At 65.5% G+C, this 461373-nt stretch carries 418 protein-coding genes, 3 rRNA genes, 8 pseudogenes and 1 riboswitch (2 of these 430 running past the window's edge); of the genes and pseudogenes, 242 read left to right on the top strand and 187 right to left on the bottom strand.

Going from position 1 to position 461373, the window contains the following annotated elements; genetic code table 11:
- The 5 genes from ACQPW1_RS24205 to ACQPW1_RS24185 form a co-directional block, all read left to right on the top strand.
- A protein-coding gene (locus ACQPW1_RS24205; protein ID WP_433665008.1) for a CoA transferase crosses the window boundary here: on the top strand, positions 1 to 86 show its final stretch. The gene continues 1261 nt to the left of window position 1, outside the view; only the last 86 of its 1347 coding nucleotides appear in the window; its start codon lies beyond the left edge, outside the window; the stop codon is at positions 84 to 86.
- A gap of 407 nt (positions 87 to 493) precedes the next feature.
- Positions 494 to 1534: a nucleoside hydrolase gene (locus ACQPW1_RS24200; protein ID WP_433665006.1), complete on the top strand. Its 1041-nt coding sequence runs from the start codon at positions 494 to 496 to the stop codon at positions 1532 to 1534.
- Complete coding sequence (locus tag ACQPW1_RS24195) at positions 1527 to 2435, top strand: amidohydrolase family protein (protein WP_433665005.1); 909 nt, start codon at positions 1527 to 1529, stop codon at positions 2433 to 2435. The genes ACQPW1_RS24200 and ACQPW1_RS24195 overlap by 8 nt, the downstream gene beginning before the upstream one ends.
- Positions 2436 to 2614: 179 nt before the next feature.
- Positions 2615 to 3286 (top strand): hypothetical protein, encoded by a 672-nt coding sequence (locus ACQPW1_RS24190; protein ID WP_433665003.1) that lies wholly within the window; start codon positions 2615 to 2617, stop codon positions 3284 to 3286.
- 132 nt (positions 3287 to 3418) lie between these two features.
- Positions 3419 to 4144, top strand: coding sequence for a hypothetical protein (locus ACQPW1_RS24185; RefSeq protein ID WP_433665001.1), 726 nt, complete (start codon positions 3419 to 3421; stop codon positions 4142 to 4144).
- 7 nt (positions 4145 to 4151) lie between these two features.
- Here ACQPW1_RS24185 and ACQPW1_RS24180 read toward each other — a convergent pair whose 3' ends face one another.
- Both ACQPW1_RS24180 and ACQPW1_RS24175 read right to left on the bottom strand, forming a co-directional pair.
- Positions 4152 to 4613, bottom strand: coding sequence for a DUF3558 family protein (locus ACQPW1_RS24180; RefSeq protein WP_433664999.1), 462 nt, complete (start codon positions 4611 to 4613; stop codon positions 4152 to 4154).
- Positions 4614 to 4781: 168 nt separating this feature from the next.
- A complete protein-coding gene (locus tag ACQPW1_RS24175) occupies positions 4782 to 5423 on the bottom strand; it encodes an NAD(P)-dependent oxidoreductase (RefSeq protein WP_433664997.1) in 642 nt (213 codons plus the stop codon).
- A gap of 114 nt (positions 5424 to 5537) precedes the next feature.
- On the opposite strand from ACQPW1_RS24175, the gene ACQPW1_RS24170 reads away from it, so the two are divergent.
- The gene (locus ACQPW1_RS24170; RefSeq protein WP_433664996.1) at positions 5538 to 6032 is read left to right on the top strand and encodes a MarR family winged helix-turn-helix transcriptional regulator; all 495 of its coding nucleotides are present in this window, start codon (positions 5538 to 5540) and stop codon (positions 6030 to 6032) included.
- 68 nt (positions 6033 to 6100) lie between these two features.
- Here the strand turns inward: ACQPW1_RS24170 and ACQPW1_RS24165 are convergent, their stop codons facing one another.
- The gene (locus tag ACQPW1_RS24165; RefSeq protein ID WP_433664994.1) at positions 6101 to 6565 is read right to left on the bottom strand and encodes a hypothetical protein; all 465 of its coding nucleotides are present in this window, start codon (positions 6563 to 6565) and stop codon (positions 6101 to 6103) included.
- 310 nt (positions 6566 to 6875) lie between these two features.
- On the opposite strand from ACQPW1_RS24165, the gene ACQPW1_RS24160 reads away from it, so the two are divergent.
- Complete coding sequence (locus tag ACQPW1_RS24160; protein ID WP_433664992.1) at positions 6876 to 7199, top strand: type II toxin-antitoxin system Phd/YefM family antitoxin; 324 nt, start codon at positions 6876 to 6878, stop codon at positions 7197 to 7199.
- Between the two features lie 12 nt (positions 7200 to 7211).
- Complete coding sequence (locus ACQPW1_RS24155; protein WP_433664991.1) at positions 7212 to 7619, top strand: type II toxin-antitoxin system VapC family toxin; 408 nt, start codon at positions 7212 to 7214, stop codon at positions 7617 to 7619.
- Between the two features lie 3 nt (positions 7620 to 7622).
- On the opposite strand, the gene meaB is transcribed toward ACQPW1_RS24155, so the two are convergent.
- The 3 genes from meaB to ACQPW1_RS24140 are packed head-to-tail and all read right to left on the bottom strand — an operon-like array spanning position 7623 to position 12831.
- Entirely contained in the window at positions 7623 to 8663 is a 1041-nt protein-coding gene (meaB, locus tag ACQPW1_RS24150; protein WP_433664989.1) for a methylmalonyl Co-A mutase-associated GTPase MeaB, read from the bottom strand.
- Positions 8660 to 10954 (bottom strand): methylmalonyl-CoA mutase, encoded by a 2295-nt coding sequence (gene scpA / locus ACQPW1_RS24145; protein ID WP_433664988.1) that lies wholly within the window; start codon positions 10952 to 10954, stop codon positions 8660 to 8662. The genes meaB and scpA overlap by 4 nt, the downstream gene beginning before the upstream one ends.
- Positions 10954 to 12831 (bottom strand): methylmalonyl-CoA mutase family protein, encoded by a 1878-nt coding sequence (locus ACQPW1_RS24140; protein WP_433664987.1) that lies wholly within the window; start codon positions 12829 to 12831, stop codon positions 10954 to 10956. The genes scpA and ACQPW1_RS24140 overlap by 1 nt, the downstream gene beginning before the upstream one ends.
- Before the next feature lie 182 nt (positions 12832 to 13013).
- Between ACQPW1_RS24140 and ACQPW1_RS24135 the strand changes: the two genes are divergently transcribed.
- Positions 13014 to 13700 (top strand): TVP38/TMEM64 family protein, encoded by a 687-nt coding sequence (locus ACQPW1_RS24135; RefSeq protein ID WP_433664985.1) that lies wholly within the window; start codon positions 13014 to 13016, stop codon positions 13698 to 13700.
- A gap of 105 nt (positions 13701 to 13805) precedes the next feature.
- Here the strand turns inward: ACQPW1_RS24135 and ACQPW1_RS24130 are convergent, their stop codons facing one another.
- Complete coding sequence (locus ACQPW1_RS24130) at positions 13806 to 14708, bottom strand: S1C family serine protease (RefSeq protein WP_433665324.1); 903 nt, start codon at positions 14706 to 14708, stop codon at positions 13806 to 13808.
- Between the two features lie 284 nt (positions 14709 to 14992).
- Here ACQPW1_RS24130 and ACQPW1_RS24125 point away from each other — a divergent pair, with 284 nt between their 5' ends.
- Positions 14993 to 15118: a hypothetical protein gene (locus tag ACQPW1_RS24125; RefSeq protein ID WP_433664983.1), complete on the top strand. Its 126-nt coding sequence runs from the start codon at positions 14993 to 14995 to the stop codon at positions 15116 to 15118.
- Between the two features lie 91 nt (positions 15119 to 15209).
- The gene (locus ACQPW1_RS24120; protein WP_433664982.1) at positions 15210 to 16172 is read left to right on the top strand and encodes an NADP-dependent oxidoreductase; all 963 of its coding nucleotides are present in this window, start codon (positions 15210 to 15212) and stop codon (positions 16170 to 16172) included.
- 89 nt (positions 16173 to 16261) lie between these two features.
- Here the strand turns inward: ACQPW1_RS24120 and ACQPW1_RS24115 are convergent, their stop codons facing one another.
- Positions 16262 to 16549: a hypothetical protein gene (locus ACQPW1_RS24115; RefSeq protein WP_433664981.1), complete on the bottom strand. Its 288-nt coding sequence runs from the start codon at positions 16547 to 16549 to the stop codon at positions 16262 to 16264.
- A 575-nt stretch (positions 16550 to 17124) separates the two neighbouring features.
- Here ACQPW1_RS24115 and ACQPW1_RS24110 point away from each other — a divergent pair.
- The 6 genes from ACQPW1_RS24110 (at position 17125) to ACQPW1_RS24085 (ending at position 23440) form a co-directional block, all read left to right on the top strand.
- Entirely contained in the window at positions 17125 to 17949 is an 825-nt protein-coding gene (locus tag ACQPW1_RS24110) for an amino acid-binding protein (protein ID WP_433664979.1), read from the top strand.
- 124 nt (positions 17950 to 18073) lie between these two features.
- Positions 18074 to 18952, top strand: a complete 879-nt coding sequence (locus ACQPW1_RS24105; RefSeq protein WP_433664977.1) for a metal-dependent hydrolase — start codon at positions 18074 to 18076, stop codon at positions 18950 to 18952.
- 43 nt (positions 18953 to 18995) lie between these two features.
- Complete coding sequence (locus ACQPW1_RS24100; RefSeq protein WP_433664976.1) at positions 18996 to 19859, top strand: metal-dependent hydrolase; 864 nt, start codon at positions 18996 to 18998, stop codon at positions 19857 to 19859.
- Entirely contained in the window at positions 19856 to 21430 is a 1575-nt protein-coding gene (locus ACQPW1_RS24095; RefSeq protein ID WP_433664974.1) for a flavin-containing monooxygenase, read from the top strand. The genes ACQPW1_RS24100 and ACQPW1_RS24095 overlap by 4 nt, the downstream gene beginning before the upstream one ends.
- Positions 21427 to 22374 (top strand): SDR family NAD(P)-dependent oxidoreductase, encoded by a 948-nt coding sequence (locus ACQPW1_RS24090; protein ID WP_433664973.1) that lies wholly within the window; start codon positions 21427 to 21429, stop codon positions 22372 to 22374. The genes ACQPW1_RS24095 and ACQPW1_RS24090 overlap by 4 nt, the downstream gene beginning before the upstream one ends.
- A 4-nt stretch (positions 22375 to 22378) precedes the next feature.
- A complete protein-coding gene (locus ACQPW1_RS24085; RefSeq protein WP_433664971.1) occupies positions 22379 to 23440 on the top strand; it encodes a 2Fe-2S iron-sulfur cluster-binding protein in 1062 nt (353 codons plus the stop codon).
- A gap of 19 nt (positions 23441 to 23459) precedes the next feature.
- On the opposite strand, the gene ACQPW1_RS24080 is transcribed toward ACQPW1_RS24085, so the two are convergent.
- The 3 genes from ACQPW1_RS24080 to ACQPW1_RS24070 are packed head-to-tail and all read right to left on the bottom strand — an operon-like array spanning position 23460 to position 25370.
- Positions 23460 to 24179, bottom strand: a complete 720-nt coding sequence (locus tag ACQPW1_RS24080; protein ID WP_433664970.1) for a TetR/AcrR family transcriptional regulator — start codon at positions 24177 to 24179, stop codon at positions 23460 to 23462.
- A 55-nt stretch (positions 24180 to 24234) separates the two neighbouring features.
- On the bottom strand, positions 24235 to 25179 hold the full coding sequence (locus tag ACQPW1_RS24075) for a magnesium transporter CorA family protein (protein WP_433664968.1): 945 nt from the start codon (positions 25177 to 25179) through the stop codon (positions 24235 to 24237).
- Positions 25180 to 25181: 2 nt separating this feature from the next.
- Positions 25182 to 25370 (bottom strand): hypothetical protein, encoded by a 189-nt coding sequence (locus tag ACQPW1_RS24070; RefSeq protein WP_433664967.1) that lies wholly within the window; start codon positions 25368 to 25370, stop codon positions 25182 to 25184.
- 385 nt (positions 25371 to 25755) lie between these two features.
- On the opposite strand from ACQPW1_RS24070, the gene ACQPW1_RS24065 reads away from it, so the two are divergent.
- On the top strand, positions 25756 to 26097 hold the full coding sequence (locus ACQPW1_RS24065; protein ID WP_433664966.1) for an ArsR/SmtB family transcription factor: 342 nt from the start codon (positions 25756 to 25758) through the stop codon (positions 26095 to 26097).
- 93 nt (positions 26098 to 26190) lie between these two features.
- Positions 26191 to 26721, top strand: coding sequence for a DUF3558 family protein (locus ACQPW1_RS24060; protein WP_433664964.1), 531 nt, complete (start codon positions 26191 to 26193; stop codon positions 26719 to 26721).
- A gap of 3 nt (positions 26722 to 26724) precedes the next feature.
- Here ACQPW1_RS24060 and ACQPW1_RS24055 read toward each other — a convergent pair whose 3' ends face one another.
- The 5 genes from ACQPW1_RS24055 to ACQPW1_RS24035 form a co-directional block, all read right to left on the bottom strand.
- A complete protein-coding gene (locus tag ACQPW1_RS24055) occupies positions 26725 to 28446 on the bottom strand; it encodes an urease subunit alpha (RefSeq protein WP_433664963.1) in 1722 nt (573 codons plus the stop codon).
- 105 nt (positions 28447 to 28551) lie between these two features.
- Entirely contained in the window at positions 28552 to 28872 is a 321-nt protein-coding gene (locus ACQPW1_RS24050; RefSeq protein WP_433665323.1) for an urease subunit beta, read from the bottom strand.
- 84 nt (positions 28873 to 28956) lie between these two features.
- Positions 28957 to 29259, bottom strand: a complete 303-nt coding sequence (locus tag ACQPW1_RS24045; protein WP_433664962.1) for an urease subunit gamma — start codon at positions 29257 to 29259, stop codon at positions 28957 to 28959.
- 81 nt (positions 29260 to 29340) lie between these two features.
- Positions 29341 to 29787, bottom strand: coding sequence for a PaaI family thioesterase (locus ACQPW1_RS24040; RefSeq protein ID WP_433664960.1), 447 nt, complete (start codon positions 29785 to 29787; stop codon positions 29341 to 29343).
- Between the two features lie 175 nt (positions 29788 to 29962).
- Complete coding sequence (locus ACQPW1_RS24035; RefSeq protein ID WP_433664958.1) at positions 29963 to 30673, bottom strand: hypothetical protein; 711 nt, start codon at positions 30671 to 30673, stop codon at positions 29963 to 29965.
- Between the two features lie 107 nt (positions 30674 to 30780).
- Here ACQPW1_RS24035 and ACQPW1_RS24030 point away from each other — a divergent pair, with 107 nt between their 5' ends.
- The 14 genes and pseudogenes from ACQPW1_RS24030 (at position 30781) to ACQPW1_RS23965 (ending at position 47222) form a co-directional block, all read left to right on the top strand.
- Positions 30781 to 31827 (top strand): FecCD family ABC transporter permease, encoded by a 1047-nt coding sequence (locus ACQPW1_RS24030; RefSeq protein ID WP_433664957.1) that lies wholly within the window; start codon positions 30781 to 30783, stop codon positions 31825 to 31827.
- A complete protein-coding gene (locus tag ACQPW1_RS24025; RefSeq protein WP_433664956.1) occupies positions 31824 to 32915 on the top strand; it encodes a FecCD family ABC transporter permease in 1092 nt (363 codons plus the stop codon). Before ACQPW1_RS24030 ends, ACQPW1_RS24025 begins: the two co-directional genes overlap by 4 nt.
- Positions 32912 to 33769 (top strand): ABC transporter ATP-binding protein, encoded by an 858-nt coding sequence (locus ACQPW1_RS24020; RefSeq protein WP_433664955.1) that lies wholly within the window; start codon positions 32912 to 32914, stop codon positions 33767 to 33769. Before ACQPW1_RS24025 ends, ACQPW1_RS24020 begins: the two co-directional genes overlap by 4 nt.
- Before the next feature lie 78 nt (positions 33770 to 33847).
- A complete protein-coding gene (locus ACQPW1_RS24015) occupies positions 33848 to 34237 on the top strand; it encodes a BlaI/MecI/CopY family transcriptional regulator (protein WP_150401655.1) in 390 nt (129 codons plus the stop codon).
- A 40-nt stretch (positions 34238 to 34277) separates the two neighbouring features.
- Complete coding sequence (locus tag ACQPW1_RS24010) at positions 34278 to 35216, top strand: M48 family metalloprotease (protein WP_433664954.1); 939 nt, start codon at positions 34278 to 34280, stop codon at positions 35214 to 35216.
- A 223-nt stretch (positions 35217 to 35439) separates the two neighbouring features.
- Positions 35440 to 37077 carry a DEAD/DEAH box helicase gene (locus ACQPW1_RS24005; RefSeq protein ID WP_433665322.1) on the top strand — a complete coding sequence of 546 codons (1638 nt, stop codon included), beginning with the start codon at positions 35440 to 35442 and terminating at the stop codon, positions 37075 to 37077.
- A gap of 5 nt (positions 37078 to 37082) precedes the next feature.
- Positions 37083 to 37928, top strand: a complete 846-nt coding sequence (locus ACQPW1_RS24000; RefSeq protein WP_433664952.1) for a DMT family transporter — start codon at positions 37083 to 37085, stop codon at positions 37926 to 37928.
- A gap of 590 nt (positions 37929 to 38518) precedes the next feature.
- Entirely contained in the window at positions 38519 to 39958 is a 1440-nt protein-coding gene (locus ACQPW1_RS23995) for a GuaB1 family IMP dehydrogenase-related protein (protein ID WP_433664951.1), read from the top strand.
- A 265-nt stretch (positions 39959 to 40223) separates the two neighbouring features.
- Positions 40224 to 41630: a hemolysin family protein gene (locus ACQPW1_RS23990; RefSeq protein WP_433664950.1), complete on the top strand. Its 1407-nt coding sequence runs from the start codon at positions 40224 to 40226 to the stop codon at positions 41628 to 41630.
- The gene (locus tag ACQPW1_RS23985; protein WP_433664949.1) at positions 41623 to 42687 is read left to right on the top strand and encodes a hemolysin family protein; all 1065 of its coding nucleotides are present in this window, start codon (positions 41623 to 41625) and stop codon (positions 42685 to 42687) included. Before ACQPW1_RS23990 ends, ACQPW1_RS23985 begins: the two co-directional genes overlap by 8 nt.
- 118 nt (positions 42688 to 42805) lie before the next feature.
- Positions 42806 to 43735 (top strand): annotated as a pseudogene (locus tag ACQPW1_RS23980) (3-methyladenine DNA glycosylase).
- 282 nt (positions 43736 to 44017) lie between these two features.
- A complete protein-coding gene (locus tag ACQPW1_RS23975; RefSeq protein ID WP_433664947.1) occupies positions 44018 to 45592 on the top strand; it encodes an LVIVD repeat-containing protein in 1575 nt (524 codons plus the stop codon).
- A gap of 2 nt (positions 45593 to 45594) precedes the next feature.
- Entirely contained in the window at positions 45595 to 46254 is a 660-nt protein-coding gene (locus tag ACQPW1_RS23970) for a DUF305 domain-containing protein (protein ID WP_433664945.1), read from the top strand.
- A 179-nt stretch (positions 46255 to 46433) separates the two neighbouring features.
- Positions 46434 to 47222: an SDR family NAD(P)-dependent oxidoreductase gene (locus tag ACQPW1_RS23965; RefSeq protein ID WP_433664944.1), complete on the top strand. Its 789-nt coding sequence runs from the start codon at positions 46434 to 46436 to the stop codon at positions 47220 to 47222.
- 124 nt (positions 47223 to 47346) lie between these two features.
- Here the strand turns inward: ACQPW1_RS23965 and ACQPW1_RS23960 are convergent, their stop codons facing one another.
- Positions 47347 to 47940, bottom strand: coding sequence for a hypothetical protein (locus tag ACQPW1_RS23960; protein WP_433664943.1), 594 nt, complete (start codon positions 47938 to 47940; stop codon positions 47347 to 47349).
- Positions 47941 to 48316: 376 nt separating this feature from the next.
- On the opposite strand from ACQPW1_RS23960, the pseudogene ACQPW1_RS23955 reads away from it, so the two are divergent.
- Together ACQPW1_RS23955 and ACQPW1_RS23950 are read left to right on the top strand one after the other, a co-directional pair.
- Positions 48317 to 48568, top strand: a pseudogene (locus ACQPW1_RS23955) (transposase); the annotation flags it as partial.
- The gene (locus tag ACQPW1_RS23950) at positions 48460 to 49548 is read left to right on the top strand and encodes an IS3 family transposase (RefSeq protein ID WP_433653973.1); all 1089 of its coding nucleotides are present in this window, start codon (positions 48460 to 48462) and stop codon (positions 49546 to 49548) included. The pseudogene ACQPW1_RS23955 and the gene ACQPW1_RS23950, both read left to right, overlap by 109 nt.
- A 237-nt stretch (positions 49549 to 49785) precedes the next feature.
- Here the strand turns inward: ACQPW1_RS23950 and ACQPW1_RS23945 are convergent, their stop codons facing one another.
- Both ACQPW1_RS23945 and ACQPW1_RS23940 read right to left on the bottom strand, forming a co-directional pair.
- Positions 49786 to 50298: a hypothetical protein gene (locus ACQPW1_RS23945; protein ID WP_433664942.1), complete on the bottom strand. Its 513-nt coding sequence runs from the start codon at positions 50296 to 50298 to the stop codon at positions 49786 to 49788.
- A 412-nt stretch (positions 50299 to 50710) separates the two neighbouring features.
- Positions 50711 to 51820, bottom strand: coding sequence for an NADH:flavin oxidoreductase (locus tag ACQPW1_RS23940; protein ID WP_433664940.1), 1110 nt, complete (start codon positions 51818 to 51820; stop codon positions 50711 to 50713).
- Positions 51821 to 52030: 210 nt separating this feature from the next.
- Here ACQPW1_RS23940 and ACQPW1_RS23935 point away from each other — a divergent pair, with 210 nt between their 5' ends.
- From ACQPW1_RS23935 to ACQPW1_RS23880, 12 genes are all read left to right on the top strand, one after another.
- A complete protein-coding gene (locus ACQPW1_RS23935) occupies positions 52031 to 52477 on the top strand; it encodes a MarR family winged helix-turn-helix transcriptional regulator (protein WP_433664939.1) in 447 nt (148 codons plus the stop codon).
- A 278-nt stretch (positions 52478 to 52755) separates the two neighbouring features.
- A complete protein-coding gene (locus ACQPW1_RS23930; RefSeq protein ID WP_433665321.1) occupies positions 52756 to 52941 on the top strand; it encodes an SDR family oxidoreductase in 186 nt (61 codons plus the stop codon).
- 162 nt (positions 52942 to 53103) lie between these two features.
- Positions 53104 to 53580 (top strand): nuclear transport factor 2 family protein, encoded by a 477-nt coding sequence (locus ACQPW1_RS23925; protein WP_433664938.1) that lies wholly within the window; start codon positions 53104 to 53106, stop codon positions 53578 to 53580.
- The gene (locus tag ACQPW1_RS23920) at positions 53577 to 54101 is read left to right on the top strand and encodes a phenolic acid decarboxylase (protein WP_433664937.1); all 525 of its coding nucleotides are present in this window, start codon (positions 53577 to 53579) and stop codon (positions 54099 to 54101) included. The genes ACQPW1_RS23925 and ACQPW1_RS23920 overlap by 4 nt, the downstream gene beginning before the upstream one ends.
- A gap of 27 nt (positions 54102 to 54128) precedes the next feature.
- A complete protein-coding gene (locus ACQPW1_RS23915; RefSeq protein WP_433664936.1) occupies positions 54129 to 54662 on the top strand; it encodes a phenolic acid decarboxylase in 534 nt (177 codons plus the stop codon).
- A gap of 73 nt (positions 54663 to 54735) precedes the next feature.
- Complete coding sequence (locus tag ACQPW1_RS23910; RefSeq protein WP_433664935.1) at positions 54736 to 56193, top strand: aldehyde dehydrogenase family protein; 1458 nt, start codon at positions 54736 to 54738, stop codon at positions 56191 to 56193.
- 15 nt (positions 56194 to 56208) lie between these two features.
- Positions 56209 to 57648 carry a carotenoid oxygenase family protein gene (locus ACQPW1_RS23905; RefSeq protein ID WP_433664933.1) on the top strand — a complete coding sequence of 480 codons (1440 nt, stop codon included), beginning with the start codon at positions 56209 to 56211 and terminating at the stop codon, positions 57646 to 57648.
- A gap of 35 nt (positions 57649 to 57683) precedes the next feature.
- The gene (locus ACQPW1_RS23900; protein ID WP_433664932.1) at positions 57684 to 58691 is read left to right on the top strand and encodes an NADP-dependent oxidoreductase; all 1008 of its coding nucleotides are present in this window, start codon (positions 57684 to 57686) and stop codon (positions 58689 to 58691) included.
- Between the two features lie 70 nt (positions 58692 to 58761).
- Positions 58762 to 59190 carry a MarR family winged helix-turn-helix transcriptional regulator gene (locus ACQPW1_RS23895; protein WP_433664931.1) on the top strand — a complete coding sequence of 143 codons (429 nt, stop codon included), beginning with the start codon at positions 58762 to 58764 and terminating at the stop codon, positions 59188 to 59190.
- 34 nt (positions 59191 to 59224) lie between these two features.
- The gene (locus ACQPW1_RS23890) at positions 59225 to 59743 is read left to right on the top strand and encodes a phenolic acid decarboxylase (protein ID WP_433664930.1); all 519 of its coding nucleotides are present in this window, start codon (positions 59225 to 59227) and stop codon (positions 59741 to 59743) included.
- A gap of 58 nt (positions 59744 to 59801) precedes the next feature.
- A complete protein-coding gene (locus tag ACQPW1_RS23885; RefSeq protein WP_433664929.1) occupies positions 59802 to 60395 on the top strand; it encodes a UbiX family flavin prenyltransferase in 594 nt (197 codons plus the stop codon).
- Positions 60392 to 61915 (top strand): UbiD family decarboxylase, encoded by a 1524-nt coding sequence (locus tag ACQPW1_RS23880; RefSeq protein ID WP_433664928.1) that lies wholly within the window; start codon positions 60392 to 60394, stop codon positions 61913 to 61915. Before ACQPW1_RS23885 ends, ACQPW1_RS23880 begins: the two co-directional genes overlap by 4 nt.
- Before the next feature lie 96 nt (positions 61916 to 62011).
- Here the strand turns inward: ACQPW1_RS23880 and ACQPW1_RS23875 are convergent, their stop codons facing one another.
- The gene (locus ACQPW1_RS23875; RefSeq protein ID WP_433664927.1) at positions 62012 to 64189 is read right to left on the bottom strand and encodes a malate synthase G; all 2178 of its coding nucleotides are present in this window, start codon (positions 64187 to 64189) and stop codon (positions 62012 to 62014) included.
- Between the two features lie 322 nt (positions 64190 to 64511).
- Here ACQPW1_RS23875 and ACQPW1_RS23870 point away from each other — a divergent pair, with 322 nt between their 5' ends.
- The 4 genes from ACQPW1_RS23870 to ACQPW1_RS23855 are packed head-to-tail and all read left to right on the top strand — an operon-like array spanning position 64512 to position 68255.
- Positions 64512 to 65252 carry an SDR family NAD(P)-dependent oxidoreductase gene (locus tag ACQPW1_RS23870; RefSeq protein WP_433664926.1) on the top strand — a complete coding sequence of 247 codons (741 nt, stop codon included), beginning with the start codon at positions 64512 to 64514 and terminating at the stop codon, positions 65250 to 65252.
- Positions 65249 to 66298: an alcohol dehydrogenase catalytic domain-containing protein gene (locus ACQPW1_RS23865; RefSeq protein WP_433664925.1), complete on the top strand. Its 1050-nt coding sequence runs from the start codon at positions 65249 to 65251 to the stop codon at positions 66296 to 66298. The genes ACQPW1_RS23870 and ACQPW1_RS23865 overlap by 4 nt, the downstream gene beginning before the upstream one ends.
- Positions 66295 to 66963, top strand: a complete 669-nt coding sequence (locus tag ACQPW1_RS23860; protein ID WP_433664923.1) for a TetR/AcrR family transcriptional regulator — start codon at positions 66295 to 66297, stop codon at positions 66961 to 66963. Before ACQPW1_RS23865 ends, ACQPW1_RS23860 begins: the two co-directional genes overlap by 4 nt.
- A gap of 2 nt (positions 66964 to 66965) precedes the next feature.
- On the top strand, positions 66966 to 68255 hold the full coding sequence (locus tag ACQPW1_RS23855; RefSeq protein ID WP_433664922.1) for an acyl-CoA dehydrogenase family protein: 1290 nt from the start codon (positions 66966 to 66968) through the stop codon (positions 68253 to 68255).
- 40 nt (positions 68256 to 68295) lie between these two features.
- On the opposite strand, the gene ACQPW1_RS23850 is transcribed toward ACQPW1_RS23855, so the two are convergent.
- Entirely contained in the window at positions 68296 to 68985 is a 690-nt protein-coding gene (locus ACQPW1_RS23850) for a winged helix-turn-helix transcriptional regulator (RefSeq protein ID WP_433664921.1), read from the bottom strand.
- 90 nt (positions 68986 to 69075) lie between these two features.
- On the opposite strand from ACQPW1_RS23850, the gene ACQPW1_RS23845 reads away from it, so the two are divergent.
- The 6 genes from ACQPW1_RS23845 (at position 69076) to ACQPW1_RS23820 (ending at position 73812) form a co-directional block, all read left to right on the top strand.
- A complete protein-coding gene (locus tag ACQPW1_RS23845) occupies positions 69076 to 70206 on the top strand; it encodes an acyl-CoA dehydrogenase family protein (RefSeq protein WP_433664920.1) in 1131 nt (376 codons plus the stop codon).
- A 162-nt stretch (positions 70207 to 70368) separates the two neighbouring features.
- Entirely contained in the window at positions 70369 to 70893 is a 525-nt protein-coding gene (locus tag ACQPW1_RS23840; RefSeq protein ID WP_433664919.1) for a DM13 domain-containing protein, read from the top strand.
- Between the two features lie 115 nt (positions 70894 to 71008).
- Complete coding sequence (locus ACQPW1_RS23835; protein WP_433664918.1) at positions 71009 to 71134, top strand: hypothetical protein; 126 nt, start codon at positions 71009 to 71011, stop codon at positions 71132 to 71134.
- Between the two features lie 52 nt (positions 71135 to 71186).
- Positions 71187 to 71732 carry an HNH endonuclease gene (locus tag ACQPW1_RS23830; RefSeq protein WP_433664917.1) on the top strand — a complete coding sequence of 182 codons (546 nt, stop codon included), beginning with the start codon at positions 71187 to 71189 and terminating at the stop codon, positions 71730 to 71732.
- A 25-nt stretch (positions 71733 to 71757) separates the two neighbouring features.
- Positions 71758 to 72033, top strand: a complete 276-nt coding sequence (locus ACQPW1_RS23825) for a WhiB family transcriptional regulator (protein ID WP_433664916.1) — start codon at positions 71758 to 71760, stop codon at positions 72031 to 72033.
- Between the two features lie 111 nt (positions 72034 to 72144).
- Entirely contained in the window at positions 72145 to 73812 is a 1668-nt protein-coding gene (locus ACQPW1_RS23820; RefSeq protein WP_433664915.1) for a VWA domain-containing protein, read from the top strand.
- A gap of 225 nt (positions 73813 to 74037) precedes the next feature.
- Here the strand turns inward: ACQPW1_RS23820 and gcvP are convergent, their stop codons facing one another.
- The 7 genes from gcvP to ACQPW1_RS23785 form a co-directional block, all read right to left on the bottom strand.
- Positions 74038 to 76905, bottom strand: a complete 2868-nt coding sequence (gcvP, locus tag ACQPW1_RS23815; protein WP_433664914.1) for an aminomethyl-transferring glycine dehydrogenase — start codon at positions 76903 to 76905, stop codon at positions 74038 to 74040.
- Positions 76906 to 77054: 149 nt separating this feature from the next.
- Positions 77055 to 77154, bottom strand: a riboswitch (glycine riboswitch).
- Between the two features lie 267 nt (positions 77155 to 77421).
- On the bottom strand, positions 77422 to 78015 hold the full coding sequence (locus ACQPW1_RS23810) for a MerR family transcriptional regulator (RefSeq protein WP_397144363.1): 594 nt from the start codon (positions 78013 to 78015) through the stop codon (positions 77422 to 77424).
- A gap of 206 nt (positions 78016 to 78221) precedes the next feature.
- Positions 78222 to 78695 (bottom strand): bifunctional nuclease family protein, encoded by a 474-nt coding sequence (locus ACQPW1_RS23805; RefSeq protein ID WP_069160942.1) that lies wholly within the window; start codon positions 78693 to 78695, stop codon positions 78222 to 78224.
- 265 nt (positions 78696 to 78960) lie between these two features.
- Positions 78961 to 79761 carry a transcriptional regulator FtsR gene (gene ftsR, locus ACQPW1_RS23800; protein WP_433665320.1) on the bottom strand — a complete coding sequence of 267 codons (801 nt, stop codon included), beginning with the start codon at positions 79759 to 79761 and terminating at the stop codon, positions 78961 to 78963.
- Between the two features lie 112 nt (positions 79762 to 79873).
- Positions 79874 to 80359, bottom strand: coding sequence for an oxoglutarate dehydrogenase inhibitor Odhl (odhI, locus tag ACQPW1_RS23795; RefSeq protein WP_040734653.1), 486 nt, complete (start codon positions 80357 to 80359; stop codon positions 79874 to 79876).
- Between the two features lie 168 nt (positions 80360 to 80527).
- On the bottom strand, positions 80528 to 80926 hold the full coding sequence (gene gcvH, locus ACQPW1_RS23790) for a glycine cleavage system protein GcvH (RefSeq protein WP_433664913.1): 399 nt from the start codon (positions 80924 to 80926) through the stop codon (positions 80528 to 80530).
- An 82-nt stretch (positions 80927 to 81008) separates the two neighbouring features.
- The gene (locus ACQPW1_RS23785; protein ID WP_433665319.1) at positions 81009 to 81578 is read right to left on the bottom strand and encodes a CDP-alcohol phosphatidyltransferase family protein; all 570 of its coding nucleotides are present in this window, start codon (positions 81576 to 81578) and stop codon (positions 81009 to 81011) included.
- 258 nt (positions 81579 to 81836) lie between these two features.
- On the opposite strand from ACQPW1_RS23785, the gene ACQPW1_RS23780 reads away from it, so the two are divergent.
- The 3 genes from ACQPW1_RS23780 (at position 81837) to ACQPW1_RS23770 (ending at position 86009) form a co-directional block, all read left to right on the top strand.
- Positions 81837 to 83531: a GMC oxidoreductase gene (locus ACQPW1_RS23780; protein ID WP_433664912.1), complete on the top strand. Its 1695-nt coding sequence runs from the start codon at positions 81837 to 81839 to the stop codon at positions 83529 to 83531.
- 84 nt (positions 83532 to 83615) lie between these two features.
- Entirely contained in the window at positions 83616 to 85013 is a 1398-nt protein-coding gene (locus ACQPW1_RS23775; protein ID WP_433664911.1) for a DUF2252 domain-containing protein, read from the top strand.
- Positions 85014 to 85127: 114 nt separating this feature from the next.
- Positions 85128 to 86009, top strand: a complete 882-nt coding sequence (locus ACQPW1_RS23770; protein ID WP_433664910.1) for a nuclease-related domain-containing protein — start codon at positions 85128 to 85130, stop codon at positions 86007 to 86009.
- Between the two features lie 6 nt (positions 86010 to 86015).
- Here ACQPW1_RS23770 and ACQPW1_RS23765 read toward each other — a convergent pair whose 3' ends face one another.
- On the bottom strand, positions 86016 to 88412 hold the full coding sequence (locus tag ACQPW1_RS23765) for a helix-turn-helix transcriptional regulator (protein ID WP_433664909.1): 2397 nt from the start codon (positions 88410 to 88412) through the stop codon (positions 86016 to 86018).
- A gap of 297 nt (positions 88413 to 88709) precedes the next feature.
- Between ACQPW1_RS23765 and ACQPW1_RS23760 the strand changes: the two genes are divergently transcribed.
- On the top strand, positions 88710 to 89378 hold the full coding sequence (locus ACQPW1_RS23760) for a phosphatase PAP2 family protein (RefSeq protein WP_433664908.1): 669 nt from the start codon (positions 88710 to 88712) through the stop codon (positions 89376 to 89378).
- On the opposite strand, the gene ACQPW1_RS23755 is transcribed toward ACQPW1_RS23760, so the two are convergent.
- Complete coding sequence (locus ACQPW1_RS23755) at positions 89331 to 89882, bottom strand: cytochrome b (protein WP_433664907.1); 552 nt, start codon at positions 89880 to 89882, stop codon at positions 89331 to 89333. The genes ACQPW1_RS23760 and ACQPW1_RS23755 overlap by 48 nt on opposite strands.
- A gap of 174 nt (positions 89883 to 90056) precedes the next feature.
- Between ACQPW1_RS23755 and ACQPW1_RS23750 the strand changes: the two genes are divergently transcribed.
- On the top strand, positions 90057 to 90905 hold the full coding sequence (locus tag ACQPW1_RS23750) for an LLM class F420-dependent oxidoreductase (protein WP_433664906.1): 849 nt from the start codon (positions 90057 to 90059) through the stop codon (positions 90903 to 90905).
- 57 nt (positions 90906 to 90962) lie between these two features.
- Here ACQPW1_RS23750 and ACQPW1_RS23745 read toward each other — a convergent pair whose 3' ends face one another.
- From ACQPW1_RS23745 to ACQPW1_RS23730, 4 genes are all read right to left on the bottom strand, one after another.
- A complete protein-coding gene (locus ACQPW1_RS23745; protein ID WP_433664905.1) occupies positions 90963 to 92597 on the bottom strand; it encodes an ABC transporter permease in 1635 nt (544 codons plus the stop codon).
- Positions 92594 to 93526: an ATP-binding cassette domain-containing protein gene (locus ACQPW1_RS23740; RefSeq protein WP_433664903.1), complete on the bottom strand. Its 933-nt coding sequence runs from the start codon at positions 93524 to 93526 to the stop codon at positions 92594 to 92596. The genes ACQPW1_RS23745 and ACQPW1_RS23740 overlap by 4 nt, the downstream gene beginning before the upstream one ends.
- Entirely contained in the window at positions 93526 to 94179 is a 654-nt protein-coding gene (locus tag ACQPW1_RS23735) for a TetR family transcriptional regulator (RefSeq protein WP_433664902.1), read from the bottom strand. The genes ACQPW1_RS23740 and ACQPW1_RS23735 overlap by 1 nt, the downstream gene beginning before the upstream one ends.
- Positions 94180 to 94328: 149 nt before the next feature.
- Complete coding sequence (locus tag ACQPW1_RS23730) at positions 94329 to 95480, bottom strand: RNA-guided endonuclease InsQ/TnpB family protein (RefSeq protein WP_433664901.1); 1152 nt, start codon at positions 95478 to 95480, stop codon at positions 94329 to 94331.
- A 91-nt stretch (positions 95481 to 95571) separates the two neighbouring features.
- On the opposite strand from ACQPW1_RS23730, the gene ACQPW1_RS23725 reads away from it, so the two are divergent.
- Positions 95572 to 97503 carry an acyl-CoA dehydrogenase family protein gene (locus tag ACQPW1_RS23725; protein WP_433664900.1) on the top strand — a complete coding sequence of 644 codons (1932 nt, stop codon included), beginning with the start codon at positions 95572 to 95574 and terminating at the stop codon, positions 97501 to 97503.
- A gap of 285 nt (positions 97504 to 97788) precedes the next feature.
- Here the strand turns inward: ACQPW1_RS23725 and ACQPW1_RS23720 are convergent, their stop codons facing one another.
- Positions 97789 to 99294, bottom strand: a complete 1506-nt coding sequence (locus ACQPW1_RS23720) for a peptide ABC transporter substrate-binding protein (RefSeq protein WP_433664899.1) — start codon at positions 99292 to 99294, stop codon at positions 97789 to 97791.
- Between the two features lie 238 nt (positions 99295 to 99532).
- On the opposite strand from ACQPW1_RS23720, the gene ACQPW1_RS23715 reads away from it, so the two are divergent.
- Complete coding sequence (locus ACQPW1_RS23715; RefSeq protein ID WP_433664898.1) at positions 99533 to 100840, top strand: LVIVD repeat-containing protein; 1308 nt, start codon at positions 99533 to 99535, stop codon at positions 100838 to 100840.
- 9 nt (positions 100841 to 100849) lie between these two features.
- Here the strand turns inward: ACQPW1_RS23715 and ACQPW1_RS23710 are convergent, their stop codons facing one another.
- A complete protein-coding gene (locus ACQPW1_RS23710; protein WP_433664897.1) occupies positions 100850 to 101482 on the bottom strand; it encodes a TetR/AcrR family transcriptional regulator in 633 nt (210 codons plus the stop codon).
- Between the two features lie 126 nt (positions 101483 to 101608).
- Between ACQPW1_RS23710 and ACQPW1_RS23705 the strand changes: the two genes are divergently transcribed.
- From ACQPW1_RS23705 to ACQPW1_RS23695, 3 genes are all read left to right on the top strand, one after another.
- Positions 101609 to 103249: an FAD-dependent oxidoreductase gene (locus tag ACQPW1_RS23705; RefSeq protein WP_433664896.1), complete on the top strand. Its 1641-nt coding sequence runs from the start codon at positions 101609 to 101611 to the stop codon at positions 103247 to 103249.
- Positions 103250 to 103467: 218 nt separating this feature from the next.
- A complete protein-coding gene (locus tag ACQPW1_RS23700; protein ID WP_433665318.1) occupies positions 103468 to 104904 on the top strand; it encodes a threonine/serine ThrE exporter family protein in 1437 nt (478 codons plus the stop codon).
- 106 nt (positions 104905 to 105010) lie between these two features.
- Positions 105011 to 105667 carry a heme oxygenase (biliverdin-producing) gene (locus ACQPW1_RS23695; RefSeq protein ID WP_433664894.1) on the top strand — a complete coding sequence of 219 codons (657 nt, stop codon included), beginning with the start codon at positions 105011 to 105013 and terminating at the stop codon, positions 105665 to 105667.
- Here ACQPW1_RS23695 and ACQPW1_RS23690 read toward each other — a convergent pair.
- Entirely contained in the window at positions 105661 to 107172 is a 1512-nt protein-coding gene (locus tag ACQPW1_RS23690; protein ID WP_433664893.1) for a sugar transferase, read from the bottom strand. The two genes, ACQPW1_RS23695 and ACQPW1_RS23690, sit on opposite strands and share 7 nt — an antisense overlap.
- A 497-nt stretch (positions 107173 to 107669) precedes the next feature.
- Between ACQPW1_RS23690 and ACQPW1_RS23685 the strand changes: the two genes are divergently transcribed.
- The 6 genes from ACQPW1_RS23685 to ACQPW1_RS23660 all read left to right on the top strand — a co-directional run bounded on the left by ACQPW1_RS23685 (position 107670) and on the right by ACQPW1_RS23660 (position 113391).
- Positions 107670 to 108956 carry a class I SAM-dependent methyltransferase gene (locus ACQPW1_RS23685; RefSeq protein ID WP_433664892.1) on the top strand — a complete coding sequence of 429 codons (1287 nt, stop codon included), beginning with the start codon at positions 107670 to 107672 and terminating at the stop codon, positions 108954 to 108956.
- Positions 108953 to 109729 carry a glucose-1-phosphate cytidylyltransferase gene (locus ACQPW1_RS23680; protein WP_433664891.1) on the top strand — a complete coding sequence of 259 codons (777 nt, stop codon included), beginning with the start codon at positions 108953 to 108955 and terminating at the stop codon, positions 109727 to 109729. Before ACQPW1_RS23685 ends, ACQPW1_RS23680 begins: the two co-directional genes overlap by 4 nt.
- Positions 109726 to 110376 carry a PIG-L deacetylase family protein gene (locus tag ACQPW1_RS23675; RefSeq protein ID WP_433664890.1) on the top strand — a complete coding sequence of 217 codons (651 nt, stop codon included), beginning with the start codon at positions 109726 to 109728 and terminating at the stop codon, positions 110374 to 110376. The genes ACQPW1_RS23680 and ACQPW1_RS23675 overlap by 4 nt, the downstream gene beginning before the upstream one ends.
- Before the next feature lie 2 nt (positions 110377 to 110378).
- Positions 110379 to 111425, top strand: a complete 1047-nt coding sequence (locus ACQPW1_RS23670; protein ID WP_433664889.1) for an NAD-dependent epimerase/dehydratase family protein — start codon at positions 110379 to 110381, stop codon at positions 111423 to 111425.
- A gap of 95 nt (positions 111426 to 111520) precedes the next feature.
- On the top strand, positions 111521 to 112558 hold the full coding sequence (locus ACQPW1_RS23665; protein ID WP_433665317.1) for a transferase: 1038 nt from the start codon (positions 111521 to 111523) through the stop codon (positions 112556 to 112558).
- Between the two features lie 194 nt (positions 112559 to 112752).
- Positions 112753 to 113391, top strand: coding sequence for an MspA family porin (locus ACQPW1_RS23660; RefSeq protein WP_433664888.1), 639 nt, complete (start codon positions 112753 to 112755; stop codon positions 113389 to 113391).
- 76 nt (positions 113392 to 113467) lie between these two features.
- On the opposite strand, the gene ACQPW1_RS23655 is transcribed toward ACQPW1_RS23660, so the two are convergent.
- The 3 genes from ACQPW1_RS23655 to ACQPW1_RS23645 form a co-directional block, all read right to left on the bottom strand.
- Positions 113468 to 114307 carry a glycosyltransferase family 2 protein gene (locus ACQPW1_RS23655; protein ID WP_433664887.1) on the bottom strand — a complete coding sequence of 280 codons (840 nt, stop codon included), beginning with the start codon at positions 114305 to 114307 and terminating at the stop codon, positions 113468 to 113470.
- A 3-nt stretch (positions 114308 to 114310) separates the two neighbouring features.
- The gene (locus ACQPW1_RS23650; RefSeq protein ID WP_433664886.1) at positions 114311 to 115690 is read right to left on the bottom strand and encodes a polysaccharide pyruvyl transferase family protein; all 1380 of its coding nucleotides are present in this window, start codon (positions 115688 to 115690) and stop codon (positions 114311 to 114313) included.
- A gap of 125 nt (positions 115691 to 115815) precedes the next feature.
- Complete coding sequence (locus ACQPW1_RS23645; RefSeq protein ID WP_433664885.1) at positions 115816 to 116511, bottom strand: TetR/AcrR family transcriptional regulator; 696 nt, start codon at positions 116509 to 116511, stop codon at positions 115816 to 115818.
- 101 nt (positions 116512 to 116612) lie between these two features.
- Between ACQPW1_RS23645 and ACQPW1_RS23640 the strand changes: the two genes are divergently transcribed.
- From ACQPW1_RS23640 to ACQPW1_RS23585, 12 genes are all read left to right on the top strand, one after another.
- Positions 116613 to 118418: a hydroxysqualene dehydroxylase gene (locus tag ACQPW1_RS23640; RefSeq protein ID WP_433664884.1), complete on the top strand. Its 1806-nt coding sequence runs from the start codon at positions 116613 to 116615 to the stop codon at positions 118416 to 118418.
- A 150-nt stretch (positions 118419 to 118568) separates the two neighbouring features.
- Complete coding sequence (locus ACQPW1_RS23635; RefSeq protein ID WP_433665316.1) at positions 118569 to 119639, top strand: glycosyltransferase family 4 protein; 1071 nt, start codon at positions 118569 to 118571, stop codon at positions 119637 to 119639.
- Complete coding sequence (locus ACQPW1_RS23630; protein ID WP_433664883.1) at positions 119636 to 120817, top strand: glycosyltransferase family 4 protein; 1182 nt, start codon at positions 119636 to 119638, stop codon at positions 120815 to 120817. Before ACQPW1_RS23635 ends, ACQPW1_RS23630 begins: the two co-directional genes overlap by 4 nt.
- Positions 120810 to 122174, top strand: coding sequence for a lipopolysaccharide biosynthesis protein (locus ACQPW1_RS23625; RefSeq protein WP_433664882.1), 1365 nt, complete (start codon positions 120810 to 120812; stop codon positions 122172 to 122174). The genes ACQPW1_RS23630 and ACQPW1_RS23625 overlap by 8 nt, the downstream gene beginning before the upstream one ends.
- The gene (locus ACQPW1_RS23620; protein WP_433664881.1) at positions 122171 to 123175 is read left to right on the top strand and encodes a CgeB family protein; all 1005 of its coding nucleotides are present in this window, start codon (positions 122171 to 122173) and stop codon (positions 123173 to 123175) included. The genes ACQPW1_RS23625 and ACQPW1_RS23620 overlap by 4 nt, the downstream gene beginning before the upstream one ends.
- Positions 123176 to 123184: 9 nt before the next feature.
- On the top strand, positions 123185 to 124585 hold the full coding sequence (locus ACQPW1_RS23615; protein ID WP_433664880.1) for a hypothetical protein: 1401 nt from the start codon (positions 123185 to 123187) through the stop codon (positions 124583 to 124585).
- A complete protein-coding gene (locus ACQPW1_RS23610; RefSeq protein ID WP_433664879.1) occupies positions 124576 to 125856 on the top strand; it encodes a protein tyrosine kinase in 1281 nt (426 codons plus the stop codon). Before ACQPW1_RS23615 ends, ACQPW1_RS23610 begins: the two co-directional genes overlap by 10 nt.
- A 26-nt stretch (positions 125857 to 125882) precedes the next feature.
- Positions 125883 to 127220, top strand: a complete 1338-nt coding sequence (locus ACQPW1_RS23605; protein ID WP_433665315.1) for a glycosyl hydrolase family 28-related protein — start codon at positions 125883 to 125885, stop codon at positions 127218 to 127220.
- 5 nt (positions 127221 to 127225) lie between these two features.
- Complete coding sequence (locus tag ACQPW1_RS23600; protein ID WP_433664877.1) at positions 127226 to 128608, top strand: GNAT family N-acetyltransferase; 1383 nt, start codon at positions 127226 to 127228, stop codon at positions 128606 to 128608.
- 222 nt (positions 128609 to 128830) lie between these two features.
- Complete coding sequence (locus tag ACQPW1_RS23595) at positions 128831 to 130198, top strand: glutamate-1-semialdehyde 2,1-aminomutase (RefSeq protein ID WP_433664876.1); 1368 nt, start codon at positions 128831 to 128833, stop codon at positions 130196 to 130198.
- Entirely contained in the window at positions 130195 to 131304 is a 1110-nt protein-coding gene (locus ACQPW1_RS23590; RefSeq protein WP_433664875.1) for a glycosyltransferase, read from the top strand. Before ACQPW1_RS23595 ends, ACQPW1_RS23590 begins: the two co-directional genes overlap by 4 nt.
- Before the next feature lie 99 nt (positions 131305 to 131403).
- A complete protein-coding gene (locus ACQPW1_RS23585; RefSeq protein WP_433664874.1) occupies positions 131404 to 132096 on the top strand; it encodes an SDR family oxidoreductase in 693 nt (230 codons plus the stop codon).
- A gap of 51 nt (positions 132097 to 132147) precedes the next feature.
- Here the strand turns inward: ACQPW1_RS23585 and ACQPW1_RS23580 are convergent, their stop codons facing one another.
- Positions 132148 to 132624 carry a hypothetical protein gene (locus ACQPW1_RS23580; RefSeq protein ID WP_433664873.1) on the bottom strand — a complete coding sequence of 159 codons (477 nt, stop codon included), beginning with the start codon at positions 132622 to 132624 and terminating at the stop codon, positions 132148 to 132150.
- 128 nt (positions 132625 to 132752) lie between these two features.
- Positions 132753 to 133850: an endonuclease/exonuclease/phosphatase family protein gene (locus tag ACQPW1_RS23575; RefSeq protein WP_433664872.1), complete on the bottom strand. Its 1098-nt coding sequence runs from the start codon at positions 133848 to 133850 to the stop codon at positions 132753 to 132755.
- A gap of 135 nt (positions 133851 to 133985) precedes the next feature.
- On the opposite strand from ACQPW1_RS23575, the gene ACQPW1_RS23570 reads away from it, so the two are divergent.
- Both ACQPW1_RS23570 and ACQPW1_RS23565 read left to right on the top strand, forming a co-directional pair.
- Positions 133986 to 135689 (top strand): bifunctional metallophosphatase/5'-nucleotidase, encoded by a 1704-nt coding sequence (locus ACQPW1_RS23570; protein WP_433664871.1) that lies wholly within the window; start codon positions 133986 to 133988, stop codon positions 135687 to 135689.
- A 314-nt stretch (positions 135690 to 136003) separates the two neighbouring features.
- Positions 136004 to 138025, top strand: coding sequence for an SDR family oxidoreductase (locus tag ACQPW1_RS23565; RefSeq protein WP_433664870.1), 2022 nt, complete (start codon positions 136004 to 136006; stop codon positions 138023 to 138025).
- A 371-nt stretch (positions 138026 to 138396) separates the two neighbouring features.
- Here the strand turns inward: ACQPW1_RS23565 and ACQPW1_RS23560 are convergent, their stop codons facing one another.
- From ACQPW1_RS23560 to ACQPW1_RS23550, 3 genes are all read right to left on the bottom strand, one after another.
- Positions 138397 to 138615: a hypothetical protein gene (locus ACQPW1_RS23560; RefSeq protein WP_433664869.1), complete on the bottom strand. Its 219-nt coding sequence runs from the start codon at positions 138613 to 138615 to the stop codon at positions 138397 to 138399.
- A 203-nt stretch (positions 138616 to 138818) separates the two neighbouring features.
- Positions 138819 to 139475, bottom strand: a complete 657-nt coding sequence (locus ACQPW1_RS23555) for a cutinase family protein (RefSeq protein ID WP_433664868.1) — start codon at positions 139473 to 139475, stop codon at positions 138819 to 138821.
- Between the two features lie 163 nt (positions 139476 to 139638).
- The gene (locus ACQPW1_RS23550; protein WP_433664867.1) at positions 139639 to 140694 is read right to left on the bottom strand and encodes a zinc-binding alcohol dehydrogenase family protein; all 1056 of its coding nucleotides are present in this window, start codon (positions 140692 to 140694) and stop codon (positions 139639 to 139641) included.
- A 165-nt stretch (positions 140695 to 140859) separates the two neighbouring features.
- On the opposite strand from ACQPW1_RS23550, the gene ACQPW1_RS23545 reads away from it, so the two are divergent.
- Together ACQPW1_RS23545 and ACQPW1_RS23540 are read left to right on the top strand one after the other, a co-directional pair.
- On the top strand, positions 140860 to 141498 hold the full coding sequence (locus ACQPW1_RS23545; RefSeq protein WP_433664866.1) for a TetR/AcrR family transcriptional regulator: 639 nt from the start codon (positions 140860 to 140862) through the stop codon (positions 141496 to 141498).
- Between the two features lie 2 nt (positions 141499 to 141500).
- Positions 141501 to 143180, top strand: a complete 1680-nt coding sequence (locus ACQPW1_RS23540; RefSeq protein ID WP_433664865.1) for an FAD-binding dehydrogenase — start codon at positions 141501 to 141503, stop codon at positions 143178 to 143180.
- Here the strand turns inward: ACQPW1_RS23540 and ACQPW1_RS23535 are convergent.
- From ACQPW1_RS23535 to ACQPW1_RS23525, 3 genes are all read right to left on the bottom strand, one after another.
- Entirely contained in the window at positions 143177 to 144118 is a 942-nt protein-coding gene (locus tag ACQPW1_RS23535; RefSeq protein WP_433664864.1) for an expansin EXLX1 family cellulose-binding protein, read from the bottom strand. The genes ACQPW1_RS23540 and ACQPW1_RS23535 overlap by 4 nt on opposite strands.
- A 221-nt stretch (positions 144119 to 144339) precedes the next feature.
- Complete coding sequence (locus ACQPW1_RS23530) at positions 144340 to 144960, bottom strand: PadR family transcriptional regulator (protein ID WP_433664863.1); 621 nt, start codon at positions 144958 to 144960, stop codon at positions 144340 to 144342.
- Between the two features lie 35 nt (positions 144961 to 144995).
- On the bottom strand, positions 144996 to 146138 hold the full coding sequence (locus ACQPW1_RS23525) for an acyl-CoA dehydrogenase family protein (protein ID WP_433664862.1): 1143 nt from the start codon (positions 146136 to 146138) through the stop codon (positions 144996 to 144998).
- A gap of 193 nt (positions 146139 to 146331) precedes the next feature.
- Here ACQPW1_RS23525 and hemC point away from each other — a divergent pair, with 193 nt between their 5' ends.
- On the top strand, positions 146332 to 147261 hold the full coding sequence (gene hemC / locus ACQPW1_RS23520; protein ID WP_433664861.1) for a hydroxymethylbilane synthase: 930 nt from the start codon (positions 146332 to 146334) through the stop codon (positions 147259 to 147261).
- Between the two features lie 18 nt (positions 147262 to 147279).
- Here hemC and ACQPW1_RS23515 read toward each other — a convergent pair whose 3' ends face one another.
- Entirely contained in the window at positions 147280 to 148122 is an 843-nt protein-coding gene (locus ACQPW1_RS23515; protein WP_433664860.1) for an IclR family transcriptional regulator, read from the bottom strand.
- A gap of 177 nt (positions 148123 to 148299) precedes the next feature.
- Positions 148300 to 148560, bottom strand: a complete 261-nt coding sequence (locus ACQPW1_RS23510) for a three-helix bundle dimerization domain-containing protein (RefSeq protein WP_433664859.1) — start codon at positions 148558 to 148560, stop codon at positions 148300 to 148302.
- Between the two features lie 164 nt (positions 148561 to 148724).
- Here ACQPW1_RS23510 and ACQPW1_RS23505 point away from each other — a divergent pair, with 164 nt between their 5' ends.
- Positions 148725 to 149207, top strand: coding sequence for a nuclear transport factor 2 family protein (locus ACQPW1_RS23505; RefSeq protein ID WP_433664858.1), 483 nt, complete (start codon positions 148725 to 148727; stop codon positions 149205 to 149207).
- Positions 149208 to 149270: 63 nt separating this feature from the next.
- Entirely contained in the window at positions 149271 to 150320 is a 1050-nt protein-coding gene (locus ACQPW1_RS23500) for an aminotransferase class V-fold PLP-dependent enzyme (RefSeq protein WP_433664857.1), read from the top strand.
- 1 nt (position 150321) lies between these two features.
- Here ACQPW1_RS23500 and ACQPW1_RS23495 read toward each other — a convergent pair whose 3' ends face one another.
- Positions 150322 to 151209, bottom strand: a complete 888-nt coding sequence (locus ACQPW1_RS23495; protein WP_433664856.1) for a fumarylacetoacetate hydrolase family protein — start codon at positions 151207 to 151209, stop codon at positions 150322 to 150324.
- A complete protein-coding gene (locus ACQPW1_RS23490; protein ID WP_433664855.1) occupies positions 151206 to 152087 on the bottom strand; it encodes an amidohydrolase family protein in 882 nt (293 codons plus the stop codon). Before ACQPW1_RS23490 ends, ACQPW1_RS23495 begins: the two co-directional genes overlap by 4 nt.
- Before the next feature lie 40 nt (positions 152088 to 152127).
- Between ACQPW1_RS23490 and ACQPW1_RS23485 the strand changes: the two genes are divergently transcribed.
- On the top strand, positions 152128 to 152796 hold the full coding sequence (locus tag ACQPW1_RS23485; RefSeq protein WP_433664854.1) for a FadR/GntR family transcriptional regulator: 669 nt from the start codon (positions 152128 to 152130) through the stop codon (positions 152794 to 152796).
- Positions 152797 to 152819: 23 nt separating this feature from the next.
- Here ACQPW1_RS23485 and ACQPW1_RS23480 read toward each other — a convergent pair whose 3' ends face one another.
- Genes ACQPW1_RS23480 through ACQPW1_RS23455 form a run of 6 tightly spaced genes read right to left on the bottom strand, consistent with a single transcriptional unit; the run spans position 152820 to position 159014 of the window.
- Positions 152820 to 153734 (bottom strand): aldo/keto reductase, encoded by a 915-nt coding sequence (locus ACQPW1_RS23480; RefSeq protein WP_433664853.1) that lies wholly within the window; start codon positions 153732 to 153734, stop codon positions 152820 to 152822.
- A complete protein-coding gene (locus tag ACQPW1_RS23475; RefSeq protein ID WP_433664852.1) occupies positions 153727 to 154056 on the bottom strand; it encodes an L-rhamnose mutarotase in 330 nt (109 codons plus the stop codon). The genes ACQPW1_RS23480 and ACQPW1_RS23475 overlap by 8 nt, the downstream gene beginning before the upstream one ends.
- 2 nt (positions 154057 to 154058) lie before the next feature.
- Positions 154059 to 155081, bottom strand: a complete 1023-nt coding sequence (locus tag ACQPW1_RS23470; protein ID WP_433664851.1) for an ABC transporter permease — start codon at positions 155079 to 155081, stop codon at positions 154059 to 154061.
- Positions 155078 to 156586 carry a sugar ABC transporter ATP-binding protein gene (locus ACQPW1_RS23465; protein WP_433664850.1) on the bottom strand — a complete coding sequence of 503 codons (1509 nt, stop codon included), beginning with the start codon at positions 156584 to 156586 and terminating at the stop codon, positions 155078 to 155080. Before ACQPW1_RS23465 ends, ACQPW1_RS23470 begins: the two co-directional genes overlap by 4 nt.
- Entirely contained in the window at positions 156583 to 157680 is a 1098-nt protein-coding gene (locus tag ACQPW1_RS23460) for a sugar ABC transporter substrate-binding protein (protein ID WP_433664849.1), read from the bottom strand. Before ACQPW1_RS23460 ends, ACQPW1_RS23465 begins: the two co-directional genes overlap by 4 nt.
- Positions 157677 to 159014, bottom strand: coding sequence for an enolase C-terminal domain-like protein (locus ACQPW1_RS23455; RefSeq protein WP_433665314.1), 1338 nt, complete (start codon positions 159012 to 159014; stop codon positions 157677 to 157679). Before ACQPW1_RS23455 ends, ACQPW1_RS23460 begins: the two co-directional genes overlap by 4 nt.
- 213 nt (positions 159015 to 159227) lie before the next feature.
- Here ACQPW1_RS23455 and ACQPW1_RS23450 point away from each other — a divergent pair, with 213 nt between their 5' ends.
- Together ACQPW1_RS23450 and ACQPW1_RS23445 are read left to right on the top strand one after the other, a co-directional pair.
- The gene (locus ACQPW1_RS23450) at positions 159228 to 160004 is read left to right on the top strand and encodes an SDR family NAD(P)-dependent oxidoreductase (RefSeq protein WP_433664848.1); all 777 of its coding nucleotides are present in this window, start codon (positions 159228 to 159230) and stop codon (positions 160002 to 160004) included.
- Between the two features lie 11 nt (positions 160005 to 160015).
- Positions 160016 to 161233, top strand: coding sequence for an alpha-hydroxy acid oxidase (locus ACQPW1_RS23445; RefSeq protein WP_433665313.1), 1218 nt, complete (start codon positions 160016 to 160018; stop codon positions 161231 to 161233).
- 2 nt (positions 161234 to 161235) lie between these two features.
- On the opposite strand, the gene ACQPW1_RS23440 is transcribed toward ACQPW1_RS23445, so the two are convergent.
- Together ACQPW1_RS23440 and ACQPW1_RS23435 are read right to left on the bottom strand one after the other, a co-directional pair.
- Positions 161236 to 162303 (bottom strand): NAD(P)H-dependent amine dehydrogenase family protein, encoded by a 1068-nt coding sequence (locus tag ACQPW1_RS23440; RefSeq protein ID WP_433664847.1) that lies wholly within the window; start codon positions 162301 to 162303, stop codon positions 161236 to 161238.
- Between the two features lies 1 nt (position 162304).
- Positions 162305 to 163096 (bottom strand): SDR family oxidoreductase, encoded by a 792-nt coding sequence (locus ACQPW1_RS23435; RefSeq protein ID WP_433664846.1) that lies wholly within the window; start codon positions 163094 to 163096, stop codon positions 162305 to 162307.
- A 129-nt stretch (positions 163097 to 163225) separates the two neighbouring features.
- Between ACQPW1_RS23435 and ACQPW1_RS23430 the strand changes: the two genes are divergently transcribed.
- Positions 163226 to 164104: a helix-turn-helix domain-containing protein gene (locus tag ACQPW1_RS23430; RefSeq protein ID WP_433664845.1), complete on the top strand. Its 879-nt coding sequence runs from the start codon at positions 163226 to 163228 to the stop codon at positions 164102 to 164104.
- Positions 164105 to 164311: 207 nt separating this feature from the next.
- Positions 164312 to 165607 (top strand): DUF2786 domain-containing protein, encoded by a 1296-nt coding sequence (locus tag ACQPW1_RS23425; RefSeq protein WP_433664844.1) that lies wholly within the window; start codon positions 164312 to 164314, stop codon positions 165605 to 165607.
- Positions 165608 to 165704: 97 nt separating this feature from the next.
- Here ACQPW1_RS23425 and rrf read toward each other — a convergent pair.
- The 8 genes from rrf to ACQPW1_RS23385 form a co-directional block, all read right to left on the bottom strand.
- A 5S ribosomal RNA gene (gene rrf, locus ACQPW1_RS23420) occupies positions 165705 to 165821 on the bottom strand.
- Between the two features lie 231 nt (positions 165822 to 166052).
- Positions 166053 to 169188 (bottom strand): 23S ribosomal RNA (locus tag ACQPW1_RS23415).
- Positions 169189 to 169536: 348 nt separating this feature from the next.
- A 16S ribosomal RNA gene (locus ACQPW1_RS23410) occupies positions 169537 to 171053 on the bottom strand.
- Together the 16S, 23S and 5S rRNA genes form the textbook arrangement of a ribosomal RNA operon.
- Positions 171054 to 171626: 573 nt before the next feature.
- The gene (locus ACQPW1_RS23405; RefSeq protein ID WP_433664843.1) at positions 171627 to 172622 is read right to left on the bottom strand and encodes a TAXI family TRAP transporter solute-binding subunit; all 996 of its coding nucleotides are present in this window, start codon (positions 172620 to 172622) and stop codon (positions 171627 to 171629) included.
- Complete coding sequence (locus tag ACQPW1_RS23400; RefSeq protein WP_433664842.1) at positions 172619 to 172765, bottom strand: hypothetical protein; 147 nt, start codon at positions 172763 to 172765, stop codon at positions 172619 to 172621. The genes ACQPW1_RS23405 and ACQPW1_RS23400 overlap by 4 nt, the downstream gene beginning before the upstream one ends.
- A gap of 61 nt (positions 172766 to 172826) precedes the next feature.
- On the bottom strand, positions 172827 to 173417 hold the full coding sequence (locus tag ACQPW1_RS23395) for a TetR/AcrR family transcriptional regulator (protein ID WP_433664841.1): 591 nt from the start codon (positions 173415 to 173417) through the stop codon (positions 172827 to 172829).
- Entirely contained in the window at positions 173414 to 174499 is a 1086-nt protein-coding gene (locus ACQPW1_RS23390) for a saccharopine dehydrogenase (protein ID WP_433664840.1), read from the bottom strand. The genes ACQPW1_RS23395 and ACQPW1_RS23390 overlap by 4 nt, the downstream gene beginning before the upstream one ends.
- A gap of 65 nt (positions 174500 to 174564) precedes the next feature.
- Entirely contained in the window at positions 174565 to 175104 is a 540-nt protein-coding gene (locus tag ACQPW1_RS23385; protein ID WP_433664839.1) for an SAM-dependent methyltransferase, read from the bottom strand.
- Between ACQPW1_RS23385 and ACQPW1_RS23380 the strand changes: the two genes are divergently transcribed.
- A complete protein-coding gene (locus ACQPW1_RS23380; RefSeq protein ID WP_433664838.1) occupies positions 175103 to 175210 on the top strand; it encodes a BBE domain-containing protein in 108 nt (35 codons plus the stop codon). The genes ACQPW1_RS23385 and ACQPW1_RS23380 overlap by 2 nt on opposite strands.
- Positions 175211 to 175287: 77 nt before the next feature.
- Here the strand turns inward: ACQPW1_RS23380 and ACQPW1_RS23375 are convergent, their stop codons facing one another.
- The 3 genes from ACQPW1_RS23375 to ACQPW1_RS23365 all read right to left on the bottom strand — a co-directional run bounded on the left by ACQPW1_RS23375 (position 175288) and on the right by ACQPW1_RS23365 (position 179394).
- Positions 175288 to 176283, bottom strand: a complete 996-nt coding sequence (locus tag ACQPW1_RS23375) for a TAXI family TRAP transporter solute-binding subunit (RefSeq protein WP_433664837.1) — start codon at positions 176281 to 176283, stop codon at positions 175288 to 175290.
- Positions 176280 to 178310, bottom strand: a complete 2031-nt coding sequence (locus ACQPW1_RS23370; RefSeq protein WP_433664836.1) for a TRAP transporter permease — start codon at positions 178308 to 178310, stop codon at positions 176280 to 176282. The genes ACQPW1_RS23375 and ACQPW1_RS23370 overlap by 4 nt, the downstream gene beginning before the upstream one ends.
- 100 nt (positions 178311 to 178410) lie before the next feature.
- Positions 178411 to 179394: a helix-turn-helix transcriptional regulator gene (locus ACQPW1_RS23365; RefSeq protein WP_433664835.1), complete on the bottom strand. Its 984-nt coding sequence runs from the start codon at positions 179392 to 179394 to the stop codon at positions 178411 to 178413.
- A gap of 62 nt (positions 179395 to 179456) precedes the next feature.
- On the opposite strand from ACQPW1_RS23365, the gene ACQPW1_RS23360 reads away from it, so the two are divergent.
- The gene (locus ACQPW1_RS23360; RefSeq protein ID WP_433664834.1) at positions 179457 to 181742 is read left to right on the top strand and encodes an ATP-binding cassette domain-containing protein; all 2286 of its coding nucleotides are present in this window, start codon (positions 179457 to 179459) and stop codon (positions 181740 to 181742) included.
- Here ACQPW1_RS23360 and ACQPW1_RS23355 read toward each other — a convergent pair.
- Entirely contained in the window at positions 181739 to 182503 is a 765-nt protein-coding gene (locus ACQPW1_RS23355; RefSeq protein ID WP_433664833.1) for a tyrosine-protein phosphatase, read from the bottom strand. The genes ACQPW1_RS23360 and ACQPW1_RS23355 overlap by 4 nt on opposite strands.
- Before the next feature lie 157 nt (positions 182504 to 182660).
- Here ACQPW1_RS23355 and ACQPW1_RS23350 point away from each other — a divergent pair, with 157 nt between their 5' ends.
- Together ACQPW1_RS23350 and ACQPW1_RS23345 are read left to right on the top strand one after the other, a co-directional pair.
- Entirely contained in the window at positions 182661 to 183833 is a 1173-nt protein-coding gene (locus tag ACQPW1_RS23350; RefSeq protein ID WP_433665312.1) for an MFS transporter, read from the top strand.
- 83 nt (positions 183834 to 183916) lie between these two features.
- The gene (locus ACQPW1_RS23345; protein WP_433664832.1) at positions 183917 to 184804 is read left to right on the top strand and encodes a glycosyl hydrolase family 32; all 888 of its coding nucleotides are present in this window, start codon (positions 183917 to 183919) and stop codon (positions 184802 to 184804) included.
- A gap of 5 nt (positions 184805 to 184809) precedes the next feature.
- Here ACQPW1_RS23345 and ACQPW1_RS23340 read toward each other — a convergent pair whose 3' ends face one another.
- Both ACQPW1_RS23340 and ACQPW1_RS23335 read right to left on the bottom strand, forming a co-directional pair.
- The gene (locus ACQPW1_RS23340; protein ID WP_433664831.1) at positions 184810 to 186972 is read right to left on the bottom strand and encodes an HAD-IIB family hydrolase; all 2163 of its coding nucleotides are present in this window, start codon (positions 186970 to 186972) and stop codon (positions 184810 to 184812) included.
- Positions 186973 to 187017: 45 nt separating this feature from the next.
- Positions 187018 to 187992 carry a carbohydrate kinase family protein gene (locus tag ACQPW1_RS23335; RefSeq protein ID WP_433664830.1) on the bottom strand — a complete coding sequence of 325 codons (975 nt, stop codon included), beginning with the start codon at positions 187990 to 187992 and terminating at the stop codon, positions 187018 to 187020.
- Between the two features lie 126 nt (positions 187993 to 188118).
- Between ACQPW1_RS23335 and ACQPW1_RS23330 the strand changes: the two genes are divergently transcribed.
- The 4 genes from ACQPW1_RS23330 to ACQPW1_RS23315 are packed head-to-tail and all read left to right on the top strand — an operon-like array spanning position 188119 to position 192564.
- Positions 188119 to 189531, top strand: coding sequence for an L-fucose/L-arabinose isomerase family protein (locus ACQPW1_RS23330; protein WP_433664828.1), 1413 nt, complete (start codon positions 188119 to 188121; stop codon positions 189529 to 189531).
- On the top strand, positions 189528 to 191015 hold the full coding sequence (locus ACQPW1_RS23325) for an FGGY-family carbohydrate kinase (RefSeq protein WP_433664827.1): 1488 nt from the start codon (positions 189528 to 189530) through the stop codon (positions 191013 to 191015). Before ACQPW1_RS23330 ends, ACQPW1_RS23325 begins: the two co-directional genes overlap by 4 nt.
- Before the next feature lie 59 nt (positions 191016 to 191074).
- Entirely contained in the window at positions 191075 to 191542 is a 468-nt protein-coding gene (locus tag ACQPW1_RS23320) for a thioredoxin family protein (protein WP_433664826.1), read from the top strand.
- Positions 191543 to 191559: 17 nt separating this feature from the next.
- A complete protein-coding gene (locus ACQPW1_RS23315; protein WP_433664825.1) occupies positions 191560 to 192564 on the top strand; it encodes a glycoside hydrolase family 172 protein in 1005 nt (334 codons plus the stop codon).
- Here ACQPW1_RS23315 and ACQPW1_RS23310 read toward each other — a convergent pair.
- Complete coding sequence (locus ACQPW1_RS23310) at positions 192556 to 193059, bottom strand: hypothetical protein (protein WP_433664824.1); 504 nt, start codon at positions 193057 to 193059, stop codon at positions 192556 to 192558. The genes ACQPW1_RS23315 and ACQPW1_RS23310 overlap by 9 nt on opposite strands.
- A gap of 77 nt (positions 193060 to 193136) precedes the next feature.
- Between ACQPW1_RS23310 and xylB the strand changes: the two genes are divergently transcribed.
- A complete protein-coding gene (gene xylB / locus ACQPW1_RS23305; RefSeq protein ID WP_433664823.1) occupies positions 193137 to 194615 on the top strand; it encodes a xylulokinase in 1479 nt (492 codons plus the stop codon).
- Positions 194616 to 194637: 22 nt separating this feature from the next.
- Here xylB and ACQPW1_RS23300 read toward each other — a convergent pair whose 3' ends face one another.
- Positions 194638 to 195276 carry a GH25 family lysozyme gene (locus ACQPW1_RS23300; protein ID WP_433665311.1) on the bottom strand — a complete coding sequence of 213 codons (639 nt, stop codon included), beginning with the start codon at positions 195274 to 195276 and terminating at the stop codon, positions 194638 to 194640.
- A 280-nt stretch (positions 195277 to 195556) separates the two neighbouring features.
- Here ACQPW1_RS23300 and ACQPW1_RS23295 point away from each other — a divergent pair, with 280 nt between their 5' ends.
- The 4 genes from ACQPW1_RS23295 (at position 195557) to ACQPW1_RS23280 (ending at position 199484) form a co-directional block, all read left to right on the top strand.
- Positions 195557 to 197281, top strand: a complete 1725-nt coding sequence (locus ACQPW1_RS23295; RefSeq protein ID WP_433664821.1) for an N-acyl-D-amino-acid deacylase family protein — start codon at positions 195557 to 195559, stop codon at positions 197279 to 197281.
- 180 nt (positions 197282 to 197461) lie between these two features.
- Positions 197462 to 198175, top strand: coding sequence for a maleylpyruvate isomerase family mycothiol-dependent enzyme (locus ACQPW1_RS23290; RefSeq protein ID WP_433664820.1), 714 nt, complete (start codon positions 197462 to 197464; stop codon positions 198173 to 198175).
- Positions 198176 to 198274: 99 nt separating this feature from the next.
- Positions 198275 to 198904: a maleylpyruvate isomerase family mycothiol-dependent enzyme gene (locus tag ACQPW1_RS23285; RefSeq protein ID WP_433664818.1), complete on the top strand. Its 630-nt coding sequence runs from the start codon at positions 198275 to 198277 to the stop codon at positions 198902 to 198904.
- A 55-nt stretch (positions 198905 to 198959) separates the two neighbouring features.
- Entirely contained in the window at positions 198960 to 199484 is a 525-nt protein-coding gene (locus ACQPW1_RS23280) for a DinB family protein (RefSeq protein ID WP_433664816.1), read from the top strand.
- A gap of 5 nt (positions 199485 to 199489) precedes the next feature.
- Here the strand turns inward: ACQPW1_RS23280 and ACQPW1_RS23275 are convergent, their stop codons facing one another.
- Both ACQPW1_RS23275 and ACQPW1_RS23270 read right to left on the bottom strand, forming a co-directional pair.
- Positions 199490 to 201787 carry an ATP-binding protein gene (locus ACQPW1_RS23275; RefSeq protein WP_433664815.1) on the bottom strand — a complete coding sequence of 766 codons (2298 nt, stop codon included), beginning with the start codon at positions 201785 to 201787 and terminating at the stop codon, positions 199490 to 199492.
- 83 nt (positions 201788 to 201870) lie between these two features.
- Positions 201871 to 203196, bottom strand: a pseudogene (locus ACQPW1_RS23270) (2-isopropylmalate synthase); the annotation flags it as partial.
- Positions 203197 to 203437: 241 nt separating this feature from the next.
- Between ACQPW1_RS23270 and ACQPW1_RS23265 the strand changes: the two are divergent.
- Both ACQPW1_RS23265 and ACQPW1_RS23260 read left to right on the top strand, forming a co-directional pair.
- Entirely contained in the window at positions 203438 to 204109 is a 672-nt protein-coding gene (locus ACQPW1_RS23265; RefSeq protein WP_433664814.1) for a FadR/GntR family transcriptional regulator, read from the top strand.
- Complete coding sequence (locus tag ACQPW1_RS23260; RefSeq protein ID WP_433664813.1) at positions 204106 to 204912, top strand: ABC transporter ATP-binding protein; 807 nt, start codon at positions 204106 to 204108, stop codon at positions 204910 to 204912. Before ACQPW1_RS23265 ends, ACQPW1_RS23260 begins: the two co-directional genes overlap by 4 nt.
- Positions 204913 to 204972: 60 nt before the next feature.
- Here the strand turns inward: ACQPW1_RS23260 and car are convergent, their stop codons facing one another.
- Together car and ACQPW1_RS23250 are read right to left on the bottom strand one after the other, a co-directional pair.
- Complete coding sequence (gene car / locus ACQPW1_RS23255; RefSeq protein WP_433664812.1) at positions 204973 to 208488, bottom strand: carboxylic acid reductase; 3516 nt, start codon at positions 208486 to 208488, stop codon at positions 204973 to 204975.
- 315 nt (positions 208489 to 208803) lie between these two features.
- Positions 208804 to 209355, bottom strand: coding sequence for a PQQ-binding-like beta-propeller repeat protein (locus tag ACQPW1_RS23250; RefSeq protein WP_433664811.1), 552 nt, complete (start codon positions 209353 to 209355; stop codon positions 208804 to 208806).
- On the opposite strand from ACQPW1_RS23250, the gene ACQPW1_RS23245 reads away from it, so the two are divergent.
- Together ACQPW1_RS23245 and ACQPW1_RS23240 are read left to right on the top strand one after the other, a co-directional pair.
- Positions 209293 to 209721, top strand: a complete 429-nt coding sequence (locus ACQPW1_RS23245) for an RNA-guided endonuclease InsQ/TnpB family protein (protein ID WP_433664810.1) — start codon at positions 209293 to 209295, stop codon at positions 209719 to 209721. The genes ACQPW1_RS23250 and ACQPW1_RS23245 overlap by 63 nt on opposite strands.
- A 144-nt stretch (positions 209722 to 209865) precedes the next feature.
- A complete protein-coding gene (locus ACQPW1_RS23240; protein ID WP_433664809.1) occupies positions 209866 to 210339 on the top strand; it encodes a hypothetical protein in 474 nt (157 codons plus the stop codon).
- Here ACQPW1_RS23240 and ACQPW1_RS23235 read toward each other — a convergent pair.
- The 4 genes from ACQPW1_RS23235 to ACQPW1_RS23220 all read right to left on the bottom strand — a co-directional run bounded on the left by ACQPW1_RS23235 (position 210333) and on the right by ACQPW1_RS23220 (position 212343).
- On the bottom strand, positions 210333 to 210494 hold the full coding sequence (locus tag ACQPW1_RS23235; protein WP_433664808.1) for a hypothetical protein: 162 nt from the start codon (positions 210492 to 210494) through the stop codon (positions 210333 to 210335). The genes ACQPW1_RS23240 and ACQPW1_RS23235 overlap by 7 nt on opposite strands.
- 132 nt (positions 210495 to 210626) lie before the next feature.
- Positions 210627 to 211391, bottom strand: a complete 765-nt coding sequence (locus ACQPW1_RS23230; RefSeq protein WP_433664807.1) for an alpha/beta fold hydrolase — start codon at positions 211389 to 211391, stop codon at positions 210627 to 210629.
- A 77-nt stretch (positions 211392 to 211468) separates the two neighbouring features.
- Positions 211469 to 211978 (bottom strand): hypothetical protein, encoded by a 510-nt coding sequence (locus ACQPW1_RS23225; protein ID WP_433664806.1) that lies wholly within the window; start codon positions 211976 to 211978, stop codon positions 211469 to 211471.
- Positions 211975 to 212343, bottom strand: coding sequence for a hypothetical protein (locus tag ACQPW1_RS23220; RefSeq protein ID WP_433664805.1), 369 nt, complete (start codon positions 212341 to 212343; stop codon positions 211975 to 211977). Before ACQPW1_RS23220 ends, ACQPW1_RS23225 begins: the two co-directional genes overlap by 4 nt.
- A 21-nt stretch (positions 212344 to 212364) precedes the next feature.
- Between ACQPW1_RS23220 and ACQPW1_RS23215 the strand changes: the two genes are divergently transcribed.
- Positions 212365 to 212979, top strand: coding sequence for a TetR/AcrR family transcriptional regulator (locus ACQPW1_RS23215; protein ID WP_433664804.1), 615 nt, complete (start codon positions 212365 to 212367; stop codon positions 212977 to 212979).
- Between the two features lie 167 nt (positions 212980 to 213146).
- Here the strand turns inward: ACQPW1_RS23215 and ACQPW1_RS23210 are convergent, their stop codons facing one another.
- Positions 213147 to 213803: an HAD family hydrolase gene (locus ACQPW1_RS23210; RefSeq protein ID WP_433664803.1), complete on the bottom strand. Its 657-nt coding sequence runs from the start codon at positions 213801 to 213803 to the stop codon at positions 213147 to 213149.
- A gap of 214 nt (positions 213804 to 214017) precedes the next feature.
- On the opposite strand from ACQPW1_RS23210, the gene ACQPW1_RS23205 reads away from it, so the two are divergent.
- Positions 214018 to 214689, top strand: a complete 672-nt coding sequence (locus ACQPW1_RS23205) for a PaaI family thioesterase (protein ID WP_433664802.1) — start codon at positions 214018 to 214020, stop codon at positions 214687 to 214689.
- A gap of 320 nt (positions 214690 to 215009) precedes the next feature.
- On the opposite strand, the gene ACQPW1_RS23200 is transcribed toward ACQPW1_RS23205, so the two are convergent.
- From ACQPW1_RS23200 to ACQPW1_RS23190, 3 genes are read right to left on the bottom strand one after another with little or no spacing between them, the layout of a single operon-like run.
- A complete protein-coding gene (locus ACQPW1_RS23200; protein ID WP_433664801.1) occupies positions 215010 to 216173 on the bottom strand; it encodes a sulfotransferase family protein in 1164 nt (387 codons plus the stop codon).
- A gap of 41 nt (positions 216174 to 216214) precedes the next feature.
- The gene (locus ACQPW1_RS23195; RefSeq protein ID WP_433664800.1) at positions 216215 to 216991 is read right to left on the bottom strand and encodes an SDR family oxidoreductase; all 777 of its coding nucleotides are present in this window, start codon (positions 216989 to 216991) and stop codon (positions 216215 to 216217) included.
- On the bottom strand, positions 216991 to 218154 hold the full coding sequence (locus ACQPW1_RS23190; protein ID WP_433664799.1) for a hypothetical protein: 1164 nt from the start codon (positions 218152 to 218154) through the stop codon (positions 216991 to 216993). The genes ACQPW1_RS23195 and ACQPW1_RS23190 overlap by 1 nt, the downstream gene beginning before the upstream one ends.
- A 91-nt stretch (positions 218155 to 218245) precedes the next feature.
- Here ACQPW1_RS23190 and ACQPW1_RS23185 point away from each other — a divergent pair, with 91 nt between their 5' ends.
- The 3 genes from ACQPW1_RS23185 (at position 218246) to cysC (ending at position 222007) form a co-directional block, all read left to right on the top strand.
- Positions 218246 to 219124 carry a helix-turn-helix domain-containing protein gene (locus tag ACQPW1_RS23185; RefSeq protein ID WP_433664798.1) on the top strand — a complete coding sequence of 293 codons (879 nt, stop codon included), beginning with the start codon at positions 218246 to 218248 and terminating at the stop codon, positions 219122 to 219124.
- A 115-nt stretch (positions 219125 to 219239) separates the two neighbouring features.
- Positions 219240 to 220172, top strand: a complete 933-nt coding sequence (gene cysD, locus ACQPW1_RS23180) for a sulfate adenylyltransferase subunit CysD (RefSeq protein WP_396997055.1) — start codon at positions 219240 to 219242, stop codon at positions 220170 to 220172.
- Complete coding sequence (cysC, locus tag ACQPW1_RS23175) at positions 220172 to 222007, top strand: adenylyl-sulfate kinase (RefSeq protein WP_433664797.1); 1836 nt, start codon at positions 220172 to 220174, stop codon at positions 222005 to 222007. Before cysD ends, cysC begins: the two co-directional genes overlap by 1 nt.
- Before the next feature lie 147 nt (positions 222008 to 222154).
- Here the strand turns inward: cysC and ACQPW1_RS23170 are convergent, their stop codons facing one another.
- Positions 222155 to 222769, bottom strand: coding sequence for a hypothetical protein (locus tag ACQPW1_RS23170; RefSeq protein WP_433664796.1), 615 nt, complete (start codon positions 222767 to 222769; stop codon positions 222155 to 222157).
- A 29-nt stretch (positions 222770 to 222798) separates the two neighbouring features.
- Between ACQPW1_RS23170 and ACQPW1_RS23165 the strand changes: the two are divergent.
- The 5 genes and pseudogenes from ACQPW1_RS23165 to ACQPW1_RS23145 all read left to right on the top strand — a co-directional run.
- A pseudogene (locus ACQPW1_RS23165) lies at positions 222799 to 222996 on the top strand (LuxR C-terminal-related transcriptional regulator); the annotation flags it as partial.
- Between the two features lie 239 nt (positions 222997 to 223235).
- Positions 223236 to 224357: a CaiB/BaiF CoA transferase family protein gene (locus ACQPW1_RS23160; RefSeq protein WP_433664795.1), complete on the top strand. Its 1122-nt coding sequence runs from the start codon at positions 223236 to 223238 to the stop codon at positions 224355 to 224357.
- A 119-nt stretch (positions 224358 to 224476) separates the two neighbouring features.
- Entirely contained in the window at positions 224477 to 226273 is a 1797-nt protein-coding gene (locus tag ACQPW1_RS23155; protein ID WP_433665310.1) for an acyl-CoA dehydrogenase, read from the top strand.
- 35 nt (positions 226274 to 226308) lie between these two features.
- Positions 226309 to 226935, top strand: a complete 627-nt coding sequence (locus ACQPW1_RS23150; protein WP_433664794.1) for a QsdR family transcriptional regulator — start codon at positions 226309 to 226311, stop codon at positions 226933 to 226935.
- Between the two features lies 1 nt (position 226936).
- The gene (locus ACQPW1_RS23145) at positions 226937 to 227929 is read left to right on the top strand and encodes a 1-aminocyclopropane-1-carboxylate deaminase/D-cysteine desulfhydrase (RefSeq protein WP_433664792.1); all 993 of its coding nucleotides are present in this window, start codon (positions 226937 to 226939) and stop codon (positions 227927 to 227929) included.
- Between the two features lie 162 nt (positions 227930 to 228091).
- Here the strand turns inward: ACQPW1_RS23145 and ACQPW1_RS23140 are convergent, their stop codons facing one another.
- Both ACQPW1_RS23140 and ACQPW1_RS23135 read right to left on the bottom strand, forming a co-directional pair.
- Positions 228092 to 228892, bottom strand: a complete 801-nt coding sequence (locus ACQPW1_RS23140) for a glycerophosphodiester phosphodiesterase (protein ID WP_433664791.1) — start codon at positions 228890 to 228892, stop codon at positions 228092 to 228094.
- Positions 228893 to 228915: 23 nt separating this feature from the next.
- Positions 228916 to 229500 (bottom strand): NAD-dependent epimerase/dehydratase family protein, encoded by a 585-nt coding sequence (locus tag ACQPW1_RS23135; RefSeq protein ID WP_433664790.1) that lies wholly within the window; start codon positions 229498 to 229500, stop codon positions 228916 to 228918.
- Between the two features lie 70 nt (positions 229501 to 229570).
- Between ACQPW1_RS23135 and ACQPW1_RS23130 the strand changes: the two genes are divergently transcribed.
- Positions 229571 to 231040: a carboxylesterase/lipase family protein gene (locus tag ACQPW1_RS23130; protein ID WP_433664789.1), complete on the top strand. Its 1470-nt coding sequence runs from the start codon at positions 229571 to 229573 to the stop codon at positions 231038 to 231040.
- Positions 231041 to 231073: 33 nt separating this feature from the next.
- The gene (locus ACQPW1_RS23125; protein ID WP_433664788.1) at positions 231074 to 231682 is read left to right on the top strand and encodes a class I SAM-dependent methyltransferase; all 609 of its coding nucleotides are present in this window, start codon (positions 231074 to 231076) and stop codon (positions 231680 to 231682) included.
- Positions 231683 to 231725: 43 nt separating this feature from the next.
- Here ACQPW1_RS23125 and ACQPW1_RS23120 read toward each other — a convergent pair whose 3' ends face one another.
- Both ACQPW1_RS23120 and arsM read right to left on the bottom strand, forming a co-directional pair.
- A complete protein-coding gene (locus tag ACQPW1_RS23120) occupies positions 231726 to 232208 on the bottom strand; it encodes an SRPBCC family protein (protein ID WP_433664787.1) in 483 nt (160 codons plus the stop codon).
- 48 nt (positions 232209 to 232256) lie between these two features.
- Positions 232257 to 233111 (bottom strand): arsenite methyltransferase, encoded by an 855-nt coding sequence (arsM, locus tag ACQPW1_RS23115; RefSeq protein ID WP_433664786.1) that lies wholly within the window; start codon positions 233109 to 233111, stop codon positions 232257 to 232259.
- A gap of 115 nt (positions 233112 to 233226) precedes the next feature.
- On the opposite strand from arsM, the gene ACQPW1_RS23110 reads away from it, so the two are divergent.
- From ACQPW1_RS23110 to ACQPW1_RS23090, 5 genes are all read left to right on the top strand, one after another.
- On the top strand, positions 233227 to 233592 hold the full coding sequence (locus tag ACQPW1_RS23110; protein ID WP_433664785.1) for a metalloregulator ArsR/SmtB family transcription factor: 366 nt from the start codon (positions 233227 to 233229) through the stop codon (positions 233590 to 233592).
- Positions 233589 to 234311, top strand: a complete 723-nt coding sequence (locus tag ACQPW1_RS23105) for an aquaporin (RefSeq protein WP_433664784.1) — start codon at positions 233589 to 233591, stop codon at positions 234309 to 234311. The genes ACQPW1_RS23110 and ACQPW1_RS23105 overlap by 4 nt, the downstream gene beginning before the upstream one ends.
- Positions 234312 to 234326: 15 nt before the next feature.
- Entirely contained in the window at positions 234327 to 234731 is a 405-nt protein-coding gene (locus ACQPW1_RS23100; RefSeq protein ID WP_433664783.1) for an arsenate reductase ArsC, read from the top strand.
- 350 nt (positions 234732 to 235081) lie between these two features.
- A complete protein-coding gene (locus tag ACQPW1_RS23095) occupies positions 235082 to 235285 on the top strand; it encodes a DUF397 domain-containing protein (RefSeq protein ID WP_433664782.1) in 204 nt (67 codons plus the stop codon).
- 184 nt (positions 235286 to 235469) lie between these two features.
- On the top strand, positions 235470 to 236498 hold the full coding sequence (locus ACQPW1_RS23090; protein WP_433664781.1) for a fused (3R)-hydroxyacyl-ACP dehydratase subunits HadA/HadB: 1029 nt from the start codon (positions 235470 to 235472) through the stop codon (positions 236496 to 236498).
- 104 nt (positions 236499 to 236602) lie between these two features.
- On the opposite strand, the gene ACQPW1_RS23085 is transcribed toward ACQPW1_RS23090, so the two are convergent.
- The 4 genes from ACQPW1_RS23085 to ACQPW1_RS23070 all read right to left on the bottom strand — a co-directional run bounded on the left by ACQPW1_RS23085 (position 236603) and on the right by ACQPW1_RS23070 (position 240314).
- Positions 236603 to 239026 carry an ATP-binding cassette domain-containing protein gene (locus ACQPW1_RS23085; RefSeq protein ID WP_433664780.1) on the bottom strand — a complete coding sequence of 808 codons (2424 nt, stop codon included), beginning with the start codon at positions 239024 to 239026 and terminating at the stop codon, positions 236603 to 236605.
- 29 nt (positions 239027 to 239055) lie between these two features.
- Positions 239056 to 239319, bottom strand: a complete 264-nt coding sequence (locus ACQPW1_RS23080) for a hypothetical protein (protein WP_433664779.1) — start codon at positions 239317 to 239319, stop codon at positions 239056 to 239058.
- Between the two features lie 129 nt (positions 239320 to 239448).
- Positions 239449 to 239859: a VOC family protein gene (locus ACQPW1_RS23075; protein WP_433664778.1), complete on the bottom strand. Its 411-nt coding sequence runs from the start codon at positions 239857 to 239859 to the stop codon at positions 239449 to 239451.
- Between the two features lie 5 nt (positions 239860 to 239864).
- A complete protein-coding gene (locus ACQPW1_RS23070; protein ID WP_433664777.1) occupies positions 239865 to 240314 on the bottom strand; it encodes a helix-turn-helix transcriptional regulator in 450 nt (149 codons plus the stop codon).
- A 179-nt stretch (positions 240315 to 240493) separates the two neighbouring features.
- Here ACQPW1_RS23070 and ACQPW1_RS23065 point away from each other — a divergent pair, with 179 nt between their 5' ends.
- From ACQPW1_RS23065 to ACQPW1_RS23055, 3 genes are all read left to right on the top strand, one after another.
- Entirely contained in the window at positions 240494 to 241231 is a 738-nt protein-coding gene (locus tag ACQPW1_RS23065) for a DUF6882 domain-containing protein (protein ID WP_433664776.1), read from the top strand.
- A 217-nt stretch (positions 241232 to 241448) separates the two neighbouring features.
- Positions 241449 to 242741 carry an aspartate--tRNA(Asn) ligase gene (aspS, locus tag ACQPW1_RS23060; protein WP_433664775.1) on the top strand — a complete coding sequence of 431 codons (1293 nt, stop codon included), beginning with the start codon at positions 241449 to 241451 and terminating at the stop codon, positions 242739 to 242741.
- A gap of 120 nt (positions 242742 to 242861) precedes the next feature.
- A complete protein-coding gene (locus ACQPW1_RS23055; RefSeq protein ID WP_433664774.1) occupies positions 242862 to 243206 on the top strand; it encodes a hypothetical protein in 345 nt (114 codons plus the stop codon).
- A gap of 16 nt (positions 243207 to 243222) precedes the next feature.
- Here ACQPW1_RS23055 and ACQPW1_RS23050 read toward each other — a convergent pair whose 3' ends face one another.
- Both ACQPW1_RS23050 and ACQPW1_RS23045 read right to left on the bottom strand, forming a co-directional pair.
- Positions 243223 to 243576 (bottom strand): hypothetical protein, encoded by a 354-nt coding sequence (locus ACQPW1_RS23050; RefSeq protein WP_433664773.1) that lies wholly within the window; start codon positions 243574 to 243576, stop codon positions 243223 to 243225.
- A 300-nt stretch (positions 243577 to 243876) separates the two neighbouring features.
- Complete coding sequence (locus tag ACQPW1_RS23045) at positions 243877 to 244695, bottom strand: endo alpha-1,4 polygalactosaminidase (RefSeq protein ID WP_433664772.1); 819 nt, start codon at positions 244693 to 244695, stop codon at positions 243877 to 243879.
- A 144-nt stretch (positions 244696 to 244839) separates the two neighbouring features.
- Between ACQPW1_RS23045 and ACQPW1_RS23040 the strand changes: the two genes are divergently transcribed.
- The 3 genes from ACQPW1_RS23040 to ACQPW1_RS23030 all read left to right on the top strand — a co-directional run bounded on the left by ACQPW1_RS23040 (position 244840) and on the right by ACQPW1_RS23030 (position 247952).
- Positions 244840 to 245469 carry a TetR/AcrR family transcriptional regulator gene (locus ACQPW1_RS23040; RefSeq protein ID WP_433664771.1) on the top strand — a complete coding sequence of 210 codons (630 nt, stop codon included), beginning with the start codon at positions 244840 to 244842 and terminating at the stop codon, positions 245467 to 245469.
- Between the two features lie 52 nt (positions 245470 to 245521).
- Positions 245522 to 247294: an AMP-dependent synthetase/ligase gene (locus tag ACQPW1_RS23035; RefSeq protein ID WP_433664770.1), complete on the top strand. Its 1773-nt coding sequence runs from the start codon at positions 245522 to 245524 to the stop codon at positions 247292 to 247294.
- 163 nt (positions 247295 to 247457) lie between these two features.
- Entirely contained in the window at positions 247458 to 247952 is a 495-nt protein-coding gene (locus tag ACQPW1_RS23030; protein ID WP_433664769.1) for a phosphoribosyltransferase, read from the top strand.
- 10 nt (positions 247953 to 247962) lie between these two features.
- Here the strand turns inward: ACQPW1_RS23030 and ACQPW1_RS23025 are convergent, their stop codons facing one another.
- Positions 247963 to 248499 carry a MarR family winged helix-turn-helix transcriptional regulator gene (locus ACQPW1_RS23025; protein WP_433664768.1) on the bottom strand — a complete coding sequence of 179 codons (537 nt, stop codon included), beginning with the start codon at positions 248497 to 248499 and terminating at the stop codon, positions 247963 to 247965.
- 178 nt (positions 248500 to 248677) lie between these two features.
- Here ACQPW1_RS23025 and ACQPW1_RS23020 point away from each other — a divergent pair, with 178 nt between their 5' ends.
- The 5 genes from ACQPW1_RS23020 (at position 248678) to ACQPW1_RS23000 (ending at position 253174) form a co-directional block, all read left to right on the top strand.
- Positions 248678 to 249073, top strand: a complete 396-nt coding sequence (locus ACQPW1_RS23020) for a hypothetical protein (protein WP_433664767.1) — start codon at positions 248678 to 248680, stop codon at positions 249071 to 249073.
- Positions 249070 to 250197, top strand: a complete 1128-nt coding sequence (locus tag ACQPW1_RS23015; protein ID WP_433664766.1) for a tyrosine-type recombinase/integrase — start codon at positions 249070 to 249072, stop codon at positions 250195 to 250197. Before ACQPW1_RS23020 ends, ACQPW1_RS23015 begins: the two co-directional genes overlap by 4 nt.
- A gap of 557 nt (positions 250198 to 250754) precedes the next feature.
- Positions 250755 to 251147 (top strand): hypothetical protein, encoded by a 393-nt coding sequence (locus tag ACQPW1_RS23010; protein WP_433664765.1) that lies wholly within the window; start codon positions 250755 to 250757, stop codon positions 251145 to 251147.
- Entirely contained in the window at positions 251144 to 252205 is a 1062-nt protein-coding gene (locus ACQPW1_RS23005) for a tyrosine-type recombinase/integrase (RefSeq protein WP_433664764.1), read from the top strand. The genes ACQPW1_RS23010 and ACQPW1_RS23005 overlap by 4 nt, the downstream gene beginning before the upstream one ends.
- A gap of 18 nt (positions 252206 to 252223) precedes the next feature.
- On the top strand, positions 252224 to 253174 hold the full coding sequence (locus ACQPW1_RS23000) for a DUF2637 domain-containing protein (RefSeq protein WP_433664763.1): 951 nt from the start codon (positions 252224 to 252226) through the stop codon (positions 253172 to 253174).
- 806 nt (positions 253175 to 253980) lie between these two features.
- On the opposite strand, the gene ACQPW1_RS22995 is transcribed toward ACQPW1_RS23000, so the two are convergent.
- The 3 genes from ACQPW1_RS22995 to ACQPW1_RS22985 all read right to left on the bottom strand — a co-directional run bounded on the left by ACQPW1_RS22995 (position 253981) and on the right by ACQPW1_RS22985 (position 256254).
- Positions 253981 to 254538: a hypothetical protein gene (locus ACQPW1_RS22995; RefSeq protein ID WP_433664762.1), complete on the bottom strand. Its 558-nt coding sequence runs from the start codon at positions 254536 to 254538 to the stop codon at positions 253981 to 253983.
- A 189-nt stretch (positions 254539 to 254727) separates the two neighbouring features.
- Complete coding sequence (locus tag ACQPW1_RS22990) at positions 254728 to 255855, bottom strand: alpha/beta hydrolase (protein WP_433664761.1); 1128 nt, start codon at positions 255853 to 255855, stop codon at positions 254728 to 254730.
- A gap of 84 nt (positions 255856 to 255939) precedes the next feature.
- Positions 255940 to 256254 (bottom strand): hypothetical protein, encoded by a 315-nt coding sequence (locus ACQPW1_RS22985; protein ID WP_433665608.1) that lies wholly within the window; start codon positions 256252 to 256254, stop codon positions 255940 to 255942.
- A gap of 213 nt (positions 256255 to 256467) precedes the next feature.
- Here ACQPW1_RS22985 and ACQPW1_RS22980 point away from each other — a divergent pair, with 213 nt between their 5' ends.
- From ACQPW1_RS22980 to ACQPW1_RS22850, 27 genes are all read left to right on the top strand, one after another.
- Positions 256468 to 257577, top strand: coding sequence for a DUF4192 domain-containing protein (locus ACQPW1_RS22980; protein ID WP_433665309.1), 1110 nt, complete (start codon positions 256468 to 256470; stop codon positions 257575 to 257577).
- A gap of 288 nt (positions 257578 to 257865) precedes the next feature.
- A complete protein-coding gene (locus tag ACQPW1_RS22975) occupies positions 257866 to 258267 on the top strand; it encodes a hypothetical protein (RefSeq protein ID WP_433664760.1) in 402 nt (133 codons plus the stop codon).
- 286 nt (positions 258268 to 258553) lie between these two features.
- The gene (locus ACQPW1_RS22970) at positions 258554 to 259750 is read left to right on the top strand and encodes a hypothetical protein (protein WP_433664759.1); all 1197 of its coding nucleotides are present in this window, start codon (positions 258554 to 258556) and stop codon (positions 259748 to 259750) included.
- On the top strand, positions 259738 to 260556 hold the full coding sequence (locus tag ACQPW1_RS22965; protein ID WP_433664758.1) for a class II glutamine amidotransferase: 819 nt from the start codon (positions 259738 to 259740) through the stop codon (positions 260554 to 260556). The genes ACQPW1_RS22970 and ACQPW1_RS22965 overlap by 13 nt, the downstream gene beginning before the upstream one ends.
- Positions 260557 to 260705: 149 nt before the next feature.
- Positions 260706 to 261860: a hypothetical protein gene (locus ACQPW1_RS22960; protein WP_433664757.1), complete on the top strand. Its 1155-nt coding sequence runs from the start codon at positions 260706 to 260708 to the stop codon at positions 261858 to 261860.
- Complete coding sequence (locus tag ACQPW1_RS22955) at positions 261848 to 262600, top strand: class II glutamine amidotransferase (protein WP_433664756.1); 753 nt, start codon at positions 261848 to 261850, stop codon at positions 262598 to 262600. The genes ACQPW1_RS22960 and ACQPW1_RS22955 overlap by 13 nt, the downstream gene beginning before the upstream one ends.
- An 82-nt stretch (positions 262601 to 262682) precedes the next feature.
- Complete coding sequence (locus ACQPW1_RS22950; protein WP_433664755.1) at positions 262683 to 262940, top strand: hypothetical protein; 258 nt, start codon at positions 262683 to 262685, stop codon at positions 262938 to 262940.
- Positions 262937 to 263431, top strand: coding sequence for a hypothetical protein (locus ACQPW1_RS22945; protein WP_433664754.1), 495 nt, complete (start codon positions 262937 to 262939; stop codon positions 263429 to 263431). The genes ACQPW1_RS22950 and ACQPW1_RS22945 overlap by 4 nt, the downstream gene beginning before the upstream one ends.
- Entirely contained in the window at positions 263428 to 263934 is a 507-nt protein-coding gene (locus ACQPW1_RS22940; protein ID WP_433664753.1) for a hypothetical protein, read from the top strand. Before ACQPW1_RS22945 ends, ACQPW1_RS22940 begins: the two co-directional genes overlap by 4 nt.
- On the top strand, positions 263931 to 264242 hold the full coding sequence (locus ACQPW1_RS22935; RefSeq protein ID WP_433664752.1) for a hypothetical protein: 312 nt from the start codon (positions 263931 to 263933) through the stop codon (positions 264240 to 264242). The genes ACQPW1_RS22940 and ACQPW1_RS22935 overlap by 4 nt, the downstream gene beginning before the upstream one ends.
- Positions 264190 to 264867, top strand: coding sequence for a hypothetical protein (locus ACQPW1_RS22930; RefSeq protein ID WP_433664750.1), 678 nt, complete (start codon positions 264190 to 264192; stop codon positions 264865 to 264867). The genes ACQPW1_RS22935 and ACQPW1_RS22930 overlap by 53 nt, the downstream gene beginning before the upstream one ends.
- A gap of 34 nt (positions 264868 to 264901) precedes the next feature.
- A complete protein-coding gene (locus tag ACQPW1_RS22925; RefSeq protein ID WP_433664749.1) occupies positions 264902 to 265411 on the top strand; it encodes a TIGR04338 family metallohydrolase in 510 nt (169 codons plus the stop codon).
- Positions 265412 to 265481: 70 nt separating this feature from the next.
- The gene (locus ACQPW1_RS22920) at positions 265482 to 266417 is read left to right on the top strand and encodes a bifunctional DNA primase/polymerase (RefSeq protein WP_433664748.1); all 936 of its coding nucleotides are present in this window, start codon (positions 265482 to 265484) and stop codon (positions 266415 to 266417) included.
- Positions 266395 to 267123, top strand: a complete 729-nt coding sequence (locus ACQPW1_RS22915; protein ID WP_433664747.1) for an LPD29 domain-containing protein — start codon at positions 266395 to 266397, stop codon at positions 267121 to 267123. The genes ACQPW1_RS22920 and ACQPW1_RS22915 overlap by 23 nt, the downstream gene beginning before the upstream one ends.
- The gene (locus ACQPW1_RS22910) at positions 267113 to 267625 is read left to right on the top strand and encodes a hypothetical protein (RefSeq protein WP_433664746.1); all 513 of its coding nucleotides are present in this window, start codon (positions 267113 to 267115) and stop codon (positions 267623 to 267625) included. The genes ACQPW1_RS22915 and ACQPW1_RS22910 overlap by 11 nt, the downstream gene beginning before the upstream one ends.
- A gap of 220 nt (positions 267626 to 267845) precedes the next feature.
- Positions 267846 to 268946: a DUF4192 domain-containing protein gene (locus ACQPW1_RS22905; protein WP_433664745.1), complete on the top strand. Its 1101-nt coding sequence runs from the start codon at positions 267846 to 267848 to the stop codon at positions 268944 to 268946.
- A 56-nt stretch (positions 268947 to 269002) separates the two neighbouring features.
- Complete coding sequence (locus ACQPW1_RS22900; RefSeq protein WP_433664744.1) at positions 269003 to 269713, top strand: hypothetical protein; 711 nt, start codon at positions 269003 to 269005, stop codon at positions 269711 to 269713.
- A 78-nt stretch (positions 269714 to 269791) separates the two neighbouring features.
- Positions 269792 to 270112 carry a transposase gene (locus ACQPW1_RS22895; RefSeq protein WP_433664743.1) on the top strand — a complete coding sequence of 107 codons (321 nt, stop codon included), beginning with the start codon at positions 269792 to 269794 and terminating at the stop codon, positions 270110 to 270112.
- A gap of 81 nt (positions 270113 to 270193) precedes the next feature.
- Positions 270194 to 270631, top strand: coding sequence for a hypothetical protein (locus ACQPW1_RS22890; protein ID WP_433654082.1), 438 nt, complete (start codon positions 270194 to 270196; stop codon positions 270629 to 270631).
- Positions 270628 to 271629: a transposase gene (locus ACQPW1_RS22885; RefSeq protein WP_433654083.1), complete on the top strand. Its 1002-nt coding sequence runs from the start codon at positions 270628 to 270630 to the stop codon at positions 271627 to 271629. Before ACQPW1_RS22890 ends, ACQPW1_RS22885 begins: the two co-directional genes overlap by 4 nt.
- A gap of 34 nt (positions 271630 to 271663) precedes the next feature.
- Entirely contained in the window at positions 271664 to 272584 is a 921-nt protein-coding gene (locus tag ACQPW1_RS22880; RefSeq protein WP_433664742.1) for an IS3 family transposase, read from the top strand.
- A gap of 203 nt (positions 272585 to 272787) precedes the next feature.
- The gene (locus tag ACQPW1_RS22875) at positions 272788 to 273114 is read left to right on the top strand and encodes a hypothetical protein (RefSeq protein WP_433664741.1); all 327 of its coding nucleotides are present in this window, start codon (positions 272788 to 272790) and stop codon (positions 273112 to 273114) included.
- Positions 273115 to 273333: 219 nt separating this feature from the next.
- The gene (locus tag ACQPW1_RS22870) at positions 273334 to 274323 is read left to right on the top strand and encodes a DUF4192 domain-containing protein (RefSeq protein ID WP_433664740.1); all 990 of its coding nucleotides are present in this window, start codon (positions 273334 to 273336) and stop codon (positions 274321 to 274323) included.
- A gap of 152 nt (positions 274324 to 274475) precedes the next feature.
- Positions 274476 to 275396 (top strand): DNA-processing protein DprA, encoded by a 921-nt coding sequence (gene dprA / locus ACQPW1_RS22865; protein WP_433664739.1) that lies wholly within the window; start codon positions 274476 to 274478, stop codon positions 275394 to 275396.
- Between the two features lie 133 nt (positions 275397 to 275529).
- On the top strand, positions 275530 to 276042 hold the full coding sequence (locus tag ACQPW1_RS22860) for a hypothetical protein (RefSeq protein ID WP_433664738.1): 513 nt from the start codon (positions 275530 to 275532) through the stop codon (positions 276040 to 276042).
- A gap of 203 nt (positions 276043 to 276245) precedes the next feature.
- Positions 276246 to 276482 carry a hypothetical protein gene (locus ACQPW1_RS22855; RefSeq protein WP_433664737.1) on the top strand — a complete coding sequence of 79 codons (237 nt, stop codon included), beginning with the start codon at positions 276246 to 276248 and terminating at the stop codon, positions 276480 to 276482.
- Positions 276483 to 276592: 110 nt separating this feature from the next.
- Positions 276593 to 278284, top strand: coding sequence for a hypothetical protein (locus ACQPW1_RS22850; RefSeq protein WP_433664736.1), 1692 nt, complete (start codon positions 276593 to 276595; stop codon positions 278282 to 278284).
- A gap of 360 nt (positions 278285 to 278644) precedes the next feature.
- On the opposite strand, the gene ACQPW1_RS22845 is transcribed toward ACQPW1_RS22850, so the two are convergent.
- Positions 278645 to 280453, bottom strand: coding sequence for a transposase (locus tag ACQPW1_RS22845; RefSeq protein WP_433665308.1), 1809 nt, complete (start codon positions 280451 to 280453; stop codon positions 278645 to 278647).
- Positions 280454 to 280556: 103 nt separating this feature from the next.
- Here ACQPW1_RS22845 and ACQPW1_RS22840 point away from each other — a divergent pair, with 103 nt between their 5' ends.
- The 3 genes from ACQPW1_RS22840 (at position 280557) to ACQPW1_RS22830 (ending at position 283769) form a co-directional block, all read left to right on the top strand.
- Positions 280557 to 281087, top strand: coding sequence for a single-stranded DNA-binding protein (locus ACQPW1_RS22840; protein WP_433664735.1), 531 nt, complete (start codon positions 280557 to 280559; stop codon positions 281085 to 281087).
- 340 nt (positions 281088 to 281427) lie between these two features.
- A complete protein-coding gene (locus tag ACQPW1_RS22835) occupies positions 281428 to 282984 on the top strand; it encodes a hypothetical protein (RefSeq protein ID WP_433664734.1) in 1557 nt (518 codons plus the stop codon).
- Between the two features lie 407 nt (positions 282985 to 283391).
- On the top strand, positions 283392 to 283769 hold the full coding sequence (locus ACQPW1_RS22830; protein ID WP_433664733.1) for a hypothetical protein: 378 nt from the start codon (positions 283392 to 283394) through the stop codon (positions 283767 to 283769).
- A 234-nt stretch (positions 283770 to 284003) separates the two neighbouring features.
- Here ACQPW1_RS22830 and ACQPW1_RS22825 read toward each other — a convergent pair whose 3' ends face one another.
- From ACQPW1_RS22825 to ACQPW1_RS22810, 4 genes are read right to left on the bottom strand one after another with little or no spacing between them, the layout of a single operon-like run.
- Positions 284004 to 285014 carry a TniQ family protein gene (locus tag ACQPW1_RS22825; protein ID WP_433664732.1) on the bottom strand — a complete coding sequence of 337 codons (1011 nt, stop codon included), beginning with the start codon at positions 285012 to 285014 and terminating at the stop codon, positions 284004 to 284006.
- 5 nt (positions 285015 to 285019) lie between these two features.
- Complete coding sequence (locus ACQPW1_RS22820) at positions 285020 to 286048, bottom strand: ATP-binding protein (RefSeq protein ID WP_433664731.1); 1029 nt, start codon at positions 286046 to 286048, stop codon at positions 285020 to 285022.
- Positions 286045 to 288150 carry a Mu transposase C-terminal domain-containing protein gene (locus ACQPW1_RS22815; RefSeq protein WP_433664730.1) on the bottom strand — a complete coding sequence of 702 codons (2106 nt, stop codon included), beginning with the start codon at positions 288148 to 288150 and terminating at the stop codon, positions 286045 to 286047. Before ACQPW1_RS22815 ends, ACQPW1_RS22820 begins: the two co-directional genes overlap by 4 nt.
- Positions 288150 to 288950, bottom strand: a complete 801-nt coding sequence (locus ACQPW1_RS22810; RefSeq protein WP_433664729.1) for a TnsA-like heteromeric transposase endonuclease subunit — start codon at positions 288948 to 288950, stop codon at positions 288150 to 288152. Before ACQPW1_RS22810 ends, ACQPW1_RS22815 begins: the two co-directional genes overlap by 1 nt.
- A gap of 264 nt (positions 288951 to 289214) precedes the next feature.
- On the opposite strand from ACQPW1_RS22810, the gene mobF reads away from it, so the two are divergent.
- Complete coding sequence (mobF, locus tag ACQPW1_RS22805; protein WP_433664728.1) at positions 289215 to 295202, top strand: MobF family relaxase; 5988 nt, start codon at positions 289215 to 289217, stop codon at positions 295200 to 295202.
- 380 nt (positions 295203 to 295582) lie between these two features.
- Here mobF and ACQPW1_RS22800 read toward each other — a convergent pair whose 3' ends face one another.
- Positions 295583 to 298933, bottom strand: a complete 3351-nt coding sequence (locus ACQPW1_RS22800; RefSeq protein WP_433664727.1) for a HEAT repeat domain-containing protein — start codon at positions 298931 to 298933, stop codon at positions 295583 to 295585.
- Positions 298934 to 299480: 547 nt separating this feature from the next.
- Here ACQPW1_RS22800 and ACQPW1_RS22795 point away from each other — a divergent pair.
- The 8 genes from ACQPW1_RS22795 (at position 299481) to ACQPW1_RS22760 (ending at position 304608) form a co-directional block, all read left to right on the top strand.
- Complete coding sequence (locus tag ACQPW1_RS22795) at positions 299481 to 299795, top strand: hypothetical protein (protein ID WP_433664726.1); 315 nt, start codon at positions 299481 to 299483, stop codon at positions 299793 to 299795.
- Between the two features lie 543 nt (positions 299796 to 300338).
- Positions 300339 to 300599 (top strand): hypothetical protein, encoded by a 261-nt coding sequence (locus tag ACQPW1_RS22790; protein WP_433664725.1) that lies wholly within the window; start codon positions 300339 to 300341, stop codon positions 300597 to 300599.
- Between the two features lie 97 nt (positions 300600 to 300696).
- Complete coding sequence (locus ACQPW1_RS22785; protein ID WP_433664724.1) at positions 300697 to 300963, top strand: effector-associated constant component EACC1; 267 nt, start codon at positions 300697 to 300699, stop codon at positions 300961 to 300963.
- 68 nt (positions 300964 to 301031) lie between these two features.
- A complete protein-coding gene (locus ACQPW1_RS22780; RefSeq protein WP_433664723.1) occupies positions 301032 to 301361 on the top strand; it encodes a hypothetical protein in 330 nt (109 codons plus the stop codon).
- Positions 301362 to 301473: 112 nt separating this feature from the next.
- Positions 301474 to 302292 (top strand): class I SAM-dependent methyltransferase, encoded by an 819-nt coding sequence (locus ACQPW1_RS22775; protein ID WP_433664722.1) that lies wholly within the window; start codon positions 301474 to 301476, stop codon positions 302290 to 302292.
- 183 nt (positions 302293 to 302475) lie between these two features.
- Positions 302476 to 302649: a hypothetical protein gene (locus tag ACQPW1_RS22770; RefSeq protein WP_433664721.1), complete on the top strand. Its 174-nt coding sequence runs from the start codon at positions 302476 to 302478 to the stop codon at positions 302647 to 302649.
- Positions 302650 to 303160: 511 nt separating this feature from the next.
- Positions 303161 to 304072: a hypothetical protein gene (locus ACQPW1_RS22765; RefSeq protein WP_433664720.1), complete on the top strand. Its 912-nt coding sequence runs from the start codon at positions 303161 to 303163 to the stop codon at positions 304070 to 304072.
- Positions 304069 to 304608 (top strand): restriction endonuclease, encoded by a 540-nt coding sequence (locus ACQPW1_RS22760; protein WP_433664719.1) that lies wholly within the window; start codon positions 304069 to 304071, stop codon positions 304606 to 304608. Before ACQPW1_RS22765 ends, ACQPW1_RS22760 begins: the two co-directional genes overlap by 4 nt.
- Before the next feature lie 899 nt (positions 304609 to 305507).
- Here ACQPW1_RS22760 and ACQPW1_RS22755 read toward each other — a convergent pair.
- Genes ACQPW1_RS22755 through ACQPW1_RS22735 form a run of 5 tightly spaced genes read right to left on the bottom strand, consistent with a single transcriptional unit; the run spans position 305508 to position 308381 of the window.
- Positions 305508 to 305933 (bottom strand): YbaB/EbfC family nucleoid-associated protein, encoded by a 426-nt coding sequence (locus ACQPW1_RS22755; RefSeq protein ID WP_433664718.1) that lies wholly within the window; start codon positions 305931 to 305933, stop codon positions 305508 to 305510.
- Positions 305926 to 306348: an ankyrin repeat domain-containing protein gene (locus ACQPW1_RS22750; RefSeq protein WP_433664717.1), complete on the bottom strand. Its 423-nt coding sequence runs from the start codon at positions 306346 to 306348 to the stop codon at positions 305926 to 305928. Before ACQPW1_RS22750 ends, ACQPW1_RS22755 begins: the two co-directional genes overlap by 8 nt.
- The gene (locus ACQPW1_RS22745) at positions 306349 to 307773 is read right to left on the bottom strand and encodes a GH-E family nuclease (RefSeq protein WP_433664716.1); all 1425 of its coding nucleotides are present in this window, start codon (positions 307771 to 307773) and stop codon (positions 306349 to 306351) included.
- On the bottom strand, positions 307774 to 308067 hold the full coding sequence (locus ACQPW1_RS22740) for a WXG100 family type VII secretion target (RefSeq protein WP_433664715.1): 294 nt from the start codon (positions 308065 to 308067) through the stop codon (positions 307774 to 307776). It lies immediately after the preceding gene.
- Positions 308064 to 308381: a WXG100 family type VII secretion target gene (locus ACQPW1_RS22735; RefSeq protein WP_433664714.1), complete on the bottom strand. Its 318-nt coding sequence runs from the start codon at positions 308379 to 308381 to the stop codon at positions 308064 to 308066. Before ACQPW1_RS22735 ends, ACQPW1_RS22740 begins: the two co-directional genes overlap by 4 nt.
- Positions 308382 to 308540: 159 nt before the next feature.
- Here ACQPW1_RS22735 and ACQPW1_RS22730 point away from each other — a divergent pair, with 159 nt between their 5' ends.
- Positions 308541 to 309194 (top strand): hypothetical protein, encoded by a 654-nt coding sequence (locus ACQPW1_RS22730; protein WP_433664712.1) that lies wholly within the window; start codon positions 308541 to 308543, stop codon positions 309192 to 309194.
- Here ACQPW1_RS22730 and ACQPW1_RS22725 read toward each other — a convergent pair.
- Positions 309155 to 310243 (bottom strand): IS3 family transposase, encoded by a 1089-nt coding sequence (locus ACQPW1_RS22725; RefSeq protein WP_433653973.1) that lies wholly within the window; start codon positions 310241 to 310243, stop codon positions 309155 to 309157. The genes ACQPW1_RS22730 and ACQPW1_RS22725 overlap by 40 nt on opposite strands.
- A pseudogene (locus ACQPW1_RS22720) lies at positions 310135 to 310377 on the bottom strand (transposase); the annotation flags it as partial. The gene ACQPW1_RS22725 and the pseudogene ACQPW1_RS22720, both read right to left, overlap by 109 nt.
- Positions 310378 to 310475: 98 nt before the next feature.
- On the opposite strand from ACQPW1_RS22720, the gene ACQPW1_RS22715 reads away from it, so the two are divergent.
- From ACQPW1_RS22715 to istB, 4 genes and pseudogenes are all read left to right on the top strand, one after another.
- A complete protein-coding gene (locus ACQPW1_RS22715) occupies positions 310476 to 310640 on the top strand; it encodes a hypothetical protein (protein ID WP_433664711.1) in 165 nt (54 codons plus the stop codon).
- A 277-nt stretch (positions 310641 to 310917) separates the two neighbouring features.
- A complete protein-coding gene (locus ACQPW1_RS22710) occupies positions 310918 to 311253 on the top strand; it encodes a hypothetical protein (RefSeq protein WP_433664710.1) in 336 nt (111 codons plus the stop codon).
- 1814 nt (positions 311254 to 313067) lie between these two features.
- Entirely contained in the window at positions 313068 to 314309 is a 1242-nt protein-coding gene (gene istA, locus ACQPW1_RS22705; RefSeq protein ID WP_433664709.1) for an IS21 family transposase, read from the top strand.
- Positions 314309 to 315100 (top strand): annotated as a pseudogene (gene istB / locus ACQPW1_RS22700) (IS21-like element helper ATPase IstB); the annotation flags it as partial. The gene istA and the pseudogene istB, both read left to right, overlap by 1 nt.
- A gap of 171 nt (positions 315101 to 315271) precedes the next feature.
- On the opposite strand, the gene ACQPW1_RS22695 reads toward istB, so the two are convergent.
- Positions 315272 to 316435 (bottom strand): IS110 family transposase, encoded by a 1164-nt coding sequence (locus ACQPW1_RS22695; RefSeq protein ID WP_433664708.1) that lies wholly within the window; start codon positions 316433 to 316435, stop codon positions 315272 to 315274.
- Positions 316436 to 317010: 575 nt separating this feature from the next.
- Between ACQPW1_RS22695 and ACQPW1_RS22690 the strand changes: the two genes are divergently transcribed.
- Complete coding sequence (locus ACQPW1_RS22690) at positions 317011 to 317247, top strand: DUF4404 family protein (protein ID WP_433664707.1); 237 nt, start codon at positions 317011 to 317013, stop codon at positions 317245 to 317247.
- A 226-nt stretch (positions 317248 to 317473) separates the two neighbouring features.
- On the opposite strand, the gene ACQPW1_RS22685 is transcribed toward ACQPW1_RS22690, so the two are convergent.
- Positions 317474 to 318364: a hypothetical protein gene (locus tag ACQPW1_RS22685; protein ID WP_433664706.1), complete on the bottom strand. Its 891-nt coding sequence runs from the start codon at positions 318362 to 318364 to the stop codon at positions 317474 to 317476.
- A gap of 575 nt (positions 318365 to 318939) precedes the next feature.
- Between ACQPW1_RS22685 and ACQPW1_RS22680 the strand changes: the two genes are divergently transcribed.
- Positions 318940 to 320892, top strand: coding sequence for a hypothetical protein (locus ACQPW1_RS22680; RefSeq protein ID WP_433664705.1), 1953 nt, complete (start codon positions 318940 to 318942; stop codon positions 320890 to 320892).
- 620 nt (positions 320893 to 321512) lie between these two features.
- On the opposite strand, the gene ACQPW1_RS22675 is transcribed toward ACQPW1_RS22680, so the two are convergent.
- Both ACQPW1_RS22675 and ACQPW1_RS22670 read right to left on the bottom strand, forming a co-directional pair.
- Positions 321513 to 322307, bottom strand: coding sequence for a PP2C family serine/threonine-protein phosphatase (locus ACQPW1_RS22675; RefSeq protein ID WP_433664704.1), 795 nt, complete (start codon positions 322305 to 322307; stop codon positions 321513 to 321515).
- Entirely contained in the window at positions 322304 to 323140 is an 837-nt protein-coding gene (locus ACQPW1_RS22670) for a sigma-70 family RNA polymerase sigma factor (protein ID WP_433664703.1), read from the bottom strand. The genes ACQPW1_RS22675 and ACQPW1_RS22670 overlap by 4 nt, the downstream gene beginning before the upstream one ends.
- A gap of 248 nt (positions 323141 to 323388) precedes the next feature.
- Here ACQPW1_RS22670 and ACQPW1_RS22665 point away from each other — a divergent pair, with 248 nt between their 5' ends.
- The 6 genes from ACQPW1_RS22665 (at position 323389) to ACQPW1_RS22640 (ending at position 327560) form a co-directional block, all read left to right on the top strand.
- Positions 323389 to 323796: a hypothetical protein gene (locus ACQPW1_RS22665; protein ID WP_433664702.1), complete on the top strand. Its 408-nt coding sequence runs from the start codon at positions 323389 to 323391 to the stop codon at positions 323794 to 323796.
- A complete protein-coding gene (locus ACQPW1_RS22660) occupies positions 323762 to 324166 on the top strand; it encodes a hypothetical protein (protein WP_433664701.1) in 405 nt (134 codons plus the stop codon). The genes ACQPW1_RS22665 and ACQPW1_RS22660 overlap by 35 nt, the downstream gene beginning before the upstream one ends.
- A 36-nt stretch (positions 324167 to 324202) precedes the next feature.
- Positions 324203 to 324922 carry a hypothetical protein gene (locus ACQPW1_RS22655; protein WP_433664700.1) on the top strand — a complete coding sequence of 240 codons (720 nt, stop codon included), beginning with the start codon at positions 324203 to 324205 and terminating at the stop codon, positions 324920 to 324922.
- Entirely contained in the window at positions 324919 to 325698 is a 780-nt protein-coding gene (locus tag ACQPW1_RS22650; protein WP_433664699.1) for an SAM-dependent methyltransferase, read from the top strand. Before ACQPW1_RS22655 ends, ACQPW1_RS22650 begins: the two co-directional genes overlap by 4 nt.
- Positions 325699 to 325728: 30 nt before the next feature.
- Positions 325729 to 326028 (top strand): hypothetical protein, encoded by a 300-nt coding sequence (locus tag ACQPW1_RS22645; protein WP_433664698.1) that lies wholly within the window; start codon positions 325729 to 325731, stop codon positions 326026 to 326028.
- 968 nt (positions 326029 to 326996) lie between these two features.
- Positions 326997 to 327560 carry a hypothetical protein gene (locus ACQPW1_RS22640; RefSeq protein WP_433664697.1) on the top strand — a complete coding sequence of 188 codons (564 nt, stop codon included), beginning with the start codon at positions 326997 to 326999 and terminating at the stop codon, positions 327558 to 327560.
- 2526 nt (positions 327561 to 330086) lie between these two features.
- Here the strand turns inward: ACQPW1_RS22640 and ACQPW1_RS22635 are convergent.
- From ACQPW1_RS22635 to ACQPW1_RS22590, 10 genes are all read right to left on the bottom strand, one after another.
- Positions 330087 to 330407, bottom strand: a complete 321-nt coding sequence (locus tag ACQPW1_RS22635; RefSeq protein ID WP_433664696.1) for a hypothetical protein — start codon at positions 330405 to 330407, stop codon at positions 330087 to 330089.
- Entirely contained in the window at positions 330404 to 331093 is a 690-nt protein-coding gene (gene cas6e, locus ACQPW1_RS22630; RefSeq protein ID WP_433664695.1) for a type I-E CRISPR-associated protein Cas6/Cse3/CasE, read from the bottom strand. Before cas6e ends, ACQPW1_RS22635 begins: the two co-directional genes overlap by 4 nt.
- A 4-nt stretch (positions 331094 to 331097) precedes the next feature.
- Positions 331098 to 331823, bottom strand: a complete 726-nt coding sequence (gene cas5e, locus ACQPW1_RS22625) for a type I-E CRISPR-associated protein Cas5/CasD (protein ID WP_433664693.1) — start codon at positions 331821 to 331823, stop codon at positions 331098 to 331100.
- Positions 331820 to 332941: a type I-E CRISPR-associated protein Cas7/Cse4/CasC gene (cas7e, locus tag ACQPW1_RS22620; RefSeq protein WP_433664692.1), complete on the bottom strand. Its 1122-nt coding sequence runs from the start codon at positions 332939 to 332941 to the stop codon at positions 331820 to 331822. The genes cas5e and cas7e overlap by 4 nt, the downstream gene beginning before the upstream one ends.
- Positions 332941 to 333618: a type I-E CRISPR-associated protein Cse2/CasB gene (gene casB, locus ACQPW1_RS22615; protein ID WP_433664691.1), complete on the bottom strand. Its 678-nt coding sequence runs from the start codon at positions 333616 to 333618 to the stop codon at positions 332941 to 332943. The genes cas7e and casB overlap by 1 nt, the downstream gene beginning before the upstream one ends.
- Positions 333615 to 335264: a type I-E CRISPR-associated protein Cse1/CasA gene (casA, locus tag ACQPW1_RS22610; protein ID WP_433664690.1), complete on the bottom strand. Its 1650-nt coding sequence runs from the start codon at positions 335262 to 335264 to the stop codon at positions 333615 to 333617. The genes casB and casA overlap by 4 nt, the downstream gene beginning before the upstream one ends.
- 5 nt (positions 335265 to 335269) lie before the next feature.
- Positions 335270 to 338116, bottom strand: a complete 2847-nt coding sequence (gene cas3 / locus ACQPW1_RS22605; RefSeq protein WP_433664688.1) for a CRISPR-associated helicase Cas3' — start codon at positions 338114 to 338116, stop codon at positions 335270 to 335272.
- A 1529-nt stretch (positions 338117 to 339645) separates the two neighbouring features.
- Complete coding sequence (locus tag ACQPW1_RS22600; RefSeq protein ID WP_433664687.1) at positions 339646 to 340398, bottom strand: class I SAM-dependent methyltransferase; 753 nt, start codon at positions 340396 to 340398, stop codon at positions 339646 to 339648.
- 85 nt (positions 340399 to 340483) lie between these two features.
- Entirely contained in the window at positions 340484 to 341389 is a 906-nt protein-coding gene (locus ACQPW1_RS22595) for a phosphotransferase (protein ID WP_433664686.1), read from the bottom strand.
- Positions 341379 to 341921, bottom strand: coding sequence for a class IV adenylate cyclase (locus ACQPW1_RS22590; RefSeq protein WP_433664684.1), 543 nt, complete (start codon positions 341919 to 341921; stop codon positions 341379 to 341381). The genes ACQPW1_RS22595 and ACQPW1_RS22590 overlap by 11 nt, the downstream gene beginning before the upstream one ends.
- A gap of 184 nt (positions 341922 to 342105) precedes the next feature.
- Here ACQPW1_RS22590 and ACQPW1_RS22585 point away from each other — a divergent pair.
- The 3 genes and pseudogenes from ACQPW1_RS22585 to ACQPW1_RS22575 all read left to right on the top strand — a co-directional run.
- Positions 342106 to 342489: pseudogene (locus tag ACQPW1_RS22585) on the top strand (NUDIX domain-containing protein); the annotation flags it as partial.
- 54 nt (positions 342490 to 342543) lie between these two features.
- A complete protein-coding gene (locus ACQPW1_RS22580; protein WP_433664683.1) occupies positions 342544 to 342984 on the top strand; it encodes an NUDIX hydrolase in 441 nt (146 codons plus the stop codon).
- 119 nt (positions 342985 to 343103) lie between these two features.
- A complete protein-coding gene (locus tag ACQPW1_RS22575) occupies positions 343104 to 343724 on the top strand; it encodes a nucleotidyltransferase domain-containing protein (protein ID WP_433664682.1) in 621 nt (206 codons plus the stop codon).
- A 105-nt stretch (positions 343725 to 343829) separates the two neighbouring features.
- On the opposite strand, the gene ACQPW1_RS22570 is transcribed toward ACQPW1_RS22575, so the two are convergent.
- A complete protein-coding gene (locus tag ACQPW1_RS22570) occupies positions 343830 to 344402 on the bottom strand; it encodes a peptide deformylase (protein WP_433664681.1) in 573 nt (190 codons plus the stop codon).
- Positions 344399 to 345367, bottom strand: a complete 969-nt coding sequence (locus ACQPW1_RS22565) for a helix-turn-helix domain-containing protein (protein ID WP_433664680.1) — start codon at positions 345365 to 345367, stop codon at positions 344399 to 344401. The genes ACQPW1_RS22570 and ACQPW1_RS22565 overlap by 4 nt, the downstream gene beginning before the upstream one ends.
- Before the next feature lie 266 nt (positions 345368 to 345633).
- On the opposite strand from ACQPW1_RS22565, the gene ACQPW1_RS22560 reads away from it, so the two are divergent.
- The 9 genes from ACQPW1_RS22560 to ACQPW1_RS22520 all read left to right on the top strand — a co-directional run bounded on the left by ACQPW1_RS22560 (position 345634) and on the right by ACQPW1_RS22520 (position 352657).
- A complete protein-coding gene (locus ACQPW1_RS22560) occupies positions 345634 to 346125 on the top strand; it encodes a GNAT family N-acetyltransferase (protein WP_433664679.1) in 492 nt (163 codons plus the stop codon).
- 106 nt (positions 346126 to 346231) lie between these two features.
- Complete coding sequence (locus ACQPW1_RS22555; RefSeq protein WP_433664677.1) at positions 346232 to 346666, top strand: NUDIX hydrolase; 435 nt, start codon at positions 346232 to 346234, stop codon at positions 346664 to 346666.
- A 35-nt stretch (positions 346667 to 346701) separates the two neighbouring features.
- Positions 346702 to 348570, top strand: a complete 1869-nt coding sequence (locus tag ACQPW1_RS22550) for a radical SAM protein (RefSeq protein ID WP_433664676.1) — start codon at positions 346702 to 346704, stop codon at positions 348568 to 348570.
- Positions 348567 to 349193 carry a hypothetical protein gene (locus ACQPW1_RS22545; protein ID WP_433664675.1) on the top strand — a complete coding sequence of 209 codons (627 nt, stop codon included), beginning with the start codon at positions 348567 to 348569 and terminating at the stop codon, positions 349191 to 349193. The genes ACQPW1_RS22550 and ACQPW1_RS22545 overlap by 4 nt, the downstream gene beginning before the upstream one ends.
- A 44-nt stretch (positions 349194 to 349237) precedes the next feature.
- Positions 349238 to 349912: a hypothetical protein gene (locus tag ACQPW1_RS22540; RefSeq protein ID WP_433664674.1), complete on the top strand. Its 675-nt coding sequence runs from the start codon at positions 349238 to 349240 to the stop codon at positions 349910 to 349912.
- Between the two features lie 17 nt (positions 349913 to 349929).
- Positions 349930 to 350565 carry a hypothetical protein gene (locus ACQPW1_RS22535; RefSeq protein WP_433664673.1) on the top strand — a complete coding sequence of 212 codons (636 nt, stop codon included), beginning with the start codon at positions 349930 to 349932 and terminating at the stop codon, positions 350563 to 350565.
- Positions 350565 to 351449, top strand: coding sequence for a protein kinase domain-containing protein (locus ACQPW1_RS22530; RefSeq protein WP_433664672.1), 885 nt, complete (start codon positions 350565 to 350567; stop codon positions 351447 to 351449). The genes ACQPW1_RS22535 and ACQPW1_RS22530 overlap by 1 nt, the downstream gene beginning before the upstream one ends.
- Before the next feature lie 84 nt (positions 351450 to 351533).
- Positions 351534 to 351671 carry a hypothetical protein gene (locus ACQPW1_RS22525; RefSeq protein WP_433664671.1) on the top strand — a complete coding sequence of 46 codons (138 nt, stop codon included), beginning with the start codon at positions 351534 to 351536 and terminating at the stop codon, positions 351669 to 351671.
- Between the two features lie 68 nt (positions 351672 to 351739).
- A complete protein-coding gene (locus tag ACQPW1_RS22520) occupies positions 351740 to 352657 on the top strand; it encodes an aKG-HExxH-type peptide beta-hydroxylase (protein WP_433664670.1) in 918 nt (305 codons plus the stop codon).
- 99 nt (positions 352658 to 352756) lie between these two features.
- Here ACQPW1_RS22520 and ACQPW1_RS22515 read toward each other — a convergent pair whose 3' ends face one another.
- Together ACQPW1_RS22515 and ACQPW1_RS22510 are read right to left on the bottom strand one after the other, a co-directional pair.
- Positions 352757 to 353146 carry a DUF397 domain-containing protein gene (locus ACQPW1_RS22515; protein WP_433664669.1) on the bottom strand — a complete coding sequence of 130 codons (390 nt, stop codon included), beginning with the start codon at positions 353144 to 353146 and terminating at the stop codon, positions 352757 to 352759.
- Positions 353143 to 354072, bottom strand: a complete 930-nt coding sequence (locus tag ACQPW1_RS22510) for a helix-turn-helix domain-containing protein (RefSeq protein WP_433664668.1) — start codon at positions 354070 to 354072, stop codon at positions 353143 to 353145. The genes ACQPW1_RS22515 and ACQPW1_RS22510 overlap by 4 nt, the downstream gene beginning before the upstream one ends.
- Positions 354073 to 354451: 379 nt before the next feature.
- Here ACQPW1_RS22510 and ACQPW1_RS22505 point away from each other — a divergent pair, with 379 nt between their 5' ends.
- From ACQPW1_RS22505 to ACQPW1_RS22485, 5 genes are all read left to right on the top strand, one after another.
- Positions 354452 to 354937, top strand: coding sequence for a hypothetical protein (locus tag ACQPW1_RS22505; RefSeq protein WP_433664667.1), 486 nt, complete (start codon positions 354452 to 354454; stop codon positions 354935 to 354937).
- Between the two features lie 37 nt (positions 354938 to 354974).
- The gene (locus ACQPW1_RS22500; protein WP_433664666.1) at positions 354975 to 355421 is read left to right on the top strand and encodes a DUF4254 domain-containing protein; all 447 of its coding nucleotides are present in this window, start codon (positions 354975 to 354977) and stop codon (positions 355419 to 355421) included.
- 124 nt (positions 355422 to 355545) lie between these two features.
- Positions 355546 to 356505 (top strand): NUDIX domain-containing protein, encoded by a 960-nt coding sequence (locus ACQPW1_RS22495; RefSeq protein WP_433664665.1) that lies wholly within the window; start codon positions 355546 to 355548, stop codon positions 356503 to 356505.
- Positions 356506 to 356705: 200 nt separating this feature from the next.
- Complete coding sequence (locus tag ACQPW1_RS22490; RefSeq protein ID WP_433664664.1) at positions 356706 to 357023, top strand: HIT family protein; 318 nt, start codon at positions 356706 to 356708, stop codon at positions 357021 to 357023.
- Positions 357024 to 357212: 189 nt separating this feature from the next.
- Complete coding sequence (locus ACQPW1_RS22485) at positions 357213 to 358133, top strand: hypothetical protein (RefSeq protein WP_433664663.1); 921 nt, start codon at positions 357213 to 357215, stop codon at positions 358131 to 358133.
- A 1124-nt stretch (positions 358134 to 359257) separates the two neighbouring features.
- Here ACQPW1_RS22485 and ACQPW1_RS22480 read toward each other — a convergent pair.
- The 29 genes from ACQPW1_RS22480 to ACQPW1_RS22340 form a co-directional block, all read right to left on the bottom strand.
- Entirely contained in the window at positions 359258 to 360412 is a 1155-nt protein-coding gene (locus ACQPW1_RS22480) for a hypothetical protein (protein WP_433664662.1), read from the bottom strand.
- Between the two features lie 246 nt (positions 360413 to 360658).
- Complete coding sequence (locus ACQPW1_RS22475) at positions 360659 to 361597, bottom strand: hypothetical protein (protein ID WP_433664661.1); 939 nt, start codon at positions 361595 to 361597, stop codon at positions 360659 to 360661.
- Positions 361594 to 362505, bottom strand: coding sequence for a DUF4913 domain-containing protein (locus tag ACQPW1_RS22470; protein WP_433664660.1), 912 nt, complete (start codon positions 362503 to 362505; stop codon positions 361594 to 361596). Before ACQPW1_RS22470 ends, ACQPW1_RS22475 begins: the two co-directional genes overlap by 4 nt.
- Entirely contained in the window at positions 362498 to 364204 is a 1707-nt protein-coding gene (locus ACQPW1_RS22465) for a type IV secretory system conjugative DNA transfer family protein (RefSeq protein ID WP_433664659.1), read from the bottom strand. Before ACQPW1_RS22465 ends, ACQPW1_RS22470 begins: the two co-directional genes overlap by 8 nt.
- Positions 364205 to 364412: 208 nt before the next feature.
- On the bottom strand, positions 364413 to 365693 hold the full coding sequence (locus ACQPW1_RS22460) for a hypothetical protein (protein ID WP_433664658.1): 1281 nt from the start codon (positions 365691 to 365693) through the stop codon (positions 364413 to 364415).
- Between the two features lie 276 nt (positions 365694 to 365969).
- The gene (locus ACQPW1_RS22455; RefSeq protein WP_433664657.1) at positions 365970 to 366938 is read right to left on the bottom strand and encodes a hypothetical protein; all 969 of its coding nucleotides are present in this window, start codon (positions 366936 to 366938) and stop codon (positions 365970 to 365972) included.
- 48 nt (positions 366939 to 366986) lie between these two features.
- Entirely contained in the window at positions 366987 to 367937 is a 951-nt protein-coding gene (locus tag ACQPW1_RS22450; protein ID WP_433664656.1) for a hypothetical protein, read from the bottom strand.
- A gap of 110 nt (positions 367938 to 368047) precedes the next feature.
- Positions 368048 to 368968 (bottom strand): hypothetical protein, encoded by a 921-nt coding sequence (locus ACQPW1_RS22445; protein WP_433664655.1) that lies wholly within the window; start codon positions 368966 to 368968, stop codon positions 368048 to 368050.
- A 73-nt stretch (positions 368969 to 369041) separates the two neighbouring features.
- Positions 369042 to 369953 (bottom strand): hypothetical protein, encoded by a 912-nt coding sequence (locus ACQPW1_RS22440; protein ID WP_433664654.1) that lies wholly within the window; start codon positions 369951 to 369953, stop codon positions 369042 to 369044.
- Positions 369950 to 370921 carry a hypothetical protein gene (locus ACQPW1_RS22435; protein ID WP_433664653.1) on the bottom strand — a complete coding sequence of 324 codons (972 nt, stop codon included), beginning with the start codon at positions 370919 to 370921 and terminating at the stop codon, positions 369950 to 369952. The genes ACQPW1_RS22440 and ACQPW1_RS22435 overlap by 4 nt, the downstream gene beginning before the upstream one ends.
- Entirely contained in the window at positions 370918 to 371460 is a 543-nt protein-coding gene (locus ACQPW1_RS22430; RefSeq protein WP_433664652.1) for a hypothetical protein, read from the bottom strand. Before ACQPW1_RS22430 ends, ACQPW1_RS22435 begins: the two co-directional genes overlap by 4 nt.
- The gene (locus ACQPW1_RS22425) at positions 371457 to 372065 is read right to left on the bottom strand and encodes a hypothetical protein (protein WP_433664651.1); all 609 of its coding nucleotides are present in this window, start codon (positions 372063 to 372065) and stop codon (positions 371457 to 371459) included. The genes ACQPW1_RS22430 and ACQPW1_RS22425 overlap by 4 nt, the downstream gene beginning before the upstream one ends.
- Before the next feature lie 268 nt (positions 372066 to 372333).
- Entirely contained in the window at positions 372334 to 373455 is a 1122-nt protein-coding gene (locus ACQPW1_RS22420) for a C40 family peptidase (RefSeq protein WP_433664650.1), read from the bottom strand.
- A gap of 61 nt (positions 373456 to 373516) precedes the next feature.
- Complete coding sequence (locus ACQPW1_RS22415; protein ID WP_433664649.1) at positions 373517 to 375451, bottom strand: acyl-CoA dehydrogenase family protein; 1935 nt, start codon at positions 375449 to 375451, stop codon at positions 373517 to 373519.
- 132 nt (positions 375452 to 375583) lie between these two features.
- Entirely contained in the window at positions 375584 to 376573 is a 990-nt protein-coding gene (locus ACQPW1_RS22410; protein ID WP_433664648.1) for a hypothetical protein, read from the bottom strand.
- A gap of 61 nt (positions 376574 to 376634) precedes the next feature.
- Positions 376635 to 378305, bottom strand: a complete 1671-nt coding sequence (locus ACQPW1_RS22405; RefSeq protein ID WP_433664647.1) for a hypothetical protein — start codon at positions 378303 to 378305, stop codon at positions 376635 to 376637.
- Between the two features lie 50 nt (positions 378306 to 378355).
- On the bottom strand, positions 378356 to 379828 hold the full coding sequence (locus ACQPW1_RS22400) for an SCO6880 family protein (RefSeq protein ID WP_433664645.1): 1473 nt from the start codon (positions 379826 to 379828) through the stop codon (positions 378356 to 378358).
- On the bottom strand, positions 379825 to 381309 hold the full coding sequence (locus tag ACQPW1_RS22395; protein WP_433664644.1) for a hypothetical protein: 1485 nt from the start codon (positions 381307 to 381309) through the stop codon (positions 379825 to 379827). Before ACQPW1_RS22395 ends, ACQPW1_RS22400 begins: the two co-directional genes overlap by 4 nt.
- Entirely contained in the window at positions 381306 to 382112 is an 807-nt protein-coding gene (locus ACQPW1_RS22390; protein ID WP_433664643.1) for a hypothetical protein, read from the bottom strand. Before ACQPW1_RS22390 ends, ACQPW1_RS22395 begins: the two co-directional genes overlap by 4 nt.
- 17 nt (positions 382113 to 382129) lie before the next feature.
- The gene (locus ACQPW1_RS22385; protein WP_433664642.1) at positions 382130 to 382762 is read right to left on the bottom strand and encodes a hypothetical protein; all 633 of its coding nucleotides are present in this window, start codon (positions 382760 to 382762) and stop codon (positions 382130 to 382132) included.
- A gap of 11 nt (positions 382763 to 382773) precedes the next feature.
- Positions 382774 to 383007 (bottom strand): hypothetical protein, encoded by a 234-nt coding sequence (locus ACQPW1_RS22380; protein ID WP_433664641.1) that lies wholly within the window; start codon positions 383005 to 383007, stop codon positions 382774 to 382776.
- Positions 383004 to 383918, bottom strand: a complete 915-nt coding sequence (locus ACQPW1_RS22375) for an alpha/beta fold hydrolase (protein WP_433664640.1) — start codon at positions 383916 to 383918, stop codon at positions 383004 to 383006. The genes ACQPW1_RS22380 and ACQPW1_RS22375 overlap by 4 nt, the downstream gene beginning before the upstream one ends.
- Positions 383919 to 384045: 127 nt before the next feature.
- Positions 384046 to 384345: a hypothetical protein gene (locus ACQPW1_RS22370; RefSeq protein ID WP_433664639.1), complete on the bottom strand. Its 300-nt coding sequence runs from the start codon at positions 384343 to 384345 to the stop codon at positions 384046 to 384048.
- A 2-nt stretch (positions 384346 to 384347) separates the two neighbouring features.
- Positions 384348 to 385010, bottom strand: coding sequence for a DUF6668 family protein (locus tag ACQPW1_RS22365; protein ID WP_433664638.1), 663 nt, complete (start codon positions 385008 to 385010; stop codon positions 384348 to 384350).
- 4 nt (positions 385011 to 385014) lie between these two features.
- Positions 385015 to 385731 (bottom strand): hypothetical protein, encoded by a 717-nt coding sequence (locus ACQPW1_RS22360; RefSeq protein WP_433664637.1) that lies wholly within the window; start codon positions 385729 to 385731, stop codon positions 385015 to 385017.
- Between the two features lie 133 nt (positions 385732 to 385864).
- Positions 385865 to 387334 carry a cutinase family protein gene (locus ACQPW1_RS22355; protein WP_433664636.1) on the bottom strand — a complete coding sequence of 490 codons (1470 nt, stop codon included), beginning with the start codon at positions 387332 to 387334 and terminating at the stop codon, positions 385865 to 385867.
- A 186-nt stretch (positions 387335 to 387520) separates the two neighbouring features.
- Positions 387521 to 388669, bottom strand: coding sequence for a lipase family protein (locus ACQPW1_RS22350; RefSeq protein WP_433664634.1), 1149 nt, complete (start codon positions 388667 to 388669; stop codon positions 387521 to 387523).
- Positions 388669 to 389913 carry a cutinase family protein gene (locus tag ACQPW1_RS22345; RefSeq protein WP_433664633.1) on the bottom strand — a complete coding sequence of 415 codons (1245 nt, stop codon included), beginning with the start codon at positions 389911 to 389913 and terminating at the stop codon, positions 388669 to 388671. Before ACQPW1_RS22345 ends, ACQPW1_RS22350 begins: the two co-directional genes overlap by 1 nt.
- On the bottom strand, positions 389910 to 390425 hold the full coding sequence (locus ACQPW1_RS22340; RefSeq protein WP_433664632.1) for a hypothetical protein: 516 nt from the start codon (positions 390423 to 390425) through the stop codon (positions 389910 to 389912). Before ACQPW1_RS22340 ends, ACQPW1_RS22345 begins: the two co-directional genes overlap by 4 nt.
- 1153 nt (positions 390426 to 391578) lie before the next feature.
- Here ACQPW1_RS22340 and ACQPW1_RS22335 point away from each other — a divergent pair.
- Positions 391579 to 392328, top strand: a complete 750-nt coding sequence (locus ACQPW1_RS22335; RefSeq protein ID WP_433664631.1) for a helix-turn-helix domain-containing protein — start codon at positions 391579 to 391581, stop codon at positions 392326 to 392328.
- Between the two features lie 1500 nt (positions 392329 to 393828).
- Here ACQPW1_RS22335 and ACQPW1_RS22330 read toward each other — a convergent pair.
- A complete protein-coding gene (locus ACQPW1_RS22330; RefSeq protein ID WP_433664630.1) occupies positions 393829 to 394899 on the bottom strand; it encodes a methyltransferase in 1071 nt (356 codons plus the stop codon).
- A gap of 523 nt (positions 394900 to 395422) precedes the next feature.
- Here ACQPW1_RS22330 and ACQPW1_RS22325 point away from each other — a divergent pair.
- Together ACQPW1_RS22325 and ACQPW1_RS22320 are read left to right on the top strand one after the other, a co-directional pair.
- A complete protein-coding gene (locus ACQPW1_RS22325; RefSeq protein ID WP_433664629.1) occupies positions 395423 to 396214 on the top strand; it encodes a helix-turn-helix domain-containing protein in 792 nt (263 codons plus the stop codon).
- A 996-nt stretch (positions 396215 to 397210) separates the two neighbouring features.
- Complete coding sequence (locus ACQPW1_RS22320; protein WP_433664628.1) at positions 397211 to 398305, top strand: tyrosine-type recombinase/integrase; 1095 nt, start codon at positions 397211 to 397213, stop codon at positions 398303 to 398305.
- A 773-nt stretch (positions 398306 to 399078) separates the two neighbouring features.
- Here the strand turns inward: ACQPW1_RS22320 and ACQPW1_RS22315 are convergent.
- The 5 genes from ACQPW1_RS22315 to ACQPW1_RS22295 form a co-directional block, all read right to left on the bottom strand.
- Complete coding sequence (locus tag ACQPW1_RS22315) at positions 399079 to 399561, bottom strand: AbrB/MazE/SpoVT family DNA-binding domain-containing protein (RefSeq protein WP_433664627.1); 483 nt, start codon at positions 399559 to 399561, stop codon at positions 399079 to 399081.
- Between the two features lie 282 nt (positions 399562 to 399843).
- A complete protein-coding gene (locus ACQPW1_RS22310; protein ID WP_433664626.1) occupies positions 399844 to 402267 on the bottom strand; it encodes a phosphoketolase family protein in 2424 nt (807 codons plus the stop codon).
- 23 nt (positions 402268 to 402290) lie between these two features.
- Positions 402291 to 404948: a magnesium-translocating P-type ATPase gene (gene mgtA / locus ACQPW1_RS22305; protein ID WP_433664625.1), complete on the bottom strand. Its 2658-nt coding sequence runs from the start codon at positions 404946 to 404948 to the stop codon at positions 402291 to 402293.
- 318 nt (positions 404949 to 405266) lie between these two features.
- Positions 405267 to 406169 (bottom strand): universal stress protein, encoded by a 903-nt coding sequence (locus tag ACQPW1_RS22300; RefSeq protein WP_433664624.1) that lies wholly within the window; start codon positions 406167 to 406169, stop codon positions 405267 to 405269.
- A 25-nt stretch (positions 406170 to 406194) separates the two neighbouring features.
- Entirely contained in the window at positions 406195 to 406482 is a 288-nt protein-coding gene (locus tag ACQPW1_RS22295) for a hypothetical protein (RefSeq protein WP_433664623.1), read from the bottom strand.
- Between the two features lie 289 nt (positions 406483 to 406771).
- On the opposite strand from ACQPW1_RS22295, the gene ACQPW1_RS22290 reads away from it, so the two are divergent.
- The 10 genes from ACQPW1_RS22290 (at position 406772) to ACQPW1_RS22245 (ending at position 416032) form a co-directional block, all read left to right on the top strand.
- The gene (locus tag ACQPW1_RS22290) at positions 406772 to 407299 is read left to right on the top strand and encodes a flavodoxin domain-containing protein (RefSeq protein WP_433664622.1); all 528 of its coding nucleotides are present in this window, start codon (positions 406772 to 406774) and stop codon (positions 407297 to 407299) included.
- A gap of 16 nt (positions 407300 to 407315) precedes the next feature.
- Entirely contained in the window at positions 407316 to 408191 is an 876-nt protein-coding gene (locus tag ACQPW1_RS22285; RefSeq protein WP_433664621.1) for a DUF302 domain-containing protein, read from the top strand.
- A 37-nt stretch (positions 408192 to 408228) separates the two neighbouring features.
- Positions 408229 to 409107 (top strand): universal stress protein, encoded by an 879-nt coding sequence (locus tag ACQPW1_RS22280; protein ID WP_433664620.1) that lies wholly within the window; start codon positions 408229 to 408231, stop codon positions 409105 to 409107.
- Between the two features lie 43 nt (positions 409108 to 409150).
- The gene (locus ACQPW1_RS22275; RefSeq protein WP_433665307.1) at positions 409151 to 410194 is read left to right on the top strand and encodes a zinc-dependent alcohol dehydrogenase family protein; all 1044 of its coding nucleotides are present in this window, start codon (positions 409151 to 409153) and stop codon (positions 410192 to 410194) included.
- A 118-nt stretch (positions 410195 to 410312) separates the two neighbouring features.
- Positions 410313 to 410996 carry an SRPBCC family protein gene (locus ACQPW1_RS22270; RefSeq protein ID WP_433664618.1) on the top strand — a complete coding sequence of 228 codons (684 nt, stop codon included), beginning with the start codon at positions 410313 to 410315 and terminating at the stop codon, positions 410994 to 410996.
- 45 nt (positions 410997 to 411041) lie between these two features.
- Positions 411042 to 411932: an ABC transporter ATP-binding protein gene (locus ACQPW1_RS22265; RefSeq protein WP_433664617.1), complete on the top strand. Its 891-nt coding sequence runs from the start codon at positions 411042 to 411044 to the stop codon at positions 411930 to 411932.
- A gap of 6 nt (positions 411933 to 411938) precedes the next feature.
- The gene (locus ACQPW1_RS22260) at positions 411939 to 412733 is read left to right on the top strand and encodes an ABC transporter permease subunit (protein WP_433664616.1); all 795 of its coding nucleotides are present in this window, start codon (positions 411939 to 411941) and stop codon (positions 412731 to 412733) included.
- 75 nt (positions 412734 to 412808) lie between these two features.
- Positions 412809 to 414179 carry a wax ester/triacylglycerol synthase domain-containing protein gene (locus ACQPW1_RS22255; protein ID WP_433664615.1) on the top strand — a complete coding sequence of 457 codons (1371 nt, stop codon included), beginning with the start codon at positions 412809 to 412811 and terminating at the stop codon, positions 414177 to 414179.
- Positions 414180 to 414305: 126 nt separating this feature from the next.
- Positions 414306 to 414968, top strand: coding sequence for a hypothetical protein (locus tag ACQPW1_RS22250; protein ID WP_433664614.1), 663 nt, complete (start codon positions 414306 to 414308; stop codon positions 414966 to 414968).
- Between the two features lie 68 nt (positions 414969 to 415036).
- Entirely contained in the window at positions 415037 to 416032 is a 996-nt protein-coding gene (locus ACQPW1_RS22245; protein WP_433664613.1) for an Acg family FMN-binding oxidoreductase, read from the top strand.
- On the opposite strand, the gene ACQPW1_RS22240 is transcribed toward ACQPW1_RS22245, so the two are convergent.
- Both ACQPW1_RS22240 and ACQPW1_RS22235 read right to left on the bottom strand, forming a co-directional pair.
- On the bottom strand, positions 416019 to 416993 hold the full coding sequence (locus tag ACQPW1_RS22240) for an acyl-ACP desaturase (RefSeq protein ID WP_433664612.1): 975 nt from the start codon (positions 416991 to 416993) through the stop codon (positions 416019 to 416021). The two genes, ACQPW1_RS22245 and ACQPW1_RS22240, sit on opposite strands and share 14 nt — an antisense overlap.
- A gap of 9 nt (positions 416994 to 417002) precedes the next feature.
- Entirely contained in the window at positions 417003 to 417776 is a 774-nt protein-coding gene (locus tag ACQPW1_RS22235; RefSeq protein ID WP_433664611.1) for a sigma 54 modulation/S30EA ribosomal C-terminal domain-containing protein, read from the bottom strand.
- Between the two features lie 226 nt (positions 417777 to 418002).
- Between ACQPW1_RS22235 and ACQPW1_RS22230 the strand changes: the two genes are divergently transcribed.
- Positions 418003 to 419049 carry an Acg family FMN-binding oxidoreductase gene (locus ACQPW1_RS22230; RefSeq protein ID WP_433664610.1) on the top strand — a complete coding sequence of 349 codons (1047 nt, stop codon included), beginning with the start codon at positions 418003 to 418005 and terminating at the stop codon, positions 419047 to 419049.
- Between the two features lie 1286 nt (positions 419050 to 420335).
- Here the strand turns inward: ACQPW1_RS22230 and ACQPW1_RS22225 are convergent.
- From ACQPW1_RS22225 to ACQPW1_RS22215, 3 genes and pseudogenes are all read right to left on the bottom strand, one after another.
- Complete coding sequence (locus tag ACQPW1_RS22225) at positions 420336 to 420500, bottom strand: hypothetical protein (protein WP_433653860.1); 165 nt, start codon at positions 420498 to 420500, stop codon at positions 420336 to 420338.
- A gap of 20 nt (positions 420501 to 420520) precedes the next feature.
- A pseudogene (locus ACQPW1_RS22220) lies at positions 420521 to 421642 on the bottom strand (IS701 family transposase); the annotation flags it as partial.
- Between the two features lie 657 nt (positions 421643 to 422299).
- Complete coding sequence (locus ACQPW1_RS22215; RefSeq protein WP_433664609.1) at positions 422300 to 422818, bottom strand: hypothetical protein; 519 nt, start codon at positions 422816 to 422818, stop codon at positions 422300 to 422302.
- 580 nt (positions 422819 to 423398) lie between these two features.
- On the opposite strand from ACQPW1_RS22215, the gene ACQPW1_RS22210 reads away from it, so the two are divergent.
- Positions 423399 to 424772, top strand: coding sequence for a hypothetical protein (locus ACQPW1_RS22210; protein WP_433664607.1), 1374 nt, complete (start codon positions 423399 to 423401; stop codon positions 424770 to 424772).
- A 165-nt stretch (positions 424773 to 424937) separates the two neighbouring features.
- Here ACQPW1_RS22210 and ACQPW1_RS22205 read toward each other — a convergent pair whose 3' ends face one another.
- The 5 genes from ACQPW1_RS22205 to ACQPW1_RS22185 form a co-directional block, all read right to left on the bottom strand.
- The gene (locus tag ACQPW1_RS22205) at positions 424938 to 426710 is read right to left on the bottom strand and encodes a hydroxysqualene dehydroxylase (protein ID WP_433664606.1); all 1773 of its coding nucleotides are present in this window, start codon (positions 426708 to 426710) and stop codon (positions 424938 to 424940) included.
- 69 nt (positions 426711 to 426779) lie between these two features.
- A complete protein-coding gene (locus ACQPW1_RS22200) occupies positions 426780 to 427319 on the bottom strand; it encodes a hypothetical protein (protein WP_433664605.1) in 540 nt (179 codons plus the stop codon).
- A gap of 634 nt (positions 427320 to 427953) precedes the next feature.
- Positions 427954 to 428460: a nitroreductase/quinone reductase family protein gene (locus tag ACQPW1_RS22195; RefSeq protein ID WP_433664604.1), complete on the bottom strand. Its 507-nt coding sequence runs from the start codon at positions 428458 to 428460 to the stop codon at positions 427954 to 427956.
- Between the two features lie 192 nt (positions 428461 to 428652).
- Entirely contained in the window at positions 428653 to 429018 is a 366-nt protein-coding gene (locus tag ACQPW1_RS22190; RefSeq protein ID WP_433664603.1) for a helix-turn-helix domain-containing protein, read from the bottom strand.
- Positions 429019 to 429555: 537 nt separating this feature from the next.
- The gene (locus tag ACQPW1_RS22185; RefSeq protein ID WP_433664602.1) at positions 429556 to 430518 is read right to left on the bottom strand and encodes an Acg family FMN-binding oxidoreductase; all 963 of its coding nucleotides are present in this window, start codon (positions 430516 to 430518) and stop codon (positions 429556 to 429558) included.
- A gap of 202 nt (positions 430519 to 430720) precedes the next feature.
- Between ACQPW1_RS22185 and ACQPW1_RS22180 the strand changes: the two genes are divergently transcribed.
- From ACQPW1_RS22180 to ACQPW1_RS22165, 4 genes are all read left to right on the top strand, one after another.
- Positions 430721 to 432253, top strand: coding sequence for an AAA family ATPase (locus ACQPW1_RS22180; protein WP_433664601.1), 1533 nt, complete (start codon positions 430721 to 430723; stop codon positions 432251 to 432253).
- A 27-nt stretch (positions 432254 to 432280) separates the two neighbouring features.
- Positions 432281 to 432928 (top strand): response regulator, encoded by a 648-nt coding sequence (locus ACQPW1_RS22175; RefSeq protein WP_433664599.1) that lies wholly within the window; start codon positions 432281 to 432283, stop codon positions 432926 to 432928.
- A 78-nt stretch (positions 432929 to 433006) separates the two neighbouring features.
- Positions 433007 to 434773, top strand: a complete 1767-nt coding sequence (locus tag ACQPW1_RS22170; RefSeq protein ID WP_433664598.1) for a GAF domain-containing sensor histidine kinase — start codon at positions 433007 to 433009, stop codon at positions 434771 to 434773.
- A gap of 177 nt (positions 434774 to 434950) precedes the next feature.
- Positions 434951 to 435991 carry a lysylphosphatidylglycerol synthase transmembrane domain-containing protein gene (locus tag ACQPW1_RS22165; protein ID WP_433664597.1) on the top strand — a complete coding sequence of 347 codons (1041 nt, stop codon included), beginning with the start codon at positions 434951 to 434953 and terminating at the stop codon, positions 435989 to 435991.
- On the opposite strand, the gene ACQPW1_RS22160 is transcribed toward ACQPW1_RS22165, so the two are convergent.
- From ACQPW1_RS22160 to ACQPW1_RS22140, 5 genes are all read right to left on the bottom strand, one after another.
- On the bottom strand, positions 435960 to 436658 hold the full coding sequence (locus ACQPW1_RS22160; RefSeq protein ID WP_433664596.1) for a phosphoribosyltransferase: 699 nt from the start codon (positions 436656 to 436658) through the stop codon (positions 435960 to 435962). The genes ACQPW1_RS22165 and ACQPW1_RS22160 overlap by 32 nt on opposite strands.
- A gap of 132 nt (positions 436659 to 436790) precedes the next feature.
- Positions 436791 to 440060: a beta-phosphoglucomutase family hydrolase gene (locus ACQPW1_RS22155; protein ID WP_433665306.1), complete on the bottom strand. Its 3270-nt coding sequence runs from the start codon at positions 440058 to 440060 to the stop codon at positions 436791 to 436793.
- Between the two features lie 117 nt (positions 440061 to 440177).
- The gene (locus ACQPW1_RS22150; RefSeq protein ID WP_433664595.1) at positions 440178 to 441044 is read right to left on the bottom strand and encodes a slipin family protein; all 867 of its coding nucleotides are present in this window, start codon (positions 441042 to 441044) and stop codon (positions 440178 to 440180) included.
- 127 nt (positions 441045 to 441171) lie between these two features.
- Positions 441172 to 441933, bottom strand: a complete 762-nt coding sequence (locus ACQPW1_RS22145) for an SDR family NAD(P)-dependent oxidoreductase (protein ID WP_433664594.1) — start codon at positions 441931 to 441933, stop codon at positions 441172 to 441174.
- A 35-nt stretch (positions 441934 to 441968) separates the two neighbouring features.
- A complete protein-coding gene (locus ACQPW1_RS22140) occupies positions 441969 to 444776 on the bottom strand; it encodes a cation-translocating P-type ATPase (protein WP_433664593.1) in 2808 nt (935 codons plus the stop codon).
- A 113-nt stretch (positions 444777 to 444889) separates the two neighbouring features.
- Between ACQPW1_RS22140 and ACQPW1_RS22135 the strand changes: the two genes are divergently transcribed.
- The 5 genes from ACQPW1_RS22135 to ACQPW1_RS22115 all read left to right on the top strand — a co-directional run bounded on the left by ACQPW1_RS22135 (position 444890) and on the right by ACQPW1_RS22115 (position 448024).
- Positions 444890 to 445087 (top strand): three-helix bundle dimerization domain-containing protein, encoded by a 198-nt coding sequence (locus ACQPW1_RS22135; protein ID WP_433664592.1) that lies wholly within the window; start codon positions 444890 to 444892, stop codon positions 445085 to 445087.
- Between the two features lie 142 nt (positions 445088 to 445229).
- On the top strand, positions 445230 to 445673 hold the full coding sequence (locus ACQPW1_RS22130) for an Hsp20/alpha crystallin family protein (protein WP_433664591.1): 444 nt from the start codon (positions 445230 to 445232) through the stop codon (positions 445671 to 445673).
- A 149-nt stretch (positions 445674 to 445822) separates the two neighbouring features.
- Positions 445823 to 446434, top strand: a complete 612-nt coding sequence (locus ACQPW1_RS22125) for a hypothetical protein (protein WP_433664590.1) — start codon at positions 445823 to 445825, stop codon at positions 446432 to 446434.
- Between the two features lie 176 nt (positions 446435 to 446610).
- A complete protein-coding gene (locus ACQPW1_RS22120; RefSeq protein ID WP_433664589.1) occupies positions 446611 to 447360 on the top strand; it encodes a VIT1/CCC1 transporter family protein in 750 nt (249 codons plus the stop codon).
- A 169-nt stretch (positions 447361 to 447529) separates the two neighbouring features.
- Positions 447530 to 448024 (top strand): DUF2231 domain-containing protein, encoded by a 495-nt coding sequence (locus ACQPW1_RS22115; protein WP_433664588.1) that lies wholly within the window; start codon positions 447530 to 447532, stop codon positions 448022 to 448024.
- Positions 448025 to 448047: 23 nt separating this feature from the next.
- On the opposite strand, the gene ACQPW1_RS22110 is transcribed toward ACQPW1_RS22115, so the two are convergent.
- Positions 448048 to 450354, bottom strand: a complete 2307-nt coding sequence (locus ACQPW1_RS22110; protein WP_433664587.1) for a heavy metal translocating P-type ATPase — start codon at positions 450352 to 450354, stop codon at positions 448048 to 448050.
- 377 nt (positions 450355 to 450731) lie between these two features.
- Here ACQPW1_RS22110 and ACQPW1_RS22105 point away from each other — a divergent pair, with 377 nt between their 5' ends.
- From ACQPW1_RS22105 to ACQPW1_RS22095, 3 genes are all read left to right on the top strand, one after another.
- The gene (locus ACQPW1_RS22105) at positions 450732 to 451271 is read left to right on the top strand and encodes a sigma-70 family RNA polymerase sigma factor (protein WP_433664586.1); all 540 of its coding nucleotides are present in this window, start codon (positions 450732 to 450734) and stop codon (positions 451269 to 451271) included.
- Between the two features lie 146 nt (positions 451272 to 451417).
- Entirely contained in the window at positions 451418 to 452332 is a 915-nt protein-coding gene (locus ACQPW1_RS22100) for a universal stress protein (protein WP_433664585.1), read from the top strand.
- Between the two features lie 41 nt (positions 452333 to 452373).
- Entirely contained in the window at positions 452374 to 453252 is an 879-nt protein-coding gene (locus ACQPW1_RS22095; RefSeq protein WP_433664584.1) for a universal stress protein, read from the top strand.
- Here ACQPW1_RS22095 and ACQPW1_RS22090 read toward each other — a convergent pair whose 3' ends face one another.
- The gene (locus ACQPW1_RS22090) at positions 453253 to 454656 is read right to left on the bottom strand and encodes a wax ester/triacylglycerol synthase family O-acyltransferase (protein WP_433664583.1); all 1404 of its coding nucleotides are present in this window, start codon (positions 454654 to 454656) and stop codon (positions 453253 to 453255) included.
- A 211-nt stretch (positions 454657 to 454867) separates the two neighbouring features.
- Between ACQPW1_RS22090 and ACQPW1_RS22085 the strand changes: the two genes are divergently transcribed.
- Positions 454868 to 455422: a flavodoxin domain-containing protein gene (locus tag ACQPW1_RS22085; protein WP_433664582.1), complete on the top strand. Its 555-nt coding sequence runs from the start codon at positions 454868 to 454870 to the stop codon at positions 455420 to 455422.
- An 81-nt stretch (positions 455423 to 455503) separates the two neighbouring features.
- On the opposite strand, the gene ACQPW1_RS22080 is transcribed toward ACQPW1_RS22085, so the two are convergent.
- The gene (locus ACQPW1_RS22080) at positions 455504 to 456745 is read right to left on the bottom strand and encodes a hypothetical protein (protein WP_433664581.1); all 1242 of its coding nucleotides are present in this window, start codon (positions 456743 to 456745) and stop codon (positions 455504 to 455506) included.
- A 902-nt stretch (positions 456746 to 457647) separates the two neighbouring features.
- On the opposite strand from ACQPW1_RS22080, the gene ACQPW1_RS22075 reads away from it, so the two are divergent.
- The 3 genes from ACQPW1_RS22075 to ACQPW1_RS22065 form a co-directional block, all read left to right on the top strand.
- On the top strand, positions 457648 to 459609 hold the full coding sequence (locus ACQPW1_RS22075) for a hypothetical protein (RefSeq protein WP_433664580.1): 1962 nt from the start codon (positions 457648 to 457650) through the stop codon (positions 459607 to 459609).
- Between the two features lie 250 nt (positions 459610 to 459859).
- Positions 459860 to 460312 carry a hypothetical protein gene (locus ACQPW1_RS22070; protein ID WP_433664579.1) on the top strand — a complete coding sequence of 151 codons (453 nt, stop codon included), beginning with the start codon at positions 459860 to 459862 and terminating at the stop codon, positions 460310 to 460312.
- A gap of 181 nt (positions 460313 to 460493) precedes the next feature.
- On the top strand, positions 460494 to 461373 hold the 5' portion of the coding sequence (locus ACQPW1_RS22065; protein ID WP_433664578.1) for a hypothetical protein. 353 nt of this gene lie beyond the right edge of the window; the window shows 880 of its 1233 coding nt (coding positions 1–880); its start codon is at positions 460494 to 460496; the stop codon falls past the right edge of the window.

Raw genomic sequence — 461373 nt, 5'->3', positions numbered from 1 at the left:
CCGCCATCGCCGAATACCCGGCCTACAACTGGCCCGCCCCCACCTACGGCGGCGACCGACCCGCCTGGCCCCTGAAGACCCGCTAGGCAATCACCGCGCACCTCGTCGGACGCGCACGAATCAGCGCGATGCGCACGGATCAGCCAGCAATCCCGTGCGCATCGCACCACTTTGTGCGCCGCAGTCACCCCAGAGACCGTCCCGCCGCCACCGCAGCCGCACGCGCACACTTCAGCGGCACGCGCCCAGTTCAGCGGCACGCGCACGCATCGCCGACGAGCGCACGACTCAGCCAGCCCTTTCGTGCGCGTCACACCAAACGTGCGCGACGACTGGCCCGCTGACGCCGCGTACTCCTCGGCGGCACGCGCTCATTGCAGTGGCGAGCGCACGAATCAGGCAGCAATTGGATGCGCGTCGCGGTGAACTGTGCGCGTGGCTGATGCGAACCCTGCGGACAGGGGTGCGGCGGAGCGGCGGTTAGTCTCGTTGGGTGCGGCAGAAGATCATTATGGATGTCGATACCGGGGTCGACGATTCCCTTGCGCTGCTCTACCTCCTCGCGTCGCCGGAGGCGGAGATCATCGGGATCGCCTCGACCGCGGGGAATGTGCCTGCGCCGCAGGTGGCGGCTAACAATCTCGCGTGGCTGGACGTTTGCCGGGCGCCGGAGATCGAGGTCGCGCTCGGTGCCGCCGAGCCGCTGGCGATTCCGCTGCGCACCACCGAGGACACGCACGGGCCGCAGGGGGTCGGGTACGCCGAGCTGCCGCCCTCGTCGCGCGTTCTGTCGTCGCGTTCCGCCGCGCAGATGTGGGTCGATCTGGTGCGGGCGCATCCCGGTGAGATCGTCGGGTTGTGCACGGGGCCCCTGACCAATCTGGCGCTGGCCCTTCGGCTGGAACCCGCGCTGCCGACGTTGTTGCGCAGGCTGGTGATCATGGGTGGCGCGTTCAATCATCCCGGCAACACCACACCCACGAACGAGTGGAACGTGCACGTGGATCCGGAGGCGGCCAAGGAAATCTTCGACGCCTTCTCCGCGGCACCGCCGGACCGCAGGCCGATCGTCTGTGCGCTCGACATCACCGAGACCATCGAGATGCGGCCGAAACACCTGTCACTGCTCGCCGAGCGCGCGGGCAGCCTTCCCGTGGAGACGGTTTCGGAAACCGATCCGCCCGAGGCCAGGTCGGCAGCGAGCAATCCGATTGTCCGGCATGCCACCGACGCGGTGCGGTTCTACTTCGACTTCCACCGGCTCTACGATCTCGGCTACCTCGCGCACATGCACGACCCGTTCGCGGCGGCGGTCGCGCTCGACCCCCCGCTCGCGGTCACCCGCCCGGCGACGGTCGATGTCGAGCTCGTCGGAACACTGACGCGGGCGACCACCGTGGCAGACTGGGCGGGCATGTGGGGTCGAGAACCCAACGCGGACATCGTGATCGGCACCGATCAGGAGTTGTTCTTCGATCGGCTGATCACCAGGGTCGGCGACTTCGCGCGGACGGTATACCCGCCGAATGTGTGAGACAGGAGCGGCCGTGCACGGCGACCAGGACGACAACACCTACCTCGCCGAGTTCCGCGATCGGCTCGGCTTGCCCGGAATCATCGACGTGCACACGCATTTCATGCCGGAACCGGTGATGCAGAAGGTGTGGGCCTACTTCGATTCGGCCGGTCCGCTCACCGCCCGCACCTGGCCCATCGCCTACCGGGACGACGAGCAAGTCAGGTTGAAGACGTTGCGCGGCTTCGGTGTTCGCGCGTTCAGCGCCCTGGTCTATCCGCACAAGCCGGAGATGGCGGCGTGGCTGAACGAGTGGACCGCCGAGTTCGCCGCGCGCACACCGGATTGCCTGCACACCGCCACGTTCTTCCCGGAGCCGGACGCCGGAACCTATGTCGCGGAGGCGATCCGACGCGGCGCCCAGGTGTTCAAGGTGCACGTCCAGGTCGGTCGCTTCGATCCCACTGATCCCCTGCTCGACCCGGTCTGGGAGTTGATCCAGCACGCGGGCATTCCGGTGGTGATCCACTGCGGATCCGGGCCCGTATCCGGCGAATTCACCGGACCGGCGCCCATTGCCGCGCTGCTGCGGCGGTTTCCGCGCCTGCCGTTGATCATCGCGCACATGGGCGCACCCGAGTACACCGAATTCTTCGACCTGGCGGAGCAATACCCGGACATCCGCTTCGACACCACCATGACGTTCACCGACTTCTTCGAGGAAGTAGACCCGTTCCCCGACACCGAACGCGGCAGACTGCGCTCCCTCGGCGACCGCATCCTCTTCGGCAGCGACTTCCCGAACATCCCCTACACCTACGGCCACGCCTTCTCCGCGCTGGAACGCCTCGACCTCGGCGACGACTGGTTGCGAAAGGTCTGCTACCAGAACGCCGCGGACTTGTTCGGTATCGAGTAGCCCGCCCCGCATCCGCTGCCCGAAATAGGCTGCGGCGCAACGGCGCACAATATCGTGCCCGGCGGATTCCGGCCGCCCGTTTTCGGCGTGGCGCGACCCTTGTGGCAGCCATGTGGAGAACCGGCGTGGATTGCGCTCTCGCCTACTCCGGGGGCTGACTGCTCACCTAGGCTGACGCGGTGCTTCGATTGCTTTTCCTTGTGCCACTGGCATGTTGGCTGCTGGCCGCCGAGAATTCGAAGGTCTGGCTTCGGGTGGGGGCCGTGCTTGCGGCGATCGCAACAGCTCGGTTCGTGATCAGTATGGGCTGGGTGCTGACGGAGGGGAAGCAATCGCTGATGTTGCTGTCGACCACTGCGGATTTCGCTGTTCTCGTTTGGGTGGTGCTGGCAAATAGGCGGACCGAAGGCCGACCGGTCCGGGTCAAGCTCGGACAGGTGCTCACCTCGGTTTTCTGCATGATCAGCGTGCTGTTCGCATTGCTGATTGTCTTGATCATGGGTGGTGAGCGGGCTCGGGTACCAAGCAGTGACGAGTTGTTGCCGCTGCCGGGCGGTCTGGTGGCGCTGGCGGATCGAGACAGCGGCTGCGGGGGTAATTCGTCGACGATCTGTCTGCGTGCCTTCGAAATCGAAAGCGCGGACGGCAGTTCCGATGTTCGAGTTGCCGAGCACGTTGCCCAGCATCTGAACGAGACGCGCGGCTGGAAACTCCGGTACTCCGAGTCGAGCCGAGGCTGGACTATGTGCCGCGAAGAGGGTTGGCCGCTGGAACGGCACACCCTATGTGTGAGTGTCAGTTCGCGCGAGGGCAAGGTCCTGGTGTACTTCGAGAGCTCGGCCCATAACTGAACTCAGTCGAGCAGCCGGATCGGGTTCTGCTGAAGCAGACCGGCGATAGGCATCGGATTCGCAGCGGGATAGGCTACCGCCCGGTAGTCACGAAGTGGTTGTGCATCGGATCTGTGGGGAGTGGGGGGCGTCATGTCTTGCCGTCGAATGGTTTTCGCGGGATTACTGGTGGGGGCGGTGGCCGTCGCGGGATGTGCCAACCGTCCGGAGGCGGTGACGGCGATCAGTAGCGCTGCTCCCACCACAACGGTCGCGCCGCGGCCGATGACCGACTATCTGGTGAGCAACGCCGATACGCCGGAGATCACCTACCTGCTGCCCGCTGCGGCCGATGCCGTCACGCTCGGCACCGTCGGTGTCGCCTCGGGCAAGAACACCCCGGAGTGCGCGGCGCGCAACGCGACCATTCCGATGGTCGCCGCCGATCCGCTGACGTCCGCGTTGGTCCGGGTCGAGACCGCTGACGGCAAGCCACGCTACGACGTACAGATCGCGGTGCTGAACCGGGTTGTCGACGTCGATGCGCTGGCCTCGACCATGCGGGCGTGCCCGGCCGTGAACATCTCGGTGCGCAACCCTGATGGGTCGGATCAAGCCATCGACTGGGAGGTGCCCGCGGTCAAGGACATCGCCGGGGTGGGTTCGGTGCGGGAGATGTCCTACATCCGGGAACTGGGCAACAAGAGCGCCGGCAGTGCGCTCGCGGCTGCCGTCGTGCGTTTCGTGGCAGTTGGCAAGCACACGGTGGTCGAATTCATCAGCGGCAACATCGGCTCCTACCGGCCCGAACTGTCTACCGAGAGTATCGCTTTGGCGGATCGACTACTGTCCGCGCAGGTGGCCAAGCTGAAGCGCTGACCTGCGGTCAGCGGCTACCGATGCTCGGTTCGAGGGACGCGGCGACCCGCTGTGCGCTTGGGCAGTCATCCGCCTCGTGGTAGGTGACATTGATGCTCAAGACCCCGGTGGCGGTACGGAGGTTGACCGCGCAACCGAATATGGTCTGCGGGCCCACATACGCATCGCGACCGTTGACCTTGGTGATAGTAGGTGCCTGCCCTCCTGGCCGGTTGACAACCGACTGCGCCGAAGCGAGATAGGACTCGTAGGTCCGAACACCAGCCGTAGCGTTGGGATGCTCGAAATCCAAGCTACCCAAGCCACCCCCCGAGGAGATCTTGCAGCTCACCGAGTAGCCGCCAATGGTCTCGACGACCTTCTTCGTGGCGGGATCGAACCCGGCGCCTCGGATCGCACTGTCCGCGATTTCCTTACACGGATCGAACATCCCCGTCGGCGTGCTCGCCGAGGCCGAACAGCCACTCACCGCCCCAAGCGCAAGACCGGCAACGACGACACCAACCAGACTTATCCGCACGTATCCCCCGTAAGTCCTTTGTACACAACAGTTCTGGCCAACAGAGCCGATCCGGCTGCAACCTTACCGACCACGCAGTCTCGTACTCAAATCGGCAACCGGACCGCGACGGTGCACTCAGAGTGCGGCGACGGTGAATCTGATCCGAGGATGGGCGGGCTGCTCGGCTTCGTCGAGTAGGGCGACGGCGAAGTCCTCCATCGAGATGGTCGAGGTGCCGTCGGGGCGGGTGAGTAGTTCATCGGTGCCCGAGCGGTAGGTGCCGGTGCGCTCGCCAGGGATCAGTTCGGCCGGTGGGCTCAAATAGGTCCAGTCCGCGACGGTTTCGGCTCGGCACAGTGCGAGCTGGTTTGCGCATGCTTTGGCGATCGCTCGGAATTCCGTTGGGAAATTGGGGGTTTCATGCAAGGTCGCACCGTCAGTGCCCGGTACGAGCAAGGTGGCTGCGCCGCCAACGACGAGCAGGCGGACGCCGGTGTGGGCCAACGCCTTCAGCAGCACCGCGGTGATCTCGGGCAGTTCGTGCTCCTGACCGGACGGCGGCCGGGTCGCGGTGATCACGAGATCCTTTCCGGTACTGAGGGTTACGACGTCATCGAGATCGGCCGCATCACCGATTCTGACCTCGGCTGCGGCGGGCACGGCGGCCGCGCGGGCCGGGTCTCGGATTACGGCGACAACTTCGTGACCGCGCGACAACGCCTCGGCCACTACCCGACTGCCCACGTCACCTGTCGCGCCGAACACCGTGATGCGCATGATTCGTACTCCTCTAGATCCGTTCCGGTTGCTTAGCTCTAAGTAACTTAGCTTAGCGCTGAGTAATTCCCGCATGAGATACCTCACCGCTGAGACATTCGCTAGAGTGCGGGGGTGACCGATCACGTCGACCAGGTTCTCGCGCAATGGCAGGTCCAACGTCCCGACCTGGACGTTTCCCCCATGGCGGTGCTCGGGCGGCTGTCCAGGCTGACGCAACTCACCAGCGCCGAGATGCGTAAGACCTTTGCCGCGCACGGCCTCGACGCCGCGTCCTTCGATGTCCTGGCCACGCTGCGGCGCAGCGAACCGCCGCACAGCCTGACCCCGACCGAGCTGATGCATTCGGCGATGGTCACTTCCGGCGCCATCACCCAGCGCTTGGATCGCCTCGAGGAGCGCGGTTTGGTGCGGCGATCGCGCAGCGAATCCGATGGTCGCGGTATCAGCGTTCTGCTCACCGACGTGGGTCGCACCCTCATCGACGACGCCCTCCCCGACCATGTCGCGACCGAGGAGCGCCTGCTCGGTCCGCTCACCGCGAAGCAGCGGGCCGGGCTCGCGGACACGCTGCGTACCTTGCTCGAATCACTGGGCGACGCAACCTGATTCGTCGCCGGGCATGATCTTCCGGCCGAACTACGCGCGTCGCCTCAATCAACGCACGGGACGCCCAGTCAGGCCACGGACAGCCCTGCGACGAGGCTGCGGATGTAGTTGACGCGCCGCTCGGTGTCGATAACCTGCGCGCGATCGGTGATCCGAACCTGGGTCGCGTAGTAGAAACCGGGCCCTTGCACGCTGACCTGCACGAAGCCTTGGATCTTCTCCTCCTTGACGGCCAGGAACAGCAGCCCGAGCAGGCAAAAGACCATCAGGAGAACGGCCAGCACGATCGCGTACGACGGAATGCGCTGATCGACGCTCGTCTGATTGGTGACAATCCAGTTGGTACCCGCCAGCGGATGCTGCCCGGACGGCGTCATGACATGAGTCGCCGTGCACGCGACATCACCGACGGTCACCAGCACCGGCGCCGGAGCGGACGGATTCCACTGCGGCGGAGGAGGTTCCGGCCCGGGAATCCACGGCGGCCGAACCATGCCAGGTTCGGACGGTCGGGCAATCGCTTCATCGGACATCGCCAGCACCTCCTTCGCCCTGCGGAGGGAAGTCCCCCCGCAACACCTCAGCCGGCGAGTCCTCATCGCCGCGTCGTCGCCAGCTGAGGAACCTTCCAATCTACTACTCGTCAATGCCGCTCGACAACTAGCAGTCGGTCAGCAAATAGATCGGACACGATCGTTTGCACAGGTAGAGCTGCTGACCGAACGGCGGACAGGTCACAACCTCGGCCGGTGGGCGACCGATCAGCGCCGGGCGTTGGCTCGGACGACGAATAGCCACGACCAAACGCTCGACATAGGTCGCTGGTCTATCTAGACTGTCCAGATGGGGATGCGACAGTTAAAGCAGGAGGCGGACACGGTGCAGTGGCAGGTTCAGGAGGCCAAGCAACGGTTCTCCGAGATGCTGCGCGCGGCAGAATCGGAAGGGCCGCAAACGATCACCCGACACGGCGATGCGGTGGCGGTGGTCATCGATATCAACGAGTACCGCAGGCTGATGCGGCCGGACATCAGCTTTGTCGACCATCTCCTGGTGACGTTCTCGGGGCTCGGCGATGAGGTCGCCGACGTGCTGGACGAGGTCGAGAGCGAGCGACAGCACAGCCTGCCCCGCGATGTCGATTTGTTCGACGACACAGCGGGCTAGCGAGGTGGAGTCGTGAGTTACCTCATCGACACCAACGTCCTGTCCGAAGTGATGCGTCCGAAACCCGCCCCCGCGGTCCTCGACTGGTTCACTCGAGCTCGCCTCGCCGATCAGTGGATGAGCGTGATCACCATCGGTGAACTTCGCCGTGGCGTCGCGCTGCTGCGACATCGAGGAGGCATAGCGCGGGCGGAGAAGTTCGAGCAGGCGATCGCCGACATCGAAACCAGGCACGGCGACCGGATCCTGCCGGTCACCACCGAGGTCGTCCGGGTGTGGGCGCGCATCAGCGTTCGCCCGATCGACATTGCCGACGGGCTTATCGCGGCGACCGCCGTGACTCATGGCCTCGCGGTGGTCACCCGGAATGTGAAGCACTTCGAGGAGACCGGGGCTGCGGTGATCAACCCCTTCGGGTGAGGGTCAGCGGGTGTCGAAGGCGCGGAGGAGTTCTTCGGCGGCCAGGGCGGCGGTGAGGGTGCCGTCGCGGACCTGCTTTTCTACCTGGGCGCGAATGGCTTTCACGTTGGGGTTGTCGGACAGGCGGCGCAGGAGTTGGTCGTGCACCATGGTCCAGGTCCAGTTGATCTGCTGGCGGCGGCGCTTCTCGTCGAATTCGCCGGCGTCGGTGAGGACGCGGCGGTGTTCGAGGACGGTGGACCAGAACTTGTCCAGGCCGATGCCTTCCAAGCCGCTCATGGTGAGTACCGGTGGGCGCCACAGGGCGTCGTGCGGGTGGATGAGGCGTAGCGCGCCCGCTAATTCGCGGGCGGCGGACTTGGCTTCCAGCTCGTGCTTGCCGTCGGCCTTGTTGACCGCGACCAGATCAGCGAGCTCCAGCACGCCTTTCTTGATGCCCTGCAACTGATCTCCGGTGCGGGCCAGCGTGAGGAAGCAGAAGACATCGACCATGTTCGCGACGGTGACCTCGGATTGGCCGACACCGACGGTCTCCACCAAGATCACGTCATACCCGGCGGCTTCGAGCAGCACGATGGTCTCGCGGGTCGCCTTGGCCACGCCACCGAGGGTGCCCGCGGTCGGCGACGGACGGATATAAGCGTTGCGCTCCACCGAAAGTCGCGCCATCCGGGTCTTGTCGCCGAGGATCGAGCCACCGGTCCGGGTGGACGACGGATCGACCGCGAGTACCGCGACCCGATGCCCCTTGCCGATCAGATCCATGCCGAGCGCGTCGATGAACGTCGACTTGCCGACACCCGGAACACCGGTGATGCCAACACGATTCGACACCACCGCGGTCTCGGAACTGTGCTTGTCCGGCGTCAGCTTCAGCAACAGCTGCTGCGCCAGATCCCGATGATCCGCCCGCGTCGACTCCACCAACGTGATCGCCCGCGCCAGGGCGGCCCGCTCCCCCGCCCGCACAGCCTTCGCCATCGCATCGACGTCGATGGCCCGACTCCGCTCCGCTCGCGCCGGAGCAACGGAATGCTCGCTCATTCGGCCTCGGCGGAATCCCCGGCCCCGCTGCCGCTTTCGGCGGACAACTCCGGGTGGCCGAGCTCGGTGGCGAGCTTCTTCAGCAGGTCGATCGCGGCGTCGGCGATGACGGTGCCCGGCGGGAAGATCGCCGCGGCACCGGCCTCGTACAGCGCGTCGAAGTCACCGGGCGGGATGACACCGCCGACGATGACCATGATGTCGGGTCGCCCCGCATCGGCCAGCGCCTGCCGCAGGGCGGGCACCAGCGTGAGGTGGCCGGCCGCCAGCGAGGACACGCCGACGACGTGCACGTCGTTGTCCGCCGCCTGTTGCGCCACCTCTTCGGGGGTCTGGAACAGCGGGCCCACGTCCACGTCGAAGCCGAGGTCGGCGAAGGCGGTGGCGATCACCTTCTGGCCGCGGTCGTGGCCGTCCTGCCCCATTTTCGCGACGAGGATACGCGGGCGGCGACCTTCCGCCTCGGCGAACTCCTCGACGAGATCGCTCGCCTTGGTGATGTTGCTGACCCTCCCTGCCTCGTCGCGGTACACACCGGAGAGGGTACGGATCTCGGCCTGGTGACGGCCGTATACCTGCTCCAGCGCGTCGGAGATCTCGCCGACGGTGGCCTTGGCGCGCGCGGCGTTGATAGCCAGGGCCAGCAGGTTGTTCTCCATGCCGCCTTCGGAAGAACGTGCGGCACGCGTCAATTCGGCCAACGCACGTTCTACCTCGGCCGAATCCCGGTCGGCGCGCAGCTGGCGCAGCTTCTCGATCTGCTCGGCACGCACCCGCGAGTTCTCGACCTTGAGGACCTCGACCTGCTGGTCCTCCTCGGCCTGGTACTTGTTGATGCCGATCACCGGCTGCTGGCCGGTATCGATCCGCGCCTGGGTGCGCGCCGCGGCCTCCTCGATGCGCAGCTTCGGGATGCCCTCACCGATCGCCTGCGCCATGCCGCCGTGGGCTTCCACCTCGGCGATGTGCGCGCGGGCCCGGTTGGCCAGCTGGTGGGTCAGCCACTCGACGTAATACGAACCGCCCCAAGGGTCAACGGGGCGGGTGGTTTTCGATTCCTGCTGGATGAGCAGCTGGGTGTTGCGCGCGATGCGGGCGGAGAAGTCCGTCGGCAGCGCGAGGGCCTCGTCCAAGGCGTTGGTGTGCAGCGACTGGGTGTGCCCCTGGGTCGCGGCCATCGCCTCGATGCAGGTGCGCGCGACGTTGTTGTAGGCGTCCTGCGCGGTCAGCGACCAGCCCGAGGTCTGCGAATGAGTGCGTAGCGACAGCGATTTCGAGCTCTTCGGCTCGAACTTCGCGACCAGCTCGCTCCACAGCAGCCGCCCGGCGCGCAGCTTGGCGACCTCCATGAAGAAGTTCATGCCGATGGCCCAGAAGAACGACAGCCGCGGCGCGAACTTGTCCACCTCCATGCCCGCGTCGATACCTGCCCGGATGTACTCGACGCCGTCGGCGAGGGTGTAGGCCAGCTCCAGGTCGGCGGTAGCACCGGCCTCCTGAATGTGGTAGCCGGAGATGGAGATCGAGTTGAACTTCGGCATCTTGGCACTGGTGTAGGCGAAGATGTCGGAGATGATCCGCATCGAGGGCTTGGGCGGGTAGATGTAGGTGTTGCGGACCATGAACTCCTTCAGAATGTCGTTCTGAATGGTTCCGGCCAGCAGCTCCGGTCCGACGCCTTGTTCTTCTGCCGCAACGACATACAGCGCGAGGATCGGCAGCACCGCGCCGTTCATCGTCATCGACACGCTGACCTGGTCGAGCGGGATGTGGTCGAACAGCTGACGCATGTCGAGGATGGAATCGATGGCCACACCGGCCATGCCGACGTCACCCTGTACTCGCGGGTGGTCGGAGTTGTAACCGCGGTGGGTGGCGAGGTCGAAGGCGACCGAGAGGCCCTTCTGCCCGGCCTGAAGGTTGCGGCGGTAGAACGCATTCGAGTCCGCGGCGGTGGAGAAGCCCGCGTACTGGCGGATGGTCCACGGCTGGTTGACGTACATCGTCGGGTAGGGGCCGCGCACGAACGGCGCGACGCCGGGCACGCTGTCGAGCGGATAGCCCTCGGCCACAACGCCGTCCCGGTCGGCTTTGGTGAACACCGGTGGCACGTCGATGCCTTCGGGTGTCGACCACACCAGCTGTTCGGGTGCGTAGTGGTTGGCCGTCGCCGCTTCACGCACGTAGGCATCGATCTGGGTGGCATCCACCGCGGCGGGCTCGGGAGCCCGCTCGGTCAGCGGCACCTCGGCGAAATTGCCTATCACGTGCTTGATTTCACGGGAAGTCATCAGGCTCCCACCTTCTCCAGCAGGCCGGACAATGCGGCGACCGCATCGATCTTCGCCGCGAGGTATCCGTCCGGACGCTGCGCGTCGTCGAGCGCGGCGACCGCCTTGGCGGCACCGGCCAGCAACACCGTCGGCACCCCGGCGGCGCGCAATTGCGCCACCGCCGCACCGGCTTCCGTGCCGTAACGCTTGTCGGAACCGCACAGCACCGCGATCGGCGCACCGGATTCGGTTGCCGCCGCGGCGATTGCGTCCACTGCCAACGGTCCGGGATTGATGGACTCGATGCCACCGGAGGCCAGCAGGTTCGCGATGAAGGTCACTCGAACGTTGTGTTCGGCGACCGAACCGAGCGGCACCAGCAGCGCTTTCGGGCGCACACCGTGCTCGGCCAGATAGGCGTCGGAGCGGTTGCGCAGCGCCTCGAACGTGGCACCGTAGCGAGCCACCCGATCGTCCTGACGCGCCGCCTCGGACAGCGGACGTTCGGCCAGGTTCGGGAACTCGTTCACCCCGGTGACGGAGGTCTTCCGGTGCGCGACATCGGAATCGCGCGCCGCCTTCGTGGCGGCTATGCACTCTGCGAGCAGACCGGAGTCGAGGGCGGCGAGATAGCCACCGGCCGCCTCGATCTCCTGCATGAACTCCCACGCCTTCGCGGCGAGCGCGCCGGTCAGGTCCTCCACGTACCAGGAGCCCGCACCCGGGTCCTGCACGAAGCCGAGGCGGGATTCCTCGAGCAGCAGCAGCTGGGTGTTGCGAGCCATGCGGTCCGCGAACGACTTCGAGACGCCGAGTTCGCCGGGGGGCAGCGCCGAATCGAAGGTCAGCACGGCGACCGCGTCCGCCCCGCCGACGCCGGCGCCGAACGCCGCGAGGGTGGTGCGGAGCAGGTTTACCCACGGGTCGCGCTGGGTCATCATGGCCGCGGAGGTCACCGCGTGCTGCGGTGCGCCGCCGAAATCCGGTGCCCCGCAGACGTGTGCGACGCGGGCCCAGAGTTGGCGTGCGGCCCGGAATTTGGCGACCGTGGCGAATTGGTCGTCGGTGGCGGCGAAGCGGAAGGTCAGCTGCTCCAACGCATCCGCGATATCCAGGCCTTCGGTGAGGGCGCGCAGGTACTCCAGACCGGCGGCGACTGCGGCACCGAGCTCTTGAGCGTCGGAGGCGCCCGCATTGTGGAAGACGGTGCCGTCCACGGTGATTGCGCGCACGGTCTCGCCGCGCGCCACCGCGGTGGCCGCCAACGCCGCCGACTCCGCGAGCTCGATATCAGCGGTTCCGGCGAATCGGCTGGTGAGCGGTGCGGCGCCGAGCGAGACGTGAATGTCTTTGCGGGAGGCCGCGTCATAGCCGTCGAGCGCCGTGTACAGATGCGTAGCAGCCTCAGCAGTCGCCGTGCCCGCGTCCAGGGTCAGCGGCGCCAGGTCGAACAGCAGACCGGACAGGGCGACAGGCACGTCAGCCGCCGGAACGCCGCGTTCGCCGACGCCGAGCCACACGGCGCTGATGCCGTTGCCCAGACCGGCCATGATCTCCCGGTTGACGGCGGCCGCGTCGCTACCACCGAAGTGGGCGCTCACGTGCCAGCCGCGGTGCACGTCGCGGGTGGCGTCGCTGCCGCGGACGAAGGGGTAGGTGCCCGGCAGCGGCTGCTCGGGCAGCTCGTCCCTGCGGGTGTACAGCGGGGCGATGGTCAGCCCGTCGTAGGTCGTCTCGTCGAGCAGGTGCTCTGGTTCCTCCGGCAGTTCGGCGATCTCGACCCGCCGGACCTTCGCCAGTACCCCGGCCACGCCCTTGCGCCACGCGGCGAACTGCGGCACCGCATCGGTGCCCGCAGGCGCCGCTCCCGGTCCGGGCTCTGAAGCAATCGGCATAGCTTGCTGTTCCTCTTCCACTCGACTGCAGGCGCACTCGTGGTGTGTGCCGAAACCGCGGTATTCGCCCAGTTCAGCGACTACTTTGGTTAACGAGTATTCGTCCCGTTTCTTCTGATGCTAGCGGGACCTCGGTAACGCGTTGTCCCCTAGTACCACTACCACCCGGTAATCTTGCCCCGATGACCAGGCTGATCCGTGACCCGCGCGTGCTCGCGTCGATCATCGGCATTGCCGCGTTGTTCGTCATCGCGATGCTGGTCCCGCTGCCGAGCCCGCGGCAGATCCAGGACTGGGCCACCTCGGTCGGCCCGGTGTTTCCGTTGCTGTTCTTCGTAGTCCACGCGCTGGTGACGGTCGCGCCGATCCCACGCACCGTGTTCACGGTGAGCGCCGGGCTGCTGTTCGGTCCCGTGCTCGGCATCGCCCTTGCCGTCGGCGCGACAACGATCAGTGCCGCCCTCGCCATCCTGCTGGTGCGCGCGCTGGACCGTGAGCAGGTGGCGTCGCGCCTCACCCATCCGGCGGTGCGCGCCGTCGATGATCGGCTACAACGGCGCGGCTGGCTGGCGGTCGGCTCATTGCGGCTGATCGCGGCGGTGCCGTTCTCGGTGATCAACTACTGCTGCGGACTGTCCTCGATCCGCTTCTGGCCGTACATGATCGCCACTCTGGTCGGCGTGCTCCCCGGCACCGTCGGCACTGTCATCCTCGGCGACGCCCTCACCGGCACCACTCACCCTGCGCTGATCGTGTTCTCCGCCGTGCTGATTGCCGTCGGCGTGATCGGACTGGTGGTCGACGCGCGCTGGGGCACTCGAAGTGTCGCGCTGGTCGAGGAACCCGCTCCGGCGACAGTCCCCGAATAGCCCACCCCCTGCCCCCCGCAAGGACCCCTTCCGCGCTTTGCGGAATGCCCGTACGAGCTGTGGGGGACGAATCCGTCGAAACCCCAGCGCATCTGGGCAGTCAGTTCAGTCGACGGTCAATTCGATAGGGACGGCGATCACATCGACCATCGCGCCGTTGCGCAGAACGGTGACGGGGAGTTTGATGCCGATTGCGTCGGCGAACAGCTGTCGTTGAATACCTTGGGCGTCACGGACTTCGGCGCGGGCGACGCTCAGCACCAGGTCGCCGCGCCGGAGACCGGCTTGTTCGGCTGGGCCGCCGCGGACGACTTCCATGATGCGGACCCCGGCTGCCTGGCCGGTCCGAGCGGCGACGCTGGCGGGCAGTGGGGCAGGCATGCCGACGAGGCCTAGGTAGGCGCGGCGGACTCGGCCGTCGGTGTGCAGCGTGCCGATGATGCGGCGGGTCGTCGCGTTGATCGGGATCGCAAGGCCCAGACCGATTCCCGCGACGGCCGTGTTGATGCCGACCACGCGCCCTGCCGAATCCGACAGCGCACCACCGGAATTGCCGGGGTTGAGGGCAGCGTCGGTTTGGATCACGTCTTCGATTACGCGTCCGGCGCGGCGCGAGGCAACCGGGACAGCACGACCCAGCGCGCTCACTACCCCGGCGGTGACCGAACCGGCCAGTCCGAGTGGGCTGCCAACGGCGACAACCAGTTGACCGACGACGAGTTCATCCGCGTCGCCCAGCGTGACCGCTCCCGGCGCACCGTTGCGCGAACGCAGCACCGCCAGATCCGATAGTGGGTCGATCCCGACGACATCGAACTTGGCTTCCACCCCATCGGCGAACACCACTTCGCCGCCGTCGGCCGACCCGACGACGTGCGCGTTCGTCAGCATGAAGCCGTCGTCGGTGAACACGACCGCCGATCCGCTGCCCCGTCTGGTTCGCACGCTGGCCACGTGTGGGGTAACCGAGGCGGCCACCCTGATCACCGTGCGCGAATAGGCATCCATCGCAGCGTCATCGTCCACGTCGACCACCACCCCTGATTACACGTTGCACCAACCCCTCCAGCATGCCCGCACTCCGCGCTGGGCGCACCGTGTTCACCACACGCACAACCAATCGACGCCCTACCGTCGCCTAAACAGCCGGTGCAGCCGAGCCCACCAGCCGCGCTTCGACTTTGGCGGCGTGGCGTTCGGCGATCGAAACGTTTTCTGAATTGCGTTCAACGCAACATTGCTGTGCCAACTATGCACTGGACATCATGTCATTGGCGACTGACACTTGATCCATGACAAACGGACCAACAGCTTCCCTGGCCTCCCGCCGGGATGCGTTCGGTTCGCTTGGTGCGCGGGTGAATCCGTGCGCGACGTTGCACGGCAATGCCGCGCTGAACGGTGCCCCCGACAAGTAGGCGTTTCAACACGCTACGAGACCACATCTATCCGCATTTACCCACGGCTGCTGCGTGCGCAGCGGCCGACCGAGACAGGAGTGAACAACTTATGGCAAGGACCGTGCGACCGACGGCTTATGGCACACCGGAAGTACTGCAGATCGTCGAGACCGCAGTACCGCAGCCTGCCGTCGACGGTGTCGTCGTGCAAGTCCGCGCGGCCGGGGTCAACCCCATCGACTGGAAGATCTACAGCGGCGCCTTCCACACCGTGGAGGATAAGCACAAGGCTGCCGCCGGAGTCGCCGAGGACATGCCTCGGATCGGCATGGAGTGCGCGGGCGTCGTCACCGCCATCGGTTCGGAGGTGACCGGGGTCCAGGTCGGCGATGAGGTCATCGTCTACCCGGCCACCGGGGCCTATGCCGATTACGTCACCGCGCCCGTCACCGCATTGATCCCCAAGCCTGCCGGTCTGGGCTGGCACGAGGCCGGGTCGTTGATGCTCGCGGGTACCACCGCGACGCACGCCTTGCACGCCGCCGGTGTGGGCCCGGACGACACCGTGCTGATCCACGGTGCTTCGGGCGGGGTCGGCCTGCTGGCCGTGCAATTGGCCGCCGCGCTGGGCGCGACCGTGATCGCCACCGCCGCCGAACGCAATCACGAAGTGCTGCGTGGCCTCGGCGCCATCCCGGTGAGTTACGGCAGTGGGCTGCTCGACCGGGTGCGGGCCGCCGCGCCGGGTGGCGTCACCGCCGCGGTGGACTGCGCGGGCAGCGACGAAGCGCTCGACACGTCCCTCGAATTGGTGGCCGATCCGCAGCGCATCGCCTCGATCACCGGGTCGGGTCGTCGCGCGGACGCCGGGATCAAACTGCTCGGCTACGGGCCGGGCCAGGACGCGGGTACGGAATTCCGGCAGGCGGCGCGCGCGGATCTGGCCGCCAGTGCGGGCGCGGGCGACCTGCGGGTGCTGATCGACAACATCTACCCCTTGCCGGAGGCGGCGCGGGCGCACCAGGACGGGATCAGCGGCCACGCCCCCGGCAAGTTGGTGTTGGTCCCATGACCGTTCCTCGCGGCTGACTCGACGTACGAACTCTGCTCTCGGCGAGAGCGGGGTTCGTCCAATCGGACTAAGGCCGTTGGGGATTCAGATCAGGCGGCCGGGCTCATGGTGGCGCTTTCGAAGAACTCCGATTCCGTCATGTGCAGACGGGTGGTGACCAACTCGAGGGCCACGCGGAGGACTTCGTGGGCGGTCGGAGCCACGACCTGGGATTGTTCGAGGCGGGTGCTCCCGCATTCGACGCGGACGCGGCAGCGCCAGCCCGACCCGGTGGGGTACGGCTGCGGGCGGCCGATTTCGACGCTCATTCGGACGCCGTCCCGGAGGAACTCGTTCGTGGCCAGCAGGTCGTCGGCGGGCGTGATGATCATGGTCATGTCACCCACGACCCAGCAGAAGCAATGTTGCAGCTACAAGTCGGTTCCTCATCGGATGCTCCCGGTATTACTCAACAGGCAGGGCACTTACGACTATCCGTTCAAGAAGAAGGTAACCCGACACAGGCAACTCCGCAACATTTGAGCAAACATTCCGTCACGAGACGATCGACCCCCGCCGCCGTGCACCCATCTCGTCCGCGATCGCACCGACACAACCCTGCGGCGAAAATCGACACGAATTCGAAACGCTCAACGGATCCCGAAGTTCAGATCCCGGTAGACCTCGACGGAATGGCGTTGGCATTTCGCGCATGCGAATCTGCCGTACGGAGATTTACGAGGCTGGACATTCGGCACTATCCGGGCGGTGCGCCGATCCACGGCAACACTCTGGATTACCGCGCAAATCCCACCAGCTCGTCCGATAACTGTGTGCCCGAACACCCACCGCCTGCCCTGTGTCCAGCATCACCACGTAAACTCCTGCCGCTCAACCACTTTCCGTTCCGATTTCACTGCGGCGTTACACATTCGGCACGGGAACGGAAACGATGGAGCCGGACGCTGTGCGCATGCGTCCGATGCGAGCACGACCTCGTGTACATGTTCTGGCGTGTGACGTATGCGGCCGATTACCGCACCCACGCCGAGCGCGGTTGACGCTGGCCAAATTGGCCGCGGTATTTCCTGTCGAACTCGCGCTGCACGCGCTTGTCCTCTATTACCACCCGCCGTATCTACTCACCGTGGTCCTGCTGACGATCAGCACGACCACGCTCGTCATCTGGGTCGTCGAACCCTCGGCCACCCGCGTGCTCGGCGCGTGGCTGCACGGGCCCGAACTACGCAGCCGGGACGACGTCGACCGCGCGCCCACCCTGTGGCGCATCCGCGTCCGCGTGCACGATCGCCCGGGTCAGCTCGAATCGCTCGCCAGGCAACTGGCCCGCCGCAGCGCGAACATCCTCAATGTCCATGTGCACCAACTCGAATCGGGCGTCCTCAACGAGCTGGTCGTCGCCGCGCCGGCGGGCATCACCCCGGACGCCCTGTCGGCCGCAGTCGTGCATGGCGGCGGATCCGAGGTGCGCATCTGGCCCGCCTCGGCGTTCGCCTTGATCGACGGCCAGACCAAGGCACTCGGCATCGCCGCCCGCGTCGCGTCCGATCCCGCCGAACTCCCTCTGGCCATCGCCGAACTGCTCGGCGCCCGCTACCTGACCCCGGGCACCTTCGTGCACCGCGACCTCGCGTTCGACGGAACCACCCTGGTCGTGCCGTGGCAGGCGGATCGTCCGCTCATCTTCAGCCGACCTGATGAACCGTTCACCCCGGCCGAGAACGCCCGCGCGCACCGCCTGACCGACTTGGCCCGCAGCGTTACCAGACACCGCTGACGAACAGTCACAACAGAATTCCGTCTACCTGCGTCATTCCGAAGACCTCTTGCTCAATCCGTCTGAGACGGTATCGTACTAGTAGTACCGCATACTGACGGTACCGAGCTCAATGAGGTGCGAGATGACCGAGCAAGGTTTGCGAACCAAGGACCGCACGGGCAGCGGATATCCGAGGGCGAGGCGAATCAGATTCCGCTTCGGCGAGCCGGTGCCCATGTCGAAGTACTACGCGGGCGGTGACATGGTGTTCAGCCACTTCATCGCCGGACTGTCCGCGGGGTTCCCGCCCGGCGAGGAGTCGTTCATCCGGTCGGTGCGGCGGTTCGCCGATGAGATCACCGATCCGGTGCTCAAGAAGCGGGTCGCCGGGTTCATCGGCCAGGAGGCGATGCACGGCCAGGAACATCGGCGGCTCAACGAGAAGCTCGTCGAGATGGGCTATGCCATCGAATGGCTGGACGCGCCTACGGTTGTCGAGCGGCAGAAGCGCTTCGAGCAGCGCCTCCCCGCACGGTTGCACTTGGCCGCTACGGCAGCGGCCGAGCACTATACGGCGGTGCTGGCCGAGCGCGTGCTGTCCAGTCCCGAGATCCAGGCGCTGGCCGGTGATCAAGAGGTGCGAAACCTGTTGAACTGGCACGCTTTCGAGGAACTCGAGCACAAGTCGGTGGCCTTCGATGTCTACCGCGCGGTCGGCGGCACGGAGACGATGCGCATCCTCACGATGGCGACGTTGGTTGCGCTCACTCTCCCGCTCACGGCCGTCACCCTCACCGCGTCGCTCAGCCGCGACCCGGATGCCCGGCGTTACCCGCTGAGCCTGGCCAGGGAGGCCTTCACGCTGTTCCGCGGCCCGGTGTTCCGTGGTCTCGGCCGCGAGCTGGTGCTGTATCTGCGGCCCGGCTTCCATCCCGACGACATCGACTCACGAGAGTTGTTGGAGCGCTGGCAGAAAGAGCTCTTCGGCACGAAGGGCACCCTCGTCGATCACCTGAAGTAGCTGATCACCCAACCGAACAACCCCGGAATCAACGGAGATTCACATGACTTCCAGCGTGCAGCACACCGGCGCGGGCGGCTACCCGAAGGTGCGGCGGATGAAATTCCGCTTCGGCGAACCGGAACCGATGACCAAGTACTACGCGGGCGACGACATCGTGCTCAGCCATCTTGTCGCGCTGCTCTCGGCCGCCTTCCCACCCGGCGAGGAATCGTTCATCCGGTCGGTGCGCCGATTCGCCGACCAGATCACCGATCCGGTGCTCAAGAAGCGGGTCGCGGCGTTCATCGGCCAGGAGGCGGTGCACGGCCAGCAGCACGGCAGATTGAACGAGCAGCTGTTCGCGCTCGGCTATCCCCTTCCCCGGTTCGTCAGCGAGCGAGGCGAACTCGTACAGCGGGCCGAGCGACTGGCATCACCCGCCGCCCATCTGGCCATCACGGCCGCGGCCGAGCACTACACCGCGGTCCTGGCGGCGCGGGTGCTGTCCAGCGCCGAAATCCAGGAACTCGCAGCCGATCCCGAGGTGCGTAACCTGCTCAACTGGCACGCGCTCGAAGAGCTGGAGCACAAGTCGGTGGCGTTCGACGTCTATCGCTCGGTCGGCGGGCCGGAGTGGCTGCGGATCGCGATCATGTCGGTGTTGCATGCCTTCACGATTCCGGTGGTCGGACTCGGGGTGTTCGCCTCGATCATCGCCGATCCCCCGGCCTGGCGGCCGATCACAGTCGCTCGGCAGTCCTACCGGCTGATTCGAGGACCGATCGTGCGCGGCCTGCTCGGTGAGATCCAGGTGTATCTGAAGCCGGGCTTCCACCCGGACGACGTGGACACCGCAGCCCTGCTACGGCAGTGGCAGATCGAGTTGTTCGGCGCCGAAGGCGCTCTCGTGGATCGTGTCCGATGAGCGCGGCGCTGCCCGATCAAGGAGCGCTTGCGAGTCGCGAATGCGCGAGGCCGCACGAGGTGATCGTGATCGGGGCGGGGTTCGGCGGCATCGGTGCCGCGATCGCCCTGCAACGGAAAGGCATTCACGACTTCGTCATCGTGGACAAGTGGGATCGGGTCGGCGGGACCTGGCATGCCAACACCTATCCCGGTGTCGCCGTAGATATCCCGTCGTTCATCTACAGCTTCTCCTACGAGCAGCGCGGTGACTGGTCGCGAATCTTCGCGCCCGGCACCGAGTTGCGCGATTACGCCGAGGGGATGGTCGACAAGTACGGGTTGCGGCCGAAGCTGCGGTTGAACACGACGATCGTCTCGGCGGTGTTCGACGCCGAGGACAGCCTGTGGCTGCTCGGTACCGACGGCGGCCGGACGCTTACCGCGCGCTACGTCGTGATGGCGATCGGTGGGCTGGAACGTCCGAAGATGCCCGACATTCCGGGCTTGCAGGACTTCGGCGGCACCCTGATCCACACCGCGCTGTGGGACGACGATGTCGCACTGACCGGCAAGCGGGTCGCGGTGATCGGGACCGGCGCGACCGCGTTGCAGCTGGTGCCCGCCATCGTCGATGAAGTGGCGCACATGAGCGTGTTCCAGCGGACGCCGATCTGGGTGTTCCCGAAATCCGATGCGGCGGTTGGGCGGATCGGCCGCGCGGTGCTCGAACGGCCGTGGATGCGTTCCGGTATCCGCATGCTCGGCACCATCGCGACCGAGATCGGCATGGGCGGCATGATCGCGGGCCCGACCTGGCTCGGCGACGCAGGGCGTCGGCTGGCCGAGATTCCGGCGCGGCGGTGGATGCGGGCCCAGGTAAAGGATCCGGTCATCCGGGAGAAGCTGATTCCGGCCTACGGGCTCGGCTGTAAGCGGCCGTCGATGTCGAACGACTACCTGTCGACGTTCGATCGACCGGACGTCAGCCTGGTCACCGATCCGATCGGCTTCATCGGCGAACGCGGCATCACCACCGAGGACGGGGTGGAGCATCAGGTCGACGTGCTGATCTGCGCCACCGGATTCAAGCTGTGGGAGAAGGATTCGATACCGCCGTTCCCGGTGACCGGTCGCGACGGGCTCGATCTCGGCGAGTTCTGGGACCGCAATCGGTTCCAGGCCTACCACGGCGTTTCGGTGCCCGGGTTCCCGAACATGTTCACCATCACCGGGCCCTACGGCTTCGTGCTCGGTTCCTACATCTGGATGATCGAGGCCACGGCCGCGCATCTGAGCCGGGCCATCGCCGAGACCAAGCGACGCGGTGCGACCGTGTGCGAGATCAGCCAGCACGCGCACGACGAGTACTTCGCCAAATGCCTACGCCGCCAGGAGAAGAACTTCCTGTTCACCTCCGCCTGCGCCGGCTCGAACACCTATTACATCAACAGCCACGGCGATTCGCCGTTCCGTCCGTCCACGCACGGCGAGATGTACTGGCAGAACCGGCATTTCGATCTCGACGACTACCACTACCGGCAGACCGTGCCCGCACCGCGGACCGGCGCGATCCTCGAGGAATCCGTATGAGAATCACCAACATCCACCCGGAACTGGTGGTGGTGACCGGTGCGGGCAGTGGCATCGGCCGGGCGATCGCGATTCGGTTCGCCAAGGCGGGCGCGCACGTCGTGGTTTCCGATCTGGATCTGGATTCGGCCCTGGCGACCGAGGCGATGATCCACGCGCGCGGGCAGCGGGCCTCCGCCGCTCGGCTCGACGTGACCGATCCGAGCGCGTGGGAAGCGTTCGCGCGGGACGTGCTCGCCGACCACGGCGTGCCGGATGTGCTGGTCAACAATGCGGGCATGCTGGTCAGCGGCGCGTTCGTCGATCTGACGCCCGCCGACTGGGATCGTCAGCTGAGCGTGAATCTGCTCGGTGTGGTGCACGGCTGCCGGGTGTTCGGGCAGCAGATGATCGACAACCGCAAGCGCGGCCACATCGTGAACATCGCGTCGGCGGCCGCGTTCACGCCGACGCCGGTGATGTCGGCGTACTCGGTGTCCAAGGCCGGGGTGAAGATGCTCACCGAGTGTCTGCGACTCGAGTTCGGGCCCAAGGGAATCGGGGTCAGTGCGATCTGCCCAGGGGTGATCAACACCAATATCGGTGAGCACGCGATCACCGTCGGTGTCGATCAGGAGTTGATCGCGCGCGGCAAGGAAATGGCGCGGCGGGTGCAGGAGGTGGCGGCGAAACTGCCGTTCTCGCCGTTGAGTCCGGATCTGGTCGCGCGGGCGGCAGAGCGGGCGGTGCGCTACGACCTTGCGGTCGTGCCAGTTCGGGCGGAGGCTTGGTTGGGGTACTTCATGTTACGCATCGCGCCGGGCGTGAATCGACGGATCACCCAGCCGTTGGATGTCGAGCGGATCGAACGGATCGGGCGGCGGGTGCTCCGGTTGATCGATCTGGTTTCGGCGAGTCCGGTCGCAGCGCAGCCTGTTTCAGCGCCGGTCGAGGTGCCGAGGTAGGGCGATGAGCGCGGACAACGGCGTGCGCGTTCATGTGCTCAAGGTCGGTGCGGTGATCGAGGAGACGGCTGATGCCCGCACGTTGGTGTTCGAGGTGCCCGACGAGTTGAGCGAGCGGTTCCGGTATCGGCCGGGGCAGTTCCTCACTCTGCGGGTGCCCAGTACGCAAACCAGTTCGGTGGCCCGTTGCTATTCGCTGTCCAGCAGCCCGCACTGTGATGATCGGATCGCGGTGACGGTCAAGCGGATTGCCGATGGGTACGCATCGAACCTGATCTGCGAGACCGTTGCCGTCGGCGATCTGATCACGGTGCTGGAGCCGTCCGGTTCGTTCGGGCCGCGCGATCTGGATGCCGATGTACTGCTGTGCGCGGCGGGCAGCGGCATCACGCCGGTGCTATCGATCATCAAATCCATGATGGTCGTTGGCAGCGGGAATGTCGTTGTGCTGTATGCGAATCGGGATCGCGAATCGGTGATCTTCGCGGACACCCTCGACGAGTTGGCGCACCAGTACCCGGATCGGTTACGGGTGCTGCACTGGCTCGAGTCGGAGCGTGGGTTGCCAACTCCGAATCCCGTCGCGGAACTCGTACGACCGCATTCCGGTCGTGACTGGTTTCGCTGCGGGCCTGCCGGATTCATGACGGTGGTCGGCGCTGCCGCCGCTGCGTTGCAAGTACCCGCTGCCCGCATACACACCGAGGAATACCGGTCCCTGGCGGCGAAGCCCTTCGACGAACCCATCCGAACGAACGGAAGCACGCCCGTCACAACACCACTCGGTGACGTAGCCATTGCCGAAGTGGACATAGACGGGGAAACCCATGTCCTGGAATGGCCCAAACACACTCCCCTACTGGATGTATTGCTGGACAACGGAATCGACGCGCCCTACGTCTGCCGCGAATCAGCCTGCGGCACTTGCGTCTGTTCCGTGAAACAGGGCCGCACTCGAATGCGACAGAACGAGGCACTCATCGATGACGAGATCGCCCTCGGACTGACCCTCGCCTGCCAAACCCTCCCGGAGTCACCCCGCGTACACATCGCCTTCGACCAGTAACGTTGCCGCCGAGCGTAATTCACTCCGGGTCGAACGCGAGGTGCGCTGGCTGCGCCACGTCGAGCGGTAGGTTGTTGAGCTCGGCGACCCCGTCGAGCATGTTCCTGGCGATGATGCTCACGTGCTGAGCGAACCGCTCGGTCGACATCGCCTCGGCCCTGGTCCGGTTGGCGCCGAGCCACCAGTCGGTGGCCGAGCCGACCGCGCCGAAGATGGCGTAGGCGGTCAACTCCAAACTGCCGGTGTCGACGTTCTGTCCTTCGAGCCGCTCCTCGACCATCTGGGCCGCCAGCAGCGCCGACCGTTGCGCCACCTCGATGGCGCGTTCGGGCTGCTCGGCCTGCTGCGCCAGCCGACTGTGCACCAGGAAACGGAACACATCGGGCTGCTCCTCCACCACGGCGACATACTCGGCGGTGACGATGCGGATCAGCTCGGCCACCGAATCGGTGGTCAGGCTGATCTTCGCGAGCACCCGCTCCCACAGCATGCTCTGCACCCGCTCCAGGATCGCCAGGTACAGATCGGTCTTGTCCGCGAAGTGCCGGTACAGCTTCGGTTTCGCACACCCAGCGGCCCGCGCGATGTCGTCCATGCTCACGTCGGGCCCGTGTTCGGCGAGCGCCCGGAAGGCGGCGTCGACGAATTCGCCACGCACCTGCTCCCGATGCGCACGCCATCGTTCGGTCCGTGCATCCGGACGCGGCGCGTCGGGCGAGCTGCTACCGGCGGCCGTCATGCTTGTCATGATATTGAATACCGGCCGCGGCCACGTCGTTCGGGCCGCCAACCGGTCAGCGCAGCCAGCCCTTTCGCTTGATGTAGGCGAGCGGGATCACCGCAGCCACCAGGGTCATGAGAGTGGTGGCGAGGAAACCGTGCTGCCATTCCAGTTCGGGCATCCAGGTGAAGTTCATGCCGTAGAAGGTGGCAATCAGGGTGGGCGGCAGGAAGACCGCGGTGATGATGGTGAACACCTTGACGATCTGATTCTGTTTGACGTCCAGCCAGGTCATCACCGACTGCTGCAGGTAACGCACCTTGTCGTGCTCGAAGCCCGCGTGCTGTTTCACCCCGTCGATGTCGGCGATCAGGATGGCGAGCAGGCTCTCCAGTTCGGCGCTGTGCACGGTGATGTCGGCCATCAGATGCCGTGCGGCACGGGCCAATTGGAGCTGGGTCTCCTGGGTGCGCGAGACGATCTCCTCGGCCGCGTTCATCCGCGACATGGTGCCGCGCATGTCGGCCACGCCGATCTCGCGGCCGCGCTGGTCGTAACCGTTGGTGGCCATCTCGATCTCGTCGTTCATCGCCTCCAGCGCGTCGCTGGCGTAGTAGATGACCCGCTCGGACGCCTCGTTCAGCGCCCAGAGCAGCGCGTACATCACCCCGTGCGAGGAACCGGTGAGCGTCGGGTTGCGGCGCATCTTCGCGATCGCCTTGTCGAACGGGATGAAGTGCTCGTCCGGTTGCAGCGTCACCAGGAATTCCGAACCAAGGGCGAAGACGATCGTTTCGCGCTCGATCGAGTCGCCGCTCTTGTAGTTGGCGACGACCGGGAGGTACAGGAAGTTGTCGGTCTCCCAGACCCGGTTGCGCGCGGCGGCGAAGTCGATGCCGAGCCGCTCGCGCAGCACCGCGGCGGTGTCGCTGTCGGTGGCCGCGAGGGGTATCCAATGTTGTTGCAGGACTTCGGTGTCGAACCGATCGGTGGTCACGGCGCTGGTCAGGGCACGCATCGCTACCGGCCGTAGGACGCGTGGGCCGGGGAGACCGACGACGAGCCGACGGGGCCCTGCGGGTGGGCGTAATGCATGGTCAGCAGTCCCGCGCTGATCAGCAGGTAGAGACCGACTGTGAACCAGATCGACTGTCGCTCCAGATTCGGTGCGCGGTGCGGTGTTTCGGCCCTCTTGAACATGATCGCCATGGCGGAACTCCAATGCTTCGTAGCGTCTGGTGGTGACAGCGCCCGCCAACCGCGCGGGACTACACAGGCCGACGCCGTGTGCGTCGGCCCGTCGGGTCGAAGAATGTTGAGAATAGGTGCCGCGTCAGGCGATCGGCCGGCCGCTCAGCTCGGCCACGGATCGCGCGGGCAGATCAACGACGAACCGGCACAACCCGTTTCGCTAAGGCGGTCCGGCTAGAGACGTCGATACTGTCAACCGGCATCAGCCGCTCACCCCGCTTCGTTGGTTGCTCATCTACGCAGAATTGCGCACCCATCATTAGAAACCCGCCGTCGTACGTTCGTCAATCAGTTGCGCAAGTATTCGACTCCATGCCACGCTACGGACAGGTTGGAGGCGGATGTGACCGAGCACGGCGAGCCGGGTCCCATCCCGGCGGCTCAACTACAGGACGCGGCAGCGGTTTTCGGCATGCTCGCGGCCACCGCCCGGCTGCAGATCCTCTGGTTGCTCAGTCAGGGTGAACGCGACGTCGGCACGCTGGCCATCGATATCGGCCAAACGGTGCCCGCGGTCAGCCAGCACCTCGCCAAGCTCAGACTCGCCGGTCTGGTCCGCATGCGCAAAGAGGGCCGACGCAATGTCTACACGATCGCCGATGCGGGCATCGCCGACATCGTCCGCCTCGCCTTCCGTCATCACCGGCTGCACGGCGGGGACCTGCCCGAGGGCCGCGGCGACTGAGAGCAAGATCGCTGCCGCTCAGGTCGCGTGTCGTCGTACCGCTGGGTACCGTGACCTGGTCTGACCCGTTAATGATCCAGAAAGGGAGCGGTGATGAACCCGTTCTCTGTCCGTAATGCCGGACTTGCCGTTATTGCCCTGGCCGGATTGGTGACGGGATGTAGCAGCGCTAGCACGCCGGACGCCGCCCCCGCCGCGTCCGCGGACCCGTATGCCGACTGCGCGCCGCTGACCAACCAGCAGATCAGCGACGCCGTCCGCGCGGCCAGCCTGACTACGCACTACACCCCACAGGTCTGCTTCTGGGAGGCCCAGGTCGGCGACGGTGACGCGACCGTCAGCTTCACCTACTCCGCGCAGGACTCGCTCCAGCAGCTGTGGGACCGCGCCAGGTCCGACGGTTTCCAGACCGAGCACATGGTGATCACCAAGCACGTCCTCGGCACGGTCACCGCGACCGCGTTCTACATCCGCAACCCGCACGACCCCGGCGACTGCGCGGTCACCGCCGCCGCCAACGGCGCGATCACCTGGCGCGTCCAGAACCGTTCGCGGACAACAGCACTCAACCCCTGCGCGGCCGCACTCGAACTGGCCACGAACATGGTCGACCTGTCGCCCTAGCCCTCAGAACAGGAAGTAGCGCTGGGCCATCGGGAGTTCGGTGGCGGGTTGTTCGGTCCAGACCTCGCCGTCGATGCGGACGGTGAAGGTGTCCGGGTCGACTTCGATGCGCGGCATGGCGTCGTTGTGTGGCATGTCGGTCTTCTTGCGATCGCGAACGTTCTTGACCGGGGCCAGTTTTCGGTTGACGCGCAGGCGATCGGCGAGGCCGTCGTCGATGGCCTGTTCGGAGACGAAGTGCAGCGAGGTGGCGGCCGCGACGAGCGGGGCCGCGCCGAACATCGGACGGAGCAGCACCGGCTGCGGGGTCGGGATGGAGGCGTTGGCGTCGCCCATCGCGGCCCAGGCGATGGCGCCACCCTTGAGCACGGCGTGCGGGCGGACGCCGAAGAAGGCGGGCTCCCACAGCACCAGGTCGGCGAGCTTGCCGACCTCGACGGAGCCGATCTCGTGGTCGAGGCCGTGCGCGACGGCCGGGCAGATGGTGTATTTCGCGATGTAGCGCTGGACCCGGGCGTTGTCGGCGGCGCCGTCGCCGGGCAGCGCGCCGCGGCGGCGTTTCATCACGTGCGCGGTCTGCCAGGTGCGCATGACCACCTCGCCGATGCGGCCCATGGCCTGGGAGTCGCTGCCGATCATCGAGATGGCGCCGAGGTCGTGCAGCAGGTCCTCGGCCGCGATGGTGGACGGGCGGATCCGGCTCTCCGCGAACGCGAGGTCCTCGGGGATGGACGCGCTCAGGTGGTGGCACACCATGAGCATGTCGAGGTGCTCGTCGAGGGTGTTGACGGTGTGCGGGCGGGTCGGGTTGGTCGAGCTGGGCAGCACGTTGAGATGTGCTGCGACAGTGATGATGTCGGGCGCGTGGCCGCCGCCCGCACCCTCGGTGTGATAGGCGTGGATGCCGCGGCCCGCGATCGCGCCGAGGGTGTCCTCGACGAAACCGGCCTCGTTCAACGTGTCCGAGTGCAGCGCTACCTGGACGCCCGCCGCGTCGGCGACGGTGAGGCAGGCGTCGATCGCGGCCGGGGTGGAGCCCCAGTCCTCGTGCAGCTTGAATCCCGCTGCGCCGCCACGCAATTGCTCCCACATCGCCTCGGCGCTGACGGTATTGCCCTTGCCGAGCAGCACGATGTTCATCGGCCAGCCGTCGGTGGCCTCGAGCATGCGGGCCAGGTGCCAGGAACCGGGCGTGACGGTGGTCGCCTTGCTGCCCTCGGCCGGGCCGGTGCCGCCGCCGATCAGGGTGGTGATGCCGCCGCCGAGTGCCTCGTCCATCAGCTGCGGACAGATGAAGTGCACGTGGCAGTCGATGGCGCCCGCCGTGAGGATGCGGCCGTTGCCCGCGATGATCTCGGTGGACGGGCCGACGACCAGGTCGGGGTGTACCCCGTTCATGGTGTCGGGGTTGCCTGCCTTACCGATTCCGCAGATGCGGCCGTCACGAATACCGATGTCGGCCTTGATGATTCCCCAATGGTCGATGATGACCGCGCCGGTGATCACGGTGTCCGGGGCGCCGTCGGCGCGGGTCGCGCGGGCCTGGCCCATCGATTCGCGCAGCACCTTGCCGCCGCCGAAGACAGCCTCGTCACCCGCGAGTCCCGGTCCGCCACTGCGGTCTTCGGTGATCTCGACGAAGAGATCGGTGTCGGCCAGGCGAATTCGGTCGCCGGTGGTCGGCCCGAACAGTTCCGCGTACCGGGCGCGGCTCAACTCCGTCATCGTTTCCCCTCCAGGGTTGCCCAATTGCCGCACACCTCTCGATTTCCCGCATATCGAATCGCATGCGATTTCGTCTGCGGGAAATCAGAAAGTGTGCGGCTATGCCTACTCACCGGGCTCGTCGAGGTGGCCGGGCGGTGTCAGGCTGATGCCGTGGACCTCGCGGGTGCCGCCGAGTGGGACCAGCGAAACGCGCTGGCCCAGGCCGGGTTCGAAGCGCACCGCGGTGCCTGCCGGGATGTCGAGCCGGTGGCCGTGTGCGGCGGCGCGGTCGAAGCGCAGTGCGGCATTCGACTGCGGGAAATGCACATGGCTGCCGACCTGTACGGGACGGTCGCCGGTGTTGACCACATCGAGCTCGATCCGGATCGCACCGGCGTTCAGCTCGATAGTGCCCTCGGCACAAAGGTATTCACCGGGAATCAGGCCCACCCGGAGGTCGTCGCGCACACGACTTTCGGTGCTGGTATCGGCACCGGCCGCTGCACGCTGATCGCTCATCCAGTCCTCCTAGCCGATCGGATGATGGACGGTGACCAGCTTCGTGCCATCCGGGAAAGTGGCCTCGACCTGGACGTCATGGATCATCTCCGGCACCCCCTCCATCACGTCGGCGCGCGCGAGAACCGTTCGCCCCGAAGACATCAGCTCGGCGACCGAGCGGCCGTCCCGCGCGCCTTCGAGCACGTGATCGCTGATCAGCGCCACCGCTTCCGGATGGTTGAGCTTGAGCCCGCGCGCCTGCCTGCGCCGGGCCAGCTCGGCCGCGTAACTCAGCAGCAGGCGTTCCTGCTCATGCGGCGACAGTCGCATCCGGGCTCCTCACCGGGTCGGGGTGGATGGGTGACGGTAATTCTGGCACGCCCGTTCCGGGAACGCGGGACGAGCGCCTGGTCAGTCCCGGTTCGGCAGGTTCTGCAGGCGCACCTGGCCGCGCGCGATCACCCGCTCCTGCTCGTCGGTGATCACCACCTGCCACAGCTGCTGCAACCTGCCGCGGTGGATCGGGGTCGCCTCGCCGTAGAGGTTGCCGTCACGGACCGCGCGCAGGAAGTCGGTGTTGTTGTTCACGCCGACGACCTGGCCCTGACCGCCGTACCAGACCCCGCCCGCGACACTGGCCAGCGTCTCGATGATGGTGCAGTAGACGCCGCCGTTCTGGATGCCCGCGGGCTGGTACAGGTGCGGCTTGACGGTCCACTCGCCGCGCACCCGATCCGGGCTGATGTCGGTGTACCGCAGGCCGATCAGGTCGGTGAACGTGCCCTCGCTGACCTTCGTCATCTGCTCCGGCGTGATCGTCGCCAGCCAATCCGCCGACGGTTTTTCCTGCTCTGTCATGCGCTCCACTTTTGCACAAGCGCTCGCGGCCGATTACCGCTGGCTCGCACGAAGAAAAAGCGATGGGCTCCACCGCTAGAAGTGGAGCCCATCGCGGCAATGGATCGGGGGTCTCCGCAGCCCTCGGGACTCTCGACCAATCCTTACGCCGGTTATGAGTATAGGTCAGGCTTACCTAACTTAGCAAGGCCGTCGCGCGACGAACCGGTAATCCGCGCTGTTCCAGTGCCGCCAAGAGCCCTTGACCACGACGGGTGCCGACCACCGCGTCGGTGCCGGCCAGGTCGGGCACGTAAGTCGAAGCACCCGCGATGGATTCACCGACCAGCAACCAGAATCGGCGCGCGCTGAGACCCGAGTAGCGGGCCATGCTCGACTGGATGAGGGTCAGCGAGGGCTCGCATCGATGCGCGAGCCAGACGTACATCGCCCCCTCGCACGGCAGCACCACCGCGCCGGACTCGTCGGCCAGCGGGTCGCCGTCGAGCACGCGAATGGTGGTGTCGCCCAGGCCTGCCCAGTCGATGCCGCCGTCGTTGTCGGTGTGGATCCACAGGTTCTCCAGGCCCGGATCCCAGGCCCGGCCCTCGGCCACCACCAGCGCGATAACGCGGCCGATCACCGCGTGGATCAGCGCGGTCGCCACGACCTCCGCCGCGACATCGGCGCGGATCATCTCGGCCGCATGCCGGCGATACATCCGTTCGATCCGCCCCTCACGCACCCCGTCGGCCAACCGCCACCATCGGCGCTTGCCCTGCTCGACCATCGCCGCCACCGCATACACACGCGGATGCTCAGGTTGCAGGGCGCGCAACCTGTCACATGTGTGATCGAACGCCATGTGCGTATGGCGCGGCGGGCAGGTGGTCATGAGCTCGGGCATTGAACCTCCTCGAGGATTGGCCGTAGCGGTGCGTACCGCAAGATAGGTTAGGCTTACCAGACCAACCGGTACTCTGCTACAACGAATCTCAGGAGTAGTTCGTCACCGTGACCACGCTCGGCAACGTACGGCGGCGTCGACTTCTCGGCCTTCTCGTCCTGACCGTTCTGCTTGTGCTCGCCGTGCTCGCCAGCATCGCGATCGGTACCAGGTCGCTGTCGCCGGGCACGGTGTACGACGCGGTGCACACCGCGCTCACCTGTCCGGGCGGGCCGTTCAACTGCCCGGCCGGATCCACCGCCGAGGAGATCGTACGTGGACTTCGGTTACCTCGCACGGCACTCGGGCTGGCCACCGGGATCGCGCTCGGCATGGCGGGCTCGCTGATCCAGGGCTACACCCGCAACCCGCTCGCGGACGCGGGCCTGCTCGGGTTGAACGCCGGTGCGGCATTCCTCGCGGCGTTGAGCATCTACCTGTTCGCGTTCACCACGCCCGAGCAGTACATCTGGTTCGCCTTCGCCGGTGCGCTGATCGCGGGCCTGGTGGTGTTCGGCGCGTCGGCCATCGGCGGCGGCAAGGCGAGTCCGTTGAGCCTGGTGCTGGCCGGCGCGGCAGTCACCGCATTCTTGCAGGCGATGACGAATGCCATTGTGCTGCTGGATCCCGCGGCGCTGGACACCTACCGGTTCTGGGTCGTCGGCACCGTCGCCGGGCGCGATGCCGCAGTGTTATGGCAGGTATTGCCATTTCTGGCGTTCGGGGTGCTGCTCGCGCTGATCGCGTCGCCCGGGTTGAACCTCCTGAGTCTCGGCGACGATGTCGCGCGCGGGCTCGGGGTGAACATCGGCCGCAGCCGCGCGCTGGGGCTGGCCGCGATCGTGCTGCTGTCCGGCGCGGCGACCGCGGCGGTCGGGCCGATCGCGTTCCTCGGGCTGGTGGCGCCGCATCTGGCGCGCGCGATCACCGGGCCGGACTATCGCTGGCTCGTCCCGTATTCCGGCCTGATCGGCGCGTTGCTGCTGCTCGTCGCCGACATCGTCGGACGCGTGGTGGCCAAGCCGAGCGAGTTACAGGTCGGTGTGATGCTGGCCGTGGTCGGCGCGCCGTTCTTCATCGCGTTCGTGCGGCGCCGGAAGTTGGTGAGTCTGTGAGCTTGTCGCTCAAGACCGAGAGCGCTCGGCCCGCACTGCGCGTCGGGCCCGTCTCGGTGGTGTTGCGTCCGGTGATGGTGGCCATCATCATCGCGCTCGCCGCAGCGCTACTGCTGTTCTTCTGCCTGGACATCGCCACCGGCGAATCGAACATCCCGCTCGGTCGAGTGATCGACGTGCTGACCGGTGGCGGCACCAGATCGCAACGATTCATCGTGCTCGACTCCCGGCTGCCGCGGGCACTGACCGCGCTGGTAGTCGGTGCGGCGCTCGGACTTTCGGGGGCGATCACCCAGTCGATCCTGCACAACCCGCTGGCCGCGCCGGACATGCTCGGCATCACCGCGGGCGCCAGCTTCGGCGCGGTCTCGGTGGTCGTCGGCATCGGCGGCGGTGCGACCGGCGCGCTCGCGACCTTCGGCGCGCCGCTGGCCGCGCTCGCGGGCGGACTGCTCACGGCCGTGGCGATCTATCTGCTGGCCTGGGGTCGCAGCCCGACCGGTGATCGCGGCGTCACCGGCTTGCGGCTGGTCCTGATCGGCGTCGGCATGAACGCGGTGCTGGTGGCAGGCATCAGCTGGCTGCTCACCCGCGCCACCTTGCAGGACGCGCAGCGAGCGCAGTTGTGGCTCAACGGTTCGCTGAACAACGCCGATCGATCCGGTTTGCTGCCTGCCACATTGGCGCTGGCCATCGTGGTTGTGGTCGCGCTCGGCTCGGCGCGCACACTGGCCGCGCTGCGACTTGGCGCCGACACCACCCGCTCGCTCGGCGTGCGGATCCAGACCCAGCAGGCGATCCTCATCGGCGCGGCGGTGGTCGGCGCCTCGGTGGCGACCGCGGCGGTCGGTCCGGTGAGTTTCGTGGCACTGTCCGCGCCGCAGATCGCGCGGCGGCTGCTGCGGACGCCCGGCGAACCGCTCATCGGGTCGGCGCTCATCGGTGCCATCCTGGTGGTCGGCGCGGATGTCGCGTCGCGCACGGTATTTCCGGCCGATCTGCCGGTCGGCATCGTGACCGCGGCGTTCGGCGGACCATTCCTGCTCTACCTGCTCGTGCGAATGAACCGGAAGGCGACGCTGTCATGACCGCTGCGACCAACGCGGAGCCGACCCGGCTCGCCGCCGACGACGTCAAGCTCGCCTACGGCGACCGGGTGATCATCGACGGGCTCACCCTCGACATCGCGCCCGGCGTGATCACCACGGTGATCGGCCCGAACGGCTGCGGCAAGTCCACGCTGTTGCGCTCGCTCGGCCGACTACTTCGCCCGCAGCAGGGGCGAGTGTTGTTGGACGGCAAGGCCATTTCGACGATGAAGACCAAGGACGTGGCCAGGGTGCTCGGCATGTTGCCGCAGTCGCCGGTCGCGCCGGAAGGACTCACCGTCGCCGATCTCGTTGCGCGCGGCCGTCATCCGCATCAGGCGTGGTTCCGGCAGTGGTCGGCGGCCGACGAGGACAAGGTGATGACCGCGCTCGCGCAGACCGGTATCGCCGACCTGGCCGACCGCGCGCTCGACGAACTCTCCGGCGGGCAACGCCAACGCGCCTGGATCTCCATGGCATTGGCGCAGGGCACCGACATCCTGCTGCTCGACGAGCCGACCACCTATCTCGATCTCGCGCACGCGGTGGACGTGCTCGACCTGGTCGACCGGCTGCATGCCGAGCTCGGCCGCACCGTGGTGATGGTGTTGCACGACCTGAATATGGCGATCCGCTATAGCGACGAACTGATCGTCATGCGCGACGGACGGATCGTCGCGCAGGGCCGTCCCGCCGACATCGTCGACATCGCCCTGCTGCGCGAGGTTTTCGACCTCGACGCCTCGGTTCTGGAGGATCCGGTCTCCGGCCGACCGATGGTCGTTCCCATCGGAACGCGGCACGTTCTGGGCAAGGCAGGCGGGCCCGTCATGCCCGAAAACGCGCCGCTATGACAAATGACACACCAGCTATTCCATAGTTACGACACCCTGTAGTACGCATGCGCGTCGTTGAGTCCGTAAAATCGTGGGATGGCAGGACTTGGTGAACTCGAGAAAGCGGTCATGGACCAGTTGTGGTCGACCGATGAACCGCAGACAGTCCGGCAGGTGCACGAGGCATTGGCCGCACGCCGCGAGCTCGCGTACACCACGGTGATGACGGTGCTGCAACGACTCGCGAAGAAGAACCTCGTGGTCCAGCAGCGAGACGACCGTGCTCATCGCTACGCGCCGGTGCACACCCGGGATGAATTGGTCGCCAGTTTGATGGTGGACGCATTGCAACAGGCCGACGCCGCGGGCAGTCGCGCCGCCGCGCTGGTGCACTTCGTGGAACAGGTCGGCAAGGATGAGGCTGACGCACTGCGGGAGGCACTCGCTAAGCTCGAAGCAACCGAGGACACACCGCCCCCGCAGTAGACTCCTCGCGACCTTGCCCCCAACGCAGTGAGCTGAGTCGATGAACGCAACCGCGCCGGTATTCGCCGGACTCGCATTGCTTCTCGCGGGGCCTGCCCCGGCCCTGCTCAGCCGGGCGACCTGGACATACCGGACGCCCCGTGCCGCGCTCGTGCTCTGGCAGGCCATCGCGCTCGCCGCTGTGCTCAGCGCGTTCGGGTCCGGTCTGGCCATCGCCGCCGAACTGCTCGTGCCCGGTCCCGACGGTCGGCCGACCACGCAACCCACCCGCGAGATCGACGCGCTCGGACTACCGCTGTGGTTGGCGTATGTCTTCGTGTTCGCGCTGACGCTGCTGGTCGGTGCGCGGTTGTGTTACGCCATCGTCCGAGTCGGCGTGCACACGCGGCGGCGACGGGCCAGGCATCGGATGCTCGTCGACCTGCTCGATCAAAGCGGTCCGCGGCGTCGCGCCTCCGATATCCGGGTGCTCGCCGCGACCGAACCGATCGCCTACTGCCTACCCGGTTTACGGCAGCGCGTAGTGATCAGCGAGGGCACGCTGACCAACCTCGACGACGCCGAGATCACCGCGATCGTCAGCCATGAACGCTCACACCTACGCGCCAGGCACGACCTCGTGCTCGAGGCGTTTACCGCTGTGCACGAGGCGTTTCCACGGTTCGTGCGTAGCAAGGCCGCACTCGGATCGGTGAAACTGCTGATCGAATTGCTCGCCGACGATTCCGCCGTAAAGGTCACCGGGCCTAAGCCGTTGGCCCGCGCGCTCGTCGCGTGCTCGAAATCCACCGCGCCACAGGGTGCGCTCGCCGCGGGCGGGCCGACCACCCTGATTCGCATTCAACGCCTCACGGGGCAAATCGGTGACGTCCGGGTCGCCAGCGCCGCCTACCTCGGCTCGGCCGCCATTCTCGTCGTTCCGACGATGGCCGTCGCGCTGCCCTGGCTCGTTGAGCTGGGTCGACTGTTCCGTGGCTAGACAGTCATAGGACGTATCCTGAACACTTGGCCTGCCACCCGGTCGGCCTCATAGCCTCTTCGCGCCGCACCCTGATTCCGGGTCGCGGCGCGCGGTGCACGAACCGGTCACCGCCCCGATCCACCGAACAGCGCGTTTCACGAGCCCGAGCGCGTCGTCTTACGAAAGGCACACACCACCCGTGACCCCCTCGACCCCCGCCCCCGCTGCGCCCGTGACCTTCATGGACCTGGGCCTGCCCGCCGTGCTCGTGCAAGCACTGCGGAACGACGGCATCGAGGCACCGTTCCCGATCCAGGCCGCGGCGGTGCCGGATGCTCTCGCGGGCAAGGATGTGCTCGGTCGCGGGCCGACCGGGTCCGGTAAGACCCTAGCGTTCGGGTTGCCGATGCTGGCTCGGCTGGCCAGCGGGGCGACCAAGCCCGGGCGGCCCCGTGGTTTGGTGCTCGTGCCGACTCGCGAGCTGGCCGCGCAGATCGAACGTGCGCTGGATACGCCCGCGCTCGCGGTCGGTCTGCGGGTTGCGTCCGTGGTGGGCGGCGCGCCGATCCGGCGACAGGCCGAGCGGCTCGCACGGGGCGTCGATGTGTTGATCGCCACGCCGGGGCGACTCGCCGATCTGATCGCGCAGGGGTCGGCGGCGCTGGGCGATGTGCAGATCACCGCGTTGGACGAGGCAGACCACATGGCCGACATGGGGTTCCTGCCGCAGGTGACCAAGTTGCTCGATCAGACGCCGAAAGATGGTCAGCGACTGCTGTTCTCGGCCACGTTGGACGGGGAGGTGGACAAGCTCGTCAAGCGTTACCTGCGCTCCCCCGTCACGCATTCCACCGCGCCCGCGTCCGCGTCGGTCGCGACGATGACGCACCACCTGCTCTATGTGCGCGACAAGATGGCGAAGCGAACCGTGGCCGCCGAGATCGCCGCGCGCGAAGGACTCACCATCATGTTCGTGCGCACCAAGCACGGTGCGGATCGGCTGGCAAAGCAGTTGCGCGGCGCGGGCATTGCGACCGGCGCGCTGCACGGCGGCAAGGCGCAGAACAACCGGACGCGTACGTTGGCGGCCTTCGCCGACGGTTCGATTCCGGTGCTGGTCACCACCGATGTCGCGGCGCGCGGCATCCACGTCGACAACATTTCCCTTGTGGTGCATGTGGATCCGCCCGCGGAGTCCAAGGCGTATCTGCATCGCGCCGGGCGCACCGCTCGGGCCGGCGAGGACGGTGTGGTCGTCACGCTGGTGATGGACGAGGAGCGGCGCGAGGTCGAGGCGATGACGCGCAAGGCGGGCGTCGAGATCGTCGGTATCGAGGTGCGGCCGGGTGATCGTCGGCTGATCGAGATCACCGGCGCGCGGCAACCTTCCGGGATTCCGGTCGCCGCGCCAGCGCCGCCCAAGCAGCCTGTGGCGGAAGAGACTTCGAAGGCAGGCACCGGGCGGCGACGCGGCGGATCCGGGCGGCGTACCACGGAGACTCGCGGCGGCGGCGCTCCGGTGCGGGCCGAGGCTTCGGCGAGTGAACGTCGCAAAGACGGGTCCATCAAGGGATCCTCGCGCGATGCCGGCTCGTCGAGTCGGTCTGCTCAGGGCGGACGCGGTGCGGGCGGTGCCCGCGGGTCGGGTGGGTCGGGCGCGGCGAAGACCGGGACGGGCACGGGTGGCGCTCGCGGCTCGGGCGGGTCGGCCGGCTCCAGTCGTAACGCTGGCGGTGCATCGGGATTCTCCGGTCGCTCAACCGGATCCACCTCCGGTCGCTCCGGCGGGTCGGCAGGCGGCGACACGCCCGGGAATGCGCGGCGACGCGCCGTACGCCCGGAGCGCGCGCCGGGGACCCGCAATCGTGGGGCAAACTGACGGTTGTGTCCAACCATCCAGTGGGCGCAATTGCCTGCGCACTGCTGGCGGCGCTGTTCTTCGCAGTGGCGGCGGTCGCGCAGCAACGCGCGGCCGCGGCGGTCCCCGAGGGTGCATCGCTCGTCCGCGCACTGCTGCGCAACCCGCGCTGGTGGGCCGGGATAGTAGGCGATATCGGCGGATACGCGATGCAGGTCGCCGCACTCGCGTTGGGCGCGGTGCTGCTGGTGCAACCAATCCTGGTGAGCGCATTGGTATTCGCGCTGCCACTCGCGGCGAGACTCAACCACCGCAGTATCAGCGCACGCACCTGGGCGACTGCACTCGCACTCACTGCGGCACTCGTCTCTTTCCTGCTCGCAGGAAACCCGTCCGAGGGCAATACCACTGCGCCACTGCGTGATTGGCTGATCCCGTTGATCATCCTGGTCGCCCTCATCGGTGCGGCAACGGTGATCGGCATCGGCAGCGCCGACCCCGGAAGGCGAGCCCTACTCCTCGGCGCGGCAAGCGGTTCCCTCTACGGGCTGGCCGCCGCCCTAACCTCCTACGTCACCTCGCTCTTCGAGCACGGCATCAGCGAAGTACTCGGCAGCTGGCAAACCTGGGCACTGATCGCCGCCGGAATCACCGGTGTCTACCTGCAACAGCGAGCATTCCAAGCAGGCCCACTCGCCGCTTCGCTGCCCGCCGTCACCATCGCCGAACCCCTCGCCGCAGCGTTCATCGGCATCACCGTGTTGGACGAACGCCTCCGCACCAACACCTTCGGCCTGGCACTCACCGCCCTCGCGGTAATCATCATGTGCGCCACCACAATCCGCCTCTCCCGCGCCCAAGCCACCACCTGACCCCCGCCGCGCACCTTCCCACCCGCCGCGCACAAAACTGCGGGCAATTTCGCACGCGGCACGCGAACTTGTGCGCACAGAGCGAGCCCACTCAGCAGCGAACGAGCGTTCACGCCCCGACGACAGCCCCACCGCTGCCGCGCCCGAAACGGCTGGCCGCGCACCAATCTGCCCGCCGCGCACGAAACGATCGGCAAACGATCACGCAGCAGGAGAATTCGTGCGCGGCCGACCGATTCGTGCGCGCGGCCAATCCCCGGCGCACCTGTAAGCCGCGAGCCGCGTCCGCACCAGCCGACTTACCGCGAGGGTCGAGGCTGCCGCGCACGTCCTCGCCTGCCGCGCACGCCCTCGCGTGCCGCGTGCGAAATTGCCAGCAGTTTTGAGCGCGTCGGGCGAATTCGTGCGCGGCGGGTGGGCCGGTTCGCTGCGGGCACGCCGGGGCGTCGCGGGCGGCGACAGTTGTCTGTCGGCGGGGCGGCCGACGTCATCCGCGCAGCCGAACGTGGCCGCTGCCGACTGTGAAGTTTGTCTCCGCCGGGTGCTGGAGAATTGCGCGGTACCGGGCGGACTTGGTTATCATCGGTTAAGTGCAGTTTCTCCCTGGCCATCAGCCGCCGTATGACCTGACCTACGACGACCTCTTCCTCGTCCCTAATCGGACGGATGTCGCCTCGAGGTTCGACGTCGACCTTTCCACCGTCGACGGGTCCGGCACCACCATTCCCATCGTCGTGGCCAATATGACCGCGGTCGCGGGTCGTCGGATGGCCGAGACGGTCGCCCGCCGTGGCGGCATCGTGGTGCTCCCGCAGGATCTGCCGATCAGCGCGGCCGCCGACACCATCGCTTTCGTCAAGAGCCGCTCGCTCACCGCCGACACCCCGGTCATCCTCGGCCCGGAACACTCGGTGTCCGAGGCCGTCGCCCTGATGCACAAGCGCGCCCACGGCGCCGTGGTCGTGGTCGACGACGGCGGACGACCGATCGGTGTCGTCACCGAGGCCTCGTGCACCGACGTCGACCGCTTCGCCCGGCTGCGCGACGTCGCGATCACCGACTTCGTCCAGGCCCCCGCCAGCACCTCGCCGCGCGACATCTTCGAGCTGCTCGAGGCCAAGCGCACCCAGCTCGCGGTGCTCACCACCGAGGACGGCACCCTGGCCGGCGTGATGACCCGCACCGGCTCGGTCCGCGCGGGCATCTACCAGCCCGCCGTCGACAATCAGAACCAGCTGCGGGTCGCCGCGGCCGTCGGCATCAACGGTGACGTGGTCGCCAAGGCCAAGGCCCTGGTCGACGCGGGCGCCGACGTCCTCGTCATGGACACCGCGCACGGCCACCAGGCCAAGATGCTCGAATCCCTCAGTGCCGTCCGCGATCTCGGACTCGGCGTGCCGCTGGTAGCGGGCAACGTGGTGTCCGCGCAGGGCACCCGCGACCTGGCCGCCGCGGGCGCCGACATCATCAAGGTCGGTGTCGGCCCCGGCGCCATGTGCACCACCCGCATGATGACCGGCGTCGGCCGCCCGCAGTTCTCCGCGGTCGCCGAATGCGCCGCCGCGGCCAAGGAACTCGGCGTGCACATCTGGGCCGACGGTGGCGTGCGGCACCCGCGCGACGTCGCTCTCGCGCTGGCCGCGGGCGCGTCCAACGTGATGATCGGCTCCTGGTTCGCCGGCACCTACGAATCCCCCGGTGACCTGCGCACCGACCGCGACGGCAACGCCTACAAGGAGAGCTTCGGCATGGCGTCCAAGCGCGCCGTCGCCGCCCGCACCGCCACCGACAGCGCCTTCGACCGGGCCCGCAAGGCCCTGTTCGAGGAGGGCATCTCCAGCTCGCGGATGCGGCTCGACCCCGAACGCCCCGGCGTCGAGGACCTCATCGACCACATCTGCTCCGGCGTGCGCAGCGCGTGCACCTACGCGGGCGCCCGCAGCTTGGCCGAGTTGCACGACAAGGCGGTGCTCGGTGTGCAGTCGGCCGCCGGTTTCGCCGAAGGTCGCCCGCTGCCCAGCGGTTGGTGAGCTGTAACCAGACGATCACAACGCGACACGCCAGCGACGGCACGACCACCGGCCCACGCGACCCGACGCGTGGGCCGGTAACATAGTGGTTGCCGGTCTCCGGCCCAACATCTTCGGCTTGCGAAAGGATCCAGTTGTCACCCGCGTCCGAGGGCGCAGCACAGGAGGGCTCCTCTACCGAGCCGGGTGACAAACCCGGCGTCCTCCTTCCCCCAGCCCCAGTCCCCACCGGCCAGTTCCCAGTACCGTTCGGCGGGTGCTGACGATGTCCGTCACACTCACGGTCCTCAGCCTGCTGGGGTTCATCGCTCTCACGGCAGGCACTGCCCTCTTCGTAGCCGCCGAATTCTCCCTCACCGCGCTGGAACGCAGCACCGTCGAAGCGCACGCGCGCGACGGTGACGTCCGCGCCAGAATGGTCCGCCAAGCGCATCGGACGCTCTCGTTCCAGCTGTCCGGCGCCCAGCTCGGCATCACCATCACCACCCTGATCACCGGTTACATCGCCGAGCCGGTCCTCGCTCGGCTACTGGACCCGCTGTTCAGCGGCATCGGGCTGAGCGACGGGGCCGCACATGGCATCTCACTCGCGCTCGCCCTGGTACTGGCCACCTCGCTATCGATGATCTACGGCGAATTGGTGCCGAAGAACATCGCCATCGCCAAGCCGCTGGCCACCGCGCGCACCACGGCTCCCCCGATGGTCGCCTTCTCGGTCATCTTCAAGTGGCTGATCCACTTCCTCAACAACACCGCCAACTGGGTGGTCCGCAGGCTCGGCGTCGAACCGGCCGAAGAGTTGCGTTCCGCGCGCTCGCCGCAGGAACTCGGGTCGCTGGTGCGCACGTCCGCGCTGCGCGGCGCGCTCGACCAGCGCACCGCCCTGGTGATCGATCGGTCGCTGCAGTTCGGCGAGCGCAGCGCTGAGGAACTGATGACCCCGCGGGTGAAGATCGAGGCACTCGACAAGCTCGACACCATCGCCGACCTGATCGACGCCGCTCGCCGCACCGGTTACTCCCGGTTCCCGGTGATCGACGGCGACCTCGACAACACCCTCGGCGTGGTGCACATCAAGCAGGCGTTCACCCATCCCACGAACGTCCGCCGCACCATCCCGCTGCAGATGCTGGCCCACCCGGTCCCGATCGTGCCCGCCAGCCTGGACGGCGACGAGGTGCTGGAACGGATCCGGGCCGACGGCATGCAGGTCGCGTTGGTCGTCGACGAATACGGCGGCACCGCGGGCATCGTCACCATGGAGGACATCATCGAGGAGATCCTCGGCGACGTCCGTGACGAGCACGACGAGGAAGAACTCGACGTGCGCCGCGTGTCCGACGGCTGGGACTGCTCCGGCCTGCTGCGCATCGACGAGGTCTCCCGCGCCACCGGATACGACGCTCCCGAAGGCGAATACGAAACGCTCGGCGGCCTCGTGCTGACCCGGCTCGGCCGCATCCCGGTGGCCGGAGACGAGGTCGTACTGCCGAATCCGCGCTCACAGCAATGGTCTTCGGGCGAACAGCCCAGCACCGGCGGCTGGATCGCGCGGGTGGAACGCATGGACGGGCGCCGGATCGACCGGGTTCGGCTGATTCCGGTCGCCCCGGACGACCTCGCGTTCCGACAGCTGCAAGCCGAGCCGGAGCAGGAGCACAGCCATGGGTGACCTCTTCGCTGTCCTGCTCACCGTGGTGCTGCTCGCGAGCAACGCGTTCTTCGTCGCCGCCGAGTTCGCCCTGATCTCGGCCCGCCGCGACCGCCTCGAAGCGCTGGCCGCCCAGGGAAAGCGCAACGCCGACATCGTGATTCGCGCGGGCGAGAACCTCTCGATGATGCTCGCCGCCGCACAGCTCGGCATCACCATCTGCTCGATCCTGCTCGGCCGCGTCGGCGAACCGGCGGTCGCCCACCTGCTGGAGGGGCCGTTCGATTTCCTCGGCATGCCAGACCAGCTGCTGCACCCGATTTCCTTCGCGATCGCGCTCGCCATCGTGGTGGTCCTGCACATCCTGTTCGGCGAGATGATCCCGAAGAACATCGCGCTGGCCGGGCCGGAACGCAGTGCGCTGCTGCTGGTTCCGGTGCACCTCATGTGGTTGCGACTGGCTCGTCCGCTCATCGCCTGCTACAACCTGGCCGCGAATCTCACGCTGCGACTGCTGCGCATCGAGCCGAAGGACGAGTTGCAGGCGACCGTCTCCTCGGTGGAACTCGCCGAGATGATCGGTGAGTCGCGCTCGGAGGGCCTGCTCGACGAGGAGGAACACCGCAGGCTCACGCAGGCGCTGGGCACCAGCGACCGCGTGGTCGCCGATGTGATGGTCGCACTGGAGACAACCCGGACAGTTCCGTTGCGCGGCAACGGAACCACCCTCGGCGACATCGAAACCGCCGTCGCCGAAACCGGGTTCTCCCGTTACCCCGTACAGGCAAGTGACGGCTCACTGGTCGGCTATCTGCACGTCAAGGACGTGCTGGACAAGGTCGCCGACGAGAGCGCAGGGCCGGGAACTCCGATCCCGCGCACCGACATTCGTCCGTTGCCGACGGTGAGCATGCACACTCCGCTCTACGAAGCGCTCGCCAGGCTGCGCCGCACCAACAGTCACCTGGGTCGCGTCGTGGATACTCGCGGCAACACCACTGGCATTGTGGCGCTGGAAGATCTGGTGGAAGAGTTCGTCGGCACGGTCCGCGACGGGACGCACCGGATTATCGAATGAGTGGGTGGGGCAACGGTATAGCGCGCCTCGGCGGAGAGTGCGCGGTACAACAAGGCTCGGGCATTTGCTGGCTGCGTGCAACGCGGTCGTCCGAGTTCGAGCCGTCCGGAGCGATCCCATGAGCGAGTGGTGGGCCGAGTTGGCGGTCCTGCCCGAGGAGCAGTGGCGCACGCAGGCGGCGGAACACCTGGTTCGGGTGGATGAGCTGGTCGGGCCGTATGTCGAACGGCGGGCGGCAGGTTCGGCTCACCCGGTGATCGACTTTCTGTTCACCTATTACGGGCACAAGCCCGCCCAGCTGCGGCGCTGACATCCCGGGTTCGGTATCGGGATGGCTGGTGCTCGCGAATACGACGGTGCGCGTGGGTATCACCGGCACTCCGCGTTCGCCGATTCTGTTGCGCCACACGAGCATGTCGTTTTCACCGCGGACCCCGCGTACCTCGCGCGCCGTCGCGACACCGTCGAGTTCGTCGCGAAACTGTTGCGCGCCACCGCGGCCCGGCCCGCGCAGCTGTCCTGTTTCGGGTTGCACGAATGGGCGATGGTTTATCGCGCCGACGACGTCAGGCATCAGCAGGTGCCGCTGCGTCTGGGCCGGGCGGGCACCGACGAGGTCGTCGAGTCGATGTCGCTGCGCTGCACGCATTTCGACGCGTTTCGCTTCTTCACGCCCGATGCGGTCGGCCGCAACATCGAGCCGCTGACCCGCGGCGATCAGGTCAGCCGGGAGCAACCCGGCTGCCTGCACGCGAACATGGATCTCTACAAGTGGGGTTTCAAGCTGGTCCCGCTGATCCCTTCCGCGCTGATTCTCGACTGCTTCGAACTGGCCTGCGCCGCGCGGGAACTCGACATGCGCGCAAGTCCCTACGATCTGTCTGAGTACGGGTACGAACCGGTCCGGATCGAAACGCCTTCCGGGCGTGCGGAATACGCGCGGTCCCAATCCGCACTCGCCGAACGGTCGACAGAGTTACGCAGTATTCTGCTCGTGGCCTGCGAGGAGCTCCTCGCCTACGACGTAGCGCAACTGCCCACCGCCTGAGAACCCTCGCGATCTCAGACCGAGCTTTCCGGGATATGAAGGCCGCCCTGGCCCGTCGCTGGCACCCGCCCGAACGGGCACAGCTGTGGTCACACCATGCGGTCGACGCGGCCCAGTCGGCACGCGGCGGACGACTCTCCTGACCAGCCACTTCATCGAACTTCCGCGAAACCCCCCACATAAGTTAACGGCAGTTACTACCATTCAGTCAGTTCCCTCAGCTGTCCCAGTCAGCAGAGGGATGACGGATCAACAAAATGATGAAGGTTGGGGACTCCGACGATGCGCTCACTGACGAGCTTGCGCCGTTTCAAACCGCTGGCCCTGGTCACGGTCGGCTTGGCCGCCGTGCTGATGCTGCCGAGCAGCGCATCGGCCGACCTACAGTCCGACATCCAGAACGCCGTGCAGGAGTTCCTCGACGTCGGCCGCACCGCCGTCCCGCGGGCCGATTGCGGCCCGGGCTCGGTGCCGGAGAACGGCATGCAGGGCGACGTCACCGCCGCCGACCGAGACAGTGGCCGCAGCACTCAGGGCTACCGGTGCAACATGTCGTTCGTCGGCGGCTTCGCCGGGCGCGGCGCGGGCATCACCTCGACCAGCTTCGAGCACTGCTCCTACATGGGCTCCTTCTTCCCCGGCGACCTGATCAGCGAGGGCCGCGGCGTCCAGGTGCTCGACGTGTCGGACCCGGCGAATCCGCGACCGACCGCCACCCTCACCGAGCCCGCGATGCTCGCGGGCACCTGGGAGAGCTTGAAGGTCAACACCGCGCGCAAGCTCCTGGTCGGCACCGGCGTTCCGATCGGCACCGGCGTGGGCTACCTGTCGGTCTACGACATCTCCGACTGCGCGCATCCGCGACTGCTCAATCCGGGCCCCGGCACCAATATGCTGATGCCGCTGCCGATTACGACGCACGAGGGCGGCTTCTCCCCCGACGGCAACACCTACTGGGCCTCGGGGATCGCGCCCGGTTTCGTCAGTGCCGTGGATCTCACCGATCCGACCAACCCGCACGTCGTCTGGCAGGGCCTGACCGGCATCGAGGCGCACGGCTTCGGTGTCAGCGCGGACGGCAACCGGATGTACCTCTCCGCGCTCGGCGGTTTCACCGTGCTCGACATCAGCGCGGTGCAGCGCCGCGACCCGAACCCGCAGGTCTTCCACATCGGGCGAGTCTTCTGGACCGACGGCTGGGCCACCCAGCACAGCATCCCGGTGACCTATAACGGCAAGCCCTACCTCTACACCGTCGACGAAGGTGGTTCGGGCGGTGTGAAACTCATCGATATCGCCGACGACACCAACCCGAAGGTCGCCGCGAAGATCAAGCTGGAAATCAACCTGCCGCAGAACATCGACAGCAATATCGGTTCGTCCATGGGCGGTTCGGCCTTCGCCTACGAATCGCACTACTGCACCGCCGACCGCAGAGACAACCCGACAGCCCTCGCGTGCGGCTGGATCTCTTCCGGCATCAGGGTTTTCGATGTGCGCGACCCATTCAATATCCACGAGATCGCCTACTACAACCCGCCTGCCAGGACGGGCCAGAACCTCAGCCTGTGGAACTCGCCGCACGCGCTCGCGTCGATCATCGGTGTGCCGCTGATGAGTGCGCCGCCCGCGATTCGCGCGGTACTGGAGGGACAGTTCAATCCGTCGGACGCGCTCACCCCGCGCACCGGGCGGCTGGCCTTCGGTGACGTCTCCACCGACTGGTGCCTGTCGCCGCCGGAATGGCGTGGCTCGCAACTGTATGTCACCTGCTCCGACAACGGGTTCATGGTGTTGCAGCTCGACAACGACGTGTATTCGCCGCCGGCGGACCAAGAATCGATCGTCGGGTCGTAGCGATGCCACGCTGGATCCGCGGCGCCGCGCTCGCCTCCCTCGCTTTCGCCCTGCTGGTGCTGGGTGCGGCGCTGCGCCCGCTCGTCCTACCGGAAACGCACACGGCCGCACCGATTCTCAACTCGGTGGAGATCGGCTTCGTGCAGGACATGACCGCGCACCATCAGCAGGCGCTGATCATGGTGCAACGCCTCGACCGCACCATCGATCCCGGTGTTGTGCGCCTGGCTCAACAGCTCGACGACACGCAACGACTCGAGATCGGCACGATGCTCGGGTGGTTGCGCTTGGCCAACGCTTCTCCAGTGCCCGCGCACCCGATGGCTTGGATGCACACCGATGAGGCTGCGCCCCATCAGCATTCGGCACCGGTCGCGCAGTCGGATCAGAAGAAAGCACCGGGCACTCTGATGCCGGGCATGGCGACGATGGCCGAACTCGACGCCCTCGCCGCCGCCCGCGGTCGCGACGCCGAAATCCTGTTCCTACAGCTCATGTTTCGGCACCATCAGGGTGGGATCGCCATGGCGCAGGCGGCCGATGAACTCCTGCCGTCGGGACCGGTCAAGGAGACCGCACGCTCGATGATCCATGCGCAGGGACAAGAAGCCGGGCTCATGGGCCTCCTGCTCACCCAGCGTGGTGCCGCACCCCTGCCCTGAACTACAACCGATCGCGCACAGCCCGGCCGGGCTGGAGTTGCCGATTCATGATCGACGGGACACAGCGGCGGGCCCTGCTCGGACGATGCCGCCACCATGTCCCGCTGGATCCCCCGCACAGGGCCTCCCGGAATGCAGTGCCCTTGTGCCGCGTTGCCGACAACGAAGGGTCGGCACGGATGGTCGACCTACGGCAGAGAGGCACGGCATTGTCCGACAAGGCGTTTGCAGAGCAGCATGTTGTCGTCACCGGGGGCGGGACCGGCATCGGCCGGGCGGCAGCGCTGGCGTTCGCCGAGCAGGGCGCGGCCAGCGTGACGATCACCGGTCGGCGCAGCGAGCCACTCGATGAGGTCGCCGCACTCCATCCGGCGGTGATCCCGGTGGTCGCCGACGTCGCCTCCGAGGCCGGTGTCGACGCCATCGCGGCAGCCGTACAGGCGCGCGGCGGCAAGCTCGATGTGCTCGTGCACAACGCGGGCGTCTTCGGCCTCACCCCACTCGATGAGCTCGATCCCGCCGATGTCCGCCACCAGTTCGAGGTCAACGTCTTCGGCCCGATCCTGTTGACCGCCAAGCTACTTCCGCTGCTGCGCTCCCCCGGCGGCAACATCGTCGTCGTCTCCAGCATCTCCGCCCGCCTGACCACCCCGGCCCAGTCGGTGTACGCGGCAAGCAAGGCCGCCGTAGACAGCCTCATCCGCAGCTGGGCAGTCGAACTCGGCCCCAAGGGAATTCGCGTGAACGGCGTAGCCCCCGGCAACGTCCGCACCCCCATCCTCACCAGCGGCGGCATCTCCGACCAGGACGTCGCCGCCTGGCGCTCCGGCTACGCAGGCAAAGCCCCCACCGGCCGGATAGGCGAAGTCGCCGACGTAACCCCATGGATCACCCGCCTCGCCGAACCCACCAGCTCCTGGATATCCGGCGAAATCATCGTCGTAGACGGCGGCATGCTGGCCACTTAGACACCCCCCGAGAGGTCGACCGACTCACCACCCACCCCACCCCACCCCACAGCGCACTTGACGTAGAGAGCATGCTCTTGACGCAGGCTGCAGCATCAGTCATGAACACACAGGATGCGTCAAGTCAGCGGGTAGCCCGGGTTATTGCGTTGCGCCAGCGGGTGGCGGTGGGGTGGAAGTGGTCCAGGTCGGGCAAGGTCCAGCGGAGGACTTGGAGATCTTGGGCGCGTAGGGCGTCTTCGCGGAGTTTTTCTTCGTATACGGCTTGGGCGGGAGTGGTGTCGGGGCGGAGAAGGCGTCCGTATTTGGCGCGGCCGTCGAATTCGCCGACTATGCCGAATTCGGGAAGGGCGAAGTCGACGCGGGCGAGGAAGTTGGCCTGGACGTCGGTCACCACGTGTTGGAGTTCCGGTTTGGGGAGGCCTGCCAGGTGCATGCGGACGCGGCTGCGGGATTCGCCGGGGCTTTCGCTGCGAGCATCCATGAAAACAATCGCTCTTCTGGCCTTTGCTGCTCCGGGCCTGCGTGGCCAATGCTCGAGGGATTCCAGCAGATCGTTGGTAGTGAGCCGATATTCGCGCATCGCAGCGTCGCCGACCACAACGGCTTCCTCGAACGGCGATGTTCTCGCCAGGTCTACCACAGTGCGTGCGGGCGATAACACCCGCAGACCGTCGACAATCGTCAGCTCGGTCTCATCGAATGGCGAACTGTGCACGTGAAGGTGGTTCGCCTTCCGGGAACGCCCGCGCTGGCACGTAGTCACGTGCGTTCGCTCCAACTCCACATTCCACACCGGCAACCCCCGTACGATCGCCGAGGACTGATGGCTCACCGCCACATCACCGCCAAGCCCACTAATCACTGCTCGCACCGCCAGAGCATGCCGCGCCCCAACGTCCAGCCGATCGAGTTCGCCGCGCTCGACATAAACCCCCCGACGAACGCGCTCCAACTCCCCCCGCCGCCGCCCCGCCCGCAACTCCCCATCCGAAACCCCTTCCCGCCGAACATCCCTCCGAAAGATCAGTGGCTCTGAGGCTCCCCCCAAGCAGTGGACACCGATTTAGCGGGATCGCGGTCCTGCTGGAAGGATGTCCAGTATGTCATCGTCTCGGAAGCGCCGGTCGTTCACGGCCGAGTACCGGGTCGAGGCCGCGCATCGGGTGATCGATTCCGGTCGCACGATCGCCGCGGTGGCTGGCGAGTTGGGTTTGCATGAAAGCCTTCTCGCTAAATGGGTCCAAGACGAACGCCGCCGGATAGCGGCGGCCGAGGTACACGGCGAGCAGCCGTTGAGCCCGGCCGAGCGGGCAGAGTTGCTCCGGTTACGCAAGCAGGTCAGCGAGCTGGAGAAAGACGTCAGTTTCCTAAAAAAAGCGAGCGCGTACTTCGCGGCGATGCAGCAGAACCGGCCCGGTTCGAGCTGATGGCAGCGCAGTGCGCCGCCACCGAAATCAACGGCAGCACAGCCGATATCACGCGCATGGCGCGGTTGTTGAGTGTATCGACCTCAGGGTTCTACGCGTACCTGAAGCGGAAGACGGCCCCTGTGTTGACCGATCGGCAGCAGCGGCGCGCCGACTTGACGGTGAAGATCCTTGCCGTCCATAAAGACTCCGATGGGACCTACGGGGCTCCGCGGATCACCGCCGAGCTGCGCGATCGCGGTGATCGGGTGTCGGAGAAGACGGTCGCGGCGATCATGGCCGAGATCGGGCTGGCCGGGATCAGCCCGCGCACCTTCAAGGTGCGGACCACGATCGTGGACCCGACCGCGTCGTTCCCGGACGACCTGGTGCAACGTCTTTTCGACCAGGGCCGTGTAGACGCAGTCTGGGTTTCCGACATCACCTATCTGACTTGCGGTGAAGGCGATATGTACCTGTGCGCGATCAAGGACGAGCATTCCAAGAAGGTGCTCGGCTGGACCGTGGCCGATCACATGCGGACCGAGATGGTCACCGACGCCGTGGACCGGGCGGTAGCGGCGCGTGGCGGGTCGTGTGCGGGCACGGTTCTGCATTCGGACCGAGGTAGCCAGTACACCGCCAACGACATGGCTGCCGCCTGCGATCGGCACGGTCTGCGCCGATCCATGGGATCGACCGGAATATGCTGGGACAATGCCGGCGCGGAAAGCCTGTGGTCGACATTCAAACACGAATACTACTATCGACACACCTTCGCCACCAAAGCGGAACTCGTTGCAGCAGTTGACAAATGGATGAATTTCTACAACAGTAGAAGACGCCACTCCACGATCGGGATGCTCAGCCCCGACAATTATGAGCGGTCACTCCTCGCGGCCACTTCGGCCGCATAACCCCCCGTCCACCATTTGGGGGGAACCTCACTCCATCCCCTCATCCCACTCCCCCATCCCCACCAAAACCACCCCCACCTCCCAACATGTGAACAACCCTCACTTGACCCACGAACCACGCTCTTGACGCAAGCTGCAGCATCAGTCATGAGCGCACAGCATGCGTCAAGTCGGGCGGGCGATTGTGGGTAGGTGGGTGTGCCGGTGGATGGGGAATGGAGCGAATGGTGAAGCTACTCAGGACTCTTCGGTGAATCGGTACCAATTGCCGTGGAAGGGTGCGTATCCGATGCCGGAGGTCGGTGTGCCGATGTAGGGCGGGGCGGCGTCGGGGAAGTAGGCGAAGCCGCGGGACGAATTCGATTCTTCGCCTTCGGTGTAGAAGAGGCAGCCGCCGTCGCGGCGGGTGACGTAGGTGATGGTGTAGACGCCGAGGCGGGTGCGGTGGCCGGGGTTGACGCAGTCGGTGGCCTGGTTTTGCAGGATGTTGCGGGACAGTTTCCAGCCGGTGCGCTCGGGGACGTTCTGCCAGACGAGGGCGACGAAGACGCCGATCACCACGAGGGCGATGAGGCTGTAGAAGAAGGAGTGGTAGCGGAACAGGCCGAGTAGGCCGAAGAGCAGCGCGATCGCGCCGAGCACGCCGATGGCCACCCACAGGATGACCTTGATCGGGAAGGTGCCCTCGGCGGCCAACTGCCAGAACAAGATTAGGCAGCACAGCACGATCAGGGCGGTCAGTAGCCCCATCCAGAGAACGAACCAACCAGGGGTGCGGCGCGTCGTGCCAGCGGTCTTCACGGTGCTCAACATACGGGGGACATACCCCGATCGACAGCGAAAACCCCCTAACCCGGCGGCAATCAGAAGCCTCGGGCGAGGACGATCGGACAAGCCCGGCAAATAGCCGAACGCCCTGGCCGAAGACCAGGGCGTTCGCAAACTAACCGTTCATCGCGGCATTACAGCGGCGGGAACCCGGACGAGCCCGTGGCCATCCAATTCCAGAACATCGCCGCACGATTGGCGAGCAACGCGACAACGTCGAGGACAACGCTTCCCATAAATCTTCCTCACATCCGACAATCTCCAGTGCAGCGCCCAGGGTAGTCGATCGACATTCCGACGACCTGGGCGCAGTTTCGATGCGTCGACGCGCGGGTCAGTTGAGGGACTTCAGCACCGAGCGGTCGAAGGCGATCGTCTCGTCGAGGCTGCCCTGGAGCGCCTTGGCGGCCCAGTCCGGATTGGCCAGCAGCGCCCGGCCGACCGCCACGAGGTCGAACTCGTCGCGTTCGAGGCGATCGAGCAACTGATCGATGCCCGCCACGTCGGCCTGCTTCTGCCAGCCGGCGGCGCCGACGAACTCCTGATCCAGCCCGACCGAGCCGACGGTCACCGTCGCCTTGCCGGTGAGCTTCTTGACCCAACCGGCGAGGTTGAGGTCGCTGCCGTCGAATTCGGGCAGCCAGTATCGGCGGGTGGAGGCGTGGAAGGCGTCGACTCCCGCGTCGACCAGCGGTGCCAGGATCTGCTCGAGCTCGCCCGCGCTCTCCGCGATCTTGGCCTGATAGTTCCCGGACTTCCACTGGGAGAGCCGGAAGAAGAGGGGGAAACCGGGCGAGACCGCGGCCCGCACGGCCTCGACGATCTCAACGGCGAACCGGGCCCTCGACGCGGGATCGCCGCCGTAGCCGTCGGTGCGCTGGTTGGTTCCGCTCCACAGGAAGCTGTCGATCAAATAGCCGTGTGCGCCATGCAGTTCGGCGCCGTCGAAGCCGAGGCGCTCAGCTGCCGCCGCCGCCTCGGCGAACGCGGCGACCGTATCGTCGATGTCGCGCTGCGTCATGGCATTTCCGGTCGACTCCCCGGAAAGCCCCACGCCGGAAGGACTTTCGGCGGGCGGCTCGGTCGCGGTGCGCGCCACCCCCGTGTGCCACAGTTGCGGAATGATCCGGCCGCCGGCGAGGTGCACCTGCTCGGCCACGTGCGCCCAACCGGCGAGCGACTGCTCACCGTAGAAGTGCGGCACGTTGTCGTAAGCACCGGCCGCGGCGCGGTTGATGTAAGTGCCCTCGGTGACGATGAGACCCACGTTGTTGGCTGCCCGGCGGGCGTAGTACTCCGCGACGTCGGGGCCAGGAACGCCGTCCGGCGACATGTTTCGAGTCATCGGCGCCATCGCGATCCGGTTCGAAACGGTCAGATCGCCGATGGTGAACGGCCGATCCAGCAACCGCCGGATCCGAGTGGTGTCTACTGCCGAGGTCATATCGTCTCCAGAGTCGGCGCCGAGCTGATGACAGCGTCATGGTCGGCTGCGGTAGGTGGAAGAGCAGGCGCTCGAGCCTTCGAATAGTTGAGCAACTCAAGCGACTCCCCGACAGTAGAACCGTAAGTGCTTGATTCTGTCAAGCATTCCGTCGAGCGGTACGGGCGCGAGAAACTTGAGTTCATCAAGTATTGGGCATACCTTTACACTGTGCCGCACTCCTCACCACCGGTCTCACCGACCGCACCCGACGTCATGGCGACCCTCACGGACTTCTGCCGCGTCTATCAGCAGGACTTTCTCGCCGCGGCCCAGGGCTTGGATCTGACCTACAGCCAAGCCAAACTCGTCTGCCTGCTCGCCGAACCGCGCGCGATGCGGGACCTGGCCGAGGCCTTGTCCTGTGACGCATCGAACATCACCTTGCTCATCGATCGGCTCGAGCAACGTGGACTTGTCGAGCGGCACACCGACCAGGCCGATCGCCGGGTGAAGAAGGTCGTCGCCACCGCCGAGGGCACCGCACTCGCCCAGCAGGTGCGCGAGCGGATGCACGGCGTCCGCGCGGCGCTGGAAACCTTGAGTCCAGCACGTCGGCGCAGCCTGCAGTCCATCCTCGAGCAGCTGCATGCCCATATGACAACCAGCCAAGACTGACCCACCTCCGCACACGGTTCGTAGCGCGCGGTCCGAAACAGCCACGCGGCTCGCCTCAGCATGTCGACGACAAACCCGCGGTCCGCCGCGGAGACTCTCGCGCCAATGATCCTGCGGCCATGCCACCAGCAGAGGCAGCTCCCGCTCGTAAAACGCCGTTGGCGGCGGCGGATATGCGCATGTCTATACAGATGCAACAAATACCGATCTCTAAAGGAATCGCGTGCGAAACTCATAGAGGCCGAATCGACCGGCCGAACCAAAGGCACGCTCAATGAATTCGCCACCACATCCCACTGCGCCGCCGAGGCGAACCAGCCGAGATAGCGGGAGTGTGCGTATTACTCGCCTCCAACGACTCCACCAACCTCACGGGATCGGTCATCGTCGCAGACGGCGGGCTCAGCATCATCGATGTAGGAACGCTGGATCTACCCATCAGCCCCGCCACCGCGCTGAGCTGAAGTACCACACGTATCTCCCCCGTGTGATGTGAGTCATAATCCGGAGCAGAGCATTAGTTTTGTGCCAAACTAGTTTTGTAACAAAATACCCTTGCGACGAAAGGTAGCGAAATGACCTCAACGGCGGCGACTACCGAGATTTCTAGGAATGCGGTCGCGGATATGATCGCTCGTTTACAGCGACTGGAAGATCGTGAGTTGATCCAGGCACTGCACGGTGCCTATGTCCGGCATCTCGCGGACCGGCAGTGGGACGACATGCTCGCATTGTTCTCCGATGACGTTGTCGTCGACCTGGGTCACGACGGTATCCGGCGTGGTCGCGCCGAGGCGGCCGAGATGTTCGACGTCATCGACTCGCGCGGTAACCCGCACGCCGGTTACGTCTTGTCGTCGCCGGTCATCGACGTCACCGGCGACACCGCGACGGGCGTCTGGACGCTGCATCGGCTTACCTGCGAGGTCACCGAAATGGGTAGGCCCCTAAGGGTTTACGGCCCATGGACCGAGGCGCGCTACGCCTGCGAGTACCGACGGATCGGCGAGCAGTGGCGAATCAGCAATCTGCGTGCCCGGGTCGTACTGCCCGATCCGCAGCAGGAGCACGGCACCGACGACTCGGCCGAGGAGCAGCAATGACCACAACAGGCGTGCAGACCCCCATCGCGCCGGACTTGTCCGGGATCGTGGGCAGGCAGTTCATCTACACCTACGACGCCCTCGGCTGGCAGTACGAGGTGTATGTGCGCGAAGAAACCTCGATGGACTATCGGGTCCACGCAGGCAAGATGGGCGGCCGCTGGGTCACCGGCCAGACGATCGACCTGGCCCGGCTCGATACCGACACCTACAAGATCTCCTGGACCGGACCCACCGGTGGCTCGATCAGCCTGACCGTCATGCTGGCCGATCGCACGCTGCACGGGGTGATCTTCGGCCCGCAGTGGGCCGAGGACAATTCCGCTCCCATGATCGGCTATCAGAACGAGCACATGGCCGAGATCACCGCGGCTCGCGACAAAGGGCCCACCTATCCCCTGCACATGTTCGGGGGTTTCGCGACCATCACCTATCTCGCCGACCGAGGCCCGGGCGACACCACTGTGATCGCCTGCGCGCCTGAGGATTTGCCCGAAGGATACGCAACCCGCACCAACTGACCACGCACCCAACAGAAGGGCTCTGTCATGTCGAACTCGCAACTGGCACAACACGATCAGGACCTCACCGACCTGCTCGGACAGCATTTCATCTACACCTACTCCAACGGCTGGCGCTACGAGCTGTATGTCAAGAACGCCGATCACGTCGAGTACCGAGTACACGCGAGCACGGACGAGGTGAACCCACTGACCGGCCGCTGGGTGAAAGACCAGAAAGCCGTGATCGCTCAGCTCGGTGACGGCATGTACTCCATCGCCTGGAACGAGCCGACCGGCAGCTGCGTAAGCCTGGTGCTCAACGCACAGCAGCGATGGGTGCACTTCTCGGGGTTCCTCGCCCGATGGGCCTACAGCAACCCGGGACTCATCACTTACTTCCAGAACGATCACCTGGCCGAAATCGAGGGTTACCGCGACGCCGGACCGATCGCACCGCAGATCCAGGCCGACCTGTTCGGCACGATCACCTTCGCCGAAGACAGCGGAACCGACAACGAGGAAGTCATCAACAGCGCCCCGAGCGCGGTGCCTGCCGCCTTCCTCGATCGCACCAACTGACGTACCTATCGCCTGCTCAGTTTCGAAACTCTCGCGGAGCCAACCACATTCGACTGCTGGAAGGAACGAGACGATGAGACTACTCGAAGGCTCGACGTGGCAGGGCCGGATCTTCACCGGTCGATGGCAGAACGGAGCGGGCACGTCCTACTCGGCGATCGAACCGGCCACCGGTCAGGACCTGGCCCGCGTCGGCCAAGCGGACACGGCCGATGTCGCGGCGGCGGGGCTGCGCGCGCAGCAAGCGCAGCGTGCCTGGGCCGCGCTACCGGCGGCCGAGCGGGCTGTGGTGCTCTCGCGGGCCGCGGCACTGTTCGACGAGTATGCCGACGAAGTCATCGAGTGGGTCGCCCGCGAATCGGGTGGCACCCGAGACAAGGGCCGTACCGAGGTGGAGATGTCGGCGGCCTTGTGCCGTGAGGCCGCCGCACTGGCGACCGTGTCCTACGGCGAGTTGCTGCATTCGCCGCTGCCCAGGATCAGCATGCAGCGGCGCACGCCGGTCGGTGTGGTCGCGGTGATCTCGCCGTTCAACTTCCCGCTGATCCTGTCCATGCGCTCGGTGGCGCCCGCGCTCGCGTTGGGTAATGCCGTGCTGCTCAAGCCCGATCCGCGCACCGCGGTCTGTGGCGGTGTGCTCATCGCCCGGATCTTCGAGGAAGCCGGGCTGCCCGCCGGCCTGCTGCACCTGCTGCCCGGCGGTGCCGAGGTGGGTAGCGCGATGATCGATGTTCCGGCGGTGCGGGTGGTGTCGTTCACCGGTTCGGTCGCCGCGGGTCGCGCCATCGGCGCCCAGGCCGCGGCCTCGTTCACCCAGACACACCTCGAGCTCGGCGGCAACAGCGCCCTGGTCGTGTTCGATGATGTCGATATCGAGGCTGCCGCGTCGTGCGGCGCCACCGGCAACTTCACCCATGCCGGACAGATCTGCATGGCCGTGGGCCGCCACCTCGTGCACGAAGCGATCTACGAGGACTACCTCGCGGTACTCGGCAAGAAAGCCGACGCGTTGAGTGTGGGCGACGGTTTTCGCGAGGACGTGGCGCTCGGGCCGATCATCGACCAGCGGCAACTCGACCACACCAGAGATCTCGTCGAACGCAGCCTCGCGGCCGGCGCCCGGCTGGTCGCCGGCGGCACCCACGACGGGTTGTTCTACCGCCCGACGGTGCTGGCCGACTGCACCGCCGACACCCCGGCCTACCGCGAAGAGGTCTTCGGGCCGGTCGCCTGCGTCCGCTCATTCGCCGACCTCGAGGAAGCAGTCACCTTGGCCGCCGACACCGAATACGGTCTCGCACTCGGCATTCTCAGCAACGACCTCGTCACCGCCATGTCGGTCGCCGACCGGGTGCCCTCGGGCATGGTGCACATCAACGATCAGACCTACAACTACGACGCCAACGCCCCCTTCGGCGGCACCGGCTCGTCCGGGTCGTCGCGGGTCGGCGGACAACGAGTCAACATCGACTCGTTCACCGAAACCCAGTGGCTGACCATCCGCACCACCGCACCCGAGTATCCCTTCTGAGCGGCAGGAGTCACCATGGGCACGACATTCGATCGCGGCGAGCAAGCGTTCGCGGGCATCAACTACCCGTCCAGGGCCGAAGCTGTCGTGCACGACCTGGTCGTCGAGGGGCAGCTGCCGGCCGACCTCAACGGCGCCTACTACCGCCTCGGACCCGACCCCGCCCACCCGCCGACCTACCAGGGCGTCCTGCCGATCATGGACGGCGACGGGATGATGGTCATGTTCCACTTCCGGGAAGGACAGGTCGACTTCCGCAGCCGCTACGTCCAGACCGAGCGCTACCAGCTGGAGCACACCGCCAACCGGGCGCTCTACGGCCCGTATCGCAACCCGTTCTTCGACGATCCGTCGGTGCAGGGCACCGATCGCGGCGAGGCGAACACCACCGCCCGGATGCACGCGGGCATCCTGTGGGCGCTTAAGGAGGACGCGCTCGGGATCTCGATCGAACCGCTGACCCTGCGCACCCTCGGCGTGCACGACTTCGACGGCCACGTCACCAGCAAAACCATGACCGCACACCCGAAACTCGATCCACGCACCGGCGAAATGATCTTCTACGGTGCCGCGGCCAAGGGCGAGACGACCCCGGACATCGCGTTCTACATCGCCGACCGCGACGGCAAGATCACCACCCAGGAATGGTTCCAAGCCCCCTACGCCAGCATGGTGCACGACTTCGCGGTCACCGAGAAATGGATCATCTTCCCGGTCATGCCCTGCGTCAGCAACCTCGAACGGCTCCGCCAGGGCGGCTCGATCTATGACTGGGAACCCGAACGCGGCATGTACCTCGGCATCATGCCCCGCGACGGCAGCGCCGCCGACGTGCGCTGGGCGCACTCCGACGCCCGGTGGTTCTACCACGTCATGAACGCCTACGACGACGGCGACGTCATCCGCCTCGACGTCGCCGAAGCGGCCATCCAGCCGTTCCCCTGGTTCCATGTCGACCCCGCGAAAACCTGGAACCAGAGAGACGCCGAAGGCCACCTGACCCGGTGGACCATCAATCCGCGTACCGGGTCACTGAGCACCCAGCAGCTACTCGACTACAGCTCCGAATTCCCGCGCCTCGACGAAAGATTCGAGCTCGGCACCTACCGCCACGGCTACCTGCTCGTCAACGATCCCGCGAAACCCGAAGTCACCGGCTACAACTCCGTCGGCCACTACGACCACCACACCGGCGCTCTCACCAAAGTCTGGGCAGGTGAGCACATCTCGTTCGAGGAACCACAGTTCGTCCCCCGATCCGCCGACGCACCAGAAGGCGACGGATATCTGCTCGCCATCAGACATCACGCCGACACCATGCTCAGCGATCTGATCGTGATCGACACCGCCGACTTCGCGGCAGGTCCGATAGCCGTTGTCGCACTGCCCTTCCGGCTCCGACCGGGCACGCACGGAACGTGGGTCGACGAGGGCGACCTCGTGCCCAAGACCTGAGTGCCCGCGACCACCAGCACGAACGGGAGACAGCGATGACACGAACGCGGGAGATCCATCTGGTCTCGCGGCCATCAGGGTGGCCCGAGCCCGACAACTTCGCCCTGGTCGAGGTGGACCTGCCCGATCCGGGGCCCGGGCAGGTGCTGATCCGCAACACCGTGATGTCGGTCGAACCCTATATGCGGGGCCGAATGAACGCGGATTACGAGATACCGCCGTTTCGAATCGGGCACGCGCTGGAAGGTCACGCGATCGGCGAGGTGATCGCCTCGAACGCGGCGCAGATCGCGGTCGGCGCCACGGTGCTGCACGAATACGGTTGGCGCGAGCATGCTTTGGTCGATGCCGCCGACGTTCGCGTACTCGAACCACTGCCCGGTGTGCCGGTGTCCGCGTATCTGGGTGTGCTGGGGTTGCCCGGTCTGGCCGCGTACGTCGGGCTGCTCGACATCGCGAAGTTCGCCGCCGACGATATCGTGTTCGTCTCCGGCGCCGCGGGCTCGGTCGGCAGCCTGGTCGGCCAGATCGCACGACTACGCGGGGCGTCACGGGTCATCGGCAGCGCGGGATCGACCGCCAAAGTCGCTTATCTGACAACCGAATTGGGCTTCGACGCCGCGTTCGACTACCACGATGGTGACATCACCGGACAACTCACCGCCGCCGCTCCCGACGGCATCGACGTCTACTTCGACAACGTCGGCCGCGCGGACCACTTCGAGGCCGCGATCACCGCATTCAACAACTACGGCCGGGTCGCCCTGTGCGGCGCGGTCGCGGGCTACAACGACAAGGAGCCCGCCCCCGGACCGCGCAACCTTGCCGCGGCCATCGGCAAACGACTCACCCTGCAAGGTTTCCTCGTCTCCGACCACGAGGACCGCTACCCCGATCTCTACCGTGAGGTCGGTGCGGCAGTCGCCGATGAGAAGATCCGATCCGAAGAGACCATTGTCGACGGCTTGGCGAACGCACCGGACGCGCTCACTGCCCTGTTGCGCGGCGCGAATACCGGCAAGATGCTCGTCCGCCTCGGTTGATGGCCGTACTCGGACTGTTTTGCTCAAAATATAGTTTGCATGAAAAACTATTTTGTGTCAAAATATAATAGTGAACACCGCTACCGAACTGAGTCGGCTACTCGGCCCCCTGCGTAGGACCGTGTTGCGCGCTACCCGCACGGCGAAGGATCTACCCGATCTACCCGAAGCTCAGATCGAGTTGCTCCGCGCACTCACCGAGGCCGGGTCGCTGAGCCCGAGCGAGGCTGCACGCCAACTCCAGGTCGCACCGTCCACCATCAGCAACCTGACCCGGCGCATGATCGCCGACAAGCTCGTACGACGACACACCAGCGAGGCCGACCTGCGCGCGGTCACCCTCACCGCGACCACCGAGGCCGTCGAGCTCCTGAGCCTCTACGACCACACCAGCACCGAAATCCTGTCCGACGCCATCGCCAGACTCCCCGTCGCCGAACAGAAAGCATTGGCCCGCGCACTGCCCAGCCTCGCGCACCTGCTCACCGAACTCCAGTGATCGGTAGATAACCCGTCAACCAAAGGAGACGATAATGGAGACCGCAACGAAGCAAGATACAACGCAGGATCTGTCACAGATTGTCGGCAAGCATCTCATCTACACCTACGAAAACGGCTGGCAGTACGAGCTGTACATCCGTAACGCGACCACGATCGACTATCGAATTCACGCAGGCATGGTCGGCGGACGCTGGGTCAAAGGACAGTTCGTCGACCTCGTGCGGCTCGATACCGACAACTATAAGATCTCCTGGAGCGAACCCACCGGCACCGCGGTCAGCGTGAATATCATGCCCGCCCAACGCCGACTGCACGGCGTGATCTTCTTCCCCCAGTGGATCAAACAGCACCCGGAGCACTCGGTCTGCTTCCAAAACGAGCACATGGCCGAAATGGCCGAGTACCGCGATAAAGGCCCCACCTACCCGCTCTACGTTCTCGCGGAGTTCGCCCAGATCACCTTCATCGAAGACCGCGGCATCGACAACGACGACGTCATCGCCTGCGCCCCCGCGGACCTGCCCGCCGACTACGTGACCCGCACCAACTGATCGGTACCGCATCACCGAAGACAGTGGCTTGACCTGGACGCAACGAAAGGTCGACGTAATGCGGATAGTTGTCGGAATGACAGGCGCGACCGGCGCGGCACTAGGCGTGCGGCTGCTTCAGGAATTGCAGAAGCGACCGGAAGTCGAAACGCATCTGGTAATCAGCCGATGGGCACGCAGCACCATCGAATGGGAAACCTCGATGACCACGCGGGACGTTTCCGCGCTGGCCGATGTCAGCTACAGCCCCGACGATCAGGGTGCGGCGATCTCGTCGGGATCGTTCCGGACCGACGCGATGGTGATCGTGCCGTGCAGCATGAAGACCCTCGCCGCCATCCGCTGCGGCTACGCCGACGGTCTGATCGCCCGCGCCGCCGACGTGACGCTCAAGGAGCGACGCAAACTGATCCTGGTCCCGCGCGAAGCACCGTTGAGCGAAATCCATTTGGACAACATGCTGACGCTGGCACGCATGGGAACGATGATCGTGCCGCCGATGCCGTCGTTCTATCAGCATCCGGTCACCGTCGACGATGTCGTCGACCACTTCGTCGCACGCCTGCTCGGCACGCTGGGTCTGGCCGCCGACGAACCTTACGAATGGACCGGATTCACCAAAGAGCGTGCCCGGCAGGCGATTCAGTCATGACCGCGCAGGTCGACAGCCCCGACGGCCGCGCAATGACCGACGAGCCGCCCATCACCGATCTGCGTACGGCGCTGGAACGGTTGACCCGCTATCCCGGCCAGTTGATCGAAACCGATCACCCGGTCGACCCGGCGGCCGAATTGGCCGGGGTCTACAAGCGGATCGGCGCCTACGGCACGGTCGCCCGGCCGACGCGGTTGGGGCCCGCGATGATGTTCAACTCCGTCACCGGATACCCCGACTCCCGAGTCCTGGTGGGGCTCATGGCAAGTCGCGAACGCGTCGGCATTCTGCTCGACTCTCCGCCACGGCTCCTGACACAGCGGATGGCCGAGGCCGTGCGCAACCCGCAGGGCCCGGTCCTGGTCGGCGCCGAGGAAGCGTTGTGCCAGCAGGTAATTCACCGAGCCACCGACCCCGGCTTCGACCTGCGAACCCTGCTACCGGCACCAACCAACACCCCCGACGACGCCGGACCGTACTTCTGCCTGGGCCTGGTCCTCGGCAGCGACCCCGAGCTGGGCACCGACGTCACCATCCACCGCCTCTGCGTGCAAAGCCACGACGAGATGTCGATCTTCTTCGCGCCGGGACGTCACATCGACGAGTTCCGTCGCCGCGCCGAAGCCGCCGGACGACCGTTCCCCATCTCGATCAACATGGGCCTCGATCCCGCCATCCCCATCGGCGCCACCTTCGAAGCACCAACCACCCCACTGGGTTACGACGAACTCGCCATCGCGGGCGGCCTGCGCGGCACCCCCGTCGGCCTGGTCGACTGCGTCACCGTTGAGCAGAAGGCGATCGCCCGCGCCGAGATCGTCATCGAGGGCTACATCCTGCCCGACGTACGCGTCGCCGAAGATCAGAACACCCACACCGGCCACGCCATGCCCGAATTCCCCGGCTACAACGGGCCCGCCAACCCGTCCCTACCGGTCATCAAGGTCACCGCGATCACCACACGCCACCACCCCATCCTGCAAACCCTCGTCGGCCCCGGCGAAGAACACACCAGCCTGGCCGGCATCCCCACCGAGGCCAGCATCTACAACGCCCTCGACGCCGCCCTGCCCGGATTCGTCACCGCCGTCTACGCCCACACCGCGGGCGGCGGCAAATTCCTGTCCATCCTCGAATGCAACAAGACCCGCCCCTTCGACGACGGCCGTGCCCGCCAAGCCGCACTCATCGCCTTCGGCGTCTACTCCGAACTCAAGAACATCATCCTCGTCGACGCCGACGTCGACATCTTCGACACCGACGATGTGCTGTGGGCCATGCAAACCCGCATGCAGAACGACATCGACATCATCACCATCCCCGCGGTCGCAGGCCACGTCCTCGACCCCACCCAATCCCCCGCCTACAACCCCGCACTCCCCGCGGTCGGCACCACCGCCAAGACCATCTTCGACGCCACCGTCCCCTACCACCTCAAAGCCACCTTCGAACGCGCCCACTTCACCGACGTCGATCCCCGCCCCTACGCCCCCGACCTCAACCTGCTCTACCCATAATCAGACCGCGCCGAATGGAAGAGGCCCCGCGCCGGATGTCTCCCGGTGCGGGGCCTCGAGCCGAAAAGCGCTGCTAGGCGCTACTTTTCAGGCACCCTACTTGCACGCCGCCTTGGCCTCGCGGCGACGACGATGCAGGATCGGCTCGGTGTATCCGTTGGGCTGCTTGGTGCCCTCGAGGATCAGCTCCTTGGCAGCCTGGAACGCAATGCTGCCCGCGAAGTCCGGTGCCAGCGGCCGGTAGCTCGCGTCGCCCGCGTTCTGCCGGTCCACCACCGGTGCCATCCGCTCCAGGCTCTCCACCACTTCATCGGTGGAGACGACGCCGTGGCGCAGCCAGTTGGCTACCAGCTGGCTCGAAATGCGCAGGGTGGCACGGTCTTCCATGAGCGCGACATCCTCGATGTCGGGGACCTTGGAGCAGCCGACACCCTGGTCGATCCAGCGCACCACGTAGCCGAGGATCGACTGCGCGCTGTTGTCGAGCTCCTGCTTCTTCTCCTCGGCCGACCAGTTCGGGGCCGCGGCGAGCGGGATCTCGAGGATCTGGTCGACGGTGGCCCGGCGGCCACCCTTGAGGATTTCCTGTTGCCGCTCCAGCACATTCACCTGGTGGTAGTGCGTCGCGTGCAGGGTGGCGGCGGTCGGCGACGGCACCCACGCGGTGTTCGCGCCGGCCTTCGGGTGGCCGATCTTCTGCACCAGCATGTCGGCCATCAGATCCGGCATGGCCCACATACCCTTGCCGATCTGTGCCTTGCCGGGCAGCCCGGCGGCCAGGCCGGTATCGACGTTCCAGTCCTCGTAGGACTTGATCCACTGCTGGGCCTTCATGTCGGCCTTGCGGACCATCGGCCCGGCCTCCATCGAGGTGTGGATCTCGTCGCCGGTGCGGTCGAGGAAGCCGGTGTTGATGAACACGACGCGGTCGGCGGCGGCCTGGATACAGGCCTTCAGGTTCACCGTGGTGCGGCGCTCCTCGTCCATGATGCCGACCTTGAGGGTGTTGCGCGGCACGCCGAGCACGTCCTCGATCCGGCCGAACAGCTCGCTGGTGAACGCGACCTCGTCCGGGCCGTGCATCTTCGGTTTCACGATGTAGACCGAGCCGGTGCGGCTGTTCTTCAGCTCGGTGTCGCCGCGCAGCGAGTGGGTGGCGATGAGCGAGGTAACCAGACCGTCGAGGATGCCCTCGGGGATCTCGTTGCCGTCGGAGTCGATGATCGCGTCGCTGGTCATCAGGTGACCGACGTTGCGCACGAACAGCAGCGAACGACCGTGCAGCGCAAGCTCACTGCCGTCGAGCGCGGTGTAGACCCGGTCCGGGTTCATGGTGCGGGTGAACGTCTTCTCGCCCTTGCTCACCTTCTCGGTGAGATCGCCCTTCATCAGACCGAGCCAGTTGTGGTAGCAGAGGACCTTGTCCTCGGCGTCCACGGCGGCGACCGAGTCCTCGAAGTCCATGATCGTGGTGATCGCGGACTCCAGCACCAGGTCCTTGACGCCCGCGGTGTCGGTGCTGCCGACCGGCGAGGCCGGGTCGATCTGGATCTCGATGTGCAGACCGTTGTGCTTCAGCAGCACCGCGGTCGGCGATTCCGGATCACCGAGGTAGCCGACGAGCTGCGACGGATCGGCCAGGCCGATCTCGGTGCCGTCCTCCAGGCCGACCTCGAGCTCACCGTCGACGATCTTGTAGGAGGTCGAGCCGATGTGCGAGCCGGTGATCAGCGTCGCGGAGTCGTCGAGGAAGTTGCGCGCCCACTCGATGACCTTGTCGCCGCGAACCTTGTTGTAGCTCTTGCCCTTTTCCGCGCCGTTGGCCTCGGAGATGGCGTCGGTGCCGTACAGCGCGTCGTAGAGCGAACCCCAGCGCGCGTTGGCGGCGTTGATCGCGAAGCGGGCGTTCATCACCGGCACCACGAGCTGCGGGCCCGCGGTGGTGGCGATCTCGGTGTCCACGTTCTGGGTGGCGATCTGGAAATCGGCGGGCTCCGGACGGAGGTAACCGATTTCGCCGAGGAAGCTCTTGTAGGCGGCCTTGTCGTAGCCGGCACCGGGGTGCTCGGCGTGCCAGGCGTCGACCTTGCCCTGGATCTCGTCGCGCTCGGCGAGCAACGCGCGATTGCGCGGCGCGAGATCGTTGATGACCTCCTCGGCTCCGGCCCAGAACGCGGCGGAATCTACGCCGGTTCCGGGGAGCGCCTCGTTCTCGATGAACTCGTGGAGAACGCTGGCCACCTGAAGCCCGCCGACCTGAATCCGCTCTGTCATCTACTGCCTCACTTCTGAGAAAGCCGGGTGGGAAAGACGCATACATGTTACCCGTGGGTAGTGATACCACCGTGTAGCGGGTCAAACGCGGCGTCTCGCCGATATGTTCCGGCGCGCCGATCGTGCGGGGATCTATCCGTCGGCGCGTCGCCCGCGACGCGAGCGATGGGCCCGGAGGCGGCAGCCTGCGTAACCACGGAGGGTCCGCGAGCGTCGCCAATTAAGCCCAGTGTGTCGGCGGTCGGCCGGACAGCTCCTTGATTCTATCCGCGCGGGGATTTAATGTACTGATCGGAACATTTTCTGATCGGCAGGAGTGCGTGTGTCGCTCACGGACAAGGTCGTCGTGGTCACCGGTGGCAGCCGGGGACTCGGCAAGGAGATGGTGCTCGCGTTCGCCGCGGCGGGCGCGGATGTGGTGATCGCCAGCCGCAAGTTCGACGATTGCGCGGCGCTGGCGGACGAGGTGAAGAACACGCACGGCCGCCGCGCGCTGCCGGTGGCCTGCAATGTCAGCGACTGGGCGCAGTGCGACGCGCTCGTCGAGACGGTGTACGCCGAATTCGGCCGGGTCGACGTGCTGGTGAACAACGCAGGACTCTCGCCGCTCTACCCGAGCCTGGATCAGGTCTCGGAGGCCCTGTTCGACAAGGTCATCGGCGTGAATCTCAAAGGGCCGTTCCGGCTTTCCGCGCTGATCGGTACCCGCATGGCGGCCACCGGCGGCGGTTCGATCATCAACATCTCCTCGATCGAAGCGGTCCGTCCCGCCCCGTTCGCGGTGCCCTACGCCGCGGCGAAGGCCGGATTGAACACGCTCACCGTGGGTCTCGCGCAGAGCTTCGGACCGACGGTGCGGGTCAACACCATTCAGTGCGGCGCCTTCGCGACCGACATCTCCAAGGCCTGGACCGACGAGATGCGCACCCAGATCGGCACCCTCAACGCGCAACGACGAGTCGGCGAACCCGACGAGATCGTCGGCGCCGCAATATTCTTCGCCACGGACGCCTCTGCCTTCTGCACGGGCGCCACCCTCGCACTGGACGGCGGTTGGCGATGAAAGCACTGACTTACCAAGGCCCGCGACAGATCTCGTACTCCGACGTGCCCGACCCGATCCTCACCGCGCCGGACAGCGCGATCATCCAGGTGACCGCGACCGGCATCTGCGGCAGCGACCTGCACATCTACGGCGGACACGGGTTCACCGACAAGACCGGCTACAGCGTCGGACACGAGGCCGTCGGCGAGATCGTCGAACTCGGCCCCGAGGTGCGCGGCCTCTCGGTCGGCGACCGGGTGCTGGTGTCCGCGTCGGCGGGCTGCAATCGGTGCGCGAAGTGCCGGGTGGGCATCGTCGCGGCCTGCGAGCGCACGCCCCTGGCGATCGACGCCTGCTACGGCCTCGGTGGCTCGCTGCCGGGCGGCCAGGCCCAGCTGTTGGCGGTCCCGCACGCCGAAGGAAACCTGGTGCGGCTGCCCGAGGGCGTCAGCGACGAGGCCGCGGTTGTGCTCACCGACAATGCCCCGACCGCCTGGTACGGCGCGCGCCGCGCCCGCATCGCGCCCGGCGAGACCGTGGTGGTGATCGGGCTGGGCCCGGTCGGGCTGATGGCGATTCAGTCGGCGTTCGCGATGGGTGCGGCGCGGGTGCTCGGCGTCGACCTGATCGCCGAACGCCGCAAGCAGGCCGCCGAACTCGGCGCCGAGCCGATCGAGGCGGACGACCCGAAGCTCGCGATCCGCGAAATGCTCGGCGGCGGTGCGGATGTCGCGATCGAAGCGGTCGGTGCCGATGCCACCATCAAGTTGGCCATCAGCGCGGTGGGGCACCGCGGCCGGGTGAGCGTCATCGGTGTCAGCCAGAACCGCGCGTATCCATTCCACATGCCACTGGCGCAGGTCAAGGAGCTCGAATTCCACATCGGCCTGTGCTCGATCCAGTACGAGCTGCCCACCTTGCTGAAGCTGACCGCGGCCGGTCGACTTCGCCCGGAAGCCGTTGTCACCCATCCCCTCCCGATGTCCGACGGCGCGAACGCCTACCAGCTGTTCGCCGAACGCGCGGACGGCGTGAGCAAGGTAGTGCTGGACCCCGCGAGATGAGTACCGCATCGATGAGCGGCGGGCCGGACATCGCCCCCGCACGCAGGCGCGGCCGCCCGCCCGCCTCCGAATCGACGGCAGGCGACACCCGTGAGCGGATCGTGCGCGCCGCAGTAGATCTGTTCGCGGAGAAGGGCTTCCACGGCACCGGCGTCGCGGAGATCGGCGACCGCGCCGACGTCCAGCGCGGCGCGCTGTACTACCACATCGGCTCCAAGGAGGAACTGCTCTGGCAGATCCTGCACGACTACATTCAGCTGATGCTGGTCGACGCCGAACGCATCGCGGCAAGCCCCGACGACCCGATCACCAAGCTGCGCAAGCTGATCCACAGCCACGTCGGCCTGATCATCGATCATCGCCGCGAGGTCGCGATCCAGCTGCGCGACGTCACCGCGCTGAGCGGCGCACGCGGCGCGGAGCTGCAAGAACTGCGTGATCGCGTGCAACACTGCTGGCAGCGGGTGATCGACGCGGGCCATGCCGCCGGACTGCTGCGCTCCGACGACCACGTGGTCACCAACAGCGTGCTCGGCATGCTGAACATGGTGACCTTCTGGTATCGACCGCACGGCGGGCACTCCCCCGCCGAGATCGCCGACATACTCGCGACCACGTTCCTCGACGGCGTGGTGACCACGACCGACAACCACACGAAAGGCTGACCATGGCTTGGGATTTCGAGACGGATCCGGACTTCCAGAAAAAGCTGGACTGGGCGACGGAATTCGTCCGCACCGAGGTGGAGCCGCTCGACCTGCTCTACCCGAACCCGTACGACCGCACCGACAAAGAGGCGATGGCGCTCATGCGCCCGCTCAAGGAGCAGGTCAAGGAGCAGGGGCTGTGGGCCTGCCACCTCGGCCCGGAGCTCGGCGGCCAGGGCTACGGGCAGATGAAGCTGGCCCTGCTCAACGAGGTGCTCGGCACGTCGTTCTGGGCGCCGTCGGTATTCGGTTGCCAGGCACCGGATTCCGGCAACGCCGAGATCCTGGCGCACTACGGCACCGAGGAGCAGAAGGCCGAGTACCTGGCGCCGCTGCTGGCCGGTGAGATCGGCTCCTGTTACGTGATGACCGAACCCACCGGCGGTTCGGACCCGACGACGTTCAAGACCCGCGCGGTACGCGACGGCGATCACTGGGTGATCAACGGCGAGAAGTGGTTCAACTCCAACGCGCAGTTCGCCAGCTTCCACATCGTCATGGTGGTCACCAACCCCGATGTCAGTGCGTACCAGGGCATGTCGATGTTCATCGTGCCCGCCGACACCCCCGGCCTGGAGATCGTCAAGAACTTCCACGTGCACGGGTTCAGCGAGCACGAAGGGCATCTGCGCTTCACCGACGTCCGCGTCCCCGCCGACCACCTGCTCGGCGCCGAGGGCCAGGGCTTCATCGTGGCGCAGACCCGCCTCGGCGGCGGCCGCGTGCACCACGCGATGCGCACGGTCGCGTTGGTACGCAAGGCCTTCGACATGATGGCCGAACGTGCCGTCTCCCGCCCGATGCGCAAGGGCCCGCTGGCCGGCCTGCAGATGACCCAGGAACGCATCGCGGACAGCTGGATCGAGATGGAGCAGTTCCGCCTGCTCGTGCTGCGCACCGCGTGGCGCATCGACAAGGAACAGGATTACCTGAAGGTGCGCAAGGACATTGCCGCCATCAAGGTGGCCATGCCCAAGGTCATGCACGACATCGCCCAGCGCGCCCTGCACCTGCACGGCGCGATCGGCGTCAGCACCGACCTGCCCTTCGTCGACATGATGAACTACGCCGAGGTGATGGCGATCGCCGACGGCCCCACCGAGGTACACAAGATCACCCTCGCCAAAGAGGTGCTCAAGGACTACGAGCCGGGCGATCCGGTGTACCCGAGCGGCTACCGTCCGGCCCTGCGCGAGAAGGCCCGCGAGCTCGTCGCGCAACGCCTCGAACACATCGTCGGCAACCTGTAGCGCGTCGGCCCCGTCGTCCCGGACCGGACGGCGGGGTCGATCATGAAGCGCGAGTGACGAAGTCGGCCGGGGCGGGATTCGTGTACGGCGCCATCGGGCTCAGCCGGAGCACCGACGGCATGTGACGGGTCAGCGCGGACGGCCCGCTGAATGTCAGCCGACCCGTCCGAATCGCCTGTGCCAGTGACAATCTGCCGAGCCAGACCAAGTACAACGAGTTGACGTCGGAGATGATGGCGACGTCGACCGGGTAGCCGGGGTCGGCGGCGCAGACCGAGGGCACCCCGGACTCGATGACGATCCAAAAGCGTTCCGGCACATCGGCGAACCGCACCGCGAGCACCTGGCGCTTACCCGGGAACGACGAGGTGTCGAGGCGGGTGTGCATCCACCACACCAGCACCGCCGGATCGAGCTCCTCAGGCTGCGGATCGCCGAAGGTCCAACGGGCGCCCCACTCGCCGAGACCGAACAGGATCGACTCGAGCTCCTGGCCAGCGGCGGTCAGTAGGTACTCGGAGCCGACCTTGTCGACCAGACCGGCCCGTTCGAACTGCCGCAGCCGCTTGGCCAGCAGGCTGCGTGACAAGCCGGGTAGCCCGCGCGCGAGATCGTTGAACCGCGTGGTGCCCAGGAGCAGATCGCGCACGATCAGCAGCGACCAGCGCTCGCCCAGCACGTCGAGCGCCCGGGAAATCGGACAGTATTGGCCGTAGCCTGGTGTCGTCATGGTCACCTCGCGATAGGGGTCCAGTTTCTGGACCGGCAAAGTCCACTTTCTGGACTATTCGGTTATCGCAGCCGTTCCTACCTTCGAAACATGACGACAACCTCCCCTGACATCACCACCGACTGGGTCGCTCTCGCGCGACAGGTCGGCGAGTCCCTGCGCCCTGAAGTGGCCGACCGCGACCACAGCGGCGAGTTCTCCCGCACCGCGTTCGAAATGCTGCGCGTCACCGGGCTCTCCGCCGCTCTGGTGCCGACCGAATTCGGCGGTGGTGACGCCACCCACCGCGAGATGGGCGAGATCCTGCGCGAACTCGGCCGTCACGATCCCTCGACCGCGGTCGCGTTCGCGATGCACACCCATCTGGTCGCTGCCCAGGTCTGGCGGCACAACCACGGCATCAACGCGGCGCCGCTGTTCGGCCGGGTGGTCAACGGGGCGATCCTGATCAGCACCGGCGCCGCCGACTGGGTCGGCTCCAGCGGCCACGCCGAGCAGGTCGACGGCGGCTACCGGGTGCACGCACGCAAGGCACCGGCCAGCGGCGTGGAGGCGGGCACCGTGCTGGTCACCAGCTTTCGCTGGGATGACGCGCCCGAGGGCCCGCACGTCCTGCACTGCGCCATCCCGGTGGACGCTCCCGGCGTGCGCATCGAAAAGACCTGGGACACACTCGGATTGCGAGCAAGTGGCTCGCACACCGTGATCTTCGACGACGTCTTCGTCCCCGACGCCGCCGTCTCCCTGCTCCGCCGCGCCGACACCTGGCCGCCGCTGCTCAACGTCGTGATGGGCGCGGCGATGCCGCTGGTGATGGCCGCCTACCTCGGCATCGCCGACGGCGCGGTGGACCTCGCCGCCGCCCTGGTCGCCGACCGGGCCGACGCGCCGACCTTCCAACTCGCCGGCGAAATGGTCAACGCCCACACCACCGCCGCCGACCTGATCGATGCCATGTTCACCGGTTCCGGCAACCTGCACTTCGACAACACCGACAGCTACGCCAGCCTTACCCTCAGCCGCAAGACCGCAGCCGCCGACGCACTCATCAACACCGTCCGTCTGGCCATCGAAACCGTTGGCGGCCTGGGCTATTCACGCGCCTGCGAACTGGAGATGCGCTACCGCGACGTGCACGGCTGTCTGTTCCATCCGCTGCCGCGCGCCAAGCAGACCCGCTTCACCGGCCGAGTTCTGCTCGGGCACACGCCCATCGGTTGACCTCGCCCGCAGCCCCCATTGCCCGGATGGGGGCGAAACCCTCTCGCTGCGGAAACGGCCTCGGCATCGTCAGCGTTTGGTCACCGTTCTGTACCCCGTGATCCACCCTCGACAGTGTTCAATCGAAGTAACGCTCGTCGCGTGACATCCCGGAGGAGAACCATGGTTTCAGCACGCAAGATCGCCCGATCCCCCATCACCTGGACGCTGGCCGTCCTGCTGGTGATCGGGCTCGGCGTGGGGCTGGCGCTGGCGCAACCGTGGCGGCTGTTCACCAACACCACGGTCAACGAGGCCGCCCCCGCTGCCACCGCGCCCGGTGCAACCGCCGAGCCACGCACCATCGCCGATGGCACCTTCATCTCGCACGAGCACGACACCGCAGGCACCGTGCTGATCCTGCAGCTGCCTGACGGCAGCCGAGTGCTCCGACTCGAGAACCTCGACACCTCCGACGGCCCCGACCTGCACGTATGGCTGACCGACGCCGACGTGGTCGAGGGCAAAGCGGGGTGGTTCGTCTTCGATGACGCCAAGCACATCGACCTCGGCAGCCTCAAAGGCAACAAGGGCAGCCAGAACTACCCCATCCCCGCCGACACCGACCTGACCGCGCTGACCAGCGTCACCATCTGGTGCCAGCGGTTCCACGTTTCGTTCGGTGCCGCCCAGCTGCAGAACGGCTGACCCGCCCCCGAAAATAAATGACCCGACAGCAGTAGGTCCGTTATGTCACCATGGGATTCGACGATGATCACCAGGTAGCGGTGATCCACGAGCACGCGGAAAGGAGGAGGTGGCGATGGTTTCGAAGAACCCGATTCGGGCGAACATCGATGCGGCACAACGCTTGTCGACCATGAAACCAGCATTCGACCGACAGCTGTGCAGCGGACGCGAAGACGGCCACCTCCCGGCCGGTAACTGACCGCCCCTTCCTTGCCCGATCGCTCGACCTCTCCCGAAACATGGTGATTCCCATGACATTCCGCTATGCCGCCAACCGCGCGGCACTAACCGCCGAGAACTGGATACACACCGGGGTGCTGGTGCTGAACGCCTCCTACGAGGCGCTCACCGAGATCAGCGCCGACCGGGCCGTCGTGCTGCTCACCGCCGGGGTCGCCGAGTCGATCGCCGACCGGACGCCGCACTTCCCGATCCGCTCCCAGCACGCCGAGGTGCTGCTGCCGGAGACCATCCGGCTGCTGCGCTACGTCTACATCGAGCACACCGCGCGGGTGCACGACGAGAGCCGGGCCACCCTGGCCGGTGTGCTGCGCCGGGACAGCCACCGGTGCGGTTACTGCGCCGCCTGGGCCCGCACCGTCGACCACATCCGGCCGCGCAGCCGGGGCGGCCCGAACACCTGGAGCAACCTCGTCGCCTGCTGCGGCCCATGCAATACGACCAAGGCCGACCGCACTCCCGAGGAGGCGGGCATGCGGCTGCTCTGGCAGCCCAAGGCACCCAACCACCAGGCCAAGCAACAGCGGCGGATCTGGAAGCAACTCGCCGCAACCTGAACATCCGAGAAAGGAGAGGATCGCGATGACCGTTCGCACCGAGACCACCGCGGTCGTGCAGCTGACCCTGGCCGAGCTGCTCCCGCTCTCGGACTCCCGAGAGTGGCATCGGGCCGCCTGCCGTGGTGACCCGCATCACGAGGCGTGGTTCCCGTACCCGTCGCAGGACTTCGCCTACGCGCGCGAAATCTGCGCCGGCTGCCCGATCCGCGCGGCCTGTGGCGAATTCGCCGCCCGCACCGGCCAGTCCGGTGTCTGGGGCGGCCACGAGTTCGACCGCGGGTCGCTGATCCGCCCGTGAACATCGCCGCCGTGTCCCGCCCGGACACGGCGGCCAACGTTTCGGCACGGCTCGCCGGTCAGGCAAGACTCACCGAGCCCGCAAACCGCAGGTGAACATACACTGTGCACCGTGGGCACTCATCGCAGCGGAATCCGATCCCGGGGCGTCAGCAAAGGTCCGGTTATCGCAGTGGTGGCCATCGCGCTGCTCGTCGCTGGAGTCGTCGCATGGTTCCAGCTACGCGACCGGGCGGCCAATGAGGACAGCGCCGCGGCGGCGGAGTGCGTCTCCGGCCCCGCAACGCTGTACGTCACCGCCGATCCGGACATTGCCGCGCAGGTCAGGGGTGCCGCCGACCGGTACAACGCGACCAAGCCGAAGGTGCGTGACCACTGCGCCCAGGTGGCGGTGACCGCACAACCGTCCGCCGCGATCGTCGCAGCGTTCACCAACGGCAAGCCCTGGGATCCGAACCTCGGCCCGCAGCCGGTGCTGTGGATCCCCGATTCGACGCGCTCGATCGAGTCCATGCGGGTGCCCGGCATGATCGAAGGCACACCCGCGCCGATCGCGGTGAGCCCGATCGTGCTCGCGGTGCCCGACGAATTGCGTGGCGCGCTAGAACAATCCAAGACCACCTGGGCGGATCTGCCACGCCTGCAACAGGGTTCGCTCAAGGATGTCGGCCTGTCCGGCTGGGGCGGCCTGCGTATGGCGTTGCCACCCGGCGATTCCTCCCTCGCCGCCGCCGTCGCAGTGGGATCCGCGGTGTCCGGCGCCGAACCGCTCAGCGAGCAGGCCGCGCAATCCGGGCAGGCCGTGTCCGCGATCTCCGGGCTCGCCGCCAACGCACCGGACGCCGCCGACACCGCCGCAGCCCTCGGCATCATCGCGGGCGCGCCGCAGTCCGCCACCGTGCACGCGGTCGCCACCACCGAGCAGCAGGTGAAAACCCAACCGGGACTTACCGTCTTCCGTCCCGCCGGTGCCGCGCCGGTGGCCGACCACCCGGCCGCGCTGATGTCCGGACCGTGGGTGGACAAGACACAGAACCTGGTCGGCGGGCTCTTCGCTGACTACCTCCGCGCGCCCGAGCAGGCGCAGGCCTTCACCGCTGCGGGCTTCACCACCGCACCGGCCGCCACCCCGGCACCGCCGCGGGCCGCGCTCGACAAGGTCCGGGCCACCCTGGCCAATCCGGTGCTCGGCGTGCAATCCACTGTCCTCGTTGATGTCTCGTCCTCCATGTCGACCACCGACGGTTCGATGACCCGGCTCGCGAATGTCCTCGGCGCGCTGAACTCCACGCTGACCGTCATGCCGCCGGACTTCGGTCTCGGCCTCTGGACGTACGGCAAGAACCTCGACGGCACAACGCCTTACAAGGTGCAGGTCGACACCGCACCGCTCACCGACGACCAGCGCACGAAACTCGGCACCGCGCTCAATGCCGTCAAGGCCAGCGAGCTGCGCTCCGATCAGGCGTACCCGACGCTCATCGCCGCATACAAGAGCGCCATCAACGAATACACCGCTGGCCGTACCAATTCGGTGCTGCTCATCACCGACGGACCCGAGGACGACTCGACCGTCACCGGCGCCAAACTCGCCAGCGACATGGCCGCCGCGATCGACAAGGAACACCCGGTCCGCGTCGACATCATCGTGATCGGCGGTCAGGGTACGCAGACCCTGAAGAGCATCTCCGAGCAGACCGGCGGCACCTACACCCGCCTGACCACGTCCGACGACATCAAGTTCGGCTCAGCGGTAGTCCAGTCGCTCACCACCCCCTAAAGCCGCACACCTTCTGATCTACCGCACACCCAATCGCATGCGAAAGCCTGTGCGGAACATCAGAAGGTGTGCGTCCTCCCCATACCCGAACCGACCGAGGGCGCCCTTCAGCCCGTCTGAGCGGCTGAAGGACGCCTTCGGTCGGGGCCGGTTCGCAGTGGACGGTGGACCGAAGGGGGCCGTCAGTCGGTGTTGGGGGGTGAAGGGCGCCTTCGGTCGGGGTGATCAGTCGGCGTACGCCTCCAGCGGCGGGCACGAGCACACCAGGTTACGGTCGCCGTACGCGCCATCGATACGACGGACCGGCGGCCACACCTTGGGCCGCGCGTGGCCGAGACCCCGTGGGTACACGGCGGTTTCGCGGCTGTACGGGTGCTCCCACTCGCCGACCAGGCAGGCCGCGGTGTGCGGCGCGCCGCGCAGCGGGTTGTCGGTGACCGGCCAGACGCCCGCCGCGACCTGATCGATCTCCTTGCGGATCGCGATCATCGCCTCGATGAAATCGTCCAGCTCATCGAGGTTTTCGCTCTCGGTCGGCTCCACCATCAGGGTTCCCGCGACCGGGAAGCTCATGGTTGGTGCGTGGAAACCGTAGTCCGCCAGCCGCTTCGCGACATCGTCGACGGTCACCCCGGTCTGCTTGGTGATCTCCCGCAGGTCCAGGATGCACTCGTGCGCGACCATGCCGTGCTCGCCGGTGTAGAGCACCGGGAAGTACTCGTCCAGCTTGCGCGCGATGTAGTTGGCCGAGGCGATCGCCGTCAGCGTGGCGTCACGCAGGCCGTCCGCACCCATCATCCGGATGTAGGCCCAGGTGATCGGCAGGATCGAGGCGGAGCCGTAGTTGGCCGCCGACACCGCGTGCGAGTCCGTCACCAGCGGATCGCCGGGCAGGTAAGGCGCGAGGTGCGAACGGACCGCGACCGGGCCGACACCCGGCCCGCCACCGCCGTGCGGGATGCAGAACGTCTTGTGCAGGTTCAGGTGGCTGACGTCGCCGCCGAACTTACCCGGACGGGCCAGCCCGACAAGGGCATTCAGGTTCGCGCCGTCGACGTACACCTGACCGCCCGCGTCGTGCACCAGCGCGCACAGCTCGGCAACCTCGTGCTCGTAGACGCCGTGCGTGGACGGGTAGGTGATCATGATGCAGGCCAGCCGGTCGGCGTGGTCGGCGATCTTGGCCCGCAGATCGTCCAGGTCGACGTCGCCGTTCTCGCGGCACTTGACCACCTCGACGCGCAGCCCCGCCATGGCCGCCGAGGCCGCGTTGGTGCCGTGCGCGCTGGACGGGATCAGGCAGGTATCCCGGTGCGTGTCACCACGATCGAGGTGGTAGCGCCGGATCGCCAGCAGACCCGCGTACTCGCCCTGGCTGCCCGCGTTGGGCTGCAGGCTCACCGAGTCGTAGCCGGTGATGTCGGACAGCCACTGCTCCAGATCGTGGATCACCTGCAGCAGGCCGGGCGCGTCGTCGGCCGGCGCGTACGGGTGCACGCGGGCGAAGCCGGGCCAGGTGATGGCCTCCATCTCGGCGGTCGCGTTGAGCTTCATGGTGCAGGAACCGAGCGGAATCATGCTGCGGTCCAACGCGATGTCCTTGTCGGACAGCGACCGCAGGTAGCGCAGCATGGCGGTTTCGGTGTGGTACTTGGTGAACGCCGGGTGGTCGAGGAACTCGGAGGTGCGGTTCTCGATCGCGACGGCCGGCGCCGGTTCGGGCTGCTCGGCAGACAGTGTGGTGCCGAAGGATTCGAGCACGGCCGCGACGTGCGACTCGGTCGTCGCCTCGTCGCAGGCGATACCGACGTGATCGGCGTCGACCAGGCGCAGGTTGATGCCACGCGACTTCGCCTTCGCGACAACGGCTTCCGCACCACCGGGCACGTGCGCGAGCACGGTGTCGAAGAACGTGTCGTGCACGACCGCCCCGTCCAGCCCGGCCGCGATGGTGGCGGCGTGCCGGTGCACGCGGCGCGCGATCTCGCGCAGGCCATCGGCGCCGTGGTAGCTCGCGTACATCGCCGCGACGATGGCCAGCAGCACCTGCGCGGTACAGATGTTGGAGGTGGCCTTCTCCCGGCGGATGTGCTGCTCACGTGTCTGCAGCGCCAGCCGGTAGGCCACATCGCCGTCCGCGTCCACCGAGACGCCGACCAGCCTGCCCGGCAGCTGCCTGGCATACGCCGTGCGCACTGCCAGATACCCGGCGTGCGGGCCGCCGAATCCGAGCGGCACACCAAAACGTTGGGTGGTGCCGAAGCACACGTCCGCACCTTGATCGCCCGGCGAGGCGATCAGCGTCATCGCCAGCAGGTCCGCACCCACCGCGACCAACGCGCCGCGCTCGTGCGCCGCGCTGATCAGCGCCGTCCAGTCCACTACCCGGCCGGATGCGCCGGGCGCCTGCACCAGCACACCGAAGAATTCACCTTCGGGCAGCTCACCGCCCGACAGATCCGCGGGTACGAGTTCGATCCCCAGCGGCTGTGCGCGGGTGGTCAGCACGGTCTTGGTCTGCGGGAACAGGTCGGTATCGATGACCAGACGCGCCGACTTGGACCGGCTCGCCCGGTGCAGCAGTGTCATCGCCTCGGCAGCCGCGGTGGCCTCGTCGAGCATGGACGCGTTGGCCACGTCCATGCCGGTCAGCTCGGACACCATGGTCTGGAAGTTCAGCAGCGCCTCGAGCCTGCCCTGGCTGATCTCCGGCTGGTACGGCGTGTAGGCGGTGTACCAGGCCGGGTTCTCCAGCAGATTGCGTACCAGCACCGGCGGCGTCAGCGTGTCGTAGTAGCCGAGGCCGATCATCGTGGTGGCCACGGTGTTCGAGTGGGCCAACCCGGCGAGTTCGGCGAGCACCTCGTGTTCGGTTGCGGCAGGCGGCAATCCGGACAGGCCACCGGGGGACGGAAGGGAGGCGGAGCCGACCGGGGGCGGGTAAGCACCGCCGTCGAGGATGGTGGCGGGCAGGGCCTTCGTGGCGAGCTCGTCGAGCGAGTCGACGCCGACGACGTCCAGGATCCGGGCGAGTTCGCCCCGGTCAGGTCCGATGTGGCGGTCGGCGAATGAGCGAGTCACGGCAGCTCCCATAGGGTCGGGCGGGTCGACGGGGGTCGACGGGTACCAGCCCTCCCCCTCTGTCGTGTTGCCTGAGAGATTCGGACGCCGCGACCTTGATGAAGGTCGAGCCCCTTTCCCCATGGGCGGGCGACCCGAAGCCACCGCTTTCCAGAGGCGCCCAAGCCCGCACGGTCCCTGATGCCTGAGAGATTGACGGGGAGGTGCTGCTCCTTCGGCGCCCGGACTCTGTCGAACCCGGGACTCTCCCGCACGGCGTTGACGCGCCACCAGTTTAAGCCGACGACACGCCAGAACGTGTCACTGGTCCCTTCCCGGCGGTGTCGCGCTGGTCACGCTGCTGCGTCGAGGTTCCCAACAGGAACATAGATAGATGCGCATATCTACCTAACACAATGTCTTTGGAAGGTTCCAAACCGAGCGGTCCAGACGCCACGGCTGGTCACCGAAAATCAGGTGCCACGCAGCACAACACCCCGCTACCCTCGGTTTGTCGGGGAGGCGGGGTGTTGGTTCAGTTGGCTGGTTCTAACCGGTCTTGCGGCTCATCCGTGCCTTACGCCGGTAGGACAGCTCGTCCTCCGGCCGTTCCGTCACCGCGGACGCACGTTCCGCGGGGAAGTTGGCGATGGCGCCGGTGAGTTCGTGCATGGCACCGCTGATGGCGATGCCGAAAACGCCCTGCCCGCCCTGCAGTAAATCGACTACCTCCTCGGCCGAGGTGCACTCGTACACCGAGGTGCCGTCGGAGAACAGGGTGATGCCGGCCAGGTCCTGCACTCCCCTGCTGCGTAGATGGTCGACCGCGATCCGGATGTTCTGTAGCGAGATGCCCGCGTCGAGCAGCCGCTTCACGATCTTCAGGACCAGGATGTCCTTGAACGAGTACAGCCGTTGGCTCCCGGAGCCCGCGGCGCTGCGGATGGAGGGCACGACCAATCCGGTGCGCGCCCAGTAGTCGAGCTGCCGGTAGGTGATCCCGGCCACCTGGCATGCACTGGGAACCCGGTAGCCGACCAGATCGTCGGGAACCGAGTCGTCCGGGAACAGGCCTGGCTGCATTACATCCTGCGATTCCTCTGCCACTGACCACTCCCTTGCTTCGCCGACGGCTAGCCTCATCGATGACCCGGCTCCGTTTCGACCACCGCTGTACTGACGACCTGGCCAAAACGGACGTGGCCCAACTATCGAGATTACTCCCCCTGATTGTCCAGGGAGCACCATCGTCAGGCCAAACGCGACGCGCGGTTAAAGTCTCAAGCTCTGGTTAAGGGCGGATCCCCCGGTCATCCCGCGAAAACGCCGGTTTGCCGGAAAGGTCCTGTTCAGCTATCCGTGGCCTTGAAGTCGTCGGGCGAGACCGACTCCAGGAATTCCTTGAACTTCTCCACCTCGTCCTCGCGCTCGTCCGGCATGACCAGCCCGGCTTCCTCGAGCACCGGCTCCTCGGCATAGATCGGGCAACCGACCCGCAAGGCGATCGCTACCGAATCGGAGGGCCGAGCCGAGATGTGCAGATCGTTCTCGAACACCAGATCCGCGTAGAAGGTGCCCTCTTGTAGATCGACGATGCGTACTTCCTTCAAAGTGTGCCCGAGCTCGGTGATCAGGATCTTGATCAGATCGTGGGTCAGCGGGCGGATCGGGGTCACCCCCTCCTGCTCCAGCACGATCGCGGTCGCCTCGGCCTGCCCGATCCAGATTGGTAGATACCGATCCCCCGAGACCTCACGGAGCAACAGCACGGGCTGATTCTGTGGCTGTTCGACACGAATGCCGATCACACGCATTTCACTCATGCCTCCGCCTCGCTAACGCTCGGCTGCGCCATGCGCGATGCACGCTGTGACATGAATCGTTCGCTTCGCTCACTCATCGCACTGCCTCCCATTACTCAACACCAGCCGCTCGCGCCGACCGCCCGGCACGACCACCGCAGAGCTCGCCGTACCACGAGTCTAGGCGAACCCGCGCGAGTGCAGCGGTCCGTGTGCACAGCCGAAATCGGCGTGTTGGATGACCGAAACATGACAGAGATTCCCTGTCAGCGGTTCAACGGGATGTTCAGCCGCCCAGCGACGTCCGCACCGACGACTTCACCAGACACGCGTGCAACGTCAGCGACAGCGCCGCGAGTTCGCGCACCGTTTCCTCGGCTCTGGCCCGCGCACCGGCATCCCGGCTCTTCGCGATCGGCGCGGCGATCTGCGCGACCAGCGCGGCCTCGCGATCAGCGGCCAGTTTGAACGCACGCAAATGCCGTGCCTCCAAACCGAATTCGGCCATCGCCTTGGCGGTCTTGGCCAGCGTCACCGCGTCGCCGTCGAAGAATCCGGCGGCGCCGGGGGTGATCAGGTTCGCCCGGACGAGGTCGTTGAGGAAGGCCTCGTCGATCTCGGCCTGTGCGAGCAGATCCGCGCGGGTGAGCCGGATTTCGTGATCGAACCGCAGATCGTCGGGGGAAATCTCGCTGGGCACCACGCCGAGCCTCCTCGGCGCCGCGGCACCGTTCCGGTTCCCGCCAGGCGCGGCCGGGTGCTCGGAGTCGGACACCGTTGGTGCCGACTCCGACGCACCCGCACGGCCGGAATGCGCCCGGGCGCGGGCTTCCCGCACACCGAGCGTCGCCGCGCCGCTGTCGATCGCTTCGAGTTGTTCCTTGATCACCTTCAGCGGCAGGTACTGATCGCGTTGCGCGGTCAGCACGAACCGAAGCCGTTCACAATCGGCGATGGAGAATCTGCGGTAGCCCGAGGGCGTGCGCTCCGGCCGAATCAGGCCTTCCGCTTCGAGGAAACGGATCTTCGAGATGGTGACGTCCGGAAAGTCGGGGCGCAGCAGGTCGAGAACGGAGCCGATCGACATGCCTCCGCGCGCCCACTGCGCCGCGCCGGTCACAGCGCCAGGCTCCTCGAGACACAGAGCTCCTTCATGACCCCGAGCCCTTCATGTCGAGAAAGAACCCAGCGCCGCGTGCTCATAGGCTCCCTGCACCCGCAGACGGCTCGTTGACCTGGGCCCGCGGTCCGGTGAGGAACACGAGACGGAACTTACCGATCTGTACCTCGTCGCCGTTCTGGAGTTCCGAGGAGTCCACCGGCTCCCGATTCACATAGGTGCCGTTCAGGCTGCCGACATCGACAACCTGGAACGAATCGTCGTCCTGACGGAACTCGGCATGCCGACGGCTGACGGTGACGTCGTCGAGAAAGATGTCACTGTCGGGGTGGCGGCCCGCCGACGTCGTCGGCTGATCCAGCAGGAAGCGCGAGCCCGCGTTCGGACCACGCTTGACGACCAGGAGGGCCGCACCAACGGGCAGACCCTCGACCCCTTGGACCGGCTGTTCACCGGTCGGCTCTCCGGAGCGCGACGCGTCGACCTCGTTCAGGAAATCCGCGCGGAAGACCGACGTCGTCTCGGCCGCGGTCTCCCCGTAACCCGGGTCTTTGTTCTCGCTCACCGTTTCTCTCCTCCTCGAACCTGATTATCCATGCAAGCAGGTGATACCTGTGGCACCACGACCTGCCGTCGAGTCCCTAGATTCCCGACAATGACTGTCGGCGCATCTGTTGGCATTGACCGTACCCTGCCAGGGCGTGCCCGTGCAGGTAGAACCGGGAAGGCTGATTCAGCCCCCGATAACTCCTTGATAACCTGCCGCATCCAACAGTTCACCAAGGGTCTTGTCGAGGCCGTCGGCGTCCGCGACCTCCAGTTCGAACAGCCAGCCCGCGCCATACGGATCGGTGTTCAGCGTCTCCGGCTGCTGCACCAATTCCTCGTTCACCGCAACAACTTTCGCCGCGATCGGCGCGTAGATGTCGGACACGCTCTTGGTCGACTCGACCTCGGCGATGCTGTCCTGTACGGCAACGTCTTTGTCCGTCTCGGGCAGCTGCACGAACACAACGTCACCGAGTTGAGACTGCGCATAATCGGTGATGCCCACCCGAACCCGGGTCGGTCCGATCCGCTGCACCCACTCGTGCTCTTCGGTGTAGCGCAGATCTTCGGGGGTCTGGGTCACAGGCCGTCCGTCCTTTCCGTTGTGATCGTGTGCGGGCAACTCTATGCGAGGGTTCGGACAATGTTCGACTCGACGCCGTCGGTCAGGTCGAGCGGTGTGGCACAGCCGGTATCGAGCGTGCGATGGCGATCGCCTTACCGGTGTAGAGCAAGCCGGTCCATACATACACCGCCGTGCCCCAGACCAGTAATGCCCCACCGAAGGCGCGTCCGAAACCGTCCAGTGCCCAATCCATCTCCCCGGCCAGCAACCAGACGAACGCGGACATCAACGCGAAGGTCGCTGCCTTGCCGAGATAGATGACATCGGGCGGGGGTAGGTCGCGGCGTTTGTAGACCGACAGCGTGAGCGTGAGGATCAGGTCGCGACCGACCACGATCACCGCGACCCACCACGGGATCAGGCCGCGAACCACGAACGCCGCCAAGGTCGTCACCAGGTACAACCGATCCACGAACGGATCGAGCAGGGCCCCGAGGCGCGAGGACTGATCGAGCAGGCGGGCCAGCTTGCCGTCCAGGAAGTCGGTCAATCCGCTGGCGAACGCCAGCACGAACGCCCAGCCGTCGGCATGCTCGACCAGCAGCAGCCAGAGGAACACCGGAACGCCCAGCAGGCGCACGAAACTCAGGACATTCGGGACGGTGAGGATGCGGTCGTCGAAGACGCCGCCGGTCGCGCCGTCGGTGTCGGCGCGCTCCTCCGGTTCCGTTGTGCCCGATTCGGTTGTCACGCCCCGTGCTTACCGCACCGACCCCGGTCCACGCCATCCGGGCACGCCGGTTTTCTCGATATCTCCGTGCAAGGATGGTTTGCACCACAGCCCGGCGGTGACAGAATGAGTATGAAATCATCTCATCTGTCGGTACGGTGAGCTACTGGCCCGGTGGCCGGTTAGCGAGAGGAAGTCATGCCCGCATTCGACTACGACGTGGTGGTGATCGGCTCCGGTTTCGGTGGCAGCGTGAGCGCGCTCCGGCTGACCGAGAAGGGGTATCGGGTCGGCGTGCTCGAGGCGGGCCGACGGTGGAATGCCGAGGACATCCCGAGCAGCAATTGGAATGTGCGCAAGTCGATTTGGGCGCCGCGACTGGGTCTGACGGGTCCGCAGCGGATCAGCATCCTCGGCAAGTGCGCGGTGTTCTCCGGCGCTGGTGTCGGCGGCGGATCGCTCATCTACGGCAACACCCTCTACGAGCCTCTGTCGAACTTCTACACCGACAAGCAGTGGGCGCACATCACCGACTGGCGGGCCGAGCTGGCGCCGTACTACGACCAGGCGCAACGGATGCTCGGCGTGGCGCCGAATCCGCGAATGACCCCGGCCGACGAGGTGATCCGCGAAATCGCCGACGACCTGGGCGTCGCCGACACCTTCCACGCGACCAATGTCGGGGTGTTCTTCAACGAGAGCGATCCGGGCACCGAGGTCGACGACCCTTACTTCGGTGGTGTCGGCCCGCGCAGGCGCGGCTGCGTGCACTGCGCGCAATGTTTCACCGGCTGCCCGAACAACGCCAAGAACACCACCACCACGAACTACCTCTACCTGGCCGAACAGGCGGGCGCCGAGGTCCATCCGCTGACCACCGCGACCGTGGTGCGGCCGCTGCCGGACGGCGGCTATGCCGTCGAGACCGAGCGCTCGGACCGCTGGATCCGCAAGCAGCGCAAGACCTTCACCGCCGAGCAGGTGGTGTTCGCCGGTGCCGCGCTCGGCACCCAGAAACTGCTGCACAAGATGCGCGACGACGCGGTGCTGCCGCGGCTCTCGCCCCGGCTCGGCGAGCTGACCCGCAGCAACTCCGAGGCGATCCTCAATGTGGTGAGCCGCTCGCGCCGCGACTTCGCCGAGGGCATCGCGATCACCTCCTCGATCCATCCGGCCGAGGACACCCACATCGAGGTGTGCCACTACGGCAAAGGACAGAACGCGCTGTTCCCGATGTCGGTGCCGATCGTGGACGGCGGCGCGTTCCGGTTCCTGCGCTTCCTGCTCGCGATGGTCGTGCACCCGTTGGTCTTCCTGCGCAGCCTCAATGCCAGGCACGCCTCGGAGAAGTCGGTGATCCTGCTGGTCATGCAGTCGCTGGACAACTCGCTGACCTCGTTCCGCAGGCGCGGGCTGCTGAAGACGAAACAGGGCACCGGCGAACCGAACCCGACCTGGATCCCGATGGCGCACGACATCGGGCGGCGCTTCGGCGAGAAGGTGCAGGGCGATACGCACGGGCTGGTGATGGACGTGTTCAACATCCCCGCGACCGCGCACTACATCGGCGGCTGTGTCATCGGCGACACCCCGGAAACCGGTGTGGTGGACCCGTATCAGCGGGTGTTCGGCCACCCCGGCCTGCATGTGGCGGACGGGTCGGCGGTGACCGCCAACCTGGGCGTCAACCCGTCGCTCACCATCACCGCGCAGGCGGAGCGGGCAATGGCGTTCTGGCCCAACAAGAACGAGGCGGACCCGCGTCCGGAGCTCGGTTCGGCGTATCGGCGCATCGCCCCCGTGGTGCCGAAGCAGCCGACCGTGCCCGCTGCCGCACCGGGTGCGCTGCGCCTGCCGATCACCCCGATCGACTCCCCCGCGCCCGCCAACTGAGCCACCCGGCGGCATACCCGACCAGCATCGAACGTGGCGAAACCGACACCGTTGCGGGCGCCGACACCGGCTAGCGTCAGCAACGTGTCAGACAGTCGTATCGATCTACGCTCCTATATCCCCGCGGCCGACGTGTATGCCCGCGGAAAGGCCGTGCGCGACCGGGTTCCGGTCGATGCGCGGGACCGAGCCGCCGAAGGAGCGCGGCGGCCCGACGTGCTCGAGTTCATCGAGGCGAGCAATGCGGGCCGGATTCCGCACCTGGTGCCGCTGCGGATCGGCCGGATGATCGCGTCCCCGTTCACTTTCTATCGCGGCGCGGCCGGTCTGATGGCCGCCGATCTGGCCGACGGACCGGACACCGGGCTCACCGCACAGCTCTGCGGCGACGCGCACGCCGCGAACTTCGGCCTGTACGGCACGCCACGCGGCGAAATCATCATGGACATCAATGATTTCGACGAGACCATCGTCGGGCCGTGGGAATGGGATCTGGACCGGTTGGCGGCCAGCCTGGTGCTCGCGGGCCGGGAAAGCGGTGCGGGCGAGGACGACTGCCGCGCGGCGGCCCATGACGCGGCGCGCGCCTACCGCCTCGCGGCGGCCCATCTGGCCGAGCAGCCGTTCCTGGAATCGTGGAGCGCGCTGCCCGACGAATCGGTGCTGAATCAGGCGGCGGCACACGATCTCATCGACGACTTCAAGAAGGCCGCGAAGAAGGCGCGCAAGAACACCAGCGCGAAGGTGGTCGCCAAGTGGACCGAACACCTCGAGGACCACCAGACCGGCATCAAGAAGCACCGATTCATCAGCGACCCACCGATTCTCACGCCGGTCGACGACAAGGTCGCGGCGGCGATCACCGACGGGCTGGAGCGCTACGCCGACACCTTGCGGGTGTCCCGGCGCAACCTGCTCGCCCGATTCGCGTTGTCCGACATCGCCTTCCGCATTGTCGGCACCGGCAGCGTCGGCCTGCACACCTATGTCGCGTTGCTGCACGGTAACGAGGGCGAGGCGTTGGTGCTGCAGATCAAGCAGGCCAATCCGTCCGCGCTCGCGCCGTATCTGCCCGCGCCGCCGCCGAAGCACGAGGGCAAGCGAATCGTGCAGGGCGCCAGGCTGGTTCAGTCGGAGAGCGACATCCTGCTCGGCTGGACCGGTGTCGACCCGACCGGCGACGGCACCGAATTGCCTTTCATCGTGCGGCAATTCCGCAATCTGAAGGGCAGCATCGACCCGGCCGGCCTGTCCGCCGCCGACCTCGACGACTACGGCAGGCTGGCCGGTGCGCTGCTGGCCCGCGCGCATTCGCGCTCGCTCGATCCGCGCCTGCTCGCTGGCTATCTCGGCGACGACGAGCGGTTCGACGACGCGGTCGCCGATTTCGCCGTCCGTTATGCCGACCGCACCGAATCCGACCACGCCACACTGGTCGAGGCGGTCGAGGCGGGCAAAATCGCGGCCGAGGAACCGGAGTGATCGCGGCACCAACACGCCGACTATTGCCGTGAGCGCGGCGAACTCGGCCGCGCACCTCGTATCCTGTGCACTGTCGAGTGTCGACGTGAAGGGCGGTCGTTAATGCTCGTGCGAGTGCAGAACGCCGCAGGCACCAATGCCGAGCGGGCGCTGATCGATTGGTTGCGCACCTGGAAGGACGCGGGCAGTCCGAAGGGCGTCGCCACGATCAACTGCAGTCTGTTCCACAAGGATCGGCTGCACCAGTTCGACGCGGTGGTGTGGACGCCGACCAGCTGCGTGGTGATCGAGGCCGAGGCGCTGGTGGCCCGGCAGGACGGCGTGCTGGAGATCCCGCTCAACGGCCAGTGGACGATCAACGGCGACCCGGCCGCGATGGAGGGCCGGGACCGGCGCACCCCGTTGGAGAAGTCCCGCGAGCACACCTTCGCGCTGCAGAACTGGCTGGCCGCCCGCGGCCTCGGCCAGCGCGCGGTGCACGGGCTCGCGCTGGTGGTCCCGCTGCGCGGCGCCGAGCTGAAGATCCAGCAGGCGTGGAGCGATCCCAGCTTCGATGTGATCCTCGGCGATGACCCCGGCAGGCTGCGGCACTACTTCGACGCGCTCGCCGAACAGGAAAAGCACCTGTGGACGGCCAACGATGTCGCCATCGCCTTCCGCGGCCTCGGCATCCTGCCCTACCTGCCCGCGCCGCAGGAACTGCTGAACGAGGGCTTCCTCGGCCCGATCGACATCACGCTGTGGCACGGCGGCCCGAACCAGGCGCAGGCCGAGGCCTACGCGGAGGAGCTGGCGCAGGCCGAGCGCGAGGCGCACAAGCCCGTCTACGCGGTCGAGGCGCCCTGGTACAGCCCGTGGAAGCTGTATCCGCGGGAGACCCGTGACATGGATTTCGGTCGCGCCTTCATGCGGATCGTCCTGGCCATCGGCATGCTGATCGCCTTCGCCTGGGTGCTGTGGTTCGTCATCAGCGCGATCTTGACCTACGGCCCCTGATCCGCCTTACGCCTTGCGCGCCACGGTGATTCGCGTCAACTCGACCGTCGGCTCGTCGAACGACGGGTCGGTCCGGCCGTCCGGCGTTGGCTGCGAGTCGCGTTCCACCAGTAGCGCGACGTGTAATCGCGAGGGACAGCCCAGCTTGAGCATCACCTGACGCACGTGGTTGACGACGGTCCATTCCGAAATCCCCAACTGGGTGGCGATCATCCGGTTGGTCATGCCGGTGGCGACCAGCTTGGCGATCTCGCACTGCCGGTTGGTGAGCGCGGCAAGCGGGGAATCGTCGGGGTCGGGTAGCGTCGGACCCGCACAGGCATAGGCCACCGCGTCGGTCAGGGTCATCTCCCCCGCCGTCCGCATGATGTCGCGAAACTTGCTCTCACCGAGGGCGTTCCGGTGCTGCGCTTCGTGTGGTGCCGGATCACCCGCACCCAGTTGCGGGATGCCGTGCGTGGCACGCAACTGCCGGGCCGCGAGCATCAGCAGCACCGTCGGTTCGGCGTACTCGACACCGGCCGCGTCGTAGGCCATGGCGCAACCCTCCAGCGCGATGATCGCCTGCAGGACATGCGTTCCCAGGTCATCGTCGCCCAGGTTCTCCCGGTACAGCGACTGGGCACGATCCGCCGTCCGCGGCCCGATCTGCGTGCGCGCCAGCGTATTCAGGCCGATCAGCCGCGCCGAGCTACCCATTCGCCTGGCCCCATCCCGCATCTCGGCCCAGATGTCGGCGTCGCGGGTGGGCGGATCCGAGAGGCGCAGCAGCATGATGACACCCTGTAGTCGGCCTCGCCATGAGCCACTGAGCTGGTCAGCGTGCCGCGTCGCCAGACTCAACTGGTCTTTGGCGGCCGCCCGGTCGCCTACCGCGATCAACGCGGCAACCAGCACCACCGCGACCCGGGCCGCGTCGCCTTGTTTGTCGAAACGGCGATATGCGGCAACCGAATTCGTGAGCAGTTCGACCGCCCGCCGCAGCCGCCCCGACCGGCCCGCCCAGAGCCCCAGGACCTCGAGGCACAGCGGCGCCGTCACGCCGGGCGACAGGGTGCCGCGGTCGCTCATCTTCAGCACGTTGGCCAGGACCGACTCCAATTCGCACTGGTAGCCGTATTGGATCCAGGCCGATTCCAGGTGCGCCGCCAGGCGGACGGCGCGTTCCGGCCGTCCGGTCTCGATCAGATAGTGCACCGCCGCGAGAAAGTCCTCGATCCGTTTGCCCGCGGCGTCCAGTGCGGCCGCCCGCTGCTCGCGCTGGTCGAACTGAGGCCCGATGGACTCGGCGAGCCGGCAGAGCCGGTCCACATGGTCGTCGCGGAATGCGGTGGCGCGCAACGGGTCAGCGCTGAGCACCCGGCGGCAGTAGGCGCGGACGGGCGCGAAGAGCCGGTAGCCGTGCCCGTGCGTGCCGCTGGACGTTTGGTCGAGCAGGCTGCGCTGCACCAGTTCCGCCATCGCGGTGGTGGCCTCGTCCTCGGTGGTCCCGGCCGCGAGGCAGGCGGTGTCGGTATCGATCGTCGACTCGTAAAGCGACAGCCGAAGCAGCAGTTCGAGCACCTCGGGGCGGACGTCATCCAGACCCCACTCGACCGCGCCGTGCAGGGTCCGGTGCCGGGCGGGCACGTCGACGTAGGACGGCGAACGCAGGTCCGCGCCCGCCTCGATGCGGTGCAAGGTGCGTACCGGGCCGATCCGGGCGATCGAGCCCGCCGCGAGTTCGATCGCCAGCGGCACGCCGTCGAGCTCGCGCGCGATCTCGTCGAGCACGAGCCGATCGGCCACCGCGGCCGTCCCCCGGTAGTGGCTGTCGATGCTGTCGAGCAGCAGCTGGGCGGCGGGCGCCGAGCCCGGGTAGTAGTCGCCGCTGTCGCAGCCGGTGCGCAACGGGCGCACGCACAGCACGCATTCGCGATACAGGTTGAACGGGACGCGGCTGGTCGCCACCAGCACCAGGTGCGGGCAGTGCTCCAAAAGCCTTGCCACATCGGTGGAACTCTGCTCGACCACCCGATCACAGTTGTCCAGCAACAGGATTACCCGGCCGGCGCCGATCCTGGCGGCCAGCTGCGCCAATGCCTCGACCGGGTCGAGGCATTGGGGTGCGGCGGCGAGTGAACGGTTACTCGCTTTCTCCAGCACCATGTTCCACGCACCGGCGCGATCGGCGCACTCGCCCAAATCGACCACCGTGTCGCGGCCGCCGTGGAATGCGCTGTCCGACAACGCCTCTCGAGCTAGTCTGGATTTACCCACCCCGGCAGACCCGGTGAGCGTGAGCAGCCGGACCCGAGGATCGACGAGTAGTCGACCGAGCTCGGTAAGCTCAGCCGCCCGCCCGATGATCGTCGGTAGCCGATAGGTTCCGGCCAACGTGGGGCGGACGTCATCGCCAACCATGGGCACCTCTCAGTCACTGCCACGGCTGAGACGACCGCACGAAATACGCCCGAGCCACGATGCATCCAGGCCGGCCGAGCCGAGATATCGATTGATGAACCCGAGTGTTCACCGATCGAGTACGACCATACCAAGACCTCGCAGCGTCGCGGGGGGTAAACAGATCCACGAGTTGACCTGGGACTCCGGAGGTTTCGACGGTCGCGCGGTGCCGAGCATGCCCGGACGAGTGGCCATCACCTTCTCCGTCGACCTGCGGCCGAGCAGCAGAAACCTGTCAGTCGCTATCGTCGACCGGTGATCGGATTACGGCAAGACACCAGCATCGGGGGCGCGCTGCGGCTCGGCGGCATCGCGCTGAGCGGCGCTGTCACGGGTGTCCTGCCCTTGACGTTTCCACCCGACGGCGGCCCGACCGGGTTCGATCGCACGCTGGCCGATCCGATTCACTCTGCGCTCGACTCCCGGCCCGGCATCGCGCAGGCGCTGATGATTCCCAGCAACGCCTACATCCTGCTGCCACTGTTGCTGCTCGCGGCCGCGTGGTTCGGCTACCAAGGCCAATGGTGGCGCGCCGCGATCATGGTGCTGGTACCCGAGCTCGCCGTCGGCCTCAATGCCTGGTTGTGGAAGCCGCTGTGGGACCGGCACCTACACGACTATCTCGCCTATCCCAGCGGGCACACGGTGCATCTGGTGGCGATCGCGACCGCGTTCATCGTGCTGATCGATTCGGTCCGGGCGCGAGTCATCGCGCTCGTGATCGCGATGGTGGCACTGCTCGTGGTGGCCGTCGGCATGGTCAGACTCGACTATCACCTGCCCACCGACATCATCGGCGGTGCCGCCGCAGCCATCGCGATGGTGCTGGCGCTGTGTTGGGCGGCGCAGTTGCTCATCGACCTCGGATCGGCGCGGTCAGGCAGGCGGCACGCGAGTCCTGCCGAACAGCATTCGACTCAGTAGACCGTCGCGCAGCACCAGTGCGTGGAACGCGATCGCGCAGATGTGCGCGGTGAACACCACAAGCAAGGCGTAACCGAAGTAGGTGTGCAAGGAGCGCAGCCGCTCATACAGCTGCCAGTCGGTGGACACCAGCGCCGGCAGCTCGATCCCGCCCGCCAGCCGCACCTCTCCCCCGGACGCGGACACCATCGCCCACCCGATCAGTGGTTGCGCGAGAAGCAGTGCGTACATGAGGATTTCGGAGCCGGTGGCCACCCACCGTTCGATCGGCCCGAGCCGCGCGAACGCCCCCGGTCCGCGACGCAACAGCCGATTGACCACCCGCACCACCGCGAACGCGAGCACGCCGACTCCGACGGTCATGTGCAATGTCCGCAGCGCCATGGTCTCGCCCCACCAGTGCACCATGCCCGCCCCCGCGATCAACGCCGTCACAACGAGCGCCGCCATCAGCCAGTGCACCACCCGGGTCAACGCGTCGAACCGCACGATCTCGGTGCTCATCCGCAATCTCCCGCCGCGTCCCGGCCCGGAGTTCGCCCGCGACCTCAGCACAGTCATGACACGAATCCGGCGGGCGAACAGTTCAGCGAGACCGGTCGATGAACGGCAAACCCTTGGTGCCGGTCTGGAAAGGTGGTAGAACTTGTTCTAGTTTAGACGATGGGAGCGCGTACGGTGCGGTACGGAATTGTGTTGTTCACCAGCGATCGAGGCATCACGCCCGCGGACGCGGCGGTGGCCGCCGAGGGTGCCGGTTTCGACACGTTCTACGTGCCGGAGCACACGCACATCCCGGTGGTGCGCGCTGCGGCGCATCCGCAGACCGGCGATGCGAGCCTGCCGGATGACCGATACCTGCGCACCCTCGATCCATGGGTGGCGCTGGCGACCATCGCCGCCGTGACGAGCCGGATCGGCTTGTCGACGGCGGTCGCGTTGCCCGCCGAACATCACCCGATCACCCTGGCTAAAACCATCGCCTCACTCGACCACCTGTCCGGCGGCCGGGTCAGCCTCGGCGTCGGATTCGGTTGGAACACCGACGAACTCGCCCACCACGGCGTGCCCCCGAACAAGCGCCGCACGGTGCTGCGCGAGCACCTGGACGCGATGCGCGCGATCTGGACCGACGAGGAGGCCAGCTTCGCCGGTGAGTTCGTGAACTTCGGCGCCAGCTGGTCCTGGCCCAAGCCGGTGCAGAAGCGGATTCCGGTGCATCTCGGCGCCGCGGGCACCGAGAAGTCGTTCACCTGGCTCGCCAAGAACGCGGACGGGTGGATCACCACCCCCACCGAGGACGGTGTCGACACCAAAATCGCACTGCTGCATCGGATCTGGCGTGAGCACGGTCGCGAAGGCACACCCGAGGTCATCGCGCTCGCGGGGAAACCGAACCCGGCACAGTTGGCCGAGTGGGCCGAAGCCGGTGTCACCGAGGCCGTTTTCGGCATGCCCGACCGCTCGACCGACGAAGTGCGCGCCTACCTCGACCGCCTCGCCGGAAAGCTCGGCATCACTGCCTAGTACAGATACAGCAGCGGCCCGCGCGCAATCATCCCGCACGGGCCGCTGCCTACTGTTTCAGCGCAGATCTCGCCTACGGAAGGCCACGATGCCTACCGCGAGCAGCGCCGCTGCGATCGCCAGCAGCCACAGCACCGGGGCGAACTGGAACTCCGCACCGGGCAGCTTCGGCGGATGCACGAACGGCACCAGGTCGACGATCCACTGCGGCAGCCCGTCCAGCGAGCCTGCGAACAGGATGACGATCAGGACGCTGAGAACGCCCCAGGCGACCGGGGTGAAGCGGGGCGCGATCCCATAGATCGCCACCGCGATTCCGGTGAAAACCCATACCGCGGGCACCTGGACCGCTGCCGCACCCAGCGAGTCGGTCACCTTGCCCGCCATATCGCCGTCGGACGCGCCGTAGACGATGCCGATCGCCAGACCGGCCAGCAGCAGGAGCAGCACGGGACCGAGTAGCGCGAAACCGATGTGGCTCAACGCGTATCGCTCTCGACTGATCGAACCGGCCAGCGTCGAATCGGCCCGCTGGCTGGCCTCCTCGTCGTGCAGCCGCAGCGCCGCCGAGAGCGAGTAGGCGGCCGCGCCCGCGGCGAGCAGGGTCAGCGCAAAGGTGATGAACGAATCCTGCAGCACGTCCGACCCACCCATGCGGTTGACGATGTCCGTCACCGACGAGTTGTTCTCGAGCATGTCGCCGACGCTCTTCAGCGCGCCGCCCATCAGCAGCCCGTACAGCAGGAATCCGATGGCCCAGACCAGCAATGAGCCGCGTTGCAGCCGCCAGGCCAGGCCGGTCGGGCCGGACAGTCCCGGTGCCGCGGCCGGTGCGCCGAGGCGTTCGGCGAGCAGCCCCGAACCAGTATCGCGACGAGTGAGCAACGCGTACGCAGCCCCCACCATCAGCACCGCGAGTGCCAGCAACGGGATCAGCACCCACCAGCGTTCCTGCGCGAACGCCCGCATCTGAATGCACCAGCCGAGTGGCGAAAACCAGGTCAGCACACCGTTTCCCGCGTCACCGAGCGCCCGCACCGCGAACGCCGCGGCCAGCGCCCCGAGCGCGACACCGCGGGCGATTCGCGCGCCACTGCTCACCTGTGCGGCGACAGCGCCGACCCCGGCCCAGACCAGGCCGGAGCAGGCCAGCGCCGCGGAGAACGCCACCGAACCGGCGATCGGCAGGTCGTTGCTGTACAGCATTGCGGTAGAAACGATTCCGACGATCACACAACCGAGCGTTGTCAGTACCAGCGCGGCGGTGAGTCCGGCGAAGCGGCCGATGCTGGTGGCACCGACCAATTCCGCGCGGCCGGTTTCCTCCTCGACCCGGGTGTGCCGGACGACGGTGAGGATCGTCGCGATCCCGATCATCGCGAAGTACGGACCCGCCTTCCACAACGCCATGGAGCCGATATCCGTGCTGAACACCGGCCCGTACATGGCCATCAGCGCGGGGCTGTCGGTGATGGTCTTCGCGTAGTTCGCGAGATCGGCCGGGGTGCCGTAGACACTCTTGGTGCTCGCGACATAGAAGGCAGGCAACAGTCCGAAGGCAATCGCCCACAGCGGCAACACGATTCGGTCGCGGCGCAGATACAGGCGGAGTAGCTGCCCCGTACCCGCGAAGTCGGCCGAGCCGCGCACGGCCGGGGCGGCGTAATGCCTGCCCGCGGTGACGGTCGTCATGCGCGCACCTTCTCCCCGCTCTTGGCCGCACTCTTCGAGGCGTCGCCATCGACGTGATAGTGCCGCATGAACAGCTCTTCCAGGGTGGGCGGCGCACTGGTCAGGCTGCGCACGCCGGTGTCGCCGAGCACCCGGATCAGCTCGCCGAGATGCTCACTGTCGACCTGGCAGCGCAGCGTCTTGCCGTCCCACTGGATGTCGTCGACCCCGGTGATCCGATGGAGATCGCCTGGGTCACCGAGCAATTCGGCGGTGATCGAGGTCCGCGACAAGTGCCGCATCTCCGACAGCGAGCCACTCTCCACGGTGCGTCCGGCCCGGATGATGGTCACCCGATCGCACAGCACCTCCACTTCCGACAGGATGTGGCTCGACAGCAGCACCGTGGTGCCGCGCTGCTTGGCCTCCTCGATGCATTCACGAAAGACCTGTTCCATCAACGGATCCAGGCCCGAGGTCGGCTCGTCGAGCAGCAGCAGCCGCACGTCCGAGGCGAGCGCCGAGATCAGTGCGACCTTCTGCCGGTTGCCCTTCGAGTAGGTGCGGGCCTTCTTGCGCGGATCCAGATCGAACCGCTGGATCAGTTCCGCCCGGCGCTCCTTGTTGATCCCGCCACGCATCCTGGCCAGCAGATCGATCGTCTCGCCGCCGGACAGCGACGGCCACAGTGTGACATCGCCTGGCACATAAGCGAGTTCGTGATGCAGCGCGACCGCATCGGCCCACGGATCGCTGCCGAAGAGTTCGACCCGACCGGAGGTGGCGCGCAGGATCCCCAGCAGGACACGGATGGTCGTCGACTTGCCCGCGCCGTTGGGCCCTAGGAAGCCGTGGATTTCCCCTTCTCTGACAGTCAGATTCAGTCCGTCCAGTGCGGCGACATGGCCGAACGTCTTTCGGAGATCGTTGATTTGAATGATCTCGGACATCAGTGCTCCTTGTTGAAGGCGTCCAAAAGTGTGGGGTCGGTGAGGATGCCCTGGGTGTAGAACTCCAGGGCGGGGGCCGTGAGCTCTTCGGTCAGCTCACGGATTGCTTTACGGAAATCGAGCTTTTCGCCGGGCTTCTGGTGCAACTGCACCCAGAGCAGGGTCGCGCCGACGTTGAGGGTCATCAGGTATCTGGCCCGCGCGGCCGGGTCGCGGCTCGGCTTGATCGTGCCCGCCTCGACACCCTGCTGGATGTAGGCCTCGGCGTCCTCGGCCATGTGATCGAACAGCGACAGTGCCAGCGGACCACCCGCCTGCAGGCTGCGCACCATATAGGCGACCAGCGGTCCGTACACCTCGATCTCGGCGAGCGCGGCCAGCATGCCCTTCGCGACGCTGCCCGCGGTGAGCGCCTTGAGCTTCTCGTCGCGGATCAACTGCAGCACCCGCTCGTCACAGGCGGCGCGCAGACCGTCCTTGGAGCCGAAGTGATGGTTCACCAGACCGGGCGAGACACCTGCCGCCTTCGCGATTGCGCGAACGCCCACCTGGAAGCCCTGGTCGCCGAAGACCTCGATCGCGGCATCGCGTATTCGCGCGGCCGTCGTCAGATCCGTGGCGGGTCCTTGCGATAGGGGCTGTTCGTTAAACACGTGTTCAATATACTAAACACTCGTTCAATCCACCACAAGAGCCTTGCCCGGAATGTCGTGTCAACAGTCACGGTTTGGTCGGCGCAGGGTGACGCGGGCTAATGTCGAGTTTTAACGCTTCCCCCGTCTGAAGGCCGGGGATTTCACGCTCAGACCGCAACCGAGCCCACCGCCCGAAGGAGGTGATCCGATTGGCTTACATCCTCAACACGTGTGCGGCCACGCTCTGCCACAGCCAGAATCACCCTGGCGGCGTTCCGATCCCGACAGTCGGTATATCCGCAACTGTGGCACCGGAAGGTTCGCTCCCCGAGTTCGAGTCGCTGCTTGGCTCTCGCGAAACAACTCGAACACGTCATGCTCGTATGAGCGGGCCGCACCAACACCACCCTCCGGCCAGCCCGCACACCACGCTCGATCAACTCCCGCTTCGCCGCACCGATCGCCGCATCCGCGGCCTTACGCGCCAACGTGGACTTCGCCAGGAATATCGGCTTGAAATCCTCCACCGCGATCACACCATGATGATCGACAACACCTTTCGCCCACACCCGCGAATCGTGCCGGGTCTGCCGGACAGCCTTCTTGTGCAGCTTCGCGGCCACCCGCGCGGCACGCTGATACCCATGCGACTGCTGACCGCGCTCGACCCTGCGCCTGGCCATCTTGCGTTGCGCCGTGCCCAGCTCGGCCGCGCAGCGAGCACGGTGCCCCAGATACGGCAGATCGAACGAAGGGTCAGTCGTCGTAGCTGTGGCACGCACGCCCCAGTCGATGCCGATGCCAATCTCAGTCGTAGCGGCGGATTCGACGGCGCGGCGGACGACGAACGACGCGTACCAATGTCCCAGCGAATCCCGGATGATCCGCACACTGGTCGGTTCGGACGGAAACGTCCGCGACCACACCACCGGGATACTGATGCCCTTGGCCAGCACCAGCCGCCCATCATTGATGCTGAATCCGCGGCGCGTGTACTCCAACGACACCCGAGCCCTCTTGCGGGCCTTGAACACCGGCCGCCCCCGACCCTTGATCGTGAACGACTGAGTGAGCGTCTGCGCGTAGGTCCGCAGCGTCTGCTGCTGCGCGACCTGCGACCCCTCCCGCAACCACGTGTTCTGGGAGCGGGCCTCAGTCAGCAGCTTGCTCAGTCTGTTGAAGGTCGGCTTGTTGCCCGACTTCTGCTGGTGGACAGCCTCATTCCACAAAAACCGGCAGCGATCCCACTCAGCGAGCAAAGCCGATTCCGCAGTGCGGCCCGGCCGCAAACGAAAGCTGTACCGCACCACCTCATGCATGCTCTACAACCTAGCCCGCACCACCGACACCGAACGGAGGACAGTGCGAACGCCCCCTCGTGTGCGAGGGCGTATCCGCGCTAAACATGTCATGACAACTGGCACCGTAACGACGGCGGATCACCTACGCGCGGCACTGGACGGACCGTGGGGCGAGATCCGCGAGCAGGCCCGCATCCAGCTCGCGGACGACAAGTTCGCCGGCGACTCGTACCTCGACTACAAGGCCGCCCGGGCGCGGGTGCTCGAGCAGATGCGGGTCATCGCCACCATGGACTACGCCGAGCGCGGTTTCCGCAGGGAGAACGGCGGCACCAGCGAGCCGGGCGCGGCGGTGACCGGGCTGGAGATGCTCGCGTACGCGGACCTCTCGCTGTGGGTCAAGGCGGGCGTGCAGTGGGGGCTGTTCGGCGGCGCGGTGGAGAACCTCGGCACCGAACGGCATCGTGAGTACATCAAGCGGCTGATCTCGCTCGACCTGCTCGGCTGTTTCGCGATGACCGAGTCCGGGCACGGCAGCGATGTCGCGCACCTCGAGACCACCGCGACCTATGACCCGGATACGCAGGAGTTCGTGATCCACTCGCCGACGCCGTCGGCGCGCAAGGACTACATCGGCGGTGCCGCCGAACACGCAAGAATGGCAGCGGTTTTCGCGCAGTTGATCACCAAGGGTGAGGGTCGTGGCGTGCACTGCCTACTTGTGCCGATCCGCGACGAGAACGGCGCGGACCTGCCCGGCGTGACCACCATCGACGACGGGCTCAAGGGTGGGCTGCCCGGCGTGGACAACGGGCGCATCGTGTTCGACCAGGTCCGCATTCCGCGGGAGAACCTGCTCAACCGGTATGCCGACGTCGAACCGGACGGCACCTACAGCTCGGAGATCGAGAACCCGAGCCGTCGCTTCTTCACCACCCTCGGCACCCTGGTGCGCGGGCGGGTCAGCGTCGGCGGCGCCGCTGCGGCAGGCACCCGGGTCGCATTGAGCATCGCCATTCGATATGCGTTGAAGCGCAGGCAGTTCTCCGATCCGGACAGCGGGCAGGAGACGGTGCTGATGGACTACCGCAGCCACCAGCGGCGGCTGCTCCCCCTCGTCGCCAAGACCTATGCGCTGGCGTTCGCGCAGAACGATCTGGTGCGCCGGATGCACCTCGTGCAGACCGGTCAGGATCTGAACCCGAGTTCGCAACGGGCACTGGAGAAGCGGGCCGCGGGCCTGAAGGTCGCACAGACCCGGCACGCCACCCGCGCCATCCAGGAGTGCCGCGAAGCCTGCGGTGGCGCAGGCTATTTGACCGAGAACCGGCTCGTCACGCTCAAGGCGGACACCGATGTGTTCACCACCTTCGAGGGCGACAACGTGGTGCTCACCCAGCTGGTCGCGAAGGAGCTGCTCACCGCGTACTCCGACGAGGTGCGCGACCTGGACGCGCTGGGCTGGGTGAAGTTCGCCGCCACCATGGCCGGTGACGAGGTCCGCAAGGTGACCGGCGTGCGTCAGCTGATCCAGCGGTTGCGCGACGGTTCGAACGACTCCGTCGACGAGGGCGACCTCGCCCGTCGCGCGGTTCAGCTGCAACTCTTCGCCGACCGCGAGGAATACCTGGTGCGCACCGCCGGTCACCGCCTGCGCGCCCGTGCGAAGGACACCACCCCGTTCGAGGCGTTCAACAACGCCCAGGATCACATCCTCGCCGCAGGCACCGCCCACATCGACCGGCTGACTTTGGAGGCCTTCATCGAAGGCATCGAGGGCATTCAGGACCAGGAAGCCCGCGAGCTCGCCGAAAACGTCTGCGACCTCTACGTTTACGCCACGCTGGAGGAGAACCGGGACTGGTACATCATGCACCGGTTCATGTCGGTCGAGCGGGCCAAGGCGGTGCGCCGCGGCGTCAACGAACTCGTCGATCGTCTCCGGCCCGAGGCACTCACCCTCGTCGAGGGTATGGGCGTGCCGGAGTCGATGCTGCGGGCGGCCATGCTGGACGACGCGAGCGTGTTCGAGCGGGGGTAGCCGCGATAAAGGATTCGACCTACTCCAGAGGATCACGCCCGGCTTCCTGAGGTTGCTCGGCTCGAACTTCGGTCACTGCCCGCAGAAGCTAGGTGCTCACCTGATGAACTTCGCAGCACGGGCCTACGCAGTCTGTCCGCCGAACACCCGACATGGGCCGGGCACGCGGGGTTCAGTGAACCGCCGACGAAGATGCCCGAACAGCACCCGCCCAGCGGCCGCGCCAGGAAGCCGGCCGCATAGGTGACCCCCACTTCGGCGGCGCCAAATGGAGCGACTAGCAGTTCACATCGAAATCGAGGCGAGGTCGATGCCTCGCAATGGCGTCGCTGTCACGTCATGCACGCGGGGTGTCCATACCGCGTGGCCGTGTCCGGACCATAGCGGTGCTACCGGGAGATCGCGGAGTAGTTGGTTTTCGGCCAGGCGGTATAGCTGGCCGGTTTCCTCTGATAGGGCTGCGGAATCGGCGGAAGTCAGTAACTGGGCGAAGCCTTCGTCGGTGTAACCGGCGGACTTCGCGAGGACGGTGAGTAGTTCGTGCGGGGTCGACGTGTTCAGTGCGCGAGTCATCAAGAAGGGGCCGTCGCCTGGTTGGTTTGCCTCGTCGCCGCGCTGTTTCGCGGTCACGTCGACCGCGAGTGCGGTGCGGATCTGGTCGGCGAGAGGTCGGGCCCATTGTTCTTGTCCGGCAACGAAGTACACCGTGACCGGGCCGGTGAAGGTGACTTGGCCGAGCAGTGATTTCGCCGCGGCCTGGTCGTTGGTGCACGGTCGGCAGGTACCGGAGCGTTCACCCGGGGCTATGCCGGGCGGCAGGATCGTGCGGGCTGGGTCGACCTGGTGTGCGAGTGGACCGGCCGCCAGTGCCGCACGGTCCACTGCCATCGCGAATGCGTAGCGCACCGCTGGGTCTTCGAAACGCTTGTCGGACATGGGGAATGCGAGGTAGCTGGCTTCCGGCAGAGGCCACATCGCGTGACGGTCAGCGAAATCGTGGTGCATGACATCGTGTCGCGCGCCGGGTACCTGGCTGGCCAGGTCGAGGGAGCCCGCCTTCACTTGGTCGTACTGCGTGGCGGAATCGCCTATCTCGAGCTGGATTTCGCGTGCTTTGCCGGTTGCTTCCCCGACTCGCAGGAGTCGGCCGCCCGTACGTGGCACCCACGGCTCCGCCATTCGGAACGGCCCGTTGCCAATTGGGTTGGCGGCGAAGCCCGCCCAATCGCGGGAGGCCAGTACCGACGCGGGAAGCGGCAGTAGCGCCGGCGAAGCCAGAACCGCGGGCACCTGACCGAAGGGACGGTCGAGCACGATCCGAATCGTGTGCTCATCCGGCGCGCCGATCTCCAAGGGGCGCAACACTTCAGTGAGCGCACCGGATCCGGCCCACCGCTCGTCCGCAACCGCACGCCAGGTGTCGACATAGGACTTCGCGGTGACCGGTGTCCCGTCGTGGAACCGGCCATCCGGACGGAGCTTGACCTCCCAGGTCACCTGGTCCGCACTGGAGACCGATTCCGCGGCCCGCGGCGTGCTCTTCCCGGTCGCCGCGTCATAGTCGACCAGCGGCGTCCACAGCGCGCCGACGATCATCCGGCCTGCCTGGTCGCGCAGATCGGCGGGAAGCAGGCTGACCGGCTCGCGGACACCGACCGTGAGCACACCAGCCTTTGCGGGCTCTGACGATTCAGCGCAACCGGTGATTCCGAGCAAGAGCACAGCGAAGACGACGAATAGGCGCGGGATTGCGGCAGACGGCCATTGCGTACGTCGCGGATCATCCGACATGCCAACATCATTCACTTTGCCCCCAGTGAAAAACACCGCAATACCCCGCATCACGCAGCCCACCACGCGAAAGTCGTTCCCCAGTTGGGTATATCGCGAGATGGGGATCACGAGTCACAGCGTCGCATTTAGAGTAAGGACATCTCGGCGACCAGGAATCCCTGGTCACAAAAACGTATTTCGCTGGGAGGTAGTCGTGCGCCGCTGGTTGCTCCAGTCGTCCCTACTGTTGGTCACCGTGACGGCAACACTCGCCGCCACCGCGCTGCCCGCCGCCGCCTGTGGTGAAGAGGACGGCCCGCACGGCGCGGCCGCGCAAATCACCGGGGCACCCGGCGCGGAGAAGAACGTCAAGGCGGTCGGCAACGTCCCGGCCGCGCAGGGCGCGATCTCGCTGCAGTTCCTCCAATACGGCACCAGGGACGTCATGGTCGTCTCCGGCGAGTTCGGGCTCAAGACATACGATCTCACCGCCAACCCGGCCGCACCGAAGCTGATCGGCCAGCTCAACATGCCGGGCATGTGGGAAACCGAGGACACCGAGGTCGACCCGGTGCGCAAGCGCGTCTTCCTGTCGCGCGACCCACGCGCGTTCAACGGCAATGTCCGCACCGGCGAATCCGGCATCTACATAGTCGATTTGGCCAAGCCGGAGAAGCCGACCCTGCTGAGCTACGTCAAGGTGCCCGCGGGCCACACCACCAGCTGCATCAACGACTGCCAGTACCTGTGGACCGGCGGCCCCGCCAAGGCGGACAGTATGCCCGCCGCCTGGGGCGGTCGCCCGATCTGGGTCACCGACGTCCGAGACCCCCGCAAGCCGAAGGTCAACCCCAACCCGATCGAGTTGGCGCGCAACGACGGTCAGACCGACTACGTACACGACGTGCAGGTGGACGAAACGGGTGTCGCCTGGGCGTCCGGTCGCGGCGGCGTCCGCGGATACTGGACCGCGGGCATGCACAAGGACCCCGTAACCGGCAAGCTCCGGATGGCCTCACCGAACGACCCGGTCCCCTACGCGGGCGGCGGCATCAAAGAGACGGCCGCACCATCCAAGTTCATGCACAACAGCTTCCGCCCGGTCGGCAACCGCTCGAAAGACGGCGGCGGCACCGGCCACTGGGACAACGGCAACCTCATCTACGCCACCGAGGAAAGCTTCGTCGACGGCTGCGCGGGTGACGGCGTGCTGGTCATCGCATCACTGGAAGGCTCCTACGGCGGCGAGGGCTGGCGCTCTACCCCGCAAAAACCGTACCGCCTCAACACAGTTGGCACCTGGGGCGTCGCCGGCCAAGAAGGCAGCGACCCCGCCTCCCCCGACTGCTCCGCCCACTACTTCGACGTCCAAGACAAGATCCTGGTCCAGTCCTTCTACGCCCAAGGCACCCGATTCCTGGACGTCAGCGACCCGACCAACCCCAAGCAAATCGCCTACTACCGCCCCGCCGACGCAGCCGCCTGGGCCCCCTACTGGCACCGAGGCTTCGCCTACGTCGCCGACCGGACGCGAGGCATCGACATCCTTCAGCTCACCCGCTGACCGAGCGCGTTACTCGCTTGTCCGCCCGAGCAATTGGACGAGCAGAGCCACCTGGTCGGCGAAGTGGTCGATGAAATCGGGTGCGCGAGGGTCGGTTCCGCAGACGCCTTCGATGACGTGCGGCAGGGTGGTGGGGGCCATGGCGGCGGCCATCAGCATGACCAGAAGTGCGGACGGATCCAGTTCGGCGGGGAGTCGCCCTGCGGCTTGCAGGGTGCGGAGTTCATCGACGCTTTGCTCGAGCATCTTCGCTCGAGGCGCATGGTCGGGATCGCTGTCAGGGCCGCTGTATTCGAGCCCACCCCAAGCCATCAAGCGAACGCCGTCGGGGTTGTGTCGCGCCTCCAATGCGTAGCGGCGGAACTGTTCGGGTAACGGCGTTTCCGGCGGAACGAGCTCGCGGCGGCGTTCCTGCCAGCGCTCCGACATGGCCTGGTGCAGGCCTTCTTTGCCGTCGAAGTAGTAGGAGATCAGCTGCTGGTTCACCCCGGCGCGGGCGGCGATCGCGGCGGTGCGCGCGCCCTGGAATCCGTGCGCGGCGAACTCGGCTTCGGCCGCGTCCAGGATGAGCTGGCGGGTGCGCTCGGGGTCGCGCTGACGCTCCTGCGGCTTGGGTGACCTGCGGGGTTTCGACGACGGCACGAAGTCATCCTACATACGCATAGCAGTTTCAGTCGATGACTCAAGTTAATCAATCAAACGATTGACAGAGTGGAGCAATCGATTGAATGATGGGTGGACCGTCCCGCCACACAGGAGAAACTCGCCGTGCACACACCGTCAGATATCCAGCAGACCGAGGTCCTCATCGTGGGCGGCGGCATCACCGGCCTGTCCACCGCACTGTTCCTGGCCAGGGCGGGTATCCGCCCCACGCTCGTCGAACGGCACTCGTCCACCGCACTGCAACCGCAGGCACGGGCGTTCAACCCGCGCTCGATGGAGATCTACCGGGCGCTCGGCCTGGAGCAGGCGATCCGCGACCGGACCTCGATCCTGGCCGACTTCCCGGAGATGATCGGCGCGGACACCCTAGCGGGCCAGGAACGCTTCCGGGTCGACATCCTCAGCCAGGTCCGGCCACCGGCCACCCTCAGCCCCACCGACTGGACGATGATCGACCAGGACGAACTCGAACGCGTCGTCCGTGCCGACGCCGAAAACCACGGCGCGGAAATACGATTCGGCACCGAGCTGATCTCCTTCGACGCCACACCCGACGGCGTGGCCGCCCTGGTCCGCGATCTCGCGAGCGGCGCCGAGCGCCACATCCACGCGGACTATCTGGTGGCCGCCGACGGCAATCGCGCGGGCATCCGCACCCAGCTCGGCATCGGCGCCGCCGGGCCGGGCGAGTTGATCAACGCCGCGAGCTTCGTCTTCGACGCCGACCTCAGCGCGACCCTGCGCGACCGCCGATTCCTGCTCGGCTACTTCGACCAGCCGACGACCGGCACCGCCCTCGTGCCCGGCCGCGAGTTCGGCCGCTGGTCGCTCGGCATCCCCTTCGGCCCCGAGTCCGGCGAGACCGCCGCCGACTTCACCGAACAACGCTGCATCGAACTGGCCCGCCGCGCGATCGGCGACCCGAACCTCGAACTCACCCTCGTGCCCTTGATGACGGGCTCGGATCAGAAGGTCGCCACCACCCGGATCGGCGCCTGGGTCGCCGACCAGTACCGGATCGGACGGATCTTCTTCGTCGGCGACGCCGCCCACGTCTTCCCGCCCACCGGCTCGTTCGGCGCGAATACCGGCATCGCCGACGCCAACAACCTCGCCTGGAAACTCGCCGCGGTCCTCAAAGGCCAAGCAGGCCAGTCGCTTCTGGATAGCTATGGAGACGAACGCCACCCTGTCGCACTGGTCACACTCGACCAAGCGATGCAGCGACTACAGGGCCGCCACAACGGCACCGGCGACGACGCGGCCACCATCGACGACCTGACCATGATCCTCGGCTACCGATACCGCTCGGGGGCCATCCACGCCGAAACCACCACTCCGGACGGCCCCGTCGAGGACCCACGCCACCCCAGCGGCCGCCCCGGCCTGCGCGCACCCCACGTGTGGCTGCGCCAGGACGAATCGACACTGTCCACGATCGACTTGTTCGACGGCGCGTTCACCCTGCTGGTCGGCGCGGCCGGTACGGAATGGGTAACCGCATCGGAAAAGATCTCCGCCACAATGGATCTCGACCTGCGCGCCTACCGCATCGGCACTGATTTCGCCGACGTCGACAACCAGTTCCTCGCCGCCTACGGCCTCACCGCCACCGGCGCGACACTCATCCGACCGGACGGATTCGTCGCCTGGCGCGCCACCGAACTGCCCACACAGCCGGACCGAGAACTGCTGCTCGCACTGACTCAACTGCTCGCCCGCGAAGACAGCCACGCCCGCTGAATCGGCGCCCGGACGGCGGCGCCTGCTGTCCGGGCCGCCCGCACCTCGACCCATCTCGACACGCGTCCGGCGGGCGGTTGTGCCAGCCCGGATGCGAAGGTCGCCGGAAGGTGACTACGTTCGCGTGCATGGATTCACAAACGCTGCCGGGAGGCGACAGCACGGAGACGCGGGTCGATCATCTCGGTCGGCGGCGGCTCTTCCGTCGGGGACGACGGATCCCGGTAGTGAGCCAGGCGGTCGGCAAACTGGTGGCCGATCGTCCGGCGACCGCCGACTCGATCGTCGCGGCACCTTCACCGCTGCAACCGATCGACCTCACCGACGACGCGGCCGTCGCCGAGGTACTCGACCTCGCGGTCCGGGTCGGCGAGGTCGTGCTCGCCTCGGGCACCGGCGTCATCGACACGACCACCCAGGTCCGCTTCATCGCCGCCACCTACGGACTGGTCCGCTGCGATGTCGACGTCACCTACGACACCATCCGGATCTGGACCGACCGGGGCCCCCGGCTCGCGCCCGCCAGCAGCATGCGCATCGTGCGCTACCGCTCACTCGACTTCACCCGGCTCGCCGCCGTCGACCGGCTGACCCGGCGCATCCGCAACGAGGTGGTCGCACCGGAAGACGCGCGCGCGGCGCTGGACACCATCACCAAGGCGCCGCATCCCTACCACCGCTGGACGGCCACCTTCGGCTGGTCGCTGCTCGCCGCGGCGATCGCCGCCCTGCTCGGCGGCGGAATCGTCGTCGCCGCAGTAAGTTTCGCCACCACGCTCGCCATCGACCGGTCCAACCGCGTGCTCAACCGCTACGGCCTACCGTTCTTCTTCCAGCACATGGTGGGTGGCGTGATCGCCGCGACACCCGCCATCGTGCTCGCCACACTGGCCGGGCCACTCGGCATCGATGTCGATCCGTCACTGATCATCGCGGCCGGAATCACCGTGCTGCTCAGTGGATTACAACTGGTCGGCGCGGTCCAGGACGGAATCACCGGCGCACCGATCACCGCGACCGCCCGCATGCTCGAGGTCATGATGATGACCGGCGGCATCATCGCGGGCATCGCGATCGCGCTGCGCGTCGGCTGGATGCTGGACGCCACCGTGCCGCCGTTCCTCTTACCAACGGGTGACATCACCGACCTGCCCGTCAAGATCGTCGCCGGTGCGGTCGCCGCACTCGCCTTCGCGCTCGCCTGCTACGCGGAGAAGCGGGCCCTCACCGCGGCGGCGGGCAGCGGCGCGGCGGGCACGATCTGCTTCCTGATGGTGCAGCAGGCGGGTTTCGGGCCGGTGCTCTCCTCGGGCGTCGCGGCCACGGTGATCGGCATGGCCGGTGGTCTGATGGCCAGGCGGGCATTGACTCCCCCGCTCGTCGTCGCGGTCGCGGGCATCACCCCGCTGCTCCCCGGCCTCAAGCTCTACCGAGGTCTCAACGCGCTGCTCAATGATCAGCTGGTGATCGGCGCCAACCAGTTGCTCGCCGCGTTCGGCGTCGGCTGCGCGCTGGCCGCGGGCGTCACCCTCGGAGAATGGTTCGACCGTACCGTTCGGCGGCCGCGCATCCTGCGCCGCTTCGGTTCGCTGCGCCGCCCGATCGTGCGGCGCATCCGGCCGCGCAGTCGCCGCAGGCCGCCGCCCATTCAGTGAGCCAAGTGGGTGCGGCCCGCACGCGAAGCCTGTATCGTCGAACGTGTTAGTTAGGGTAGCCATACTTGCTGGGCACCCCGTCGCGATCAGGTGAGGTGGTTCGGACATGTCAGAGGCAGCACCGTTCTCGAAGCAGATCCGCAGTGCCACCGAGGAGCAGCACGAGGACGCGCGGAGCTCGCGGTTCATCACCGACATGCTCGGCGGCGCGCTCGGAATCGGCTCGTATCAGCGCTACACCGGCCAACTCTGGTTCGTCTACCGCGCGCTGGAGGCCCGCTGGGAGAGCCTCGCCGCGGACCCGGTCGCTGGACCGTTCATCCGTACCGAGCTGTTCCGCACCGCCGAACTCGAACGCGACCTCACCCACCTCATCGGTCCGCAGTGGCGCGACGAGCTGGCGCCGCTGCCCGCGACCGAGGCCTATGCCGCGCGTATCGATGAGTGCGCCCGCAAGTGGCCCGCCGGCTACATCGCCCACCACTACACCCGCTACCTCGGCGACCTGGCCGGCGGACAGATCGTCCGCGACACCGCCGAGAAGCTGTGGAACCTGCCGCACCGCGGCGACGGCGTCCGCTTCTATGTCTTCGACGCCGTCGGCAACCCGGCCGCGTTCAAGCGCGAATACCGCGCCCTGCTCGACCGATTGCCGCTCGACGACCTGGAACGCCGCCGCGTGCTCGACGAAGGACAGCACGCCTACACCATGAACACCGCGCTGTTCCAGGAACTCGCACAGGAGTTTCCGGCGGCTCAGTAGGCGCCCGCGCCGCGCGTCACCGCCCCGATGGTCCTGGCGATGAGTAGCAGATCCAGCACCATGGACCAGTTCTCCACGTAGGAAAGATCCAGCCGCACCGAGTCTTCCAGCGATAGGTCCGATCGTCCGCTGACCTGCCACAGCCCGGTGACCCCCGGCTTTACCAGCAGCCTGCGCCGCATCTCGCCGTCGTAGCTGTCCACCTCGCGCTGCACCTGCGGGCGCGGTCCGACCACGCTCATCTCGCCACGCAGCACATTGAAGAACTGCGGTAGCTCGTCCAGGCTGAACTTGCGGATCACCTTGCCGATCGGCGTGATTCGCGGATCGTCCTTCATCTTGAAGAAGACCGGATTGCCCCCGTTGCGCTCGATGAGCGCGTCCACGCCCGCCTCCGCCTCGGTGTACATGCTGCGGAACTTGATCATCCGGAACGGCTTGCCGCTCCGCCCGATTCGCTCCGACAGATAGAACACCGGACCCGGGCTGGTGAACTTCACCGCCATCGCGATGGCCAGCATGGTCGGCGCGATCAGCACCAGCACCGCCGCCGCGAAGCACACGTCGAACACCGCCTTGCCCGCCGACTTCGCACGATCGTATTGCGGTTTGGCGATGTGCAGCATCGGCACTCCCGCGACGAAACGATTCGTCAACCGGGTGCCCGCGATGTCGACCACGCCGGGCGCAACGATCAGCTCGACCCCGAGCGGGTCGAGTTCCCAGGCCATCCGGCGCAATTCGATCGGCCCGAGATGATCGGTCGCGGTGACCGCGACGGTGTCGGCGCCACTGCGGCGCACCGCGTCGAGCACCGTGCGGTCGCTGCCGACCACCGAGAACGTGTGCCCCGACGGTTCCCGGATGTACTCGGTGATGTCGTTGAGCCCGTTCGGGATACACACACCGACCACCCGGTATCCGGAGGCCGGGTCGGCCGCGAACGCGTTCGCCATCGCCTGCGCCGCCTCCGCGCAGCCGACGACGAGCACCGAGGTCCGGTACTCCCCTCGCCCGCGTAGCTGCCGCGCATGGATCCGCCATAGCAATCTGCTCAGCATCAGCCCGAACAAACCGAGCGGTAGTGCAATAGCCAAATAGCCACGCGCGAACTCGATCTGGAAAACCAGCGACACGATCGCCAGCACCCCGAACAGTCGCAGCGTCGCCGAGACCAGCCTGCGGTACTCCTCGGTACCACTGCCGACCACCTGCGGCGATCGGGTATGGCCGACCGCGAGGAAGGCGGCCCAGGCGAGCGCGAGCGCGCCGGAGACGACCGTGTACCCGACCTCATAGGGCAGGTGCCAGGCCAGCGGTGGCGCGGCGGGTCCGCCGAATCGGATGACCTGGGCGAGCACCATCGCCGCCACGATCACTCCGAAATCGGTTGCGCCTAAGCGCCTTACATACTCAGCCTGCCATCGTTCACGCTCGGAGCGCGGCAAGGTCTGCGACGATCGACGATAGTCCAGGTCGTCGTCGTCAGCGAGCTCGAAGCTCATGGAAACGCACCTCCCCATGGGAGAGAAGAAGAAAGAAGCCCCCCGATCCGCATCGATCGGTCCCCACGGCACCATCCTGACCGTGTCGGGTGTCCCGTCCTTCGGCGGCCAGAAGCCGATTGTTACAGAACACAATCCGTTTCACATGTCGAATCATCAGGGCCGCAAAGTGTTCCGAACAGTAGCCGACAGGGGAACGGTCGGTTTGCCGCCCCGGTCCGTTTCGGGTGGTCACCGCCATATGAGGCCAGGTCGCGAACCTTCGCTACCACCAGGCGAATTCGTCCCATGAGGGTCAAACCACTAAGCCCCCCGATAGCGGCCGGGAAGCTACCCGCCGGAAACGGTTGAAAAGTACCGGAAATTACTTCCCGACCAGCCGATTTCGACTACGACACGCGGGGCTTTCGTTGTAACGTCTCACTGGATCGGGTCGACGTCAGGGGTGCGCCGGCAATGCGCCGGTACGTACGACTCTCGGCAGAAGGTGGGCTGCGTTGCTGTGTCGACTGTGTGATTCCGAACGATTGACGAGTGTGCTCGATTTGGGCGCAACACCGCCGTGCGAGAAGTTCCTCGCAGCGGACGAACTCGATCTTCCGGAATCAACTTACCCGCTGCATCTGCGGCTATGTGCGGACTGTCTGCTGTTGCAGATACCAGCGTTGATCACCCCGGAGGAGACATTCACCGAGTACGCATACTTCTCGTCGTACTCCGACAGCTGGGTCCGGCACGCGGAAACCTTTGTCGCACAGGCGATCCAGCGACTCGAACTCGACGCCGACTCGTTCGTCGTCGAGGTGGCGAGCAATGACGGCTACCTGCTGCGGCACGCGGTGGCAGCGGGCATCCCGTGCCTCGGCGTCGAACCGTCGGTGAATGTCGGCAACGCCGCACGTGCGGCGGGCGTGCCCACCGAGACCACCTTCCTCGACGAGGAGTCCGCGGCGAAGATCCGCGCGACGCACCGGCCCGCGAATCTGGTGGTAGCCAACAACGTCTACGCGCACGTGCCCGACCTACGCGGCTTCACCAGATCGCTACGCGACCTGATGGCCGACGACGGCTGGCTCTCCATCGAGGTGCACCACGCGCTGAACCTGCTGCGGCTGGGCCAGTTCGACACCATCTACCACGAACACTTCCAGTACTACACCGTGCACTCCGCGCAGCGGGCGCTGGCGACGGCGAATCTCTCGGTCGTCGATGTAGAACTGCTGGACACGCACGGCGGATCGATCCGGCTGTGGGCCCGGCCGAGCGAACTGGGTGCCGCCCCCAGTACCCGCGTCGCCGAAGTGCTTCGCCTGGAACAGGATGCGGGCCTGCACCAGGTCGAGGGCTACGACCAGCTGCGCACGCGCACCGAGGCGGTCCGCCACGACCTGCTGCGTTTCCTGCTCGACCAGCGCGCCGCGGGCAAGCGCGTCGTCGGCTACGGCGCACCGGGCAAGGGCAACACCCTGCTCAACTACTGCGGCATCCGCACCGACCTACTCGAGTACACCGTCGACCGAAACCCCTACAAGCACGGCCGATTCACGCCGGGCACGCGGATCCCGATCCACGCGCCGGAACGGATCGACCTGGATCGGCCCGACGTAGTACTGGTGCTGCCGTGGAATCTCGAAGCCGAGATCACCGAGCAGCTCCGCCATATCGCTTCGTGGGGAGGCCGATTGGTCTACCCACTCCCGGCACTGCACAGTGCCGACCTCACCAGTCACAACGACGTGAACAGCGCACGACATCAGGAAATGACAGGGAGGGGAGCGCGATGAAGGTTGTGCTGTTCTGCGGCGGATACGGCATGCGGATGCGTGATGGCACCGATGACATGATCCCGAAGCCCATGCAGCTGGTCGGTCCACGACCGCTGCTCTGGCACGTGATGCGCTACTACGCGCACTACGGCCACAAGGAATTCATCCTGTGCCTCGGCTACGGCGGCCTGCACATCAAGAACTTCTTTCTGACCTACCAGGAGTCGGTGTCGAACGACTTCGTCATCCGGGACGGCCGGGTGGAGATGCTGAGCTCCGACATCAGCGACTGGCAGATCACCTTCGTCGACACCGGCCGGGAATCGCCCATCGGCGAACGACTGCGCCGGGTCCGCGAACACGTCGCCGGTGACGAAACCTTCCTGGCGAACTACGCCGACGTGCTCACCGACGCACCGCTGGACCACATGATCGAGAAGTTCACCGAGTCCGGTGCGGCGGCCTCGATGATGGTGGTGCCGCCGCAGTCGTCCTTCCACTGCGTCGACATGAAGCCCACCGGTGAGGTCAAGGAGATCATGCCGGTGTCGCGGATGCCGCTGTGGGAGAACGGCGGCTACTTCGTGCTCAACCAGGAGATCTTCGACCTGCTGCCGCCAGGCGGCGATCTGGTCGCCGACGCCTGCGGCACGCTGGCCGGGCAGGGCAGGCTCTTCGGTTACCAGCACCTCGGCTTCTGGAAGCCCGCCGACACCTTCAAGGAGCGGGCCGAGCTCGACGCGGGCTACCAGTCCGGCACCCGGCCGTGGATGGTCTGGGAGAACGCGTGATCCGGCTGAACGTCGGAGCGGTCGCCGAGATCGCGGTGCTCGGTGCGCACTGCGACGACATCGCGATCGGGATGGGGGCCACGCTGCTGACGCTGGCCCGCGCGCACCCGGGCCTCCGGGTGCGCGCCCTGGTGCTGTCCGGCGGCGGCACCGCGCGGGCGGATGAGGAAAGCCTTGCGCTGGACGCGTTCTGCCCGGGCGCCGAGGTCGACCTCACCGTGCTAGATCTGCCCGACGGCCGGGCACCTGCGCACTGGGACCGAATCAAGAACGAACTCAACACGTTTCGTGCCCGCATCGATCCCGACCTGGTCTTCGCGCCGCAACGCGGTGACGCACACCAGGATCACCGGCTCCTCGCCGAACTGGTGCCGACCGAGTTCCGCGATCACCTCGTGCTCGGCTACGAGATCCTCAAGTGGGAGAGCGACACTCCCGCCCCCAGCATGTACCACCGGCTCACCGCGGCACTCGCCGAGGAGAAGTCGCGACTGCTGCTGAAACACTATCCGTCCCAGGCACATCGGGACTGGTTCGACGAGCAAGCCTTCACCGGCCTGACCCGGCTGCGCGGCGTGCAGTGCCACAGCGGGCACGCCGAGGCATTCGTGCTCGACAAGGCCGTCATCGATTTCGGAGGTTTGTAGCAATGCGGGTACTGCTCACCGGCCACCAGGGCTACCTCGGCACCGTCATGGTGCCGATCCTGCTCGCCAACGCGCACGAGGTGGTCGGTCTGGACGCAGGCTTCTTCGCCGACTGCGTGCTCGGCGACCTGCCGGGCGATCCGCCCGGCCTGACCATGGATCTGCGCGACGTCACCGTCGAGCAGCTGCGCGGCTTCGACGCGGTCATCCATCTCGCGGCGCTGTCCAACGACCCGCTCGGCGCGCTGGCGCCCGAGATCACCTACGACATCAACCATCACGCGTCGGTCCGGCTGGCCCGGCTCGCCAAGGAGGCGGGTGTGCGGCGCTTCCTGTACGCCTCCACCTGCTCGGTCTACGGCGCCGCGGGCGCGGACCTGGTCACCGAGGACGCGCCGCTGCGTCCGATCACCCCGTACGCGGAGAGCAAGGTGCGCGTCGAGGACGACGTCGCCGTGCTGGCCGACTCCGGCTTCTCCCCCGTATTCCTGCGCAACGCAACGGCATTCGGCTTCTCACCACGTTTACGGGCCGACATCGTGCTCAACAATCTGGTCGGGTACGCCACGCTGACCGGCGAGGTGAAGGTGCTCTCCGACGGCACACCGTGGCGGCCGCTGGTGCACGCCCGCGACATCGCGTGGGCCTTCGCCAACTGCCTCACCGCGCCCCCGGCGGCAATTCACTGCCGCGCCTTCAACATCGGCACCGAGGCCAACAACCTGACCGTCGCCGACATCGCCCGCGCGGTGGTGGAGGCGGTGCCCGGCTCCCGGCTCAACATCACCGGCGAGAACGGCGCCGACCCGCGCTCCTACCGGGTCGACTTCTCGGCCGCCCGCGCCGCCATCGGGTTTCGCGCGCTGTGGACCGTGCAGGCCGGCGCGGACGAGCTGTTCCAGGAGTACACCGCGCGCGGACTCACCTACGACGACTTCTTCCAGAAGTTCACCCGGCTGCCGCATCTGGAGCGGCTGCGCGACTCCGGGGTGCTCGATGAGTCGATGCGCCGGATTCAGCCCGGAACCGCTCGTGTGCCAGCCACCTAGGCGCAATGGAGGGGCCTGCCGTGGTTGCCGCCGCTGACGCGCGTCGCTGCCGAGGTTGCGCGAGCACCGAACTCGGCCCGGTGCTCGATCTCGGCATGGTGCCCGCCGCCGACTACTTTCCACCCGGCACCTCCCCGGTCGGCCTCGCCGAGACCGCGCATCCGCTCCGGATGGTCCTGTGCGCGCGCTGCGGCCTCGCGCAGCTGGCCGAGGACGACACCCGCGCCGAGGAGCCACGCGGGATCGAACCGGCGGCATTGCGCGAGCAGGCCGCCGATGCGGTCGCCAGGGTCGCGAAAGCCGGTCTGCTGCAGGGCAAAACCGTGCGCGAGTTCGGTAGCCCGCACGGCGGCACCTGGGTGCCGCTGCTGACCGACCGTGGCTACTCCCCCACCGACGGTGTCGCCGATGTGGTGCTCGATTGCTTCGGGCTGATGCACGAGCCCGATCAGCGCGCGGCCTTCGCCGAGCGGGCGGCGGCGACCGCGCCGGACGGCCTGCTGTTGATCCAGTTCCATTCGCTGGCAACCATCGTCACGTCGGGTCAGTGGAACGCGCTGCGACACGGTCATTTTGCCTACTATTCGCTGTCCGCCCTCGGCCGGTTGCTGGCCGCCGCGGGCATGAGCATCACCACCGCGTGGCAGTTCGACCTGTACGGCGGGACCGTGCTCGTCGGCGCCCGGCACGGCGCGCATCGCTCCGATGCCGCGGCCCGCGCGATCCGCACGCAGGAAACCGAATACACCGAGCCCGCCGCCGTCGGCCGCCTCCAACAGGCCGCCGACGGGCATGCCGAGGCGTTACGGCGCTGGCTGACCAGGCATGCGGCGCAGGGTGATCGGGTCTTCGCCTACGGCGCGGCCTCGCGTGCGGTGGCACTGTTCAGCCTGGCGGGGGTCGATCGCGGGCTGATCGCCGCCGTCGCCGACGCGTCACCGGCCAAGCAGGGCCGACGGATGCCCGGCACCGACGTGCCCATCATCGCGCCCGCCGAACTCGTCGCGGCCCGACCGGATCTCGTGCTGCTGACGCTACCCGATCTGCTCCCGGAGGTCCGCGCCCGCTATCCGGAACTCGACGGTTGCTGGATTGTCGACGACCCGGCCGACTCGACCGTCAAGGGAGGATGAGTTGCCTCGAATTCGCTGGCCCCCAGCATATTTGTTGCCCGTTTGCTCTATGCGCTTGATCTGACATGATTTCGTTTACCGAGCACCTGACAGCCCCAGATGATCGATGAAGTTCTTCGCTCCTGCGTGCCGGGGAGCGGGCGTCGAGCGAACGACCGCGCTCGGCCAGGTGTGTGTGCAGAGGGGACAACCTGATGAGGGATATCACGCAGCAATGCGGCCGCAGTGTCCGTATGTTCGCGATCGCCACCGTGGTGGCGTCGGGACTGGCGCTCGGAACCGGCACCGCGGGAGCGGTCGTCGACAGCAGTAGCCAGATCGTCGATCAGAAGGATCGTTCGATCGAGGCGATCCAGTCCGACACGAGGATCGATTTCGTGCCGCCGCTGGACGGAAATCCGTTCACTCGCGAGTGGTTTCACAACGGCGAGGCTTCGTTCAAGGTCACCGGCCCGAGCGCCGACGACTGGCGCGGGCACATCACCATCGGCTATCAGGTCGGCTATCCGGCGACGCTGAGCGGTCGATTGAAGTTCGGGTACTCGACCCCGGATCTCGGGGTGGATCTCGGCGGCGACAGCGGCGCGCTGCTCAAGCTGAACGGGCTGATCCCGCGGGCGGGCATCGAGCTCGAGGTCGGCCTCGGCCCCGGCATCCAGACCGTCGAATTCGCGGGCGGCGACGTCTCCGGCACCGGTGGCTTCATCCGGATCGGCGGTTACCACGCCACTGTCACGGGTGTGGTCGGGCAGACCACGATTCGGCCGTTCGTCAAGGTGGTCAGCGGTAACGGCGACACCGTGTACACCTACGGGCGGCTCTGGAGCATCTGAAGCGTTCCACCAGCCGTCGAACACCGAAGCCGCCCCGGACTTGTCCGAGGCGGCTTCAGTATCTTCATGGCCTCGTTCAGACCAGCAGATCCGGCCGGTTGCGCACGGTCGCCACCGTACGAACCCGCAGGCGGTACAGCGCCGCCCGCGCCAACCGGGTATCGCCGGCCAGCACGTCGCCGCGGCTCACCAGGTGCGGGTAGTCGCCCGCGATGCGGTGATGGAACCGGTACATGTCGGTCAGCTTGCTCACCGTCGAGGTGCGGCTGCACAGGTTGAACGACGAATTACGCCAGGCGGCAAGGATTTCCGACATGCCGAAGAACACCCCGAACGAGGAGACCCTGGCGAACAGATCGACATCCATCGGGAACACCAGGTCGCCGCGCAGCCCGCCGACCTGATCGAAGTGCTTGCGGTAGAACATCGCCGCCGCGGTCGGCCCGAAATCCGCGGGCCCGCGCCGCACGATGACCCGGGCCAGCGCCCGCGCGCTCTGCCTGCCGAGCAAGCCCGCCAGACCGAGGCCGCTCTCGAGTAGCGCGCCCTCCTCGTCGATCACCTCGAATCGGCTCGACGAGATGGCGATCGACGGATCGCCGACCATCACCGCGAGCTGCGCGGCCAACGCGTCCGGCCGCAGTACGTCGTCGGCGCAGACGACCTTGATCAGGTCGCCGGTCGACGCGGCGATCACCTTGTTCCAGTTGTCCCCGATCGGTAGCACGGTGTCGTTGCGCAGCACCCGGATTCGCGGGTCGTCGATCGCGTGCGCGATCTCGCCCGTCTCGTCGGTGCTGGCGTTGTCCAGCACCACGAGTTCGAAGTCCACGTCCTGGTCCAGCACCGAGCGCAGCGTCGTGGCCAGCGTGCGTCCGGAGTTATAGGCCGGCACGCAAACCGACAGTTTGGTCATGTCTTATCCCCCTAGCTGATGGGCCGGGCGCACCGGTCCGCTTTCCACCAGGCGGAAGACTCGTTCGAGCCCGGCCCGGCTGGCTTCGATCTGTTCGACGGCCTTCTGCTGCAAGCCTTCTCGCACCACCGGCGCCTCATCCCACGACTCGCGCACGGCTTCGGTCAGCGTCTGCTCCAGTGCCGGGTCGTTGAGGTGCACGATCCGCAGTCCGGTGCCGAACATCTGGAGCAAGCCGTGGAACTTGTCGTCGTAGTACTCCGACGCGGTGATGCCGACCGCCGGAATCCCTTGGGAGAGTGCGAAAACCGCGAGATGGTAGGCGCTGGTGACCAGCACCCGGCAGCCCGCGACCTGGCGGGCGACATCGTGTGGCGTGCCGCCCCGGCCGACGGCGGGCCGCGCACTTGCCGCGCCCGCCAGCAGTGGCAGCGTGGAAAGCCGGTCCTCCGAGGCATATTCGGAGATGATCAGCGGCACCACCCCGGCGTCGAGCCGGCCCGCGGACGTGCGAACCACCCGTCCGAGGGTCGCCTGCGCGGCCGCGGTGACACGCGAGTAGTCCGCCACCCGTAGGCACAGGCCGATGTCCGCGCCGATCCTGGCCTGCCGCAGCCGATAACCGAATTCGACCGCGTCGTCCCCGGTGACCAGCACCCGTTCCGGCGCGACGCCGAACCGCGACAACAGCTCCGGTCCGCGCCGACCTTCGCGTAGCGCCAGGAAATCGACGTCCGGTAGCACCTCGGCCGCGCGCCGCACCAGCGCCGGATCGCGCAGCGGGCCGAGGCCCTGCCCGACCAGTGCCGTCGGAATGCCTCGCGAGCGAGCATGTTCGAGCAGGTTCAACGTGCGGTGCGCCTGATAGCGGTCGACGTCGGTCATATACCCACCGCCCAGCGCGAGCACCAGGGACGCCTGTTCGACGGCGGCCGGGATCTCGACCGGGAATTCGGTCTCCTCCGGCGTCGCGACGTGTTCGGTGATGCCCGGCCCGTTCGCGCGGCGCCGGGCCGCAGAGCGCAGTGCCCGCAGCCGGTCCTTCGGTCCGTCCGTCGCCGCCCGCCAGTGCAAAGCCGCCGGGCCGACCAATCTTGTTCCCGCAGAACGGGATAGCCGCCCGGACCAGCCGTCGCGGCCCCAGCTCCAGTCGGGCCCGCAGAGCGGTTCCGCCTCGGGCAGCAGCGCCTGCAGGATGCCTGGTTGATGCGTGAGCACGCCGATCCTGGCTCGCGGCCAGCGCGCGCGCAGCCGTTCGACCGTCACGGCCATCATCGCGATATCGCCGCGGTTACGCAGCCAATACTCGCCGTTTTCGACGAGCACCCGGATATCACCCTCGGTGATATCGGCGCGCTCGGCCTCGGAACCTGAGGTCCCCACTGTCCATACCCTCCCGCCAGCCCCCCGCGGGTCGGTCCGTGCCGAGCACGAACTCGTCCTGAAATCTACCCCACGCTATGCATCGCGGCTACCGCATGGAGAGTTACCCGCCGGCGCCGAGCAACTTACTCCGTTGCGCGCGAAGGTACTTCGTGCCGACCGGATTGTTTGGTTATCCGTCCGGCGTGGACCGCGGCGAGCGACGCACCGGCGAATGCCGTGCAATAGTCCACGAGTTCGTCCATCGGCACGTCCAACCGCCCGCCCTGTTTCTCGACCAGAACGCGCTCGAGCATGCCGACAACCGACAGCGCGTAGATGTCCACCAACTGCGCCGGCGGCGGCGTTTCGGGGCGCGCGTCGGTGGCGGTCGCGGCGACCAATCGCGCGAACCGCCACAGTGCCTCCCGCATGCGGTGTTCCGCGCCCGCCCCGTTGGGTTCGACGAAGACGATCCGGAGCTTGCGCGGATCCTCGGCCAGCGCGGTGAGATAGGTGCCGATGCCTGCCCGCAGCTTGCGGGTCCCCTCGGCCCGTTCGGCGTCCACGGCGACGGCGACCGCCTCGAACAGCTCGTCGATGACGCGGTCGAACACCGCGGCGAACAACTCCTTGGTGCCGCCGAACGATTCGTAGAAGTACCGGTCGGTGAGCCCGGCGCTCCGGCACAGATCCTTCACCCCGGTCGCGGCGTAGCCCTGCGCCCCGAACAGCTCCAGACCGGCATCCAGGAGTTTGCTCCGCCGCGCGGCGACCCGATCCGCCGCGCCGACCCCGCCGTAGGGCCGCACCGGTCGTCGCTGCTTGGCGTCGCCACTCATCGCTGGTCCCTGCTCGTCATCTCGGCATTGTCTCCCATCCCGGGCGGCCATCTGCTAAATATGACGATCAGGATAGTCAGAATTGTGAACGGGGTCGTGCAGTGACAGCTCAATATCGGGACAGCGCGGTCAGCAGGCGTTCGGTACTGCGTGGCGCGGCAGGTTTGGCCGGAGCGGCCGGGTTGGCAGCAACCGCGGGTCCGGCGGCCGCACAGGTGACACGCAGGCGAAACGGCCCGCCCCGCAACACGGTCGCGGTACTCGGCGCAGGCATCGGCGGGCTCACCGCGGCGCACGAGCTCGCCGAGCGGGGCTTCGAGGTGACCGTCTTCGACCGCAAGGAACTCGGCGGCAAGTCACGCACCATCCCGTTGCCGGGCACCGGCAGCGACGGTCGGTTGCCACTGCCCGGCGAGCACGGCGCCCGCGGTTTCACCTCGTTCTATCACCACGTGCACGACACCATGCGCCGCATCCCGCTGCCCGGCACGCGGAATACGGTGCACGACAACCTGGTTCCGTTCTCGGTCAACGACCCGCGGTATCCGCGCGCGAACAATCTGCCGGACGGCTTCCCACTCATGTTCGGGTTCTACTTCGACCCACGCCAGGCGCTCACCCCAGAGGGTTTGCAGCGCATTCTGATCGAGGGCTTCCTGAAGAACAACCTCATCCCGCTACCCGAGGCGATCCACATGGCCGGGCGGGTGGTCACCTTCCTGACTTCCAGCGAAGAGCGCCGGTTCGGGCAGTGGGAGCACGTCAGCTGGTGGGATTTCGTCGGCGCCGCGAGCCGCTCGACACAGTTCCAGTCCCTGGCCGCAACGGGTTTGACGCGCGCCCTGGTCGCCGCGAAGGAGTACGTCGCCAGCACCCGGACCATGGGCAACATGATGGAGAGCTTCTTCATCGCCCTGCTGCAGGAGCTCACCGGCGGCCCCAAGGTCTACGAGGTGCTCAACGGCCCGACCAACGAGGCCTGGCTCGACCCGTGGATCACCCTGCTGCGCGACATGGGTGTGCAGTTCCGGCCCGGTCATGCGCTCGACGGCTTCGAGGTGGCGGGCGGCCAGATCGGCGGCGCCCGGATCCGCACGCCCGACGGCTCGACCCAGCTGCACCAAGCCGACTGGTATGTCTGCGCGGTACCGACCGATCGCGCGCGGGGCCTGTGGTCGCCCGAAATCCGCGGTCTCGACCCGGGTCTCGCGCGGATGGACGAACTCACCGTCGACTGGATGAGCGGCATGCAGATGTTCGTCACCGAGAAGCTGGAACTCGGTGCGGGGTACAACATCTACCTCGACGCACCGTGGCGGCTGACCTCGTACTCGCAATGCGCGTTCTGGGATGTCGACTACGCCGCGAAGTACGGCGACGGCAACATCCTCGACGGCCTCACCATCGACATCTCCGACTGGGACACCCCGGGCATCCTGTACGGCAAGATCGCCAAACACTGCACCCGCGAGGAGATCTACCAGGAGACCTGGGCGCAGCTGGCCGCCGCGCTCAACGACGACGGCAAGATCCAGCTGAAGGACGGCATCGTCCGCGACTGGCTGCTCGACCCCGGCATCAGCTGGCAGAACGGGCAGAACCAGAGCGACGAACCGTTGCTGATCAACACGATCGGCTCGTGGGCGGCCCGGCCCACCGCGCATACCAAGATCCCCAACCTGTTCCTCGCCGCCGACTACGTGCAGACCAACTTCGACCTGGCCACCATGGAGGGCGCCAACGAGGCGGGCCGCACCGCGGTCAACGCACTGCTCGACGCCGCGGGCTCCCCCGCCGCGCGGGTCACCATGTTCGCCCGTGACTCGGTTCCCGCGTTCGAACCGCTGCGCCAAATGGACGCCGCACGCTACCGCGCCGGGCAGCCGAATCTGTTCGATCTCGGTTGACCGACCGGTAGCTCACCGACTGCCCGACCAGAAGAGCCCCCGTCCCCTAGACTTTTGCGGGAGAGGCGAGTTCACCGATTCCGGCTCGTCCGCCATCACCGCCAGTAGGGGGCATGGGTGACGGGAGGTACCGAGATAGTCCGGGTGCACATGACGGGTTCCGAGTGGTTCGCGTCGGCGCCGGGAGGGCTCAATCGGTACTTCACCGAGCTCTTCCACGCACTCACCAGACAGGCCGAAGTCGAGGTGTCCGCCGCCGCTTTCGGCGCCGACTCCCCCGCCGCCCCCGGCGCCCAATCATGGGGCGGGCTAGGCGGTTCCACGTTGCGCCGGGCGCGCACCGCGTTCCTCGATCGCGCCGAGCTGCACCGTGACACCGTGCTCGATCGGCACTTCTGTCTCTACGGTCCGGCCGCCATCGACCGGCGCGGGCGGCTGCCGCTCGTCATCCATTTCCACGGACCGTGGGCCGCCGAAAGCAGACTCACCGGACAGCGCGAAGCGGCGGTGCGCGCGAAGTATCTGCTCGAGCGCCTGCGCTATTCGGGCGCGGACCGATTCGTGGTGCTGTCCAACCACTTTCGCGACGTACTACATACCGACTACCGGGTTTCCTTGGACCGCATCGCGGTCATCCCGCCCGGAGTCGACCTGGATCGCTTCCACGCATCCCCAGTTCGCTCGGACACCGACACCCGAACCGTGCTGTGCGTGCGCAGGCTCGAACGCCGGATGGGCATCGATACGCTGCTGCGGGCGTGGCCCGGAGTGCTCGCCGAGCATCCGACGGCCCGCCTGGTGATCGTCGGAACCGGGGCCGCTGGGGACGAATTGAGGTCCGCCGCAAGATCACTCGGTGATACGGTCCAGTTCGCCGGGCACATCGACGACGAGCGCCTCACCGAACTCTACGAACAGGCGGAGCTGACCGTCGTGCCCACCACCGCCCTCGAAGGATTCGGTCTGATCGCCCTCGAATCGCTGGCCGCCGGCCGCGCGCCCATCGTCACCGACTGCGGCGGACTGCCGGACTCGGTGCGCGGGCTCGATCCTTCGCTCATCGTGCCCGCCGGCGACGCGGACGCGCTCGGCGCACGCATCGTCGCCGCACTGCACGGCACCATGCCGACACCCGCGCAATGCCGGGCGCACGCGGAGACCTTCACCTGGGATGTCACAGCGGAGCGGCATCTCGCGATGTACCGGGCAATCAGACAATGAACAGGGCACTGTTCCTCGCGCACACCGCCGCGCCGTCCGGCGCCGAGCTCGCAACGCTGCGGCTGGTGTCGGCCCTACGCGACCAGGGACGGCTAGGTGTCGCCATGGTCTACACGGAGGACGGCCCGATGGTGGAACGGATGCGCGCACGCGGCGTCGAAACCCGGCTGTTGCGCGGCCGATTCGACAGCCGGGCGATGACCATCGGCTCGGGTCCGCTGCGCCTGGTCGCCGGGTTCCTCGGGCTGCTGCGGCTCGGCTGGTCCCTCGGCGCCACCGCCACCGAGCTCGGCGCGACCGTGCTCGTGGCGGAGAGCAGTAAAGCGCTGGTGATGGGTGCGGTGGCCGCGCGGCGCGCCCGCGTTCCGCTGGTCTGGCAGGTGCACGACCGCATTGCCGCCGACTACTTCGGGCGCCTGCCCACCCTCGTACTGCGGCTGCTCGGTCGGCTCTTCAGCCGCGGCTACCTCGCCAACAGCCGAACGACCCTGCGCACCTTGCCGATCGGACGCAGGCCCGCGCTGGTGGCCTATCCCGGCGTCGAACTCGGCACCGACGTCGCGCGTCCCGACCAGCGCCCGCCCGCCGACACCGTGGTCGCCGTGGTCGGCCGGTTGTCCCCGTGGAAGGGCCAGGATGTGCTGCTGCGCGCGCTCGCGGGGACCAAAGTGCGTCCACGCCAAGTGTTTCTGATCGGCGGCACGTTCTTCGACGAAGAGCCCTACCGCGCCGAACTCGAACGCCTGGCCCGCGAGCTGGCGCTGCCGGTGACGTTCACCGGCCACGTCGACGACCCCGCCGAATACCTGCGCGACACCGACATTCTCGTGCACAGCTCGGTGCTACCCGAACCGTTCGGTCAGGTCGTGGTGGAGGGCATGCACGCGGGCTGCGCCGTGATCGCCTCCACGCCAGGCGGTCCCGCCGAGATCGTCGAGCCCGGCGTCAACGGGCTACTCGTCGACGGCGGCGACGAACACCAGCTCACCACCGCACTGGACACCCTCATCGGCGACCCGGCGCTGCGCGGCAGGCTGGCCATGGCGGCCCGCCTGCGCGCCAAGGACTTCGACATCACCGAAACGGCGCGCTCGGTCGCCGCCTTCCTCGACGACATCGCACAACGCAACGACGCCGCGGGCACACCACATTCACCGGAGAGAGCCCCGCATGGCTGAACACCCAGCCCCGAACACCTCGGACCAGCCGCCGGCGCCCGGCGGCGCGCATCGCTCGAATGCCCAGCGCCGCCTCGGATTTCTCGGGATCATCCGCGATATCGGCTATGTCAGCTTCGGCAAGTACGGGCAGTACGTCGTCACCATCGTGACCGTGCCGCTGATCGCGCGGGTGCTCGGCACGCACGGCCTCGGCCTGCTCGCGATCGGCATGTCGGCTTACTTCATCGGTTCACTGCTGGTCGATCTCGGCATCACCTCGTACCTGGCCGCGCGGGTGCACGACGCCAATCTGGGCGCGGATCGCCTCGAACACATCAACCAGTTGCGCGGCGATTACCTGGCCATCCGCGCAGGCACCCTGGTCATTCTGGGGGCCGCCCTGCTGCTCAGCTACGCGGTGGGCGCGCCCGTTCACCTGGAGATGATCCTGCTCGGGTTGTTCGCGGGTGGCTTCTGGTCGGCCTCCGAGGACTGGTTACTCATCGGGCAGGGGCGCTTCGGCGCCTCCACCGCCTACCAGGCTGTCGGCAGAATCGGTTATCTCGTGCTGCTGGTCGCGGTGCTGCCCCGGATGCCCAACGCCCAGGTCGCCTTGCTCTGCCTGCTCGTCTCGTCCATCCCCACCGTCATATTGACCTGGTGGGACTCGTTACGCACCTTCGGCCCGCCCGCACGACCGCGCGGCGTGAAGACCGTCTTACGTACCGGTGCACCGGTTTTCATCTCCCGGCTATTGGTGACGACCTACGGGCAGGGCGCGGCGGCGGTGTACTCAGCGGTGCTGGACGCCGTGTCGCTCGGCCTGTATTCCGCCGGGGATCGACTGGTCCGTGCCATCCAATCCACCCTGGACCCCATCGGATTCGCGCTACTACCGCGAATGGCGCGCAAGAGCGCCGACGACAACTTCTGGCGGCACGCACTGCAGGCGCTGTTCGCCTGCGTCTGCACCGCCACGGTGGCGGCCGCGGCGGTCTGGCTGAGCGCGCCGCTGCTGATCCACCTGGTGTTCGGCGAGGACTTCACCGCCGCCATCGGACTGCTGCGGGTGGAGACCTTCGTGCTACCCGCGACGGCCATCACCTCCTTCGTCACCACCGCCGTGCTCCCGGTGCGCCAGGACACCACCGGCGTGCTGATCGGCGCGGTGCTCGGCACCTGCGTGGCCGCCGTGGCGCTGGCCATCGCGTTTCGCACCCACTCGGTGTGGACCTTGGTCTACGGCACCGTGGTCGTCGAATTCACCGTCGCCTCTTGGTATCTGCTCAGAATTCGCACCCTGATCACCCGTGAACGGGTAACGCCCGCCCCTGGTCCCGCGATTGTGCTGATGCGGGAGGAGGGCGGGTCATGAGAATTCTCTATCTGGGTGACGACTGGGTCGGCAGCAACGCGCATTCGCTGGCCGACGGCTTCCGGCAGGCCGGGCACGACGTGGTGGCCATCGACACCACCCGGGTCACCTTGCCGCCCAGGCTCTCGCCGCCGTGGGTCTATTCGAAGCTCGCACGCAGGCGCGCGCCGTGGAACGTCACCGGGCTGCACGCCGAAATCGACCGGGCCGCTGCCGAATTCCGGCCGGACATGGTGTTCGCGTTCAAGGGGATTCACCTCGACCAGCGCAGGCTGCTCGATCTTCCTGCCCGGCTGCACGTGCACTACAGCCCCGACGACGTCGCGAACCCCGAGAACACCAGCGCGGAATACCTTGCGCACGAAGCGGAATGGGATCACGTCGTCACCACCAAGCGGCACAATGTCGCGGAGTTGCGCGACCGGGGCGCTCGCGCGGTCACTTTCGTGCGCAGCGCCTACGACCCGGCCTGGCATCATCCGACCGCGCGCCGCGGAACCCGGCAGTTCCTGGTCGGCTTCATCGGCGTGTGCCGACCGGACCGCAAGGCCGACATGATCGGACTGGCCCGCACACACGGCTCCCGCATGCTGGTGCGCGGGCCCGGCTGGCGGCGGGTCCCCGAATTGCGTTCCACCGGAGCAGAAGTGGGCGGCGCCGTGTATGGCGAGCGCTACTCGGAGGTGGTCGCGAGCGTCACCGCCAATCTGGTGCTGCTCAACTCCGACAACCGCGACACCCACACCTGCCGCACCTTCGAAGTACCAGCTGCCGGTGGGCTTTTCGTCGGTGAACGCACCGACGAGCACGCCGAGCTGCTGCAGGACACCAGCGAATGCTTCCTGTTCACCGACGCCGACGAGCTGTTCGCCATCCTCGACTGGTGCGCGGCACATCCCGACAAGGCCGCCGCCGTGGCCGAGGCCGGATACCAGCGGGTCCTCGCGGGCAATCACCGCTACGTCGACCGGGCACGGGAGATCATCCATGCGATCAGCTGAGCCCGTCGCATGACCGCCACCACCGAGGTGCTGTTGATCGCCCTCGCGCTCGCCACCATCGCGGTGGCGGCCACCACGATTCCCGGTGTCGCCCGGGTGTTCCTGATCGCGCAGGCGGCGTTCTGGTCGCTGTCCTATGTGGCGCGGCCCGTGGTGTTGCTCTGGGTACAGCCGGAACCGCACTTCGGTGACAACGTCCCGGACCCGCGGCTGGCTCAGCTCGGTTACGACAGCGGCATCGCACTGGTGCTCCAGCATGTCGTCTTCGGCCTGTGGGTCTACGCGGGATTTGTTGTGGCCTACGCATTTTGGGCCCGGCGGCACCCGCCCGTGAAGCTGCCCGCGCTGACCAACGACCCGGATTTCGTGCCGACGCTCGCCGCGATGTACGGCGTCGGTATGCTCGGCCGGGCCGCGTCCTACGGCTCCGGTTCCATCGGCAGCGCGGGCGATGTGGAGAGCGCCAATCCGATCCTGTCCTTCGTCGCCATTCTGGCGACCATCGCCGCCCTCGGCTTGATCATCTTCGTTCGACCCGAACGCCCGCAGATGGCCTGGCTGATCATCGGCGGGCTGCTCCTCGGCGAGCTGGCCTGGACCGCGATCGTCGAATCGAAGACACCGATCATCGGCGCCGCGATGGCCATCGCCGTACGGTTCGCCATCCTCGGCTGGACCAAGCGCAAGGCGGTCTCCGTCGCGGCCATCGCGGTCCTCGGCATCGGCGGCTTCGGCTGGCTGCAATCGCTGAAGCAGACCCAGTACGCGAAAGCCGAGTCGTCGCTTGTCGATTCGGGCTATCCGCCGGTCGTGCAACCCTTCCTCAGCATCCTGCGCCGGTTCGACCTGCTGGAGGCGGCCACCGACGCCTACTTCCACCAGCCGGGCTTCTGGCTGACACCCGCCCAGGCGCTACAACACGCCATGTACAGCCTGATCCCCAGCCAGCTGCTCGGCACGACCAAGTTCCAGTCCGGCACCGAGTGGGCGATGGAGGTGCGCGGCGCCTCGGTCGACATGACCAAGGTGTCGGTGTCGCTGGCCGAGGGCAATCTCAACGAGGGCTTCGTGCTCGGCGGCTATACCGGCGTGGTTATCTGCGCCGCCTTCACCTTCCTGCTGTTGCTCGCCTGGGCCAAGGCGCTGTATTCGCGCTTCTTCCCGATCGTGATCCTCGGGCTCGCGATGACCGGCGCCTCCGCACTGTTCGAACGCGGAATCCTCGGCAGTATGGAGAATCTCGGCAAGTTCCTGCAGGCCGCCGTGCTCGCCTGGCTCATCTCGCTGGTCGTGCGCGAGTATCGCCGCCGCACTCGAACTGAACCACTTTCCACCGCTGGCCAAAGCTTGCCCAGCGTGCAGTCTGTCGGGGCATCCACCATCGAAAAGAGAGAATCCCCATGGGATTGATCGACTATTGGCATATCGCGCGCCGACGCTGGGCCCTTATCGCCGCGGTGGTGGTGCTGTGTCTAGGCGCATCGGCCGGATATCTGAGCACCCTGCCGACCACCTACGTCGCCACCAGCAGCATGTACGTGTCGATGGCGACCGGCACCTCGGTCAACGACTCCTACCAGGGTGGGCTCGCCGCCCAGCAGCGCGTCCGCTCCTACCTGGACCTGGCCACCAGCGCGACCGTCGCCAAGCGCGTCATCGACGACCTCGGGCTGAAGATGTCGGTCGGTGAGGTACAGAGCAAGATCAAGGCGTTCTCCCCGCCCGCAACCACGAACATCATCCTCACCGTGCAATCCTCGACCGCCGAGGGGGCGCGCGACTTCGCCAACTCGGTCGCGGCCCAATTCCGCAGGCTCGTCGACGAATTGGAGACCATCGAGCGCGACGCGGCACCCGCCGCGCGCATCACCGTGGTCGACCGCGCCGAGATACCCGCGTCACCGAGCGGACCGCAGTCGAGTCGCATTCTGTTCCTCGGCCTGCTGGCCGGACTCGCGCTCGGCTGCGCGGGCGCCATCGTCCGCGACCGCACCGACCGCACGCTGCGCACCTCCAACAACCTGGAAGCCATTCTGCCGGTGCCGATCCTGGGCATCATCGACGCGGGCCGCCCCGGCGCCCCGGACGAGACGCGCAGGCTACGCACCCGGCTACTCCGTGAAGGCGAGGCCAGTAGCATCCTGCTGACCAGCCTTTCGCCGCGCTCCGAGCCGGAAGTCGCTGTCGCACTCGCTAAATCGTTCGCCGACATGGGCAGCAACGTGGTGCTCATCGACGCCGACACCTCGGGCCACGGCAGCTCGTACGCCGTGGCGAACGCGAGCGTCGGCTTGGCGGCCGTGCTACAAGGTAACGCGCCCGTGCACGAGGCGTTGACCGGCTGGCCGGAGACCGGCGTCACCGTGCTCCCGCTGGGCGAGGCGGACGACCAGACGCCCGATCTGCTCGCCTCGGACCGATTCGCGGCGATAGTCGCGAAACTGACCACCGACTACGACCACGTCGTGGTGCAGGCCGCGCCGATCGCCCATGCCGCCGACGCCATCGCCGTCGCGCCGCTCTGCGAACAGACCATCGCCGTCGTGTTGCTCGGTGAGACCAGCGGACCGCAATTACGCGGCGCCCTGGCCACATTCGGCGACAACAAGCTGACCGGCGCGGTAGCGTACAGCAAGCCGGGCAACCGGCTGCAGCGACTGACCGGGAGGCTGCGGCTTTGAAGCACGAAACCGTTGGTCGGCGGAGCATGCTTGCCGCGGCGCTCGGCGCGGTAGGTGCCGCGCCGGTGCTGGCAGCATGTACCAGCTCCCCCTCCGCGACCCCAAGCATCGAGTTCCGTTCCCCGCACGTCACCGACGCACCGTCCGCGCGCAACGTCCGCGACTTCGGTGCCGTCGGTGACGGTGTCGCCGACGATACGGCGGCGATCGCCGCGGCGGCCGCCGTACCGGGCGGCGCACCGCTGGTGATGTATCTACCGGCCGGCCACTACAACGTGACGTCCTGGCCCGAACTCGGCGACTACGCCACGGTTCTCGGCGACGGCGCCGATGTCAGCGTGGTGAACTGCACGGTCGACACCACCCTGATCAGCCTGCGCAAGCGCAGCCGGGTGCGGTTCGCCCGGCTCGGCTTCTACCTGGCCGGGCCGAAGGCGACGGCCGTCCTGCTGTCCGAATGCTTCAGGTGCTCCTTCGATTCCGTGGTGATCCGCGGCAATCACATCAGCGAGAACCATCCGCGCTACCTCGAACAGCGCGGCGTGGTGCTGGAAGGCAACACCGGCGGCACCGCGTTCCTCAACTGCGACATCAACAATTTCGGCTACGGCATCGTCACCTCCTGCATCCAGAACTACGTCACCTCGTCCAAGCTGACCAGCAACTACATCGGGGTGCTCGGCACCGGCAACGATCACAACGCCGGATTGGCGCTCACCAACGTCGAATTCGTGTCCGACGCCGACCCGAAGACCACCGACAAGCACATCCTCATCGATGGCGCGGCGAACGACTGGTGGCTCACCAACGTTTGGTTCGAGGGCGCCGATATCGCGCTGTCCGTCGGCCGGGTCGACCGCGGCGGGCCCGCGCAGTTCGGCATGATCAACTGCAAGGTCGCCGCGCGCACCGTCGGCCTCGACCTGATCTATTGCCGCCAGCCGTATCTGGCCAACGTGCAGTTCGACAAGGATCTGGAAAAGGCGCCCATCGAGTTGCGGATCGATCCGACCGGTTGCCCCGAGGGCACCGCGGTGAACCTGATCTCCACGGCCGCAGACGATCTCAACCCCGCGCTGTTCCCGCAACGCTGGCATGTGCTCGGCCGCACCAGCACGCACGCGCCGCAGTTCACCGGGACCATCGTGGCCAAGGCCGGGCGCGGTGACGGCGACGTCTTCCAGGCGCAGTCGGCCGACGGCGCGCTGCGCTCCGCCGTACTCGCCAGCGGGACTTGGCTATCCGAGCAAACGGAGGGTGGCATCGTACTGAAAGATGCGTCAGGGACATATTGGCGGCTGTCCGTCTCTACCGAGGGCGTGCTCAAGACGATGTCACTGGGCAAGATGCGACCGCGCGAGTAGGCGCGATGTCGACAAGCCCGAAATCGTTGGCGCGCATCAGTCTCGGTCCGGTGTCGCTGCACGGCAACGCCGTCGTGCTGCGCCCGCCACGGATCGCGGACTACCCGCACTGGCGGCGTATTCGACTGCGGGACCGGCGCTTCATCGAGCCGTTCTGGTACAGCTCGACGCTCGACTGGTCGGCGCGGCATTGCGGAACCCATTGGGTCCGTGAATGTTTGACGAGCCGCGCGGAGGCGCGGGCGGGCCGTCGACTCTCGACGGTGATCGAGGTCGACGGCCGGTTCGCGGGGCAGGTCGAGCTCGGCTCGATCGATCCCGCCACCGGCGCCGCGGAATTGGGCATCTGGGTGGACGCCGAGGTCGCCCGGCACGGGATCGGCGGCATGGCGGCGGCGCTGCTGATGGATTACGGCCTCGAGCACATCGGCCTGGAACGAATCACGGCGCCGATCTCACCCGAGAACGTCGCCGCCGCGCACGGTGCGGCCGAGCTCGGGTTCCGGCGAGAAGCCTTGATGGGCCGCTACTTCGACGTGGGCGGCGCGCGGCGCGACCACGAGCTGTGGGCGGTCACCCGGGCGGATGTGCCGCCGAACGGCTTCGCGGGCCACTGGCTCGACCGGTACGACGCCCATGCCGCGCAGCCGCCCGCCGCGGGCGAGGACCCGACCGGCGGCGCGTTCCCCAGGCGCGCGGCGCTCGCCGCTGCCGCACGCTTCTACGCGGGGCGGGGATTGCATCTGCTCGATCCGCTACAGGCCGCCCGGCCGGCTCGGCTCGCCGATCCTGATCGCGGAGAGGTCGTCGTGCGCAGCAGGCGACTATCCGACTGGGGTCGCTGGCGTGCCACCCGGTTGCGCAGCCGTGCCGTTCTGGACCCGGACGCGCTGGTTCCCGAAGAAGCGTGGGCGCGGCAGCACAGCAGGCTCCGGTGGGTGCGCCAATTCCTCTGTGCCCGTCCGGGTTTGCGTTCGGCGAGTGGGCTCGTGCTGGCGATCGATGTCGACGGCGAGTATGCCGGGGAGGCCCGGTTGTTCGACCTCGACATGTTCGACCGCAATGCCCGCATGTTCGTCTGGACCGACCCTGATCACGCCGACGACGTTCGGGCGGCCGCCACCCGGCTACTGCTCACCCATGCCTTCGGCCCACTCGGCCTGTGCCGGGTCTCGACGGCGATCGATCCCGCGGACAGCCGTTCCGCCGATATCGCCGCGCGCGTCGGCATGACGCACGAGGGGCGGATGCGCTGCTACGTCGGCGCCACCGGCCATCGCGGCGACCATGACCTGTGGGCCGTCACCATCGGCCCTACGGTCGAGTCGGACGCGGAATCCTCGGCGCCGTCCGCGAGACCGACGCTGGGACCCACCGACCGCCAGTGACCGGCACGGTGAGGGGATCACCGGATGACCTACGGCGGAACGGATTCCACCGATACGGCACAAAAGCGACAGGCCGTATATCAAACGACCGACAGGTGACACTGTTGCGCGGACAAGCCGATCCCGCCGACGTACAGTAATGCGCAGAACCGGTGCGCGCAGGGAGGATTCGCGCAGGCAGTCTGCCGTGCGTGTGCGACCCGACTCTTCAGGAGCCCGACCATGGAGTCTATTTCCGATGATCCGGCGGTACCCCGCCGCTTCACCCGCAGCAACGAGCTACAGGCGCGGCTGCACGATCTGGTCCCGGGCGGCGCACACACCTACGCCAGAGGCGCGGACCAGTACCCCGAGTTCATGGCGCCGATCCTGGTGCGCGGCAGCGGCTGCCGGGTCTGGGACGCGGACGGCAACTGCTACGTCGAGTACGGCATGGGCCTGCGCTCGGTCACCCTCGGCCATGGTTGCCAACCGGTACTCGACGCCGTGCACAGTGCGATCGCCGACGGCATCAGCTTCAGCCGTCCGACCGAGCTGGAACTGCTTGCCGCACAAGACTTCCTGACCCTCGTGCCGGGCGCCGACATGGTGAAGTTCGCCAAGAACGGCTCCGACGCGACCACCGCCGCGGTCCGCCTGGCCAGGGCCGCCACCGGCCGCACGGCGATCGCCGTCTGCGATCAACCGTTCTTCTCGGTGGACGACTGGTTCATCGGCACCACCGCGATGGACAGCGGCATCCCCGCCGAAATCGCGTCGGGCACCTTGCGATTCCGCTACAACGATCTCCCGTCGCTCGCGGCCGTAGTCGAGTCGGAGACGGTGGCCGCGGTCGTCATGGAGGCCGCCACCGCGCTGGCGGAGCCGGAACCCGGTTTCCTGGCGGGCGTTCGTGACCTGTGCGATCGCCACGGCACGCTACTCATCTTCGACGAGATGATCACCGGCTTCCGCTGGTCGGCGGGCGGCGCGCAGGCGGTGTACGGCGTGCGACCCGACCTGTCCTGCTGGGGCAAGGCCATGGGCAATGGTTTTCCGCTCTCCGCCCTCGCGGGCAAACGCGAGTACATGGAGCTCGGCGGGCTGCGCACGGACCACGACCGGGTCTTCCTGCTGTCCACCACGCACGGCCCGGAATCGGGTTCGCTCGCCGCCTTCCGCGCGGTCGTGCACGAGTACCGAACCGGTGACCCCATCGCCAAGATGGAGCACGCGGGCCGCCGTCTGGCGGCGGGGGTCAACGCGGTCGCCGCCGAGCTCGGCATCGCCGACTACCTCCAGGTCCTCGGCCGCCCGTCCTGCCTGATCTTCGTCACCCGCGACCTGAACGGTCGGCCCTCCCAGGAGTTCCGCACCCTGTTCCTCCAGGAGCTGCTGCACCGGGGCGTGCTCGGTCAATCCTTCGTCACCTCGGCGGCGCACACCGACGCCGACATCGACGAGACGATCGCGGCCTGCCGGGAGGCGGCCGCCGTGTACCGCAAGGCAATCGAGCAGGGCAGCGTCGACGGGCTCTTGGCAGGCCGCCCGGTCGCACCCGCCATCCGCCGCCGCGCGGCACCGCGCCAGATCGCCGCGGTGCACGAATGACGCAGCCCCGCATCGCGATCGTGCACGAGCGGTTCACCGAGTTCGGCGGTTCCGAGGCGGTGGTCGGCGAGCTCGCCGAAACCTGGTCGGGGGCCCAGGTTTTCGCGCCCATCGTGGATCCCGCGGGCGTTCGCCCGCCGCTGACCACGGTTCATGACACCTGGCTCAGCCGCGCCTACGCCGCCTCCGGACGTCGCTCGCACGCGCCGCTGCTACCCTTCGTCCCCCGTGCCCTGCGCCGCCTCCCCCTCGGGCACCGCTTCGACGCCGTCGTCGTCAGCCACCACGCGTTCGCCACCCAGGCGGCCTTCGCCACCGATGCGCCGGTCATCGCCTATGTGCACAGCCCGGCACGCTGGGCCTGGGACAAGGACTTCCGCGCACAGGAGGCGGGCGGTCGTGCGGGTCAGCTCGCCCTTGCCGCGCTGGGGAGGCTGGCTCGCCACGGTGAATTGCGTGCCGCCCCTAGGCTTTCCCATGTCGTCGCCAATTCGCGCGCCGTCGCCGCCCGCGTGAACGACTGGTGGGGACTGCCCGCGACGGTCACCTATCCCCCGGTCCAGATCGACCGATTCACCCCCGAGCCGACCATCCCCCGCGACGACTTCTTCCTCTTCGCAGGCAGACTCGTCCCGTACAAGCGCCCGGACTTGGCCATCCTCGCCGCGCAGCGAGCAGGTTGCCGGCTCGTCATCCTCGGCGACGGCCGCTTCCGCGCCCATCTCGAAACCCTCGCCGGCCCGGAAACGACCTTCCTCGGCGCGACATCGCACGACGTGCTGCTCGACACCTACCGCCGCTGCCGAGCGCTGCTCATGCCAGGTGTAGAGGACTTCGGCATCGTCCCGGTCGAGGCAATGGCTTGCGGCACAGCGGTTCTCGCGGTCGATCAGGGTGGCGCCCTGGACACCGTCGATCCCGGCCGTACCGGCGAACACGTCCCGCACGGTTCCGACGAGGCGGTCGTCGATCACCTCGCCAAAGCCATGCGCGATTTCGATCCCGCGGCGTACGACGCAACGACTATCCGCACGCATGCCGAGACGTTCTCCTCCGCCGCCTTCCGCACGCAGATGGCCACCACCGTCTCCCAGTTCCTGAACTGACCCGCGTAGCCAGGCCACCCAGGCGGTGCGGGAATAGGGTTCGCCGCCCCATGGTTGCGGGCGATGGTCGAGTAAGCAACGTGCGAGGGAGGCAGCAGTATGTCGCAGGTCGGGGTCGATACCACCGCCAAGGGGTCCGGCGCACCGAGCGATGCCGAGGATCTTCGAAGCCGGACGGTCGTCCTGATCGGCGGCGGCTCCGGCATCGGGCTGCGGGTCGCGCACCGCGTGGTGGCGGCCGGTGGCCGAGTCGTGTTGGGCGGCCGCACCGCATCGCGTTTGGCCGCGGCGGCGACGGAACTGGGTGACGCGGCCAGTTGGCAGGCGTCCTACGAGGTCGGGCCGATGCGCGAGCTCAGCGACGCGGCGGCCGCGTCACCGTTCGAGTCCAAGTTCTGGGGCCAGTACCACGCGGTCCCGCTGGCCGCGCCGAAGCTGGCCGAGGACGGATCGGCGGTCTTGATGTCGGGCGCCGCATCGGCACGTCCGGCCGGACTCGCGCCCGCGTACGTCGCCTGCAACGCCGCCATCGAAGGACTCGGTCGCGGCCTCGCGGTCGAGCTCGCGCCGGTCCGCGTCAACGTCATATCGCCGGGCACGGTCGACGGGCACCTGTGGTCGAACCGCCCGGATACCGCCCGTACTGCGGCATTCGATCAGTACCGCCGCGAAACCCTGCTCGGCCGCCCCGCCACCGAGGACGAGATCGCCCACTCCGTGGTCTACCTGTTCACCAACACCTTCACCACCGGCTCCACCCTCTACCCGGACGGCGGTTACACCCTCCGCTGAGGCACCGAGCGGAACATGTTGCGGCACAACGTGGGCCGCTCGGTGTGCGCCTCAGGCCGAGCAGGTGGGAGCGGGTGGCTTCGGCGCGTTCCAGTCATTGGCGGCGACCCAGCGGAAGACGGCGAGCCTGCGGTCGATAAAGCGTTGCAGGCCTTCGGTAGTGCCGCAGTCCTGAATCAGATTTCCCGGCTTGTAGTACCTGGTGATCAACTCCTTGAGTTTCTCGTTATAGGCGTCCTCCTTTTCACAGGTCGCCTTCCGGGTGTCCGCACTGAACACCGGATTCTGGAAGAGTTCGACGCGGGTTTCGGTGTGCACCGGTTTGTCGAAGATGGCGGGTGACAACTCCAGCCATTCGCCGACCTCTTGATACCAACGGTCGTCGTGATCTTTACCGTCGCAAATCTGCTTCTCGACCTCGGGCGCGACACCGAACAGCGCACCATCGGCGTGCGCCGGTGCTCCGGGCAGCGCCAACGCGGTAGCGAGCGCACACGTCAGCACCCAGGATTTGTGTGAGGATTTCAAAGACCGAGCCTCCATGTGGTCGTGAACTTCACATGCCTGTCCCTTTGACTGGGCAGTATGTCACTCACCGACCCCAGGATCGGGGCATCCCCGCGCACCTCGGTGTGCCGCATTCGCCGCGGCTGCCGTCAGCCCAGTTGATAGGTCGCGAGAATCGCTTTGTGGTCGGTGACCCATTTCGGCGGCGAGGCGATGAAATTGTCCTGAGTGTTTTCCTCTTGGCGGGCGTTGCGCACGATCGAGCCGCGCGGGCCGACGATTCCGGCGCCGGTGAGTTTCAGCGCGGAACCCGGGCTCGTGAAGATGTAATCGATTCGGTCGCGTTCGTCGGCCTCGGGCGCCCAGGTGAGTTGGGAGACCGGTGCGCCCGGGTTGCTGGCGGGCCAGGTGAACCCGGGGTGGGTCACCGGATTCGGATAAGTCGAGCGGTAGGCGTCGACGAAACCGGCCTGTTGCAGTCGGCGGGTGCTCTCCCATGGCAGTACGACGCCGTGGTGGTCGAACATGTTCGCCGTCGCGGGCGTCCAGTCCAGCACGGACGGCTCGTTGAAATCGCCGCCCATGATCACCGAGTTGCCCGCCGCTGCTTCGGCTTTCGCATCGGCGATGAAGGTCCCGAGCACGTCGGGACGGCTGGACGCCACATTGACCCGCTGGACCGCCACCGGATCGGTCACCGGTCCGCCCGGCATCTTGTTCCAGCCGAACTCGGAGTACTCGCCCGGCGCGGGCACACCGGCACCGTAGCCGCGCGGCAGATAGGTCGCGTACCAACGGTATTCGAGATGGGCCGCGTAGGCGGTCACCCGCTTGCCGCCAATGTTCAACCGGGCCTTGACCATCCAGTCGAGTTGGCTACTGTCCTCGACCGGGAACTCCGAAAGCAGCCCGGTATCACCGGAAGACACCGCGTTGAACTTGCGGCCCTTCTTCTCCAGCGCGGTCGCGATCGCCTTCGTCGCCTGATTCGCCTCCGAGAGCAGCACAATCGAGGCCTGCGTGGCGATGATCAGATCGGCGACCAGACCGATCCCGTTGGAGATCTTGCTACCGCCCAGCCAGATGTTGATCGCCAGCACCCGGACCTCGCCGGGGGCGGGCGCCGCGCCAGCAACCGGCAGCGCGGCACCGGCGGCCAACACACCTCCCGCCGCGCCGAGCACCCGCATCGCATCGCGTCGCGTCATCGAACTCGTCATGGTGACCATCACTCCGATCGTCGGCACAGCGGAACGTTGTCCCTTCAATGGCTATCCAGCCGATCGGAATTCGACGTGAACTGAGCACGATCACCGCGCAAACACCGATGGCGCCTGGCGTGTGCGGTGGCAGCGGGGGGCCGCGCGTGGGACAGTCTCAGCATGAACGCGCGCCGTCGCATTGCCGCTGTTGTTGCCGGGGTCCTCAGCATCGCATTGGTAGCGGGATGCGGTACCGCCAGCGAGAAGAGCAGCGGGCCGACCACGTCGACGGTGGCGAGGGTCATCCCCCTGATTTCGACGAACGATCTGCGCGAGGCCAAGCCCGACGAGGTGCACCTGTTCGGGCTCAACGACCTGCACGGCAACCTGGAGCCACCGGCCGGCTCGACCGGCAAGGTGTCCGGCTACGACGCGGGCGGCGCCGCCTACCTGGCGACGCATCTGGCGCGGCTGAAGGCGGCCTATCCGGCGAGCGCGGTGGTCGCGGCGGGCGACGACATCGGGGCCAGTCCGCTGGTGTCCGGGCTCTTCCACGACGAGCCGACCATCACCTTCATGAACAACATCGGGGTCGGCGCCTCGTCGGTCGGCAATCACGAATTCGACCACGGCGTCCTGGAATTGGCGCGCCTGCAGCAAGGCGGCTGCGCGCCGGATGGATGTTCGCCGGGCGAACCGTTCACCGGGGCCAAGTTTCCATACCTGGCCGCGAACGTCACCGACGCGGCGGGCAACCTGCCGCCCGCGCTGAAGCCGTGGACCATCCTGCAGGTCGGCGGCCACAAGATCGGTGTCGTCGGCACCGTGACCCCCGATACCGTGAATCTCGTTTTCCCCGAGGGCATTCGGGGATTGACCTTCGGTGACGAGGCCGCGGCGATCAACAAGTACGTGCCGGAGATGAAGGCGGCGGGCGCCGAGACCGTCGTGGCGCTCATGCACGACGGCGGCGCGCAGCGCCCCGCCAAGGACGCCCCGCTCGACTACAACGGATGCGCCGACATCACCCCGAATGTCACCGATCTCGCCAAGCGGGTCGACCCCGTGGTGAAGGCACTGTTCACCGCGCACAGCCACCAGTCCTACGTGTGCACGATCGAGGGCAAGTCGGTCACCCAGGCCGCCTCCTACGGCAGGCTGATCACCGACCTCACGCTGCGCTTCGCCCCCGACGGCGTACAGGCCTCCGCGGTCAACCGAGTGGTGACCCGCGACGTCACCGCCGACCCGGCCACCACCGCCCTGGTGAACTTCTACACCGAGCAGGCTCGCCCGCGCACGGCCCGCGTAGTCGGCGCGGCCGCCGCGGCACTGCCGCACGATCCCGACGCGACGGGCACCTCGCCCCTCGGCAATGTCATTGCGGACTCGATGCTCTCGGCGACCGCGGCACCGGCGGGCGCGGTGGCGGCCTTCATGAACCCGGGTGGCGTGCGCGCCGACCTGAAGGCGGGCCCGGTCACCTACGGCGACATCTACACCGTCCAGCCCTTCGGCAATCAGGTCGTCACCCTCACCCTCACCGGCCAGCAGGTGCTGCGTCTGCTCGAACAGCAGTGGACCAATGCCAGCAAGCCCGCGATGCTGTCCCTCGCGGGCATCACCTACGCCTTCGCGGACGCAGCGCCCAAGGGCGCCAAGGTAATTGCCGACAGCGTCCGCATCGCGGAGCAGCCGCTCAACCCGGCCGCTACCTACCGCATCACCACCAACAGCTTCCTCGCCTCGGGCGGTGACGGCTTCGCCGTCTTCACCGAGGGCACCGACAACGTCCCCGGACCCACCGATCTCGACGCTTTCGAGGCGCTGTTCCGCGACAAGTCTCCGGTCCAGCTGCCGCCCGCCCGCGTCGAGAAGCGATAGCTGCCTAGTAGCCCTGACAAACTGGACGATTGACCAGTGAAGGTATACCTGGAAATCGTTGTAACACTTACCCTTTGACCTGCACCGATGGGTGACCAGTCCCACAGAGTGATCCAGCCCGGAACGCTTGCCGGAGATGATCAGGATCATTACTGTTTCGTATAAGTCAGGACGAAGGGGTTCCTACTTTCGGCCCGATCGCTGTTACCGCGTCAGGTCTGCGTCTCGCGGCCGAACCGATATCTCCGCATTCACCGTTGCATGCTGGATGACTTGTGCGACAACACGGTTCGAATGAACAGCAGGAGAGGGCGATGGCTACCTACATCGTGACGGGCGGTACCGGATTCTTGGGACGGCGGGTCGTTCAGGAGCTCCTGAACAATGAGCCCGACGCCGTTGTTCATGTTCTGGTGCGCGAGGAGTCGCTGCAGAAGTTCGCCGACCTCGCCACCGGATGGGACGGCGGCGAACGAGTGTTCTCGCTGGTCGGTGACCTCACCGCGGCCGGGCTCGGCCTGACCCGCGAGGCGCCGCAGGCCGACCACGTGATCCATCTCGGCGCGGTCTACGACATGACCGCCGACGAGGAGACCGCGCACGCGGCCAATGTCGCGGGCACCCGGTCGGTGCTCGCCCTGGCCCGCTCGATCGGCGCTGTGCTGCACCATGTTTCGTCGGTCGCGGTGGCCGGTGACCACAAGGGCAAGTACTTCGAGGAGGACTTCGACCTCGGTCAGCGACTCACCTCGCCCTACCATCGGACCAAGTTCGCGGCGGAGAAGCTCGTTCGTGAATCGCGCGGGGTGCGCTGGCGGGTGTACCGCCCCGCGATCGTGGTCGGCGACTCCCGCACCGGCGAGATGGACAAGATCGACGGCCCGTACTACTTCTTCGCCGCCATCGCCAAGCTCGCCGCACTGCCGTCGGAACTGCCGATGCCGCTGCCCGATCTCGGCGCGACCAATATCGTCCCGGTCGACTACGTGGCCGCCGCAATGGCGGCCCTGGTGCGCAGGCCCGGCTTGGACGGACGCACCTTCCACCTGGTCAACCCCGAACCGCAGGCGTTCAGCGACGTGTACGGTGCGCTGGCCACGGCCGCGGGCGCACCCGCCGGGATCGGCGTCGTGCCGCTCAGTGCCCGCGCGTTGAGCGGACTGGCCCAGCTGCCCGGTGTGCCCGCGGTGCGCGATTTCCTGTTGGAGCAGTTGGGAATTCCCGCCGCCGTCGCCCCGCACACCTCGTTCTCGGCGGAGTTCATCTCCGACTCGACGCGTGCGCAGCTGCGCGGCACCGGATTGTCGGTGCCGTCCTTCGACAGCTACGCCGGACAGCTCTGGCAGTACTGGCGCGACCACCTCGACGCGCACCGCGGCCAGCCCGCGGTGTCCAACGAGCCGCTCAACGGCCGGGTCGTGCTCATCACCGGGGCGTCGTCGGGCATCGGCCTGGCCACCGCGCACGCGGTCGCCCGGCGCGGCGCCACCGTGCTGATGGTGGCCCGCGGCAAGGACGACCTGGCCGACGCCGCCGATTCGGTGCGCGCGAAAGGCGGTGTGGCCCATGACTATCCGTGCGACATCACCGATGCCGACGGGGTCGAGACGCTGGTGCAGACCATCCTCACCGAGCACGGCCACGTCGACTACCTGGTGAACAACGCGGGCCGGTCGATTCGCCGGTCGGTGCTGAACTCGACCGACCGGATGCACGATTTCGAGCGGACGATGGCGGTCAACTACTTCGGCGCGGTCCGGCTCATCCTGGCGCTGCTGCCGTCGATGCGGGCCCGGCGCTTCGGTCACGTCGTCAACATCTCCTCGATCGCCGTGCAGACCAAGGTGCCGCGGTTCGCCGCCTACGTGGCGAGCAAGTCGGCGCTGGACAACTTCAGCGAGATCGCGGCGGTCGAAAACCGCGATGCGGGAATCACTTTCACCTCGGTGCGGATGCCGCTGGTGCGCACCCCGATGATCGCGCCGACCGATCTCTACAAGTCGCTGCCGGTCCCGGATCCGGATCAGGCCGCCACCATCGTGGTTCGCGCCTTGGAGGATCGCCCGCACCGGATCGACACCCCGGTCGGCACCTTCGCGCAGGCGGTCGAGCTGCTGATGCCCTCGGTGAAGCGGACGATCCTGCATCAGGGTTTCCGTCTCTTCGGCGAATCCACTGCGGCACAGGGCAATAAGAAGGCCGCCGCACCGCAGAAGCCCACCGGCGACTCCGGACGCAGCCCATTGACAGTGCTCGCACCGGTCCTCCTGCCGTTCATGGCGCTGCCCGGCCCCGCCGCGCGCGTGGCCAGAGTAGTCCCCGGCCTACAGTGGTAGTCACGCCATGATCAGCGGTGCGCGGTTCCCGTTCCCGGCCGCCGCGCACGAATCAGCCCGCCGCGCACGAATCAGCCCCCCGCGCACGAATCAGCTAACAATCTCGTGCGCGCCGGAACGAAACGTGCGCGGCTCGCAGACCCCGCCCGGTTGTGGTTGCGTCGCAGACGCTTTCGGCAAGGGCGGGCGGGGGCAGTTGGTAGGCGGTCGCTCCTGCCGCGCATTGGTTGGCACGCTGCGCACGAATCAGCTTGCAATTTCGTGCGCGGCGGGACGGGACGTGCGCGGCGGGACGGGACGGGACGGGACGGGACGGGACGGGACGGGACGGGACGGGACGGGACGGGACGGGACGGGACGGGACGGGACAATCAGATTCGAGCTCGGTTTGTTGGTGCGATGTCGGGATACCGGTAGTGGATTCGTGCGATGCAGTGGCGCACCGTGTGCAGCTCGGCATGTAGTTCACGGAGCCGATGCGTTTGGAATGTCCTTTCGGCGGTATTGATGGCGCGCGCGAGTGTGCGTGCGTGTGCGGCGAGCAAGTCCAGAAAGACCCGGGCTTGTGCGATGTCTGGATCATCGGACATTTGCTGTTCTTATCACGCACGGCCGACCGGCACCACTCGAACTGTGCGCGTTCCACGGGATTTCGCCGCAGCGTATCCGAATCGAAAAGGACCACAGATGTTTCAGAGAATTTGCTGTACACAGCGCACAATTCGCACGCGACGGACCTGAACCGCCGACAGCGGGGGCCGACGGCACGCCGGCCCCCGCCGCGGTACACGACTTACACCCGGCTCGCGACGAGATCCGCCGCAGGCCACATGGCCCAGCCGTAGTTGGAGTGCTGGGTCGGATCGCCGCCGCCGGTGCAGACCGGATCCCCGGCCGTGCAGTAGTTTCCGGTGCGCCACGCATACAGATCGGGCACATTCCAGCCGGTCAGCCGCATCGGATCACCGAACAACAGGACTGCCGCCACCCGTGATTCGAGGTCGATCGGCAACGAGCTGATGCCCCCGAGCGCGGTCACGGCGCCGGTGCCGAGCACACCGTGCGTGACGACCGCCCCCTGCGAGTAGCCGACCAACACGAACCGCTGGTCCGGGCAGACCGCCGCCTGCCACATCACATGGGCGTTCATGTCCTGGGTGCCACGGCTGATCGAGGCCGGATCGAGCAGGTCCGCAGGGTAATTGACGCGATAGGCGACCGAACTCGTCGGCAGCCTGCGCAATAGGGTGTCGTAGAGCGGGTCACCGGCCACCGCACCGAGGTACCCGGGTTCCTGGGTGCCCCTGGCGACCACCACGTCGACGGCCGCGCAAGGCGAGGCCAGCGCGGGTAATCCCGTCGTAGCTCCGAATCCCGCGACGAGCAGTAGCACAACGAATGCTTGCACCACCCGCCACTTCTCGAAATGAATTACCTTCCGGTTTGCCATCGTGATCACCCACTCACGCCGTTGTGAGAAGCCGAATGACACTTGTCAGAGACAAGTGCCACTCGGCTATATCTGCGAAGGTAAGAACGGCGAAGCGAGCCGTCAAGCAAAACGACCCGAAAGATGCGTACTCAGCGCCGAATCGTGTCCTGGCGTATCTTTTCTATGGCACGAGAACCGCTGCGCCCGTGAAACGTCCGTGCGCGAGGTCGGCGAGGGCCTGATTTGCCATCCCCAAGGAGTACCCACGGGTGGTCACTTCTATGCGATGTTCGCCTGCGAGAGTGAGAAATTCGCGGGCGTCGGTGCGGGTGTTCGCGGTGACCGAGCGAATTTCCCGCTCCTGGAACAGATGCCGCTGGTAATTCAGGGCCGGGATGTCGCTGAGGTGAATGCCCGCGATGGCGAGGATGCCGCCGCGATCGAGCGCTTCGAGCGCCGGCGGCACGAGGGTGCCGACCGGCGCGAACAAGATCGCCGAATCCAGTTGCACCGGAGGCGGATCCGCGGCGCCCTGCACGGAGCTGGCGCCGAGTTCGCGCGCCAGCTCTTGCGCGGCCGGGTCGCGGGTCATCACATGCAACTCCGCGCCGCGGGCCAGCGCGACCTGCGCGGCGATGTGCGCGCTGCCGCCGAAGCCGTAGAGACCGAGGCGTCCGCCGGGTGGCAGGTCGGCTCGTTGCAGCGAGCGGTAGCCGATGATGCCCGCGCACAGCAGCGGGGCCAGCTCGGCGTCCGTATACCCCTCCGGTAGCCGGAGCGCGTAAGGCGCTGGCACAGTGGCGAATTCGGCGTATCCACCGTCGGCATCCCAGCCGGTGTATTCCGAACGGGGGCACAGGTTTTCGGCGCCGCGCAGGCAGTACTTGCAGGCACCGCAGGTATGACGCAGCCAGGCGATGCCGACCCGGTCCCCCACGGCGAAGGTCTCGGTAAAGCGCGAGTCCTCCGCGACCCCGCCGACCGCCGAGCCGACGGCTACGACCTCGCCGACCACCTCGTGTCCCGGTACTACTCCGACGCGATGCACCGGAAGGTCGCCTTCAGCCACATGCAGGTCTGTTCGGCAGACGCCGCACGCCAGCACCCGCACGAGTAGTTCGTCGGCGGCGGGTTCGGGGACCGGCTCGCGCACTTGGTCGAGCGGGCCTTCGTCGATCGGCCCGGGGCGGCGCACCCGCCAGCCGGTCATCGATGCGGTCCGGGCAACCTCGTTCATACCGATCTCCCCTTGTCGTCAGGATGCACGGTCGTATCGAGCTGCGCCAACCCTACTCGTCCGATTTCGCCACGTCACAGCTCTGCGTCTGATACATTTGTGTATTGAATACATTTCTGTATCCATTCGGCCGGTGACCGCCGGTCGCACCCAAGGAGGTGCCCGTTGGCGTCGTCCACCGAAGCGAAGACCTCGGCAACTCGGGTCACCCGCCGCCGCGCCGAGACCAGGGATCGTCTGCTCACCGCCGCGTATGAAGCCTTCTCCGGGGAGGGGTTCGGCAAGGCCACGGTGGAACGGGTCTGCGAGCGGGCCGGATTCACCCGTGGTGCCTTCTACTCCAATTTCGGCTCACTCGACGAGCTGTTCCTGGCCATGTGGGAACAGCGGTCGGCCGCCATGCTCGCCGACGTGCAGCGCATGCTCGACGAGATCCCGGTCGGCAGCGACGACGTGCGCACCTCGATCGAACGCCTGGAGCGCGCGGTTCCGGTCGACGAGGGCTGGTATCGCATCACCGCGGAGTTCACCACGCACGCGTTGCGCAATCCCGAACTGCGGCGGGTGATGGCCGCGCGTGAAGAGGCGATCGTGAACGCCTTGATGCCGACCATCGTCGCCGGGCTGGCTCGGATCGGCCGCACCGTGCCGGATCCGGAGGCACTCGGCCAGGCGCTCGTCGCGGTGCACGACGGCACCAGCGTGCAGGTCCTGATGGAACCGCGCAGCCGCGTCGTGCGACGCCGCCGCACCGACCTCATCTACCACGTCGTGCTGGCCTACAGCACCGAACCCGAAGGATGAACATGTCCGATCCCGCATTCGCCGAACAGGCAGATGTCATCGTCGTCGGCGCCGGACTGGCCGGCCTGGTCGCGACCCACGAACTGGTCAAGGCCGGCCGCAAGGTGCACGTGCTCGACCAGGAGAACCGCAACAACCTCGGCGGGCAAGCGTTTTGGTCACTCGGCGGACTGTTCATGGTGGACACACCGGAGCAGCGGCGCCTCGGCATCAAGGACTCCTACGACCTCGCGTTGCAGGATTGGCTCGGCTCCGCCGGATTCGATCGCGACGACGAGGACCTGTGGGGTCGGCAGTGGGCGCAGGCCTACGTGCGGTTCGCGACCGACGAGAAGCGCGAGTATCTGCACGAGCTCGGGCTGCGGGTGACACCGCTGATCAGCTGGGCCGAGCGCGGCGGGAGTTTCGCGGACGGGCACGGCAATTCGGTGCCGCGCTTCCACCTCACCTGGGGCACCGGGCCCGAGGTGGTGCGGGTGTTCGCCGAGCCGGTGCTGGAGGGCGAACGAAAAGGCCTCGTCGGCTTCAGCTTCCGGCATCAGGTCGATGAGCTGATCGTCGAGGACGGTGCGGTGGTGGGCGTGCGCGGCAGCGTGCTGGAGGAGACGGACCTCGACCGAGGCAAGGCGTCCTCGCGAAACGTTTTCGGCGAGTTCGAGTTTCGGGCGAAGGCGGTGATCGTCACCTCCGGCGGCATCGGCCACAACCATGAGCTGATCCGGCGCAACTGGCCCACCGAGCGGCTCGGCAAGTGCCCGGAGAGCATGATTTCCGGCGTGCCCGCGCACGTGGACGGGCGGATGCTCGGCATCACCGAGTCCGCCGGCGGCGCCATCGTCAACCGGGACCGCATGTGGCACTACACCGAGGGCATCAACAACTGGGATTCGATCTGGCCCGACCACGGCATCCGGATCATCCCCGGCCCGTCCTCGCTGTGGTTCGACGCGAACGGAAAGCGGTTGCCCGCACCGTGTTTCCCCGGTTTCGACACCATGTCCACGATGAAGGAGATCCTGGCTACCGGCTACGACTACTCCTGGTTCGTGCTAACCCAGTCGATCATCGAGAAGGAGTTCGCGCTGTCGGGTTCGGAACAGAACCCCGACATCACCGGCAAGGACCTGAAATTCACCCTCAAGAGCCGACTGGCCAAGGGCGCGCCGGGTCCGGTGGAGGCGTTCAAGAAGCACGGCGTCGATTTCGTGGTCGCGGACAACCTGCGCGAGCTCGTCGCCGGGATGAACAAGATCGCGCGTGGCCCGCAGCTCGACCACGACGCGCTGGAGCAGCAGATCGTCGCCAGGGACCGGGATGTCGCGAACAAGTACTCGAAGGACAGCCAACTGATGGCGATCACCAACGCACGTCAGTTCCTCGGCGACAAGATCAGCCGGGTCGCCAAGCCACACCGCATCCTCGACCCGGCGGCCGGTCCGCTCATCGCGGTCCGGCTGAACATCCTCACCCGAAAGACGTTGGGCGGCTTGCAGACCAACCTCGACTCCCAGGTGATGCGCCCGGATGGCACCGCGTTCCCCGGCCTCTACGCGGCGGGCGAGGTGGCCGGGTTCGGCGGTGGCGGCGTGCACGGCTACAACGCGCTGGAGGGCACCTTCCTCGGCGGGTGCATCTTCTCCGGGCGCGCCGCGGGCAAGGCGCTGGGCGCGAAGCTCCGTTAGGGTCGGCAGCTCGCCGCCGACCGACTCGATGACGGTGCGGCGGCCACGGTGGTCGGCGAAACCAACGGCGGCCGAGTGGTTTCCGGAGCGGCGTACGGCGGTGTCCCGGCATAGAGCCGGGCACCGGTCGCGCGCGTGCCCGGCGTCAAGGTGATGCCGAGGATCTCCGCCTGGTCGCCGTGCACGTCGGTGACGCGCGCGTCGAACGGTCCGGCCCCGGCGCCGGAGATGGACCAGTAGTTGTCCATGCCCCGCGTGAGGTTCTGCCACGCGCCGCCGGTGTTCGGCCGAATAGCGACCTCCCGCAACGGGTTTCCGGAACCGCTGAGCAGGATCGCGAACCAGGCGGTGCTGGAGTCCGGCTTCACCTGATAGAACAGCTCCGGCGGCGGCTCCGGATTGCGCACCACGCTGTAGCGGACCTTCGCCACGCCGTCGGACAGATCGGCGAGCTGAGTGAAGGCGGCGATGCTCAAATCCAGTTGTCCCGGAGCACATGCCGGGCAACGGTCCACGATCAGCGCGCGCACGTCGCCGCGCGGGCCCTGGATGTCGAGGTACGCGCCGCACGGATCGGCCTTGCCGAATTCCGGTGTCGACATCCCGACATAGAAGCCGTCCATCGGCAGCCCGGGGAACGAACAGGAAACCCCTTGGCTGAACGAGTAGAAGCGGGCCTCACCCGAGACGACCGGCTGCGGTTCCTGTGCCTGGGCCGCAGTGGGCTCAATACCGCTGGCAGGCAACGGCGTTCGCGAGATCGTCGACTGGGCCAGCGTGTTCGTGGTCGCCGACTGGGCTAGCGCACTCGGTGGATCGCAGTGCACCGGCTCCGGACGGGTCAGCCACACGGCCGTGCCCGCGATCGCGACCAAGCCGATCGCGGACCACAACCACCCCGAACGGAAGTGTCGTTGGTTGATCGGTATCCGGTGCATCGCTCCCCGACTACGCCTCTACCTACTCACGGACTCTCCATCCTGACGTCCATAGGAAAGCAGCCGAACGGTCGTCGCACGTCGGGAACGTAAATTCTTCGCAGTGAAAGACTCACGCTTCAGCAAGCATGGGGCAAATGCCCAGCACACTGTTGGACACTCCGGCAGCCCACCGGAAATTAACCGGTCCGCCGCGCCCGGGTGCGGCGCGAAACCCCAAGTCACGAAGCGCGACTCTTGGTCTTTCGCGTTGTCTTGGTAGTGATCTTGTCGACATCCGCCAGGAGTTCCCGGCCGAATTCGGCCTCGGCTTCGTAATGGCGCACGCACCAGCGCAATACGGCGGCCGGATAGGGGCGAGCCGGGTGTTCGCCCGCACCGTCGGCATCCGCCTCGGCCTGTCCGCGCATCCGGTCGGCGTAACCGATGTGCTCGGTGAGAATTTCGCGCAGCCGATCCGGTTCGGCCAGGTGGCCGAGCCAGGCGCGCAGCATGACGCTGTGCTTGAGCACCGGGGCCTCGACCGGCGCGTGGTTCACCCAATGCGCCGCCGCCGCACGGCCACTCGCGGTGATGGCGTACATCCGCTTGCCGCGCACGCCGTCCTCCTGCAGGACCGTGCGCGAGGTCGCGAAGCCGTATTTCTCCAACCGTTTGAGCTCGGCGTAGACCTGGCTGAACGACGGGCTCCAGTAGAAGAACTGCACGCTGCCGTCGGCCCACTTCTTCAGGTCGTAGCCGGATAGCTCGTCGGCGTGCGAGAGCATGCCGAGCACGGCCCAACTGGTCGTCGGGAGATCGGGTACCTCGGCTTCCGCCGAAACAGGCTTCGCATCGGTCACGATAGGACTATATCGCTTAGGCATATGTCCGGGGGCTATGCGAAACCGTCCATCAGCGAGAGAACGCGCAGCATGACCTCGTCGGCGCCGCCGCCGATGCTCAGCAGGCGACTGTCCCGATACGCGCGGGAAGTCCAGGTCTCCTCCATATAGCCCATGCCACCGTGAATCTGCAGACACCAGTCCGCGACCTGACGGGAGAGCCTGCCCGCCTCGAGCTTGGCGATGGTGGCCATCCGCGTGACATCCCCGCCGTCGGTGTAGTTCTGGGCGGTCACCTCTGTATAGACGCGCAGCATGTCCACTCTCGCCGCGAGCTCGGCGTAGGTGTACTGGAGGTACTGGTTCGCGGTCAGCGGCTGGCCGAACACCTTTCGCTGCTTGGCGTAGTCGCGGGTCAGCTCCAGTTGCAGGGCGCAGCTGATCGGCGTGCTGTAGGCGGCGAACATGCGCTCCATCACGAACTGCGACATCTGCTGCTGGAAGCCGCGGCCGATCTCGCCGATGGTGTTGCGCACCGGGACTCGCACGTCCTCGAAGGTCAGCAGGCCGGTATCGGAGGCGCGCATGCCCAGCTTGTCCAGCTTACGGTCCACCCGGAAGCCGGGAGCGTCAGTGGGCACGATGATCTGGCTGATCCCGCGATAGCCGCCCTCCGGCGAGGTGCGCACCAGGGTACACAGCCAGTCCGCTTGCACGGCATTGGTGATGAACATCTTCGACCCGTTGATCACCCAGTCGTCGCCGTCCCGGCGCGCGCTGGTCCGGATCCCCGCCACATCGGAACCGGCCTCCGGCTCGGTAACCGCTACGCCACAAACGGTTTCACCGCGCATGGCCGGTGCCAGGTACTCCTGCTTGAGTTCCTCGCTGCCGTGCGCGTGCAGCGACGGCGTCGCCATCGCGACGTGCACACCGAGCGCCATCGGAAACGACCCGTGCGCGACGCGACCCAGTTCCTGGCACAGCACCACCGTGAACAGATGGTCGGCCCCCTGCCCCGAGTAGGCCGGGTCGTACTCGAGCCCGAGGATGCCGAGCTTGGCCATATCGGCGAAAATCTCGTGCAGCGGCATCATTTCGGCCCGCTCCCACTCGTCCACGTGCGGGTTGATCTTCTGCTCGATGTACCGCCGGACCATCGCCCGGAATTCCTGATGTTCGTCGCTGTACATCACCCTATTGTCGCCGTGCCAGTCCCGCACTCGAACGAAACAGCCGCACACCCCCTGTTCTCCCGCACATCGAATCGCATGCGATTCGATGTGCGCCACGTCAAGAGGTGTGCGGCTGCCTTGGTTCTGTGCCGGAAATCGGAAGGCGTGCGGCTCCGTGGTGGTGGCCGGTCGCGGCCGGAGTAAGGTGCCGGACATGTCGCGTACGCGCATCATTCGGATCGCCACTCGATCCAGCCCCATGGCGTTGGCCCAGGCGGAGCAGGTTGCCGCGCTCCTTGCCGCGCTCGGGGTGGCGAGTGAGCTGGTCAAGGTCACCACCGCCGGGGATCGCTGGATGGGTGATCTGTCCAAGCTCGGCGGTAAGGGCGCCTTCGTCAAGGAGATCGACCACGCGCTGCTGGTGGACGACGCCGACCTGGCGGTGCACTGCCTCAAGGACATTCCCGGCGATATCCCGGTGCCCGACGGGCTGGCGTTCGCGGGCTACCTGCCACGCGACGACGTGCACGACGCGGTGATCACCGGTAACGGTGCCTCGCTGGCCGACCAGCCCGCGGGGACCGTGGTCGGCACCAGCTCGGTGCGCCGGACCGCGCAGCTGCGCCTGCACTACCCGCACCTGACGGTGAAACCGTTGCGCGGCAACGTCAACACCCGGCTGGCGCGCCTCGAAGAAGGTCACATCGACGTGCTGATCGCGGCCGTCTCCGGGCTGCACCGCGTCGACCAGGCGCATCGGATCACCGAGACCCTCGACCTCGACACCATGGTCCCGCCCATCGGCGCGGGCATCATCACGCTGGAGTGCCGGGCCGACGACACCGAACTCCTCGAACTCGGTGCGCGCCTCGACGATCCGGACACGCACCGCCAGGCCGATGCCGAGCGCGCCATGCTGCACGCCCTGCAAGGGCACTGCAACTCCCCCATCGCCGGTTACGCGACCACCGACCGCACCGGCCGACTGACGTTGCACGGCAAGGTGTTCAGCGCGGACGGCGACAAGTGGCTGGACTCGCACCACTGGGGTGTTCCGGAAGACCCGCAGGCGCTGGGCTTCTTCGTCGGCGGCGACCTGCTCCGCCAGGGCGCTCGGGCCATCATCGACGCGATCCCGCACTGACGCGGTAACCGCTCCGGCTCAGCGCCAACGCGCGTGCCGAGGGAAGAGGGAACGACCGGCCTCGTGCGCAACCTCGACGAGGACGCGAGCCAGGCGCGCGGTATCCAAAGCCGCTCGCTCACTACCGATCTGACCGGACAACGACAGCGCGGCCACCGCGGCGCCGCGTCCGCGGATCGGCACGCCCACACAGGCGATGCCCGCCACCGACTCCTCGTTGTCCACCGCGACGCCCTGCCGCTGCCGGATGCGGGCGAGTTCGCGGTGCAATTCTGCTCTGTCGCAAATGGTTCGGGCCGTCAGCTGCGGCAGGTGATCACGGAACGACGTTTCGACGATGCTCGGCTCGAGCGACGCGAGCAGCGCCTTGCCGAGAGCCGTACTGTGCGCGGGCATTCGGCCGCCGAGCCGGGTCGGCACGCTGGCCGCGAATCGGCCGCCCGCCTTGTCGAGATAGAGCACCTCGCGGCCGTCGAGCACGCCGAGGTGGCCGACCATGCCGGTGCGTTGACAGAGATCGTGCAGCAGCGGGCTCACCACATCGCGAATCTCGTTGTGGTCGGCGGCAAGTCCGCCGAGCTCCAGCGTGCGCATGCCGAGCCGATAGCCGCCCGGGGCGTGCGCGAGCCAGCGCAGCCGGATCATCTGGTCGAGGATGCGATGCACCGTCGAGCGCGGTAGGCCGGTACGTTCGGACAGGCCTAGTAGGGTGAGGGTCGGCGTGGCACCGTCGAAAGCGTCCAGTATCAGCGTCATTCGTTCGATCATGGACACCGGCGGCTGCGGCGGCCGAGCGGACACCTGTCCCGATCCTGTCCATAACTCGCCGGACTCGGGAGGGGTCACCGCCTCGACCGTCATAGCTCACCTCCACTGTGTGCTCGCCTAGAGCTTAGAAGTATTTCTATTAGGCATGTGCGTTTCCGGCACACTCCTTTGTGTCACCCATCACAGTGCCTCGGCGAGCCCGCAGTGGAATCCCGGAAACTACCGAGAGCACTACGGATCTTCTCGGTAGCCGGGAACGAATCTTGACAGCTATCCGGCGCTGCTCTGCTGTCCGACCAAGGCGTACAACCACTCTCGCGTGTAGCGCTCGGCGAGCAGCGGGAGGAAGTGGTCGATGGTGGCGTGGTCGGCGACGTGGTCGTAGGCCGAGCGGAGGAACTGCTCGATCGCGTCATCGTCGACGAGACCGTCGAATTCCTCCTCCAGGCGGTTGGCCGCGGCATGCAGGGCGACCGCCTGGTCCAGGGTCGGATCGTGGGGATTGGGCGCGGTAACAGGGCTGTCGTTCACAGCAGACTCCCGATCGTGACGAGACATTCGGTGCGGTGAGCACATGCGCTGGTTTCGGCATGTCTCATCGAGTCGAGTACCCATCGACGAGCGCGGAACACCCCCGCTAGGCGAAAGTAGAACAGGTTATTGTCTGACGGGCGGTGGCGTGCCACCCTGATCAGATGGATCTCGCCGCCATCGAAGCCGTCCGTCAGCTCAAGTACCGATACTTTCGGACGCTCGACCTCAAACGGTGGGACGAGTTCGCCGACACCCTCACCGTCGACGCCGCGGGCCGCTACGGCACCCACGCACTCGGCGAACCGCTGAACCTGGACGGCCGCGCCGCCATCACCGCGTTCATGCGCGAGAACCTCGGGCCGACGATCGTGTCGGTGCATATCGCGAATCATCCCGAGATCACCGTCGACGGCGAGACAGCCACCGGCTCCTGGGCTTTCGAGGACACGGTCATCGCCACCGAATACGGCGTGCTCATCCGCGGCGCCGGCTACTACTCCGACACCTACCGGCTCGACGCCGACGGCAGCTGGCGCATCGCCTCGACCAGCTACCAGCGCATCTACGAATCGATGCAGTCCCTCGCCGACACCCCCAGCCACCAACTGCTGACGAACATGTGGGCGACGCCGACCCCGAAGTAGAACGGTCCACTTTCGGGGTGCTGGCGCTGGACGGGTTCGTGGCGGCGGCGGATGCTCCTATCTATGTCCTCCCTTGCGCCCGACGAGTTCTCGACCGAAGTCACCTACCTCAACACCGCGTCGTTCGGGCTGCCGTCCGCGCGTGCGCTGACCGCCATCGGCGAGGCGAATGCGCGCTGGGCGGCGGGCCGTGGCGGTCCGATGACGAACGACTACCTGGTTCCCCGACTGCGCGAGTCGTATGCCCGGCTGCTGGCCGGTGCCACCGCGGATGACATCGCGCTCGGCAGCACCGCCGCCCAGTTGATCGGTCCGGTTGCCGTCGCGCTGCCGTCCGGTGCCGAGGTACTGGTGGCCGAGGGCGAATTCGCCTCGGTGACCATGCCTTTCCTGCACCGCGGCGATCTGGCGGTGCGCACGGTGCCGCTGGAGCGGCTGGTCGAGGAGGTGCGGCCGGAGACCGCGCTGGTCGCGGTGAGCGTGGTGCAGTCGGCGGACGGGCGGATGACGGACCTGCCTGCGCTGCGGGCGGCCACCGCGGCGCACGGCGCGCGGCTGCTGATCGATGCCACCCAGGCCGCGAGTTGGCTGCCGCTCAGCTTCGCCGATGCCGACTACTGGGTGTGTGCGACCTTCAAGTGGTTGATCGGCGCGCGCAGCATCTCGTTCTTCGCCGCCGGGCCGGAGGCGACCGAGACGGTGCGGCCGGTCGGTCCGGGCTGGTACGCGGCCGCGGATCCGTGGGCCGAGCTGTACAACCCGGTCAAGCTGCCGACGACCACCCGTCGATTCGATTCCACGCCCGACTGGCTCGGCGTGACCGCCGCGAGCGCGGGGATCTCGTTGATCGAGGAGTTGACGGTCGAGAAGATCAACGCGCACAACCTCGAGCTGGCCGACCGCTTCCGGGCCGGACTGACCGAGCTCGGCCTGGCGTCGGTGCCCAACCGTGCGCCGATCGTCACCATCCCGGGTGCGGGTGATTCGGCACCGCGACTGGAGCAGGCCGGTGTCGTCACCACCGCGCGAAACGGCGGGCTGCGCTTCTCCTTCCACCTGTACAACAGCGTCGAGGACGTGGATCGGGCACTGGAAGTTCTTGCCGCCGAATAACTCACGCCTCGACCGAGGCCGGTGGCGACGACTCGCGCGCACCTACGGCGTCGCGGCATCGCTGCCTGGCCCGGCCGATCCCCTCGATCTCGACCTCGACCACGTCGCCGTCGCGCAGGTACGGAAAACGACCGGAAAGTGCTACCCCGGCGGGGGTTCCGGTGTTGATGATGTCGCCGGGTTCGAGGACCGCGTACTGGGACAGATGCCAGACGAGGTAGCCGACGCCGAAGATGAGGTCGGCCGTGCTGGAGTCCTGGCGCGCTTCGCCGTTCACGAACGAACGCAACCGCAGGTTGCCCGCGTCGACCTGATAGCGCGGCACGAGGGCGGGGCCGAGCGGGTTGAAGGTCTCGCAGCACTTGCCTTTCGACCACTGCCCGCCCGATTGTTCGAGCTGGAAGGCGCGTTCGGAGACGTCGTTCGAGATGGTGTATCCGGCAATGTGATTCATCGCCTCGTCGATGGAGTCGAGGTAGCGTGCGCGTCGGCCGATCACCACCGCGAGTTCCACCTCCCAGTCGGTCTGCTGGGAGTCGCGCGGGATCAGCACGTCGTCATAGGGGCCGACAACGGTGTTCGGGGTCTTGAAGAACAGGACGGGAGTCTGTGGCGGTGCCGAACCCGATTCCGCGGCGTGCGCGGCGTAGTTCATGCCGATGCACCACACCGCCTGCGGGCGGGCGATGGGGGCGCCGATGCGCTCGCCGGTGATGTCGACGCGCGGAAGTCGGCCCGCCGCAAGCGCTGCGGCGACGGCCTCGATGCCGTCCGCGGCGAGGAAGTCGCCGTCGATGTCGGCGGTGAGCGAGCGCAGATCGTAGGCGTGGTCGCCGTCGACGACGATCGGTCGTTCCGCGCCTGGTTCGCCGATGCGCTGCAACTTCATTCGGGTTCTCCTTCGGTCATCCAGGTCGGTGCGAGTGGTAGATGGTAAGTGCGCCAGGCGACTTCGGTCAGCACCTGGACGCGGTCGGCCGGGGTCAGGTGGGCCAGCGTTTCCAGGGTGGTCCGCCATACCGTCCGATACGACGCCGCAGTGAGCGTGAAAGGCCAATCGCCGCCGACCATCAGCCGCCCCGGCCCGAAGCAGGACACCGCGTGATCGACGTACGGCTGCCAGCGTTTGGCGGTGATCTCGGTGCCGGATACCGTAGCCAGTCCGGAGATCTTGGCGACCACGTTCGGCTGGGCGGCTGCCGCGGCGAGCAGATCGGCCCACGGTTGCCAGCCGCCGGTCGCGATCGGCGGCTTGCCCAGGTGGTCCAGGACGATGGTGAGATCGGGGTGCTCGCGAGCGATCAGCGGAACCTGCGCGAGCAGATCGGGGCGTTCGGCCACCGCGTCGAAGACCAGTCCGGCCTCGGCGAGCAGCGTGAGACTGTCCGAAACCTCGCGGCGCAGCAGCCATTTCGGGTCCGGATCGCGGTGGATCATGTGCCGGACGCCGACGAATTCGGGATGCGCCCGCAGCCCGGGCAGTTCGGCCGCCACGATGTCGGGCTGATGCAGCGGCAGCCAGCCGACCACGGCGACCGGGTGCGGCGACGCGGTCGCGGCCGCCAGCAACGCGCGATTCTCAGCCAGCGAATCGGACGCCTGCACCAGGACGACCGCGCCCACGCCGTACTCGGTCAGCTCCGGCTCGACCTCATCCAGCGTGTAGTTTCGGTACAAAACATCCGATGTTTCGGTCAGCCAGTCGTACTCGACGCCGAATGTTCCGCCGTCTACCCGCCAAACGTGGACGTGGGAGTCTACAGTCATCGGAGGCATAGCTTCACATCCTCGAAGGCGAAGGAAACAGGTGTCGGTCACCGACGACGCGATAGCGAAGATCAAGGCGATGATCATCTCGGGCGATCTCGAGCCCGGTGCGCGATTGCCCCGCGAAGCCGATCTCGCCGCCCAGCTCGGCGTCTCGCGCAACTCGCTGCGCGAAGCGGTCCGCGCGCTCTCGCTGGTCCGGATCCTGGACGTGCGCCAGGGCGACGGCACCTATGTGGCGAGCCTGGAGCCGAAGTCGCTGCTCGACGCGATGAGCTTTCTGCTCGAATTCCACCAGGACAACTCGGTTTTGGACGTGCTCGGCATCCGGCGCATCCTGGAGCCGGCCGCCACCGCCCTCGCCGCGCAATCGATGCCCGAGGACGAGATCGCCCGCCTGCGTACCCTCGTCGAACCCGAAACCAACTCGGTGACCGAGCTGGTCGCGCTGGATCTCGAGTTCCACGCCGCCATCGCCGCCGCGTCGGGCAACAAAGTGCTTGCCTCCCTGCTGGATTCGCTGTCGCTGCCGACGATGCGGGCCCGGATTTGGCGTGGCATGACCGAGGAGCGAGCGTTCGAGCGCACCGTCGCCGAGCACCGCGGCATCTGCGACGCGATCGCCGCCCGCGATCCGGAACTGGCGCAAGCTCGCGCGCTCGCCCACGTGGCGGGCGTCATGGAATGGCTGCGCCGCGCCGCAGGCTGACCCAACAGCGTGAATGTGGCTGGTCACGCGCACCGGTCTAGTTCGTGCCAGAGGTCCTCTGGGACAGAGGTGTTCAGCATTGCGATGGTGTCCGCGACTTCGGTCTCGGTGCCCGCGCCGATGACGGTGGCGGCGATCGCCGGGTTCCGGCGTGCGAATTGTAGTGCGGCCGCACGCAGGGGGACATCGTATTTCGCGCAGATCCGCTCCATCGCCTGTGTACGTTCGATGATGTCGCGTTGCGCGGGTTGATAGTCGAAGGTGGCTCTATGCAGTGGATCGGCCAAGATCCCGCTGTTCAGTACACCGGCGACGAGCACCCGGATGCCTCGCCGTGCGCACTCCGGGAGTAACTCGGCTTCCGCACGCCGGTCCAACAATGTGTATCGACCGGCGATCATCACGTGATCGATGGTCGTCTCCCGCACGAAACGCAGTGCTACGTCCACATCATTGACGCCGACCCCGATGCCCGAAACAATGCCCGCATCGCGCATCCGTGTCAGTTCGGGCACCGCCTCGGCAAGCGTCTCGTCTTGATGGTCGTCCGGATCATGGATCAGGAGCAGGTCGACCCGATCGAGGCCGAGTCGCTCGAGCGAGTCCTCCAGGGATCGCCGGACGCCCACCGCCGAATAGTCGCGTCGCCGTGAACGTTTCGGCGCTCCGTAGAAGTCGTGGGTACCGTCCGATGCGAATGGATCGTCATAGAGCAGCCGCCCGACCTTCGTCGACAGCGTGTACTCCGACCGTGACCGGAGGAATCGGCCGAGGCGTTCTTCGCTGAGGCCCGCCCCGTAGTGCGGTGCGGTGTCGAAGGCACGAATGCCCGCGTCCCACGCCGCCGCGATACCCGCCTGGGCATCCTCCTCGTCGACCGCGCGGAACAGGCCAGCGTAACCCGCACCGCCGAGAATGATGTCGGCTACGTCATTCACCCGCGCCACCCGAGGAGTTCAGTTCCCAGACCACCGGCAAGGCGGCATCGACCGCTGAATAGTCGTGCGACGCTTCGAGATACTCGTTGATCCGCAGTTGCCATGACACATTGACGGGCAGCTCCGCCAACCGGCTCAGCAGCACATCGTAGGCGGCACAGTCGATCACGTGGAACAGGTCGGTGCCGCTGCGCCAGATGGTCCAGGACGTGGCCCCGGCCTCCTTGATGGCAGCGACGAGTTCGGCAGGTACCGCACGGTGCGCTTCCTCGTATTCGGCCTCGGCACCGGGTTTCAGCTTGGTGTGCAACGCGATTCGCACGCTCACTCCTGCCGTCGTCCGCTGGCGATGCGGGTGATCACCAGGGCGACCAGGATCAGCGCGCCGTTGATGAACTTCAGCGAGTCGGCACTGACGCCGCCGTAGGACAGCAGCTTCTGGATCAGCGTGAGGATCAGGACGCCGAAGAACGCGCCGAGCACCGAACCGCGCCCGCCATTGAGCGCGACACCGCCGATCACACACGCGGCGAACACCTGGAAGATCATCCCATCGCCCTGGCTCACCTGCACGCTGGCGAACTGCCCCGAGTAGATGAGCCCACCGATCGCGGCGAGCCCGCCCGCGACGACCAGTACAGCGATGACGACGTTGTCGGTGCGGATGCCTGCGGCCCGCGCGGCGGCCTCGTTGCCACCGACGGCATAGAGGGCACGCCCGGCGGTCGTATAGGTGAGTACGAGATAGCCGATGAGGAACAACGCCAAGCACACCGCCACGTCGACCGGCACGCCCAATATCCTTGTGTTCCCGAGCCATTCGACCGACGGCGGAATCTTGGTCAGCGTGAATCCCTCGGTCAGGAAGGTCAGCAGCCCGCGCAGGGCGATGAGCATCGCCAGGGTCACGATGAATCCGTTCAACCCGAACCGGACGATCAGCACCCCGTTCAGCGCGCCGACCGCGAGCCCGACGAGCAGCGCGATCGGTATCGCCATCCACGGCGACGTCCACGTGTAGGCGCCGACCTTCGCGGTGCCCATGGTCGCCCAGATGGCGACACCGGGGGCCAGCCCGAACGTCCACTCCAACGACAGGTCCATCCGGCCGACCACCAGCACCAGCACCTCGGCCAGCACGATGAGCGCGATACCGCTCATCGAGGTGAGCACGTTGGTGAGGTTGGTCGACGAGACGAAGTTGGTGTTGATGAAGTAGCCGACCACCAGCACCAGCAGGATCGGCGGCACGAGCAGGAAGTCGCGCAGCGCACCCCAGCGGATCGTCGGCCGCCACCCGGTGGACTCGCGGGCGGCCGGTTCGCGCCCGGTAGCGATCGGGGTCATGACAGTCCTTCCATCGCGGCGACGAGTTCCTTGTCGCCCCAGCCCTGCTCGAATTCCTGCGCGATCCGGCCCTGCACCATCACCAGGACGCGATCGCAGTCGCGGAGATCGTCGAGTTCGTCCGACACCACCAGGACGGCGGTGCCCCGGTCCGCGGCGTCGCGCACGACGCCGCGCAGCGTCTCCTTCGACCTGACATCGACGCCCGCCGTCGGCGTGATCAACACCAGCACCGCCGGGTCGGTGGCCAGCGCACGGGCGAACACCACCTTCTGCTGGTTACCACCCGACAGCTCGGCGACACTCTGATCGGGGCCCTCGGTTTTGATCCCCAGATCGTCGATCGCCTTGCCCGCCACCATGTTCCGGGTGCGCCGGGACAGCAGCCCGAGGCGTCCGAGCTGGCGCGGGACGGTCAGGGTGGCATTGTCTGCGACACTCATCTCCGGAATCAGGCCCTCGTCGTGCCGATCGCGGGGCACGAATCCGATACCGGCGTCGAGCGCGGCGCGGACTCCGCTGCGGCGCAACCGGTTGCCGGACACCAGGATGGAACCCGTTGCCGCCTTGCGTAATCCGACGATGGTCTCGGCCACCTCGATGCGGCCGCTGCTGCCGCCACCTGCGAGCCCGACGATCTCCCCTGGCTTGACCTCGAACGTCACCTCGGCGAATTCGCCAGCGTGCGAGAGTCCTTCGACCCGCAACGTCGGTGTTGCCGTGTCATCGGGATCGCGCCGGGCGACCGGTGTCTCGAGTTCGACCGAATCACCCGTCATCGCCGCGATGAGTTCCCTCTTGCCGAGCTCGGCGACCGGCGCGGTCACCACATGCCGAGCATCCCGGAAAACGGTGATGTCCTGGCAGATTTCGTAGGTCTCGTCGAGGTGATGAGAGATGAACAGGAAGGTGACGCCCTGCTTCTGCAGATCCCCGATCCTGTTGAACAGCCGCTTGATCGCCGGTCCATCGAGTTGCGCAGTCGGCTCGTCCAAGATGATGAAACGCGCGCCGTGCGAGAGCGAGCGGGCGATCTCCACCAGCTGCCGATGCTCCACGGACAGATCACGGGCGACGGTATCGACATCTACCGGCACCGACCAAGTATCGAGCAGTTCACGGGCTCGCCCGCGGACCCTGCGCCAGTTGATGATTCGACCGCCGAACCCCTGGCTGTTGACGAACAGATTCTCCGCCACCGACAGATCAGGAATGATCGTCGACTTCTGATATACACATGCCACCCGGGCCCGCCACGCGTCCCGGTCGGCGGGCGACGGCGCCGGGAGACCGTTGAACCGCACCTCCCCCTCATCAGGAGTTGCGAGCCCGGTCAGAATCGACACCAGGGTCGACTTCCCGGCGCCGTTGCGCCCGACCAGCGCATGAGTCCGACCCACCTCCACCCGCAGGCCGACCCGGTCGAGCGCAAGCACGTTGCGGCCGAACCGTTTCGACACGTCAATCGCCTCGGCGATCGCCTCGGCGATCGGTTCGCCGGTCATCCGCCGTGACCCCACAGGCCGGGCGCGGTGGTGTTCACGGTGTCGAGTTCGCCCACCTTGCCGCCCGTTCGGGTGACGACCGGGGCGGACAGCTGATCTTCGAGGGTGCCGCCGACGCCGGTGTCGATAATCGTGGAGCCATGGTCGGTGGGTCCCGGGGCGAACTTGCGGCCGTCGATAGCGGCCTTCGCGTAGAACGCCGCGTACTGCGCGTACAGGTCGGCGGGCTGGGAGATGGTCGCGTCGATCTCGCCCGCTTCGATGGCGTCCAGCTCGGCCTTGATGCCGTCGTTCGAGACGATCGTGATGTGGCCCGGCGCACCGGCTTTCACCAGTTTGTTGCTGCGCCGCAGCAAGGCCATCGTCGATTGCAGGAACACCCCGCCCGCCTGCATGTAGATGCCGTTGATATCGGGATCGGTCAGCAGTTTGTCCTGTAGGCCGGAGACGGCGCGATCGCCCTTCCAGTCGGTCGGGATCTCGATCACCTTGATGCCGGGATAGCGCGTCTTCATGCAGTCGGCGAACGCTTCGGACCGATCGCGTCCGTTGATCGAACTCAGGTCACCCTGGAATTCGACGACTTTGCCTGCGCCCTTGAGTGTTTCGCCGAGGTAGATGCACGACTTGGTGCCGTAGGCACGGTTGTCCGCGCGCACGACCATGTACACGCCACCGCTGTCGGGGCGGGTGTCGACGCTGACCACCGGGACGCTCTTCGCGGATGCCGCGGCGAGGGCGGGCTTCACCGCGGCGGTGTCCTGGGGCGCCATGATGATCGCCTTGACGTTCTTGGACAGCAGGGTGTCGACGTTCGACTTGAGCCGGTTGGCGTCGTTGTCGGAGGAGGTGTTCTCCAGCTTCACACCCGCCGCAGCGGCTTTCGGGCCTAGATAGCCCGCGTAGGCGCTCCAGAAGTCGGAGTCCGAGCGCGGCTGGTCCGCGCCGACGAGGACGCCGTTGTCCGCGCCGGCGCCGACGGTGACCGCCGGGGCGCTGTCGACGGTGCCGGTGGACTCACGGGAACAGGCGGCGCCCGAGGCGATGATCAATGTGGCGCCGAGGGCTACGCCGATGATGCTGGCGGTTTTCATGGGTTCTCCTGCAGTTGGGTCGAGCGGGCCTGCGGATCCGCGCGCCACGCGGCTCCGGTCGGATAGGCGTAGTCGCGTAACGAGTCCGGCAGCATTTCGGCGCTGAAGCCGGGCTCGCGCGGGGCGAGGTAGCGGCCGCCGACCACGCGCACCGGATGCCGGAAGTGCTCGTGCAGATGGTCGACGAATTCGATCGCGCGGTCCTGGGTGGTTCCGGTGATCGCGACGTAGTCGATCATCGCCAGATGCTGGACCAGCTCGCAGAGTCCGACGCCGCCCGCGTGCGGCACCACCGGAACGCCGAACTTGGCCGCCAGCAACAGGATTGCCAGATTCTCGTTGACTCCGGCGACCCTGGCGGCGTCGATCTGCAAGAGATCGACCGAACCGGCCTGCAGCAGTTGCTTGAACAGGATCCGGTTCTGGCCGTGCTCGCCGGTCGAGATCCGCACCGGCGCGACCCGGCGGCGGATCTCCGCGTGACCGAGGATGTCGTCCGGGCTGGTCGGTTCCTCGACCCAGGCCGGATTCGCTTGCGCCAGGCGGGAAATCCAGTCCACGGCGGCGTCGACGTCCCACCGCTGGTTCGCGTCCACGGCCAGTCCGATGTCGGGTCCGATCGCCTCCCTGGCGACCTTGACGCGGCGCACGTCCTCTTCCACGTCACGGCCGACCTTGATCTTGATGGTGCCGAACCCGTCGGCCACCGCCTGCCGAGCCAGCCGGGCGAGCTTGTCGTCGGAGTAGCCGAGCCAGCCCGGTGAGGTCGTGTACGCCGGATATCCCGCATCGAGTAACTGGGCCGTGCGCTCACGCCTGCCCGGTTCGGCGCGGCGAAGCATCTCCAACGCCTCGTCGGAGGTGAGGGCATCGGTGAGATAGCGGAAGTCGATCAGGTCAACGATCTGCTCCGGTGACATCTCGGAAACCAACTGCCACACCGGTTTTCCGGCCAGCTTGGCGGCGAGATCCCAGGCGGCATTGATCACCGCGCCCACCGCCATGTGCATGACACCCTTCTCGGGGCCTAGCCAGCGCAGCTGGGAATCGGCGGCAAGGTCGCGGGCGAATCCTCCGAGGTTCTCGGTGATTTCGGCGACCGACCGGCCGACGACCAAATGCGCGAGCGACTGGATCGCGACGCGCTGCACGTCGTTCCCGCGGCCGATGGTGAACGCGAACCCGTGCCCCTCGGGTCCGGCCGGGTCTTCGGTCCGAAGGATGACGTAGGCCGCCGAATAGTCGGGGTCGGGGTTCATCGCGTCCGAGCCGTCCAGCTCGCGCGAGGTCGGGAACCGGACGTCTAATGTGTCCAGCGCCGTGAGGTGCGCCATCGGGTGATCCTCGTTCCAGATAGTGATCTGGGTCACGACTATACATCGGATGTCTGTCTGCGCAATGGTTGATGGAGGATTCGTCAATCCTGGTTGCGCAGTGGCAATCTGGCTCGAGCGCTGCCGATCGGTGTTATGTTCGCCAGAGTCAAACATCGGACCTGTCCGGCGGCGCGCTCGCGCACCGGAACTGAGGGGAGAAGGTGGGTCGGTATGTCGTCACAGGGCACGTTCGACGGACTGGTGGCGGTGGTCACCGGGGGTGCGTCCGGCATCGGGAAGGCGATCACCGAGACGTTCGCAGGCGCGGGCGCGCGGGTTGCGGTGCTCGATCTGAACCCTGGTGACACGTCAGGGGTGGCGTTGCGCTGCGATGTCGCGGATGACGAATCCGTTCGCCGGGCGATTGCGGGAGTCGTCGACACCTTCGGGCGGATCGACATTCTCGTCAACAATGCGGGCATCGGCGCGCAGGGGACTATCGCGGACCACACCGATGACGAATGGCGGCGGGTGTTCGAGGTCAATGTCTTCGGCACGGTGCGGGTTTCCCGTGCCGCGCTCCCCCAGCTCCGGCGGTCGCCCGCCGCCGCGATCGTGAACATCTGCTCGATCGCGGCCACCACCGGGCTGCCGGACCGCGCCGTCTACAGCGCGAGCAAGGGCGCGATCCTCTCGCTCACCCGCGCCATGGCGGCCGACCACCTTGCGGACGGTATTCGGGTGAACTGCGTCAATCCCGGAACCGTCGATACGCCGTGGGTGCAGCGGCTGCTGGCGGCCAGTGCGGATCCCGACGCGGAAATGGCCGCGTTGCAGGCGCGTCAACCGCATGGGCGGTTGGTCACGACCGAGGAAGTCGCCAGCGCTGTCGCGTACCTGGCCGGTCCCGCGGCGGCGTCCATTACCGCGACGATGCTGGAGGTCGACGGCGGTATGCATTCCCTGCGGTTGCGTGCCGCGGCGCAGGTGGCCGGGGCGGCCCGGTGACCGCGCGCAGGATGCCACGCCCCCGAGAACTCGCCCCGCTGGTCAAGTTCCAGCGCCCGTTCGGTGGCCGAGAGCGCAAACTTGCTCGCGCCCAGACGATCTGGGAGCTGCGCGAGTTGGCCCGTAAGCGCACGCCGAAGGTCGCGTTCGACTACACCGATGGTGCGGCGGATGCGGAGATCAGTCTCGATCGGGCGCGGGAAGCATTCTCCGACATCGAGTTCCGGCCCGCGATCCTGCGTGACGTCGCTACCACCGATACCTCGGTGCAGGTGCTCGGCAAGACCGCCGCGCTGCCGTTCGGTATCGCGCCCACCGGGTTCACCAGGATGATGCACACGGCGGGTGAGCTGGCGGGGGCGCGGGCGGCCGAACGCGCGGGGATTCCGTTCACGTTGTCCACCATGGGGACCACGGCGATCGAGGATGTCGCGGCAGGCACGGGGCCTAACGCCCGCAATTGGTTTCAGCTCTATATGTGGGCCGACCGTGATCGTTCGATGGGGCTGGTCGAGCGTGCCGCGAAGGCGGGATTCGACACCCTGGTCGTCACGGTCGATGTGCCGGTGGCGGGTGCCCGGTTGCGCGATGTGCGCAACGGCATGACGGTGCCGCCGTCGATCACTATGACCGGCGCGTTCGATGCTTTGCGCAGGCCCTGGTGGTGGTGGGACTTTCTCACGACCGAGCCGTTGGCGTTCGCTTCGCTGGATCGTTGGTCAGGAACCGTGGCCGAACTGCTCGACTCCATGTTCGACCCGACCGTCGGCTTCGACGATCTCGCCTGGATCAGGGAGAACTGGCCTGGGCAGATTCTGGTGAAGGGTGTGCAGACCGTCGACGACGCGAAGCGCCTGGCCGGGCTCGGCGTCGACGGCATCGTGCTGTCGAATCATGGTGGGCGGCAACTCGATCGCGCGCCCGTGCCACTGCACCTCCTGCCGTCCGTGGTGCGCGAGGTGGGCGACGACATGGAGATCCACCTCGACACCGGCATCATGCACGGTGCCGACATTGTCGCCGCCCTCGCCCTCGGCGCGCGGTTCACCCTCGTCGGGCGGGCCTACCTGTACGGATTGATGGCTGGCGGTGAGGCCGGTGTCGACCGCACGATCGACATCCTCCGCACCCAGATCGTCCGGACCATGCGGCTGCTCGGCGTCGGCTCGGTCGAGGAACTCGAACCGGCGCACGTGCGGTTGCTCGAGCGGTATCGAGCTCGCGAATAGGTTTACCGCTGTGCGGGATTGGTGATCAGCGGTAGATCCAAGGCGGTCAGGATCCCTGGGGGTGCCTGGACTACGGCGGGGACGGCGTTGACGATGCGCATGGCGGTGGCAAGCAGGGTGGCGTGGTTGTGGTCGCCGTTGCGGCTCGAGGTCACCAGATCCATGGCGTAGCTGGGTTCGCCGGTGATTTCGACGCGGTAGGAGCCCTCGTGGTTGGCGGGTTGTGGCCAGTCAGGGCAGAGGTCGGGGTGTAGGCGGGTGACGTGTTCCAGGGCCGTGACGGGGGTGTCGCCGACCATGCCGCGTACCTCGAAACGCAGTGCGGCGGCAGTGCCCTCGGCGATGTGGCCGGTGGCGATGTCGAAGGAGTGGGTGGCCGGGATCCGCTGGTAGGTCTCGGTGACCGCGTCGAGGGTGACACCGATGCCCGCGGCGAGTTGGCGGACGGTGCCGCCCCAGGCCAGGGACAGCACGCCGGGTTGGAGCAGCATCGGGATGTCGTCGAGGGGTTTGCCGAATCCCATGATGTCGAACATGACTTCGCGGTTGTCGTAGCTGGCGTAGTCGACGATCTCGATGCAGCGGAGCTCGTCGATGCGCAGGCAGGTGCCGGCGAGTGCAAGCGGGAGTAGGTCGTTGGCGAAACCGGGGTCGATGCCGTTGACCCACAGTGACGAATTGCCCTGCACCGCAGCTTCTTGCACCGGCTTCAGTAGCTCGTCCGGCAAGACGCCGTAGGGGTATTGGAAGAACACCGGGGCGCAGGCGACGACATTGATTCCGGCGCTGAGAATCCGTTGCAGGTCGCCGATGGCTTCCATCAAGCGGTTGTCGGTCATCGAACAGTAGACGACGCAGTCGGGCTTTGCGGCGAGGATTGCGTCAGTGTCCGTTGTCGCGGCTATGCCAACCGGATGATCAAGCCCGGCAATGGTTCCCGCGTCCATCCCGTCCTTCTTCGGGCCCGAGACCCACACGCCTGAAAGCTCTAAATCGGGGTTGGCGATGACACCGGCCAGGGCGTGCCGACCGACATTGCCTGTGCCCCACTGCACTACGCGATACGTCATGTCACAGATCCTGAATCGGGAGGTCGAGGTTGGGGGTGATCAAACCGCCGTCCGGCTCGAGCACCTTGCCGGTGAGGTACTTGCCCGCCGGGGAAACGAGGTAGAGGGCTGCTGCGGCGATGTCTTCGGGGTCACCGATTCGGTGCAGCGGCGTCTTGGTTTCCAATTGGGTCCGCATCGCGTCGTTGCTCGCGACGATCTCCAAGGCGGAGGTCAGGATCGAACCGGGGGCGATGGCGTTCACCCGGATGCGCGGGTTCAGGTCCAGCGCGGCCAGTTTGGTGTAGTGCGCCAGCGCCGCCTTGGCGGTGCCGTAGGCGGCGAAGGCGCGGCCGGGTAACCGGCCCATGGTCGAGGTGATGTTGAGAATCGAACCGCCACCGGCGGTTTCGAGGATGCGGGGCACCGCGGCGCGGACGAGGGCGTGCGCGTTGGTGACGTTGAAGTTGAACGCGTCCACGAGGGCCTGCGGCGTGGTGTCGAGCAGTGGGCACGGCATGGCGCCACCGACGTTGTTGACCACGATGTCCAGCCGGCCGAAGCGTTGCACCGCTATCTCGGCGAGTGCCGCCGTGGCCTCGATGTCACTCAGGTCCGCGGGAACCACGTGGGCCTGGCGACCTACCGCGGTCACCTGCTCGGCCACCTCGTCCAACTGGCTCTTGGTGCGGGCCGCGATGACAACGTCCGCGCCCGCCTCCGCGAAGGCCACCGCTATCGCCGCACCCAGACCACGACCCGCGCCGGTCACGATGGCGACCTGCCCGTCTATGCGGAACCGATCCAGAATCATGCGCGCTCCATCCATGCCGTACGCAACCCACACCAGCTCAGACCACTAGTGTCGAATACTCGACAGTCAATGCACTAATATTCGACACATAGTAGGTTGCCTGCCCGAGCAGAAACAAGGGGTTCCGTCATGCCGGACCGATCAGCGTCGCCGCCGACGCGCCGCGTCGTGGACATCGTTTCGCTGCTCGCGACGTCGACGGAACCGGTCAGTGTCGCGGGGATGGCCGAGCGCCTCGGTATCGCCCGCGCCACTGCGACCGCGATCCTCACGGAGCTCGACGCGGCGGGGTGGGTCGGCCGGGACGCGCACCGCGGTTACGTAATCGGGCCTGCCCTGGCCGGATTGAACGGTGCCGCGCTCCCCCATGGTGTCGGCGCGATCCTGGCGACACTCGCCGCGCGGACCGGATCCGGTGCGACGTTCAGTCGTATCGAGCCGGATCGTCTCACCGTTCTCGATGTCCGGCACGGCACCGATCGTGTTGTGCCGGGAATCCCTGTCGGACATCGCATTCCGTTGCAGTTCCCGGCCGGTGCGAGCGTGATGCCGTGGCGTTCGGCGAGTGAGCAGAATGCTTGGGTATCGACCGCTGCCGGTGCGGATCGTCGGACTGCGGGCACGTTGCTGGCCCTCGTTCGGGACCGCGGGGTCGCGGTGTTCCGGCCGCGGGCCGATGATGCGGGCATGGTCGATCTGCTGGCTGATCTGCTCGGCGCGGTGGGAACCGAGCTGCTGCAACCGCACCTGCGCACGCGCGTGCTGCGGCAGCTTGCCGCACTCACGTCGCGGCCGTTCACCAAAGACGAATTGGATTCCGACGAGGCGCTTCCGTTGAGCTACCTTGCGGCCCCGGTTTTCGATGCGACCGGTACCGCCGCGTACGAGGTTCAGCTCGGCCCGCTCCGCGCAGAAGCATCCAAACCTGAACGTGAAGAGTACATTTCGGCGACGTTGGACGCTGCTCGTCAGTTGACGGCGGCACTTTCTGTTGCGACGCACCGCTGATCGGGCCGATGCCCGCCAGCGCTGTTGAACTGTGCCGTCGATCGGTACCTCCGCGGCCCCGGAGTGCCTGATCTTCCCGTAGCCCGCGGGTTCTCCGCCATGCAGTCGGACTTTGCGGCTTGGGCGTCCACACCCGCGCGACAGTGCTGTCGGTGCGTTGCCTATCGTTGCGGGGACGTCGAGACCACGAACAAGGGGGTGGCGAACATGGGCAAACAGAACCGTCGGCGACGTACAGGCCGCCGCCCGGAGACCGGTTCGTCCGGCAGCTCCAACTTCTGGTCTGCGCAGCAGGCGCCTGCGGACGCGGAGCAGATCGCGAACGCTTTGATGGCTGCCGCGATGGAGTCCGCGCAAGGCGCTTCGGCCGCGGCGGGACAGCGTGCCGCCGCGCTGGCCGGCCGTGATCCGCTGACGTCGCAGCTGGAGCAAGGCGCGCACCTCGCGAGTCAGCACATCATTACCCGGGTCTTCCAGAACGGGTGGCTGCCCGAGGACATCCATCAGGCCGCACGGCGACATCTCGACGAGTATGCGATCACGCTGCTGATCGACGTAATCGCCTCGTACATGGAGCCTTTCGCTACCGCACCGGTCGATGAGACCTGGCGCGCGCAGGTCACCGAGCTCGATGCCGTTGTCTGGTGGTCGGAGTCGGCGCCGCACCTCGGCCAGTGGGCGACGAAGCACCTGTTGACTCCGGTCGAGGCGCTCACGACTGTGGTTCAGGCGCTGGCGTTGCTGATTCGGCTGTCGCGGTTGGAACTCATCCGGCCGCTCCCCGGCACCGCGCAATCAACGACCTCAGCGCACCACCATGTCGATGAGAAGATACTCAGCCGAGTCAGAGGGTTGCTGGCGAAGGCCGAGTCGACCTCGTTTCCGGAGGAGGCCGAGACTCTGTCGGCGAAGGCACAAGAGCTGATGACCAAATACGCGGTGGATCGCGTGCTGGTCGATGCGGACACCTCGGTGCCCGATCTTCCTGGTGCGAGCCGGATCTGGTTGGACACGCCGTATGTCGATGCCAAGGCGCTGCTGGTCGACGTGGTCACTAAAGCGAACCGCTGCCGGGCGATCTTCTCGGCGTGGGGGTTCATGACCATCGTCGGGGATGAAGGGGATCTGGAGGTCGTCGAGCTGTTGACGACGTCGCTGCTGGTGCAGGCGACCGGGGCGATGATTGCGAGTGGTAATCAGGCTGAGCGCAGTGCGGACTCGCGGAGTCGTTCGTATCGCAAGTCGTTCCTCATTGCCTATGCCACGCGGATCGGTGAGCGGTTGGCGGTGGCGAATGAGAACACCATCGCGAAATCGGCTGATTCCGAACGGTTGCTGCCGGTGCTTGCTTCGCATCAGCTGAAGGTGGATCAGGCATTCGACACTCTGTTCCCGGAGGTGCGGAACCGCGGCGTATCCATCCCTAACGCCAATGGTTGGGATGATGGGCGTGCCGCCGCCGATAACGCCGAACTCGGAGCGCGGTGGCCTATTCGGAAGTAGTTCTGCCGCTGTGCAACTCGGCATCGGGTTGATTCTCGGCAACTGTCCTTGAACGCAAGAAGACCCCCAACAATGTTGGGGGTCTTCTGCAATGATGTTCCGGCGGTGTCCTACTCTCCCACACCCTGTCGAGTGCAGTACCATCGGCGCTGGCAGGCTTAGCTTCCGGGTTCGGAATGGGACCGGGCGTTTCCCTGCCGCTATGGCCGCCGTAACTCTATGAAACTGTCACACTCCGTGCCCCAGGTTCACCAGGGAGGAATCTTCAGGGGCCTGCGGCCCCTGAAACCCCACCAGCGAGACAGAACCTCCAGGAAGTAAACCCTGAAATCCTGCCAATCCGGTAAGTGTTCAAAGGCGCAAGCCTCTGAAACTCTCACTCCGAACCCGTGAACACGGATCGTGTGTTGTTTCAGATACTGCACAGTGGACGCGTAGCTTCTTTGTTGGTAAGTCCTCGGCCGATTAGTACCAGTCACCTACACCCGTTACCGAGCTTCCAGTTCTGGCCTATCAACCCCATGGTCTGTGGGGGGCCTTAACCACTCAAAGGTGGTGAGAAACCTCATCTTGGAACAGGCTTCCCGCTTAGATGCTTTCAGCGGTTATCCCTTCCGAACGTAGCTAACCAGCAGTGCTCCTGGCGGAACAACTGGCACACCAGAGGTTCGTCCGTCCCGGTCCTCTCGTACTAGGGACAGCCTTCCTCAAGTTTCTGACGCGCGCGGCGGATAGAGACCGAACTGTCTCACGACGTTCTAAACCCAGCTCGCGTGCCGCTTTAATGGGCGAACAGCCCAACCCTTGGGACCTACTCCAGCCCCAGGATGCGACGAGCCGACATCGAGGTGCCAAACCATCCCGTCGATATGGACTCTTGGGGAAGATCAGCCTGTTATCCCCGGGGTACCTTTTATCCGTTGAGCGACACCGCTTCCACTTGCCGGTGCCGGATCACTAGTCCCGACTTTCGTCCCTGCTCGAGCTGTCGCTCTCACAGTCAAGCTCCCTTGTGCACTTGCACTCAACACCTGATTGCCAACCAGGCTGAGGGAACCTTTGGGCGCCTCCGTTACATTTTAGGAGGCAACCGCCCCAGTTAAACTACCCACCAGGCACTGTCCCTGAACCAGATCATGGTCCGAGGTTAGAAGTCCAATACGATCAGAGTGGTATTTCAACGATGACTCCACAAACACTGGCGTGCCCGCTTCACAGTCTCCCACCTATCCTACACAAACCGTACCGAACACCAATACCAAGCTATAGTGAAGGTCCCGGGGTCTTTTCGTCCTGCCGCGCGTAACGAGCATCTTTACTCGTAATGCAATTTCGCCGAGTCTGTGGTTGAGACAGCTGAGAAGTCGTTACGCCATTCGTGCAGGTCGGAACTTACCCGACAAGGAATTTCGCTACCTTAGGATGGTTATAGTTACCACCGCCGTTTACCGGGGCTTAAATTCTCAGCTTCGCGCCGAAGCGCTAACCGGTCCTCTTAACCTTCCGGCACCGGGCAGGCGTCAGTCCGTATACATCGTCTTACGACTTCGCACGGACCTGTGTTTTTAGTAAACAGTCGCTTCTCACTGGTCTCTGCGACCTCGCCCAGCTCAGGAAGTAAATTCCGTCACCAAACCAGGTCCCCCTTCTCCCGAAGTTACGGGGGCATTTTGCCGAGTTCCTTAACCACAGTTCTCTCGATCGCCTTAGTATTCTCTACCTGACCACCTGTGTCGGTTTGGGGTACGGGCCGTGTACCAACTCACTAGAGGCTTTTCTCGGCAGCATAGGATCACTGAATTCGCCTCAATCGGCTACGCATCACCTCTCAGGCTACATGCGGTGCGGATTTGCCTACACCACGCCCTACAGGCTTACACCAGTACAACCACTGACTGGCCCAGCTACCTTCCTGCGTCACCCCATCGCTTGACTACTACCAGCCAGGGTCATGTGCATCCCTCCACTCGAGACCCGAAGGTCTTCTCGGAAGTTCAGGACACTTAGCACAACTGATTCATCATGGGCGCGGATACACGGGTACGGGAATATCAACCCGTTGTCCATCGACTACGCCTGTCGGCCTCGCCTTAGGTCCCGACTCACCCTGGGCGGATTAACCTGGCCCAGGAACCCTTGGTCATTCGGCGGACGAGTTTCTCACTCGTCTTTCGCTACTCATGCCTGCATTCTCACTCCCATAGCCTCCACAACTAGGTCACCCTGCTGCTTCCATGGCTATAGGACGCTCCCCTACCCATCCACACCGCTGCACACACCCCCGTAAGGATGTGCGGACGTATTGTGTGAATGCCGCGGCTTCGGCGGTGTACTTGAGCCCCGCTACATTGTCGGCGCAAAATCACTTGACCAGTGAGCTATTACGCACTCTTTCAAGGGTGGCTGCTTCTAAGCCAACCTCCTGGTTGTCTTCGCGACTTCACATCCTTTTCCACTTAGTACACGCTTAGGGGCCTTAGCCGGCGATCTGGGCTGTTTCCCTCTCGACTACGAAGCTTATCCCCCGCAGTCTCACTGCCACGCTCTCACACACCGGCATTCGGAGTTTGGCTGATTTCGGTAAGCTTGTAGGCCCCCTAGACCATCCAGTAGCTCTACCTCCGGCGTGAAACACGTGACGCTGCACCTAAATGCATTTCGGGGAGAACCAGCTATCACGGAGTTTGATTGGCCTTTCACCCCTACCCACAGCTCATCCCCTCAGTTTTCAACCTAAGTGGGTTCGGGCCTCCACGACGTCTTACCGTCGCTTCACCCTGGCCATGGGTAGATCACTCCGCTTCGGGTCTAGAACATGCGACTCTGGTCGCCCTATTCGGACTCGCTTTCGCTACGGCTACCCCACACGGGTTAACCTCGCCACATGCCACTAACTCGCAGGCTCATTCTTCAAAAGGCACGCCATCACCCACAGCCGACCAAACGACTCGCAGGCTTTGACGGATTGTAAGCGCACGGTTTCAGGTACTATTTCACTCCCCTCCCGGGGTACTTTTCACCTTTCCCTCACGGTACTAGTCCGCTATCGGTCACCAGGGAGTATTCAGGCTTACCGGGTGGTCCCGGCAGATTCACAGCAGATTTCACGGGCCCGCTGCTACTCGGGTACTCACTACAAGAGCCGCTGAGTTTTCGTCTACGGGATTCTCACCCTCTACGACAGGCCGTTCCAGACCACTTCGACTAACACAACGGTTTCTGACTCTCGCCAGGCTCGGCAGAACCTGGAAAGTGAGCCCCACTACCCCGTCTAGACAACCCCTGCCGGGTATCACATCTAAACGGTTTAGCCTCTTCCGCTTTCGCTCGCCACTACTCACGGAATCACTATTGTTTTCTCTTCCTGTGGGTACTGAGATGTTTCACTTCCCCACGTTCCCTCCACACACCCTATATATTCAGATGCGGGTAACACGACATCACTCGTGCTGGGTTTCCCCATTCGGAAATCCTCGGATCTCAGCTCGGTTGACAGCTCCCCGAGGCTTATCGCAGCCTCCTACGTCCTTCATCGGCTCCTGGTGCCAAGGCATCCACCGTACGCTCTTAAACACTTACTAACAAAGATGCTCGCGTCCACTGTGCAGTTCTCAAACAACACACAAAACCGAGCTTCGATCACCACCATGCCCACCAACCCCTCTCCGAAGAGAGAAGCCGATGCGGTCTGCGTGACCACTCGGTCTTGTCGTTATCTTCGCCTAGAGAGTCACTTGCGTGTTCTCTCAGGACCCAACAGTGTGTCGATATATCCCCCACGGGGCCAGTCACTGAGGACCGGCCACTATGTGAGAAAGCTTGTCAGCGTTCCACCCATGAGCGTCCGCAGTCCCACGAATGGGGACACAAACGGTCTCTGCCACAACCACATTCACCTACGTGAAGCGTCGTGGAGATGTGCTCCTTAGAAAGGAGGTGATCCAGCCGCACCTTCCGGTACGGCTACCTTGTTACGACTTCGTCCCAATCGCCAATCCCACCTTCGACGGCTCCCTCCCACAAGGGGTTAGGCCACCGGCTTCGGGTGTTACCGACTTTCATGACGTGACGGGCGGTGTGTACAAGGCCCGGGAACGTATTCACCGCAGCGTTGCTGATCTGCGATTACTAGCGACTCCAACTTCACGGGGTCGAGTTGCAGACCCCGATCCGAACTGAGACCAGCTTTAAGGGATTCGCTCCACCTCGCGGTCTCGCAGCCCTCTGTACTGGCCATTGTAGCATGTGTGAAGCCCTGGACATAAGGGGCATGATGACTTGACGTCGTCCCCACCTTCCTCCGAGTTGACCCCGGCAGTCTCTCACGAGTCCCCGCCATTACGCGCTGGCAACATAAGATAAGGGTTGCGCTCGTTGCGGGACTTAACCCAACATCTCACGACACGAGCTGACGACAGCCATGCACCACCTGTACACCGACCACAAGGGGGCCTACATCTCTGCAGGTTTCCGGTGTATGTCAAACCCAGGTAAGGTTCTTCGCGTTGCATCGAATTAATCCACATGCTCCGCCGCTTGTGCGGGCCCCCGTCAATTTCTTTGAGTTTTAGCCTTGCGGCCGTACTCCCCAGGCGGGGTACTTAATGCGTTAGCTACGGCACGGATCCCGTGGAAGGAAACCCACACCTAGTACCCACCGTTTACGGCATGGACTACCAGGGTATCTAATCCTGTTTGCTACCCATGCTTTCGCTTCTCAGCGTCAGTTACTTCCCAGAGACCCGCCTTCGCCACCGGTGTTCCTCCTGATATCTGCGCATTTCACCGCTACACCAGGAATTCCAGTCTCCCCTGAAGTACTCTAGTCTGCCCGTATCGCCTGCAAGCTTAAGGTTGAGCCCCAAGTTTTCACAGAAGACGCGACAGACCGCCTACAAGCTCTTTACGCCCAGTAATTCCGGACAACGCTCGCACCCTACGTATTACCGCGGCTGCTGGCACGTAGTTGGCCGGTGCTTCTTCTACAGGTACCGTCACTTGCGCTTCGTCCCTGTCGAAAGGAGTTTACAACCCGAAGGCCGTCATCCTCCACGCGGCGTCGCTGCATCAGGCTTTCGCCCATTGTGCAATATTCCCCACTGCTGCCTCCCGTAGGAGTCTGGGCCGTGTCTCAGTCCCAGTGTGGCCGGTCACCCTCTCAGGTCGGCTACCCGTCGTCGCCTTGGTGAGCCGTTACCTCACCAACAAGCTGATAGGCCGCGGGCCCATCTCGCACCGATAAATCTTTCCACCAACCAGCATGCACTGGAAGGTCATATCCGGTATTAGACCCAGTTTCCCAGGCTTATCCCGAAGTGCGAGGCAGATCACCCACGTGTTACTCACCCGTTCGCCGCTCGTGTACCCGAAGGCCTTACCGCTCGACTTGCATGTGTTAAGCACGCCGCCAGCGTTCGTCCTGAGCCAGAATCAAACTCTCCGTTGAAGACTCTTGACTTACCCCGAAGGGCTAATCAGAAGAATAACTAGAGTCCGAAAACCTAGCAAAACAAAACGCCAGCAAAAAGATTTGCTGACTAAATGTCCGACCTCGTCAACCGGGGGGTATGAGAGGCCGGAACCAATTAAATAATTGGCACTGACATTCATCGACACACTATTGAGTTCTCAAAGAACACACGCACAAACCACCTAGCGGGCTTGGCCCGGTCGGTCGGTGAGGCAACTTTTCAAGCTTAGCGTAACCATGAACCCGACGTGAAATCGGGGTACCGGTCAAGCTAGTGTGAGCGTCAGGCGCTCCTCGTACTACCTCGTTTCCCGGTCCATCCGCTCAGCGTTTCCGCTGGGCTTCTCGGCTCCGGGTCGGTGTCCGTGTCGCTCTGACTCGGACTAAGTTACGCGGCGGCGAACGCCACGTCAAATCGCCTGCGCAGCCCAAGAATTCGCAGGTCAAGACCCCTGACATCGGCCGAGTATCGGCTCGAATCACAAGAATGTGACTCAGACCACCGAGACTTCACTCGAACGAGTCCCCGGGGCCGTCCTGCGGGCCCCGTCAGTTGGCCAGTGCGTGCTGTGCCCCGCGATGCAGCGGGACCGGGTTCGTATCCCGCGCGGCACCGAGGACGATCCCCTTGGCCGCGGCGTTCGCCTGTTCCAACTGAGGTTTCCGATCGAACAGCGCCTTGGTGAGTACACAGGCCACGTCGGCATCCAGGTTGTCGCGGACCAACAGCACGTTGGGCACGACGATGGACGGCACGTCTTCCGGCAGTCCATAGACAGCCGCGGGGATGGTGCCCAACTCATACGCCGGGCTCAGGATCCGCATGCCGGCCAGCAGCTCGGACGTATCGAGGAAGCGGTACTTGTCCCCGCCGGACCTGAACAGCTCGGTGAGGCCCGGCGTCGGCAAGCCCCCGGTAAAGAAGAGCGCATCGAGCGAGCCGTCCTTCATACCGGCGACAGCCTTGGCCAGATCCAGGCGGTTTACCGCGATATCACTGTCCGGGTTCAGGCCACCGGTCCGCAGGATGCGCCGGGCCAGCATCTCGGTGCCGGATTTCGGTGACCCGGTCGAGACCCGCTTACCGCGCAGCTCGGCGATGGAGGTGATACCGGAGTCGGCACGCACGACCACCTCGGTATAGCTGGGGTAGAGCCGTGACAGCGCCTGCACCGGCTGCTTGTCGCCGTCGAAGGTGCCGATACCGAGCACCGCGTCGGCCGCGGTGTCGGTTTGCGCGAACGCCACCTGGTACTTGCCCGCCACCAACTGCTGAATGTTCTGCACCGACGCGAGGGTCTCCGCGGCCGTCGCCGTCACCTTGCCGTCGGTGGCCAGCGAGATCTGATCGGCGTAGGCATTGCCGAGCGCCGAGAACACGCCGGTCGCGTTGCCGGTGGCGATACCAAGCTTGGTTCCCTGTTTCACCTCGCAGGTGACCGGGGCGCCGGAGTCGGTGAGTGCCTCCACTCGGCTCTTCCCGCAGCCCGCGACGAAACCCGCCGATACCGCGACCACGGTGAAAACGATCGCCACTCTTCTCATCTCGTCCTCCCTGGCGCGGGCCGAGCGACCACAATGGCCGCGACCAACCCGCTCGCCCACCTACTCGACACCCATGCGGGCCGCTCCACGTCTTCGACCACCACCGACGGCTGACCCGCGGCCGCGACGGCAGTGCTCGACAAGGCGTGACGATATCAACGAGCGACGCTCAGCTAATGAAAAACGTTGGTATCTGGTCGATTTTCAGCTTTGCAGCAACGCCGCAGCGGTGGCGACCAGTACGGTGTCGGTCGCCTCGCTGCGCGCGCCCGCGATACCGGAGCGGAACAGGGAGGCGCCCTCTATGAGGATCATGAAGACCTCGGCGCGGGCCGCGCGGAGGTCTTCCGGCAGCTCAGGGTTGCCCGTGCGCAAGCCGTCGGCGACGTGCGATCGATAGCTCTGATAGAACTCTCGGAGCACCGCGCCGACGCCATCGTCATGTCCGGCCAGCGCCCACAGTTCGGTAAAGACGCGCACCAGTCGCGGATCGTCCTGCTCGGCCAGCAGCACCCGCACCAACTCCTCGGCCGAAAGCAGCTGCCCTGACGAGGCGAAGACCGGAGCCAGTCGCTCGAGGGATCGCTGCAAGGTGCGCTCCAAGACGGCGGCCACCAGGTCCGCGCGGCCGGGGAAGTAGTACTGCAGGTGCCCGACGCGCACACCTGCGGCGGTGGCGACCGCGCGCATCGTCAATTCGCCGTGGCCGGACTCGGACAGGATGGTTTCGGCGGTGTCGAGCAGCTCGGCCCGGCGCTGCGCACCTTTGTCGGTGCCGCCACGAGAATCAGTCACCCGACCCGGTCCCCGACCGCCTCACGGCTGATCTGCAACTCGATGTCATGCGCGGCGAGCAAGTCCGGTACAACCGCCGGGTTCGGAAGCTGTTCGGGGAAGCCAACTCCACGCAAGGCCGGTTGGCCATCCGTGCCGAGTACACGCTGCAAACCGAGCAGGGCACCGACCGCCGTGAGATGCGCCTGCCCCGCCGGGTCGGAGATCGTCGCGCTATGTGTACGTCCCGCGTGCGTGACATCGACCCGCAGCAGCGCGACGCCTTTTTCACCAGGTGAGGACAGCATTGCTCGCCGCGCCGAGGTGAAGCGGTCGCCTCGTCCCCAGCGGAAGAAGCCGAGGCGCTTGACCATCAGCAACCCGGAAGTGGCTGCGGCCGAATTGAATCCGAGCCGAGTGGTCGCGGTCGCGGTGCCGAGGGTGAGCGGCAGCGTGAACTGCTCGGGGGTGTCGAAGCGGAACACCTTGGTGACGGTGTCGCCGATGCGCACCTTGCGCACCTCGCTGAGCGGCATGATGGTCTGCCGCTGCCCGTCCCGGACGATCTCGTAGTCCAGTCCGAACCGATCCATGAATTCGACCGAGTCGGTGCCCGCCCGATCGTCCAGGTCCCACCGGATCGCGATGTCGACGGTGTCGGCCCCGCCCAGTTCCGCCGCGAGATGCGCGGCAACGAGACTCGTGACGCCACCCATCCAGGCCGAGCTGAGCAACACCGGTGAAGTGGGACCGAGCAGGGCCGCCACGGTGGCCGCCCGCTGCATCCGCGCGGTCCACCGCGTGATGTCCACGTACGGCACTCCCCCGGCGATCGCTGCCCGCAACACCCGGTCGTCGGGATCGTTCACGATCCCGACGACGGCACGTACCTTGGCTTGAAAAGGCTTGGGATCGGCCAGATCCCAAGCCTGCAAGCCAGCTCCGGTCTCCTCGGCCAGCGCTCGCCCGCGCTCGATCGTTCGACCGGTCAACAGCAACGGCCAGGACGGCGCCGCCAGCCGCGCGAACTCACCGCCGACTACCCCGTACCCACCGACAACCAGTACCGGCCCCTGGCCGTCGAACTCGAGCTCGTCGTTCATGACCATCAATATAGGTCGAACGACCTAAAACTGTCGGGTGAAGTCCGGCACAGCTACCGACCGCGTCATACAGTGGGAGCCGTGTGCGGCTTGGCGACGGTCACGAACCGGGAGCTGAGCAGCATCTGCTGGAACGGTTCGGGGATCGGCGGTAGCGGGCGGTGGTAGCGGATCGAAAGGTCGAGCACGGTCAGCGAGTTCGCGGTCCAGCCGTGACTGGCGAACCAGGTCTCGGGTTCGGTGCGTTCGTCGGTGTAGAACAGCTCACGTAGGTCGATGATGGCCATCGGTGTATTGCTCATGTGTTCGGCCTGGAATTCAGCAAGCTGATCCAGATCGATGTCTCTGTTGAGGATGTCGAGGGCCAGGCCGCTGCCCGGTGCCGACAGTTTCTCGATCCGGGCGAACAACGAATCCTGTGCCGTGCCAGGCAGATACGGCAGCAGGCCCTCCGCGCTCCACACCGTGGGCGTGGTCGGATCGAAACCGGCGTCGAGCAGGGCGGCGGGCCAGTCGTCGCGCAGATCCACCGCGACCTCGCGCCGATCCGCGGCGGATACGGCACCGTGTTCGTCGAGCACTTCGCGCTTGAACGGACGTGACATGTACGCCAGCTACTACGGCGAGCACTTCCCCCGACTCCAGGCCATCAAACGCAAGTACGACCCGGGCAACCTGTTCCATAACGCCATGAGCATTCCGCTCGACTGAAACAAGCCCTCGGCCCGCACCTGATCCAGGTCCAGATCACCGACGAGCCCACCGCAGTCTTCGACTGAACGATCCAGCTACTTGGTGAGGGCCTGGTCGGCACCGCGGTGCAGCGGGACGGGTTCGGTCTTGCGGGCGTCGGCGCGGGAGATGTCCTTGGCGGCGGAGTTGGCTTGTTCCAGTTGGGGTTTGCGGTCGAAGAGCGCCTTGGTGAGGACGCAGGCCAGGTCGGCGTCGAGGTCGTCGCGGACCAGGAGGACGTTCGGGACGACGATCGTTTTCGCGTCGGCGGGCAGGCCGTAGGTGGCGGCGGGGATGGTGCCCGCCTCGTAGACGGGGCTCAGCTTGCGCATGGCGGGGAGTTGGTCGGTGAGGTCGAGGAAGCGGACCTTGTCCTTGGCCGAGGTGAACAGGTCGGTGATGCCGGGGGTGGGCAGGCCGCCGGAGAAGAACATGGCGTCGATGGAGCCGTCCTTCATACCGTCGACTGTTTTGGTGAGATCCAGGCGCTGGGCGGAGATGTCGCTCTCCGGGTTCAAGCCTGCGGCCTGGAGTACGCGCTGGGCGATCACCTCGGTGCCGGACTTGGGCGAGCCGGTGGACACGCGCTTGCCGCGCAGGTCGGCGACGGAATTGATGCCCGCGCCGGTGCGGGCTACCACCTGGGTATAGTTCGGGTAGAGCCGCGAAAGCGCCTGCACCGGTTGCTTTTTGCCGTCGAAGCTGCCCACGCCGAGTACCGCGTCGGAGGCGGTATCGGCGAGCGAGAACGCCACCTGATAGGTGCCCGCGACGAGCTGCTGGATGTTCTGCACGGACGCGCCGGTCTCGGCGGCGGTCGCCTTCACCTTGCCGTTGGTGGCCTGGGAGACCTGGTCGGCGTAGGAGTTACCCAGCGCGAAGTACACGCCGGTGGCATTGCCGGTCGCGATGCCGACCCTGGTCTCCTGTTTCACCTCGCAGGTGACCGCGCCGCCGGCATCCTGGTGCGGCGCGTCCCGGCGCCCGCCACATCCGGTCAGCAGCCCGGCCGATACCGCGGCGACGGCGAAAACTATGGCGACTCTTCTCATGTCGTCCTCCTTCGAGAGAGCAGAGTGATCCCGACGGCCGCGGCCAGCGCGACCACGCCGGCGATGAGCGCGCCGGTCTCCAGGTACAGCAGCAACAGACCGCCGATCGCGGCCAATGCTCTGGCCAGCGGCTTCGCCGGGCCGACCCCGAGGATCCAGCCGCCGGTGGCCACCGAAAGCGCGGCGACGCCGAGGCAGGCGACGGCGGTGGTCCACACGATGCCGATCACCGGTCCGCGGCCCAGCAGGTATTCGCCGGGTTCGGTGAGCACGAAAACGACCGGCACCAGGAACGCGGGCAGCGCGTATTTCAGCGCCTGCCACATGGTCGGCACGGTGCGGGCGCCGGTGACCGCGGCGGCGCCCACCGCGGCCAGCGCCGTCGGCGGCGTCACCTCGGAGAGCACCGAGTAGTAGAAGACGAACATCGCGGCCGCCGGGGGTGGCACGTCGAGCGCGAGCAGCGCGGGGCCGATGATCGCCCAGCCGATGATGAACGACGCGGTCACCGGGACGGCGAGACCGAGCAGCGCCAGGGCGATGGCCGCGAGCACGACGGTGCAGGCCAGCACCACGGTGTGGTTGTCCGACAACGACTTCGCGGCCCGCACCAGCAGGGACGCCAGCTGTGCGCCGAGGCCGGTCTTGGTGGTCATCGCGGTGATCACGCCCGCGGAGGCACACACCGCGACAACCGGCAGCGCGGCACGCACCCCGCTACCGATCGCGTGGTAGACGCGCCGTGGCGAGAGTGCCGTCGCGCGGGTGCGCGGGTCGAAGAAGGCGAGGACGAAAGCCAGGGCCGTCGCGTAAACGACCGCCCTGGTGGCGCTGACGTCGATGAGCAGCAGCACGACGATCGCGATCAGCGACAGGAAGTGGTAGCCGAAGCGCAGCAGCAATCGCCACGCCGAAACACCGTCGGTCTGCACTGGTTTGGTGCCCAACCGGCGCGCGTCGATCTCCACGGCCAGCAGGATCCCGAGGTAGTAGAGCAAGGTCGGAATCAAGGCCCAGCCGAGCACCGTCACATACGACACGTCGAGGTACTCGGCGACGATGAACGCCGCGACACCCAAGGTGGGTGGCGACAGAATCGCGCCGACCCCGGCGGCCGCGAGCATGCCGCCCGCCTGCTCCGGTGGATAGCCTGCCCGCTTCAGGATCGGCCAGGTGACCGCGCCGATGGTCACAGCGGTCGCGGTGCCCGAACCCGATACCGTGCCGAGCAGGAATCCCGAAGCGACGGCGGTCCTTCCGGCCGCGCCGCGCGAGCGCCGGAACGCGGCCACCGACAGGTCTACGAAAAACTGTGCTGCGCCAGAGAATTCGAGCACTGCGCCATATAGCGTGAACAGCACGATGTAGGTCGCTGCGACATCCAAAGGCGTGCCGTAGAACCCGCTGCCCGAGTTGTACAGCGCGTCGACGATCTGCCCGAAGTCCAAGCCCGCGTGCGCGATAGTCCAGTCCTGCGGCAGGAACCCGCCGTAGTACCCGTACGCCACGAACACCAGGCAGACCGCGACGAGCACCCAGCCCGTGGTCCGCCTGCACGCCTCCAGCACCAGAATCAGCAGTACCGCGCCCATGCCGACGTCGACGGGATCCAGCAGTCCCTGCCGATCCAGGAAGGCGTTGTACCCGCCGCCGCCCGAGCCGATCGAGAACGGCAGCACCGGGTAGAGGCATACCAGCACGGCGACAACGGCCAGCAGCCAATCGAATACGCCGGGCCCATCCGCTCGATCGAGGAATCGCACGCCGGATCGGTAGGCGAGGAACACCAACGGCAGTGTCGCCGCGAGGAATACGACGAGGTAGTACTGACTCCCCTGCGGCAGCGGCCGAAACACCTGCCACACCACCAGAATCGCGACCACGAACGAGGTCGCCGCGACTACCCGCTCGGCCCAGCCGGTCAGTACGCGGGCGGGCCGCTCCTCATCATCGACCTCCAGCAGCGAGGGCCGATCTTCTTCCACGGGCGCCTCGGCATCCAAACGCTCGCCCGCCGTGTTCGACATGGCGGAACGATAGCAACGCACGACCGGGTGTATAGCGGTATTGAAAACAGGGGTACCGGTCGCCTTTCAGTTCCGGCCTGTCCGTCGCGATCGGTGCACGTCAGCCCGACGGGGTCGCCTGCGGATTCCCTGCCGCACGAAGGAGTTTCGCGCCTAGGTCGTGCAGCATGCGCTGCATCTCGGGTGGTTCCTTGACCTCGAACTCCACGTCGAGGTGCGCGATCCGGAGAGCGGTCCATTCCAGCGAGTCGGCGCTGGTGCGGATCAGGCAGCTGCGGTCGTCGATCGGTTCGACCTCTTCCGGTCGCACCCGGAAGGTTTCGGCCAACTGCTCGGCCGAGGCGTGCACGAGGAAGACCACGCTGCGCATCGGCCGCGAGCGGGCCAGCTGGCTGGTGACGAAGGCCGCGGCATCGTCGTCTGGCAATTCCCTTGGCGGACAACGGACTCCGGTCGGAAACGGGGCATCGATCCGGTCGAGGCGGAAGGTGCGCCAGTCGGCACGGTCGATGTCCCAGGCGACCAGATACCAGCGGCGGCCCGCGGAGACCAGGCTGTGTGGCTCGGCGAATCGCTTGCTCTCGGCGTCGCTCTTGTCGCGATAGTGGAAGCGGATGCGCTCGCCGTCGCGGGCCGCGGCGGCCAGCACGACCAGCGTTTCCGGGTCGACGCGCGGTCCGGCGGCCGGGCCGCCCAGCGAGACGGTCGCCGAGTCGACCGCGTCCACCCGTCCGCGCAGCCGGGACGGCAGCACCTGCTGGAGTTTGATCAGGGCCCTGGCGGCTGACTCCTCGATGCCCGCCACCGAGCCCTGGGCGGCGCTGCGCAGGCCGAGGGTGATCGCCACCGCCTCCTCGTCGTCGAGCAGCAGCGGTGGCAGGTCGGTGCCCGCTTCCAGGCGATATCCGCCGATCGAGCCGAGGCTGGCGTGCACGGGATACTCCAGCTCGCGCAGTCGTTCGATGTCGCGGCGCACGGTGCGCACGGTGACGCCGAGCCGGTCGGCCAGCTCGGGGCCGGTCCATTCGCGGCGGGTCTGCAGGAGCGACAGCAGTTGGAGCAGTCGCGCGGCGGTCTCGGTCACTGTTTCAGTATGGCTCGCAATGAGGACTGATCCTGACCTCATTGCCGCATAGCGTGGTTGTTGTGAATGCAGAGCGAGACACCATCCAGATCGTCGGCGCCCGCGAGAACAACCTGCGCAACATCTCCCTGGAGATCCCGAAGGGCAAGATCGTGGTCTTCACCGGGGTGTCCGGCTCGGGCAAATCGTCGATCGTTTTCGGCACCGTCGCGGTCGAGTCGCAGCGTCAGCTCAACGAGACCTACACCTGGTTCATCCGCAACCGGCTACCGAAGTACGAGCGCCCCGAGGCCGACGCGATCGACAACCTGGCCCCCGCGGTGGTCGTCGACCAGCGCCCGATCGGCGGCAACTCCCGCTCCACCGTCGGCACCATGACCGACATCCAGTCGATCATCCGGGTGCTGTTCTCCCGGCACAGCGAGCCGAGTGCCGGTGAGGCGACCAGCTATTCGTTCAACGACCCGCTCGGCATGTGCCCGGAATGCGGCGGGCTCGGCCACGTGGTGCGGCCGGACCTGGACAAGCTGCTCGACACCGACAAGTCGCTCAACGAGGGCGCGATCATCTTCGCGCCGTTCGCCATCGGCACGTTTCAGTGGCAGCTCTACGCCCAGTCGCAGCTCTTCGATCCGGACAAGCCGTTGCGCGACTTCAGCCCGGAAGACTGGCAGCTGTTCTTGCGCGGCAACGGCTTTCGGGTGCCGCGGCCGAACAAGACCGGAGGTGTGGGGAGCAACGCCTATGAGGGTCTGCTCGAACGGTTCGATCGCCTCTACATCAAACGCGATCTCGACTCGCTGTCGGACAAGAACCGCGCGGCCGCGCGGGAGGTGGTCACCGAGGAGATCTGCCCGGCCTGTGGCGGTGCGCGGCTGAGCGCGGCCGCGCTGGCCAGCCGGATCGACGGGCTCGGCATCGCCGACTACGGCAGGTTCGAGGTGTCGGATCTGATCGAGGTACTCGCCGCGATCGAGGATCCAATGGCGGAGGTGATTGCCGGGGCGGCGATCGCTCGGTTGCGGCGGATCGAGGAGGTCGGCCTCGGTTACCTGTCGCTGGATCGCGAGACCTCGTCGCTGTCCGGCGGTGAGGCGCAGCGGCTCAAAGTTGTTCGGCACCTGGGTTCGAGCCTCACCGGCATGACCTACATCTTCGACGAGCCGAGCGTCGGCATGCACCCGCGTGACGTAGGCAGGCTGAACAACCTGTTGATCCAGTTGCGCGACAAGGGGAATACGGTGCTGGTGGTCGAGCACTCCCCCGACGTGATCGCGATCGCCGACCAGGTGGTGGACATGGGCCCCGGTGCGGGCGGGCACGGCGGGCAGGTCGAGTTCCAAGGCACGGTCGAAAAGCTGCGCGCCTCGGGCACTTTGACCGGCGAGCGGTTGCGTCGGGTGCAACCGGTCAAGCACGAGACGCGCACGCCGACCGGGTGGTTGACCGTTTCCGATGTCGCGCTGCACAACTTGAAGAACGTCACCGCGCGGTTCCCGACCGGAGTGCTCACCGCGATCACCGGTGTGGCGGGTTCAGGCAAGAGCACGCTGGTCTCCGGCGCGTTTCTCAGCGCGCACCCGGACGCGATCGCGGTGAGCCAGGCGGCGATCCACGCGTCCCGACGCTCCAGCCCGGCCACCTACATCGGCATCATGGATCCGCTGCGGCAGCTGTTCGCCAAGGAACACGGCGTGAAGCCGGGGCTGTTCAGCTTCAACTCCGAGGGCGCCTGTCACGAATGCGGCGGCGCGGGAGTCATTTTCACCGATCTGGCGTACATGGATCCGATCACCACCGTGTGCCAGACCTGCCACGGCAGGCGGTTCCGGCCCGAGGTGCTCCCGTATACGGTGCGTGGCGCGTCCATCGCCGACGTGCTGGACATGACCGCCGAGCAGGCCCTCGACTTCTGGGACGGCAACGCCGACAGCAAGATTCGCAAGCCGCTGCGCTCGTTGAACGAGGTCGGCCTCGGCTACCTCACCCTCGGGCGTTCGCTCAGCTCGCTGTCCGGCGGTGAACGTCAGCGCATCAAGCTGGCCGATCACCTGCACCGCAGCGGCGGCGTCTACGTCCTCGACGAGCCCACAACAGGCTTGCACATGGCCGATGTCGACACGCTGATGGCGCTGCTGGACCGGCTGGTGGACGCGGGCAATACGGTGCTCGTCATCGAACACGACCTGGACGTGGTCAAACGCGCGGACTGGGTGATCGACCTCGGCCCGGACGGCGGCAAGCACGGTGGCGAGATCGTGTTCACCGGAACGCCTGCCACGCTGCTGGCGGACCAGAACTCGATTACCGCCGACTATCTGCGGCGCAGCCTGGTCGACGCGGCTTAGGTCGCGTCGACCATGGCCCGGCGCAAGGCGGTCAGCTCTGCCTCGGTCAGACCGTTCGCGAGAAGCCAGCGGGCGGCGCCGCCGTGGTCGGTGTGCAGGTCGGCCACGAAGCGGCGCATGGGAGTCGGGTCGACGGCGAGGATGCCGGTTCTGGCGGGTGGGAGGCCGCGGTAGGAGTGCATGGCGTCGAGGCGGGTTCGGACGCGGACGATGCGTTCGGTGGTGAGCGCGTAGTCCGCGACGATGGCCTCGGCGGGAACGCCGACCGCGTCGAGCAGGATGGCGGCGAGGATGCCGGTTCGGTCTTTGCCTGCGGCGCAATGGAAGACGACCGAATGATGACTGGCATCGGCGATCAACCGTGCCGCGGACACCACGGATGCGGCACTGCCGCTGAGGAGTTCGTGGTACAGCTGGCACAGGTCGAAGAAGCGCACATCCGACACCAGTTCATTGGGTGCCGCCGTGCTCGCCGCCTTCGATACGGGGAGATTGACCAGGCGCACGGCGCTTTTCGCGAGGCGGCCGTACCCTTCCTGCGCCACCTCGGCGGGTGTCCGCAGATCGACGACGGTTCGCAGGCCCACCGGTCCGAGTAGATACGCCAGATCGGATTCGGATAGCTCCTGCGGTGTACTCGACCGGTAGACAACCCCGAAACGGGTTGTGCCGCCGCCATTCACGGGCAGGCCACCGAGATCGCGCGCATTGTCGATCTCCGCGAACTCCACCCAGCGGCTCGGCGTGGGAACGGTATGCATATCAACTCTCAACTGGGCTCGGATAACGCTCGCCGAACCCGCACAACCAGTTTAAGCCGAGGCGATCGCGACCACTACGTAAAGGTGTTGCCGGGCTCCTGCTTTCGTGTTTCGCTAGCTGATTCGTAACCCGGCGAGAGGAGCGTGCCCAGTGCCGATGCTGACGTCGAGCCCGTCCACCGCCGACGTACGGTCGGCGCTGTGGTCGGTCCGGTTGACGTTCTTTCTCAGCGGGGCGCTGTTCGCGACGTGGGTTGCCCGCACGCCGACCGTCAAGGACGAACTCGGGCTCGACGAGGCCGGGCTCGCAACGGCATTCGCAGGCATGAACCTCGGGGCGGTGCTCGGGCTGCAGCTCGGCAAGTTCGTCACCCTGCGGTTCGGCAGTCGCGCCACGCTGCGGGTCGCGACACCGCTCTTCGCGTTCGCCCTGTCCGGGTTGCTGATCGGCGGGAATCTGGCCGGGCTGACGGCCGGGTTGTTTGTTTTCGCTGTGGTCAACAGCGTCGTGGATGTCGCGATGAACGCGCACGGTGTCGCGGTGGAGAAGGCGAGTGGGCGGCCGCTGCTGTCCGGCATCCACGCCTGTTTCAGCTTGGGCATGATCGGTGGTTCACTGGTCGGCGCGGCGGTCGAGCGCGCGCACGTGGCGATCGCGGCCCACTTCATCGGCGTCAGCGTGCTCGTTGCCGCGGCGGCCGTCGTCGGGGCGCGCGGGATGCTGCCGTCGTCCACCGATCGCACGGTGCGTGGCGCGGAGGTGACGCGTGGCGGCGCACGGCGCTGGCCGACCAGGTTGATCGTTCTCGGCCTGCTGGCGTTCTGCGTGGCGATGGCCGAGGGCGCGGCCAACGATTGGACGGCCGTCTACCTGCGCGACGAGACACACACGACCACCACAGTTGCGGCGCTCGGGTTCGCGCTGTTCGCCGGTTCGATGTTCGTCGGGCGGCTGATCGGCGATCGCCTCGTCACGTGGTTCGGCCCGGTGCGGCCATTCCTGCTCGGTACGCTCGCGGCCGGGCTGGGCCTGGGTGTGGCATTGCTGATCGGGGATACGATCTCGGGTTTGCTCGGCGTGGCGATGTTCGGTTTCGGCATCTCGTTCACGCTGCCCCTCGCGTTTGCCGCGAGCGGCACCGTCCCCGACGTGCCACCGGCCCGCGCGATCGCGAACGTCTCCTTCATCGGTTATCTCGGCTTCTTCACCGGTCCCGTGCTGATCGGATTCGTCGCCCAGAGCCACGGACTCGCCGGCGGGCTCGCGGTGCCCGTGCTGTTCATCCTGCTGGCCGCCGTCGGCTCCGGGGCGCTGCGCCCACGGCCGTGAACCGGCCACGGTGCGATACCCGAACCGCATCATTGCGGGTGATCGGCGGCGGGGCGTGGAGTATGACGAGGATGATGGTGAGTATGGCGATGCGCGATGTGGTCTGTGCGGGCGCCTTTGTGCGTATCTACGATCCCGGTGTCGGGGAGCCCGAGCCGTGGTACATCAACGATCACACGCTCGTCCGGGACGCGGACGGACGATGGCACCTGTTCGGCATCACCCATCCGGAACCCGCGAATCCGTTCGAGGAGATCGAGTTCGCGCATGCGACGGCGGACGAGTTGCTCGGGCCGTGGACCAAGCAGCCGTCCGCGCTGCAGGTGGACCCAGATTACGGGGAAACCCACCTGTGGGCACCGTTCGTGGTCGCGGCGCACGGGCGGTACTACATGTTCTATGCGGGCGGCGGCGACGATCGGACGGCCGCCGCGATCAACCTGGCCACCTCGACCGACCTGTTCAATTGGGCGCGTAGACGTTCCGGCCCGTTGTTCACCGACGGGTACGACGCGCGTGACCCGATGGTGGCGCGGGTCGGCGACCAGTGGGTGATGTACTACTGCGCGACAAGCGAACCCACGGGTGGCAACCACGTCGTCGCCTACCGCACAAGCACCGATCTGGTGCACTGGGGCGACCGGCACATCGCCTACACCGACCCGACCGTGGGCACCGAGGCGGGAAATACGGAGTCGCCCTTCGTCGTCCAGCAGGACGGCTGGTGGTACCTGTTCATCGGCCCTCGCCCCGACTATGTCGGCACCGACGTGTTCCGCAGCGACAACCCCTTCTGCTTCCGCATCGGTGACAAGGTAGGCCATATCGCCTCCCACGCAGCCGAATTGGTGCACGACGACGTTCGCTGGTGGATCACTCACGCGGGTTGGGGTCAGGGCGGCGTGTACCTCGCGACGCTCACCTTCCCGCCTGCGCGTGATCCGTATGCCGCGAAAGCCGTGCCGCGGTAGTCGGTTCAGGCGGCCCGGCCGGTCGATGTTCGGGGCTGGCGGGTGCCCTGGATGGCGGTGATGATCTCGGCTGCCCATTCGGCCGGATTGTGTTGTCCGAGTGATGCGCTCAGGCAGGCGAGCCGTTCTCGGCGTTGTGTGGGAGCGAGATTCAATGCTCGGTGGAGCATTTCGACGAGGTCGGTGGGTGAATTCGGCTCGGTCAGCAGAGCACCGGATGACAACTGTTCGGCGGCGCCGGTGTGCCGCGAAAGTACAAGCACGCCATCGCCTCCGACTGCGGCCTGGGCGGCGATGAACTCCTTCGCGGTCAGGTTCATGCCGTCCTGTAGCGAAGTCACCCAGAACACGTCGGCGGCGAGGTAGTGGTCGATGACCTCGGGGAAGGTCAGGAACCTCGGGCAGTATTCGATGGGTTGCCATTCGCCGAACGACCAGGCGCGGTTGACCTCATCGATGCGGCGCTCGAGCACCTGCCGGGTCGCCTCGTACGCGGTGATGCCGGGTTCCGGCGGTGGGCAGACGAGCCGGAATCGCAGTGTGCCGCGCAGCTCTGGATGGCGCAGAAGTAGCTCCGCGATGGCGTCGACCTTCTGTACGGGCGCTTTGATGTAGTCGAGGCGTTCGACCGAAAGCACTACGGGCCCAACGGTTGTTCGTCGGTCGAGTGGGCGGGTGCGGGCCAGCTCTTCGATTGCGGCGCGGTCGATGCCCAGGGGATGAACGCCGACCCTGGGTGGTTGGTCGGTGACCGACCCGAGGAACCGCTCGGCGAAGACTTCGGTGTGGAAGCCCGCCCAGTCCAGACCACTCAGCGCGGCGCGGATCTCGGCGGCGGGCGGCAAGGCCGCGAAGACGTCAGGCTCAGGAAACGGTGTGTGGTGGAACAGCCCGATCCGGAGGTCCGGCCGCGTCTCGCGTAGTCTCCCGGGCACCAGCCACAGGTTGTAGTCGTGCAGCCACACCGTCGCCCCCGGCGCGGCCCGGACGCTGATGTGGTCGGCGAAGCGGATGTTCACCGCGCGGTATGCGGCCCAGGCGGCGGGGTCGAAGCGTAGTCGGTGGGGTTGCGACATGAGGATCGGCCACAGCGCTTCCTTGCAGGCACGGTGGAAGTATCCGCTCCACTCGGCCGAGGTCAGCGGCAGGAAGGCGAGCGGTAGACCGGTGTCGTGATCGTCGAGGTGCGCGGCGGATTCGTCGGGTTCGATCACGACTCCTGCGGCCCACACCGCTCGCAGGTCTCCGGTGAACACGCTGTTCAATGTGGGCAGAATGCCGTTGGGGCTCGACGGGGTGTGCCAGCCGTCGGGAGTCCAGGTGATCGGTGCGCGGTGGTATCCGACGACCAAGGGATAGTCGGATCCGACCCAGCCGAGGTCTTGCAAGGCCGAGAGGATTCCTGCCGCACCGGACAGATCCGGTCGATGCGCCGCCTCCGCCACGGGTACCGCTGCCGGTAGGTCACGTTCGGCATTGCCGACGATCACGCCGTGCGCGCCGCGGCCGAACATCGAACGGTCGTTGCCGGAGTCCCCGGCGACCAGCACCGAATCCAACGACCAGCCACGAGCTTCGGCGAGCGCGACCAACGCGTTCCCCTTGTTCGCGTGCGCGGGCAGCACGTCGAAGTAGGTGTTCGCCGAGTATTGCCACGAGCAGCCCAGCCCCGCAACGGCATCGATCAGCTCCGGCGTCAACGCCGTGCGCGGCAGATGGAACGAGCAACGGCCGTCCTGGGATACACCTTCCTGATAGGCCAGCGCTGGAAAGTGCTGCAAGGCAGTGCGGACGCGGTCGGCGCCCGGCCACCCTGCGCGCAGCCGCGATTCCAGCGCTGTGACGGGAGTCAGATCCGAACCATCGATGATGCTGGCACCGACATCGGCGATGATCCAACGCGGCTGCGGCACAAGCGGATCGCGCAGCACTTCACGGATCGAATCGATCCCGCGACCCGTCGCGAAGACCACGGTCACCTCAGGATGACGGGTCAGTGCGTTTCGCAGCCGCAAACGATCGGCGTCGGTGCCGCCCAGCAGGGTGCCGTCCAGGTCGGTAACCAGGATCTTGCCCGGACCGACGTCGCCCGCAGCGACACCGCAACATCGATTGCCGGGTGAACTTGCTTCCGGCTCAACAGATTTGGAACCCTCGCCGGTTGCCATCTACGCAACGATAGCAGGCGCACATCATGAGACCGCTCGGAATCTTCAGACGTCACGTGCGTGCGGCACCCGGGCAAGCCACGCGGGCAGCTCGGTAAGGTCCGGTGCGGCACTGGATCCGAGGGCGGTGGTCGCCGCCGCGCCGCAGGCCACCGCGGTGGCGAGGCAGTCCGGCAGCGACTGTCCGGCCAGGTGAGCGTGCAGGAAGCCCGCGTTGAAGCAGTCGCCCGCGGCGGTGGTGTCGACGACATCGACGGGGACGGCATCGATCTCGCACCGTCGACCATCGCGGACCGCGATGGCACCGCTGTTACCCCGCTTGACGACGACCGTATTCACCAGGCGCGCAAGGATATCGACGGCCACATCGAGCGATGTCGCGCCGGTCAATCGGACTGCCTCGTCGGCATTGGGTGCGAAAATGTCTACCTGAGCGAGGATGTCGCGCACGGTCGGCGTATCGAGGGTGCACGGAACGTCCTGGCAATCCATGAACACCTGGGTCCCGAGCCGATGCGCGACCTGAAGCGCGGCGTGCACACCCTCGCCGTACTCGAGCTGCGGGAAGACCACCGCCCGGGTCCGATGCTCGCGCAACAGCATCGCGAGCGGATAGGGCGCGACCGGATCCTGGTAGCTCACCATGGCCCGGTCCGCGGGCGACGACAGTGCCGCCGTGACGCTGCGAACCGGCACGGTGTGGAAGCGAAAGCCGGTGTCGTCGAGACCCTCCGCCCGCGTCGCCGCCAGCACCTGCGCACTGAACAGATCGGTGCCGAAGTCGGTCGACCACACCACGTCGTGCCCCAGCCTGCGCAGCGCCATCGCGGGCGTGAAGGCCCCGCCGGGCAGCATCTCGAAGCCGCGAGCAAACACCTCGGTACCGGGCCGAACGGGCCGCGACAGGCCGTGGAAGACCAGATCGGCGAAGTAGGCGCCGACCACGAGCACCTCGCCGCGGTACCGCCCGCTGTTCGATGAGGTCGGGGTATCGACCCGCCCCGCCGGGTCCGTTCCCATCGGCCGACATTAGCAAATCACGCGCCATCAACCTGGTCGGTCGCTCGATTTGCCGAATCTGCCCAAAGGCTCTGTTCTGCCTGGTATTTCTTGAGGTGGACCGTCTATCCACGCGGAGGGACCGGCATGGCTCGTATCGGTGTTATCAGCATGTCCGACGGTCGCGATTATGTGCATTCGGGCATCGCGGAGTTCATCAGCACGACCGAGGATCACTTGGTCGCCGCACTGACCGCGGCCGGACATGAGGTGGTGCGCGGCACGGCGCCGATCAGCGACAACGCACTGGCGAGTTCGGTCGCACGGATCGTGGCCGCGGCCGACGTCGATCTGACCGTATTCCATTACGCGGTCTGGGCCTTCCCGCATTTCACCATGCTGGCCGCGGGCGCGACGCCCGGTCCGCTACTGCTGCTGTCGAACATCGACCCGGTACAGCCCGGCATGGTCGGCATGCTGGCCGCCGGCGGCGCGCTGGATCAGATCGGGCGAACGCACACCCGATTGTGGGGCGCCCCAGCGGATCCCGCGCTTATCGAGGCGATCGGCGTGCAGGCCCGCGCGGCCGGGGCGGTGGCGAGCCTGCGCGGCAGCACTTTCGGGCGATTCGGTGGACGACCGATGGGGATGAACACGGCGGTCGCCAATACCGATCAGTGGCAACGGATCTTCGGCATCGACGTCGAGGAGATCGATCAGTGGGAGATCGTGCGCCGAGCCGAACTGGCCGACGCGAGCGAGGCGAAGGCGGCCCGTGAGTGGCTGGAACGCCATGCCGCGGGCGTGCACTACGACGGCGCGAAGCTGACGCCGGAAATCCTGGAGCGCCAGATCCGTTCGTATCTGGCGGTGCGCGAGCTGATTGCCGAATGGCGCCTGGACTTTTCGGGCATCAAGGGCCAACCGGAACTCACCCAGTACTTCGCCACGATGGACATCACCGAGGCCTTCCTCAACGATCCGTACGACTGGAACGGACCGAAGGAAACCCACGTGTGCGCCACCGAGGCGGACATGGACGGCGCGCTCACCATGCAGCTGCTCAAGCAGATCGCAGGCACCCCGGTGCTTTTCGCGGATGTGCGGCACTATCATGCCGACCGCGACATTTGGGATCTGTGCAATTCGGGGCAGCACGCGACGTGGTTCGCCGCCCGCAGCGCGGACCCGGCCGAGAACCTCGCGAAGGTGCACCTGTATCCGGAGGTGTTCTTCTTCCCGGCCGGCGGTGCGTCGGTGCACCACTTGGCCGCACCCGGTGGGATGACGCTGGCCCGCCTCACCCGTAAGGACGGCGACTATCGAATGCAGTTGATGCTCGGCGACTTCGAGACCTACGACGAGCAGACCAACGAATCGCTGATGAAGCAGTCCACCTGGGAGTGGCCGCACGCGTTCGCCCGGCTCGACGCCCGCGCCGAGGATTTCCTGTCCCGCTTCGGCGCCAACCACATTCACGCGGTGCCGGGCGACCACCGGGCCACCGTGCGGGCGGCGTGTGACCTGCTAGGAGTCACCATCGATGAGTTCGTCCGGTGACGAGGTTCCTGGGCGTCGACATCGGCACGTCTAGCTCGAAGGGCGTACTGACCGACGAGCACGGCACCATCCTCGCTAGATCCGAACGCGCGCATGGTGTTTCGACACCGCGGCCGGGTTGGGTGGAGCACGACGCGGAGCTGGTGTGGTGGGCCGACTTCGTCGCGATCATCCGCGAACTCGTGGACGCGGCAGACGGCGCAACCCTCGACGGATTAGCGGTCTCCGGTATCGGCCCGTGCCTGCTCCCGGCCGACTCGAACGGCCGCCCGCTGCGCCCCGCCATCCTCTACGGTGTCGACACCAGGGCAACCACCGAAATCGCCGAACTGAACACCGAATTCGGCGCCGACGCCGTGCTGGCACGCGCCGGGTCACCACTCACCAGCCAGGCCGTCGGCCCGAAGCTGCGCTGGCTGGCCCGCCACGAACCGCAGGTCGCCGCCGACACCCGCATGCTGCTGATGGCGAGTTCCTTTCTGGTGCACCGACTCACCGGCCGATACGTGCTCGACCATCAATCGGCCAGCCAGTGCGTCCCGATGTACGACCTGCTGCGCCGCGAATGGGCCACCGACTGGGCCGAACAAGTTGCGCCCGGTCTCCGATTGCCGGAACTGGCCTGGCCGACCGAAGTCGTCGGGCGGGTCTCCGCCGAGGCGGCGGCGAGTACCGGTCTCCCCGTAGACCTTCCGATCACCACCGGCACCATCGACGCCTGGGCGGAGGCCACCAGCGTCGGTGTCCGCGCACCGGGCGACGCGATGGTCATGTACGGCACCACCATGTTCCTGGTGCAGGTGCTGACCGACCCGCGCCCGCACCCCGGCCTGTGGGGCACCTGCGGAACCTGGCCCGGCACATACACTCTCGCCGCAGGCATGGCCACCTCCGGCGCCGTGACCGCCTGGCTGCGCAACCTCGTCGGCGGCGAGTTCGCCGACCTCGTCACGGAGGCCGCGCAGGCGCCCGCCGGTAGCCGGGGACTGCTGGTACTCCCCTACTTCGCCGGAGAACGCACTCCCCTGTTCGATCCGGACGCCAGAGGCATCGTCGCGGGCCTGACCCTCGGGCACGGACGCGCCGAGCTCTATCGGGCGGTCCTGGAAGGCATCGCGTACGGCGTGCGACACAATCTCGCGGCGATGACCGAGGCCGGTGGGCAGGCCGGGCGTCTGGTAGCGGTCGGCGGCGGCACCAAGAGCGGGCTGTGGACGCAGATCGTCTCCGATGTGACCGGTCTACCGCAACAACTCCCAGCGGAGACGATCGGCGCGTGCCTCGGTGATGCCTTGCTGGCGGCGGAGGCGACGGGCGTCGACACCGCCCGCTGGAATCCTGTCGTCGATACCGTCGAGCCCTATCCTGAACGCACCGAAGAATACGATTCGTACTATCAGCGCTACCGCGAACTGTACGAATGCACGAGGGCTATTACCCATTTCCTGGCGGGCGAGCAACATCGCAAGGGGGTGTTTTCATGATCCTCACCAGCCATGCGAGGATTCAGGGTTGCTCTGTCGGACATCTATACGAGGATCCAATGCCCACTCTCGCCCTGACCCCGGAGAACTACGATGCCGTCATCGCCCGCCATCCGATCGTGCTCGTCGATTGGTGGGCCGACTGGTGTGGTTGGTGTACCCGTTTCGCTCCGGTGTACGAGTCGTCCGCGGAACGGCACCCCGACGTCGTGCACGCCACCGTCGACGCGGTAGCCGAGGAGGCGATGAAGGTCGCCGCACAGGTCAGCGCGTACCCGACGCTGATGGCGTATCGCGAGGGCTTGCTGGTCTTCAACGAGGCGGGCTTCCTTGCCCCCGAAGCGCTCGAAGATCTGGTCCAGAACATCAAATGGATGGATATGGAAAAGGTCCGCCGTGAATTCGCGGCGGAGCAGAACGCGCCGTTCGATCCGAACAGCGCGGCCATACCGGCCACACCGGGGGCGAGTTCGCGGCAGGCGGGCCTCGCGGCAATCCCCAACCGATACGGCTGGCCCGGCTTGTAACCCAACGGAGGCGCCCGATGGAACTATGGCAGCTGGACAACACGCGTACGCGGTCGATCAGCGCGGAGAATCCGACGGGCGCTCCCGGTGCAGGCGGCCGCGCGACCACCGGCACCGGCGCGCACGCGGCCCGGTTCCTCGGTGTCGGGTGGAAGGTTTCACCCTCGATCCTGCTCGACGACGGTGAAACCGCCACGCTGGCAGACATTTCCGGGCCCGGCGTGCTTCGCCACTTCTGGTTGACCACCGATCGCGGTGCGCTGCGGGACATCACGCTGCGGATGTACTGGGACGACGAGACCGAGCCCGCGATCGACTTGCCGCTCGGGTACTTCTTCTGCAATGGCTGGGAAGAGCTGGCACTGGTCGACCCGGAGATGGTGGTGGTCGCTCCGGCGGGTGGCCTGAACAGCTACTGGCCCATGCCGTTTCGCGAACACGCCAGGATCACCCTCGAAAACCACTCCGGCCGTACGGTTCCGGTGTACTACCAGGTCACCTATACCGAAGAGGAAGTGCCTGCCGCCGCCGGATACCTGCATACCCAGTGGTCGCGCCGAAACCCACTGGGCCACCCCGCCATCCACACCGTGCTGGACACGGTGCCCGGTCCAGGGCGTTATGTCGGTACCTACCTTGCGATTCGGCCCAACGTCCCCGGCTGGTGGGGTGAGGGCGAGTTCAAGTTCTACCTCGACGGCGACACCGACTTCCCCACACTGTGCGGCACCGGCACCGAGGACTACTTCGGCGGCGCTTGGAATTTCGACATCAACGGCACCTATCGCATGTACTCGGCGCCGTACGTCGGACTCGTCCAGGTGCTGCCGCCGGACGAGATCTACCAGCCATACCAGCAATTCGGCATGTACCGCTGGCACACGCGCGACCCCATCTGCTTCGACCGCGAATTGCGGGTCACCGTGCAGGCACTCGGCTGGCAGGGGGATGCCTATTTGCCGCTGGAGAATGCGGACATCGCCAGCACCTCGTGGTGCTATCGGGCCGTGCCGTCACGGTGATTCGTCGGGCTCCGCGGCCAGGTCGTCGATATCCATGGCGAGCAGCTCGTCGGCGCGGGCCATCGCGTCGTCCATAGACGCCTGGATGCCGTCCAGCACCGCCATGCCGCCCAGCAGATCATCGAAGTCGCGCAGCACCGACTGCACCTCCGCGACGGCCGGATCGACCCGATACCAGGCGACGGCGTCGCGCCACCACGGGTCTTCGTCCACCCACGCCCACATGACGTCCCGCACCAAGCGGGCGTCGGGGGTGTACACCTGGAACTGCTCGTCCGATGCGTCGGCGCGATGCTCGATCTCGTAGACGCCGTCGGGGAGCAGTCGGGTCTGGATGTACTCGTGGTCGCCGCGATTGATCACGATGAACGGGCATTCCGGATCGGGTGGCTCGTCGAGCAACTCGGTGAGCAAGTCGTCGGTGAGCTCCGGCACCGGTGTGCCGTCACCGGTCCGGACATGCACGTCGGCAGGTCGGTCCGGATCGTCGGTCACCGGGCCAGTGTGCCCGATCCGGCCATCGAATACCCGAAATGCGTCGTGCGGAGACGCTCCGGGTGCAAGGTGGACAGATGTGTGCGGCGACGGTGGCCGGGGTGGACAGCTCCACCCAGTCCTGCAAAGTGGTGGTCTGCGACGCGGACACCGGCGCGATCCTGCACCAGGCGCAGGCACCGCATCCGGACGGCACCGAGGTGGCGCCGGAGGCGTGGTGGGACGCGTTGTGCACGGCGGGCGCCGGGTTGTTCGAGCACGTCGACGCCATCGCGGTGGCCGGCCAGCAGCACGGCATGGTCGCACTCGACGCCGAGGGGCGGCCGGTGCGCGATGCGCTGCTGTGGAACGACGTCCGCTCCGCGGCGGCGGCCGATGAGCTGATCCTGGCCCTCGACGGCCCGCGGGCCTGGGCCGATGCGGTCGGCAGTGTGCCGCTGGCCGCCTTCACCGTGACCAAGCTGCGCTGGCTGGCCGATCATGAACCGGAGCTCGCCGACCGCACCGCCCGGGTCATGCTGCCGCACGACTATCTGACCTGGCGGCTGCGCGGCGGCGGGCCGTCGAGCCCCGGGATCGAACCGACCACCGATCGCGGCGATGCTTCGGGCACCGGCTACTGGTCACCGGCTGACTGCGAGTACCGCAAAGACCTACTCGCCCTTGGCTTCCGCGGCCGGACACCGGAATTGCCGCGGGTGCTCGCGCCGTCCGAGGCGGCCGGGCGTACTCCCGACGGCGTGCTGGTCGCGGCGGGGACCGGCGACAATGCCGGTGCCGCACTGGGTCTCGGCCTCGGAGAGGGCGATGTGGTGGTTTCACTGGGCACGAGTGGCACGGTCTTCGCCCGCTCCGCCGTGCCCAGTGCCGACGCCAGCGGTGCGGTGGCCGGATTCGCCGACGCGACAGGGGCATTCCTGCCGCTGGTGTGCACCCTCAATGCCGCGCGAGTCCTCCAATACGCGGCCGACCTGCTCGGCGTCGACCTCGACACCCTCGAAACGCTTGCCACGCAGGCACCTCCGGGGGCTGACGGTCTCGTACTACTCCCCTACCTGTCCGGCGAACGCACGCCGAACCTGCCACACGCCACCGGCAGTCTGCACGGTCTGCGTCCGGAAACCATGCGCCCCAGCCACATTGCCCGCGCCGCCTACGAGGGCATGCTCTGCAACATGGCCGAGGCGCTCGATCATCTCCGCGCGCGGGGCACCGGCGTGCGGCGCATCCTGTTGATCGGCGGGGCCGCCCGCTCCGCCCTGGTCGCCGAGATCGCCGCGCAGATCTTCGGTGTCCCGGTCACCGTTCCGCAGCCGATCGAGTATGTCGCGCTCGGCGCGGCCCGGCAGGCCGCGTGGGCGCTGAGTGGTGCGGCGGAACCACCGACCTGGGCCGCGCATACCGTCGCCGAGATCCCCGCGCCGAGCGCGCCCGCGGTCGGTGACCGCATCCGTGCGGAGTATCAGCGGGCGCACGGTGACGTCTATGGCAGCTCCAGTGCGGCAACGCCGACTCCGGCGCCACGGCGCCGTTGGCGGCGGCGGAGCCATGAGTGAAGGACCGGAACGGCAAAGGACGCTACATCCACTGACCTGCGAATCGCTCCAGGGCCGCTTGATCCCCGTTGAACCTGTCCGCACCCCGGTTGGCTCCGGAGACCGCGTACTGCGTAAAGGTGTCTGTCCAGTCCGTATGCACCGGGTCGGCCGAACTGCCGGAGTGCAGTGTCCACAACGGGTTCACGGAACCGAAGTCGGCGGAATTGCCGGTGCAGTCCTGCCACCATTCGGTGGTAGTCGCGATCACCGGTGGACGCTGCGACCTCGTGCGATAGGTGTTGCTGAAGTCCTTCAGCCACCGGACCATCGCTTCGGGCGAGATTCCAAAGCATTTCTTGTCTTGCAGGAGGACGGCCCCGGGCAGCGTGTGTCCGCCTTCGGCAGTCCAGGCACCGCCATGGTCGACGAAGTAGTTGGCTTGATCGACGGCGCTGCCCGCATCGGCGACAGGAACGTGATACGCGCCGTGGAACAGATCGGTGCTCGTCACGCCGCTGTTCAGGCGGCCGAAAGCTGAACTGGCGCTTCTTCCTTCGGTCGCCTTGATGTAGGCGAATACGACACCTTTGGCTTTCACACCGACCCAGTCGACAGTGGATCCTGCGACATCGATGCCTTCGACGGCACTGGCCGCACGCGCCGTACTCGACGGCAGCACGCCGACCAACGCGATGACACAGCAGGCTGCCAGCGTGGTGATCCGAGCCGACCTGACGCGCATGCATGCTCCTCGTTTCCACTGCTTTTCACTGCCGCGACGGCGACTGCGGTCGCGGGTGGACCGAGAGATCCACCGTCCTCCTATTCGTTTCTGCGGACGGCCTGGATGGACGGGCATTCGACACCTCATGCACCCATCGGATGACCGCGGGTGGCCGCCCGTGCGACGATGTACTCATTACCGGTGGTACCAGATACCGGACAGCATGGAGGCGCACATGACGCGGTACGACGTGGTTGTTCGCGGCGGGTCGGTATTCGACGGCGCGGGATCGCCACCGCGCACCGCGGACGTCGGCATCAGAGACGGCAAGGTGGTCGCGATCAGCGCCGAGGCACTGCCGGATGGTGCGCGCACTGTCGACGCGACCGGCAAGTGGGTCATTCCGGGCATGCTCGACGTGCACACCCACTACGACGCGGAGGTGCTCGGCAGTCCCGGGCTCGGCGAGTCGGTGCGGCACGGTGTCACGTCGGTGGTGATCGGGAATTGCTCGCTGTCCACGGTGTATGCCGAAGCCGACGATTGCGCGGACATGTTCGCCAGGGTGGAGGCGCTGCCGTGGGATGCGGTGCATTCGGCGGTCAAGGAGCACAAGGACTGGGACGGGCCGCGCGCCTACGCCCAGTCGCTCGCCGCGCGTCCGCTCGGCGCGAATGTGGCCGCGCTGCTAGGTCATTCGGATATCCGAGTCGCCGTCATGGGCCTCGGTCGCGCGGTGGACCCGAAGGCACAGCCGACCGGCGATGAGCTGAATCGCATGCGGCAGATGCTGACCGACGCGCTCGATGCCGGATTCCTCGGGCTGTCCACCATCCGCAGCTCGTTCTCGAAGCTGGAGGGTGTGCGCTTCCCGACCAGGCAGCTGCCGTCCACCTATGCCAGCTGGCGCGAGTACGCGGTGCTGAACAAGATTCTGCGGCAACGGAATCGGATTCATCAGAGCACACCGAACCTCACCTCCCGGCTGGAGATCGCGCGCTACTTCGCGCAGAGTGCCGGGCGATTCCGCAAGCCGCTCAAGACAACTCTGATCGCGGGCATGGATGTGAAGGCCGATCGCACGACGGCTCGTGCCGCGACCACGGCGGCGTGGATCGCGAACACCCTGGGCGGGGCGGCTTTTCGGTGGCAGCACCTGCCGGTGCCGTTCGAGGTCTATGCCGACGGTGTCGATCTGGTCGTCTTCGAGGAGTTCGGCTCCGGGGTCGCGGCGTTGAACATCCGCGATGTGATGAAGCGCGGCGAGCTGCTGGCCGACGAGTCCTACCGCAGGCAGTTCCGCAAGGATCTCGCCAAGAAGTACGGGCCGCGGGTGTGGCATCGGGACCTGTACGACGCGCAGATCGTGTCCTGCCCCGAGGAGGACGTGGTCGGGAAGTCGTTCGGCGAGGTGGCCGACGAACGGGGCATTCACCCGGCCGACGCTCTGCTCGACCTGGCGGTCGCGCACGGTTCGAAGCTGCGCTGGCGCACAGTCATCGCCAATGACCGCGACGACGTGCTCGACTGGCTGCAACGCTCGCCCAATGTCCAGGTCGGTTTCGCCGATTCCGGCGCGCATCTGCGCAATATGGCCTTCTACAACTTCGGCCTGCGCATGCTGGAACGAGCGCACCAGCGCAAATTCATGCCGATCGAGGCGGCGGTGCACCGGCTGACCGGCGAGTTGGCCGAGTGGTACGGCCTGGACACCGGCCATTTGCACGAAGGCGCCCGCGCCGATATCGCCGTCATCGACCCGGCGGGTTTCGATGGTTCAAGCGCCGCTTATGCGGAAACTCCGTTCCCGGGCATTGCCGGGCTGGACCGAATGGTCAATCGCAATGATCGCGCCGTGGCCGCGACCCTGGTCGGCGGGCATGTCGTCTACGAATACGGCACCTTCGCACCCGGCTTCGGCACCACTCTCCACGCAGGTACATTCCTCAGCCCCGCCTAATTCACAAACGCGACACGCCGGTCTGAAACGCCGAGAACCCACTCGTCGGCATTTCGACCGGCATTAGGCATAGCATCAGCAAAGGGGATATACCCATCAAATCTTAATTGAGTTCGCGATAGTGTCCCGTCCGATGGGCAAATGTCGCGAGCCGAATGCCATCTCCGGATATGAGGAGGAATGATTACGGCGACGTTGACAGATAACGGGGTGCGCACGGCGATCACGGCGGAACGAACCGACCTCGCCGAGCTGCTGACTGGACTCGATGCCGAAAGCTGGGACGCGCCGACACTGTGCCGCGGCTGGCGGGTGCGCGAGGTCGTCGCGCACATCACTCTCCCGTTCCGCCTCTCCGAAGCCCGCTTCGCGTTCGAAATGCTGCGGGCGGCAGGCGGTTTCAACCGAATGGCCGATCACACCGCGCGACAGGACGCGGCCGAGCTCACCGCCGAGGACCTGCTGAAGTCGCTGTGGGACAACGTCGCTCACCCATGGAAGCCACCCGGCGACAACTTGGTGGGCGCGCTGAGTCACGATGTAATCCACGGCTTGGACATCACGGTAGCCCTCGGCCTGAAACGCAACGTGCCCGAAGACCGACTACGCCTCGTCCTGGATGCCGTAAATCCCAAGAGCCTCAAGTTCTTCGGGGTCGACCTCGAAGGAATCCAACTCCGCGCCGAAGACCTCGACTGGAGCTACGGCACCGGCGAAATCCTCTCCGGCGCCGCCCAGGACCTACTCCTCGTCCTGTGCGGCCGCACCCTGGCCGACGGAAAACTACACGGCCTGAAAGCCAACCGCTTCACCCGCTCCGGTCAACGCGGCCGCCACCGCAAACACCGTCCCTACCGCCGCCTACACACCGAGATTCACTGGCAAACCGTGTAGGCCGTATTCCCCCTGCGCCCGGTCCAGCTCGCCGATGAATTTGCCAGTTGTGTGGCGCCTCGGCTCGTGGGGAGGAATGATCGCGGGCGAGGAGACACTATGACCGATACCGAGGTGCGCAGGGCGATCGCGGGTGAGCGGACCGACCTTGCTGAGCTACTGGCCGGGCTGGATGCCGAGAGTTGGGATCTGCCGACGCTGTGTCGGGGGTGGCGGGTGCGGGAGGTGGTCGCACACATCACCATGCCGTTTCGGTTGTCCGGGGGGCGGTTCGCGCTGGAGATGGTGCGGGCGGTGGGCAGTTTCAATCGGATGTCGGATCGCACGGCGCGCCACGACGCTGCCGAGCTCACCGCCGAGGATCTGCTGAAGTCGCTGTGGGACAACGTTGCTCATCCATGGAAACCGCCGGGTGGTGGTTTCGAGGGTGCGTTGAGTCACGATGTCATCCATGGCCTGGACATCACCGTAGCCCTCGGGCTGGAGCGCAACGTGCCGGAGGATCGGCTGCGTATCGTGCTCGATGCCATCAATCCGAAGAGCGTCAAGTTCTTCGGCGTCGACCTGAAGGGGATCGAATTGCGCGCCGATGATCTGGACTGGAGTTATGGCTCCGGCGAGGTCGTGTCCGGTGCCGCGCAGGACCTGCTGCTGGTGTTGTGCGGGCGAACCCTGCCCGCCGAGAAGCTGCATGGGGACAAGGCGAAGCAGTTCACCGGCTCCGGCTAATGCCTCGACAATAACCGCGAGCCGCCGCAGCCTCCATCGAGCTACAGTCGGCTGCGTGAACTGGACCGCGCCCGACCCCACCCGAACCCAAGCACCGCTGATCGCCGATGAGCGACCGATGTTGCAGGGCTGGCTCGACTTTCATCGTGCCACGCTGCTGATGAAGTGCGCGGGGCTCACCGAGAAGCAGCTCAAACAGCGTTCCGTCGAACCGTCGACGCTGTCGCTGCACGGCCTGGTCCGGCACATGAGCGAGGTGGAGCGCGGCTGGTTCCGCCGCGCCGCCACAGCCACGGACCTCGCGTACCTCTACTGCACCGAGGACAACCCGGACGGCGACTTCGACGACACCGAACAGGCCGACCCTGCAACCGATTTCGCGACTTACCGACGTCAGATCGAACTGGCCGACGCCGCGGTCGTCGACCTGCCCCTCGAGCACACTTTCCCGCACCCGTTCCGGCCCGAACTGGTGTACAACCTCCGGTGGGTCTACGTGCACATGATCGAGGAGTACGCCAGGCACAACGGGCACGCCGACCTCCTGCGTGAGCGCATTGATGGGGCTACCGGCGACTGACCTGGTCAGAGGGAGTGCTGGCTCACCCAAGCCGCGACTTGGGTGCGTGATTCGAAGCCGAGCTTGGTGAGGATGTGGTCGACGTGACTCTCCGCGGTACGAATCGAGATGACCAGCTCGGCGGCGATGCGTTTGTTGCTGTAGCCGGCGGCGACCAATCGGGCCACGTCCTTCTCCCGACGCGTAAGTTGTTCGTCCGCAGTAGATTGCGGCGTCGGTAGCGGCGCAGGTTGTTCGACGCCGAGGGCGTAGCTCACCGCCTCGTCGAGAGTGAGGGCGGCACCGCTGTCGAACGCCGATCCGAACTCCCCGTCCCCCATGGCGTCATGAACCCGCAGCCGGACCTTCTCACCGACCGCGTCGGTCATGGCGTGCGCGAGACGCTGCGTACTGCCGCGCCGCACCGTCGTCGCGGCACCCATCAACCGAGCGGCGCGACGCTGGTCACCACCGGCGGCCGCGGCCCAGGCGAGCCCATCGAACGCGGACGCGGTCCACACGCAACGATCGAACAACCGCAGCAGCTCGACCGAGCGGCGCAGCTCATCGATCGCCTTGTCCTCGTTGCCGTTTCGCCAATGGTTCGTCCCGACCGCCCACGACGCCAGTCCGCCGAGCAGATGCGAACCGTGCTCCGCGGACTTGGCCAGGAACTGCTCGGCCAGCGTGCCCGCGCGGTCGTCCTCCAGCACCATCGCGCACACATACGCGAAGGCGAGACATTCCATCTCCGTGCCGTGATGCCCACACGCCCGGGCCCGCACCACGGCAGCCTCGGCGATTTCGAGCGCACGCAACGGATCCGACTCAGCAAACGCCAGCACCGCCGACAGCAACATCGCCTCGACCAGCACCTCCTCGGCGGCCAATTCCGTTGCTATCAACTCGCATTCGCGCAAGTACTCGTGCGCCGACACCGTGTCCGACAGCATCGCGGCAATGACGGACGCGGCGGTGAGTGCCCGCGCCCGGTCGGCGGTGCGCGCCGGATCCTTGCCGAGCGCGTCCATCAGCCAGCGATAGCCCTCCAGCAGAAACCGGTAGTGCTCCCAGAACGGCCGCAACTCGGCGGCAATCTGTAACCCCCGGTGCGCACCGGCCGGATCGGCGAGCGCGAACTGCAGCGCCGCCCTTAGATTCGCGTGTTCGCGGGTGACATCCCGGAACCAGATGACGTCCGCGTCACCCCAGTATTCGATGCGCCCCCGCTGCGCGACCCGGTAGTAGTGGTCGCGGTGCCGGATCCGTAGCGCGTATTCGTCGCCGTGCGCCGCGAGCCGCGCCAGCGCGAACTGCCGCAGCGGCTCGAGCATGAGGTATCGGCCGGTGCCGTCACTGTCTTGACGATGACTCAGCACGGACTTGTCGACCAGACCGGTGAGCGCGTCCACCAACGCACCGGGCGGATCGAGCAGGCACACCGCCTCGGCGGCGGCCAGGTCGAAGCCGCCCGCGAACACCGCGAGCTGCTCCCACAGGTGCTGTTCGTCCGGGGTACACAGGTCGTAGCTCCAACGGATGGCGGCCTCGAGCGTCTGCTGCCGTTCCGGTGCCGTGCGCAGGCCGGTGGTAAGCAGCCGCATGGTGTCGTCGAGCCGTTCCAGCACCTGATCCGGGGTGAAGGCCCGCAGCCGCAACGCCGCCAGTTCCAGTGCCAGCGGAATGCCTTCCAGTCGAAGGCAGATCGCCGCCAGCGCCCCGAGATTGGTCGCGGTGACCCGGAATTCGGGATTCGCGGCGGTGGCGCGATCGATCAACAGCCGCAGGGCAGCATTGTCCGTCGGGTCGATTTCGCCGGAGTCCTCGTCGATTTCGGGCACCGGCAGCGGTGCGACCGGCAGCACCTGCTCCCCCACGACGCCGAGCGGCTCCCGGCTGGTCGCCAGCACCCGGATATCGGGCGTGCGGGCGATCAGCCGGTCGACGAGTTCGGCGCAGGCGTCGATGAGGTGCTCGCAGTTGTCGAGGACGAGCAGCAGGTGCTTGCCGCCGAGGTAGTCGGTGAGACCGGCCAGCGGCGCACTGGTGTCGTCGCGCAACCCGAGCGCCTGCGCGACGCTCAGCGCCACCAGCTCCCCGTCGTTGACGTGTGCCACCTCGACCAGCCACACACCGTCGGGAAAGGCCCGCCGCACCGCCTGGCCCACCCGCCTGGCCAGCCGGGTCTTGCCGACGCCGCCCGGCCCGGTGAGGGTGAGCAGCCGCGTGCTGGACAGCAGTTTCCTGGCGGCGGCGACTTCGCTGCCTCGCCCGACGAAGCTGGTCACTTCGGCGGGGAGGTTTCCTGTCACGTACCGCGCCACGCCGATTACCTTCGCACGGACGGCCGCGACCCCGGGCGTTTTGCCCGAAGATGCCGCGCGTGTCAGTGCGTCGGCATCGTCGGATAGACGGCCTCGAACAGGTCGCGCAGTTCGCCGGCGGTAATCTCCTGACCGGTGCTGTCGGTGTGCGCCTGCACATGCCTGGCGAAGTCGATCTGCAGGTGCCGGGGCAGGTCGATGCCGAACTCCGTCTTCAGCAGATACGCGATGCCGCCCTTGCCCGACTGCGAATTGACCCGGATGACAGCGTCGTAGGTGCGTCCGATGTCGGCCGGATCGATCGGCAGATACGGCACCTGCCAATCCAGTTGGCGTTCCGGGATTCCCGTCTGCGCGGCCCGGGCCCGATGCGCCGCCATGCCCTTGTTGATGGCGTCCTGGTGCGTGCCGGAGAACGCGGTATGCACGAGATCGCCTACGTACGGGTGCCGTTCGGGAACCGGCATGCGGGTGCAGTACTCGACGGTCCGGCGGATCTCGTCGATATCGGCGAAGTCGATCATCGGATCCACGCCCTGCGCGTGCAGATTCAGTGCGAGGGTGGCGATGTCGACGTTGCCGGTGCGTTCGCCGTTGCCGAAGAGGCAGCCCTCGACGCGTTGCGCGCCCGCAAGCACGGCCAGTTCGGCGCTCGCGATGCCGGTGCCGCGGTCGTTGTGCGGGTGTACGGACAGGATGACGCTGTCGCGGCGGGCCAGGTTGCGGTGCATGTATTCGATCTGGTCCGCGTAGACGTTCGGCGTCGCGACCTCCACTGTGGCAGGCAGATTGAGGATCACCGGGCGCTGCGGGGTGGCGTCCCACAGCGTTGTCATCCGGTCGCACAGATCCAATACGTAGTCGGGCTCGGTCAGGTTGAACACCTCGGGCGAGAACTCGAACCGCACGTTCGGCAGGTCGGCGGTGAATTCCAGGACGTCGCGGCCACCGGCGAGGATCAGCTCGCGCAGCCCGGCATGGTCCTTGCCCAGCACCGTGTTTCGCCAGGTGGGTGCGGTCGCGGCGTACATGTGGATGACGACATTGCGCAGGCCGCGCACCGATTCGACGGTGCGTACGATGAGATCTCTTCTGGCGGGGGTGAATACGACGATCGCGACGTCGTCGGGCGCGAGGTCGGTGTCGGCGATCAGCCGGACGAAGTCGAAGTCGGTCTGCGACGCGGACGGGTAACCGACCTCGATCTCCTTGTAGCCCATGGCCACCATCAGTTCGAAGAAGCGCCGCTTGCGTGCGGGATCCATCGGTTCGGCGAGTGCCTGGTTGCCGTCGCGCAGGTCGACCGGTACCCACAGTGGGGCCGCGGTAATCCGCGCGTTCGGCCAATCACGCTCGGTGAGTGGGACTTCCACCCGGTCGTAGACGGATCGGTAACGGTGTGACGGCATCTGGGAGTGCCGCTGCGGATTCCAGGCGGGCGCGTTGGCGGGGATCTGGCCGGCGGGAGTGTTGATCGTCGGGAAAGACATGCTGTGCTTTCTGGCAGTCACGAAACAGAGGTGACCGGCCACGACAAAGCCCCACGGCGGGGGGCCGGTCGTTCAGGCCCCGCCGTGGCGGCTAAGGAGAAGCATGGCGCGCATGATGGCTAAACTATACACAACTCCTCAGACAAGTAGAGAGGTTGCGATGGTCTCGCAGGTACGGCGTCATCCGCTGGCCGCCCAGGCGGCCGAGCTGATCATGACGCGCATCAAGGCGGGCGAATGGCCGCTCGGGCACCGGCTGCCCGGCGAGACGACGCTCGCCGCGCAGCTCGGCGTCGGCCGCTCGACGCTGCGCGAAGCCATCCGTGAGCTGGCGGGCAAGGGCGTGCTGGACAGCCGTCAGGGCGCGGGCGTGTTCGTCACGGCGCTGGATGCGAAGGACGACTGGGATGTCGTGCTGCGCCGCGCCACCATCGCCTCGGTGATCGAGGCCCGCATCGCCATCGAGGCAGAGGCGGCGGCGCTCGCCGCGCACCGCCGCACGCGCGCCGACCTGCGCATCCTCCGGTCCACCCTGCTCGCGCGCGAAGCGCACGGCGAGCCGGTGGCCGAGCACGTCGACGCGGACATGGCCTTCCATCGCGCCGTGCTGGTCGCCGCGCACAACGAGGTGCTCGTCCAGCTGTTCGACACCTTCCTCCCCCGGCTCCGGCTGGCGATGATCGACATGCTGACGATCCGCCCGGCGCCCTCCGAGCGCGCCGACCATGCCGCGCACGAGCTACTCGTCGAGGCGATCGTCGCCCGAAATGCCACGGCCGCAGCGGAATTGAGCCGCTCGCATCTGACGACACTGAAGGAGGCATTCACGTGACCGGAGCTCCGGTGCTCGAACTGACGGACGTGACGTTCCGCCGCGAGGGCAAGAAGATCATCAACGGCATCTCGCTGACCGTGCGCGCGGGCGAACACTGGGCGCTGCTCGGCCCGAACGGCGCGGGCAAGAGCACCCTGCTCGGTTTCTGCGGCGCGGTCACCTTCCCCACCACGGGCACGGTCCGGGTGCTCGGCGAGCAGCTCGGGCGCGTCGAACTGCAACGCCTGCGCCACTCCATCGGGCACGTCAATCCGCGGCATCCGCTGCAATATCCGCTGACCATCCGCGAGGTCGTGCTGACCGGGATCACCGCGACCATCGATACGCCGATGCGCTGGACGCCGCCGCCGGATCAGCTCGTCCGCGCCGACGCGATGATCGACACCGTCGGCCTGACCGGCAAAGCCGACAACACCTGGAACACCCTCTCTCAGGGCGAGCGCGGCCGCACGCTGATCGCCCGCGCTCTCATCGCCGAACCGCGGCTGCTGCTGTTCGACGAACCCTCCACCGGCCTGGATCTGGCTGCGCGCGAACAACTCCTGGAAACCATCGACACCCTCGGCGACACCCATCCGGACGTCGCGTCGGTACTGGTCACCCACCACCTAGAGGAACTCCCGAGCACCACCACGCACGCCCTGCTCATCGCCGACGGTGAAACCGTCGCGGCGGGCCCGGCCCGGGAGACGCTGACCACCGACAACGTCACCGCCGCCTTCGCGCACCCCGTCGAGGTCCGCTACGACGGCCGCTGGACCGCCCGCGCCGCGCACACCAACCCCGCTTGGCCGACCTGAGGCACGCTGTTCCGGCACCACGCGCTGATTCCCGAGCGTGGTGCCGGACGTCGAGCAGCCTCAGAGCAGCCCGAGCAACTGCAGATTGGTGATGTACTTGACGATGATCGGCGCCGTGACATGCGGAATGTCCTTGTCCTGGCCGACTTTCGCCTCCTGCACCGCCGCATGGAATCGCTCGGTGGGCGCGAACGACCCGCGGATCGGCTGCTCGGGCCGCTGATAGTTGTGCAGCAGCGGCAGCAGTGAATGCTGACGCTGCTGTTCCGGCAGCGCCCGCAGCGCGGTCTCGAATCGCCGCAACCAGCCGTCGTATTCGGCGATCCGCTGGATCGAGTAGCCCGCGTCGATCAGCCAGTCCACGTACTCGTCCAGCCCGATGCCGTCGTCGTACGGGTTCATCACGTGATAGGTCTGGAACCCGTCCGTCACCTGCTCACCGAGCGTCGAGATCGCCTCGGCGATGAAATCGACCGGCAGCCCGTCGTAGTGCGCGCGCTGCCGATTGCCGTCCGCGTCGGTCTCGTAGAACGAGAAGGGCGCGATGCCGCTGGCCACCAGACTCAGCATCATCCGGGTGAACATGTCGGGCAGGTTGAGCTGACCGAAGTACTTGCCGCTCACCAGAATCATGTCGCAGCGGAAGACCGCCACCGGCAGACCACACAGCTCGTTGGCCGCCCGCAGCAGCACCTCCCCCGCCCACTTGCTGTTCGAATAGCCGTTGGCGTAGCCGTCGTCGACCGTGCGCACCGGGCTGGCGGCGCGGATGTCGGCGGCCTCGGTGAACGACGACGGTTCGATCTGCGCGCCGACGCCGATGGTCGAAACATAGGTGAACGGCTTCAGTTTCGTGGTGAGCGCGATGCGGATCAGCTCGGCGGTGCCCACCACGTTCGGGCCGAACAGCTGGCTGTAGGGCAGCAGGTGATTGACCAGCGCGGCAGGATCGACGATCACATCGACGGTGTCGGCCAACCGCTGCCAGGTCTGCTGATCCAGGCCGAGGTTCAGCTCGCCCTTGTCACCGGCGATCACCTCCAGATGATCGGCGGCCAGAGTTCGGTAGTGCCGCAACAACTCTGGGTCACCACTGTCGAAGGTCTTGTCCAATCGCGCGCGTGCGGCGGCGTCGTCCTTGGCCCGCACCAGGCAGATCAGCTTGCCGCCGACCAGGGACAGTCGTTCGAGCCATTCCAATGTCAGGTAGCGACCGAGGAAACCGCTCGCGCCGGTCAACAGGACGGTCCGCACCTGGGTGCTCGGCCGTGGCAGCGTGGGCGCGGCGGCGAGTGTCTCGGCGTCGATGAACTTGTCCAGCGTGAGATCTCGCGCGTGCGCCTCGGTGGCGTCGCGGCCGTGCACCGTCGCGAAGGTGGGGCGTTTCGCGCCGGAAGTCCGCTCCGCCTCGATGTAGTCGGCGATGGCCTGCAGATCGGTCGCCGGGCTGACGATGACGCCCACCGGCACATCGATGTCGAAGATCTCGTGCAGCAGATTGGCGAAGGTCAACGCGGACAACGAATCTCCACCCAGGTCGGTGAAGTGCGCGTCCGGTCGTCGATCGGCGACCGAGGCACTGAGCAGCGCACCGGCGGCCCGGCTGACCGCCTCCAGCACCGGCCGGTCAGCCCCGCCGCGACGCAGCGCACTCAGCTCGCTGGCCTGTCCTTCGGCCAACTCGGTGTAGAGCTGTTCCAGCCGTTCGCCGTAGTGTTCCTTGAGTTTCGGCCGCGCCAGCTTGCGAATGCCGGTGAGCAGACCGTTCTCCAGCGTGAAAGGTGTTGTCTCGATGATGATTCCGCGCGGGATCTCATAGGACTGTAGTTCGGCCGCTCGCGCGACCTGCTGCAGCGAGTCACTGATCAGCGACTTCAGCGCCTCGATATCGCCGCCGGTACGGGCCAGTGTGTCGGCGGTCGGCACGACCACCGCCAACAGGTAGGCGCGTGCGCTGTTGCCATAGATGTAGATCTGCTGGACCTGCGGGCTGCTGTCGAACGCCGCCTCCAACGTCGAGACGGTGACGAACTCGCCCTGCGACAGCTTCTGCACGTTGTTACGACGGTCGAGGTAGACCAGCTCATCGGGACCGATCTCGGCCACGACATCCCCGGTCCGGTAGTAGCCGTCCGCGTCGAACACCGCCGCGGTGACCTCCGGCCGCTTGTAGTAACCGGGGAACATGCCGGCCGACTTGACCAGCAGCTCGCCGCGCGGATGCGGCCGGTCGGTGCGGAAATAGCCGAGATCGGGCACGTCGACCAGCTTGTAGTCGGTGATCGGCGGGCGCCGCACGAGCCCGTCGATGAACACGGCGCCGGACTCGGTCGATCCGTACCCCTCCAGCAGATGCAGGTCGAGGAAGGTTTCGACGAACGCCCGCAGTTCCGGGGAGATCGGCGCGGACCCGGTCAGCGCCGTAACGAACCGGCCGCCGAGCAGTGACTGGCGCTGCTCGGCCATCACCTCAGCTTCCAGCGCCGCCCGATCGGTGCCGTCGACGAAGCGCCGATCCAGCTCGCTGTGGAACTCCTGGAACAGCATGTCCCAGATCCGCGGCACGAAGTTCAGCTGGGTCGGCCGCACCAGCGCGAGATCTTCCAGCAACGTCGAAAGATCGCTCCTGGCCGCGAAATACGCGGTGCCGCCGGTGCCGAGCGTCCAGTACAGGACGGCGCGACCCATCACGTGGCTCATCGGCATGAAGTTGAGCGTGATCGACGGCGCCGAACCCTCTTGTCCCCAGGCCGCTTTGGTCGACTTGCGCCAGAAGTTGGCGACCAGCCGTTCGGTGTACATGGCGCCCTTGGGTGCGCCGGTGCTGCCGGAGGTGTAGATCAACAGCGACAACGGGTCGGCCTCGTCGGGCACGACATCCGTTGCAGGCAGCGCTTTCCCACGGTCGAGCAGATCCGCCAGGCTTTCCAGCACCGCCGGGCTGCCCGCCTCGGTCAGCCGCGCACGGGCCGCGTCGAACGCCGCCCGCTGCTCGTCCACCTGCGGCAGATAGTCGAACACGACCAGCCGCTCGGGTGCGGTGGCCAGCACCAGCTCGACGGCATCAGCGAGATAGTCGACGCTCGAAGCGATTACCCGCGGTTCGGTCTCCTCGACGATCGGGCGCAGCTGGGTGACCGGCGCGCTGGTCTGCAACGGAACCGACACCGCACCGACCGGGACCAACGCCAGGTCGATGGTTGTGTAGTCGACGCTGCTGAAACCGAGGATGCAGACACAATCACCGGGTCGCACATGGTCTTTGAACGCACCGGCGATGGCATCGATGCGTTCCGACAGCTCGCGATACGTGATGGTGTCGAAACTGGGCAGCAGTTCGGTGGCGACGCGCCCGGTCGCCGGGTCTTCGACGAGCCGCACGGCGCGTTGCCCGAGCGCGGGCCGGTCCGCGTAACCCGCCAGTGCGGTTCTCACCAGCTGCGACAGTCGCAACCCCGGTTGCTCGAGCGCCGCCGTGACCGCCTCATCGGGCAGGGCGCCGACGAACTGTGCGTCATTGGCGTGCAGATCAGCGATGCGGCGTGCGAGCCGCTCTTCACGAGAATCAATCGACATAACAGGTCCACCTCCACGACCAGCAAAAACTTGACGGGATCCGGTAGAAACTCGGCGGCGCGATACGCGCTCGACATCATTAGCTTAGCAAACTAATGGAACTTGTTGCTGGCAATCTGCTGTGAATAGCGCGGCCCGCCGCCGAGCTCCCGAAGCCATTGCCACGCACCGAGATCGTGCGCCGATGTATCGGCCGTAGGCCGCATCACGGAACGGCACGGCCAGGAGTACGACGTCCGCGCCGAGGAGGTGACCGAGCTGCTCGACCGGCGGCGAGTGGTGGAGCTCATCGACGGGGCAGAGTTCGAGGTGTGATCACGGTAAGCCGAAGGCCAGCAACACATTTCCCGGCATGCCGGTGGTAATCGGATGCGCGTAACCAGAATTCGTGTACAGCATGCCGTTCGCGACGACCGCACCGTTGCCATTGAGACCGCCGCCGATACCTGGCACCCCGTTAACGGTGAAGTACGGCCGGTGCGTGTCGTACTCCCAGAGGATGGCCCCGGTGTCGGCGGCGAAGACCCGCATCTTCCCGTCCAGGCTGCCCTCATAGACCAGTCCGGGCGACGAGGAGACCGCATTGGGCATGGACTCCTGGCGCAGCGGGTCCATCGGCACGGGCGGCAGATCGAGCAGGCAGCCATTGGCCGGATTGGGTGTGCGCCACAGGATGCGACCGTCGCCGGGGTCCAGCGCGAACAGTGTACCCGGATTCGCCCCATAGGTGGCCACATACAGTCGATTGCCGTCATAGCTTGCGCCCCATTGGATTCCGGCCAGCGACTCGGCGCCCACCAAGCGGTGTACGTCGAGGATCTGTGTGCGAAAGGGCTCGCGCGGACCCGCCTGGCGAAATCTGTACACGACGCCGGATGGGCGATGTTCACTCGCATGCTGGCGGAGAAGGCTGCCCGGTACGGGCGGTACTTCGCCAAGGTCGACAGGTTCTTCCCGTCGTCGCAACTGCGCTCGGACTGCGGGGTGATCGACGGGAAGAAACCATTGTCGGTGCGGTCGTGGACGTGCCGGTGTGGCGCGGTCCACGACCGGGATGTGAACGCGGCACGAAACATACTCGCCGCCGGGCAGGCGGAGAGACGAAACGCTTGTGGAGCGCAGGTAAGACCGGAACTTGTTCCGGCACCGCGCATTGAAGCAAGAACCCGCCGAGAGCGCCGTTCGACGCTGGTAGGAATCCCCGGCCTTTTGGCCGGGGAGGATGTCAAATGATGCTGATACACGCGCTCTCTCTCGACCGCGCAGTGACAGACGGTCGAGCCCGCTAGTTCGGTTGTAACGCCGTGGTAATCGCCGGACCGCAATCGCGTGTGAGCATGCTACGAAATCGCTTACCTCCGAAAGGAATCCGGCCACGTGCGGCAGTTCTATCGAGCAGTGCTCCTGGACGACGACCATCGGCTGATCGGATACGTGGAGCCCGGCGCGCAGCTCGAGGAACATGCGTGGATCGGTAACCACGGCGTTCAGGGTGTCGAACGTCTGCTGTCTGTGCCGGCCCGTGTGGTGTGGGCGCGGCGGGAGTTCGGCCGGGAGAACCTGTACGAGGTCGCGGCTTCCGTCGCGCCGCTGGTTGCGCCGGAACACGGATGCACCGGGCGGTACATCGTCAATCACGATCAGTGCGGGTACGTGGACAAGGCCGCCGCGCGGGAGAACGCGCGGCGGCGGCGCATCCATCCGCTGCCGATACTCACCGCCGAGGAGGGCACCGAGCTGCACGCGTTGGCGGGCGCGTGGGCGCGGGACCGGATTTCGGTGAGCGACAACGTGCCTGAGGGGTTCGAGTTATGGAAGTTCGATATAGCGGAACTTAACCAGTTTCAGTAAATCGTGGGCAACCCGCCGACGACACGCGGCATCTCCACCGTGTCGTCCATAGCCTGGGCGCGCACGTCCGCCAACTTGTCGAGGAATGCCTCTGCGGAGCCGAACCGGGCCGCAACCTGCGCTAACAGTTGTTCAGCTGGTTTCATGAAGTCCATGCCGTTCAGCATGACCGGTCAGATGTCCAACAGTCACACCGTTAGCACATAGTTTGCCGAAATGTCTTGCGCGCGCAAGCGCGACCCGGAATCTGCTACCGAGTGGAAACGTTCGATTCGGCAGCCGGATACTCAGGCACGGCGGATCGGCTGCCAGGTTTGCGTCGCATCGGTGCTGAGGAAGATGCCGACGAGGCGGTAGACCTCGGCGGGCTTCTCGACGACCAGCAGATGTGACGTGCCGGGGATGATGGCGAGCTCCGAATCGGGGATCGCGCGGTAGAGGGCGATCGTGTGTTCCAGGCTCATCGCGTCGTCGTCGGCGGCGATGACGAGGGTCCGGCTGGTGATGCCACCGAGCTCCGCGACGGTCATGGTCGGCTCGTTCCGCGACATCTGGAGGATCTTGTCGGCGATGACCCGGAAGTGCTCCTCGCCGTCCGGCGACACCTCGCCATAACGAGAGGCCAAGCGCTGCATCGGTTCCTCGTGTGCGAAACCGTCGAGCACACCTGGCAGCACGCCGTCGTAGTGGAAGTTGCCGCTGATCGAGACGAGCTTGCGGACCAGATCCGGACGGCGGATGGCGACCAGCAGCGCGACGATCGCGCCGTCGCTGTAACCGACGAGGTGCGCGGCGCCGCCGACCACCGTGTCGAGGAAGGCGATGGTGTCCTGTGCCATCAGGTCATAGGAGAGCGGACCCTCGACATCGGGGGTGCGGCCGTGGCCGCGGCGATCCATCCGGAAGACGCGGAACTGCTCGGCCAGGCCGGCGACGGCGGGTTCGAACGATCGCGAGTCCACGAATCCACCGTGCAGCAGCAATACCGGCTCGCCGTCGCCCGTTTCGTCATACCAAGTCCGGACATCGCCGAGCTGTACATCGTTTGCCATGTGGTGATCATGCTCGATGCTCGATCGGCAGTGCGAATCGCGGGCTGGAGTGCGGTGCAGCGGCGTCCGCGCTCGAACTACTGCCGCAGCCGAGCTCGCGGCTCGGCATGATCCTCGATTTCGGCCAGCTCCTTCAAGTTCAGCAGTTGCTTGCGCATCATGACAAGGTCGCCGACGGCCAGCAGACGGCCGACTATCCATGGGCCGCCCATTCGCACCCTGGCGACCAACCGCGTACCTGCCCCTTCCGGCCGCACCGCGTAGGTGACTGCGATCTTCCCGGTGACCAGGGTGATGTGCTGACTCAGCGCAAAGGACGCCAGGTCGAACTGCCCCATGAAGCGTTGCCCCACTTCGAGTTCGGCGAGCTTCGGGTCGCGATGCCGCGGACTGGGTCGACCCCAGCGGTCGAGGAGGTCGTAACTGTATGGTGCCACCCGCAATTGGCAGAGCCAGGCATAGACCAGGCCGTACGGGGCGTCGATGCTTATGGCTCGATCCGCTTGCAGCCCAACGGGTTGCAGCGCGTCACACGGCAGCGGATCGGCGCACTCGGCTTCAGTTGCGCCCCAGACCAGCCCGATCATGCCGCGGCCGCGATCTTCCGGAGCATCCGGCGCACCACGACCTGGTGGCCGCCGCTGCCGATAACGAGCGCGCGGTAGATCTTGCCGTGTAGGCCAGGGAAGTTCGCCCAGGATTTCGCGTGAATGCGGGTCCGGTTCGCGCATTCGTCGTCGAGTTCGAAGACCAGGGCATACTCCGAAAACCAGTGCCGCCCTTTCATTGCCAGCCGGGCGGGTACCTCCGCGGACTCGAGCACGAAACCGGCCGGCACGGTGGACGGATCCGACGGGTCCTTGCAGACGACTTTCAGCAGTGCTTTCCAGGCCCGATCGCGATTCGCGTCGATGGATCTGGCATGCTCATCGATATAAGACAAACGCTCCATATAGAAGGAACGTACTAGTACATGGCGCCTCCCCGCAAGCACGACACCGACGTGATCCTCGACGCAACACGCGCTTTGGTGCTCGCCGACGGACCTCGCGCGGCCAGTGTCGCAGCGATCGCCGAGGCCAGCGGCGCTCCGGTCGGCACGCTGTACCACCGCTTCGGCAACCGCAACGGCGTGCTCACCGCCGCCTGGCTGCGCGCACTCGAACGATTTCAGCGCGGCGTTCTTGCTGCGGCCGCCCACCCCGATCCGGTCGAGGCGGGCGTCGACATGGTCCGCGCCGCCCTCACCTTCGGTCGCGAATTACCTGACGACGCAAGGCTTCTGCTCAGCCTGCGCGTCAGCGACCTGCTTGACGGCGGCCCCGACGAAGACTTCCGCGCCCGCCTCGCCACCATGAACGCCCCCTTGTTCGACCACCTCCGCCGCATCGCCACCGCCCTCTTCGGCCGCGCAGGCGACCGCGAAATCGACGCCATCAACCGAGCCGTCGTAGACCTCCCCTACGCCGCCCTCCGCCACCACGCCCACGCCCCCACCCTCCCCGACTGGCTCGACACCGACATCCCAGCAGCCGCCCGCACCCTCCTCACCTCCTACCGACCCGACGAATCACCGAACGGGACGTAGACGGCGGCTCACTCGCACTCCCGCGCCACCATGTCCCGTTCGACGCGCCAGTCAGCTCGGTGGTTCGGCCAACGGGACATGACGGCGGCGCCACTCGCGAATCGGCGCCACCATGTCCCGTTCGGTGCGAGGGTCGGCCCGGCGGGGCCCACCGGACAGGTGGTGAGTTAGTCGGGTTCCGTGACGAGGGTGGGGGTCAGTTCGGCCAAGTCGGTGATTACGTGGGTGGCGAGGGCCAGGGCATCGGGGGCTGGTGGGTATTCGGGGCGGGGGGCGGCGATTACGCGCATGCCTGCGGCGTGGGCGGAGCGCATGCCGTTGCTCGAATCTTCTACTGCGGCACAGTCGGTGGGGCGTTGGCGGAGGAAGGCGGCTACGGCGACGTAGACGTCGGGGGCGGGTTTGCCGCGGTCCACCTCTTCGGTGGAGAAGGTGACGTTGAAGAACTCGATCAGGCCGGTGCGGCCGAGGACGACGTCGATCAGGGCGCGGGGCGAGGAACTGGCCACACCGAGGGGCCATTTCTCGCTCATCCGCTGCACCGCGTCGATGGCGCCGGGCAGCAGCGGGACCTCGCGGTCGTAGTGGGCGGCCATTCGGTCGATCACGTCGCGCGCTACCGTTTCCGGCGGTGCGTCGACGCCCAGGTCCGTGCTCAGGTATTCCGACCATTCCCGGGTGCTCATGCCCATCAACCGTTGCTGGGCATCGGGTAGCCACTGCCCGCCGCGCTCGGCGACGTAGTCCCGGCGCACCTGTTCCCATACCGGCTCGGAGTCGATCAGTACACCGTCCATGTCGAAGACAACTGCCGTAATACCCATCTACCCAAAGCCTTTCGCCGCCGGACCCGTCATTGCGCGCAGTGGTCGGCGGCTATCGAGCTCGTGCCGCCAACCGTCTGGTTCCCCCTGAGTAACCCTGATTGATGATCGCGAACCAGCCTAGGGCACATCGGACGATTCGGATCACACCAGCCGACCCACCAAGTCGTCCCTTGAAGTGGGCATTCGGCGGGCAACCTATAACGTGTTCTGCATGAACGAACAACAGGCCGGTGACTCGCTGCCGAACGAGGAGCACCACGAGGGCGCGTTCCGGCCGATGAGCGAGCTGATCAACGCACACGAGCAGAACGTCGACATCACCCGCGGCGGACCGCACTACGGCGAGTTCATCGAGCAGGTGCGCGGCCTGATGGACCGCGTGCGGCTCGCCTCCCCGTCCGACGAGCTGGCCGTGGAGACGATCGGCCTGCTCAAGCAGCTGAACGACAAGCTCGATGCCGCGCAGGTCGACGAGTGGTCCACGCCGAACTGGACCAGGCACGACCTGCCCGGCCGGGGCAACATCACGCTGCCGCCGTTCGTCTTCGATCATGTCGGCCGCGACGGTGTCGACGCCCGCATCACCTTCCGCACCTTCCACCTCGGCGGCAACAACGCCGCGCACGGCGGCCACATCGCGATCGCCTTCGACGACCTGCTCGGCATGGCCGCGGCGGTATACGCGGGCGAGGTGACCCGAACCGCGTCGCTCACCGTCGACTACCGCTCCATCACCCCGCTGCGCACCGAACTGAAGGTCCGCGCCTGGGCCGAACGCCAGGAGGGGCGCAAGGTCTACGTCCGCGCCACCCTGCACGACGGCGACCGCCTCTGCGCCGAAGCCCACGGCCTCTTCATCACCCTCAAGCCCGGCCAGCCGTAACTCGACCCGTGCCGCGCACGGTTTCGCCGGCCGCGCACGATTCAGCCAGCGATTTCGTGCGCGGCCGCATGGAACATGCGCGGCTGGCAAAGCCGTGCGCGCCCACGATGCGGCGCGTCGACTACGGCGGCTTGCGGTTGCGGTGGACCGCGGTTCGGCGCGGATTGGCACACACTGCATTCATGCATGAGATGTCCTGCTGTTCAGGGCATTACAGGATTGGGCCCTCGGAGCGGCCGAAGCCGGCCCGTGGGCCCGATTACTGCACACAGTGCATGCATGCGCGAATTGCCATGCGCGGCAGTGTTCCACGCCGCCGATCACCGCCCCGGGAAGTGCGCCTCCCGATATGCGCCGAACCGTTCGTCGACTTGATCGGCGGTGAGTCCGAAGTCGGCGAGGGTGTAGCGGTGCACGGGACGTGCTGCGCCGGAGGTGCTTTCCGCGTGCAGCGAGGTCATCGCCGACGAAGCCGTCTCGGTCAGCGGCAGATCGAAGTGCCGGTAGATCGATTCGACGGTGCCGATCGGATCGGCAACGAAGTCGTCATAGTCGACGTCGCAGAACTGGGCGGCATTGTGACGCTTGCGATCCGCCAGGAATCTATCCGCGCCACGTGCCCACAGATCGAGCTGGGCGGCACCGACCACAGGTCCACGGAACTTGTCGGACCATCCGGCCGACGCCTGCTCGTTGAGACTGCACACCGACGCGATGATCGTTCGCGGATCCCGATGCATCTGGATGACGAGCGCGTCCGGATACACCTCGAAAATGGCGTCGAGTGCAAACAAGTGGCTGGGATTCTTCAACACCCATCGCCGTCCGGCGTCGGGCATCCCGATCAGTTGCAGGTTGCGCCGATGCCTGCGATAGGCCGCGGTCCAGTCCTGCTCCCGCAGCCACTCCGAGTAACTCGGCAGATACCCCAGGCACTCGTAGGACACCGACATGGCCGACTGCCGAAGCAACTGCCAGCACTCTTCCACCTGGTCGGCGGAGATGTGGTGCACGCCCATGAATTCGGGATGCTCCACGTGGTGCTTCTCGAACGCGGCCTCGATCCGCTGATACACCGGATTGCTCGCCCAGGTCTCCCGCGGCGGCCGCGGCTGCGGCATCTCGGTGAGCCACATCTCCAAACCCTGGTGCGCCGGATCCGCATTGAGCAGCCGATGCACCGCCGTCGTCCCCGACCGCGGCAGCCCGGTCACGAAGATCGGCCGTTCGATCGCCACCTCGGCGTACTCCGGAAAGCGTTGCCACGCCGACTCGCTGAGCAGCCTGGCGATCAGCGCCCCGCGCAGGAACGCGCGATTCACCTTGTTGCCGAACGGCGTCAGCTCCGCGTCCTTGGCGTAGGACTCGAGCAGCACCTCGAGCCCGGTGCGGTAGTCGTCGGCACCGAAATCGGTCAGCCCGACGACCTTGGTCGCCGACGCGTGCAGATCATCGATGGTCCCGACATCGTCCCTACCGATCAACGTTCATCTCCTCAGTAGTGGTGCGAGACAGTCGCACCCGATCAGTGGTGGTATTCGCCGCCGTTGACATCCAGGCACGCGCCGGTGATCGCGCGCGCCATCGACGAGGCGAAGAACACGACCGCGTCGGCGATCTCGTCTGGTTCGGGCAGCTTGCGCAGATCGATGGTCTTCGCCGTCTCGGCATAGACCTCGTCGGCGGTGATGCCGCGCTGTTCGGCGAGGTAGTTGAAGTACCACTTCAGGTTGTCGGCCCAGATGTAGCCGGGGGCAATGGTATTCACCCGGATGCCACGCGGCCCGAGCTCGGTGGCCAGGCTCTGTGCCAGCGCGAGCAGGCTGGCCTTGGCCATCTTGTAGGGGCCGAAGGTGCGCCGCGAGTGCCGCAACACCGCCGAGTTGATCATCACGACCGAGCCGTTGGACTCGTCGAGCGCGGGGATGAACAGGCGGGTCAACCGCAGCGCCGCAAGCACATTGGTCTCGAACCCGGCCCGCACCTGATCCAGGTCGACGTCGGCGAGATCGGTGATCGGCGGAATCGCGAACGCGTTGTTCACCAGGGTGTCGACCCGGCCGAACGCACTCTGCGCGGCCTCGACCAGATTGACGGCGGCGGCCTCGTCGTTGATGTCGGTCGGCACCACCACCGCGCGCCGGCCGAGCTCGGTGATTTCCTTGGCCACCTCGGTGAGCCGCGATTCGGTGCGCGAGGCCAGTACGACATCGGCCCCCGCTTTGGCGCTCTGCACCGCGATGGCGCGACCGAGTCCGGGGCCGACCCCGGAGACCACAACAACCTTGTCCTGCAACAACATCAGCCGAGCATCCTTTCCGCGACGGCAGCCTGCCGTACCGCGATTCGTGCGCGCCATTGTTCCGGCGTGACGCTCGCCTGGTCGTGGAACGGAAGTCGCTGGGCCAGTTCGTCGACCGGCACCACCTCGACGGTCGGGCCGTCCTCGGGCTTCATGTCCCGAGCGAGCCGCTGCCAGCGGAACTGTAAGTACCCGCGATCGTGCCCGGTGCGTTCGATCCAGTTGGCCAGACCCGGATTTCGCTCGCTGACCACCAGGCGGATCATGCCGTCGGGGTCCACGTGCGCCTGGTCGGCGGTGAGGCTGGTCTGGTGGTTGATGTAGTCCAGCGACAGGTACCACATGCTGCCGAGCTGGAAACCCTGGTACGGCGCATCGGATTTCGGCACCGTGATGATCATCGCCTGATCGTCGGTCAGCTCGTAGTGGCCCGCCGAGGAGAACTGCGTGGTGAGACCGCCCGGCGTGGAACGGGGTTCGGTCATCGTGTTCACCGGCAGGTTCAGATAGAACCACTCGGGGAAGGCCAGGAAGGTCTTCAGTCGCGAGATCAGCATCTTGCCCGCGACGCCGTACCGCTTGGTCAGCACGTCCTTCGTCAGCGGCAGCGGTGCGTCGCCCATGCCGTCGACCCGCGCGATCCGGATCGTGCCCGGCTTTTCGGCGGCCCAGTCGCTGTAGACCTCGCGGACCACCAGCATGGCCGAGTCGGCGGCGAGGTGCACATAGCCCGGTCGCGCTTCGCCCGGGCCGAGGCGCAGTTCGAACGAACCGTCCGGCCCGACCGCCAAGGAACGGTCGTCGAAGGCGGTGAGACTGTCCGGCACATCGACCGGCGAGTAGTTGCCGTTCAGCACCTGGAAGCTCAGATCCCGTGTGGTGCCGCGCTTTCCGGTGACCACGTATTCCGCGTCCGGTCGCAGGTAGGAGTGGAAGTAGAGGGTGTCCGGGTTGTCCAGGCCCATCTTCGTGTACGGCCCGGTCGACTGGACGAAGAACGGGAAGTCCCGCTCGTAGGCCCACGCCATCTGTAAGGCCGCGCGAATGCTGCCCGCCAAGTAGTCGTAGCCCTCGACGAGGTCCTGTTCGGTGCGGATGTGCGCGGCCTCGGTGATGATCTGCTCGGCGGCGGCGATGGCTTCCGCGAACGGCTGTGTCAGCAAAAGGTCTCCATTGAATCGCGGTGTTCCAAATACGTACCACTCTGGTACATTTCGTCTGAGGCAAGATTAGAACGTGTTCTAGGAGTGGTCAATGGTCAGCCGTAGATCCGCACCCACGGTGCGGGTGGTGCAGGTGTTGGATTTCCTCGTCGAACAGTGCGGCAAGCGCTTCGGCCTGTCCGAGCTCGCACGGGCGCTCGACCTGGCGAAACCGACCTGTTTGGGCATCCTGACCGAGCTCACAGCGGGCGGCTACCTGGTACGTGACGCCGATACGCTCACCTACGGGCTCGGACCCGCACTGATCGCCGCGGGCCGAGTGGCCCAGGACAGCTTCGCGATTTCCGCGCTCGCCCGCACCGAGCTGGAGAAACTCACCGCGCAATACCGCACCACCTGCACCGCGTCGGCCGTGGTCGGCGAGCAGATCATGGTCCTGGAGAGCACCGGGCCCGGGCTGGTGAAGGTCGGCGCGGCCTACCACTTCGCGCCGCCGGTCGGCCTGATGTACGTGCTGTGGGATACCGACGCGGCGTTCAACGCCTGGCTGACGAAACCCGCCACGGTGCCGTTGCAGCAGGACGAGGCGCGATTGCGGCAGATCGTCGTGGAATGCCGTGCACGCGGGTATCTGGTGGAGAGCCTGACCGCCGCGGGCGGCAGGCTGTACTCGATGCTGGCCGGATTCGCGGCCCGCGAACTGCCCGATGAGCTGCGCGAACTGGTCGGCGAGCTGGTCACCAGCCTCGGCGAACGCGTCTACGTCGGCGCGGATCTGCGGCCACGCAAGGAACACCCGGTCAGCCTGCTCGCCGCGCCGACCTACGGCGGTGACGGCAGGCAGAACATGGTGTTGACCATGTACGTCGGCACCTCGATCACCGGCGCCGAAATCGACCGGCGCGGAACGGCTCTGGTTGCCGCGGCCGATGCCGTGACCACCGCTTCGGGCGGCCGTCGACCGAGCTGATCGGAACGAAACCCACACGGCCCCGGCGCGCACCCGTCATCCTGGACTGAATCCCGCCCTCGCCGGAATGCCGCGAGCTGTTGCCAATGATCGAAACGTGTTCTAGTTTTGCGGTGTGAGCCAGTACGCGAAGTCGACGGCGAGCACCTACGAGCTGCCTCATCTGGACGCGCTCGAGGCCGAGTCGGCACATATATTCCGTGAAGTAGCGGCGACATTCGAACGTCCGGTGTTGCTGTTCTCCGGCGGCAAGGACTCGGTGGTGATGCTGCACCTGGCGGCCAAGGCCTTCTGGCCCGCGCCGCTGCCGTTTCCGGTGCTGCACATCGACACCGGACACAACTTCGACGAGGTGATCGCCTTCCGCGACGAAACGGTCGCGCGGTTCGGGCTGCGACTGGTGGTCGGCAGCGTGCAGGACGACATCGACGCGGGCCGCGTCGTCGAGGAGACCGGACCGCGCACCTCGCGCAACCGGTTGCAGACCACCACGCTGCTGCGCTCGATCCAAGAGGGCGGCTACGACGCGGTCTTCGGTGGCGCGCGGCGCGACGAGGAGAAGGCGCGCGCCAAGGAGCGCGTCTTCAGCTTCCGTGACCAGTACGGCCAGTGGGATCCGCGCAGCCAGCGACCGGAGCTGTGGAACCTCTACAACGGCAGACACCGTGCGGGCGAACACATTCGGGTGTTCCCGCTGTCGAACTGGACCGAGCTCGACATCTGGACCTACATCGCCGCCGAGGGCATCGACCTGCCGCCGCTCTACTATGCGCACCGCCGCCCGGTGGTGCAGCGCGACGGAATGTTGTTGGCGCACACCCGCTTTCTGGAACTCCTCGACGGCGAGGAACCGCACGAGACGACGGTGCGCTTCCGCACGGTCGGCGACGCCACCTGCACCGGCTGCGTGGAATCGACTGCGGCCACCCCCGCCGAGGTAGTCACCGAAGTTGCCGCGGCCCGGGTCACCGAGCGTGGTGCCACCCGCGCCGATGATCGAATCTCCGAGGCGGGCATGGAAGATCGCAAACGAGAGGGCTACTTCTGATGACCGCAACACTGCTGCGTCTCGCCACCGCGGGCAGCGTCGACGACGGCAAATCGACCCTCATCGGCCGCCTGCTCTTCGATTCCAAGACGATCTTCACCGACCAGCTCGCCGCCGTGGAGCGGACCAGCCGCGACCGCGGCGACGACTACCCGAACCTGGCCCTGCTCACCGACGGACTGCGCGCCGAACGCGAACAGGGCATCACCATCGACGTGGCGCACCGCTATTTCGCCACGCCCCGACGGAAATTCATCATCGCCGACACCCCCGGGCACATCCAGTACACCAGGAACATGGTGACCGGCGCGTCCACCGCCGACCTCGCGCTGATCCTGGTCGATGCCCGCAAGGGCGTGGTGGAGCAGACCCGCAGGCACGCGTTCCTCGCCAGCCTGCTCGGCATCCCGCACCTGGTGCTGTGCGTGAACAAGATGGACCTGGTCGACTGGTCGCAGGCCCGGTTCGAGGAGATCCGCACCGAATTCGCGCAATTCGCCTCGAAACTCGACATCTTCGACCTGACCTTCGTGCCGATGTCCGCGCTCGACGGCGAGAACATCGTGCACCGCGGCGCCAGCATGCCCTGGTACGAGGGCACTCCCCTGCTGCACCATCTCGAAGAGGTGCACATCGCCTCCGACCGCAACCTGATCGACGCGCGGTTCCCGGTGCAGTACGTAACCCGCAGCCACGCACAGGATTTCCGTGGTTACGCGGGCACCGTGGTCGGCGGGGTGTTCAAGCCCGGCGACGAGGTGGCGGTGCTGCCTTCGGGATTCACCACGACAGTCGAGGCGATCTGGGGTCCGGGCGGCAAGGCGGTCACGGAAGCGTTTCCGCCACAGGCGGTGACGATGCAGCTGGCCGACCACCTCGACGTGTCCCGCGGCGACATGATCTGCCGCCCGAACAACCGCCCCACCGCGGGACGCGATCTCGACGCGATGGTCTGCTGGTTCGCGGACGAGGCACAGCTCACCCCCGGCTCGACCTACACCATTCGGCACACCACCCGGACCGCCACCGTCGAGGTGCGGACACTGGACTACCGACTCGACGTCAACACCCTGCATCGCGACGAGAACGCGGAATCGTTGTCGCTCAACGAAATAGGTCGCGTCCAGCTGCGCACCCGCCAGCCGCTGCTGTTCGATCCGTATCGCCGGAATCGGTTCACCGGCAGCTTCATCCTGGTCGACGACACCACCCACAACACCGTCGGCGCGGGCATGATCACCGGCCCGAGCCTTCCGTCGTCACGCGTGGTCTGGCATTCCACCGCGGTCGGCCGGGACGAGCGCGCGACCCGTGGTCTCACTGTCTGGCTGACCGGGCTGTCCGGCTCCGGAAAGTCCACCGTCGCAGTGGAACTCGAACGGCGCTTGGTCGCGGCGGGCCGTCCCGCCTTCCTGCTCGACGGCGACAACCTGCGGCACGGACTGAACGCCGACCTCGGCTTCAGCGCCGCCGATCGTGTCGAGAACGTCCGCCGTGTCGGCGAGGTCGCCCGCCTGTTCGCCGAAGCCGGTGTGGTGGCGGTGGTTTCGCTGATCAGCCCGTACCGCGCCGACCGCGACCGAGTCCGCGCCGCACACCTCGAAGCAGGCATCCCCTTCGTGGAGGTCTTCGTCGACACGCCACTGGACATCTGCGAATCCCGCGACCCGAAAGGCATGTACGCCAAGGCCCGTGCAGGCGAGATCCGCGGCTTCACCGGCATCGACGACCCGTACGAGTCCCCCACCGAAGCCGAGCTCGTCCTGCGTCCCGACGACGGCGACCCGGCGGCGATGGCGGCAACCATCCTCGCCCGCCTGTCCGGCCTCGACTAGACCGACCGAAGGCGCCCTTCAGCCCACCAGACAGGCCGAATGCCACCTTCGGTCAGCAGTCCACCCGCCGAACGCAAACGACCGAAGGCGCCTTTCAGTCTGCTGGGCAGGCTGAAGGGGGCCTTCGGTCGGGTTCGGGGCGGGTGATCAGGTCAGCGTGCGGAAGAACTCACGCATATCACCGACGAGCAACTCCGGCACTTCGAGGGCCGGGAAGTGGCCGCCGGAGTAGAACTCCGACCAGTGCGTGATGTTGTGTACCTTCTCGGCGAACCGGCGGATGGCGTAGTCGCCGTCCTTGAAGACCGCGACCCCGGTCGGCACGGTGCCCTTCGGCTTCGGCGCGAACATGGCAGCGTCATGGAACCGCTCGTAGTAGAAGTTCGCCACGCTGCGCGCGGTATCGGTGAACCAGTAGACGCTGATGTTGGCCAGCATCCGGTCCTTGTCGATCGCCTGCTCGGGCAGGTCGTGCACCTGGTCGACCCACTCCTTGTACTTCTCCACGATCCAGCCGAGCTGCCCGGCCGGGGAATCGGCCACCAGCTGCGCAAGGGTGTTCGGCCGGGAACCCTTCAGTTTCATGTAGGCCGAGCCGTCGTCCTGGAACTTCTGCATCCGGCCCAGCCGCTCCCGCTCCGCGTCGGTCAGCGCGGCCATATCGGCTGGATCACCGGTCGGGAAGGTGACCAGCGCGTTCACGTGCACGCCGAGCACATGGTCGCCGTCCACCCGGCCGGCCACCCGAGCCGAATACCGCACGCCCCACCACATTCGGTCTCACCCCGCGAGAGCTCGACGTCTTACGCCTCGTCGCAAAGGGTTTGAGCAACCGTCAGATCGCCGCCGAACTCTTCATCAGCGGCAACACCGCGGGCGTCCACGTCTCCCGGATCCTCACCAAACTCGGCGCCGCCACCCGCACCGAAGCGGCCGCCGCCGCACACACGCACCACCTGCTGGACACGGACGCAGCGGTCGACTCGTGAGCGAGCGTCAGCGAGCGAACCGAAGGCACAGTGCGCCCACGCGCACGACGGAGCTGAGCGTTAGCGAGGCGGAGTCGTGAGCGAGTGGACCGAAGACTGAGCGCTACGGTCATGTCCTATCGAGCGGGACGGTCATTGGCGACCCGCCCCGAGCGGGCTTAACCTCGGGGCACCGATCCGGACGGGCGGGGTTCGGCCGTGGCCGCATGCCCTCGTCGAGGACGACAGAGAGCGGAGACATGGGACCACTGCACGGAGTGAAAGTCATCGAGATCGCCAGTCTCGCGCCCGGCCCGTTCGGCGCGATGATCCTGGCCGACCTCGGCGCGGAGGTGCTGCGCGTGGACCGCGGCGGCGCACCCGGCGCGGGCATCGTCTCGCCGGAGGGTCCGCTGGACCGTGGAAAGCACTGCATCACACTGGATCTCAAGCAACCCACCGATCGCGAAACCCTACTCGGGCTCACCGATCACGCGGACGTGCTCATCGAGGGGTTCCGGCCCGGTGTCGCCGAACGCCTCGGCTTCGGCCCCGCCGACCTGGCCGCCCGCAACCCGCGCCTGATCTACGGCCGGATGACCGGCTGGGGCCAGGAGGGCCCGCTCGCGCACACCGCGGGCCACGACATCGACTACATCGCGATCTCCGGCGCCCTCGGGCTCGTCGGCCGCGCCGGGGAACCGCCGGTGCCGCCCGCGAACATGCTCGGCGACTTCGCGGGCGGTGGCCTGCTGCTGGCACTCGGCGTACTCGGCGCACTCTACGAACGCGAACGTTCCGGCAAAGGCCAGGTCGTCGACGCGGCCATGGTCGACGGCTCCGCCCTGTTCACCGCGTCCATGCACGGCCTGCACCACCTCGGCCTGTGGAACTTCCCCCGCGGCGAGAACATGCTCGACGGCGGCGCGCCCTTCTACGACACCTACGAATGCGCCGACGGCCAGTACATGGCGGTCGGCTGCGTAGAGATCCCCTTCTACAACCAGATGCTCGCCATCCTCGGCATCGACGACCCCGACCTGCCGTTCCAGCTGGACAAGAACGGCTGGCCGCAGCTCAAAGAGGTGCTCGGCGCGAAGTTCAAGGAGCGCACCCGCGACGAATGGGCCGAGGTCTTCGCCGGCTCCGACGCCTGCGTCGCCCCGGTGCTGAGCCCGTGGGAGGCCCACGAACACCCGCACAACCAGGCCCGCAACGCCTTCATCGAGGTCAACGGCGTACTACAGCCCGCACCGGCGCCGCGCTTCGACCGCACGCCGATCGACACCCCCGCGCCCCTGTCGTCGGACCCGGAACAGGTCCGAAAGCTGGTGTCCGGCTGGGGTGTTCAAGCCGAGCAGATCGATCGCGTCACCAGCTGACCCGACTCCGCCGCGCAGCCACTTCCCGTGCACTACCTTGATTCATGCGCGGGGAGTGGCTGCTGACGCCACGCCGACGTAAGATACAGTGGTTGGCACATGTCTCGAAAGGACGGCTGATGCGCTCCACGCTGCTTTCCCGGCGCGATCTCGACTTCCTGCTCTACGAGTGGCTCAACGTCGAGGAGCTGACCAAACGTGCGCGCTACGCAGATCATTCGCGCGAGACCTTCGATGCCGTCCTCGAGCTCAGCGAGCAGCTGGCCACCAAATACTTTGCGCCGCACAACAAGCTGAACGACGCGAACGAGCCGACCTTCGACGGCGAACGCGTCACCATCATCCCCGAGGTCGCCACGGCCCTCGAAGCCTTCGCCAAGGCCGGATTGCCCGCCGCGGCAATGGACTACGACCTCGGCGGGTCGCAGCTGCCCGTCACCGTCGCGCAGGCGAGCTACGCGTGGTTCCAGGCGGCCAACCCCGGCACCTCGGGCTACTCGTTCCTGACCGTGGCGAACGCGAATCTTCTGCTCACCCATACCGGTCCGGAGTTCACCGAGCGGTTCGTCCGCCCGATGCTCGAAGGCCGATTCTTCGGCACCATGTGCCTGTCCGAGCCGCAGGCGGGCTCGTCGCTGGCCGACATCGTCACCCGCGCCGAACCCCAGGACGACGGCGCCTACCGCCTGTTCGGCACGAAGATGTGGATCTCCGGCGGCGATCACGAACTCGGCGAGAACATCGTGCACCTGGTGCTGGCGAAGATCCCCGGCGGCCCGGCGGGCACCAAGGGCATCTCCCTATTCGTCGTGCCGCGGTTCCTGGTCGAGGACGACGGCACGGTCGGCGCACGCAACGATGTCGCGCTGGCCGGGCTCAATCACAAGATGGGCTTCCGCGGCACGGTCAATACCGTGCTCAACTTCGGCGAGGGCCGCTGGACACCGGGCGGCGCGCCGGGTGCCGTCGGCTACCTGGTCGGCGAGCCGCACCGCGGACTCAGCTACATGTTCCACATGATGAACGAGGCGCGCATCGGCGTCGGCATGGTCGCGACGGCGCTCGGCTACACCGGATACCTCGAATCCCTCGACTACGCCCGCACCCGCACCCAGGGCCGGGCGAAGCTGCCCGCCGACCCGTCCGCGCCACAGCGGCCGATCATCGAGCACGCCGACGTCAAGCGAATGTTGCTGGCGCAGAAGTCATATGCCGAAGGCGCGCTGGCGCTCGTGCTCTACTGCGCGCGACTGGTCGACGAACAACACACCACCGCTTCGGAAGACGAGAAGCGCGCGCTCACGCTGCTGCTCGACATCCTGACCCCGATCGCCAAAAGCTGGCCGTCACAGTGGTGCCTGGAGGCGAACAACCTCGCCATCCAGGTGCTCGGCGGCTACGGCTACACCCGCGAATACAACGTCGAACAGCACTATCGCGACAACCGCCTCAACCCGATCCACGAGGGCACCCACGGCATCCAGGGCCTGGATCTGCTGGGGCGCAAGGTAACCCAGCAGGGCGGTGCGAGCCTGCTCGCCCTCGGTGCGCGGGTGCAGAGCACCGTGGCCACCGCCCGCGCGGCCGGTGGCGAGGCGGCCGAGCTTGCCGCACAGCTCAATTCGGCATGGCAACGCCTGATCGAGGTGACCGCGGGACTGTTCGCCACCGGCGACTTCGAGGCCGCACTGGCCAACAGCTCGGTCTACCTCGAAGCCTTCGGCCACATCGTGCTGGCCTGGATCTGGCTCGAGCAGCTGCTCGCCGCCGCCGCGCAGACCGGCGATTTCTACGACGGCAAGCGGCACGCGGCCCGGTACTTCTACCGGTTCGAGTTGCCCAAGACGACACCGGCATTGGACCTGCTGGCCCGCCTCGACAGCACGGCGCTCGAAATGCGCGACGCCTGGTTCTGATTCGGTACACGCATCAAAGGATGTACCATTTTCCGATGACCACGCCCAGCCCACGAACCACCCGCCCGCCTGGCCGACCGGCGTCGGCGACCAGGGAAGAGGTCATCGACCTGGCGCGTCAGGCCTTCCTGGCCGGTGAACGGGTGGACATCCAGGCGATCGCGGCGCAGCTCGGGCTCAGCCGCGCCTCGATCTATCGCTGGTTCGGCTCCCGCGAGGGCGTGCTCGGCACGGTGCTGGCCGGCGAGTTCGCGGCGCTGCTCACCCGCGCCGACAACCGGCGCCGCTCCACCGGGGCCCGGCGCATCCTCGACGTGCTGTACCGGGTCAATCGCTGGATGACCGACAACGTGCCGTTCCGGCGGTACTTCGAGAACGAGCCGCTGGCCGGTTTGCGGATTCTCACCGCGAGCGACGGGCCGGTGCAGCCGCTGGTGGTCACCACCGTGCGCGAGCTCATCGCCCGCGCCGAACGCGAAGACGGCTACCGGCCCCCGGTCGAGCCGGAGCTGCTCGCCTACACACTGGTCCGGTTGGGTGAGGCGTTCCTGTACAACGATAATGTCGCAGGCATCCGAGGGGATGTCGACCGGCTGCACGAAGTTCAGGCCGCGCTGCTCGGCATCCCCGAGGCGATCACGAGACCTCCCACCGGAAGCTGATATGTCGGACTCATTGCTGCACAAGCGTTTTCCTCAACTCGCCGACACCCTGCCGTATGTGCGACTCGGTACCGCGCCCACACCGATCCGCCCGCTCGATGTCGGTACCGGAGTTGCGCTGTGGTGCAAGAACGACAGCGGTTACGGGGACGGCGGTTGGGGTGGCAACAAGGTCCGCAAGCTGGAATGGCTACTGCCGGAAGCGCATCGGCGCGGCGCACGGACCATCTTCACCGTCGGCGGCACCGGCACCAACTGGGGACTCGCCACCGCGCTGTACGGGCGCGACCAGGGTATCGACACCGTCCTCGCACTGGTCGACCAGCCGATGGACGACCATGTTCGCGAACAGCTGCAGCGGCTGGAGAAGTCGGGCGCCACAATCCATTTCACGCACACCAAGCGGCGAACCATGCTGACGGGGCCGCTGCTGTACCTGCGGCACATGCAAGGCCGCACCCGGCCGTACTTCCTGCCGGTGGGTGGTTCGTCGCCGATCGGCACGCTCGGCTATGTCGAGGGCGCGTTCGAATTGGCCGATCAGATCGCCGCTGGCGCGATGCCCGAGCCCAGCCATCTCGTGACGGCGGTCGGATCCGGTGGCACCGCAGCCGGTTTGGCGCTCGGCCTGCGGTTGGCTGGGTTGAGAACGCGCGTGGTCGGCGTGGTCGTCAACGATTCACTCCCCCTCGACGCCCCACACATCGCCCGCCTGGCCGGGCGCGCGGAACGGCTCTTGCGTTCACGCGGAGCGCAATTCGAGCCGACCGGCCTGGGCCCCGACGATCTGACCATCACCACGGACTGGCTCGGCCCCGGCTACGGCCACCCGACCCCCGCCGCCCGCGAGGCGCAAAGCCTTGCGGCGCAGGACGGGCTTCAGCTCGAAACCGTCTACACCGCCAAGGCATTGGCGGCCGCCCTGCACCTCGATACCGCGGCTGCGTTCGGTGCGGGCCCCGTGCTGTTCCTCAACACGTACGGCCCTCGCTAGCGCGCCTACACCCGCCGCGCATTACCGCAGACCACAGCCCGAAAACGGACAATCACGGCGCACAAACAGCGGTCAGAACATTGGAGGCGTGACCTTGCCGAATTGGCTCGACCTCGTTGCGCTTTCGGTGACCGCGCTCCAGATGACGGCAGTGGCAGGCGATCAGCGAGCGCGCACGATGTCGCGAAGGAGTTCCGGCAGGTTGGTCATAATCCCGCTCACGCCCGCGTCGACGAGACGGCGGAGATCGTCTTCAGGTGCGTCGGCGCTGATGTCGCCGTAGAGGGTATCGGCGCACGTCCACACCGGTGTCCCTAGGTCGAGGACGGTGCGGACGAGGTGTGCACCTGTTTCGTCATCGGTGAGGATCCACGCTGGCCAGAGCCTGATGAGATCCGCTCCCGCCGCAACGAACTCCGTTATGGCGGCCAAGTCTGGTGGCGCATCCTGACGTCCGGGCACCAACGCCAGTTCACGCAGTCGCGGATCGAGTTTCTTGAACGCACGTAAATCGGCGACAGTGCGCGGACCGACGATCACCTCGCGCGTTGCGGAGTAGCGCCCGGTCAACTCGACCACCGCTGCTATCGCGTCGAGTGGACAGTCTTTGATGTCCAGCAGCAACTGCATTCGGCTGCCCTGCAAGGCCTCGAGCACTTCGCCATAGGTCGGTACCCGTTCTCCGCCGAAGGCCGGACCGGCATAGCGGCCCGCATCGAGCGTCTTGATCTCGGCGAGCGTCAGGTCAGCGACGCGGCCATGACCATCGGTGGTCCGATCCACCGTGTCGTCGTGCATGACGACGACATGCCCGTCGGCGGTCACTCGAAGATCGATCTCGATGGCGTCCACGCCGAGCGCGATCGCGCCGCGGAACGCCGCCAACGTGTTCTCCGGCAGACCGGACGCCAGACCACGGTGTGCGATGACCGTGACCTCCTGGGACTCGGTCGTCGCGGACATGCACCGAGTGTGCCACAGGCAGTTCAGGCGGTGTCGGCGACGATCACCACGCCACTCGCGGCCTCCAGCAGCGGAATCGTTTGAGCCGCAGCATCATCGATGTGCACCCGCGGGTGGGCCGGGAGTTCACCTTCGTAATAGGTTCCGGGGCCGTAGAACTGGCCGTACTTCACGACCACGCCGTCGATGGCGAGGACGGCGGCTTCGTGGTCCTGGATGACCTGGCCGCGTCCGCCCGCGGGTTCCCAGGCGATGCTCTGCGCGAGGAACCGCTTCGCGCCTGCCGCACGGGCGGCGGCAATGAGGTTGTGCGTGCCCTCGGTGCGGATACGCGAGTTCGCGTCGCCGGACTCGGCGATCCGGGCGACGTCGTCGGGGAGGTCGGTCAGCTGGTGCATCACCATGTCGGGATGGAAGTCCACGACAGCGGCGGTCAACGCGTCCAGGTCGTAGACGTCGCAGATCACCGGAACGCCCCCGGCGGCGCGCACCTGGTCCGCTTTACCGGCCGATCGAGTCATTCCCGCGACCTCGTGGCCCGCCGCGACCAGCAGCGGCACCAACCGTGTTCCGATCACGCCGGTCGCCCCGGCCAGAAAGATCCGCATCATTCCACCCTAGTGATCGGCTCGGGTGTGAGACGTTCAAGGTGTCGTCGGCGATTTGTGAGGAACCTGGATGAGTACGTCAGTAGTGGCCATACCGCAGGGCAAGGTGCGCGGCAACGCCACCGGTTCGGTGCACGAGTTTCTCGGAATCCCGTACGCGGCAGCACCATTGGGTGCCACGCTGTTCCAGGCACCCGGCCCGGCGCCCAGCTGGGACGACGAACGCGACGCCACCCGATTCGGGCCCACCGCACCGCAATTGGGCTATCCGGAACCCTTGCGCTCGATCCTGCACAACCCCATCATCGACGGCCCCGAATTCCTCAATCTCAACGTGTGGACACCCGATCCGACCGCCTCGGGTCTCCCGGTCATGGTCTGGATTCACGGCGGCGCCTACCGCATCGGTTCCAGCGCCGTCTCGGTCTACAACGGTCATGCCTTCGCCCGCGACGGTGTCGTCCTCGTCAGCATCAACTACCGCCTCGGCGCCATCGGTTTCGCCGCGCTCGACGGCACTCCCGCCAACCGCGGCCTGCTCGACCAGATCGCCGCCCTCCAGTGGGTCCGCGACAACATCGCCAGCTTCGGCGGTGACCCCGACCAGGTCACCATCTTCGGCGAGTCCGCGGGCGCCATGAGCGTCGCCACCTTGCTCGCGTCCCCCTTGACCGAGGGCCTGTTCCACCGCGCGATCATCCAGAGCGGCAACGGAACCGTCGCCTCCACCCTCGAAGACGCGCGCCTCGTCGCCGCCGATTACGCCAGCCGCCTCGACACCACGCCCGGCACCGCCGAAATCCCCGCGCTACTCAAGGCCGAGCGAAACCTCGTGCTCGACTTCACCCTCCAACAGGACCCAGGCCGCTGGGGCCAGTCCACCATCACCGCAGGCCTGGGCCTGATGGCCTTCCTCCCCACCATCGACGGCCACACCCTCACCCAACTCCCCCTCGATGCCATCGCCGCTGGCGCAGCCCACAACATCCCCCTCATCATGGGCACGACCGCCGACGAATTCCGCCTCTACTCCGCTCCCACCGGCCTGACCACCTCCCTGAACCTCGAGACTGTCACCAACATCCTGATCTCCCGAGGCATCGACCCGGCCATCATCGACACCTATTCCGGCAACCGCCCCAACGCAACCCCCGGCGACCTGATGGCCGCGATCCTCACCGACCGCGCCTTCCGCGTCCCCACCACCCGCCTGGCCGAAGCCGCCTATACCGCCTACGTCTACGAATTCGCCTGGCCCACCACCCATCTAGACCTCCGAGCCTGCCATGCCATCGAAATAGCCTTCGTCTTCGACACATTGACCGCCGAAGGCACATCGATGATGCTCGGCCCCGACACCCCACCCCAAACCCTCGCCTCCGAAATCCACCACACCTGGGTCGATTTCGCCCACGGCCGCACCCCCTGGACGCCGTACGACCCGACCACTCGATCCGTAATGACGTTCAACACTCCACGCTCACAGCTCGTAGCCAACCCTCGACCCGACGAACTCGCCCTCTGGCGCGACGTCAACTGACAGCCTGTCTCGTCGACAACGCATGATGGTTCGGTGCTCGACTATGACTACGAAGCGACTCACTACGACCGGACGCGTGGCGGATTGCCACGAGCTGAGGCGGCAGCCGCCGCGCTCAATGGACTGATCCCTTCGCGCAGTACGGTTCTCGACCTCGCCGTGGGGACCGGGATCGTGGCTGCCGAACTCGGTGCTCTCGGACACCGAGTCGTCGGCATAGACCTCTCGGTCGGCATGCTGCGGCACGCGGCCGATCGACTGCCGGGTCGAGTGGCGCGAGCCGACGCCACGGCACTTCCCCTGCCCGACAGCTGCGTCGACACAGTGACCGCAGTGTGGTTGCTCCACTTACTCGACGACGCCGAACCAGTCCTCGCCGAGGTGAGCAGAGTCCTCCGACCCGGCGGCCTCTTCCTCACCACCGCAGACAAAGTCGCCGCGGCCCGCCTGGCGTCCAACACAACTCCCGAAGGCCGCCCCCGCCCCGACACCTGCGCTCAGCTCACCGCACTAGGCGCCCGCCACCACCTCCACCTGGCCGCAGCGACATCCTTCATCGGCCACGGCCAAGCCAAACCAGGCGGCACCGACCCCCGCTACCCCGTTCTGGGCTTCCGCCGCGCCGTCGACAGTGCGACCTAGCGCGCCGAATGAATAACCGGTCGGTACAACGGCTTCGGTTTACCTACGACGAAGCCTTCGTCAGTTCCGCTGCGGCAGCGTCGAGGACTTTTCCGAAGATGTAGGTGACTCCCGGCTTCATCAGAAGACGAGTCAGGGTGGCCGCGAACGGGAGTCGCACTTCCGCGGTTGTCGTCCACACCACTCGCGTTCCGCCGGACACTTCGGTGAACGCCAGCTTTCCGCCTTCGTGGCGCGAGGGCGGAAAGCTGCGTTCGACCAGGTAGCCGAATTCATAGGGCGGGTCGTAGGAGGTGATTCGCTCGCGAAACCAGCCAACCACCCAGAGGAGTTGACGGACCGCGTTGCGACCGTACGGTGCGTCTTCGCCCGGTGTGGTCAGTTGCTGGCGCAGGACGACCCGCGTTGCGCGTGGGTAATTGCTTGCGTCAGCAAGCCATTCGAAGACGTCCTTCGCCGGTGCCGCGATGACGCGTTCGATGGTGACGGTTTCCATGGTGAACCCCTCCCCGATAGATTCACCCATACTACGACTGGTAGTACTTCTGAGGCAACATCGTGTCGAATGCCTGAATCAGCGGTATTCCGAGTGGGTTCTGGCGATTGCTTCCTCGGGTGAGCAACATCCTGGTGCGCAGCACGCACTCGCCGGTTCGGCCACTCCGATAGCGTCCGCGGGTTTGGTGGCTTTGATGATCGCGGAGTGCATTCCGTCGGCGACTTGGTGGGTGGAGGTGATCTCGATGTCGGTGAATCCGGCTGCGGTCAGGTGGTTTCGGTATTCGGTGAATGACAGCGCTCCGGCGATACATCCGACGTAGTCGCCGCGTTCGGCGCGTTGGGGCGGGGTCAATTCGTCCTCGGCGACGACATCTGCGATGCCGATGCGCCCGCCGGGGGTGAGGACTCGGGCCATTTCGGCGAAGACGGCCGGTTTGTCGACCGATAGGTTGATCACGCAATTCGAGATTACGACGTCGATAGTGTTGGCGGGCAACGGAATCGCCTCGATGTTCCCCTTGAGAAACTCGACGTTCCCGATTCCCGCCTTGGCGGTGTTCTCCAGCGCCAAGGCGAGCATCTCCTCGGTCATGTCGAGGCCATACGCCTTTCCGGTCGGCCCGACGCGGCGCGCGGACAGCAGCACGTCGATCCCGCCGCCGGATCCGAGATCGAGGACACGTTCACCCTCGCGCAGTTCGGCGACGGCAGTCGGGTTGCCGCAACCCAACGATGCCGCCGCGGCTTCGATCGGGAGCTGGTCGCGGTCGGCGGCGCCGTACAGGCTTGCCCCGAAGGTTTGATCGACCGCGATCGGGTCGGTCCCGCAACAATCCTCAGCGACGCCGCCCGCGGTGACGGTCCGCGCGGCCTGCGCATAGCGGGCGCGAACGGTTTCGCGGAGGTCGATCTGCTGCTGGTCTGTCATGACATCACGTCCCTGACTGGTTGAATTCAGGCCTGATCCATGGATCCGACCTGGTTGTATCGATGACTGCCGATACAGCTTGCGCCGCTGGATCGAAGTCTGTCAATATAGACGTGTGCCTAAACAGGACCTGCCGCTGATCGCTTCGACCGACTGCTGCAACAGCACCCTCGCCGCGCCCCTCGGCATCGAGGCGGCGGTGGAGCTGGCCGCCGCGTTCAAGGCGCTGGCCGATCCTGTCCGGCTGCGCTTGTTGTCGTTGATCGCCTCCCGCCCCGGCGAAGAGGTCTGCGTCTGCGAACTGACCCCACAGTTCGAACTATCCCAACCCACCATCTCCCATCACCTCAAAGTGCTGCGCGAAGCCGGGTTGATCGACTGCGAACGACGCGGAACCTGGGTCTACTACTGGGCGATTCCCGCAGCGCTGCACAGACTTTCCGATGTCCTGATCACCTCGGGCGTCAAAGCATCCACATGAGTCAGATCGCTGCACTGAGTCGGCGGCTGGTAGCGGAGTTCACCGGAACCGCGCTGCTGGTGACCGTCGTGGTCGGCTCCGGCATCGCGGCGAGTGAACTTTCACCCGGTGACGCCGGGTTGCGACTGCTGGAGAATTCCACCGCGACCGCGTTCGGGCTCGCGGTGCTGATCCTCGTGTTCGGACCCGTTTCCGGCGCTCACTTCAACCCTGTTGTGTCGCTGGCGGATTGGTTGTCGGGTCGTCGCCACGGCACCGGCCTGACCGGCGTGGATGTCGCCGCCTACGTGGTCGCGCAGATCGGCGGGGGCGTCCTCGGCGCGATGCTGGCCAACGTCATGTTCGACCAGCGGGCACTACAGATCGCCACCCACCAGAGCGTCACCAACGGACACCTGATCGGTGAAATCGTTGCCACCGCAGGGCTTATCGCGGTCATCTTCGCTTTGACGCGCACCGGACGAGCAGCCCTGTCCGCGGCCGCGGTCGGCAGCTACATCGGGGCCGCCTACTGGTTCACCAGTTCCACCTCCTTCGCCAACCCGGCCGTCACGATCGGCCGCATGTTCTCCGACACCTTCGCCGGGATCGCGCCCGCCTCCGCGCCCGGATTCATCGCGGCGCAAGTCGTCGGCGCACTGATCGGGCTCGCCCTGATCGGCATCCTCTACCCGATCGCCGTGCCGGCTACCCGCGACGCGATCTCCGAATCCGCCTGAAAGGCACGGTCTGTCATGTCGCCAACGCCCAGCGTGCTGTTCGTCTGCGTCCACAACGCCGGTCGCTCGCAGATGGCCGCCGGATTCCTCGCGCATCTCGCGGGTGACGCTGTCGAAGTCCGCTCTGCCGGAACCGCGCCCGCCGACAGCATCAACCCGGTTGCGGTCGAAGTCATGGCCGAGATCGGCATCGACATCGCCGACCGAACCCCGAAGGTGCTCGCCGCCGACACGGTTGAAACCTCCACCGTGGTGATCACCATGGGCTGCGGTGACACCTGCCCGTACTTCCCCGGCGTCAGCTACCGCGACTGGAAACTCGACGACCCCGCGGGGCAAGACCTCGACGCCGTGCGAGCCATCCGCGACGAGATCGAACAGCGAGTTCGCGACCTGCTCACCGAACTCGGTGTCGGCTGAATATGCCGCATAAACCATGCGCTAAAACAGTGAGTTCGCCAATGTCCCTGACGATCCTGATGCGGTAGTCGCGGAAAGCCTTGAACGGCAGCGGGTTCTTTACAAAATCGAATTGGTGTCGCTGACAATCACGCAACCGCGAGAGATCGCGCTCTGCGCACCACCTTTCGGAAACTCGCAAAGCGGACTGCGATCGGTAACGCGAAAAACGCGTTGAGCACCTACGTCGTAAGAGGGAGTAGCGCTGGGGTGGGCCTGGGTCGTATCGTGACCCGGCCCGACCGTGTGTGTCTATCGTGGACGCGGCACCAGCCGCGCTCTCATTCTCAGGATCACAAAGGAGTATGCCCGTGAACGTAGACCTGTCCGGCGCGAAGTGGTTCAAGAGCCGTCGCAGTGGTGCCTCCAAGGATTGCGTGGAGGTGGCCTTCGTCGAAGGTGGCGCGGTCGGCGTCCGGGACTCCAAGAACCCGACCGGACCGGCCCTGGTGTTCACCCCCGCCGCCTGGGATGCCTTCACCACACGGGTTGCCGACGGCGAGTTCAGCGCATAGTCGTTTCCCGCCCAGTAGCCTGTCGAGCCCGACTCACCCGTTCGAGTCGGGCTCGCCGCTGCGATATCCGGTGTAATCTGCGCATCGCTTAGAACCGTTCGCCAGACAAACTGTCCGCCAGTGAATTCGGCGCTGCGAGCGCCGATTACCATGCCCCCGAGGACCTAACGCGAGGAGCGGCTTGATGGAAGCAACGTTCGATGTGGCCGCCCTGGTGGGGCATCACTACCGGGCCGACGACTATTACGAGGTGGGGCGGGAGAAGATCCGCGAATATGCGCGGGCGGTGCAGGATTTCCATCCCGCGCACTGGAGTGAGGACGCGGCCGACGGGCTCGAGTACGCCGGTTTGGTCGCGCCGACCACGTTTGTCTCGATCCCCGCGATGCTGGCCAACCGCAAGCTCTTCGAGACTGTCATCACCGGTTATGACGTGTACGTGCAGACCGATCAGGTCTTCGAGATGTACAAGCCGGTGGTCACCGGCGACCGGTTGGTCAGCGATGTCGAACTCGCTTCGGTCCGCCGGATAGCGGGCAATGATCTGCTCACCATCAAGAACACCTTCACCGATCAGTCGGGTGAGGTCGTGCAGGTCATGTACACGACCGTCGCCGGAATCACCGGCGAGAGCGTCGCCGCCGGAATCAGCGACGCGATCGAGCGCGTAGTCATGCACGGCATCGAGGTACCTGCCCGAACCACGGCCGCCGCGACGGACACGCAGATCGCGACGAACCCGACCACCAACCCGAGTCTTTCCGAAGTTTCCCGAACACGAGTCCCGCACACCGCAATCCGCTTCGAGGACCTCACCGTCGGCGACGAACTCCCGCCGCGAATCACCCAGCTCACCCGCGGCGACCTGGTCAACTACGCCGGTGTGGCCGGCGACGCGAACCCGATCCACTGGCACGACGACGTCGCGACACTCACCGGCCTCCCTGACGTGATCGCCCACGGCATGCTCACCATGGGCCTCGGCGCGGGATTCGTCACCGGCTGGCTGGGCGACCCGGGCGCCTTGACCCGATACGGCGTCCGCCTGTCGAACTACACCGTCATCGACGCCCGCTCCGTCGGCAGCGTCGAATTCACCGGCCGCATAAAGTCTCTCGACCCCGAGACCAAAACCGCGGTCATCGTGATCGTCGCAAAATCCGCGGGCCGCAAGGTCTTCGGCCTCGCCACCGCAAACGTCCGCCTCGCCTGAACCTGGACAAGCGATCACGGGGAACTGGTGCTGCTGGCCAAGTCGGGCGACACCAGCACCAGTTCCCCGTGATCAGTTGACCAACAGCCCAGGCCGGAGGTGGGCTACTTGCGAGTGCGGGAGCGCTTCGATGGAGCGCCGACGTAGTCCGCGAGGTGCTCACCGGTGAGGGTGGAGCGGGCGGCGACGAGGTCGGCGGGAGTTCCTTCGAAGACGATCTTGCCGCCGTCATGGCCCGCGCCCGGACCGAGGTCGATGATCCAGTCCGCGTGCGCCATAACCGCTTGGTGATGCTCGATGACGATGACGGACTTGCCGGACTCGACGAGGCGGTCGAGTAGACCGAGCAGGTTCTCCACGTCGGCGAGGTGCAGGCCGGTGGTCGGCTCGTCGAGAACGTAGACGCCGCCCTTGTCACCCATGTGGGTGGCCAACTTGAGCCGCTGCCGCTCGCCGCCGGACAACGTGGTGAGGGGCTGACCGATGGTGAGGTAGCCGAGACCGACGTCGGCGAGCCGCTCGAGGATGGCGTGCGCGGCCGGAATACGCGCGTCACCGGCGCCGAAGAACTCCTCCGCCTCGGTCACCGACATCGCGAGCACCTCGCTGATGTCGCGCCCGCCGAGGTGGTAGTCCAGCACCGAGGCATCGAACCGCTTGCCCTCGCACACTTCACAGGTGCTGGCTGTGCCCGCCATCATTCCCAGATCGGTGTAGATGACCCCTGCGCCATTGCAATTGGGGCACGCACCCTCGGAGTTGGAGCTGAACAGCGCCGGCTTCACCCCGTTGGCCTTCGCGAACGCCTTCCGAATCGGTTCCAGCAGACCGGTATACGTCGCCGGATTGCTGCGCCGCGAGCCGCGGATTGGCGTCTGGTCCACCGCGACAACACCTTCCGAGGTGGGCACCGACCGATGCACGAGCGAACTCTTGCCGGAACCCGCGACACCGGTGATCACGCAGAGCACCCCGAGCGGGATATCGACATCGACGTTCTGCAGGTTGTTCGCCGAAGCACCGCGAATCTCCAACGCCCCGTTCGGCTCTCGCACCGACTCCTTGAGCGCTGCCCGATCGTCGAAATGACGCCCGGTGATGGTGCCGCTGGACCGCAGCCCGTCGACAGTTCCTTCGAAACAGACTGTGCCACCACCGGATCCAGCACCGGGACCGAGATCCACGACATGATCGGCGATCACGATCGTCTCCGGCTTGTGCTCCACGACGAGCACCGTGTTCCCCTTGTCCCGCAACTGCAGCAACAGGTCGTTCATCCGCTGGATGTCGTGCGGATGCAACCCGATCGTCGGCTCGTCGAAGACGTACGTGACATCGGTGAGCGCCGACCCGAGATGCCGAATCATCTTGACGCGCTGCGCTTCACCGCCCGACAGCGTGCCCGACGGCCGCTCCAGCGAGAGGTAGCCGAGCCCGATCTCCACGAATGAGTCCAGGGTGTGCACCAGCGAGTCGAGCAATGGCTTGACCGACGGCTCGTCCAGCGCCCGAACCCATTCGACGAGGTCGCGGATCTCCATCGAGCAGAGGTCAGCGATGTTCTTGCGCTTGATCTTCGACGACCGGGCCTCTTCGCTGAGCCGGGTGCCACCGCAGTCGGGGCAGGTGGTGAAGGTGACCGCCCGGTCCACGAACGCCCGGATGTGCGGCTGCATCGACTCTTTGTCCTTGGACAGGAACGACTTCTGAATCTTCGGGATCAGCCCCTCGTAGGTGAGGTTGACGCCGTCGACCTTGACCTTGACCGGCTCCTTGTAGAGGAAGTCGTTGAGTTCCTTCTTGGTGTACTTGCGGATCGGCTTGTTCGGATCGACGAAGCCCGACTCCGCGTACACCCGCACGGTCCAGAAGCTGTCCGACTTCCAGCCGGGGATGGTGAACGCGCCGTCGGCGAGCGACTTGGAATCGTCGTAGAGCTGGGTGAGGTCGATATCGGAGACCGAGCCCCGCCCCTCGCAGCGCGAGCACATGCCACCGATGATGCGGAAGCTGCGCCGCTCCTTCACCGTTCGCCCGGCGCGTTCGATGCTGACCGCGCCCGCGCCACTGATCGAGGCGACGTTGAAGGAGTACGCCTGCGGTGAACCGATGTGCGGCTTGCCGAGTCGGCTGAACAGAATGCGCAGCATCGCATTGGCGTCGGTGGCGGTGCCGACCGTGGAGCGCGGATCCGACCCCATCCGCTGCTGGTCGACGGTGATCACCGTCGTCAGCCCCTCGAGCACGTCGACCTCGGGCCGCGCCAGCGTCGGCATGAAACCCTGGACGAAGGAACTGTAGGTCTCGTTGATCAGCCGCTGCGACTCCGCGGCGATCGTGCTGAATACCAGCGAGCTCTTACCGGAACCGGAGACACCGGTGAACACCGTCAGCCTGCGCTTCGGGATCTCGATGCTGACGTCGCGCAGGTTGTTCACGCGCGCGCCGTGCACGCGGATCAGATCGTGGCTGTCGGCAACGGGCAACGCGGGCGATTTCGTGCCGTTCTTCTTCGTGGCGGTGCTCATGATGTCTCCATTTAACCTGATCAGTGCTGCTACGCGAGGTTCGGACGAACGCTGCGGCGCTTTGCGCGGTACGGCTGGACGAACATGTACAAACCGGTGCCCATCAGCAAGAACAGCGGGGGCAGCGGCAGGTAGAACAGCCACACCGCAGTCTCGGTCAGACCGAAGGCCGCGCCGATGAACGCGAGGATGACGGTCGCCGTGAAGATAATGGACAGCATGCGGTGCAGCTGACGGTTTCGCTTGCTCCAGGCCATGGTGATCTTTCCTTTCTGCGCACGATCTTCGGTCATGTGGTGGTCATTCGAGACGCTATCCGGCAGCTATCGCTCGTCGACCGCTTTGCCGTCCACAACGGTGTGTTCGGTCGTCAGCACCCTCGATCTCGATCCGTCCACCCTGCGACGTCTGCGTTCGATGAGCTAGCTCTGCTGCTGGATCCGGACCATGTTGCCCGCGGGATCACGGAAGGCACAGTCGCGCACGCCGTACGGCTGGTCGGTCGGCTCCTGGACCACCTCGGCGTCGCTGGCCTGCAGCCGCTCGAAGGACCCGTCGAGGTCCTTGGTCGCCAGCAGGATGCTGCCGTAGGTGCCCTTGGCCATCATCTCCTCGATGGTGCGCCGCTCGTCGTCGGTGAGGCCGGGGCTCGCGGCGGGCGGGTACAGCACGATCGACGTGCCGGGCTGGTCGGCGGGGCCGACCGTGATCCAGCGCATCCCGTTGTAGCCGACGTCGTTGCGGACCTCGAAGCCGAGGATGTCGCGGTAGAAGGCGACGGCGGCGTCCGGGTCGTTCTGCGGCAGGAAGCTCGCTTGAATGTTGATGTTCATGGTGATCAGGCTAGTTCCGGCGCGGCTACCTGCGCTTCTCGATTCCTGATCGGTCTGGTGACCTGTTTGGCCACGCAGGACGGCATTCCGGCGGTCGATTCCGCCGCGTCGCGCTTGTAGGCGCTCGGCGGCACCCCGACCAGCTCGGTGAAGCGGGTGCTGAAGGTGCCCAGCGACGAGCAGCCGACCGCGAAACACACCTCGGTGACGCTGAGGTCGCCGCGGCGCAGCAACGCCATCGCGCGCTCGATCCGCCGCGTCATCAGGTAGCTGTAGGGCGCCTCGCCGTAGGCGAGCTTGAACTGACGGCTGAGATGGCCCGCCGACATGTGCGCGTCGCGGGCGAGTGCCTCGACGTCGAGTGGTTGCGCGTATTCCCGGTCGATCCGGTCGCGAACCCGACGCAGCCGCGCGAGGTCGCGCAGGTGCGGCGCTTCGGCGGAACTGCTGGTCATCTATACGATCGTGCCACGTCGCACCGGCGTTGCCTAGCGCGGTCGCATCGCACGGAGCAGTATTACCGACGCCGTTCGAATTCGAGGCGGGATTTCTGCCTACCCCATCTTTCCGAACTCAATGGACCTTAATTCTATGGGGATGCACGGCGTCGTGCATTAGGACAGGATCAAGGGTCGTGACCGCTTATCTCCACCATGAATCACCAACGCTCGAACAGTTACTCGATGACGCCGCGTTAATGTCCTTTGAACATCAAGAACACTGTGTCGAGGTGCTCGGTGAGCATCGGTGGCAGGTGACCTATGAGCCACCGCGGTTCGAATTCTTCGGCGATCATCCGTTGGCGTGCACGCGGTTTCACGTACTGGGGACGGCGGCGCCCGGTCCGCAGAGTTGGTTGTGGAGTTGGGCGAACAACGATTGGTATCCGCCGGAGGTGACCGAACTCGCCCGGTCGGTGCGCGATTACGGACTGCGGCACGGGATTTCGGCGCTGCACACGGCCGAGGTGCCGTTCGCGGAGCTGCCCGGATCGCCGACGAAGCCGAGTCGGGTCACCTGGTTGATGGGTGAGCTCGCCAAGGCGGTGTCCGGCAGTTGGACCTGGTACAGCTGCGATGTCGGTGGTGGCACGCGGCTCGCGGTGTTGATCGAGCATCCCGATCTCACGCTGCCCGCTCCTGAACTGCCACGAATTAGGCACGTGCTGGATTGGGCCCTCGAGCTCGGTCTGCCCGACCACAAGCGCGTGCTGCACAGCTATGCCATGCAGCGGGGACTGGACCCGAGGTTCAACCAGGACGCCTCGAAGCTCCGCATCACCGGTCCGGGTATCCAAGTCGTCGTCACGTTCAACGCGCGAGGTCACGTCACGGCGATGTCGTCGTCACGCGGCACCGACAGCGTCGCGTGAGCACCGGCGGTTTAATCGTTCGCGTCACCGAATCGACCGGCTAAGATCGAGCACGCGGCACTGACGAGCGTGACGAACTCCGAGCCGCGTCGGCCGGTCGCCGACTGAGAAACTCGACCAGCAGAGGCAGCGAGCATCGCGCTGCGAAGGTGTGGTGGCACCGCGACGGACCCGATCGCCCACACCTCCCGGGGATAGCAACCAGGAGGTGAAACTGATGCCACGCACACTCTGTTCGGCACTGCCGAGCTCACCCGCACGTAGCGGATCGGTGACCGTCGAGGGCTGGATACACCGGCGCAGGCAACTCGCGACCGTCACGTTCGTCGTGGTGCGCGACCGATCCGGACTCGCGCAGGTCGTGGTGACCGATCCGCAAGTCCGCGAACAGGTTTCAGGCCTGCCGGAGGAGACCGTTGTCCGGGTGACCGGCACGGCGATCGGCAACCCCAAGGCACCCGGCGGTGTCGAGATCGTCGATCCGACGGTGCACGCGCTGGGCGCTCCGGCCGAGCCGCCGCCGGTCGAGCTGTGGCGGCCCAGCCTCGGCGTCACGTTGCCGACCGAGCTGGACCATGCCGCGATCACCTGGCGCCACCCGACGCGGCAGGCGGTGTGGCAGATCGCGGCCGCCTCGATGACCGGCTTCCGCCGCCACCTCGACGGTGCCGGATTCACCGAAGTCACTACGCCCAAGATCGTCGGTCAATCCACCGAATCCGGCGCAAACGTGTTCACGCTGAACTACTTCGGGTCGACCGCCTACCTCGCGCAGTCGCCGCAGCTGTACAAGCAGATGCTCACCGGAGTGTTCGAGCGGGTCTACGAGGTCGGCCCGGTCTTCCGCGCCGAACCACACGACACCGCGCGGCACCTCGCCGAATACGTGTCCCTCGACGTCGAATTCGGCTTCATCCGCGACCATCGCGACGTACTCGCCCAGCTACGTGACACGCTCGCCGCGATGGTCGAAACGATCAGTGCAAAGGCCGGGGCCGCAGTGCAAACCGTGGGCGCCGAGCTGCCGTTCGTACCCGAGCAGATCCCGATCATCCACTTCCGGGAGGCGCTCGACATCGTCGGCGCGGCACCGACCGAGCCCGACCTCGCCCCGGAGCACGAACGCTTCCTCGGCAAGTGGGCTAAATCGCAGTTCGACTCGGATTTCCTTGCGGTAGAGGGATATCCGGCGGTCAAACGCCCCTTCTACACCCACCCGCAGCCGAGCGACCCACGGTGGACGAACTCCTTCGACCTCCTGTTCCGCGGGCTGGAACTGGTCACCGGCGGCCAACGCCTGCACAACCACGCCGACTACCTCGAGGCGCTGGCGGCCCGCGGCGAAGACCCCGCCGAATACGCCCCCTACCTCGAAGCCATGCGCCACGGGATGCCACCGCACGGCGGCTTCGCCATCGGCCTCGAAAGGTGGGTCACCCGCCTGATCGAAGCCGACAACATCCGCCACGCCACCCTGTTCCCCCGAGACCTGCACCGCCTCCGCCCCTGACGCTCGCCGAACGGGACATCACGGTGGCGCAACACGTGTTTCGCCACAGCCATGTCCCGTTCGGGAGCTCTCGCGGTACGGTGGTGGCCGATAGGGGAAACTGCGGCGAGAGTGGGGAAGATGACCATCATCGGTAGGTCCGTAAGACGACTCGAGCCGAACGCGCAAGACATCCGGGTCTTCGGCGAACCATACGAAGCCGCGGACGGGTCCACCATCATCACCGTCACCAGGGGCGGTGGCGGACCGTTCACAGCGGGACCGATGGGGATCTTCGTCGTGCACGACGGCAAGGTGACGTGGGAGGCGGCCCTCGACAAGACCCGCCTGGGACTGTTCGCCGAGTTCGTCGGGCTGGCGGCCACGGTGATCGTCACGCTCACCCTGCTGCGCCGCCCGCCGTGGCCCGACGTATCCGCCGCCGGCATGCGGGCGATGCGCGGCCTCAAGACGGCGTGGTCGTAACGCCGAGCCTTATCGCTCAGCGCATTTCGTAGACGTAGCAACCGAATCCGTCGACCCGCGTAGGCAGCGACGCCTCACCGAAGGCGTTCTTGGATTCGCCCTCGCAGACGGCGACCATGTCGGGCTTGGGTTGCACGCCACGCTGATGCAGCTTGAACTTCTGCTTGATCGGACCGGCTTCGGGTGCACCGTTTTGGGCTTGGCAGTTCCCCGATCCCTTCGCGCCGACCTCCTCCGGCTCCTCGATGTCGTCACAGACGTAGGTCCACTGCTCATCGGCGGACGCTGCGGAGGCGAGGGCAACCAGGCCGGCGGCCGCCGCGATGAAGACGACTGCGAGGGCTGCGATCCGGGTCGGGCGAAAGCGCATGACTATCCCCATTCTGTACGGTGTCGGGTCCATTGGCCGCAATACCTGCCAGGCACCTGTCACGGTGCGGTTCGACGCGGCCGAAAGGATTCGAGGTAACACGCGATAGCGCGAACCGTAGCTGAGTCGAGCGACGCTTTGTCCGATTTGAAACCGGGTGTCGCGTTCGAATCGATATCCATCGAAAAGCCGGACAGAAACTCCCGCAAAACGCGTCTGCGAATGTCGGTAAACGACGTAAACAATGTTTGTCGGCGCCGCGCACCGGGTATAAGTCTCAGCTACGAACGCGCCCGGTAGTCAGCAGGTTTCGCGCCAAGCATCGAGGTCGCGGTTCTTCCGAATGGAAGAGAGACCGAGGCGCGCGGAGTCGGCACAGAAGTCGGCGAGCTTCAGTTTGTACTCCGCGTGGAACACCGGCTTGTCGGCCGCGATGAAGGGCTTCAGCTGCTCGCAGGTCGCGCGTTCTTCGAAGCACTGCTCGTTGACCGCGAAGTCGAACAGTCCGGCCAGCGTGGACACCTGGTCGAGATCATTCTTCAACCCGACGGCGAGGCCGCGATCGTGCGCCAGGCCCGCCAGCATGCGGTTGTATGCCAACTGGTCGGCTGCGGTGATCTTCAGATCGCCGGTGTCCTGCTTGTGCAGATCCGCCCAGTCCGGCTCGACGCCGTCGAAACCCTTCTGCCTGCACAGATCCATTCGCTTGGCCATCAGTGGTTTCAGCACATCGATCTGTTTGATGTCGAGCCAGCGCTCGTCGTCCCATTCGGGGACGGGACCGCTCTTCACGCTGTCCGGGAAGTCCTTGGCATCCGGCCGATACGGCTCCCAGGAGCCGCCCGACAGGTAGCAGATCACCTTGCGACCCTGTTCGTGCAGGGTTTTCACGGTGCTCGCGGGGTTTTCGAACAGGTCGATGTCATAGACCTGGGCGTTGATCGAGGTATCGACGGGCTCATTGTGCAGCTGCCACTGCCAGGTGAGGCCCTTCCCCGGGTGCCACCACGGGCCCGGGTCAGCCGTGGCGGAACCGAAAGAGCAAGCCGCGGCGACTGTTACGACGGCGACGACGACTGTCGTGCGTAGCCATCGACGCGAGGTTCGAGCGAAACTCATACGGCCACAGTAAATCCTGAATTCCCGAACCGGCCATGAAGTTCTTACTGTTCAGCGGGACCACCGAGCGACAGATTCGGCCTCGATATCGAGATTTCCGGCCAACGAATGGAACTTGACACAGCGCTGTGTCAAGATTCGTCGGTGTCCACAGTCGTTCGCCCGTTCCGCGGCGTCAGCGCCGAGCAGCGGCTCGCCCAGCGGCGCGCTGACCTGCTCGAAGCCGGGCTCGACGAGATCGCCGAGGTCGGCGTCGCACAGCTGCGGATGAGCTCGGTCTGCGAGCGCGCCGGTTTGACACAGCGGTACTTCTACGAGCACTTTCGCAACCGCGACGAACTCCTCGACGCCCTGCACGAGACGATGATCAGCGACCTGATCACCCGGACCATCGCGGCCGTCGAGGCGGAGCCGCTGGACATGCTCGTCCGCGCGCGGGTGGCCGTGGCGACCTTCTTGGACTTCTTCGCGGAGGAGCCGCGCCGCGCTCGCCTGTACACCGAAGCCGCCACCCTGCCGACCCTCGCCGCGCGCAAAGCCGACGGCATCCAGCGCTATGCCGAGCAGGCAGCCCGCCAGGTCTGTGCGGTCTACGGCGAGACCGACCCGCAAACCCAGGTCCGCATCACCCTCGCCGCGCTGGTGGTGGTGCACGGCAACTCCGCCGTCACCCTCGCCTGGCACAACGGCGAAATCGACATGGGGCGAGACGAATACGTCGATCTGCTGGCGCGGATCTTCGTCGACGCCCTGGTGGGTGTCCATCAGCACTGACCGTCGCACCAGCAGCCGGGGAACACCGGCGACCAACGAGCCAGGAGATCGTATGCCCACCTTCGCGTCCGCGTCGTCCACCCTATGTGAGGCGTTCCAAGCGACGATCGCCCGCGATCCGAACAAGGTCGCGGTGCGCACACTCGGCGACCGGAGCACCCTTACGTTCCGCGAGTGGGGTGAGCAAGTCCGTTCGCTGGCAGCGGGATTCGCGGCACTCGGGGTGTGGCACGGCGATCGGGTCGCGCTGCTGATGACCAACCGGCCGGAGTTCTATCCGATCGATGTCGCCCTGCAACACCTCGGCGCCACCCCGTTCTCGGTCTACAACACCTCCTCCCCCGAGCAGTTGAACTACCTGCTCACCGACTCGGCCGCGACCGTCGTCGTCTGCGAAACGCAGTACGCCGCTACCGTATTCGCGAGCACGGAGGGCGCCCGGGTCGAGCACGTGGTGTGCATCGACGGCGCGCCGGAGGGAACCATCACGCTGGACGAGGTCAAGGCACGCGGCCTGCAAGGCTTCGACTTCGAAGCCGCTTGGCGCGCAGTACAACCCGACGACGCGCTGACCCTCATCTACACCTCCGGCACCACCGGCAGCCCGAAGGGCGTGCAACTCACCCACGCCAACATGCTGGCCATGGTCCATGGCACCGAGCTGCTCGCGAGCACCACCCCGGCGGAGCGGATCGTTTCCTTCCTGCCCTCCGCGCACGTGGCCGACCGGTGGTCGGGGCTCTACATCCTGACGGTGGTCGGCAATCAGCTGACCACCGTGGCCGATCGCGCCGACTTCGCCGCGACACTGGCCGACGCCCGCCCGACCGTGTTCGGCGCGGTCCCGCAGGTGTGGCAGAAGCTCAAGGCGGGCATCGAAGGCAAGGTGGCCGAGGCGACCGGAGTCAAAGCGGCCCTGGCGAAATGGGCGCTGGCCGTCGGCCGAACCGCATCCGACACTCGACTCGACGGCAAGCCGGTCCCGGCGATCCTGGTCCTGCAGGAGAAGCTCGCCGACGCGCTGGTGCTGTCGAAGCTGCGCGCCGCGGTCGGCCTCGCCGACGTACGGCTGGCGCTCTCGGGTGCAGCCCCCATCTCGCCAGACGTACTGCGCTTCTTCAACGGCGTCGGCATCGCGGCCTCGGACGCGTGGGGCATGTCGGAGCTGTCCGGCATGGCCACCATGAGCCCGCCCGGCCAGGTCCGCCTCGGCACCGTCGGTAAAATCGTGCCGGGCAACGAGATTCGGATCGGCGACGACGGCGAGGTGCTCGTGCGCGGCCCGATCGTGATGAAGGGCTATCTGAACAAGCCCGACCAGACCGCCGAGGCGATCGACGCCGAGGGCTGGGTACACAGCGGTGACATCGGCACCCTCGATGACGACGGGTTCCTGCGGATCGTCGACCGCAAGAAGGAACTCATCATCAACGCGGGCGGAAAGAACATGTCGCCCAGCAATATCGAGAGCTGGGTCAAGGCGTTCGCGCCGCTGATCGGCCAGGCCGTGGCGATCGGCGACAACCGCAAGTACAACGTCGCGCTGATCGCGCTCGATCAGGACGCGGCCGCGGTGTACGCGGACAAGGCGGGCGTTGCCCTCGACGCGGCCGTGCTCGCCAAGGATCCCGGTGTGCAGCAGATCGTGGCCGACGCTGTCGCGCAGGCGAATTCGAAGCTGTCGCGGGTCGAGCAGATCAAGAAGTTCACCATCGTGCCGGACTTCTGGCAGCCGGGCACCGAGGTGCTGACCCCGACGATGAAGCTGCGGCGCAAGCCGATCAACGACCGGTACGCGGCCGACATCGAAGACCTCTATTCCTGAAACGCGTCGCGCGGCCGCGCACGAGGACGACACAGGCCACTACTGTGCCGTCCTCGATCGGTCGACGACGATGCCAGGTACGCATTAGGGGATCGTGAAGCCGGCCACATCGTGGCTACTCGTATGCTCTGTGCGCAGTCGCGACGAGGGAGATGGAGGATCCATGGCGGATCGGGAAGTGCTGACCTGGGAGTTGTTCGGTTCGGCGAGTCGGGAGTTGGCGACCACGATCGCGGACGACGGGTTCGAGCCCGATCTGATCTTGTCGATCGCCCGTGGCGGGTTGTTCGTGGCGGGCGCGCTCGGTTACGCGCTGGACGTGAAGAACCTGCACGTGATGAACGTCGAGTTCTACACCGGCATCGACCAGCGCCTCGACATGCCGGTGATGTTGCCTCCGGTGCCGCAGGCGGTCGACCTGGCGGGCGCCACCGTGCTGGTCGCCGACGATGTGGCCGACACCGGCGCCACCCTCAAGCTGGTGCGCGATTTCTGTGAGCACCATGTAGCCGAGGTCCGCTGTGCGGTGATCTATCAGAAGCCGCGCTCGGAGGTCGAGTGCGAATACGTCTGGAAGCACACCGACCGCTGGATCAACTTTCCGTGGTCGACCGAGCCACCGGTGGTGCAGCGACAGGTCAAGGTGCTCGACGCGTAACGCGCGAGCCTCAGCGTTCTTTTCGCTCCTCCGCGATCGCGTCGAGACGTTCACCGAGCGCGTTGACCTGATCGCGCAGGGCGATGAGATCGTCGAGCGGGTAGCCGACCGACGCCATGACCGCGTCGATCATCTCCCTGGCCTGACGCTGCAGGGCGAGACCCGCTTCGGTCGCGCGGAGTTCGACCGAGCGGCGGTCGTGGGCGCTGCGCACGCTCTCCACGAAGCCGTGCGACTGTAGTCGTTGGATCAGCGGCGAGACGGTGCCGTAGTCCAGGCGCAGCTGTTCGCCCAGCTCCTTCATCGTCATCCCGGGCCGTTCCCACAGCGCGAGCAACGCCAGGTACTGGGGGTAGGTGATCTCCATTGCCTCGAGGAACGGCCGGTAGGCAGCGGTCATCGAGCGCGAGGTGGAGTACAGGGCAAAACACAGCTGGCTCGCCAGCGACAGCAGGTCGTGGTCGGCGTCCCCGGCGGTTGCGGTGGTGCCCGGCGCTGCGGCCGGTTCGACACGCACCGCGGAATCTGGATGCGCTACTTCGGGCATTCAATCACCTTACGCCAGCGAGTTTGCTGCTGTCCGTGCGCTATTACGGTGTTTGTGCGACGGTCCGCGGGCAGTCGTCGGAGTCGTTGCTGGAGCGACACCGGCGGTGGCAATGACTGAGGTCGCTGCGGTTGTCCCCTCGACTCTGTCGGGCCGGGCTGAGGCTGGCGGTGTCGTCGTGCCGGGCCTTCCCCTGGCCCCGATCCTGGCGCCCCATCAGTCAGGTCGGCTGACCTCGGTATTCGGTGTTCGCTCAATCGATCTCAACGGCCGAGTGATCGACCGGTTCGTGGTCGATGCGCTGGGATGGACGAACGGCGATCGGCTGTGCTGGCGAGTCTGCGACGGGATCGGTGTCATCTCCGCTGCCGGGGTGCCGGGGGTTCGTGTTTCCGGGCGCGGCCACCTGTGGCTTCCGGCCGGCCTGCGTCACGCGGCTCGGCTGGAGGCCGGAGACCGAGTGTTCCTGGCAGCCGACACAATCCAATCGGCGCTGGCAGTCTTCCCGCCCTCGGCGGTGGAAGAGATGGTCACGCGCTGGATCCGCGATCAAATCACGGGAGGTCGCTCATGAGCTCCGCCCCCGACGCTCAGATCGTTGCGGCTCTCACCGTCCTGCGCAGTATGGGCCTCAAGCCCGAAGACCTTCTGGGCGCCCGAGATAACCGTCCGCCGGTGCCGACGTTCGCGCAGTGGGTTCCCCAGGTCTATGCCGCCATGCCCGACACCACCACCCGCGACGGATACATGTCGTACTGGAGGCACCTCGTGCGGTGCTGGCCCGATCGCCGCATCGACGAGCCGACCCTCACCGAGTTCAAACAGCTCATCGAGACGATCAAAGCTCAGAGAAACGTCCGGCGCAGCGACCGCAACGGAACCGGTATGACCCAGACAATCGTCAGCGCCCTGCGCTGCCTCTATCACTTCGCGATCGCCGACAAGATCATCGCCCCAGCCGACAATCCCGTGCTCGCCCTGGCTAAACCCCCTGTGCAGGAATCGAACCGACGCGCCTTGTCCAATCAACAGCTACACGCGATCAACACCGCCACAGCGAGCACCACCTCAGATCCCGAGCTCTACCTTCTGATCCTGCGCTTGCACACCGAGACCGCCTGCCGCCGGGGTGGCGCCCTCAATCTGCGCCGGAGCGATCTCGACGAGGAACAATGCCTGATCCTGCTGAAGGAAAAGGGCGGCTTAGAACGGTGGCAACCCGTGTCGCCGACCTTGATGGCCGCGCTGGTCCGCCACTACGAACAACGGTGCCCCGCACTAGATCACCAGCACAGCTGGGCAACCAACGGCAGACCCATCTCCGCCGAAGCCCACCAGCGACTGCTGCGCTACTCCAACGGAAACCCGATCAGTAAAGCCGTCTACGACCGATTCTGGATCCACCTCGGCAAACACCTGCCTTGGATCGCCAGCCGCCGCGTCACCATTCACTGGCTGCGACACACCACCCTGCGATGGGTCGATCGCAACTTCGGCGCCTCTGTCGCCAAGGCATACGCCGGGCACACCGACCGGCGCGGCGGCGCCACCGCGATCTATACACGCGCCCATATCGAGGAAGTCGCTGCCGCTCTCGCCGCTTTGACCGGCGAACCCCATCCCCTCATGTCCAGCAGCATCCCAGTAGAGACTGACGCCGACCCGATCCCGTTCCTTGCGAAGGAGAAACTCGCCTAAGAAACAACCACGACCACGCATCGGATGGGCGGCCTTCAGGCACCGAGCGTGTGCGTATTGGTCGTGCGCAGAGGGGGGACATGACCAATACGCACACCTACTTAACCGGTGAACATCCCCTCGAAGTGGAACTTTCGTAGTCCAGGCCGCCAAGTCAGTCCGCATAACAAGCATCCACCCGCCAACGTCAGGACGCCGGCCCCGCCAGCACCCGGTGCACGCCTCTCGCCTCAACCTTCGCGCGGCGGGACACGACACCGCCGATGCTCGCCATCGGAGAATTGGCAGACGCGCCAGATTTAGCTCCTGATCTCCGACGACAGAGGGGCGCAAATCCCCTCTCGCGCACCTCTGACCGGCGTATCTGCCGGATGTTCGCATCGTGTGTTCAAGCGCTCTTGAGCACACGAGAGGCGAGCTGTGATTACCAACTCTGACCTGCACCGACTTCCGACCACCTCGCCAGAAACGACCCGATCGATGGCACGCGAGGGGTTTGCTGGGCGAGGGCAGGCATGATCCCCGCGCTGGTACCGCCCCAAGGTCAACTCCAGGAGATGATCCATGGTCCAGTACCTACCGACCAGATTGTCCGGGTAGCTGACGGCGATCTCGTCTACGGCGTGTCGTCGGTGAGCGATGGTGGCCGAATCGCTGACAAGCATCTACTGTCCGCGCTAGGGTGCCGCCCCTCCATTCGCCTGGAAGTAGCCACCACCGATTCCGGTGCCCTGCTGATCCAACCGGACGATAACGGCACCATGGTCGTTACCAGTGACGGATATATCCGGATTCCCTACCGCAAGCGTCGGCGGGTGTGCTTGTTCGTTGGTGATCGGGTGCTGCTGCTGGGGCGACGCAGCACCGGCCGCCTGCTGGTCTATCCACCAGCCGCCATGGGTGAGCTGTTCGAGACGAGCCTGCCCCTGCTCGTGGCGGTGATCAGGTGAGCGTCCCCGCCGTCGAAGCCGCTGCGCCCGCGGAGACCATCGCAGCGGCGAAACTGCTGCTCGCGCAGATGGGCATTTCCCCTGCCGATCTAGTCACGATCACTACGCGCGTGCCGACGTTCGCCGAGGCCATTCCCCAGGTCCGCGCCACCCTGTCGCCGGGCACGCTGCGCACCTACAACACGGGGCTGACTCGGCTGGAAGTCACCTGGCCCGACCGTCGTCTCGACGAGCCGACTAAGGCCGAATTCGAAGAGATGACACGTGCCATCCAGGCGGGTGCACGCGTCAACCGGGCGTCGCGTGGTGGCACCAGCGCGGTTCAGAACTTCATCAGCGCGCTGCGCTGTATCTACAGCTACGCCGAAGACAGCGGGTGGATCCGCCGGACCGATAACGTGGCCCGTCAGTTGGCCATGCCGGTGCGGCGTCCCTCGCACCGCTACGCCATTCCCTCGGCTCGGCTGGCCGAGATCTGCCAGGCTGCCGCTACCAGCGGCGACGACCCCGAACTCGACGCGCTGATCCTGCGCCTGCACATCGAGACCGCTTGCCGCCGCAGTGGCGCGCTCGCTCTGCGCCCGCACGATCTTGACCGTGAGCAGTGCCTGGTCTATCTGCGGGAGAAGGAGGGCAGCGACCGTTGGCAGCCGGTCTCACCGACGTTGATGCGGTATCTGATCGAGCACGCCGAGCAACGCCACAGCCCGCTGATGGGGCAGTTGCTGCGCTACCGCAACGGGCGCGCGATCAGCTCGCGTCGCTACGACCACCTGTGGCATCGCGTCGGCGAGATCCTGCCGTGGGTCGCCGCCCAGGGCATCACCACCCACTGGCTGCGCCACACCACCTTGACGTGGGTCGAACGCACCTTCAGCTACGCCGTCGCCCGCGCATACGCCGGACACAGCGGCAAGGGCCCCGGCGCCACCGCCACCTACGTCAAGTCGAATCTCGCCGAGGTCGCCGCCGCACTGTCGGTGCTCACCGGCGAACCCCATCCGATCTTGTCCGCACAACTGCCCAGCCCGACCGCGATGACCGCGTCCGCACGCTGACCGCTCCGGAAGGTTCTCATGGCTGACACCACCACCGAGTTCACCTCGAACGCACCTCCGAGTCAGGAGGTGCGCGTGCCGTCGCGCTCGCGTGCGCACATCTTTTTCTGGAGCGTGCTCGCCGCGGCGGCCGCGATCAGCATCATCGGTAATGCCGCCCAAGCAGTCCTGCACACGACCGCACTGCCCGCGATCGCCGCGACCGTCGCCGTCGTGCCGCCGCTGGCCCTGCTGGCCGCCGTGCACGGGGTCTCCATCCTCTTGGGTACGCATGCGCACGCGCGCGGCATCCACTTCATGGCAGCGGCAATGACAGCGCTGATCGCCGCAGGCGCGTTCTGGCTGTCGTTCACCGCACTGCGATCCCTGGCACTCCTGGCCGGCATCCCCGCGGGCGAGGCATGGCTCTGGCCGCTCATCGTCGAAGGCTCCATGGCGCAGGCCACAATCGCGCTCCTCGCTCTAGCCCACACCACGAACCGCCTCGGGCACCGTGCGCACGCCGACGGCCTCTCCACCTGCCCGTCCGTGAATCTCACGGACACAACCACTCTCGAGGTGGAACCACCCACCCACCCGGGCGTTAACAACGGTGCCGTGCACACGCTCCCAGTTGCCACACCGCAACCGAATCAGTTCGCTGACATAGCGACCAGGGTGTGCGCACAAGATCCTGGACGCCGCCGAGACCCGGACATCGTCATGCGCATCCTCACCCGCCATCATCTCGACGGCTGGAGTTCCACACAGATCGCCAAGGAAATACAGCGCAGCCGCTCAACAGTTAGTCGAATCATTAGTGACGCCGCCGACCTGGTCGATCTCACGCAACACCTCACGCCGACTCACCAACTCGCTGACCAGAGAGAGCGACCACCGATGGCGAACGAACTCATCGCCATCCCCCACTCAACTCAGCAAGCAGCCGTATTACACGACCTACCCACCGCCGGAGGAGCGTCACTATGAAATCGTCCCCTACAGCATCTCTGTTCTCCCCCGCCGCTGAACCTCGACATTCGCAGCACACCGGAGTTCAATATTCTAGAATTCGTCCACGCCCACGCCAGACGTCAGCAGCGGCACCGTCGCGCAGCAGGGTCTATCGCAGCGCACCACCGCTGGGAGGGGAACTGCTCATGGACATCAACATCTCGTGCCCAACCTGCGGACAGATTGACTGTGTTCAGAGCGTGCCCGCGATCCGTGCAACTGGAGTCCACTCTGTCTACGGCGCGGATTCCTACAGCGGGATCGGAATCGCGCAGTCTGGATTTGTCCCGGTTTTCGGCACCGCGACAATCGAGCGCACACATACGTCGATGCTCGCGCAGGCTCTCGCACCCGAGCCTGCACGACGGTCCTCTGGGCGATTGCTCGGCTTCGGGTTGCTGATGTTGATCCCATTCCTCGCTGGGCTCATGCTTGTGTTCGCCGCGTTCAACAGCCCTGATCCGGCTGGGGATCTGCCGACGGCTATAGTCGTGTTGGCGTTCGTCCTTCTTGCTCTTGCTACTCCAACGGCGCTCGCATGGACAGCCGCTGTCCGGCGCGAACGCCGCAACAGCCGAATCGCACGCGGCCGCCCCGCAGCGTATGCGGCCTGGCAGGCCGGGAAGTATTGCCACCGATGTGGCGTGTGCTTCTGGCCGCTTTCGCCCCAAGCCGATGATCGCGGCCCTCGTGCGCTCTCACCCAGCCAGTTCCGGTGGGAAGTATGGAATGCCGGAGGATACGCGCACCTCTAAGAACCCCGGATCAGACACAGCAGTTGGCTAGACAAGTCCGTCTCGTTCGCTCGCTGACTGAGGGATGTCCACATTGGCGGAGCCGCTGTTCGGTGCCGTACCGCCCTTGCTCGGCAAGTCCCTCTCGGCTTGTTGCTTCGCCGCCGATTCGCCGATGCCCGAAAGGGGATCGGCGGGCGCAGAGTCAGGACTTACCGCGGACCCGTCATCTGCCGTCGTCGACGACACCGCCGCACGGCTGGTGGCAGTGTTGACCAAGCCGATCAGCTGGCGAACTTGCTTCGGAGTGATTTCGAGCAAGTCTGCGACATCATCGTCGCGGTGCCCTTGCTCACGGATCATCACGGCGGCTAACGCTTGTTGGCGACGTTGCGTGGCGATTTCGGACGTTGCGTGTTGGCGAATCGTGTTGATCTGCTGCTCTAGCGCAGCGATCTCGTCGTCACGCGCCTGTTCAAGGCCCCTGATCGCATGCCATGCGTGTATGTACTCTTCAACGGCGCTGGCAACGACTTGCTCTCTTTGGGCTGCCGCAGCCCGGCGCTCACGAAATCGGTTCCGGGATCGTTCAAGTCGTTCGATCACAGCCGGTGAACTCGGACGACGCGTACGACGAGGTTTGCGGTTGTCCACGACAGATTCCAGACCAGCCGATCGGTACGTCAATCCAGGTCAATAGTACGCTTACCGCCTGCTACGTCGAAGATCGGCGAACGTGGCGCAGGTTTCGGCCCTTTCGGAACGACGTGCAAGAACTCCTGATTCATCCGCCGGCTACTTGGTGATCAAATCCATCCAGTCCCGCACGGCCGCTTGATATTCGGGCGCACCACTCGACAGATTGATCATGTCCCCGCCGCCTTCGAGAACATAGGTGCGTAGCTGGGCGACCGGGTCGAAGAAGCGCGCTTCGGCCGCGTACAGCGTGGCTGCGTCGCGACATGCCGGGCCGCAGCCCAGCTGATCTTGGCTGCCTGCTGCGAGGAGTACCGGTGCGGTGATGTGGGAGGAGGCTCCGGGCAACGTAGCCACAAGTCCGTCGGGCCACTCGGTCAACGAGAACCGGTCCTTGGTCCGCTCCGAAGTCTCGATGACTGCGGGATCGTCGTGCGGCCCGAAAAAATTCCGGACTGCTTCAGGAGTGTTGAACGCCAGGGTCAGCCATCCGGGCTCGGATCCTCGGAACTTCGGATCGTCAGGGGCGTGGCGAAACGTCTTGGCGGAGTCGAGCGCGACTACTGGATCAATCGAATGTGAGTATCCGGTAAGGAGCAGCCCGTCCACATCGTGATAGTTAGCAGCCTCAAGCACGCTTACCCCGGAGCCGAGTGCATTGCCCCCGAGGATGACCGTCTCGAATGGGTCGACATCCGGTATGCCGCGCCGGAGCGCTTGCACCGCGGTGTGGACTCCTGACGCATCGCCAGAGGCTGTGACCGTCCAGACTGGCGGCGTCGAGGACTGTCCGTTTCCCGGGCGATCCAGAGCCAGCGTCGCGTAGCCCGCAGCGTTCATTGCGCGGGCGAACGAGTACACCTCGGGTTTATACGGGAAGTCCCAGTACACGGCGTTTGCAGCGGAGCCCGATGTAAGGACCATGACTGCCCGTGCGTCGCTGGCCGGTAGGCATAACGATCCGGCGATGGTGCCGCCCGGCACAGTGAAAGACACTGCCTGACAGTGTCGTTCGGTGTCTGCGTGGGCGGTCGGGTTCGACGCGCCTACGACTGCCGTGGCCACCAGCACAGTCGCGATCGGCAGGCACCAGCGGAAGCGTGCCTTCTTATCCGGACGTGTTCGCACCCAACGGCGTTGTACCCGTTCACGATTGCGCGCGGGCTGGTGGTGAAAAACCGTGTGGCGCCGCGATCGCGGGGACGGATTCGAATTTGGTGTCGGCATGACGGGCTCCTGGATCGACCCGTCAACTGATTCCCGCTTATCAGCGTACCCCGCGTGTCAGTCCTTCCGTGTCCACGACTCGATCTACGCCGCCGTTCTGTGGGCATCGCCGGTCAACTCTGCGTCACCAACCCCATTCATCGCCCTGCCGAAAGGACGTCTGTTATGAACCAGATTGAGCTTCTGGCCCGAGTCACCCAGCTCGTCGAGCACGAACTTTTGGGGTCTGGCTGGTCCCCGCCGTGCGCTGACTATGACGGCACCGTCGCCCTCACCGGGCCCGACCACCACCTGCTGGCGTTCGATGTTCAGTCCGATGACCGCCCCGGACACACCGATCGCATCAGAGTTCGCGGCAGTTTCGGCGACCTGGTTGTACCAGAGGGCGTACGACCGCACCCAACCATCTATCTCTCGGCATCCCACACTGACCAGCGGTGGGCCAATCAGATCCGGATGAGGTTGCTCCGGGGTGGTTCCCGTGGCAAGAACTACACCGCCGCTCTCGCTGCCCTCGTCGCGCTACACGAAAGGTCAACCTCCCGCTCCGCGACCACGGAGGCCGAGCAAAGGGACGTCTGCGCTGATCCGGCGCCGCTGTCCGCGGCGGGGGTGCCGGAAGGCGTTGTGTGCGTGGGTGAACCAGGGGAATTGATCGCAGGAATTCCTGCGATGATCGGGTTCTCGCCGCAGCGTTCGCTCGTCGTGCTCCTGTTGCGGGCCGTGCCGGACCGGCACGAGAGCGTGCTCATCGACGCCGTGATGCGATTGGATCTGGATCAGGACGGCGGGCGTAGCCGCCTGCGGGCCAAGACGGTGGTGTCCTGCATCACGCAACTGTCGGCTCACAATGACGTCGCCGGGGTGCTCGCGGTCATCATCGATGACCGAGTCACTGAGTCGACCGTGCAACCCGACGATGCTGTCGACCCTTGCCGCACAGGACGATTCGCCGGGCTGGTCGCTGCTGTGGACCGGTTGCTCGCCGTCGAGGACATCCCGCTGGCGGGTGCCTGGGCGGTGCCAGCGATCGAACCGGAGCAGTGCTGGCAGAGCCTGCTCGGTGGGCAACAACGCGGGGTACTACCGGATCCGGCCGCGTCGGCGCTGGCGCTGTCGCATGTGCTCGACGGCAGGCCGGTCCTTGGCTCTCGTGCCGAGTTGACCGCCCTGGTGGCCGAGGACGTCGAGCTTCAGCAGGACGTAGCCGCGCTGCTGGACAGTGCGGCCACCGTCGCGCGCGACCGGTATGCGAGGGCTGCACGCCGGGGCGATCCCGACGCGTACACCAGGCAGGCTCTGGAATATGTGTTGTGGCAGGTTGGCAATGCCGGGTCGGGCAGCCAGCTGATGGCCCCTGAATTGGCGGAAATCGCTGTCGCACTACGTGATCGAGCGGTCCGCGACATTATGTTCGCGGTCGCGGTCGGCGAGCACGCTGCGGCGGCGGCAGACCTGTTCTCCGTTTTGGCCTCGGCGTTGTCGGGTCGTGATCGTGCCGAAGCGGCCGCCTTGCTCGGCTACTGCGCCTACACCCGCGGTGACGGCCCCTTGGCTGGTGTCGCGCTCGAGGCGGCATTGACCGCGGACCCCGACCACTCTTTGGCCCTGTTGCTCCACGACTCCCTGGCCGTCGGCATCCGCCCAGAACAGATGCGCCGCCTGGCCCGCAGCGCTTTCCAAGCCGCCGCCGACCTCGGCGTAGACCTGGCAGGGACCTGAGCGAATCTCCCACACAAACCCGCCACCCCGGATCGAAGAGGCCAAGAGCAATGGTGCACTGCAAGCAGTCTCCCAGTGGAAAGTGATCGAAGGTCGTGCGCCGAGAGCTGGACCACTCTCGGATGAACAGATGAACCGGCTCGACCGGGCCAGCGCCACCTCGGACATCCGGATGCCATCGAGACGATCGCGGCCAACCTCGCGAGCACGTTGATTCAACGGCCCCGAGTCTCCGGCGTCGCCATCGATCCCGTTCAGCGGTACGCCGTGTCAACCGACTTACGTGGCGTGGCTTTCCTGCTGTTCCTGCCCAGTGAAAGGAGTTTCGCGATGTGCATTGGCTACCTCACCCGCAAGTACCACGCTGATCTGGCGCTGGTGTCGAGATACACCATCGGCCCGGCGCAGGTCAGTTCCTCTTGCGGCGGCTTTCATGGGATCGGCGGAGAACTGTCCAACGGGCTGACGGTGTGGGTGTCCAATGACGAGATGGAGGGCCACGACGACACCGACAACGCCCAGTGGACTGTCGGCCTTCATCTCGGGGGCGGCTATGTCGGCCGTATCGAAACCGGCTCTCTTGCTGAGCAACTCGCCATCGCTGCCTCGCTCACCGTAGAGCAGGTCCGCACCCTCAAGACGGGCTCGCGATGCTCCACTGTCCTGCCTGAACAGATCATCGTTTCCTGACCAGCGACATACCTTCGCGCCGCCTCGCTTCTACCGTGCAGGCTCGAACGATCTGTCGAAATACCGGCGACGGCAATAACTCTCGACCCAGTCGCACACCGATGTGAGCCGCCGATGCGGCCCTGAACAGCGTCCACATCCTCGCTTCCTGCAGGCGTGTCAGATCCGCAGGTCCGTCCGCTGTTGGTGAGCCTCTCGTAGTCCGTGACATCCCAACCCCTCAACGCCAGGCCCGCGCATCCGCGTGGGACCTGGCGTTGTTTCGTTTCTGGAAGGTGATCTCGCCATGCCTGCTCCCATTCTGTCTCCGCCGTTGTGTGTCTTGTGTGCCTCCGCCGATTTGGACAACGGGCATTCGATCGAGGATCAGCCGATCTGCGCACGGTGCTTTCCACGAGTGCCGCGCTGCGATAGCTGCCTGGCCCCCGCCCTGTCTCTGCGCACCACCGCGGAGGGGCATCTGCTGTGCGCGCGCTGCACGACCAGCTGGAATGCCTGCTCGTCGTGTCGAATGTTGACCAGCCCGCACTTGCGCACCGACACCGACGAGGCGCTGTGCAGCCGGTGTGCGGGGGTGTTCTTCGATCTGTGCGGGCGGTGCAGCCGGTTCAGCGCGAACAGCCGTTACGTTTCCGGCGGAACCCGTGTGTGCACCCGCTGCGCGCGCAACTATGCCAGCTGTATCGACTGCGGGACTCTCCTGCGCGACGGTGGTCACTGCGATGGCTGCGATCGACCGCACCACGTGTGGAACTACAGCTATAAGCCCGATCCGCGCTTCCATGGCGAGGGTCCGCTGTATCTGGGTTTGGAACTCGAAGTCGTTGTCCCCGACCACTACTACAGCCGGTGCGTGCGCCTGGCCTGCGACCAACTCACCACGTTGGGCTATCTCAAACAGGATTCCTCGATCCAGCCCTGCGGGTTCGAGATCGTCACCCACCCCATGTCCTATCGGCACGCCATCGAGGAATTCCCGTGGCGGCTGCTGGGCGACCTCGACGAGCTGGGGTGTGAAACCGATACCAGCGTCGGATTGCATGTGCACGCCAGTCGCGACGGATTCGACTCCCCCGCCCATGTCTACCGATGGATGAAGCTGTTGTACCGCAACGAGTCCGCGGTCTCGACCATCGCGCGCCGCCGCTCGCACTTCGCACCGTTCGACCGGATCGCAAGGGCCCGGGTCAAAGACACCGCCAAAGGCAACCTCTACGCCCTCGGGTTGGACCGGTATCAGGCGATCAACCCCTACCCCCGCAAAACCCTGGAACTGCGGGTGTTCGCCAGCTCGCTGCAGGTCCAGCAGGTCCAAGCGGCGTTGGCGTTCACCGCCGCCAGCATCGACTACACCCGCGGCCTGGATGTGGCCGCCGTGCGGGCCGGCGCGTGGGAATGGCCTCGCTTCGCCGAATGGGTGCGCAATCAGCCCGACTACCAGCCGCTGTGGGCGGAGATGGAGGAACTCGCATGTGCCTGCTGACCTATTTCCCCGCCGGAGTCGCCCCCGACCCGCAAGCGCTGTTGACCGGTGCCGAGACAAATCCACACGGGCACGGCTTCGCCGTCATCGCCGAGGGCCACATCATCGTCGGGCACGGCATGAACCCCGAGACAGTCATCGATCAGTTCACCGCCATCCGGACCCACCATCCGGCGCGAGCGGCGCTGTTTCATTCCCGCTATGCCACCCACGGCGTGCGCAGCCTTCAGAACTGTCACCCCTTCGCACTCGGCGGCGATCAGCGAACAGTGTTGGCGCACAACGGTGTCCTGCCCAAACGGGTTCATCCCGGCCCCTACGATCCGCGCTCGGATACCCGCATCGCCGCCGAGGACTACCTGCCAGGTGCGCCGTTCGGGTCGATCGACACCCACCGCGGCGCACGCGGGCTCGCCTCGTGGCTGGGCACCAGCAAACTCCTCATCCTCACCGTCGATCCGGCCTACCGCCACAGCGCCTATCTCTTCGGTGAGCGGGCTGACCAGTGGGACAACGGCATCTGGTATTCCAACACCAGCTACCGCCCGTTCCCCACGCGGTGGCCAGCACATATGCGCTCACTTATGTGCTGGTACTGCGAAGAAATCAACCCGGATCGCACCAGCCGATACTGCGGCAAATGCGGGTGGTGCTTCGACTGCGAGGCCGTCTTCCCCGACTGCGAATGCCCCGACCGCGCATCCACCGAGAAAGCCCCGCCGCTTGATCGCACGCCGTCGCAGCCACAACGTGCCCTCACATCGGTGACCCATCACCGATCCCGTCCTCGAGCCACCGCCACCTGAAAACAACCCTCCCGCTGATTCGTCCCCCTGAACCCCGTGTGCAGCCACTCGCGCTGCACATGGGGTTCTTTCCTTCCGTCGAAAGGCGTTGTGTCATGCCCGCATCCACGCTGGTCGAACCGTTGTGCTCGGACTGTTCACACCCTCTCGTGACCACGATCGAGGGTGAGCAGTTGTGCCCGGACTGCACCACCGACGTCGGGGTCTGCCACGGGTGCGACGAGCCCACCCGCACCCTGCATCCCACCACCGCCGCCACCCTGTTGTGTGCGCGGTGTGTGTCGGGCTGGACCCTGTGCGCGGACTGCGCTGACTACACCCGAGATATCCACACCCTCCTCGATAGCCGCCCCGAACGCCATGACCGCATCCTGTGCGAGGGCTGCGTCGACTCCTATGCCACCTGCGATGACTGCGGACGCCCTACGACCGAGACCTTCCGCGTCGAGGGCGGCGACGATGTGTGCCGTACCTGCTGCGAGGACGACTACCACGAATGCGGCGAGTGCTACACCCTCATCTCCTACAGCGACACCTACTGCGAAAACTGCGCTCCCGCCGAGCACGACGCGGTCCACAGCTACGACTACAAACCCAGTCCTCGCTTCCACGGCGACGGGCCGCTGTTCCTGGGGCTGGAACTGGAAATCAAAACCCCGGAACGTCGATTCGAGGACGCCGTCGATACCGCGGTCGACCACATCGGCGAGCTGGCCTACCTCAAAGAAGACAGCTCGATCGAACCCTGCGGATTCGAGCTGGTGACCCACCCGATGAGCCACGAGTACGCGCGAACACGGTTCCCGTGGCAGCTACTGAACCGGTTGCGGCTGCTGGGCTGCTACACCGACACCGACGTCGGTATCCACGTGCACCTCTCCCGCGCCGGATTCGACTCCCCCGCCCATATCTACCGGTGGTTGAAGTTCATCTACCGCAACGAAGTCCCGGTCACCACGCTGGCGCGGCGGTCCTCGAGCTGGGCGGTGTTCTCCCAAGATGCCCGCTCGAGCGTGATCCATTACGCCCACGGTGACCGCTATGCCGATCGCTACGAGGCGGTCAACGTTCGCCCGCCCGACACCTTCGAGCTGCGGATCTTCGCCAGTTCCCTGCAACCCCAGCAGGTCCAAGCCGCCCTGGCCTTCGCCGCCGGGTCCGTCGAATACACCCGCCGCCTCACCCCCGCCGACATCGCGCGGCACCGCGGCTGGGAGTGGACCGCGTTCACCACCTGGCTGCGCGGGCGCCCGGAATATTCACCGCTTCTCGCCGAACTGGAGGACCTCGCATGTGCATCCTGACCTTCATCAAGCCCGGCGCCAACCCCGACCTCGACGCCCTGCGCGGCGGCGCGGTCGCCAACCCGCACGGACACGGCTACGCGATCATCACCGGCGACACCATCACCGTCGGCCGCGACATGGACCCCGACGCGGTCATCGCCGAATTCGCTGCTGTGCGTGCACAATTCCCCGACGGCCCGGCACTCTTCCATTCCCGTCTGGCCACCCACGGTCTGCCGGCGGTGGAGAACTGTCACCCCTTCGCCGTCGGAGGGGACGCACGAACTGTGCTCGCGCACAACGGGATCCTGCCCCCGGAAGTGCACCCCGGCCCCAAGGATCCGCGGTCGGATACACGCATCGCGGCCGAGGAGTTGCTGCCGCGCCAGCCGTTCGGGTCGCTTGATTCCTGGGACGGACGCGAACGGCTCGAACGCTGGCTGGGCACCGACAAGATGGTGCTGCTCACCGTCGACCCCGCCTACCGCTACCGGGCTTACATCTTCAACGAACGCCAGGGGCATTGGGATCAGGGCAGCTGGTATTCCAACAACTCCTACCTGCAAGCGATGTGGGCGAGTGATGGTGATTGGGGTTTCTGCGAGCACTGCGGTGTCTTCGACGAGGACCCGCTGGGCCCGCACTGCGCCTTTTGCGGCTACTGCGCCGACTGCTCGGCGATCTATCCCCGCTGCGAGTGCCCGGAGCTGGAAGGCCAGGAACGCTACGCCGACCTGTTCGACCTCGAACCCGCCTGACCCCTCTGCACCCGTCACCTGCCAGGAAATGTCGAGCCGCGGTGGCCGTTTCGCCCCGCCCGATGGAAGGCACCGAACTGCGATGAAACAGAACGCGAATCTCGCCAGTATCTTGGCCCGGCTGCGCGACATCCACGACCAACCGGTCATCGCCAGCACTGACGGTGGCCGGGTCCGGCTGCTCATCCACGAGCGCCATGACGCTCACAGTGGTTGGCACTACACCGATCTCGCCCCGGCCGCCGCCGATCAACTCGCCGCAGCGCTGAACGCACGCTCGCGGCTTCAGCACGACCGTGGCCTCACCGGCTGGTTCACCCGTCTGCAGACCCGGCGATGACCGGCCCCTGGGTGCCCCCACAGGCCGCGACCGAATCCGAACCCGAGTTCCTGCGCCGGGTACTCAAGGGCATCGACCACTGGTTCGTCGGCGGCGCCACCGGCGAGGACCCAGGCGACCCGCGCCAACTCCTCACCAGCCGCCTCGCCGCCCTCGACCACCCCGCCAGCCATCCCGGCACCGAGGATGCCGAGCCCGATCCGGTGGTCGAACTTCTCGCCACCGAGCTGCACCGGATTCAGCACTGCCACGCCCAAGCCTCCGTCCTGACTCACGGCGGGTTCCGCCATGACGGTGTGCGCGTCAAAGCCGTGCACCGCCATCACACCGTCCTGCACTACGACAACGACAGTTTCGGTTTCCTGCTCCCGCTGGCGTTCATCGAATCCGTGCAGCAACTGCCCCGATCCATCTCCGAGAGGAACCTGACTCGTGAACAGCACCGCACTCTCGCGCGCACCATTTCACCGGGATCGAGGATCCAGCGGTGAACACTGATTTGACCCGCTACTGCGCGCGGATACGTCTGGATCCCCGATACGAGCGCGATCTGCCCGCTGGTGCCCGCACTGTCGAGCACGTCGTGATCGCCGGATATCGCGCGGCCTTCGCCGCCGAGCCTCGACCGGCCACCGTCCTCGCACCGTTTCCCGGCCTCGACCTAGCCCAGGCGTACGCCGAGCACCTTCCAGTGATGGCGTTGGTGCGTGTGGAGCACGCTACCCGAGTCGTCATCACCGATGACGACGGAACCACCCGAATCAGCTGGGAGGAAGATACTTTCGGGCATTCGCCGAGCCGGATCAGCTGGTATCTCGCTCCCGCCACGCTCAACCGCGAGCGCCGCTGCGTCCTCGCCGAAGGGCGATGGCGTGCCGGTGGCCGGCAAGGCGTGCTCCCGCGATCGGTGACCACCCTCGCGCCCGGCGTACCCACTGTCGTAGATCTCCACGACCACGACCCACACTCCGGAACCCGCTGGCCACCACCATGATCGGCACCGGCAAGGACCTTCTCGCCTGGATCGAGGCGAACCTTCCCCCTCTCGACGAGCACCGCTACGGACCCTGGCAAGCCGAACCCGCCTGCCCAGGCTCGGTTTTCGCCGACGTCGAGGTCCGCATCCACCACGCGGGAACCACGGACCGCGTCGCCGCCATCACCTTGTCGGCCGCACTCCGCACCGACCTACCCGATTCCGACCTGCGGAGCCCGAACCTGCCCCGCTCCAACATGATTCGAGGTGAACATGACCGAGCCCACACCCTCCCCGGCTGGCGCCGCACGCGTGCCGATCCCTGACCGTCTGGCCGACGCACCGCGCTCGGGAGGCTTGGTCGTCCCCTACATCACCCTGACCCATCACGATCGGACCCGCCCGGTCTGGGGCAAGGTCCACGCCCCGGCGCAGCGGCGGGTCTGGCGCCAGAAACTGTGCCAGATCTGCGGGCAGCCCTTGATCGACTGGGTGGTGGTGTACCTGCGACCGTCCGACTATGGGCGAGGTATCGCCGTAGAACCCGGGATGCACCCCGAATGCGCCCACTATTCCGCATCGGCCTGTCCGGTGCTGGCCGGTCGCCTCGACCGCTACCACCCTGATCCCGACCGCCACCTCAGCGCGTGTGGCGACACTCGATGTGCGTGCCGGATCTGGCAGCGCGTCACCGACGAGCCGTCCCATCTCGCGGGCCAGCCCGCCGAAGCCTGGTACGAGGGGTGGCTCCCGCTGTCGGAATACATCGTCGTCACCGATCACGGCAACGACACGACCCCACCGATCACCGGGGTCGATGTCCGTGAGGTGCGGTTGCGCAAGCTGCGCAGAATCCGCGCGGCCGGGCCTGGCGCTGAACCGTCCACGGATCTGCTCGCCATGATCATCGCCGCGCGAAAGCTTTTCGGCTACGGCGAGGACCTCCAATGACCGGCAACGGTTGCCCGGCTCCAGGTGCGCTGACATGACCCGGGTGGTGTTGCGCGACATCCACCGCAGCCGGGTCTATCGCGCTGAACAACGGCTGTGGAACCTGCTCGATGACGCCGACTACACCGGAGAGCGCACCGTCGAGCTGCTCAGCACGCGGATCTGCCTACCAGTGGAAAAGCGTATGGCCAGCATCGACGCGGTGGCCGCCTACCTGGACGGAGTCCTGGCTCTGCGCGCGGTGCGCCGCAGCTACAGCCGGGCCGGGCTGCCGCTCACCGTCCGTGCCCGGCGAGGTGCCCGCGCTCACGGCCACTACGAACCCACCACAGCGACCATCGCGATATCCATGCACGACCCGCACGCCGTCCGGGAATTGTTGTTGCTCCACGAGCTGGCACACCATCTGCAACCGGCTGTTTCGGTCGCCCACGGGCCCGAATTCTGCCGCGCCTACAGCGATCTCATCCACCACGTGATCAGCCCTGACATCGCCCGGCTCCTGCGCGCCTACTTCACCGACGAAGGCGCTCGCTGCCGATAGTCACCGATATGTGCTGATCAGCAAAGGAGCACGCCATCGTCACTCATCACCACGCCGACCAAGGCCCGCAGTGAACGCCACTCTCGCCCCAGCTGAGACCGACTTGCTCGAGGCCGCACTCGACAACGCGGGCCGAGGATTCCACGTCTTTCCCCTGCACCCGGGCACCAAGGTTCCCGTGATCACGCACTGGGAAGACAACGCCACCCGCGACGTGGACCGAATCCGGCGATGGTGGCGCCGCTGGCCCACCGACAACGTCGCCGCCGCCTGCCAGCCATCGGGCCTGCACGTGCTAGACCTCGATACCCGCGGCGGCCACCCCTGCTCACGCCCGCCGTCGCTCGATCTCGACGGCCGCGACGTCCTGGTCCAGCTCGCCGCCCAGACCGGCCAGCCGCTCCCGATCCCCACCTACACGGTGCAGACCCCGTCGCAGGGCCTGCACCTGTACTACCGTGCACCACGAACACCGTTGTTGCGCAATACGATCGGGCGACTCGGACGCCACATCGATAGCCGAGGAAGCGGCGGCTACGTCGTCGCCGCCGGGTCCAAACTGCCTTACGGCAGCTACCGGCTCCTCGACGATCGCACACCGATCCCTCTGCCTGGTTGGCTCACCGGACTTCTCGCCCCGCCACCGGCTCCTCACCCACCACGGATCGGTATAGCGGTGCACCATCGCGATGCCTACGTCGAGGCCGCTGTGTCGAACCAGTGCGCGCGTATTCGCCACGCGCGCACAGGGACTCGCCATCGCGAGGTCCTGCTGGCGGCTAACAGTCTTGGCCGGCTGGTCGGTGCCGGGCTACTCGACTACCTCCACGCCGAGACCGCATTGCTCGATGCCGCCGGGGTTCATGTCGGGATCGACGACTTCACCGCTGAGGAAGCTCGACGCACCATCACCGACGGCCTCATCTATGCCGCACAACGAACTCACCCGCCGCCGGGCGGCCATAACGAAACGGAGAATTGCGATGCCGCAGATGATCGTCGATGACCGCTACCGGATTCTCGATCTCGACCGGCGCACGGTCGTCCGCGACGGGCTGTGCGCCCAGGACGCGCTCGACGCACTCGATGACCTGCTGACCCAGCAAGAGCAGGCCAATCACCCGGTCATGGTCAATCGGTTCTGGGACCGTGCCCTCGTCCACTCCCCCGCCACCGCCAGCGGGTTCCGCACCAGGTATCGGATCATCGCCACCAACACCATCGACTTCCGGGCCAGAGTACATCTGTTGCGAGCGAGCTTGCGTAAACGCTGGCCCGCAGCGGCTTTCACCGTCATGCCGAGATCCTCGGGTTCGGTCTCGATCCGCTGGATCGACGGACCTGACTATCCCGCGGTCGACCATTACTGCGACAAGATCGACGGCGGGGTGTATGAACACAGCCCCATCACCGAGGTCGAGTTCAACCGGATCCTCACATTGCGTGGATGGCATGCCGTCGCCGAACTCGTCGCCTCGTCGCTGCAGATCCGCGTGCCGCGCACCAGCGATGACGACATCGATTGGACCGCTGCGGATTCCCTCAACATCGACGGTCCCGCTCCCGTGGCCGGGCATTGCGTGTGCACGGCAGCGAAGGTGCTCTCGATCAGCCTCGGTGAACTGCTACGCCACCTTGCCGACGTCTGCGATCTGACGAATCTCGATCACTCGATCGCTACCCCGCAAAAGGACACACCTCATGGCGACTAGCGTGAACGACTTCCTCATCCAAATCGACCCTCCGATCGGCCAGCATTCCACCGACCGCTACAGCGGGCCCCAGGTGGTGTTAGTTATCGGCCATACCACCGCCCGCAACAGCCGTGCTCATCCAGGAACGACAGTCGAGTCATTCCCTGGCATCACCCCGCAGGACTACGCGGGCAGCACCTATCGATGCCCGATGGCTCTGGTCATCTCCCCACCGTCACCAACGCTCGCCCTCGACCGTGACGGCACCCTGCGCCCGCTGGAACCGCCGTCGCCGTCCTCGATCCCGATGATCCAACGCGATGACCGCCCTGCCCACGCCTGCCGCCCGACCGCCGACCTGGTCCCGGTCTGGTTCCACGAACCCACCGACCGGTTCATCCTCGCCCCCTACGAACGCAGCGGGTATCCGATCGATGTCGCGATCCCTGCGGCCGTGCTCGCCCAGCTGCCGCACGCCCCCACCAATGCAGTGACCGTCTACTCCCCGATGTTCCAATAGCTCACCGGCACACCATGTCCCGCTGCCGCACCGGCCCGGCTTCACACCAACGCGGTGGCGCCCGTATCCGCATCGGCGGCTTCGCCCGTTGCGCATGCTTCCCGGACGTGCACCGATCTGCCCCTCGCTAGATCCGTTGTCCGGCGCACCATCTGGCGCCGTGTGGCGTACGCGAGTGGATTGCTCGAACCCTAATCGCCTTCTGCCCCCAGGAGATTCGATGCCTCCGATCCAAGACCCCGGTACCTTTCTCGCCGAGTTCCTGTCTCAGGTTCCCCGGTCACAGCACCGCACCGTGTTCCTGCTTCCCATCCGCACCGACACGACCGACCGTGATGTCGACATGTATGTCGATTTGTATCGCGGCGTGACGTTGTATTCCACCGGCCAGGATCTGGGATTGGCCGAGGAGAACATCGCGACCACACCGATCCTCGCCCACTGCGCCGATCTGTGTGAACGGGATCGCCCGGACGCGGTAGCCGTGGTCATCGTCGATGATCCGCGACTGTATCGGGCGGTCCCCCGCCGCGCTCACCGCGACGTGATCGCCCGGTTGCGAGGGCAACTGCAAGCCGACAGCGTCGTACTGCTCGACGCATGGACCGTCACCGGCATCGCGCCAGGCCAGCACTGGCAGAGCCTGATCGACAACCGCGCTGGAGTCCTGCCGGCGACACCCGGGCTCCTGATCGCGCAAGTCGAGAACCTCGCACCCGCACCAGATCCGATACCGGCGGACCTGTCCTCCGACCCTGATCTGGGCGCTGAGGTCAACCGCGCATTACGGGCGCTCAACCAAGCCCGCGACGCCACGGAAGCCCTCGGCATCTACACCCCGCCCTCAACGCGGGAGCTTCTGCGGTTGGTTATCGATCGACTCCGAGCCGTCCTGCGCGGAGCCACGCTCACGGCCGTGGATCTCGCACGGGTGGAGGTCGCGATGCACGATGAAACCGTCCGCCGATGCCTGTTCGCGCTGTCTTCAGGACCCCACGGCCCACGCACGCAACCACTGTGGACCCAGCTGATCCGGGCGCTTCCCGCGCCACGCCGCGCGCAGGCCTCGTTGCAGTTGGCCGTCAGCGCTTACGTCCAAGCCGATTTCGACCTGGCACTGGCCGCCCTGCGCACCGTGCTCACCGATGACCACAGCGAACCTACCGGGCAATCGCTGGCCGATGCGGTCGCGACGTCGGTTCCCGCCGAGTTGATCCGTACCGCCCTCGCGCCCGGCTACGACCTTGCCGTCGAACTCGGCGTCGATCTCACCCTCGACCCAATCGACGAGGGCCCCACCGTGACTCCCCCACCGGACTGATTCGTCACCGCACCGCGATCTGCGAACTACCCCGTCGATCACCTCAGGAGTGCCTCATGCCCTACACCGACATCGTCGACCGGTTCACTGTCTTCGACGGTCTCGACCACGACTTCGACCATCACGTCGACCCCGAGCGCATCATCGCCACCGACCTGACCGCCGTCCAAGCGCTTGCCTTGCTCCGATACCGCAGCACCGAAGTCGTCGACGAACCCGGGCGTGCGCTGGTCCAGCTGTGGAATCACGTCATCGTGTCCGAGGGCGGCTACCCGCCGCCGGTGTTGGTGAATGTCATCCAGCCCGTCCGCGAGCACAATCGTGAAGACCTCGAACATCTGCTGCGCACCAGCTTGCGAACACGGTGGCCTGAGGCGCAGTTCAGCGTTGTCCCGCCCCCGTTCGCCGACGCCGCCGTGGAATGGGTCGACGGTCCCCAACCGAACACGGTGGATCATTTCGTGCGCGGGTGGTTTCCTCTCGATCACCCCCTCGGTGCCAGCTTCGGGCTGCGCCGGCATTTGAGCCCGCAGGCTTGGCAGCAGATCACCGACCGTGCCGAGCCCGCGCTTGGGTTGACGGTGCCGCGCACCAGCACCGGCGACATCGACTGGTCTGCAGCTCACGCGATCCGGATTCCGGCACCGGTCCGAATCGGCTACCTCGACACAAGCAAATACCCCGGCGACTACACCGAGTGGGGTCTCGACGAGGCGTTGCGCATGCTGGCCGACTACATGGACTTCACCGATTCCCGCTACCGATAGATAAGTCCCGATGAGGCTCCCCCCGAACGGTGGGCACCTAGTTAGCGGGATGGTTTGTCCTGCTGAGAGGATGTCTGTATGTCTCGGAAGCGTCGGTCGTTCACGACCGAGTACAAGGTCGAGGCCGCGCATCGGGTGATCGATTCCGGCCGCTCGATCGCCGAGGTAGCCCGCGAGCTGGGCTTGGGTGAACCGCTTTTGGGCAAATGGGTCGCCGATGAACGGCGGCGGTTGGACGCGGCCGCGGTGGTTGGTGAGGCGCCGTTGAGCGCAGCCGAGCGGGCGGAGTTGCTGCGATTGCGGAAACAGGTCGCCGAGCAGGAGAAAGACATTGTTTTCCTGAAAAAAGCCTCGGCGTACTTTGCGGCGATGCAGCAGAACAGGACCGGTTCGAGCTGATCCCTCTCTGTCAGGCTGTGGTGAGACACTCGGACTTCCCTGAGTTCACTGTTTGAGGGCATGACTGGAGCAGCAATCCCCATGAGTAGCCCGAACCCCGCGGCCCGAGGTGGTGGGCCGGTTGATCCGGCGCCGAAGCCGACGCGGCGGACCTTCACCGCCCAGTACCGCGACAAGATCATCGAGGAGTACCGTGACGCCCCGCACGGGCAGAAGTCCGCGGTCCTGCGCCGTGAGGGTCTCTACCAATCCCAGATCGCCGAGTGGACCCAGGCCCGCGCCGCGAAGCTTTCCGGCGCCGCCCAGCACGCTGCCCGGCGATCCAGTGAAGCGGTCGCATCCCAGGCCGTGGACACGGCCGGGTGTCGGGAGAACCAACGTTTGACGCGTGAGAATGCCCGTCTGGCAAAGCAATTGAAGCAGACGGAGGCCGCGCTCGAGATCATGGGAAAACTGCATGTGCTTTTGGAATCCATCTCCGAGAGCACGGGCACAGCGCCGCGACCGACCAAGCCATGACCGACGCCTACGGCGACCTACGGGCCGTCGAGGTCCCTATCCGCCGGGCCTGCACGCTGATCGGGCGGGCACGAGCCACCCACTACCGCCATCAGCGCCCACCGATCCAGGGGCCCAAACCCGCGCGGGCGGTCCCGGGTAACGGTCAAGGGCTCACCGCCACCGAACGCGCCCATGTGCTCACGGTGATCAACTCAGCGCCCTACGCCGACCTGGCGATATGCCAGATCTGGGCGCGGGAACTCGACGAGGGTAACTATTGGTGCTCGATGTCGAGCATGTATCGCATCGCCGCGGGCGCCGGTCAGAACCGGGAACGGCGACGACAGGCCACCCATGCGGCGAAGGTGAAACCCGAACTCCTCGCCGACGGCCCGTCACAAGTGTGGACCTGGGATATCACCAAACTACGCGGCCCTGCCAAGGGTGTCTGGTTCCACCTGTATGTGCTCATCGACATCTACTCCCGCTACAACCCGTCCTGGATCGTTTCCCACCACGAAAGCGCTGAACTGGCACAAGAATTCATCGACGAGGCCATCGCACGCAACGGCGCCATCCCGCACACCGTCCACGCCGACCGCGGCCCGTCGATGACATCGGGGCTGGTCTCGGAGCTGCTCACCAACCTCGGTGTCACCCGATCCCATTCCAGGCCACGGGTATCCAATGACAACCCCTTCAGTGAGGCGCAGTTCAAGACCCTCAAATATCTTCATGATTTCCCGAAGTCCTTTGCCTCCCTGGCGGATGCGCGGTTGTTCCTGGAAGGATTCTTCAACGAGTACAACCACATCCACCGCCACTCCGGTATCGGCTGGCACACCCCCGCATCAGTGCACTTCGGCACCGCCGACGCGATCGACGAGGCCCGCCAGATCACCCTGACCGCCGCCTACCACGCCAACCCCGCCCGCTTCGGCCGCCGACCCACCCCACCGAAAATACCGGCCATCTTCTACATCAACGAACCCACACCCCAACCCCAAATCAACTGATCAGCACTGTCTCACTTGACTTGACAAATTCCGGATGGCTGTGGAGTGCGCCGGCTCCGATGTCATCGCCACCGCCGGGCGTGCCGAGCGATCTGGGACTACTGGTGTTGTCCGTATGGCACGACTGTTGCAGGTCTCGACGTCGGGCTACTACCAGTACGTGAAACGCACGGCAGCAACGGCTTTGACCGATCGGCAGCAGCGACGCGCCGATCTGGAGGTTAAGATCCTTGCCGCACATCGCGCATCCGGTGGGGTCTACGGGTCACCGAGGATCACCGCCGAACTGCGTGCCGCCGGTGAGATCGTGTCGGAGAAAACCGTCGCGAAGGTCATGGCCGAGATCGGCGTGGCCGGGATCAGCCCACGCACCTTCAAAACCCGGACCACGATCGTGGATCCGGCTGCGTCGTTCCCATCGGATCTGGTCGGCCGGGACTTCGACCGCGGTCGTGTCGATGTCGTGTGGTCGACCGACATCACCTATCTGAGCTGCGGTGGGATAGACATGTATTTGTGCGCGGTCCGCGATGAGCATTCCAAGAAGGTCCTGGGCTGGGCCGTGGCCGATCATATGCGTGTCGAGTTGGCCACTGCGGCGGTCGAGATGGCCGTGGAAACGCGTCGTGGCCGCTGCGACGGCACGGTCCTGCATTCGGACCGCGGCAGTCAATACACTGCTGATGCCATGACTCAGGCATGCGGTCGGCACGGCTTGCGGCGGTCGATGGGCGCGAGGGGGATCTGCTGGGACAACGCTGGAGCCGAATCGCTGTGGTCGAGCTTCAAACACGAATACTATTACCGGCACGTATTCGCCACCAAAGCTGAACTTGTTGCCGCAGTTGACAACTGGATAAACTTCTACAACACTACCCGGCGACACTCCAGCATCGGGATGCTCAGTCCCGACGATTACGAGAAGTCACTCACCGCGGCCACTGAAGCCGCTTAACCCCCTGTCCGCAATTCGGGGGGAACCTCACGACTCGACCCTGCCCCCGCAGGAGTCCAACGCACCCCCTGGGAAGCGCACTGATACCTCGGCCGAGGCCCAGCGCTTCACTCGCTGCGCGATCGCGCCCGTCTCGACACGGGCCGCTCATCTGCCGACACCCGACTGCGCACATCCATCGAATACCTCAGGGAGGCAACACTATGCCACAACCGAGCTGGAATGAATATGCGGCGATGCTGGCCGATCTCTACCGCGCAGAGATCGATTTCCTGACCGAGCGTGGTCACGGCTCGGTCGAAATCTCTTGGCGCGGTAGTTCCAACACCGCGATCCGCGCTTCTACCGCCAACGGATTTCTGCTCGCGACCAACGCATGCGATGGCAGCGAATTGGCGAACGCGACCCGCGCGCGTGAGCCGTGGTTGCTCTGCCTGTACCGCGGTGCCGACGGCGACGCGCCAGTGATCCTCGGCCAGGGCCGCAGCGTCGATTTCGCGATCGCTTACCAGCAGGCCATGGGCCGGTGATCTCGCACGACCTTCGCCAACCTCCATCGCTCTGATTGCACTAACCCTGCACCGCACCGAGTCGCTGGCGAGCACCGGGTTCATGCGGTTCGTCCGTCGCGGACGTCGTGCCTGCCTCAATCCGACTCTGCCCCAGGAGGCTTCATTCCCTCGATCGAGAACCCCGGCATCCTCATCTCCCAGTACATCGCCGCTGCTCCCCAGCCGCCGCGTCGGTCTGTGTTGCTGGTGGCGGTCCATCAGCTCGGGTGTTGGCCCGACATTCACATCCGTGGCGGGATGGGAGTCCTCACCGATCTCTATCTGAGCTGTGATGACCGATTGGCCGGAGACTATGTCGCGACCACACCGATCCTCGCTCGCGCGATGCAGTTGTGCCGGCAGTTCAAACCCGACGCGGTCGCGGTCGTCGTCATCGATGACCCGCGACCCAACCGCCCGGTGCCGCGCGAATCCCATCGCGAGCTGGTGAACCTGCTCGGTGCCCGGTTACGTGAGACCGGCACCGAACTGCTCGACGCCTGGATCCTCACCGACACCACCGCCGGGCAGCAGTGGACCAGTCTGCTCGACGGTGACAGCGGCACCCTGCCCGCCCTGACCGATGATGGCTCCGATCTGCCTGCTACCCAACCCTTCCCACGCATCAGTGAGCGGCCCGCTTCCCTCGAACCCGACCCTGACCTCACCCGCCAGGTCGGCCAACTCCTGGCCCACATCCACATCAGCGACACCGAACCTCCGGATGCCGCCGAGGATGGTGACGACTGCACCGCTCGCCGCCGTGAGCAATTGCGATTCGTACTCACCCAGATCCATGCCGCCGATTCCGGTACCGACCTGGCGGCCCAGGACTTGGCGCGATTCGCGATCACCCTGTCCGACGAGACGATTCGCACCTGCCTGTATGCGCTGGCGACCGGACCGCGCGGCGCCGCAGCAATGCCGATGTGGACCCAACTGGTCCGGGCGCTGCCCGCACCACAGCGCACGCAGGCCACGATGCTGCTCGCGATCACCGCCTACACCGACGGCGACACCGCATTGGCCTCCACCGCCATCGACATCGCGCTGGCCGACGAGCCCACCAATTCCGCGGCGGTGACACTCTCGACCGCCCTCGCGTGCTCCGTGCCGCCAGAATACATCCGCGCCCTGTTCCGGCGTGGATATGCCACCGCCACCGAACTCGGTATCGACCTCGACTGATCCACGCGCACCGTCGGCTCCGAGAGATCCGATTGCGCCGATCCACGCCCGCACGGTGCTTGCCCGTGCCCTTCTGATCAAGGAGCTCCCATGAATGCACCTCTACGCCAGCATCATTCGGTTGTCCTTCACCCCGTGGTGGTGAGGCGGTGATGTCAGATGAGCGGCAACTGATGTGGGCCATCCTCGCTCGCGCGGCGTTGACCGCACCCCGCCAGGTCCGGTCGTTGATCAGCCAGGTCGGGCCCGAGCAGGCTGCGGAGATGCTGACCACCCGTGGCACCCTCATCGACATTCGCAGCGATCTGCGCGATGCCGCACGCCGCGACCTCGACCGCAGCGCGGCGTCCGACGGCTACCTGATGACCCCCGACGATCCGTCTTGGCCCGCGCGCCGACTGGCCGACCTCGACACCGAACACCTCGACACCACCGCACCGATCGCGCTGTGGACCCAAGGCAGCAGCCGGGTAGAACTGTTCGCCCACAACACCATCGGCATCGTCGGTGCTCGCGCCGCCACCGACTACGGCCGTCGAGTGAGCGCCGAGATCGCCGGCGAACTCGCCGACCGCGGATGGACCATTGCCAGCGGCGGCGCCTTCGGTGTCGACGCCGAAGCCCATCGCGCCGCCCTGGCCCATGGCGGGACCACGATCGCGGTCCTACCGACCGGGCTCGATCGCCCGCATCCGCACGCGCACACGGACTTGTTCGCCGAAATCGCCGCCACCGGATTACTGCTCAGCCAGTACCCGCCCAGAACAGAACTGGCCAGGAGTCAATTCCTTGCCCGCAATCGCCTCGTCGCTGCCCTGTCGCGTGCGGTGGTCATCCCCGAGTCCGGGCTGCTCGGCGGTACACGCAACACCGTGCGATGGGCGACCAAACTCGCCCGCCCAGTGTTCGCCGTGCCGGGCCCGATCCACTCCGCGGCCTCCGCAGGCTGCCACGCGATGATCCGCGACGGCGAAGCCGAACTGATCACCAGCACCGCCCAGATCCTCGACAGCCTCACCCCGCCCGCTGACCTCACCGTCGGGTCCTCAGCGTCGCCTTCCAGCACTTGTTAGGGCCACTGTCCCCCGCATCGCCGCACCAACCCGAAGGTCCGGCGATCACGCCGTCCGTGGATGCCGTGCCGACCGTGACCACGACGACACGGGGTCGCGCTTATGTGAACCACCAATGAAAGGAGACGCAGTCATGGGGCAGTACTTCAACGCGGTGTTCCTCGCGCCGGATTCCGACGAGATCCTCGGCGTGACATTCAGTGGGGTCCTCAAGATGAGCGTGTCTGGGAATTTCCGCTACCACTGCGCCCGGCCGGTCGAATCGGTCGAGCGGTTGCTCACCGAACCGACCCGCGTGGTCTGGGCCGGCGAGACCGCCGACCCTGAACCCGATCACCCCGTCCCGACCAACCTGCACATGCGGGGACTCGATGCTCCCCGTTTGCCCCACCTCGAGCAGGGTCCGCTCGGACGCTATCTGCTCAACCATGACCAACGCCGCTACGTCGACAAAAGCGCAGCCAACAGCAGCCGTTGGCAAGTCCATCCCCTCGTCGTCCTGACCGCCGAGGGCTGGTACGAGTACGACAGCGACAGCGGCGACCACGTCGGTGACTGGGCACGCGAGCGCATCACCGTCGCCGACACCGTCCCCGAAGGCTTCGAAGAACTGCCCTTCACCTACACCTACCCAATCCCTGTGTAGGCCCGGCGAAATCGCGTCCGCCCACGATCCCACCGGCCAAACCACGGCCAACCCGGCCATGCGATCGGTGAACAGCTCGGGATCATCGCAGCCGGATCGCCGTCCGAACTAAGACGCTCGCCAGCGCGCAGGTGTGCGGCCGCGGCCCGCAATCCATGCATCGAGTCGTCATAAACCCACTGACCGACCAGGAGGGACCATCCATGTCTGACATCACCGCTGTCGAGACCCTCACCCGCGAGCACTACTTGCGGCGGCAGTACCACGCCAAGGCCGGGCCGAGCACCGAAATCGAGGACACCACCGTGCTGGAGCGCTGGTGCTCGCAATGGCCGGACTGGCGCGGCAAGTACTGGACGCTCACCCCCGACGCGGACGAGGTGTTGCGACTGCACCCGATCAACGTCGCCGCACGACGCGCCACCACTCCAGCGGCCTGATATCGAACCCCGGGCTTGAGCCTGGGGTGTGTTCGTCACTGCCCATTTTCGGCGGGACAGCCCATCTCGATCGGTGGGCTGCCCCGCCGTCTGTCTTCGAAGGAGTCTCGATGTCCGACACCGAAATCGGCACCGCCACAGCCGTCCTCGACCGAGATACCGCGACGGAAGTCGACACCGGACCCGTCAGCGATCCGGCCGAAGCGAATGATCCGCCCGCAGATCTGCCTGTGATCGAGGCGAAGTGGATGCCGCCAGCCGAGCTGGTGATCGATCCGAACGTCCGGGAGAGCTTCCGGATCGAGGACCATCCCCTGCAGGTCGCCTCGATCAAGGAACGTGGGGTGAAGGATCCGATCAACGCGATCCGCGAGGCCGACGGATCGGTGCACGCCGTGGACGGCCAGGTCCGCCTCCTCATCGCGCTCGCGCTCGAGATCGAAGTGGTTCCGGTGTTCATCGTCGCCGCGCCGGTCGGGCTCACCGAGACCGAGCGTCGTATCGAGCGGATCTTCGATCAGATCAACTTCAACGAGCGCCGGATCCCGCTGACCGACGCCGACTACGCCGGTGGCATTACCCTGGCCCTCGACCTCGGCGCGAGCGTGCCCCGCGTCGCGAAGGCGTTGCAGACCTCCCGCGAAACCGTCAAGGCCAACGCGAAGATCGGTGCGTCTCCGACCGCGAAGGCGTTGCTGGAGACCGATCAGTTCAGCTTCGATCAGCTCGCGGTGATCGGTCACTACGAAACACTCGGCGATGCCGAGGCCGTGGCTCGGCTCAACCGGTGCACCCGATCCGGTTTCGCGCACGAGGTCGAGCTCATCTTGGCCGAACGCGCCGCTGAACGCGCCTACCTCGAAGCCGCATTGCCCTACGGCGCGTACGGGTTCGGGATCCTCACCGCCGAGCCCGACACCAGCAGCGCTGACGCCGAGTTCGTTCCGGCCGAACTCCTCGTGACCCCCGACGGCGAACCGGTCACCGCGGAGCTGGTCAACACCGACCCTGCCCGGTGGGTGGTGTATCTGCACCACGAGGAGGACGGGCAGCTCGTCGAGAAGAACACCGGCGCGATCGTCGAGCCCGAAGCTGTGGACTGGGACACCCAGGACAACACCGACGCGGCCCCGGCTCCTGGTCTGCTCCACGCCGATCTGGTCGAGCAGCGTGACCGGTGGGTGCCGTTCTGCTACCTGCCCGCCGATCAGTTGCCCGAGAGCGGTTTCCAGATGCTGGCGGTCACGGCCGCCCCTGCCGATCTCTCGGGTGACGAGAACGTTGACGAGGCCACCCGCGCAGAGGCGAACGCCGAGGCGGCCAGGCAGGCCGCGGCCGATCGTGAGCAGGCCCGCCTGAAGCGGGTCCGGGTCGAACAACTCAACATCCGTGGTGTCGCGGCCGCCGAACGGCGCGACGGTGTGCTGCTCAACTTCCTCAGCCGCCGCACCCCGCACACTGCGGCCTCCCGATACGTCGCCGAATCCATGGCGAACCGACTCGGCATGAACGATCTGCGCCAGACCCTGCACCTGCTCGGAGTAGGCGGCACCCGCGACGCGTTGATCAAGGCCATCCGGGCCGCGACGCCAGCACGCGCGTGGGTCATCGTCACCGCCATGATCGTCGCCCGCCACGAGAACAGCCTCGATAAGTCGCTGTGGCGCAACCACACCGCCGACACCGAACGTTATCTGCACTTCCTGGCCGAGGCCGCCGCCGGACTCGACTACACCCTCTCCGACGTCGAGCAAGCCGCCGCAGGCGACATCGACTACCGCGACATCGATCTCGCCGCCTGACCCGCACCGTCCTGGGAACCGCACACCTCGCTGGTGTCGATCACCGCTGCCAGCGAGGTGGCGCGGCGACCGCTGCCAGGGGATCGGGCGTCGACGCAACTCCTTGCGGTGGATCTGCCTTCGACTCCGCGTCCACACCCGGATACGAGCGCATGCATCCCCGACACCCTTCGGAGATTCCACGCCTCGCCGGGACAGCGACTCCCACCACGCCCAGACGGCCGGCGGCTTATCCCGATGGCACGTCAACACCTATCGAAGGAGAACTAGTCATGCGGGCTGTTGCGAAATGGGTGCTGGTGTTGCGGGCCGCGTAGTGGCCGGCAACACGGGGTTGGTAGATCCTCCCGGTCCTGCTTGTCAGCAGGGCGCCAGGGTGAGGTGGCGGGTTCCGATGGCTTTGAACAGGTTGTGAACGAGGGCGTGGAAGCTGAATTCTGCTGCGGCCCGGCTGGTTCCGCGGCTGGTGAAGCGTCGGAAGCCGAGGTTGTGTTTGGCGTGGCCGAAGGGGGTTTCGGCGATGTGGCTGCGTTGTTTGTAGAGGGCGGCGCCTTCTGGTGTGCGCAGCCGGTGATCCATTTGCTCGATCACCGGCGCGTCGGTGGGCGGGGGGCCGGTGGTGGGCCGGGTGCGGGCGGCGGTGGCCAGGTCACGGCGTTTGCCGATGGCGATGAGCCGGGCGGGCCCGGCGGCGGTGAGGTTATCGGTGCTCAGGTAGCCGGCGTCGGCGAGCAGCATTCCGATCGGGGCGGGTGAGGTTTCACCAGTGGTGTCGGGACCGGCCGGGGCTGTTACCGCGGCCGTGTAGTCGTTGAGAAGTGTTGCGATAGCAGGGTTTTCGTGTGTGTCTACGGGATGGTGGGCGGTGATGAGGTCGGCGGCGGTAGCGGCCTTGCCCATCATCTCGGCGAAGGCGGGACAGTCGCTGGGATTGTTGGCGACCCCGGTAGCGATGATCAGTCCGTCGCCGCAGGTGACGGCCTGACAGTTGAATCCCTGCAACCATCCCCCGCCGCGCAGCGGCATCGGGCGAGACTCGGGGTCGGTGATATTGCGCTGGGCGTCTTTATCGTTGCCGGCCCGCTCGGCGGCCTTGCGGGCCGCCCCAGCCCGGGTCACCGCCTCGGCCTGCGCGGTTACCGCCTGCGCGGCGACCGCACGATCCAATGCCCGGCGCACGCGTTTGACCGCGTACTCCTCATCCACCGGGGCGGGCCGGCGCCCGCGCCCGCCCGCCGCCAGCCAGCGCTCGATCTTGGCTTGCTGCGCGGCGCGGGCCTGTTCCCAGTTGCGGGTCAGCACCTGCACCCGGATCTCGGCCGGGGGCAACCCGACCCGGGGCCCCCGCTCGTCACGACGGCGCTGATAGTCAGCGACCATCGCATCACGAGCGACCTGCCTGGCCTGCTCACGCTCGCGCCGACGGGCCCCGGCCCCCTCACGCGCCTCGGCGCGAGCGGCGTTTTCAGCCTCCAACTCCGCCAACGCCGCAGCGATCCGCGCCGCCCGAGCCGAGGGCTCGACCAACTCCGTGGACATGCCCCCACCACGCTCATCGGGCCCGAACTGCTCGTCCTCGGCGGCATCGGTGGCCGCATGCTCGGCCGCCGCCGCCCGCGCGGCCGCCCGCGCGGCCGCCCGCGCCGCATCAGCGACGGCTTGCTCGCCAGCAGCCGCCCGCAACCCCTCCTCGGTGCGGTTCGCGCTCAACGACGCGTTCGAGGCGATCTTCACCGAATCCATCGCCACCACCCCCAACCGGCCCATACCCAGACGCGCGCACAACACCAGGACCTGGGTGAACAACTCCTCCACCACATCAGCCAGCTCGCCACGGAACCGGGCAATGGTCACATGATCAGGCACATCCCCGGCACAGATCACCCGGAAGGTGACATCACGCGAGCACAACCACTCGATCTTGCGCGAGGACCGCTGGCCTTGGGCCCACGCCCAAATCAACAACGTCAGCAACATATCCGGGTCATACCCCGCACGCCCCACACCACCAGTGCGGCGTTTGGCATGCAACCGCGAAGTGTCCAACCCCGCCACCGCCTCGATCACCAGCCACACCGGATCGGAATCACTCAACCACTCACGCATATCCGGCGGCATCAAAAACTGCTGATCACGATCCACCCAGCGATAACCCTTGGCCACCAACACATCATCGATCACCAACCCTCGACACACCCAACAACCCACAAATCCTGTTGCCCGGCCGCTACGCGGCCGGACAACACCCACCCACCATTTCGCAACAGCCCGCATGGCTGGAGATACACCACTGACCGTGATCGGGAATCTGACCGCGGATCCAGAGCTCCGGTTCACCCCCGCGGGTGTGGCGGTCGCAAATTTCACGGTGGCCTCGACCCCGCGCTATTTCGACCGCACCACCAACGAGTGGAAGGACGGCGAGGCATTGTTCATGCGCTGCAGCATCTGGCGCGAGGCCGCGGAGAACCTGGCCGAGTCGCTGACCCGGGGTGCTCGGGTTCTGGTCTCGGGACGACTCAAGCAACGCAACTGGACCGACGCCGAGGGCAACAAACGCAACAGCGTCGAACTCGACGTCGACGAGGTCGGTCCCTCGTTGCGCTACGCCACCGCCAAAGTCAACCGTACTTCCTCGCGCAGCCGCGCCCGGTCCACCATACGCACGTCCGACACCACTGCGGCGTCGGATCGTTCCGATCAACTGGTCGGTGCCGGGGTCGGTAGCCAGGCGGGCCAGGATCCGTGGCGGGAAGCCAACGGCTGGGGCGGGGCCTCACCCACCGACGAACCAGGGTTCTGAACCCGGCGGTTATGCGTGTGGTGAGGGCTGACCGTCTGGTCGACTGCCCGGCCTGACGAGTGCTACCAGCGCCAGACCCCGCCACGGCTACGGGCCCGCGCCCGGACGTCACCGAATTTCTCGGCGCGGCGCACCAGCTGACCACCATTCACCGTCTCCTGCGCAGAAATTCGATGCCGCCCGTCTCGGCGCGTTCCCTCCGCCGCGTCGGGGTCTGTCACTGGTCGGTCGCACTCAGGCCGGTCAGTCGACCAGCCGCCCAGCCCCGTGCCGGGGTTCGTGCCATGCGCGCGTGCCCGGCACGGGGCTGGCCCATTTCTCGGACAGACAGGAAATCGTGATGACCGCTGCTACATGCGTTGCCGAAGTTGCTGATCCGGCTGCCCTGACACCGTTCGCCAGTGCCCTGGCCCAGATCGAGTATCTGCTCGAGGTCGACCCCGATCGAGCACGTAAAGAGTTCGCCGCCGTGCTGAGCCTGGCTTCACCACAGGAGCGCGCCTTCCTCGAGGAGGCCGCGACGATCCTGTCTAGCAAACCTTTCCGCCAGGCGGCGCACCAACTGGGGTGGATGGCCAAGAACCGGCCCGAGGTGCGCCACATGGTCATCCACCTCACCGCCGACAGCAATCCCGACCTCTACCGACCAGCAATGCCCGACCCCAGCGAAGTGTCGATCGAGGCCGCCGAATGGGTCCGCCGCTCCATTCGCGAGTATCGCCGCGCTGACCGATACAGCGCGACACCCTCGCGAGACACTGACGACGCTCGCTTCACTCCTGAAGCGATCGCGCACCGCAGGGCTCGCCAGCCGATCGGCGCGGCGGTGCGGCGCGGCCTTCACGATCACCACGTGCACGCATGGCGACGCCGCCAAGATATTCAGTTCGCCGCTTACGCCGCCGATCGAATGTTCGCGATCGAAACCGACACCGATCTCACTGCGCCGGTACCGAACCCGCGCAAGCCCGCGCACTTGATGTGGGCTCACATCCAAGCCGCGCTGTGGGATCGCAGCTATTTCCTCTACGTCGCCGAGACCTACACCGAACGCGACCGCGATCTGCTCGCACCTCCCTCACCGGTCACCCGCGCGGGCAGCACACGGCAGGGGCGCTACGCCGCCCTCGACGATGCCGCTCAGACCTTCCTGGGCGAGGACATGACTGACGCAGCGCGGGGTGATCGCCGCCGAGGCGCTCGCCGCCGCTGGACCAACTTGCCCAAGCGGATCACTCCCGCCGACCAAACAGACTTCGCGCGCAAGCGGACCGGCCTCCCGGTGCCGAGCGATTACGACGAGTTCCTGCCCTACACCGAGCTCGACATTGTCGAGGACACCTGGCAGGGCTCGGGGTTGGACTACGACCTCGCCGCGATGAACCCCTACCACGGTTGGCCGTGTGTCGGATGCTGGATCGACCGCTGCGACAACGACCTTCGAGTGGTTCATCTCGTCGACGGCCACCGGGTCAGCGACGACGGCCTGTGCCGCGACTGCCGCGATGACGGCCGCCCCGGCATCGCGCCGCTGCCTGTTCCGTGGGGATTGCAGGAGTTCGTCCAATCTCGGTGCGCGCACATCGCGGCCACCCATCCTCAGCAAGCCCGCGTGATCCTCGACCGTATCCGCGCCGCAGCCGCGAACACCGGACTTACCTGGCGCATCATCACCCGCTGGATGGCGATGAACCTCGAGCAGCCCATCACCACTCGCTCTGCGCCACGTACACCGGCCCGCCGTCGGCGACAGCCCGCCGCGCTCGGAGCCGGACAACGAATCGGGCGCTGCGACCGCTGCACCAAACCCGGCGTCGTGCACGCCGACAGCCTGTGCACCTCATGTCGCGCCGAACTCGCCGCGATCGCCGAGCGCCGACGCTCCAGCGCCGCCTGAACCAAAGGCCCTACCTCGATCTCCGGTCCGCCGTGGCTACCTCTCGCCCACGGCGGACCAGATCGCTACCACCTATCCCCGCCCAGCTCGTCGGCGTTCAACACTCATCGGAGGTTGCAGAAGTGACCGACTTCTTGTCCGAGAACTGGGCCTGGCTCCTCGTCGTGGCCTGGTTCGCTCTCGTGCCGACCCACTGTCAATCCCATTGCCAGCGTTGCTGTCCCAGACCGCGCCGGTTCGATGCGGATCCGCGCTCGTAGCACGCGTCGTCTGGCCGTTCCTGACCGCCGAGCGCCGACGCACCAGCGCGCCTGAACCGAACGCACTACCCCGATCCCGGTCCGCCGTGGTGACCACATCCCGCGGCGGACCGGCCACCAATCCCTTCTCCCACGCAGGAGCGCATCGTGTCCCGATCCATACTCACTCGCATCATCGCTCGCATCGCGCCTTCGCTTCGAGCAAGACGCGGCCTGCGCATCAGCGTTCACCTCAACCAGGACGGCAGCGCGCTCGAACGCGGCTACCACGCCGGTGATCCCCTCACCCTGGTCTACCGAGACCACTTGCCCGATCTCGCCCCCGGCACCACCGACCGTGTCATCCTCGACCGCGTCTTCGCCGCCGCCAACGACAGCCCCGCCAGCCCTCACTACGAGCAACTCGCCCATCACTGGGCAGCCCACGGCCTTCGCTCACTCTCGGTCGGCGATGTCGTCGTCATCGGCCGTCGCGCCTTCGCCTGCCAACGTTTCGGCTGGGACCGCTGCCCGCCCCGGCTCTGACGCGACCTGCGCTTCGATTGCGCGCTCAGCCGGGACTGAACCGCTCTACCTCAGTCCCGGCTCTTCCACCTCGCTACCCCCTCCGCATCAAGCCACGCGTACCATCAACTCTTCTTCACCACTCAATTCGCATCTCGCCCTCTCTCTCTGTCGCTTCCCGCTTGGTCTGTCGGGACTGTGTTCGCTGACCTGCGGTTCGCCATTTGGTGTGTCGTCGTGCTTGGTCGTTGCTTCTCATTTGAAGTGGCGGATTTCGGGGAGTGGGACTTCTCGGCTGCTGGCGGTTCGGGCGGTTTGCCAGTGGTTCTCCCGGGTTTCCTGATGCTTTCGACGGTGCTCGTCGACCCAGTGCCTGGCTGGTGAGTCTGGCTGGCTGATTCTCTCGGCGAAGCCGAGAGGCTGCCCGAGGCGACGGCTAAGGAGCCGATAGAACGGTCGGATCTGGTAGTCGTATTCGGCCAGGGCGACATAGCGTCGCCACTTCAGGTTGCAGGTCACCTCGGCGATGGTGATCGCTTCCGGTAGCACGATCACCCCGTTCGGGACGTGTGCCCCAGCGACAGCCAATGCCGTTCGGCGGCGCTGCCATTGGTCGCGTAGCGAGTCCGACAGGTTGGTGAACCGCATGGTTGTGGTGAGCCATCCGACCGGGATTCGCTGGGCCCACCAGATTTCGCCGACTGCCCATCGGGAGTCTTCGGTGGATGCGATCAGGCGTTGGCGGCGCTTGACGGCGGTGATGATTTCTGGTGTTTCGGCGAGGTCGAGTTGGTGGGGTTCGTGTTTGTGGGTGGCGACCCAGCGTCGATGACGGCGGCAGATCCCGGGAGCTCGATGGAGATAGACCCGGATGTCGGGTGTGCCGGGTAATCGGGCGATGCATCGTTCGCAGGCACGGCGGATGCGGCTGCTGTCGGCGAAGACCTGGAACGCCGGTGACCGGCGATCTGGTTCGCCGCAGCTCTGTTCGAGGGTGGGCAGCCGTTGTCGCAGGTCTTCGAGGTCGATGCCGCTGAAAGCCGCCAGACGTAGTTGGGCGGGTTCGTTGAGGGTGACGTCGCGGTTGGCGATCATCGTTTGCGAGGGCGCGGTGTTGAGTGGTTCGCCCAGTGCCCGCAGAAGTGTTGTCGGGCGGTCGAGTTCATTCGCGGCGGCCAGACGCAACACATAAGACAAGGTGGTTTCGCCCTGGACCGGGCGGACTCGGAACGGCAGTCGTGCCGCGTCGTCTTGCCAGAGGTCCACTCAGGTCACCGCTTGGGTCGGCGCGGCGGCTCGTATTGATCGTTGGCGGCGATGTCGAGGATGACCGCGTCGAGGTGGGTTCTGGTGATCTTCTCGCTGCTGTCGCTGATCGCGTCGTTGGCCGCCTCGTAGATGAGTTGATCGAGACTGCCGATCATGCCGCTGGTGCGGGCGTGCAGATAGGGCGCCAGTTCGATCAGTGTTCCCGGTGTGTGATGGTGAAGCCGCAGTGAGCGTTCCATCGTCGCCACGAGTTTGATCCAGTCGCGTTTGGCCTCGGCGGTGTGGTGGGCGAACGGTTCGGTCGAGACCGGGATGAACCGGCCGGCGATCTGGCGACCACGGACCCCAGTGAACAAGCTGGTCTCGGCGAGGTCGAGCCCGGCGTAAACGAACGTCGCCGAGATCGTGTCGAAGAAATACTTCAGCTGATCGGAGGCGTCTTTCCCCTTGCGGGTCGTCAGGTCCAGACGATGGATCTCATCGACGAGGACCAGCCCTGTGCTCGCGCGGCGCATCACCGCCGCGACGGTGTGGGCCAACGCTTGGGGGCTGTCGTGGCGCCCGACCGGCAGTCCGAGGAACACCGCCATCTCCGCGGCCAATGCTTTGGGGTTGGCATCGGGCGGGACGACGATATAGACGACCGGGATCCGGTCGGGGATGCCGGGATTGCGACGCTCGAACTCGACCTGGAACTTCTTGCCCAACTGGGTGATCGAGGTCGACTTGCCGGTGCCGCTGGAGCCGGAGACGATCAGCCCGCGACGGCCCAACTGCTTGCCACGGTTGTTGATGATCAACTTCGAGCCGGTGTGGATGATCTTGCGGATATCGGGGGTGGCGACCAACAGCAGCGAAGAGTGATAGTCCTGGCGGGCGTCGTCGTAGACTTCACGCTCGAGCCCGTCCAATTTGCGCCAGTCGGCATCGGAAAGCAGCTGCGGCGGTTCGGGGTTGGCTTGAGCGATGAACGCCGACCAGCCCTGTTTGGTGGCCAAGGGATGACGCGAGTAGAGCATCGAGTCACTCACCAGCGGACCTCGCGATCATCGAACGGATCGAACATGCCGAACGGCACCACCTCATCGGCAGCGACCTCCACCGATTCCTCGGTCGAGCCGACAGCGGTGTCGGTGGCGGCGGGCAACGCGAGCGGTGGCGGCGCTGGGTCGGCAGGCCAGTCACCGATCGAAGCGGTCAGCTCGGCAGGCAGATGGTTGGTCATCGCCCGGGTGGAGAGGGTGCGCGCCAGGGCGCGAGTCGCGTGCGGGCCAGCCTCGGCGCGGCGCAGCAGCGCCGCCAGGATCACCGCCACCGCCATCTCGTTGGCATCATCGACGCCGCGGTCGGCGGCGATCTTGCGTGCCGCGCGCCAAGTGAAATCGGCGAATGGTTGCCCGACGACACCCTGATGGGTCCAAGGGACGGTGAACCAGCCTTTGCCGCGGTGGTTGCGCACCCAGATCCGGGAAACGTCGTAGGGGTCGTAGTGGATCTCCCAGCGCCCGCCCCGGCTGCTGACACCCGAACTCTGCCGCGCCCAAGGCCGCAGTTCGGGACTGTTGTAGGTGCGGTAGTCGATCTGGATCCCGCCGTCACCGATCGCCCGCCAGTCCGCGGGCAGCAGTTCGATGTAGTCCTGACCGGTCAGGGTCACCGGAACATACCCAGCCGCCGCGATCATCGCCGCGTAAGCGTCATTGGGCGAGATCGCCTGATCAGGAGTGAACGGATGACGCAGCCCCTCATGAGGGCGTGTCTGCCAACCGGCGAGGACCCATTCGTCGAACAGCTCCTGCAAATCCGGCAACGACCAGACCGCGCGTTCGCCGACATCAGCGCCGCGCCGGGTGACATCGCGGCCGGTGTAGCCACTGACGTGCTGGCAGAACAACGTGTTGATCGAGGAGAACGTCCGCTCGACGATCGCCTTGTCCGTGGCCGTCAACTGATGGGCAGGCTGAACCGAGATGCCGAGGGTGTCCGCCGCGCGCAGGAACACCTCCGACAAAAACACCTTCCCGTGATCGATGACCACGGTGTCGGGAACGATCACCGGTTTGGCCGCCGCCAACGCCAACCGCGCATCCAGCGACACCATCCGCTGATGCGGGATCCGCGACGCCGACATCGCCAACGCCTGATCCCATCCCGGCCGCATCGGTTCGGGAACCATCACCCGCGCCAGGATCAGTGCCGCGTCAACGGCTTTCGCCCCGACCGGGCGCAGCACACCCGCGCAGATGGTGCGGGTGGCGATATCGATCGCCAGCACCAACTCCGCGCGCCCGATCACGCCGTCGTCCATCACCGCCATCACATCCAGCGGTGTCGCATCCAACTGCACCTGTTCACCCGGCCGCGCCGCCAACGTCGCGGTGTAGACGCGGTCGGGTTTGTTCGCGCTCTGCCGACGAGTCACCGCCGAGCCGAAGGTGTGCCGCCCCTTCGACAACACATCAAGCAGCCGGTAGCACGTCGCTTGCGACGGCATCGCCACCACACCCTCACCGTGCTCATCATCGAGCAACTGCCGGATCTGACGGATAGCACGGGTTTTCGTGCCCGTCGAGGTTCCGGTCTGCGCCGCGACGACCGTGGTCGCCGCCGCGACCACCCGCGCATCGACGTTCCCGGTTGGTGTCAATGTCCGGACGTAGCGCGAATCGACCAAACCCCACAAACCCTGCTCTCGATAGCGTCGCCGCATCCGCTGAACCGTGCGGGCACTGGTCTTGCGGCCCGCCGCAGTCAACTCCGCCGCCTTCGCCTGCTCCCGCGCGGTCAGCGTCCGGGTCACCGGGTCATACTCGGGCCGCGCGGTCGCCGCGACCTCATCGCCCGGCGCAAGGCCCGTTTCGACTTCGATGACGTGGCGTTCCCACTCCCTGGCCTCGGCCAGCACCGCCTCCGGCAAAGTGTCGAGCAGGTTGAACGGTTCGATCTTCGGTGCCGGTCCCGATCCGACGAGCTCAAAATCCGCTGCCGCCAACAAATACGGCAGGGCCACCACACTCGCCTCCCCGGCGTTCGACAACAACCGGATCCGGGTGCCGGAGATGGCGACAACAGTGTGGCCCATCCCGCCGAACACCACCTGATCCCCCACCGACAACACACTTGGCCGCTCCATCACCGACCACCCGCCGACAGCAGCTCATCCGACAGACTCGCCACTTCAGACAGACTCGCCACCTTCGGCGCTACCCGCACCAGCGTGCGATGCGACAGCACCACCGACAGATCCGCCACCAGCCACCGACGCCACACCAAGTGATAGAGCACCGGCAGCGTCCCCAGCGGATCACCCGCCGACTCCGCGCCATCCATCAACGGCCCCGGCCCCTCGAACACCGCCAGCAGCCGCGCCGCCACCTGCTCATCGAAACAGCGCGGATGCCGATACCCCGCCAGCCAACGATGATTCGCCGCCACCACCGGGTCCACACGATCCCAGACCGCGTACTCCCACCCCACCATCTCGCAGGCCCGCGCGGTCGCCGCGAACGCCTCACGATCACGCCCGGCGATCAGCTCGAACGGACGCGAGTCCAGCACCAGTACCCGCCCGCCCTCGAGATGCACCAGAAAGTCCGGCGTGTGCTGTCGCGGCCCGTCCCCACCCGACCAGATCAACCGAAACGGTTGAGACACAAGGTCGACAACCGCGGGGTCGAAGTCCAATGCCACCAGATGATCCCGCTCGACCCACGACTCGAACCCGATCCGCCGCCCCAACGTCGCCGACCAGTACCAGCCAGGAAAGTTACGTTGACCTCGATACGAGGGAAACGACCGCACCGGCCCGGCGATCTCGCCGACCAGCCCCGGCAGCGACCGCCACCCCACCCGGCGCTCGACACCGGCCCCGGCCACGAACACGGCCTCGAATTCGTCAGCGGCGCAGCCTGTCTCATCTCTCGGTCCCAGCATCAGAACATCTCGCCACATCAGCTGAGAATCCGCCACCCCACCGCCACATCACATGAGAACTCGCCACATCACATGAGAACTGACACTCTCCACCACCACCACTCTCACCTCTCCCACCCCTCACCTCTCCACCATTTTTCACAAGCAGACCTCTTGCATTTAGGGTAACGATTCCATAACGCCCTGGGGATTTCGTGGATTTTACGCAACCAGCGTTAAACGAAAGACTGGCACCATTGAGCCGACAGGGCGCTTGATAGATGTGTGACCGCGACGATTCATAAAGTCGTGGCAGGCAATGGGTATCAATATTATCTGCGCAATGTCGCCGCGAACGACGTCTCTTCCCGGGGTCGTTCCAGCCTTGCCAACTACTACTCCGCGCAAGGGGAGGCTCCTGGCCGCTGGCACGGCTCCGGATTAGCCGCGCTAGGCATCGATGCTGGTGACGAAGTCACCGAAGAGCAGATGAAGTCGCTGTTCGGGCTAGGGCGTCATCCGAACGCCGAGGTCATCGAAACCTGTGTATACGACGAACAGGTACGCCTCGGCGCCAAGCACAAAGACGCCGCCCGTGCCGCCGATCAGGCGAGTCGTTTAGGTCACCCGTTCCGGCTTTATGCCGAGGTTTCCGAGTTCCGGAAACGGTGCGCGAAGGCGTTCGAGCAACACAATACCGCGAACGGATTGGCACCCGATGACGCTATTCCTGACGCAGATCGGTCACGGATTCGTACCCATGTCGCGTTCGATATGTTCACCGAACAGTACGACCGGGCTCCGGTTGACGCGCGGGAACTGTCGGGGTGGGTAGCCAAGAACTCGCGCCCTAACACCACCGCAGTTGCGGGTTTCGACATCACGTTCTCACCCGTCAAGTCGGTGTCGGCGTTGTGGGCGGTAGCGCCGCGTGCGGTATCGGAGAAGATCGAGGCCGCACACCGTGCCGCGGTCAAGGATGCGTTGCGGTGGTTGGAGAAGAACGGGATCTTCACCAGGCTCGGCCGTAACGGTATCCGGCAGGTCGATGTCGAAGGCTTGGTCGCCGCGGTTTTCACCCATCGGGATAGTCGCGCCGGGGATCCGGACCTGCACACCCACGTGCTGATGGCCAATCGGGTGCGCACGCTCGATGGCAAGTGGCGCACCCTCGACGGCGCCACGATCTACGCGGCGTTGGTGACAGTCTCGGAGATCTACAACACCCGCCTCGAGCATCACCTCGAGCGGATGGTCGGGGTGGAGTTCGCCGAACGCGCCGGCCAGGACCCGTCCAAACGCCCCATCCGCGAGATCGTCGGTATCCCAGCAGCATTGCTCAGCGCGTGGTCGCGGCGCGATACCGCAATCACCACCCGGCTCGGGCAGCTCGCCGCGCAGTTTCAGCAGCATCTCGGCCGCGAGCCGACGCCGGGGGAAATGTTCGATCTGGCTGAGCGTGCCACGCTGCAAACCCGGCCGACCAAACACCTGTTGCGCTCGCTCGCCGAGCAACGCAGAGCATGGCGGGCTGAGGCTCTGCAGCTGTTCGGTGGGCGAGAAGCATTGTCCCGCATGGTTAGTGCAGCGTTGAATCCGAGCCGGACTCGGCGCCCCGCGATCACGGCGCAATGGATAACGCGCACCGCCGAGCGGGTGGTCGAGGTCGTCTCCGAGCACCGCGCGACCTGGCAAGCGGCCAATCTGCGCGCAGAAATCGAACGCCAACTCCGCGGACACGTGACCGGCGAAGACTGGGAACACGTAGCCGAAGCGATTCTGGCCGAGACCATTTCCCCCGCATACGCCGTTGCCCTGGACGATCCGGACCTGGCTGATCAGCCGGAACTTCGGTCGGTGCCGGTGCTGTTGCGGCGCCGCGACGGGGCCAGCGTGTACACCTCGGCGCTTGCTCAGCGCTACACATCGGCGCGCACGTTGTCGGTCGAGCAGCAGCTGATCGAGATGGCGGTGCAGCCTGGCGCACGCCAACTTTCGCCCGACATCGTCGAGGCTGCGGTACGCGAGTACAACACGGCCAATCCCGATCGGCTGCTCAACGCCGGGCAGATCAGCGTGATCGAGGGTTTCGCCCAGTCGAGTTCGCGGGTACGCACGACCAACGCGCCCGCGGGATCGGGCAAGACCACCGCGATGGCAGTGCTCACCGATGCCTGGCAACGCAGCGGTGGGCAGGTCCTCGGGCTCGCCCCGACCGCGGCCGCGGCGGCGGTGCTGGGTGAGTCGATCCACGTGCGCGTCGAGACCGTCGACAAGGTCCTCGACGTCCTCAGCAACCACGCACCCAGTCCCGACAACCTTGCCCTGGACCGCGAATTCCCGCCGCCGTTGCCGCAATGGATCCTCGATATCGACCCCGAGACGTTGGTGATCGTCGACGAGCACGTCAAAATCGGCAACCTCAAACGTCTTCGGCTGCTGCGGTATCTGGCCGACCGCGGCGCAACGATCCGCTGCATCGGTGACCCGCGCCAGCTCGCAGCGATCGAAGCCGGTGGCGCCGATGCCGACATGGATGCCGCGACCCCTGAGCCCGCGCTCACCTTGACCCACGTCGTGCGCTTCGACTCCACCGGCGAAGCCACCGCGAGCCTTCAACTGCGCGAGGGCGATCCGACCGCGCTCGGCTGGTATCTGGACAACGGCCGCATCCACGCCGGACACGAAGGCGCTACTCACGACGACGCCTTCACTGCTTGGACCGCCGACTATCTCGCCGGTCGCGACACCGTCATGCTGGCCGCCAATCACAAGGTCGTCACCGAACTCAACGCTCGCGCCCGCGCCGACCGCCTCGCCCGTACAGGCAGGCCAGGGGGTGAGCAGTCGGCGCTCTGCGACGGTCTTGCGGCGTCGGTCGGTGACACGATCCGCACCCGCCACAACGATCCGCGGCTGCGATTGGGGGCCTATGACTGGGTGCGCAACGGCTACGCATGGACCGTTACCGCGGTCCATGACGACGGCAGTCTCACCGCCATCCACCAACGCCCCGGCGGAAAACTCAGCCACAGTGTGCGGCTTCCCGCCGTCTATGTCGGCGAACACGTGCGCCTGGGGTATGCGACAACGATCGATTCCGCGCAAGGAATCACCGCCGATACCTGCCACGTCGCACTCACCGGACACGAGTCGCTACAACAGCTTTACGTCGCGCTCACCCGCGGGATCTACGCCAACCACGCCTATGTTCCGACCGCGTTGGACGGTTCCGAAGCCTCGTTTTGGTCCGAGCCGGCGGTCTATCCGCGCACCGCCGTGGAGATTTTGTTGCGCGTTTTCGGTCGCGATGGTGCACAGAAATCAGCACACACGATGCTGCGTGACGCGCTCGACCCGCACCGGCGCATCGGGCGCGCACTCGATGTCTACCTCGATGCGGTCGGCCTCGCCGCCGAAAACGCCCTCGGCCCCAACGGTCTCGATCGCCTCGACACCGACGCTGACGCGGTCGTTCCGCATCTCACCGACTGCCCCGCCTACCCCGTGCTGCGCCAGCATCTGGCGATGATCGCCCTGTCAGGTCGCGACCCGATCGACGCGTTACGCGCCGCGAAGAACGCCCGCGAACTCGACACCGCCGACGATCCTGCCGCTGTGCTGGACTGGCGACTCGACCCGACCGGCGCCCACTCCACCGGTCACGGACCGCTCCCGTGGGCAACCGGGATCCCCGGCGGCCTGGACGCCGGACACGACTCCGCCCAACTCTCGGCCCGCGCGCGCATCGTCGCCGACCTCGCCGACCAGATCCGCAACGATGCGCGGGCGTGGACCCCAGCGTCCGCCCCGCGCTGGGCGCGTCCACTCATCGGCGCAAACTCTCATCTCGTCGAAGACCTCGCGGTGTGGCGTGCCACGCTGCACCTCGATGACCGTGATCTGCGCCCGACCGGGCCGGCACGCCACTCCGTGCTCGAACGAGACCATCAGGAACTGCTCGACCTTCGCGTCACCGACGTCCTCGGAGACCCGCACCGCCCGGCCAATACCTGGGCGCCCGTAGTCCAGAACATCGCAGCGCGCGTCACGACCGACCCGTGGTGGCCGATCCTGGCCGACAAGATCGAGACCGCTCACCGTGCCGGAATCGACATCGAAACCCGCCTCACCGACGCCGCACACGCTCGGCCGCTGCCCGATGAGATGCCCGCCGCCGCACTCTGGTCCCGGCTCGAACTTGAACCCTCCGCCCTCGACACCCCCCACGGCCACACCCTGCGCCCGGACTGGATCACCGACCTGCACACAGTTCTCGGCGACTCGATTGCCGAACGCGTGGTGGAAGACCCGGCCTGGCCGCGGCTGGTCGCCGCGATCGACCGCACCGGAGGCCGTGAATGGACACCCTACGAACTCCTCGCCACCGCACACGAACTCATCCTCGGCGCCCAACCCGACGGCGCAGCTTCGTTGCGGCCCGACCAGCTCGTGAGCGCGTTGGCGTGGCGCATAGATGCACTGCTTCGCGAACCCAACCAACCCCAACCAACCCCCACCGAACCCGACCCGGACATCACCATGCACCCACACGACACGGAACCCGAGCCCCAACCGCCCGATACGTCCCGGGATGACATCACCGAAAATGCAGCACCACGACCACCAAGCCAGCAAGCCAACGCCGACAACGACTTCCGAACCGTGCATCCCGACGGCGTCGCGACGGTCGCAGCGTTGTTCAGATCCGGCGATATCGCCGCGGCCCGGCGCGCCTTTCACGAGCTCGACCAGAGGCTCACCGATGAGCAGCGCTTCATCCTCGAACGCGTCGGCACCACGCTCTACCGCTATCCGTTCGTCAACGCTGTCGCGCGATTGCGGTGGGCTGCAGATCAATACCCGCAACACCGCGACCTCATCATGGCCTGTACCCCCGAGCATGACCCGCACGCCTACCAACCGACTCCCATGCACCCCAAACGACGGCCACCGCGCAATCATGGGGCGGTCCCCGCCCAAGACCACCCCGACCAGCTCGACCCCACCCGCATGCGTCCACTAGCTTCAGACACCGAAACCGCTGCCACACAACAACACCAGGACTACACCGACAACCGCGGCGACGTCGACGACAAACCCGAATACTGGCCGATCCCCCGCGGGGTCGACCACCCCTATTACGTCGCGCCGTATCACCGCGACCGCATCATGAACGGACCCGAATACGGCGAAGACGACCCCGACTACGACCGTTTCGCCGTCCGCAACACCCGTGACTTGCCGTGTGTGGCGTGCGGTATCGGTCGCGCCGCGAACGAAGCCCGTCCGATACCGCCCCGACGCAGCGACGACGGTTTGTGCGGGGAGTGCCGCGACGACAACCGTCTTCCTATCCCCGACCACGATCCCGCCGACCATATCCGCGTCCGCTGCGACCACATCGCCGCCACACATCCACCCGAGACGATCCGTGGCCTGCTACGCCGCGACTGGCACGCCGCCCGCACCCTCGCCGAACGCCTCGCCATCAGCACCTGGGCTGAGTCCCAACTACCTGCCGAAGCCGCTCAACTCGGCGTTCCGTCCGACCCGATCGAGCCAAACCCGTTGGCCGCGTTCACCGACAGCCAACTCCAGCAACACATCGACGACCTCGAATTGCGCATCACCCTCGTCGATGACGACGCCACCCTTTACGGCCCTGCCCCCGAAACCTCCAGTGTTGACACCGACTACGACGAGGCCCTTCGCCGCCACCACACTGCCCAGAAAGCGATCCGCACCGCCCGCACCGCCGAGAACACACTCGGGCAAGCCGTCCGCGACCTGCACGCGCTCACCACCGAAATAGAGGATGCACGAGCACGTCTGGACGCCACACCTGGTTACCGTCGCAGCGCACGACACGACCTACAGGCCCACGTCGATGCACTGCTGACCCAGCAGCAAAACGCCACCCGCACACGGGAATCGGCCCGCACCACTGCCCGCGACGCCCGACGCGAGGCCACCCTCCACGTCGGCTCTGTCGACCAATGGGACCGAGTCCTGGCCACGCCACCGCCGCAACGCACCGACCACCAACCCGCCACAGCCAACGACTCCGCCGCTGACCAGCAAGACCAGATCGCTGATTACCAGCACCAACTCGAGCGGCTACGCACCGAACAACAGCGACGCACCGCACTCACTACGGCCCAGCGGACAGACGAACAACAGCGACATCAATCCGCTACGCAGGAGGACGGCACGGTCGAGTTCACCGACTATGCGCTCCCGCACCAGCCCGACACCGATCTCGGCCTTTGACGATCGAACCAGGATGAATTGCATTTGATGAGCCCGCCGGCAGAAGCTGTAGGGTCTCGAAATTCGTGGCGGACCACCAGCTGACTGACCTGGCCATTTCCGGCTTGTCTCACGTCGTGGCGGCTGTTGCCAGTCTCAATTCGGTGGCTTTTCTTCATGCTTCGTCCATGGTCACGACATCGCGCCACCTCTGTCGGCTGATCGCTCGATAAGCGGACATCGACCCAAGCCTCAGAACGGCATCCACCACCAGCGCGGGACACCCGCTGCAATGAACTCGCTGCTGGCCCGCCGTCGGAGCGCTACTGTTAATGAGCGCCGACGAGATCAGCAACCTGCGTCAAGACCTGGCATCGCGAGTCGCGAGCATGTCCGGGGCGCTACCGATCTGGTTCGGAGCTGTATCCGTCCGCAAGTTGAGTAAGTCGATGCAGCGACAGGATCGCCGCAGGCCGGATGTCCAGAGTCGTCGTTCGGTCGGCGAAGTACTCGAAGGCCATATTCACGATCTGATCCATGAATTTACGACTGTAGGGGCCGAACTCGCTCCGATCGATGGCGTAAAGGACCGCTTGAGTACCAATGCTTTCCAGGGCGCGGGCAGCATCGCGAGGGATACTGCTCCTACCGCTTGGGTACCCCATCTCCATGAAGAGGATCGGAGCCGAGCTGGGGTTGCCGATGTATCCGAGCCCTTGAACCGCCCTGAGCCAATGCCTGTCGGCTCCTTCAGCCAACGCTTCGATCAGGATAGGGCCCGCAGATTCGACGCCCGCCCCGGCCAATGCAACAGCGGCAGTGAACCGCACGTCGAGGTTCTCGTCGGCCAACGCCGATTCCAACGCGTGCCTGCGCAGTTCTGCGATCGGATCCCCTTCAACGACACGGTTCGAGCTCACACGTCTCGACCCCTCTCCGTTCAACGCCCGCGCCACCGTCAGTCGTAGCTGGAGATCGCGTGAGGACATTGCGTCGCGAATCTTCTCGAACGCCAACGTCGACCCGATAGCGACCAAGCCCCACGCCGCCCACGGCCGAAGTGCCCGGTCTTGTAGTGCTTGAGCCAGATCCCCGACCGCGTCGTCATTGTCGATGTACGCCCTGGCAACCAGACAAGCGGCCTCAAGGGTCCGACCGGCGAGTGCTTTCTGATCGGAGTCGATCACGCGGTATGTCACGGCCTCCGCGGCGCCGGCACGGACTTCATTTCGAGGGTGATCCAATAGCCGGATCAGCGCGGCGAAGGATGCCGGAATTCTGTGCATCGACAGTCTGTGGACTGCGTGGGTGGCAACCTGACTGTCCGGATCATCGGTCGCTCTTTCCAGGACATCGATCGCGGCGGCATCGTCGATGTATCCCAGCGCATCGACGGCCAGGCGCCGGGCTTTCATATGCCGACCGACACCCTCGGTATCTTCGATGATTTCCCGCAAGGAAGGAACCGCGTCGGCGCTGGCGATCGGCTGCAGACTTTCCAGTGCGGCATAGACGATTCGAGTGTCGGGGTCGGCGAACAAAGCGGTCAGCACAGGGACAGCACCGCGATGCCCGAGTGCTCCCAGCATCTCGACTGCACGCTTGCGGATCGCGGGATCGGTGTCATCCAACCGGGGAACTACCTCGGCGATCGCGTAGTACGGGTCGAGGCGGCGAAGCGCCCGTCCCACTGAGTTCACACCGTCCTCATCGAGGAGCCTTGGTGTGAACCATGCCTTGACCAGTGCCGGTGCCTGCGCCGAACTACCGATCACACCGAGCGCGTCCGCGGCATGCGCCGATACCTCGATATTCTTGTGGAACAACGCTTCCACCAACCCCGGGATGGCCTCAGGATCTCTCATACTGGCGATCGCCGAGCAACGCTCCACGAACAGCACGAGCCGCGCGCCGAATTCCAACTTTTTCGAAGGGGCTATCGACCCGGTGAATATCGGCAGAGCGGGCGCACCCACTGCGACCAGCCCATCGACCGAAGCCATCACCGTGTCGTCTTGAGTCATGGCGTCGGTCAATACCGGCAGGGCCCGAGAACCCAACCGGCCCAGCGCGACTGCGGCCAGATGCCGAACGTTGCGGTTCGCGCCGGGGGCGCGCAGTAGACGAGTGGCGAGATCTTGAATCAGGGCGATCAGATCGTCGAGGTCGGTCTTCTGCTCGGGGCTGAGTTCCGCGACCGCGTCCGCGGCGAGTTTCAACGCGATGTGCAGTGAATCGATCTCACAGCCCACCAGATGGGCCAGGACCGAGCGGGGGGCGATTCCGGCGGCCAGCAACCATACCTCGCGCCAGTTCGCCGCCAAATGCAGATGGGTGCGCGCACACTGCCCGAGCAGTTCCGGTGTGGTGGCAATATGTTCTGCCACAAGGTATTCCATCAACGTTCGATGAATGAACAGATAGGGCGGGTGCCGACCGTCGCGGACATCCCCATCGGGAACCAGGATGCCGGTCCGCACCGACACCACACGCAAGACCTGCGCCGGAGTCATACCGGCCGGCCGGGCAATGCCGAGCAGGTGGCGCTGCAATTCGGCTTCGGATATCCGATCGCGCCACCCCTCCGGGCTCACCGCGACGGCATAGGCCAGCGGACGCAGAACGGCCAGTAATTCATGTTCACGCTCGATCGGGTCGGCGGAGAGCCGGTCATCCACACCGCGGTCTTCTCCCCTGTGTTCCTCGCGAAGGAACCTGCGCAAGATCTGCCCGTACAGACCGCTGCGGATCTCCGGCAGTGCCCCTTCGGGATCGGCAGCCAGATGGCACAGAAACACGAGCAGCAGCGGGATCTGCACCATCTTGGCGATCGCCTGGTGCCGCAGACGCTGATCGAGTTCTCGCCGACGCTGCGCGGGCAGGTCCCAGGTGTCGATGTAATCGTCCACGCGCGTCATGGCCAGCAACTCGGCCTCACACCGACCGGTGGCCGGAAAGATGCCGACCGAATATCCAGCGTGCCGACAGGTCACCACGATCCGATCATGTGATCCACCGGTCTGGTGCAACAAGCGATGCAACGCTGGGCGCTCGGCGGCGGGCGTCTCATCGAGCGCATCGATCAGATATTCAGCGGGCCCCTCCTGGCAGTACTTCTCGAGCCATGCCCACAACTCCTCCCCGAACTCGGACGTGCGGTGCTGCGCGGCCAACACCGACATCGTGACCGCAGGGAGTGTGAGCGTCTCGCCGCTGTGCTCACGACGTCGGCATTCGACGGCCATCGCGTCGCATCGGACGAAGAAGGGCAGTGGCACAGTCCCCGGGTCGGTGTCGGGATCCATCAGCAGCGTTCCGGCGGCCTCGAGCAAGTCGATCGCGTGCCGAATCAGCAGCCACGACTTGCCCATCCCGGGATCCCCCAGCAAGACAACGCGCCGGTTGGCGGTCACGAGCTCGCGATAGCCCACGACCGGACCCGAGCCCGTCTTCCTGTCCGCAGCAAGGGCGTACACATCGCCGACGTACTCGAGCGGCTGTTGTTCGCGGGGCCGCAAACGCACCATCGCTTCGATCGCACCGCCCAGGGGATCGGGATGCCCAGTCAGATAAGGCAACCGGACCACCGATCCATGCAGTCGCGCCACTTCCGCCGCGCACCACTGCCTGAGGTGATCCCGCGCTGAGGACGGGGGTTCTCGCCGATTCGCCCGCGCCCACAACTCTCCGAAGTCCGGCGCGCGATACGTCGAGTCCTTTTTCGATGCCTCAACCATCAGTACATCGGTCACCAAACGAAGCTCGCGGATCTCGCGCGGACAACCCCGACCCCGCATCCACCTCGAAAGTTTGTCCGCGGTAACAGGTTTGCGCCGCAGAGCTTCCCACAGAAGCGCCCGTTGTGGATTCCTGCCAACCCGATCGAGGGCCTGGTTATCGTGGTGCCTCACCACAGCAGCCAGGAGCTGCGCATTGGTCATACCGGCCGCGTCCCGCGCGGCAGTCAACGCCTCGGCCAGATCCGCCAGCCCCGACCGGTCGATGTCGGTCATCAGCGTCCCGACCCTTCGGCCGTCCTCTCGCAATCTGATTCGGACCTCGTCAGATCTGAATCAGAAACCATCCCGCGGCCGCCTGAACTGCACACACAGCTCAGCCTACGTCGCGAACCCGCAGCACAAGGTGCCTTTCCGCCTTACCTGGCGGTGCACCGGCAACAGCCGAGTGCACTGAAACCGAAAGGCGCACACGATGTTTCCACCCACTCCCGCACTTCCCTCACCTGAATCCCTGCCCTGCCTCGCACAAGGCCCACAGCGCTGCACCGACTGCCCGTTCGTGACTGCCGATGACTGCGACCAGAACCCGGTACGCCTCGCCCGCCGCCTCGCTCCGGCCGACGCGACCCCGCAGGACGCCGTCGTGCCCGAGTCCGAACTCTCGGCGCCGACCACCACTCGGCGGAACCCGCTCGCCCTCAGCGCGGACTGGCTCCGCCGCCACAGGCTGACATTAACCGCCGGCGCCGCCGATGCCGCCGCCTTCGTCTGCTACACAATCGACCACGACACACTCGGCGACATCCTGCGCGATACAGCCTGTGGCCTGCGCGTCGCGGCAGCTGCCGAAAAGATCCGCCGCGAGAACCGCTAACCACAACAACACAACGCGCGACTGAATCGCGTCCGCGCCTAGAATCCCACCAAAGAGGTGCCGCGCTCACAGCGAGGCACCTCTTTTCTGTGCCTGCGCCGAGCCCGACATCGTTGAGCCCACCACCTGCCCGTCCTGCGGACAACCGGTCACCGAGCAAGGCAACAGCCAGGAACTGTTCTGCACCAACGTATCCTGGCCAGGCCCAAACTATCCGCCAACTCATCCACTGGGCATCGCGGGCCGCCGCCGACATCGACGCCATCGGCCCTGGGGTGGATCGAGCGCCTCGCCGAGTCCGGCGACCTGGAAAGCCCCGCGGACTTCTACACCTTGACCACCGCAACAGGCGAGGATGTCACTATGCTAGCGACGGTGCGGAATCTCAAAAACATGGCGGATCCGCCATGTCACCGCCAAACCTTTTGAGATTCCACCATGAGTTCTTCTGATAGTTCGCGACTGTCTCAGTGCGAACGTCTGCGTGTCGCTCTGACCTTTCATGTACGACTGTCCTCCACTGGGGTTTTCAGAGGAGGACGGTTGGTCCTGTCGTTCGTAGACCCGGCGTTGGTGCGCGGCCACTTGTTCGGTCAGTCGATCGATGCCGCCGAGGTCGTCCGGCTTCTGGAGTTCTGTGCGATCCCTACGAGGACTCCGGTGTTCGTGGACGAGATCACGATGGAGCCGATCGAGCCGCTGTGCTCATGGTTTCGACACCAGGCGTACGAGCGCAACGACGCCAAGGCGATGCACGAATATGCCTACATTGCACGAAGATTCGTGCGCTTCCTCGAATTATGAGGGCGCGGGCTCACCACGGCTACCGAGTCCGACCTGACCGCCGGTCGATCTGGCGCACTGAGCTGCAGAACCAGAGATCTACTCCTACCCTGAGCACATGAGTTCCCGCACCCTCGACGTGCTCACCGTAGCGATAGGGTCTGGCGGTGCGTTCTCGGTCCTTGCTGCGTCTTTCAATGCATGGCTCAGAAGCAGACCGAGGACCAAAATAACGATCACGCGGGGTGGCGTCACCGTCGAACTCGACTCGAAGGATCTCGGCGACGCGGAGACAATCGCTGAGTTGGTCACAAGGGCAATGAGCGAGCCCAGCATCGAGCCCCGAACTGCGGGCGATCATCAGAGCCCGGAGGGACGACGATGACACGGGCCAACGGTGTCGCTGTCAAGACACGGCGTCGCCGTACGACGAGTGGTCCCCAATCGGGCAGGTTGAACGCTGGCATCGGTGGTGCGGGGGGCGGCGCCGCACTGATCTCCATTGCGCAGCATCTCGGTGTCAATACTTGGCCAGGATTGATTTTGATGTACTGCGCTCCCGCAATCGCTGTTGGCTACGGGGGTGTTATTGCTCAGATCCAGCTGTGGGGCGACTGGACTCGTGAGCGGTCGGTGATTAGGCAGGCACGCAAGACTATTGAGAAGGGCCTCAAGGATCCGCATACCTCCGACGAACATAAAGCTGATCTGACGGCAAAGCTGGAGCTGCTCGATAAGGCTGTTGCTGAGAACCATCTCGATCGAGTCATCGCCCTGCGATAGCAGCGTTCTGCAGCAGCTCGACGAGCTCGACAGCATCCGCTACCGCAAGATGAATCTGGGGCACCCACCAACCATGCCCCACCCCGCAATCGGGAAGAGCAATGAGGTTAGCGTGACCAATTCACTCGGCAGATCCCGGGACGGCCTGTTCGCAGGAACCGCCTGGCACTACGCGCGCTACCGGCCAGGCTATCCCCAAGTGTTCGTCGACGACCTCGTCCAGCGGTTCCGCCTCGACGGCACCGGGCGACTCTTCGACTTGGGCTGTGGCACAGGCCAATTGACCCTCCCTCTTGCTGAGCACGTCGCCGAAGCCGTTGGCATGGACCCCGAGCCCGAAATGCTCGCCGAAGCCACCCGGCAAGCCCAGGCAGCCTGCATCACCAACGCGATATGGGCCCAAGGCAACTCGGCGGACCTCCCGGGCGAGCTCGGCCGTTTCAGGCTCGTGACCATGGGCCGCTCGTTCCACTGGATGGACCGCGAACACGTCCTGGTAGCCCTCGATCGCATGGTCGAGGACACTGGCGGACTCGTGCTCGCCAACGACAGTTGCCTGGTGCGGCCGGTCACGGGATGGCAGCAAGCCATCGAGGATATCCAGCGTCGCTTCCTGCCGCCGGGCTTCGCGCCGCCGGACCCGCTGCCCGGCCGCATGAACGCGGCCGTCGACTATCGGCCACACGAGGAGATATTGGCTCGTTCATCTTTCGCGCAGGTGCGCCGACTGGTCTACGAATTCGACCGCCCATGGACCCTCAAGCAGGTCATCGGCTACCTCTACTCAACCTCACTGCCGCTTCGCCAGCTCCTAGGCGACCAACAGGCCGCGTTCGAACAAGCAATCACCGATGCATTGCTCACGATCGACCCGAATGGGCAGTTCGCTGAGCCAGTCGCTCTGGAAGTCTTGGCGGCCACCAGGGGATGAGTGCCGTCGGAAAGGTCCCGGGCAAGCCCGCACCACGGTGTCTCATGAGACGTGCGGATTCTGGAGAACACGAGATTTGAGACCCTACAGAAGCACCCGAACGTCCGCATCCGCTAAGGACAGATACGGACAACCCCGCCGCCATTGGGAACCGATCGCACCGCTCGGCGCGTCAGAAGGTGCATGAGTCAACACCTGAACTCCGATGACGACTGGACTCCGTTGTTCGGCGGATGGACTGCCGAGGGGCTGATGAGCCAGTGTCAGCGCTGGCAAGAGTGGATGGACGGAACGTACTTCGCCAACGTTCAACCGCCCGGCGTGGACAACCCGGAGCCACCACCGCCGGTCATCTAACATCCGGTCTAGCCCATGTGCGAGCGTTCGACCGACCCTGATCAAGCCGTCTGTCGAACGCTCGGAGAACGTCCGGATCTGCCGAAGAGCGCGCATGTGACCGCGCAACGCTTGTCCTAGCCAGGGCAGCGGAGACACCTTCGTCGCTACGGCTCCCCGGTGACAGCCCATGCGAGGCTGGCGGACGCCCAATGCTCGAACCATGCGGTAGAGGTGGGCCGGCATCTGCAGAACCGTCCGGCAAGCCGTTAGTGGATAGGCCCTGAACTAGCGACCCGTTCCGTCACTGTGACGGCACCTGGCGGTCGGTTTCTACGCAAGAAGCGCCATTCTCGGATCCAAGCGCACGTTCGATCGTCTGTGTCGGTCGGTGAAGGGCGGAGCAGCTTCGTGCTCAGGTCGTGAGCCGCGAGGTTCTGGTTCGAGATTTCTACGGGCGCAGGACATCTCGCAGTCGATGAGGCTGAGCGGCAGACGGTTCAAGTAGGCTTCAGCAATGCGCTGCCTTGTCATGAAGCCCGCGTCGCTCGATATGGGGGTACTCGATGAAGTCCTGTCCGAAAATAATCTTGAAAAGGTATTGTCCTCGGACGTTGGCGCCGGAATCAATCTCGCAGAGTTCAGTGCACTAGAAGATTTTTACTGCGGGATTGCTCTACTTCCGGCTGAATCTTCAAACAATGGCGCTAGGGCTGCGATCTTTGTCGAGATCGGAATCGCCACTGCGCGAGGAATTCCGATTCTAGTCATCGTCGATCCAAACGAACCTCCTCTGCCAGCGCTCGGTGGTCTACAGGTCATAAGGGCAGCGCTCGACAATTATGCGGCCCTCGAATTTCATATCCGATTGTTCGCACTTGGGGCGCCCGATTCTCGCGGTCCGGCTCCTGAGTCTTTTGATGTAGCACTGGTCGATAGGCCGATCAAGATTTTCGTTCCGCGAGGCCGAGGGAAGTCGAGTCAGATAGACGATCTTCTCAATGAGTATGCGAAGCTCGGCTCGAAAATCATGTGGACTGGCCACGGCCAACGTGAAGGACGAATCGCAGAACTACTAGACGATCTGCTGACTGAGCAGGGGGCGATCGTCCAGCGCGAGGTTCGGGATCAAGATGGAGGCGTTGTCGATATCGCTTTCACGCACCCCCGCATCCGGGAAACCGTTCTGGTTGAAGTCAAGGATGCGGAGGACGAGTCCTCCATTGATTCGGCACGTGAACAGTTATATCGCTATGTGTGCCACAATGACCAGGCGTTCGGTCTTCTGCTTTTTCGTGGGACGGGTGAGAGGTTCACGCCGGAGGTATCTCCCGACTTTCCACTGATCTGGGCGATGGAGATAGGTGACTTTTCCCGAAAGGTTTCACGACAGGAACTGGGAGAATTCCTGCGGCAGACCCGGAACCGGTTGGTGCACGGGTGATAGGAGGAATCGATCCGGTCGAGATCAAGCGACATCTTCACATCGCCAGATCTGCGCCAGATACGGATGCTCAGGGCAAAGCCTATGAAGCCTTGGCGCTCTACCTCTTTGAGAACATTCCAGGTTGTCTCGCGGAGCGAGATGGCGTCAGCTTCTTCAGGAGCGAGCAGATCGACCTTGGCGTCTGCAATGGCAGGCATCAAGATGGACTGCATGCGCTTCCGCCCGTAATCCTGGTGGAATGCAAGAATTGGAGCCATCCCGTTGACAGCAGCACGCTGGGATACTTCATCAACATACTTGCAAACCGTTGTGTCGAAACCGGGATTCTCATTGCTGCCAACGGAATTACGGGAGACTCACACGAGTACACCAATGCGAATGCCCTAGGGGTCAGTGCGATGGCTCGCGGGATCAAGGTGCTCGTCATTACAACGGAGGAAATCGAAGCCCTCACCTGCACAGCTGATTTCGTCGAGCTGCTGCTTCGGCGGTTCCTTCTCGCTTACATGCGTGGGGGTGTCGGCGTTCCCTGATCCGGACGGCCCAGTATTCGTCAAGGCCACCGGTCAGACACCCAGATTCACTGCTCTGCAATGGGTTTTGTTGCAGTACCCGCCACGTCGTCGAGACCGTGCCCGCCGTCGTGTGCAACAGCCCTGGATCTGGCCTTGCAGTTGGTCGGTTGTAGCTCCGGAAGTCGGCGAAGTGGGATTGAAGTCAAGAAAAGTAGACGGATCCCCGGACCTTCAGGCCACAAGAGATGAATAGGACGGCTTGTCAGTTCAGTGGCCGTTACGCTGGTCGTTCCATGCCGTCAGACGGTTGTGTGCAAACGTCCTGTATTGCAGCATATCGCGCGCGGATCCGCTGCTGTAGTTAGGGGACGACTCGCCGCTGTCACCCCATGCGCGCCGACCCGTGGTGCTGTTTCCCGTTCGCGAGCATCCGCTGCCAGGATTGACGAACGGAGCAAACAGCTCACCTCGCCGCCTCTCACAGACCGGAGCACGATGACGAACGTCAGCGGCGATTCACCGAATACTGCACGTTCGGAATACCGGTACGTCACCAGTCAATCCACTCCAGGTATCCGCCTGCGACACTCGAGCATCGCAAGCTGAATGATCAGGCAACCGCGATGGCTCGACGCTGTCCGGTGCTCACTCATCGGGATTGACCGCGTCGGTGGAGTGGGTGGTGTTGCCCGCCCAGCCCGTGCACGCAAGACGGACAACTCGCCACATCGGGGACGCCCGGAACAGCGCGTTTCGGCACCGACACTCGGCGGTTACCCCTCCGCCCCGGCGACAATCACACTGCTCTTGCCACAAGCAACCACAAGAGCCGAGGACTTCCACGACCTTTGATCCCCCTGACACAGACGATGTAGGCGACCGCCCTGCTCCTTAGGCGTGAATCTCAGTTGGGCAGGTCAGCTGGTCCAGCCTCGATTGAGGCGTTCGAAATAGGCGTCGTCGGCGGCCCGGATCTCGTCTTCTGACATCGGTTGTCGCGGTGCTGAGGCTGGTTCCTCGATGATGCCGGTGACGGTGGCGAGTCCGGCCTGGACACGGTGGTCATCGGTGAGCGGGCGGGTCGCCTGCTGGGCTTTGGTGGCGGCGTCGGTTTCGGCGTCGGCGGTGGCTTGCAGGATCAGTTCAGCCAGTCGGTCGCCGTAGCGCAGCGCTTCACGACTCAGACGAAGGTCGCGCAGCCGACCGTTCGAGTCGACGATGGCGGTGACGGCTCCGTTGCCCGCTGTACCTTTCCCGCGGACGCGGGCCAACGCCGAACGAACTTGGTGGGCTTTGGATTTGATCTCCTCGACGGCGGCGTCGAAATCGGTGTGCTCACTCATCATCGATCAGGTCCGCGAACTCTGCCCGGATGTGGGGTTCGTTGGAGACCTGCTTGACCATGTGGAGCGTGCTGCGCGGCCCGAAATAGGTCTGGATAGTTTCCTTGGTCGGATCGGCGCCCCGTGCGCGGAGCAAGCGAATGGTGGCAACCGGGTCTCCGGTGGCAGCGTTGACAGCCCAGTAGATCGCGGGGTGGCCTTTTGCTGTGACTGCGTCGATGTCGGCTCCGGCGTCGAGCAGCAGGGCCACGATTCGGGGCGCGCCTGCTTGCGCAGCGAAGTGCAGCGCCGTCCAGCCCTCGTTGTCGGCGGCGTTCACGTCCTCGGCATCGAGGAGCCGTTCGACTGCCGCGAGATCGCCTTCTGCGGCGGCGTAATGCAGTGGTGTGCGGCCGAACTCGTCTGGTTGTGGCATCTACTTGTTCTCCCGTCGGTGGCTGCGGTTCCCGGGGTGGTCCTCGACGTGGAAGTAGTCGGGGTGGCTGTTGACGTAGTCGTTGAATTCTTGCTGGGTCATGCTCTTGCTCTGGGCGATCTCCAGAAGTCGTCGGTGCTCGAACCCACTGTTATGGCCGAACTCCCAGGCCGGATTCACCGGATAGAGAGAATCGTTCGCGGCATCGACGTAGTACTTGCCGTCCTCGGTCTTCGGCAGCTGGGTCACCCATGGTTTGTCGTCGTAGGTTCTGTTGATCGGTACCTTGACCTCGTCCTCGGATTTGACGACGTACCACTGTTCGTCAGTATCGCCGGGCCGCTTCCACCGCTTGGTCGTGGCGAAGATCTTTTCTCGTGTTTCAACCCTGAGCTCAGGTCGGCGCAGGTTCGCGAACGTCGTGAACGGTCCCGGCGCGACGACTCCGTCGGCACCGGCGAGTGCCGGCCGGGCACGGATCAGGGGAATCAACGCCTCGGAGCCGCGGGCGATGGCTTGGGACACCGCTATCGGGATCCGCGCGGTTTCGGTCAGTCCGATCAGAGCGCGGATGATCGCGGCGATGCGGGCACCGTAGATGCTGATGGCGACGGCCATGCCGCCTTGGGCGGCGAGTGCGGAGGTGCCGCCGGTGAAGAACGCGCCGATCCAACCGGCGGCCTGGTCCACCGCGACCAGCGCGAGCAACTCCAGCAACGCGCGTTTGATCGCGTTCTTGGTCTGCTCGACCGAGTTCGCATACGAAGCACAGGATTTGCCGAGTTCGTCGCACACCCCTGCCAGGGTCTCGACCTGAGTTTTGATCAGGTCAGCTTGCTTGAGCGCCTGGGCAGTCTCGGGACTCTGCTGGGCTTCGATATCGGTCCGGGCCGCGGGCAGCATCCCGGTGATGAAACGCAGGGCGTTGCCCGCGTCGCGCCACGAGGCGCCCATTGCCCGCAACTTCTCCGGAGCCCCGTTGGGCCACAACTCGCCCTCCACAGCGCCTTTGACCAGGTCCCAGCCCGTCGGCTCGGGGTCGCTGCCACCGTAGGCGGCGGGCGGTTCGGGCGGCTGATAGATCTGCAGCGAGCCCGGCGGATACACCAGGTCGTTCGGGTTCGGCTGCGGTGTGGACTGGGAATTGGCGTTGGCGTGGTTGGCGGCGGTGAACTGCAGCAGGTCGTGCATCTGCCCGACCGCCAGGGCGAGATCACCGAGCGCGTCGACGGTGTCCCACGCCGCTGGGTCGTAGTCGGCGGACCATTTGCGGCCCGCGTTGTCCGATCCCGCGCTGCCTGCGCCTTTGGCCAGTCGGTTGCTCAGCGTGGTGATGTCGTTGACCAGGGTGTTGTGGACTCGTTCGTACTCGCTGGCGGCGTGGGTGAACCCGTCGGGATCCACGCGCACGGTCGGCGGGGCCATCTAGGGCCACATTCTCGTGTTGGTCTCGATGGCGGCGGTGTAGTTCGTGTGCGCTTTTCGGGCGATTTCGCGTAGTTCGTCGAGGTTCTGCCGCAGCTCGGCGGCACCGGCCATCCACCGGGAGTGGGCTTGCTGCTGCGCGGTGGCGGCGTCGCCGGACCACGACAGGTGCAGCTCGCCGATCCTGCGATCGATGTCGGCGAGCTCGGCTTCGACGTCGCGACTGAACGCTTGCAGCACCGCAACGGCCGCGTCGAGCTGCTCGAGGTTCACGGTGTAGGCGTCCTCGCTCATGGCTGCTGCTCTCCAGCATCATCGAGTCCGGAGGCGCGGTCGCGGTCTTGTGCCTCGTAGCGACCAGCGGCGTTGGTCAGGGCGGTGGCGGAATCACGCAAGGCGGCGATGATCTCCCCGGCGCCGTGCATCCATTCCAGCCAGCTCTCGTCATAGGCGCTGGCGGCCTTGCCGCGCCACCCGTCGGTGAGCAGCTCCTTGCCGATCGTGCGATCGAGCTCTCGCACTCGGTCCTCGATGAGCTGGGCTTTGTCGGTGACGTAGCGTGACGTCACTCGTAGCTGCACCAGATCAACCCGCAACTCGTCGGCCACGCCGTCCACCCCTTCGCGTCAGCCTGCTGGAACCGCTCCCGACTTGATGCAACGCCTCCGACTATAGAGCGCGCACGCGAAGCATCGGGAGGGTCGTTCACACCCACCATCGCGGCCCACCGAACGACCGCGTAATAACCGCGGCGAAACTGACGCCTGGTGGCGATCAGCCATGTTATGGCGCGAGGACGCGCCATACTGGGCGTCGTGTCAACGACATTGGCCGAACTCGCGCAGCAGATCCGCCCCACTGGCACCGACAGCATCGCCCTTGGTGGCGCGACCGTGCGGTACCGAAGTCTCAACACCAGTGAGTACGACCCGTGCATGGATTGGTGTGCACAACTGTGGATGACCGTCGATGCACCCGAGGGCTACGACGACACCTGGCTGTGCGTTGGCTGCGTCGACTTCCTGACGATCAGGCTGGGGCGCGAGCTGGTCGGCGCCGATCTCCTGGACTCCTACTCCCAAGCTGCGGTTGAATTCTCGCCCCTGTTCGACGGGGTTTGGCTCGACGATGCGGTGCAGCAACAATTCGACGCCACCCCCGTCAACGACATCATCATCGTGTTGTCCGCTGAACTAGCACCGCCTGTCCGTGGCCATCAGCTCGGCGCATGGATGATCAGCGAGATCACCGCACGCATGCTGTCGTCCCACGACGGCATGGTCCTCGTCTCGCCCGTCCCCGACCAGACCGATCCGCTCCGGCACCCGGATCAGTTGGCGCGAACACGGTTTGAGGTTCCCCCCAAATGGTGGACGGGGGGTTATGCGGCCGAAGTGGCCGCGAGGAGTGACCGCTCATAATTGTCGGGGCTGAGCATCCCGATCGTGGAGTGGCGTCTTCTACTGTTGTAGAAATTCATCCATTTGTCAACTGCTGCAACGAGTTCCGCTTTGGTGGCGAAGGTGTGTCGATAGTAGTATTCGTGTTTGAATGTCGACCACAGGCTTTCCGCGCCGGCATTGTCCCAGCATATTCCGGTCGATCCCATGGATCGGCGCAGACCGTGCCGATCGCAGGCGGCAGCCATGTCGTTGGCGGTGTACTGGCTACCTCGGTCCGAATGCAGAACCGTGCCCGCACACGACCCGCCACGCGCCGCTACCGCCCGGTCCACGGCGTCGGTGACCATCTCGGTCCGCATGTGATCGGCCACGGTCCAGCCGAGCACCTTCTTGGAATGCTCGTCCTTGATCGCGCACAGGTACATATCGCCTTCACCGCAAGTCAGATAGGTGATGTCGGAAACCCAGACTGCGTCTACACGGCCCTGGTCGAAAAGACGTTGCACCAGGTCGTCCGGGAACGACGCGGTCGGGTCCACGATCGTGGTCCGCACCTTGAAGGTGCGCGGGCTGATCCCGGCCAGCCCGATCTCGGCCATGATCGCCGCGACCGTCTTCTCCGACACCCGATCACCGCGATCGCGCAGCTCGGCGGTGATCCGCGGAGCCCCGTAGGTCCCATCGGAGTCTTTATGGACGGCAAGGATCTTCACCGTCAAGTCGGCGCGCCGCTGCTGCCGATCGGTCAACACAGGGGCCGTCTTCCGCTTCAGGTACGCGTAGAACCCTGAGGTCGATACACTCAACAACCGCGCCATGCGCGTGATATCGGCTGTGCTGCCGTTGATTTCGGTGGCGGCGCACTGCGCTGCCATCAGCTCGAACCGGGCCGGTTCTGCTGCATCGCCGCGAAGTACGCGCTCGCTTTTTTTAGGAAACTGACGTCTTTCTCCAGCTCGCTGACCTGCTTGCGTAACCGGAGCAACTCTGCCCGCTCGGCCGGGCTCAACGGCTGCTCGCCGTGTACCTCGGCCGCCGCTATCCGGCGGCGTTCGTCTTGGACCCATTTAGCGAGAAGGCTTTCATGCAAACCCAACTCGCCAGCCACCGCGGCGATCGTGCGACCGGAATCGATCACCCGATGCGCGGCCTCGACCCGGTACTCGGCCGTGAACGACCGGCGCTTCCGAGACGATGACATACTGGACATCCTTCCAGCAGGACCGCGATCCCGCTAAATCGGTGTCCACTGCTTGGGGGGAGCCTCAGTTGGCCCAGTATTGGCGCAGCTGTGGCCTGGTGCCCGTCACAGCCCACCCTGAATTCCTCGGCCAATCCAGCGCATACACGACCCTCGAGAATGCCCGACAAGCCCTCGCCACCGTTCCCGAGCAGGAACTCACCCTCGCCGTCACCGACCTGACACGCTGGTCCGAGCGCTACGACAGCCACGAAGAACGGTAGCGACGGTTCCTACAGGCTGTCGAGTTGACCGTGTCTGCCATGCCGGGACATCTGCCTCCGGCGTGGTTCGGTCGCGCGACATTACCGTGGCCCGCTCGCCGAGGTCGATAGTGCCGTGTTGTCGCCGCGGATGTCGAGCTGCTTCACGTCGCCGGAGGCGTTCCGCACGAACTCGTCGATCGCCTGGTCCTCTCGCGCCTCATCCCGCACTCACATGACGACCGTGACTGGATCGGTGCGGGGGCTCGCTGCGCGAATGGCTGGCAGGATTACGCTTATGACTTCACCCGAGGAGCGGCCTGGCGACGTTCTGTCCGTTGTCTGTGCCGCTATCGATGATGAGTCAGACGCCGGCGAGAGCTTCGCGACCGCCGATCTACTCCGCGTCGTGCGCCGTGACCTCGACCCGCCGCCGACACCAGACGAAGTCAATGCAGTGCTGAGCCTCTTAGCACTGCCCATCATCAATGGAATCCGGCCACACGGCCATGGGTGGCAAGTCGTCGATCCCGTGGATGTGGTCGCGCGCCGACTGCACATCTTGGCCGATGCTATCGCGGACTACCGGCAGGGATACGGCGGCAGACTCTACTTAGACGACGACCTCCCCTGACCGTCTCCTCTCACGCGCCTACGCCGACGCTCAACGTTGGAAGAACATCACGCTGACTCGGCGTGGTCTCGATGCGGAATCACTGCCGGGCGCTCTGAGCTGCACAAATACTGATATTCAGCCCTCATAGCACGTTTATGGCACGAATTCAGTCGTGGAGCGCGTCGTTGACGTCCACCAGCGCGCGGTCATTTCCTATAGCGCTTGGCTACGGCGGCGAACTCCGACCTCGCTCATCAGCGAGTTCTGACGTCGGACGACGAAGTTGAGAACAGCTGCTATCGGCCCGATCTGACGTCAATGACGAGCGTGTCACGCGGGATTGGCGTGCCCGCAGAACGATGAACGTCGGCATGAGGCGCGGTGCCCGACATTTCGTCGGGTCCGTTTCCTCATGCCGCGTTCCCGAACCGGACGGGCCAGTTTCCCGGCATCCGGCTCTCCAGCGACCATCGCAGCCGAAGCTGCGCCAGATGTCCAATCCCGTTACGGCTCTCCGCATTTCGCGTACCTCCCGAGTCCCGGACATCCCGGTCACCTGTTACGCTTCGCCCATGCGGACGGCTTTCCCGCCCTCCCCGGTGGGGCGTGACTCCCACGACTACTACCGGAACTCTGTCGCCATAGGGCCAGCGACCCCGTAGGCGATCCCACGTTCGTCATCGTCATACGTATCGAGCACGACTTAGGTGGCCCACTCATCTCCTTGAATGTCCTCACTGGACATCGCCCCGTATCCGAAGGGTGAGCCGGCCAGCGCGCGGGACCGGCCCGGGACACGGCGTCGGTCATCAAGCATCATTTCCGACGGGCGGGCATTTGCACCAACTGGAGATTGGGCTTCAGGCAATCCAGCTTTCACCGTATCGCGCGGGCCCCCCGGACGCACCGCCCCGATGCTTGGACACGGCCGCCGGTTTCCTGACATGCTCTTGTCCACGTTAACCTTTCGGCCTCGGGTAAGTCAGCGGACCCACAGACCTCCTTCCAGTCTGTCCCGGCTACGCCGGGGATATGACGATGCGTCGACCAGGACGATGCCCGGTTCCACCGAATCGGGTTGCGGCTGAGGTGGATTCGAGGATGCGCTGATTAGCCCTGTCGTCGTAGCGATCGTCGCGGAGGCACCGATCAGGCCGAGGATTTGGCGTCGGCTCAGTCAGGTACTAGGCACTGTTTGGTCATGGTCTAGACACATGGGCTGTGTTCACCTTTCGGGAGGCGTTCGCGGTGGGGCGCGTACGGATGTCCGGCAGTACGTGCGGCAAACGTCCTCAACTGCGGGCGAATTGGCTCAAGCCTCGCGGGTGTCGGCGTGGTCTACGCGGGACGCCGATCTACCCGGTCCAGGACGTGCTCGTACAGCAAGCTCGGCTGTCGAGGCCGCAGTGGAGGGATGGTCTCTGCTGGAATTCCCGGAACACTGCCGCGCGGGCTCTAGTCTGGCCGTGTGAATCTCGAGGCACACCTCCAGGCGACTGCTCGGGAGACAGCGTGACCCTGATTGGCTGTGGTCAGCGTTGCCACAAGCTCCACATGGCGAGGCTGTCGTTATGTAGCCGGACTCGCTCAATCGCGTGCAACAGTTCTTGCCCCTCAGTGAGCTCGTAGAACGAGGAGTAGTGCAGCCATGAACGGCCGCATAGCAGTCCGGTGTGCATCAGTGGGCGCAAAGTAGCTACTGGCACCGGCCTCCAGAAACGCCTCCGCCAATGCTGTCGGCAGCACGTGAAAAATGACCACCGCGCGGCAACTCAAAACGGACCACCTGGTCGGTGACCCTGGTTCTATCCGAACCAGGGAGGACCGAAGGGATGCTTGCTGTGGAGGATTGGGCTGAGATTCGTCGTTTGCGCCGGTCGGAGGGTATGCCGATCCAGGCGATCGCTCGGTTGTTGGGCGTGTCCCGCAACACTGTGAAGAGGGCCCTGGTCTCGGACAGGCCGCCGAAATACGAGCGTGCGGCCACGGGGTCGATCGTGGATGCGGTCGAGCCGCAGATCCGGGAGTTGCTGAAGATATATCCGACGATGCCGGCGACGGTGATCGCCGAGCGGATCGGCTGGACGAACTCGATTCGAGTGTTGTCGGGGCGGGTCGCGGAGTTGCGGCCGGTGTATTTGCCGCCGGATCCGGCGTCGCGGACCGCCTATGTCGCTGGTGAGATCGCGCAGTGTGATTTCTGGTTTCCGCCGATCGAGTTGCCGGTCGGGTTCGGGCAGGTCCGTGGTCCGAAACAGTTGCCGGTGCTGACGATGGTGTTGGGGTATTCGCGGTGGCTGATGGCAGTGTTGATTCCGTCGCGGCATGCCGAGGATCTGTTCGCTGGCTGGTGGACTCATATTCATGGGTTGGATTCGGTGCCAAGGGTTTTGGTTTGGGACGGAGAAGGCGCGATCGGTCGCTGGCGTGGTGGTCGCAGTGAGCTGACCGCGGAGTGTCAAGCGTTCCGGGGAACGTTGGGAACGAAAGTGCTCGTCTGCAGACCCGCTGATCCGGAAGCGAAAGGGATGATCGAACGGGCCCACGATTATCTGGAACGTTCTTTCCTGCCGGGTCGATCGTTCAGTGGCCCAACCGATTTCAACATCCAGCTGAGTGAGTGGCTGGAGTTGGTGAATCGTCGGCCGCGGTGCGCGCTGGGTTGCGCGCCGACTGATCGGGTCACCGCGGACCGCCAGGCGATGCTGGCGTTGCCGCCAGTGGCTCCCGAAACCGGGTGGCGGCGCTCAGCACGGCTGCCTCGCGATCACTACATTCGCTTGGATTCCAACGACTATTCGGTGCATCCAGCGGTGATCGGGCGTCGGATCGAGATCGTCGCCGACCTGAACCGGGTCCGGGTGTTCTCGAGCGGGCGGATCGTGGCCGATCACGAACGGATCTGGGCCTGGCATCAAACCTTGTCCGACCCCGATCATGTCGAAGCGGCGAAAGCGTTGCGGCGCGGCCGGATCGGTGTCCTGCGCCCGGCACCAGAGCCGCAAGTCGAGCAACGTTGCCTGACCGACTACGACACCGCACTGGGCATCGATATCGAAGGCGGGGTGGCCTGATGCCTGGCCGGACCAGAACCACCACTGCGAAAACATCCACCATGACAAGGGATTTCACCGCCGAGCTGACCTTCCTGACCCGTGCGTTGAAAGCGCCGTCGCTGCGCGAAGCCGCTCAACGGCTGCCCGAACGAGCCCGCGCCGAGAACTGGACCCACGAAGAGTTCCTCATCGCCTGCCTGCAGCGAGAGGTCTCCGCCCGCGAGTCCCACGGCGGTGAGGGCCGCATCCGCTCGGCCCGCTTTCCCTACCGGAAATCGTTGGAAGAGTTCGACTTCGGTCACTCTCGCGGGCTCAAACGCGATGTGATCGCCCACCTTGGCACCCTCGATTTCGTCACCGCCAAGGAGAACGTCGTGTTCCTGGGCCCGCCCGGCACCGGCAAAACCCACCTCGCGATCGGCCTGGCAATCCGGGCCTGCCAGGCCGGGCACCGCGTCGCCTTCGCCACCGCCGCTGAATGGGTCGCCCGCCTGGCCGAGGCCCATCACGCGGGCCGCCTGCAGTCAGAGTTGATCAAGCTCGGCCGCTACCCGCTTCTGGTGGTCGACGAGGTCGGCTACATCCCGTTCGAGAACGAGGCCGCCAACCTGTTCTTCCAACTCGTCTCGTCCCGCTACGAACGCGCGTCACTGATCGTGACCAGCAACAAAGTCTTCGGCCGCTGGGGCGAGGTCTTCGGCGACGACGTCGTCGCCGCAGCCATGATCGACCGCCTCGTCCACCACGCCGAGGTCATCGCCCTCAAAGGCGACAGCTACCGGCACTACCGACGTCGCCGCGACCACGGCGACCGACACGCCCCCGCCGTCCGGCACCTGTTCAACAAAATGCTCGGACAGCTCCATCACTGCCTGCAAACCCGCCAAACCTACGACCCGACAAAAGCTTTCGGCCAATCACCCACAACGCCATCGATATCCACCGCAGCTTGACACTTAGCGGAATCGGAGGTCTTTATGTCAAGACGCTGCTGCGGGTGCGGGGTTAACCTTGTTGGTGGTAGGTCCGGGATGTGGCTTTTCCGAAGGATCGGTGTGCGGGGTGAGGCCGGTCGCGCTGGATTGCAGAGTCGTTCCCGAGTGCCCTCCCGGGCTTGCCTTTTCGCGTTGTTGCTGGTCGGCGAGCATCCGGAGGTAGACGGCGTTGGAAAGCCGGCGTTTGAGTGAGCGCATCGATTCCATCGAGGTCTTTCCTGCGGCTTTGCGGGTGTCGAAGTAGACGCGGCCTTGGGTCGGATTGCGGAGTTGGACCACGGCCATGATGTGCAGGACGCGGTTTATGCGCCGGTTCCCGGCGCGGGAGAGCCGATGGCGTTGCTGTTCGCCGGAGGAGGCGTCCAGGGGTGCGGTACCGTTCCAGGAGGCGAACCGGTCCCGGTTGCGGAAGCGATGAATATCGCCGGTGTCGGCGAGAAGCCTTGCAGCACTGGAGGCTCCGATGCCGACCAAGTCCAGTAACGTCGAGCCGCGGTCGATGATGAGCTGGCGCAACTCCTTGTCGGCGGCTTTGATCTTTCGGTCGATGGTTTCGAGTTCCCCGATCAGCTCGACGGCCAGCCGGCGTCGGGCTTTGCCGAGCGGATCGCGTGGTTTGATCGTCGCGATCAGTGTGCGTGCTTGCTTGGCGGACAAGAACTTCTTGGCTCCACCAGGGAAAAGTTCGAGCAGGAACCGGTGTAGCCGGTTGATGGTTTCGGTGCGGGCGCGTCCGAGTTCGTCGCGGCGGTCAGCGAGCATGCTCAGCAGGAGCAGGTCTGGATCGGGTTCGACCCGGCGCAGGTTCGGTGAGTGCAGTGCTGCCATCGCGACCGAGTGAGCGTCGACGGGGTCGGTTTTGCGGCCGTTGCCGGTGGCGAATACTCGTATTTGGGCGGAGAGTTTCGCTGGCACGTCCAGCACGGTTTCCCCGTCGTGGACCAGGCGGTGGGCGATGTGGCGGCCGATACCGTTGCAGCCTTCCACCGCCCACACTCTGTTCCCGAATTTCCTGCCAGCGGTGAGCATTTCGGCGTATCCGGCTTTGTCGGTGCCGTATCTTCCGGTGGTCAGGATCTTGCCGGTGTGGTCGATGATTTCGATGGTGGCTGAGCGTTTGTGTGGATCCATGCCGATGATGACGGTCATCGGTGTCCTCCCTGGTCAGCGGATGTTGTCGGCGAGGGAGGGCAACGCTACTTCGAGCTCGGCAGACCCCTTTCCAGCCACTCCTCGCGCGGCGCCCGGCGAGAGGCAAGCCATGAGAGAGCCACACCAATGACGCAGGTGGGCAGCCGATTAGGGAGCTTCTCGTCGGGCACCTGGACTAGATCCTGGCCGGGATCAAGTCCTACCACCAGTCTTAAGTAGCCGATTATCGAGCGTTCGGCCGATGAAAAATGCTGCGACTCAACATATCCGGTAATGCCGATTTGCGTGCGTCTACTCTGGAGGCAGACTCGGGCATTTTCGGCGGCCTCGGGATGGTCGTTGCCGTCCGGTGTTCTGGCGATTCTGTCCGCCTCGGCCCTGCTCTGCACGCACTGTAGCGGAGTCGGTGCAGCGTCGGGGCAGGCATTTGCGAACCGCGTTGCAGCACAACAGGATAGTGTCGATGGCACGCGATGGGCGCCGTGTCGGCTAAGGCTTGGATGCTCTGCCACGGAGGCCCCTGAGCGACGTGAGACGACAAGAGGCACAACGAAACCACTCGGGAGTAATACATGAGCGCAAACAGAACCAAATCGGCCCTGGAAAAGCTCCGCAGCGCGATCGAGGGCGACAGCACGGTGGATAGCGAAACAAGGACTTTGTTCGATTCGCTGAATGCAGACGACAGCAACCGATCCGGCCTGATGGACCGTGCCCAACAACTTTCGACGCGGGTTTCGGAAAAGAGTCCGCATCTGGAACCGGCAGTGCGTGAACTCCTTGATGCGCTCCGTGATGAGGGCATCTGAACGGCGAGCATGATGCACTAGCGGCCACGTCGACATAGCCGTGTTGCCGGTAACGGTCCGTCGGTAGGACCGACGGACCGTTACGGCTTGTTGGAGCGCCCCTCTCACCTCTCACGCGAGTGCCGCCCTGAATGCCTGGGGCGCAACCGATCTCACATCGCTACGTCCGTCGCCATGGGACGATCTGTGTCGGTCGGCGGGTGGTCCGTTCAGAGACGGCGGCATGTCAATCCATCCACGCGGGATCGCCGAAGCGGTCACGGAACCCGTCGTTCATGTGCTGGAAATCAGGGGCCTGTTGCAGACCGCGTACCCGGGTCGCCGCAAGCCAGCAGTTGTCCGAATCAGACCGCTTGAGAATAAGGTCCTGATGCCACTGGCCGTTCCGCGCGGTAAAGAACGCGCGGAGATAGTTCTCCCCTTTTAGTGACCACTTCCCGAGCCGGTAGTAGGCAGGTGCGTCGAGATCTCCCCACGCCTCGGCGTACTGCTGCTGGTTGGTGTCCATATCGACGATCCGGAGCGTGACGTTGTAGAGCGGATACTCGCCGCTTTTTATGATCACGAAGTTCCGCGCCACCGCTTCGTCGAGATCGAAGTGGTAGAGCATGAAGTACGCATAGGTGTCACCACCGGTCAGCGTCGCCATTCGCCGATACTCATCGTTCTGGTCCTCCAGGAAGAACTGGCGCCGCACCGGGCCCATACGTGGCTGGTCGAGCACCGCGACGCATCGCTCTAGGTGGTACAACTCGACCGCCGCGTTTGTCAGTCCTACCAGCTTGTCGCGCTCGGAGCGGGTCAGCTCTTGGTTGGTGACGAACGCGATGCCATCAGCGCCGTTCTTATCGACGCCGACCAGGTCTGCGAGGAACTTCTTTTTGATCTCTCTGTAGGGCTGTTGCCCGCGGGGAAAGTAGGCGGCCATAATCCACCTCTTCCCGTCGCGCTCTGCGATTGCGTCCCGAGTGCCGTCTGGCCCCCCAAGCGGGTGCGAGGGGTCGAGATTCTTGTACTGCTCGGCAAGCAGGATCTGCGCGGCCAGGCGTTCTGAAAGCGCTTGCGCGTGGGTCCATCCCAGCAACCGATGCCAGGTCTCATCTGGTCGCTTGGACATTTCCGCTGCTACTCCTTGCCTTAGAAGGACATCGCTCCTGCAACCCCGCGCTCACCAGAGCCTAGCCAGCCCGTGGGGTAAGGGATACGCGTCCTCTACCAGCCACGCGGCTCAGCGATTGCAGTCTCGCTATCGGACGGTGCAACCGCGACGGGCTGGCCGGCCAGCGCGGAAAACTCCCGAGATACACGATCGACGGACGAATCGTCTACCAGCTCGGCGACATCCTCGACTGGAACGCGACAAGACTGGCGCGACTGACCGGGGTGTACCTCAATGGCTGACCCGGTACAGGACGCCTACGCCGACTGCATCGATGTCGGATGTCCAGAGCCGAAATGCCTGGCCCCGGCACAGCACTACTGCCGCAACCCGATCAACGGCCGGACGAAAGCGATTGGCTGCCTCGCCCGATACAAGGCCGCCGATGAAGTTGCCTCCGTAGCACGCCGTCGGCCCGCTATGTGAGGATGCCGTCGACGGGAGCGGCGCGCCGACGAGGGTCAAGATTCGTGTCCGGTGATAATGGCGCGTGGACGAGGGTGCGCTGTCAGAACTTGCGGAGGTGCTCGGCGATGCAATCACCAGCCGATGTAGATCATTGGCTGTCCGAAATGATCGCGGTTCTCGATTCTCGATTCACCGTCTATGTCGAACCGATGACTCTGCCGGCGGCTACTGCCGAGTTGCTGGCATGGCTCGACGACCACCGTCAGTTCATCAGTGCACAGTACGACGACTGGCAATCAATGCTCGACGATTTCCGCGACGCCTTCACCGCAGCTGGGCCCAAACTGCGGCGTGCCGTAGAGCACTGGTATCAGACAGTCGAGTCCCAGTTCGTGACACTGTTCACGATCTCGATCGATGCCAACGGCACAACGTCGCCATCGATCGATGAGCAGACGCGGGTCACGACGCGCTCGGCCGCAGCAGCGCTCCAAGCGCATCTCGGCTCGGACCAACCGGTCAAAGCAGCGTGGGTTGATCTTCAGCAGGCATGCATGAGTCTCACACAATCGGTCGAAGACATCGAGTTCAAGCGGAAATGTCTGTGGGCTCTTGCACAGACCCGCCGCCAAGACACCAGCAGCAGGTTCGGGCTGAGACGCCAACTTGTCGAAGTGATGAGAGGCATCAAAACGACGCGCCCTCCCGAGCAACAACATCCTCAACCCGCAGAGTCTGCGATTTCGACCCCAGATGTTGTCTCCCCCCATCAGGCTGACGCGCTTGCCTGGTGGCAACGTGCGCAGTTGTGTGAGCAGATCTTGCTACGCAGCCCACGAAAGGCGGATTGCATAGTCTGGCTGCGGTTTGCCTCAGCCTATTCGTACCAAGATGAGGTCACCCACGGGCAAGTCACGCTGTACATTGCCCAACGGCTCGGCGCGTCCGTCGGACATCCCGAGTGGGCCCACAACTTCACCGTCGTCCCTCATGAAGTCCTCGACCTTCCCCCAGCCACTGAGGAGAACGACAGGCTGGGGTGGGCGAGCGAGCCGGGCATGGTCTACGCGCGAGTCTTCCTGCCCGACATCGAGATCCATCTCGCCCCGGTACAGGCATCGACGCTTGTCTCAGCGCTGGTTCAGGTCAGTGAGCCACACCCCGAGACCTGGTCCTTGCTCGAAGGGCACCTGTTATTCGCCGACGATCACCTGCTCACCTCGTGGGGATGGTGGCCCAGCGACCTCCCCGACCTCCCGCCACAGTTTCCATTCAATGACGCTGTGTCCAGACGCATCGAACTCATGGACAGCACATCTCGTTCGCTCGACACGGCAACGGTTGAACAGCTTGCCGCTGCCCTCGCGCTCAGCAACGCGCTCAAGCGTGCCCGGGATGAAGGCGCCGAAGCGACAGTCATGGCGGCAGTCCGCGCCATCGAACATGTCAATGCCTGGGCCGTTGGTGGCCGAAGCGCCTGGGCCAACTTCGCATGCACGTACTTCAAGAAAGCAACAGCCCGCGCACAACTCGTCGCCTTCCTGGGCGACTTTGCCCAGACTGCCACCACCGAAGTACCAGATCCCTCTCCAGACGCTGACACACCACCGCCGGACCTCGGTGACATCCACGAAGACCTGTGGACGAGTTCCGCAGGCGTCGACTACTTCAACGTCAAGAAGGCCATCGCGCACCTCACCCGGCTGCGGGAAATCTATCAACAGCATTGGCTGCACCGCGGGCTGGCCGAAATGGAATCCGTATTCGCGTCCGGCCGCGCCGTCGCAGCACGACTCGACACCTACGGCCGCCGTTTCGACGCTCACCTCAGACGCCTCAAACGGATCCGCAACGCAACGGTTCACGGCGGCCCCGTCACACCCGACTCCTGCGAATCCGTTGCAACTTTCGCCTACCACCTCGGTCACTTCTGCCTCAACCAAGTCATCACTGCCTACCTCACCGGCACCGATATCGCTGTCCACTTGGACAACTTCCGTGAGCAAGAGATGGAACGACGCCACAAGATCGAGGCAGATAGCGCATACGACGAACTGTTCGTGGCCTCGCCCATATGATCGCGTTTGCCATCGGAACAGGTTCCTCACCTATGAACCGGTGTCGCAACAGCCCCGCAGTCGCTCTCTCATACCAGGACCGATGGCCTGCCAGTCCATGCTCCCTCGACGTGTTTCGCAGGGGCTAGGATCGCTGACGCGGGGTTACCCCAGGATTTGCTGGACTGTCGGCTGGTAGCACGCCATAGCACGTTTTGTAGCACGAATTGAGCCCGATTTGTGCCGATACGGACCGATGTACACCGATGTAGAGCAGTGCCACGATTGGAGCGAAATGCCCTGCAAGACAAGGGATCAGACGCCTGGACGTGCGGGGCTGCGACGCCCGGCTAGAGGGCTGGCGTGATCACGACGCGGAATCACTGCCGGTTGCGGTGAGCTGTCGGTCATGGCCAGCACCCGGCGCAACGAGCTGATCCATCGGCTCCTCGCCGGACGCTGCGAGATTTGCAAGGCCACAACGGATTTGGATCATCGAGACCGTGCTGACAGAGCGGATGCCAAGGTGGATCACGACGTCAGATTTCGCCGACACAACACCTCGTCGCAACCGGAGCGGAGGACCGAGACAACTTCGACGGTGAGATCCCAGGAATGAGCGGCGCGAGTGCAGCCGCCGATCACGCGTCCAGAGTAGCGACGGCGATCGACTTATCGTCATGTCGTTTTGAGCGGGGCTGCAGCTGCCCGCAAGGATCGATCTCAGTTTCCCATCTCTGGCATCGGGTCAGAAGTTGGGCCAGTCCGCAGGCATCCATCCGAGCGACTTCGGCCCACGAAACGTTCAACGGGCCAAGAGGGTTCGAGGCACCGTCGGTTGCGAGTACGACCCAGTCGATCTCGTGGAGCCGGTAATTGGTAACGAGCGCGTGGTCGGCCGCGGACGGGTCGGCCTCAGCGATCCAGTAGCCGCCTGGTTGATTGCGATGGTTCCGTTGCTTGCGCTGCAACGACCGCAGCAAGTTGTAGTGATGCTCGTCGTACCCGCTCCCGGAGGCGAGCCGTTGCCGGTATTGCTCAGACTCCGGGAGATTGAGCTCGGCCATACGCCGGTCGGTGATCAGGTCGGCAGAACCGTTGCGCCCAACCACAATCGGCGAGTCGCCGAGGACGAGTAGATCCACGGTCCCTGGGTTCGTGCGCAGGACCGAGACAGTGCTGGTCGGTGCGTGCTCCGGCTCGAGCCGGAGCTGGTCCGCTGTTGCTGCGATGGCGTCGGAGAGGACTGTCCGAAGATCCTGGCTGCTGCCGAGTCGGCGGTTGAGTTCCTCGGCGAGCACGTCGACGTATGCACTCGCTGAGGGCATGTCTGGATCGAAGGTGGTTGCTCCATCCAGCATGACGACGCCATGGGCGGAGACGATCACCCGATCATCGCCCGACTGGGCCGGCAGTTGCGCGGTGGCGATGTTCATCCGAGGTCCGAGTAGGGGCCGACGATAAGCCTGCTGTCGGTAACAGCGAAATCGGTGGTGAAGTCACATTCGACCACGCCGCTGAGGAAGGTCGAAGTCGGCGCGAACACCTCGGATAGATGCTGATCGAGCCAGCGTGCCACCCCGAGTGACCCGATGCTCGTAATGCCAGCGATGTGCACGACGACTCGCCCGCCTTCCTGCCGTCGTGAGAAGTATCCGATATCGATTCGCCTCGCGCCATCGCGACGATAGGGCGAGCCATAGCTCTGACCTGTCCGCGAATCGGTGATCGACCAACCGTCCTTGTCGGTCCGCTGGAAACTGAGGACCGGATCGTCGTCGAGCAAGCGGCGTGCGATCGGAGCGGATTTCGGCCCGCAGATGACAACCAGATCCCCGGCAGGCAGGTCCGCGCGATCCTGATCGATCGCAAATCGACTACTGGCCAACGCAAGTCGCGTTACTGTGGCCTCGATTGCTTCTTGCGCAGCCTGATCGTTGGCGTCGAAGAACGGGCGTTCGCGCCCTTCTTCGAACCCGAACCGTCGAGGGATTCCCACCGCGACGGGACCGACGCCGAAGAAGGCGCGTTCAGCAGGTGGTGCGCTGGCCTTGATCTGGCTGATGCGGCCCTTCGTGAGACCGAACCGTTCGGCGATGTCGGTATAGCTCATCCCGCCTCGGTGAGCTTCCTCGATAGCAGCCTTGCGAAGCCGCGCAAGCTCTGTAGCCCGCTGCTGGTAAACGATCATCAACTCCGAAGCCCGCTGGCCACGACGGATGGGATCCGGGTCGTTCCGGACCTGTTCGAAGTCATCCGCCTGCGTCACGGCTCCGAGTTTAGAGGCCCTTGACGCTGTTTCCTGCTAGGCGTAGCCTCCTGATTTAGCCCCCCTAAACACATTTTTCCAGCATCATCGGATTGATGTTTAGGGGGGTAAACAGCAGGTATTCCCGTTACCGCCGCGACCAGGGGGGCTTGATGACTGCGCCAGCTGTAACCGCCGAAGTACTCGGGGCGTGCCACTACCTCCGCACAGTCGGCCGGCTCCCGTGTCACGTGGACGGGAACGGGTTGTTGAGTCTCCCGATCGGCGGCAATGTTCAGGCGCTGCTGATCGGCGAGCACTGGGGACGTCAGCTCAAAGAACAGCTTGGCTTGAGCGGGATAGCCGGGCCGGTCGTGGCGCACCCATACAAGCGCCAGGCGTTCCTGGCTAACGGGCCGCTCGACGCGGCCCAGATGCTTCGGGACTACCTCTATGCGATGTACCGGTCGAACTCGATGCTGGCACCTCCCGGCCGCCCCCTGGTCCTGCCGACTCCTGGCAATGGGCGCTGCGGTTGGGACTTGCCGGTGCGTGATCATTTCAGGCCCGCGTTGAGTTCGGTCCTCGCGGCGTTGCATGCCTGCGTTGAGCGTGAGGATCGTAAACAGATCGGAGAGTTCCGTGAGGCTTCACATCACATCCAACTCCCAAGGTGAGGCGGTCTGGTGGATCGACCACCGCCAGATCTGGATGGACAGCGTGCGTGACTGCCGCGAGGGCATCGAACTTGCCCCCGCCTATCGGATAAGGATGGACGGGACGCGAGTCGAAATACCCAACGGCGCACCAGGTCACGTCTATTTCGGGGAAGCTGCCGAACGCCCGCCGCTGTCGTTCGTTGAGGACCTGCTGCCCGAGCATCACGACTTGTGCGTGTTGGTTGAAGCCGCGTTTTTCGATGCGACCGAACCCCAGGACCAATTGCGTCTGCTCAACATCGATCCGATGGCCGGTGATTACATCACCGACGAGTGGCGCCTGGACGAGATCCACGAATTCGCCGTCTCCGCAAGGCAAGTTGCGTAACTGCCCGCCACCACGAATCACGGAGAGGACACCGCCATGGGTATCGAGGACGACGACGATTGCCAAGGGGCATGCCCGTGGCTGACGTGTCACCATCCGCCGTTCGAGATGCAAACGGTGGACGCGGTATGGCGTGTGTTTCGCAGCCATGAGACCCATCCCGGATGCTGCCGACAACGCAAACTCTCGATGGCGGAGTTGGCGCGCCTGGGACGGATCGATCCCGACAGTATCGCTCTCACCCGCAAACACCAGCGCGCCCCGGCACTCCATGAGGCGCAGGCGAAGGGGCTACGAAAGTGCAACCCGGTCAAGCTGTCTCGCGGTCATGGACATGTTCCGGAGTACGTCATCTCCTCGCCGGCCGAATCCGGCGCGAAGCTCGCCCCGAGGCTGTTCCTGGCGACCATTCGCCAGCGCTTTCCCGCATCTCTCACCGAAATCGGCCTGGACGACGGCGACGTGATGCCAACACAGGCACTGATCATCGGCCCACCCCTGCCTGCACTAGGTATCTCTTTGCACACCAACGGAAGGCAGGCGTACCTCGATCCCGCGACCGACACCAGCGCCGCCTTCATCACCGCCTGGTACGCGCGAACATTCCCGACTCCCGGACTGACGCTTTACCACCTCGACACCGACACCACCACCACCCTCACCCCCGAGACCACAGCGCTGTCCATCCTCGCTGAACTGAGCTCGGCCCGTGGTCATACGCGCGCAGCGACCATCTATCGGCGCAACCCGCTATGACCCGCGAACCGGATCTCAATCCCAATGTGCCTGCCTCCGCGCGTATTTGGAACTGGCTGATCAGCGGTAAGGATAGCTACGACGTTGACCGCGAAGTGGTGGAGCGGATGCTCGCCATCGCACCGGACACCAAAACACTCGCCTGGTTCTGCCGCGACTTCCTCAGTCAGGCAGTGCAATCGGTCGCTGAGGCTGGTGTGCGGCAGTTCATCGACCTCGGCGCGGGAATGCCTACCTACCCCAACGTGGGGGAACTAGCCCGCAAGATCGAGCCGTCCACTCGGATTCTCTATGTGGACAACGACCCGCTCGTGCACGCGCATTGTGACGCGCTGCTGACCGGCTGGGTCGGCACAAAAGCACTCAAGGCCGATATCAGATGGCCGCATCTGGTCGACACAATCACGGCCGCGTCGGTGATCGACTTCGCTGAGCCGGTCGCGATCCTGATGACCCAAGTCCTGGACTACGTGAGCGCCGACGAGCAGCCCGAGGAGATCATCAGGGCACTGCGTGAGGCGATGGCACCGGGCAGCTACCTCGTGATCACCCACGCCAGCGACAAATCCCACGCCGATCTTCGCCACCAGATGATCACCCACACCAAACACTCTCCGGCGCTGCCAACGTTCCGATCGGCCGAGCAGATCGAACTGCTCATCAAAGGGTTCGACATCCTGGAGCCCGGCTTGGTGCCGGTACAGCAGGCACTGGACTCGGAGCTGCCGGAGACCGGGCTCGTCGTTCTGTCCGCAGTATGCAGACTGGAAGGTTGAATCATAGTGCGCAAGAACAGGGTCAAGCTCGTGACGGAGCTCTACTCGCTCGAAATGATCCCCGACCCACCCAGGGGTGCGGGACGCGGCACCCCGATAGGTGACGAGGGCACGCTAGCGGAGGTATCCGAGCGGCTGAGGATAACGGCGAGGGTCTTCCGCAATGGCAAGTGGTTGGATCGCGACCGGTACCGCGCCGAACTCGAGAACGGCTTCTTTATCTTCCGTGTCGTCCAGATCCAGCGAGACGCCGAAACCCTTTTCCCGCAAACTATTTCCGCACCTACCGAGGACGGCGGCCACTCCGGAGGTGAAACGAATGAACACTAACCCCGCTGCGCGCGTCGATGCTCCCGACCAACCCCAGTACGCGAAGTCCGGCATGGGGGCCGAGATCGCTGTCCTTGATGCATTGGCCTCCGGAACAGTCCGCACGATAGGTCAGCTCGCGACAGAGGCACGGCTCACAACCGGGTCCGCTCGCGGTGCTGTAACCCGGCTCATACACCGGGGGCTGATCGTGCCACGTGATACCGCCGCACGTCGCGGTGCCTACCAGATCACCCAACGCGGACAATCCGCCCGAAAAGTAAAGGGTAGGCGGGTCCGATGAGCGGAAACCGACAGCTCTCGGATACCTCCGCAAAGACGTATCCGGGCAGTCTCAGTCCTGGGACGAAACCCAGATCCGAATCCTCGCAAAGCGACTCGGCCGGAGTTGGCCGACGCTACGATGCGGACCGATGTACACCGATGTAAAGCAGTCTCACGATTGGAGCAAACTGCCCTGCAAGACAAGGGATCAGACGCCTGGACGTGCGGGTCTGTGACGCCCGGCTAGGGGCTGGTGTGATCACCATGCGAGATATTGCGGCCTAGTACTGCAACGGCACTCGCGTGATTTGGTGCTGGTGGATCTGGTGTGTGGTGTTGGATCGCGCTGTGGCCGAGCCGGATTCGTTGATGTCGCGGGTCAAGGGCGGTTCACGAGGAGTCATCAAGAGCGCCCTCCTCGCACTAACCTCCGCCGCAGAACTCGGAACCGAGTGGAATCGGGCTACCAAACGTCACCGTGGAGATTTGGATCGGCTCATATCCTGACGAGCCCGAATCGGTGGCGGCCCAAACCAGGACCAGGCCCGGCCTCCGAATCCCCAGCGGACCGGGCCCAGTCACCTCACTCGGAACACCGCCCTGCCATCGGGTACCGCGTCATACTGAGCACACGGAACGGGGGGTGTCTCGTGATCAGCGTTCTCATCGCAGCTGTCGGAATCTTTGGCACGGCGATCGGATCTGTGCTGACCGCGTCCATCTCGGCGAAGGCCGAGGGGCGGCGGCAGGTCGCGCTGGAGCGACACCAGATTCGAGAAGAACAGCTACAGCAGGACCGACAGCTGCGCGAGTTGCGGCTCGAGCACCTTCGATGGCGTCGTGAACGGCGCCAGGGTGCCTACCTCGAACTGCTCACGAACATGAGCACCGCGGACCGAGCCAACCAGCAGTACTTCCGCGAACTACTAGCCGCGCCACAGTCGGTGCCGACCGACGAAGCCCGGTTAGAAGGAATCCGCGGACTCTTCAAGGCCGCGGAACACACCACCTACAAGGTCGTCCTGGAAGGACCGGCCAGTGTCGCCGAGATGGCGCAGGAGTTGATCGCTCAGCTTGGTGTCCTGGTGAGCGCAGTCCGCGATTACGCACGGGCACATGCGAGTTCGACATCTGATGTCGTAGTACACCGCAGTATCGTCGAGTCAGCCGGGCAGAGCTTCCTCGCGGCACAAAGCATGTTTCTCGGGACCGCCCGCACGGCGCTCGACGAGGTCGTCGACGCGACTCGAGACGAACGTCAAACCTAGTTGAGAGTCGGGCTCGCGGATCATCCCCGCGTGCGCGGGGAGCACGTTGTTCATCGCGTAGCGACGCCATCGGCGCCCGGATCATCCCCACGTGCGCGGGGAGCACTCCGCACGGCGACGCTCGCGGTCCGCGGCCTGCGGATCATCCCCGCGTGCGCGGGGGAGCACTGAGAAGCACACAAGTAGGGCTGTCTGCCTACCGGGTCATCCCCGCGTGCGCGGGGAGCACTCGGTCGAGATACTTTGTTGCGGACGTGCGGCCGGATCATCCCCGCGTGCGCGGGGAGCGCTGCTGCGGCCGTCGTCCCAATGCGCCCAATTGCGGATCATCCCCGCGTGCGCGGGGAGCGCATGCTCAACGGAATTGGCTGGGGTGGAAAGCAAGGATCATCCCCGCGTGCGCGGGGAGCGCGCAACGTCCGACTCGATTAGGACAGCGTGCGCGGGGAGCGCCAACCCGCGCATCTGGCGCATTTCGATTTTGAAGGATCATCCCCGCGTGCGCGGGGAGCGCGACAGACCGGGACCGTTCGGGCCGTAGATCGTCGGATCATCCCCGCGTGCGCGGGGAGCGCTAGATCAGGGCGGTGTTGTACAACAGCCCGCGCGGATCATCCCCGCGTGCGCGGGGAGCGCCCGATGATGACGATGCGCCCGGTGTCGGGTGCCGATCATCCCCGCGTGCGCGGGGAGCGCCTGCTGACCGGTTCAGAGGTGTACGCCAAGGGCGGATCATCCCCGCGTGCGCGGGGAGCGCCAGGCGGTGTAATCCGCCCACCACGCGGCTTCCGGATCATCCCCGCGTGCGCGGGGAGCGCCAACTCCTTGTCGACCTGAGCGATCACGGTGCAGGATCATCCCCGCGTGCGCGGGGAGCGCTTGGGGGTCCATCAACCAGTATGTGGTTGTTCCGGATCATCCCCGCGTGCGCGGGGAGCGCGCCCTGGTCCTGCTCGTCCCGCTCGTCATCCCAGGATCATCCCCGCGTGCGCCGGGAGCGCCCGCGGAGGCAAGGCCCTGGCCCTTCAGGTCGCGGATCATCCCCGCGTGCGCGGGGAGCGCCGGTGGCAGCCGATCGCCTGGTGCCCATTCGCCGGATCATCCCCGCGTGCGCGGGGAGCGCCGGGATAGACCGGCGCGGTCATCGCTGCCCCACGGATCATCCCCGCGTGCGCGGGGAGCGCTTCGGTCTCCGTGGCTACGTCGATCACTGCCACGGATCATCCCCCCGTGCGCGGGGAGCGCGAAGGGCCAGTATCGGGATGCTCCGGTCTGGCAGGATCATCCCCGCGTGCGCGGGGAGCGCGTGTCATCGGTGGGCGGCAGTTCCAGCGACGCCGGATCATCCCCGCGTGCGCGGGGAGCGCTGATTAGTTCTCGTCTTCGGTGAGTTCGAGGGCGGATCATCCCCGCGTGCGCGGGGAGCGCTGCTCGAAGAAACTCAGTGCCGCGTCGCCGACCGGATCATCCCCGCGTGCGCGGGGAGCGCGAGAAGCGGGGCCACATGGTCGTGGTGGGCAGCGGATCATCCCCGCGTGCGCGGGGAGCGCGTTGGTGATCGCCGGGCCGATGAAAATGGCCTCGGATCATCCCCGCGTGCGCGGGGAGCGCTATCCGGTCGTGGCGTTCTCCTGGTGATACGGCGGATCATCCCCGCGTGCGCGGGGAGCGCCTGCATGTTTCGGGTCCGCCCTCGCTCGCGGTCGGATCATCCCCGCGTGCGCGGGGAGCGCCGGTGCAACACCTGACCGAACAGCCCGCCATGCGGATCATCCCCGCGTGCGCGGGGAGCGCCTGCGCCGCGCTCTCGACAACCACCACACCCGCGGATCATCCCCGCGTGCGCGGGGAGCACCTCGTCGAGGTCGGGAAGGATCTTCAACGCGGAGGATCATCCCCGCGTGCGCGGGGAGCACGTCACCAGCGAGCCCGCGCTGCCCTTGCCTTCCGGATCATCCCCGCGTGCGCGGGGAGCACCCATGCCGCGATCGAGCGCGGGCAACTGCACCGGATCATCCCCGCGTGCGCGGGCGGCACAGCTGAGAACGCTGGCGAGATCGCAAGCCTCGCGGATCATCCCCGCGTGCGCGGGGAGCACGCCCGCTGGACCAACGTGCAACTCTCAGAAGGCGGATCATTTCCGCGTGCGCGGGGAGCACCCGGTGCGGTTCGGCCTCGGCCTGCTCGGTGACGGATCATCCCCGCGTGCGCGGGGGAGCACGGAATAGGTGTGGTGAACCGGCCGGTCAGCAGCGGATCATCCTCGCGTGCGCGGGGAGCACGCCGTAGACGATCATTCGGCCGCGCGGCAGTGCGGATCATCCCCGCGTGCACGGGGAGCACGCCGGTTCGGTGGGGTCGGCCAAGCACAGCTCCGGATCATCCCCGCATTCGCGGGGAGCACCCCGCGCGGATCAGGTGGCGAGCATGATGGCGATCGGATCATCCCCGCGTGCGCGGGGAGCACCTCTGGCCGCCAAGCGGTCGATCCTGCAGTCGTGCACGAGTGTTCGTCACTGCTTGTGCTTAGGCATCCAGCAGCCGCGAAGATCGTGACAGAGCAACGCCGTGCGCGTAGTACCGTACGCCGCGCTCACCAACCCATACCACTGTCGATCCGCTATCTGACATCAGCGAAATCGCTTGGTGGGTAATGGTTGTCCCCGGGCCCAGCAACAACACACCGACCGACGCGGCGGGAATGTGGGTGGTGCCGCGTTCGTCGATCGCCGTTATCGCGTTACTGTCCCGATTGACCACACACCTATCCAGGTAGAGGAATGCGATCCGGTCTGAGATCCGCACCAACTCCTTGGACTCCGAGGTACGACGCCCGATGGTGCTCATTGCGGACTGTCGGGCGTGGCTGGGTAGGCGAGAGTGAGTAGCCCGCACCCGTAGGATTTGGCTCGTCCGATACCGAAGGTGAGTGAATTCTTCAGTGCGGCAACGTCGGTGACCTCCAGCAAACCCTCGAACGTTGCGGTGGAGATCGTGACACGACCGTCGCCTCGGCTGAATCGCCGTACACCACGGTCGGTGATAACGAGTTCGACTTCGCCGTCAACTGCGTTGTCTGCTTTGCGGGGCAGGATCTGGAATCCGAGTCGTGGGGTGCGGTCGAGTAGCCATTGTTCTTGCTGGCGGATGGTGACGTGGCCGAGTGGTTTCGTGTCGGTCCAGCCTTCGCGGCGGGCGGAGTGGACGGGGTTGGCGGTGAGTCGGAATTGCCATTGTTGGCCGAGGGTCAGTCGGTCGAGTAGGCGGTCATACGGTTTGGTGTCCCATGTTTCGGTGGTGGGCCAGCCTGCTTGTTCGATGATGTGGGTGAAGTCGGGTTTGTCGGGGCTGGCGACGAACAGGATCACCCGGTGCGGTCCGTAGTTGTCCAGGCGCCACAGGATTCGGCCTTCGCCGCTGGGGGTTGCGTCGGCGAATCCGCTGCACACTGCGGCGTGCAGGACTTGCGGGGACGACAGCAGTAGCCGCGCGCCGCGGCGGCGTGGGTTGATTTGCATTCTGGTCAGGAACATCGCGTTATGCCTCCAGGACCGACATGGCGTGGTGTTCGGTGACCGGTGCTGTGGTGCCGTGCGGGTTGGGGATTTTCACGGTGCCGCGCACGATGTTGCGCCATTCGTACTGGCGATGGTTCGGGTCGAAACTGACTGGGGTGTCATGGATTGCCTCCGCGGTGAGTTCCCCTTCGGCCGCGTCGCGGACGGTCGCCAGGGTGACGAGGGTGTCACGGGTGCGTTTCTGGACTCGGGTGCTGGCCAGCCATGGCCGGGTGGCCAGTGCGGTGTCGAGGTCTGTATCGAAGACTCCGAGCGCGATCGGGCCGGCGGGCGGGCACGAGCGGCGTCCGAGGTAGAGCGGGAACTCGGGGCTGCGGAGCGCGGCGTCGATGGTGGTGACGAGATCATGCTCACCTTCGAGCACGGCGAGGTAGGCGGCATCGGAGATGTAGTACCGATACGACAGCGGCAACGGGGTCCAGCTGGTAGATCCGTCACGTTCGCGTTTGGGCTTTTGCGCGGTGTGGAAGTCGCGCAGAAGTTGGCCGGGTTGATCGAGGCGGACACCGAATCGCAAGCCCAGCAACGATTCGAGAGGATCGGTGCGACGTAACCCTTTGGCTGCGGCGACGAGTCCGAGGACGCCGCTTTTGGTGGGTGCGGTTTCGGTGTCGCGTCGCACGAATTTGCTGCTGGCGCCCCAGGATTGCAGGGGTCCGGCCAGCCGCAGCGCGACGACGCTCACTGCTGGTCTCCGAGCCTTGCCTCGACCAGCGCCGCGAGCTGGTTCACCAGGTCGGCGAAGCTGACGTTGCTACCCAGGTCGTCCAGGGCTGCGGTGTCCGAGCCCAGGCGGGTCACCCAGCCGGTGACGGGGGTTTCGTTGTAGGCGCGCTGGATCTCTCGTGCTTCGTCGCGCAGTGCGTCGGCTGCTCGTTTGACCCGACCGCCGGTGCTGGATTCGCGGATCGGGTGTTCGAAGGCTCCGACCAGGTTGATCGGCTGGCTGTCGCGGACCAGCACGACGACGGCTTCGGGCAGGGTCCGGTTGGCGAAGGTGTTTTGTTTGCCGGTCGGCATGGACCGCACGAACGAGCTTACGAATGCCTGGACCGCGCGCCGGGTGGCTTCGCGGTCACCGAGGTTGTCGTTGAGGCGGTCGACGTCGATGGTGGCGTACCGGTACAGGGTTGAGGAGTTGAACTCGACGGTGCCGATCATCGCGGCACCGGTCTCGTCTTCGCCGATGTGGTCGTCGACGGCGGTGAAGTAGTCGAATTCGGTCTCGACCGGGTGGACGCTGATGGCGTGGGCGACCTGGACTGCGGCGTCGACGTTGAGGTCGGCTTGGTCGGCGACCATGCGGCCGAACAACGCGATATCGACCGAGTGGTCACGGTCTGCGAGGTCTTTGACTTTGGCTTCTCGCAACGCTTTAGCGACGTCGTCGGTGGCGGCTGCGGCAACAGCGGCTTGGGCCAGCGCCGTGATTTGATGCTTGCTGAAGAACACCAGGTATCCGGCCTCGTTGGTGGCGTCCTTTTTCGGCGGTTTGACCTTGATTCCGATCTCGGTCATCACCGCGGTGGCCAGTTCGAGGGAACGTGGCTCCAGATCGGGTGCGCGGGAGGTGATTTCGGCACCGAGGAGCTCGACCACGCGTCGTGTTCGCACGCCGAGTTCGGACTGGTCGAGGTGGTCGTCGAACGCGACGCGGGTGGCGCGTTTCCAGGCTTGGCTCGAGACTCGTGCGCGGCGCACTCCGCCGTAGATGGCGGTTTTCGGGCTGCCGGTGTCGTCGCGGTTGAGGTTGCTCGGTGGCACGGTTTGCAGGATGTGCAGCTCGATCAGGGTTCGGTTCATCAGCTCGGGTCCTTTTCGATGGTCAGCGTCGGGGTGGGTTCGGGTTCGACATCGCTGGGTGCCGGGGTGCGGTAGAACTCGCGTCCCCAGGCGAGTCGCACCTGTTGGGCACGCCCCGGCGTGAGCAGGCCGGTGATGTCGTCGGCGAGGCGGGCGTAGTCGAATCCTTGTTTGGCGGTACGTAATTGCGTCACGAGCCCGCGGATGTGCGTCAGCACCTCGCTGATGGACTGGGCGGTAGCGACCGCCATGAATCGACGCGTGACTGCCTCGGCGCTTCGGCCTTCGGATTGCGCAAGGTTTCCCACCGCCCGACCGAACGACACCTGTGAGAGGTGGGCTCGCACCGACATCGACTGCTGGTGTGCGGCGAACAGCGTCAGTGTCGCGTGCGCGGCCTGCTCGGCGATGCTGGGCTCTGAATCATCGAAGCCGTCTTCACCGTGTAGCGAGGTGGGCACCGCGGCGATGGTCGAGTCCCATATCTCGGGGACACTGCCTGCCGATTTTCCTAGGCCGCGGCGTAGCTTGGCTAGCTCCGCTCGGGCGAGCGGGGATCCGCGGAGGTATTCCTCCTGCAGCCTGTTCAGCCGCCAGTCCAGGGCCGCACCCAGCAGACCTAGACGTCGCCGAGCCGGTTTGGCTGGTGCTTGTTGTTCGTTCTCGACGGTACTCACGCCACCACCATCTCCTCTGATGTTGAGTCGTCAGGCTGGGTATCGGTGAGAGGTAACGCTTTTCGCAACGCCGATCGCAGCCACGACTCGGCTCGCGAGACGTTGACCAGTTGCCCTCGAACCTCGCGTCCGACCCATGCGGCAGGCGAGGCGGCCGACACTAGTTCCGCGACAACGGGATACGTTGCGGCTCGGACAGCGTGTTGCCACTGTGCCCGCGCTTCGCTCAGGTCGGCACCGGGGCTCAGTGACACCAACCACTCGCGGTATCGGCTGTCCAGAGTCGCGTACAACCGCTCTCGTGCTCGGTCACCAGCACCTGACTTGGGGGCAGCGCCAGCGGCTTGGGCGATGTTCTCCGCGAAGCTCCATACCGCGAATGCCGCACGCTCGGCATCATCGACGGCATTCGTCGCCGTCTGCCCTGCGGCAGGTTTGTCCTGGCGCAGCAAGATCACGGGAATCGGGAGCAGGTCCTCGACGATCTCGGCGAACGTAGCACTCTGTGCACCGTATTCGGCACCCACGATCCGCACGCGTGGCGTATATCGTTCCGGCAAAAGGTCTTTGGATCCGAGGTCCCCGATCCACTGCAAGACTCCCGGCGCCAACCGCGGCTGCGGATCTCCCCCATGGCTAGTTCCGCGACCGGAGACCGTCGGCAGCATAGCGCCGATACCGCGCCATACCGAACGCTCCGGATCATGAGTCAAGGGCATGTAGACGACAGTTTTGTGTTTCTTCGACTGCGGTTCGCTGTAACGCCAGCAGGTGTGCGGGTCCATGTCGTGACGGTTCTGCGGCACGATCCGATCGCCGTTGGCCAGCACGACCCCCGTTACCCCGGTTCGGTCCCCCACCAATCGGATTCGACGAGTCTGCCACGTATACAAGTCGATCGCCCCGTTCGGCGGACGCTCCTTCCACACCGCCGAATCAGGATCGCGTTCCCACGGCGGAATATCATGAGCCCCGCCGATACTGACGTACGGGTTATCTTCGTAGGCAACAAGATTCAGCAACAACGTCTCCCGCAGATTCTCACCCTGCGGCAGCACTCCCCCGATCTGACCCGACCAGCCGGTGCCGATCGGATACCCCTTGCCGTGCTTGACACTGCCATCGCCGATAGCACCGGACTTGATACCCGACGGGTCGAACGCGTGCGCGTGCACCAACCAGCGCGCCGCCTCCGACGCCTCGATCCGCCGAAGACTCACCGCAGACCGAGTGGTGAAGAAGGGCTGCCCGTTCGGCACATCCGCGACGATCTTCTCCAGCCCCGACACCTCCCCCTTCTCGGTCTGCAAACCCGCGACCTGGAAGAACGGTGCCTCAGTGGCGAACAGGTCGAACCGAGGACGCAACGGATCGACATAGGCGCGCACACGATCCAAGGGCAGCCCGTCCGAAGCCCACAACTCAGCCCACCCATCCGCGTCGGTCGGCCCGTCGAGTGCCCGATGGATGATCGCCAGCAACAGGCGCGTGATCGCGAACCCCTGAGTCGGCACCTCCCCACCGATCGTCGTCAAATCCGTTGCCTGCTCCATCAATTCGAGAATCGATAGCTCCCGCTCACGACCGTCGCGACCGAGCGCGACGATCCACGGCTCGTCGAGCAGACTGAATCCTGGTCTATTCATGGCGTTCACGGGTGGGAGCTCGCCTCTCTCGGTGAATCATCAGCGCCTTGCGGACTTTGTTCCTCGGGGGCCAGCACTTGTAGGCCCGAACCCGGGGTGTAACGCACAGCTCGGCCGGCGATCTCACCGAAACCGTCCTGGTCGAGCACCAAGACCGGCAGACGGTAGATGAGCGGCGAGAACTCCCATTGCTCTGGTGTCGCGGCCCATAGTCCGCGTTCGGCCATTTCGGTGCTGAACTCGAGCGGCAGACGAAGCGAGCAAGTGGCAATAATCTGGGCCAGCTGATCTGACGGTGTCGATTCCCGGGGAACACGGCGGTGGCCGTGATCTTCAGACAGCCATGCCGGGGTAAACCAGTCACCGTCAGCATGCTGCTGGATCACGATCACTTCCAAGCTGGGTGCACCGTCGCGAACTTGGCCTTGCCCTTGCGAATCATCCTCGGTCTCACCGACATTGGCCGCGACCCAACCGATAATCGAGTTCCCCGGTCGCGCAGGCTCTTTGAGCTGAAACTTCTCCGCATTCGCAGCACGAGCTGCACAACGATCCCGCCAGCGCTCACGCGCGGTACTCATGGCGTCCTGCCAAGACTCTGGGCCGGTTTGCTGGGGACCGTATGCCTGCTGCACGAGTGGTGCGATGTCGTCGGGCAGGTTGATCGTCTGGCCGAGGTGCGGCAACAGGACTGCGGCTGCGCGGAGCAGTGGATACGCGCCGTAGACATACCGGGCAGCCGACGGTTCCAACTCGGGCGCGCCCGCAGTGAACTCCACACCCGCGATGTAGGTATGAGCGGTACGCAGCTTCGGTGGCCGCTCGACCTGGCCTACACCGCGGTGGTGACGATGCAAACGGCCCATCCGCTGCAAGATCAGATCGATAGGTGCCAGATCGGTGACCAGCAGGTCGAAGTCGATGTCCAGCGATTGCTCCACCACCTGGGAGGCGACAACGATATGCCGTTCGGGCCTTTGCTGTGATCTATCAGGTGATCCGAAAAGATCGAGAAGCTCTGCGTCCTTACGCATCCGATCCGCGGCGATGAACCGCGCGTGCACCACCGTCACCTCACCGGGGAAGGAGCGCTCCAGCGCGGCGGCCGTGGCCAGCACACGACGGACGGTGTTCCGTATGACCAGTGCACAACCACCGCCGGACAACTTGTCCTTCAGCAGCGCGACCAATGCGTCCGCATCGTCGTCGACCCTCCCGCCAAGAGAACTCACCTGCACCGAAGTGCTCCGACCCGAAGGCTCGATCCGGCGATGGTGCACTGACTCACCCGCTGTCCACGACAAGATCGGGTAGCCCTCGACATCGCTCATGGATGGCAGGGCACTCCGATGGGAACCGCGCTGATAGGCCTGCATCAGTTCCTGCCGACGATCGGCAGGCAGCGTCGCCGACAGCGCAATCACCGGAACCCGGTAAGCGCCAAGCCATGTCAACACCTTGGTGAGGTATGAATTCATGTAAGCGTCGTAGGCGTGCACCTCATCGAGCACGACGACCTTGCCGGCCAATCCGAGGTGACGCAGCATCAAATGCCGGGACTTCAACCCCGCGAACAGCAACTGGTCGATGGTCCCCACCGAGAAGTTCGCCAGCTGGGCCTTCTTCCGCCCCGACAACCATGCATGTGCTGTAACCGCGTGGCGGGCAACCGTTTTACTCCCCAGACCGTCGTCGCAGTCAATTTCGGCGTGACCGACTTTTCCGGCCCGGACCAGACCTTGGAACAGCCGGTTCAACCGGGCCTTACCGTGGCCGAGAGTGATCGATCCTCCTACCTGATGATCGTCAGCACCCAAACGGTCCAGCCAATCGACAACACGATCGAACATCGCGTCACTGGTTGCCTGCGTGGGTAACGCCACCATCAATCCCCCTGCGCCCCACCGTTGCGCCATGACCTCCGCAGCCGCCAGAGCAGCTTCGGTCTTGCCTTCGCCCATCGGCGCCTCAATGATCAGCAGCCCCGGCTCGCTCATCGCCCGCGCAACATCGCACGCGGCGATTTGTACCGGTCGCACCGCCGCGCCCAGCGGCAAAGAGAACCGCGTCGCGAAAAGCTCTGACACCTCATCCGGTATCGCCGAAGGGATCCACGGCACCGGCAAAGCCAATGCCGCCAACGCCCGACCCGACCGCTGAGGGTCGACCACGTCCTGCGGCAATACCTCTGCATGGAAACCCAGCAGGTCCTCGTTACTGGCAATCCAATCCGACACGATGACGATCCCCGTCACCAACACCTGGAACCGCACCGACAACCTCAGCTCGCGCCAACCATCGAGGTAGTTCAGCACACCCACCCGTTCGGCTATGCGACACAACAACTCTCGCTGTACCTGCACCCACACACCCTCGCCGAACAGGTGCGGATAACTCTGCGGCAGCAGTCGGTCGTCCTCATCTGGCGGTGCTCCATGATGGCCTCCGAGCACTACTCCCCACGCGACGGCCCACCGCCGAGACCACCCCTGATCCACCAGCCAGCGAATCAGTAGATGATGTCCGGCTACCGTATGGTGTGCCAGCTGCCGGTCAACCAGCTCACGCCGCATGAGTGGCATATACAAACCTCGCTCACGCATCTGCTGAGCAAGCCCTTCATGTTGAATCGCGAAGGCAGGTGTGGCTTTTCCGAGATCATGCACCCCTGCGAGGAACCGCACCGCGCACCGCGCCGCGTCACGGTCACCGTCCAACTCCCCCGTCAACATCTCGACCACGCTTGGTGCGAGCCACTGGTCGAACAGGTGCCCCGCGACGTCAGCGGAATCATCCATGTGTTGCCACAACGGTAGCCACTCACCAGCATCGTTCGGCGACTTCGCCCACACCGATCGAGCAGCCTCGCTCAACATCAAGGATCTATCCCCTATCGAAAGAATCCACCCCGAGTCTTGGGAGCGCACAACACTCTTGCATCTCCCACCGACAAGTTCCCTCCGCCTCCGGATGCCCAGAAGCCCAACAACTTCCAGCAACGCTACTCCCGGCACCGAGCCCGCTAGGCGCACTTCCAGCAATCCGCACCAGAGACACCAACATGACCAACCGACCGGTACTCCAGTCGGTTGGTCATGCTCGTGCCATCTGCCAACGGTCGAGTCATCCCCGCGTGCTCGGGGAACACGAACTGGGCGGTGCCCGATGGCCGGATGTCGACTGATCATCCCCGCATACGCGGGGAGCACGTCGGGCTGGTCTTGATGCCCCAGGCGGTGCGCGGATCATCCCCGCGTGCGCGGGGAGCACGCGGCGGTGACTACTCCTGTCATGTCGATCCCCGGATCATCCCCGCGTGCGCGGGGAGCACATCGGTAACTGGTATCACCGCGTGCATGTCGCCGGATCATCCCGCGTGCGCGGGGAGCACGGTTACGGATCGCTCACCTCCCGGGTCGCGTCGGGATCATCCCTGCATGCGCGGGAGCACCCATGGCCAGGCATCGCCGGCCATCTCCGCCCAGGATCACCCCCGCGTGCGCGGGGAGCACATCGCCACACGCAAGCCGCGCCGCGCGTCACGCGGATCATTCCCGTGTGCGCGGGGAGCACGTGTCAGCCACCTGTTCCTTGGTAGGCGGTGATCGGATCATCCCCGCGCGGGGAACACTTCTTCTTTAACTTCGTGATTCGCGACTTTGGCGAGAGATCGTCAGTCCGATTGTAGGCGTCGAGCAGCACCTGAGCCTGGCCTGGCTGGACACAGTGTCTCGCGGGACGGGGCGGTTCGCTCGTTTCTGGCTTCAGGAAGCATTGTTGACCAGTTGAGTCCGTGTCCGCCGGTCACGTTGACGGTCACCGAGCTCAGGGTGTCGCGCCACGGCATCCATCTGCGTATTGACCGCACCCTGAACTCGATGCGCTGGCTTCCGCGGCGCTCGCAGCGATGCACGAAGCCTACGGCGACGACGCACGTCGCGGTCGCGTACGGATGCGCCGACGTCGACACCTACACCGGCCCACTGCCTCTGGAACTGGACACACCAGCGCGACAGCAGGTGAGAAGCTTGTTCGTTGTCGACCACGACACTTGGCCATCCGAGCCGGGCTACCTCCAACGCTGGACGACTTCAGACAGGCCCTTACGGCCTGGTAGCCATCTCACCCAGGTCGGCGCCCCAGGCCACAAACCGAGCTATGGTCGCTATCGAAACCGACCGCTAGAGCCAGAAAAGGGAGGGTGGGGATCGACGGCGGCTTGATCCGTGCCGCCCGAGATGCGTAGAGCTCATCGAGCAGCATCTCGACCTTGATCCGAGCGCCTACCGGACCGAGGGATTGACGGTCCAGGTCCAGTGCGTACTGATCGGAACACCTCGGTCGCGCACGCGGGCTCCATGGCTTCCTGACGACGCAACATCTATCGCTTCGGTCCGCGTCTATCGCCAATGCACTTGGCGAGAACCGCCATATAGCTTGCAGCGTCCTGCTGCAGCTCGTCGATACGCCACCCACTGCCGTCCAACGCATGCGCCAACTCGTCCGGCGACATGAACCAGTAAGCAAACCACGGCGTGGCTTCGCCTCGGTGGCGTACTCGCAAACGCATCTGGCCGCCATATCGCCCAGCGGCCCGATTGTAATCGTGGTAGCGAAGGTGATTAGGATCTTCGGTGGAGTACGGATCGAGACCGCGCCCGATAATTCTTCCGCTAGGCGTCGACATGCGCGTAAAGGCCTGGAGTAACCGGTGTGCCATTTTCGGTGACTCAAGGAGGCCGAAGTTGTTGCCGAGCAACAAGATCGAATCAAATCTTCGATCAGGCATCTGGCGGGCCAAGTCGAGCGCACTGCCTAGAAAAGTGTCCCGGACGCCCCGACATCTGCATACGTGCAATGCCTTCTCCGAGGTATCCAGCGCGAGCACCGGCAAGCCGCGGTCTTGCAGCTCAATGGATGCTCGTCCGGCACCGGCCCCCAGGTCGAGCACATAGCCCAGACAACGCTCGACCGCCGCGACATCGAGCGGACTCCATCCATCTGGTTCGGAGAAGTACCGGTGTGCTACCGATCCGCTGCCCACCAATATGTGCCCGTCATCGCGCTCGACGACCTCCGACACGTCCTTCCCGTGCCACTGCTCCAGGAGCAGCGCGCCAAAGGCATCTCCCACCGTAGGTCCTCGATCCATGACTCCCAGGATCCGCATATGAAGGACATACGACAAATGATTTCCAGAGCCGGAACAGCAGTTCGCGCTACATCTCCATCGTTGCCTGGCGGTGTAGGCGTTCTCGAGCATGGACCCATGCAGGCTCGATCATCTCTAGTCGCATCTCGCGCACATGACTCGCCGGCAGTTCGCGGTGGATACGGAGTTCGCGGGTCAACACGGTTGCCAGGTTGATCACAAACGGTGTGTCGTTGCCGTCGGCCGAGACCATCGCATCTATGCGTTCCTTCATGCTGGAAGTGTTGGCTCCGAGCTGGGTGTGCATCATCGCGAGATCGAATCCGGGCAGGAACAGGCCGGTGTATTCCCAATCGAGGAGAGTGACACTGCAGTGGTCGCCGAGCAAGATGTTGCTTGCGATCGGGTCGCCGTGGTTGACCTCTGCTGGCGTACCCGCGCGCGGGAGCAGCTTTTGAAGGGCCGCGAGGTCCCGGTCTTCGAGCCATCCTTGGGCGTGATAGCGGCGGAAGCGATCGGCATAGTCGAATACCGCCGCGAACGCACCGCCTGGCGGTTGCCATTGATTGAACGCCGCCACGCAACTGAGTACGGCCTCGGAGTCGACGACGGACAGCGCCTGTTGCGGGTAGCGGTCATCATTGAGACGTCGCCCGTCAAGCCATTCCAGAACAAGAATCCGAGAGTTGTCGGTATAGAGCAGCTTTGGCACACGCAGCGGCGGGGAAACGGTCGCGAAGACTCGATACGCATCCAGCTCATGACGCCACTTAGCGGCCCACAACGGATCAGGGTCCAGCAGGCATTTCACCGCGACCCGCTGGCCCGAGAGCTCGCCGATAGCAAGCGCCGTCTTGTCCGTGCGATGCCGCACCTCGGTGACACGAATGCCCGCGGCATCAGCCGTCGAGACCAGGTCAGCGGGTAGATCCGGCATTAGCACCACGCCGAATCTAGCAGTATCAACTGTCACTGAAGCAGACTCGGCCGAGCGAGAGCAGATCGATGCCGTGCCGGGCGTAGACCTTGACGGTGTTTTCGCCAGTCAGTTGGTCTTCGCCGTACCCGAGCAGCTGCGCGATCCGCACGACTTCATCACGCCGTTGTGCCTCAATCTCAAGGTATGGCGGGATCATCGGCCACTCGTCGATCTCCAGCTGGGCGCCGTCGAGTTCGAAGCTTGTTCGCCGATTCTCTTGATAGTTACGAGCGACGAAACCAAGCCTTCCAAGCAGATCGTTCATCGTCTCGAACGATGAAACCTCCACTTCCACCTCGTCGGTGCCGTCGATGCCATCGTGACGGATCTCCTTGACTGTCAGCGAGGAGCCAAACTCATTGTCGCGCAGTCTTATCCATCGACTCGTATCCCCTGGAACGATGTCGTAGACGTAGCGGCGCAGCATGATCGTATCCGCCGTGCGACGGCCGCCCCTCGCGATGATCGCCAGGGCCGTCGCCTGCGGATCGATATCCAGAACCTTGGCCTCATACTCGGTGTGCACGCATGAAATCCTGGACCACCGCAGGATGATGGGGAGCGAAAGGTCGAAGTTCGGTTCCTCGGTGGCGGATCGTGTTGGGTCATACGGTGGAGGGATGACCGAGCCAGCAGATGAGGGCCGCGCACCAGGTGTTGGTGCTGCCGTACCGGCTCACTGCTGACGGTGTGCGGTATGCACTGTTCGACGTAGGGATGCCGACTACTGGCAGGGCGTCGCGGGAGGTGGGGAGGCCGCCGAGACTCCGGTGGTTGCGGCTCGCCGAGAAGCCGCCGAGGAAGCGGGGTTGACCGCTGCGCATGAGTTTGTTGCCTTGGACGCGCGAGCCACGATTCCGGTTGTCTATGTCACCGGCGAGTTCACGTGGGGACCTGACGTTTTGGTGATTCCCGAGTACGCTTTTGGCGCTCACGTCGAGGATGGCGAGCTGAAATGTTCGGATGAGCACACTGAGTATCGGTGGTGCACGCTGGCAGACGCTACGAAGAGAGTTCGCTGGGACTCGAATCGCACCGCCCTGTGGGAACTGGACCATCGGTTGCGCCACAACATGATTCGGGCCGCCGTCTGACCGGTGAGCCTTGATATGCCAGGTTGAAGTATCACTCCAAATTGGGGGCAGTGCATGAAAGAGCGTTATCGCAGCATCGTTGATGTCCATATCGTCCTGTGGCGTGATGGCCTGGTTCTACTCGGGGAGCGAGCGAACACGGGATTCGGCGATGGGTGCCTAAATTTGCCGAGTGGTCACCTTGAGGAAGGTGAGTCGGTCATCGATGGGGCGATCAGGGAAGCAAAGGAGGAGATCGGAATCACCGTTGCCCCACAGGATTTGAGGTTCGCGCACGTAATGCACCATCGCGGCGACTCGGGGTCGAGCAGGGTCGGATTCTTCTTCGAAGCCGTCCACTGGGAGGGAGTGCCGGTGAACATGGAGCCAGCCAAGTGCGCCGGGCTGGTTTGGGCTGATCCGAAGTGCCTGCCGTCCAATACGATTCCGTATCAGGCGGCAGGGGTCGTGAACTGTCATCAGGGTGAATCGTTTGCTCTCGACGGTTGGAGCTGATGGATCGGCCGGCGATGTTCGGTTCCTGGTTGCCAGTCGCGTATGCGTCATACGATGGCGGAATGACCGAACTAGTGGACGACCAGTCGACCCGTCCGATGTGAAGGAGGCCGCCTGAGATGGCCGGACACCCGCTGTCCGTCGAGGCATGCGGCCAGCTCTGGGAAGCCTGGACGCCCGCCGAAGTCGCCGAACGGCTGTCAGGCACCCCGCCATGCTGGTATGTCGCAGCCGGATGGGCGCTGGATCTGTTCGTCGGCGGCCTCGAACGTGAGCACTCCGATCTCGAAATCGGCGTTCCGCATGAACGATTCGCCGAGATCGTGAACGCGTTCCCCGGCTTCGAATGGGACGTCGTCGGCGACGGGTGCACCTGGCCGTTTCCCGAGGAAGCCGACAACCAGCATCAGACATGGCTGCGCGAACCGGCGACAGGGCTGTACCGCCTCGACGTGTTCCGCGAGCCGCACCTGGGCGATCGTTGGGTATGCCGCCGCGATGCCTCGATCACCCTGCCCCGCGACGAACTGATTCTCCATACCACCGACGGCATCCCATACGTGATCCCCGAGGTCGTACTCTTGTTCAAGGCGAAAGCGCGGCGGGCCAAGGACGAGGCAGACTTCCTAGACGTGCTCCCCGAGATGGACCGATCACGGCGATCTCGATTGTCCGGGTGGCTATCGCGAGTACACCCCGGCCATCCCTGGCTGGAAACACTCTCGAACCATAGGTATTGATAATTTGAGCGTCGGCGACATCGGGATTGTAGGCTGTCCCAATAGCAGGGTAGTCGGATGCCATTTCGGTCGCGAGAAATCTGTAGTCGTCGCTATATTGATCAACTATTGATGGTTGTAGATCCAGGAGTTTCCCGTCTGACGATATTGCTCGACAGGAATAGGTTGCGCGTCTGCGCGCATGCGGGCTGTGTACAGGATGCCGTCGAGGTGGTCGATCTCGTGATGAACGAGTCGAGCCAGTCCGTTGCGGTATTCGGTGGTCTGGGTTTGACCGGTGGGCGTGGTGGTCTCGACCATGATCGATAAGGGGCGTGGAACTAGCCCTCGCACGTCGAAGAAGCTGAGGCAGCCTTCGTACTGCTCGTCTTCTGTCTCGGAGTGGGAAACGATCCGCGGATTCAGCAGGACAATGATCGATGCCTGCGCATCGGGCGGTTGAACCACAGCTGCTCGCCGGTGGATCCCGATCTGGGGAGCTGCTATGCCCATCCCCTTTGCGAAGTCGTGCGCCTCGCGTACACGATGGGTAGCTGCGATTAGTTCGGTGATGATCGTTTCGGCCAGGCTCCGCTCGCCGGGCAGTTCGAGTGACGTGCACTGCTCGTGGAGGCTTTGAGTGCTGGACTGGACGATCCCGCGTTCACGCATGGCGTCGCTTGGCTTGGCGTCGATCACGCTGGATCCTTTCTCCGGGAGGTAGTTTCGGATTGTGCACGGAACCGCCACTCCATGCGGTAGCGAGTGTGCAATGGCGGGGCGGTGGTGCTCCAGGTGAAGATTGTGCGCTCCCCGTCGATGGTCTCGGTCGGCGAGGTGGGTAGCGGCCGGGCGTTGGCGGTCATCGATGTTTCGATGCCCCACACGACCGGATCGAGTGCGGTTGGAAAGGACAGCTGGACTTCGAGCCGTTCTGTAGGTAATCGAACCGCGCGCTGGAACCAATGCCCCCACTTATCGCGACCAACCTTGTAACCGTAGGTAATCCATACGGACTGTCCCGGGTACAGCGGAAATCGGCCATCGCTGTTCTCGAACAGAAACCACACCTCCTTGAGGGCGTCGAGATCCTGTTTGACCTCCCACCGCATGGGCTCACCGCCGCACTGTGCTGTCAGCTCGGTCTCATCGAACGTGAGCGGGTTTTGCCGGTAGTAGGCATTGGAGCGTTCGGGGTCTCCTGGGTAGCGGTCGACGTTGATTCGGGCGAGATATCGGGTGACGGGCTCGGCCCCGATGTTGCGCAACAGCCTTCGCATCGATGGCCGGTATGTGATTCCGTCGTAGTCCAGGTGAGCGGCGTCGCGCTCGACAACGAGGGCGCTCTGCCCTATCAGCGCGGTATCAGGCGAAGTCCACTGGAGCCCTGCAGGTTTGGCGGTGCTGGATTTGGCCGCGTCGTATTCGCGCCAGCGTTGCCAGATGACGCTGCCTGTACCGAGGGCGAGGTCGGCTTTACGGGCGAAGTCTTCGGTCGGTGGATGGCGCCCTGACTCGACGTGACTGACATACGACGGGTCGAAGCCCATCTTCAGGGCCAATGCCCTCTTGGCCCACCCCTTGACGTCACGCCAGTGCGTGACTTCGGCCGCGAATGCCGCTGCGGCGTGTTCGATCGATATGGAGTCCGCTGGTGCGTCCAAACCCGTTGCCCCCGGCTGCTAGTGATCGGCATGAGTTGACATGAAGCGTGAATGAACCCAGTTCATCATTCCTTCACGCGGCCCGCCACCGGTTCACTGGTTCGAGGAAGTTGACCGGGTGTATCGACATGGATGGGGGGATCGTCGTGCAGGAGTTGTGCCTGTCCGCGAGCGGACGACCCGCAACCGTAGGCTCACTGGTTCGGCGGCCGAGCGTTCTCGGCTCTGGCGGTCGGCCACGTTCACAACTCACTGAGGTCAGGTCCATGATTGTTCAACCACTGAACCAGAAGCAGATACCCGATGTGATCGCGCTGATGGGGCTCGGCGGGCCATACATCACCGCCCGTACCTATTCCGACTACTGGCTCTACGCGACGCTGTTCTCCTCTACCTGTCCGCTAGCCCTTGTCGATGACGAGTTAGCTGGTGTGGTCATCGGATTCCGAAGCCAAGACGACCCGGACGAGCTCTACGTCCAGGACGTGATGACCCACCCGAACTATCGGCGCAAGGGCGTCGTTCGAGAGTTGCTGAACGAGGTGCTCGGTCGGGCGAAGGCGATGGATTGTCGCCGTGTGTATCTGACCTCGGAGCCGAGCAACCACGTTGCCCACAAGACCTGGACCACGCTCGGATTCACCAACGTCCCCGGCGATGACATCGTCGACGGGGTCTCGGTTATCACCGACTTCAAGGGGCCGGGAAAGACGAGGGCGGTCTATGAGTTTCGACTGAGCCCAGATAGTCAAGCATGAAATGCGTTGCAGAGTAACACCTTCGCGTCCTCGCCTGGCGCCAGCGCCTGACTGAGGCGCTATGGGTTCATCGCACCGTCGACTACAGATAGGAAGGTTGCTCACCATGCCCGACAAGGTCGTCCGGGACAAGGTCTTGTGCTACATCGTTCGTGACGGCAAGCTGCTGGTTTTCCGGCATACCGACTACTCCTGGGAAGAAGTCGGGGTGCAGGTGCCCGCGGGCAGTATCCGCGCCGGAGAAGCTCCCGAAGACGCCGCTCTTCGTGAAGCTCGGGAGGAGACCGGGCTCAGCAACTTCTCGATTCGACGCAAGCTCGGCGAGGCCGAATATGACATCAGCCCTTACCGATTCGAGCTCCAGCACCGCTACTTCTTCGAACTCGAACTGCACGAGCAGGCACCGGAGCGGTGGATGAGCCAAGAAGACCACGACGGTCAGGGCGAGCCGACAAAGTTCGAATGCTTCTGGATACCGCTGGAAGCCGCGCATGTCCTGCAGTCAGGACAGGGCGCACTGCTCGGTCGACTCGTCGACTGAGCCGACCATGATCAACCCTATGGGGAGCGTGCTGGATGACCGGGGAACCCAATAGTCAACATCCTCAGACATATCTGACGCTTCCGGATACCGACACCGCGACAGCGGTGTCGGTCATCCTGAAGCTCCGCGGCGAGACCTGCGACATCGACTGTCTGTACTGCTACGAGAAGCGCAAAGAAGCGCCCGGTGGCGCTCGGATCAGCGCCGAAGACATCAGACGCCTGCCTGAAATCTTCGGTGACCGTCCGCTTTCTCTGGAACTCCACGGTGGCGAACCACTGACCGCAGGAAAGCCTTACATCGAGCACCTGCTGTCCGAACTGGCCGGCCAGCCAACCGTTCAGCGAGTTTCCCTGCAAACCAACGGGATTCGACTCGACAACAGTTGGCTGGACATGTTCGACAGGGTGTACCCAGCCCTTCGAATCGGGATCTCCCTGGACGGAGACCCGGAAGGCAATGCGTGGCGTGTCGACTACGACGGCGCGCCGACCTACTCAAAGGTTGCCACCGCTTTGGAACGGCTCGCGGCCCGCGGGCGCAAGGTCGGGATCATCACCGCAGTCACCCCGCGCGTACTGGGCCGCGCGTCAGCGGTGCTGGACCATCTGGCCAGCTTTGCCGCAGTTGACGCCATCAGCTTCGCGCCTTGCTTCGACGCCACGGTGACCCTGCCCACCGCAGCGGTCGGCCGCAGGGCAACGGCGAGTCGTATCGCTCAGCAGGCGAGCCTGTCCTCTAACGGCCCGGCGTGGGCCATCACGCCTACTGAATATGTGGAGTTCGTTCTCGCTGCTGCGGTGCGCTGGGTGCACGCCGGTGCGTACCGCCGAATCAAGCTCGAACCGATCGTGTCGGCCATCCGCAAGCTGCGCGGCCTCGACACCGGCTTCTGCCATTTCAGCAACCTGAAGTGCGATCACATCTTCACTCTCTACCCAGACAAGCGTGTGGGTAGCTGTGACGAATTGCCCTGGCCAGCTGCACAACTCGCCACATTGGATCAGTTCGGTGGCCACGAACAGGTCGCCACCGCCCAGCGTCAGCTCCCGCTGCTACAACAGGGACGGTCACTGACGAACAAATGCACCGAGTGCCGGTATCGCAGCACCTGCGGAGGCGGCTGTATCGCTACCCGCATTCGGGCGACGATCGCCTACGGAGATGACAATGAGTACTGCGGCCACCGGATGCGGCTCATCGACGGTGTCGCGGCATTGATTACCCAGCCCGGGATGCCGTCGGCGGTGTCCTGCCGACACGTCCGTGCCCGTCCGAAACGTCTCAATGAGATGCATGATGTGCGCGGCTTCATCGGGCGATGGCGAGATCCGCGCGCCACCCGTCACAAGCCGCGCCTACAGATCAGCACTCACGGCAACATCAACACTGTGGGCGAGCCGGGGATCCATGAGGCCGATGATCTTGACCCGCTACATCCGTTGTGGCGCAATGCAATCGAACCTGGAGTTTGGCCGCTGGTCGAAGTGATCACCGCAGAGTGGAATCTGATTACCTACGACAGCTGTGAAGGTCACGCCTACGCCGGACTGGCGATCGAACCGGGCGAACGTCGAGTGGGGATCCTGCCTCGAGAACCTGCCCAGTATGCGCGTATAGCGGCGGCGCTATGCCGATGCTGCGCCGCAATCGAACAGCATGTGCCCGAAGCGATCCGGATAATCATAGGCCGGGCTGATCTGACCTGTGCAACCTCTCAAAAGCGGTTCCCCGTTCTCAATATCCTGTTCGAGCGCACCGACGGCTACGACTGGAGTGCCTATTTCGACAATCTCGCCGACGCCACACGCCTTCTCACAGAACAACTTCGAGCAACCCCACCAGATGAGCGCACAGAATGCGGATGCGCCGTCGTGCGCTCAACAGCCGGAACATCATGACCGCTGCCGAGACGGCTATCGTCAACCAGCTGCTAGGGCGGCTGTGCTACTTCCACGTTCTCTTTATCGAACCAGCGTTGTCGACACCCCATGCGCTCCTAGACCAGCAATGCTGCCACCATCGGGGGTCGGCTATGGCTGCGGTCACCGCAGCAGAGAGCGCAGCGCTGGAGAGCTCCCCCTGGCGGGTCCTAGCCGAGATCGGTGGATCAATCGGCGTCCAGCAGTGCCGGCCAGATGTGAGTACGTGCTGCGCCGCTTGCCGTGTGCGCTCCTATGCCAGCGCGATCGCCGACTGCTGGATCAGCACCGAATCCCGCGCGTATCGGCACAGTCGACCCAAGGTCACTCACCGGACGCAATGGTGCAAAGTCATCGCCGAGCGAATGGTCACGGCGTTCGATCGCCAGTACGGCACCTCGTGTACCGCTGTCGTAGAACTTCCGGCAGAGCGTGCGATGCCGGATCTGAGCGGGCTTCCGCTCTCGGGTGAGCTTTCCGAATTGTGGGTCGCTCCGATAGGCGCCGCGCCGGTAGCCAGTTGGCTCAACCATTGCGCAGGCATCGACGACATCGCACACGAACTACGAGTGAAGGGGGACATGTGCGCACACAACCGCTGATCAAACTCGGCGAAACACTCGCCATCGGCAGCATCGAAGGATTCTTGACCGATGAGGAATCCCACACGCTCCACGACACGATGGAACAGTTCCTCACCGACACAACCAGACCCGGCTTCGAACACGACCGCAGATCTTCCATCCATGAGATCCCCGGACAGACCGCACATCAGGCGATGCAAATCTACGAACCCGCCGGACGCCTCGAAGTCCCTAACATCCCGGCAGCGGCAGAAGATCTGCTTCAGAAGGCTTTCGACCGATCCCGGACAACGCTTGCGCGGCTGCTGCCTTCGGTGAGTTCGTGCCGTCCATGGACATACGTGGAATACGGACCTAGACAACACATCACGCCCCACCTCGACTGCATCGCACCAGATCCTCACCAGTGGCCTCGCCAGATAGCCGGAATCAGCGTCACGATCGGTCCACGGTGTAGTGGCGGCGAGTTCTTCGTCGAAACCACCTCCGATGAACGGTTGTGGGAGCCGGCCACGTCCGGCCCGGTAGTGGGCTACGAGGACGGAATGTCGTTCGCGCACGACGGCGCTGACAATTCCTCACCATGGTTCGCGGAAATGGCGCGCACGCGATGGTCTGTCGAACCGGCTCGGGGTACCGCCCTGCTGTACGGATCTCAACTGGCCCACGGAACCTGCCCAGTCACCGACGGCCGCATGCGCAAGTTCATCAGCTGGCTCTTCGCCGACGCAGCCTGAACCACAACCCCAAGGCTATGACCATGCTGATCGCACTCGAAGGCATTGCCGCATCCGGCAAGAGCACCTTGCGGAACCAGATCCTGGATCGTGCCCAAGCCCGATCGCTCACTATGACCCATCTGGGCCAGTTCTCCTGGCTCTCTCTGAGATCCACCCGGTCCCTCGTCGCCTTAAGGACAGCCCGGGACGCCGTCGCCGAGGACGATGCTCTTGGCGCTGTTCTCGACGACCTCGCCCTTCACATGCAAAACAACCTCGCCCCAGCCGCTCGCCTCGGCGACGTTATCGCCGACCGACTCGTTCTCTCCACCGCATGCATGCTCGCCACGGCCTACCAGCGCAGCGTCGACGGTTACGTCAGCACGCTCATCAGGCACACCGGCATCCGGCCCGATCTGACCATCCTGGTCACCACAGCCCCAGAGCTATGCCAGCAACGCCTGGCCCAGCGTCGGGCAGCAACTCGGCCAACGGACACCCCGGATTCCGCCGTCGTACTGGACGAGCTCTATCAACAGGCTGCTTCCGAGTCCGAACGCTGCACCGGCACACCCCTATGGCGTCGTGAGCTGAATGCCCCCGAGGACACTGCCCGAACTGCCGATGAAGTCCTCAATCAACTCCTCTCCCAAAATGCAGGAGGGACCTGATGCAGCTGCATCCAATGCATCCAGCAGCATGGGTGCTCGACCAACTCACCGAGTGCTCCTGGCGCGTCGTCGAGCTGGTGTCGTTCACTCGATCCAGCACTCTCGTGCTCGCGCACCGCGACGGCGAGCAGCCCGTAGTGCTCAAGGCAGGCTTCGGCAGCAACCACGTACTGGAAGCACTGCCCGACGAACAGCGACCCGCCGCCTACGGGTTCTACTGGTACCAGCAGATGACCGCCGCCGAACGTGGTCTCGCGCGTGAAGACTTCCGCTACGAACGCGACCTCGCCACAGAGGTTACCGGCAGCAATCACGTTGTCCCCGTGCTAGATACCGGAACATGTTCTGCCTTCGATTGGTACACAATGCCGCACTACCCCGACGGCAACTTCCGCACCTCCATGCTCCGTGCCGGAACGCCAGCAACCGGTGTCACGCATACCGGACAGATATCGATACTTGCTGATGTTGCCGCAGGACTGATCTCGCTACACCAACACGGAATTGTGCACCGCGACGTGTACCAGGAGAACATCCTGATCGACCATGGACGCGGACTGATCACCGATCTGGGTGCCGCTCGCCGACTCCCATCCCCACGAGGCCCGCACCGACGCGGCCCCGAAGTCCACTGGCCGCCCGAGTATCGGACCAGCTACTCCGACGCGGGCGTAGAAGCCGATGTCTTCAGCCTCGGCGTCCTGGCCTATCGAGTGCTATTCAACGATATCCCCCGAGCCGGTGATCCGCCCAGACCTCCCGCCGGGTACTCAGTCCTGACAGAAACAGTCGACGCGGCACTCGCTCACCGCCCCGCCGACAGGCCAACCATGGCGCAGCTGCACAGCGCTCTGCTTCACATTGCTGTCGCTGCCGCGTCGTAGTCGTCAACAGAAAGGGGGTACGAACCAGGCCCGCGAACCAGACCTACCCAGCACCCAATGTTTTGCTAGAGAACGGAATTGACCATGAGCAATACCACCATCAATGAGATGACCGACTTCCTCGACGCCGTCGGCGACTTACGAGATGCCGATGAAGCCATTCGCACCACGGCGCACACGTCGAGCATCATCTCCGAAGGCTGGATGGCCGCCGAGAAGTAGACCTTCGCTGTGGGCTGCGGCGAACAGTCGCCCAGCCCACAGCTGCCCGCCATGCGAAAGGCCCTCTCGTGGAAGTCTTGAATGGCGTATTCCGCCTCGAGCAAACCGACCAACTCCACCAAACCCGGACCGCGGCAATCCATTCGATCCTCAACACCAACGGATCACGCGAGCATCTAGCACCAGATGATCAAGCCCTGGCCTACGCCGTCGCCCATCACTACCTCGAAGGTGCCGAGCAGGCCGCGCGTAACGGCAACCTTGACGAATTCCACTGGTACAAGGAAACAATCGTCGAGCCGCCCGCCATCTGGTTCGAATCGACAGCACACGGACGGAAACTCGCCCAATCGCCCACACCTGAGGACATGCAGCAATCCCCACTAGCAGACGCTCCCTACTACGTAGTCGGGCCACGCACCACGCGAGCACCACGCCACACCATCGACCTCGTCACCGACGCCCTCAACATCGCCGCCAGCGTTGGATTCGGTGATCTCGTAGATAACCACGCACCGATCATTTGCCTACTTCGGTCCAAGGCCCCCACCGACGCCCTCGACAGCTGGACCATCAGCCGACTGCCCGGAACCATCTTCCTCGACCACATCAACGACCCAACGGTGTTAGCCCGCGACATCATTCACGAAGCTGGACACAATTGGCTCAACGATGCGCTCGCGGCGACGAGAACCACCATCCACGACAGCCGAACCTACTACTCGCCATGGAAACGAACGATGCGACCAGCATTCGGATTCCTCCATGCCTGTTGGTCGTTCCCGCTCACCATGTTGTTCACCGCTACCGCCGGCGACCTCGCACCTGGCCCCGTAAACGTGATGCTCCAGCAGTACCTTGAACAGCAACATCGGAGGCTGTCGGTCACCGCCGCCGATCACGCCAACGCGCTCCAACTCGTGGACGATGCCAGCGTGCGAGACCGTTTACGCGCTATATATGCCGCTGCGACTGTCCTCGGTTGATGACGTCGTCACATGGCGCATCCGCTGGCCACCGCGATCAGCGGAACCGCTAGGTGGTTACGAACTTGCCATCACACACCGTCGGGGGCTTGCATCGGGCTACACAGTTGCGAGCTCGAATTCACCGTCACGGATACCGGCTGTGAACGCAACCCACTCGGCTGCGGTGTAGGAGAGGGTGGAGCCGTCATCGGCGCGGAGGCTTACTGCACCGGATGCGAGTCGGTCAATGGTGGGCAACCCGTTTGGCGCCTCGGTCTCGGCACCCATGGCAGCTTGGAGAAACTCTCGCCAGCGATCGGCATTGATTACGATCATGGGTTGTGCCGCTGGATCGTTGGAAGGGTCGCGGAGGTACTTGCTGTCCCGAACGAGGACGGTGTCGCCGTCAAAGGCAATCTCGACGCACTCGCCCCCGTTGGTCCCGCTGTAGCTAGAGGTCCGCCAGGTGAGGGCGATGGTCTTCATGGTGGGTCGCTCCGAACTCATGCTTGCAGGTTAGCGATGCGGGCCGCGATCAGGTCGGCGGACTCGGATGGCGAGAGCGCTACGCTGCACAAACGGTCTGCCATCATTCTATACAGGCGGACTTGGTCCCGATCCTGCACGTAAAGGGCACCTGCCGCATGCTCCAGATAACCGATGCTCTGTGCCGCGTCGAAGTCGAGCAGCATGAACTCATCATCTAATCCGTCATGAACCGCCACGCTGGTCGGCATCACATGTAGCTCAACGTTGTCCAGCTGCATCAGGTCGAGCAAGTGCTGGAGTTGTTCGCGCATCACGGGTGGGCCGCCGACTGGCCGATCCAATACAGCTTCTTCGATTACCGCCCTCAGTCCCAGCGGATTGCGTTCGTCGTTCAGCCGCTGTCGAGCCATCCGGCTCGCAACCACCTGCGGCGCATCCATCAACGCGATCTGCAAGCTGGCTTCAAGGAGCGTGGCGGCGTATCGAGGCGTTTGCATCTGTCCAGGGATGGTCTTGGACCGGTAGACGAACTGATTGGTCGCAAGTCCTTCCAGGCCGACGAACGTTCGGAACCAGTCGGGTAGGACATCCGAGAACGGTGCCCACCACGTGTTCTGGTCCGCCTTCCCCGCGAGCGACGCGATTCGATCGATGTGCTCGACATCGGCGCCGTAAGCCCTCAGTAGCGCTGTCGTCTCATCCGGCTTCTGCTGCGTCTTTCCGGTCTCCAAGTAGTTGATCTTCGGTTGGTTACACCCAAGAATCTTGGCGGCTTCGGCCTGCTTCATCCCGGCCTTCTCGCGAGATACCCGCAGGTCGTGACCGATCAAGAATCGCAACGCAGCTGGATCGGAACGGCTGTCCGGCACCTTGGCCTCCCTGTACTGGCACATGAAACGACCTGTGCATCGTACGTGCACCTGCTCTTGGAAGATTTCAGCCATTCCATTGAGTCATGTATATATACAGACTAACATGGAGATCAATAGACGCACATGATCCCATGTACTACATGAGACATGGATCTCTTACCTAGGTGGTGGGGTAAATGTCGATCAACGCAGTCGGCCAAAAGTCGATGACCAGCGACTTAACGCAGCATCAAGCGAGAGCGGCGGGTCAGGACAGCTGGGTAGTGAGCTTCCTGCCCGGTCGAATCCTGACAGCGGATCAGGCCGTCGCGGCCCTGCACGCGGCAGAAGAGTGGGCTGCTGTCCAAGCGGACGCCGCACGCCTCGGCTTGACCGGGCTGGAACTGGCTGGCCTGGCGGAAGCGGAGTGCATGTGGCCGCCGCCCGAACCAGGTCGCCTACGGAGCCGTTTATGGAAGGGGACGCGGTGATGTTCGAGCGATGCCACAGCCCGCATGACGTTGCCCATGTGTACGGCCAATATGGGTTCCCGGTCGAGCTGACGTTCGGCCGGACTTCGATGCTGACCAGCGCCCGGCTCGGTGCTGTGGTGATGCCGCCCAGTTTGGGGCGATCGGTACAGGAGCTGCTCGGCGATGCCGCGTCGGCACCTGTCATCAGCCATTCCAGGCCGGATCGACGGTGGATCTTCCTGGTCGGTCCCAACCGGAGCAACAAGCTGGGCGACCGCTCTCTTGCCGAGCTGGAACGCCACGAGGTCCGACTACTGGATATCGGTACACGGGTGTGGTTGCCGATGTCGGACTCTCCGCTCGGATGGTATTGGGCGGCACCGCCTCTGGAAGGCGCGAGCGCGGCCCCCTCCCGCACATTTGTGCTTGGGGCAGCCCGCAAAGTGCTCGACGGTCACGCCGTCGCGCGGTCTCAAGGGTGCTGATCTCATGTGCGCTGCGCCGACGAGCCTCACGCTGGTCATGACCGACATGCGATTGTCGTTCCCCTCGGGCGAAGAGCTGCTGTCCGCCATCCGCGGGCACCACATCGGCGACCAGCCACTGTGCGGATTCGCGCGGGAATTCGGGATCCTGCACGAGCAGCGTCTCGAAACCTCTGACATCCATGCCGAGATCGCTCGCTGCAGAGACGAACTCGCCGTCGAGGTTGATACGTGGGTAGCGGCCCGGCTACCGGTGCCACATCCGAACGCGAGCCTGCACACCGAAACGGTGGGCCGACTGCTCGACCGGATCGCCGAAGCACAGGTACACGCCTATCGCCTGCTGATGACGATCAGTCCAGACGACCCGAAGGTGCACGCGGCCTGGTACCGGCTGGCGGAATTGGTCGACGGCTACACCGACTTGACCCGCGAAGTAATCCAGCGTGCTCGACGCCTTCCCGCACTGGGGGATCGCCGCTGATGGACATCAGTACGTAGGAAGACGCGAGGGCTGCCGCCTGCCATCGCACCGAACGCAGGCCGATCGCATCCCGCAACCGGCACAGTCACGCACACGAGGGCTGAGTCACGATCAAGGAGATATTGTGTCCGATGCCCCGAATACGCTGCGCGGCAACGGCAACGGCAACGGCAACGGCAACGGCAACGGCAACGGCATCGCGGTCGCGATCGCTGTGCAGCTGCTGATAGTCAGAGATGGCCGCCTACTGCTGACGCCACGCCACAACACCGGTTTCGCCGATGGCGACTGGAACGCCCCCGGAGGCCGACTCGAGCAGGGAGAGCACGTCCTCGCCGCCGTCATCCGTGAGGTGAACGAAGAGGTCGGCGTGCAGCTGGTCCCCGACGAGGTCCGAATGGTGGCGGTGATGCACATCCAGTCACCGCTCGGCGGTACACGGATCGTGTTCACCTTCCATGCTGAGACCTGGACCGGTGAACCGTATAACCGTGAGCCCGAGCGTTGTTCGGACCTGCGGTGGTTCGGGTTCGACGAGATCCCGCCAGCGACCCTGCTGAGCACCCGTGCCGGACTGAATATGTTTCTACGCACGGAGAGCACTTCGGTGTGTGTGGGTGGTCGCAACATCCATTGGTCGATGGATAGTCGAACCGGGCTGCCGGGCAAGGACATGGTCTTGGCCGCCTGCAGGGGTTTCCCTCCGATCGAGGAGGTCGTGCTGCTGGACGCGGCCGGCGAGCTCGCCGCGCTGCATCAGACGCGTGAGCACACACCGCTGTGCGAACTCGAGGAGATCGACTGGCATCGCTCTCGTTTGATGTGCGAGATCGATGACTGGGTGACGATGGTGACTCCGGACCCTTTCCCGGACGCGCGAGTGCATACCCACACCATGGGTCAGGTTATTGATCAGCTTGCGCAGGCGACCGTCCAAACCTATATCGCCCTGACTGCCGCGCCGGATCGCTTGTTCTACGACGCTTCCGCGCAACTGGCCGACCTCGGCAATGCCTATCAAGACCTCGCCGACGAGCTCGAGCGAGGTACCCGCCGCCTTCCGGAGATCACTGTTCCGTGGTGAATAGTCCTGTCACACAACATATCCCGAATCTGAAGATAGTACGTGAGTAGGAGTGAATATCCATGTTCGATCCCCCCACCACATCGGTGGCTGAGCTAGATGGTGCGCGGGCTAGCACATCACCGGATTCTGAACCACGATGTCTTTTCTGCTGCCCGGCGAATCCGGACCTGAACAGGATCGCTGGCAGCTGGGGCACGGTGTACGCACGGTGGGACAACTTCCCCGCCAGCCCAGGCCATCTCGAGATCGTCCCCTTCCGGCACGTGCTGTCGTTCTTCGATCTGACCGATCAGGAAGCAAGCGACCTGCACCGGCTGGCCCGTGCCATGAAGGGTCACCTCGAGCAGCGTTTCCGCCCCGAGGGATACACGATCGGCGTCAACGACGGCCCGGCGTCCGGACGCAGCGTGGACCACCTGCACCTGCACATCATCCCCCGCTACCACGGCGACATCGCCGATCCCCGCGGCGGGATCCGGCGCATCTTCCCCGGCGATCCCGACACCTGGCGCTGAAACACATTGCCGCTAAAACACATTCACCGACAACAACCCCCGGAAGGATCCTCCTTTGCCGCTTTATGCACTCGCCAGCTCCGATGAAACGTTCGACGTGCTCACACTTTTGCGCGCCGGACTACCGGAACCGCCTGCGCCGTTGGATCGACTACCCGTCTGTGGCGTGCCGATGAGGGGGCGGGCGTAATGGGCTACGAGGACGAGGCAGACACCTGCGACAGCTTCCCGCTGTCGTTGAGTCCGCACGACGCGCGAGTGCTCTGGTCGGCGCACTATTGGCATGAATGTCGTGCCCACTTCGCGGCGCGAGCGGTGATCGACGGTGCCCGCAATCACGGCTGGGACGACGCGGACTCATTGACCACGCCACAAGACTGGGCGATAGCCTATCGCGAGCGAAACCTGCCCGCGACGATCAGCGACAACGGGCAGGTGGAGCTGATCGCGGATGACGCCATAACCGCCGTGATGATGCCCCACGCCTTTGTCGGGTGGGTGAACGACCGAATCGGGTTCCAGACACCGACACTGGCCCCCGCGCCCGAGAAGCTCTCCACCGCGGACTGGACGATAGTGGCGACGCGCGAGTCAATCCCGCCCAAAGCGCTCGAAGAACTCGGCTGGCTGGGAGTGCGGGTCCTCGAGCCCGGACAACGTCTCGCCCTCCCGATGGCCGCGCGCCCGTACGCGGTGGGCGAGCCCTGGTGGCTCGAATGGCCCCAGCAGCACCTGCGATACAAGCAGCTGCTCGGGGCTCCACCGTTGATGATCCTGCTCAACATCACATTCTGGGCCGCGCACAGCCTCCACCAACTCAAACGCCCGCGTCACGAGATCCAGTTCGAAGTCCTGCCCAACAGTCACATCACCGTCGAGCTCGACGCCGCCGCGGCAGCAGGGATCCGAAAACGGTCAGTCGCCATGTCATGGCACAGGGCCGCCAGTCAGCTGATCACGGTCGGAGCACGAATCCTCGAGGCCGCAGGAACCGAAGGCGAAGTCCTGGTCCGCGACACCGCAGGAGCCGAAACCAAGGTCGAGATCAATGACGCGTTGACCATCTCCCGATCAGGGCGATGGCCGATCGAATGGGAGGTGTACCGATGAGGACAGCAATCCGAGACCATCCGTGGTCCCTATCAGGTTCGTGTGGATATCCCCGCGACACCTGTGGCCTGGAACGGTGTCGCCAACCAGGTTGGCGAGCAGTTGATTTCGATGATCATCAGGGAAAGGGGGTGCGCCGGTGAACTGGCGAGATCAGCTCGCTCGACGCATATCTCATCGATCCAGTGGAGCCCCGTCCCGTCGGCCGAGCTGTCGCAGCTTCGTCATGTTCGAGAACGCCGAGCTCAACCGTCGATGTCTGAAGCTCTATTCCCATTGTGGGCGACCGGAGTTCGATGAGGATGGACGTCTGGTCGGCGTGGTCTGCCCGGCGGTATTGTGCGGTCATGTCCCAGTGCGAGAGAACAAGATCGAGGCACATCGAACCTGGGACCATCACCTGTGTACGTGGGTGGGATGGCGCATCGTGGACGACGGCCGCCGCCCCACGATGGGGTGTGCGTCGTGAACGCCCCGGACACACCGAATCCGGGTGCGACCGGGTTCGGTGACTGCCTGGTCGACCCCGGAGTCCTCACTCGCGACGACGCGATTTATGCGATGTGTGTCCATTTTTCATGTCCGGCGCAATGTCTGGTACTGCCCCGTGCCGAAGCAACTCTCAACGACGAATTCGCGATTCTGCCGCTGGGCATGCCCAGTCCCGAAGCGCCAGCAGTCGGCCAGGAGACAAGGGTCGCGAACATTGCCGACCTCGCTGCCACCCTGCGTGTGCCACCGGCACAGCCTGTGCAGGAGCCCGAGAGCGGAGGACAAGACTAAGGCACCTGGCCGATCCTGATGCGATACCGGCCGTTCGGGTACGCCTGGAGGAAGTCCATATCCGAGGGCGGCGTCGAGTAGCCGGTCGTGGACCGAGGTATGCCAGCCCATCGCCTAGATCCAACACGCGGGCGCGTCCGGGGGTTATCGCGCTAGCGTCTCGTGATTCTGTTTGTCTTACAGCATGATTGGGTGTGGTGTTTACTGTCGGGGTGGAGTTGACGGCGGATCAAGTGGCGGAGCTGCGGGTACTCGCGAACAGTCCGGATGTGGCTGCGTCGGTGGGAACTCGGGCGCGGATCGTGTTGTGGCCGCGATCCGATACAACGTCGCAAGCCATATCACCAGCTGCTGGTGGCATCGAACTCCTTGTAGTCATCTAGGGCTGCTGCTGGTAGCCAGTGCTCGGAGAACGCGGCGACCGCCGCGGTTGCTGCGGCGGCTTGTTCAGCCAGGTCGACTGGGCATCGTCCCAGACCGCAGGCAGTGGCCACCGCGTGCACGGCGCGGTTGGCTGACTGTTCGAACAGTCGCAGGCTGACCATGCTGTCGATGACGCTTGCCGGCGAGACCACACCCGCTGTCAAGGTCCACTCGGAATCCAGGCTGCGCAGCGGCAGGTAGAAGCGGGGGTCGAGTGGAGCGGGTTCGGCGCCGTATGCGCACGGTATGTGGACGTCGGGAAGCGGGGTGCCGTGACGGCGCAGCTGGCGCGCCAAGGCGTTGAGTAAGGCGACCGCGGGCCCGGTGCTGCGCGGTTGCAGCAGGGCTGTGTGTTGGTAGTCGCCGTAGCACAGATGCAGGCTGGCGTGCGCGCCGATCGCGTGGAGCCGGGTGAGGAATCGCGCAAGTTGGTGTGCCACCAGTACCGCGACCGCGGTCTTCGTTTTCAGTTGCGCGGCTTTCACGACGGACAGCAACGCGACCGGCGACTCGACCTGCCAGGTGATGAGGGAGCCGTGAACCCTTGTGACAGCGGCAATTTCATCGAGTACGGCCTCGGTGACCAGTTCAAGATTGCGAAGTGCTGTTGCGACGTCGCCGACGTTGTGTAGAGCCTGGTGAAGGGGAAGCCCGTCAGCCACGGCGGCCCCGGCGAAGATGAACAGGGTCAGATCGAGCGGGTTGGGCTGGCTGAGCTGTAGTTTGACGTTCGCCAGCTCTGCTCGTTCCTGCCGAAGGTTCGTGTATGCCTCGACGATGTGGGCGATTTTGTCGAAGCGCTGCATGGAGAGGTGCTCGGGCTCGAGTGTCACGCCGGGCCGAATTCGCCCGGAAGGGAAAACGTTGTAGTCGGCGTAATCATCTGTGGTGTGCTGGAATTCCAATAATTTGGTGCGAGTCCCCAGGTCACGCAGGTAGCCCACGATCCAAACGGGGTCGAGGTCGCACGGTAGCGCGGTGAGTGGTTGCCCCGCGCTGTGGTCAACGATCCATTCCAGCGCGTCGTGGTAGCTGGTCATCAGCGGTTCGGGGATCGAGCCGACAAAATGCACATGCCGTGTCATTGAGAGTCCTTTCCTTGGTGGCGCTCGGTTGTTCACGTGAATCGGTCGAATTGCGGGCACGCTCGACGACCTCGAGCCGCTCGGGTGACCTGGTTTTCGCTGTTGGGCTGGGCGCTTCGGTCTGCACGTTCTTCTGCAGTCGGGTGCCATCGGCGGCAAGCCGGTGGATCGGGCCCAGCATCGCTGCCTGATCTGGCGCGGTATCCCGCACGCGACCCGGCGATGCCGGGCTGGTCATTGCTCGAGTCCCCACGCCGGTGAGATGAACTCGGGAACCGGAATGTCGGGTTCAACGTCAGGATCGAAGCTCGATCCGTCCGCACGCGGTGCATCGCTGAACAACCCGGGGCCGCTGGCTGATTGCTTGTCGGTGTCGTAGGTCAGGTTGGCGGCGCTGAGGGCCGTGTGGATTGCTTCACTGCTGCTGACGGGGGCCCGGAACAGAGGTTGGACAGGCTCGAGGGCGACGTCGAGAGCCGACGACAACTCCTCTGGGGAGGGCAGCGCGACGGTAGTAGCGGTCGTGACTCCCGCCGCAGCCAGCGCAATAGATTGCAGGCCGTATGCGCCGAGGTTGGTGTGTGCGGCCGCGCGCCAGCGCTGCAATAGCCCTTCGGCGGGCACTCCGCCGAGTGCCGCGGCACCAGCCTGCGCCCAGTCGGAGGCGTCGCCCCACAGCTGATGTCCTTGCTCAGCCGTGAGGCCGAGCAAGTTCGCTACCCCGGCGGTTCTGCTGCGCAGGATGTTCAGGTTGCGATCGAAGTCGAATGACCCGCCGGTCCCGGTCTCAGGACGGAGTTGGGCGCAGGCCACGTCGAGGGAGGCCCACTCACGCAGACGTCGAACGTCGAGGTCGAGGTCACCTAGTATTCGATTCCATTCGACGACCTCGGGGGCACGAAGGTACAGATCGGCACGCCAGGCAACGCCGCGCTGGCCGCGTTCGTGAACGTGGTCGATCCATGCCTTGGGTACGCCGCCCGCGCGCGCAGCGTTGGTCAACTCTTCGTGCAGGATTGCGCGGCCGTGGTAGTCCTCGTACCAGGATGGTGGTGGGCTTTGGCCGGTCTGCTGCTGGCGCTGGGTTGCTGTGGCCACCGCGTTGTTCAGCCACACGGTCTGGTTCTGTAGCGTGCGCAGGACCTTGACCTGAGTGCGTGTCGGCGCGTTCACGACTCTGCTCCCGACGTCGCCATACTGTTGGTCAGGGCTCGGAAGTCCGGTCCCCATCCGAGATGTTCTATGGAGGTCTTCGCACCCGGGACACCGAACCAGTTCGGCGCGATCGCGCTGTTGGGTAGTCCGGTCAATTCGGTATGTTGCTGTGGACTGCATCGGTGCAGCGGTCCTTGCGCGGCGTCCAAGATCAGCCTCATGTGCGGGTCGATGTGGCGAACGAACAGGCTCGACATGGCGGTTTTGTCCTCGGCGCGGCAGGCGGCTTCGAAGCACTTGTGCAGGGCGGCGAAGCGCAGCGCGACGCCGTGGTGGCGCCACCATTGCCGGCACCAGGTGTTGTGTCCCTCTCGGCTGTTCGCAGTGACCCGGACCGCGATGACCGGGAGCAACCACTGCTGGACGAACTCGCTGTAGTGGGAATAGCGCGGTGGCGGTGGTGGTTTCGCCGCGACGGCCTCATCGGCCGGTGTCGTTGGGGTCGAGGTCTGTTTGGTTTTGACCCGCGTCAAAGGCATGGGATCTGCGGACAGGGAGTCCAGGGGGTTGTGTTCGGTGCGCGTGCACCGGTGCATTGGACCGTTGGCCGCATCGAGGATGATTTTGCAGTGGGCATCGACGTGGCTGAGCAGATATGAGCTCATTGCGCCGCCCGCTTGACTACGGCGTGATGCTTCGAAGGCGTTGTGCAAGTGTGCAATTCGTACTGATACAGGCCGATGACGCCACCATTGGCTGCACCAGGTGTAGGTGTTCTCGCGATTGGCCTCGGCCAGGCGCACGTTGATCAGCGGAAGCAACCACTTGTCGGTGAACTCGACGAAGTCCCGGTACGCCGGTGGCCGCGGACGACCTGTCGGCTTCCCGCCCGCAGCCGCTGCCGGGTTCGATGACGGGCTACTCATCGCTGATGTCCTCAGCAGAGTCCGTCGCCCCGGTCGCCGTTGGGGTGACGGCGTCCGCCGCGGCCTTCTCGAATCGGTCCAGCGATCGCTGGACCTGGGGCTCGAATTCGGGATTGATATACCAGGGAACCTTTTCCACCAGCACCGGACCGTGATTCGGTAACCGCACCAGCGCACGGTCTTTCGGCAATGCGCCCAGCTGGGCGACGGTCAAGATCGGTTCCGGTCGCCATGACAATGTGCGGTTAATTCCCCCGGGCCCGCGGCTGTGGGAGCGGTCGGCCACGTCGTGGTCTCCGGTCATCCGTGACCAATGCTCGAGATATTCGAGGGTGGCGATTCCGCCGCCGTAGATCTCGATCGATTGCGCCCGCATGATCCGAAGGCCGTTGGCCCCCCACAGAGCTTCGCCTTGTTCCAGAACTTGCAGAATCGTCATCAGGATGATTCCGCAGCCCGCACAGTAGGTGTAGTACTCCGGAAGCTCGCTGATCCGCGCACAGTTGGCGGCCTCGTCGAGAACCGCGAGCAGCGGAATCTTCAGCCGCCCATCGGCTCTGACCCTGGCGGCGGCAAGTGCGGCTTCCAATAGCTGCCCGACCAACGCCGAGGTCAATGGAGTCGCGGAGTCGTGGCCGGCCATCGACAGCGCGTAGAGGGTGTCGCGGCTGTGCACGAATTCGGCGGGCTTGAATTGCGGTAGGTCGTGCGTGGGGTCACTGAGTTCGGTGGTGAGCACCACGGTGTTGTTCTGTGCTTCGTGGGCTTTGATGATGGTGCGCTGTGGTGGTGTCACCATCTGCGCGTAGCCCTCATGGGTCAGGACGTTGAGGTGCCGCCGTGCCATGTCGAACAGGCCGTCTCGCTGTCGTGCATACAGGCTTTGGGCTTCCAGAATCCGTTCGGCGGCACGGTGATGGTTGTGACGGCGCAGGATCAGGGCCGGGGTTCGATCCTGGTCACGACCAAGCCAATCAGCGGCATGCATCAAGTCCCCGCCCGCACACGCGGCCGCGAATGCATACAGCGCCAGAAGCTCGCGGGCCCCGCCATCGAAATAGGCGTCTACGTGGGCATTTTCAGAGTTCGAGTCAGCGATGAAGAATCCGGCCAGCTTCCTTGAGGCGGGCAGCGTTTTGACCTGAGCCAGCAGGTCGACCCAGAATCCGCATTCGACCTTCCCTGTGACCGCTTGCAGGTCGCACATCCAGATCCGGCTGCCCTGTTCTTCGCGTCCGCCGACAGTGTGGCGATAAACATCCGGTTTGTTGCTGGTCGCCAGCACCGGCCCCCACGCCGAGAGAACCGCCGGGATCGCCCACACCATCGTTTTGCCAGTGCGCTGACCAGCGGCAACGAACACACTCTGCTCCGCAGGCACGAATAGCTCGACCCCGCCCTGGACCGTTGTGCCCAGTGGCGGGCCTTTGAGCGCTTGGATCTCGGCCGGAGCGTCCTTGAGTAGTCGGACCGCGGCGGCGGCGTTGTCGGCCGCTGTGGCCATGGTGATCTCGCGGGGTCGTTGCATGGTGCGAGCCGCGGTATCGATGCGCTGACCCGCACCGACCGAGTGCCACCCCACCCGTATCAGTGCGGCTACCGGAAGGACGAACCCCAGTCCGATCACAGTGGATTGCCACGGCCAGCGATGCTGTCCGGTCACGATTTGCAGCACCGCGACCACCGGATGCCCGGTCACAGGCAGCCCAGCCCACCAACTGCCCAGGCTCAATGCACCCCAGACAAGCAAAAGGAAGATCAGAACGCCCGCAAACAACAGCAACGCTGTCGTTTCGGGTCCGAGTCCACCGACCGTGCGCCGGCGTGCTTCTCTGGTCGATATCATGAGTGGGCACCCCCTACCGCGCGTCGGCGGAGGTCCGGAAGTCGTTGCTGGAGAACAGATTTCATAAGTTCAACTCCTGGCCGAGTTCGGCCTGTTGTGTTGACTCGAGAGGTTCGGCGCTGGCGGGGGGATCCCACTCGGCGCCGGAGCTCTCGGGGAGGGCGGCGTCGATCGCCGCGTCGATCGCGCCGCCACTGTCCTCGGCGCCGATCGCCGAGCCCACAGGTGCTGCCGTCGAAACCGGCAGTGCGACTTCGGTTTCAGCACCAGGTGTGCGGTGCTCGAGTTGGTGGCGCAGACTCTCGATCTCTTCGCGCAGATGAGCGGCGTCGGACAGCGCGGCGTCACGCTGGGCGGTGAGCTGCTCGATCTGGCCCAGTTGCGCGTGGGCGGGTTTGTCGCTCCACCGAATTCCTTCGAGCCCGGCGCGGCGGGCGGCCTCGATGTCGGTGTCGTTCACTCCGGCGTCGAGGGCATCGAGACGGGCTTGATTCAACCCGGCGAGTAGTCGTTCCAGGCGTTCGATGTGGCCTTGCCGTGCTTCGGAAGAGACAGGCCAGTCATCAGCGAGGCGTGTGTGCTCGGCGGCCAGATTCTGTACTTCTCGCAGCAGTGCCGCGTGCACAGTTTGCTGGTCAGCGATCTCGGTGTAGCTGTAGCTGATTCGGGCATCGCGCACCCGCGGTGACATCAGCGTGGCGTCCGTCTCCTCCCAGCCCAGAACCGCGTCGGTACCGGCGATGACCGCGTCGACCTCTGCCAGGCTCAGGAGCTTCGCGCCTGGCGTCGCACCCAACGATCGGTCGACCGCGCTGAGCGGTTGCGCGTTGTCGACGGTGCGCACTGTGCGTTTCGCGCCCGGTTCGGTGTCGGGTGAGTTGGTGATCGACCGCAGTTGCGGGCCGGGCGCGCGCCAGTGGGCTTGATCTTGGGTGGAGCCGTAGGCGACGCCGTCGGTATGACCGGTGACCTCACGGGCTTGGCGCAGTGTGCGCCAGGTCATCTCATCCACACCCAGATCACCGGCGTCGATGGATTGCGCCACACGGTCGAAAAGAAGGCGGGTGGTCTCGGGACGGGCATCCCAGGCGTCGGTCGCGGCTTCGAGTTGCTCCCACAGGGTTCGCCACTGTGGTAACTCATGGTCTCGCCAGGTCGCCGCAGCTTGATCGGCGTAGCCTTTGAGCTGCGATTTCCCTTCCGGGCCCTCGCCATACTCGGCGATATTGCGCAGCGTGTGATACCTCGCGTAGTCCGCGCGCAACTGGCGTTCGATGTCGGAATTCGCATCGCGGTAATACCGCGGGTCTAGGTAGCCGCGTGGCTGCTCGAGCCAACTCATGCCCCCGGCCCTTGCCGTGCTGGTTTGAGCGAGGCGGCTGATGGTTGTGTGCCGTTACTTGCTGAATGTCTGCCACTGCGGCGTGCGCTAGCGGTGGCGGTGAAATCAGCATTGTCGTGAAATGTGTTGTCGGACATCGTCCTCGACCTCGTCGAAGTGAGCCGCAGCGCCGGAGCGCGTCTTGTGCGGCGGTTTTCTGATGTCCCCTGCGTGAATGGATGTTCTTCTCGTCGACCGGCACCTACGGTCGGCGCGAAGACTTGGTCTTTGGCGTATCTACGGCTCGGGACCTCCGTCCGGGTGTGGTTGTGGATCAGAGTCCAACTGGGTTTCCGACGCCCCGTTCATGAGCGTGGCGCCGGCAGGATCACTGCCACGGTTCTCGCCGTTGTCGGCGGGCAGTGCTGCGTCGATAGCCGCGGAGATCTGCCCCTCGGGGTCGATGGCCATGTCGATGAAATCGGTGCGGATCGCCGCAGCGGCATGGCTGATCATTTCCTGCGGGGTCGGGGGAAGCGCTTCAGCTTGTGTGAGTGGGGCTCCGTCGAGGCCGACACCGACGTACGGCGGTAGCGGCATTTCAGGGCTCGGTCGGGCTACGGTCCGCCATTGCGCGACGAGTTGGGCTTCGGAGTAGGTGGCGACGGTGCTCGCATGCATGTGCTCCCACGTCGGAGAGTCCAGGTCCCACAGGTGTCGGCCCTCGGCGGCGGTGAGGCCGGCGGCGTTGGCCAGCGCTGTGGCCCGCTGATACTTCACCGCCATATTGGCCTGCATGTGCGCCCACGCAGCCGGGTCGAGGGGAATAGTCGATCGTCCGGTGACGATCCGGTCTTGGACCGCCGCGGCGAGCATCGCCATCCGTTGCAGATGCGCCAGCTCGACACGGAGCATGTCCACCAGAAACGACGACGCCTCGTTGGGCAGCGGAACAGACGGTGCCCCCTGTTCGCCTTGTCGTGCGGGCCGACCCATGCGGAATCCGAGTTCGCGGGTGTCTTCTATCGACACCTGCGGCACTCCGGCTTCGAAAGCGGCGGTCTCCGCGGCCTCGCGTTCAGCGGTAAGCCCATCGAGATGCGCGGACCATTCCGCCCGTGGGTCCCCGTCGGTGCTGTCGTAGCCTTCATAGCCGAGTCCGGTGATCCGGGTATGTTCACCGGCGAGATGCTGGATTTGACGCAGCAGCCGAGCTTGCTGCTGCGCTATCTGCGCTTCATAGGCTGGCAGCTCAGGTCCGGTCATGACCGAAACCTCCTGCCGGGCAAAGTGTTTCGATCGATGTTGTGTATTTCACAGTTCGAGTCCGTCATCCCTGACCGGCGACGGCACAGCTGGGTCGGTTTCGCCGACAGGCTCCGAGCCCCAGCTGTGCGCAGTTCCCAGCGGCAGTGCGGCATCGACGGCCGCGCCGATCTGTTCGGTACCCGCCTCGGCCGGAGCACCGGGGTTCTCCAGGGCTTCCTCGGCTTGCTGGATCATCAGGTGTGGCAAGGGCGGTGTCTGCTCTGCCGCGGCGCTCGTGCTCGAATCCTTGCCGGGGTTCAGGGTCTCGACGGTTTGTTGAGCGTCGTGTTCGATACCGGGCCATGCGAAGACTCGCCATCGTTCTTCCAACGCCGGATCGTCGTAGGTGTGCACTGTCGCTTGCATCAACCTCTGCCAGCCTTCGGCGTCCCTCCCCCACAGCTGGTCACGTTCTTCGGCGGTGAGTCCGACAACGCGAGCGACCTCGCTGGCTCGCAGCCACAGCGCGATCATGTTGGATTGCAGCTGGCTCGCCGCGATGGGGTGGGCTTCGGAGTGAATTCCTTGGGCGGCCAGTCGATGTCGGTGTGTGGCGCTGATGGCGGCCATGTGTTCGAGCTGCCACACATCGGCGGCGACGCCTTCGACCATCATCTCCCGCACGGCGTCCTGGCCACGGTCGCCTGTTGGTGGTGGAGGTTGGCGCTCATTCCATCGCACGCCGCGGCTTCCGAGTGTGCGTGCGTCCGCGATCATCTCCTGCGGTATGCCGGCGGCGCGGGCATGGACCTCTACTTCCGAGCGGTCAGCTTCGAGTGCACGCAGGTGGGTGCGCCAGGTCTGCATCTGCACTTCCGCGCCGCCGAAGGCGAGGTTGTAGGTCGGGTATCCCCGCTGCAGTACCTGCGTGTGATCGACGGAGAGGTCTTGAATCTTCTCCAGTAGCCGGGTGTTCCAGGGGGGCATCGTCTCCCACGGCTGCGGCGGCCGGGTCACGGCACCCACCTCCAGCCTTCGGGGTAGCGGAGTTGCTGAATCTTGCGGTATTTCATCGGATCGTTCCTTCGCTGATAGTTGTTCGGGCAGCGCCTTGGGACACCGGTGAGCTACGGTTCCGGGCCTGCGTCGTTGCCGGGTGTCTGCTGCCAGAGTTCGGTCTCGGGGTCGGTAGTCCATTCGGCCGCTGTCTCGGTGGGTAAGGTCGCCTCGATCGCTGGTCCGATGTGCTGATCTCCGGCTCCGGCGCTGTCCCACGTGTGGGCACCGAGTGCTTGGGTGGCGTGTTGGAGCATCTGGTGCGGTGTCGGCGGTAGCTCTGTCTGCTGGTCTGGGGACAGGTACTCATCGGGTCCGCGGGGGTTGATCAGCTGTACGGCGTTCGCCTCGATGGCTGGGTTGGTGTGGTCGCCCCAGATGAGGTCGAGGGTGTAGTCGTCGTAGGTGTGCACGGTGTCGGCCACCAGTTGACGCCATTGCGCGGCGTCGGTGATCCATAGCCCGTGACGTTCATCGTCGGTGATCTGCAAGCCCTCGGTGAGACCGCGCGCCCGGACCCACAGAGCGGTCATGTTCCGTTGGAACCGCGCAGCCCCGCCCGAATCTGGTTCGGAGGCAGTGCCTTTGACACTGAGCCTTTCTCGGCGGGCGACGCTGAGGGCGGCCATGTGCTCGAGGTTCCAGACGGTGTGGGCCAGCTCGTCAATAGCCTCTTCGCGGGAGAACCAGGTGGCTGGCGCGACGTCGGGGCGGTGGTCTTTGCCGCTCCACTGGGCACCCTGTTCGCCTTGGTCGGCGGCCTCCCTGATCAGTGTTTGCGGAATCCCGATCGACGCCGCCTGTTTTTCGGTGTCGCGCCGGAGCATGTCCAGCTCGCCGAGGTGAGTTCTCCACGCCTCTATTCCGCCGTCGTGGTTTTGATATCCGTCGCGGTGTATTTGTGTGCGTTGCACGGCGAGCTGATGAATTCTGCCCAGTAGCCGGACATTCCACGGCGGCAGGGCGGTCCACGCCTCGTTCGGTTCTGTCACGACGAATCCGCCTGTCCTGGCATGACTTCGGTCTGTCGTGCTGGTCGGGTGTGCATGTCGGGCTCCTTGCGATTCACAATTCGATTCCGTCACCGGCTACCGGGGTCGGGATAGTCAGCTCGTCACAGGCTGATTCGGTGTTGGCCGCGTCCATGGCGTCGATGAGTGTCGGCAGGTCGGTGGCTGATGCTTCGATGGCCGCCTCGATCGCGGCGCCGTGGTGATCCGCGCCGGTTCGCTCGAGCGCCTGTGTTGCGGCTTCGGCGAGTGCGAGCAGCTGTTCTGGTGGTGGGGGCAGGTTCTCGGGTGCGACGGTGCGCACGTCGATCTGCGCGAGACGCAGTGCGGTCACCGGCAGGCGGACGATCTGTGGATTGGCGGGGGCGGCCATTTGATGCCAGGTCGCCGCGAGGGTCATCGCGCCTTGGGCGCGCACGGTGGCGACGATCCGATGCCAGTTGGCGGTGTCGGTCGGCCACATGCGGTCGCGCTCGGTGGCAGTGACGTCGAGCGCGTGCGCGACCGCGCCCACCCGTTCCCACTGCATGGTCATGCGGTGCTGAACTCGGGCAAGCTCCGCGGGTGATGGTTCGCCGAAACGGTGGGTGTAGCCCGCCGACACTGCGGCCATCGCTTGCAACCTGCGTGCTTGATCGGTGAGTCCGTCGACGAGCCGATCCCGGTCGATCGGTCCGGGCGCCGGCAGGCGCTGGGAGACCCGCCAGCGCACGCCTCGGTCTCCGGCCGTTCGCGCGTGTGCGGTCCATTCCGCGGGCACTCCGATGGAGGCCGCGATCTCCTCTGTGATCCAACGCACGCGTCGTAGGTCGTGTGCCTGCTTGGCGCGCGGGTCCCAGATCGCTTGGAAGGACTTGTCAATGCCCTCGGCGATCTTCGCGCTGGTGTTCTGGATCGTCGCGAGTAGCTGTGCCTGCCCGGTGGGAACGTCCCTGCCGGTGAATCGGGGCTCCGGTGGGGAGTTCATGGTTCCAGCCCGAGGTCAGGGTCCAGGTCGACTCCCGGCGATTCCACGTCGAGGTCGGGATACTGATCCACATCGAGTACGGTGACGATGCCGTCCTCCCCGGTTAACCAGATGGCCGCGGTGATCGCGTTGGCGATTGCTTCATCGGAGTCGGGTGTGGGGCCAGTCTGGGATCCTGTGCCGATGAGGTGTTCTGCATAGATTTCGGTTGCCAACTCCGCGGTGAATTCGCTGATCGTCGATAGTGTCGGTTCGGTGTTGACTGTGATGAGCGCTTCATCGATCAGGTCTTGCGGGTCATAACCGGCGTCTTGGGCGAAGCGTTCGGCATAGGCGTCCGCGTGATCGGCGTGTTCGGGCGAGAGGTCTCTGCTGCTGTGTGCGGCAGCGAATTCGGCCGCCGATTGGTTTGCCGTCGCAGTGCTCTGGTCTTGGGCGGCAAGGACTTCGGTCAGGCCCAGAGACCGCTTACGTCCGTCGATGAGCAGCTGCTTGTACTCAACATCCAGGTCGTGTAGTTCAATCAAGCGCTTCTCGCGGTTCCCACGCCATTGTTTATCCAGGGCGTACAGGTCCCCTTTGCCACCGCGCTCGAGAATGCCGTCGGTGTTGCGCCGGTCGAAGTCGGCATCCGCGCGTTGCATCTGCCGTTTCTTGATTTGTTTGTCCAGTTCGTGCAGCTCATTCGCGCGCTGTTGCTGGCCTAGCTTGAATTGTGTTTCCAGCGTGTGCAGTTCTGTTTCGCGCCGGTGGCGATCGTGGTAGCTGTCGACTTTGAGGTCGTGAAATTCGACTTCGCGATCTTCTTTCGCGGCGGCATCCGCGGTGCGGCGGTCGAACTCTGCGACCGACCGGCTCTCGGCACCGCGGCGTTGCATCAGGTTCGCCGTCATCGCTCCGGTCTGCAACGCCTGGATGAAACCGGTGCGGACCGCAACCGCTCCTTCTTCGACGGGATCCCCGCTCATCCCAGGACCTCCATCCCTGAAACCAGCCATGCGCCTGCGGAACTGGTGCGGGAAGCGTGTGTATAGACCGCGAAGTCCACCGCCGTTGTGCTGTCGTCGCTGGGGCGCAGGTCAACGGCGAGTACTCGGCTGATCGCTGACGCGGTGTCGGCGGGGTGATCGTCATCGGTCAGCCGCGCACTGGTCGTGACAGTGACTGCGTCGGTGCGCCATTGCTGCCAGGTCGCTGCAGTGATCGGCGAGAAGACGGGCGCAGCCGCTTCCGCGCGATCGGCGAATTCCGGGGTCATCAGGGGCATCGCTGTCCGGAACGCGGCGCGCGGATCAGCGTGCACAGTCGGCTCGTAGCCGAAGATTGCGGCCACCGCCGCTTGCAGCACCTCCTCGCCGCTGCATGGATCGACGTTGTGGTGCGGTGGCGCGAATCGTGCTGCACTACAAGTCACTTCAGCGCCTGTGTCGTATTCTTGTCCGCACCCAACAGTCAGAGCCCATACAGTCGCGAGCACCACGGTCGACGCCGGCGTGCGGCGGGTCATTTCCAGATCCTGTGCTGAATAAGTGACCCGAGATCGGTGTGGCGCCAGTCGACCGCATCACCAACAGCCGACTGGCATGCGGCAGCGGTGTTGTCCGGATCTGCGTCCACGTCCAGGACCAGCCCAGCCACGAACGCCGCTTGGCTCAGATCGTCGATGAGGCGGCCACAGCAGCGGGCCATGATCAGATGCAAGGTCGCCACGCGCGCGCCCCAGTCGTGGCGGGCTTGGCCTGCCAGCCAAATCGCTTGCTGCGCGGCGATACTGCTCGCGTCGAGGTCGGAGGCGATGGGTAACTGCGGTGTGAGGTCTTCGAATCGTTGTCGCCAGATCACTTGACCGTCGCCGCGGCACACGGCGAACTGTGTGCGCGTCGCCGCCGACCACAGCATCAGATGCGGTCCGGTGGCACCGGCGGCAGCCAACTCCGCGAGTTCGGCCTCGCGGGCACGATCGGCGGCACGGCGTTCGGCGTAGTTGATTCCGGCCTCAGATCGCAGCGCCGTGGTGAATCCGGCGAACAGCGCTGAGGTGGTGAATCCATGTTTGGCCGCAAGGCGATCGAATTGCCGATAGCTCGTGTACCCACGAAGTTCTTCTGCCATTACCCGAACCACCAGCTCCGGTGTGACAGTGCATGTTTCAGGGCACGTAACCTCGTGCCACCTAGCGTGCTCGGCCGGAATGGGACCTGGTGCCGGATATGCGGCAATGAGACGGGAGTGGACCCGCTCGGCGCCGCGCTGGTCGGCCGCTGTTTGGGTCATCATGAACACCTCCTCAAGAAACGACGGATAGAATCGACAGCGGCGCTGTCACGGATCGAAGTTCGCTCGCCGCGCCCGCGGCGCACGTATGGAAGGCCAAACCTGTTCAGGTACCGGCACTTTCGGAGGATGCCGCGGTCGGTGGGCTGTATCGGCGTATGTCTAGATGCTCGCCGGCCCAGGCTGACAAGGGAGTAATCGTGACGGCTTGGCCGGTCTGCGGGGCGTGGAGGACGAGGTCGGAGGATTTCTTGGGGTCCTGGCTGTCGTCGCTGCGACTGAACAAGATCGCGACGTGGTGGGAGTCCGTCGAACCGGGTGTGGTGAAGAAGATGAGGTCTCCGGGCGCGCGCTGGTCGAATGGCACGATTTGTGCGCTGGGGTGATCTTGTTGGGCTTGTGTGTAGTGCGGGAGTCGCAACTGTCCGCGCGATGCTTGGTAGAGGGCGTAGAGAGTCAGGCCCGAGCAGTCGAATCCGCCGCCGGTTGGTCCATCCTGGTCGCCACCACCCCAGACATAGGGTGTGCCGATCCACCGCTGTGCTGCCTGGATGACAGCCAGCCCGAATGGGCCTGCCGCAGTCAGCGGTGCACCAGAACCTCCCGAACCGCATCCGGCTGCTGGTTGCCCAGCGCCAGTGGCAGGCATCGAGGCCGGATCGATGTTGGCGAACATCGCATACAACTGCCTGGCGAGGCCGAGTTGCCCGGCGTACGCCGCCGGGCCGGATATCTCGATGGCCTGCGCCAAGTCCGCTGGCGACATTCGCGCCGCCCCGGGGAGACGCGCAGCCTGGTCGTAAAACCAGTTGATCTGCCAGGCAGGATCCATCAGTCGGGCCATCGAACCCGCTTCGGCGAGGTGGACCGACACCCGGATCTGGTGCGGGCCGACCGAGTCGTGGTCGTGACCTATGCCGTCGTTGCTGAACCGAAGCGACTCCGGCACAGAGGAATTCGCCAAGTTCCGGAACGATGACTCGGTGGCTTGCGCCATCAGCTCGGCAAGAATCACCGATTCCGGCATGCGGCGTTGCACGCCGATGGCGACACCATTGCGCGCCAGCCGCACTTGGCCGTCGCTCAAACCGGCGACCTGCGAACCCGTCGACTCCGGCGCCGCGCCCGCAACGCTCGGGGTGAGCGTGGCCGCACACGAGACGGCAGGGTCGGCGCCGATGACGATCAGCAGCATCAGAATCAGTGCGACCGGCAGCGACAGTGCCACAGCTACAACGGTTTTCGAGGACTCCACGGACGGTTCTCGCTATGTCTGGCGCTCGCATCGGCTATCGACCTGCCTTCACCGGGCGGTTTCTCACCGGCGTGGTGCTGGCTGGTTCCCACGCGTTCTGCCAACCCGCGACTTCGATCCAACGCGCGACGTAGTCTCCGGCGATCGGGGCCTGTAGATCGGGCAGGGCGAACGACTGAGCCAAGGTCGGCAGGTGCGCCTCCACGGCGGCGACTCGGGAGCGCAGTTCCCTGTCGAGCCTGGCGGCGCGGCTTTTGCCCAGCATCCGGTGTGCGGCGAACCACCCGGCATGAGCCTTCACCTGCTGCAGCCCGTACACCGCAGCCAAGTCGAACAGCACTCGCTGTGCGACAGGGTCTTTCGCTTCTTTCGCGGTCTCGGTCAACGCGTCCGCGGCGGCTCGGACTGTGACAGCCGTCGCGAGTTCGACTGCCGCGCAGTCGGGTTGACTCACCGACTCTGTGCCGTCAGCCAAGAGCCGCTCACGTTCGATGAGTAGCTGATGCCACCACCTGTGTCCGCGCCGATCGTCCAGCCCGACGATGCCCGATCGGCACACCGCGGCGATCAGCCGATGCCACCAGCTCCGCGCGCCTTGATCGTTCGTGCCGGTCAGTCGGGGGCGACCTGATCGGCGCACAGCACGCCCCGCCGCCCCCAGCATTGCCCAGTTCTCGCCCTCGGCGGTCATGATTCCCTGGCACAGGGCGATGTAATCCACCAGATAGTTGGCACGCAGGATGCCCTGAGCAGCGCAGCGTTGCCGACAGATCTCCAGTGATCTCCATGCCGTGTGCGAGGCGATGGGCTTGACGAGCATCCCCCACAGCGCCACCTGTTCGACGGCGACGTCGTCGCGGGCGCAGTGCTCGCGCACGGTATTCACCAGACAGGTCATTGCCCACACCTCGGCCATCGCGTGCACCAGATGGCGCGCCACATGGTCACCGGCGATCATGGTGCGCCCGTTCGGACCGATGACTCGGCGTCCGGCGTAACCGATGGTCAGGGCCATTCCTGCACGTGCGGCTGCCATGACCGCCCCACTCATGCACAGCCGTGCGGAGGCGAGCGGGCTGGTGGTGCGGGCGAAGCGCTGCGCCAAGCTCAGGGTGCAATGGAACCGGCCATCTCGATCGAACCAGGCGACTTTGCCGCCGAGCAGAGAGGACTCGGGCAGCAGTGCACCGTCGAACTTGGTCAGCGCGTGATCCATCCACAGTCCGAAGCCAGCGTCGGGTAATGCGCTGACTTCGACGCCATCGGTCAGTCGATCGGCGGTACGCAGGCGCATGAGGAAAGGCCAGACCCCTTCGTCCTGACCATTCACGATCAGCCGCGCGACCACGATCCCTGTTTTCGCCACTCCGATCGCAGCGACATTGGGCATGAACTTCACGCTCTGCGGTGCGGGACTGTCCAGGCGAAAGCCGCGGCGTTGCGGTTCCCAAGTGGCGGTGGTCTCGAGGTGCATCGCATCGGTGCCGTGGCCCAGCTCGGTGAATAACGCGACTCCCGTCGCGCGGACGGGATCCAACTCCTCGAGGCACGACTGCTGGAACGGCGACGGGTCCCCAAGCTGCTCGATAGCAGCGACAGTCAATTTGAGGTGCCCCGACAGCAGCGCCAGCACGCGCGGCGCCAGCACGGCAGCCCAGTCGAACAACGAATACGAGGCACGCTCGTCGACCGCGATCGCGCGGCTCGATCCCCCGAGGGCGTCGACGGCGATCTTCAGCAACCTGTAGCTGTCGCACGCTTGTTCGGCCTGAGTGGTGCCGGTGCCCGGCACATCTCCGACAGCCGCCAACGCGTCACGGATCCGCTGGTGGCGCGTGAATTCGTGCTCGTCGCCGAAGATGGCGCGGGTAAGCGAGGCGGAGGGCTCCGTGGCAACGGGAGGTCGCTGATGTGACGGCAGTGCTCCGGAGTCGGTGTGCTGTTGTGATGGAGTGCCGAACGTTGCCATGGCCGTCCTTCCGGTGTGGTGCGAGCTGGCAGGTCAGGTTGTCGTGGTCTTGGTGACGTTCCAACGTCCTCGAACGTGCGTGTTCGCCGCCGGAACATGTTGTGCGGGGCCGGTATTCGCAGTTCTAGACGTCTACGGGTCGGGGCCTATGGCGCCGGGCCAGAACGATTGATCAGTGGGGCCGGGAGGCTGGCTCCATTCAGGTTCTGCGGACCACACCGCGTCGGGAACGATGTCGCTTCCCGGATCTGTGTCGGCAGCGGTGATGCTGGTTGGGGCATTCAGCTCGGTCGCGGCAGCTGCCAGCCAGACCGATGGGTCCGGGGGCCAGACCCCTGTGCACGTGTGGGCGCGTGAGCCGGTCGGTGAGGTGAGTTCGGCATATAAGGGCAGATTCCGAACGAATCCACGGACGTGGGAACGGATCTCCGGGTCGGTGTAAACCGACCACCACCGGTTCAGCGCAGCGATCTCGGTACTCATGTGCAGCGCGATCAGCGCCTGCCAGCGGACCTGCGATATGTGCCACCACTGGCGGCGCTCGTCATCCTCGGCGCCGATGGCCTGGGCAGTGCGAGCGGCACTGGTACGGATCGCTCTCATGTTGCGCAACAGCTGATCCGCATCCTCACCGAACGTCCACGGTTCGGTTGGTAGACCGGTAACGCCAGTACGGTAGGCACGGACGACGCAGGCCGACGCCATCGTTGTCAACCGGTTCACGTCCGCACGGATACTGCGCACCAGCCGCGCACGATGGTCGATCCATGGGGTCGGCAACCGGTGATCGGGACTCAAGGCCACACCCATGTGCCCAAGGTCTCCCGCATAATCGATCCAGGTCCGTGGAATCCCATCCGCAGCAGCCTTGTATTCGAGCCGGCGGCGGTGCCAGATCAAGCTAGAGAGGCGTTGCTCGTCGGCGGCACTGAGTGGATCGGCCTGCGACCACAGAGCCTCTGCTGTGCCAGCCAGGAAATTGATCGCCCACAACTGCGCGATGGATTCAGGACTGATTGCATCAGCACGCACCGCAGACCAGGTCGAATCGTGTGACCGGAACATGCCTCGGCCCAGAAACAATTGCGTCGCGACGCGGTAGCGGTTATTGTGCATTACCATTCTCGCTGCCTCGTCTCTACCGGAACCCATTGTGGCTCGAACGGCAATTCGTGATTCATCATCATCTGACCGCCTCCTGTGTTGTGCCGAGGTTGTCGAAACGCCGATTTGTGTTGTGGATGTCGCTATCCCGCTCTGTCTGAGTGAAGCCCATCCGAAATGGAATTCCAGGTTTCCCTGATTCGCCGGTTTTGAGCAAAAAACATCCTGTGCCCGGGGGAGTTTCGCGAGTAGTGGAATCAAGATTGTCGTCGGTCGCGGGACGTGGTGCCGCCCAGGAATTGATCAGGAGTTTCTCGGTCTCGGTAATCGACACCGCGGCGCGCAGCCGATCGACTTCTTCGGGCCCGACTGGACCGATAATCTTGGCCCGCGCCCGTTCGAAAAATCCCAGCGCTTTAGATCTAGCCGCAAGAGAATCAAAAGAAGTGAGGTCTTTGATGGTGTGGCTGCACATGATCAATCCCGTCCCCAATGGCCGATTGAGCCTGGTCAACGCATCGACCCGGTCGACCATGAAGTCCCCTACTCCGAGAACACGCCAGATCTCGTCCATGACGACTTCAAAGGTCCGTTTGGGGGCGAGCCCTACATCGGCGAGGTAATGGGCCGCAGCGACAGCCCCGAAGCCGCTGGACCAACACACCATCAGTACCGCAGCAAGGAGTTTCGTGTCGCCTTCAGGAATCCGTGATACGTCGACGCAGATCGCGGGCGTATTCAGATCAAGTCTGCTAGTGGTGCGTCCGTCGAAGATTTCGCCGAATGGCCCTTCTACCAAGGCACGTAACGACCTTCGCAGCGTTTTGGTGCTCGCCCGATAACTCGTCGGGTCGTCTTCTTCAGCGAACTGCTGCAGCCGCTCCGCACTACCGGAAATCACCTCGAGCAAGTTCGACAGCAGTGGCGGATCCTCCGGGGTGAATCCGCCAGCCGGACTGTAGAGTTCACGCAGTCCCGCCGCGATCAGAGTTTCCTCGTAGTCCGCGCAGCGCGAGCCACGCACCAGCTCGATCAGCCCGGCAATAATGTTGACCTGTCCCGCCTCTACCCGTGCGGCTACTTGGCGGCGCAGGTCCGGGTCCGGCAGTCTGGCGATAATCGTGCCGAGTGCTCCGACATCGAGTGGGTTGAGCTTTCCGTGCCCGTAGCCGATGTCGATGACTTGTCCGCCTAGGCGCTCCACCAAATCTCGGTAGTCGGGTTTGGTGTCGCCCATACACAGCACGGTTTCGCCTGCGGCGACCGCGCCGGTCACCATCCTGCGAATCAGTGAGGACTTTCCAAAACCGTTGAGCGCCAGAACGAATGCGATCGGAGCGGTAATGAAGCCCCTCAAGAACCACGCCATGACATCGAAATGGACAGGGGTCCCTGTGATGTAGTGGGCACCGACTGGAGTTCCGACGATCGGAGCGCTCGCACCGATCGCCCACGGCCACAAGCCCGCGACTTGCACGGTGGTCGACCGCCATTCCGGGGTCGTTGGCACCACTGCGGCTCGCCCACCCCCGAGGCCGGCGTATCCGCGGTCGGTGAGCTTTGCCAGCGACCGATGGAAGCCGTTGTCTCGCTTGATATCTTCCTCGCGTCGGGCCGCTGTTGCTCGGCGATGATCATCGGAGGAGATCCTCAGCCGCGCCCGCAGCCCTGTCAGACCGCGGCGTGTAGCGTCGGCTTCTGCGAGGGCGCGGGCCTCGGGGGTGAGGACTCGGATTCCGGCGACGGTCATCGATGTCGCGGCTCGTGTGCGCTTGCGGTGGTTTCTTTCTCGGGCGGTGCTCACGCTGAGACCCGCTTCGAGATCGACGTATGTTCCGGCAGGATTAGCCCGATTCCCAGCGACGCGGCGAATGTCGCGGCCTGCGAGCCGTAGCAGCGCCGAACCCCCAGACGGGAGGCGTCGGTCATTCCCTTTACCGATGCTTCGATACCGGGCAGATCGGCCTGGAGGTGATCGCTCACCGTCACCAGCAATCCAAACCGCGTCAGTCCGGCCCCCCGGGCTTGTTCTTGGCGGGCCGCGTTGGTGTTGCCTACGCGCAATGACGCTGAGGCCGAGGCGATCCCGCGTTCTGTCTGTTCTGCGGCGAGCGCGTCACGGAAGTCCGAATCGACCAGCTTGGTTGCTTCGGCGGCGGAATGGAGCCGGTAGACGATCGCGATGCGTTTGCGTGGCACGTCCGCGCGTGGGCGCAGTAACTCTTCGAGCCCGGTCTCGAAGACGGCGCCGCGCGGGGCGGCATCCATTTCCCAGGTGATCGAGCGTGCGCCGTCGTGGCAGTAGTGGTCCCAGCGATCTTGGTGTGCGACGGGTCCTGCGGTATCCCACGATTGAGTGGTGGTGATGTCGGGTCCTGCCGCTTCGACGTCGCGCTGGGACGCGAGGTCGTATCGAGACCGCACGAGTCCGATGACTTCCCACGCCTGCAGTGGGGTTGCGGGCAGTCCCGCGCGGGCCAGGTGGGACAGCACTCCTTGCAGGCGTTGCCCGATCTCGCGTGCTTGCTCGGCGACGTCTCGACGAATCCTGCCTTTGCCGATCGCGCGGTAGGTCAACGCGATTCGTGCCTCGAGTCGAACGCCGATACCCCCGACATCGGCAGCGGCTTCGCGCATCACTGCCTGCGCGAATTCCGGTGCGTCCGGACGCACCAGCCGGGCGACTTCGCGACGCTGCTTGAGCCGGGTCTCGACGACGTTCTCCACGACCGCGGTGACAGCGACGACTTCACCACCACGGCTTTGCGCGGCGAGGAATTGTCCCCAACCTTCCACCCACGCGTCGATCTGGTGCTGGTCCACCAACTCCTTGCCACAGGGGATCACCCGAAGCACCACCGAGTAGTGATCCGTGCGGCGGATGTGGAGCATGGCGAAGCGTTTGCCGCCTGCGGTCTCATATTCGCTCAGCCGTGAATCTGCCAGCAGGCCAGGCAATCTCGCGGTTCCGGGAATGCGGGAGAATCGGCCTGCGTGATAGACCTGTTCGCCGCGTGAGCGGGCCATCGCGTACTGGGTGCGCAATACCGCGATTTCCCAACCGGTGCGCCCGTTATGGGTAATGACCAGCGGTACGAATATTGCGGCAGCGACCGTTATCGAGAGCCCTGTCAGCGGTAACGAGCGGGTGGTCATGAATGTGGCCATGATCGCGATGACCAGACCGAGACCGGCCATGGATGCGCCCCAGGTGAGGCCGAAGAAACCGGCCGAGCGTGGACGTTCCCATCGCCCGTACATGCGTGTACTCATCGCCGGACCTCCCCCGGCACCGGTGCGTTGACTTCCATTCCGGAATCGGTGGCATCACGCCCCTGGGCGTCTATCGACGAAATCCCCTGTTGAGCAGCGTTTTTAGCCATCTGTGCTCCCATCACGGCTGCGCCGACAGGCCCAGCAGCCGCGCCCGCACCACCCGCTGACGCCGCGGTGGCCCCGCCCTGGGCGCCAGCGGCACTCGCTCCGCCCGCCTCGGCAGGGGCAGCCGCTGCGCCCGAAGTCCCACCACCGCCTGCCGGCGAACCTCCGTTTCCTCCACCGCCGCCCGATGCGCTGATCCCTGTGCTCGCACCCCCGCCGGTTCCACCGGCCAGCGGCCGACCACCGCCGCCTCCACCGCCCCCGCCGCCTCCTGATGGCTGTCCCCCTGTCGGAGACGCCCCACCGCTTGGCGCGTTTTCGCCTTCGCTGACCTTGCGTGCGTCTGACCCGCCGCCAGCTGATCCGGTGGCGAGGCCGATCGCACCCCCGGCCAGTGCCGCTGCGGCACCTCCACCGCCGCCCAGGGTCGCTACCGCCGGCGCGATCAGCCGCATCAGCGCCGGTAGCACGATCGGCACCATCAGAAGCAGGATCAAGCCCAGCAACACCAGTTGCGTATCCTGTTGCTGCCCTTCAGTTTTCGTCCCGGCCGCGGTGAATGCGATCGCATAGACGAGCGCGCCGGTGGGTTTCCACAACACAAACGCCAGCGACCAGGCCAGCATCTTCTTGTACGCCTGCCCTCCTGGCGCGGTTCCCGCCGCTGCCGCGGCGATCGGGATCGCCGCGACCACCAGAATCAGCAGCGCTTGGCGCACCACCAGCATCACCAGTTGCACCAGCAGGCTGATCAGCCCGAGAATGCCGATTACCAGCAGTACCCCGGATCCCAACCCGGTGTGGCTGCGCAGATCGAACTCGGTGAGCCGAGCTACCGCGGTGTTCAAGTCGCCGTGGGTGGCGTCGAAGATCACCCAGCTCGAGAACGCGTCTCCTGCGCGGGTGCCCATGGTGATCACCGCGGCGAAGGTCATCGACGCGAAGACCGCCCTGCCGTAGACCAGAAACGATTCCTGCGCTTCGCCCGCGACGCCGCCGCGTTTGGACATCGCCAACCGGGCAGCGGCGAACATGATGCCACCGGTCATCAACAGAATCTGTAGGCCGCCGGTGTAGCCACGGATCGACGTCAGCACCGGACCCGGCTCACCAGTACTCGCCGTCAGTTGTGGTGAGGGGAACTCCAACCACCACATCAGCGCCAGCCTGAGCACGAATGCCACACCGGAGACGAGTTTGTCCACGATGTCGTCGAACCCCGAGTTGATCGCGTCGCCCGCTGCTTCGGTGCCCAAGTCCCGCAGCGCGCAGGCTTCTCTCGGTCCGAACGGGATATCGCAAATCCCAGGGATAGGAACCTGGGTGCGCCAGCCGTGTGCGTCGACGGCCATCTGGATAGCAGCCGTGTTCATTCGGTGCCCTTCCATGACCCGAAATCCGCCAACGAACTGATAGGAATGCCTGGGGCCCAGAAGGTTTCGATATCGTCAGGGACACGGATTCGCCAGTCGTCATCGGTCCAAGCCATCGGCCACGTCGAGTAGGCCCAGCCGCCAACGGATTTCACGGCTATCTGCACGACGGCGAAGTCCCGGCGGTATCCGGGCAGCACGCGGAATCCTTCGGGAACGACAACGAAGCTGGCCGCGTCGGGGGTGCCGCGGCGTGAGCGCGTGAACCGGTCGATCAATCGTTGTCCACCGCCGAAGTAGCGCTCGTTCACCACCTGCTGCCAGACACCAGAGGGTGCGGCCAGTGCTCGGCCGAGTGCGTCGTAGGCAGCCAGGCCAGCGCCTTGGGGTGTGTTGGCGAAGCCGGAGGCGATGCCATCGCTGATGTGTGTGGGTCCGTCGCTGCTGGAGACGGGCAGAGCGGCCCCTCCCCAGCCGCGCTGCCATTGCATTCGTGCGGGGGCCGCGGTCAGGTAGCCCGGTCCTGCGGGGTCCGGTCTGGTCGAGGGATCTTGTTGTAGCGCTACGCCTTCTTCGCGCGCTGGCACGTCGAGTCGGTTGCCGAACAGGTCGGTGGTCGGGAGTTGGGCGGGGCTACTCGATGCTGGAGCGGCTTGATTCGGTGAGGATGACCTGACGGGGTGGTCGGTGGCCGGGGGTGTGCTCGGTGTGCTGTGGTTGTCGGTGATGGTCAGGATGAACGCGGCGGCGACTACGACAGCGATACTGACGAGGAGGATGATCAGCAGGCGGTTGGATTTCATAGCTGTTGTCTCCATGCTTATTTCGCGGCCAGCTCGACCATGCCGATGGGTGGAATGGGTATCGCTGATACCGGCGGTGTGCGGGGTTGCTCGGGCAACAGCAGTCGCCAATCCTCGGACTGCCACACGACGCTCGCGAGATTTCGGGTGAGCGAGGAGTCCGGATGGATGGTGTAGATCGCGACATCAGCGTGATCGGCCGTGTAGCCGGTGATCTCGTAGCCGAGGGTTTTCGGTGCGCCGGTCGCGACCGGCGTGGTGATCGACACTTGGGCGCGCGTAGTGGCCCAGGCGTCGCGGCCCGGTCCGGCTATCAGCATCTGCTGCCCGATCAGCGGCCATTGAGTATCGGTGGCCGCCGAGATTCGGACCGTGGCTTGGATTGCTGCCAGCGCCGCCCCGGGCGGTGTGTGAGCGAAACCTGCCACCACCGCGCCATTGGTCGTCGTCGGGCCTTGGTCTGCGGTCGGGACCGGGATTCCCTGGAAAGTGGTCCACTTCACGCCGGTTGGCGCTGTGTGAACGTCGACTTGTTCACTGGTAGGAGCTCGGCCGGGTTGGCTGTCGCTGCATCCGATCAGTGTCGTGAGACCTAGTAGGGCGAGCAGGCCGAGCGCGGTCAGTCTGCCGTAGCTGAGGATGTTGTTCACCTGGTCTCCTGCTAGTCAGTGGAATAGAGGGCCGCGGCGAGACCGCCTGCGGATCCGAGAAGGACTGCGCCGAGCAGGGCTCCGACGAGTCCTTCGATTGATTCCTCGCGGTAGATCCGGACGGCCAGGAGGCCGCCGACCCAGATGGCCCGACCGATGCACAGCAGCAGCACGATCCAGGCCAGCCACCCGAGTAGTTGGGTAATGGGTGTGACCACGTCATCGGGTAGGCGTTTGTATGTCATGGCCGGTCCACCCGAGGCGAAGGGGAATCGCTGCCGCCGGGACCCCGCAGCCGATCGGCATCGGTGCGGTAGGCGATGTCGAGTGCTCGGAGTATGAATGCCGCTGCGGCCTCCGGATCGGACTGCGGCAGCAGATGTCCCGAGGCTGGAACGATGTCGTAGTCGCCCCAGATGGCGTCGGCTAGTCGGACGGACTGACTCGGGGGCACGATCTGGTCGTTCGCGGCGGCGACCACGAAGGTCGGGACAGCGCGCAGTGTGGCGGCAGTGGCGGCTTCGAGGCGGAATTCGGTGATCGCACCGAGCACGTCGGCGAGGACTCGCGGATCGACGTGACACCCGGCGTCACCGAGTTCCGCTGGCGTTTCGGAATACGGAGTCCCGGCTGTCAACCGCCGTTGCAGCATCGCGTGAGCGCTTGCGGTGGCAAAGTCGAGCCGTCCGTGCCGAAGGCGCGATAGGTGCACGAACTGACTTGGCAGACACGGCAATTCCGCTGTGCCGTTGAGCAGAACGATTCCCGAGAGCGCTGCGGCACGATCGGGATAGAGCTCTGCGTAGGCTTGGGCGACCAGTGACCCCACCGAGTGCGTGACCAGCACGACAGCACCGACAGCATGGGTCATGACCGCATCCAAGTCATCGGCCAACTGATGCAAAGTAGTGCTCTGGTGTCGGTTCGGACGACCGGAGTGTCCGTATCCGCGCTGGTCGTAGGCAATCTGGACGATTCCGCCGTCGAGGGTGTCGTGCAGATGCCGGGTCACCGCATCCCAGCACGACGAGTCGGTGAGTATCCCGTGGAGGTAGACGATCGTCGCGGGGGCGTCGACGCGACCGAGGCGTCTGGCCGCGAGCCGCAGCCCATCACTCGTGGGCACGGTCAGTACGTGTTCCTGGTTACGAATCATCGGATGTGTCCTCGAATAGATCGGCGAGGCAGACGCTGATGGCGGGTGTGATCACGCGGCCGAATCTCTGAGCAACGCATGACTGGCCGGCGGGCGAAACTGCTGCGGGCCAGCCGCATGCGGCGCCTCACGGTGATCCACCCGTGACGACGGCGTTCATGATGCCGCCAGCACCCGTAGCGATAATTCCGCCGATGAGCGCGCCGAGGACGATCTTGGGTGATTCGAGGCTCCCGCCGTGGAAACGTTCCCAACCGAACTTGCCGCCCGCATAGATCAGCGCGGCGACCCCGGCCAGCATGACGATCCAGGACAGGTAGTTGACGACGTTGATCAACTTCAGCGAGCCGGGTGGTGGTTTCGGCACGATGGTTATTTCGTCGGCCAGCACTCTGACTGCTTCACCGATCAGGTAGGCGGTAGTCACTGTTATCTCTCTGAATCAGGTTGTGGTGCAGCGTTTTCCCGTGACGCCGCAAGCCGGGTGAGGATGGCGGTCCCGGCCCGGTGCACGTCAGTGGGGACGGCGTCGTGTATGCGAGCACGTCGCGGTGGCACGGGGTCGAAGGGCAGATATTGCGCGAGGTCGGCCAGGTCGCAGGCGATCAGCTCGTCGTGCCAGCCGATCGCGTAGAGGTCCTCGACCAGTTGGGCGACCACCCGGCGGTAGCGGCGCACGGTGGCGGGCACGCGGCCGGGACGTGCCGCAGTCAGCACCAGACCGATCACAGTGACGCCATCCGGCGCCAGACCGGCATGCCATTCGCGCAGTCGCTCGGCTGCGGCGGTAAGTCCGGGCATACACAGCCGTGCGGCCACCACGACACGCTGGGTGCTGCGGGGCGAGCCCGGCCACGCCAGCCCGGTATCCGCTGCGGGAGCCCACCAGCGCGCCAGCGTGCTGGCACCGGCACCGCCGTGCGCGCCGAGGACGGCGAACAGTGGTGGATGTGGACCGGTGACCGGTAGCGCTGTACTGCGTACTGACGCACAACGATCCGATGGGGGCGCGGTGACCGTTCCCGGATCCAGCCGCCGATCCGAGCCCACTGATTCCGGTTCGTCACGATGCAGTCGCAGGGGTGTGGCCATCGGCTCATCCCTTCTTCTGGATGTTCGTGATGACCGCGCCTTCGGCGGTGAGGCGGACGTTGATCACCTGCAGGTAGTCCAGGCGCTGGCCATCGGGGTGTAGCTCGGCCAGGTGCACGTCGGCGACAGTGGGGGCGATCGGTGTGATCGCGACGCAGTGCCGGGTGCCGAGCGGGATGGAGGCGATCCCCGCTCCCAGCGGCTCGGGCGTTATCCCGGCTTCGGGTGCCAGCAGGCTCAGCGCGGCGTCGCTGCTGCGCTCGACGTAGTAGGCGTGCTCGAACTGGGTGATCGCTCGTGTCGTGGGATCATCACCGCTGACGGAATCGGTGACCGTCGCTCCGGACAGTCCCGTGCACGCGGTACTCGCGGGGATCGTGCTCGCAGGCGGTGCCGCCGTCATCGTGGGCACCGCCACTGCGGGCTGTTCGCGATTGACTGAGACCGCGCCCCCCACCACCAGTACGGCGGCGAGGACACCGACGCCACCCAGCGCGATCCACGCCGGTCTGGGCAGACCTCGACGTTTCCCATCCCATGGTTCGGCAGCAAGCTCAGCGGGTTCACTTCGCTGCTTATCGAGCCAGTTCCATTCGGGATTCACACCGTCACGATCGGGGGCGAGGTCTGGCATCGGATCAGGCAAGATCGTGGCGGAGGACGGTTCCAGCCAGCCCCATCCGTGGCGGGGGTCGGCATTGGTGTTGATGTTGGGGGCCATCGGTGGGTGTTCACCTCCTGTGTGGTGCGAGTGGGGGTGGTGCGAGTTGGGCCCTTCGGGGGGAGCCGCAGGGGATTGACGAGACGATCAGCGTTGAAAGGTGCGCTGATGCGACTCCTTCCCCCGAAGGGGTCTAGGGGGCGGGCAAGCCGCCGGGGGTGGGGGTAGTCGGTGTCGCCGCAGAGGTGGGTCGCTCGCTGGAAGCGGTGGGCGCCGGGCTAGTTACTCGTGGTGTTCCACTGACCGGCGCGGACCGTGTGGGTGTTGTCGCGGCGAGGTCGTGGGCCGCGGCGGCGAACCAATCGGCAGTTGTCGCCAAGGCCGAGCGGCCGGTCGCAGCGGCGGGAAGGTTGGTGTAGCTGCTGTGGCGGCCGTCGGTGTCGCTGTAGCGGGTCTGGCTACTCAGCTCGTAGAGCTGAGTGTTGTCTTTGATCTCGCTGGTGACGGCATCGAATGCCTCGTTCACCCAGCGACTGGCGGTTTGCGGTGGCACCAGCTCAACGGCAGCCGCGGCGATCTTCGTACCGAGCACTGCGAGCGCGGCGAGGGGGTCGGCCAATCCGACGGTCGCCAGTTCCGCAAAGGTTTGGGGGGTGAGGACCCTGCGGGCGACGGACACGACGGCTCCGAGTCCGATGGTGCCGATCTTGAACAGCGCGGCCAGCGCCTGATCGGGGCCAGGCAGTGGTGTGGCCGGATCGGAGGCGTCGGCCAGGCGCTGACTGATCGAGGTGCTCGGCTGATAGGACAGTTGGTCAAGGCTGTTGCCTTGAATGTCCTCGTTGACCACGCCGACGGCGGTCTTGTACACCGTCGCCGCCAGGGACTCGGCGACCGTGGAGATCGCGGCGACGGGATCACGCAGATCCGTGCGCGCCGCGATGTTGCCCACCGCGGTCGCGATCGGCCCCGCAGGCGCTACATCGCAGGTCACATCTCCGGTGGCGCAGAAGTCGGCGACTCGGCCGGCCAAGGATCCGAATTCCGCGGGCGTGGTGCTGTTCTGGGCGATACCGCCCCCGCTCGGCTTCGAATCCAAGAGCGTGACTCGCGATACCTGTGCACCGGAGGTTCCCGGAGCCGAGGACGGGGTGCTCTCTCCTGGACGGCCAGGAAGGATCGCGGTGTTCTGCCCGCGTGCGGGGTTGGCGATCAAGGCGATCGCCGCGACTTGGTCCGCGCCCACTGCGCTGGCACCGGCGCCGACTCGCCGGGCGAACGCCGAGACCGCGGGTGCGCCTTGGGTATAGCCCGCAATAGCGATTTTGGTTGCTGGGCAACGGTGCACGATCTCGGTGGCGGTGGATTCCAGGCGTGTGGCCGCGGTCGTGATGGCCTGTTCGTAGGGTTCATCCGCGCCGGTATCGCTGCGACCGTAGGGAATGTAGAGGCGTTGGACCAGTCCTTGGGCGGCACTGTTGAGCGAGGCGAACATCTGCCCGAGGGCGCCGGTGTCGGTCGTTGCGCCAGTGTCGGGGGCGCTCTCGGCTGGGCCTTGCACGCCGAGGACATACAGCGCTGGGCAGCTCGGTCCGAGCGGCACTTCATCGTCGGCGCGTGCCGATACGGTGCCCGCAACGGTTGCACAAACCAGTGTCGCCACTGTCATCACCGTTGTCGCCAGTCGCGGGCGGCGGTAAGGCGGTGCGGCGTCCGCTCGCTGGATTAGTGGCATTGTCTGGTTGTGCCGCACGATGTTTCACCTCTCTCGGTTTCGGTTGGTCTCGGAGCCTGCCCGCGCCCGGCAAGGGGGAAGAGTGGGCGCGGGCAGGGTTTCCTGGGGGCAGGTTCAGGGCATCGCGGTCGGTGTCTGCGGAGCCGGCGCGGGGCGGGTCTGGGGCGAAGGTGCCCGTTGCAGGTAGGCGGTGAGCCGGGCGATGGCATCGGCCGCGCCGTCGATCGCCGCTTGTTGGTTGTCCACGGGGTACTCGCGCCAGCTCAGATCCACGCCGTGGTCGCGGTAGTCGCGGAACAGTCGTCGGCCTGATGTGACCGGAATGAGGGTGTCCTCGCTACCGTGGTAGAGGTGCACGGGGACTTTCGGGGCGTCGATTCCGCATCGCTCACGGGCGAGCACGTACTTCCACATCGGGTCGTTCCATGGATCGGGCCGCTCGCACCAGCGTGCGAGTGGCTGCCGCCGGTATGTCGCTAAAAGCTCAGTAGCGCTGAGTGTTTCGGCGTACTCTGCGACGAGGTGTCCTTCTGCGGTCAGTACGTGCAGCATCGGTAGGTGTGCGTAGGCGCGTCCTAATCCGATCAGCCCGGCCAGGGTGAGCGCAGACCACTTCCCGCCGTCGAAATCTTCGATCAACTCACCCGGATCCGACACCGTCGCTCCCGCGGCGATCCCCCGCAGATCCAGCTCGGATGCGTATTGCGGTTGGATCTCTCCGGCCCACAATGCGGCTCGGCCGCCGTCGGCGTATCCCCACAGGCCGATGGGCACGTTGTCGAGGTCGAGGTCGGGAATCCGCTGCGCGGCCCGCGCGATGTCCAGCGTGGTGTGTCCTGCGGCGCGTCCAGCGAGGAAGGTGTGCGGCCCCATGCCCGTGAGACCTAATCCCTGACCATCGGGTACGGCGACGGTCCAGCCGCGTTCGAGGCCGCGGGCCAGGAGGTCGGCCTCGGATTCGGTGCCTGTGGCCAGTTGTTGGGAAGGCGCACACACACCGCCGAGTCCGTGAAATGCTGGGCAGTACACCAGCAGCGCGCCGGGTGTCGCGGCGGTGTCGGGGGCTATGACCATGCCGGAGGCCGGGGTCAGCTCGCCGTAGGAGTTACTCGACACGTACACCACTTGCCACGCGTCGGATACCGAATCCAGTTGTGGTGTAGTTGTTTTCCGCATGCGCAGTAGATCGCCTGACTGCCGGTTAGGTTCGACCGGCTCGGCCGCGAAGAACAGGTCGTCGTCTTCGGTGAGAGTGTCGGTCATCATCTGCTCCCGATGTCATGAGCCAGTGCCACGAACCAGGCGATACCGGAGCTCAACTGCCCGGTCGCGGCGTAGCCGTTGTGGCGGGCGACGGTGTCGGCGTAGTGCAGCCACACGCCGGGGTTGCCGAGGTCGGCGTTGTCGGCCATCAGTTGGCCCCAGGCATTGCCGAGTTGCCCGGTAAGTTTCGGCAGGAGCCCCAACGGGTTGCTTGCCACCGCCGCTGTGATCTCGTTCCATTTCGTCGCCGCTGCCGCCGCGTCGGCGGGACTCGGAGCGGGGATCCTGGGGTCGGCTGCGTCGATCAGCCGTTGCGCGAGGCTCTGTTGCGGGAAGTAGTCGGCATTACCCGCTCCGACCTGGAAGTCGTGATTGACAACCGTCGTCCACGCCTCTCCTAGCGCCGCGGACAGCAGCGCGTTGAGCGATCCGAGGGCGGTAATGGGATCGTGCAGGCTCGCCTGCGCGGCGATTTCAGCGCCCACTCGTAGAAGCGCCGCTTTGTCCGGTGCTGAGCACGCGAGGTCACCGTCGACACAGATGTCGGCTACCCTGCCGGTCAGTTCGCCGTATGTTGTTCCGGTATCGGCGATCCCGCCGCCGCCCGCAGCAGCGTTGCTGATCTGTACCGCCGATGTTGCGGCACCGCTAGTGCCAGGTGCCGGATCAGGGATGACTTGACCCGGCCGGCCGGGAAAGATCGGACCGCCAATCGGCCGTGTGGGGTTGGAATACAGTGCGATACCTGCGATTCGGTCCGGTGGCACCGGGCCGACGCCTGAACCCACGTCCTGCGCGAAGCCCGCCATCGCCTGTGCCCCTTGGGAATACGCGACTCCAGCGATGAGCGTTGCCGGGCAAGTTCGTACGACCTCGGCAGCGGCATCGTCGAGTTGAGCGCGCTCGTCGGCGACCGACGCCGCATAGGGATCAGCCCCGCCACCAGGCACTGCCCCGCCGAAACCTGCCTGGTAGCCGATATAGCTGTGTTGCACCAGTCCGGGTGCCGCGGCCTGGACCGGTCCCAACAGTGCACCGACCACGCCGGTGTCCGCCAGCGGATCCGCGGTGGGTGAGGACTGGCCCGTCCCTTGGATCCCGATCACATACAGTGCCGGGCAGCCGGGCCCGATCGGAACCGCCTGCGCGGGACTGCTCACGGCGGCGCTGATCAGTCCCGACCCTGCCAGGGCTGCTGCCCCGGCCACGGCCTTGAGTCGATGTGCGTTGTTCGGTGTGCTCATGGCTGGCCGACCCCCACTCCGGCGCCGAAGCCCGCGCCGACGGTTCCGCCCACGGCGGCGCCGACGGCGGCGGCTGGAACTCCGGCGATTGCCGCACCAGCGGCAGCCCCGGCGGCCGCACCCAATGCGGTACCGGCGACTCCGGAGGTCACGGTCCCGATAATCGGCACCGGCACGAGGGTTCCCAGTGCTGCTCCCGCGATACCACCGACCGTGCCGCCGATCAATCCACCGACCACTGCCGCGGCGGCGGCCACGGGCGCGCCGGCGATGGTGGCGCCTGCGGCTCCGCCGACGACGAGTCCGGCGGTCGTCGCGCCGCTGACTCGATCCGATCGCCCTGGCGGGAGGCCGATCGAGTCCAGGCCCTGTGCCACTTGGGCTTCCAGCCCCGCTGCGGTGTTGTTGATCGCGTCCCGGCATTCCGGTGGTAGCCACTCGGGCGACGGAGTCTGGAATTCGCCGATCCTGATGGTGTCCGGGGGTGCTTCGATCGGTGCTACCGGCGGCACGGGTTCGGGCCAATGCAGATCCTCGAGTTCGATTGGCGGCGCGGGCGCAGGTGAGGGAGCAGGTCTGCTGGGCGCTTCGTTCCGTACTGCCGGGGGTTGTTCGTAATAGGCCGGTTGCGGTGCAGGTGCGGGTTCAGGCGGCGGGGCCGGTGGCGGTGGCGGAGGTGGTGGTGTCGTTCCGGGCTGTGCAGGGCCGGTGACGCCCGGTTGGTCGGCGATGTGGTCAAGAATCGATGTTGCTGCGGCTGTGCTGGGACATCCCAGGAGCAGCGCGGCCGGGATCGTCGCTGCAACAGCTACCCAGCTACTTCGGGATGCCCGCCCTGCGTGGGCATTCGATCTTTCCAGCGCGGCAGTCGATGTTCGCAGGGCGCTGATCCGCTGCGGAAGTTCTATGCGATCCGGTCTCCCGCTCGGACTTTTACTTCTGGTTTCGGACATGCCGAATAAACCCTCCGTGGTGAAGGCGAAGAATGGTTCGAAAGAAGCGCTGAGTACGTTCCCCGGGGGCCTCTCAGCACGATGCGGTCGGCCGAGAGGCCCAGCTCAGAGCTGGTTCTTCTAGATGAACGGCAGAACGAGCGACAGTACCTGGGTCGCCAACGACAACCCGTTGGACAAGAAAGATACGGCCATGTTCGCCCAGGACAGAATTACAAACGGATCCATGAGTTTGTTTCCCTTCAGAGCAGGTTGCGGTTGCTCCACCATCCAAACCCTGAAGCCGATCGAAAATCTAGGGGTACATTTCATGCAGTTTGCGTTAACGCGCTCAGCGTAAAAACTGCCATTCCAGTCACAACCAGCGGCAATCGAGCACATTTGACGCACAGAGCATCAAATAACATTCTTCCTCGAAACCGTTGCTCCCGTGCAAGTTCCCGCCCTCCTGGCCAGGCCGTCGAAGCACTGGATTCGCTATCTTTCCGCAATCACGTGGCGAAATGTACGTTGCCGATTCGTACCCATTCTGGTAGACACGAAACAACTCGGGGGAATCGAGTCAACCATAATATCTGCCTGATACATCCATGAGAAAGACGTCAGAAGAGAGGGGGGACTCCGTATGAGCCGGAATCCCACGAACCGTTCGCGTGTTGGCCCTCTGCGTGTTGGCTCTCGCCGCCGCCTGTCCACACCGCGGACCGCTCGAATGCCCCGGCTGCGTACCTACTGCTGGCAGATCCGCAACGAGATGGGATTGTCCCGACGCGAAGCCGATGCTCTCATCGGCATCAGCTCCTCCTACATCGGGCAAATCGAAACCGGCGAGCGTGTACCCAGTTTCGAGATGGTCGAGAAGATCATCAGCGGCTACGGGCTCACCTGGGCACAGGCCCAGCACATGCGCGAACTGCGCGCTTCGCCAGTCGAGCTCATCGCTACCGACCAGCTCCGGGCCGACGTTCATCAGTCGCCGAACCTACTCGCGCACCTGGCTGACCTCGAGGATCAGGGGGTCCACGCGGTCGTCGCTGATCCATTGTGGAATGTACTCGCCGCCAACCCGTCGTTCTGGCAAGCGTTCCCCGGGCTCGGCCCGACCGACAACCTCCTGGCTTGGTACTTCGGCCCGACGGCTAAAGAGCTCGTCATCGAGTGGAAGACTGAAGCGCTTCACGTCGTCGCGACAGCGAAGGGTGCCGTCGGACGTCACCGCGATTCTCCGCAGGCCCGCCAGTTCCTCAACCAGATGAGCCCCGACCACGAATTCAGCAACATCTGGATCAACAGCACCCGCATCGCCTACGGCCGCGGCGCCGATGACTACCTGCACTGGCGTGAACCCGGCACGGGGGATCCATATTCGCTGAGCCTGCAGGTCAGCGAAGTCTCCGAAGCTCGGGACGTGTTGCTCGGCTACATCTTCCGCAAGCCGTACGCCGGTCCACCACTCACCTGACACCGATAGCTGCGCCACCTGCCCGGACGGTAGACGCCCGTGATCGTGCGTCGACCGGCGTGAGCTCTGGTTGGGCTCGCGCCGGTTCTCAAGCAGCTCCCAAGCTGTCTTGGCCGCAATACTCCACGGCACCAACCGCATTCGTCTGCCAAGTCGCGTCGCCGCGGCACGATACGAACCCCGATGAACCGTCAGATGCGTTTCACGCAAAATGCGTGCATTCGAGCACTGGCGCAACTATCCCGAATCGATTCTCATTGAATTGGGGGGATGTACTCGGTCATTCGACAACGAGGTCCTCATCTGATGACAGCCAAACCTGATACCTCATATGCCACAAGCAATCCCGATCACCTCGTGCAACGACGCTTGCCTCCGGCGACACCTCAGCGGAAGTCACCTACGACGGAACAGACGGCCTATCGACCGGGATATAGCCGATGAGCGACCGCAGCCCGACACCGCCCACTGAGCCACCGGACGACGATGGGACTTATCCCGTCGAGTTCGGAGCAAAGAAGTCGCACAAGTCGGTCCGCTGGTATCTGCGGCAGCTCAACGCCGGCACGCTTCCCGGGCACCGTGCCGGGCGCAGTTGGTTCCTCACAGACGACGATATTGCTGCCCCTCTGAAGCTGACCGAGAAGCCGATCACCCAACGTCTCGACAGAGCCAGCGGGCCGAGCAAACACCCACAGCAACGACGTCGGCCGAATCGCCGTCCGCGCCGGCCGATTCCGCCTCAACCGCCGCCCTGAAGCCCCCTGCGGGGACCGATGCCGACCGGCCCCCACAGACGGGATCGCACGGCCTGGAGGGGACCGCCAGATGCGCCCTGCACCTGCCCTCCAGGCCGTGCTTATCCCGTCATCGGGCTTCGGCGCCCGTTCCGTCAGATCGTTGAAACGGACCAAAGTTCTTGCCGGAGCGACCAATCCTCTCTCGAACTGCGGAGTACAACCGAGCCACGGTCAGCCGCGCTCGATGAGCCGGACTGATCCCGACAGACCGCACCCCCTCCGCGGTCTCTCGATACGATGCCGCTGGATCACATGGTCCGGCGGCATCGGTCGTTGGTGCGAGCAACCGACCGTTGCACAGCCCGCGCGGGATGTAGCTCCGTGACCTCCGAACTGTTCACAGGATTCTCGCAGCTGATGCGCGGGGATCCAACAGCCAGACCACCGAACGTCATACGTCTCTCTGTGCCCGTCGAGTTGAACCCATGCCCACCGGATTCGGTGACAACTGCCCCTGCGGTGCGACGGCGCGGGAGTACACGCGACTCAGCCCGCTGTACCCCGGCCGCTGTCGAAGGACTCGCTATGCATGGGCGGAAGCTGACCGTGAATCTTCGCACCGTCGGCACCGTCGGCACCGTCGCCAGCCTCCACACAACACCCAGGACAGGCCGACCCCTCGACTCGTGATTCTGCCTCCGCCAGAACCACCCAGGGTCTAGCCCACTATTCACACCAGCACGCGCAAGGACAGCGCACATCAGGGCTTTGAGGCCACGATTATGCTGTTTGTCGTCACGGACTGGCACGGGATCGTCGCGATGTCATCGAAGCCAGTGGCCGCGAGCCATGCCGTGTACTCACCACCGGAATAGTTCTTTCCGCCTTCTGTCTCCACCAGCATGTTGATTCCTACCAGAGCAGCGCGAGCCGGTCCGGTCCGCGCTTCGTTGAGTAGGTCTTCCAAGATCACTATCTTGCCGCCTGATGGAAGCGCTCGGAAGCATTTCTCCAGGAGTGTCCGACCGGTCTGCTCATCCCAATCATGGAGAACCGCTGACAGCGAGATAGTGTCATAACCTGCCGGAAGCTCCTCGTCTACGTTGAAATCTCCCGCTTCAGTCGATATTCGCTCCCCGAATCCGGCGGCGGTGATCTTCTGTGCCGCGATTTCGCAGACGAAAGGCAGTTCAAAGACAGCAGCCCGCAAGTCTGGGAAGGCTCTACACGCTTCGATCGCCAACGCACCTGATCCCCCACCGACATCAAGCAGCGCCTTTCGTCGAGCCAGATCAGGAAGAGCCTGCGTCAATACTCGCCCGGTAAAGCTCGACATCGAGTGCATTGCCTCCCAGAACATGGACACGACGAGCTGGTCACCGCGATCGAAGACAGTGTCCTGCTCATCCGGATTCCATGTGGTGGGTCGATTGGTGCGCAGCGCAGTAGGTAGATTGTGCCAGCCGGGATATTGGCGGCGTTCGGCATAGCGGACAAACCCGCCGAAATAGTATGGCTTCCCCTCGACCAGGAACTCCTCAGAAATTGCCGAGTTTGTATACACATCGCCACGTTTGTCCAATAACCCTAGCGAAGCACAGGCGGCAAGTAGTAAGTCGGCGGGCCGATCCGCAATCTTCAATTCGATCTCAGCCTGCTCACACGTAAGGCCACCCGATCGATTCATCACCCCGAAGAGATCCATCTCGACGGCAGCAGCGAATATCCTTGCAGCCCAACCGCCGGTAATCAATTCGAATAGTGGAATTGGCGTAAGGTTCGCGAATATATATTCACCCACACCGGACACATTGACATCTGTTTCACTCACTCGCAGCCTCCTAAACAAGGACTGTCCGCACACAGTTCGAGGGATCACCCGGCGTCGAGCGTATCCATGTGCACGAACCTTCGCTGCGGTGGCCCCTGCACTGCGGACAGTAGCAGAACAACCTCGAAGCTAGCAGAATGGTCGGACCTTCCACACCTTGTTCGCACTAATTCATTCGAAGTCTCAGGGCGTCTCGAATTCAGCGACATTCGTGCATACCGGCTGATCGGTAGGCGTCGAACGCTTCGCGCTCAAATTCCGAAACACGATGCCATCAGCATTATCGAGGCACATTTGACGCTGGGAGCGTCAAACGATTCGCTGATCCGATCTGCTTATCGACCCTCGCTCCCTGGAAGGGGACGATCCGTTGCGCTAACATTCGGCAGCCTCCTCGGCAAATGCGAAACGTTGCCTGGTCACGGCCGTTCTGGTATGAACAAAACGATTGGCTAGTCAGGGGAGATCCACAGGTTCGTCGTCCAGTTGCCATGCTCGAAATCCTGAGGGGGAGGCATCTCGCATGAGCAGGAAGCCCAGCACGCACCGGCCACAAGCACGTGTTCCGACGTTGTCGGACTTCATGATCCAGGTCCGAGGCGGGTTGTCTCGCCGCGAGGCGGCCGAAATAACTGGCGTGAGTGAGCACTACATCCGAAACATCGAGGACGGGGACCGTCATCCGAAGGCCGCGATAGTCGCGCAACTCATTGCCGGCTACGGGCTGAACATGTCCCAGGCCCTTCACGTACGTGATTTGCTCGCGCCTCCGCTGGATCTGACTCCGACCGAAACGCTCAAGGAGCAGGTCCTGCAGAGCCCGGGCTTGCTCGACCACCTAGATCTTCTCGAATCCAAGGGTGTCCTGGCCGCATACGTCGATCCCTTGCTCAATGTCCTGCTGCTTAACAAGCACATGGTCCGTGCATATCCCAGGCTCGACGTGGTCGGGAATGTCGCACCGTGGATTTTCGGACCTCACTCTCGAGACATCCTCACTGACCGGGGCAACGAAAAGGACCAGGTGGTTGCTCTGTTGAAGGCGGTCATGGGCCGACACCGCGATTGTCCCCAGACCATCCACCTGCTCCGGCGACTACGCCCGATACCCGAGTTCAACCGGATTTGGAACACTCGCACTCGTATCGCCTATGGTCGCGAGACCACCGATTATCTCCGCTGGCGCGATCAGTTCACCAAAGAGCCCCTGACTGCCAGCATCTACAGCACCGACGTCGAGGTACGTGACGTCGTGCTGTATCTCGCCTTCATCAAAGACGATGCCGGTATGCAGCGGAATATCTCGATGAGCTGACTTTGGCTGTCCTGCTCGCTCGTTCGCATGCGGCTCGCACAACCTTTGTGCGATGCCCGCTTGTTAGCCGAGCCTCCGAGCCCGATTGCCCTACACGCTCCACGGTAAGTGCCGGTTCTCCTTCGCCGTCGGCACGGCCGATCGAGCGACCCATATCTGTGACGTCCACCGGCGAGATCAGCGCACAAGGCAAGCTCGGAAGGATTCCCAGGTTCGGCTCACACTCCCACGGACTGCCTACGAGCTGGCCCTGGAACCGATGGCGCGGACCGCGCCCAGGGCCGACGCCTTACCCTTCTTCTCGTTCGGCGTCGGCACGGCCGATCGTAGGACCGCAGGAAGAAACGCTAGCGGTCTGCCGCAGCACGGTAGGGCCGCTCTCCGAATCGTCGGCTGAGCAACGTCCACAGCAGCAGTGGACTCTCGTTGCCGACCTCGACGGGTTCTTCGCGCCGCCTGCCTTTGGCCGACAACTGCACGAATGCTGTGTGATGACCGCAGTGACGGCGAGAAGTCCGGTCCAGTATAGCTTTTGACCCCTGACCAGGAATTACGAGAGCGGCCTAGGAGGACTTGAAAGTACTCCAGTTAGCGCGGCCGACCTGGATGTAGCGCATTGGTCGAAATTCAGGTTTGATGGTCTAAGGGTTTAACGAGTCGGTCGGTAGAGAGCAGATTTCTCATGTCCGCGATCGAACTGGACTCGTCCGTCCCACTATCGCCAACGAGCGAACATCTGGCAGCTCGCACACCAACAGCCGCTCAACAGAGCCGATACAGCACAGAAATACCCCTTCAGTGGAGTTCGAAGAGTGGACTCGACTCTGATCCACGCGGGCCGATCTGGAGGTCAGGCACGGATCAGCCCACTGCCGATATCTCGACGGGCGACGCTCTACTCCTCGTCGTGCTCCTCGCGAATTGCGGCGTCGTCGCCCCTCCCTCAATCGTGGTCGAAGCCCTCTCGAGTGTTTTGGCTCACCTCAAAGGATTGTCGTGAGCACGCAGGATGTCGACGTCGCTCGACAGCTCCTGCAGCACTTAGGAGTTCGCCCCGAGGAACTACTACGAGCGCCAAACGACAGCAGGGTAGTACCGACATTTGGAGAGTTCATACCCCGAGTCAGCGCGACCGTTTCCGACGGAACTCGCCGGACATACAGTCCATACTGGCAGCGGCTCGACGCCATCTGGCACGACCGCTCCCTCGATGAACCAACTCCTCTTGAGCTGACCGAAGTGGTGCAGCAAACCCGACAACAAGCAAACACCAGGCAGAACGGCCGGGGAGGGCGCTCGGCCGCGGAGAACATGGTCAGTGCCATTCGCTGCTTGTACCGATTCGCCGTCGAAGACCGCCACCTATCCGCGTTCAACAATCCTGCAGCCAACCTCAAAGCGCCTCGTCGCCTTCCGAGTACCCGCCGAGCGCTCGCCAAAAGACACCTTTCCGACCTCCACGCCGTCGCGGCTACGACCGGCGATGACAAGGACCTCGACCAGCTGATAGTTCGCATACACATCGAAACCGCGTGCCGGCGTGAGACCGCTCTGCGTATACACGGCGACGACCTTGAACCAGAGCAGTGCGTGGTCCGGCTACACGGCAAAGGCGACACTGTTCACTGGCAACCCGTCTCTCCGACCTTGATGGACCAGTTGATCACCCACAGGGCGCGGAGCGCGGATCCAACCGGCCAGCTGCTGCGCTACAAGAACGGTCGCCCTATCACTCGCCGTCGTTATGACCATCTCTGGGATCGAATTGGCCGTTCTCTGCCATGGGTCGCTATCCAGGGCGTCACGACTCACTGGATTCGGTACACCACTCTCACTTTCGTTGAGCGAAATTTCGGTTACGCCGTGGCTCGTGCGTTCGCCGCCCACGCCGATCCGACTGGCCAATCTGGCGCAACCCTCACCTACGTTCGGGCCACGATCGAGGAAGTCGCCGCAGCGGTACAAATGCTCACGGACGAACCACATCCCCTTGCGCCCGATTACCACGAAGGCGAGCAAGGTCTGCTGTCGAGCGCCGCCCCGAGCCTGCACCGCCAGGCGCTGCGGCCTACTCCTTCACGACGGGACTAGCTGGTGATCCCGATAGTGGCGCCTGCTTGGCTTGAAGGTTCCCGCCAAGGACGAGATCTGAGCGTCGGACCTCACGGATCAACACCCCCAGCGAACGACACCAGCCCACGCCCCAACATGTTTCAACCACCAAACGAGCCAAACACCTGTGCGCACTTAAGCACACGGACAGCCAGCTACTTCCGAGAGGAGACCGAAACTCACTACTGCTCAATGCAATACAGATTCAGAAGACGTGAACATCAGCTATGTGCTATGTTTTGGCGACGTAACTGACCACCGCTTTAACACGCATTGTGTTCAGCGGTGTCGCGAATAGGGGTTCAAGTCCCCTCTCGCGCACAACTTTGACACGTAGATGTCACGAATGTCCCGTTCAGGGGTTCAAGGGCTCCCGCGCACGTCACAGATGCGCCATTCAGGCCTCTTCCAGCACACCATCAGGTCACGGATGACGCTGCAGCGTGTTCGAGTGGCCCCTTGCACGCCCTTGAACACACGCCACGACGTACTTGAGACACGCGAGATATTTGCTGAAGCGAACAAGCAACCAGCTCCATACCCGACCGACTGGCCTCTACCGAATAACGGGGTGGTCGCTGGCCCAACCCCGACGAAGACCGACGAGCCCGGCGTGTCTCACCGAGTCGATTTCCGCGAATCCATGCGAAGCCAGCAACCATCGGTGTAGTGGGGCCACAACCACCCCTACCCCGGCACTCAGCCCACCGAGAACTCCCTAAAACGGGCACCGCAACGCAACAGCTAGCCCCCTAGCCAGTGCGCGCGCCGAACACGGGAATCACCCTCTGGTTCTGCGGATCCCGCAACGGCGCCAGCAGCGACGACAACGCCTGCTCCACCATCCACGAGCCCATCACCCCGACCAGATCGACATCGGGCATCGCGACCAGCAGCACCGGATCCCCCGGCTCGATCCCGGCCTGACGTCGCCGCTCGACCGGCAACCGGACATGCCCCCGACGATCGATCAGAGACCGACTCCGCTCTACTGAACCGATCGTGATCACCGAGCCGACCAACCCGAACCCCACCGCCGTCCCCGACGGCCACCCCATCGCCTCGAACACACGCTGCCCACACACCCTCGACCGATCATTGATGATCGACACTGCCAACTCCGGCAACCGCAACGGATCCGAGGAAGGCGAAACCGCCGACTCGAGCAGGGACTCCGACTCATCCAGGCACCGGTCCAGCAAGACATGGAACTGCAGACGATCGAATCTGGGCATAGGTCATCACTCCTCAGACCTGCCGCTGATCGCCTCGTCTCCCAACACCATCAAAGCCGAACCCGACAACGCACGCCACCCTGAAACCGACCGCGAACGAACTGGAGTGTCGACCCTTGCGGTGAAAACCTGCCGTCGACACCATGGCCGCCCGAACGTCCGTACATCGACGTAGGCCGATCTGTAGCCCACCAACTCACGCTGACTTCAATCAGAACGAGTAAGCGACCAGCCGCCTGTCGCGCGTTCTCATCGGTCGAGCGGCGGGCTTCACGCAGAGGATCACGACCGCAAGCCTGAAAGCTCATTCACCTGCGGTGATTCGGATATCAGCCGCTGGGGCCAAGTCCAGTCGGTGATGGCGGGGTCGTCTTCGCCGTGCTGGCGGGTGTAGGCGCGGGCGGACAGCCGGGCATCGGCCATCTGCTGGCGCAGGATCGCCACCCGGCTGCCGAGCGACGGAACGCGATCGATGACGTCCATGACGAGGTGGAAGCGGTCGAGGTCGTTGAGCATCACCATGTCGAATGGTGTGGTGGTGGTGCCTTCTTCGTTGTATCCGCGGACGTGGATGTTGTGGTGGTTGGTGCGGGCGTAGGTGAGTTGGTGGATCACCGACGAGTAGCCGTGGAAGGCGAAGACCACCGGCTTGTCGGCGGTGAACAAGGCGTCGAAGTCGCGATCGGACAGGCCGTGGGGGTGTCGGTTGTCGGGTTGCAGGCGCATCAGGTCGACGACGTTGATGAACCGGACCTTCAGTTCGGGAAGGTGGGTGGCGAGTAGGTCTGCGGCGGCGAGTGTTTCGAGTGTGGGGATGTCGCCCGCGCAAGCGAGTACGACGTCGGGTTCGCCGTCGGTGGTGCCTGCCCACGGCCAGATCCCGAGTCCTCTGGTGCAGTGGGCGATGGCCTCGTCCATTGTCAGGTAGGTGAGTGCGGGTTGCTTGCCCGCGATGATGAGGTTGACGTAGTTGCGGCTGCGCAGGCAGTGATCGGCCACCGAGAGCAGGGTGTTGGTGTCCGGCGGCAGATACACGCGGGTGATCTCGGCCTTCTTCGTGATCACGTGGTCGATGAAGCCTGGGTCCTGGTGCGAGAACCCGTTGTTGTCTTGACGCCAAACATGGGACGACAGTAGGTAATTCAGCGAGGCGATCGGAGCTCGCCACGGGATTTCCCTGGTGGTTTTGAGCCATTTGGCGTGCTGGTTGAACATCGAGTCGACGATGTGGATGAACGCCTCGTAGCAGTTGAACAATCCGTGCCGCCCGGTGAGCAGGTAGCCCTCGAGCCAGCCCTGACACAGATGTTCGGAGAGCACTTCCATGACTCGTCCGTCGGGAGCGAGATGGTCGTCTCCGGCCACTGTGCTTGCGTCCCAGGCTCGATCGGTTCGTTCGAAGACCGCCGAGAGTCGGTTCGACGCTGTTTCGTCCGGGCCCATCAGCCGGAATCGGTCGGGGTTGGCGGCGATGATGTCGCGCAGGAATTCTCCGAGTACTCCGGTCGCCCCACTGAACGTGACAGCGGGATGTGCCACCGGGACGGCGTAGTTGCGGAAGTCGGGCATGGACAAGTCGCGCAGCAGTCGACCGCCGTTGGCATGCGGATTGGCGCTCATCCGCTGAACACCTTGGGGGGCAAGGGAAGCCAGCTCCGGAACGAGCCGTCCGGTAGCGTCGAACAGCTCCTCGGGACGGTAGCCGCGCATCCACTGCTCCAACTGCGCCCGGTGCCCCTCGTCGGTTCGAGTGTTCGCCAGCGGCACCTGGTGCGCGCGCCAGGTGCCCTCGACCGGGAGACCGTCGACCACTTTCGGCCCGGTCCAGCCTTTCGGAGTGCGCAGGACGATCATCGGCCACGACGGGCGCTCCGAGCCGGTGCCGGCCCGGGCGTCGCGCTGGATGGTCGCGATGTCGTCGCACACTGTGTCGAGGGTCGCGGCGAGTTGTTGGTGCACCTCGGCGGGGTCGTCGCCGACCACGAAGTACGGGGTGTGGCCGTAGCCGCGCATCAGCGAGGCCAGCTCCTCGTCCGGGATACGTGCCAGCACAGTGGGATTGGCGATCTTGTACCCGTTGAGGTGCAGTACGGGCAGCACCGCGCCGTCGGTCACCGGGTTAAGGAACTTGTTCGAATGCCAGCTCGCGGCGAGCGGGCCGGTCTCGGCTTCACCGTCGCCGATCACGCACAGCGCCAACAGATCCGGGTTGTCGAAGACGGCACCGTAGGCGTGCACGAGGGCGTAACCGAGTTCGCCGCCTTCGTGGATGGACCCCGGCGTCTCGGGTGCGACGTGGCTGGGAATCCCGCCGGGGAAGGAGAACTGCCGAAACAGTGCCCGCATGCCGTCCTCGTCCTGGCTGATCGAGGAGTACACCTCACTGTAGGTGCCCTCCAGGTAGGTATTGGCCACCAGTCCCGGTCCCCCGTGCCCGGGGCCGGTCACATACAGCGCGTTGAGGTTTCGTGCTTTGATGACGCGGTTCATGTGCGCGTAAAGCAAATTGAGGCCCGGCGTCGTGCCCCAATGTCCGAGCAACCGCGGTTTGACGTGTTCGGCGCGCAACGGTTCGCGCAGCAGTGGATTGTCCAGCAGATAGATCTGGCCCACCGACAGATAGTTCGCCGCTCGCCAGTAGGCGTCGATCAGCTGCAGGTCATCGGCGTTCAGCGTGGGGTTCTCGGCAAGATGAATGGACGGCACGGTGGCCTCCTCTGGGTAGTTGCTCAGGTGTTGGTCGCCACCGACGCGGATTGCTTGGTGGCGGTGCTGAATCGGGCGGCACGGCGACGCAGCGAACGGCTCGTGCTGTAGCGCCTGCGCCGCGGTGCGACGGTGACGGCTGCCATGCGATAGAAGACGCGTTTACCGATTTCGATCAGAACGAGATAGCCGACGACCATGGCGGCCAGTACGGCGAAGTACAGACCGGGCAGCGGACTGAAACCGAGCGTTTGCGCCAGCGGTGTGGCCGGCAGGACGGCGCCGATCGCGACTACCCCCAGAGCGGCCATGGTCAGCGCCACGCTGGGACGGCTGCGGAAGAACGGGATCCGGCGGGTGCGGATCGCGAAGATCACCAAGGTCTGCGTCGCCAGTGACTCGACGAACCAGCCGGTGCGGAATTCCACCGGCCCGGCATGGAAGATCCCGAGCATGACCGCGAAGGTCACAAAGTCGAACACCGAACTCAGCGGACCGAAGAACATCATGAAACGCCGGATGAAACCGATATCCCAATGCGAGGGACGACGCAATTGCTCCTCATCGACATGGTCGGTCGGGATAGCGAGCTGACTGGTGTCGTAGAGCAGGTTGTTGACCAGGATCTGCGAGGGCAGCATCGGCAGGAACGACAGGAACACCGATGCACCCGCAGCGGAGAACATGTTGCCGAAGTTGCTCGACGTGCCCATCAGGACGTATTTGATGGTGTTGGCGAAGATACGGCGGCCCTCGCCGACACCGTCGGCCAGCACGTCCAGATTCTTTTCCAGCAGGATCACATCGGCCGCGTCTTTGGCGACGTCGATGGCCGAATCCACGGAGATACCGACATCGGCGGCGTGCAGTGCGAGCGCGTCGTTGACACCGTCACCAAGGAACGCGACAGCTCCCCCGCTGAGGCGTTGGACCCGCACTATCCGGGCTTTCGCCGCGGGGCTGATGCGGGCGAACACGGTCGTTGCCGTAATCGCGACTGCGAGCGCGGCGTCATCGAGCGCATCGACCTCAGCGCCGGTCAGCACGCCTTTGCCGAGTCCGAGATCGCGGCAGACCTTCGACGCGACGGCCGGGTTGTCGCCGGTGACCACCTTGACCGAAATCCCCAACGTCGCCAGCCTGCGCAATGCGGCGGCGGCGTCGGTTTTGGGTGGGTCCAGAAATACCAGCAGCCCGACCAATCGCAGGTCGTGCTCGTCGCGAGTTGTCGGTGGCTGCTGATCGCGGGCGGGGCGGGCGGCGACGGCGACCACGCGGTTGCCTGCGGCGAACTCCGCGGCCAGTGCTTCGCGTGCGGCGGCGGGCACCTCGATGCATCGTTGCAACACGGTTTCGGGTGCGCCTTTGGTGATCAGGGTCGACCGGCCCGCACTGTCGCGGACCAGGACCGAGACCATGTTGCGTTGATGGTCGAAAGGCAGCACACCGAGTCTGGTGTAGCTCGCCAGGGCGGACTGTTGGGCCTTGACTTCAGGTGCGTTCCACAGTGCTTGGTCGAGCGGGTTTCCGCCGACGATGTCGCCGGGTTCTCCGCTGTGTTCGGTGCACAGCAGTCCCCACCGCAGCACACTGTCGGGGTCGGCATCTGCTGCCGGTATCGCGCGGGTGAAGTCGATGTGTCCCTCGGTGAGGGTGCCGGTCTTGTCGGTGAACAGGACATCGACGTTGCCGAGATCCTCGATGCACACCAGCCGTTTGACCAAGACTTTGCGCTGGCTCATGCGCCGCGATCCCGCGGCAAGACTGCTCGACACCACCGCGGGGAGCAGTTGCGGGGTGATCCCGACCGCGATCGCCAGTGAGAACAGCAGCGCGTCCATCACCGGTTTGTGCAGGACCATGTTGGTCACGAATATCGACGTGGTCAGCGCCCCGGCCACGTAGACGAGCAGCATCGAGAACTTGCGCAGTCCGACCTGAAACTCGGTGTCGAGTGGATGGGTGTTCAGTCCCGCGGCGATCTTGCCGAACTCGGTGCGCGCCCCGGTGGCAACGACGAGCCCGCGACCGCTACCCGCATTGACCACCGTGCCCATCAGCGCACATCCGGACAGCTCGGCCAACGCAGTGTGCGCGGGCACAGTGTCAATGGTCTTGTCGACGGGCAACGACTCCCCGGTCAGCACCGATTCGTCACAGGACAGGCCCGTGACCTCCAGCAGCCGAAGGTCTGCGGCGACGATATCGCCGAGCCGCAGATCGAGGATGTCCCCCGGGACCAGGTCGGTCACGTCGACCTGGCTTGGCCGGCCGTCCCGGATCACCACGGTCTGGTGGTGGATCTGGTCGTGCAAGCCTGCCGCGGCCTTCTCGGCCCGATACTCGTTCACCGCCCCGAGTCCGACCGACAGCGCGACGATCACGCTGATGACCAACGCGTCGCTGCGTTCACCAAGGAAGAAGGAGACGAACGCCGCGGCCAACAGCAACGCGAGCAACGGCGAGCGCACCTGATGCCAGAGCACCAGCAGCAGACGGGCGCGGTGTGAGGACACCGCGTTGCGCCCCCATCGCGCCCGCCGACACGCGACTTCACCGCTCGACAAACCCGCACCGATATCGGTGCCGAGCTGCTCCAGCAACTCGGTGCTGGACATTGCCGCAGCGGACACGATTCCGGTTGCGGGTGAGTCCGGGCGCACGGCCTCGATGGCGGTCATCGTAGAGCGGACGGTGATCCGTTGTTCACCGACGCTACCGACGCCAGCGTTCGCCAGGGCCAGAAGGCAACCGGCCTGATACTCGGAAATGTTGCAGCAGACGCATTTTCGCGAACCGTCCGATGCTGGACACCACGGGACAGTGAGAAACCCTGTGAAGCGACAAGGACGATCATGGCAACTCCAGCACTGCTGGTAGCGCAGTCGCGTACAGAGTGTCTACGACTTACGTCTACAGCGTAGTCGTGTGACCGCGCGACAGCGCCCTGCCCGACGACAGCTCCATCGATCGGCGATGTCAGCGGCATAGAGCGTTCGTCAGCGCTCACGGACGACGATCATCGGCACCTCAACTGAATGCAGCAGTGCGTTGCTGGTCGAACCGAGCACCATGCTGGCGAATCCACCACGCCCGTGACTACCGACGACGACCAGTTGGGCGTTGGCTGATTCATCCAGCAGTGAGCGAACCGGCCTGTCGGCCAACACGATTCGGCGTACCGCGACGTCGGGGTAGCGCTCGGTGTAACCGGCGAGGCTCTCGGCAAGGACGGCCCGCGCGGAGTCCTGCATGCCTTCCCAAACCGCGGCCGTCGAGTCTTGTCCGCTGACATCGCTCCACGTGTGCAGCGCGGTCAGGCCGACCTTGCGGCGCGAGGCTTCCTCGAAGCCGAGCGCCAGGGCCGCAACGCTGTTACTGCTGCCGTCGACTCCGACGAGTACCGGCTGACGCGCTGAGACCGCGTCGATTGCCGACATCCCGTGGATCACCGCGACCGGGCAATGCGCATGCTGAGTGGTCGCGGTGCTGACCGACCCGAGCAGTCCGCGCTGGAACGCACCCATCCCACGGCTACCGACGACCAGCATCCGCGCCTGTGCGGACCGTTCGATCAGCATCGGGATGACAAGCTCGAACGACAGCTCGGTGGTGATCTGCGATTCGTCGCCCGGTGCCGCGGTGTGTGCGATCCGGGTGGCCTCGACGAGGATTTGTTCGCCGTCGTCGCGCTGCCACTCCAAGTCGGCTTCAGCCAGGGAGATGCCCGGTCCGAAACCGGCCTGGATCGCCAGCGAGGTGACCAGGTGCAGTCGGCAGTGATGCAACCGTGCTTCGACCGCGGCCCAGGCCACGGCCTGGGCCGAGCTCGCGCTGCCGTCGACGGCAGCGATGATCGGTGGGTTGAGTTGTGTTGATGGCGAATGACTTTCGATAGACATCGGGCACTCTTCCTCGATAGGGAGATCAGTGGTTGACTCGGACCGAGCCGACCGGTTTCGCGGCAGTCGGACACAACACAGCGCGTCGGTGCAGGTACTCGGACTCGTCGACATCACCGCTGGCGAACCGTTCAGCCAGCAGCGCCTCGGGCGAGAGCCTGGTCGGCTCATTTGTCGTCGTCGCCGGCTGCGTGCTGGCGGACCTGCCGATCGCGATGATCGCGACGGCCGCCGTGATCCACAGCGGGACGACGACCAGAATCATGAGGACGAACATCCACCACTGTGGGCCATCCTCGTACCAATACATCATTGCCTGTCCTCTGTGATCGGCTGATTTTGGTTCTCCGGCATGACCGTTCAGCGCGTTATCGGCGGCGTCGACCGTCTACATCGAGCATTCCGCTGAACCTCGCACGCGGGCAGAGAAGAAGGTCACCCGTTCCCTGCCGAGTGGCCCGACCTGCTCGCAGTGCCGCGCCTTTCCCCGAACGCTGGTGGCCGAAGGTCCTTCGGTAAGCGTCGGTTCGGCACTGTGCGCTGCGACAACGCGAACGTAGCGTCGAAGTCAACAGCTTCCGCAGGTAAATGAGGAGAAACAGATGCACTCACGAGTCGTCTACGAATCCATGTTCGGCAACACCGCCGCTGTCGCCGAGGCCATCGCGGCGGGGCTACGCACCTACGGCACCGTCGAGGTGCTGAACGTCGCCGCGGCCGCGAACGTGTCCGCACCGTCGGTCGATCTGCTGGTGGTCGGCGCCCCGACGCACACTTTCGGCTTGAGCAGGCAGCGAACCCGGCGCGACGCCGCCGGACGCACCGACGCGCCGGTCGTGATCGACATCGGCGTTCGGGAATGGCTCGACGCGGCGCTTCCCGTACCCGCAGGCAGCCGGGCGGCGGCATTCGGGACGAAGATCGCGAAGCCGTCCTGGCTGCCGGGCTCTGCCGCACACGGTGCGGGTAAACGGTTGCGGCGCTTGGGTTATGAGCTTGTCGGCGACCCGATGGACTTCCTCGTCGACGGCATGACCGGACCGCTAAGCGCGGGGGAACTGGCACGGGCCCGTGCCTGGGCCGAACGCCTCGCCCACGTCGAGCACGACCACCTCGCGCACCGCGTCTGAAATCGACCGGCCGACAATGAACTACCACATTCTGGTCGATCACTCGGCCGCACAAACAGTCCTCGAACTGCACCGTAACGTCTACCCCGACGACGCCGGAGACGACATCCGCAACGGCATGCAGGCACTCTACGATCTGGGTGCCACGACCGGTTTCGTCCCGTCCGGACCGCCGACCACGACGTATCTGGGCAGATTCGGGTCCGGCATATCGACCGAGGTCCAATTCGAACTCCCGATGACAGCGGGACCACTCGACGATCCCGACGAGCAGGCCGGACTTCGGCACAACGACCCCTTCTTGTTCGCACACACCACCCATCGCGGCGGCTACCACCAGATCGGCGAGGCCTACCGCGCCCTCTACGCGTGGCTCGACACCTCGATGTTCCAGCAGGCCGGGCCGCCGACCGAGGTGTACCTGGTCGCACCCAGTGAGGTACTCGATCCTGCCGAGCTACTCACCGAGATCCGCATCCCCATCGTCCCCGCCGAACTCGCGGTGCGCGTCGCGGCGCCGTTCGACCGGACCGTGTCGATCGTGCGAAACGCGTTGACCGAGCAGGGGTTCGGCGTGCTGACCGAAATCGATGTCCGGGCGACCCTGCGGGCGAAACTTGGTTGCGAGATGGAGGATTACCTCATCCTCGGCGCCTGTAACCCCGCCCTCGCGCGAGAAGCCCTCGATATCGATCGTCAGGTGGGCCTGTTGATGCCCTGCAACGTCGTGATCCGCGCCGACGCCGACAGCGTTGTCGTTGAAGCGGCCGACCCAGACCGGATGCTCGGCGCGGACGATCGACCCGAGTTGCGTCCGATCGCACAGGACGCCCGCACCCGTCTCGCCGCCGTACTCCTGGCCGTCGCGCAAGCCACCGCGGCATCTCGATAACCACACCGATCACCGCCCCGCAGAAAGCCGAAATCAGATGTCCCCCAACACTATCAACCATCCAGTTCTCGTCGGCACCGATGGCTCCGAAGCCGCGACCGACGCCGTACGCTGGGCCGCCTGCGACGCGGCACGCCATGGCGCGCCGCTGCACATCGTGTACTCGATCGACGTCCCGATGGACTTCGGCCCCAGCCTGGCCTTCACCCGCATCGACTATGACGCCTACCGGCAAGCCGGTGCCGTAATCACCGACAAGGCACGCGAATCCGCCATTGCGGCGGCCGCGCCGATCGCCGGCCTCGACGTCAGGACTTTTGTCGTCGAAGCCCCGCCGATTCCGGTGCTGCGTGATCGGTCCGCGGACGCGCGACTGCTCGTCATCGGTACCCACGGTTACGGCGCTATCGGCCGGGGTCTACTCGGGTCGGTGAGCACATCATTGGCCAGACACGCACTGTGCCCGGTCGCGGTGATCCCCGCGGCGACAGACGGCAAACCGCAGCGGGCGCATGGCCCGGTAGTCGTCGGCGTCGACGGTTCCGCAGGTGGTGCGCTCGCGCTCGACGTCGCTTTCGACGAAGCGTCCCGCCGTGCCGCTCCGTTGCTCGCAGTCCGCACCTGGTCTGGGTTCAGCCACTACATCCCGCGTGTCGATCTGCGTCAAGAGGCCGAGATGCTGCTCGCCGAGGCCATCGCGGGCTACCAGGAGAAATACCCCGACGTTCAGGTGACCCGGCTTATCGCCCAGGCGCGCCCGGCCACGTGTCTGCTCGAGACCGCCGAACTCGCTCAGCTGATCGTGGTCGGCAGCCACGGCCACCGCGGCTTCGCCGGAATGACGCTCGGATCGGTCGGCCAAGCCGTGTTGCACGGCGCACACTGCCCGGTCATCGTCGCCCGCCCACCGAACTGACCTCCCGACCACCGTTCACCGTAGGAGAAACCCCGTGTACGCCATGACTTTTCGTGGTCCAGGCCAACCCAGCTGGGACCAAGTCCCCGACCCCGAAATCCAGCACAGCACCGACGCGATCGTGCGCGTCGACGCGGTCACGATCTGCGGAACCGATCTGCACATCCTCAAAGGCGATGTCCCCGAAGTTATCCCGGGACGTGTTCTCGGCCACGAAGCGGTCGGCACGGTCACCGAAGTCGGTGCTGGTGTGCGCTCCCGCAAAGTCGGTGACCGCGTACTGATCTCGTGCATCTCCGCCTGCGGTACGTGCCGATTCTGCAAGGAAGGCCGCTACGGTCAGTGCATGGGTGGCGGCGGCTGGATTCTCGGCCACCTGATCGACGGTACCCAAGCCGAATCCGTGCGTGTGCCCTTCGCCGACATGTCCACCCACCCGATCCCCGACGGCATCACCGACGAACAGATGCTGATGCTGGCCGACATCCTGCCGACCAGCCACGAAGTCGGCGTGCTCAACGGCAGGGTCCGTCCCGGCGACGTGGTCGTCACCATCGGCGCGGGACCGATCGGGTTGGCCGCGATCATGACCGCACGGCTCTACAGCCCCGGCCACATAGTGGTCGTCGACCTCGTCGACAGTCGGCTGCAGGCCGCCAGCAAGTTCGGCGCGGACAGCACACTCAACAGCGCCCGCGATGACGTCCGAGCGCACATCGCCCAGCTCACCGGCAACCTCGGCGCCGATGTCGTCATGGAAGCCGTCGGCGTGCCCGAAACCTTCGAGCTGGCAGTCGATCTCGTCCGCCCCGGCGGTCACGTCGCCAACATCGGCGTACACGGCGCCCCGGCCACCCTGCACCTGGAACGCCTCTGGACCCGCGACCTGACCATCACCACCGGCCTGGTCGACACCAGCTCCACCCCCACCCTCATCCAACTGATCCGCACCGGCCAGCTCGACCCGACACCGATGATCACCCACCACTTCGACATGAGCGAATTCCCCAGCGCCTACGACACTTTCGCGCGCGCCGGCGAGACGGGAGCACTCAAAGTGATGGTCTCGCGGACCGCGCAACAATGACCGCCCGTCACGGACGAACCCCGGAGATCGATCCGGAACTGGATGTGACGACCAAAGTCGACGCCGGCGCGGCCGAACGACTCCGGATCCACGCCACTTTTCGAAGGACCGTACGCATATGAGAACAAGGACAGCCCTCACGGTCGGCACCACGACATACCTTGCCGCACTGGCATTGAGCTACGAGGCAATACTGCGCCGTCGGTGTCTCACCTGGGGCGCGACGACCGACGAGGTCGCTCGCATCATGCCGGGTGACGAGTTGCCGACGGCCCCCGACATCATTACGACCAGGGCGATCACCATCGCCGCTAACCCGGCGGCGATCTGGCCATGGCTGGTCCAACTCGGCCCCGGCAGAGGCGGCGCCTACACCTACGACTGGATCGAGAATCTACTCGGGCTGAACATGCACAGCACCGACAAGATCCTTCCACAGTTCCAAAACCTCTCTGTCGGCGACACTTTCGCCCTCGGCAAAGGCGGACAGCGCCTTCGTGTCGTCACTCTCGAACCCGAACAAACCCTGGTGTTCGCGTCCACCGATGGACACTGGGCGTGGGCGTTCGGGCTCTATCCGAGTGCCGAGGGCACCCGGCTGGTGAGCCGCAACCGAATCGCCCTGCCCGAATCCGGTCTGCCCAGCAGGCTGTTCAACCGATTCGTCATGGAACCGGGAAGCTGGCTCATGGAGCGCAAGATGCTGATCGGCATCAAACAGCGAGCCGAACGCGGCAGCACCGTGGCGAACAACTTCGGCCCACCCGATCAGGACCGCACGCACCTAGTCCGACTGACGTAGCCGGAACAGGCTCAATCAACAACCAGTCGTGAGAGAGACACTCGGATGCCAGCGATTATCAGCACCAAAGGATTGACCAAGCTCTACGGGCGCAAGCCCGCCCTGGTAGACGTGGATCTCGAAGTCCCAGCCGGAGTCGTCTTCGGCTACCTGGGACCCAACGGCGCGGGAAAGACCACCACCATCCGACTACTGGTCGGCCTGATGCGACCCACCCGCGGCACCGCGGCGATCGGCGGGGCGGACACGGTGCGCGCACGATCCGAGTCTCAACGCCATATCGGTTATCTCCCAGGCGAATTCGTCGGATACTCCGACCTCACCGCCAATCAGTATCTGAGCTACCTCGCACACCTGCGCGGCGGCGTCGATGACAAGGTCCGCCGCCTGTTGACCGAGCGGCTAGGACTCGACCCCACCGTGCGCATCGGCGCGATGTCCCACGGCAACAGGCAGAAGGTCGGCCTCGTGCAGGCGTTCATGTCCGAACCCGACCTGCTCGTCCTCGACGAACCGACCTCCGGCCTGGATCCCTTGGTACAGCGCGAATTCCACACCCTGGTTCACGAGGCGAAGGCCGCTGGCAGCACCGTGTTCCTGTCCTCGCACGTGCTCTCGGAGGTGCAGGAGGTGGCCGATATGGTCGGCATCCTGCGCCAAGGCCGACTGGTCGAGGTGCGCTCCATCGGTGAGCTCACCGCCCGGCCGCTGCGCCACATCGATCTCGTATTCACCGGTGCGGCACCGGCTCTGGATCGGCTGCGCCAGCTCGACGGCGTGCGGTCGGTGCACCGCAACGCCAAAGCGGTGCATATCGAACTCGAAGGCTCGACGGCCGAACTGTTACGGGTCGTGGCGCCGTTCGAGGTCACCGACATCATCAGTCACGAACCTGACCTCGAAGAGATCTTCCTCAACTATTACGGTCAGGACTGAAACGCCATGCTGCGCAACGTGTATACGAAATCACTGCGCGATCAGCGCCGAGGACTCGTCGGCTGGAGCATCGGCGTCATCCTGCTCGTCCTGCTCGAATCCGCCATCTGGCCGACGTTCTCGGACATGGCCGGCATGCAGAGCTTCCTGAAGAACTACCCCGAAGCCATGCAAAAACTGTTCAATCTAGACCAATTCAGCACGGGCACAGGGTTCTTGAACGCCGAGCTGTTCACCATGCTGCTGCCGATCCTGTTTCTCGTGTTTGCTATCAGCCGGGGCGCCCGCGGCATCGCCGGCGAGGAGGAGCGCGGCACCCTGGAAGTTCTCCTCGTGAACGGTATTTCACCGATCCGGCTGGCGCTGGAGCAGGCTGCCGTGGTCATCACCTCGGTTGTCGTGCTCGGACTCGCACTGTTCGGATCAATCGTGGTGTGCTCGGCGATCTTCGGACTCGGCATACCGATCGCCGCCATTGCCTCCGGCGCGTTGTCGATGACGCTGCTGGGAATGGAGTTCGGTTTGATCGCCGCCGCGATCGGTGCGGCCACCGGCAAGCGCGTGCTGGCGATCGGTGTGTCCTCGGTTCTCGCGGTCGCAGCGTATGTGCTGTATGTGGCCAGCCAGCTGGTCACAGCGATCACCCCGTGGGGGCCATGGTCACCGTTCCATCAAGCCGTCGGCGGCGGGCCGATGGGCGCCGGACTCCCCCTCCCTTATCTGTGGCTCGCGCTGGGCGGAATCTGCTGTGTGCTGGCCGCTTTGCCGATCTTCGACCGCCGAGACATCGCAGGCATTTGAGCCGCCCCGAATTCGATGCGCGGCGTCGGCACCGTCGAACTGGATCGTCAACAACGTAATCAACGGAGGTTCTCAGTGACACGAGTACATGTTCCTGTCACGCCAGGTCCGCCCATTCGTTCGCGTCCGGACCTGATCGAGCGCGCGGGACCGATGGACCTCACCGTGCTGGTCGCCGACCACGCTTCGATACCGATGAACCTCGGCGCGATCCTGCTCTTCGACAGTGCGGCCACGCCGACTCCCGAGCGCATCCGGTCACTGCTCGCCGACCGGATCCCTCGGATACCTCGACTCCGGCAAACGTTGCGGCGCACTCCTTTCGGCTGTGGACGGCCCATTTGGGTCGACGACCCAGGATTCGTGCTCAACGACCACCTGGAAGTGCTCGCCCACCCGGGATCGGCGGCGGAACCAGAGCTCTTCCGCATCGCCACGGACATGTTGTGCCAGCCTCTGCCACCGGATCGACCGTTGTGGCGGGCAGGCCTGGTCATCTCGCCGGAGCATTGCGCCTTGATCGTCATCGTGCACCACGTACTCACTGACGGTCTCGGCGGTTTGGCCGTGCTAGCGGCACTGGCCGACGAGGGGTCCGTGCAGCCGGTCCGAGGTTTCCCCCAGTCACCACCGAGTAGGTGGGCGATGGCCTCCGACGCGGCCCGCGCGCGGCTGCACACGATTCGCGCCATGCCGGTCGATATTCGGCGGGGGTTCGCGGGCCTGCGCGAACTCGGATTCAGCTCGACCAGCTTGCGTCCGATCGAACGAACCTCCTTGAACCGGCCGACTTCGTCTCGCCGCCGTGCCACCCGGGTCGTGGTCGAGCTGGCCGACGTCGTCGCGACCGCACACCACGCGGACGGCACCGTCAACGACGTGGTGCTCGCCGCGATCACCGGTGCAGTGCTGGATATTCTGCAGGCCCGCGGCGAGCGGCCGCGTCAACTGGTGATATCGGTGCCGATCTCCGGCCGCTACGGCGCGGATCCGAGCAAACTGGGCAACAACACCGGCGTCCGGCCGATCTCGATTCCCGCGATAGACGACGACGCGACGCGACTCATCGATATCGTCGCCGTGTCGAAGGCGCTGAGCAGATCGACCGTGCGGGCTTCGTCAGCGGCGCCGTTGGGTGGTGTGTTTCGGCTGCTGCATCGGACCGGCCTGTTCGAGGTGTTCATCGAGCATCAACGCCTCGTGCACACCTTCGAGACGAACCTGCGTGGACCCGCCACGGCCCTGCATCTGGCCGGGTACCGGGTGGCTGGGCTCATCCCGTTGGTGGCGACCCCGGGCAACGTCGGTGTGACCTTCGCCGTGCTGTCCTACGCAGAAACCCTCGCCGTCACCGTGATCGCCGACCCGGACATCGTCACCGACCAGGACCGGCTCACCGACGCACTCGCGACGAGGCTCGAGCGCCTGAGCCGAACGCATCGGTAATGGTGGCCGGTGACCATCCGCCTCCGCTCGCCGAAAGATCGCGCACTGAGGCAAAGGGCCATCGGCTACCGCGGTTGGTGGCTTTCGGTCCTGCCGACCGGCGCGTTCGGTGGCGACGATTGATCCATGACGACCACGACTCGATACGAGGTACCAGGCATCGGCGCGCCGTATCAGGGATTGTGGCGCCGCTGGTTCATCAACGTCACCCTCGGTGAATTCTTGGGCTTCGCGGCACCGGCGATGGCAGGAGCGTTCCTGCGGGACGCCACACCGGCCGCTGCCGCGGTTGCGCTGCTTGCCGCCGGTGCGGTCGAGGGCACGATCTTGGGTTGGTTCCAAGCGCGGGTGCTGCGCTCTGTGGTGCCCGGATTGCGTTCCGGTGATTGGATTCTCGCAACGATGATCGGCGCCTTGGCGGCTTGGTCGATAGGTGCGATCCCGGTGCTGGCCGGCGACAGTTTCAGCACATGGCCGCCCACCGTGGTCGTCCTCGCCGCGATCGTGGGCGGGACCGTAATCCTGCTGTCCATCGGCGTCACCCAGTGGCTGGTGCTACGTCACCGGTTACGCCGTGCGGGCCAATGGATTTGGGTGACCGCCCTGGCCTGGCTGGCGGGTCTGCTGGTGTTCATTGCCTTCACCACGCCCCTGTGGCAGTCGGGGCAATCCATCCCGCTGGTCGCGGTGATCGGCATCGGCGGCGGGCTGCTGATGGCCGCGGTCATGGCCGCCGTGACGGGAGCCTTCTTGGTCCGCATCCTACGACCCCCTGCCTCTACGCAGTGACTTTGGACCCTCCGGATCGGGCTCAAGTCCCGTATCTGCCGCCTGCCGGGTCGACGGACACTCGATGTATGACCGAAAGCGATGTTCTTCTCGAAACCTTCGTACCGGATCGACCGACGATTACGGCGGCTGTGCGGCTGGCCGGGCGGGCGCCGTCGGTGCACAATACGCAGCCGTGGCGCTGGGTTTTCGACGGCACGCGCCTGCACCTGTATCGCGACAACGAACGGCTCCTCGCGTCGGCCGATCCGCACGGCCGGAAGCTGGTTATCAGCTGCGGTGCGGTGCTGCATCATCTGCGCACCGCGCTTGCCGAACGGGGCTGGCACACCGACACCGTGCGGTTGCCCGATCCGGAGCAGCCCGATCATCTGGCGGCCATCGAGTTCCGCCCGTGGCCGGATGCGCCGATCGGCGTGCATGCCCGCGCCCGCGCGATCGAACTGCGCCGCACCGACCGGCTGCCGATGCTCCCGCCGCGGAACTGGAACGAGCTTGTGCACGCCGCACGGATGCTGGCGAACCCGCACGATATCGAACTCGATGTCCTCGACGCGGATGCGCGATCGCGGCTGGCCATCGCTTCGCAGTACGCGACCGCGCTGCGCCGCTACGACATGGAGTACCAGACCGAATTACATTGGTGGACAGGCCATTCCCACGTGACCGAGGGGGTGCCGCGCAGCGCGCTCGTCTCGGATGCGGAATCCGCCCGGGTCCCGGTAGGTCGCGCCTTCCCGTCCGCGCCGCATTCGGCACGCCGCGGCGAAGTCGAGGACCAGGCACAACTGATCGTCCTCAGTTCCGCGGACGACTCGATGCTCGCGTGGCTGAACACCGGTGAAGCGCTGTCGGCGGTGCTGCTGGAGTGCACCGTGGCCGGCCAGGCCAGCTGCGCACTGACCCACATCACCGAGCTGCCCACCGTCCGCAAGACCATCTCGAGCCTGCTGGCCGATCCGGTGGTACCGCAGGTCGTGATCCGGATCGGCTCGGCGCCGGACGGAGAAGTACCGCCGACCTCGCCGCGCCGTCCGGTCACCGACATCCTCACCTTCGAATAGGTAAGGCCCGGGCTCGCTCCCGACCCAGCGAACGGTCACGCTGCTCCTCGAACTTGGGAATCCGCACCCGTTCGAGGTCATCGAGATAAGCCGCGAGCCGCTCCCGAACCCGCTCACCGCGAGCGGTGAAATCTTTGCGGCCGAGGATGTTCCACTGCCGCAACACCGGCGCCAAAACCTCCTCCAGGTGTTGACGGAGGTCATAAACGCCGTGTTTGGCCATCAGGACGCCGTGGCGGCGGAAGTTCGGCATGCCCGCGCCGGGCATCTGGAAGTTGCGCACGATGGCGTCGATGGCCTCGATCGCCTGATCGGGCACGAGATCGAGCGCCGCGCCGCAGACCGTGCGGTAGAAGATCATGTGCAGGTTCTCGTCGGCGGCGATGCGCTGCAACATCTTGTCCGCGATCGGGTCCTGGCACACCCGGCTGGTGTTGCGGTGGGTGACCCGGGTGGCCAATTCCTGGAAGCTCACATAGGCCACCGAATGTAGGAAGCCCGCGCCGCTGTCCACCTCGGCAGCGGTCGCGCCGGAGGAAAAACCGTTGGTCATGTGGATCATTCGCGCTTCCTCGAGCGCGATCGGGTCCACGCCCCGGGTCACCACGAGGTAGTCCCGGATGACGGTGCTGTGCCGCATTTCCTCCGCCGTCCAGCGGCCGACCCAGGTCCCCCACGCGCCGTCGCGAGAGAAGTTCTCAGCGATCTCCCGGTGGTAGGAGGGCAGGTTGTCCTCGGTGAGCAGATTCGTGATCATGGCCGCCTTGGCCACCTCACTGAGCCTGGACTGCTCTGCGTCCCAGTCGATTCCGCCGAGCATGGCGAAATTACGGCCCTCCTCCCACGGAATGTAGTCGTGCGGGTGCCAGTCCTTCGTCATCGAAAGATGCTGGTGCACACAGTCTTCGGCGATCGGCTCCAGCTCGGTCAGGATTTCGCGTTGAATCAGGTCACGCGGCAATCTAGGTGCCTACCTTTCTTTCTCGGTGGATTCGGCGGGTGCGACCACAGCGAGGTCGCCGTCGTAACGGCGATAGAGCAGCCGCCCACGGCGATCTCGCGGATCGGCATAGAACAGGAACGGCAAGCCATAGCGGCACAACCGATCTACGGCTTCACCCTCGCTCAGATATGGCGTCGGCAGCGGATTGACGGTGAGCGCCAACGACTCTCCAGCGGTAGGCAGACCTAGCCGGTGCTGCCTGGCAAGGCGCGCACCCCGCGGACCCGCACGATAGACCACGGCGTCCAACCCGGTCTCGGCGTCGATGAACAGATGGGCGTCGTAGTCCATCGATTCCAGCACCGCGATCGCCTCGGCCACCGTCGCGTTCAGCAAGGCGCAGCGCTTGCGGCGCACGATCGGACGAGGCTCGCCGGGCAATGCCAGCTGCGGTCGCCGCGGATCCGGCCATCGCGGCCGCACCTCGCCCGCGGTGACACCGGCGAGGATCCGATCCAGCCGCTCGGCGGCGAAGGTTGTCGCAAACCCGCCGGGTCCCACCGCTTGCGCCCGGACCGGCACACCCCCGAAAGCGACGGTTACCTCCACCAGCATCGGCCCGTCGGCGCACGGTGCCGCGCTGAGGCGCACCCGCGCGACGTCATCGATATGGTGCCGCCGCACAACTCGCCCGATGGTGCGGATCGCCTGGGTGAGCTGTCCTTCGGTCACCGCGCCACGGGGCGAGACCAGTACCGGCGTGGTGTGCGACGTGGTCGACCTCAGTTCGGACACTGTCATGGATGGGCCCACTTCCCGCTAGTCCGGCATTTCAGCGGTCCCTATGTCACCACCGGGCGCACCGACCGGGCAGGGCCGAAGGTCCCTGGAGGCAGGGACCGACTACCCGACAAAGTCCCTGCCGCGGTGAACGCGGATCAGAACGCCGGAATCGGTGACGATAGGCCCCGGATTCGGTGCGTAAAGGCCATCCCGACAACGGATGCTGTTGGTCGACACTCGAGATATGGATGCGGAGAACGATTCAGGTACACCCGACCTCCCGACTGTGCGGGCGGCGCTTACGGTGGCCTGCCGCGCGCCATCGGTACACAACACCCAACCCTGGCGATGGGTCTTCGACAGCACCTGGCTGTTCCTGTACAGCGACACCGATCGGCGGCTCCCCGCCGCCGATCCGCAGAGCCGCCAGCTCATAGTCAGCTGCGGTGCGGCACTGGACCACGCACGCCAGGCGTTCGTTTCGATGGGCTGGTTCGCTTACGTCACCCGGATGCCCGATCCCCGCCGACCGGAACTGCTGGCCGTATTCGAGTTCCGGCCGTGGTGCGGACCGCTGAACAGGACAGCCGCCCGGGTCCGCGCTATCCCGCTGCGGCACACCGACCGACTGCCGATGGCAGCGCCCGACGACTGGTCCGGCGTTCTGGACACGGTGCGCGAACTGGCGCGACCACATCATGTGACGGTCGACGAGATCACCGACGACGACCGCCCCCGACTGGCCGACGCCACCCGCCAAGTGACCGCGCTGCGTCGCCACGACAACGCATATCAGGATGAATTGTATTGGTGGAGTGGCCATTCGGGTCCACACGCAGGTGTTCCGGTGTCCGCCTTGGTCTCGGATGCCGAGGCCGCCCGGGTCGATGTCGGGCGAACCTTTCCATCCGCGCCGTATTCGACACGGCGACCTGACCTCGATGACCACTCACGCTTGGTCGTACTCAGCACCATCGGCGACTCCCCCGGACAATGGCTGCACACCGGCGAAGCGATGTCCGAACTACTACTCGAGTGCACCGCGCGCGGCTTGACCACCGGCATCCTCACCCACATCACCGAACTCACAACTACCAGAGCAGAAATCGCCGACCTGATCACCCAACCGGGCGTTCCGCAGGTCGTGATCCGGATCGGCACCGCGCCGGCGGAAACCGGCGCCGACCCGACACCGCGGCGACCCCTGTCCGAAGTACTCGAGGTCTACCCGGCCCACATACGCAACCCAGCATCGATCGACCTGACGCTGTCGACTCCGGCGCGATCCTGACCCCGGCGGCTCCGAGCATCTGCATGCCACAACGCACGCAATTCGGCCGTATTGCTCTTTGGGAAGTGCCGCCAGCCAACCTTTTTGGACGAATGACCAACGCGCGGGTCGCCATTACCGGATGTCCGGACAGTCGAGCAATCCAGATGACAGTTGCGCGACTGTCCAAGCAAATCAGGCCGGACTTGTTGAACATCAACCGTTTTCGACACGTTTGTTGAACACCGGCCCGGTGCGGCAGTCCTGGCGATTCGGTCCGACCGGTCCGGTGTCCAACAGACGATCCGGCGTCCTGTTCACGGTCCGGCTGCTCACCGACCCGGACTACTGACGCCGTGTAGCTTCCACCGGAAAAATTTCACGCCTGGACCTATACGCACCGCCGAGCAGCCTGTAGTCCACCGCAGTTGTGGATACCAGTTTGTGCGCGGCCGGTGACCCAGCCCGGTTGTCAGGACGTCCAGAGGTCTGCCCCGTCGCACGCGACCGGGTAGATGTGTTTTTTGTAGGTCGTGATGCAGGTGTTCCTGATTGGGTGACTCCGATCGTTGGTTCGAACCCTGCCGAGCTGGAACAAACGCTGGTGATTCGGAATCGAGCAGCTTCCGGATGGTACGACCCCTCGCCTACGCGGCGTGGGCGCGGGGCGAGCACACCGAACGCGGCTTCATCCTGGACCTGGCGCTCGCGCTCGCCGAAGGCCAGTTCCTGCGCGAGATCGCCCGCGACGTTGGGGTCAGCCTGGCCGTGGTGCGGCCTGAACGTTCTCCGACAGCCAGTCCGTTTCACCGTACTTCCATGTATTCGGACCAGCGAACATTCCGGATGGAGTGTCGAACCAACACGCCAACACGCAACTGTCGGACCAGGACCCGCGTCCGCCTCAGTGAGCAGGTGCGCGCACATCGGCAGAGGCGGAGTGCGCCACGATGCGCATCGTCATATCCCTGGCGTAGCCGGGACGGACTGGAAGGAGGTCTGTGGGTCCGCTGACTTACCCAAGGCCGAAAGGCTAACGGGGACAAGAGCATGTCAGGAAACCGACGGTCGTGCCCAAGCATCGGGGCGGTGCGTCGGGGGACCCGCGCGATATGGCGAAAGCTGGATTGCCTGAAGCCCAATCTCCAGAAGGTGCAAATGCCCGCCCGTCGGAAGAAGATGCTTGATGACCGACGCCGTGTCCCGGGCCGGTCTCGTCCGCTGGCCGGCTCGCCTTCCGGATACGGAGCGATGTCCAGTGAGGACATTCAAGGAGATGAGTGGGCCGCCTAATACTGCAACGGCACTCAGGTGAGTGGGTGGCCGCGCCGCCGGTAGTGCGATAACCGGGCTTGGTGCTGGCGGCGTCGCCGCCAGCTCGACCAGGCCCAGATGTGATCGGCGACATGGTGTGGGGTGAGCACGAACGCGATGAGCAGGCGGCGGATTTCCGGTAGCGTGAGCGCGATCATGTCTTGCTCGAGTTCGCTGGTTCCCCTTTTGCGGCAAGGGTTTTCGACGCTGCCAGCCAGGCGAGTGCGAGCATCGAGAGGGTGATGTGGGCGTACCAGGCCCGCCAGCTGCGGACCTGGTAGTGATCGAGCCCGGCTTCGCCCTTGGCTTGCTGAAACGCCTCCTCCACATGCCAGCGTGACCCGGCGACCCAGGCCAGGTCGACCAGGCGGGATCGGTGCGGGCCGTAGCAGATGTAGTAGGCGATCTCGTAGACGCCGTTGCTGTTGGGACTCAACGCGCGTCGTGCCAGCAGCCAGTGCCCGCGCCCGCGGGCCCAGGTCCCCTCGATCGGGCGGCGTGCCCAGTCGTATTCGCGGGGTCCGTGCGCGCCGGCTCCGACCGAGAGCCGCTGCCACTTGCTTGCGGCGAGGTCGGCGATCAGTTCGTCGGCGCGTGCGGTGCGCTCGGCGCGGGTGCTCAGCTGGTGGTCACAGCGGGTGGCCAGCACATAGGACACGTCCTGGTCCTCGAGCCAGTCCCGCAGGTAGGGCGCCTGTCCGTAGACCTCGTCGGCGGTGAACCACGCGAACGGCACTGCCGCGGCCAGCGCCCGTTGCAGCATGGCGATCATCTGCCGCGCTTTGGTCGCGAACTCGACCTCGTCGGGGATCCCGGCGTCGCGGCAGCGGTCTCGATCCGAGGTCCACGACTCGGGAACATAGAGTTCACGATCGATCAAGGCATGCCCGTGGCGCGAGGCGTAGGCCAGGAACACCCCGATCTGGCAATTCTCCGTGCGACCGGCAGTGCCGGAGTACTGGCGTTGCACCCCAGCAGATTTCACGCCCTTCTTCAGGAATCCGGTCTCGTCACCGACCAGCACAGCCTCGGGATCACCCAGATGTTCGACCACATAGTCACGCACATCATCACGCACCGCATCGACGTCCCAATCAGCCTTGCGCAGCAGCCGCTGCATCCCGTCCGGACTGCCCTCACCAGCACGTTCAGCGAGCGTCCACCCGTTCTTGCGTTCCAAACCCGCCAACAGCCCCGACACATACTCCCGCGCCCGCTCCCGCGGCTCGGACCGGGCGAACCTGCCCGCAATCCGTGACATCAACGAATCCAACTCGGCCACAACACGATCCAACACCACACACCAGATCTACCAGCACTCACTCACATAGGTGCCGTTGCAGTACTAAGTCGTGCTAGAGACGTATGACGATGACGAACGTGGGATCGCCTACGGGACACGAGTCCTATGGCGACGGAGTTCTCGTAGTAGTCGTGGGAGTCACGCCCCACCAGGGAGGACGGGAAAGCCGTCCACAGGGCGAAGGGGAACAGGTGACCGGACACCAGGAATCGTGAGGTATGCGAAATGCAGAGAGCCGAAACGGTTTTGGGTGTCCCCGTGACATCGCGGTATAGGTCACTGGAGAGCCCGGTGCCGGGAAAGCTGGCACGCCGGGTTCGGCGGGAGGTTGTGCGGAAAAGGACCCACTTGGGCGCCTCGCTGCACGGCCTACCCAACCGTTAGCGAACGCCCGCGCGGCGGGGTGGTCTCAATAGGTCAGCGCAACAGGTGCTTGCCCGGGAGATGCGCAGGTATCCCTCGACGGTGCGTGAACTGCTCAAACGTTGTGGCGACCGAAACCGACGAAACTGTCGCAGGATCGGCGCCTGGTCGAGGTGGTCTCTGGGTTGTTGGCCAGGCGGTGGTCACCGCAGCAGATCGCGGGGTGGCTGCACCGAAATCCGCAGGCCAGTATGGGTTATGTGTCGCATGAGACCATCTATCGGTCGTTGTTCATCCAGGCCCGCGACGATCTGCGCCACGAACTGACACGGTTCCTGCGGACCCGGCGGGCGATGCGCCGACCCCCGGAACCAGATTCCCCGACGGACGCGGGCGCCACCGAAGTCCGCGCCCCAGACCGTCACACCTGGACAGGTTCTCAGCAACCGGTTCGGAATCGTTGATCGCGAACGTCGCGATGTTCTGGCCCGTCTCGACGGTGCGCTCGAACACCGCCGCGCGTACATCGGTTTCGGCGAAGCTCGCCTGATCGAGGTCCGAGCTGGCCAGGCTGGTTTGCCGCAGCTTCGCGCGGAACGCGGTGGCGCGATTGACCCGCGAGTCGCTGATGTCGGCCCGGAACGGCATATCGCGGACAATCTGGGCGAGCCGGATTTCGTTTCTTTCGAACCCATCCGTCGGGCGTGCGGCTTCGAATGCACAAAGAGTTCTCTGTCGGGATGTTCGGAGACCGTAGGGAGCAAACGGCTGGTCGTTGCCGAGTGTTCGAGCCCAGGGCACCTGCCGCATGCGCAGTGGCGTTGTGCTGTCGGCGCGGTGCTGGGCCTGGCCAGTCCGGAACGAGGAAGGCAAGAAGGCCGGAGGAGAACGCGAAGGAGAATATGGTTCAGTGTCCGTTTGGTGTGTCTACCGCTGCTCTCGGTGTAGTTGTATGGCATGCTTCCTGCTTTGTGCAGGCCACGACGCGACAGAGTCGGGGAAACCGGATTCGACAAAGCTGACTTGAAACGCGGTCACGTCTCCTCGCACCTCGATTCTCGATTCTCGATTCGAATATCGCCACCGTAACCGAGGAAAGAGCGTCGCACGGGAACGGCTTCAACACTGCCGTGAAAGCTCGAACAGCCGTGATACTGCTTGCCCGAACATAATTCTCGGCTGCTTTCGAACGCTTTCGGCTGCGCTGGACAACTCTGGCCTCATCTGCCGAGTTTGTGAAATGTGTGTGGCAACTGTTGTTGTGTTTGATTTCGACGCAGGAAGACGGATGTCTCCAGGGCCGACTATCTATGTGAAGGGGTTGATTGTGTCAGGTATGTGTCTATTATCGCTGCGATCACGGTGGTATCGCGCGGGAATCGGTGTCGTTGTGGCGTTCGGGTTGGCGGTTGCGGGGCTGTCGCTCGAGGCGCCGTCCGCTCCGGCGGCACCGGCGCCTGCGCCGTGGCCTTCGCCGAGTTCGCCGTTGACCGTGGACAAGGTGTGGCCGGGTGTCACGGCCGATCCAAAATTGCTGACCACGGTGTTCGAGGAGTCCAGCATCGTGCGTGGTGGTCCGGAGGCCAAGATGTCGGCCGCGGACGTCGCGAATATTCTGCCTGATACCAATACTGATATCGAAGCATTGAATGCGGCTCTGCTTGCCGATCCCGAGGCGAAGAAGGTGGCGTCGGAAGTCGCCGCGCCCGGCATACTTGGGCCGTTTTCGGCTGAGGCGAGCGCCCAGGATATCGCGGTCAAAGCTTCGGCGATCACTAATCTGTTGAAGGCTGCCGGTTCACGGGTCGGTAAGGTCAAGAACGCCGCCGCGGTCAAGCGGCTCACTGAACAGACCGAGCAGCTCGGCCGAATCGGCGAATACGCCGGGCACGTCAAGAACAGCCTGGCCACGGCGGGCGAGTTGACCACCGGCAATGTCGAAACCATCGCCCGCGCGGCGGTCGGTGTCGCTCTGGGCTTCGTGCCCGTGGTCGGCGATTTGTACACCGTTGCCGATTCGATCGCTAGCGGGAATGTGCATGACGGGATTTGTGCGGTAGTGAGCCTTACCGCTACCGCGATCGGGCTGGTATTTCCCCCCGCCGCCGCTGTCATCGGCGCCGCACTCGCGGTTTACCAGCTCGGTCGGTTGCTGTGGGGTTTTTTCCAAGCAGAAGCCACGCCCCGGGACTGGGTCCAGGACCCGCCCGCCACACCCGGGGAACTGCTCCAGTCCGGTGCCGACATAAAATACGAGGCCAGGCCCTTCGCGGGCAAGTCCGCCGATGTCGTGTTCGCCCGCAATACAAACCTCACGACCCAAACCTTGCTTCTGGACTCACGGTGGGGCGAACACAATAGCGACAACCGGCCCGTCGTCACCTATACCCTGCCCAAGACGGAGGTGTACCGGTCCTTGCTGCCCTTCCGCGAATCCTCGGTCTATCTTGCCACATTGAATGTGTGGCAAAACGGAAACATTTACACTGCCACCTGTCGAAGGACTCAGACGCATGGCCATGCCACATTTATATGCTCCGATTTAGACGGGTCGCCTACTATCGGCAAAGGGAGACCGGCCGTTGTCACGGTGACCTATCTGCACGACCAGAACATAGTGAACGGCCCCGACGGAAAGGCGATTTGCGGCCCGCCCCCATGTGTTTTCCCGGGGTTCGATGTTTTCTCCTCTACCCTGACGGTCCTGGCCGAAGGAAAGCGGTCGGTCAAACTAAACCTTCCTTTCTCGGTGGGAATCGGCTGAGCCCCGGATCCACCAAGTAAAAGTGTTGGGAGACTGTCGCAGAGGCGCCGAGATGCCCTGCCAGCTGCGTTGATCTGGGTTGCGAAGCCTGAACCTGGATCTACCGAAGTGGATTCAGGCTCAGGCAAGACGATCACGAAGGTGGGGCACGGCGACTGCTTGGGCCTAGGTGTCCCATAGGTGGGGGAGTCCGGCGCGGTAACGTTCGGCGTCTATGCGTTTGAGGGGCTCGAGCATCGGCGGGGCGTAGAGCTGGAAGATCGCGGCTCGCGCCGCTGTGTCGCCCGCGGCGTCGAGGATCGCGTTGGCGGCGCGGCGGCCTGCTTCGATCGCGCCCTCCATGGTTGCCAAGTTGATATTGGTGCGTATGTAATCGCCGCAGAAGAACAAGTTGGGGATGGCGCAGGCGGCTTCGGGGCGGTGGTCCCAGGATCCGATGGTGTTGACCAGCAGGGGTGTGTCGTTTCTGGATGCTTCGGGGTCGAAGTGGATACCTGGGTCGATGTGCCAGGACACGATGTTGTCGTCGTGTAGCCAGTCGGTGCCGGTGTTGAACCACCGTTTCAACTGTGCCCAGACTTCCTGTGCCACTTCATCTCTGGTGCACGCTTTGGCGGGCTTGCCGAAGATTATCCCCGGTGTGTCCCAGTCGGAGACGTCCACCGACAGGCACTCCGCCACAGTCCCGTCTCCGTAGCGAGCAGCGAAATCCCCGCGCCACATCGGCGCCTGGCACAGGGCTGTCAGAGCCCACGGAGTGCCCAATGCCGCCAGATGCCCCGCCGGGACGGGGATGGGCCGTCGGAGATAGAACTGCACTCCAGTCATCCAGTCCACCACCAGTTCACCGATTCCTGCCAGCCGTGGGTCCGCCTCGAGAACGGCGTCGTCGAGTACATCGGCAACCCGCTCGGCCGGCATCGCGCACACATACCAGTCGGTGTCCACCCAGCGGTCTCCCGCGATCGCGCCGGTGATCTGCCCGTTTTGTAACCGCAATCGAGTCAAACCCGCGCCTGGTACGAACCGCACACCGCAGGACCGCAGATATGTCACCCACGGCTCTATCCATGCCTCGTTGGTCGGGGCATTCAGCACCCGATCCACCCCACCCTGATATTGGGGCACCAGACCTGTAGCGGTCAGAATGATGGCCTCGCCTATCGTGAGAATAGTGCGCGCGGAACTGGTCTCGGGCTTGGCCGCGACGGTGATGCGGGTGGCAGCCCGAGCCAGATAGTTGCGGTAAGCCGCTGATTTGCCGTTCGCTTGGACAGCATCGAGCCACGACAGGTATTCCCACTGACCGAGGCGCCGTTCGGTCGACATGGTGAACCACATCATCAGCCGCCCGGCGAAAAATGCCATCTCCGAGGGCGGCACTTCGGGCACGAGCGTGCACGTGGTGAGGATCGCATTCCTGATTGTCTCCGGCGTCAACTCACCGATTCCCTCGGGCTCGGCTGGTGTCGACACCGGCGGCAAACCGTCGAAACCCCAGGTGCCGGCCCGCACCCGCACCAGGTTGCCTGCCACGCCATTGACGTTGCCGGGGAACGGAATTCGCGCCATCGTGTCGGGCACGTGCTGGTAACAGCCGGGGAAGAACCGGAAACCGTGCTCACCGGGAAGATCAGCTCGCCCACCCGATCCTGTACCCAGCACGCCGATACTGCGCGACTTACCACCCAGCGCCACCGGCTCGTACACCACTACCTCGTAGCCACGTTCGACCAGCTCGTGCGCCGCCGACAACCCGGCCATCCCGCCGCCGAACACGCCCACACGCCGACCTCGAGGTACGGCCTCGAAGGCCGGGTGAGCCCGCCGCTGTCCAGGTGTGGCAAGCAGTGTCGTGCCCAGCGCCGTCACGCCCCGAAGGACTTGGCGCCTGTTCAGGCCGATATTCGGGGTGAGCGCCGTGAAATCGATCGACATCGTCGGTCCTCTCGATCCATCAACTCGCCTACCTGCACAGGGCCTGAGGCTCTACCGGGCAGGAGCGGACTATTTCTTGCTGTTCGTCTCCTTCTGCACAGCCTTTTCGAGTGCCTGCGCCTTCGATCCGTACAAGTCGCGCAGTGCGGTGTCATTCCGATATTCGGACTTCAGACCGGTCGAGTACTCCTTGGTGAACTTCACGATCGCGTTTCCATATTTGCTCTTGTCGGCGCAGATCGCATCGCGCGAAGAATCATTCAGCTTGCCTCCCTGGTCGGCCACATAATTACGCGCCTCCCGGACCGGATCCTTCCCCGGCTTCAACTCCCACGGCGTAATATGCTCGGCCGCGTCCCATTCGGCGTAGAACGCGGCACTGCGAGGAGTTTTTTGACAGAAGAACTTCAAGGCTTCCGCATAGCGAGCAGTGAACGCCTCCTGTTGAGCCTCAGTGTCCTGACGCACCGCCGGAGGCGGCGGTGCGGACTTACCCACGTACTCCAGCGCATGGGCACTCGCGGTTCCCACACCCACGCCGACCACGCACACGCCCGCTGCCATACCTGCCAACATCGGACCGGCCATCCGCCAAACGGCGGTAGCCATTCCACCTTCGCGCGCCCTCATGACAATGCACTCCTACAGTCGATGTTCACGGATGACATCAGGGCTTCTCGCCCGCGACATATGCGGATGGGCGACCGAATCCGATCTCTTGACGCACTCCTCAGCCACCGACCTCATATGTGCCACGCTCCGCACGTATATCGCAAAGAAGCAGCTATCCGGGCCAGCCCTATGTCACAGACATATTCGGAACGACCGACCAGCAGGATGGGAACGACCTAGCACAGTTCGCCCGGCACGGAGTGGAACTTCGACGTCCACCACTGGATCCCGTACGACGACCAGGCCGCCAACCTCGCGCGGGGTCTTAGACAAGGCAGCCCGAGCAGGCCAACCCGGATCTGTGTCTCCGACGACAACGCCCAAAGCATCCGAGTCTGCCCGACATCACACGAGCACCCACACATCCAGATGATGCAATAAGCCACGCCCCGACCGATCGGTCCACGTAACCCGCACCACCCTGGCATCGGCTACCGGACGTTGAGAAGCCTGTCGGCCAACCACTTTGGACGGATGACCAACGCGCGCTCCGCGGCATAGCTCACTCGAGCCAAATGTAGCCAGAGTGTCGAGGAGACTCAGGCTCTCGCCCTCCATCCAGAACGTGTGGTCAGACGGGGCGGTCGATCCGGAAGACCGGATACTGGTCGGAGATCTTCTCGAATTCGTCCAGAGACGCGTGGCGATCGACCGGGCAGTGCGGCCGGGCACCAGGCGCCACCGCGAGGTAGCGGCGCAAAATGGGGGCACGGGATTCGGATGCGACTTCTTCCAGTTGCACGCCTTCGGTGCCGCAACGGTGCAGCACGGCCTGGCCGCCGGCGGCTCGGACATTGCGGACCCAGTTGACGTCCGGGCCGAGCATCGACACCAGATACCGGTTGCCGGTGTACTCGACTGCCACCACCGGCAGCATCACGGCCCGACCGGTACGTCGACCGGCCACCTCCAAGGTCACGGCATAGTGCGGAGACAGAAGACCCGCTGAGTACTGCACGCGTGCGATCCAGTTCAATACTCGCGCCGCTGCGCCCGGTCGCCCGTCTCGATACATCCAGCGTCTGATCGCATACAGCCGTTGACTTATATTGCGTCTCAGGGTATTTGGCGGATCCATCAGCGGAACTCCCTTCGTGCCAGGGCTCTCTACCCTCCAATCGGGTGAGTCCTGCCCACTGTGCCCGCTCCGCTAACCACCTGGCTACGGACCAAAGACACCGACATCAGGGACCCTGCGCCCAGGCACATACGACCGGGCCGAACCGACTGCCGGAGAGGCGGTTCCACGCCACGAGGGCCAGCGGTTCGATCAGTCCGCAGTGGGATCGGCGGGTGTGCGGTTGCCGAGGGCGTGCTGGAGGTTGGCGTTGAGGCATTGGGCTTCGGCGAGTTGGTCTTCGAGGATGACGATGCGGCACGCTGCTTCGAGGGTGTTGCCGGCGTCGACGAGTTCGCGGACGCGCCCGGCGATGCGCAGTTGGTAGCGGGAGTAGCGCCGGTGCCCGCCGGAGGAGCGTTGCGGGGTCAGTAGTTTCGCGGCGTCGAGACCTCGCAGAAACGCTTGGGTGACGCCGAGTATTTCCGCGGCGCGGCCCATGCTGTAGGCGGGGTAGTCGTCGTCGAGTTTGTCAGCGGCACTGGGGTCGTCGACGGGGTTCGGGTTCGGTTGCTGCACAGCACCTCTCGGGTTTCAACGTCGGCAGGCCCCGGCGCGTGTGCGCCGGGGCCTGGGATTTACGGAAGAGGGGGATACATATTAATTCTGTTCACCGGCCGTGCAGGCCGATAGTGCACACCACATCCGGCACGTGCCGGGACGCGGAACCGATAAATGACTACTCAGTGACCACCTCCTGGATTGCCGAGCTAACCCTCGCGTTAGATGTTTGCCTTGCGTGTTCGCCCCCTCCGGCGGTCCGGCCGACTGCACCGGATTCTCTTCCCGCCGGAGGGGCGGGTGGATCTCATGTTCCGGGCAGTTCACCTGCCCGGCCTCTGGACTTCTCTGTTCGACGACAGTGATTGTATACCGCCGCTCGGAGACTGTCTACATTCGCCACGATAGATTTTTTCCGCCTGCGACGAAGGCTTATGTGCTGCCCCCGCAGCGGCTTACCTGCTGGTAGTCGGCCCCGCGATAGGTGAGACCAGGGCCGCGTTGTCCAGCCCCATGAGGCACAGACCTGCCTCATCGCGCCGCGTGGACGTGCGCTCAGCAGGCCGCCGCTTCGAAAGGGTCCAAGACATCGGCGAGCGGGCGACGCGACGCGACCGGCAGTGCGGCGACATCTGCGGAAGCCCAGCCGATCCTGATGACGGCCTGCGGATAGGCCCGTTCGTCCAGCACTCCAACCCGGATCCGTTGGCGCAGTTCGGGAATTTCGAGTGGCTCGGTCAGGACACAAGTCGCCAAGCCGACATTGGTCGCGGTCAGCAGTACCGCACTGAGCGCCTCGCCCGCGCACAGCTGCGCCAACCGGTCGTCGGTCGTGGTGCCGAGCACCAGTAGTTCAGCGAAGTCGGGTCCAGCCTGCCGCGGCGCGCCGACCATCCCGGGTACTCCCCCGGGATGTGAGTACAGCGGGACACTGCGGGCAGGCGCGCCGTCCCGCGTCACCGGCCTGCCGCTCCATTCGGCCAGGTCCAGTCGATAGCCGGCACCTGGGTCCGGCGCCGCGCGCAGCACCTCGACCAGACGCTCCCGTGTGGTGTCCACGGCCTGCCGGATACTCGCGCCGAGCGTCGCCGCGCGTTCGCTCACCAACCCGAGGTAGCCCGGCGGGATCGGCGCCGAACTGAAGGGGCGCCGATCGGTCTGTCTGCGCAGGATCATGCTGTTCAGCGCGTGCTCTAGCATGGTCGGTCGATGTGGCACCAGCTCGATCGATGCGAGGTGGTTCGGATCAGCCGGATGCGGTAACCGATGCACGACAGCCGACCACCCCGCCGCCGCGAGCGCGATTCGCAGATGGTGTAGCGCTGCGCCACAACTCAATACGGCGTCGCGCTGATCGATGCCGGACGACTGATGTGCCCGCGTCGAGTCGAGATACAGGTGTATGTCATGGTCGCTGATCCGGAACCGCCACGGCTGTGTGTTGTGGACCGACGGTGCCCGCACCGCGAGCGTCAACGCCGCCCGCAGGGTGTACTCGTCGGGCCATCCGTGGTTCATCACCGTCCACCGTCCATTTCGTCGTCAGCCTCTACGCTGCCATTTCTCTGACGTCCGGATACAGAGCAAGACGGCCCCATGTCGAGGGACTTCCAGAAATGATCCGAAGTCCCTCGATATCAATGACCTTCGGCCGTCCCGCAGCAACCCACCGTGCGTGATCCTGAGTACAGGAATCGGATTCTGCGAAAGGCTGTGCCCCATGCCCGAATACGGATCGCCCCCCGAGCTGCGGGAAACGCACTCCGGGCTCGTGATGCTGTGCGGAGAACGGGCTTACAAGGTGAAAAAGCCCCTCCGCACCGACTTTCTCGACTTCAGCACACCGCGGCTCCGTGAGCTCGCATGCGCAAGGGAGGTCGAGCTGAACAGTCGGCTGGCGCCGGATGTGTACCTCGGCGTTGCCCACCTCACCGACCCCGCCGGTGGGGCGGATGAGCCGGTGGTGCTCATGCGCCGGATGCCCGAGGATCGGCGGCTGTCGAACACCCTCGCCGATCCTGAGCTGTCCCGATCGAGGCTCTCGGCGCTGGTACAGGTGATCGCACTGTTCCATCACTCGACCCGCCGTGGCCCCGAGGTCAACGCCGAAGGCACCCCCGACGCGCTACGCGGCCGATGGCGAATGCTGTTGCGCAGCCTTGCCGATCAGCCCGAGGTAGCCGATCCGTACCTGGTCGATCGGATCGACTGGCTCGCGACGCGCTTCATCGACGGCCGAGAACCGTTGCTGATGAACAGGATTGCCGACGAACGTGTCGTCGACGGTCACGGCGATCTACAGGCCGAGGACATCTTCGATCTGACCGACGGCTTCCGAGTGCTGGACTGCCTGGACTTCGACGATCGGCTGCGCTACGTCGACGGCCTCGACGATATCGCCTTTCTGGCAATGGATCTGGAGTTCCTCGGCTACTCGGGACTGGGTGATCAGCTGCTCTCGGACTATCTGCTGATTACCGCCGATCCCGCGCCACGCTCGCTGCGCGATCACTACATCGCCTACCGCGCACTGGTTCGCGCCAAGGTCGACGCCATCCGCTTCGCGCAGGGCGACAGTTCCGCCCGCGATCGCCTACGGCGGCATCTGACGATCGCCGCACGGCATCTGGACGAGGCAGCCGTGCGTCTGGTGCTGGTCGGCGGACTACCGGGCACCGGGAAATCTACTGTCGCCAAGGAGCTTTCGGGCTTGACGGGGGCGGTAGTGTGCTCCAGCGATCAGGTGCGCACGCAGCTACGCGCGACCGGACAGATGTATGGGAGCAGCGGAACCTACGGTGTGGGAGCGTATTCCGCGGCGAACAAGACTCGGATCTATACCGAGCTGCTGACTCGCGCACACTTGCTGCTCTCGCTCGGCGTCTCGGTCATCCTCGATGCCAGCTGGATCGATGCGGACGAACGACAACGCGCCCAGGAGCTTGCTACCGACACACACGCTGATCTGATCCAACTGCACTGCGTCTGTCCACTCCCGGTGGCAAACCGCCGGATCGACGATCGCGGTATCAGCGACTCCGAGGCAACCTCGCATATCGCCGCCGACATGTCCGCGGCCGCGTCGGCCTGGCGCGCCGCGACAACACTCGACACCGAATTGCCGCTGCACGACACCGTGGAGCGCGCCTTCCACGCTTGGCAAACGGCCACCGGTCCGGAGATGTCAAGGGACTTTGGTCCTCAATCGAGAGTCGAACTCCGTGCCGCGGACGAGGAAATCTTCGTAGGCTGAATCAACGGCTCAGGAAGGTGCATCCGAATGGTCACCGTGTTCTTGGTGGACGACCATCACATCGTGCGACGCGGGGTCGCCGACCTGATCGACGCCGAAACCGACCTCGAAGTAATCGGTGAGGCAGGCAACGTATCCCAGGCGATGGCGAGGATCCCCGCATTGAAACCGGACGTCGTCGTCCTCGACGTGCGACTACCCGACGGCAACGGCATCGAACTGTGCCGTGACCTGCTCAACCAGCATCCCGAGCTACGCTGCCTGATCCTGACCTCGTTCACCGACGAGCAAGCGATGCTCGACGCGATCCTGGCCGGAGCCAGCGGCTATGTGGTCAAAGACATCGGAACTCTCGAACTGGTCGACGCCATTCGAGAGGTCGGCGCCGGACGATCACTCCTCGACAACCGTGCCGCGGCCGCGCTCATGGCAAAACTGCGCGACGAGGCCAGCGCCAAGACCGGTCCGCTGGCCAGCCTGACCGATCAAGAACGCACGTTGCTCGATTTACTCGGCGAGGGATTGACCAACCGGCAGATCGCCGCCCGGATGTTCCTGGCCGAGAAGACCGTGAAGAACTACGTTTCCCGCCTGCTGGCCAAGCTCGGCGTCGAGCGCCGCACCCAGGCTGCCGTCATCGCCTCGAAGCTCAATGCACCGCAGCAGAGAGAATAGGTCGCTAGCGGCTAGCGGGAGTGCAGGCGGGTGGTCGGCCGACCGCTGTGGTCATCTCCACGTGGGAGGATGACCGATATGGATGGCAAACGGTCCGGCCCGGCTGGACCTGGTCAAAGCCCGGTGGTCGAAACGTTGTCGCAGATGCGACTGCGTGAGCTGCTCGCCGAGGTGCAGGAGCGGATCGCCCAGATCGTCGGTGTGCGCGATCAGATGGACCGGCTGATCGAGGCGATGCTGGTCGTGACGGCGGGCCTCGACCTCGACAACACCCTGCGCACCATCGTGCACACCGCGATCGAGCTGGTCGACGCCGGATACGGTGCCCTCGGCGTCCGCGAAACCGACAAGGAAAGTCTGCAGCTCGCCGAATTCGTCTACGAAGGAATCGACGACCGAACCCGCGTGATGATCGGCGACCTGCCGCGCGGTCACGGCGTGCTCGGCGTGCTCATCGAGGAACCGAAACCCATTCGGCTGACCGATCTTTCAGCCCATCCGGCCTCGGTCGGCTTCCCCGAGCATCACCCGCCGATGAATACCTTCCTCGGTGTTCCGGTCAAGGTGCGCGATGAGGTGTTCGGCAACCTCTACCTCACCGAGAAAGCAGGCGGCCAAGAATTCACCGACGACGACGAAGCCATCGTGCTGGCCCTCGCCGCAGCCGCGGGTACCGCCATCGCCAACGCACGCCTCTACGAACAGTCCCGCGTCCGCCAGCAGTGGCTCGAAGCGACTCAAGACGTGGCCACCGAACTGCTGGGCGGCAGCGAACCGAACGAGGTGCTCGAGCTGATCGCCGACCGGGCGCTGACACTCACCCACTCCGCGGCAGCCTTCCTCGCACTCCCCGAGGATCCCGATATCCCGCATGACGAGGTCACCGAACTCGTTGTCGTCGCCGCTGCCGGCACCGGGTCGGAACACCTTCCTGGACAACGTATCCCGATTGCCGACTCACATTCCGGCACGGCGTACATGTCAGGCCGGGTGGTGGCCAGCGACCAGCTGATGTTCCGCCCGCAATTCGACGGGTCCGCCGAATTCGGACCTGCGCTGATTCTTCCGCTGCGCGCCGAAAACGCAGTCATCGGCGTGCTGGTCACCCTGCGTCCCACCGAGGCACAGCCCCTCGACGCAGCCGGACAAGCCATGATCACTGCCTTCTCCAGCCAGGCCGCGCTCGCCCTGCAACTGGCCGCCACCCAGCGACGCATGCGCGAACTCGACGTGCTCTCCGATCGCGACCGGATCGCCCGCGACCTGCACGATCACGTCATTCAGCGACTGTTCGCGGTCGGGCTCTCGCTGCAGAGCACAGCGCAACGAACCCGCACCCCCGAGATCAAGACCCGGCTCACCGAAACCATCCAGGACATCCAGGCCATCGTCCAGGAAATCCGGCACTCGATCTTCGACCTGCACAGCAGCACCGCAGCCGATGCCCCGACCCTGCGCAAACAGCTACATGCGGTGATCGCCGAGATGACCGCCGACACCGGCCTGCGCACCACGATCCGACTCGCCGGCCCGGTCTCGGTACTCGCGCCGCCGCTGTCCGAGGATGTCGAGGCAGTGCTGCGCGAAGCCGTCAGCAACGTCATCCGGCACGCCTCGGCGACCACGGTGTCGATCAATCTATCGGTCCGCGACGACGTCATCATCGAGATCAGCGACGACGGCACCGGCATCCCCGAAAACCTCCCCCACACCAGCGGACTCGCGAACCTGGCCGCACGCGCCGAGCAGTCCGGCGGCAGTTTCGACATCGGACGCGGTGCCGACCGTGGCACAGTGCTGCGCTGGTCCGCACCACTGCCCGACCAGCCGCCGCGCGAAGACTGACGGCTTCCGGACCTTCGGCCCGTCATCCGGGTCCGGGACCATCGCCCCGCCGGATGGCAACTTTCGGCCCTGTGGCGTGCCGGTAGCGATGCCGCAGGCTGAGTAGTACCACCTCCTCTTCGTATCGGGTGTGGCACCGAGGAGGAACATCCGTGACAACCGATCTGGAACGATCCCATGAGTAGCACTCGGGCGAAACCCGATGTGCCCCAGACGACCTTTCATGATCGGCACGAAGCCGGGCAACCGATGACCGCATCACCCGGGCATCATCACGGCGACCCGGACATACCGGTGCGATTCCATTGGCACACATTCGGCTGGATCGCCGCAACTGTCGTCGCGACCTACGTACTGCTGCCACAGATCGGCCAGCTCGGGCAGACCATCCACACCCTGGGCGATGCGCAATGGCAGTGGCTCGCAGGCACACTGGCAATGTCGGCCATGACCTACGCCACGGCGGCACTCGCGGTAATGGGCGCCAGTCTCCGGCCACTCCCCTTCGGACGCACGATGAACGCGCAGCTGGCAACGTCGTTCGCCAACCTGCTGATGCCATACGGTGTCGGCGGCACCGCCGTCAACGAACGGTATCTGGAACGCTGCGGGCTCACCAGGACCACCGCCGTCGCGACCGTCGCCCTCACGGTGACGGTCGGTGTCATGCTGCACCTCATCGAGCTGGCCTGCGCCGGAATCTGGCTGGGCCGGACCCGGCAGATGCTGGGCGCCGCGCTGCCATCCGGCTGGATACTGCTGATCGGCTTCGTCGCCGTGATGACCGCGCTCGGCGTCGGGATCGTGCTCATGCTGCGGCGCCCCGCCTGGCTCACCGAGATACGCACCACCCTCGATACGATGGCCGGCATCCTGCGCCAGCCGTCACGCGCCGCGATGCTGATCGGCGGTCAGATCGGCACCAATATCGCTTACATTGCGGCCCTCGGGTTTTCGGTACACGCATTCGGCGGTCACGCCCCGGTCGCTTTGGTCGCCGCGGTCTTTCTGGGCGGGGCCGCCCTCGGCGCGGCCAGCCCAACTCCATCGGGTCTCGGCGTCGTCGAGGCGGCCCTGGCAACCGGGCTGATAGTCGGCGGTGTGCCGAGTGCACCAGCGGTCGCGGGCGTCCTCGCCTATCGGCTGGCGACGTTCTGGATCCCCGCGGCGGCCGGGTCTATCTCCTTCAAATCCTTGCAGCACCAACGATCCCTGTGACGGATGGAACTGACCGACGTGGGACAGACTGGTTTTCGGCTGCCGAGTCGAGCAGAGCGCAGACCTCGAGGTCAGTCACTTCGGCGAAGTCCAGATACCACGGACGGATCGAACCGAACGGCTGCGGCGTGTGCAGGCAAACGATGTCGTCGGCAACCGTGGCCAGCGCGCGCATCGGTTGATACGAGCCGACCGGTACGGCGAACACCACCCGGGCCGCGCCCCGCGCGCGGGCAACCGCGCAAGCCGCATGAGCAGAAGCGCCCGTGGCCAGGCCGTCATCGACGATCACCGCGGTGGCGCCGGCCAACGCCCGGCACGGCTGATCACGGCGGTAGCGAGCGACGCTGCGGCGCAACAGTTCTCCTTGCTCGCGGGTCACCGCAAGCCGTTCCGGCTCGGAAACCACCGCGTCGGCGACCATGTCTTCGTCGATGACACGCACCCCGTCCTCCCCCACAGCGCCGAACACCAGCCACGGCTGATCCGGGACGGTCAGTTTGCGTACCACCACAACATCGAGCGGGACCCGTAGCGCAGCCGCAACCTGGTAAGCGACCGGAACCCCGCCACGCGGCAACGCAAGGACGACCACACCGGATCCAGACAACGCCGGCAAGCGTTCGATGAGTCGGCGGCCGGCATCACAACGATCGGCATACACCATGCACTGCTCCTGAGTCTGTCGTCCACACGGACGCGAGCCGCGCTTCGGGACCCAGGGAAAGCCAACCGAACACTACGCCGCAAAACCCATGGAACACAGAGCTATCCGCACCCTGCTCGACGGACCCCATCCCTACCGACGAATAGCCGCTGTCTCGTCCACGGCGGAGACCTCTCGGCGCGCCGAGGGTGCGGGCGTCGAGGTACCACAGTTCAGCGGCACTTCCCACGATTGCCCAGCGGACAGTGTTTTCTCGATGTCCTCGACGCTGACACGGATGGGAGCGACCATGCTGGGATGCAGGCGCAGAACGGCTCTCGTGCTGGTCAGGGTGACGGTAAGCGGTTGCCCGCGGTAGCTCAGGGTGAATTCGGCCCGCGGCAATTCCTCGGGCAGGACCGGATGCAGCCGGAGGATATCGTCGCGGGTTTCGACGCCGCCGTAGCAGCGGATGACCATGTCCGCGGTGCCTGCCATGGCGCCCAGATGGACTCCTTCGCGAGTGGTGCCGCCTTGGGTGTCGGCGAGGTCGGCGTCGAGGGCCTCGGTGAACAGTGACCACGACAGGGCGCGGTTAGTGCGCGCCAAGACCCAGGCGTGCGCCAATCGGCTCAGGGTGGAGCCGTGGCTGGTTCGGGCGAGGTAGTACTCGACGGTGCGGGGAATGAGTTCCGGCGGCAGCGGGTAGTCGAGACGATCGAGGAGCTCACGTAGTTCGTCGGCGGAGAACAGGTAGAACAGCATGAGTACGTCGGCTTGTTTGGAGAGCTTGTAGCGGTTGGTAGTGTCGCCCTCGGCTTGCAGGATCAGGTCGAGGCGGCCGATCTCGCCGTATTCGGATCGGTAAGCGTCCCAGTCGAATTCGGCCAGTTGCTCGTATCCTTCGAATTGGCTGATGACGCCTTCGTGGAATGGCACGCGCAGGCGTCTGCTGATCCGATCCCAGTGCGCGGGTTCGTCCGGCCCGATCCGCAGCCGGTCTCGCAGCGGGTCGCAGTCGAGCCCGGTGAGCAGTGCGACCGCCTCGTGGGCACGGGCCAGGACCCACGCGGTCAATACGTTCGTGTACGCGTTATTGCGCAGACCGCTGCCCGGCGTATCCGGGTAGCCGTCGTGGTACTCGTCCGGGCCCATCACCCCGGTGATGTCGTATCGGTCCTCGACCGGGTCGTACACGGCCAGGCTCGCGAACAGCCGCGCCACCTCCACCAGCATCTCGGCGCCGCAGTCCATGAGGAATCGCAGGTCTGCGGTGGCCTGGTAGTACTGCCACACGCTGTAGGCCACCGCGAGCCCGACGTGGCGTTGTCGGCGTGAATTGTCCGCCATCCATTGGCCATTGCGAACGTTGAACAGCTGGCCCGGCGTCTCTTCGCGCCCGTCGCTGCCGCTCTGCCAGGGAAACAGGGCTCCAGCGAATCCTTCGGCGTTTGCCGCTGCGCGTGCCTGTGGCAGCCTGCGATAGCGGTAGCGCAGGAACGCTCGGGTCAGGTCGGGTCTGCGCAGTGTCAGTACGGGGTAGACGAACAGCTCGTCCCAGAAAATATGGCCTCGATAGGCTTCGCCGTGCAGCCCGCGAGCGGGCAGGCCGACATCATTGTCCGGACCGACCGTGACAGTGGCTTGCAGGACGTGGAAGATGTGCAGGTTCAACGCGAGTCGGTGACGGCGACCGGCGCCGAGCTCGATGCCGAACCTGTCCCACAGGTGCGCCCATGCTTCGATGTGCGCGGCGAGCAAGGCCTCGAAACCGGGTGCCCTGCCGATCCAATGCTCGGCCGCCAGCACTGCGGTCGAGAGGCCTCGGTCGCGCGAGGTCGTCACGGCGGCGATCTTCTCGATAGCCACGGGCACGCCGGGACGGAGTTCGATCGTGAATTCTGTTCCGGGACAAGCACTGTCAGCAATCGCCTGGCGATCGGACACGGTGACTTCGGTGTGTGTGCGTGCGGCGGTGGCTATGGCGATGCCCGATTGATTGGTGATCGTCTCGTACAGCACTGTGTCCGGATCCAGCTGCCGGAATCCGACCGACTTCAGATGGTCGTGCGTGAGAGCGCGGTCGGCGGCCACGTTGCGGTTCGCCACGTGTCCGTTGATCGCCGATGTGACCGCGACGGATCCGGCCCAGTCCTCCGCTTCGAGGGTCAGCTGCACTGCGGCGAGGTGTGGATGCGACAGCGACTGGAATTGCCGGAAGATGACGCGCGTCGTCCGGCCCGCGCCGTCGCGGTACCGGTTGACCCGGGTGAGCACGCCGGTCCGTAGATCCAAATCCTGATGATGACTGAGCATTTCGGGCGAATCGGGGCACAGCAGTTGGCCGTCGGCTGGGCGGACGGTCAGGAACGCCCAATCCGGTGCGTTCACCAGATGCTCGGTTTCGACGGTGCCGCCGTTGATTTCGGTGGTGCGGCGGTTGTAGATCCCGGCCAGATACGTCCCCGGATAGTGGACCGAGTCCGCCGCGCTGCCCGGCACCGCGCCGCGGGTGGCCCAATACCCATTCCCCAACGTGCACAATGCTTCCCGCGTCCCCTCCAGCGCCGGGTCGAACCGGTCGTAGATCAGATTCCAGCCGCCGTCACCCGCGGTGGTCGCACCACCACACCATCGGGTGTCTCGCTCGCCGATCTCGGTGGTGGGTGGCAGTTGCAGGTCGGCGAGGTCGGTGACCACGACATCGGCGCCGGCGCCAGTAAGTTGCGGACCGGTCCCGGCGTGGTCCACTCCGACGACCAATCCGAATCCGCCCATCGCCGCGGCACGGACGCCAGCTACCGCGTCCTCCATGACCACGGCGTCGATGGGTTGGACGTGCAGTCGCCGCGCGGCTTCGAGGAACATGGCCGGGTTGGGTTTGCCTGGGAGGTTCATGCGCAGCGCGTCGGTGCCGTCGACGCGGACGGTGAACAGGTCGGCGATGCCCGCCGCGTCGAGTATTTCGGCGCAGTTGCGGCTCGCGGTCACCAGCGCTGTGGGTACATCGGCCGAGCGCAGCTGTTCCAGCAGGTCCTTCGCGTCGGGGAACACCCGCACTCCGACCTGTGCCAGTGCGGATGCGAACAGTTGTTGTTTGCGGGCGGCCAGGCCCGCGACGGTCACCTGGCGGGGGTCGTCGGTCGGGGCGCCCTCGGGCAGTTCGATGCCGCGGGATGTCAGGAAAGCCCGTACCCCGTCCTCGCGGCTTCGCCCGTCGACCCACTTGTGGTAGTCGACTGCTGCGTCGAAGGGTGGCTGCTTCGGGCCGGCGAGTTCCGGCAGGACCTGATCGAACAGCGACTTCCACGCGGCCGCATGGACTTCGGCGGTGTCGGTGACCACGCCGTCCATATCGAAGATGACCGCACCGTAGTCATTGGCGGTGCGACCAGGCGTCGCCGCGAGATTATCGAGCCGCATCTGGGGCAGACCCTCGCCGCTTGCCAGGACCGAACCACCGTGTCCGCGCGGGGACCCGCCGATGCTGCTGATCGGCGGGTCTTCACTTGCCATGTCGATTACGGCCTCGTTGTTTCCTCAGTTCGATATCGGCGTCGTTGCCGCCGGGGTGGCGGTGCCATTGGGCTTCGGTCTGGGCTGGATCGGTAGCGGTTGCACGGCAGCGAGCGCGGCTGCGGCGGCGGTTTCGCGGGCGAAGTAGCTGCCGACGTCGCCGATCGCGCTCATCAGCTGAGCGGGGAAGACGACGGTAGTGTTCTTGTCGACACCGAGCTCGATCAGCGTCTGCAAGTTGCGCAACTGCAATGCCAACGGGTGTGCCATCATCGTGTCGGAGGCGTCGCCCAGCGCGGCGGCAGCCATTGATTCACCTTCTGCGGCAATGATTTTCGCTCGCTTCTCGCGCTCGGCCTCGGCCTGCCGGGCCATGGCGCGCTTCATGCTGTCGGGCAGTTGAATGTCCTTCAGCTCGACCAGGGTTACTTCGACGCCCCATTCCAGCGTGGTGGTATCGAGGATCTCCCGGATGCCGGCGTTGATCACGTCGGTCTCGGAGAGCGCCTCGTCGAGGGTGTGCTGTCCGACGACCTTGCGCAGCGTGGTCTGGGCGATCTGATCGATTGCCGCGTAGACGTTTTCGATCGCGACGACCGACTTTTCGGCGTCCACGATCCGGAAATAGGCGACGGCGGAGATGTCGACACTGACATTGTCGCGGGTGATGATGCCCTGCGATTGGATCGGCATGGTGATGATGCGCATCGTCACCTTCCGCAGTTGATCGATCACCGGGATGATGAGGTTGAGACCGGGTTCACGGACCGCGATTACGCGCCCGAGCCGGAACAACACTCCCTTCTCGTATTGGGTGACCACTCGAATGGACAGTGCCAGCACGATCAGCGCCACCACGACCACCGCGAGGACAATGACGACTACGTTCACAACTTCTCCTGACTGAGGCACGAATCCGTTTCGGCCATCCATAGAATGCGCTCGACTGCGACTCGGTCCCAGGGGCGAACGGCACCGGGTGATAGGTAGTTCGGCCTCTGGATGCCGCCTGCGACGGCTATTGCCATGTTCGGTGTGTCGCGGCCGGTGGCTCGAGTGTCGCTCCGGCGGTGGCGCCGCCGTCGAGGACGAATTCCGATCCGGTCGAGAAGGCGGCCTCGGTCACGATGAAGCCGACCATCGTGGCGACCTCCTCAGGCTCCCCGAAGCGCGGGAGCGGTTGCCCCGCAGCCATATTCGTCAGTCCGGCGGTCATCGGCGTGTGGATCGGACCCGGGTGTACCGAGCAGACCCGGATGCCCGCGTCGCCGAGCTCGATCGCCGCGGCCTTGGTCAGTCCGCGCAGGCCCCATTTGCTGGCCACGTAACCGGCCATCCCGGAGTAGCCCATCAGGCCTGCGGTGGAGGAGATATTGACGATGACGCCGTCCCCGGCGGCCCGCAACCGAGGCGCCGCAAGGTGCATCCCGAGCCAGGCGCCGACCAAGTTGACGTCGACGACATGCCGGAACATCGCAGGCGACTCGGCTTCGATGCCACCGAAGTCGAGGATGCCCGCATTATTGATCAGGACGGCCAGCGGCCCGAAGTTCGCCTCGGCATCGTCGATCACGCGCTGCCATCCATGTTCGTCGGTGACGTCGAGTTCGCGGAATATCGCTGTCGGACCGAGCGATTCGGCGGTCTCGGCACCTTCTTGCTCGAGGATATCGGCCACTACGACGCCGACGCCGGACTTGACCAGCGTGCGCGCGATAGCCGCGCCGATGCCGCGGGCACCGCCGGTGACGATGGCGCTTCGACCTTGGAGTTCGAGCATGATATCTGCCTCTCGGTTTGCGGGGTACGATGTCTTCAGGTTTTCGCGAACGCGACTGCGGGCGCGATGGTTTCGTGGATTCCGGCCCTTCGGCGCAGCAGCCAGCGCCGGATCTCGTCGGCGCCCCAGATGATGAACGGGAACGGCGCCGTGAAGGCGAGCATGGCCGGGGTGAGCGCCGCGGTGCCGAGCAGGTGCTGAACCGGCGGCACGTAGATGACCACGGCGGCGAGTGCGAGTTCGAATGCGATACCCCACAACAGCAATGGGTTGGACAGCACGCCGATCGAGCGCAACGAGGCCCGTTCGGTGCGGGCGGCGAACGCAGTGCCGATCTGGCCGGCCACCAGGCCGAAGAATGTCATCGTGGTGGCCTGCAGGTAGGCGTGATGTAGGGGCGTGCCGGGGCCGGTGGGATCACCCAGATGCCATCCCGCGCCGAGCAGGACATAGAAGAAGCCCGCCATTCCCAGTGTCGCGGCGATCACGCCGAGAAACAGCCAAGCGCGCAACACCATCGGGATCTGAATGATCGACTCGTCGCGTCGCCGCGGTGGACGACCCATGAGACCGGGCTCGGCCGGTTCGCGACCGAGGGCGAGTGCGGGCAGGGTTTCGGTGCCGATATCGATGACCAATAGCTGTAAGACGGTCAGCGGCAAGGGGATCGAGCCACCCGACAGCGCGAACACGACGAACGGAGTCACCTCCGGAGTCGCGTGGGCGAAAATGTAGAAGATGAACTTGCGGATATTGTCATAAACCCGCCGCCCGGCCTCGATCGCCGCGGCGATGGTGGCGAAGTTATCGTCGGTGAGGATCATGGTGGCGGCCTCGCGGGCCACATCCGTGCCGGAGCGACCCATCGCGATACCGATATCGGCGCGCCGCAGCGCAGGAGCATCGTTGACACCATCACCGGTCATCGCCACGACATGCCCCGCCTCGCGAAGTGCGTCCGCGACACGGAGTTTCGCTTCGGGCGAGGAACGCGCGAAGATCAGCTCGGGAGTCGTGGACAGCAGCGTGTCCAGCTCGGCTTCGCTCATCCGCTCGAGTTCCTCGCCGGTCACCACCACCGGTTCGCCATGGGTGATCCCGACCTGCGCGGCGATGGTCGCGGCGGTCAGACCGTTGTCGCCGGTGATGACGATGATGCGGATGCCGGCGGCGTGGCACACCGTCACAGCGTCGGCGACCTCGGCGCGGGGCGGGTCGGTCATCGCAACGAAACCGAGCAGCAGCAGGTCACGTTCGGCTTGGTCGCGGACATCCGGTGGGGTGCCGCTCAGCAGTCGGCGTTCGGCGACCGCGAGCACCCGAAGTCCTTGCCGCGCTTGCGCGTCCACTAAATCCACCAGCGTTGCGCGCCGGTCGGCGGTCAGCACTTGAGGGTGGCCGTCGGCGTCGAGTTCGGTAGTGCACAGTGGTAGCACTGTCTCGGGTGCGCCTTTCGTGTGCACCCGGACTCCGTCGCTGGAGCTGTCGATCGTCGACATGCGTTTGCGTGCCGGGTCGAAATGAAACTGCTTCTGCCGCAATCGTTGTCGTTCGTCAGCGTCCACATCCGCACCCAAAGCGGCACCTGCCACCAGCATGGCGGTCTCGGTCGGATCACCCAGTGCCCGTCCGGTGTGATCGAAACGGGCGTTGTTGCAGGCGATCATCGCGGTCGCCAGTCGAGTGAGCGTGAGGTCGGCCGAGCGCGGTACGCGGGATTCGAGGTCGTGCGTACCGGTTGCGGTGTGCAGCAAAGTGACCCGCATCCGGTTCTCGGTGAGCGTGCCGGTCTTGTCGGTGCAGATCACATCGGTCGACCCGAGGGTCTCCACCGCACTGAGCCGTTTCACGACCGCGCCGCGACGGGCCAGGTCGCGGACGCCGACCGCCAACGCCAAGGTGATCGTCGGCAGCAGACCTTCCGGGACATTGCCCACCAAGAGGCCGACCGCGAAGACCACCGCGTTGAGCAGCGAGAGCCCGGCGCCCAGCGTCGCAAGCGGCACGAACGCCGCGCCGAGCAGCAGCGAGACCACGGCGATCAGCCAAGCCACCTGGCGCACTTGATGTTCGAGCGGGCTCTCGTCGTGTCCGACCCGTTCCGACAGTGCCGCGATCCGGCCGAGCTCGGTATGCATACCGGTGGCGAATACGACGGCGCGTGCGTCGCCACCGGTACATGCTGTCCCGCTGAAGGCGATATCGGAGGCCTGTGCCAGCGGCACCCCGGCCTCCGTGGCATCGGCCGAGCGGAACACCGGCAGCGATTCCCCGGTCAGTTCGGACAGATCGACCTCGATACCGCCATCGAGCAGCCGGGCATCGGCCGAAATCCGATCGCCTTCCTGGATCACCAGTACATCGCCCGGCACCACGTCGACGGCGTCTATCGCGGCTATCTCACCGTCGCGCACTACCGTCGCGCGGGCCGGCAGATACGCCGCGAGCAACTCCACCGCCCGCTCCGCATGCCGCTCCTGAATGAAGGCGAATGCCGCGTTGATCAGGATCACGACGATGACCGCGATGGCCACCGGCTCGATGCCAACCAGCCAGGCCAAACCCGCCGCCGCCCACAACAGCAGCGCCAGCGGATGGGTGAACTGCACCATCAACTCGCGCGGCCAGGTCCGGCCGCCCCGCCGATGCAGCGCATTGGGCCCGACGTGGATCAACCGGCGCTGCGCCTCGCGACCGGTCAGGCCGGATCGAGAACTGTGCAGATCGCGCAATAGCAGCTCGACCCGCTCGGTGGGGTCGAGGTCGATCCCCGGCTCGCCATCAGTCAGCGCGGCGTCCGCGGAGGCGACGCGGTCGAGCGGCAGCGAAACTGAGGAAGGCATACGGGTCAGCCTGCGCGTGTGCGAGCCCTGCGATAAGAGGACTCGGGCTCACGGCGGCGGGACTTACGTCCTCACCCGATTGACCTTCCCACACATCGCGGCGACCATGAAGTATGGCAAATGATGAGACCCACCAGATCAACGAAGTGGTCCAACGCCTCGCCAGACGATACCCACAGGTCGCTCCCGACAGAGTCGAGCAGATCGTCCACGACGCACAGCAACGGTTCCTCGGCCGACCGATACGCGATTTCATCCCGCTGTTCGTCGAACGAATCGCCAACGGAAAGCTCGCCACACCGGCGCTCTGATCCGAGAAGTCTTCAGGTGCAGCTATTTTCGGCGCACGACCGGTTAGCACTCCCAACTCGAGAGTGCTAACGTAGGACTTGCACAACCACCGGCGTCCGCCGCCTTGGCGATGCGCCGCCACTCGAAATCGAGGTGATTGTTGTGCTGAGGTTCGATCCGTTCCATGACATCGACACAGTCGCACGTCAACTACTCGGCGAGGCCGCGGGTACCGCGCGGGCCCCACGATTTATGCCGATGGATCTGTTCAAAACCGGTGACCACTACGTGCTCAACGCCGATCTACCTGGCGTCGACCCCGGCTCGGTCGATGTGAGCGTCGAAAACGGCACGCTTACACTGCGCGCGGAACGCAGCCTGCCGAGCGCGGAGGGCGTGCAGTGGATCGCGTCCGAACGATTCGCCGGCCGATTCATGCGTCAGCTCACCCTCGGTGAGGGTGTCGAAGCCGACAAGATCAGCGCCACCTATCAAGACGGCGTGCTGTCGATAATGATCCCGGTCGCCGCCAAGGCCACACCGCGCCGCATCGAGATCTCCGGAATGTCAGCCAAGAAGAGCATCGAGACCAGCTCGTCCAGCTGATCGCACAGTTCCACGCTGCGGCCGCCCCTTCGGAGCGGCCGCAGTGCCGTGCGGGGCCAGTGTGCAATCGGCTACCTGATGCCGAATGTCCCGCAGCCGAAGTGCCTGTGGCCCTATGTTTCTCAAATGGCCTGAACAACCATGACCCTATGACGAAATCTGATGTCGACCGCATGCTCATCGAATCAGCGGAGCCGGTGTTCGACGCCATGATCGCGGAGCACCAGATAGTTCAGGCTGATCTGGCTACCACGTTCCGAGCCGCGCGGTCGCTGGACTTCCTGACCGTACGCACACCGCTGCTGACGACGGCGATGTGGCTTCGCGGGCTACCGAACCGATGGTCGGGTCACCCGGCTTCGCCCCTGCCCAGACTCGTGGTCGCCGACGGTGTCGGCCTTCCAGGCTGGCTGTTGCTCGGCGAGCAGCCCGAGCGGGAGATCACATTCGGCGCGGTCGGGAAGTTCTGGCAACCAGATATCGAATGGCGCGACGTAGCGCAAGCAGACTTCGCCGGATTCGCCGAGCCGGGGTGGGGCAAGATCGCCGCGAACTTCTCGGTGGAACGTTATGGCCAGCACGCCACACTGCTCAGCTACCAGTGCCGCACGGTGACAACGGATCCGGACTCACGGCAGCGGTTTCTGCGATACTGGTGGCTGATTCGGCCGTTCGTCGCGCACATTATGCGCGCCACCGTCCACACCATTCGCAACAATGCGGAAGCGGCGGCCCCTCATGCCGAAGGACGAGCTGAGTAATAGCACCGAACAGCGTCATGGCGAATATGATCGACAGACGCAGCCTTCCGTCCGAAAGCGCCGAGTTCGCTGCGCGGGACTGAGGTATGGAAAACCTTGGTGTGCAATGCATTACCTCACTTCGGGCAGCCTTTCATTGCTGGTGGCGACAGCTGGAAATCATTAGCGTGCACGGTATGAGTGGAGATAACGCCGCGTCCGAGGGACTTTCGAACTCAATTCTCACGCCCCACCCGGCGGAGCCACACGCGGCGGGCTCGGCCGCGCGGCTCAATTGGTTGCGGGCCGGTGTACTCGGCGCCAACGACGGGATCGTCTCGGTCGCGGGAATCGTCGTCGGCGTTGCCGCGGCGACCGCCGAACGCGCTCCGATTCTTACCGCAGGAGTCGCAGGCCTGGTCGCGGGAGCGGTCTCGATGGCGCTCGGAGAGTACGTGTCGGTCAGCACCCAGCGCGACAGTGAGCGTGCATTGCTGGCTACCGAGCTCCGTGAGCTGGCAGAAGAACCCGAGGCCGAACTCGCCGAACTCGCCGCGATCTACCAGGCGAAGGGGCTGACTGCCGCCACCGCGCTCGCGGTAGCCGAAGAGCTGACAGCCCGGGACGCGTTCGCCGCCCACGCCGAGGCCGAATTGGGTATCGACCCCGACGATCTGACCAATCCGTGGCACGCGGCACTGTCCTCCGCACTGTCGTTCACCCTCGGGGCGCTATTGCCGTTGCTGGCGATTCTTGTTGTCGCCGTGCCACTTCGGGTGCCGGTGACCGTAATCGCGGTACTGATCGCCTTGGCGCTGACCGGTGCGCTCGGCGCACGACTCGGCGGCGCGGCACCCGCGCGAGCAACGGCCCGGGTCGTGATCGGTGGCGCCTTGGCTATGGCGGTCACCTACGCCATCGGTCGTGCCGTGGGGATCGCCGTGTGAAATCGGGACGCCCACACCGGGTCACTCTCCTGTACGAAAGCCGGACCCGCTGAGCAACTTCTCGAGTTGGGCCATGCGATGAATCGCGGCGTGTTCCCACGGTTACCGGCAATGTCGGCGATACTTGCGCTCGCGCCGTTGGGCGCGGTCGAGGACCAGGAGAACCGTCATGTCGACAATCAATGGTTTGCCTGCGCACGTGCTGTTGGTGCACATCATCGTGGTATTTGTGCCGCTGACCGCGGCATTGCTCATCTTGTCCGCACTATGGGCTGCGGCCCGTCGACGGCTGGTCTGGCTTGTCGCCGTGCTTGCGGTGGTGACCACGGTGTTGACTCCGGTGACCACCGATGCCGGGGAGTGGCTGGAAAAGCGAGTCGGTCAATCGCCTGCACTACACACCCATACCGAGCTGGGTGACACCATGCTGTACTTCGTCATCCCGATGCTGGTGGTCACAGCCCTGCTGGTCGTTGTCCACGTTCGTGAACAGCGCGGCAAACCGCTGATGCGTGTCCTCACTGCGGCAGTCGCTGTCCTCGCGGTCTTCAGCGGGGTTGCCGCGACCGTGCAGGTCTACCGAATCGGAGAATCCGGTGCCCGGGCCACGTGGGGAGACAAGGTCGCCTCGCTCGGTGACGAGCTGCACCACTCGGGTCGATGATCCTTGGTGCCAGATGAAAGCTACTACTGCCGTACGGGTTGTCGGCCGTCGAGTTGCGGGCGGACGGCCGGTTCGTCGTCAGCGAGGGTGAAGTAGTTTTCTTCTTCTTGCAGAAAGTGCAGGTGCAGCAGCGCATACAACCCGTAGAGGCAGGCGAGTAGGTCATCGACCTGATCGGGCTGCACGCTGCCGGCGACTTCCGCCAATGCCGTGTGGGTGCCGATTCGGTCGGTGAGACGTTGGATCTCGGCGTGCGTCCTACTCATTGTGGCGGTGGCTTCGGTGCCGCCCAATGGTTCAGCGAGTGCCGGGTACAGCTCAGCTTCTTCGGCATGTTCGTGGGGTAGCAGCTGCTCGGTCAAGAATGTGCTGGCACGTTGCAGCGCGTCCAGCGCGGACTTGTCGGGGCGGGCAGCGAGCCGATCGGCGGCATCGCGGAGCAGCGTCAGGGTGTCGCGCAGTTGATCGTGCTCGCCCGCGAACCTCCGCAGCAGGTGCACGGTGTCACCGGAGAGGTCCATTCCGACCGACGGGTTGCCGCGCAATGCGCGCAGGGCGTTCAGGATCACCGCGACATCGATGCCTTCCTGCAATAGTGCACCTGCTGCTGGAGGTAGCCACCCCAGCGCGGCGACGACCATCGCGACCAGTGACAGCGCCATACCCGCGACCGCACTCTGCACCGCGAGGTGCCGCGACCATCGTGCGATGTCCATGGCATCGGCGAGACGATCCAAACGATCGGTGGTCAACACGATGTCGGCGGCTTCGGAGGATGCGGTGGCCCCTCTGGCACCCATCGCGACCCCGACAGTGGCCGCGGCCAGCGCGGGGGCATCGTTGACCCCGTCACCGACCATCACGGTCACCGCACGTACACGCTCGGCGCGTACCGCGGTGACCTTGTCGGCAGGGCTCTGGTCGGCGCACACCTCGTCCAAGCCGAGCACGGCGCCGACTTCCCGCGCGGGTGCCGCACGGTCACCGGTCAACATGACAAGCCGGTTCAGTCCGGCCGCACGTAATCGGCGCACAGTTCGGGGAGCATTGCGGCGCAGCGGATCTCGCAACAGCACCGCACCGACCGGTACGTCATCGACACTGACCCACGCGATAGCGGCGCTATCCAAGGCCGCTCGGTTGACCGCCGCACGCACCCAGCCCGAGCCCGCGCATTCCTGCGCCAACTTGCCGACGGCCACCGTGCGATGATCAAGCGTGGCAGTAACGCCTCGGCCGGGTTGTTCTACCACCTCCGTGGGCACCGACAACTCGAGGTTGCGGGTCGCTGCTTCGGTCACGATGGTTTCGGCGAGTACGTGCGGTGACATCTGGTCCACCGACGCGGCCAATCGCAGGACCTCGGTGGCGTCATGGCCCGGTACGGCAAGGATATCGACCACAACAGGACGGCCCATAGTGAGGGTGCCGGTCTTGTCCATCACCAATGTGGTTGCGTGCCCGAGATTTTCCAGCGCACCACCACTGCGGATCACCACACCCTGACGCGATGCACGCGACAGACCGGACACGATCGCGACCGGTGCCGCAAGCAACAATGGGCACGGAGTCGCTACGACCAGCACCGCGACCGCACGCACCGCCGATCCACCGGCCAGCCACGCCACTCCGGACATGAGCAGCGCCAACGGGAGAAACCAGGCCGCGTAACGATCGGCGAGCCGCACGATCGGTGCGCTCTCCGCACCGGCCTGCTCGGCCAGGCGCACGATCCCGGCATAGGTACTCTGCTCCGCGTTCGCGCTCGCACGCAGCTCGAAACCACTTCCGGCATTGACCACACCGCTGCGCACCGGTTCCCCGATCGCGCGCTCGACCTGTAGTGATTCCCCGGTCAGTACGGACTCATCCAGCACCGCCACCGCGCCTTCGACACGGCCGTCGACCGGCACCACCTCACCAGGGCCAACGAACAGCAGATCCTCGGCCACCACATCGGCCAACGGAATCACCGTCATCGTGTCGCCGATCCGGCACCGCGCGAAGCGCGGTGCGTGCTCGAGCAATGCGCGCAAATCGTGCGACGCTCGTCGAGTCGCTGTCGCGTCCAAGGCACGGCCGGTGGCCAGCATGACCGCAATCAACACACCCGCAATGTATTCGTGCACCAACAGGGTGCCGATCAGCGCCAGCACGGCGAGCAGATCCACCCCCGCCCGGCGCCTACGCAGCGCTGCGACAACCCACGCCAACGAGGGGACAACCGCAACGAGCGTGCCGGCGATCCACAACCCGTCGGCCATCGCACGCCAGTGAACCAGCCAGGCCAGCCCGCCGAGCAGCAACGCGGCGACAGTGAGAACAACCAAGGCCGGCTCGGCGACCGAACGAAGGCGCGTGAGTCTTTGTAGAGGTATCGCTTGCGCTTCGGGCACCGGGAACTCCTGTCTCGACAGCACCACGCTCGGACGATGCTGAACGAATCCAGTTGATCCCGATATCGCCGCCACAGACAGGGCCGCAGGACCTCGGGCCAATGGCCGTTGTGCCCGCAGGCAACTCTCGGCCGCACCCTCGAATGCAGTCACGCGCCCGGATCGGTGTAGAAAGCCAGATCACGGGTACTTGCCTCGCAGATCCCATTCGACTAGCAGGGCGAGTTACCTATGAATCAGGCATCGGACGTTCCCGGCTGGTTTCGGCGGGAAGGTCACGCAGATCAGCAAGGGCATACCCAGCGACGAGCATGTTAGGCACGCCTGACGCCGAACACCACCGACTAGCGCGTCGCCTCGAAGAGGTCGACCGGCATTATCGCCAGCCGTTGCGCCGCTTCGCCAACCGTCTCGTCGGCGATTCGGGCCGAGCCGACGAAATCGTGCAAGAAACCCTCACCCGGCTCTGGCAGCGACCACGACTACTCGACCAGCCCGCCACGCGGCTGCGCTCGTGGCTGTTCACCGTGGCCCGCAACCTCGCCTATGACGAGTTACGTTGTGGCCGAAGACATCACGAGTTCACCACCGACACCGACTCGGTGATCGACCGGCACGTCGATGACCCCTGCGCCGGCCTCGCCGACACCTGGGTGATCCAGCGCGCTCTGGCGACGCTCAGCTACGACCATCGGGAGGTCATAGTGCACGCCTACTACCGCCGCGCGACCACAAAAGCCATCGCCACCGAGCTCGCCATCCCGCCAGGCACCGTCAAATCACGCCTGCACTACGCGCTGCGCGCACTCCGGCACGCCTGCGCCGCCCAAGGCGTCACGGTCGCCAGCTGATCGGCCGGCCCCGCTGGAGGGCACTTCCTTACAGCCACAAAAAGCCTTTGGACCCGCGCATTCGGGACCAACGACAGACGTGCTCGACCACCTCGGCTTCGTAACCTACGGGTACCAGAACCACTGGATCCGAAAGGAAGCCGTCCATGCCCACCTCCCCCACCATCGATCCGCACCGGCTGGCCACAGCCGCGGTGGTGGTCGGCGTCGACGGTTCCGCAGCCTCCGACCTCGCCGTCGAGTGGGCCGCCGACACTGCGTCCCGACACAACCGTCGACTGAATATCGTGCACGGCTTCGACTTGGCGGCCTCGGCGGAACTGGCCGGCATCTACGACATGCTGGTGCCGGCGGTGACCGACGAGCTGCGCCGGCGCGGAGTCGACCTGGTCACTACAGCCAGTAAACTGGCCTACCGGATCGATCCGACCCTCGAGGTGGAAACCGAAGTCTCCGAAGCTAATCCGGCTCGACTGTTGATCCGTCGATCGGAAACGGCGCATCTGGTCGCGCTCGGCGCCGCCGGCAGCGGTGCTGCGATCGGTTACCTAGGGTCCACGCTGCTGGCCGTCACCAGCCACGGCAAAGGCAGCATCGTGGTCGTCCGCGACGCGGGCACCGAACAGCAGACGCCATCCGTCGGTCCGGTGGTGGTCGGTCTCGATGGCACTCGACACAGTGAACCCGCCGTCGCGGCGGCATTCGCCGAAGCAAGCGAACGCCGCACCCAGCTCGTGGCTGTGCACGCGTGGGGTGACATGTTCGACCGAATCGCCGGCGTCCCCTACCCCGTCCCGGACAAGGATGCCCAGATCGCCGGGCAGGCACTCATCGCCGAGCAGCTCGCGGGCTGGCAGGAGAAGTTCCCCGACGTCCAAGTCATCCGCAAGGTGTACCTGTTCGGTCCGCGACGGGCACTGACCGACTGGTCCAAGTCGGCGCAACTCGTTGTCGTCGGCAGTCGAGGTCGTGGCGGATTCCGTGGCCTACTACTCGGCTCCACCAGTAATTCGCTTGTCCAGCAAGCAGATTGTCCGGTCATGGTCGTCCACTCCAAGTAGCGACGACCCCCGATTTCCACCAATGGAAGGTACGAAAACCCATGTCCGTCAACAATATGAATCCACCCGTCGTGGTCGGTATCGACGGTTCCGTCGACGCCGATGAGGCCCTGCGCTGGGCCGCCGTCGACGCCGTCCACCACAACGCGCCGTTGCACATCGTTTACGCCACCGGCGCTGCGGCCGACTTCGGACAAGTCATCGATTTCAGCCACGCCGACTACGCCGAACATCTCACCGCCTGCGCTGCCACGCTCGCGGCGGCACGCCGATTCGCCACGGCGGCAGCCCAACCCGTCGGCGACCTCGACACCGACACGTTCCTGGTCGAAGCCCCACCGATCCCAGCACTGCGGGACCGGTCCAAGGACGCGCGGCTGCTGGTCGTCGGCACCCGCGGAATGGGTGCCTTCCGCCGCGGACTGCGCGGATCGGTCAGTACCGCCATGGCGCGACACGCGCAGTGCCCGGTCGCCGTCGTCCCTGAGCCGGAACACTATTCCCCGCAGCGCGTTCGCGGGCCGGTAGTGGTCGGCGTCGACGGATCGGCGTGCTCCGCCCGCGCCGTCGACATCGCCTTCGATGAAGCATCGCGTCGCAATGCTCCGGTGCGTGCCGTGCTCACCTGGTCCGAATCGAACCAGTACATTCCGCGCACAGCAATGCAGACCGAGGCCGAAGCAGTGCTGTCCGAAGCGCTGGCCGGCTACACCGACACCTATCCCGACGTCACAGTGCAACGCGTAGTCACCGAGGATCGACCGGCCAAGCGGCTGCTCGAGGAGGGCGAACTGGCACAGCTGCTCGTGGTCGGCAGCCACGGCCGCGGCGGTTTCGCTGGAATGACCCTCGGCTCGGTCAGCCAAGCCGTCCTGCACGCGGCCGATTGCCCGCTCATCATCGCCCGCCCGGAGAGCTGATCAGCTGGGTACGGTGTCGCGGGCCCGCTGCAGCAGCTGATCGATGGTCTCCTCGATGCGCTCGGCGAGCAGGTGCAGATCGGGCGTGCTGTCGTAGTCGCCGGTGACACCGAACCGTAGCTGGTCGCCGTAGCTGAGGATCGCGATGCTGATGCGCACGCGCATCGCGATCGGCGCGTAGGCCAGGATTTCCAGCACCTCCTGGCCGTAGAGGTGCAGTCGACGCCGAGGGCCTGGCACATTCGTCGCCAGACCCGAGATACCTCGCTGCGGGTATCGCGACGCCAAGCGCACGGTCCACGCGATCGAAGCGAACGGCAGCCACCGTGCCAGTGCGAGAAAAGAATTCGCCGCAGATGCCTCACCGCTGGCCTTGTGTTCGACCATCCTGTCGTGCACCATCGCCAATTGCTCGACGGGATCGGCGGATTCGATCGGGAGCAGGGGCAGCATCGCCGAAACCCGGTTGTCAAGTGCGCCTTTCGCGTCTGCCGCGCGCACCGATACCGGCGTGAGAATCCGTAGCTTATCCGCGGTCGGCTCCTCACCGCGTTTCAGCAAGACAGTACGAAATGCCGCGGCGACCGCGGCGAGGACCACATCATTGACCGTCGTTCCGAAGGCCGCACCGATCTCGCGGACAGCAGGCAACGACGCCCGCGCCACCGTGTAGCGGCGTTGCCGACCGATGGAACCGTTCAACGAGGACCCCGCAGCGGGCAACACCGCCGACAACGCGAACGGCACCGCGGCGCGCAACGTCTGCACCGCGAACCGTGGCACGTCGACCGGCAGTCGCAACGACTTCATCAGCAGGCCACGCCAATCGATCGGCGGATCGGCCGCATTCGGCGCGGCGGTGTCCGGGCGTTCTGCCGGGTCATCGCAGAATCGCTCGAACAGGGTGATCCCGGAGACGCCGTCGACCATGCTGTGGTGGACCTTCACGATCATCGCCCAGCGGTCGTCGACAAGATGCTCGACGACGATGCATTGCCAGAGCGGGTGATCACGGTCGAGCCGTTCCTCCATCACCTCGGCGACCAAGTCGCACAGCGCATCCTCGTCCGCGGGCGCGGGCAGCGCCAACCACCGAAGATGATGTGCCAGATCGAAATTCGGATCGGTCACCCATGTCGGCGCGGCAAGGTCCCATGGGGTTCGGTGCACTTTCTGGTGCAGCCTGCCGTCGACGGACAATCGTTTCGCCAGCTCCACCTCGAGTTCCGCGGGGGACGGTGGCGAGCCCGCGACGATCGCGATAGCCCCGATCCCGACGCTCACGTGGCGATCGGTGTCTTCCAGCTCCATGAATCCTGAGTCCAACGGGCCCAAAACGGCCATCGTGGGTGTCCATTCCGACAGGTGGACGCCGGGCCGAGGGTCGGCGACGGTCGCGACCACAGGGTCCATGATCGCGTAAGGACACGGCGTCGAGAAGATGCGAAAGCCACTGATCGGCGGGGACATTCGGCCCCGACTCCATCCGACAAGGGCACGCGACCACGATGACCACTACGCCGCCGACACCTGTCGGCACCTGATGCCATTGGTCCCCACAGCACAGGCATCACGGCACTGACCTCCCGATAGGTCTCTAGACCACGCTCAGCGTATGGAAACCAAACCCACCTGCATCGCGGTCATCTACGCGACCGCCCAGGGATCTACCCGCGATATCGCGGAGTTCATCGCCGCGGGCCTCATCGACCGTGGCGCGCACGTCGAACTGAGCGACTTCGAGCACGCCCCCGACCTGTCCCGCTTCGACGGGATCATCCTCGGCAGTGCGATACACAACAGGGACTATCTGCCTGCCGCCTCGGCCTTCGTCCGGACCCACCGCGACGAGCTGCGCAAATCCGATGTGTGGATGTTCAGCGTCGGCCTCGGCCCGGCACTGCGCGGACCGATCGGACGACGCATCGGCAACATGGTGCCGAAAAAGATTGCCGCTCTGTGCGAAACGGTCAGTCCGTGGGACTACCGCCCCTTCGCCGGACACTATGAACGTATCGGCGTGTCGTGGCAGGCCAGGGCTATCTACCGCCTGATGGGCGGCGCCCGGTACGGCGATCTGCGGAACTGGCACGCGATTCGTACATGGTCGACCATGATCGCGCAATCACTCGGCCTGCCCAACACCAACCTGGCGACCATCCACCCCTAACGCCGCAGGGCCCCAACAGTCGACATACTTCGGACGATGACCGGTGGCGGGTCTTGGATCAGACTGGTGCCGCTCACCGTTCTAGGCACCGCAATCGTAGGAATAGCCGTATTTCTCTGCACACCAGTAGAACCCTTCGTTCGGATTTCTGAGATCCTTGCCCGGGTCGACGAAGTGCAGCACGGTCTTGTTATCATCGGGTGACTTCTGTAGTGCGGCAACCCATTTCGTACCGGGCTTCAAGTCCCCGAGGCCGGCCCCGGTCTTCGATGTCAACGACACGAGGCTAACCGTGACACCGGTCGCGGTGGTGTCCCAAGTGGCCGACCAGGTTTCACCGTCGGCCGCGCCGGAGAAGATGGTGACGTCGCCAGTGCCGTCCGCATTGAGGTGCATCTGTCTGGTGTGGCCCGTCCAGGTGAGCGCGTAGTCGCTTTTCGGGCGTCCGCTGCTGTCGATGGTCACGATGCCGTGGTTGTTGCCGGTGATCTCGTTCCAAGCGGCGGTGAGGAGTCCGGACACGAGGCCGGCCCCACCGTTGAAGATATTCAGCAGGAATGCGAGTGGTCCCGGCGTCACGGCCGAGAGGCAGCCGAGGATCGTGTTGAATGCCGAGGAGAAGTTGTCGACGAAGTTCTTGTCCGAGGTGTCGAGGGTGTCTGCCGCACCGAGCAGGCAGTCGTAGGTTCCTGGGATCTTCTCGACGTTGTCGTAGGTACTCGCGCCGGTGATATCCAGGATCGACGTGATCTGGTAGACCAGTGCCGAAGTCAGCAGGAGTCCCGCATCGACCTGCACCTCGGCGCGCGCGGGTGGGTTGTCCGGCGAAAAGGTATAGGTGAGGGTAGTGCCCGGCATCAGGGTGCCGGTCGACCGGTGCTTGCCGATGTTGTAGAACAGCGTGAAGAATCCGGCGGCGGTGGCGTCGCCGGAGGTCGGCGCCGAGAGCACGCCCGTGCCGACGTCGGGCTGGGACCGTGCCAGCCATGCGCGGTTGCCGTTGGCCCGCAGGTCGAGCTGGATCTGTCCGCTGTCGGACCGCAGGCACGGCCACACCGCGTCGATATTGGCGCCCGACTCGTTCTTGGTTCGGTTCGCTTTCAGCGTGACACCATCAACATCGATCTGCTTCTCCAGGCAGTCAGGGGCTTTGCTGCTTTCGCCGGTGAGCAGCGTGCGCATCGAATCTCCGACGCCGGTGGCGAACTTCGAGAAGTCCATCTTAAAGAAGTCGAGCGGTGACAGGTGCGTGAGCGTGGCCGTCAGCGTTCCGGCGCCGGCCGTCACTGGCACGAACTCGGGCTTGCCTTCGTGTTGGGTCACGGCGAGGGCGCTCGCGGTGTCCTGTCCGAGGTCGGGTGGGACCGGGATACTCACGGTGATAGGCGCTTTCGGCTGGTCTCCCGCACCGATGACGATCTCGACGGAGCGGCCGAGATAGGTCAGCGCAACGAGGTCGCCGCCTTGCGGCTGCTGTCCGGGAGTGATCTCGACCGCCGTCCCCGGTGCGGCGACACCGGCGGTCCCCGCGACGGTGAGTCCGTCGGGACCCGAGTAGGAGAACGCCGACGATCCGTCTACGCGTAGCCCAGTCGTCCGTGGATCCGACTGATTCCCCGCGCACGACGCGGTGAGGCTCAGCGCCGCCAAAACCGGGATGGCGAACAGAGCGACCAGACGTCGGCGCATCGAAACCGCCTAGATGAGAACGGATTATCTACTTCCCACGACTGGAAGTATATCCCTGCAAACTTGTTTCAGACGCCCAACAGCACGGGGCGTTGAGGGCCTTGCTGAAACTTCGGACGCGGCGGCCCCTAGATGAGTTAGGCCAACCCGACCGCATCGGGCCGCACCAGCGTGCAACCTTCGGCTGTGGGGCATACCCAGTGCTGCTCAGACTGGTCGGAATATTGGGTCCAATTTGCCCGATACGTCGAGCGGAAATCGGTCAACTGGCACGGAATCGCCTAGCTGACCCCACCATTCAATGATGCTCTCGGGTCATATCGCTGATGCGGATTCGACGTTGCTGGAAGGGAACACGAATGGTCGCTCGGTTTCGGTCACTCCGCACTCGGAGTGCGCAGCACACCGCGATCGTATTACTGATCGTTGCGGCCCTTACCGGCCCGACGACCGCACCCGCCACCGCGGCGCCCGAGTTCCCCGATACGGGTAGCGGCAGTTCCGGCAGTGGGACCAACCCGCCGACGCAGACAACGGTGACGACCACGGTCGGCGACAACGGATTCACGGCCGCGGTCGGCGCAGTAGAAGTCGCAGGTGATGCTGGGGTGGCACCGACCGGCACCCCGGTCACCGTGGCGGTGGTTTCTACTCAGTTGAACACCGCGCAAGCCGAACTCGCGGATGTGATCGCAGCTCCGATATCGATCCGGCTCGGTGACGGCAGCCTGCAGCCAGCCACACCAATCACGGTGCGGTACAACCTGTCCGGGCTGCCAGCAGATCGACTGGGCGGCAACACGCACCGCTCGGTGCCGCAACTGCTGGCCCAGCACGAGGGCGAACAGAACGCGACCTGGACCGACGCGGTATGGGATCCGGACACCAAAGTGTTGACAGCGCGGCTCGCGCAACTCAGCACCATTTTTCCGTTCGAGATCAACTGGGACCAAACCAGTACCTGGCTCGGACAGAAGTGGGGCGAGGTGACCGGCACCCGGTTCCCGAAGCCAGCGTGCGCGTTCGTCGACTATGTCGACGGTGGAACGAAGTACCAACTGTCCCACGTGAACTCCCCAGGCGTCGGGCCCGTCCTCGGCACCGACGATGTGGTCTGGCCCTGCCTCGCGCGGGGATCATCGGGAGGTGCCGCACTGACGCTGCATTCGAACACCAGTCTGGTCTGGGATGCGACGACGGACCCACCAGCGCCCGGTGTGATCAATACCGACACGATTGCCACCGTTGACGATGTATTCAATTGGATAGCAGGAGAAATCGGCTCCGGGCTCGATAGCGGGGCGACCCAAATTCTCACCGGAGGGTCTACCTCGTTCGCATCAAGCGTCCCGCCTGCCAGCGCGACGTTGACCCCGAATGCCGGGCTGACAACCTTCCAAATCCTGGTAACCGTAATGAAAATTGTTACCGACCGACTGACAACGGCGCAGCCGCTCGCGCTGATCAAACCGGCTGGTGAGTGCGTGCGCAAGGCCATGGACCTGGCCCCCAAGAATCCGAGCAATATCGATGATGTGCTGTCCTCGGCGCGGATCGTGGCGCAGTGTCTGATCACCTATGCCGAACAAACTGGTGCAGTCACCGAAAAAGGCAGCAATATCTTGGCGCTCGCACACGATGCGACCGAGCTGTTCGACAGATTCGATGGGCAGGCACGTGGGCTGGTTGCCACGCTCAGCGGTCCCGCAACGCTGATCATCGCGCGAAGTACCGACAGTGGCGGACCATCCGTCCTCCCATTCACCGGCCCAGGTGACCCTCAAGAACTCGCGTCCACCAGCAATGGTGACGTATTCATAACGACCAGCGCTAACCGTATCGTCGAGATTGCGGCGGGAGCGACTGCGCAGACAACACTGCCGGTAACAGCGCCATCAGGATTCGGACAGATCGCGGTCGATGCGATGGGGAATGTCTTCGCGACCACAATCGCCCCGAACCAGGTACTGAAGTTGTCTCCCGGGTCGACCTCGGCCGAGAGATTGTCCTTCCCCAACGTCGAGCCATTCGGCATCTCAGTCGATGGCAGCGGTGATGTCTTCGTAAGCGGCATCTACAATTCCGAGCCAAGTCCCACGGGGACGCATGTGTTCATGCTCGCTCCCGGCGCGAGTACACCGATTGTTCTGCCGTTCACCGGCCTCAATGGCGCTACCTGGCTGGCATCGAATGCGTCAGGCGATGTCTTCGCCTCAGACGGCAACCAGGTATCCAAACTGGCTGCCGGTGCGAGCACTCCAACCGTTCAGCCGTTCACGGGACTGAACGGGCCGAGAGGCCTAGCAGTCGACACGTCGGGCAATGTCTTTGTCGCCGATTCGAACAACGCGCGGGTCGTCAAGCTGGCCGCGCAGACCAATGTCCAGACCGTGGTCCCGTTTACCGGACTGATCGGTCCTGAAAGCGTTGCCGTTGACGGTGCGGGTGATGTGTTCGTATCGGACAACCACAAGGTTCTAAAGCTGACGGCGTCCTGAGCCCCCGGGCAACTCCTCGACCGTGATCGGTCCAGGCACCCCAATGGATGTTGTGCGCGGTGCGGCCCTGACTACGCTCCGCGGGCGTGCTCTGCCAGCGGTCAGCGTGCGCCTCACGATCGCCGTTCATGAATCTAGCGGGCTGAACATGTCGGCGGACCCAGCGCACTGATGCCGTCACGTCGCGGCGGTACGGTCAGGGCACCTGGGACGGTCCAGGGAGACGGTTTGCCAACTCCCGGAGAACTCAATGCAATTACGTCTCGTGACCCTCGTCCTGCTCGCCGGCACCGCGGTGGCGTGTTCGAACGCCAGCCCCCCACCGGCGCCGCCGCGCAGCACCGTCTGGACTGCGCTTTTGATCAATCATGCCCGGCTGATGGACACCGATTGCTGCGATTACGAGTATGACTATTCGCTGCGGGCCACCTGCTCGACGATGGTTAACTCCATGCTGGACGGGCTTGAGCCGGACTTGGCCACGCTTCCGGCGGATAAGGACCGGGCCGACCTCGAGCGGGCGATTGCTGATTGGCGTAGCCAGTTCGACACCTTCTCCAGGAATGGGTGCTTCGTCCACGAGACCGCGCCTGAATGTGCTTCTGGGACGACCCGTTTGGAGCTTCGGCACGATGTGGTGAAGAGGCAGATCGAAGACCGCGCCGACACCGAGCAGAGAATGTTGCGGACTTCCACTCGGTAGATTCAACGCGTAGGGCGCCCCCTCGCCAACCCGGTCTTCACGCCGAGCACTCCGCCTGTCCTGTCCCGTCCCGCGTTGTTCCGCGGGATGGCGGTGCGAATCCCCAGGTCGAGGACTCGTCCCGCGGGGCGTCGGCGCTCGCGGTATTCGGGATACGCGCCTCGTTCATGATGCTGGGGCAATGACCAGCTATCTGACGGCGGAGCAGCCTCACCGGGTGGCCGATGTGCTGCCGGTCCTCACTCAGCGCGCCGAGTGGGGCGCGGTGCGAATGCTGTTCAGCCAGCAGTTGCAACAGGGCGACAGCGGGGGCCAGAGGGTTCCGAATCTCTTGATGGACGCGTTTGCCGTTGCGCTCGAACAGGTTTCGGCGTGTTATGCCATGGACTGGGAGACCATGTGCTTGCACGCGCTGACCGCCCTCGCGGACGTGCAGCGCGCAGAGTACATCGATCTTGAGCTGTTCCAGAAGTATTACGAGTTCGATATTCGAGGCGTGGCATCCGGAATGGTGCCGGGTTCGAGGCGACGTCCAGGGACGGGCGAGGCGATTGTCGAAACCTGTCGCAGGCTCCGCGACGTCCATCGTCTCAGCGCGGCTCTGCGGCGCACGGGGAGTTCAGGTCTGCTGATCGGCTCCATGAATTACGGCCGCTACTACAACATTCGCGGTAATCGGGATGGAGAAGGAGCATCGGACCTGGACCTCATCGTCGTGCTCGACGACGCGACCGGCCTGCTCCCACTGGCCGACGGGCTGGCGAACGTGCCGTGCGTGCGGCGTTCGGATGTGGATCGATTCCGGCAACGCGCCGAGGTGTTTATGAGCGAGTTCGACGACAGCCGCACGGTGTTCAGTCACAAGGTCCAGCTTTGGCCCGACTGCGTTCCGGACCCGATGCTGCCGCGCGAGATAGCCGCGGCAGACTATCTGCTGAGCATCCACGTGATGACGCCGCCGGTATTGCGGTACATCCTGGTGGATTCGACGCCCGAACTGGCGCGCGAAACCTCGGGTGGACGGCGGACACTGCCCGATTACCGTGAGGCGCAACACGATC

Source organism: Nocardia sp. CA-128927, from assembly GCF_050955855.1.
Taxonomy (GTDB): Bacteria; Actinomycetota; Actinomycetes; order Mycobacteriales; family Mycobacteriaceae; genus Nocardia.
Note: the sequence above shows the minus strand (reverse complement) of the source record. Positions and strands in the feature narration are given on the sequence as shown.

Coding starts and splice junctions, on each gene's coding strand:
- ACQPW1_RS24195 (WP_433665005.1), top strand. CDS start 1,527: ATGTGTGAGACAGGAGCGGCCGTGCACGGCGACCAGGACGACAACACC.
- ACQPW1_RS24185 (WP_433665001.1), top strand. CDS start 3,419: ATGTCTTGCCGTCGAATGGTTTTCGCGGGATTACTGGTGGGGGCGGTG.
- ACQPW1_RS24175 (WP_433664997.1), bottom strand. CDS start 5,423: ATGCGCATCACGGTGTTCGGCGCGACAGGTGACGTGGGCAGTCGGGTA.
- ACQPW1_RS24165 (WP_433664994.1), bottom strand. CDS start 6,565: ATGTCCGATGAAGCGATTGCCCGACCGTCCGAACCTGGCATGGTTCGG.
- ACQPW1_RS24160 (WP_433664992.1), top strand. CDS start 6,876: ATGGGGATGCGACAGTTAAAGCAGGAGGCGGACACGGTGCAGTGGCAG.
- meaB (WP_433664989.1), bottom strand. CDS start 8,663: ATGAGCGAGCATTCCGTTGCTCCGGCGCGAGCGGAGCGGAGTCGGGCC.
- scpA (WP_433664988.1), bottom strand. CDS start 10,954: ATGACTTCCCGTGAAATCAAGCACGTGATAGGCAATTTCGCCGAGGTG.
- ACQPW1_RS24140 (WP_433664987.1), bottom strand. CDS start 12,831: ATGCCGATTGCTTCAGAGCCCGGACCGGGAGCGGCGCCTGCGGGCACC.
- ACQPW1_RS24135 (WP_433664985.1), top strand. CDS start 13,014: ATGACCAGGCTGATCCGTGACCCGCGCGTGCTCGCGTCGATCATCGGC.
- ACQPW1_RS24130 (WP_433665324.1), bottom strand. CDS start 14,708: ATGGATGCCTATTCGCGCACGGTGATCAGGGTGGCCGCCTCGGTTACC.
- ACQPW1_RS24125 (WP_433664983.1), top strand. CDS start 14,993: ATGACAAACGGACCAACAGCTTCCCTGGCCTCCCGCCGGGATGCGTTC.
- ACQPW1_RS24120 (WP_433664982.1), top strand. CDS start 15,210: ATGGCAAGGACCGTGCGACCGACGGCTTATGGCACACCGGAAGTACTG.
- ACQPW1_RS24115 (WP_433664981.1), bottom strand. CDS start 16,549: ATGACCATGATCATCACGCCCGCCGACGACCTGCTGGCCACGAACGAG.
- ACQPW1_RS24110 (WP_433664979.1), top strand. CDS start 17,125: ATGCGTCCGATGCGAGCACGACCTCGTGTACATGTTCTGGCGTGTGAC.
- ACQPW1_RS24105 (WP_433664977.1), top strand. CDS start 18,074: ATGACCGAGCAAGGTTTGCGAACCAAGGACCGCACGGGCAGCGGATAT.
- ACQPW1_RS24100 (WP_433664976.1), top strand. CDS start 18,996: ATGACTTCCAGCGTGCAGCACACCGGCGCGGGCGGCTACCCGAAGGTG.
- ACQPW1_RS24095 (WP_433664974.1), top strand. CDS start 19,856: ATGAGCGCGGCGCTGCCCGATCAAGGAGCGCTTGCGAGTCGCGAATGC.
- ACQPW1_RS24090 (WP_433664973.1), top strand. CDS start 21,427: ATGAGAATCACCAACATCCACCCGGAACTGGTGGTGGTGACCGGTGCG.
- ACQPW1_RS24085 (WP_433664971.1), top strand. CDS start 22,379: ATGAGCGCGGACAACGGCGTGCGCGTTCATGTGCTCAAGGTCGGTGCG.
- ACQPW1_RS24080 (WP_433664970.1), bottom strand. CDS start 24,179: ATGACGGCCGCCGGTAGCAGCTCGCCCGACGCGCCGCGTCCGGATGCA.
- ACQPW1_RS24075 (WP_433664968.1), bottom strand. CDS start 25,179: ATGCGTGCCCTGACCAGCGCCGTGACCACCGATCGGTTCGACACCGAA.
- ACQPW1_RS24070 (WP_433664967.1), bottom strand. CDS start 25,370: ATGGCGATCATGTTCAAGAGGGCCGAAACACCGCACCGCGCACCGAAT.
- ACQPW1_RS24060 (WP_433664964.1), top strand. CDS start 26,191: ATGAACCCGTTCTCTGTCCGTAATGCCGGACTTGCCGTTATTGCCCTG.
- ACQPW1_RS24055 (WP_433664963.1), bottom strand. CDS start 28,446: ATGACGGAGTTGAGCCGCGCCCGGTACGCGGAACTGTTCGGGCCGACC.
- ACQPW1_RS24045 (WP_433664962.1), bottom strand. CDS start 29,259: ATGCGACTGTCGCCGCATGAGCAGGAACGCCTGCTGCTGAGTTACGCG.
- ACQPW1_RS24040 (WP_433664960.1), bottom strand. CDS start 29,787: ATGACAGAGCAGGAAAAACCGTCGGCGGATTGGCTGGCGACGATCACG.
- ACQPW1_RS24035 (WP_433664958.1), bottom strand. CDS start 30,673: ATGCCCGAGCTCATGACCACCTGCCCGCCGCGCCATACGCACATGGCG.
- ACQPW1_RS24020 (WP_433664955.1), top strand. CDS start 32,912: ATGACCGCTGCGACCAACGCGGAGCCGACCCGGCTCGCCGCCGACGAC.
- ACQPW1_RS24015 (WP_150401655.1), top strand. CDS start 33,848: ATGGCAGGACTTGGTGAACTCGAGAAAGCGGTCATGGACCAGTTGTGG.
- ACQPW1_RS24010 (WP_433664954.1), top strand. CDS start 34,278: ATGAACGCAACCGCGCCGGTATTCGCCGGACTCGCATTGCTTCTCGCG.
- ACQPW1_RS24005 (WP_433665322.1), top strand. CDS start 35,440: ATGGACCTGGGCCTGCCCGCCGTGCTCGTGCAAGCACTGCGGAACGAC.
- ACQPW1_RS23990 (WP_433664950.1), top strand. CDS start 40,224: ATGTCCGTCACACTCACGGTCCTCAGCCTGCTGGGGTTCATCGCTCTC.
- ACQPW1_RS23985 (WP_433664949.1), top strand. CDS start 41,623: ATGGGTGACCTCTTCGCTGTCCTGCTCACCGTGGTGCTGCTCGCGAGC.
- ACQPW1_RS23975 (WP_433664947.1), top strand. CDS start 44,018: ATGCGCTCACTGACGAGCTTGCGCCGTTTCAAACCGCTGGCCCTGGTC.
- ACQPW1_RS23970 (WP_433664945.1), top strand. CDS start 45,595: ATGCCACGCTGGATCCGCGGCGCCGCGCTCGCCTCCCTCGCTTTCGCC.
- ACQPW1_RS23965 (WP_433664944.1), top strand. CDS start 46,434: ATGGTCGACCTACGGCAGAGAGGCACGGCATTGTCCGACAAGGCGTTT.
- ACQPW1_RS23950 (WP_433653973.1), top strand. CDS start 48,460: ATGGGTCCAAGACGAACGCCGCCGGATAGCGGCGGCCGAGGTACACGG.
- ACQPW1_RS23945 (WP_433664942.1), bottom strand. CDS start 50,298: ATGGGGCTACTGACCGCCCTGATCGTGCTGTGCTGCCTAATCTTGTTC.
- ACQPW1_RS23940 (WP_433664940.1), bottom strand. CDS start 51,820: ATGACCTCGGCAGTAGACACCACTCGGATCCGGCGGTTGCTGGATCGG.
- ACQPW1_RS23925 (WP_433664938.1), top strand. CDS start 53,104: ATGATCGCTCGTTTACAGCGACTGGAAGATCGTGAGTTGATCCAGGCA.
- ACQPW1_RS23920 (WP_433664937.1), top strand. CDS start 53,577: ATGACCACAACAGGCGTGCAGACCCCCATCGCGCCGGACTTGTCCGGG.
- ACQPW1_RS23915 (WP_433664936.1), top strand. CDS start 54,129: ATGTCGAACTCGCAACTGGCACAACACGATCAGGACCTCACCGACCTG.
- ACQPW1_RS23910 (WP_433664935.1), top strand. CDS start 54,736: ATGAGACTACTCGAAGGCTCGACGTGGCAGGGCCGGATCTTCACCGGT.
- ACQPW1_RS23905 (WP_433664933.1), top strand. CDS start 56,209: ATGGGCACGACATTCGATCGCGGCGAGCAAGCGTTCGCGGGCATCAAC.
- ACQPW1_RS23900 (WP_433664932.1), top strand. CDS start 57,684: ATGACACGAACGCGGGAGATCCATCTGGTCTCGCGGCCATCAGGGTGG.
- ACQPW1_RS23890 (WP_433664930.1), top strand. CDS start 59,225: ATGGAGACCGCAACGAAGCAAGATACAACGCAGGATCTGTCACAGATT.
- ACQPW1_RS23885 (WP_433664929.1), top strand. CDS start 59,802: ATGCGGATAGTTGTCGGAATGACAGGCGCGACCGGCGCGGCACTAGGC.
- ACQPW1_RS23880 (WP_433664928.1), top strand. CDS start 60,392: ATGACCGCGCAGGTCGACAGCCCCGACGGCCGCGCAATGACCGACGAG.
- ACQPW1_RS23875 (WP_433664927.1), bottom strand. CDS start 64,189: ATGACAGAGCGGATTCAGGTCGGCGGGCTTCAGGTGGCCAGCGTTCTC.
- ACQPW1_RS23865 (WP_433664925.1), top strand. CDS start 65,249: ATGAAAGCACTGACTTACCAAGGCCCGCGACAGATCTCGTACTCCGAC.
- ACQPW1_RS23860 (WP_433664923.1), top strand. CDS start 66,295: ATGAGTACCGCATCGATGAGCGGCGGGCCGGACATCGCCCCCGCACGC.
- ACQPW1_RS23855 (WP_433664922.1), top strand. CDS start 66,966: ATGGCTTGGGATTTCGAGACGGATCCGGACTTCCAGAAAAAGCTGGAC.
- ACQPW1_RS23850 (WP_433664921.1), bottom strand. CDS start 68,985: ATGACGACACCAGGCTACGGCCAATACTGTCCGATTTCCCGGGCGCTC.
- ACQPW1_RS23845 (WP_433664920.1), top strand. CDS start 69,076: ATGACGACAACCTCCCCTGACATCACCACCGACTGGGTCGCTCTCGCG.
- ACQPW1_RS23840 (WP_433664919.1), top strand. CDS start 70,369: ATGGTTTCAGCACGCAAGATCGCCCGATCCCCCATCACCTGGACGCTG.
- ACQPW1_RS23835 (WP_433664918.1), top strand. CDS start 71,009: ATGGTTTCGAAGAACCCGATTCGGGCGAACATCGATGCGGCACAACGC.
- ACQPW1_RS23830 (WP_433664917.1), top strand. CDS start 71,187: ATGACATTCCGCTATGCCGCCAACCGCGCGGCACTAACCGCCGAGAAC.
- ACQPW1_RS23825 (WP_433664916.1), top strand. CDS start 71,758: ATGACCGTTCGCACCGAGACCACCGCGGTCGTGCAGCTGACCCTGGCC.
- gcvP (WP_433664914.1), bottom strand. CDS start 76,905: ATGGGAGCTGCCGTGACTCGCTCATTCGCCGACCGCCACATCGGACCT.
- ACQPW1_RS23810 (WP_397144363.1), bottom strand. CDS start 78,015: ATGAGGCTAGCCGTCGGCGAAGCAAGGGAGTGGTCAGTGGCAGAGGAA.
- ACQPW1_RS23805 (WP_069160942.1), bottom strand. CDS start 78,695: ATGAGTGAAATGCGTGTGATCGGCATTCGTGTCGAACAGCCACAGAAT.
- ftsR (WP_433665320.1), bottom strand. CDS start 79,761: ATGTCGATCGGCTCCGTTCTCGACCTGCTGCGCCCCGACTTTCCGGAC.
- ACQPW1_RS23780 (WP_433664912.1), top strand. CDS start 81,837: ATGCCCGCATTCGACTACGACGTGGTGGTGATCGGCTCCGGTTTCGGT.
- ACQPW1_RS23765 (WP_433664909.1), bottom strand. CDS start 88,412: ATGGTTGGCGATGACGTCCGCCCCACGTTGGCCGGAACCTATCGGCTA.
- ACQPW1_RS23755 (WP_433664907.1), bottom strand. CDS start 89,882: ATGAGCACCGAGATCGTGCGGTTCGACGCGTTGACCCGGGTGGTGCAC.
- ACQPW1_RS23745 (WP_433664905.1), bottom strand. CDS start 92,597: ATGACGACCGTCACCGCGGGCAGGCATTACGCCGCCCCGGCCGTGCGC.
- ACQPW1_RS23740 (WP_433664903.1), bottom strand. CDS start 93,526: ATGTCCGAGATCATTCAAATCAACGATCTCCGAAAGACGTTCGGCCAT.
- ACQPW1_RS23730 (WP_433664901.1), bottom strand. CDS start 95,480: ATGCATGAGGTGGTGCGGTACAGCTTTCGTTTGCGGCCGGGCCGCACT.
- ACQPW1_RS23725 (WP_433664900.1), top strand. CDS start 95,572: ATGACAACTGGCACCGTAACGACGGCGGATCACCTACGCGCGGCACTG.
- ACQPW1_RS23720 (WP_433664899.1), bottom strand. CDS start 99,294: ATGTCGGATGATCCGCGACGTACGCAATGGCCGTCTGCCGCAATCCCG.
- ACQPW1_RS23695 (WP_433664894.1), top strand. CDS start 105,011: ATGTCAGAGGCAGCACCGTTCTCGAAGCAGATCCGCAGTGCCACCGAG.
- ACQPW1_RS23690 (WP_433664893.1), bottom strand. CDS start 107,172: ATGAGCTTCGAGCTCGCTGACGACGACGACCTGGACTATCGTCGATCG.
- ACQPW1_RS23680 (WP_433664891.1), top strand. CDS start 108,953: ATGAAGGTTGTGCTGTTCTGCGGCGGATACGGCATGCGGATGCGTGAT.
- ACQPW1_RS23670 (WP_433664889.1), top strand. CDS start 110,379: ATGCGGGTACTGCTCACCGGCCACCAGGGCTACCTCGGCACCGTCATG.
- ACQPW1_RS23665 (WP_433665317.1), top strand. CDS start 111,521: ATGGTGCCCGCCGCCGACTACTTTCCACCCGGCACCTCCCCGGTCGGC.
- ACQPW1_RS23660 (WP_433664888.1), top strand. CDS start 112,753: ATGAGGGATATCACGCAGCAATGCGGCCGCAGTGTCCGTATGTTCGCG.
- ACQPW1_RS23655 (WP_433664887.1), bottom strand. CDS start 114,307: ATGACCAAACTGTCGGTTTGCGTGCCGGCCTATAACTCCGGACGCACG.
- ACQPW1_RS23645 (WP_433664885.1), bottom strand. CDS start 116,511: ATGAGTGGCGACGCCAAGCAGCGACGACCGGTGCGGCCCTACGGCGGG.
- ACQPW1_RS23635 (WP_433665316.1), top strand. CDS start 118,569: ATGACGGGTTCCGAGTGGTTCGCGTCGGCGCCGGGAGGGCTCAATCGG.
- ACQPW1_RS23630 (WP_433664883.1), top strand. CDS start 119,636: ATGAACAGGGCACTGTTCCTCGCGCACACCGCCGCGCCGTCCGGCGCC.
- ACQPW1_RS23625 (WP_433664882.1), top strand. CDS start 120,810: ATGGCTGAACACCCAGCCCCGAACACCTCGGACCAGCCGCCGGCGCCC.
- ACQPW1_RS23620 (WP_433664881.1), top strand. CDS start 122,171: ATGAGAATTCTCTATCTGGGTGACGACTGGGTCGGCAGCAACGCGCAT.
- ACQPW1_RS23615 (WP_433664880.1), top strand. CDS start 123,185: ATGACCGCCACCACCGAGGTGCTGTTGATCGCCCTCGCGCTCGCCACC.
- ACQPW1_RS23610 (WP_433664879.1), top strand. CDS start 124,576: ATGGGATTGATCGACTATTGGCATATCGCGCGCCGACGCTGGGCCCTT.
- ACQPW1_RS23605 (WP_433665315.1), top strand. CDS start 125,883: ATGCTTGCCGCGGCGCTCGGCGCGGTAGGTGCCGCGCCGGTGCTGGCA.
- ACQPW1_RS23600 (WP_433664877.1), top strand. CDS start 127,226: ATGTCGACAAGCCCGAAATCGTTGGCGCGCATCAGTCTCGGTCCGGTG.
- ACQPW1_RS23595 (WP_433664876.1), top strand. CDS start 128,831: ATGGAGTCTATTTCCGATGATCCGGCGGTACCCCGCCGCTTCACCCGC.
- ACQPW1_RS23590 (WP_433664875.1), top strand. CDS start 130,195: ATGACGCAGCCCCGCATCGCGATCGTGCACGAGCGGTTCACCGAGTTC.
- ACQPW1_RS23585 (WP_433664874.1), top strand. CDS start 131,404: ATGTCGCAGGTCGGGGTCGATACCACCGCCAAGGGGTCCGGCGCACCG.
- ACQPW1_RS23570 (WP_433664871.1), top strand. CDS start 133,986: ATGAACGCGCGCCGTCGCATTGCCGCTGTTGTTGCCGGGGTCCTCAGC.
- ACQPW1_RS23565 (WP_433664870.1), top strand. CDS start 136,004: ATGGCTACCTACATCGTGACGGGCGGTACCGGATTCTTGGGACGGCGG.
- ACQPW1_RS23560 (WP_433664869.1), bottom strand. CDS start 138,615: ATGTCCGATGATCCAGACATCGCACAAGCCCGGGTCTTTCTGGACTTG.
- ACQPW1_RS23555 (WP_433664868.1), bottom strand. CDS start 139,475: ATGGCAAACCGGAAGGTAATTCATTTCGAGAAGTGGCGGGTGGTGCAA.
- ACQPW1_RS23550 (WP_433664867.1), bottom strand. CDS start 140,694: ATGAACGAGGTTGCCCGGACCGCATCGATGACCGGCTGGCGGGTGCGC.
- ACQPW1_RS23540 (WP_433664865.1), top strand. CDS start 141,501: ATGTCCGATCCCGCATTCGCCGAACAGGCAGATGTCATCGTCGTCGGC.
- ACQPW1_RS23535 (WP_433664864.1), bottom strand. CDS start 144,118: ATGCACCGGATACCGATCAACCAACGACACTTCCGTTCGGGGTGGTTG.
- hemC (WP_433664861.1), top strand. CDS start 146,332: ATGTCGCGTACGCGCATCATTCGGATCGCCACTCGATCCAGCCCCATG.
- ACQPW1_RS23515 (WP_433664860.1), bottom strand. CDS start 148,122: ATGACGGTCGAGGCGGTGACCCCTCCCGAGTCCGGCGAGTTATGGACA.
- ACQPW1_RS23505 (WP_433664858.1), top strand. CDS start 148,725: ATGGATCTCGCCGCCATCGAAGCCGTCCGTCAGCTCAAGTACCGATAC.
- ACQPW1_RS23500 (WP_433664857.1), top strand. CDS start 149,271: ATGTCCTCCCTTGCGCCCGACGAGTTCTCGACCGAAGTCACCTACCTC.
- ACQPW1_RS23495 (WP_433664856.1), bottom strand. CDS start 151,209: ATGAAGTTGCAGCGCATCGGCGAACCAGGCGCGGAACGACCGATCGTC.
- ACQPW1_RS23490 (WP_433664855.1), bottom strand. CDS start 152,087: ATGACTGTAGACTCCCACGTCCACGTTTGGCGGGTAGACGGCGGAACA.
- ACQPW1_RS23470 (WP_433664851.1), bottom strand. CDS start 155,081: ATGACCCCGATCGCTACCGGGCGCGAACCGGCCGCCCGCGAGTCCACC.
- ACQPW1_RS23465 (WP_433664850.1), bottom strand. CDS start 156,586: ATGACCGGCGAACCGATCGCCGAGGCGATCGCCGAGGCGATTGACGTG.
- ACQPW1_RS23460 (WP_433664849.1), bottom strand. CDS start 157,680: ATGAAAACCGCCAGCATCATCGGCGTAGCCCTCGGCGCCACATTGATC.
- ACQPW1_RS23455 (WP_433665314.1), bottom strand. CDS start 159,014: ATGGCGCACCTCACGGCGCTGGACACATTAGACGTCCGGTTCCCGACC.
- ACQPW1_RS23450 (WP_433664848.1), top strand. CDS start 159,228: ATGTCGTCACAGGGCACGTTCGACGGACTGGTGGCGGTGGTCACCGGG.
- ACQPW1_RS23445 (WP_433665313.1), top strand. CDS start 160,016: ATGCCACGCCCCCGAGAACTCGCCCCGCTGGTCAAGTTCCAGCGCCCG.
- ACQPW1_RS23440 (WP_433664847.1), bottom strand. CDS start 162,303: ATGACGTATCGCGTAGTGCAGTGGGGCACAGGCAATGTCGGTCGGCAC.
- ACQPW1_RS23435 (WP_433664846.1), bottom strand. CDS start 163,096: ATGATTCTGGATCGGTTCCGCATAGACGGGCAGGTCGCCATCGTGACC.
- ACQPW1_RS23430 (WP_433664845.1), top strand. CDS start 163,226: ATGCCGGACCGATCAGCGTCGCCGCCGACGCGCCGCGTCGTGGACATC.
- ACQPW1_RS23425 (WP_433664844.1), top strand. CDS start 164,312: ATGGGCAAACAGAACCGTCGGCGACGTACAGGCCGCCGCCCGGAGACC.
- ACQPW1_RS23405 (WP_433664843.1), bottom strand. CDS start 172,622: ATGAGAAGAGTGGCGATCGTTTTCACCGTGGTCGCGGTATCGGCGGGT.
- ACQPW1_RS23390 (WP_433664840.1), bottom strand. CDS start 174,499: ATGAACGACGAGCTCGAGTTCGACGGCCAGGGGCCGGTACTGGTTGTC.
- ACQPW1_RS23380 (WP_433664838.1), top strand. CDS start 175,103: ATGTACGCCAGCTACTACGGCGAGCACTTCCCCCGACTCCAGGCCATC.
- ACQPW1_RS23385 (WP_433664839.1), bottom strand. CDS start 175,104: ATGTCACGTCCGTTCAAGCGCGAAGTGCTCGACGAACACGGTGCCGTA.
- ACQPW1_RS23375 (WP_433664837.1), bottom strand. CDS start 176,283: ATGAGAAGAGTCGCCATAGTTTTCGCCGTCGCCGCGGTATCGGCCGGG.
- ACQPW1_RS23370 (WP_433664836.1), bottom strand. CDS start 178,310: ATGTCGAACACGGCGGGCGAGCGTTTGGATGCCGAGGCGCCCGTGGAA.
- ACQPW1_RS23355 (WP_433664833.1), bottom strand. CDS start 182,503: ATGCATACCGTTCCCACGCCGAGCCGCTGGGTGGAGTTCGCGGAGATC.
- ACQPW1_RS23350 (WP_433665312.1), top strand. CDS start 182,661: ATGCTGACGTCGAGCCCGTCCACCGCCGACGTACGGTCGGCGCTGTGG.
- ACQPW1_RS23345 (WP_433664832.1), top strand. CDS start 183,917: ATGGCGATGCGCGATGTGGTCTGTGCGGGCGCCTTTGTGCGTATCTAC.
- ACQPW1_RS23340 (WP_433664831.1), bottom strand. CDS start 186,972: ATGGCAACCGGCGAGGGTTCCAAATCTGTTGAGCCGGAAGCAAGTTCA.
- ACQPW1_RS23335 (WP_433664830.1), bottom strand. CDS start 187,992: ATGGGAACGGACCCGGCGGGGCGGGTCGATACCCCGACCTCATCGAAC.
- ACQPW1_RS23330 (WP_433664828.1), top strand. CDS start 188,119: ATGGCTCGTATCGGTGTTATCAGCATGTCCGACGGTCGCGATTATGTG.
- ACQPW1_RS23320 (WP_433664826.1), top strand. CDS start 191,075: ATGCCCACTCTCGCCCTGACCCCGGAGAACTACGATGCCGTCATCGCC.
- ACQPW1_RS23315 (WP_433664825.1), top strand. CDS start 191,560: ATGGAACTATGGCAGCTGGACAACACGCGTACGCGGTCGATCAGCGCG.
- xylB (WP_433664823.1), top strand. CDS start 193,137: ATGTGTGCGGCGACGGTGGCCGGGGTGGACAGCTCCACCCAGTCCTGC.
- ACQPW1_RS23295 (WP_433664821.1), top strand. CDS start 195,557: ATGACGCGGTACGACGTGGTTGTTCGCGGCGGGTCGGTATTCGACGGC.
- ACQPW1_RS23290 (WP_433664820.1), top strand. CDS start 197,462: ATGATTACGGCGACGTTGACAGATAACGGGGTGCGCACGGCGATCACG.
- ACQPW1_RS23285 (WP_433664818.1), top strand. CDS start 198,275: ATGACCGATACCGAGGTGCGCAGGGCGATCGCGGGTGAGCGGACCGAC.
- ACQPW1_RS23265 (WP_433664814.1), top strand. CDS start 203,438: ATGGTCTCGCAGGTACGGCGTCATCCGCTGGCCGCCCAGGCGGCCGAG.
- car (WP_433664812.1), bottom strand. CDS start 208,488: ATGTCGATTGATTCTCGTGAAGAGCGGCTCGCACGCCGCATCGCTGAT.
- ACQPW1_RS23235 (WP_433664808.1), bottom strand. CDS start 210,494: ATGGACTTCATGAAACCAGCTGAACAACTGTTAGCGCAGGTTGCGGCC.
- ACQPW1_RS23230 (WP_433664807.1), bottom strand. CDS start 211,391: ATGGCAAACGATGTACAGCTCGGCGATGTCCGGACTTGGTATGACGAA.
- ACQPW1_RS23225 (WP_433664806.1), bottom strand. CDS start 211,978: ATGATCGGGCTGGTCTGGGGCGCAACTGAAGCCGAGTGCGCCGATCCG.
- ACQPW1_RS23220 (WP_433664805.1), bottom strand. CDS start 212,343: ATGGAGCGTTTGTCTTATATCGATGAGCATGCCAGATCCATCGACGCG.
- ACQPW1_RS23215 (WP_433664804.1), top strand. CDS start 212,365: ATGGCGCCTCCCCGCAAGCACGACACCGACGTGATCCTCGACGCAACA.
- ACQPW1_RS23210 (WP_433664803.1), bottom strand. CDS start 213,803: ATGGGTATTACGGCAGTTGTCTTCGACATGGACGGTGTACTGATCGAC.
- ACQPW1_RS23205 (WP_433664802.1), top strand. CDS start 214,018: ATGAACGAACAACAGGCCGGTGACTCGCTGCCGAACGAGGAGCACCAC.
- ACQPW1_RS23195 (WP_433664800.1), bottom strand. CDS start 216,991: ATGTTGTTGCAGGACAAGGTTGTTGTGGTCTCCGGGGTCGGCCCCGGA.
- ACQPW1_RS23185 (WP_433664798.1), top strand. CDS start 218,246: ATGGTCAGCCGTAGATCCGCACCCACGGTGCGGGTGGTGCAGGTGTTG.
- cysC (WP_433664797.1), top strand. CDS start 220,172: ATGACCGCAACACTGCTGCGTCTCGCCACCGCGGGCAGCGTCGACGAC.
- ACQPW1_RS23160 (WP_433664795.1), top strand. CDS start 223,236: ATGGGACCACTGCACGGAGTGAAAGTCATCGAGATCGCCAGTCTCGCG.
- ACQPW1_RS23155 (WP_433665310.1), top strand. CDS start 224,477: ATGCGCTCCACGCTGCTTTCCCGGCGCGATCTCGACTTCCTGCTCTAC.
- ACQPW1_RS23150 (WP_433664794.1), top strand. CDS start 226,309: ATGACCACGCCCAGCCCACGAACCACCCGCCCGCCTGGCCGACCGGCG.
- ACQPW1_RS23145 (WP_433664792.1), top strand. CDS start 226,937: ATGTCGGACTCATTGCTGCACAAGCGTTTTCCTCAACTCGCCGACACC.
- ACQPW1_RS23140 (WP_433664791.1), bottom strand. CDS start 228,892: ATGTCCGCGACGACCGAGTCCCAGGAGGTCACGGTCATCGCACACCGT.
- ACQPW1_RS23135 (WP_433664790.1), bottom strand. CDS start 229,500: ATGCGGATCTTTCTGGCCGGGGCGACCGGCGTGATCGGAACACGGTTG.
- ACQPW1_RS23130 (WP_433664789.1), top strand. CDS start 229,571: ATGAGTACGTCAGTAGTGGCCATACCGCAGGGCAAGGTGCGCGGCAAC.
- ACQPW1_RS23120 (WP_433664787.1), bottom strand. CDS start 232,208: ATGGGTGAATCTATCGGGGAGGGGTTCACCATGGAAACCGTCACCATC.
- arsM (WP_433664786.1), bottom strand. CDS start 233,111: ATGACAGACCAGCAGCAGATCGACCTCCGCGAAACCGTTCGCGCCCGC.
- ACQPW1_RS23105 (WP_433664784.1), top strand. CDS start 233,589: ATGAGTCAGATCGCTGCACTGAGTCGGCGGCTGGTAGCGGAGTTCACC.
- ACQPW1_RS23100 (WP_433664783.1), top strand. CDS start 234,327: ATGTCGCCAACGCCCAGCGTGCTGTTCGTCTGCGTCCACAACGCCGGT.
- ACQPW1_RS23090 (WP_433664781.1), top strand. CDS start 235,470: ATGGAAGCAACGTTCGATGTGGCCGCCCTGGTGGGGCATCACTACCGG.
- ACQPW1_RS23085 (WP_433664780.1), bottom strand. CDS start 239,026: ATGAGCACCGCCACGAAGAAGAACGGCACGAAATCGCCCGCGTTGCCC.
- ACQPW1_RS23080 (WP_433664779.1), bottom strand. CDS start 239,319: ATGACCGAAGATCGTGCGCAGAAAGGAAAGATCACCATGGCCTGGAGC.
- ACQPW1_RS23075 (WP_433664778.1), bottom strand. CDS start 239,859: ATGAACATCAACATTCAAGCGAGCTTCCTGCCGCAGAACGACCCGGAC.
- ACQPW1_RS23070 (WP_433664777.1), bottom strand. CDS start 240,314: ATGACCAGCAGTTCCGCCGAAGCGCCGCACCTGCGCGACCTCGCGCGG.
- aspS (WP_433664775.1), top strand. CDS start 241,449: ATGCCACGCACACTCTGTTCGGCACTGCCGAGCTCACCCGCACGTAGC.
- ACQPW1_RS23055 (WP_433664774.1), top strand. CDS start 242,862: ATGACCATCATCGGTAGGTCCGTAAGACGACTCGAGCCGAACGCGCAA.
- ACQPW1_RS23050 (WP_433664773.1), bottom strand. CDS start 243,576: ATGCGCTTTCGCCCGACCCGGATCGCAGCCCTCGCAGTCGTCTTCATC.
- ACQPW1_RS23045 (WP_433664772.1), bottom strand. CDS start 244,695: ATGAGTTTCGCTCGAACCTCGCGTCGATGGCTACGCACGACAGTCGTC.
- ACQPW1_RS23035 (WP_433664770.1), top strand. CDS start 245,522: ATGCCCACCTTCGCGTCCGCGTCGTCCACCCTATGTGAGGCGTTCCAA.
- ACQPW1_RS23030 (WP_433664769.1), top strand. CDS start 247,458: ATGGCGGATCGGGAAGTGCTGACCTGGGAGTTGTTCGGTTCGGCGAGT.
- ACQPW1_RS23025 (WP_433664768.1), bottom strand. CDS start 248,499: ATGCCCGAAGTAGCGCATCCAGATTCCGCGGTGCGTGTCGAACCGGCC.
- ACQPW1_RS23015 (WP_433664766.1), top strand. CDS start 249,070: ATGAGCTCCGCCCCCGACGCTCAGATCGTTGCGGCTCTCACCGTCCTG.
- ACQPW1_RS23010 (WP_433664765.1), top strand. CDS start 250,755: ATGATCCATGGTCCAGTACCTACCGACCAGATTGTCCGGGTAGCTGAC.
- ACQPW1_RS23000 (WP_433664763.1), top strand. CDS start 252,224: ATGGCTGACACCACCACCGAGTTCACCTCGAACGCACCTCCGAGTCAG.
- ACQPW1_RS22990 (WP_433664761.1), bottom strand. CDS start 255,855: ATGCCGACACCAAATTCGAATCCGTCCCCGCGATCGCGGCGCCACACG.
- ACQPW1_RS22970 (WP_433664759.1), top strand. CDS start 258,554: ATGCCTGCTCCCATTCTGTCTCCGCCGTTGTGTGTCTTGTGTGCCTCC.
- ACQPW1_RS22965 (WP_433664758.1), top strand. CDS start 259,738: ATGTGCCTGCTGACCTATTTCCCCGCCGGAGTCGCCCCCGACCCGCAA.
- ACQPW1_RS22955 (WP_433664756.1), top strand. CDS start 261,848: ATGTGCATCCTGACCTTCATCAAGCCCGGCGCCAACCCCGACCTCGAC.
- ACQPW1_RS22950 (WP_433664755.1), top strand. CDS start 262,683: ATGAAACAGAACGCGAATCTCGCCAGTATCTTGGCCCGGCTGCGCGAC.
- ACQPW1_RS22945 (WP_433664754.1), top strand. CDS start 262,937: ATGACCGGCCCCTGGGTGCCCCCACAGGCCGCGACCGAATCCGAACCC.
- ACQPW1_RS22935 (WP_433664752.1), top strand. CDS start 263,931: ATGATCGGCACCGGCAAGGACCTTCTCGCCTGGATCGAGGCGAACCTT.
- ACQPW1_RS22930 (WP_433664750.1), top strand. CDS start 264,190: ATGACCGAGCCCACACCCTCCCCGGCTGGCGCCGCACGCGTGCCGATC.
- ACQPW1_RS22925 (WP_433664749.1), top strand. CDS start 264,902: ATGACCCGGGTGGTGTTGCGCGACATCCACCGCAGCCGGGTCTATCGC.
- ACQPW1_RS22915 (WP_433664747.1), top strand. CDS start 266,395: ATGCCGCAGATGATCGTCGATGACCGCTACCGGATTCTCGATCTCGAC.
- ACQPW1_RS22910 (WP_433664746.1), top strand. CDS start 267,113: ATGGCGACTAGCGTGAACGACTTCCTCATCCAAATCGACCCTCCGATC.
- ACQPW1_RS22905 (WP_433664745.1), top strand. CDS start 267,846: ATGCCTCCGATCCAAGACCCCGGTACCTTTCTCGCCGAGTTCCTGTCT.
- ACQPW1_RS22900 (WP_433664744.1), top strand. CDS start 269,003: ATGCCCTACACCGACATCGTCGACCGGTTCACTGTCTTCGACGGTCTC.
- ACQPW1_RS22895 (WP_433664743.1), top strand. CDS start 269,792: ATGTCTCGGAAGCGTCGGTCGTTCACGACCGAGTACAAGGTCGAGGCC.
- ACQPW1_RS22890 (WP_433654082.1), top strand. CDS start 270,194: ATGAGTAGCCCGAACCCCGCGGCCCGAGGTGGTGGGCCGGTTGATCCG.
- ACQPW1_RS22885 (WP_433654083.1), top strand. CDS start 270,628: ATGACCGACGCCTACGGCGACCTACGGGCCGTCGAGGTCCCTATCCGC.
- ACQPW1_RS22880 (WP_433664742.1), top strand. CDS start 271,664: ATGGCTGTGGAGTGCGCCGGCTCCGATGTCATCGCCACCGCCGGGCGT.
- ACQPW1_RS22875 (WP_433664741.1), top strand. CDS start 272,788: ATGCCACAACCGAGCTGGAATGAATATGCGGCGATGCTGGCCGATCTC.
- dprA (WP_433664739.1), top strand. CDS start 274,476: ATGTCAGATGAGCGGCAACTGATGTGGGCCATCCTCGCTCGCGCGGCG.
- ACQPW1_RS22860 (WP_433664738.1), top strand. CDS start 275,530: ATGGGGCAGTACTTCAACGCGGTGTTCCTCGCGCCGGATTCCGACGAG.
- ACQPW1_RS22855 (WP_433664737.1), top strand. CDS start 276,246: ATGTCTGACATCACCGCTGTCGAGACCCTCACCCGCGAGCACTACTTG.
- ACQPW1_RS22850 (WP_433664736.1), top strand. CDS start 276,593: ATGTCCGACACCGAAATCGGCACCGCCACAGCCGTCCTCGACCGAGAT.
- ACQPW1_RS22840 (WP_433664735.1), top strand. CDS start 280,557: ATGGCTGGAGATACACCACTGACCGTGATCGGGAATCTGACCGCGGAT.
- ACQPW1_RS22835 (WP_433664734.1), top strand. CDS start 281,428: ATGACCGCTGCTACATGCGTTGCCGAAGTTGCTGATCCGGCTGCCCTG.
- ACQPW1_RS22815 (WP_433664730.1), bottom strand. CDS start 288,150: ATGGAGCGGCCAAGTGTGTTGTCGGTGGGGGATCAGGTGGTGTTCGGC.
- ACQPW1_RS22810 (WP_433664729.1), bottom strand. CDS start 288,950: ATGCTGGGACCGAGAGATGAGACAGGCTGCGCCGCTGACGAATTCGAG.
- ACQPW1_RS22785 (WP_433664724.1), top strand. CDS start 300,697: ATGAGTTCCCGCACCCTCGACGTGCTCACCGTAGCGATAGGGTCTGGC.
- ACQPW1_RS22770 (WP_433664721.1), top strand. CDS start 302,476: ATGAGTCAACACCTGAACTCCGATGACGACTGGACTCCGTTGTTCGGC.
- ACQPW1_RS22765 (WP_433664720.1), top strand. CDS start 303,161: ATGAAGCCCGCGTCGCTCGATATGGGGGTACTCGATGAAGTCCTGTCC.
- ACQPW1_RS22755 (WP_433664718.1), bottom strand. CDS start 305,933: ATGAGTGAGCACACCGATTTCGACGCCGCCGTCGAGGAGATCAAATCC.
- ACQPW1_RS22750 (WP_433664717.1), bottom strand. CDS start 306,348: ATGCCACAACCAGACGAGTTCGGCCGCACACCACTGCATTACGCCGCC.
- ACQPW1_RS22745 (WP_433664716.1), bottom strand. CDS start 307,773: ATGGCCCCGCCGACCGTGCGCGTGGATCCCGACGGGTTCACCCACGCC.
- ACQPW1_RS22740 (WP_433664715.1), bottom strand. CDS start 308,067: ATGAGCGAGGACGCCTACACCGTGAACCTCGAGCAGCTCGACGCGGCC.
- ACQPW1_RS22725 (WP_433653973.1), bottom strand. CDS start 310,243: ATGGGTCCAAGACGAACGCCGCCGGATAGCGGCGGCCGAGGTACACGG.
- ACQPW1_RS22710 (WP_433664710.1), top strand. CDS start 310,918: ATGACTTCACCCGAGGAGCGGCCTGGCGACGTTCTGTCCGTTGTCTGT.
- istA (WP_433664709.1), top strand. CDS start 313,068: ATGCTTGCTGTGGAGGATTGGGCTGAGATTCGTCGTTTGCGCCGGTCG.
- ACQPW1_RS22695 (WP_433664708.1), bottom strand. CDS start 316,435: ATGACCGTCATCATCGGCATGGATCCACACAAACGCTCAGCCACCATC.
- ACQPW1_RS22690 (WP_433664707.1), top strand. CDS start 317,011: ATGAGCGCAAACAGAACCAAATCGGCCCTGGAAAAGCTCCGCAGCGCG.
- ACQPW1_RS22685 (WP_433664706.1), bottom strand. CDS start 318,364: ATGTCCAAGCGACCAGATGAGACCTGGCATCGGTTGCTGGGATGGACC.
- ACQPW1_RS22680 (WP_433664705.1), top strand. CDS start 318,940: ATGCAATCACCAGCCGATGTAGATCATTGGCTGTCCGAAATGATCGCG.
- ACQPW1_RS22675 (WP_433664704.1), bottom strand. CDS start 322,307: ATGAACATCGCCACCGCGCAACTGCCGGCCCAGTCGGGCGATGATCGG.
- ACQPW1_RS22655 (WP_433664700.1), top strand. CDS start 324,203: ATGGGTATCGAGGACGACGACGATTGCCAAGGGGCATGCCCGTGGCTG.
- ACQPW1_RS22650 (WP_433664699.1), top strand. CDS start 324,919: ATGACCCGCGAACCGGATCTCAATCCCAATGTGCCTGCCTCCGCGCGT.
- ACQPW1_RS22635 (WP_433664696.1), bottom strand. CDS start 330,407: ATGAGCACCATCGGGCGTCGTACCTCGGAGTCCAAGGAGTTGGTGCGG.
- cas6e (WP_433664695.1), bottom strand. CDS start 331,093: ATGTTCCTGACCAGAATGCAAATCAACCCACGCCGCCGCGGCGCGCGG.
- cas7e (WP_433664692.1), bottom strand. CDS start 332,941: ATGAACCGAACCCTGATCGAGCTGCACATCCTGCAAACCGTGCCACCG.
- casA (WP_433664690.1), bottom strand. CDS start 335,264: ATGAATAGACCAGGATTCAGTCTGCTCGACGAGCCGTGGATCGTCGCG.
- ACQPW1_RS22580 (WP_433664683.1), top strand. CDS start 342,544: ATGAAAGAGCGTTATCGCAGCATCGTTGATGTCCATATCGTCCTGTGG.
- ACQPW1_RS22575 (WP_433664682.1), top strand. CDS start 343,104: ATGGCCGGACACCCGCTGTCCGTCGAGGCATGCGGCCAGCTCTGGGAA.
- ACQPW1_RS22560 (WP_433664679.1), top strand. CDS start 345,634: ATGATTGTTCAACCACTGAACCAGAAGCAGATACCCGATGTGATCGCG.
- ACQPW1_RS22555 (WP_433664677.1), top strand. CDS start 346,232: ATGCCCGACAAGGTCGTCCGGGACAAGGTCTTGTGCTACATCGTTCGT.
- ACQPW1_RS22550 (WP_433664676.1), top strand. CDS start 346,702: ATGACCGGGGAACCCAATAGTCAACATCCTCAGACATATCTGACGCTT.
- ACQPW1_RS22545 (WP_433664675.1), top strand. CDS start 348,567: ATGACCGCTGCCGAGACGGCTATCGTCAACCAGCTGCTAGGGCGGCTG.
- ACQPW1_RS22535 (WP_433664673.1), top strand. CDS start 349,930: ATGACCATGCTGATCGCACTCGAAGGCATTGCCGCATCCGGCAAGAGC.
- ACQPW1_RS22530 (WP_433664672.1), top strand. CDS start 350,565: ATGCAGCTGCATCCAATGCATCCAGCAGCATGGGTGCTCGACCAACTC.
- ACQPW1_RS22525 (WP_433664671.1), top strand. CDS start 351,534: ATGAGCAATACCACCATCAATGAGATGACCGACTTCCTCGACGCCGTC.
- ACQPW1_RS22515 (WP_433664669.1), bottom strand. CDS start 353,146: ATGAGTTCGGAGCGACCCACCATGAAGACCATCGCCCTCACCTGGCGG.
- ACQPW1_RS22510 (WP_433664668.1), bottom strand. CDS start 354,072: ATGGCTGAAATCTTCCAAGAGCAGGTGCACGTACGATGCACAGGTCGT.
- ACQPW1_RS22505 (WP_433664667.1), top strand. CDS start 354,452: ATGGAAGGGGACGCGGTGATGTTCGAGCGATGCCACAGCCCGCATGAC.
- ACQPW1_RS22500 (WP_433664666.1), top strand. CDS start 354,975: ATGACCGACATGCGATTGTCGTTCCCCTCGGGCGAAGAGCTGCTGTCC.
- ACQPW1_RS22485 (WP_433664663.1), top strand. CDS start 357,213: ATGGGCTACGAGGACGAGGCAGACACCTGCGACAGCTTCCCGCTGTCG.
- ACQPW1_RS22470 (WP_433664660.1), bottom strand. CDS start 362,505: ATGAGTAGCCCGTCATCGAACCCGGCAGCGGCTGCGGGCGGGAAGCCG.
- ACQPW1_RS22460 (WP_433664658.1), bottom strand. CDS start 365,693: ATGAGTTGGCTCGAGCAGCCACGCGGCTACCTAGACCCGCGGTATTAC.
- ACQPW1_RS22455 (WP_433664657.1), bottom strand. CDS start 366,938: ATGACCGGACCTGAGCTGCCAGCCTATGAAGCGCAGATAGCGCAGCAG.
- ACQPW1_RS22440 (WP_433664654.1), bottom strand. CDS start 369,953: ATGAACTCCCCACCGGAGCCCCGATTCACCGGCAGGGACGTTCCCACC.
- ACQPW1_RS22435 (WP_433664653.1), bottom strand. CDS start 370,921: ATGAGCGGGGATCCCGTCGAAGAAGGAGCGGTTGCGGTCCGCACCGGT.
- ACQPW1_RS22430 (WP_433664652.1), bottom strand. CDS start 371,460: ATGACCCGCCGCACGCCGGCGTCGACCGTGGTGCTCGCGACTGTATGG.
- ACQPW1_RS22425 (WP_433664651.1), bottom strand. CDS start 372,065: ATGGCAGAAGAACTTCGTGGGTACACGAGCTATCGGCAATTCGATCGC.
- ACQPW1_RS22415 (WP_433664649.1), bottom strand. CDS start 375,451: ATGGCAACGTTCGGCACTCCATCACAACAGCACACCGACTCCGGAGCA.
- ACQPW1_RS22410 (WP_433664648.1), bottom strand. CDS start 376,573: ATGGTAATGCACAATAACCGCTACCGCGTCGCGACGCAATTGTTTCTG.
- ACQPW1_RS22405 (WP_433664647.1), bottom strand. CDS start 378,305: ATGACCGTCGCCGGAATCCGAGTCCTCACCCCCGAGGCCCGCGCCCTC.
- ACQPW1_RS22400 (WP_433664645.1), bottom strand. CDS start 379,828: ATGAGTACACGCATGTACGGGCGATGGGAACGTCCACGCTCGGCCGGT.
- ACQPW1_RS22395 (WP_433664644.1), bottom strand. CDS start 381,309: ATGAACACGGCTGCTATCCAGATGGCCGTCGACGCACACGGCTGGCGC.
- ACQPW1_RS22390 (WP_433664643.1), bottom strand. CDS start 382,112: ATGAAATCCAACCGCCTGCTGATCATCCTCCTCGTCAGTATCGCTGTC.
- ACQPW1_RS22380 (WP_433664641.1), bottom strand. CDS start 383,007: ATGACATACAAACGCCTACCCGATGACGTGGTCACACCCATTACCCAA.
- ACQPW1_RS22375 (WP_433664640.1), bottom strand. CDS start 383,918: ATGATTCGTAACCAGGAACACGTACTGACCGTGCCCACGAGTGATGGG.
- ACQPW1_RS22365 (WP_433664638.1), bottom strand. CDS start 385,010: ATGGCCACACCCCTGCGACTGCATCGTGACGAACCGGAATCAGTGGGC.
- ACQPW1_RS22360 (WP_433664637.1), bottom strand. CDS start 385,731: ATGGCCCCCAACATCAACACCAATGCCGACCCCCGCCACGGATGGGGC.
- ACQPW1_RS22350 (WP_433664634.1), bottom strand. CDS start 388,669: ATGACCGACACTCTCACCGAAGACGACGACCTGTTCTTCGCGGCCGAG.
- ACQPW1_RS22345 (WP_433664633.1), bottom strand. CDS start 389,913: ATGAGCACACCGAACAACGCACATCGACTCAAGGCCGTGGCCGGGGCA.
- ACQPW1_RS22335 (WP_433664631.1), top strand. CDS start 391,579: ATGCCCCGGCTGCGTACCTACTGCTGGCAGATCCGCAACGAGATGGGA.
- ACQPW1_RS22325 (WP_433664629.1), top strand. CDS start 395,423: ATGAGCAGGAAGCCCAGCACGCACCGGCCACAAGCACGTGTTCCGACG.
- ACQPW1_RS22315 (WP_433664627.1), bottom strand. CDS start 399,561: ATGCCCAGATTCGATCGTCTGCAGTTCCATGTCTTGCTGGACCGGTGC.
- mgtA (WP_433664625.1), bottom strand. CDS start 404,948: ATGACCGCCATCGAGGCCGTGCGCCCGGACTCACCCGCAACCGGAATC.
- ACQPW1_RS22300 (WP_433664624.1), bottom strand. CDS start 406,169: ATGTCTATCGAAAGTCATTCGCCATCAACACAACTCAACCCACCGATC.
- ACQPW1_RS22295 (WP_433664623.1), bottom strand. CDS start 406,482: ATGATGTATTGGTACGAGGATGGCCCACAGTGGTGGATGTTCGTCCTC.
- ACQPW1_RS22290 (WP_433664622.1), top strand. CDS start 406,772: ATGCACTCACGAGTCGTCTACGAATCCATGTTCGGCAACACCGCCGCT.
- ACQPW1_RS22285 (WP_433664621.1), top strand. CDS start 407,316: ATGAACTACCACATTCTGGTCGATCACTCGGCCGCACAAACAGTCCTC.
- ACQPW1_RS22280 (WP_433664620.1), top strand. CDS start 408,229: ATGTCCCCCAACACTATCAACCATCCAGTTCTCGTCGGCACCGATGGC.
- ACQPW1_RS22275 (WP_433665307.1), top strand. CDS start 409,151: ATGACTTTTCGTGGTCCAGGCCAACCCAGCTGGGACCAAGTCCCCGAC.
- ACQPW1_RS22270 (WP_433664618.1), top strand. CDS start 410,313: ATGAGAACAAGGACAGCCCTCACGGTCGGCACCACGACATACCTTGCC.
- ACQPW1_RS22265 (WP_433664617.1), top strand. CDS start 411,042: ATGCCAGCGATTATCAGCACCAAAGGATTGACCAAGCTCTACGGGCGC.
- ACQPW1_RS22260 (WP_433664616.1), top strand. CDS start 411,939: ATGCTGCGCAACGTGTATACGAAATCACTGCGCGATCAGCGCCGAGGA.
- ACQPW1_RS22250 (WP_433664614.1), top strand. CDS start 414,306: ATGACGACCACGACTCGATACGAGGTACCAGGCATCGGCGCGCCGTAT.
- ACQPW1_RS22245 (WP_433664613.1), top strand. CDS start 415,037: ATGACCGAAAGCGATGTTCTTCTCGAAACCTTCGTACCGGATCGACCG.
- ACQPW1_RS22235 (WP_433664611.1), bottom strand. CDS start 417,776: ATGACAGTGTCCGAACTGAGGTCGACCACGTCGCACACCACGCCGGTA.
- ACQPW1_RS22230 (WP_433664610.1), top strand. CDS start 418,003: ATGGATGCGGAGAACGATTCAGGTACACCCGACCTCCCGACTGTGCGG.
- ACQPW1_RS22225 (WP_433653860.1), bottom strand. CDS start 420,500: ATGATCGCGCTCACGCTACCGGAAATCCGCCGCCTGCTCATCGCGTTC.
- ACQPW1_RS22215 (WP_433664609.1), bottom strand. CDS start 422,818: ATGCGGCAGGTGCCCTGGGCTCGAACACTCGGCAACGACCAGCCGTTT.
- ACQPW1_RS22205 (WP_433664606.1), bottom strand. CDS start 426,710: ATGTCGATCGATTTCACGGCGCTCACCCCGAATATCGGCCTGAACAGG.
- ACQPW1_RS22200 (WP_433664605.1), bottom strand. CDS start 427,319: ATGGCTACCGCCGTTTGGCGGATGGCCGGTCCGATGTTGGCAGGTATG.
- ACQPW1_RS22195 (WP_433664604.1), bottom strand. CDS start 428,460: ATGGATCCGCCAAATACCCTGAGACGCAATATAAGTCAACGGCTGTAT.
- ACQPW1_RS22185 (WP_433664602.1), bottom strand. CDS start 430,518: ATGAACCACGGATGGCCCGACGAGTACACCCTGCGGGCGGCGTTGACG.
- ACQPW1_RS22180 (WP_433664601.1), top strand. CDS start 430,721: ATGCCCGAATACGGATCGCCCCCCGAGCTGCGGGAAACGCACTCCGGG.
- ACQPW1_RS22175 (WP_433664599.1), top strand. CDS start 432,281: ATGGTCACCGTGTTCTTGGTGGACGACCATCACATCGTGCGACGCGGG.
- ACQPW1_RS22170 (WP_433664598.1), top strand. CDS start 433,007: ATGGATGGCAAACGGTCCGGCCCGGCTGGACCTGGTCAAAGCCCGGTG.
- ACQPW1_RS22165 (WP_433664597.1), top strand. CDS start 434,951: ATGAGTAGCACTCGGGCGAAACCCGATGTGCCCCAGACGACCTTTCAT.
- ACQPW1_RS22160 (WP_433664596.1), bottom strand. CDS start 436,658: ATGGTGTATGCCGATCGTTGTGATGCCGGCCGCCGACTCATCGAACGC.
- ACQPW1_RS22155 (WP_433665306.1), bottom strand. CDS start 440,060: ATGCGGCTCGATAATCTCGCGGCGACGCCTGGTCGCACCGCCAATGAC.
- ACQPW1_RS22145 (WP_433664594.1), bottom strand. CDS start 441,933: ATGCTCGAACTCCAAGGTCGAAGCGCCATCGTCACCGGCGGTGCCCGC.
- ACQPW1_RS22140 (WP_433664593.1), bottom strand. CDS start 444,776: ATGCCTTCCTCAGTTTCGCTGCCGCTCGACCGCGTCGCCTCCGCGGAC.
- ACQPW1_RS22135 (WP_433664592.1), top strand. CDS start 444,890: ATGGCAAATGATGAGACCCACCAGATCAACGAAGTGGTCCAACGCCTC.
- ACQPW1_RS22125 (WP_433664590.1), top strand. CDS start 445,823: ATGACGAAATCTGATGTCGACCGCATGCTCATCGAATCAGCGGAGCCG.
- ACQPW1_RS22120 (WP_433664589.1), top strand. CDS start 446,611: ATGAGTGGAGATAACGCCGCGTCCGAGGGACTTTCGAACTCAATTCTC.
- ACQPW1_RS22115 (WP_433664588.1), top strand. CDS start 447,530: ATGTCGACAATCAATGGTTTGCCTGCGCACGTGCTGTTGGTGCACATC.
- ACQPW1_RS22105 (WP_433664586.1), top strand. CDS start 450,732: ATGTTAGGCACGCCTGACGCCGAACACCACCGACTAGCGCGTCGCCTC.
- ACQPW1_RS22100 (WP_433664585.1), top strand. CDS start 451,418: ATGCCCACCTCCCCCACCATCGATCCGCACCGGCTGGCCACAGCCGCG.
- ACQPW1_RS22095 (WP_433664584.1), top strand. CDS start 452,374: ATGTCCGTCAACAATATGAATCCACCCGTCGTGGTCGGTATCGACGGT.
- ACQPW1_RS22085 (WP_433664582.1), top strand. CDS start 454,868: ATGGAAACCAAACCCACCTGCATCGCGGTCATCTACGCGACCGCCCAG.
- ACQPW1_RS22070 (WP_433664579.1), top strand. CDS start 459,860: ATGCAATTACGTCTCGTGACCCTCGTCCTGCTCGCCGGCACCGCGGTG.